The sequence below is a fragment of the Xanthomonas sp. NCPPB 3959 genome (assembly GCF_056675575.1).
Genome location: NZ_JBWWVR010000001.1, coordinates 230,687 through 692,059 on the forward strand (window position 1 = coordinate 230,687; position 461,373 = coordinate 692,059).

Consider the following 461,373-nt stretch of genomic DNA (forward strand, 5'->3'; position numbering starts at 1 on the left):
AGGACGCGTTTTCCGGCACCGACACCGTGCCCTATGCCGATGTGCTGCTGCCGGCGGCCAGCTGGGGCGAGAAGGACGGCACCGTGACCAACTCCGAGCGCCGCATCACCCGCGTGCGCAAGGCGGTGGAGGCGCCGGGCCAGGCACGTGCGGACTGGTGGATCGCGCGCGAAGTGGCACGCCGGCTCGAAGCGCGTCTTGCACCTGCCAGCGGCGCAGGCTTGTTTGCGTCCGACAGCACCGCGCAGATCTTCGACGAGCATCGTGCGCTGACGGTGGGCCGCGATCTGGATATCGGCGGGCTGGATTACGCGATGCTGGATTGCGGGCCGCAGCAATGGCCGTTTCCTGCCGGTGCCTCGCACGGGCAGGTGCGGCGCTATACCGATGGCGTGTTCGCCACCAGCAACGGACGCGCGCGCTTCCACGCCACGCCGTATCGCAAGGTTGCCGAGCCGACCTCGGCGCGGTTTCCGATGCGGCTGCTGACCGGCCGCCTGCGCGATCAGTGGCACGGCATGTCGCGCAGTGGGCGTGTGCCTGCGGCGTTTGCGCATAGCCCGGAACCGGCGTTGCGCATGCATCCGGACGACGCGACGCGACGCGGTCTGGTCGCGGGCGAACTGGTGCAGATTGCGAGCAAGCGCGGCGCGCTGGTGCTGCCGCTGGAACTCTCAGACGAACTGCGCTCGGGCACCGTGTTCGCCGCGATGCATTGGAGTGGGCAGAGCCTGTCCAGTGGCGGCATCAATGAAGTGAGCAGCCCGGCGGTGGATGCGCGCTCGCAGCAGCCCGAGCTCAAGCACGCAGCGGTGCGCGTGGAGAAGGCCGTGTTCGGCTGGCATCTGCTCGCGGCCCGGCGCGGTAATGCGTTGGCCTTGCAACAGACGCTGCAGCCGCTGTTGCGCGACTGCGGCTATGCATCGCTGCGGCTGCATGCCGAGCCGCTGGCGGAGGCGGGCGGGAACTGGGCGGTGTTGCATGCCGCCTGCGAACGCGCACCGGAGGCGCAATGGATCGATCGCCTGGTCGCCGCCTTGCAGCTGCCGTCCGGCGCGGACGTACTGGAATACCGCGACCTGCGCCGCGGCCTGATGCGCCGCGTTGGCTGGCGCATGCAGGACGGTCACAGCCATATCGATGGCTTGCTGCTCACTGCCGCGCAGCCCAGCGAGGCCAATCACGCCTTGCTTGCCACCGCATTGGCAGGCAACGCGTGGCGTGGTCCGCGACTGGCAGTGTTTGCGCAGACGCAACGCGCGCCTAGCGACCCGATCGTGTGCACCTGCATGCAGGTGTCGACGTCTGCGATTCATGCCGCCATCGACGACGGCGCCGATCTGGATCAGCTCAAACAACGCCTGGGCTGCGGCAGCGTCTGCGGTTCCTGCGTTCCGCAACTCACCCGGCTATGCCGGCAACCACGGCTCGCCTGAGCGCACGTCCTTACCTTCACACACTGCGAGATCTCTCATGTCCGTCATTGTTTCCTGCGCGCGCGATGTGGTGTTGTTGTCTGCCGGCCCCGGCGATCTGGAACTGCTCACGATCAAGGCGGTCAAGGCGCTTGCTGCCGCGCAAGTGGTGTTGCTGGACGATCTGGCCAACCCGGACATCGTCGAACTCGCACCGCAGGCGCGGGTGATCCGGGTCGGCAAGCGCGGTGGTTGTAGATCGACGCCGCAAGACTTCATCTGCCGGCTGATGCGGCGCTACGCCTTGCAGGGCTTGCGCGTGGTGCGCGTCAAAGGTGGCGATGCACTCCTGTTCGGTCGAGCAGGGGAGGAAATCAGCTTCCTGCGCCGCGCCGGGGTGGGTGTGCAGATCATCAACGGCGTCAGTGCCGCATTCGCCGCCGCCTCCGCGCTGGAAGTGTCGTTGACCCACCGCAGCCATTGCCACGGCATCACCTTCGTCACCGCGCATACGCACGATCACGGCGAGCCGAATTGGGGCGCACTTGCTGCCAGCGGCACGACGCTGGGGATCTACATGGGGCTGCGGCGCGCCGATGCATTGGCCAGTGCCTTGCTCGCGCATCTGCCCGCAAGCACGCCGGCCGCGATCGTGCAGGCCGCCACACGTCCCGAGCAGCAACGCCGGCTCACCACATTGGGCGAGCTTGGAAGCACCGCTGCGGCACTGCTGCCGGGTTTGCCGACATTGCTGCTGGTGGGCACTGCGTTATCCGAGGCGGCAGCGCAGTGCGACGATCGTTTCGGCGTGATGTTGGAGCAGGCGGTGGGCTGAGCGCGATTTCAAAACGGGGGTCTGCAACGTTGTGTGCGCCGCTTCATCGCGAAAAAGATGCTCACTGCACAACGCGACGTGCCAACAGGCGACGCGCATGCCGCAATGCGATGCGCTCGCAACACAGGTGATAGACCACGCCGAGCAGTAGCGCAGCGCTCACGCTGAGCAGCAGGTTCACCGGCCAGGTGGCCAGCGGCCCGAGTCGGCGTGTGGTGCGCGCCACCAGCGACATCAGCGGCATATGCACCAGGTAGATGGCGTACGACGCATTGCCGAGCAACAGCAGGGTCGGGCCGATGCGCAGCCAGCCGCGCCATTCGGCCCGCACCAGGCCGACCAATACGCCGGCGATCGCCAGGCCGAGCAGCGGCGAATGCACGCGTTGCATGCCATCGAGCACGAAGCACATCAACGCGACGACCGCGACAGCACTGCTGACCCAGACAGTCCATGGTGCAGTGCTCAGCACCGCGCGCGCGGCCAGCATGCCGAAGACGAATTCCAGGGTGATGGGATGCAGCAGCAGTGCACGCCAGGACAGATCGACCGGCTGTGCAAACGGTGCGCCAACTGCCGCGTAAAGCAACGTCACGCTCGCCCAGAGTGCCGCGCAGCGCAACGGATGCCCGCTGCGAAAGAACAACCACGCCAGCGCGTAGAACATCAGCTCGTAACTCAGCGTCCACGCCACGCCCAGGGCGGAGGCTCCATCGACCGGCAGCAGGGTCAGCGTGGCAAACCACGACCAACCCATGTCGCCATCATCCAGGCTGGGCCGCAGCGTGTACGCCAGCGCCAACACAACCCCCACCGGCCAATACGGCAGATAGATGCGGCTGATGCGGCTGCCGGCATAGTCGCGGCTCCAGCCTAGCGTGCCCGCGCTGGCGTGGTTGACGTAGTAGATGATGAAGCCCGACAGCACGAAGAAAAAATCCACGCCCAGATAGCCATGCGCCAATGCCGCAGCCAGCCATGCGGGTAACGGCTGCACCAGGTGCGTGGTGGGCAGGACGCTGTGGCTGAGTACCACCATCATCGCGGCCAGCGCACGCCCGGCCTGCAGGATGCGGATGGTGGGACGGGCAGGCAGCGCTGCCATCGGCTGCGATATCGGCACGCGGACGCAGGCCGATGTCTCTGCGCTCAGGCAGCCATTTCCGCAGCGTCGGCAAAGACGCTGGCCTGTTCCGCACGTAGCCGGTCGATCAGGCGGTTGGCCGGCAACTGCACGTCGTCGTAGGTCAGCACCTGGTCCTTGGCCACCGCATGCCGCAGCACGCAGCCTTCGGCCACGCCCATCGGCAGCAGCCGTGCGTTTGCGGTGCTATCGGCGCGCTCGCATTGGCCGTAGCTCATGTAGCCGCCGAGCCCGTCGATGGTTTCGCCGGTGGCCAGGTCGCGTTTGGCGGTGGCGATCACTTCCACCAGCGGCGCACCCAATGGTTGCAGCACCGCATCGCCGAGCAGCACCACGCGCGCCACCGACAACGGCACCTCGAAATGGCAAAGGTGATACGGCGTGTAGAAGCTGTACAGCGGGCCTTCGCCGAGCTTGTAGAGATTGAGGTAGTGCTGCTGTTTGGCATCGTCGTGACTGGCCAGCACGAACACGCCGGGCGAGGGCAGGGCGCCCACCACGTAATCCACCGCGCCGCCCACTGCACGTAACGCCTCGATGTCGTAGCGCGTGGTCAATGCGTCCACATGCCCGCGATGCTCATAGCCGGTCATGCCGCGCTGCAGGATCGACATGCCGGTGCCGTTGGCCACGATCGCCTGTTCAAAGCTGATCTTGGTGCCATCGGCAAAACTGGTGACCATATGCGGGTCCTGGCCCCACTTCGCGGCGAAACCGGCTTGTGTCGCCGGTGTGCGATACGGGTCCTGCAAGCCTTTGATATTGCCGCACAGCAGCGGCGTCAAACCGATCGAGCGCACGAACCGATACAGGTTCATCTGCACGCCGGGCTGGTCGCCATCGCAGGCGCTGAAGATCACTCCGGCCGCATCGGCCTTGCGCTTGAGCAGCGGGCCGACGGTACCGTCGAGCTCGGCGTTCATCGTGACCATGTGGCGGCCATGGGCGATGGCGCCCAGGCTGATGTGCGCGCCGTACTCGATGGCGCCGGTGGCATCGATCAGGCAATCCAGTGCGTCGCATTCGTAGACCAATGCAGGGTCATCGGTCACTGCAGGAATGCCGGCAGCGATCTGGCGCTTCAATTCGGTGGCGCCATCGACCACACGAGCATGCTGGCCGGCCTGGCGATACGCCTCCAGCGCCTTGTCCACGCTGCGGTTGCAGATCACCGACACCCGCATGCCCGGCACCGAGTGCGCGATCTGGTTGACGATGCCGCGTGCCATGAAGCCTGCCCCGTACAGGCCAACCCGCAATGGGCGACCTGCGTCGGCGCGTGCCTGCAAGAGACGATCGATATTCATGCGCGCTCCTTCTGGGTAAGCCCGGCAAGCTGCGCAATGCCGTGCTGGTGTTCGTTGAAGTCTGGCCAGGCGGCATCCTTGTCGGACACCAGCTGCGGCTCGAGCGGCCACTGCAGGCCCAGACGTGGATCGTTCCAGCGCAAGCCGCGCTCGGCCTGCGGCGTGTACATCGCACTGGCGAAGTAGAAGGCTTCGGTCTGCGGCTGCAAGGTGATGAAGCCATGTGCAAAGCCGCGCGGCACATACAGCGCCAGACGATTGTCCGCAGTCAATTCGGTGCCGTACCACTGCAGGTAGGTGCGCGAATCCGGGCGCAGATCCACGATCGCATCCCATAGCCCACCGCGAATGCAGCGCACGATCTTGACCTCGGCGGCAGGCGGCAATTGGTAGTGCATGCCGCGCAAGGTGCCGGCCTGCGCGTTGAACGAGTTGTTGACCTGCACGAACTGATCGACCAGGCCGGCCTGCGCCATTTCCTGTGTGCAAAACACCCTTGCAAACCAACCGCGCGCATCGCCGCGTTGCTGCGGCTCGATCACAAACGCGCCTGCCAGCGGAGTAGGGTGAAAGATCATGCAGCCACCCTCAGATCCGCTGCGAGGATGCCGGCATCGACCAACTGCTGCAGGATGCGCAGCCGGATGAAGTCCGAGCTCTGGCGGAAGTCGCCATCGGTGAAGCCGGCGCGCTGCAGATCGTCGCGGAGTTCGGTGATGGTGGAGCGCAGGGTTTCCTGCGGTTGATGCTCGGGGGCTAGCCGTTCGAACAGGGAAAAATCCACACGATACGAGCGGCTGTCGGCCGGCGCGTTGCTGGAGATCGACACCTTCGCGCTGGGAATCGCCACACCGACCGCATGCGCCAAATCGCGTACCTGTACATTCCAGCGTGCCGAGCCGGCATTGACGAACAGAAACTGCCCACCGGCCAGCGGTGTGCGGCTCAATGCCCAGTCGATGGCGCGCGCCATATCGCGCACATGGATCAACGGTCGCCACGGCGAGCCATCCGACAGTACCTCTACGGTGCCGTTGGCCACGGCGCTGGCGACGAAATCGTTGAGCACCAGGTCCAGCCGCAGGCGTGGCGAGGCGCCGCAGGCAGTGGCAAAACGCAGGCAGGTGATCACCATGTCGGTGTCCAGCTGCGCAAGCGCACGTTCGGTATCGATCTTGGAATGCGCATACGCGGTCAGCGGGGCGATGGCGCTGGTTTCCGAGCGCGGCGTGCCATCGGCGGCTGCCCCATACACGCTGCAGCTGGAGGCGAACACGAAGTGGCGCACGCCGGCCTGTGCGGCGGCATGTGCCACGGCAACGCTCGCCTTGCAGTTGATCGCGTCGGTGACCAGCTCGAAGCGCTTGCCCATCGCATCGTTGGAGATCGCCGCCAGGTGCACCACCGCGTCGAAACCCTGCAGTTGCTGCGCGGTGAGGTCGCGCACATCGCCGAACCACTGTTGGTCCAGCACCACTTCCGGCAGGCGGCGCGGGTCGGACAGGCAATGCGCGAACCAGCCGCGATCCAGCCCCACCAACCAGGCCTGCGGATAGCGTTGTCGCAAATGGGCGGCCACTACCGGCCCGATATAGCCCATGTTGCCGGTGATCAGAATGCGCATGCTGTTACTCCCACACGCGCCACGGCGCGCGATTGGACGACCAGAGGGTTTCGAGATGATTGCGGTCGCGCAGTGTGTCCATCGGCTGCCAGAACCCGTCGTGGCGATAGACGCTCAACTCGTCGCGGTCGACCAGCGTTTCCAGCGGGCTGTTTTCCCACACGGTGGCATCGTCTTCGATCACATCGATCACGCGTGGGTCCAGCACGAAAAAACCGCCGTTGATCAAACCGTCGCCATCCAGCGGTTTTTCGCGGAAGCCGGTGACATGTTCGCCTTCCACCCGCAGCGCGCCGAAGCGGCCGGGCGGTTGCACGGCAGTGACCGTGGCAAGCCGGCCTTCGCGTTGATGCAGCGCGATGGCTGCACCGATATCCACATCGGCCACGCCATCGCCGTAGGTCATGCAAAACGCCGATTCGCCACGCAGATGCTCGCGCACGCGGCGCAGCCGGCCGCCGGTCATGGTCTGCGCACCGGTGTCCACCAGCGTCACCCGCCAGGGTTCGGCACGGGTGTTATGCAAGGTGGTCGTATTGCTGCCGAGGTCGCAGGTCACATCCGATTCGCGCATGTGATAGTTCATGAAAAAATCCTTGATCACTTCGCCGCGGTACCCCAAACACACGACGAAATCCTGGATGCCGTGGTGCGCGTAGATTTTCATGATGTGCCACAGGATCGGTTTGCCGCCGATTTCCACCATGGGCTTGGGGCGTATGGCGGTTTCTTCGGAAATGCGCGTTCCCAGTCCGCCAGCCAGAATGACTGCTTTCATTGATACGTCCTTTGGGGCTGGAGCTTTGCGTGATGCCGGAGCACTGCGATGCAACGTTATGCGGTCATGCTCAGCACGGGTGCCGGGGAGCAGGCAGCGTGTTCGGCCATGGCCGCCAGGTTGTCGAGCATGGAAAAACGCTCAGCCATCAACGCCGGGCGAGGCAGCTGCAGCGTCTGCAGAATCTGCGCCCACCGGTGCGCCCAGTCGTGCCGGCGTAGCGATTGCACGGTGTTGTGCAGGCGTGCGCGATCCAGCCGCTCGCTCTGCTGTTCCAGATCGTGCAGAAACTGGCCGATGTCGCGGACGTCTGATGGCAGATCGATGACCGCATCGTCCCAATCGAAGAACTGCCGGAATTCGGGGCAGCCCTGCGCAGAACCCAGCACGATCGCGCCGCCTGCGGCACCTTCGAAATAGCGCGTGGCCAAGGCCTGTTTTTTCACGCCCTTGAAGAAGCCTGCCGTGTCGACAGTGAAGTCGTGGGCCATGAAGAACTTGGCGCGCTTGATCATGGCGCTCGATTGCAGGCGGTGCGCAGCCCAGTCCTGCACCGCACCGCCGCGTAGCACGTCGTGCAGATAGAAAAATCCTGGGTTGGCCTGTGCATGCGCCAGCAATTGCGCATGCACCTGCGGCACGCGCCGGCCAATGCTGACCACATCGATGCAGCGCTGTGGCGCACGCGGCAGTGGGGTTGCCAACAAGGTGTCGCACGCGCTGGCCAGAAACGACACCGGTGTGCTGGTGTAGCCACGCAGCGCATCCACGCAGCTGGCATTGAGCACGAAGACATGATCGAACTGATCGAGCAGTTTCAATTCGGTCTTTTGCGATTCCAGCAGCTCAGGCCAGGTTTCCAGCAGGTACACCACACGCGTGCGGCAGCGCTTGCGCCAGCCGTCCATGCGTCCGAGCGCGCTCAGCTCTCTGGGGAACTGGCACACGTAGAAAAACAGGTCGTAGTCCTGCTCGACGTTGCGTGGCTGTGCATTGGAGAGGGCAGGCCGCCCGCTCAACCGATGCAGTGCAGAGGCGCCGCGATGCTTCAGTTCGTTGAGCAGATACGACACACCCGGATTGACCCCGCGCCCGCTGGTGTACTCCGCTGCGGGCGGGCACAGCAGATCTGCATGTTCCAGGCTGCCGATGACATTGAGCAAGGCATAGGCCTGCCCGTTGAAGGCCTCTGGCCAGGCCTGGTAATTGGAGGCCAGCAGGACCGAGCGCGTTGCGTCCATCGATACTCCTTCGGTGATCGCACCTGCCAACCGGCCGCGACTGCTTTTACTCGGGTGGGTAAAACAACGCACGCCTCAGACCAAGGCCAGGAAAACGTTCGTCGCCTCGCATCACTGTGCGGTTCAACATAACCCGACCTAAATATAAGAGCAGATAGTGAGAAAAGAGTGATACCGGTCGCGACAATCCTGTGCGCTATGGTGTAGGCCCGCTGAGTTGCCGATGGTTTGAGGCCGAACATGCACGACGTTGAATGTGTGGTGGTGGGCGCAGGCGTGGTGGGGCTGGCGATTGCGCGTCACCTCGCGCTGCAGGGGCATGCAGTGTTGGTACTGGAAGCGCAGGCCGCGATCGGCACTGGCAGCAGTGCGCGCAATAGTGAGGTGATCCACGCAGGTCTCTACTACCCGGCCGAGTCGTTGAAGGCGCAGTTGTGCGTCAGCGGCAATACCGTGTTGTATGCCTATTGCGAGCAACGTCACGTGCCGTATCGGCGTTGCGGCAAATTGATCATTGCGTGCGATCACGCGCAACGCGAACAACTCGACCGGCTGCATCACAACGCGGTGACCAGTGGGGCGCACGGTGTTGTGCCGCTCAGTCAGGCGCAGGTGCGGGAGCGCGCGCCGCAGCTGCGTTGCGTTGCCGCTCTGGAGTCCACCGCCACCGGCATCATCGACAGCCATGCATTGATGCTGGCATTGCAGGGCGATGCAGAAGCGCACGGCGCCACCGTGGCGCTGCGCACGAGGGTGGAACACGTCGAGCCAAGTGCAGCGGGATTCCGTCTTTCGATTGCAGGTGACGGCCATGCGCCGGTGTCGCTCACCTGCAACTGGCTGGTGAATGCGGCCGGCCATGGCGCGCCACCCCTGGCTGCCCGCACCGATGGTTTGCCCGCACGTGCACAGGTGCGGGCCTACTTCGCCAAGGGCAGCTACTTCACGTTGGCCGGCCGCTCACCGTTTGGTCAATTGATCTATCCGCTGCCCGAACCTGGCGGCCTGGGCGTGCATCTCACCCTGGACTTGCAGGGGCGTGCACGCTTCGGCCCTGATGTGGAGTGGGTAAGTGCGCCCGATTACCACTGCGAGCCAACGCGGGCAGACGGCTTCGTTGCGGCGATACGGCGTTACTGGCCTGGCTTGCCGGAGGGCGCATTGCAGCCTGGCTATTGCGGCGTACGGCCGAAGATCAGCGGGCCCGGTGAGGCGGCCGCCGATTTCCGCATCGATGGGCCAGGCCTGCACGGCATCGCCGGGCTGGTGAATCTGTTCGGCATCGAATCGCCGGGCTTGACCTGCTGCCTGAGCATCGCCGCGCACGTTGCCGCGTTGCTGGAAGATCGCCCATTGCAGGCCAGCACTGGTAGCGCTACCCACGCATCACCGCAATCGGCAGGCACGTCCTGCTGACAGGAGTGCAAGATTTGCACAGCGAGCGCAGCCGTTTTTTCCGACACCCCATGTACGTGCACCGTGTGGCCTGCGTTTGCGGGTTGGCACGATTGTTGCGTTGGCCCCATTACCCAATGGCGTACCAACGAAGCATCGAGAGGAGGCACAGTGGAAGACGGACAGAACGTTACTCGTAGCCGGCGCGGCTTTGCCGCATTGGATCCTGAAAAGCGCCGCGTGTTGGCCAGCAGCGGTGGAAAAGCTGCCCACGCCAGCGGCAATGCACATGAATTCACCAGCGACGAAGCACGTGAAGCGGGTCGCAAGGGTGGCCAGGCAGTCAGCCGCGATCGCGATCATATGTCGCGTATCGGCAGCAAGGGTGGCCGTTCCAAGCAGGCCAAGCCGCAGGAAGAAGCAGTCTAAATCCGCCGTTCGGCGCGCCGATGGCGTGCCGGTGCGGGTTGCAGCACGACAGGCTCTGCGTCAGCTGGATGCAGGGCCTGTTACGTTTTGGAAAGGCACTTCGCGATGTCATTCGAGGTCTGCAGGCACAAACGATTGCAGCACCCCATCGCTTGAGGTCGCCTGATGGCGATTGGATTGCAAAGGTGTGGTCTTGAACCTGTTGGTGCGCAACGCATCGGCACGGATGAGGAAAATTTTGCACACCTTGTGCGGCGCTGCCATCGATTGCAGGGAAATTCTTCACCCTCCCTGTCGCACCGCTGACAGTATCTGCAGGATTTGCAGAGCTGGCCAGACCCCTGATTCTCTCGTCCCGGCCCATTCGCTGGGTCGTGATGTCAATTACATGTGGACGTCCCACTGCGCTCTCACCTGGTGCAGCCGTGTCTTTCATGCGGTGCGCGCCACGCTGGAGTCCTCGCACATAACAGGAGATGTCGCATGGCCGAACCCCAAGAAAATTTGATGGACTGGTTGCGCGATGCGCATGCAATGGAGCAGCAGGCCGAACAGATGCTCAAGGCCCAGGCGGCGCGCATCGAGCATTATCCCCAGCTCAAGGCACGTCTCGAGCAGCACCTGGAAGAAACGCTGGGCCAGCAGCGCCTAGTCGATTCCTGTATCGAGCGCCTTGGCGGTGCGCCGTCGGTGATCAAGGACACCATGGGCAAGATGGCCGCGTTCGGCCAGGCCATGGGCGGCATGACCACCTCCGACGAAATCGTCAAGGGTGCGATGGCCGGCTATGTGTTCGAGAATCTGGAGATCGCCACCTATACCGCGTTGCTGGGTGCAGCCAGGACGGTAGGCGATGTGCAAACCCAGCGCGTGTGCGAGCAGATACTGGAGCAGGAACATGCAATGGCCGACTGGTTGCTGGACTATCTGCCGCAGCTGACCGAAGAATTCCTGGTGCGGGATGCAACCCCGGGCGTCATTGCGAAGAAGTGAGCCGCAACGCGGGCCGCCGCGCCGTGGACCGGTAAACACAAAAGGCCCTGCGATGCAGGGCCTTTGTTGTTCCGAGACAGGCTTGGATGCGGCAGCATGCGCGATCTGGCACTGCCATGGACCGGCTTGTTCGCAACGCTTACCCTTGTCGGTCTTTCGACAAACGGTTGCAGTGATGACAGAGCACACGGCTTATCCGATCGGCAGTGCAGGGCACCCCTGGGGTGAGGCAGAGCGCAGTGCATGGCGTGCACGCCAGCTGCGCCAGCGCAGCTATGCCGACGATGTCGTGCAGCCCATCGAGCGCATGGATGCGCGCTTTGAACGCGTGCACTACGCAACGATCAGCGCGGCAACCGAACACTATCGGTTGATCGCACTGCGCACTGCCGACTGGGACCCTGCGCTGCCGTGTGCACTGGTCACCGGCGGTGTGCATGGGTATGAAACCAGTGGCGTGCAGGGCGCGCTGCAGTTCTTGCAGCAACACGCTGCCCATTACGCGGGCCGGATCAATCTGCTGGTGGCGCCCTGCATCAATCCGTGGGGGTATGAGCGCATCCAACGCTGGAATGCCGATGCAATCGATCCGAATCGTTCCTTTCGCCAGGCCAGTCCTGCACCAGAATCGGCCGCGTTGATGCAGCTGGTCGCCGCACTGCCTGGGCAGATGCACGTGCATATCGATCTGCACGAAACCACCGACAGCGACGAAACCGAATTCCGCCCGGCGTTGGCCGCGCGCGACGGTGTTGCGTACGTGCCGGGCGCTATTCCGGACGGCTTCTATCTAGTCGGCGACAGCGAAGATCCGCAGCCGGAATTTCAGCAAGCCGTGATTGCGGCGGTGGCGCAGATCACCCACATCGCGCCTGCCGATGCGCAGGGCCAACTCATCGGCGCACCTGTGGTGGGCCATGGTGTCATCAACTATCCGGTGCAGCGTCTGGGCTTGTGCGCCGGCGTGACGCAGGCGCGCTATCGCACCACCACCGAGGTGTATCCGGACAGCCCGCGTGCAACGCCTGCGCAATGCAATGCGGCGCAGGTGGCGGCGATCTGTGCGTCACTGGATTACGCGCTGGCACATGCGTGAAGACGCGCAGCCGGAAAAAAGCAGGTCACAACGAATTCGGAGATCAGCATGCCGCATGACACGGCCTGGCACGGTGGTATCTGGCTCAACCGGCCGAAGACAATGGAGATCGATGGCGACACCTTGGAGGTGGTGACCGACCAGGCCACCGACTTCTGGCGCCAGACCCATTACGGATTTACCCGCGATAGCGGGCATTTTCTGGGTGTCGCAGCTGCAGCGGGTTTCACCGCGCAGCTGCGCGTGCGCGCCCAATACGCATCGCTCTACGACCAGGCCGGCATCATGGTGCGCGTGGACGAGCAGCGCTGGGTCAAGGCGGGCATTGAACTCAGCGACGGCCGCGCGATGCTCAGCAGCGTGCTGACCAATCCGGTGTCGGACTGGGCGACCGGTCCCTACGAAGCCGATCCGAAGGATTTCTGGATCCGCGCCACGGTTGCCGAAGGTGTGTTGCGCCTGCAGGTCTCTGCCGATGGGCGCAGCTGGCCACTGATCAGGCTATGCCCGTTCCCGGTGGCCGACGCCTATCGGGTCGGGCCGATGTGCTGCACGCCGGAGCGCGCGGGGTTGAAGGTGCGCTTCTCCGATTGGACGCTGGGTCCGGCACTGGGCAAGGCGCTGCACGATCTGAGTTGAACGCTGCGATCACGGCAGTCGCTGCGCGGCCAGCGCCTGCGCAACGTAAGCGGCCACCAGGTGCGCTTCCATCGGGCGGGAGAGCAGATAGCCCTGCGCTTCGTCGCAGCCCCAGCTACGTAGCAGCGCGATCTCATCGGCGTGTTCGATGCCTTCGGCCACGGTGCGGTAGCCCAGCGCATTGGCCAGCCGCACCACCGCCTCGGCGCGCATCTGCATGCCGGCCTTGGTGGCAATGCCGGTGACCAGCGAGCGATCGAGCTTGAGCACGTTGACCGGCAACTCGGTGAGGTAACCGAAGTTGCTGTAGCCGGTGCCGAAATCGTCGATGGCCACGCTGACGCCGGCATCGCGCAGTGCGCGTAGCCGAGGGACTGCTTCCACATTGCTGCGCAACCAGCGGCCTTCGGTGATTTCCAATTCGATCCGCGAGGTGGGGATCGCCAGTTCCCTGCAGCGATTGATGACATCCGCAGCCAGATTGAGGTTGCCGAAATCGCGTGAGGACAGATTGATCGAGATCGAGAAATCCAGCCCCTGTGCCCGCCACTTGGCCAGCTGCACCAGCGCGGTTTCGATCACCCAGTTGGTGACGGTGCACATCAGGGCAGTCTTTTCGAACAGCGGAATGAATTCGTCCGGGCCGATCGGGCCAAGACTGGCGTGGTGCCAGCGCAGCAGCGCTTCGAAACCGGTCACCGACAGGTCGGCAAGGTCGATGCGCGGCTGAAACACCAGCCGGAAATCGCCGGCGTCCAATGCACGTTCTGCGTCCAATGCCAGGCGGTAAGAGCGTTGAATCGCATCGTCGTGCAGGGCGCTGTACCAGCACACGATGGCGTGGTTGTTGATTGCATCGCCCAACGCCACCAGCCCCTTGCGCATGACATCGTTGGTGTCGGGTTGCTGCGGCGCAAAGCGCACAACGCCGGCGTGAAAGGTCAACGACATCGGCACGCCGGCCGCATCCATCGGCTGATGCAGCATGTCCCGCAGATCGAGCAACAGGTCTTCCATTTCGTCGGGCGCAGAGTTCAACAGAAAGAACGCAAACCGCATCGGTGCCACGTGATACACGGTGGCCTTGCCACGCAGTGCACGGGTCAGCACGTAGCTGGCGTGCCGTATCAACTCTTCCAACGGTTGCATGCCCAGCGCCTGGCGCGCTTCGTTGGCGGCCTGGGTGTCGTAGACCTCGATGAACGAGGCGATGGTCGGCACGCAGTGGCTGCCGAAGGCGAGGGTATCCAGATCCGATTGCAGCTGACGCGCATTGAGCAGGCCGCTATGCGGTTCGCGACGGCCGGCGCCGAATTGCAACTCAAGTTGCGCCGCCGCCACGTTGGCGAACATCAGCAGTTGCTGATGCTCCTGGCTGGCCAGATGGCGCTCACGCGTATCGATCACGCACAGCGTGCCGGAGACGCCGGTTTGCGGTGTGCCGACCGGCACACAGGCGATGAAGCGCGCAGGCAATCCCGGGAAGGCTGCATCGCCGAGCTGAATCGGTGCCAGCGCGGAGTGGCCGATCAGCTCCGAAACGCCGTTGGCGGCGGCATTGACCTGACAACACGACGCGATGGCCTGTTCGACATGGCCGATGCTGATGCCGCGCGCCGCCAGTACACGCAAGCGGCCGCCTTCGGTAATGGTCAGCGCAGCAGCGGGCGCTACCAATGCATGGCAGACCAGGCGTGCGATCTGATCGAGCGGCTCCATCCCGCCCAGATCGATCGGCACTCCTGACCAGTCGGCATGCCGTTCCTGCGTTTTGTTGTCCAGAGCAAGCGTCATCTCGTCAGAGTCCGTGTTGAAGATCACACACTGCATGGCTACTAGAAACAAACCGGAGTCATCGGCAGGTGACGAACATCTGGGATCTGATCCACATCCCACGCCCGATGTAATGCACGAAAAAACGGTATCACATCAGCAGGCTCTGCAAGCGTTGTTTCAATAAGTTTCGCTCACCGCAGATAGTCGGTCGGCTGAGTTCTGAGGGCAATGTTCATTGGTATTAATCTAGAAAACGATTGCAGTGATTCTCCAAACGATTGCAATACAAGTCTCTGGGTTGCCGGCCACATACACGAATTTTTGCATCGCAGCATCCTTTAATAAAATGCCATGCCTGTTGTTCGGTTCGCTAGCAAGGCCGTGCGCGCGCATCTGTCTACTTTTAACTACCAGGCTCATCCAATCATATTCCGCATAGATCGTGGATAAATTCGCATTTTCACGGTGAAGCGGGTGGTGCATGGAGCGTGCGCCAACGCGGATGAGGCACGTCACTACCTCTAGCGAGCCCGAGCAAACCAGTCGACAGATTTTGTTTGTGTAACGGATGAGTTTATGGTTAGTGATATTCCGCACAGTTTCAGCCGTGCCGCTTCGCCTATTAATCGCAGCATGTTCTTTATCGGGATTGGTATTAATCTCCGTCACGCTTGAACTACCCAGGTCTGAAGCAGTACGTCCTGTTTTAAACCGACTCAACCATTGGTCAACTCTCGTCTTTGAAGGCGCGTGCATGGGCACACGCCGGTCTCTGTACGGCAATCAGGGGAAAATGAAATGAATCGTGCATTTGCGCTGGTCTGGAACGCGGCGATTGGCAATTGGGTCGTAACGCATGAGTTGGTGCGTCGGCGGCGCAAGTCCGGGGCAACCCGTCGTTGTTTGTCGAGCCTGGTTGTGTTGGCGGTGGGGGCCGCCGCACCCGCTCTGGCCTGGGGAGCATGTACACCGGCGCTACCTGCGGCGGGCGCAACCGTCACCTGCACCGGATTGCCGATCACCAGCAATAGTTTTGCCAGCGGCGCAAACAACTTGACTGTCAATGTCGCAGCCGGCTCGCAAATGACTGCCGGGTTGCTCGGTGGCACCGCCATCGCGCTCAGTGGTACCAATGCCACGCTCAACAACAGCGGCACCGTCGATCCGTCGGTGCTGGGTCTGTTGTCGGTGTTGAGCACCGGTGTCACCATGGGCAATGCCAGTTCCACGTTGGTCACTGCCAATAACCTAAGCACCGGCACGATCTACGGCACCGGCGGTCTGCTTGGTGCCAACCTGCTCAATCTCGACGGCATGGCGCTGGGCATCACCTCGGCCAGCAATGGCGTTGTGCAGATCAACAACGCAGGCCTGATCGATAGCCGTGCATTGTTGAATCTGTCAGTCCTGAGTTCCGATACGCCGGTGATTGCGGTCAGCGGCGGCGGTACCGTCAATGCGGTCAATACCGGCACCATCAACGGACGTGTGGGCTTCCAGAGTTCGGCCACCGGCAATACCTTCGTCAACTCGGGCACCATCAACGGCAGCGTGTCGCTGGGGGCCGGCAGCACCAACAGCTTCACTGCAGTGACGGGCGGCAGCGTCAACAGCAGCGGTGGACTGGCGCTCGAACTGCTGGGTCCCGGCGGCTTGCTGAGCTTCGCGCAGACCGGCGTGGTGGATGGCGGTGCAGGCGGCACCAATACATTGATCCTGCAGAATTCGGCGACCGGCACCGGTACTGGCAGTACCGGTGTTGGATCGCTCAGCACGGCGCAGTACATCAATTTCGGCAGCCTGCGCGTCAACAGCGGGACCTGGTCGGTCGGTGGCGGCAGCAACTTCGGCAGCAGCGCGCTCAATGGCGGCGTGCTGCAGTTCGCAAACCCTGCCCAGCTCGGCACCAGCATCGCTGCCAATGGCGGTGCACTGGAGGCCACTGCCGCAGGGTTGACGCTGAATCCTACCGGCGGCATCGCGCTGGGTGCGGGTGGGTTGACCTTGCAAGGTGCCAACGGCTTGACCGTCGCCAGCCCAATCACCGGCACCGGTGCGCTGACCAAGACCGGCACCGGTGCCTTGGGTTTGACCGGTGCCAATACCTTCAGCGGCGGTGTGAACCTGCTCGGTGGCGCGCTGACCGTCGGCAACAACGGCGCGCTGGGAACCGGCACCGTCAACGCATCTGCTGGCAGCCTACTTTCAAGTGCTGCAGTCAATTTGCCGAACGCGTTCGTACTCAACGATTTCATCGGCATCGGCGGTGCCAGCAACCTGCGGCTTGGCGGCGGTATCAGCGGTGCCGGGGCGCTGAACAAGATCGGCACCGGCACGCTGACCCTTGGCGGCACCAATACCTACGCCGGCGGTACCTCGCTGGGCGCCGGCACCGTGCTGCTGGAAACCTCCGGTGCGCTCGGCACCGGCACGGTGACCGTAGCGGGCGGGCTACTGGATACCACTGCTCCGCTGACATTGAACAATGCATTTGCGCTGACCAACACCCTGGGCCTGGGTGCCAGCAGCAACGCGCTGACCTTGAACGGCACGCTTGCCGGTGCCGGTGGCATCAACAAGACCGGCACCGGCACGCTCGCGCTCAACGGCACCAACACGTATACCGGCGGAACCACGCTGGCGTCGGGCGCGTTGCAGCTCGGCACGGCCTCCGCATTGGGAACGGGCGCATTGAATGTCACCGGCCCGGCCAACCTGAGCACCGGCGCTGCATTGACGGTGGCCAACGGCATCAACCTCGCAGGTCCGTTGAACTGGACCGGCGCGCAGGCGCTCACGCTCAGCGGTGCCATCACTGGCGGCGGCAGTTTGATCAAGAGCGGTGCGGGCGACCTCACGCTGACCAACAGTAATGCCTATACCGGCGGTACCACGCTGAGCACCGGGCGGCTGGTGGTCGGCTCCAACGCGGCGCTGGGCACCGGCACGCTGACCGCCAGTGGCGGCGTGCTCGATGCGACCACAGCGGCGACACTCGGCAATGCCATCACGTTGACCGACACCATGGGCGTGGGCAGCAACGGCACCGCCTTGAACTTGACGGGCACGATTGGCGGCAGCGGTACATTGAACAAACTCGGCACCGGCACACTCACGCTCGGTGGGCTCAACACCTATGCCGGCGGCACGTTGCTCAATGCCGGCATCCTGCAGGTGACCAATGACGGATCACTCGGCAGCGGTGCATTGACCGTCACCGGTAATGCCAGTCTGCAGGGCACGGTGCCTACCACGGTGGCAAACGATGTTGCGCTGACCACCGGCGCGCTCAGCCTCGATGGCACGCAGGCACTGACCTTGAGCGGCGATATCAGCGGTGCGGGCAGCCTGATCAAATCCGGCAGCGGCGACCTGACATTGAGCGGCAACAGTCTGTACAGCGGCGGCACCACGCTCGGTGCCGGTCGCCTCACGGTGGGCAGCGACACGGCACTCGGTGTTGGTGCACTCAGCGCCGCCGCCGGCACCACCTTGGACAACGCCACGGTGAGCACGCTCGCCAATGCCATCGCCTTGGCGGGCCTGGTCAATGTGGGTGGCAGCAATGCGCTGACGCTCAATGGTGCGATCACCGGTGCCGGCAGTCTCGACAAGCTCGGTCCGGCCAGTCTGACATTGGCCGGCAACAACACCTATGCCGGTGGTACGCGCTTGTCTGCAGGCAGTCTGGTACTGGGCAGCGATACGGCGTTGGGCACAGGCACCCTGACCATCGGCGGCGGTCTGCTCGACAGCACCGCAGCACGCATCGTCGATAACAACGTGGCACTGGAAGCGGATCTGCAACTCGGCGGCAGCCAGGATCTTGCGCTCAACGGCGTCGTCAGCGGCGTGGGTGGGGTGATCAAGGACGGCGGCGCCACACTCACCCTGGGTGGACCAAACACCTTCGCCGGCGGCGTGGATCTCAATGCAGGCGCGTTGCTGATCGGCAACGCCACTGCACTGGGCAGTGGCGTTCTGACGGCAGCCGATGGCACGCAACTGCAAGCCACCACCGCAACCACGATCGGCAACGATGTCGCCTTGAACGGCGCGCTCTCGCTTACCGGCAACAACGATCTTGGCGTGACCGGTATCGTCAGTGGCGCAGGTAGCCTGATCAAACAGGGCGCTGGTGCGCTCACGCTCACCGGCAACAACCTCTACACCGGTGGCACCGTGCTGGACACCGGCACCTTGGTGGTCGGCAGCAACACTGCACTGGGCACCGGCGCACTCACTGCTGCCGATGGCACGCAACTCACTGCCAGCACTGCAGTGACGTTGCAGAACGCGCTCAACGTTGCCGGTCAACTCGGCATCGATGGCCAGGACCTCACGCTCGATGGTGTGATCGATGGCGCCGGCAGCTTGATCAAGAACGGCCCCCAGACGCTCACCCTCACTGGCAACAATACCTGGGTGGGCGGCCTGCAATTGCAGGGTGGCGCGTTGCTGGTCGGCAGCGATACCGCACTGGGATTAGGCACGCTGACTGCGGCAGCTGGCACCACGCTGGATGCCACCACCGCAGTGACACTGGGCAATGCGCTCGCATTGAACGGCGCGTTGACGCTGCCCGGCACGCAGGACACCACGCTCAATGGCGTGATCAGCGGCATCGGCAGTCTGGATAAACAAGGCGCGGCCACGCTGACCTTGAACAACGCCAACAGCTTCAGCGGCGGCGTTGCGCTGGATGCAGGGCGTGTGGTGCTGGGTAACGACACTGCGTTGGGGGTAGGTGGCCTGCTGGTCGGCGGCGCTGCGGAACTGGATACCAATGCAGCGCTGACGCTGGGCAACACGGTGCAGTTGAATGATCAGCTCACCCTGATCGGCAGCAACGATCTGACCTTGAACGGTGCCATCAGCGGCACCGGTAGCCTGATCAAGAATGGCGCCACCACGTTGTCGCTCAATGCAGGCAACACGTACGCAGGCGGCACCACATTGGCTGCGGGCACCATTGCAGTCGGTGCAAACGATGCACTCGGTACCGGCAGCCTGTCTGTCGTCGGCAACGCGGCGTTGAGCAATGCGATCGCGGTGGCTTTGGGCAACGACATCGCACTTGGCGCAGCGCTCACCGTGGACAACGGCGCAGACATGCTGGTCAGTGGCAACATCAGCGGTGCAGGCGACTTGATCAAGACCGGCGCCGGGACCCTGACCTTGAATGGCAGCAATAGCTACACCGGCCCGTTGGCGATTCAGGCCGGCACGCTGGTGGCCAGCACCGGCGCGGCGTTGGGCAATGCCAGCAACGTCGATGTCGCGGCGGGCGCGGTGTTGAATCTGACCAACGGTGGCTTGATCAGCGCGCTCAGCGGTGCCGGCAATGTCGATACCGATGCCAGCGGCACGCTGCAATTGGGCAGCGGCGATTTTGCCGGCAGCCTGGGCGGTGGGGGCAATCTGGACAAGGTCGGCGTGGGCACGGTGCGCTTGCTCGGCACCAGTGCGATCGGTGGTGCCACCCAGGTCAGTGGCGGCACCTTGGATGTGATCGGCAGTCTCGGCACCAGCGCGTTGAACGTGGCGCTCGGCGGTACGCTGACGGGCACTGGCACGAACGGTAGTGTGGCCAGTGGCGTGACCATCGGCGATGGCGGCCGGCTTGCATTGACCAGTGGCTCCTCGCTCAGCGTGGGTGGCTTGTCGCTGGCATCGGGTGCGTTTCTCGATGTCGCACTGGCCGCGCCGAGCAACACACGTCTGCTCGCAGTCAACGGCGATCTCACCCTGGACGGCACGCTCAACATCACCGACATCGGCGGTTTCGGCACCGGCGTGTATCGCTTGATCGACTACACCGGCCTGCTCACCAACAACGGGTTGGCATTCGGCGTGATTCCCGGCAGCGTGGATCTGAGCCAGCTCGCCTTGCAGACCGCCATCGGCCAGCAGCTCAATTTGGTGGTCACCGCGCCGGGCAGCATCGTGCAGTTCTGGGACGGCGTGCAGACCACGGCCAATGGCACCGTCGATGGCGGCGCCGGCACCTGGGGCGCGGCCACCAACTGGACCAGCCAGGACGGCACCGCCAACAGCACTTGGCAGGGCGATTTTGCGGTGTTTGCCGGTACTGCAGGTGCGGTGGGCGTGCAGGGCACGCAGAGCATCGGTGGCCTGCAGTTCGTCACCGACGGGTATCAGTTGACCGACGCCGGCGCAGGTGCGCTGGACCTGGTCGCGCCGTTGACCGCAGTGCGTGTGGACCCGGGTGCAACTGCTACGATCGACGTCGCGATTTCCGGTGTTGGTGGCGTGGAGAAACTCGACACCGGCACGCTGGTGCTCGACGCGGCCAACAGCTACACCGGCGGTACGGCACTCAGCGGCGGCACCCTGGTGCTCGGCGACGCGCAGGCACTCGGCACCGGCACGTTGACTGCGGCAGCCGGCACCAACCTCGATAGCAATCAAGCATTGGCAGTGGGCAATGCGGTAGTTCTCGGCGGTGCGCTCAATCTGGTTGGCAGTAACGATCTGACCTTGTCCGGTGCGATCAGCGGTGCGGGAAGTCTGATCAAGAACGGTGCGTCCACGCTGACGCTGGATGGCGCCAACAGCTATGTCGGCGGCAGCGTGTTGAACGCAGGCACGTTGGCGGTTGGCAGCAACAGCGCGTTGGGTGTCGGCAGCCTGTCCGTGCTGGGCACTTCCACCTTGAGCAATGCGATTGCGCTGGCCTTGGGCAATGCAGTCAATCTCGGTGCCGATCTGACCATTGCCAGTGCAGACGATCTGGCACTGACCGGCGCCATCAGCGGTGCCGGTGCGTTGACCAAGAATGGGTTGGGCACACTGACCTTGTCCGGCCCCAACAGCTTCACCGGCCCGGTGGCGGTGCAGGCCGGCGTGCTGGCGACCGCTGCACCTGGTGCGTTGGGAAATGCCAGCGCAGTGGATGTCGCAGCAGGCGCCGGGCTCTCGTTGGGCAGCAACACGGCGTTGGGTGCGGTGACCGGGCAGGGGAATGTCGCGATTCTTGGCGGCAATACGCTGCAGCTGGGCGTCAACAACGTCAGCAGCACCTTTGCAGGTAGCCTGAGCGATGCCGGCAACCTGGAGAAGGTGGGCGCAGGCACGGTGCAGCTCACCGGCACCAGCACGCTCGGCGGCGCCACGCAAATCACTGCAGGCACGCTGGATGTGGCTGGCGTTCTGGCCAGCACTGGCGGTGTGACCGTCGCAACGGGCGGCACGCTGAGCGGTAGCGGCGAGGTCGCTGCACCGGTCACCGTCAACGATGGCGGCCGTCTGGTGGTGACCAGCGGTGCGGTGTTGACCACGGGCACGTTGAATCTGGCGCCCAACGCCAGCATCGATGCGTTCCTCGGTACGCCCAGCACCACGGGTGTGTTGGCGGTCAACGGCGATCTCACCCTGGACGGCACGCTCAACATCACCGACATCGGTGGTTTCGGTAATGGCGTGTATCGCCTGATCGATTACACCGGCGCACTGACCAATAACGGGCTGGGCTTCGGCACCATTCCGGGCACGATCGATCTCACCCAGTTGACGCTGCAAACCGGGTTGTCGCAGCAGGTCAACGTGGTGGTCTCCGCACCCGGCACCAACGTGCAGTTCTGGGATGGTGCGCAGACGCTGGCCAACGGCAGCATCGATGGCGGCGCAGGCGTGTGGACAGCGGGTCCGACCAACTGGACCACGGCCGATGGCTTGCTCAACAGCGACTGGCAAAACAGCTTCGCCGTCTTCGCCGGCCCGGCGGGCAACGTGGGCGTGCAGGGCACACAAGGCATCACCGGGATCCAGTTCGCCAGCGACGGCTATGTGCTGAGCGATGCCGGCGCCGGTGCGCTGAGCGCCAATGCGGCCACCACCATCGTGCGCGTCGATCCGGGCGCCACCGGCACCATCGATGTGAGCATCGGTGGCACCGGCACGCTGCAGAAACTCGATACCGGTACGCTGATCCTGGGCGCCGCCAATACCTACACCGGCGGCACCGCACTCGGTGGCGGCACGCTGGTGTTGGGCGATGCACAGGCATTGGGTACCGGTACGCTGACCGCGGCAGCGGGCACCACGCTGGATACCGATCAGGCACTGACCGTCGCCAATGCGCTGGATCTGAGCGGTGCACTCACGCTGGCGGGCAGCAACGATCTCACCCTGACAGGTGCGATTGGCGGTGCCGGTGGCTTGATCAAGAACGGTGCGACCACGCTGACGCTCAACGGCAACAACAGCTATGCCGGCGGCACCGTGCTCAGCGATGGCACCCTGGCCGTCGGCAGCAACACCGCGCTGGGTAGCGGCGGTTTGTCGGTGGTCGGCGATGCGGTGCTGAGCAATGCAGTTGCCGCAACACTGGGCAACGCGGTCACGCTGGGCGCTGCGCTCACTGTCGATAATCCTGCGGATCTGACCCTGGCCGGCGACATCAACGGCAGCGGTGCACTGATCAAGACCAACACCGGCACACTGACGCTCGATGGCAGCAACAGCTACACCGGTGGCACCACGCTCAACGCCGGCACGCTGATAGGCGATAGCGCAAGCTTGCAAGGGGCGATCGTCGATAACGCGACCCTGGCATTCAATCAGGTGGCCGATGGTGTGTTCACCGGCTCGGTCACCGGCACTGGCGCCGTGATCAAGGATGGTGCCGGCGCTCTGTTGCTCAACGGTGCGAATGGTTACACCGGTGGCACCACGATCGCTGCAGGGACGTTGATCGGCGACACCACCAGCCTGCAGGGCGACATCGCCAACAACGCGGCCCTGGTCTTCAACCAGGCCACCGGCGGCGTGTATGCAGGCACGGTCAGCGGCACTGGTTCGCTGGAAAAGGCCGGCACTGGTGTGTTGCAGTTGATCGGTCCCAACAGCTACACCGGCGGCACGGTGGTCAGTGCCGGCACGTTGATCGGCAACACCACCAGCCTGCAGGGCAACGTGGTGGACAACGGCACGCTGGTGTTCGATCAGGCCAGCAATGGCGTGTTTGCCGGCGCCGTCAGCGGCACGGGGAGTGTGGTCAAGCAAGGTGCTGGCGCGCTGACGCTCGACGTCGCCAACAGCCATGCCGGTGGCACCACGCTTGCCAGCGGCACGCTGGTGCTTGGCGATGCGCAGGCATTGGGTACCGGCAGCTTGACTGCGGCAGCAGGCACCACCTTGGATAGCGATCAGGTATTGACGGTGAGCAATGCAGTCAATCTGACAGGCGCAGGTGCACTTGCACTGGCAGGCAGCAACGATCTCGCGCTGACCGGCGCGATCACGGGCGCTGGTGGTTTGATCAAGAACGGTGCATCCACGCTGACGCTCGATGGCAACAACAGCTACACCGGTGGCACCACGCTCAACGCAGGCACGCTGGTAGGCGATAGCGCAAGTTTGCAAGGCGCGATCGTCGACAACGCGACCCTGGCATTCAATCAGGTGGGCGATGGTGTGTTCACCGGCTCGATCACCGGCACTGGCACCGTGATCAAGGATGGTGCCGGCGCTCTGTTGCTCAACGGTGCGAATGGTTACACCGGTGGTACCACGATCGCGGCAGGCACGTTGATCGGCGACACCACCAGCCTGCAGGGCGACATCGCCAACAACGCGGCCCTGGTCTTCAACCAGGCCACCAGCGGCGTGTATGCAGGCACGGTCAGCGGCACCGGTTCGCTGGAAAAGGCCGGCACTGGCGTGTTGCAGTTGATCGGTCCCAACAGCTACACCGGCGGCACGGTGGTCAGTGCCGGCACGTTGATCGGCAACACCACCAGCCTGCAGGGCAACGTGGTGGACAACGGCACGCTGGTGTTCGATCAGGCCACCGATGGCGTGTTTGCTGGCGCCGTCAGTGGCACCGGGAGCGTGATCAAGCAAGGTACGGGCGCGTTGACGCTGGTCGCTCCCAACACCTATAGCGGTGGTACCACGATTGCCAGCGGCAGCCTGATCGGCAACACCACCAGTCTGCAAGGCAACATCCTCGACAACGCGGTGCTGGTGTTCGATCAGGCTGGCGCCGGTACGTTTGCCGGCAACATCACCGGTAGCGGTGCGTTGATCAAGACCGGGGCCGGTGCACTCACGCTGGATGGCGTCAACGCCTATCTCGGTGGCACCACCATCGCTGCTGGCACGCTGGTCGGCGATACCGACAGCCTGCAGGGCAACATCGCCAATAACAGCGCGCTGGTGTTCCAGCAGACCAGCAATGGCACCTACGCAGGGACGTTGTCGGGCACTGGCAGCCTGCTCAAGGATGGTGTTGGTACCTTGCTGGTCACCGCAAACAGCAGTGGCTTCACCGGGCCGACCACGGTCGCCGCCGGCACCTTGAGCGTAGGCAACCCGGCCAATCCGGGCGCTGCGTTGGGCGGGCCGGTCACGGTAGGCCCGGGCGGCACGCTTACCGGTAGCGGCAGCGTCGGCAGTCTGAGCTCGGGCGGCACCGTAGTGATCGGCGGCACCGCCGGCACGATCAGTGTCGGCGGCAACGCCACGCTCGGCAGTGGCTCCACCTTGCAGGTCACGCCCGGCACAGGCGGCGCGGTCACACCCATCAGCGTGGGCGGTGCGGCCACGCTGGCACCTGGCAGCACTTTGCAACTGGTGCGTGCGACGGATCTGCCGTTGTTTACCGAAATTCCGGTCATCAACGCCGCTGGCGGGCTCAGCGGGCAGTTCAGCAACGTTGTTTCCGACTACGCCTTCGTCGAGCCGAACGTCAGCACCAGCGCCACGGCGTTGTCGGTCTCGTTGGGTCGCAACACTGTGGCCATGGTCGATGCGGTCACCGTGCCAAACCAGCAGGCTGCCGCAGCTGCCGTGGACGGATTGCCGACCACCAACCCGGTCTATCAGGCTGTGGTGCGCTTGCCCGACGATCCGCAGGCGATCAGCACCGCGTTTGCCTCGCTGTCTGGCGAAAGCCATGCCAGCACGGCCACCGCGTTGCTGGATAGCCGCTTCCTGCTGAGCGGCGTCGGCAACCATCTGCGTGGCGATAGCCAGGACGCGCGCGTGGGAGACACCACGGTATGGATCACCGGTCGCAGCCTGCCCAATCGTGTCGATGGCAATGCCAATGCGGCCTCGGTACGGCGCGAGGACAACGGCATCATGGCCGGCGCAGAACGGCGCATCGGCGAGCGCAGTGTGCTCGGTATCGCGGTCGGTAATCAGGACATCGAAACCCGCTCGCGCGAGTCCTTCGATCGCTCCGATATCGATGGCACCCATGCCGGCATCTACGGCCAAGCCGATTGGTCCGCGTTCGCGCTGCAAGCCTCGGTGGACTATGCCGATTACAGCGTGGACAGCACGCGTCGGGTGATGCTGCCCGGTGTGCTCGAAGAGCGGCTGAGCAGCAATTACGATGCCAAGGCCATCACCGTGTCGCTGGAAGCGGCCTGGAATCTGCGCACCGGCAACGCGGTGTACAGTCCCTTCATCGCAGCCGACTACACGCATCTGAAGACCGATGGTTTCAACGAGCGCGGCGGCATTGCCGGGCTGTCGGTGGACAGCGCCAAGGACGAGTACACCACCAGCACGGTGGGTGTGCGTGGGCGTTGGCAGCTGGGCCAGGCGGCCGGGTTGTATGCGTCGGTGGGTTGGCGGCACGCGTTCGGCGACCGCGCTGTGGAACGTTCGGCCGGTTTCATCGGCACCGGCTCGCAGTTCTCGGTGCAGAGCGTCACCCTGGCGAAGAATGCGGTGGTCGGCGAGTTGGGCGTGAGCCTGATCACCTCGCCTGCCAGTCGCCTGTCGTTGTCGTTGCAAGGACTCAACGGCGATGGCCAGACCGCGTACGGCGGCCAGGTCACCTGGGGCTGGAACTTCTGATTCACTGCAGACCAAAAAGCCCCGGCACTGCCGGGGCTTTTTTTTGGCCGATACAAAGGCACGCACGTACAGCGTCATGCTTGCACTTGCACTTGCAGCGCACCCGCAATCGCTGGTCGGCCGCGTCGGCAACCGCAGCGTGGGCGTCGTGCATGCCGACTCCGCGTACCGGCCATGCAGCCTTGCGGCCACACTGCCGGTCTGCAGCCGGCGCTTAGAACTGCCAGCGCAGGCCGACATTGGCGTTGATGCTGTTGGCATCCGACCGACCACGCTCGGCACCCACGTTGCCGTAGATGGAGAACGCATCGTTCACCTGGTAACGCACACCGACCGAGGCACGTAGCGATTGCTTGGACACCGGCTCGCCGGCGACGTTGAAGCGCGCTTCCGGCAAATCGGTGAACCATGCGGTGAAGTCGGAGTTCGGGTTGCCGAACAGCGAGCGGTAGGCAACCAGACCATCGAAGCCCCACTTACCGCGCGTCAGATGGCCACGCACGCCCACTTCGCCGTAGCCCGCGCGCAGCGTGTCGCTATTGGCACTCAAGCCCAGGCCGGTGGCCGATGCTTCGCTGAAGGCATCCTGCTTCTGGCTGACCACACCGACGGCGACGAACGGCGACAAACCCGCATGCGGCAGCAGGCCGAGTTCGGCGCGCAGCGACCAATTGGTGTCGTGGCGACGATCCTGCAGACGCTCGCCGATGCTGCCGGCCTGCACGGTACGCTCGGTTTCCACATTGCTCATGCCATACGAACCGATGCCCGAGAGGTAGGCCTGGCCGATCGGCTGATACAGATACGCCGTCATCGCATAACGGTCCGAGCGCAGACGGCTGGCCGAGGCATCGATGTTTGCGCGATCCTGACCCGAGCTCACCGCCGCACCCACCACCGTGCCAGTGCTGCCCACCGGCAGATCCACACCGAAGGTGGTGGACTGCTGGGTGTAATCGGCCGAGTCGAAACCGTTGCCGCCCAGATTGCCGTCCAGATAGCTGCCCTGCATCCAGGTGGTCAGCGTGGTGGTGTCGGCCAGGTAGGGCAGGCGATCGGCAGCCACGCGTGCATCGTTGAGTGCGGACTGGAAGCCCAGCGTGCGCTCGATGCCGTGTACCTGGCCAGCCAGGGTCGGCAGGGATGCGGCAACCTGCGCATCGGTCGCGGCCAGCAGCGAGCCGGTGGCGCTGATCAAACCACCCAGATTGTCGGTATCACCCGAAGCCACACGCGTATCCAGCACCTTGACCAGCGTATCGGCCTGCGCGGCACCGTTGACCACCGACTGCGGCGCACCAGCCGCTTGCGCGCTGGCAGCGGAGGCATTGCGGGTCAGCGTGGCGGTGACGGTGGTGGGGTCGTAGGCGAGTGAGGCGGTCCAGAAGAAATTGTTGGCGTACTGCACGCGATCGAAGGTGCCCTGCAGGTTGCCTGCCTGGACGATCTTTTCGCTGCTGCCGACGGTGTAGCCAGCCGCTTCCGGCAGTAACAGCAGATTGCCCTTCAGGCTGGCCTGGCCGGTGACGGTCAAGCCCTTGCCCAATTCGAGTGCGGTGGTGCCGGTGTTGTTGACCAGGCTGTAGTTACCGTTGATCACACCGCCGTGCGATTCGAAGGTGGCCGAGTTGAGCACGATCACATCCGAGCGCAGGCTGCCGGACAGTGCGAGCACGCCGTCGCTGACGCTGGTGCCGCCGGTGTAGGTGTTGTTGCCGCTGAGCGTGAGCTTGCCGGCGCCGTTCTTGGTCAGGTTGCCCGCGCCGGAAATGTCGTTGCTGAAGGTGCTGTCGTAGCCGGAGGTGACGTTCGCGGACCAGTTGTTGACGAACTGCGCCGGGCCGTTGATCGCCTTGGCCGCATTGACCAGACCATAGCCGTACAACGCATCCACGCCCGGGTCGCCCAGATCGGTGGCAGTGGTCAACAAGGTCTGCTGCAGGTTGGAGGCGCTCATCCACGGATACACGCCCAGCACCTGCGCGGCGACGCCGGTGACGGCAGCGGTGGAGAACGAGGTGCCGGCGATCTGGCCCTGCAACTCGGTGCCGGCCAGGGCCGGGGCGAAGTAGCTGCCCGGCGCCACCAGGCACCACTGCGCAGCGGCGCCGCAGTGGTTGGAATAGCTGGTCAGGCCGGCGGCATTGCCGGCGCTGTCGATATTGATTGCGCCCACTGCCAGCCAGTTGTTGCGCAGGCTGGCTTCCTGCACAGGGGTGGCCGCCGGGTAGGACGCTTCGGACGCACCTTCGTTGCCGGTCGATGCCACGATCAGCGCATCGGCCTGCACCAGCGGAGCCAGTGCGAACTTCCAGGCCAGCGCGGCGTTCGCGCTGCTGGCAGCATCTGCATACGAGGCACCGATCGAGAGGTTGGCAATCCGCACGCCGGCAGCCGCCAGATCCACCGCGGCGCGGCGAGCCTGCTGGGTGCCGCAGGAATTTTCGGCGCAGATGCGCGCATAGAACAGGTCTGCATCCGGTGCGATACCGCCGGCAAAGCCGTCCTGCGCCGACCCCAGCACCAGCGCCGAGATGACCGTGCCGTGGCCGCGCAACGCGTTCGCAGACGACTCCGGCGTGCCGGGGCTGGCGGTGTAGTCATTGAAGCTGTCGACCTTGCCGCTGATCGGCGCGTAGCTCGGCACCAGGTTGTCGTCCAGCACGGCCAACTTCACGCCCTGGCCGCGGGCACCGGCCTGCTGTGCCAGATCCGCATTGGTCGGCACCAGCAGGTTGCTGCCCAGGCCCTGGTAACGGGCAGGTGCAGGAGCAGGCGAGGGCACCGGTGTGGGAGCGGGAGCGGTCTTGGGCAGCGGGTCGGCCGTGGAGGTTTCCGGCGGCGCCGGCGTTGTGGGGGGCGTCGGGGTGGCAGGCGCCGTCGGCATGGGCGTCGGAGCCGGCGCCGGTGTCGTCGGAGTCGCAGGTGCAGGCGTGGACGGCGTCGGGGCCACAACCGTGGTCTGCGGCGGGTCACTACGGACGTTGCCGCCACCGCCACCGCCGCCACAGGCGGTCAGGACGAGGCAGGATGCGATGGTCGTGGCGAGTAGCGAGCGATTCATAGTTTGTTTAATCCGGTCATTTGGCGCGCCGCTACTGCTGAATATCTAAATTTGGCGCAAAGGTTTCCTACGTCAGCGGTCGTGCCGACGGAGGCATTTAATTTCACGGGTTATTCACTTTATTCGTCGCTGATCCGTCCCTTCGGATAAGCGCCGCTTAGAACACGGGGAATGCAGTGATGCATCCAATCGTGTGCTTGCGAGATTGTTTAACGGCGCTATCCAGAAACTCTAAAACCTGAATGGTCAGTTGCAATTCAGAGAAAAACCGAGTCGATAGACATTTGCGAATTAATCCATAGCCAGAAAGGATTAGAACGCCACTAGCGAGCTCTAGTACAGAGGAAAGTCGGAGCGAACGCGACCGTAAATCATCACATTTCTCAAGGGGCGGCAATCCTAAATGCGATTGCTATCGCAGTGAATCAGGGATATACCTCAAGCTGTCGGTAAATCCCTCACATGCTGTAGCGGATTCGACCGTAAGTTAGCGAATCTAACGGACTCTGCCGTATGAGCGGCGAATGATTTTTTCCGCGATATAAAAGCAGTGGGATCTTTATCGTCGGTCAATGTTTAAATTAGTATATCCATCCGAATTTATACTAAGCAGCCACAACCAATGGAATCGATTGTGCAAAATTCAATGGTTTTGGCATGCCAATCAGCCTAGATTTCTGTATAGGCAGCTAGGGTGATTCGAGTGGTTGCTCGATAGAAGCCGAGTCTCTTCAGGCAGGAAAAACGCCGTTGCTGCTAGCGAATAGGCGCTTTTTTAGTCCAGCGATCAATCGGGCAATAAAAGGTTGAAGCCCAGCGTCACCCACGGCGTGTGGTCTGCACCATGCTGATATCCGGCCAGCAGATCCACGCTGGCACGGTCGCCAAACAGGCGCCGCAGCCCAGCCTGCTGGCCGAAACCGCCGCGGTCATCGCCGAAGGCTTCGGCCAGCACCGTCCAGGCGGGGCCGAGCGTGTGCTCCACGCCCACGCTTGCCGTCAGCGCCATCGCTGCGCCGCGGGGCGTGTTTGCGCCTACGTTCAGATGCAGCAGGCTGCGTCGGTCCGCATCCAACGCGATGCTCACCGGCACATTGAGGATCAGCCCATCCAGCCGCTGCCGGCGCATGTCCCAGTTCGCCCCCAGCGAGGCACCCACGCCCCAGCGCTGCTGGTCCAGATCGCGAAACAGCCGCTTCACGCCCAGAGCGGCGATACCGGCCTGGGTTTGGTCGCTGAACGTCGACAGCCCCAGGCTGACTTCGTTGCCGGCCCAGGTGCAGGCAGGCACGGCGGTCAGTTCGCGCCCCGGGCGGGAGCCACGTAGCCAGGTTTCCACCTGGCAGCGTCCTTCAGGGGTCAGGGCGGCATCGTCGGTGGTCAGGCTGGCGGCGGCCTGCGCACGGAACGCAAGCACGGACGCAGCTGCCAGCAGCAGGGCGGGGAACAGCTTCAGGGACATCGGCACTCTCCTGGGTCGGAGCGCCAAAGACCGCGCTTTGGGTCTAGCTGGATTGTGTGGGTAATGCAGGCAATGCGTGGGCGCAAGCGCACGCGATGAGCCCCGCCCTGTGCGGACGGAGCCGACCTTGGGTCAGGATCCGTCGGCGCAGGTGCCGCGACGCAATCGACTATGACTGTCCAAGGAGCAGGCCTCTGGGGTGGGGGACGAAAAAGGTGGCGCATGATGCCTGCAAGGCCGTGACGAGCGCAATCGGTGGAGCGCATCGGACAAGGACCGCGTGGCGATCTGGTAAGCGCCTGCACCGGCTTCCCGGCTATCGGGGAATCGCGGTAGCAGCGTCGCCTGGCAGACCATCAGTTCAATGCGTCGCTGACAGCGCACGAACGCCAGGTCTGCAGCGGCTCTCGGTTACGGATTGAAATCGATCAGCGCCAGGGTTCCCTCGGCGATGGTCGACTCCAGATGCAGGCGCCAGCCGAAGCGCTCGCAGATACGCTGGGTCAGGAACAGGCCCAGCCCCGAACCGCCGCCTTGCTTGACCGAGTGTTTCAATGAGGCGGTGTAGCGCTCTGCCGCCAGCGCGGTATCGAAGCCTTCGCCCGAGTCGCGGATGCAGAGCCTGTGCTTGACCAGCGAGACGCGGATGTCGCCGGCATAGGTATGGTCGGCCGCATTGCGCAGCAGGTTGCCCACGGCAATGCGCACCATCGATTCGGACGCGTGCAAGACCAGCGGCTCCAGCGCATCGATGTGGTACTGCACCGGCTTTGCCGAGACCAGATACAGATGGTCCTGGACCAGATCAGGAAGCAGTCCGTGCAGGAGGGTGATCTCCTCGCGCTCGGCAGGGGTTGGTTCGCGCGAAAGATACAGCAGCGCTTCCATGATCTGCTTGAGGTTGCCCACGGCCTCGTCGATGCGATGCAACGGCCGCTGCGCGCGCTCCGGCAACTGTTGCTTGTGCAGCACATCGGCTGCGCCGGAGATGACGGCCAGCGGCGTGCGGAATTCGTGGCTGGCCTGGTCCAGCAGACTGCGCTCGCGTTCGATTGCCCGCGCTACACGTTCCAGGTGCGCGTTCACCTCACGCGCAATTGTATTGAGCTCGCTCTTGCGGTAGTCGGTGGGCAGCCGTTGCGCGGGTTGCAGCGGGTCCAGCTGCCGCATGCGACGTGCCAGGTCGGTGACCGGCCGGGTCAGACTGATAAAGAGCCACCAGATCACCAACGCGATCATCGCCAGATTCAACAGCATGAACAGCACGCTCACTTGAACGCTTTCGTTCTGCTTGTCTTCGAGCTCGGTCATGTCGATGCTCATGACCAACCGCCCTTGCGGCAACGTGGTGATCAACACCGAGTAACTGCGATCGGGCCGTGTCTGGCCCGGGGGTTCAGCGAACGGCCCCCAATGCGGTTGCAGGATGTTGATGAACTTCCTGGTCAGGAACGGGGCTCCCTTGGCGGCTTCAAGATCACCTTCGCCGTAGTAGCCAGGCGCCAGCGCAGCGAAGAAGGCCGGCATTCCTGCGGGGAGTCGGGCAGGATCTGACACTAGCCAGCCCTGCACCGGGCCATCGGTAGGAAGCGCGCTTTGCAACTCGGCCACAGGCAGGTGCGCAATGCTTTGCGTGCTCGAGGTGAGCAGCTGTTTCCAGATCGGAGCTTCGATCAACTCCTGGCTCAAAAACCCTTGAACCGCCAACCCCAGGGCAAGCATCGCGCCGGACACGATCAGGCTGCTGCTGATCAGCCACTGCAGACTTCCCAGGCGCCCGCCCAATCTCATCGCGTCCCACCACCCAGGCGATAGCCGACACCGGTGACGGTGTGCAGCAGTTTGTGTTCGCCGCTCTGATCCAGGGCACGCCGCAACACATGCATGTGGGAACGCAGCAGATCGCCTTCGGGCAATGCGTCGCCCCAGATCAGGCTTTCCAGTCGGTCGCGACGCACGATTCTTGGGGATTCGCGCATCAGCAATTCCAGCACGTTGCGCAAGGTGCTGGAGAGCACCACGCTGCGCTCGCCGCGCGAGACCTTCAGGCTATCCAGGTCGAAGCGCAAATCGCCGACCTGCAGCAAGTGACCCGCTGTTGCTGCATTCGCGCTGGCTCTGCCCACCATCACGCGCAAGCGCATTTCCAGCTCCGGCAGCGCGACCGGTTTGACCAGATAATCGTCGGCGCCGTTTTCGAACCCGAGCAGCTTGCCCTCCAGCTGATCCTTGGCGGTGAGCATGATGATCGGCGTGCGGCAGCCATGGTCTTCGCGCAACGTGCGCAGCACGCTCATGCCATCCATGCGCGGCAGCATCCAATCCAGAATGATGGCGTCGTAGCGATTGCTGATGGCCAGATTCAGTCCGGAGTTGCCGTCGGGCGCGGCATCGGGTTGATGTCCGCATGCCTCCAGATAATCGAAGATATTGGCCGCCAGCGCACGGTTGTCTTCGATGATGAGCACTTGCAATACCTGCGCAGGCTGGATCGAGCTGGAGGTCATCGCATCGGTGTTTTTCAGGGTGGGAAACATCATACGCAGCATCGTCTCCATGCACTCGACCAGCTCGCGCAACAGGCGGCAGATCGATGCCAGCAGGGCAGGGGAATGCTCAAACATGCAGTAGCCAGCGCCCGGCACCGATCACGCCGGCAAGGCTTGCCAGCGCAACGCTGAGCAACAGCAGATTGATCGCCCACTTGATGGCGGTGTAGGTCGGCCGATGCCGCGCACGCAGCTGCTTTCCGCGCGCCATCAGCGGGCTGATCCAGGTGAACAAGGCGCTCGCCGGGCCGCGCTTGTCGCGCGTGTCGTTGGGTGTCATCGCGGCACGCGCGAGCTGGCAGTACAGCAGGTTGAACAGCCTTCCCGGCCAGCGCATCGGCCTGGCGACGTCGCACATGAGGATCAGGCGCGCAGCATCGGTGTCGTTGCGGACGAAATGCAGATAGGTTTCATGCCTGGCCGTCGTGCCAGGCACGCGTCTGGCCATCGACGTCGATGAAGCATTGCGCGGCATTGGGCGTGGCCAGGCCCAGGTGGTAGCGCAACGAGCAGCCCAGCGGATCGGCATGCGGTGTGAGCCCCGAATGCGGCGGCAGGATCGCGAACATGGCGGCCTTGACCTGCGGATACTGCGCCAGGATCTGCAGCGTCTGCGGGCAGCTGGCACGCGCCGATGCATGCGTGTAGCCATACCAGCGCAGGTAGTAGCGGCTCCAGCCATATTTGTAGAACGTGCGAAATCCCACATCGAACGACGCCACCGAGCCTTCCCGGCGCGCCTCGTCGAAACTGCCGCCGGCCTGGATGGCCAATGCCTCGTCGCGCATGACTTCCCAGTGTTGCGCAAGCGATGCCAGCGTTGGATAGGCATCCAACGCGACGAACGGGCCACGCGCTGCGCGTTTGGTGAACGTGTAGAGAATCACGTTCGGCAAGGCGAACACCGGCCAGCTCTTGCGCAGGTATTGCTTCAGGCTGGCATAGCGCGCTCGACCGCGATACCGGTAGACGTAGGTCATCGCTGCGATCCAGCTCGCCACCAGGCACAGCAAGGTCCAGGCGATCATGCTGCGCTCGCGCGCAGGCATCGCTTAGATTGCCGCTGCATGGCGGCGGCATGGCCCGGTGTCATCAAAAGCCCCTGGAAAAACCGATCAACAGCGTGCCGACGCCGTCGGTATCGGGTTCGAGCAGCGGGCTGTCGCTGAGCTTGCTGGGCAACACGCTGTATTGCAGGCGCGTCATGAACTGCCAGCGCTTGCCGATCGGTCGTACATAAGTGACACCCACGGTCGGCACGGTGGCCGAATCCGGCTTGTAATCCACCACACCGCGTGCGACTTCTTCGTCCAGCGTGCCGTAGTAGTAATTGGCCATGTCCTTGGAGAGATGGCTGATGCTGGCGCTGGGCGTCAACCGGCCGCGTCCCACAGTGATGGGATAGCCGTAACGCGCGGTCAATTCGTAGCCTTCGCTGGTGCCGGTCACGTCGGCTTTGGCCGTTAACTCGAATTCGCCTACCGCGCCTTCCCATGTGCCGACCAGACCCAGGTCCAGACTGTCGTCGCGATCTTCCAGCAACGCGCGATCGATGCCGTTGCGCGCCAATTCCTCGCTACCCAGATCGTCTGCCGCCACGCCGTCCATGCGTAGCGCGGCAATCGCATCCAGGCTGAAGGTCTCGCCTTTGATGATGTGGTATCCGCCGGTGATACCGCGCAAGAACACCCGCTCGCCCTCGAACAGGATCAATGGCACCGGGTTGATCCGCGTGCCCTCACCGGCGAACGGGCTATCCGAGGCAATCGCGCCCAGGCCCAGGCCCCAGCGATAAGGCGATTGTTCGGCCAGCGATGGGTCCGCTTCCGGTGTGGTCTGCGCTGCGGCGAGAGAGGGGAGTGCCAATAGTGTGGCGAGGAAGAAACGGGAATGCGTCATGGGGAGGCTTCAGTGGGAGAGGGCAGCGCCGCCGCTGTGCCGACCCGCGGTCGAGCAGGGAGCGATGGCGCGGCAGCAGCGTGCGTCATGCATGTCGGCCAAATGTCGGCAGTGCAGCAACGGCACTTGCGACGTTCCACCGACATCGGCGTGGCAACGTGCAGGGCAATCGCACCGCGTCCTACGCCGTCTTGCTTGCCACCACGCTGCTTCGCCTATGGAGTTCGCCATGATCGCTTTCTGTAGTTGCCTGTCGTCTTCATCGCCGATACCGCCGTATGCGAGATGAGGCGACGATCCTGACGTTGGCGCTGAAGATGGTTCCTGTTGCCGAAGCGGCCGCCTGGTTTCATCACGACCCGATTCGCGAGCTGGGAGGTAAGACGGCAGCCGAACTCGCGGCGCGGGGCCATTCCGCCCAGGTCGTCAGGTTTCTGCAGTCGGTTCTGCGCGGCGAACGCGACTGAAAAGGATGCAGAGCGCGGGTCTTGCGCACCGGCCGGGCCAAGCCGGCAGCGCCGACTGAATATGTGCTACTTGCACTCTTTTTTCGATGGGCCTAAGCTGCCGTCAAATTAAGTGCATATTGCACATATTTGGATGGCCATGAACGACGACAAAGACCTCGATGTGCTGATCTGCGGCGCCGGTGCCGCCGGACTGACCCTGGCGCTGGAGCTGGCGCGCCGGGGCATCCGGTTCCGCTTGATCGACAAGATCAGCGAGCCGTTCGGTGGCTCGCGCGGCAAGGGCATCCAACCGAGAACGCTGGAGATTTTCGAAGACCTGGGCATCGCAAACCGCCTGGCAGCCGTGGGCGGCCCGTATCCGCCTGAGCGCACTTATGCTCAGGACGGCAGCTACACGGACGCCGCACCCGATCGTGCGGAGCCGACCATGACCGAGCCGTTTGCACAGCCATTGATGGCTCCGCAATTCCTGACCGAGCGCGTGTTACGCGAGCGTCTCGCCGAATTCGGGCATGCCCCGCACTATGGATGCGAGCTGGTCGGACTGGAGCAGGACGCCGCCGGCGTGAGCGTGCAGCTGCGCGATGGCGGCGGCGCGCAAATGATCCGCAGCCGCTACCTGGTGGCAACCGATGGCGGCCGCAGCGTTGTGCGGCACGCACTTGCCATCGAGTTTCCCGGCAAGACGCTGGGCGTGCGCGCAATCGTGGCCGACGTGGTCATCCGTGGTCTGGATCGGGCGTATTGGCACCGCTTCAACCAGGCGTCGATGCAAACCCAGATTTCGTTCTGCCCGCTAGCCGGGACCGATTGGTTCCAGATCCAGGCACCGGTGCCGCTGGAAGGCGACATCGATCTGTCAGTTGGCGGCCTCAACGCGATGATCGCCGCGCGCATCGGCGACACCGCCATCCGCGTCGAGCAGGTATTTTGGGCATCGGCATATGCGATGAACGCGCGACTGGCAGACCGTTACCGCGTTGGACGTATTTTGCTGGCTGGCGCCGCCGCACATATCCATCCACCGACCGGCGGGCAGGGGCTCAACACCAGCTTGCAGGATGCCTACAACCTTGGTTGGAAACTGGCTGCGGTGGTGCGCGGTGCGTCCGAGAGCCTGCTCGACAGCTACGAGCAGGAACGCCGCCCAATCGCTGCCGAAATGCTGGGCCTGTCGATCAAGCTGCTCGACGCAGCCAAGCAGGGCGACTTGCGCCGCGGTCGGCAGACGCAGCAACTGGACCTGCACTACGACGCCTCTGCATTGGTGTGGCCGACACTGTCTGCGACCGCAATCGCCTCCGGTTCGCGCGCACCGGATGCACCCTTGTTGGGCGCGGCAGGGCAGGCAACGCGCCTGTTCGAGCTGTTCAAGGGACCGCACTGGACGTTGTTGGCTTACCAGATCGCTGCACACACGCTGCCGTGTTATCCGGGTGTTCGCAGCTATTCGATCGGTAGCAACGGCGATCTGCAGGATCCGGGCCAGCAGATCGAACGCGCCTATGGGCTGGCAACGGGCGATCTGGTGCTGGTGCGACCGGACGGCTACGTTGCCCTCACCGGCCGCATCGAGGCAACGCAGCGCATCACCGACTACCTGCACAAGGCAGGTGTTGTTGCGGCAGAGCATGCCGAATTCGAGTTGATGTGATCATTCGAATCGACAAGTGTGAAGCTCCCGCGCACTTGTCCTTCAGGTCGCAGAGATGACTGGGCGTCTTATGGAACGCCGCGTTTGAGATCGTCCGCAAACTTGCGCATGAGACGCACCAGTGCATCGAGATCGCGCTCTTTCCATTCGGAAAAGATGGCGAACCCGATCTTCTTGCGCGCTTCATCGACCTTGTCGGTCATCGTCTTTCCCTTCCTGGTGATCACTGCCTCGCGCACACGCCGGTCGGCAGCGCTCTCGCGCCGGCTGACCAGGCCTTGTTCTTCCAGCTTTGCAATCTGCCGGCTGACGGTGGTGTAGTCGCGACCCACGCGATCGGCAAGTTCGACCACGCCGATCGGCCCGAACCGTTCAATCAATACCAGCAGCGGAAATTGCGCGCGCTCCAGGGTGATCCCAGCCTCCAGAATCATCGCTGCATCGCGCTGCGGTTGGTTCATGACGCCAACGATCTCAAGCAGCGCGCCATGCAGCTCACGCAGTCGTGCACCTTCAGGCGTGTCTTCGGTTTTCTTCATCAGGGCAGTGCCTTGCGTCCAATGGGTGCATTTTACACCCACTGATGATTGGCAACCGCCTGTCATGAATGACGATGGTGGAGACCGCAAGACCTGTGCCTGCATGTTCGATCTGTCGTTGCTTGATCACGTGTCGCCGTTGAACCGATGGCTGTTTTGCTACGCGTTCTTGCTGGGCACAGGGCTCATCGCCATGACGGCGGCTTCCAGACGGATCAGGTAATCGCTGAATCCGCCGGTGGCGCGGGCGTCGCGGCGGGCACTGGTGTTGACGACCGGGGTGATCAGGCGCGCGATGTGCATGCCGGCATCTTCCAGTGCGCAGACCAGGGCGACGTCTTCGCTGGAGGTGCGCGTGGAAAAACCGCCGGCGGCCAGATAGGCGGCTGCGCTCATCCCCAGATTGGCGCCGTGCACATGCGGATGGCCGTCACAGCGGATTTCCGTGTCCATGAAGGCTTTGCGCGTCTCCGGCCGAAAGTCGCGCCAATCGCCGACCTCCACGACGCCGCAGAACACATCGGCCGCGCAGCCGAGCTGTGCCGACAGCCAGTCCGGTGGCACGCGGGTGTCGGCATCGGTGAAGGCAAGCCAGCGCGCACCGCGGGAGATTGCCGCAGAAGCCGCTGCCGCACGCGCAATGCCGACACCGCCGCTGGTCTTGAGCGTCATGGCGCCATGCGAACGGGCAATGCTGCCAGTAAGGTCGGTGCAGCGGTCGAGCGCGACATGGATTTCCACGCGCTCGCCATACAACTGCGGATGCCGTGCCGCCACCAGGATGGATTGTAGACACTGCCCAATCAGCGCTGCTTCGTTATGCGCCGGAATGGTCACCGCAATCATCGCAGGCGCTCCTGTTGCGCAATCGACGGTCCGGCCATCCATGCCTGCAGCACGAAATCAGGGTCTTGATACGTGCACAGCGTTTCCAGCGCCAATGCATCGTTCAATCCTTCATGCACCTGCTCTGCACTGCGCAGCGCGCCCTGGAAGTCGTGACGCCAGTGACAGGCGACAAGGCAACCGCGCTCGCTGAGCGATTGGGCAAACAGCGCAGCGGTTTTTTCGAATGCGGCATCTTCCAGGTAATAGCCGACCTCGCTAAACACGATCAGATCGAAGCTGCCCTCCGGCCAATCCGCAGGATGCGCCGCCTGTTGCAGGGTCACATGGCGCATCTGGTCGACGCGCGCACTCGCCAGGTCGACCGCCTGCTGAGAGAGATCGGTGGCCAGCAACGCGTCGCAGCGTTGCCCGAGTGCTGCAGTGAGTTCTCCGTTGGAACATCCAAATTCCCAGCCTTTTGCAAAGCGCCGATAGGGCAGGGTGCCGAGCAGGATCTCTCGTTTGCGCTGCTCGTACCAACGCGAGCGATAGCCGAACGGGTCGTCGTCGGCATACAGCTGCTCGAAATGCGCGACGCTCAAGGCCGTCATCGGATGAACACCTCAAAAGAGCGATCGAACCGTTCCAACACATGCAGCGGCAGAATCGGCGCCGCAACCGCCGGCGTGCACTGACCGATCTGCGTTGCGAAACACTGGATGGCCTGCCGTTTTGCCTCCATTACCGTGGGAGACAACTCGAATCGGGTCGCGCGCTCGTCGGTAAAGACGCCGTCGTCCGGTTGCGACCAATGCCAGGCCCAGACCGGGTATTGCAGCAAGCGCGCACCTCGGGTGTCGCAGGCAGCCCTGGTGGCGCGCGATGCGGCTTCGTGATCGGGATGGCCGTCGCGCTGCCAAGTCACCAGCACCGTATCGTTTGCATCGAGCAAGCCGCCCACAGCCTCTGCAATCCGCGCCTCGCACGCAGCCAGCGCGCCGTCACCCAATGCAAGATGGACCAATGCGCCTGGCAACAGACCCAGATGTCGAACGGCTGCATCGAGCTCCAGCCGACGCGCAGGGCCAAGCACATGCGGCGCCCAGCCTGGTTCGTCGGGATACGCCAGCTCGCCATCGGTGAGCGCAATGATCAGCACAGGTACACCAGCCGCGCGTGCAGCTGCGATGAGCCCACCGCAGCCAAGCACTTCATCGTCGGGGTGGGGCGCGACCACGACCAGCCGACGGCTGCCTTGCAGCAGTTGCGATAGCGAGCTGCGCGGCATGCCACTCAGACACGCTGCATCGCGCCACACCGACTCGGGTGTGCCTGCACCTTCGATTGGCTGGCCGGTCAGATCTTCCATGCGAGATCCTGTTGATGGCAGAGCTCACCCAAGGCTTGCAGATCGCGTTCGCCGTGGTGTTGTCGGATGAAGACCGACAAGTCGGCGCAGCGCTGTGCATGCACGCGGTCGCCGCAAAGCGGACCCGGTCCCAGGGCACGGCCGACCCGATCAAGCGTGTCGCGCGCCACCGCCTCGACAACACTGCGTACCTGCAGCACGCCGCGCATCTGCGGATCCTGCGGTTGTGCGTCAATCTGTTGCGCGAGCTGACGCAACAACGCACCAGCAGCGGCCAGGCCTGCGTCGATGGCGCCCAAGTGCGCGGCGGCGTGCGGATCGCGGCGCACCCGAGGCGCTGTGCGCAGCACATCGGCAACGGCGCTGGTTGCGCCAAACCAGCATGCGGCGATGCCGGCACCACCATGCCAGAACCCTGGCCGTGTCAGATACGCGTCGCTCGCTCCAACCTGCTGCGCGGGAACCTTGGTGAAGGTGACATTGGCGGTCTCGATGTCGCGCATGCCGATCGCCTGCCAGCCACTTGCATCGATCTGCACACCGGGTTGATTCAACGCCACCGCAAACAGACCGCTGGCACCGGCGTGCTGCGTGGTCACCAACGCGTGCGTGACCTGGGCTGCACCAGAGCACCACGCCTTGGTTCCTTCGAGTGTACTGCCGGTAAATCGCATGTCCGAACCCGGTGGCTCCGCCGCCCACACAGCCCAGCGCTGCCCCGGTTCGATCAGTTCGACAGCCAGATCGGCGCAGATGGCCTGCGCGTCGTAATGCGCTTCCAGAAACTTGGCGACACACAGGTCTTCCGCAGCGATATCGGCGAGCAGCTGCCAGCGTTCGGCAGTTCGGCCGCGCCCTGGTAAAGGGAGCACAGGGTGATCGCACAACCAACGTTGCAGCATTGATTGGTTGAGCCCGTTCTTTGCATAGTGGTTGTCAGGCGATAAAAAAACTGGATCGTTGGATGTGATGCGTGCGCTCATCGCAAGGAAGCTAAGCAGCAAGTGGTGCAAAGCGTGTGAGGCGCTCAACCGATGACATCGCTGTGAAGCGGGCCGTGCAATTGGGGGCCGCACTGCAGCCGCCCTGCTTCTAGTGCCCCACGAACGCCTCAATCTGTTGCACCAGACCACGGCGCGTGTAGGGTTTGCTCAGGAAGATGGTGCGCTCGGGCAACCCGTTGGGCGAGCGGCCCAGACCGGAGGTGAGGATGGCTGGCACATTATTGCCATTGGAGCGCAGGTAAGAGATGAGACCATAGCCGTCCAGCAGACCCGGCATCTGAAGGTCGGTAAAGAGCAGGTCGATGCCCGGATGGTTGTCGATATGTTCGAGCGCTTCCTGGGCGTCTACAGCAGTCACAACCGCATATCCAATATCCGACAGCAACAGCGCAGCGACCTCAAGGGTGTCAACATCGTCGTCGACCACAAGGATCAGTTTTTCGTTCTTGAATTCCATAAAGCAGGTGTTCTGAGGATGCCCGCACCACACTACGTTTCCCACGCGAAAGGCATGTGATCGATTTGAGCACGATGAACACGACGCAAGATTTCCCCGATCATCGCTACCGGCAAGTGGTCGAACTCTCGCTGGATTCCATCAAGGAAATTTCGTTGGATGGGCGCGTCAAATTCGTCAATGCGCATGGTCTGGCACGTGTGGCGGCAGAGCATGCCAGGTCCATCGTGGGCGAGCGCTGGTCGTCGTTGTGGCCGGAAGAATTCAGACAGCGTGTGGAAGATGCGCTTGCGGCTGCTGGTCAAGGATTGTCCCAGCAATTCGAAACCGAGTGCACCGGCGCCGATGGCCAACGCCAGTTCTGGCTGGTGTCTACCAGCCCGCTGCGCGATGCATACGGCAACATCGAAGGCGTGCTGGCGGTCAATCGCGACATCACCGAGCGCCGGCAATCGCAGCAAGCGCTACGCACGCTCAACCAGACGCTGAGCGCACGCAACGACCCGTTGATCAGGCAAAGCGAACTGTCCAACGCCATTGGCTACGAGCTCAACAGCAACGACAGTAGCGGCCGCGATGTGGAAGGTGAACTCGATATTGCGCGCGCAGCCCAGCGACTGGCCGAGACCGTTGCCGAGCGGGCGCAGGAGGGAGAGGCCGTTGGGCAATTGCTGGCAGGGGTGGTCCACGACCTCAATAACGTGCTGCAAACCGCGGGCGCTGCCATCGAAGTGGTTCAGTCTCGCGGCGCTGTCATCGCCGAAGACAGGAAGATTCTGCGCATAGCCGAGGGCGCTTTGCAGCAGGGCTCGATCATGGCGCAGCGACTGCTGGGGTTCGCGCGCAATCACCCGTACGCACCCGAAGAGGTGGATCTGAACGAGCTGGTCGCACGGCTGCTGCCCTTGCTGCAACAGGCAGCGGGTAACAAGGTGTCTATCGAGTGGACACCGGCAGCGACCAGGAGTGTGGTGTTGGTCGATCCGCACACATTGGAACGCGCGCTTTTGAATCTGATAATCAATGCACGCGATGTCTGTGGCGAGCACGGCAAGGTCGGTATTGCCGTGGCACAGTGCACGCTTGCCGATGCCGACGAGGCAAGCGCTCGCCGCAGTGGCGACTACGTCACCATCGCTGTCAGCGACAACGGCAGCGGTATTACGCCCGAGGTACGTGAGCATTTGTTCGACGCCTACTTCACAACGAAGCCGGCGGGGAAGGGCACCGGCTTGGGCTTGGCGCAAGTCGACGGCGCAGTGAGGCAGGCCAATGGGTTCATCGATGTGGCATCCGGGCCCGGGCAGGGCGCGCGCTTCACGTTGGGGTTCCCTGCAGTTTGACTGCTCTGGCCAGGTTGAGGCATCGCTACCGGGCAAGATTCCCGTACATCTGCAGAATCGAGCTTGGGTAGGTCTTCATCGATCGACACGATGCCTCGAACGGCGCACCCATGTCAGCTGTCTTCAAGAATGCCCAACGCCGAGAGCTTGCATCTGCCCATCCATTGCCTGGCGTAATGCCTCGCAGCAAGTTGGGTATCGAATCTGACATCCGGCGGTTTATAACCGCGCAGGGTGATGCCATCTTCGAAAGAGACAAGAATTTCCGGAGCGTACAAGGCACCTGCCGGCGCCGTGTGCGCCGTCAATCGGTAGTGACCGATGTTCCGGATCATGGTGAGCCCCATACACACCTCAGTGCCTGCATTGAGCGGCTTGAACCAGTAAGGCTTGCCCAGCAAGAAGTTGTCGATTCCAGATTGGGCGATAATTTTGCAACTTGCAAGGAATCAACGGGATTCATTGCTGCTATTTGCAATGAAGCTTTAAACACGGCAGATCGCATGCTGCACAGGTCGCTCTTAGATAAAAGGATTCATAAAGCAGCGGAACGATTTCATTGCCGGGCTTGTTACTCGATACAGCCAGCGGTGGCGATTAGAAATTGATCAATCAAATGGTGTTCCGAAAGCAATCCACCGCAAATAAAATCGCAACACGCAGCGGACCTCGATCAACAAAAACTACTCACTACGCATCATTGCTGACGTGAATCCGGATTTGAGGCGTGTGCACGTTCTGTGAGATGGCTGGCATCAAACCCTTGAAACTTGCAGAGCCAGCTAGGTGCAAGCCTGACGCCACCCAACCGGCACGCAAAGCGTGAGCTGCATCGACTCACAACACCGCGACGGTCCACAGACGATCATGGCGCGCATGAACAGCAGTAGCCAGATCTCGGTGCGCGCATTTTCCGCTGCACCCAAGAACACCGCGAGCGATGCCAGCAGTCTCATCGAAGTGCATCTGTCCAGCAGCCCGGATCCGCGCTGGCGTGCCTGCTTCAACTTTGTCCTGCAAGGCCGGGAGATCGCATACCTGCAGGACAAGCCGGTGTTCGACCACGCCAGTTTCAAGGCGACTCTGTTGCCTGGATACGCGGATTCCTTCCGGCAGGAACTGCCAGAGCTCATCGCAGCGGCAAGCGCGCTTGCGCGTGCCCAGACCAACAAAGACGCCAGCCGCTAGCATCTACATTGCGCTCCTCATCACATGCCCGCTGGCAGCATCAAGCCACGTCCAGACCTCGCCCCCAATGAGTCCGCCATGAATTCAACTGCGCTTCCCGCCCGGTCCTGGGCAATCCACCCATTCCATGCCGCCGTGCTCGGTGGCGTGTGGCCACTGTTTCTCGGCGCGCTACTGAGCGACTACGCCTACTGGAGCACTTACCAGATCCAGTGGAGCAACTTTGCCTCCTGGCTGCTGGTCGCGGCGATGGTACTGACCAGCATTGCGCTGGTGTGCGCGATCGTTGGATTCGCGCGTGGAAGCCGCAACGTCATCTACATCATCGCGCTCGGCGCGGCATGGATCGTGGGCTTTTTCGATGCCTTGCATCATGCGCGTGATGCCTGGGCAGTGATGCCGGCGGCACTGGTGTTTTCAGCGATCGCAACCGCGTTTGCGTTGGTCGCAACCTGGGCGGGATTGTCCGGCCTGCGCGTAGGAGGTGCACGATGAAGCGTCAAACCATCACGATCATTGCAGTGTCCGTACTCGCTGCAGCACTGGCCGCCTGCAGCAAGGCGCCCGAGCTCAATCAGCGCGGCGCCACTCCGGAGCTGCCGGAGCCGGACCGCGGGCTGATGCCCGACATGACCATCGCCAAGCCCACCGCGTGGGGCGACCGGCGTCCGACCGTGCCAGCCGGCTACCGCATCGCTGCGATCGCCACCGACCTGGGCATTCCGCGCCAGACCCTGGTGTTGCCCAACGGCGACATTCTGGTGGCCGAAGGTCGCGGCGGCGGTGCGCCCAATCTCAAGCCCAAGGACGTGATTGCCGGCGCGATCAAGGCCAAGGGCAATACATCGGTCAAAAGCGGCAACCGGCTGACCTTGTTGCGCGATGCCAATGGCGACGGCACCTATGAACTGAAGACCGTGTTCGCCGAAAACCTCAACGCGCCTTACGGGCTCGCGCTGATCGGCGACGCGCTCTATGTCGCCAACCAAGATGCGTTGGTGCGCTTCGACTATCGCGAAGGGCAGACCAAGGCGAGCGGCGCGCCAGCCAAGGTCACCGACTTGCCCTCGGCCATCAACCATCACTGGACCAAAGCGCTGACCGCCAGTGCAGACGGGCGTTACCTGTATGTGGCGATCGGCTCCAACAGCAACATCACCGAGCGCGGCATGGCGGTGGAGATCGATCGTGCGCAGATCTGGCAGGTGGATCCGGCAACCGGTGCGCACAAGCCCTACGCCACCGGCATCCGCAACCCCACCGCACTGGCGATCCAGCCGGGCAGTGGCGTGTTGTGGGCCGTGGTGAACGAGCGCGACGAAATCGGCCCGAACCTGGTTCCCGATTATCTGACCTCGGTGCGCGAAGGCGGCTTCTACGGCTGGCCTTACAGCTATTGGGGCAAGCATGTGGACACACGGGTGATGCCGCAGGATCCGCAAAAGGTCGCTTCGGCCATCGTTCCCGATTACGCATTGGGCTCGCATGTGGCCGCACTCGGCGTTGCATTTTCATCAGCGGCGATGGGTACGCAATTTGCCGACGGTGTGTTCGTTGGCGAACACGGCAGCTGGAACCGCGACCCGCCGGTCGGCTACAAAGTCGTGTTCGTGCCGTTCCGCGATGGTCGCCCGGCAGGCGATGCGATCGACTTCGTCTCCGGCTTCCATGGCGACGATGGCCTGACTCGCGGCCGTCCGGTCGGCGTCACCGTCGACCCACGTGGTGCGCTGATCGTTGCTGACGACCTGGCCAATACCATCTGGCGGGTCACGCCCGATGCCGCGCCCAACGCCGTGCCGAATCCCGCACCAGAGGCGGCACCCGCTGCGGCGCCCGCTTCACCAAACTAAGCGGCGCAGCGACTCACTGCCAATGCCCGGTTCCGCAAGGAGCCGGGCGTTTGCGTGTCTGGAACAACAAAACAGCTGGCCTGTTGCGATCCTCACCCATGCAGCTGAAGACGCTGCACGCGCGCAAGCAGCCGGCTTGCCAGACCGGTCTCGCGGCCCTCAAGCGATGGCCCCACGTTGACCCGCAATGCCGGAGCGCGCAGCCGGCCTGGAGGCAGGCAGATCAACACGCACGGCGTCTTCGCCAATGCGGCATGCAGCGAGGAGCGCCAGACGCCGCGACGCACCACGGCATCGTGTTCGACCACCAGCACATCGGCGCGGGCACGTTTGAGCAAGCTGGCGATTTCGCGCCGTGGGTTGCCGACCGCCACGTGGATGCGCACGCGTAAGTCGTCGTCCTGCAACTGCGCGGCAAGCTCGCTCAGCCAATGGCTGGCTGCCGATTCGGTCAACGGTTGGTCGTTGAACAGGCTGTCCATCAGCAAGCCCTCGCTGATATCTGGCATCACATGCAGCAGATGCAGGTCTGCGCCGCGACGACGGGCCAGCGCTGCCGCATCGCGCAAGGAGTCCAGGCTGGTTTCACGGCCGGTGATCCAGCAGGCAACATGCCCACCCACTGCGCCATCGCGCGGCAGCGCCTCGGCGTAGGGCAGGGTCAGCATGGGCGTGGCCACGCGCTGCAGCACCCGCGCACGCAGGGAGACATGCAACGGCCGCGGCAGGCCGGTGCGTTCGGAGGGCGGCATGATCAGCAGCGCATCGTTGCGGCTGCGGCAGAACGAGACGATACCGGCCGCCGCCGGGCCGCTGCTGAGCGCACGTTCGCAGCCTGGGTAGTTGGACGCTTCGGCAAAGAAGGAGTCCAGCGATTGTTGCGCCTGCGCACGCTTGCCCTTGGCATGCACGTGCAGGATGGTCAGGCGCGCACGCAGGCGGTCGACCAATTGCGCCACCGTCGGGATCGCGGCGTGGCAGGTCTCGGAAAAGTTGGTGGCAAAGATCAGCTGGGTGGGCGTGGTCTGCATGGCTGTGTCCTTGGTCAGTAGATGAAACCGTCGATGGCGCGCACCTCGCGCAGCGGCACGCGCTGGCCAAGCATTTCGCGCAAGGTCAGTTCGATCCCGCGCGACAACGCGGTCATCGGGGTGTCGTGCACGGTGTTTTCGAACGGGTCCTCGATCGCGCTGCTGGCGCTGTCGATCGCGATCAACGTGAAGCTGATCAGCACCGAGGCGATCGGCATCGCCAGGCCCATGCCGGCGATCAGGCCGAGCGGCACCAGCCAGCAATACAGGTTCACCAGGGCGCGCGGCAGCGACGAGAACTGGCGTGGCAGCGGCGTGTTCTTGATGCGCTCGCAGGCACCCTGGATATTGGCAAGCGTGGTCAGGTTCGCATCCAGCGACGACCAGCGCAGGCTGTCGAGCATGCCCAAGGCACGGGCCTGCTGCAGTTGTTGCCCCAGGCGCAAGGTCAAGGCGTTGGGGATGTTGGCATAGACACGGAGTGCGTCGGCGCGCTCTGCGCCGAGCAGCCCGGCCAGTTCCGGAAACGGATTCTGCTTGCGCAGGTGGCAGCGCAGCGCATGGACGAAGGCCACCTGATGCACCACGATGTCGTCGCGCAGTGTGACCTGATCTGGATCGGCTGGATCCACATCCAGTGCGGTGAGCGCCTGACGGGCGATCGCACGCGAGGTGTTCACCAGCGACCCCCACAGCTGACGCGCCTCCCACCAACGGCCGTACGCGGCATTGGCGCGGAACGCCAGAAAGATCGTCAATGCCGATCCCAGTTGCGCAAGCGGTAGCGCCTCGATCGACAGCCAATGCCAATCGACAAAGGTGTAGAGCCCGGCCACCGCGCAATCGAAGGCCAGCAGCACCAGCAAGCGCTTGTAGGTCTTTGGCCAGATACGGCGCAGCGGAAACGTATCGCGAAGAATCATGGGAGGCGGTATCGACGTGGGTGCCGCCATTACACCCAGCCTCCACGGATGTGTCTGCCATCCTTGCGCCAGCGTTGGACGGTCACTGCGCCGTCCAACGATGCCGTCCAGCTATCTTTCGATAGGATGCAATAAGCGGGCGCCGCCGCAATGCTGTTGCATGAGCACAGCTGATTGATGATTCGGAACGTGGTGAAGCGATGGACAGACTGAGATTGCCGTTCAAATGGCGCGGGCAGGTGGTCAGGCTCAATCGCGCTCCCACGCTGTGGGCGTCGCTGGCCATGCTCGCGCTGCTGGTGCTGGCCGAGTGGTACTCACACCTGGGCGTGTCGCTCGGGCTGCTGTACATCCTGCCGGTGGTGCTGGCGGCGACCGTGCTGTCGCGGCGAAACATCGTCATTGCCGCCGTCGCCTGTGCGGCGCTACGCGGTCTGTTCGTCACCGAAGAATCGTTGGTCGAGCAGGCCTTGCGCTTCTTCATGGCGACCATTGCCTACGCCGGCTGCGGCCTGTTGGTGGCCGAGATCAGCCGCACCCGCCGGGTGATCCTCTCGCACTACGTGCAGCTGCGTGCCGAACAACGTCTGCGCCGGCGGCTGGAACGGCAACTGCGCCTGCTTGCCGAGAGCAGCCCCGCCGCGCTGCTGACCGTGGCCGGCGATGGCCGTATCGTGGCGGCAAACCGCGCCGCCCACGAAATTCTCGACATGGCCGAGGAGGGCGGGCTGCAAGGGCGCGCCGTGCGCGACTTCCTGCCCCTGCTCGACGACGCGCTCAGCATGAGCGCCAACCTCGACGGCATGCGCACCTCGGCCAGCACCTGGGGCCGGCGCGACGATGGCAGCACGTTTCCTGCAACCACCTGGTTCTCGGTCTACGAAGACAGCGAGGAGCGCCATCTGGCCGCGATCCTGGTCGACACCAGCGAAGAAGTGCGTGCGCGCGAATCGGCGCACTTCGATGATCTGCTCAAGAACAATCGCTTGCTCGCAGGCGCGGTCTCGCATGAGATTCGCAACCTGTGCTCGGCCGCGGGCGTGGTGACCTCCAATCTTGCCCGTCATCCAGCCATCCGTGCCGATCCGGACCTGGCCGCATTGCAAAGCCTGGTCGCCGCATTGATGGAACTGGCCTCGTTCAACCTGCGCCGGCAGACGCCGCATGCGGCGCACGAGACCCGCTTGCAGACCTTGTGCAGCGAGTTGGACGTGATCATCCGCTCGGACTGGGACGACATTGATGGCCAGCTGGTCATCCAGATCCCGGCGGATTTTCCGGCCGTGCACGGCGACCGTCATGCGCTGTTGCAGGTGCTGCTCAACCTGGCACGCAACGCGCTGCGTGCGGTGCAGCCGCTGCCGCAGCCGCGGCGCCAGCTGATCGTCAGCGCCCGCATGGAGCAGGGCAGTGCCGTGTTGAGCGTGCGTGACACCGGCCCGGGCATCGCCGAGCCAGGCCGTTTGTTTCAGCCATTTCGCAGCGATAGCGATGGGTCCGGATTGGGGCTCTACATCTCGCGCGCCTTGATGAGCAATCAGGAGGGCGCGCTGCGCTACGCACCGGGAGGCGATGGCGCCTGCTTCGAGCTGCACATGCCGCTTGCGCATGCACCACTGGCGGAGACGCTGGATGGATGAGTCGCGGCGTAATCCGGTGCGTCTGTATCTGCTCGATGACCACACGCTGTTCCGCGAAGGCCTGCTGCGTCTGCTCGGTGCCGACGCGCGGTTCGATGTGGTCGGGCAGTCCGGCAACCTGGCGCAGGCGATCGTGCAGATCGCATCGCTGGCACCGGACGTGGTCATCCTCGATTACGACATGGGCGAATACAACGCGCTGGACTACATGCGGCGGCAGGCCGACCAGGCCAAGCGCCCGGCAACCCTGGTGGTCACCGCCGGGCTTCCCGAGCGCGATGCGTTGGCGTTGATACGCCTGGGCGTGTCGGGCATCTGCCGCAAAGACGTCTCCACCGACGAACTGATCGACAGCATTCATGCGGTTGCGATGGGGCGGGTGTTGATCGACCAGCGCTACCTGCAGTCGCTGGTCGCTCAGGACACGCAGGAGAGCCGCCCCAGCTTTACCGAACGCGAGCGCGAAGTGCTGCGTGGTCTGTTGCGCGGCCAATCCAACAAGTTGATCGCCCGCCAACTTGGCAGCTCGGAGAGCGCCATCAAGGCCACGTTCCAGCAACTGTTCAACAAGCTGGACGTGCGCTCGCGCAGTCAACTGGTGATGGTGATCCTGCAGGACTATCGCGACCTGGTCTGAGCCTTGCCACCCTGATGGACATGCGCCGTTTGCTAGCATGCAAGCACCTGAAACTGCGAAGGCAACAGCATGGCGCCAACCACATTTCCCGAGCCCGAGCTGTTCTTGCCAGGGCAGGGCGAGCCATCGCTGCGATGGGGCATCTTGGGTCCAGGGCTGATCGCAGCGGCATTCGTCAGCGCGCTATGCAAGCACACCAGGCAGCAGCCGTTCGCGGTCGCCTCACGCAATCGTGCGCGTGCCGACACCTTCGCAAAAACCTGGGCAATGGAGCGTGCGTACGACAGCTACCAGGCATTGGTCGACGACCCCGAGATCGACATCGTCTACATTGCCACGCCCCACAGCGAGCATCTGGAACATGGCTTGTTGGCGCTGCGCGCCGGCAAACATGTGTTGATCGAAAAACCCATGAGCACCCGCGCGGACGACGCACGCGTGCTGGTGCAGGAAGCACGCGCACGCGGCCTTTTCCTGATGGAAGCCATGTGGAGCCGGTACCTGCCTCACACCTCGGTGCTGCGCAAACTGCTGGCCGATGGCGCGATCGGCGAGGTCAGGCATGTCTTTGCGGACCTTAGTCAAATCGGCCCCAATGATCCGATGCATCGGCAACGCCGACCGGAACTCGGCGGCGGAGCGTTGCTGGATCTGGGTGTGTATACCGTGCAGTTCTCGTCGATGATCCTGGCCGCACCCACCGCCATCACCGCAACCGGTGCGCTGACCGACACCGGCGTGGATGCGTTTTCGACCGTTGTGCTCTCGCATGCAGGAATTGCGCAATCCACCCTGATCAGCTCCATCGTTGCCCGCAGCAGCTCGGTCGCCTATGTCACAGGCACCAAAGGACGCATCGACCTTGCAGGCGACTTCCATAACCCCACAACCCTGCGTCTGGTCGGCAACGATTACGCCAGCCAACCGGCGCTATGGGCAGATCCGACCGGCGTCAACGGCTACGACGGGCTGTCCTGGCAAGCCACTGCTGCCGCGCGCTATATCGGCGAAGGGCGCACGGAATCGCCACTGCATCCACTCGACGAAGTGGTCCAGATCATGACCACCCTGGATGTGGCGCGCGCGCAGTTGGGCGTTGGCACCGCAGCCTAGGACCTAAAACAGCCGCTTTTAATCTGCATCCCGGCGTACGCGCGTTCGGTAGGCCGCCACATTGTCGCCGTCGATGTGCTTGGCCTGGGTGCCGGTGATCGTATCGATCTTGCGGTCCGAGCCGGTCACTGGCTTGGCATCGACCGTCGTTTCCCGCTCGAAGGCATGCGACTGATCGGTATTGCGGTAGTACTGGTACAGCACCCAATACAGCGCAGACGCACCGACCGGGCCGGCCAGCAGTAACCACAGTCCGTTGTTGTCGCTCATGCGGTCACCGCCACGATCCAGAGGGCAATTGCTTCGATGACGGTGCCGGCGGTGAGTGCGGCCAGCAACAGTTTCCACTGCTGCACCGGCACGCTGCCCATGGTCTCGCCGGTACGGCCGTTCACCGCGATGTAGTGCAGCATGCCGCCGCCGCGTCCGGGCTGGTGGTACGAGTACAGCCACACCGGCAGATACATCGACACCCAGCGCGTGCCATGGACATCCAGCCGCTCCACCTCCCAACGCACGCCGCGGTCGTAGCGGCGCACCGAGCTTTCCACTTGTACGCGGGCGATCGACAGCAGCTGGTCTTCCAGACGCGGCCTTAGCTGCTCGACATCGCGGTCGCGCTTTTCCGAGGTGAACCCCGCCAGATACGACGCGTTCCATTTCACTGCATTCTTGGTGTCGAACGGCAGGATCGTATTGATGATGTTGTTGGTGTTGACCCGGCTATCCAGGTTGCCGCGCTCGGCAGACGATTCCAGCGGCAGATCGTCCACCGTGAACTCCACCTGCCGCTGCACCTGGTACACGTCGGCGTCGTAATAGGTGCGCTTGTTCTTCTCGGTGCCTTGCGTGTACTCACGCGTCTTGATCTCGCCCGTGCCGCTCACGCTGGCGCTCGCGCTGCCATCGACGATCATGTAAGGCAGGTAGACGCCCACCACGTTCTCGGGCGTGAACTGCTGCTTGAAGGCCTTGAGCGCAAACAGGCGCCGCTTGTCCACGAACTGACGGATACGCGCCACGGCATCGTCTTTGTTGATGTGGAAGGGCAGCACTGCGTCGGGCACCGCGCCGTTGGCCACCTGCTCGTTGACGCCGAACACATGCCGGCACCAGTGGCAACGCGCCGTCATCGTGCTCTGCGTATTGATGGTCACCTCGGCGCCGCAGCCGCTGCACTTGAAGCTCATCAGGCTGGCGGCGTCTGCAGCAATATCCTGCGCGCCCGAAGCGATGACCGTGCCGCGTAATTCGCTGATGCCTTCGCCGAATCCGAAGACTTCTTCCACCCGCGCGCCATGCCATTCGTGACGACAGAACTGGCAGACCAATAGATCGGTGCCGAGCTTGGGCCGGATATCGCTGGCGCCGCATTTGGGGCAGCGGTTGAGGCCGTCCTTGAGCTCGGCGGCGGCCGTGTCGATGGCCAGCGGGTCAGGCGCCTGCAGCTCGTTGCGGATTGGGGCGGGCAGGGTGGCCGGGTCGCGCTTGAATCTACCCGGCAACGGCGGTACGTCCTGCGGCGAACCGGGGCCGGTCGCAGGCGCTGCGGGCAGCGGCGGCAACGGAGGAGGTGTCGCCGGCAACGGCGGTGGGATGCGGGAGTCGGACATGATGGCGGCGCGTCTCTCTTACAGGCCCAACGCCTTGGCTTTTGCCGCGTTGTAATCGTCCTGCGTGATCAGGCCAAGGTCCAGCATTTCCTTGGCCTTCTTCAATTTGGCGACTGCGTCGTCGGCAGCGGGTGCGGCGGGCGCGACCGGCTGTTGCAGACCGCCAACGCCACCCACCATGCCGGTGGCCATGCCCACGCCCACCAAACCTGCGGCGCCGCCATGCTCGCCCGCAGACTGGATGCCTTGCGCCACGCTCGCCTGCAAATTGGAGTTGCCGCGTGCGCCCGCCAGTGCGTCGGCGCGCTGCACGGTCTTGAGCAATTCGCGCGTAGTCGCGTCGTATTCGATCGACACGATGGCCGTCTTGACGATGGCCAGACCGCGCTCGGAGTTCCACTGATACGCCTGCTCGACCGCATCGGACAGACTCTTGGCAAAGCCCAGCGAATCCTGCTGCAGCCGCGCGATGCGGTTGCCTTTGCCCGGATCGTTTGTGTACAGGCTGAAGGCCGGCGCCAGCGCACTCACCACCTCGTTGAACAGCTGGCTGGCAGCAGCGTTGTCCAGATCAGTGAAATCGAACACCTGGCCCGGCTGCAGGTAGCGCGCAGGCACGAAGTTCTTCACGAACAAAATGGGGTCGACAATCTTCAACGTATACGAGCCACGCGTGATCGCACCGACCTGCGTTCCAAGAAAGCCATCGTCCCAATAGATCTCCGACTGCGTGCCGAATCGGTTGTCGGGCAGCTCTTTCAGCGACACGAAGAACGCGGCCTGCTGCGCACCCGGCTGGCCACCGAACTTGAAGCGCTCCCAGCTCTGCCGGATCAGCGGCGTCACCAGGCCATCGCCAGCGAAGATCGACTGCGCATTGACATCGTCGGAGCGCCACTCGTAACCACCCGGCTCGGCGACAAACCCGGTGATCGCACCGTCCTGCAACAACAGCAGCCCGTAACCTTCGGGCACGATGATCTTCGAGCCGTTGCTGATGATGTTCGAAGACGCGTTGGTGTTGGCACCGCGCCCGGCGTTGCTTCCACTCGGCACCGCAGCGAACAGCGCAGCGGTGGAAGGCAGGCCAGCCGGCACGGTGTAGAAGTCCTTCCACTGGTCGGCCAACACACCGCCGACTGCACCTGCTACCGCCTGCAAAAGACCCATGACAACTCCCTGTAATTGGTGACGAGATATTGATGATGGGTGTTGCGCCCATCGCGTTCGCCGCACTATATCAGCAGCGCACTGGCGTTATGGCGTCGCCCATCCAGGCATGGCGTGGTGGTGCTGTAACAACGTGTCGCGGTGCGAGCTAGCGCACGATGCAACAGACACAAAAAGCCCCGCATGCGCGGGGCTCTATCGCGGTGTTATCGCCACCAATCGCACAAGGGCGCAGCAGCCGCTGTCAACCTTATGGCAGATCGCACTTGAGTTTCGCGTCCACGTAATAAGGCTTGGGAACCTCCGGATTCTTGCTGGTCTTTTCGAACACCACCTCGAACGAATCCAGATCCGGCGTGCCCTGACGTCCCGTGCAGGCATCCTGCAATTTCTTCTTGACTGCCGCGATGCCAGCATCGCGATTGGCGCCGTCGGCGCTGTTGGTCAGATTGGCGACCTCGGCAAATGCCGGCGAACTCATGCCCAACAAGCCAGCAACAACCATAAGAGCGTGCAGCTTTTTCATACAATCTCCTTTGCGATGTCTTTAGATCTTCCGGGGGTCATGGACGCCAGCGGCGATCGAGGCTTGGCGAAACAGGGCGCCGCGAGCTGTCCAGCCCGGCGCAGCATAGGCCGGTCGAGTTAAGGCATCGTGCATACGCGCGTATGCGCCGTTGCGGATCGCTTCAACGTGTTGGCCATCTGCAGATTCGATCACCTCTCAAACGCAAACGGCCCGGACAAGCCGGGCCGTTTGCGACGCGCAAAATCAGAACTCCTGCCAGTCGCTTGCATCGTGCGAGGCGCCTGCGGCCACCGCGCGCTTCGGTGCAGCCGCCGGGCGTACCGGGCTTTTGGCAGCGGCAACAGTTCTTCCAGCAATCACACTGAGCTTTGCAGCAACCGGTGCCGTCGAACGCGGGGTGCGCGTGCTGTCGTCGCTGATCTTGAACACGGACACTGCCTGCGTCAGCTGCACAGCCTGTTCTTCCATCGAGCGTGCGGCGGCGGTGGCTTCTTCCACCAGTGCTGCGTTTTGCTGGGTGGTTTCGTCCATCTGCGTCACGGTGGTGTTGACTTGTTCGATACCGGCCGACTGTTCCTGCGAGGCGGCGGAAATCTCGCCCATGATGTCGGTCACACGCTGCACGCTGGCAACGATTTCCGCCATCGTGGAGCCCGCCGTATGCACCAGCGTCGAGCCTTCGGCAACCCGCTCGACCGAATCGTCGATCAGACTCTTGATCTCCTTCGCCGCAGCAGTGGAACGCTGGGCAAGGGTGCGCACTTCCGACGCCACCACCGCAAAGCCGCGGCCTTGTTCGCCGGCACGTGCGGCTTCCACCGCCGCGTTCAACGCGAGGATGTTGGTCTGGAACGAGATACCGTCGATGACCGAGATGATGTCGGCAATCTTCTTGGACGAGGCCTCGATACCAGACATGGTGCCCACGACCTTGCTCACGATCTCGCCACCCTGCGACGCCACGCTTGCCGCACCGATCGCCAACTGGTTGGCTTGACGGGCGTGTTCGGCATTCTGGCGCACGGTGGAGGTCAGTTCTTCCATCGAAGCGGCGGTTTCTTCCAAGTTGGCCGCTTGTTGCTCGGTACGCTGCGACAGGTCCTGATTGCCGGCGGCGATTTCGCTGGCGGCCGAGTTGATCGAGATAGCCGAGTGCTGGATGCGGCCGACAATCTCTGCAAGTTGCGCAGCAGTGGCATTGGCGTCGTCGCGCATCTGTGCAAACACGCCCTTGAATTCGCCGGTCATCCGTGCGGTGAGGTCGCCTGCGGCGATGGATTGCAGCAGCGACGACAGCGATTGCAGGTTGCCATCGGCCGTGGCCATGAGCTGGTTGAGGCTATCGACCATCACATGGAAATCGTATTGGAAACGGTCGGCGTCGCCGCGTGCGGTGAAGTCGCCATTGGCCGCAGATTGCGCCAGCTGTTTGATCTCGTGGTTCATTGCAGACAGGTTGGCCTTCACCTCGTCCATGGTCTGCGTCAGCACCGCCTTCTCGCCTGGTAGGCGGTCCATGCTCTCGCTGAGGTCGCCGATGGCATAGCGGCCCATGATGCGCGCCAGGTTTGTCTGCACGGCCAGATGCGAGGCCACCAGCGTATTGGTGTCCTTGGCCATGCGGCCGTAGTCGCCGGGAAACGCGGTGGCATCGATACGGAAACTGACCTGGCCATCATCGTGGCGCTTGGCCATGTCGCTTTGTGCAGTGAGCAAGGATTGCAGCTGCGTCTGCATGCCACGCATGGCACGCAGCAGGCGGCCGGTTTCATCCTTGGCGTCGCTTTCCACGTTGTTGTCCAGCTGCCCGTTGGCAATTGCCTCTGCAGCCTGCGTTGCACGTGCGAGCGGCTGGGTCAGGCTGCGGGTGATGAGCCAGGCAAGCAAGCTGCTGATCACCACCACGGCAATGCCACCGGAGATGATCAATAGCTTGCCGCGATTCATCGACGCCACTGCATCGGCATAGGCTTGCTGGCTCTGACCTTCCTGACGCGTCACCAGCTCACGGATTTTGTCCTGCCATGCAATCGTCGCCGGGCGCGCTTTTTCGCTGAGCAACGCCTGCGCCGGCGTATTGTCGTTTTGAGCAGCGAGCGCCATGACCTGGTCGTTGATTTTTCCCGAGATGGCGCGTCGCGCATCCATCTCTGCACGAATCTTGCGGCCTTCCTCGGAGCTGGGCAATGTGTCCAGCTTGGCCCGCAAATCGTTGTAACGCTGACGTTGCGCCTTGATGGTGGAAAGCGCTTCGTTGTTGAGTTCATCGCTGGTGGCCATGGCATACGTGCCCAGCGCGATCAGGATCGATGAATTGGCATCCAGCATGCCGTTGCCGATCTGGATCTTGGCCATACGATCGAGCACGATGAAATCGAACTGTTGTCGTGCGTTGGCCATGGTGATCAAGCCCGTCGCCACCAGCAGGCTCGACAATAGAATCAAAATTCCAAAAGCGACGCCGAGACGGCGACCGACGTTATAGCGTTGCAAATAGGCAGTCATGCGAATCGTCCTGATGTCCAGTAAGTGGCACCGGCTAGCAGGCCGCGTGATGTTCGCGTGAGTGCCTCGGCAACGTGATAACGACGCGAAAATTGGAAACTTGAACCGCGCGCTCCAGGCTGCATTTAGCTTGCATTTTCGTTCACGTACGTCAGGAAAAAACCGACTGGCAGCGTAATGATTATGTGCGTGAGACTGCTGTTGCCACTGATCCGTTCGCATCCTGCAGACGCTTGGACGCATCAAGCGGGGTTTCCCACGCTTGTTGCGTCGCGTGCGATCAAGCCCGCGCCGTCGCCTCGCGCACGAAGTCTTCATAGGTGCGCAGCGGGCGCCCCAGCATGGCCTGCAGTTTTTCCACCGTGCCGTTGGCCGCCTGCATGCCGAATTTCTGGATACCCGCCATCATCAGGCGCATGTCGTAGGCCAGCCAGGATGGGCCGTAGGCCGCCATCTGCGCTTCGAACGCGGCCACATCGTCGCCCGCGTAGGCGATCTCGCGCCCAAGCGCTGCACTCCAGACCTTCGCAACGGAGCTGCCCGTGACGGCATGCGGGCCAACCAGTTCGAGCGTGACACGTGCGAGCGCGGCAGGTGCACGGTCGCGTCGCAGCAGCTCGACAACCGCGATGTCTGCGATATCGCGCGCATCGATCATGGCCACACCTGCAGAGCCGATCGGCATCGGGTAGACACCGTAGTCCTGAATCGTCTGCTGGATCATCGCTTCGTTCTGCATGAAGTACGCAGGACGCAGAATCGTTGCAGGAATATCCAGGCTTTCGATCATGCGCTCAACCGTGTGCTTGCCGGTGAAGTGGGGCACGTTGGTGAACTTGTCGGCATGGATCACCGACAGGTACACGATGCGCTCGATGCCTGCCTCCTGTGCAAGATTCAGTGCGATCAGCGCCTGTGTCACTTCATCGGGAGTGACCGCATTCAACAGGAACAGCGTGCGCACCGACGACAACGCGGCACGCATCGATGCAACATCGGTGAGGTCTGCGACAACTTCAGTCACACCCGCCGGAAAAACGCGCTTGCCCGGTTGGCGAACCAATGCCTTGACCGCTGCGCCTGCATCGGCAAGGCCCTGGGTGATGAGAGAACCGATGGTGCCGGTGGCACCGGTGACGAGAATGCTCATGTGAATCTCCTGCTATGGATGGAAGAGGCGTCAGTGCGACATCGCTGCCACGACTGACGTTGCGGTGACCAGACGATATGCCGTTGCACCTCCAAGACGAAGACGCCAAGATGTGGACGCCCGGTTTCAAATCTGGAACACCATGGATCTCAATGCATTGATCGATTTCGCGCTGGTCGCAGCGAACCAGGGCCTCGGAAAGGCGAGCCGTGCGAGTGGCAGATCCAAGGCGACCTTGTCGCGTCGCATCGCCGATCTCGAGGAACAGTTAGGCGTGCGACTGGTCGAGCGCAGCGCCCGTGGGCTCAGGCTCACCGAAGCCGGGCAGTTGCTGATGGACCGCACCGAAGTGCCGTTGAGCGAGGTGGCCGAGGCCATGGCGGCCGCACGCGAAGGGCTCTCGACACCACGCGGACGCTTGCGGGTGGCATCTCCGGTGCTGTTCTCGCAACTGGCGATGGGACGTATTGGCGCGGAGTTCTGTGCGGCCTATCCGGAGATCATGCTCGAGGTGGTGGCAGACGACCGCACGGTCGACCTGGTGGAAGAACAGTTCGATGTGGCCATCCGCATCAACCCAAGCCCGGACAGCAGCCTGGTCGGGCGGTGTTTTGCCAAGGATCGGCTGGTTGTCGTGGCTGCGCCCGGCATCGCCATGCCAACCCGCGGCGCGCTCACATCAGTTCCCGCTGTGGTGATGTCGAGCTTCCAGCCGACCACATGGAATCTCGATGACGGGCGCCTGGTCCTGGAACCCATTCCACGTCTGCGGTTTTCCTCCTTCCTGATGGTCCGCGACGCGGCGATTGCAGGCGGTGGCGTGGCGCTGCTTCCGCAGTCGATCGCATGGAACCAGCTCGCGCGCGGCGAACTGGTGCAGTGGGGCACGATCGCGGGCGCAGAGCCGGCGCTGTGGGTGTTGCACACCTCCAGGCGTCTGGCCGCACCCAAGGTGCGCGCCTTCGTGGACTTCATGTGCGACAGATACCCGGATGTGTCGCTGGTGTTGAAGGGATAGGGCGCTGCGTCCCGCTTGTGCGGGCTAGGCTGCGTAGCGGCCAGCGCACCACGCTGTCATAAGTATCGGTAGAGCCGCCTCGCGCGCTCGAATGTTTAACGGGGTGCGGCAAGTCCTCCATTGCGCAGCCGAGACTACGACATGGGCGAGTACAACGCGCTGGCCTTGATCCGGCTCGGCGTGTCCGGATCACAAGATGTCGGACTCATCTGCACGATGCGTGGACGACGCGCCGGTCATCATGCGCGCCTGGTGGATAGAGGTGTTACATGGCGAAGCCGACGCTGTTTTTCCTGCACGCCCTCGGGTCCAGCAGCAACGAGTGGTTTGGTGTGATCCAGCGATTGGAGGCGCGTTTCGATTGTGTGGCGCTCGATATTCCAGGCTTCGGAGACGCGCCGCCGCTGCAGCATGTCGACACCGCCGCACTGGTTGCCTGGTTTGTTGAACAGGTGATTCGGCGGCAACCGACCTGCTGGTTTGCGATCGGACATAGCATGGGCGGAAAGATCGCCACCTTGGCAGCGGCGCAGGCGCGCGATGGCTTGGCCGGGCTTGCCGGCCTGGCCGGCGTGATCCTGGTCGCGGCGTCGCCGCCGGCGCCCGAGCCGATGGAGGAGTCACGGCGACAGACCATGCTGGCCTGGTTCGAAAAGGGCCATCCCATCCGGCAAGAGGCCGAGCAGTTCATCGACGACAACTGTGCGGCGAGGTTACCTGCACCTTTGAGGGACGCGGCTGTAAACGACGTGCTGCGCACCAGTGCAAAGGCGTGGATCGCCTGGCTCGCGCACGCCAGTCGTGAGGACTGCAGCGCGCAGGCCGGCTGCATGGACGTGCCTGCGTTGATCATCGCAGGCAGAGAAGATGGCGACCTCGGCGAAGCCGCGCAGACAGCGTTGAACGCGCCGCATTATCACGAAGCGCGTATAGCGGTGGTGGCCGATGCCGCGCACCTGATTCCGTATGAGCAGCCGGAACACCTTGCGCAGCTGATCGCAGCGCATGTGGATCGCAGCGTGGACAAATGCCTGCCCGATGACTTCGTCAGGTTGCTCAATGCAGACAGGGTCGTGCCGCGCATGCGCAAGCTGCTGCTCAGCCGGCATGCGGGCCCGCCCGCGACTGCGCAAGGCGTGCTGAGCCAACATCAACTGGAACTACTCACCGCAGTCGTTGCGCGTGTATTGGATGGGGCCAGCGATGCGCGCGAGATTGCACGGCGGATCGATATCCAGCTTGCCGAAGGCGCGAGCGATGGTTGGCGCCATGCCGCATTGCCACCCGATCGGCTTGCAGTGCCGATGGGGCTCGACACGCTCGACGCGCTGAGCAATGGCTTCGCTGGATTACCCGCAGAGACTCAGGATCGTTGGCTGCGCGAGGTGTCGCAATCGACAGCCGGTGATCCCTCGGCGCAGGGGCTGGATGCAGCGCAGCTGGCGCACTGGTTCGAAGACGTCCGCGCCGAAGCCGCGCGGATCTGGATCAGCCTTCCCGCCACGATGGCGGCAATGGGATACGACGGCTTCGCGGTTGGCGGTGCCGGTATCGACAGCGCGGGCTATCAACAGACTGCAGCCGATCAACAGGAAGCCTGGCAGCTTCCTGCCAAGGGCCTTCGATGAGCCCTGGCATCCACGACGCTGCAGTCGATGTGGTGGTGGTAGGAAGCGGGGCAGGGGGCGGCCCATTGGCTGCACGGCTCGCGCAACGAGGTCTTTCGGTGGTGGTGCTGGAGGCGGGTGCGGCCTTCAGCCCTGCGTCCCATCTGCCCGATGAGCTGACGACCGGCATCTACTGGATGGAAGAGCGCCTCAGCGGCGGGCAGACGCCCACCGCATTTGGCGCCAACAACTCCGGGTCGGGCCTGGGTGGTTCAACCCTGCATTGGGGCGCCTTCTGCCCGCGTCCGGACAAGCGCGACCTGAGCCTGTCGACGCAGACCGGGCAGCGCGGCATGGACTGGCCGATCGCGCATGAAGAGCTGCTGTCCTATATCCGCCGCGTCGAGGAGTTCATCGGTGTCTCCGGGCCGGCGCACTATCCCTGGGATCCGGAGCGCAAATACGCGTATCCGCCGGCGCAGCGCAATGCGTCGGCCGGCGCGATGGAACACGGTTGCCGCATGCTGGGCATCACCGCTACCGATGCGCCTGCCGCATTGGTGACCAGGGCGCACGAGCAGCCGCACCACGGCAGGCGCGCGGCCTGCAACAACTGCGGCGCATGCCATCAGGGCTGCAGCAATGGCGCCAAGGTGAGTGTCGATACCACCTGGCTGCCGCTGGCGCGCGCGCACGGTGCCCAATTGCGACCCGGTTGCCGGGTCATCGATATCGAGCGCGACGCCCGTGGCATGGTCAGCGCGGTGGTCTACCAGCAGGACGGACGCGAACTGCGCCAGCGTTGCGCAAGCTTGTTCCTGTGCGCAGGCGGCGTGGAAACACCGCGCTTGCTGCTCAACCTGGGGCTGGCCAACTCCAGCGGTCAGGTCGGGCGCAATTTCATGGCGCATGTGGCCACCCAGGTGTGGGGGGAGTTCGACGCGGACATGCGCATGAACCGTGGCTACCCGTCGTCGCTGATTTCCGAGGACATGCTACGTCCACCCAATGCCGATTTCATCGGAGGCTATCTAGTGCAGAGCCTGGGCGTGCAGCCGATCACCCTGGCCAACACCTTGGCGCGTGGCGCGGGCATGTGGGGGAGGGAACTCGTGGCGACCATGACGCGCTACAACCGCCTGGCCGGCATCGGCATCAATGGCGAATGCCTGCCACAGGACGGCAACCTGCTGAGCCTGTCCGACGAGCGCGATGCATTCGGCCAGCGCAAGGCACATATCGACTTCAGCTACGGGCCCAACGAGCGCGCGATCGATGCCCACGCGCGCGCATCGCTGCACGCAATTTGGGAAGCAGCCGGTGCCCAACGCATTTTCGCTGCCGCCCGCTCTGCACACACGCTGGGCACCTGCCGCATGGGCACGGATCCGGAGCAGGCCGTGGTGGACCCGGACGGCCGCGCATTCGACATCGCCAACCTCTACATCTGCGACAACTCGATTTTTCCGAGTGCACTGGCAGCCAATCCCGCGCTGACACAGATGGCACTTGGCCTGCGCACGGCGGAGCGATTTCTCGCCCGCTAGTTGCGCGCATACCACCACCTCTCTCTACCACCAGGAGTTCAGCATGGATCTCGGAATCAATCATCGGATCGCCCTCATCAGTGGCGGCGACTCGGGAATGGGCAAGGAGACTGCGCGGCAGCTGCTCGAAGCCGGCGTGCGCGTGGCGATCACCGATCTCCCAGACGGCACGCTCGACCAGGCAGTGGCGGAGCTGTCGGGCCTGGGACAGATCATCGCCATCGAGGGCGATGTCACTCGCGAGCAGGACGTCACCGCCATCTGGACACAGGTGCGCGAACAACTGGGCGACCCCGACATCTACATCAACGCAGCGGGCGTGACTGGCGCAACCGGCGACTTCCTGGAGGTCAGTGACGCCGGCTGGCTCGAAACGCTGGACATCAATCTGATGGGCGCGGTGCGCATGTGTCGCCAGGCCATTCCCGCGATGCGCCGCAAGCAATGGGGCCGGATCGTGTTGTTCGCATCGGAAGACGCCGTGCAGCCCTACGTGGACGAACTAGCCTATTGCGCATCGAAGGCAGGAATCCTGAGCCTGGCCAAGGGCCTGTCCAAGGCCTACGGCCCGGACAACGTGCTAGTCAATACGGTGTCGCCCGCCTTCATCGCAACTCCCATGACCGACAAGATGATGCAAAAACGCGCAAGCGAAAACGGAACCACGTTCGAGCAGGCGATCGAATCGTTCCTGGACGAAGAGCGTCCCGGGATGGTGCTCAAGCGACGCGGCCGCCCGGAGGAAGTGGCCTCGGCGGTTGCCTTCCTGTGCTCCGAGCGAGCCAGCTTCATCAACGGTGCCGGAATCAGGGTGGATTCGGGATCTGTCTTTACCATCGCGGGTTGAGGCGTTTATTGATTGCATTTAAGCAAAATTCGTTAATGCACCCGCGGAAGCGCCCACTTCATCGCAGATCGCAGTCTGCGATCAAGCAACTTGAGGCATGTTTTAAGGGAAGGTCTGAGCAACGAAGTCTAAGAGCGCCGGATGTGGGATCGTTCCGGTGAATCGCGTCTGCATCTTCAGGATTTTGCGCCATTTCTAGCGTTTTCGCTGGGAAACCCCGGGTACAGGCGCCCGCTTCCCGCAGCAGGCAGTCACTGATTTCGCCTCAGCCACAGGTTCGATAACGCAAATAGGGGTAGCGCCTGCGCGGTGTTCTTGGTCAGGCCGCGATGGTGGAGCTTAAGGGAAATTAGCGCCGACTCTTGCCCACAAAGGCCAGCGATTTGACCCACTCCGCATCGCGCTTCTGCGTCATAACGCGTTGCTGGCGATAATGTCGTTCGGCGCGATCCTGTAACCAGGTGACGTAGCGGCGCACGACTTGTTCGTTTGCCAGCCGGGCAGGTACCAGGCGACCGAGCAGGAGTTGATGCGCGGCAGGGGCAAAACGTCGGAACAGATCGTCTTCCACGCTGACGATGGCCTCGGTGCTTCCGGGATCTCCCTGGCGCGCGCAACGCCCGAACAACTGTCGATCCACCCGGGCAGATTCGTGGAATTCAGTAAGGATGACATGCAGTCCACCGGCGGCCTCGGCCTCCTTGCTCAGCTTGATGTCCGTACCGCGGCCGGCCATGTTGGTGGCGACCGTGATTCGCCCAGCCGCACCAGCCGCAGCGACTGCATCTGCCTCGCCTTCGTCCTGTCTGGCATTCAAGACAGCATGGGCGATGCCCTGGGCTTCAAAGACAGCAGACAGCTTTTCAGACGCTTCCACCGAGCGCGTGCCAACTAGAACAGCGCGTCCCAACGAGGCCATTTCAACTGCCCGAGATGCAACTGCCTGCCAGCGTTCTTCCGAATGGCGACAAAGCGTATCGGCAAGCCGACGACGCCGGGTTGGTTTGTGCGTAGGAATGCGCGTTATCGAAAGGTCGTAGCTTCCTTTGACTTCGCTGGCGACTTCCTGCGCGGTGCCGGTCATGCCGCACAGCATGAGATAGCGACCGAAGAAACGCTGATAGGTGATCTGCGCAAGTGTGCGCCGTTGGCCGGTAATCTCGCAGTTTTCCTTACATTCGATCATCTGATGCAATCCACGTTCCCATGTTCGGTCGGTCATCACCCGGCCGGTGGATTCATCCACAATCTGCACCTTTCCCTCGGCCAGGATGTAATGCTGGTCACGCTGAAAACCATGAATGGCCGAGAGTGCCTTCTGGATGAACTCTTCCCGCCACATTGGCGAACGCCACAGCCCGTCCCATTCAGATGCGAGTTCCCTTGCATATGTTTTCCCGGCCGGGGTGAGCCAGAAATCACGATGTTGCGAGCGACGGAAATGGACGTTCTCTTCCAGCGAACGTGCCAGTTCGATGGCGCGGGTATACACGGTCGGATCGAGATCGTCGGGGAGGGTCTCGGAGATGATCAGCGGTGTGCTGGCCTCGTCAATCAGGACGCTGTCCGCCTCGTCGATGATGGCAATATGCAGTCCGCGCAGAATCGGCGCTTCCGCCACCCGGCCACCGGCGAACTCGCGCAGGCATTGTTGGGTGCGCGAGGCATCCCCAAGTGCGATCATGTCCTTGAGGTAATCGAATGTCAGTTCTTTATTGGATACATACGTGATATTGCAGGCGTATGCGGTGCGTCGATCAGGAATCGACATGTCCTGCAATACCACGCCGACCGACAGGCCAAGAAAATCGAATAACGCGGTGTTGTGCTCGGCATCGCGTTCGGCGAGATAGTCGTTGACAGTCACTACATGCGTCGCAGCCCCGGTGACGGCAGCAGAGCATGCCGCCAGGGTCGCCGCCAGCGTCTTGCCTTCGCCCGTCGACATTTCTGCAAGGCGCCCCTGTAGCAAGGCACGTCCAGCCATCAGCTGTACATCGTGGTGACGCATGCCAAGGGTGCGTCGCGAAGCCTCGCGGATCAGCGCAAAGGAAATCGCCAGTCGCTCGTCGGTAAAGCCCTCGTGCCGCATGCGGTGTGCTTCGGCAGCCAGTTGTGCTCTCAAGGCGTCGTCGTCAAGCGCTTTGGCGACGCCTTCGTTTGCATTGGTCGCATCGACGAAGCGGTGCGTGGCGCGCTGGTTGAAGCGGGGCACGCGCGCCAGCCAAGTGCGCAGGCGCTCCTCCCACACCGAGCGCTTGGCATCAACGCGCTCCAGATACGGGCCATCACCAAGCTCGATGTGGCGTGCGGCAAGCACGGCGCGTACATCAGACATCGAAATGACTCAGGAAGACCTGCCTGAGCCGCCGCCATCCCTGCATGGCAAGTGGCTCGCTCCCGTGCTCGAAGCGGACCTGCGCCCGTTCGCCGAAACGTGGTCTGGCGTCGGGGGGCAAGGCCAGATCAACGATGAAGACACGCTGGATCGTCTTGACGCCGTTCGTGTCGTTGGGATTTGTCGCAATGATGCCGCCCGCAGTAAGGCCGAGCGCTGCAGTGGGCAACTCGTCGACAGCACCGGGAAAGGTGCGGATCACCTTGGTCGTCCATGCATCGCCGAGCGAGCCGGCCAGATGCAATCGTGCGCCGGAGAAACGGCCGCGCACCAGGTCGATGTCGTCTTGCTGGACGACGGCACGAACGATCAGCTCGCGCTCCTGCAGCACGTAACCGAGTAGCTCACCCTGCTTGTAGTAATGGCCTGGCATGTCCTGCGCAGTGGCGACGACCAGTGCGCCATCATCTCCGGCGTAGCCTGTCAGCCTGGCCAGCCGTAGTTCCGCACGTTCCAGGCTCTCCTGCGCTTCGGCCAGTTGGCGACCGGAAATGGCGGCCTTGGCCGGATCGGAATAATGTTCGGCGTCATAGCGTGCCTGAGCCTGATCCACCTTCGCCCGCGCAACGGTCGCATCGGCACGAAGTTGCGGATTCTCCAGGCGATACAGTGGCTGCCCACGTCTGACGCTCGTGCCCGGAGTGACCAGCCAACGGACGAAGAAGCCATTGCCGCCTGCATGCAACATTGCCCGATTGGGGAGCCACACGACGCCAAGCGAGCGGCTGTGCATGGGTACGGGAATGAAGACAAGCAGCAGCGCCAGGCCGCCGATAAAACATGCAGTGCGGCGCATTGCCTGTTGCCGCACGCGTTGCAGCGAGCCGGATGAAGACAGGTGTTTCCAACCCTTGCGCAAGGGCGCGCCGAACAGACCCCAGGCACTCCACAGCGCCATGAGCACGCCGACGAAAAAATATTTGTTGGCGACAGCGAGGATCACCGAGACAGTGACAAACGTGCGATAGCAGAACGCCAGCGGTGTGTATGCAACCAGCCACCGCTGTTCGGAGGGCGTCTCGTCAGGACGCATTGCGTCGGTCGAGCCGAATCCGTAGCGATCAATCAGGTAGGTCCACCATGCCTGTCCACGCTGGGCCAGGTTGGGTATCTCGATCAGGTCAGAGAGGATGTAGTACCCGTCGTAGCGCAGCAGGGGGTTGCCGTTGACCACCAACGTGGAAACGCCACAGATCACCATCACGTTGAAGGCTACGCCACGCAGGATGCCGGGTTCGGCTGCCAGCCAGATGTGCAGCGCCAGCGCCGCAAGGAACAGTTCCACCAGCATGCCGGCGGCGGCAACCGTTGCACGCCGATATTTCGAGGGGAAGGCCGAAGAGGAGGACGCTTCGACATAGGGGACGGGCGCGAAGATCAAAAACATCAGCCCCAGTTCGCGCACGGCTCCGCCCCAGCGCTTGGTTGCGAATCCGTGTCCGAGCTCGTGTAGCAGTTTCACTACCGGGTAGACGGCTGCCATGACCACCAGGTTGCTGCCGGAAAGCACGCGATCCGACAGGTTTTCGGTGAGGTCGTACCAGTGCTGGCCGGCGAGGAACAGCGCAGGCAGTACCACGAGCGCCCACAGCGCTGCGCCCCACGCACCGAAGCACCAGCCCACATAGGGCTCGAAGCGGGTGAGAAAACGATCGGGGTTGATCAGTGGAATTTTCAGGCTCATCGGATTCATGAGCCACTGCTTGATCTTTTCTGTGCGCTTGTTGCGGTGGCGGTCGAGTAGGGCGGCCGAGTCGGGCATTGCATCGGCCTGCAGCAGGTCTGCAGCATGCAGGCGGGTCAGCAGGTCGACCACTTCCGGCTGGGTGCAGGCATCGCGCACCTCGGAGGCGTTGGCGCGCTCCCACAGTGCCTGTACCGTCGTGCGTCCATCCATCCCTGCAAGCAGCGCGTAAGCCGCGCCGGTCAGCCGGTACACCTTGCCTCCGGTCTGGTCCTGCACTACGTACCAGGGACGGCCACGGAAGATCATGCGCTGCACGGTCGCGTACGGCATCAGTCGCGGCGTCAATTCCGCAACGCTGTGCCAGCTCGGGCTGAAAGGACTGCGCGCCATCGTTACAAACCCCAGCTCCACCACTGCATGCGCAACCAGTCGAACGTGCTGTGCAGCAAGACCCAGCCCAGTTGGCGGCGACCCACGCCCACCTTGGCCACACCTTCCATACCCGGCAACAGGCGCTGGTTTGCACCCGTCAAGGCTGCCTCGACGCGATAGACGTTCTTGCCGTCCTTGACCGTGGCCACCGGCATGACCCGCACCACGCGGATTGGCAGCGCACCGCCGGCCAGACCATTGAGCATCAACTGGCCCGCCTGACCGACGCGCACCGGTGCCATGTCGTGCTCATCGACCTCCAGGATGATCCGGTAACTGTGCAGCGGTGCAATCTCGAACAGCTTCTTGCCCGCTTCCACGGGTGTACCCACTTGCTGGGAGAGATCGCCGGAGACAACCACCCCGTCGTAGGGCGAGCGCACCGTCGCCCGGCCGATCTTGTCGTCGAGCAAATCGAGCTGGGCCTGTGCCTCTGCCAGTTGTGCGCCGGTGACGCGGATCGCAGTCAGGTCGTGCTGGGCCATCGCTTCGCGTAGCTTGTTATCGTACTGATCGCGCTCGCTGGCCCAACGAATGCGCTCCATACGCAACTCGTGGTCGTCCAGGCGCGCCAGCGGCTGGCCATTGCGCACGATGTCGCCCGCACGTACCAAACCTTCGGAAAGAAAGCCTTCGAACGGCGCGGCGGCAACACGCTGAATCTCGCCTTCGGTGACGGTCTTGGCAGAGACGCGATAATCGACCGGCACGGCGACCAGTACGAGGATCAGCAGCGCCACAAGCGTCGCGACAGCCTTCCAGACCAGGTGCCGGGGCCCCACGATTGCGCCCCAGAAGCGCCGGCCTTCATCGTTCACGCGTTGCAGCGAACTACGTTCGGCCAGCAGACGCTGCTCGACCACCGGGGCGATAAGCGCGGCAAACGTGTCAATCCAGCGGCGCTCTTCCTCGCTGAAAGCGGTCTCGCGCTCCAGCGTCAACACCGCGATGATCCGTTGCTGATGCACGATGGGGACAGACAACAGATACGCTGCACCGGTTCGTCGCAGGAGCTCTGCATGAGCGCGAAAGCCGCCTGCATCGCCACTGGCCTCGATCGTCTGCGCCAGGTCGAACACTTCGGCCATGGCATCGCGATAGGCATGCACCAGCGGAGATGATTTTTCGAACGTGGCCGCTTCGGACAGCGCTGCAAGCGTGACGTGTGCTTCCCGGATGATGCCGGCAGCAACACGGGTGGCAGTGAATCGGCGGCGCAGCTCGTTGACCAGATCGAACAGCGCTTGCTGGAAACGTGCATGGCGCAGCGTCACCGCCAGGGTGTGGACGATGCCCGTGGTGCGCTCGCCAGCCGCGATGGCCATGTCCTGATCCCGCTTGCCGAGCAGGTTCGACAGCCAGGCACTGCCCCAATGCACCTCACGCAACAGTGCGGGAACGATGCCGGCATCGCCGGACAGCTCAAATGCAACCGCACCTGCGACGCGTTCGTTCGCTGAGATGGGGACGGCGACATGCAGGATGCCCGGCGTTTCCTGATCCGGAGCGATCACCACGCGCCGTTCCGCAAGCGCCTGGCCCACGGCGGTTCCCATCCGCGACATGCCGGCATCCGCCGACGGCCAGACGGCAATAGGGACGTAATTCTTTCCGTCCGCCGACTCGACCAGCACCGCAGCATTGCGAATCGCAGGAAAGCGTTCGCAGATCAGCGTAAGCCACGCGTCGCAGAACGCATCCGAGGTACGGGCGGTGACGAATCGATCCCAGGCCGGAAGCGTCGGCACCTCCACAACCTCGCCGGCGACGCTTGCTGCATCGTTGTCCATGCTGTCGTCAGGCAGCGCGTTCACCGAGTAGCCTCCGCCACGGTCGCGGTCATTTCGTCGTGGTCGTCGCGTGCGTTGACGAACAGGGCGTCGAGTTCGTCGACATCGGTTCCGGAAAGATCCCCCAACGTGGCCTTGAGCTTGATGAAGGCCGTGAGTTGCTGGTAACTGCCCTTGCGTCGGTCGCGGCGTGCGGCGGCGAGCTGCTGGCGGGCGGCAAGGATGTCTGCCTCGGTGCGGACCCCGTGCGCAGTGCCGCGCGTCGCCAGCGCCAGTGCTTGGCGGGCCGCATCGATCGCGGTGCCAGCGGCGAGCATGCGGGCGCGCCCGGCGCGCCAGCCGAGAAAGGCGGTTTTCACGTTAAGCACCGCTTGTCGGCGGGCCGATTCGAAATCGTCGCGCGCCTTATCGCGCAACGCGAGTGCCTCAGCTACCTTCGCCGACTGCGTGCCGCCGGAATACAGCGGCACATTCAGCTGCAATCCCAGCGTGACGGTGGCGATGCGATAACCCGGCTGCCCGGGGAAATTACCCACGTTCTGATCGTTGTTGCCATAGCTGGCGACGAAATCGAGCGTCGGCAAATGCCCGGCGCGCTGCTTGGCGATTTCCGCTTCTGCGACGGTAACCGCGGCCGATGAAGCGCGCAGGGCAGGGCAATGCGCATCGATCTGTGCGAGCCAGGCATCGATATCCTCGCCAAGCAGGTCCGGAATACGCGCATCTTCACGCAGCCAGGGTTGCACGAGATCGTCGGCATTACCGATCCACGGCTCGATCGCCGCCAACTTGGTCTGGACGTCCATTTCCGCAGAAAGCGCGTCGGCGTCGGCCTGTTCGTATTTCGCCCGTGCGTCGTCGGCCTCCGGCTGCGACTTGGCGCCAAGTTCGGCCGATCGCCGCGCGATGTTCCATTGCGCCTTCAAGGCATCGCGTTGGGCCGCGTTGAAATCGACAGCGTCGCGCGCCTCCATCAGCTCGAACCAGCCCGTGGCGAGCTTGGCGTAGAGTTGCTGCTCAGTGTCGGCCAACTGCCAGTTGGCCTGGTCTGCGGCGCTGCCAGCCTGGGACAGCGCAACGCGGTTCGCCCTGCGCCAGATCGGTTGGTTGAGACTCAGCTGGCCGGTGCGCGCGTGGTAGTCGTCATGCAGCGTTGCCGTTGTCGTATCCAAGGTTTCATAGCGGCGGTTGTTGCCGTTGGTGCTGCCGGTCGCAGAGATCTGCGGCAGCATGGCGCCGTAGGCCTGCCGCACCCGCGCTCGCGCAGCGGCGAGATTGGCCTGTGCGGCGTCGTATCCGGGTTCGCTGTCACGGGCCAGCGCAAAGAGCTCGCCCAGCGAAACCACCTGCGGGGACGGCTCTGCGTGCAGGCAGGGAGCCAGCAGCAGCGCCAGCAGGATGGGCAAGCGAGCGGGGATGCCCCGGCATGGCGTGCACGCAACCCGCCCGCGGCGCAGAAGAGTCACAGGTGACATGCCTTGCATAACCAAACGTTCGACCAGCACCCCAAATCCTTTCGCCAGGCGCAGGAGGGGCCGGCCCGTCTTTGGGCCTCACGACACAGCGACGCGACCGGCATGCCGGTCGCGGATTGGTCGTTTTGCGAATTTCCCCCTGTACGGCCGGCATTTTCGCACCCCACGGGTGACGTGCCAAGTGCGCTCGCGGCGGCTACAATTTCGCACGGTTCGCCGACGGCGTCGACCGGAAACAGGGGAAAAACATGAAAGGGATACTTTGTGCGGTCGCCCTGGCGGCCGCAGTCGCCGGCTGCCAGACCACCGGCCATAAAATCACCACGATCGACATCGGTGCCAGCCGCGACCAGGTGATCGCCACGCTTGGCCGTCCGGATTCAATCCGGACGCTGGGCGACTTTGAAGTGCTCAATTACCTCAATCGTCACCGCACGCGCGTGTCCATGACGCACACCGATTACGCGGTGGTGCTCAAGGATGGCAAGGTGAGTCAATTCGGTCCCGGGCAGGTGAGACGGGATGGATTGCATTCGGTGGTGATCGATGGGTCGACGCGATAACGCGGTGAGCCATGACTTGATGGCGTAGCGGGCTGGCACTGGGCGTGCTTGGCATGTCCTGGGTCGGGGCCAGCTTATGTTGCTGTCAGGCGGAATGCCGCGCCTGACTGCCACAGCGGCTTGATCGAATCCGTTGCAGCTGCACTTCAGGCATCCCACGTCACCATCTGTTTTTCAGTCTGCTGGCGTCGCCTTATCGCGGTGAGCAGTTTACTTTGGCGATCGGCAAACCCGCAGATGTAACGAAAGCGGCGGCGAAGAGCGACGGTCCCAAGTATTTCCAGCGTGACATGGTTCTTTGGAACCCGTGGGCGCATGTCTTGCTTGAGGATCGGCACGACGCTGGCGTCAGTGTGGGGGTAGAACCACGTCCGGCAAGCTCACGCCCAATCGTTCCCGTACCTTTACCGACGCAGCCGCATCGGCTTTGGCGACAATATCCATTCCCCGCAAGAATATCGCCTGATCGGGACTTTCTTGATAGAGCCCCCTGATGCTTGCCCTGCTCATGCGGCAGGCGCATCCAGTCGCTGCGGAGACGCTCATTGCCAACGTGATGCCAGGCGCGTCGGGTCCCGTCGGTCCCTTCCTCCACTTGAATGCGAGGATGATCTCCCAGTAGCCGACTGGATGCCACTCCATGCGACGGGTGGTTAGACGGAATCCCGACCGTTCATAAGATTCGACGTAGAGACGTTCCAGCGCCTGCGGCGTAATGCCGGTATGAGATAACTCAGGGACAGAGATAACGATCGCGTAGTTTGTTGGAGACGAGTCCATGCGGCGGTTGGTTTGATGCAATCCGGGCTGTTCATAAGGTTCGAGATATGCGCTTTCCAGGGCCTGCGGGGTAACACCTGTATGTGACACGTCAATGAAAGGAATCACTAGCGCGGCGCATACATCGCTCAGTCGCACCGCACCACCAGACCTGTCTGCGTAACCAGCAGATCGATCCCCGATAGGGGGCCGCCCAACAGCGCGGACCATCTCCTGCCGCCCGGTCCGGTCGGGTACGTTCCCACCGTGGAGGTCCAGTCGATCGCGGGTTGGCGCTGGACGTGCCCAGATTGACGACGATGTAGGCACCGCCCCGGACGCTTCCGACAGGGCCGAAGCACCCAGACTCGACAGGCGCCGGCAACGCGCAAGGGGTTTGCAAGGGGCCATCAGACTGCAGCCCATAACGCTGGAGACGTATGCGTGAAATGTCCCAGGCGGCCTGAGTCGGCTAAGCCGTCGTCACGGGTATCCACTATTGCTGCGGAGGGATAGCGCGTGTCTCGGAGGCAGTAATATCAGGGTTTGGGCATATCGATAGCAGGCAAGCTCATTCCCAACCGTTGCCGGACCTTTGCCAAAGCGGCCGTATCGGCTTTGATGAGCGCACGCGCTCCCCGTGCGACTAATGTCGGATCCGGACTATAGGCATCGGCCCCTATGAAACTTTCTCTCGTAACGGAGCAGCCACATGCGTCCGGCCGACTGATCAAGATACTGAGCGTAGTGCCAGGCGCGTCAGGTCCCTTCGGCGCACTCTTCAGCTGGAACACGAGCTCGATATTCCAAATGCCGTTGGGATACGACCGCCTGTGGCGGTTTGCCAGGCGGAATCCAGACTGCTCATAGGATTCGATGTAAGCGCGTTCCAGCGCCCGCATCGACATGCCGATATGAGGCCACTGTTGAGGAATGGGCCGACCTTCGGGGATCTGCTGCGACGTGCCGGCATCAGGCACTTTGGTAACGGAAGGACGACTTTGCGCGGCGGATGAGTGGTTCATCAATAATCCCAGGGTCATGGTGGCGATCAGGATCAATCGACGGGCTTGCATGTTGCGGTCTCCGGTTCTTGGGACATCTTGCCCCCTATAACGATTTCAATGGCCGCCGCCCGTCGGGGGCGGCGGCCATCGCTCAGTCGCGCCGCACCACCAGACCTGTCTGCGCAACCAGCAGATCGATCCCCGACACCGTGCCGCCCAGTAGCGCGGCCCATCCAGTGTTCCCCAGTCCCGTTGGGTACGTTCCAGCCGTGGCCGTCCAGTCGATCACGGGCTGGCTAGACGCCCCGAGGTTGACGACGATGTAGCCACCGCCCTGGACGCTTCCGACAGAGGCCGACGCACCGACAACAATAGTCATCGCATTGTCGCGGGGCGGGCTCTTCGACACCACCAGGGTGATGCTCGCACTGGCAGTCATCTTGCCGTCGCTGACCGAGTAGGTGAACGTGTCGGTACCGATGAAGCCGCTCTTCGGCCGATACGTATAGCTGCCATCGCGGTTGCGCGTCAGTGAACCCTTCGACGGATTGGTGAGGCTCAGCGTCAGCGCATCACCGTCCGGGTCGTCGACCAGGCAGTCGAAGTCGATCCGCACGCTGCCGTCCTTCTGTACCTGGAACGAGGCGCTCTGGGCGGTGGGTGCGCGGTTCACCTTCTGCACCGTGATGTTCACCATGGCTACGCCCGACTGCGCATCGCCATCGGTCGCCCGGTAGCTGAAGCTGTCGGTGCCGTACCAGCCCTTGTCGGGCGTGTAGGTGTAGCTGCCATCGGCATTGAGCGACAACTTGCCATGGGACGGTGCGCAGACGAGCAGGGTGGCGAGGCGGTCGCCGTCGGCATCGGTGTCGTTGCCGAGCACATCGATGCGCACGGCGGCACCGATCATGGTGGTGGCCTTGTCGTCCTTGGCCACTGGCGCACGGTTCGGCGCCAGTACCGTGATGCTGACGGTGACCGGCCTGGAGTCGAGTGCGCCATCGGTTGCCACGTACGTGAACGTATCGGTCCCGGCAAAGCCGGACTTCGCGGTATAGCTGAAGCTGCCGTCGCGGTTGCGGGTCAGCGTGCCGTTCTTGGGCGAGGTGGCGAGCTTCGCGGTCAGGCCGTCGCCGTCGACATCGCTGTCGTTGACGAGCACGTCCAGGCGCGTTGCCACGCCAGCACGTACGGTGAAGGCATCCGCAGCTGCAACCGGCGCCTGGTTTACAGGCGCCACGCGAATCCAGACCATTGCCGGGTTCGAGCGGTACTGACCGTCAAACGCCTGATAGGTAAAGCCGTCCAGGCCGTACCAGTTGGCGTCCGGTGTATACGTATAGGTCCCGTCCGGATTGAGCGACAGGCTACCGTGGCTCGGGCCGCAGACCAGCACGGCCCGCAGGTCGTCACCGTTGATATCCCAGTCGTTGGCGGTTGGGTCGATCCGTACCGAACCGTTCTCCTTGAGGTCCACCACATCGTCGAACGCAAGCGGCGGCAGGTTCGGGCCCAGCACCGTGACTGTGACCGTCGCGGTGTTGGAATTGGCCTTCCCATCGTTGACCACGTAGGTGAACGTGTCGGTGCCGGTAAAGAAACAGTCCGCGGAGTGGCCGGCGCGTTCCAGGGCTCGCGGCGACATGCCGGTATGAGGCGTGTCGCCGACTGTCTCGCTTTCTGACTAAATTTGTGCCGCGAGATGCGCCGTGGATGAGAAACGCCGGGGTCAGGTGGACGCCAGGATCATTCGGCGAGCGGCGATGCAGTCCTTTTGTGTGAGTCTGGGGGTGTGAGCTCGATAACGGGCAAGCTTACCCCCAACCGTTGCCTGACCTTTGCCAGCGCAGCGGTATCGGCTTTGATGAGAAGACGTTCTCCCCGTGCGGACGCTGCCAGATCGGAACTGCCGGTGTCAGCCCACCTGAAGTCTAGCCTGCTCACGGAGCATCCGCATCTGGCTGGCTGGGGGCTAGAGATGCGCAGTATGGTGCCAGGCGCGTCGGGTCCCTTCGGCGCACTCTTCAACTGAAACGTGAGTTCGATCAACCAGTTGCCTGGGGGCGGCGACACATCCCGCCTGGACAGCCGGAATCCGGACTGCTCATACGATTCGATGTAGGCTCGCTCCAGCGCCCGCATCGACATGCCAACATGAGACCAATATGGGTTGATGGGCCGACCTTCCGGGATACCGGCATCAGGCACTTCGGTGACGGAGGGGCGACTTTGCGCGGCGGATGGGTGGTTCATCAGTAGTCCCATGGTCAGGGTGGCAATAACGATCAATCGACGGGCTTGCATGTTGCGGTCTCCGGTTCTTGAGACATCTTGCCTCGATATGAATTTCAATGGCCGCCGCCCGGTAAGGCGGCGGCCATCGCTCAGTCGCGCCGCACCACCAGACCTGTCTGTGCAACCAGCAGATCGATCCCCGACACCGCGCCGCCCAGCAGCGCGGCCCATCCAGTGTTTCCCAGTCCCGTCGGGTATGTTCCGGCCGTGGCCGTCCAGTCGATCACGGGCTGGCTGGACGCTCCCAGGTTGACCACGATGTAGCCACCGCCCTGGACGCTTCCGGCAGAGGCCGATGCACCGACAACAATGCTCATTGCATTGTCGCGGGGCGGGTTCTTGGACACCACCAGGGTGATGCTTGCACTGGCAGTCATCTTGCCGTCGCTGACCGAGTAGGTGAACGTGTCGGTACCGATGAAGCCGCTCTTCGGACGATAGGTGTAGCTGCCATCCCGGTTGCGTGTCAGTGAACCCTTCGACGGATTGGTCAGGCTCAGCGTCAGCGCGTCGCCGTCCGGGTCGTTGACCAGGCAGTCGAAGTCGATCCGCACGCTGCCGTCCTTCTGCACCTGGAACGAGGCGCTCTGGGCGGTGGGTGCGCGGTTCAACTTCTGCACCGTGATGCTGACCATCGCCACGCCAGATTGCGCGTCGCCGTCGGTCGCCCGGTAGCTGAAGCTGTCGGTGCCGTACCAGCCCTTGTCGGGGGTGTAGGTGTAGCTGCCATCGGCGTTGAGCGTGAGCTTGCCGTGGGACGGCGCGCAGACCAGCAGGGCGGCGAGGCGGTCGCCGTCGGCATCGCTGTCGTTGCCGAGCACATCGATGCGCACGGCGGCACCGGCCATGGTGGTGGCCTTGTCGTCCTTGGCCACGGGCGCACGGTTCGGCGCCAGTACCGTGATGCTGACGGTGACCGGCCTGGAGTCGAGTGCGCCATCGGTTGCAACGTACGTGAACGTGTCGGTCCCGATAAAGCCGGACTTGGCCGTATAGCTGAAGCTGCCGTCGCGGTTGCGGGTAAGCGTGCCGTTCTTCGGCGAGGTGGCGAGCTTCGCGGTCAGGTCGTCGCCGTCGACATCGCTGTCGTTGGCGAGCACGTCCAGGCGCGTTGCCACGCCGGCACGGACGGTGAAGGCATCCGCAGCTGCGACCGGCGCCTGGTTCACAGGCGCCACGCGGATCCAGACCATTGCCGGGTTCGAACGGTACTGACCGTCGAACGCCTGATAGGTAAAGCCGTCCAGGCCGTACCAGTTGGCGTCCGGCGTATACGTATACGTACCGTCCGGATTGAGCGACAGGCGACCGTGGCTCGGGCCGCAGACCAGCACGGCCTGCAGGTCGTCACCATTGATATCCCAGTCGTTGGCGGTTGGATCGATCCGTACCGAACCGTTCTCCTTGAGGTCCACCACATCGTCGAACGCAAGCGGCGGCAGGTTCGGGCCCAGCACTGTGACCGTGACCGTCGCGGTGTTCGAATTGGCCTTCCCATCGCTGACCACGTAGGTGAACGTGTCGGTGCCGGTAAACAGGCAGTCAGCGGAATAGCTGAATGTGCCATCCGCATTCCTCGTCAGCGTTCCGTGCTTCGGCGCGGAGACGATCGCGGCCTTCAGCGCATCGCCGTCCGCATCGCGGTCGTTGGCAAGCACGTCGATCCGCGCAGTCTGGTTGTTGTGCACGCGCACGCTGTCGTTGACTGCGACCGGGACCTGGTTGGCCGCCGACACCGTCAGGCGCACCGTCGCCACGTTGGACAGCGATTTGCCGTCGCTGGCCTGGTAGGTGAGGGTGTCGGTGCCCACGAAGTCGGCGTCGGCCGTATAGGTCAACGAGCCGTCGCTGCCCCAGACGAGTTTTCCATGCACCGGTCCGTTGACGATGATCGTGCGCAGGCGATCGCCGTCCGCATCGGTGTCGTTCGATGTCGGCACGAAGACCAGCGGCTGGCCCTGCACGGTGGTGTAGGCATCGTTCGCGGCGATCGGTGCGTGGTTGGTCTGGCGTACGGTGATGCTGACAGACGCAACGGCCGAGTCGAGCTCACCGTCGTTGGCGACATAGGCAAACGTATCGGTCCCGAAGAATCCGTCGTCGGGCGTATAGGTCAGGGTGCCATCCGTATTGACGACAAGCGTTCCATGGGCGGGCGGCACTGCGACGCGCGCGGTGAGCCCCGCATTGGGCGCCTTCGGCGTGTCCGCATTGAGCCCGGTGGTGTTGTCGATGTCGCTGTCGTTGGATAGGACCGCGATGACCACGGGCACGCCCTGGTCGGTGGTGGCGACATCGTTCACTGCGGTGGCTACATGGTTCAGCGGCAGCACGGTGAAAGTGACCGTAGCCAACTGCGAGCGCCCGGTTCCGTCGTCTACGACGAAGGTCAGGCGATCATCGCCCGCGAAGTAGGTCTTGGGACGATACGTGTACGAGCCGTCAGCCGCGCGCGTGAGCGTTCCATGTGACGGACCATCAATGACGATCACGCCCAGCGTGTCTCCGTCGACATCGGCCGCATGGGCGAGTGGGTCGAACGCAACGGCGCCGTCACCCTGGACACGCAGTGCGATATCACCGGCGGTGGGCAGGTGATTGACCGGTGCCATGACGATGGTAACCGTCGCGATTGCGGAGCTTGCCAGGCCGTCGCTGACCCGGTAGGTGAAGACGTCCTGGCCACGGAACAGCGCATCCGGCACGTAGCGGAAGCTGCCGTCCGGGTTCAGAACCAGGTTGCCGTGGGCGGGGCCACTCACCAGTTCGACCGTTAACGCGTCGCCGTCGCGATCGGTGACCCAGGCCATGAGGTTTCCGTCGAGCGCTTGTTCCTCTAGCGAAGGCAGTGTGGCGTCTTGGGCGACCGGCGCGTGGTTGACGTGCTGCACCTGCAGCCTGACCGTGCCGATAGTCGAGTCCGACTGACCGTCGTTGGCAACAAAGGTGAAGCTGTCCTCGCCGTGGAAACCAGGGTTGGCAGAGTAGAGGAAGGTTCCGTCCGGCTGGCGAACTACGCTGCCATGCAGCGGCCCGTCGACGATGCGGTACTCGAGCGTATCGCCGTCCAGGTCGGTGGCGTGGCGTGACAGGTCGATCGCGACAGAGCCGTCTTCCTGCAGCGACACGCTGGCATCGCCGGCGCTGGGCACATGATTGACCTTGCGCACTTCGATCGACACGGTTGCCACGTTCGACTGCACCTTGCCATTGTCGAGCAGGTAGGTAAACGCGTCCTGGCCCCACCAGAGCGCGTCCGGTGTGTAGTCGAAGCTGCCGTCGTCGCGCAGCGTCAGGGTCCCGTGCGTGGGCGGCGTGACCACCACGACACGGCTGCCTGCCGTACTGGAGTCGTTACCGAGCACGTCGAGACGTGTCACGGCGTCCTCGTTGGTGGTCAACGCATCGTCCACCGCATGCGGATCGGCCATAAGCGCGATGTCGCTGATGACGACCTGGCTGCCGAGCGCGCCGAAGCCCAGGATGTCGAACGAGAGCGCGACGGCCGTCCCGGCGGGCAGACCACTGATGTCGATTAGGTAGGTGCGGCTGCCGTCCGCATTGGTCTTGAAGGTGACGCCCTGGGCGAGGAATGCCTGGCCGTCGCCCTGCAGGTTGAGCAGGGCATCCGTCCGCGACAGTGCGATCGCGCCGGCCACCGATTGACCGGTTGCTGCGTCCAACAGCAATGCTTCGAAAGCATCTTGCGGGATGCCGCTGCCGGCCTGCAGCGATGCCGCATCGATCGTGAAGCGCAGGAAGCGGTCGGTCGCTCCCACGACGAACACCTTGCCGACCCGCGACTGGCTACCGGCGGTTTCGCGCACGACCAGGCGACCACTTGCGATATCGACATCGCCGCGTGCAGTCCACTCGGTCGTCAACGCTACCGGAGTTACCGTTGGCGCCTGTTGAGTGGTCAGCATCGTCGTCTGTGGCACGGCTGCGAACCGTTCGGGACTCGACGCCGATGGGGTAGAGGGTGGGCCGACCGGCGCAACGTACGTCGTTGAAATCCGGGGAAGGGCGTTAGTTGACGCACCGAGATAGTAATAGTTCTTATAGAACGCGATCGCTGCTGCAAGTGGCGTCAGCCCGGTCGAGGTGGTGGCACTCGGCTGGAGGCCCACGGCGGACTGAAGGACGCTCTGTTGCTCCGTGGTGAAGCCCAGCTTACCGTTGTAGGCCTTATCGGTCGCATTCATGACGTTGGGTTGGCTCATGGCATTTGCCCGTTTCAAGGCTCCTGATGAGTCAAGCAGGTAACCCTCACCGAGGCCAAAGGTGTGACCTAGCTCGTGCGCGACAGTCGATGCGATGAACGCGCCCAGCGTAGTATTACCGTCCCAGATGAAACCGCTACCGATGGCAACATGCACGGTTTGGTTGACAGTCTGGTTGACCGCGTCGGTGAGCGCCCACTCCTTTGCCATCTCGGGAATGGCAGGTGCACCCGGTGTTCCGGTTCGCAGAACGGAATCGAGCCACCCCTGCTTGGGACCGGAACCACGCTGGGTATCGAAACGCATGCCGTTCGGCGCCAACACGTAGCCGGCATTGCCTTTCCCCACGTCGGCCCACTCGACCATCGGACCTTCGGTCCACGTCGTGGTGCCCGGTGGTAGGTCGTTCTCAAACGTGATGCCTTTGCCCACTGACGCGTACATCCTACGCACGCTGTCCGCCATGTCGTTGAATGCCTTGTTGACGGCATTGTCAAAATCCTTCTGCAATCCGGTCAGCGCAGCACCCGGTGCCGGGACTGTGTATTGGTTGTTGAAGAATTTTGCAAAGTACTTAAGGAATTCGGGGCTGACCTCGAGAGATCCGGCCATAAAGCTAGTCCCCCAGCTGCTCTGGGCTTGCGCTGCCGCGCCGACGGCGTAGTACACGCCTGTTTGATTGTAACTAGGCGTGTTCCCGGAGAATATGCCCGATGTCGTGAAGATGCGAACCATCTCGGCCTTGAAGCCGGTGTAGTTTAGGTTTACCACAACTTGCTTGGTCTTCTTGCCTTGCACGTTCAATGACCCGATCGTCGTGCCGTCCGCGTTGATGATGTCCAGCGTGTCTAACGAGTACGAGGATGCGCCAGAGTTGAAGGTGCCGTTCAAATCCGGGTCGAAGGTCCATGACGCCGTGCCTGCCGTCACCGCAGTGCTGGAGCCGAAGCCAAATTCGGTACTCGCGCCGTGATCGGACAGGCTCAGATGCATGGAGGACGGCAGGATGACTTGCACTTCCTTGGTACGGACCTGGCCGCCAACGCCATCTGCCAGGGTGTTCTGGAACTGGACGCCTGCGTAGTCGGGCGTTTGGTCTGTCAGCCCAACGCCGCTAACGAGAACATTGCGCGGCTGGAACGCCACGTTGTTCGGGTCGACCATTTTAAGTACCGCCACCGCATCGGTCAGGTTCACCCAGCGAACGATCTGGTACACCACGATCTTTTTCTGGCCGTTAACCATGGTGGTGACGGTGATCTGGCCGCCATACAGTTCGTCCGCCGTCTTGGTCGACAACGTGTTGCCTGGATACATCTCCAGAATCGTTTTTGCATCCACCGACAAGGTGGCGCTGCCGCCAGCGGCGATGACCAGGGTGTGCGAGGTCAGCGGCTCGCTGCCGCTACTGGCCTTGAGGAACTTGGCGATGGTCGCATCGACCTCGATTGTCACGTAGGTGAGGGCATGTGACGCACCCGGGATCGTCAGCGACATCGCATTGACGGCCGTGCCATCGGCCTTCAGGCCGCTGCCGGTGATGAAACTGATCTCCGTGTCCGTCTCCGCACCCGTACTGATCTCGGTTCCTGCAGGCGGGCTTGCCTTGACCGGGATGTTCTGCTCGCCGGGTTCGTCGATCGCGATGTGGTGCGACTGGCGCTCCTTGTCCGACATCGCCAGGGTGGCCTTGAGTAGGGCGTCGATACTCCAGCTGTGCACCAGGTTGGGGTTCTGCCGTGAGGGATCCACGGTGCCGAAGCCGCCTTTCAACTGGCCGACCAGCACCGTGCCGTCAGCGGTCAGGCTGAGGTTGATGATGCCGTAGCCGTCCAGCGGCAGCGTGGCACCTAGGTACTGTGCTGTGCCCTGTTTGCCGAACGGATCCCGGATGATGCCCAGCTTTCCGCCGACAGACACCTTCTTGGCGCTGGCACTGCCACCATAAGCGACCGGCGGGCCGTACGGCGGGTAGAGGAAGTCGGGCGCCTCGAACATCGCCCTGTAGTACGGGTCGTTGAAGTTGTAGTTGTCGTCCGAAACGATGGCGTATTCCACACCGTCGTGCACCACCATGACCACACTCTGGGCGCGCTGGATGTCCAGGCGGTCGGAGATGATTGCGTTGAGCGGTTGCGACAAGTCGATTGCGGTCAGCGTGGCCGAGGTCACGTTTCCACTGCTGTCGCGGCTGAGGACGAGAGTGGACAAGCCGCGGCTGTAGTCCGCGACATTGGTCACCAGATAGTGGTCGGCGTCCGTGGTGGCCACGATGCGCTGGGGCGACTTGCCGCTGATGCCGTCGCCGTCCAGCGCCGCGACGATGGCGGGGGCGATGCGCCCGGTCGCCATGACCAGCGTGGTCAGGTCGAAGATGAGGACATCGCCGCGCTTGGTCCTGTCGCCCAGTTGGGTGCTGTTCGCGTTCTTTGGTACTGCCACGATCAGGGTATGGCCATCGGGGCCTATCTCCATGGCGGCGACGCCATAGACCGAGGCCTCGATACCGGTGCCCTGTACCGAGATGACCTGTCTGAAGGTCTTGCTCGTCGGATCGATATCCACGACGCGCAACTGGTAGTTGCCCGCCCCCACACCGGACGTCGCGCCTTCGCCAACCAGCAGCTTGCCACCTGCCGCGACCAGGCTGGTGATGTTCTTCCCACCCGTCACGGGGATGGTCTGGAAGATGCGGAAGGTGATGGTGTCGATGACGTAGATCACGCCATTGCCACCGACATAGGCACGGGTGAAGTCGTCGGAGAATGCGATCGGCTGGACCTTGGTTCCGCTCAGGTAATCGTTGAACGTTGCGTCGCCAAGTCGCTCCAGGAGATTCACTTGCCCGACGACCTTGTTCTCACGAAGGAAGTCGACGCCGGTCCGGCTCAGCACCGCCACGATGTTCGGTTGCGGAGTGATCTTGTACACATTACCCGAGAATTCGCGGGTAGCCCCGCTGACGGCTACGCCCGACGGATTGAGCGTGTTTGCCGCATAGACGCGGAAGAACTGCCAGCGGATCACGCCGACGGCCATATCCGCCGGAACCTGGACGGTCACGCTGCCGGTTGTCGTACCAGGGAAGGTCTTGATGTCGACACGCGAGCCATCGGGAAAGATTGCCCGCAGCACGAGCGTGCTCGTGTAGGGTGCAGCCTGCGCGTTGTCGAGGGTCAGCGTGACCTGGTTGAAGCCTGGTACAGCGGCCAGCCCGGTGATGTTCGGCAACGGAATCGTATTTCCGGGGATCTGCACCGACGGAAGAATTTTGCCTGTGCTGATTTTACCGATCTGGTCGGGACCGACCTGCGGGACCTCCACGTCCGCTGACTGCGGAATGCCGAAGTGGTACGCACCGACGAACAGGCTGGTCGCGGCCTGTGCGATCGCGTCGATCAGATCCGACTGGAAGGACGCGCCCAGCAGGCCACCGGCAATCGAGAGGCCAGTTCCGCCGAACGTGAGCCAGGTGGCCGCTGCCACGCCTACTTCGTACTTGCCGGAGATGACGCCGGGCATCCCGCGCATGACGTAGTACTCGCCGGAGAAGCTCACGCCGTCGAACGGCGGGCTTGCAGTCCGCGCGATGCCATCGGCGCCGACGAAACCGTTGTCGACGATCCACCAGGTGTCGGTGAACGTGCCGTCTGCGTTGGGCACCTGGCCCTTGCGCAGGAACAGCACTTCGTCGCCTGGATTGGCGGTCTGCTGGACGGGAATGGCCAACTGCAGCGGATACGCCGTGCCGTCCTTGCCCAGGTCTAGCTTGAAGGCGGCCAGCGGCTCCAGGACTCCCTGTGCCGGGACCTGCGCCGTACCGGGCCACGACGGATCGCCCAGCGTGATGCGCTGGATGGAAACCGTGGTGTCCGCACTCAGCGCTTGGGGGGGAATCATGACGGTTTCGCCCGTGGGCGCCATCACGACGGCGCCCGTTTCGGCGGAAACCTCGATGGCTTGCGGCGTCGACTGCAGCTGGGCCAGTTCGACCGAGATAACGGTTTGGGCCATGCCGATCGTCTGCTGGAGCAACGTGCCATCGGAAAGGCGCGATGTGTACACGTAGACGACGAAGATCGTCGCATGGCCATTCGCATGCGCGGTGACCAGGCCATTGGCATCGACGGTGGCGATCGCGTCGTTGCTGGACAGGTAGATGGCCTGCGCGTGGATATCCACCGATGCCTCGGTGATCGGATCGTCGGCGTGCACCTTGAGCTGGCGGGTGCCTCCCTTGGCGAGCGTGAACGAACCGGGATACACCTCCGGCATGACCGCCGGCGTGGCGGTTGTGGGGTCGATGATGTTGACGACCCGGACGTCGCGAACGATGAAGCCGTCGGATGCGGTGTGACTGGCCACAATCAAGACAGGGCCCTTGCCCAGCGTGACGAGCAGGTCCTGCGCATCGTCCAGGCGCGCGGGCAGGTTACCGGAAGCACCGGGTTGCAGTGTCGCCAGATACATCGCCAGGAAGCCCGGATCGGCACTGACGTCGACGCCTGTCTGGTCTTCGAAGTCGACCGTGGCACGCAGCGGCACGCTCTGGCCCGGCAACGTGCTACCCGGTGCGACCAGGTGGATGCCGGTCATGCGTGCGGCGCTGACCGTGACAGGCAGACGGATCGACGACGATGTCGAATACCCGTCGTCGGCGCTGAGCAGGATGGACGCCGGCCCCGTGTAGCCGGCGTCGGGCCGGAAGATCACGGAGCGTCCATCGGCACCCAACACGGCAGTGCCGTGCTCGGCGCCGAGGATCCGCCAGAAAATGGCATCCCCCTCGAGATCCGTCGCCACGCCGTCGAGGCCGATCGCGACACCGAGGCCGGCATGGGTGAGCGTCGCCGGGAGATCGGCATGGACCTGCGGCGCTGCATTGGCCTTCCAGCCATAGTTGGCGTAGAGAATCTGACGGTCGGACTGATCGATGACGCCGTCGCCGGTGAGGTCGGCCACGCGGGCCTGGCTGATCGCTGCGGCGGCATACGCGCTTGCATCGTTACCGTCGATCGACCCGTTGCCATCGAGGTCGCCGGGCATGGCGACACGTACGCTCGCTTGTCCCGCGCCGTGCAAACGGACGAGTTTGAGGCCGGCGGCGTCGATGCGAACGAGCAGGGTCAGCACGCCGTCGTGCAGGGTACGGCCGACGATCGTCCCACCGACCACGTCCACGCCGCTGTTGGCATCTGCGAGCGTGACGCGTACCGCCACGGTCAGGGCGCCGGCTGCGCCGGCGACCTTTACGCTGGAAGCCAGCTCGCTGTCGCGCACGATGAAACCGACCGCAGTCGTATCTGCGGAGAGGACGCCCGTCCATGCGTTGCCCGGGTTGTTCCACTGCGTGGACGCACCGAGATGTGCTGCGAGGACATCGGTATATGGCTTGCCGTCGCTGCCGTAGCCGTAGGCCTTCGCGGGTTGATCGGTATCGAGCGAGCGCGCGAGGACGACCCGCCCAGCCTTGTCGTAACCGTAGACCGTGGTGGTAACGGTCGCAGGATTCGCCTGCGGACCGACGATCCGGACGATCCGGCCGGAGGCGTCACGCATGAATTCCAGGCGTTGCGTGCCACCGACGACCGCGATGCCACTGTCCGAGACCAGCCATTGAACACCATCGGTAAAGCTCACGGTCTGTACCTTGCCCGCAGCATCCAGCCCGTAGCGTGTACCGTCCGGCGCGGTCAGCACATAACCCGAGGGACGCCAAGGCAGGCCGCCGATCTGGCTGTAGAGATGGGACCCTTGGCGCGAGAGCGGTTCGTCGAACGACACTGCGAGCGTCCAGCCCTGGTCTGCCGCGAATCCGGCGCGGTACACCATCGGTGCGTTCGCCGTGCCGGCCATGGGGTGCGCGGTGGTCTGCAGGGTGAACCTGAGATTGGCGACGGCAGCGTTGCCGCCGAGCGAGGCAGGCATGCGCAACCAGAACACGGAGCCTTCGGTCCATGCATACATGGCGCCCGTCGACGTGACGTCAGGCTGATCTGAACGCAGGCCCGTATCGATGCCTTGCAGGCCCTGGTTCCCAAAGTCGCCGCCGTTGGGGCCGGCAGTGGTCCGTACAACGCTAAAGGCGTGTCCACCAAGTTGGTATGTGGCGTCCTGCGCGCCGCTATCAAAGGTCTTGGCGGTGGAATCGATGGTGACGCGCGATTCGATCTCGCTGGTCCGGCCAACCAGATCCCACGCGGTCAGGCGCAACCGGTAGATGCCGTTGTTCCAGGTGGCCGGATCGAGCGTATAGATCGGCAGCGTGCCATCCACGGCTTGCGATCCGGTCTCCACTGCGGCGAGCGTCTGCCACGCGCCGCCGTCAATGCTGGCGGCCTGTAGGCGATAGCCGGCCAGCTGGAGATCGCCGATCGCGGCGAGCACTGGCAACGCAGCGCCAGCAACGACCGGGCTTCCATTGGCGGAAGTACCGGCGAGACCGGCGGCCCACGCGAGCTCCGGTGCTGCCGTATCTTGCGGATCGCGGACCCGCAAAGCGGTTTGTCGTGTGGCGGTGAAGCCATCGGCATCGGTGGCCACGACGCGCACGTCGATAAGGCCGGGGCGCGATGCGGTCAAGCGGACCCTTCCGCTCCTATCGAGCACGACGGTTTGCCAGGTGTCCGGATCGGTTCCAATCCCGCGCACCTGCACAGTCATGCCGGTCACCGGTGCAAAGCTCGACGCGCGCACGGACACCTGCACGACCTGGCCGGGCAGCAGAGGCGTTCCCGGTACCGCGTCGACCAGAATCGACGGTGCATTCGAGGCGGCGTCGGCGGCGACGCGCAGCGTGAACGACTTCCATGCCGTCGAGAACCCATCGGAGACCTGGGCGGTGACGACGAAATCGCCGATCTGTCCGGAACCAGGCGTCCAGGACAACCGCTGGGTTACCGCATCGTAGCTGGCACCTTCGGGAAGGCCCTGGAACGAGACGACGAGGGCGGCCGTCTGCACGGCGCCGTCAGCGTCGGAGACTGCGATGCCCCCCGGCGCCGGTCCACCCAGCGCGACGGGTACCTTCCACTCCTGACCGACGACCAGCGCATGGCTCGCGACCGAGAGCTCGGGCACGCGGTTGGTGTCGAAGACGCGCACGTTGACGGTGCGGGTGGTACTCAGTCCGCCATCGGTAACGACGAAGCGGAACGTGAAGTCACGCGAACCTTGCACCGCGTTGTCCACGGTGCCGGCAGCGGGCGTCCATTCGAACTGGCCCGTCGTCGGGTCGAACATGACGCCCGCGGGGGTCTGGTCGTCCTGGATGAAGGCGATGCGGGTCGGGTCGCCGTCGGCATCGGCGGTCCGCAGCGTGAAGGTCAACGTCGAACCTTCGTTCGCCAACTGCAACGGCATTGGAAGGATCACGGGCGCCTGATTTACGTTGGCGACGGTCACGACGAAGGTACGCGCGAACTGCGCGCTGCCGTCGCTGCCTGTCACGGTGAAGCGGTACTGGCCCGGAGCGCCGCCCGGAATGTTGCCGGACTGCGCAGCGAACTGGCCAGGAGTCCACTGAAGCGTCGCCCGCGTTCCGTCCGTGGGGACGTTCAGGGTCATGCCATCGGGAAGACCGGCGACGGTCCAACGAATCGCATCGGCATCGACGTCACGCGCGAACAGGTCGACGAGCAGCGGCGTTCCTTCATTCGCACCGAACTGGACGGGCGCGGACACGTCGCCGGTGGTCGGCACCGTTTGTCCGTTGATCTGCACGGCGAGCAGCTCGGGCGCGCTGTTGGCGGCGCGCACGACGATCTTCAGCGTACGCACGGTGACGTTGGGGAGCGGCGATGCGGGGTTCGTGTGGCCGGCATCCTGCGGAGGGAGCCCGCGGTCTGTCACGGTCAGGGTGATGTCGTGCGCGCCGATGTCGTCCGCAGTCGGCGTCCAGGTCAAGATCCAGTGACCGTAGGTGGGAGACGCGGTGACGACGGCGTCCACGGGGCGCCCGTCGACCGTGAGGGTCAGGGCATCCTGGTCCAGGTCACTGGCGACGATGGGCAGGGAGATGGTCTGTCCGACGACGGCCACGACAGTGCCGGGCACGTCGATGACCGGTGCTTCGGTCTGGCTGCGCGCGGTGACGACGAAGCTGACCGCCTGTGTGAGGACCCGTGCGGGGTCGCCGTTGCCATCGTCGCGAGCGACGATCGTGATCGTGTAGTCGCCACGGTCGTTGGCACCCGGCGCAACGCGGATGACGCCGCGCACGTGCCCGACCGGCGCCGAAGCATCGGGCAGGAAGGTCGCGAACCGCGGTAATCCGGACAGGGTGTAGGCGATCGCATTGCCGTCGACATCCTGGATATCGACGGGTATCTCGAGTACTGCCCCCTTGTCGACGAACACATTGGCGATCGCTCCGATCACCGGGGCGCGGTTCGTGTCCGCGACCACGATCGGGATGGTGACCCGGCTGGTCGCCGGCGTTCCCAGGCCATCGCCGTCGTCAGTGGCGATCACCGTGACGTAATAGGTACCCGCCTGGCTGTAGCCGGGCGTCCACACCAGTTCGAGCGTCTGCGGATCGAACGTCGCGCCAGCCGGAAGTCCCAGGACCTGATAGGTGACGCTCGGCGGCACGATGAAGCCGTCGTGACTGGTCGCTGGTGCCGACGCGCCCAGGCGCACGGCCGGGGCGAACTGTGCGTTGTCCGGATCGAAGGCAAAGACACTGATCCGCAGCGGCTGCCCTTCGACGATGTTCCACGGCGACTCGATGTTGGCGTCGAAACGTGGCGCACCGTTGGCATTGAGGACATGCAGTACGACGTCGCGCTCGACGTAACGCGCCACTGTCGTGCCGTCGGTGGCGGCGAAGGTTGCGGTCAGGCGCACGCGCACGCTGTAGTCGCCGTGCTGGTCGAAGCCGGGCGTCCAGGCGAGCCAACCGGTCTCCGGGTTGATCGTCATGCCACCCGGCAAGGATGCGGCGCTGTAGGACAAGCGCACGACCGTACCGTCGTCGATCTGGGTACCGCCTGGCAGTGATCCGGCAAGCTGCAGCGCGAAGGTATCGCCTTCGCGAACGGTCTGCGCCGCGACGGGCAACAACACCGGGTCGGGCTGGGCCTGCGTGACGGTGATGGTGAAGGCCTGCCTGACGATGGATTTTCCATCGGATACCGTGACGGTGATATCGGCATACACGCCTGCCTGCCGGTAACCCGGGCGCCAGGAGAGAATGCCGGTCCGGGCGTCGAACTGCGCGCCTGGCGGTACGTTCCCGATGCTGTAAGTGAGGGTGTCGCCATCTGCGTCGGCACCGACGATGGGCAGAGTCAGCAGCGCGCCTTCGGCCACGCTGACCTGTTGGGCCACGGCCAGTACCGGCGCTTGATTGCCGTTGACGACGGGGAGGTGGAGCTCTTGCAGCGAGGCGCCACCGCGACCGTCCTGCACGCGGATGATGATGACGGTATCGGCATCAGCATTCGGGCCAGGTGTCCAGGCGAGGGTGGCCGCACCGCGATAGCGTCCGTCGGGATCGCGGGTGAAACCCGGGCCGGAGGCAATGGTGAAGCCCGGCGGTGCACTGACGAGTTCCCAGAAGAACGCGGCACCGTCGTCATCGGTGGCCTCGATCGAGGCGGTCCACGGCTGACCGATGACGGCAGGGGTGACGAAGCTGTCTGCTTCCAGTGCCGGCGTGTTGACGATGACGGGCGGGACATTCGCCATCGGTACGGCGTAGACGCCATGACCGATCGCGAAGCGGGCCAGGCCAGCCAGGCCACCGAAGGCGCTGGCCGAAGATGGCGGCAGCACGCTGATCGTCTGGTTGGCCAGTGTCGCGCCAATGGCGAGCTTTCCACCGAGTGCTTGCAGTGCGGCAGTGAGGTCGAGCACCCACAGGTCGGACTGCGAACCCTGGCCGGCGCTGCTGCCGGGAATGGCACCGTTGAAGTAGACGCCCGGGTCGAGCAACAACATCAGCGGGCCGTGGATGTCGTCCAGGCCGACGTTGGTGAGGTTGACGTCATAGCTGATGGCGCCGGTGACGTGATCGGAACGCGTGTTACTGAACGCGATGGACACGCTGTTGCTCATATCGAGCAGTGCTGTGAACGCGGAGGTGAAGTTCTGCTCGATCGCGAGTCCGGTCGCCGAACGCAGCTGGCCGGATATCGTCATCAGGTAGTAGCCGGCGGGCAGCGCGTCGTATCGCAGATATGCGGTATGGCTGGCGGCATCCCAGCGCACGCTCGTGGGATGCAGTGCCGTCGCTCCCGGCTGACCGTCCTTCAGCTCGAAGTAGGTGGGATCGAGGACGGAACCATCCTTGTCCAGGGCGAGCGACATCGACTGGTCAAACACCACCGCAATCTCGCCCAGCGGCACCGGCACCAGCGCCCCATCCGGCACGCTGGTCGCGAGTACCTTCGGCGCGCGCGCCGGGGCGATCTCGTCGATGTGGTTGGTCTGTGCCACGAGCAGGCGGCCGTCGCTAGTGGCGACGATCGCCTGGGCCTGGGTGCCGCCGCCGGCAAGCTGGAGCACGCGGCGGGAATCGAGTTCGATCATCCAGGTGGTCGAGCCGCGCGTGGTGTCGGTGACACCGGCCACGGTGACGTGCTGTGCGAGCTGGCCGGAGGTGAACAACAGGCCGGCGAGCGGGGTACCTGCGGCGCCGAACGCGATGGACGAGACGGTGCCGGTCAGGCGGTACTCGAGTTCCGCGCGGCCGGCGGTGCTGCCCGACATCGGGAAGCTGACGATCTCGGTGCTGCCGTTCGGATCGGCGGCAGTAATCTGGCTGCCGGTCCAGCGGACCGCCCACAGGCGCCCGTCGGGACCGAAGGCGAGATCGCCGACGCGGGTGTTGCTGAAGTGCTGCCAAGCCTTGGTGGCGTCGGTTTGGTTCGGATGGAAGACTTCGATGCCGCCGCCGGACGACACGTAGATGTCGCCGTTGGCCGCAATCGCCAATGCATGGGTGAGCGGCTGGCCGCTCGGTCCCTGCAGGCGGCGCAGGATCACGCCGCTGGTCGCATCGACCTGCAGCAGTTCGTTACCGGTCATCACCCACAGCTGGCCGAACGCATCGACGGCCATGTCGAGCACGGGGCCATCGAGCACGAACAGCGGGGTCACCGAACGGCCGCCGTCCTTGCCCACCTTGAACACTTCGTTGCGCAGCGCACCTGCGCTGAACAACACGCTGTGCTCGGCGAGTTCGACCATCGCCATCGCGCCGATATTGGCATCGCTGGCTGCGAAACCGTCCGCGAAGCCGCGTGCAGCGAACGGCGACAGGATATTCGTGTAATCGCCCGGGCTCGTACTCGCGACAACACCCGGCAGCAGCTGGGAAGCCTGCTGGAAAAGGGTGTTTTCGGGATAGTTGCGATCGGGGGCCGCCGCCGGGGTACTGGGTGTCTGTTCCAGTCCGGGCGTGACGCCCAGGCCGTCCAGCACACCCTGTCTGCCGCCATCGTCGGGCAGCACGGCATTGGTGGTGCTGGCCGCCTCGCGGTTGCCCGCCAGGTCGGTGGCCACGGCAAGGAACTCGTAAGTGTGGCCGGCTTCACCGGTGAACACGGCACTGGTGCGGTCGGCTGCGACCTGACGCTGCCAGATGCGGAAATCACCGCCGTCGGTCGCGACATACACGGTGACGAAGCGAATGCCGCTGGCATCGTCCTGCGCGTCCCACTTCACGGTGTAGGTCGGTGCGCCCGCGGCATTGTTGCCGAGGCTGGTGACCGTGACCGAGGTCCTGGGTACGCCGGCGTCGAGCGTGACGTTGAGCGTGCCGCTGTCGATCGGCGGCGTCTGGTCGAACAGGATTCGCGCACTCGCGCCGATCTTCGTCCCGGTGACCACGCTGCCGCCAACGGAGACCGTATAGCTCACGAAGCCGCCGACCGAGGCACCGTTGGTCGGCACGAGCAAGGCGCGGGTGAGGTCGGTCATGACCTCGCCGGTGGAGGGATCGATCGCCTGGATCAACCAGGTGGCAATGCGCGACTCGATATCGATGCCGGCGCTGACACGCAGCACATAACCCTTGGTGCCGGTGAAATCGAAGTCGGCCTGGAAATTGGCGCGATCGGCGGGCACATGGAGATTGATGTCGCCGAGCTTCAGGTCGCCCAGCCGCAGCGAACGCGGATCCAGGTTGGCGTCCAGCTGGCTGACGATCCGGATCTCGCCCACTCCTTGCGAGGTCGGATTGGAAAACGCAAAGGAGTAGGGCAACGGTGTCGCCGACGGGACATAGATGCTGCCGTCAATTGCGGTTGCGCGGCCTTGCGGACCCTGCACGGCAATCACGGCGTCGTCCAGACCACTACGCTGCGCCATCAGCTGCAGGTATTGGGTGAGGTTGAGCGGCTTTCCCGGTACCGGGTTGAACTTTTCGTCAAGCAGGCCCTGCGCGCGCAGGTATTCAAGTTCCGCCTGGCCTCCCACGAATACCCGGAAGTTCTCGAACTGCAGGGTGCGTCCGGTGTGCCGATCGTAATCGGCCGGGTTCGCGAGCGAGGGCACTGGCACCAGAACTTCATCACCGTCAGACGTGTAGCGCACCTCGGTGTGGTCGATCGGGCCGGTGGCTGCGCCCCTGTCGCCGCTGTACTTGGCGGTGTCGCCGTACCACTGCTGCACCTTGGCGAAGAAGCCCAGCAGGTCGGCTTGGGTACGATAGGTATCGCCCGCACGTGAAAGCAGGATGCCGGCGGCGAGGGTGGCATTGAGACTGACCACTTGCGGGTTGGTCGTGATCGGTGGCGCCTGGTTATCGGGGCGCAGCATGCCGCCGGTTTCGAGTGCGGCGAGCCAGCCGTTGACCCACGTCGCCGGATCTGCAGCGAGCACGGCCAGGTTCACCGGGGCGGTCTGGTCGGCGAGCACCGCAGTGCGCAGGCGCAGCGCATAAGCCGTCTGCTCGGCGACGAATTCGGCGCGGGTCAGGGCTGTCGCGGCAGCGACGATATTCATCTCGAACGATTGGGAGAGCGCTTCAATCTCGCTGAGGATGTCTTCTGGCGCAGTCGAGCGGAATCGTGCAGCCAATCCGGGCGAAATGCTGTCCAGACCATTTACACCGGCGTCGAGGATGCCCTGCGATTTCCAATCGGGGTGGATGGCATAAAGCGCTTCGCGAAGACCGACAAAGTCGCGATTGACCCAGGCGGTCAGTCCGGGATAGGTCTGCAAACGGAAGGTCATGCCGACAAATCCGCTTGCAGCGATATCGAAGGCGTAACCCGGTGCCAGGGCGTAGCCGGATGTATTCAGCGTACCGTCCAGTGATGCCCACGGAATATCCGTACGCGACGGGGTCGACGGCGTCTGGCCGTAGCTTTGCGTATTTGCCGGCGCGTTGGCCGTATTGCCGTACGGCGAGCCGGCGATGTTGGAGCCGAACAGGGCGTAAGGCAGATTGAGACTGTCGATGAGGTACTTGTTGTAACCCATCTCCACTGCGCCGACGTCGAAGCGCACATAGGGTGTATCGACGTTGGTCAGGCTCTGCAGCGAGACCGTATAGCTTGCGCTCTGGCCAGGATCCAGAGTGCGCGGGCCGCCGACGCCGATGGTGACATCGCTCTCGATGCTGCGCTCGACGAGGTAGCGGTTCGCCTCGGTGACACGCTGCCCGTTCGGGTTGACGACAGTGACGTCGTACAGGCCGAGCGGAAACGCACGCGTGTCGAAGATCGCGCGGATGTGCGTGGCATCCAGCACCTGCCAGCGATCCGGCTCGGCTTCGAACACGCCAGGGCGATTGAGCTTGACGATGGCGCCGGCCTGGAAGCTGGAGCCGTAGATATCCAGCGTGACCCAACGATGCGTGTCATCGCCCACACCGCCGTGATCTGGCGTGACCCGTGTGATCGACAGCGGCAACAGGTCGGCGCGTAGCGTCGCTGCAACATCGTGGCCGCCACGGCTGCGCACGAGGATGTAGTAATCGCCCGCTAGCGTGCTGGCGATGATCGCCTGCTGGTCTGCCGCGGACGCGTTCGCGTACGCGGCGTCGTAGGCGTACGTGGTCGGGATGTCGCCGTAGCGGATGTACAGCTCGTTGTCGCCGGAAAGTGCCGAGGAATCGAGCAATACGCGCAGGGTCTGGCCAGCGGCGACGCTCACCTTGTAGAGCTGGGAGACGCCATCGTCGAGCACGATCGCCTTGGGGCTGGCGACGGCGAGCACGGGAACCGAGGTCTGGATGGTGGCGGCAGAGGCCGTGAGGTTGTTCGCCTCACCCGGGGCCATCACAAGGCCGGTCGGCCCATAGCTGATCGCGCCTTCGTAGACCTCGTTGTACAAGTCCGGACGGACGATGATCCTCCAGCTACCGTCCTTGAGCGGCGGCAGGTTGGCCGTGAGCGCGCCACTGTAACTGGCGTGTCCGGCGAGATCGCCGCGATGAACGACCTTGCCGAGCAGGATGTCGGTCAGGCCCCAGGCGTTGTCGATCGAGAGATAGACCGCGTCCGTCCAGGTGCCGTAGGCAGTGTTGTCCGAATCGTTGGTGATGGTGTAGCTCACGGTGACCGGCTGGCCGACCTGCGCCTGCGGCGGCACCGTGACCGTGTCGACCTTGAGGTCGGCCGGCGGTGGGATCTCGATCAGGACCGGCTGTTCGGCGGCGGTGGCGTTGTTCTGGTCCTTACCGAATTCGAGAACGGTGCCACTGGCCCCGGCACCAAAAGCGCGTGCCGGATCGGTGATGACGAACACGTACCAAGCGCCACTCAGATCGCTCGGCGCGGTCACGCTGAAGCGACCGTCATAGCGACCACCGGCAGCAAGGCCGCTGCCGTGCGCCACATAGCCCAGGTAGCGATCCTGGTTCACGTCGAGGAAGCGGTCACGCGACAGGTAAATCAGATCGTTCCAGTTTTGCTGGTCGGATGGGGTAGCGCCACCGGCATTGAAGACCGAGTAGTCGACCGTGAACGGCTGGCCGGCCACCACGTGCGCAGGCACGGTCACTGCCGACACGGTGAGGTCGGGCGGCGTCGCCAAGGTGATGGGAAGCGCGATTGAGGCGACATTGTTGCCCTCGTCGCGGAATTCGAGAATAGCGCCCGGGCCACTGCCTTCGACGACGTCCAGGCCGTCGCGGATCGAGCTGGGGGTGCTGTATTCGAAGTCCTTCACCGTGGAGGTGTCGGTCTTGACGATGAGTCGGAAATTGCCGCTGATCGATTGGGGCAGGTGAAACGTGACGCTTGCGGTATACGACTCGCCAGGCAGCAGATAACGCGGCCTGCCGTTCGCATCGACGATCGAGATGCCCTGGATACGCCCCGGATTAGTGTAGAGATCGCCCTCCGGCAATGGCGTGTCGCTGGCGTCCAGTGTGTCGTCGTTGGATAGATAAACTCCATCGGACCAGGACGTGAAGCGCGTGGCACGATCGCCACGGTTGGTCACCGTCCAGGTGGCGGTGACCAGCTCCCCTGAGTGAGGAGCCGGATTGGAGATCGACACGGTGTCGATCTGCAGATCGGCCTCACGATAGGTGATGTCGATGCCCGCGCTGCCGAAGTTGTTGGCTCCATTGAGGCCCTCAAACACAGATTGACCATAATGGTCGAGGGCGTAATCGTTGCGCCCCCCGTCATTGAGTTCTTCAAACGGTTTGGACTTCGGGTCGGGCGAGGCCAGGTTGTCCCGGCTCGCGCCCGTGTCGGTGATGATGTAGATGTAATAGCGACCGTCGGTACCCGGCGGCAGTGCCACATTGGCAGTCACGGTGTAACTGGCGCCAGCGGCCAGACCCGCAGTGTTGTAGCGCGCGAATGCACCGATTGCGGTCGCACGGGTTGGAATGAACGTCGGATCGGTGCTGATGTACACCGAATCGATCCACGCGGTGGTCGACGGCCATACGGCTTCGCCCTTGTTGGTCACCGTCCAGGTGATGGGGGTTGGTTCGCCGGAATAGTTATGCGGCGGGACGATGACCGAAGTGACCTGCAGATCGGCCGGGTGGGAGATCACGTTGGACGCCAACGCCGTCGCATTGTTGGCTTCGTTGGTTTCACGAATCTGACTGAGTGCATCGGAGACCACGACAACGTAACGACCGGTGATCGACGGCGCCAGCTGCACAGTCTGGTTGACAGTGTATTTTTCGCCATTGTTGAGCGTACGGCTTTGGGTATACGTGCCGATCAGCCAGAACTTGGTGGCCTTGGACAGGTCGGCGTTGTCGGCGACATACACGGTATCGGTCCAGCTGCCGGTAAACAGGTCGCCCTGGTTCTGCACGGCGTAGCTGAAATTGAGGTTGCCACCCGCATCGACTGTCTGCGGGGCAACGACCTGGGTGACGACAAAGTCCGGCGGAGTGATACCCAGGACCGAGATCGCGCGGGCCTTGTAGTTGTTGTTGTCAAGCTGGCCTGGATCGTCGGCATTGAGGTTGGATGCCAGCGTGTCTTCCAGGATCCCATCATAGGCATCGCTCCAGACGGTGATGTAGTACTGCCCGCTGAAGGTATCGCTGGGGATGGTGACGCGAAGGCTGCCCTGGTAGTCCTCGCCCACGGCGAGGTTACCGGTGTGGGTGACACTGCCCAGCAGAACGTCGCCACGGTTGGCACCCGGCCGCCGCGGGTCTTTTGCCAGCCAAACGGTATCGGTCCAGCTATTGGTCGTCGCATCGGCACCACGGGTGGTCGCGCTGCCCTTGTTGGTGACGCGGTAATCGACCTGGATGGTTGCACCGTGGACTGCCTGGTCGGGAGCCACCACGTTATTCGTGACCAGGTCGGCGAACGGTACCGGGTCGACGTGAAAACGCACCGCCTTCTGGTTGTCATCGTCCTTCGGGTATTCGTCGACGTTGTTGTCGCCATCGGTGACGACAATGAGATACACGTCGCCACGGTAGGTGATCGGAATGTCGATCGAACCGGTGATGTTGGAGTAACGCTCGGTCGGTGCCAGCGCGCTGCCGTTGTCGAAGATGCCGACGAGTATGTCGTCGCCGGTCAGGGTACCGTCGAGCGAGAGGTAGATCTTGTCGCGCCAGCGCCCGCTTGCGGGCATCGCGCCGCTGTTGACGACGGTGTACTGGATGCCGACGCGCGTACCGGCGGTGACGTGGTCGGGGATCGAAACGGCATCAACCTGCAGGTTCGGGCGTGCCTGCAGCACGATCTGGGATGCGGTGGAGGCAATCGTCAGATTGTTTCCACGCGCGCCGCCATGTTCATAGACCTGCGCACCATCCTTGCCGAGATTACTGTTGGTGATGACTTGCAGGCGATAGAGGCCTTCGATCTTCGCCGGCAAGCGAACCTGCTCGGTGCGCGTATACGTCTTGCCTGCCTCGAGCGGACGATCGTAGGTGTAGGTGCCCAGCACGACATCCGGACCGCCGTTGGTCGACACAAGCTTCACGGTATCAACCCAGGGTCCGGCGGCTGTTGCCTGACCTTGGTTGATGACCGTCCAGGCGAGGTCGACCACGGTGCCTTCGACCGCGTTATCGGGCATGCTGAGCGCCTGCACGACAAGGTCGGGCGAGGGGGCAAGCTGCACGGGAAGTGCCGCGCTGTGGCCGACATTATTGTCGCCGTAGACAAACTCGAATGGTCCTCCGGTGCGCACATTGACGTACCACGTGCCGGAGAGACCGTTGGGCACGGTGACCACAACGCTGCGCACGTAATGGTCGCCGACCTCGAGTTGACCGATGTGGCTCACGTTGGCGAGCGCGATCGGCGTACCTGTGCCATCCGGTGAGGTGCTCAGCCATACCGAGTCGGACCATTCGGCCATGTCCGTAATGCCGATGCCTTGGTTGGCGACGGCCCAGCTGACGGTCAGCGGTTGCCCGCTGGTCGCGTTGCCCAGCGCTTGAACGCTGTTCACCACCAAGTCGGCGTAAGGCTTGGGCATTACGTCGATAACGTGATCGGCGGCCACGGCATCGTTGCCGATCACGCCGTCCTGGAAGACCTGCTTCGTCGCATCGGTCACCACGAACAGCTTGTACCGCCCGGTGAAGCCTGGGGGCAGCAGGGTGGTGAAATCGCCCCGGTAGCTGTCGCCCACCGCGAGCGCGCCGTCGTGGCGCACCTCGCCGACGATACGGTCGTCGCTGTTGCCGACGATGTCGTCGGTGGAGAGGATGACCCGGTCGACCCAACCCGAGGTAGTACCCGTGCCCGTGCCACGATTGGTCACCGTCCAGCTCACCGCCAGGGTGGCCGGGTCGGCGATCAGCGTGGTGGGCGCCTGCACGGCGCCCACCACAAGATCGGCATGGGGTGCCAGCTGGACGGTAAAGGCCTCACGCCCCGTGTTGTCGGCACGCGCGCGGTCGTCGACGACGTTGCGCGCGTCGGTGACAACCACGACTTCGTAGTCGCCGCGGGCATCGAGCGGGATGGCGATATCGGTGGAAGCGACGTACGAGGCGCCTGCTGCCAGCTCCGTTCCGTGTGCGACTTCGGCGACCTGGGTGAGCTGGCCGTCGCGCGACAGGTAGACACGATCGACCCAGCCGCCGCTGGCAAGTCCGCCGCCATTGGCGACAGTCCATTCGACATGCAGCGAGGTACCGGACTGGACCAGCGAGGGGCCGCTCACGGAGGCGACCGAGAGATCCGGACGGCTGACCGTGACACTAGCGGTTGCGACGGCCGTGTTATCGACCTCGTTGTCGCGCTCGTAGACGGTGTTGTCGCTATCGGTGACGACCACCCAGCGGTAGCTGCCTTCGGCCAGCCACGCGGGGACCGACACGTCGATGGCGCGCGACGCGGTGGCGCCGGCGGCCAGGCCGTCGGTGTAGAAGCGGCTGGCCACCTGGGTCAGCGAGCCGTCTGCGGCACGCAGGTAGATCGTATCGCGCCAGGCGCCCGTCACGGCGCCGTTGCCCGTATTGGCGGCCGTGTAGGTCACACTGGTACTGTCGCCTGGACGGACGGCGCTCGGGCCGGTGACGGCAGAGGCGACCAGGTTCGCCACCGGGGCCAGGGTGATCTGCATCGCCGCCGAGGCCGCGGTGTTGTTGCCGGTGCGTCCCAGTTCGGTGACGGTGTTGTTGAGGTTGGTCAGGACCAGGATGTAGTAGGTGCCGACGAGGTCGCGCGGCAGCGCGACGGTGGCCGTACCGGTGTAACTGCCGTTTACCCCGAGGACGCCCGTATGGACCACCGAACCGGCGAGCACGATGTCGTTGACGGACGGCGTCGGTGAGCGGGCCAGCACGATGCGGTCGTTCCACAGCGCCAGGTCGGTCGGCGAGTTGCCGGTGTTGGTGACGATCCAGGTGACCTTGACGTTCTCGCCGCTCAGCGCGCTCGCGGGCACGGCGACAGCGGAGACGCCGAGATCCGCATAGGCGGCGGTGACATCGATGCTGCGCAGTGCGGAGAGCGTATCGGCGCGCGTATCCGGCAGCAGCACCTCGCCGAGCGCGTCGGAGCGCACGCGTAGCGTGTAGCGGCCATTGGCGACCACGGGCATGGTCACGCTGAGGTTCTGCGCATAGCTCTGGCCGTTGGCCAGCGCGCCGGTGTGGCGGACGCTGCCGATCACCATGTCGGCCATGCCGTCACGGCTGAGGATGATCTGATCCGTCCATGCACCGGCGGTCGGTACCTGGCCGGTGTTGCTGACCGTCCACGAGACGGTGAGCGGCTGGCCTGTCGTCGCCTGGGGCGGCGTGCTGACGCCGGATAGCTGCAGGTGGGCGTACTGGGTCACCGCCGAGACCAGCGACGACGACGCGGCGTTGTTGTCCTCGGCGCTGCCGGCGAGGTTGGCTTCGAACAGCACGCCATTGCCGGCCGTGTTCTGGTCGGAGGTAACGGTGATCGACAGGTTGCCGGCACCCTTCAGGCCGTCCGGCAGGCGGAAGGTGAAGCTGCGTAGACGACGTTCGCCGGCGCCGATGGGACCGTTGGCCACGCCGTTGATGATGGCAGCGGGATCGTAGGGCAGGGTGGTGTCGACCAGCACCAGTCCGTTATCGGCACGGGCAATCGTGATGCGGTCCATGAAGGCCGCGGCGGTCGGGCTCGCGCCCTCGTTCCAGTCTTCCCAAGTGACAGTGACCACGCCACCGGCACTGACCTGCGTGCTGACGACGGTGAGGTTGTGCACGGTGAGGTCTGGACCGGCGACCACGGATGCCGATGCGGTGTTGTTGGTCTCGCCCGTGCCGACGGGATTGGCCTCGTCGATCTCGCCCAACGCATCGGCGATGACGCGAATCGTGAAGTTGCCCGCCGCGTCCACGCCGGAGGGCCAGGTGAACGTCGCATGGCGGCTGCGCGTCTCGCCTGCAGCGATCGGTCCCTGTGCAAGAAGGTCGCGCAGGGTCACGGTGGCGACGAGGCGACCGGTCGAGGTGTTGCGGATATCTACTGTTTCACTGAACGGCTGGGAGACTTCGCGGTCGCCGGTATTGGCCAGGATCCAGTCGACGGCGACCTGCTGGCCGGCCACGAAACCGGATGCCGGCGACAGCACCAGACCGCTTACGCTGAGGTCCGCGTAGGCGGCGAGTGCGACGTCTGCGTTCACGACGGCGCTGTTGTTGGTTTCCTTGTTTTCCTTGACCAGGTTGTCGGAATCGGCAATGACCGTGATCGAGAGCATCCCGGCCGCGGCAGCGCCGGCGGGCAGGTGCAGCATCAGCTGACGGGTGATGGCGCCACCGCGCGGAATGCCGAGGTTGCCATCGTAGGGCACCGTGATGTCGAGCAGGATTTCGCCGGTGGCGATATTGCGCACAACGACGCGATCGTTCCAGGCGCTGCTCGTGTCGAGCGTGCCGCGGTTTTCCAGCACCCACGACAGCTGTACGGTCTGCCCGGTTTCCAGGCCCGTCGCGGGGCTCAGTTCCACGTGGTTGACGCTCAGGTCGGGGGTCGGATCGGACAGCAGCGTGCCCAGGTCCACGGTGGGCGTCTGCGGTACGTGGATCAGGCGAATCGTGGCATCCGCCGCGAGATGCGTGTCGCTTCCCGTGCGTTCGATGATGAGGGTGTAGTGCCCACCCAGCGTCAAAACACCCAGGTCAATGCCAGTGCCGTCAAGCCGGTACTGCCAACGTCCCCCCTGGTTATCGTAAGAGCTGCTGACGCTGCCGAGTGCATAGCGACCGGTCACCGGGCGACCGGTGGGATCGATCAGCTGCCAGCTCATGGAGTCCGCGTACTCATCCATGAGCGCGCCTGGCAGGACGTCGAGGAAATATGCCTCGCCCGCAACCAGGTCGAGGTCATACATGGCGATGCCACGCGGCTGGTCGATGTGGATCTGGGCCGTGCTGTCGACCGGCAACGGCGTGGCTACGCTCGCGTCGAGCAGGCGGAACGAGTATCTGCCCGCCGACCCGTTGGCGCTGCCGAGCACGAGCATGTAATCGCCGGCTGGGATGGTGATGGCGTAATCGCTGTTGTAGTCGCCGTAATTGATGTAGCCGCTGTTGATCTGTCCTTGCGGACCCATCAGCTGCCATAGCACCGGGGTGTCGCCGGCGAGCCCGTCGATGACGATGGTGGTGTCGTGGTCGGCATGGATGTCGTAGCGCACCGTCGCGCTGCCCGTGGGCACCTGGCCCTGGGTGACGACGTTCGGGACCAGCGGTTGGGAGCTGCTGCTTACGATGAACTGGTACTTGGCCTGGGTGCTCTGGCCCGCCGTGTCGAAGACGAGGGAGTACTCGCCGGCGGCGAGCCCGTAGAAGCCCCTCGAATACGTGGCATCGCCACTCGCGATCACGTCGCCTGCCTTCGAGACCAGGCTGAAGCGCAACGGGTAGGCATTGTTCCTCCCGTCGAACCAGAAGGACCCGGAGGCGTCGACATTGATCGTCCAGGCGAGCGCGCCGGTGGTTGGCGTGAACGTGCCCGACACGGCGACGCCGCTGGCGATTGCCGGCGCGCTGCTGATGTCGTCGAGACGGAATGTCACACGGCGCGCGTTACCGTCCGGCGCACTCAGGCGCAGCGTGTAATGCCCGTCGGCCGGAAGAAGGATGGCCTGGACCGGGAGGTAGTCCGGGGCACGTGAATACACCAGCACGCCGCGTTCGTCGAAGAGTTCGATGCGGGCGTTGAAATACCCCGGGGTGGAGAGCCACAGGACCTGGTTGGCGCTACCATCGAAATCGTAGAGCGCTGCTCCGGTCGCCGGAATCGAAGCGACGATTGACGTGCCGAGGGCGATTGAGCGACTGGCAACGGTCAACGAGAAATCGTTGAAAAATACCTCCCGGCCGGAATCGTTGTCGCGAACGAGATAGTAGCGGCCCGTGAAGGGCAAGGCGCCCGATGTGTCACCGCTGCCGAGATCGGCAACCAGCGTGCCGTAAGCGTCATAGACGCGCCACGACGCGTAGTCGCTGCGGTAGGAGATCGTGACGACTTGTCCGGCCTGCGCATCGAAGCCGTAGGACGATGCCCTACCGCCGTCAACTTGTTGGTTAAACGAGCCACCGCTCGGCGTCATGGTGTTCCGTGCGAGATCGTGAACGGTCAGATCCAACGAGCCGTAACCGTCCAGGCGCAGATTGTAGAGGCCCGCCGTGACGCCGAGGACCACGCCTTTTCGGACTGAGGACCGGTCGAACACGCCACTGGCCACGACCTGCCCGTTGCGCAGCAGGCTCCATGCGCGGGGTGTATCGGCGTAGGTGACGTCGATGAGGATCTGCGTGCGCTCGCCGATGGTGAACGAGAAGTCGGTGGGCTGGTAGGCGTTTACCGATAGATCCGGCGCATTAGCAGTGCGGCGGACGATGACGTCGATGGGATCCGAACCGGCGGTGAGTCCCGTGAAGACGAGGCGATAGGTGCCTGAGAGATTGACGTAGGTGTCATTGCCGTCAATGGCACCAGACGTGACCGGATTGCCATAGGCGTCGTATAGCGCCCAGCTACCCGGCTGGCTCCTTGCGAAATGGATGTGGAATGGCCCGTTGGTCTGCGTCTGGAAGGTATAGACCTGTGGAGCGCCGTTGCCCGGCACCACCCGCAAAGGCATATCGACCGTCAATGCGACAGGTGACGAGGCATCGTAGAGCTTGAGGTCGGTGACGTTGTCGCCGTCGTTACTGAGCGCGAGGGTGTAGTGGCCCGGCGGCAGGTCGATGAGGGCGAACGAGGCGTCATGGTTCCAATAGCCCGAAAGTAGGACTCCGGTATCGGACGTCAGCGTCCAGCGACCATAGCCGTTACCCACGCTGTCAGTGCCCAGGAGCAACGTCGATGGGTGAGACAGGTCGAACCCGTAGATCGCACCGAATGCATCGTTGCCGGTGGCGGGGACGGACATGGCGTCGCCCAGCGCGACCAGCGGGGTGGTTGCAAGCGGCGCGCTGAGCTGGAGCGTGTAGTCGCTCGGGTCGCTGCTCTCGAATGTGTTCACCATCCGCAGGAAATACGTGCCGTCGGCGGGCAGCGCCGGCAACAAGTTGTCGGCGGAACCGCTGGAAGTGGCCAGCACCGTGCCATCGGGAGCCAGCAGCGCCCAGTCCATGCCGTAGGTGGGCATGCCGAGTTTGCGCACCTCGCCCGCACGGCCTTCGAAACGGGCGAAGCCCGCGAAGCCTGGCGACAATGTCACCGTGACATCCTGTCCGCTGCTCAGAACGGTCGCGGCGCGCAGGTCGATGAAGGACGCGCCGAACGCGGAAGCGTACCCATAGCCGCCATAGGCCGAGAGAAAATCGACGCGGTAGTCGCCGGCGGGCAAGGTGAGCAGCACGCCTGTGGCGCCGCCGCTGTAGAGCGGGAAGTCACGATCGACGCCGGCACCGGAGACATGGATGCGCAGATCGGCCGGGACATGGTCAAGTGCGATGTACCAGCTACCCTCGACGCCAACATGCAGCGAGCGCGAAGCGAAGTCGCCGAAGCCGCGGTAGTCGATGTTGTCCGGTCCGTCCAGCTTAGCCACGGGCGTGTCGGTGAAGTACAGGCCGTCGCCGATGTATCCGCTGGCATCGACTCTGAAGTACCAGGTCTCGTTGGCCGCTGCGGCGAGCAGGATCGGATCGCCACTGTTGTCGCCTTCGCCATTGAAGTCGATCGGGGCCAGGCCTGGACGGAACAGGGTCACGCGGCCCTCGTACGTCGGCTTCATCAGCCACGACTGTCCCGCAGTGACCGACAGGGCGTACAAGCCCTGGCCGCCGGTGCGGTGCGCGTCGGCGGCGAGCGTCGTTGCGGAGGCGGAGGTCTGCACACGCAGGGGGAACGTGCGTGCAACGTCGTTGCTGTTGGCCACGACAAGGCGGTAGTCGCCGGCGGCCAGGCGTATGACCTGCGAGCCGTACGCTGACAGCTGATCTCCGCCGAGTACGGGCTGGCCGGTGGCGGTCAGCAACTGCCAACTCAGGTTGTACTGCTGTTCCGTCGAGACCAGCCAGACGAAGTCGTCATGGTCAAGGTGGAACGTGACACCGGCGCTGCCGTGCGCGGCCAGGGTGATGTCGGCGGCAGTGTCGGTGGAAATCGCAACGTCGGCCGGTGCCGTGGGCGCCGCGAAGCGCGTGGTGGCGCTGAAGGTGACCGGCGTGCCCTCGGCGTTGCCATCAATGCGCAGGTAATACGTCCCCACGCGCTGGAGGGTAATGTCGGCTGCATTGGTGCCGTAGCCCCAGAGCACGACGTTCCCGACTGAATCAATCACGTTCCAGCTGAGGTTCGACGCTTGGCTCGTCTGCACGAGCGTCAACGTGGTACCGGTGGTGGCGTCGATACGGATGTAGCGCGCATCACCGTAATTCGTGGTGTCGACGGTAGCCGTGCCGCCGCCAACGAGTACCGGAGCCGCCTCGAGGCTGTCGAGACGGAAGGGGAGTCCCGCATCGCTCTCGCTGGCGCGGGCAGCAGCGGCGAATGACTCCTGGCCGGATGCGTTGCGGTTGCGGAAATGGATGACGTAGCTGCCCGCAGCGAGAGCGGTCAGCTCGTTGTTGGAGCTGTAGCGATCCTGCGCGAACCACGTGGTGCCGGCAACATCGGTGATGTCGTAGGTACCGTAATGCATGCCATCCGGGAAGGCGAGGTAAACGGTCCGGGCGCTATCTAGCGTGAATGCATAGGCCTGTTCGTAGCCGTTGTCGGCATTGAGGTCGAGCGAAGCGGTCGTGCCGAGCGCCAACGGCTGGACCGGGACCACGTACGGCGCGATGGTGAGCCGATAGCCGACGCTGCCACCGAGCCCCTGACGCTTCACCATCAGCTGGTAATCGCCGCCGTCGGTACGCCGCGTGAAGTCGAACGGACCGTTGCCTTCGGCCACGATATTGCCGCTATGGACCACGGTCCAGTAGATCTCGTTCGCGTCGTCTCCGTAGACGACGAGCGATGCCGATGCGATCGATGTGTTCGACGGCAGCGTGTAGACGGCCGCCGAGACCGTGTCGTCGAACGTGTAGACGGTGCCGGCATCCGCCGTCTTCGCATCGGTGAGCGACAACAGTTGGACGGTGTAGTCGGTCGACGGTTCCTGGGTGCGGATACGCACGACGTAGTCGCCGGCGCGGATCTGGCGCAGGGAACCGTTGAGGTAAGTGCTGTTGCCGTAGGCGTCGACCAGTTCGATATCCGCGTTACCTTGCGGCACGACGCCGTAGTACCAGCCACTGTGTGCAAGGTGGATCAGATACTCGGACTGGGCGCTGACATCGCTAGTGCCCGCGATATTTCTACCCGCGACGACAGTCGGCAGGGCGGCGTGACTGACGCCGAGTTCGATCTGGGTCGCATCGCCATCGATCAGCAGTGCATAAGTCCGCACCGATAGAGCACCGAGGTCGAGGTCTGCGTCACCGTAGCCTTCGAAGACGACGTTCAGGCCGTCGAGCAACATCCAGTGCGCCTGTCCACCGTTGGCGGTGAGGTGGAACCGGGTGCGCTCCAGATCGGTCACTGGCAGGGTAAATGCGGCGACACCACCGGCTGGGAGGGTGACGGTCGCGCTAGCGCCGAGTGCCACCGCTGCGTAGGGCTCGACAAGGGCGAGGGTGTAGTCGGCCTCGTCCGAGGTGGCGCGCAGCTGTAATTCGTACGTGCCAGCGGCGAACGCCGTCGCGGCACCGGTCAGTGCATCGAGTGTCGTCCACGCGCCGGCCTTGCCGTCGGCCACCAGGCGTGCCTGTACAGCGCCGGAGCCGCCGATATGCAGGATGGTGTCGTTGCCGAGGGTCAGGGTGCGGACGAAGAGATCGCCCGTCCGGTCCAGATGTCCCGACAGCGACGCAGTGGGAGCAATCGCGGTCGGTGCGATCGGATCGATCCGCAGTGCGACGGAGAGGTTGCTGGCCGTGGCCGCGGCGCGTTCGAGCACGAGCGTGTACAGGTCGCTATTGAGCGTCGCTGTGCGCAACGTGCCGGCGCCGGTCCCCGAGACGACAAGGTCGCCGCGACCGCCGTACAGCTTCCAGCCCGAAATGCCGTCGCCGATGATTGCGAAGTCGAGTACGCGGGCAAATGGCAGGTCGAAGCGGACGACGCCCGTGGCGGCGTCTGCGGGGATTGTCGCCTGGCTACCGCCAAGCACGACGAGCGGCGCGACCGCGCTATCCAGCGTCGTCAGCGAGTAGTGGGCGTTGTCGGTGAGGGCGGCAATCGTGAGCTGGTATTCGCCGGCGGCGAGTACCGCAGTCGAGGCGTCGGACGAGCTGTCGTTCCAGTCGGTGACGAGCGAGCCGTCGAGCGCACTGAGGCGCCAATGGATGCCATTGGATCCGGCATCGCGGATCAGCTCGCTCAGCGGCAAGGTCTGCGCGTAGCCGACCGATAGCCGGTAGGTGGCGACGTCCTGTGCATGGGCCAGGTTGCCGCCCAGCGTGTCGCCGAGTGGTACGGCGGTCGACACCACGACCGAGGTCGCAGCGCGTTCGACGCTGCCCAGCGTGTAACGGGTACCAGGCGCGCCTTTCAGTACGACGGTCCGGTCGGTGCCGGCGAGCACGCCGCGCGCGATGTCGGTGCCGTTGAGCGGCCCGCGGCCCTGGAAGACGATCCGTCCCGCGCCGTCGTAGACGGTTACGGCGATGTCCGCATCGAGTGACAGATCGAGGTCGGTGAGCGGCTGGGTCGCCGCAATGCGCAATACCGCGAGTCCGTCGGCGGCGAGATCGCCGGTCTGGCTGCCGCCGCCGGGCTGGGCCGCGATCGAGGTGAGGTTTACCAGGTCGAGCGAGAAGGTTCCCGGCGATGCCGTGGCGACTTCGAGTAGGTAATGGCCGCTGCCGACCGAGACTGGCAGCGCGTCGGCGCCGCTACCCGTGGCTACGACGGTGCCATCTGTCAGCAGGATCTTCCACTGGGTGCCGGCATCGCCGCCGCGCACGACCAATCGCGTGGCCGTGGCCAGGTCCAGCGTGTATTCCGCAGGAAATGCTGCCGAAGTCGTGCTGCCCGTGACCGGTTGCCCAACAATTGCGGAGCCGCGCAGACGATGGTCGATATAGACCGTAGCCGGCGCGCCGGTCAGGGGGGTGCCGTTGTCGTTGTCGTTGCCGTTGCCGGTCACCAGGACGAACCAGGTGCCTTCGCCGGGCAGCGTGAACGACAGCGTGTCGCCAGCGGCGACGCTGCGCTGGATGCCAGTGTTGTTGCCGCGCATGTCGTAGACCGTCGCGGTCAGGCCGAAATCGGCATTCGCATCGAGCCTCAGCGCGTCACGGTTTCCCGCGTCCACTCGCAGGACTGTTGAACCAGCGCCGGTGGCAAGGTCGAGCGGATGCGCGACATCGGTCGTGACGGGCGATAGCGCACTGAACAGCTGCAAGTTGAAGCCAATAGGCGTCGCCACACCGAGCGACGAACTGATCGCCAGCCGATACGTGCCGGCAGCGGGCAGGGTGAGGACACTGCGCGAGCCATGGTCGAGCGACCAGCCGCCCGCGATGGTGCCGGTCGGGCCGGTCAGCGTCCACTGCACGCCAGGCGAAACCAGCAGCGCGTCGATCAGAGCGATGTCCGGGGCGTCGATCGAGAACTGGTACACGGTCGACTGGCCGGGCACATTGAGACGGTCGTGGACCGGGGTGCCGGGAACGAGCTCGCGCGTCACCGTCGTCAGCGCGAGCATCGTGACTGTGGACGTGACGGGCTGGTCCACCGTGCCATTGCTGTTGACCAGCAGCGAGTAATTGCCCGCTGCCAGGGCCAACGACGTGGATGTGGAATTGCCCCAGCCCGAAGCGACGACGTTGCCTTTTCGGTCGTACAACGTCCACGAGGCGCTTCCACTGGTGGTCAACGCGACGGCGTAGTTGCCGTCCGTGATGTCCATAGAGTACGCGCGGGTGTTCGGCTTGTCGGTCGCCGCCGGGGTCGGCGCGCCGGTGCTCAACGCCGTCCTGCCCGCTGCGGTCACGATTCGGAAGCTGAAATCGTCGGTATCCAGGCCCTGCCGCTGGACGGCGAGCGTGTAGTTGCCGGCGGCCAGGCGCAGGGTGATCTCGCCGTTCTGGAAGTCGCGCGAAGAGAACACCGCGCCACCCGGGCCGACGAGCGACCAGAGCGTGCCGTAGTTTGCGGCGCTGCCGACGAACGAAACCAGTTGCTGGGAATCGATCGTGAAGCCGTAGAGGATCGAGCCGCCCATGGCCGGCACCGAACCGGCGATGTCGCTGTTCAGCGCCGCGGTCGTGTTGGTTTGTTGGCGCACGCCGATCGTGAAGGGCATCGCGACCGTGGCGGGTGTGTTGGTCGAAGGCTGCAGGGCCAGCGTGTACTGGCCGGTCTGCGTCAGGGCAATGTCGGGAAAAGTGCTAAAGCCATAAAACGAATTGGCAACGATGTTGCCGGTCGGCCCGTAGAGAGCCCAGCGGCCGATGCTGTAGTCGGCTGACGGCACCATATACAGATTCTGGCCCGCGATGCCCTGCACGTGGAACAGGCGAATCTGATCGCCTGGTGCAGTGGACGCGACGAGGGCACCGGGCTGGACTTCAGGCGTGACCGACCCATCGAGCAGGCGGAAACGGTAGTCGCGCGGAAGGTCGCCGATGGTGCGCAGGCTCAGTGTGTACTGTCCTGCGGTAAGCCAGATGCCAACTGTATCGGACGTCGTCTGCGTCTGGTTGTAGAACACCTGACCATAGCTATCGACCAAATTCCAGCGCAGGTCCGTGCTCGTGCCGCCGCTGAGCGTATCGAAGTGGACATAGCGCGGTTGGTCGATGGTGAAGGTGTAGCTGTCGACATCGGCACGCCCGGCAAGGGTGCCGGAGACCACGTCGTTCATTGGAAGTGCCGTCGTCGAGCGGTCGACCATGGCGATGGTGAGCTTTTCCGTCTGGCTGCCGGAAGGCTGATATCGCGCGAGCAGGTAGTAGGAGGCGCCTGCCGTGAGGTTGTAGACAACGCCACCGGTGACGTTATCGTAGTTGCCCGGGACGGCGCGGCCAAACCCGTCGTACATCGCGTAGTCGGCGTAGTTGTCGGAAAAGACGGTGACGCCTCCCGCACTCGGCACGTCGATGCGTAGCGGCGTTGAGGCGTTGCCCGGATGAGTGACCTGGGTGGACTGATTGAACGCGAGAAGCTGGGAAGCGGAGGCGTCGACCACGCGCAGTGCGTAAGCGCCGTTGCGTGACAGACCACCGTCGTAGGTGGCCCCCTGCAGGGTGAGCGCATAATCGCCGGCACGCAGGAAGAGCACCCGATCGCCATACGAAGAGATGGTCAGGGTGTCCATGGCCATACCGCCGTGACCGACGAGTGTCCAGGTTGCACTGCTGTAATCGGCCTGGTTATCGAGTACGTAGACGCCGTCGCTCGGCACGGTGAAACGCAGCGTGCGTGTCTCGTCCCAGGTATCGAACGTGCCAGCGACCACTGCACCGAAGCCGATCGCATCGCCGTCGGCAAGCGCGGCCGGCGGCGTGTTCGCCCCTTTTTGCAGGGTCAGCGTGAAATCGTTTGGGGCGCCGGCGTCCACGAGCAGCGTGTAATCGCCGCCGCTGGCCAGGTCGAAGCTGTCGCTGCTGTAACCAAGGTAGCGCGTGTCGACAACGATGTTGCCGTAGCTATCGACGATGCGCCACCTGGCGTCGTAGCTGTTGATTGACGAGGCGACGGTGAAATGGTCGCCGGCCTGCGCGCTGAAGCGATAGGCGTGGGTCTGGTTGGCGGTGTCGTTGTGGATCGTCACCGGCGTATCGAGCGCGATCGGTGGCGCCAAGGGCAGGGCGAGGATTGCAAACGCGAAATCGCCCGTGTCGTTGCCAATCGCATCGATGGTGAGTGTGTAGTCACCCGCATCAAGGAAACGAAGGATGCTGTCGCTGCCGAGTTGCCTCTGACCGAACGACGAAGCGCCGTTTCCGTCTAGAGTCCAATAGATGCCGTTGCCGATGCGGCCGTCGAATGCCAGCGCGGTGGCGCTGTCGAGATGGAAACGATAGACGGTCCGCTGCCCGGGCAGGGCGATCGTGCCAGCCACGGTCGTGGCGGCCCCGAACGAGCCGGCATCGAGCGTCTTGACCACGTCGGGCACGGCCTGGAAACGAAAGCCGAAGGTCATGGGTGTCGACGGATCGTTCGACCCACCGCTGACGACCACGATGTACTCGCCGCTTGCGTTGGCCGTGAATCGTGTTCCCGCCGAAGGCAGCGCGGTGGAGTTCAGTACCGAGCGACCCCGGGTGTCGAAGATGCGATATGTGGCACCGTCACTGCTGGCGGTCACCGCGGACAGATCGTAGTTCTGGCCTTGCTGGACTGCGAGACGGACTACGCTCGACGACCCTGCCGCATCCAGCGTGCCGCTCATCGCTTGGCCATCGACGGCAGCCGGCGACGCGCCGAGGTCGTGCATGGCGAAGCGGAGCGTGCCGATGTCGGAAGATCCGCGTTCCAGCGTCAATGTGTAAGAGCCGGTACCCAGCGCAAACGTGCCGTAGTCCAGGCCGTAGTAACCGCCAAGACGGTTGCTGGTGAAGCCATTGGGGCCAGTCAGTGTCCAGTAGTAGTCGCGGTTACCGAGATTTTCGAACAGCACGCTGCGCGGTGTATCGACATCGAAGTGATAGCGCAGCGACTGGCTCGGCAACGGAGCGGTGACGGTCGTCGCCTGATCCAGTGTCAGCGCCGCGTCGAGATCATCGACGCGCGAGAGTTTGAAACCGAAATCGACTGGGGCGGTGTTGGACTGGGGGCCGTCCACCAGCAGCAGGTACGGACCGCTGAGACGGGTGGAAAAGCCGGTCGTCGTCATTTCCATGCCGGTGCCGGAGCGCTCCTGCTCCCCGTTCGGATCGATCAGTCGCCAGCTTGCCTGCGGGTTGGTACCGGCCAGGCCGGTCGTCACCATGGAGAATTTCTGCCCGGCCGATGCATCGAATCGGTACACCGCCGTATCGTTGCCCTGCTGTAGCGTGCCAGCGGTGTTTTGGTCCAGGGCGATTGGCGCCGCCGTTTGCGCGTCAACGATGCGCAGCGCGTAGGAGCCGACTGCATCCGCCGTTCCGCTGACGGTCAGCGTGTAGGTCCCGGCACCCAGGTCGAGTGCACCGATATTGCTTTCGGTGTACGCAAACGCAGAGCTGGCAATGGAGCCACTGGCGTTGCGAAGTGACCAGGTGATGTCGGTCCGGTCGGTCAGGCTGTCGAGAATGACCTTGCGATCATCCTGCAGATTGAACTGGAAGTGGTTTTCTTGCCCTGGCGTTGTGAGCGTGCCGTCGATGGCGATGGCCGCCGGGTTAACGTCGCCGGAAAGGAGCACACGAGGCTCCAGCGCTTCGAAACGAATGGCTGCGGGCGCCTGTTCCGTTGCCGCGACATCGTTGCTGACTTCCTTGCTGGACGGGCGGTTCGACGTTTCCATGCTTATTTCCCCTGTGTGCGGCGCCATCGGTGCCCGTCAAGGCACGCGAAATGAATGTTCGGATAGTGGTATTACGCGCAGTTGGACACTTGCGCATGACGCCTTACGGCGTCTGGAATTGAGCCTTGCACTTCACGCCCGACGGAAGGTCGAGCGCGCTGTTGGGCAGATCGAGGAGAACCACGAAGGTGCCGCTTGCGGGATCGATCACACGATCGATGTTGGCGACCTTGGCGGGATAGGGACGGTTGGGCTGCACTTCGGATGTGACACGCACCGCAGCACCGATTTTTGGTTCCCCAAAGGCACGCATCGGCATGACGACGCGCACCCGCAAAGGATTGAGCCGGGCGACCTTGAGGATGGCGTGCTTGCTGGCGCCGGGACTGGCGACCTCTCCCGGCCAGATCATTTGGTCCACCACGACGCCATCGAAAGGGCTGCGGACGGTGCGCAAAGCAAGTTGCGCGCTCTGCTGGCCGAACTCTAGACGCGCAACCTCGCGATTCTCCTTGGCCGTCTGCAACTCCGCCTTTGCAGTACGCAACTCAGCTTCTGCATCGTCGCGATCCTGCGGTGACATCAGCTTTTCCGCCGCCATGTCACGTCGACGGCTGTACTTGCGATCAGCAAACTCAATCTTGGATTCGGCCAGCCGGCTGGGGCCCGTCAGTTGCGATTTGTACTTTGCAAGATCGGCTGCGGCTTGCTCGGCGCGCGACTCGAGAATAGCCAACACCTGATTGCGCTTGACCCGGTCGCCTCGCTGCACAAGCACCTTGTCGACCATGCCACTGACCGGCGTGCCGAGCTCGATCGTCTGTGCGGGTTCGATCAGGCAGTCATACGATGCCTGGCGGGGTGGGGCGGCGGCTTGCACCGTCAAAGCACAGCCCAGGCAGGCGAAGAACGCCAGTCGCCTTGTTGAACCCAGCCGGTCCCCAAAGTACGCCATCCGCGCACCTTCCTTGCGAGCAATCACGTCCATGCCTCTCTGGCCGTCGCGGAGCCGCAGGTTGCGTCCCCCCTGTCACGACGACCGAAACTAAATTTATCCGAGCTGAACCGGACTCGCAAGCAAATATTCAAAGAGCTCAATCTTTTTTCGCACGACAAAAAAGACCAAAGCTTTTACAAACAGCAGGTTATATCGCCAACTTGATGTTGGTGCGAGCACCACACCATCTCCCCTAGGTAGCACTTCAGTTTGGACTCGCAGCTACCGAGATCGATGTTGGTCAGCTGCTGAGCACAAGCTGGCGGAGTCACGCTGCCGGGCTGGGAACCAGTGCCTTCAAAACCCTCCAATTAGATAAGCTCCTGACACATCAGTTAATCCTATTAACGTGACGCGTTAAATAATAAAAATATGCTTGCGTAGTGCGGCTTTTGTTCCAAACCTCAGGAGGGAGCGTTTTGTCGATTGGCACCGCGACTGCCTTGGGATGCAGTGCGGGGCGCCGCGCCCACCCCACGCTGACGCTTGCAGCAAGGTCACGAAGAGCATCAATGCCAGCGCGGGATTGATGGCACACCCTCTCACTGCGCGGTGCCTGGTACGGCAAGCGCGGCGAGGAATTCCAGCACGATCGCCGCGAAATAGACCGCGATCTGGTGCCGTTCCAGCGCAGCGCGGACAGAATCCAACGCGCTCACGGCTTTACCTGGGAGCGCTGAAGCGAACGCGCCGACCAGGCGAACCCGATCAGCAATAGCAAGGCGATACCGATCTGTGCGGCCACGCCCTGCAGTGTGGGATAAATTCCCAGCAACTCCACCCGCAAGCCGCCCTCGAACCAGGTGATGGGCAGATAACCGGCTTCCTGCAGCGCCGAAACGGCTTTGCCCGTCAGTACGACCGCCAGCACGGCGATTAACCACGCGCTGTATCGGAAGAACTGGCCGATCGGCAGGCGGCGGCTGTAGCGCATCATCATCCAGCCCAGGGCAACGAGCACCAGCGCAGCCGTTGAACCGCCGGCGACCACGCTGGCCTGGCTACCCTGGTTCCAGATGGCGGCGAAGAACAGGATGGTCTCGAACACCTCGCGATACACCACGAGGAAGACCAGTCCCAGCAGGAAAATGCCCGATTTCTTGCTCAGGGCGTGGCCCAGCTTCTCCCGCACATAACCTTGCCAGGCATCGGCGTGGCTCTTGCCATGCATCCAGATACCGACCCACACCAGTACGATCGCCGCGAGCAGGGAGCTGAATCCTTCCGTCAGCTCGCGACTGGCGCCACTGATGGTGATGACCCAGGTCGCCAGGCCCCAGGTAACCACGCCGGCCATCAAGGCAGCGAGCCACCCCGCATGAACCCAGGGCAGCATCTCGGTGCGCTCGGCCTTGCGCAGCAGCGCAATCATCGCCACCACGATCAACAATGCTTCCAGGCCTTCGCGTACCAAGATGGTAAAGGCAGCGACGAAACTCGATACCGATGAGGTCTGCTGCTGCGACAGGACGGCTTCGGCTTCGTTGAATAGCCCGTCAAGTGCATCGACTTGTACCTGCAGCGCATCTGCACCGACGTTGCCTGCGATGCCCGTGCGCACGCGCGCCATCGCGGCCTCGATCTTCACAATCAATGGGTTATCGCGAGCGGCGAGCAGCGGCTCAACGGGCTCGAAGCCATCCAGATACGCCGCCAAGGCCAGGTCCTTGGCCTGCTTGGCGTCTCCGGACCGATATGCTGCCATGGATTCCTTCAGCAGCGCCCGTGCGGTTCCCAGCGAGGTATCTGGGGCCGGCGCGTGTACCGCCTCTGGATGCCGGCGCAGATAGGCGACCAATGCCTGCGCATTGTCCTGACCCAGTTCCTGAGCCAGCGTTGCCGGCGTTGTGCCGATGTACCGTTCCAGGTCCATGCGGGCCCGCAGCGCGCTGTCGCCCTCCAGCAGTTCGCGACCGGCCTGGACACGCGAATCCGGGTAAGCAATCGCCCCGACATAGGTGGCCAGCGCCCACCGGTCCTCGTTTGGCAAGCTGGCGTAGCTGACCATGGAGCTGCCTTCCAGCCCTTGGTCGATTACCTGGTACAGCGCGAAGACACTGCGCTCGTTGGCACGCAATGGGTCGGTGAAGTCGATCGGCGGCGGATCCAGGCTGGCGCTGGCCGGACCATCGCCTGCACCGGATGCGCCGTGACAGTTGGCGCACAGTTGCGCATAGAGGACTTTGCCCCGTTCGTAGTGAGGGCGCGCGGTCGGCATCAACGGGATCGGATAGTGCTGGACCAGCAAAGCTGCGAGCGAGCGGGCTTGGCTCGCGATCTGCTCGGCGGGCGCCTTGCCTTGGATTGAGCGCTGGAGGGCCGCAGCGCGATCCTTCAGTTGCTGCAACCCTGCCGTCGCCGGCAGAACCTGGACCGAGGCGGCGGCCGTGGCGGAGAACTCCACCATCTCGTCGTACTCCATCTGGTTGACGATCGCGCCATTGGCGACAGCCTCGCGATAGTCCACGGCGATGTAGTCCAGCAGACGCCATGTGGTGGCGACCGATCGCTCGGAGGCGACCGCGACGGCGGGAATCAAAGCGACGCAAACCAGCAGCGGCGCCAGAAGACGTCGAAGGAGCATGAAGGTCTCGGATGGGAATTGTTCTCATCCAGTCTACGGGAACGGTTTCCCTATTACAGCAGCGCCTTCCTGCGCCGGCTCGCTACGCTCAGCGCTCTTCCTTGCCGTGGAACTGCAGCAGCCTCTGGATGACGTCGTCTTTGGCACGCGCGGCAGCTCGGCGAGCTCGCCGATGATGACGCAGTCGGCACCTACGCTACGCTGCCGGCGCAACTCTGATCGCAGCTATCCACAAATGCTGCGATGCTCCGCTCCGATTCCTGGAGTTCGGACGACTTGCTGCGCACTTGCTGGAGCTGTTCGTAGGCCAGGTTACGGGCTTCCAGGCAGGGCAGATCCCAGGACTCCGTCAACACGACCATCTGCCGGACCTTCTCGATCGGAAAGCCGACGTCCCGGCATCGGCGGATGAAGGTCAGCCGACGTACGTCGGTATCGTCATAGACGCGCTGGGCGCATGGCGACCGCGGCGGTACCGGCAGCCGCCGGTGCGCTCGCCGCTGGTGGCTCCAACATCGCAGCCGATTCCGTGTGCGGAGCTTGGCATGCCGTCAGCATCACGCTCAGGGCAATTACGGACCAGCAACGCTTGCCGTCGATCGCGCGGTGGAAAAGGGTAGGTACCTTCAATTCCTGCATCTGTCTGTTTCCTGTTCGGCGCACTCTAGTTTCATTCACTTAAGTATTTGCTTTTAATAGATAGTTGCGACGCATGACGCATACTTCAATGCGACGATCCTCGTACACATCTTGGTAAGGATTTCCACGCTGACCCACCCCCGGAAAACAAGCGCAACGTAAGGTAGAGACTTCGCCGGTGACCCACCCCCGGAAAAAAGGCGCCAAGCCTACCTGGCCTATATCGTCAAGTCCTTCGAGCTCACAGGTGTTTCCGCTGATATCGCCAAGGCACAGGCGAAAGACGTGCTGGCACTTGAAACACGCTTGGCAGCCGCATCGCTCGCCCCGGCCGACCAGCGTGACCCCAAGAGTCGGTATCATTTTGTCAGCTTGGTCGAGGCAGACAAGGCAACGCCGCACTTTTCTTGGACCAAATTCTTCCATGCCCAAGCAGTGAACGCCGGCGCCGGCTTCTCTTTGTCGCAGCCGCGCTTTTTCGCCGCATTTGACCATGAACTGGCCAATGCACCCTCCGCCCAGTGGCGGGCGTATCTGAGCTTTCATACCATCGACAACGCAGCCAACCAGCTCAGCAAGGCGTTTGTCGACAACAACTTCGCGTTCTATGGAAAGGTCCTCTCCGGTCAGCCGCAACAGGAGCCGCGATGGAAGAACGTGCTAAGTGTCGTCAACGACGCCATGGGGGAGGGCCTCGGTCAACTCTACGTCGCAAAGGTGTTTACGACGGAAGCCAAGCAACGTGCAACTGAACTGGTTGACAACATCCGTGTCGCGCTCAAGGCGCGTATCGAACGCGTCGAATGGATGAGTGCGCAGACCAAGGCAAAGGCACTGGAAAAATGGGGGACATTCCTGCCCCGAGTTGGCTACCCGGATACATGGCGCGACTGGTCGGGGCTTGAGATCACGCCGGGCGCTTACTACAAGAATGTGCAAGCGGCGACCAAATTCAACTATCGATACAACATCACGCAGGTTGGCAAGCCCACCGATCGTACGCGGTGGGTCACCACGCCGCAAACGGTCAATGCCTTCTATTCTGCAAGCGATAACTCGATTAACTTTCCGGCCGCCGTACTGCAGCCGCCATTTTTCGATGCCAATGCGGACGATGCGCTGAACTACGGTGCAATCGGTTCGCTCATGGGGCATGAAGCCACCCATGGCTTCGATGATGAAGGCAGTCAGTTCGATGGTGCGGGCAACAATGTCAATTGGTGGAGGCCTGTAGACCGCGCTGCGTTTGAACGACGCGCTGATGGCTTAGTGAAACAATTTGATGCGTACTTCCCGTTGCCAAGCCACCCCGAGCTGCATGTCAACGGCAAACTGACCCTGGGCGAAAACATAGCCGACCTGGGAGGACTCAATGTCGCCTAAGACGCATTGCAGGCCGATCTGCACGCGCATCCAGAGCGCATGGTAAAGATGGATGGGTACAGTCCAAGTCAGCGTTTCTTCATGGCCTTCGCGCGCAATTGGCGCTGGCTGACACGAGAGCAAGCACAACTGGTTCAACTAGCTGCCGACCCACATGCACCACCCAAGGTGCGGGCCATCGCTGCTCCATCCAATATGCCGCAATTCGCTGCCGCTTTTTCATGTAAGCCGGGCGACCCGATGGTTCGCGCCGATAAGGACCGCGTAGTGATCTGGTAACCGCAGGGATTGCATTTCAGCGTGCTGGCATCGGAACAGACTCCTGCACCGGCCGGCTCGGTCATTTCGAAGGCTCAGCGTGCGCCGGGCACATTCCCAGAGTCCGCCGTCTATCAGGGTCAGACGTATACCAGGCCGACAACGTTAGAGATGTGATTTCGCTAGCGATCTCGGCTCAGCACGGTTCTCTTAGTTGCGTCCAGCCATTTGATACACGTTGTAGTCTGCGTCCGTCTATGCAACGTTGCCCTTGCTTCAGTGGCGAGGGAACATAAGGCTCTACCTTCGGCTCTTCTTGCCATAGCTGCCTGCGCAAGGTAGCGATTTCTTTTGCGTTCTCTGCGTCCAACTGAGCAAGTTGACGATCAAATCGTCGCTGTTCCGCTGTTGTCATTGGGCGCAGTAGTTCAGTTGTCATGGCTGCTGCTTGTCTGCGAGCATTCCATTCAATCAAACCAACAGCCACAATAATTAGTACAACAAGGCACACTGCAGCCTTGATCCAGAAATCTGAGATGTCAGCTGTGTGGCGTGTCGGCCCACGGTAGGTGCGAGGGCGAAATTCCACCTCTTCCAGACCTGCATTTTTTCCTAATGTCGGCTCTTGGCGTTCCATGCATCCCCCTTAGTAGTCGGGCGCATTGTATCGCCGGGGGTGTAGGGGCATAGCCTCAACGGATAACGCCTTATCCCGCTATCGTTCCGAAGTGGCGGTCGCGCCATTCGCCAAGATCCACGATAACGACCTTGACCATTGGTTGCTGCACCGCTTTGTGCTTTGAGTTCCGTCGACGGGCGGAATCCCGGATGTCGCTCGCATTTGCATGCCAAAGCAATCCGCGCAGCCGGCGTTCTGGGATCCGTTCGCCACTGGGTGCAACGAGGTCGCGTCCAGCCAAGCGCCAGCCAGCCCACGGTCCAGTGAGTTTCACGTGGTTAGTGACGACTCGCCGATGCAGATCTGCCGCGCAGCTATTCGGGCATTGCTCGCCAACAGGCCAGCACGGCGGCCGAAGGTCGAGATTGTAAGTGTCAGTCATGCTGCGATTTCCGTTTCGCTAGGGGAACGGTTGGGCAGGCAAGATTTAATCCTGTCTGACGACCTGAAATCGCCCAACGCTCAACGAAGAACCAGCAATCACCCCACAAGTTCAGTTAGTGGCGGCCTAGTGCACCACCGGAAGGCGCACATCTTCAAACATAGCCCTTAGTGCTCAAAAAAAGCATGTAGAGCTTCTGGATTAGGGATGTTTATCGGGGGGGGGAAGGGGGCCTCGACCCAGATCGGACGCTGTGTTGTGCCGTGGTTTCGTTGACCCTAGCTACGGTGTCCGGGGCCATCCATCCACCGCTGGCGCAGGTCTGTCGCACAGGATGAGATCGTGGCTACCGAAACTTGCCGTCGCACCCTCGCCACTCGAGCGTACCCATGTCCAAACGCGCGTCGCTAATGCCGCGACGCGGCATCACCCACGCTACCGGCTTCGGGCCTGTTCAGCCTCCGCCCCGGCCGCTGCGAGCGCCGGTGGGCGCTGGCGAATGCCGCCGTAGCTCAATCGCCGCCACAGCCACTCCACCGGGCCGATGCTGAAACGCGCCAACCACCAGCGGCTGCTGATCACCTGCATAGCGAACAGCAGCACGCCCAGCGCCAGCGCCAGGTCGAGCGGCATCCGCCCGTACTGGCCCAGACCGAAGCCGTAGAAGATCCATGTGCAGACCAGCGACTGCAGCAGGTATTGGGTCAGCGCCATGCGACCGAGCGGCGCGAACACACCCAGCCACACGCGCCAGCGCGATCGCTGCAGCAGCAACAGGATGCCGGCCGCGTAGCCCAGGGTCAGCGCGAACTTGGCGAAGAAGAAGGTCGCCTTAATCAAGACCCGCAGCGGCTGCAGCGCAAGCTGATTCACCCAGGCATGCAGCGCCTCCTGCGGCACCGCGTTGGCTACCAGCCCGAAGCTGAAGCAAAGCACGAAGACCTGCCGCAGCCGGCGCCGATGCGCGTCCGGCGCCGAAAGCCAACCGCCCTTCCAGGCCGCAACGCCGACGATGAAGAACGGCGCCAGGATGACGAAGCGATTGGCGATACGCATCGGGCCGATCACATGCAGCGTTTCCCACCATCGGTATTGCAGGGCATCGAGCCACCCACCTTGCCCGTAGTGCTGGAGACCAAGGGTGTAGGTTTGCGCCGGCGGCAGATCCGTTGCAAGCGCCTGCATCGGACCGGCAATCACCGCCGAGACGATCAGCACCACCGGGATCGCCCACAACACCCGGCACGCCGACAGCCGCAGGAAGGGCAGAACCATCAAGCTGATCAGTGCGTAGTCGAGCAGGATGTCGACGTTCCACAACAAGAACGTGTGCACGCTGCCCAGCAGGGCGAGCACCGCGCTGCGACGCAGCGCAAACGGCCAGCGCGACTGACCCTTTTCGGACGCACGATCGGCCTGGATGGCGAGGCCAGCACCGAACAGGATCGACAGCAGCGCCGCCGCCTTGTTCTCCAACAGCACCCTAACGAGGTCGCCGGCCAAGCCACCGAAGTCTCCCAGCGGATAGGCGACCCCGGCTTCCCGCGCCAAATCGGCACCGCAGAAGTAACCGATATTGACCAGCAGCACGCCGAACAAGGCCAGACCGCGCAGCACATCCAATTGCAACAACCGTTCGCCGCGAGCGACCGGGTCTTGCGACACAACTTCCGCAGACATAAGTACTCTCTCAGTAAGACACTGACTCAGTTCGCCGGCGCGATGCCGAGCACCCGCGCCGCCATGTTTTTTGCCCGCGTGGCGGGGGTCGGGTTTCCTTCGCGAACCGCGGTGACCACGGCCCCGTCGAACAGCAGCATGAGATCGCCGGCCGCGCTTTCGTCCAGCCCGGCCGCTCGCAACAAACGGGCGAAGTAGGCCTCGAAGCGGTGCTTGTGCGCAGCCGCAGCCCGATGCAGTGCGTGGCTGGGCAGCGGCGTCTCGGCGATGGTGTTGAGGAAGGCGCAACCGCGGTAGTCGGGGCTGGCCAGGCGCATCGCCAAGGCGTCGAACACTGCCAGCGGCCGCAGATTTGCATCGGGCGCCAAGCGCTCGACCTCCTGCTCGAACCAGGCGCAGAGTCGTTCGTCGCGCCGCTCCAGCACTGCCAACGCCAGACCTTCCTTCGACCGAAAGTGCCGATAGAAGCTCATGCGGGCGACTTCCGCGGTGCTGATGATGGCGTCCACGCCGACCGCCTGAATCCCCTGCCGATAGAACAGATTGGTGGCGACATCCAGGATGCGCTCGCGAACCTTGCTCATGATCACTCCGGCGGTGGATTGCCGGCGGATGATATAGACCGGTCGGTATCATTTCAAGTCGAGCGCAGGCCCACGACATCGCCGGGAGCAGGCGCGTCATCGCGTTTGGCTTGGCTGGCCCGGCGCTTGAACTCAGGCGTGTTCGGTGCTGGCGACAAAGGTCCAGGCCTTGCCGTGGATCGTGCTGATCCTAGCCATCACGGAGTACGCGGGGCGGGGCCAAACGTTCGATCGATGTGCTACTCCCCCTGAAGTTCCCTCTTTCGGGCGAGGTCTCGCAGCACTTTCTGAACTTATTCTTCTGGCCGGAAGCGGACCTTTGCCCAACGGCTAGAGTAGGGGAACTGCTATCCAATTTTAGGATTAGGACGATTTATCGGGGGTAGGGGAGGGCCGTTCCCGAACCGGTGCGCAGGCAGTAAAGTGGTGGTGAGGCCAAATCCCAGTGTTTGCTGCTACCTCAGCACTAGCATTGAAAGAAGTGAATGAGAGGCTGAAGTAGGCCGCCCTAAAGGAAAAACGGAGAAAAAGCCACATATGGGCGGAACCAAGCCAAGCAGGAATGAACTCTGTCCGTGTGGAAGCGGCAAGAAGTTCAAGCGCTGCCATGGCGGCCCCAATGTCAACTACGAAGAGATGATCTCGCGAGGCGCCGAGGATGCCCAGCGCAAGGCTGAAATCCATTGGATACAGCAGCAGCGACAACAAGGCCTAGGTCGCCCGATCATCTCATGACTTCCTTTATAGCTACATTCTCGATGTTCTGGGGCGCGACTGGTTCGAAGCGCAGACGCAGCTGGAACAGAACGAACTTCATCCTGTCATTCAGTGGCATGAAAGCTTCCTGCTGGCGTCCAAAGCCGCCAATCTGGCGGCAGGCGAGACACGCCAGACGCTGATGACCGGCGCGATCAGCGCATTTATGACGCTGGCGTATGACCTCTACACCCTGGAACACAACAATGATCAAACGCGCACCCCTCAGCTGCGGAAATCACTGATTGGTCGTTTGAAGTGCCAAGATCAGTTCATTGGCGTGCGCTATGAAATCCGTGTTGCGGCCATGCTGTTGAGAGCTGGGTTCGAGCTGGAATGGGAAGATGAAACCGATCGCCGAACCAGGCATGTGGAATACACCGCCACCTATCCGCGCACCGGCAAAGCCTTTGGCGTCGAGTGCAAGATCCGAAACCAGCATGCTGCGAAGCAGGCGAACCAGCATCTTGGGAGGTTTGCTGGGCTGGTGAGTGATGCGCTGAAGAAGGCAACGCCACATGACCGTTTGATCTTCGTCGATCTGAACACGCAGGCTTATCCCTACGTTCCGGGCGGACCACATGACTGGCGAACGATCGGCATCAACACGCTTCGAAAGTTCGAGGCACAACCCAAGGCAGCGACGCCGCCCCCCGCCGTGGTGTTCATCACCAACTATCCCGACCATCACCACCTTGACACTCAGGTTCCCGATGCTGGAGCCACCGTTGAGGGCTTCAAGATCGATGACTATCGGACCGGTCAGTTCCTGACGCTGCCGCAGAAGATTGAGATGCGCGTACGTAATCCTGAGGTCGAGGCACTCGTGGCATCCATCCAGGAACATATCGACCTGCCTTCCACATTTGAAGGGGAAATTCCTGGGCTGCCATCAAACCGCTTGCTTATTGGGCACCGATATCAGATGGACGATGGTGTGGTGGGCACGTTGGAAGACGCCTGCGTGATGAACGACAACGGCGAGGTTGCGCTGATTATTGATCGGGACGAAGGCGGGCGAGCGGTCTACACCAACCAGCTCTCGCCTGAGGAATTTGCTGCTTGGAAGCGCTATCCAGAGACCTTCTTCGGGCAGATCCGCCAGGGACCGGGTCCGACTCGGGCTGTTTAGGAGGTAACTCATCCTAAAAAAACAGACATTGGTGTCTGACGACCTGAAATCGCCCCATTTGTAGGCCATTGATTGTCAAGAAGTATTTATCCCAAGGCGGCAAGTCGAAGGCGGCAATCTCAGCCAACAAATCGCCCCACGCTCAACGAAGAACCAGCAATTACCCCGCAAGTTCAGGAAGTACTAACAAACTTCCTCGCAGTAGACGGCGCTATCTTTCTTGGTAATTGGGGCGCGCTCGCCGATGTGATGGGTATGGTGATCATGTTCTTGTCGATACTTTCCCCTAGCGCCCCCATTGTGCGCACGCACGTCTGTGCAGTGACCGAGGACACCTGATCCGCGGCTCCTTACTTGTCTCCGGCGGACAGAATAGCGGGGCGGCAAAGTGGGGCAATTCGCAGTCAAGCTCCTCCTGCAGCTTGCACAAGCGGGGGGATGAGCTCTTCGTGTCGTTCGTTCGGAGCTTGCAGCTGCCCCGGGTGCTGCGCCCTGTGTCCTGCCGCCCAGCAAACGCGCACTGCTCTGAGCTGGCCGGGTTGCCCTACTAGTTCCAGAACGGGGGCCATCGACGGCCGGGCCGGCGAGCGTGGAAGTCCAAGTGTGGCATGTAGCGTTGCCTGCAAGCCCTGACGGTAAGCATGCGCAAGCAGATCTTCCAAGGCGAAGGAAAGATGTCTACGTCCCCATATCCGGTCTATGGCGTTAGAGCGCTGCGCCTGCAGAGAGCGGTCCTCGTGCGTGCGCGTCGGGCTCAGATGGGTGGCCGTGTCGTCCAGCACCTGACCGCAAAAGGCAGCTAAACCTGCGTCCACGGTCGACAGGTTGAGCCACGTCGCCGCCCCGCCGCGACCGCGCGGGGAAATGAAGCAATCGGGTCGAAGCAATACGTTCTCCCTCAGGCTTGCGCGTGGTGGAAGATTTTGCGCTTCTGCCAGCTCGACGGGCGTGCCAAGCGTGTCGGGAAGCGCATCCACGACATCTTTGGTAGCCACGCACAGCTTGGGGTACATCGTCACTGGCAGCGGCGCGATGGTCAGCGGCCGCTCGCCTCCCCACACGGCCCACCCCCAGAACTGCCGTGGTGCCGGATCCACGCCGGCGCCGCTATAGAGCTCGATGGGCCGCACATGGCCATGCTCCGATGCTTGCAGCCGGGCAGGGGGCGCAGTCAAGGCGGCAAAACCAGCGTCCCAGTGCAGGTTCGACAGCGGAATGCAGAGCCAGCGTGAGGTACGGCGACGGAGGGCCCATGCCAGGTAGTCCTCGATCCAGGCCTGCGCGCGCGCGCCTGGGAATGTCCACATATCCGCTGACGCCACGACCGGGTCGAAGAGATCATCTCCGCACACGCATCGGCCTAACCATCCCTTCTGATCAAAGCCTGCCCGCAGCGTATGCCCACATCGCGGGCATTGCTGTTCGAGCTGGCAGCCATGCCATGGGCAGCGGGTAATGGACGGCAATTGAAACAGCGTGCAGTGGTAGCCGTAACGCGCGCAGTCTGGACAACGACGGACAGGCCGCGGCTGACGCTGAAACAGGTCCTGCGGTTGCACGGGGCACCAACGCTCGGGCGACCAATAGGCGGCCAGTGCAGTCGCCTGAAGGCCCAACACACGCAACAGCGCATCCCGGGGCTTACTGGGACGCTGGGTGGCCTGCAGCACGTCGGCTACCTTGCGATTACGAAAGCCAAGCCGGCTAACGTGAGAGGGCAGCGAGCAGGTCAGGCGTGTAATGCGGTGGACCAGGCCGAACCCGGACAGGTACGGGAAGGGTTCCAGTTCAGCGCCGAGGGCGGCCGGGATAGCCGGCCGACCTCGGATGATGTCAGGCCAATCCATCAGGCGGCCTCCAGCGCCAACTGGCTGCGCAAATTATCCGGCACCCGCATGCGCGCCCGCACGAACTCCAGACGCAGATAGCCGGTGGCCAGCAGTGCCTGCCGCACCTCGTCGGCGGTGAAGCCCTTGAATCCCTCCCGAAGAGTGGGACCGCTGGTCAGCAGGTGGTGCACGACCAAGGTAAAGGTGGCCATCGGCCAGGCGTGACTCTCGGGGAGCTGATAGGCCTTACGCAGAGCCTGCACCTCACCCACGATCACGCCCGCATCGGCGGCCAACGTCCAGCCCCGGTCGAAGGCGGCTTGGGCGAAGTAGCGAGTGAACGGCATGTCCGGCGTGGGCCAAGTCACGGACTTGTCGTAGCGCGCGAGCGCATGGGTGATTTCCTGCACCCCGATCAACGGCTGAAAGGGCATGGTGTCCATGAACCAGCGACGCACGGTGTGCGAGGGGCGATCCAACCAGTCATCAGCGATGTCCACCCCCTCAGCATCGCTTTGCCGCACCAGCACCAGAAACAAACTCAACTTGTCCTCCATCAATTGCCCGTCCAGATCCTCCAGATAGTGGTACTCGGCATCGGTGATGCGCTGGGCGTTGTCCATAAACAGCACCATGCGGCGAACGCGGGCCTGACCGCAGCGCGTACGAATGAAGTTGCGCATGCGATCTAGGGCCACGCTAGGCTCCACGCGCAGCGCCGTGGTGAGGTCTAGGCGCTTGTTCATCACATACCAGAATGCGCGGTCGCTGCGGCGGATGCCCGTGGGCACCACCATCCGAGCAGCCACTGCCATGGGTTGCTTGTTCGGACCGAGCAGCCAGCGCGCCGCGTTCTCGGTCAGGTACTGCTGTGCGGTGGTCTTACCGAGCCCGCCGCCTCCGTAGGTGGAGCAGCCATGATGTCCCTGGCTGATGCTCGAGACGATAAAGTTGGCCAAGCGCGTTGTGGGCTTGGTATTGATCTGGTAACCGTTGGGAATGAAGATCGGATGCTGATCGTCGGACACGGTCGACTCCTGGATTGGAAACGCAACGAACGGAAAAAAGGTGAACCTTAGTCCTCGTCAAGGCAGATCCAGCCGCCTGGCGGCATGCGCAAGGGCTGCTGCAACGCCGCCACTGGACGCGAAGGTGGAGCGCCGGCATGTAGCTGCTGCATGCGCGCCAGCTGATCCACCGCCTGCTGCGAAGTCGAAGCAGTAGCCCGCAAGAAGTCCACGTAGGCCTGCACCGCGCACTCCGCACCCACGATTGAGAAGTCTTTGCGCAGCTTGGTCCACTGCATGATCATCTTGCGCGTGGTTTCATCGTGCACCGTTCGATTCCATGGCGCCGCTGCACGCACCACGCACAGTGGGGTTGTGGCCGAGCGCATGAGCAGCAACGTGCGCAGGTCGTGGCGATTGATCCGCGCCAACACGCGCTTGCCGACCAACTCCCATTTGTTGTCCAGATCCGGACTGCGATAACGCGTGTAGGCATGGTTCACGTGCGGCATGACGCCGTCATCGCGATTCCCTTTCACGATCACCGGAACCAGCACGCTGCCCATATCCACCGCATCATCCCCATCATTTTCGGTTTCAACCCGAAAATCGAACGCCTGGGGCCGATGCATTTGCAGGAACTGCAACGGGCTGATGTCGCCCAGCGCACTGTGCGGAGTGGCGTTGTAGTTGGCGATGATCACATCCAGCAGTTCTTCGAACAGATGCAGCTGGATGGGGTGATCGCAGGGGGAAAAGTTGCTGATCCGCATTTTGTCCTCGCCCAACCGCGTGGCCGGCTCGAACCCACCAGGCACTTCCCGCAGTGCGCCACGCTCCAACCGCGAGAACAGTTGCTCCACGATCGGCCGCGAGCGCGGTTGGTGGGCCTTGCCAAACACCAGCATGCCGCCGCGAGCGCGACACACGCTCTGCTCCAGATCGATGGCCAGATGCGCCTTTGCGTTGTCCATGGCCACCAAGCGCGAGCGCCAGCCCCGCTGGTGGGTCAGCAAGCCCGAGGGCAAGCCGGCGCCAGGCGCGTAGTCCAATCCAGGAATGGTCAGGACACGACGTGCCCATGGCCGCAGACTCATGGCCAGGCAATGGGCCACGTCCAGGTTGTTATACGCCCGTCCCACCCGCAATGCCCACCCCACCACAGCACGGGATGCAGCCTCTACTTCCACTAACAGCCACAGTGAGGTGATCGGCCGCTGGGCGGTGCCGCCATTGGGCAATCTCACGCCCAGGACGGCTTCGATGTCGATTCGATGACCGTCCAGTTCGGTGCGAGTGAAAGGTGTCTGCAGGAAGATGTCCTGCAAGCGACTCACCGCTTCACCCTGGGTGTCCCAATCGCCTCCGCTCACGATCATGCGGCGATTGCGTAGGAAGCGCAGCAAGGCACGACGGCCCTTGTCGGGCTGATTGAGCGGGTAGCAATCGTGCAAATCCAGACGCTTAAGCTCAGCCGTGATCCGCTTATGCAAGCGCTGGAAGACTTTGGGCGGCCTGCCTGGCGGCAGGGGATGGTCAAACTCATCGACCCAGCCCCGGATGGTGGGTTGGGCGCCCAGCATACCGGTCAAAGCGTGGGCGGCTGCTTGGCGCGGCATCTCGGTGGTCGACTGTCCGAGCGGGCGCCGTTGATAGGTACCCCATGGCACGCAGACCCGGTAGCCAAATGCCCGCCCATCCGGTGCCGTCTCCGACGCCAACCGCACCATGTGGGTTAGGCGTTTGCGGCACAGGCCGTAATCGGCAGCGGCACGGGCGATGGAGCACTGGCCGGTCAGCGCGGCAGTGAGTGCGGCGCACGCGTTGCGAAAGCGCGGCCGCAAATCTTCGGTCAGTTCGCTCTCCTTGGGCATGTACCACGCCTCTAGATCAGCGGGCTCGTAAATCGCATAGGCCTCACGCATGGACCACCTCCAGCACCGCATCCGATGCACCGGGCTGGTAGTCCACCAGGTGCAGACGCCCTTGATGGATCATGGCTGCCACAACGGCACGCACCTTGGTCGGCTCGCAGGTTAGCTGATGGGACAGCACCTCGATCAGAGCGGACAGCCTCATCCGTTCGACTGGGCGCATTTGCTCCTCGATCTGCATGCGAATCAACGAACGGTTAATCAGGCGCTGGTGCAGCCAAACCAACGGCAGCAGTTCGAAAGCCGTTGCCAGCCACAAGCGGCTGGCCAGCAACTGCTCCTCCGTGACGTAATGCAGAATCAGCCCTTGGCGCTCGGCGGCCGCGTCCAGCACACTGCGATCGCGAACGGCGACCGTCCCGCTCGTACTGCCCACCGTGCCGCTGTCGGGGATCACCATCCAGAAGCGCTCCTCCCCGGTTTTGCTGCGGGTCCAGAAACTGATGTCGATCTGCTGCTTGTCGCTCAGTTGTAGGCGACGAGGGCGCTCAACGAAGTGCGTCAAAGTCACATCGAACTCCAACTGCAGCACCATCGCCACATTGACGGTGTCGGCGACGGTGACGATGCGTTGGTTGCGGACCGAGAAATAGACAAATATCTCTCGGCGTCCGCGCTCTCCGCGCGTGAGGCTGCGGGGTTCGTAGGGAAGTGAAGAAGTGGTGGCGTGTTCCTCAATCGGCGTGGCCTGGGTGGCCCGAGTTCCGGCGGTCATAAAAGATCTCCTTTAGGGCAGATGCGCGCACGGACCGGGTCGGCGGTGGCCGGCATAGCCGTGCAGGGCAGGGCTGATCTGCCTACCGGGGTAGGCAGATCAGCGATCAGCACGGGTCAGGCTTAAGCAGCCTGCGCAGGCCTAAGCCGGTGACTGAGAATCGCGCCGCTGTAGCGCTCCACAGTGATCTCCAGGCACAGGCGACGGGCCGGCCGGCTGGGCAGGGCGAACTCGGCCTGCCACAGCAGGTAGTTCTCGCGGCCGGGACAGCGCATGGGCAGCGGTGCCCACGGATCGGCGGTGAGAGCAGGGCTGTCAGCAAACTCAAACGCCTGCTGTTCGGGGCAATGGATCAGCTCGGCCTGACGGGCCGTAAGAACGGAATGCAACATGGGATAGACCTCTTTGGGCTGCTCTCGGGCAGCAGTTGACCGAACCCAAAAAAGGTGCAAAGCTCAAGAGGTAATAGGCCTCTTAACGGCTCTGCGGGACCTCCTGGCCGAGGTCCCGTTTTCTTTTTCAGGGATCGAAAAGGGATAACGCGGGGGCGTATGTCACGGTCTCGTTAGGCAACTCCTTGGGCGGGCTTCGCCCGTTGGCTTCAAGGGGACGGGGGCGGGGCGCCCAGCGCGGCCAGCCATGCCGCCACATCGCGTGTACGGGCGAACCGGCCGCGTCGGCCTGGCAAGGTGAAGGTGATCACCGGCAGGGCGCCTTCGGCCACAGCGCGCTGGAACGAGCGCACGCTGCCAAAGCCCAGGCACTTGTGCAGTGCCTTACCGCTCAGCAGTTCCCCGTGGCGGCGGAGCAGGCCATCCCGAATCTCACTCTCAGTCGAGATTGCCACACGTTCGTTGGTCATAGATTTCCTACTCTGGCCAGCCCTGGCGTTCTCAGGCACAAAGTGGCACGGTTTGCGCGGTTAGGATGGTTGGGGAAATTGTCCTGTGTCCACGAGCCTGCCACCGCCGCCTGGTCGCCCGCCCACCACACTGGCGCTATGTCTCCGGCATAGGCTTTGGGCTGGGATGGTGCAAAGTCTGTGTGCGGTTGCTAGCTGGGAGGCGCTGGATGCCTATTGGCTTCCCCAGATCGACACGGGGTACCCCAGCGAAGCGGACAGTGAGGATCTGCGCGGGCGGCGACGAATCTTTGAAAGCATCGATCGCTATGGCCATGATCCGTCGTCGCTGAGGGGACTCAATGGGCGTTGCCTGATCGAGGTGGTGCATGCCGACAGCCGCATGGCAGATCCCAAGCAGATGTTTGCATCGCGCCTCTGGAACCAGCTCAGCGATATCCCGGGTACGCCGGCGGACATGACGGCCGATTGGAACCACTTGATTGAGCGATGGGGCTCACCGCATTTCCGGTCACTGTTCAAGGCTATGTCACGGTTGCTCGATGCGCAGCGCATGTCGATCCAAGACGTACGATTGCTGGTCGAACACGCCGCCTCGCTGGACAGCTTGTTGTTGCTGAGTTGCGTTCGCGAACGAGGCCGGCACTGCGATGGTCCGAACAGGCGCGCCCATTACGAGGCAGCCGTCTGGTTCTTCCTACATTGCTTCTTGCGCCGCTGGTGCGCGTATTGGTGTACCGCACTGGTCCATCTGATCGCGACGCGCCTGATCAATAAAGACCCCGGCGCCTGGCTAGAGCACGAACGCACCTTGGGCGGGTTTCCTGTCCGGCAGAAGCCTAAGCGTGCCGGGTATGCCGCAAATCCCGCCACTGTGCCAGCCGCGCATCGACTGCCCCACGCGCCATCGGAGCTGCGGACACGCCTGCAGACAGGCTTTTTGGCGACATGCACCCGGCTGGCTGGCTGCACCGGAGGCGTCCGGCCAGAGGGCGATGCCTTTGCATTGCTGGATCCGGCTCAGGCCCTATGTTGGCTGGTCGAACTTCAACCACCACCGCCCCTGCAACGGACGGCGTCATCGCGTCTGATCCCAAGGATCGATGAAGCGAGCATCGGCCGATTTCCCGCGCGCTTTCGACCGCGTCCCGGTCGGCCCAGCACGCTTGCCATCAACACCTCGGCCCAGCGCTCGCTGCCGGTGTGGCAGGCGCAGGGTGGCCGTTTTTCGCAGCAAGGTCGCTGGCTCTCAGCGTAAGGCGATCCTGCTCACAGCGGCAGCCGCGCCGCTGTCCAGTAGTCCCAGCCCATCGGGGCGATATGCTCCACATAGAGTCGTGCCACCGCCGACTCGGGCAGACAGGAAAAAGGGGTGAACATCCCTAGCGCCGGGCCCGCACTGACCAGGTAACGCAAGCGCTTCTTCAGTTCTCCAAAGATCGCCTCGCGGATCAAGGCTGGGTCTTGCGCACACTGTTGCTGAGCCACCGACGCTCCTTGGCGCACCGCGGCCCAGCAGCAGTAGCGCCATCGTGCGATCGGCAAGCCGGAAGCGCTAGCGAAAACAAAACCTATATCACGCGCCCAACGTGCATCGAAGCGATGCTTGAGCAATTGCTGCTCCAGGAAGTGTTCGGTTTCCCATCGGGCAAGCTCATCCCACAGCGCCCTTCGGTGCACCGCAAGCTCCGCATCGCGGGCCCAGTCCTGAAGTTGCTCTTCCACGGCCGGCAGCAAGTGGGTTGGATTGTGCGTTGTCCACGTAAAGGCCCACTGCAAGCCTTCAATGGGCGTGTCCTGCGCGTCGGGACGAATCGTCCATCGATCCGCGGGCCAAGGGACCTGGATCAGCGTCAGAACCCGCAGGGCATCCATGACCTGAAGGGCCGCCGTGTGGGTTGGGGCTACGGGGATGCGCTGTTGCTGGGCATGCAGCAGCGCGGCTAGGAATAACCCTCCGCGCAGCTCCAATGCCTCAATGCTGGCAGGTTGGGATGGGGGGATTGTCTGGATATCCGGCATGCACGGTCCTGCCAGCGTCGGCCCGTCCGCTGGCACACGGGCTGGCAAAAGCATGGGCAGGGAGGTTGCCCAAAGACTAAGGATATCTTAGCCTAAAAGTCAGGGTATATCCGCCATCCTCATGGATTTTCCGTAAGGTGCGCGTTTTGCTCTGTCCGTAGACTCACTACTGACCTTTCCCCGCCACCTGTAGCAAGCCGCAAGCATGTGGGCTTCTCGCACAAGAATTGGGGATTTGGCCGGTCTGGATCCTCACGTGGCCAGCCTCATTAACCGGTACGAGCGTGGCACGCACAAGCCCAAGCTGGAGACCGTCAAACGGCTGGCCTACGCGTCCGGCCGCATTCCTGTGCTCCGACGACGGTCTGCTCACCAAACTACTGCTTCGCTGACCAAGCAGCAAAAGTACGATCTGGTGAAGCAGATCGGAGCTATGCCGGAGAAGTAAGCAAAGTGCTGCGCATTCGCACTGACATGCCCGAGGATGATGAGGTGACCCGCTTGCCAGTACGCTGGTATCTGCTGGCAGCACTGGCCGCTATGGCGGCTGGTCGAACGCTGGCCCATGAGATGATTGTGGCCTGGGCGCCGTCGCTGCCTAGTCGGCAAAACTTCGCAACCGAACGAGCTACGGCTACCCCTAGCGCCGCAGGCAAAGCCCATCCTCTGCGCACGCCAGTGCGGCGATCGTCGTGCGGGCAGGTCTCTGGTCAGGGCGGGGTAGACCTCTGCACTTTGGGGAACGTGCCGGTGAGCAACGCCAGCGCGATCCCCGCTGTACCGAAACTCAGGATGAAATTAGAAGCGCTGACCAGTTGCACCAGAAGAGCCACGGCGTAATCCAAGGTTTGGGTACCAGTGGGCGTGATGTTCTGTAGCTTCGTGGTGACCAGTCCAAACAGCGAGCTGGACACAATGGTCAGCAACACCACCGACAGGCTCAGAGCGGCGCGGGATTGATTGCAATTGCCGATCTTGCGGAAGTACACGAGAGCCAATACGCCCACGGACACGCTCACGGACACCATGCACAACAAGAATGCCCAGTCCAAAACATAGCGCAGCAACGGATGGAGCTGAGTGTAACCCACACTCGCCGCTGCCATCAGTGCAAGGCTTACCGCCACGCCGGCCGTGATCCGCGTCATCCTCAATCCCTTCGTTAAATTGCTCTGGCTGTCTAATGACGATATCGGCACAAGTTGGCTGCACCTAAGCGTTGCAATAGCGCAACAGTGGTACGCCCAGGGTTCCGTAGACACTCAAGACCCTCGTTGCGCGTAGCGCCTTTCAAACTCTACAGGGGACAGGACGCCGGTTGAACCATGACGGCGTGTGGGGTTGTAGAACATCTTGATGTAATCGAACACCTCGGCGCGTGCGGCGTCCTTTGTGGGATAGACCCGTCGCCTGATCCGCTCGCGTTTGAGCAGGCCGAAGAAGCTCTCCACCGGGGCATTGTCGTGGCAGTTGCCGCGCCGACTAAGCCATGGGATGCCAGGAAACTGCGCCAGTCGTCGTTGGTTTAGACCGACCCTTGGTCCGAGTGAACCAGGCAGCCGGAGGCGGGTTTGCGCTGCCACACTGCCGATAGCAGGGCTTGTACGACCAACTCCGTATCGGCCCGATCGCGCATCGCCCAGCCGACCACCTGACTGGAAAACAGATCGATCACCACAGCCAGATACATCCAGCCTTCGTGCGTGCGGATGAAGGTGAAATCACTGGCCCAAGCCGTGTCCGGCTCGGTCACGTCGAACTGCCGATCAAGCAGGTTGGTCGCCGCCATGCACTCTGTCCCGCCATGGGAACGTGGCTTGCGACCATAGGCCACCTGGGCACGCAGCCCCTCGGCGCGCATCAGCCGATGCACGCGATGGCGACTGCAACGCTCACCCAGATCGCGCAGATCCCTGGCAATCTTGCGATGCTCATAGACACTGCCGCTGGCTAGCCAGTGGTGCTTGATCAATCCCAGCAGACGTTCGTCTTCCTTGGCGCGCTCACTCTTGGGCGACTTTAGCCACGCGTAGTAACAGGCCCGGTTCACCCGCAACACCCGGCACATCGCGCACAGACTAAATTCCCAGCGATGAGTCTGCATGAAGGCGTACTTTGCCCCTTGCCAAAGTACGCGGCGGCCTTTTTTTGGATGTCGCGCTCCTCGGTCACTCGGCGCAACTCGGCCTTCAGGCACCGAACCTCGGCGCTCTGGTCCACCTCAGCGCGCCGCACCACTCCAATGGGTTGAAGCGCTTTGCATCTCTAAGTATATTTGTCGCAATTTCAAACAACCAGTGTGCGGGCATGGATTAAGGCCAGCGATGCGCAGATGTTTGGGGCAGTTGCATGATAAACATCAGCGCCCAAGGGCACATCAATTCGACGATGTGAACTTGGTGACTGGTTTGAGGGGAATAGCGATGCGGAAAAATCTCCTCGCAATGCCGAAGAGCCCCGCCCCAGATATTCGCTCCATCAACCATGACGCTAAAGAAAAAATCTAAATTATTTTTCACAAGGAAATCCAAATTAATAACTCATCAAAAATACCTGTGATATTCATCAACGGCCTTATCGGCACTTTGAATGATTTGGAGATTCATAGACAGCTCGGTGATCGGCCCATCCTTGCACCTGACCTTTATGGTTATGGGAACCACCAAGACACACCTATGGGGAAAATTAATATTCAGGGACAGGTAGAACGAATACGCGAAGTGGTCGAAGCCGCGTTCAATGAGTCTGCAGTGAGTCTTGTTGGGCATTCGGTCGGTGGAGTGGTGGCCTATGCATTTGCCCACCGCTACCCACAGCGAGTGAAGAGCCTTGTCAGTGTTGAAGGTAACTTCACCCTGAAGGATGCCTTCTGGTCATCGTCCGTCGCGAACATGTCAGCAGAGCAAGCGGAAACTATGCTGAAGGGATTCCGAGCCGATCCTAATGCATGGCTGGATAGATCCGGAATACTGGAGTCCGCTGGCAAGACAGAAACCGCGAAGACCTGGCTTTCCCACCAACCTTCTTCGACCTTGCAAGCGATGGCCCAATCGGTAGTAGCGGTCACGGGGCGCCCTGACTATCAAACAATCTTAAGGAGCGTTTTCTCTTCGGTACCGGTACATTTGGTGGCGGGTGAGCACTCAATTGGAGGTTGGGATGTTCCTGACTGGGCATATAAGGGAGCGGCTAGTGTCACCATCATGCCTGACGTTGGACACCTGATGATGTTGCAACACCCCGTTGCGTTTGGTCGACTGATTGCAGGCCTGTTAGCTTGAGCGGAAGTTGATGTACTCCAAAACATCAGCCGAAGGCGCCATGCCAAAGCTAGGCCGGTCCATTGATGTGGTAGCAGTTGTCCGCTCTCGTTTGCATGCCACGTCGGCAGGCGCGCGATAACGTCTTTCAAATAGGCATACGCATCATACCCACTGAGCCGCGCGATCAGATCAAGCTCACGATTGTTGTCGCCTGTTTATCGCTACGTTTTTCAAAAAATAGAACGACAGCCGTGTATGACGAGCAAAGCGCCGCCAAAGATAACTATGCCGTCGAGAATTGTTGCGTGTGTGGACTGAGACAGATCTCGTGTGAGGCGCTTCGCAATAAATGGTCCTGGCAGTGCTGACACACCGATAATGCCGGCCATAATCCACGCCGAGATCGGAAGCGACCCAGCAGACTGAAAGACGAGTGTTTTGGTAAGCCCTGTCATCAGGGATATGATGGCGTCCGTTGCAATCACTGCACGCCCGTGCAGCCCGGCAGCAAGAAGGATGGTCAGTAGCATAACGCCGGCACCTGAAGTGCCGCCTGTCACAAGACCATAGCCGAGGCTTGCAGTAGCGAGTCCCTTGTTGCTCAAGTTACCGTGAAGGCGCGTCAATCCCCGCCGTAAGGGCACCAGGCAAATCAGAACTGATCCGATGAGGATCGAGACACCGGCCCCAGACAAGAGGGTGTAGCCAAATGCTCCAACTATGCAGGTAGGGAGAGCCATGGCGGAGACGATGAACGCTTTTCTGCGATCAAGATCATCGAAGAATGCAGCAACGCGGCTACCGTTGGTCACCAGCGATGAGAGGCTAATAATTGGCACGACGTATCGTGGATCTACAATTGTCAGTAAGACAGGAGGCAAGAGCAGTCCTGTTCCGTATCCCGTTACCCCGCCAAGCACAGCCGCCCCGAAGGATGTCGCCATTAAGATAGCACAGAATGCGAGATCAAGATCCGGTGGGAGGTGCCACATTTCCATGCCCTATGATGAAGTTAATCGCAGGTGTCGCTGTGGCAATGCGCCATACTCTTCATTTAATTCATGAAATAAAATCAGATATTAAACCAACTCGCTGGACGTCGGGCCACTTTCTGGTGAAAATACATAATTTTTGAAAATAGCCCTTAGTTTGGAAGCTTGTTAAGTCCGCACCACTTTACTCAGAAAATCCCTAGCTTAGCAACCTCGAAAACCAACCCTTCTTAGGTTGGGCCAACGTCTGGGCCAGCACATAATTCGCACGCACGTCGTCTCTGTCGCTGTGGAAAAGGGAAGTCTCATAGGCAGGAATCGCAGCGGCGTAATCGCCCAGATCAAAATGGCTGTTGGCAAGCATCATATGCAACTGCGCCACCGACAGTTGGTCGTCGCGGGTGATGGCAGCGGTGACCTGCTCGGCGGCACGTTGGCCATCAGCCAGCGTCGCCTGCACATTCTTCAACACATAATGACAATTAGCTTGGTAGTAGCAGGTGTAGAAGTCGAGATAGCCAGTGCGCTCGAGGGCTTCATAGTCATGCAGCGCTTGAACAGGATCGTTCAATAAGTACAGCTGCAGATGACCACGCAGGCTCAGCGCATTGCGATAAGCCCACATGTCTTCGGCTTCTGCGGCCTTGTGCAACAGGGTGCCGTACAACGTGAGAGCATCTGCATACGCCTGCTTGTCCACCAACAGCTTGCAGTGCGCCGCAAGCAGTCCAAGATCCTCGGGGTTTTCCTGCAACGCTTGCTTGATAAGGCCATCGTCCAGATCGGAAGGCTGCAGGCTGCTTAGTCGAAATGCGGCCGGTGCCTTGAGCACCGAAAGTTTTGCGTAGATGGGCAAGCAGTCGCGCTGCTCGGTGTCGGAAAGCGACTGGAATGTTGCATCGGCGGCCTCGATGATTTCCAGAACCTGCTCGCTCTGGCCAACGCGGTTGAGATAGCTGCAGGCGGTCTCTGCACAATAAAAAAACAATGTTGCATCCAGGTCGTACTCCTGCATCAGCGTCAACGAACTCTCGGCCGCTTCCTTATGCATATCCAGGTAGAGGTACGTATCACGCAGGTTCTGCAGCAAATACTGAAATTCATCGTGTTGCAGCCCATGCTGGATCACCTGCAATGCTTCCTGGTGTCGGCGCTGCGCGTTATAGATCCCGCTCAGGTTGTTACAGCACATCGCGAAGGTATTTCCTTCGGCGTTGCTTGCAGGATTGTCCTCCGGAAGCGCGAGCAAGTGTCTATAGAGATCAAAACATCGTTCATATAGCGCAAGCTGCATGCCGGCAAGATACTCGGCATCGTTCGCATCATGAGCGCCAGCCAGCCACGTGCCCAGGGTGGCGCCAGCGCGGTAGTAGTTGCTGGGGTCCTCGTCGCGAAAGTTGAGCGCCAATTGCTGAGGGCTCACACCCGCAGAAAGCGAGGTCATCTCGAACAAGCGAACCTGCAGATCCACTTGAGGCACCAAGGCTTCAGATTGCCGATAGGCGGCGATGGCGCCTGCGTATTCGCTCATCCAATAGCAGGCGCTGCCCGCCAGGCGATGCGCGAGCGCATTGCCGGGCGCGATGACGATGGCATTCTGTGCCCAAGCCAAGGTGGTGCGCAGGACATCAGCACGACTGGCAACGAATTGATCGCCGCGATCCAGATAGATCATACATTGCATCAGCAGTGGCCACTCTCCGCCTTCCCCTCGCTTGGCGGCGTTGCTGCACCGCTCGAACACGCTGGCGGTTGTCGCGTCATCTAGATGGCTGAACACGGTGCTTCCGGACCAGCGCTGGCATAGCTGTGCGTAATCGTCGCGCTGCAGTGCGTCCATCCCGGCCTGAATCAGTGCCTCCATGTCGACATCCAAGGTAGGGCAAGACGCGACCGACTGGAAGTAACTTGGTCACGCTCATGCGAAAGACATAACCGCCTGGAACATACAGTGTCACTGAATCTCAATTGCATGGATCACTCCTCAACGTCAGCGTGCGCATCGCAGCGCACTTTAGGGATACTCAATCCTGTGCGGCACGTTGGCACCAGGCATCAAACGTCGCCCCGTATCGTGTGGCAGCCATTTGCACGATCTGCTCCCCAGTGCGAGGAATCGGTAGCTCGCGTGCACGCACCCATGCCTGGAAGGCGGGATTGACGAGGCTGCCTTCCACATCGTCCGTTTCTGCGTTGTATACCTCTACCTCTTCATTCCAACTGCCCGGGCGCAATTCAGAGTAGCCGATAGCCAGTAATTGCAGGAACTGGTCGATATCACATGCCAACACGGCATTTTCGCCTTCCGAATCCAAAAAAATGACAGGATAACCACCGTCAGGCGCCTTCCACACCGCGAACGCCGACCCATCAGGATTCTTGCCGAATACGCCTAGCAGAGCTGCCGCAGCTTCGCTCACAGGCGTCGCAGGACATGCAAACCACAGCGCCGTGCTAGCAGGGTCTTCGAATGCCAGGGAGAACGCGCCGCTCAAATCGTTGTCGTCCAGCATTCCGTCATCGATTGCTGCAGCCAGCGCATGCAGGGCAGGCGGGATCGATCCCAACGCGCCAAACGCTCTAATCAGGCGCTTGCGGTGCGCGGGAATCAACCCCAGTGCACGCCAGTGATCGAGCGCGAACTCGTCGTTGGCGTCAGGAACAAAACCGTATTCCTGCAAGCGCCGATCAGCCTGCTCCAGCTCCCGCGCAGCGAGGTGGAAAATACGGATCGCCTTGTCAAGGCGCTCCCCCCCGATGAAGTTGAGCATCAGCAGCGGTGCGTCATCGTTATCGGGCTCGGCGTCGAGCTCGATACAGACGCTCTCAGAGCCGTCGACATTGGTCCGGATTTCGTAGAAGTAGCGTTCGCGACGCTCGTGGCCATCCGGCCCGGCCGGCGTGCGAGTGACTCGCAGCATTGCAGGCTGTGGCTTGCCATGGCGTAGCGCACCGTCCTGCCTGAATGCGCAAAAGCACGTGTCTGCCCACACCCCGCACCGTTCGTCGCTGTAGTAGTCGTCATAGGGCTGTACCACCGACAACGCAAGCACGGCCCGCAGCATCTGCGGGGTAACCGCACTGCGCGCGTAGTCTTCCGTGCAGACCGCACGCAGCATGCGGTTCCAGCCATGGAATGCGAGCGCTCGCGCTGCTTCCGGCGTGTCGGCTGTGATCAGATGCCAGGGAGCATCCTCTGTCATCTCACGAAACTCGCATTTCATCGACCACGCCTGCTGCGTCGGTTTCCCGCTCAAGCGGCCTAATAGCGAAGTGGCTGCCGTTCGGCGTTGGCCGTCAGACACACTGCGTAGTCGGGGCTTTCGAAATACACCGCCCGCATCGCGTCATCGTCTTCAATCGACTTACCACCGGAAAGCGCGCGCAAAAACAGCCCCCGATCGTTAAATTTGAAGTGCGGGTATGCCTGCGCTCCGACAATGGCGGGCATACGCGAATGGTTCGCCACCTGCAGCAGATTGCGTGGCGTGATGTCGCGATTCTGGAAAATAAAAGGGATGGCAAGGGTTGGATCCAGCGCATCCGTATTGAGCACAGAATTTCCATCGATCAGAAGCCGGACGACCTCCGCACGGATCAGCGGAACCTCGCAACGTAGCGGATCCTCGGCAAGACAACGCGGATCGAACCACTGCGCGCGCTCGACAGCGTCCACCAGGTCCCAATCGCCGCCATTCCAGGTACGCAGTGCGCTGCAGCCACCATGCAATTGCGTTTGAGTCTCCTGCGACGCGATGAAAAATGCGGCTGAGGTGGTGCCGGCAACTGTCAGGTTGCTGGATACTTGTTCTTCCATCGCATCATTGTTGTCGACCCAGAGCAGACCCGAGATTTCCAGATTGCCGCTGACGTAGAGCGGTCGACCAGCGAGTACCGCGTTATGGGCACGCAGGTTGCCCAGAACCACCAGGCCGGCTGGGCCATGCGTTGCGGTGATGGCGTCAGCGCTGACGCCGGTTTCCGCAATCCAACCGTCCACCTGAAGATTGCCATCCACAACAAGAAGTGCCGGCGACGGCATGCTTGCTTGTCCGTCCGTGTGCAGTTGGGAGAGATCGTCAAGATCGATGTTGGTCAGCGCGACATCGCCTTCGACATAAAGCACCGATAGCGAATTGGATGACAAGACCGGCAACTGTTTCAGCCAAGCAGCGCGGCATTCGTCGGGTAAGCGGCTTGAAGAGGTGGAAAACGTCACTCGCTGAAAACTGGGAGAAGCCACGGGTGTCCTCGCATGATGCCGCGCTCGCCGATGACGGTGGCCGCAGCGACGAATTTTATCAAGACCATCTATTGTGTCAACTTACTGACAATCGAAACTCTACACCTGGGCGATTTATACTCGCCAAAGCCATGCAGTCATTTCTCAGACGGGCATTCGCTTTTGCTTGCTCGCCTTCGTTCAGCGCGCCAGATCAAAGCGTGTTGCACGAGCAGAACGCTCATCCCCGCGGCGTTCGGTCAGCACGTGGTACAGCTCCGGACGCCGGCCTGTCATCCAGCGTTGACCGCTGCTGCTTGTCACCAGACCGAGATCCAGGTCGGCGACAACCACGTCGTCATCGATCGCCGTGCTTTCAGCGACGATGCGTCCATAGGGATCCAGGATCATGGCATTGCCGGTGCGCAGCTCATCCTGGTCACGGCCCACGCCATTGCTGAAAACCACAAACATGCCGTTGTCATGGGCCCTGGCAGGTAGCCAACGCATCAGCCAAGCTTTGCCATTTGGACCCGCAAAAGCTCGGCGTAGGGCATCGGGGTCGGTTGCTCTACGTTCCCATAAGGCCAGAGGGATTGGTTGCATCCCGTGGGGGCTGCGCGAGTCGGTTCCTCCGGTCTGGTGCGGGGCGAGTAGGACCTGCGCGCCCTTCAACGCGCATGCACGCGCGTTCTCCATCAAGTTGTTGTCCCAGCAGATCAAGATCGCCATCCGCACGCCCCAGGGCGTATCGAACACTGTGTAGCTCTGACCACTGCAGATCAGTGAATGCTCGAATGCATGCAGCTTACGATGTGTGTTGCTTGAACCGTCAGGCAGGCAAAGCCGATAGGCGTTGTAGAAACACTTGTCGTCGGCTATCTCTAGCCAGCCGATCCCGATAGCGATACCTAGCAAGGTCGCAAGCTCGGCGACCGCTCGCACCGAGGGACCATCTCCTGGTTCGGCCAGATCGGCTAAGCCTGCAGCGTCGAGCCGAGGAACATGCCAGTAGCCGGTAATACACATCTCGGGCATTAGCACCATCGTTGCCCCCTGCACCTGAGCGCGGAGAGCTAGAGCCGCTATTCGGGACAGGTTGTAGCGCTTGTCGCCTGCACGATGTTGGAACTGCACAGTGGCGACACGCAGACTGGTTTGCATTCCGAAGTTCCTTCGCGGTTGTTCGGCTCAGGATCACGGGTTGAGCCCATGAAATCTAATGAAAGCTGGGCGGACTTGTGATAACAATAGGGAATGGATCTACCGCATCTGCGCGCATTCGTCGCGTTGGCTGAGCTACAACACTTCGGGCGTGCCGCCGACCGCCTGCATATCACCCAGCCCGCACTGACCAAACGGTTGCGGCTCCTGGAGGATGTGATCGGCGCTCGACTCTTTGAGCGCGACCGTACCGGAACAGTCCTGACCTCAATCGGAAGGACGTTGCTTCCGGACGCGCTGCGGATCATTACCGAAGCCGATGCACTGCTGATTCGCGCCCGCCACGTCGTGCAAGGTACGGCAGGCCAACTGGATATCGGGTTCGGGCTTTCGAGCATCGACTTGGCACCACGACTGGTCAGTGCCTACCGAAGCATGCATCCGGCAGTGGCGGTATCTCTCAACGACTTTTCCTCGGCCGAGCAGATCAAGCGCCTTCAAGAAGGGCGCCTAGATGTCGGCTTCGTGCGGCTTCCCTTGGCCTCTACCGGGTTGGAAAGCAGATCGCTGGGCCGGGACACATTGGCATTGGCTTGCCCAAAAGGCTGTCCATTACGCGGAAATCTGTCAGACCATGATGCATTGAACGCAATTGGGTTTGTCATGCTCAATCGCGAGCGCGGCCCCGGATTGCGCTCGCAGATCGGACTTTGGTGTGCCGAGGTTGGCCTGGAACCACGGATCCTGCAAATCGCTGACGATCTCCAGACCGTCCTCGCCTTGGTAGCTGCAGGCGCAGGTCTTTCGCTCGTCCCACAACAGGCCATGCGTCTGTCAGGAATGGAAGTGGAGCTCTTTCCATTAACGGGGAAGCACGCAGAATGGGCTATCGGTGCAGTTTGGCGCCCGGACCGAGACAACCCGGCCCTTTGGAGCTTTATCGCCTTGATGGAGCACGTAGCTGGCTGACCGCCTCCGAAACGTTGGACGGCAGCAACCGCAACTTGGCACATTGCTCCCTGAGCGTTAAATCAGCTCTAGCGCCGGCGGCGACATCCAATATCTATCGCCAAGGCTGGTCGCGACGCCGGAGAAAACTCACGTAAGTGCACAGTCCGGGAGCGAATGGGAAGGAGAAAAGCAAAGTTTTCCTTCCAAGCTGCCCTGAGTGAGCCTGAGCCGCCGCGGCAATTCGCTGCTTAGCGTGGACTTCAACATCTCGACGTTGCCAGGGTATTGCAAGGATATCGACGCCATGCTGCGCACCGCTGCCCAGCACGCATAATGCCAGTGTCCCAGGCTGTATCGTGAGTCATACGGCATGAGTAGCCGGGCCAGCTCCACAAGGAAAAAATCGGGAAACTGGTGAATGCGTAATTGATGCCGAAGATAGGCGGTCACGTCCTGCGGCACCAGCTCCTGCCAGACCTTTAACCACATCTCTGCATAAGGGGGCTCTTGAGCCTCACTTTGCAGGTAGTCCTTGAGCCGCACCTCCAGTTCTCCGAAGGGGACGTGTGGCCAAGTGTAGGACCAGTAATCTTGTCACCGTCGATCGTGTAGCTATCCGGGCCGGACTCCGGCTCGACCCGGATAACCCCCAGCGCATCCAATACCGAAAGAACACTGTGAGTGCCCTCCACCGTGGACGCCACGCGTGTTCGCGCGTGGCGAGCTTGTACCAAAGCCAGAAGATAGAGGGCGCCACGACCGCCTAGATGACGGACGTCGCTAATAGTTGGGGCGTCAAGACGCCCTAGATCCCGAGGCTGCGGTTTTGAGTTGTTCATTTTTTAACGAAGGACACGGAGCGGTCGATCCAGGGTCGCGGGCTGCTTGCTGGCCGTTGCCATGGCATCTAAGAATATCTTAGTATCCAAGCGCCGGGCACTTCCGCCATGCTTAACCCTCCTTGAGGGGGTAAAAGTGAACAGGCGGACGGCAGAACATCCGGTTTTTGCGCTGCGGCTAGCACAGGCGCGCGAACGAGCCGGGCTATCTCAGAAGCAGCTCGGCATCCTCGCCGGCTTGGATCCCGCCGTGGCCTCTCCACGTATCAACCAGTACGAACGCGGCAAGCACGAACCCCAGATCAAGACAGCCAAACAGTTGGCTGAGGTGCTTGGCATACCCGCGGCGTTTCTCTACACCGAAGACGAGCTGTTGGCCCAACTGCTTCTGCAGTGGAACGACCTATCCGTTCGCCAGAAGAAGGATCTGCTCAAAAGCCTTGAGAAAACTCCGGCGAAGCGGGAGCCTCGCAAGGGCCGATGACGCATTGGCCCGCGCGCTAGAGATCAATTAGTCGAGCCGCTGGGTTGCTTGACGCGTCACCGGCCTGAAAGTAGTCGATCGCCTGCGCGACGGAGCGATGCTCAGTCAGCGCCATTAGGGCGGGCATGGCGATTCCTGGCGACCGTCCTCGGTGGACTTGCTTTTGCGCATCGTTGGTCTTCTTGGGGACTAGTGTGCCCGGAGGCCTCTCTCTATGGCTGGATCAATTTTACGGGAAGCTGCCACCAAGACCAGAGTCTCGCCTGAGGCTGGACAGGGCGCGGAGGCGCGTCGCCTTGAGGCCAAGCTGCGTCGGGACATGGAGTGGCAGTACATTAAAAAAAGTCCGCCGCGTAATTTGACAAGACGTGCGGATTGAAAGACGCGTTCATGAAAGACCACACGCATTAGTTCCGGTAGGTAGCGATGTGTCAGGTGCTGGGCATCCCCCGCGGTGGCTAATATCCTAGCTGAAGGCACCGCTCAGCGAGCGTGCGAAGGAGGATGTGTACCTTATATGGATATGCAACGTTAGGTCGCCCAGGTGCACAAGGAAGTGGGGGAGGTGGCGCTAAGGCCTCCTGCATGGCCGCGGGTGGGCGAGCGCGGACGCGGCGCGGACTGAGAGTCGTTGCCTTGACACCTAAGAATATCTCAGCATACAAGGAGCCTTCACATCCGCCATCCTTAGCCCTTCCTCGAGGGGCCGATAGTGACCAGGCGGACGGCAGAGCAGCCGATTTTTGCGCAGCGACTCGCGCAAGCGCGCGAGCGCGCCGGGCTACTCAAAAGCAGCTCGGCGTACTTGCCGGCTTGGATCCACCGTGGCCTCGCCACTTATCAACCAGTACGAACGGGCGAATCACGAACCCGAGCTTAGACCGCCAAGCAATTGGCGAAGATCCTCGGCATCCCGGCGGCCTTCCTGTACACCGACGACGAGTTACTCGCCAAGTTGCTGCTGCAATGGGGTGAACTGACCGTTTGCCAGAAGAAGTCCTTGCTCAAGAGCATCGAGAACCCGGCTAAGCGCGAGCCGCGCCAGGCGAATGATCGGTAGGCTCCAAGGCACTACACGAATGTGCTGTAGCTCCACACACCGGCTACTAGCATCGGACCCACACATAAATGCGGAACATTCTCTGGGATAAATTTATTCGAAAACAACAAGTTAGACTCAATTAATCGATACAGAGCGAGCCGGCTGGTGAGAGCCACGCTTGGAAATCCTTGGCCCCTGGCGAGGTTCGCCAGTAGACTCTGCCCATGGCCACCGTCCCCCTCCCAGAAACAATCCAATTCTCAGGTCACGAGACATTCCCGCTGCGTCAACTATGGCTGCGCAAGGCCTACGAAGCGGCCACAACACCCGAGTATGCCGGCAATCCCAAGGCCGCCTTCGCGCCCGAAAACGGCATCCGGAAATTCGGAGTGGGTAAGAATATGGTATCGGCCATCCGGCATTGGGGTTTGGCCTGTGACGTGCTCGAAGAGCAGGGCACCGGTAAGCTCGGCGTGGGCAACGTCGGCCGGGCGTTGTTTGGTGGCCGCGGCTTCGATCCTTACTTAGAAAAGCCCGCGAGTGCATGGTGGGTGCATTGGTTGCTTGCCGGACGGGCGACCCGCTCCACTACATGGTGGTGGGTGTTCAATCGAATCACGCAACAGACCTTCGATACCGAAGCGATCGCAGACGCATTGGGTCATGCAGCGGCGCAGGGCGGACACCGGGTGTCGGCGGTCACGCTCAAACGCGATATCGAGGTCTGCCTGCGCTGCTATGTGGCCCGACGCGATGGGCGTGAGGCAGACGATGCCGCCGAGCCCTTACTTGCCGATCTCGGCCTGCTAGCCGAAGGTCCTGCAGGCACTTTCCGCTTTCAGCGCGGTCCGCAATCGTCCCTGCCCGATGGTCTGTTCGCCTTGGCGCTACTGGAGTTCTGGGAAACTAAGCAGCGCGCAGAAGGCTCGGGCCAAGCCACCTTGTCCTTCGAGACCATCGCCCACGAGTTCGGGGCGCCCGGCCGTATCTTCAAACTTGACGAAAACTCCGTTGGTGATCGCTTGGTCGGTTTGGAAGATATTTCTGAGGGCCAATTGCGCTGGAGCGATTCGGCGGGTGTGCGCCAAGTCAGTCTGCTGTTCAAAGAAACACTCAACGCCCTCAAGCAACGATTACTGAAGCAAGCTTATGGCAAGTAACGCCGACCTGCGCCTACACGTCACGCCGCGATTCCAACGCTCGGTGCAACTGGAATCGGATCAGGCCCGCGAGGACGCGCTCGATGGCTACATCTGCCAAGCCAGCGCACGCAACGCCCTGACCATCGTCGCGCGCCACCTCAGCGAATCGCAGCAGCGCGCTTTTACCTGGACCGGGCCTTACGGCGGCGGCAAATCGACCCTTGCTTTGGCGTTGGCCCAACTGGCCGGAGGCACTCCCTCCGTCAGGAAGCGCGCCCAGCAGGCGCTACTGATCGAGAACGAGGACGAGATCTGGAAGGCTTTTGGTAGCAAGAAGCCGTGGCTGGTCGTTCCCGTGGTCGGGCGCCGGCAGTCCATCGAAGATGCCATCGGTCAGGCGATTGACAAGCATGCCCCGCAACGCGGCGCCAAGCGCCTGCGTAATGGCCGGCGCGACGTCGTGGCCGAACTGGTGCGACGTTCGGAAGCGTCAGAGCACGGCGGTGTGCTGCTCCTACTCGATGAGATGGGCAAGTTGCTGGAGGCTGCCGCCGCCGCAGGCGAGGACATCTATATCTTCCAGGAACTGGCCGAAGCGGCTAGTCGCAGCCAAGGCAAGTTGGTGGTCGTGGGTGTCCTGCACCAGGCCTTTGATCAGTACGCCTCGCGCTCGGGCCGCGGTGTTCAAACCGAGTGGGCCAAGGTGCAGGGCCGGTTTGTCGACGTGCCTGTGATTGCCGGCACTGATGAAGTCATTGCCTTGATCGGCGGAGCGATCCAGAACCAGGAAACTCACGGCGCCAGCAAGGCCATTGCACAGGCAATTGCCAAGACCATCCAGCGCCGCCGGCCCGCCTCGCCGGCGAGCTTGGCCGATGCGCTGGATCGCTGCTGGCCCCTACATCCTGTCACTGCGGCATTGCTTGGGCCCTGTTCGCGCCGACGGTTCGGCCAGAACGAGCGCAGCGTGTTCGGCTTCCTGAGCTCGGCCGAGCCCTTGGGGTTTCGCGAATTTTTGGCCGGCCACACCCGCAAGACGATCGGCTACTACGAACCAGCGCGCTTCTGGGACTACCTGCGCGCGAACTTCGAGCCGTCCATCCTGGCTTCTGCCGATGGCCATCGCTGGGCCACCAGTGCAGAGGCCATCGAACGTGTGGAAGCCCGCTTCCGTGAGCCTCACGTGTCGCTGGCTAAGACGATCGCGCTGATCGAGCTGTTCCGCAACGGCTCGGGCTTGGCGGCCAGTAATGAGGTGCTTGAGCAAGCGGTCAGCGAACACGCCCCCAGGGCGATCCAGACCGCCTTGCGAGACTTGGCATCGGCCAGCATTGCCGTTTACCGCAAGCACAATGAAGCTTGGGCCATCTACGCAGGCAGCGACTTCGATATCGACGCGGCCGTGGACAAAGCCAAGACCGAAAGCAGCCAAAGCATCGACGATCAACTCAAGCTGCTGGGCATGTTGCCGCCGCTGACCGCGCGCAAGCATTATTCCAAGACCGGTACATTGCGCTGGTTCGAACGGACGGTCACCACACCCCAAGGGGCCGTCAAACTGAGCGATCAGCGCAACCGTTCCCAGACCGGACGCTTTGTATTGCTTGTGCCGGATGAAGAGACCTCGACAGAACAACTTGAGCAGACCGCTCGCACGCTGGCCAAGCAGGCCGCCGATCCCCTGAGCCTTTTTGGGGTACCACGCGGCCATCATCGCCTGGCCGAGTTTGCCAGTGAACTGGCGGCACTGAATCACGTCGCCGATTTCACCCCAACGCTGGAGAACGACAGCGTTGCCCGGCGTGAGATCAGTGCACGCTTGCAGCAACTGCGTGGCCTGCTTGAAGCAGCGCTGCGGGACGCCTTCGCCACGGCGGCGTGGTTCAGTGCCGGCAAACATCACCAGCCGGCCGCCGATGAAGGACTCTCGCCGACCGCCAGCCGAGTGTGCGATGCGGTGTTCAAGCAGGCGCCGTACATTTTCAGTGAGCTAGTCAATCGCGATGTGCTGTCCTCCAACGCAGCCAAGGCGCGACGCCAGCTCATGCACCGGATGTTGTCCAATGGGCACCGACCAGAGCTGGGCTACACCGGATACCCGGCCGATGCGGGCCTGTACTACACAGTCCTGGCCGCGCTCGGCTTGCACCGGACTGTGAAAGGGCACGGGGTCTTTGCCTCGCCAGAGAAAGTGCTGGACTCCAGTGGCCCTGAAACCCTTTCGCCGCTGTGGCAACACTGGCGTCAGCAGCTGATAGAGGCCGACGAGGCCGTATCGCTGGCGCAGTGGTATGAAACTGCCCGGCAGATACCCTATGGCGTGAAGCACGGCGTGCTGCCGATCCTGGCACTGGCTTTCCTGCTCGCGCACCGTAGCGAGATCGCGGTGTACGTCGATGGCGTGTTCTGTCCAAACTTGACCGACGCCGATGTGGACGAGTGGCTTCAGGATCCATCACGCATCGGCTGGAAGTGGGTGCGGATGGATGCCTCCGCCAAGCAAATGCTGACCTTGTTGGCAGCGCGCCTGGAAGAAGCCGTCCGGCGCCCCGTCTCGGCCGACCCCCTCGACTCTGCGCGCGCCCTGGTGGCGTGGACGCTTGCCTTGCCTCAGTGGACTCAACGCACGGCACGGCTGAGCGAGCGGGCACGCGACACGCGAACGCTGCTCATCCGGGCGTCGGATCCGGTCAAAACCATCTTTGCGGACCTGCCCGAGATTCTTCGAACCGGTCGCGACGGCAAAGCCCTTGTAGCCGAGGTTGGGGCTGTTGTTGAAGAGCTAACGCACGCCTATCCGCTGGCACTGAAAGCACTAGCGGCTAAGATGCTTGATCGCATCGATCATGATGGTCCGCTTGCACGCCTGCAGGCGCGTGCCAAAGACGTGCGCGGCATCAGCGGTGATTTGAAGCTGGAAGCATTCATGGGCAGGTTAGCGACCTATAACGGCACCAATGAAGACATCGAAAGCCTGGCAGCCCTGGCGGTGAACAAGCCGGCGCGGGAGTTCAGCGATGGCGATCTTGACCATGCCGCGGTGCAGCTCTCGCAATGGGCTTTTGAATTTCGTCGCATCGAAGCCCTGGCCACAGTGAAGGATCGGCCTAGCGGGCGGCGGGCATTGGCGGTGGTATTCGGTGGTCAAGAAACGATGTCCGCTACTATCGACGTCGCCGAGGCGGACGGACCGGCGATCAAGCGCCTCCGCGATGACCTGATCGGTCGGTTGCGTGCGAAAGGCGTGAAGCCGGATCTGCTGCTTGCCGCTCTGGTTGAAGCTGGCGCCCTGGTATTGGAGGAACTACAAGCTGAGGAGGTAAGTCATGGCTGACCGACATGTTCTGGGCATTTCCGGCGGCAAGGACAGTGCGGCGCTGGCGGTCTACATGCGCTTGCACCATCCTGAGTTGGATCTGCAGTACTTCTTCACCGATACGGGCAAAGAGCTGCCGGAAGTCTACGAATTTCTGGGCAGCCTGGAGGGCTTCCTCGGCAAGCCGATCTTGCGGCTGAATCCGCAGCGGGATTTCGATTTCTGGTTGCGGGAGTATGGAAACTTCCTGCCATCCCCGCGAACCCGCTGGTGTACACGTCAGCTCAAGCTAGTGCCATTTCGTAGCTGGATCAAGCCTTGGCTGGATGCTGGTGATCGTGTTCATAGTTACGTCGCTATTCGCGCCGATGAGCTGCATCGTGAAGGCTATGACTCTGGACATGAAGGTCTTACCGTCCATCTACCATTTCGCCAAGCCCAGATTGATCACGCGGGAGTGCTAGATTTGCTTAGGGGTGCTGGTATAGGTCTGCCCAAGTATTATGACTGGCGCTCACGAAGCGGTTGCACATTTTGCTTCTTCCAACAAAAGATTGAATGGGTACGTTTACGCGAGCGTCATCCTGATCGTTATGAAGAAGCCAAAAGTTACGAGAAGAATGCTCTAGAACACGGTTCTCCCTTCACATGGAGTGACAGAGAATCATTGGAAGAGCTTGAGCAACCCGAACGTATGGAAGCGATCGTTAGGGAGCACGAGCTGCGTCGAGCTCGTGCGAAGGCAAAGATCCGCAGCAATCCATTGCGCCCAATCACGGAGCTCGATGAAGAAGAGGACATCTTCGCCTCGGGCAAAGCCTGCCTCTTATGCCACAAGTGACCCAGCCGGCCTCGCTACCGCTTTATCTGGATCACCCCGCATCCACGCGTCCAGCAGAGGAAGTGATCGACGCGATGTTGCCGTGGTTACGTGAGAGCCATGCAAATCCACATGCCGATAATATTCACGGGCAGCGCGCTGCGGTTGCTGTGGAAGAAGCGCGAGCACAGATCGCAGAATGTATCGGCGCTGACACGTCGGAGATCGTGTTTACTTCCGGAGCGACTGAAGCCAACAACTTAGCACTGCGCGGCGTTTGGCCAAGCTCAAGCATTCGCGGACGACTTGCGATCAGTCATATTGAGCATAAAAGCCTGCTCGAGACAGCGAACGATCTGGCCAGCGCAGGCCTAACGCTGATTGAACTTCCCGCAGACCATCGAGGCAACATTCAGTCACTCGTCCTACGCGAGCACGTCGGCTCGGCGAAAGATCCGTTGTGGGTTACTTGCGCCCACGCCAATAACGAGCTAGGTGTTGTGCAGGATGTGGCGGCAATTGGTCGTATCGTAAGAGAGCAGGGAGGTCATCTGCATGTCGACGCTGCGCAAAGCCTAGGCAAACTAGCGGTGAGTGTGATCGAGTGGGACGTGGATCTGGTTAGTCTTTCTAGTCATAAGATCTATGGACCCGCTGGAATAGGCGCTTTGTTTGTAAGTACTTCGTTGCGCGGACGGATGCGACCCCAAATTACAGGAGGAGGCCAGGAGGGCGGATTACGATCAGGTACTGTTCCTGCCTTTCTAGCCGTAGGGTTCGGCAAAGCGGTGGAACTGGCTAACAGTCGACGGTCCAAGGATGCTCACCATTTGGAGGCGGTAGTGCATGCCTTTACAGCAGAGCTTAAAGCTATGGGCGTGGCTCATGAGACCCTGAGTCCGAGCGCCGCAGGCCTCCCCGGCTTGGTATCGCTACAGTTGACAGGCATTGACGCAGCCGACCTCCTGGATCGTCTGGCACCGCAGATCTCAGCCTCCACAGGGTCAGCGTGCAGCGCGGGTGAGTTGCGTGCCTCGCACGTACTTCGGTCGATAGGAATGGAAGAGGCGCAAGCTAGGGAGGTCATGCGATTGGGCTTTGGGCGAGACAACACACCTGCGCAGGCACAATGGGTAGCACAGCAGATTGCACAACGCGTGAAGCATATTCATGCCATAGCCTGATGGCTGGTAGCACATGGGAATGGGGGACAACGACCAATGATAAAGGGATTTCGAGTGGCGGCCCGGGCTTTGCGCCAACTGGGCGCGGAGTTGATCACTTCAGACGATGTAGCCCTCAACGAACTGATTAAGAATGCCTTTGACGCAAAATCTCCACGCGTTGAAGTACGAATCACTTCCATTGTAGACACGCATGCCTTGGCGCTAATTGAGCAGCGGCTTGAGGATGGTCAGTTCACCGTAAGAGAAGCGCGTGAGCATGTCTCTCGAGCTATATCTGCCGAGATCGGTTCCGCCGAACGCGGAGCGTTGATCAATGAGATACAAGAAGCATCTGGTAGCGGTAAGGCTCACTTCCGAGAGTTCTTGGGTCGACTGCGCGCTCGTCAGATGATCGATGTGATAGATACAGGAAAGGGCATGTCGAAGGAGGATCTCGCCGACTCTTTCCTCGTGATCGGCACAGCCAACAAGATGATTGAGCGAAAGAAGGGAGGCGATAACGCCCCGACTCTGCTCGGCGACAAGGGCATTGGCCGTCTTTCTATGATGCGGCTTGGTAACGCCGCCACAGTACTGTCGACTCAAGCTTCTTCAGGAACTCGAAACAAGATTCAGTTCGATTGGACCATCTTCGATAACCCGAACCTCTTTCTAGAGCAGGTCAGCGTACCGGTGTTGCCGGCGGGGTCGGCACCGCCAACCCAGCAGGGCACCCATATCCGTATCGAACAGCTACAGGCCAACTGGAACAAAGCCAAAGTTGACATATTCATACGAATGTATATGCGCCGCCTCCAAGATCCCTTTGCTGACAACCGCCGCCCTTATCCTGTTGATATTTTGCTCAACGGTCGTCGGCAAGCGATCGGGACTCTGCCCAAATGGCTGATCGAATGCTCACAGTTTCGCGCAGAAATCGTGTTCGATCCTAAAGGAATTGAAGGTGGTGACCAGATTTTCCAGCGTTCCATTCAATGGCGTGGAAACTCCAGCAAAGAAGTTCGCAGCTGGAGCTTGAAGGATTTGGTAGGCGAACTTGAAATAATCCCCTCTACCTTCCGTGACTTGGGCCGCTTTACCGCCAACTGCTTATGGTTCAACCGAAACATGCTTACCCTTGGGGAAGTTGATCGGTCTCGCAAAGAGGTGGCTGACGAACTTAACGATTGGTGCGGAGGGTTCGCTGTGTATCGTGACAATTTTCGAGTTGGCAAGACTGGCGGCATGGACGACGACTGGCTCGAATGGGATAGCGGTGCACTGCGCGCGAAGGGCTTCGCATTGAACCGTTATCAGACCGTCGGAAGCATCGCGATCTCATCTAAAACCAACCCGGCCCTAGTCGATTCTGCAAATCGCGAACGCCTGATTGCTTGCCCAGAGCAGGAACTACTCAAGCGCCTGATGGGCGAGGTGCTAGTACGCGATCTTCGTATGCATATTAATACCGTGCGCGAAGCCGAGGTTAAGGTCGCGATCGCCGAGGAATCTACGACTGAGTCGCTTAAAGCTTCAGAGGAAGGCCTCAAGCGTACTATTCGTGACATTGATCTTATTGGCAAATTACTGCCGCGGGAAGAGCGCCACCGTGTCACGGAAATTCGACAGTCACTGGAAGGTCAAGTCGAGTACGTCAGGACGATGAAAAATGCTCTCGCCATAGCCCGAGAGACTCGGGTGGAGTTGCTTGAGCTTGCCAATATTGGGCTCGTGGTTGAAATCGTTATCCACGAGCTGTCGCGGCTGACCGAGCGCACAGGTGAGCTGCTATCCGATTTTGAGAAATCTGGAAGTAAGGGAAATGCGGTAGACGTTGTGGAGAACCTGCGTAAGCAAATCGTAGCTACCAACAAGCGCATTCGAACAGTTGATGCGATGAGTCCTTCTGGACGGCAGCGTAAAGAGCCCTACGATGCTGTGGCACAAACGCTGACCATTGGTAAGGGATTCAAAAATCGCTTTGAACGTCATGAGATCGCGTTCAAGGTAACCGTGGATGACGAGCCTTCCGATAACTGGACATTGGAAGTCAATATGGTTAAAGGCCTGATAGCTCAGGTCCTGGAGAATCTTCTTACCAATTCTGTCTATTGGCTCAAGCAGGGAGTACGTCAAGGTGACAAGAATCGACGAATCGATATCAATATTGATTCCGTGGCTCTAACAATGTTCATCCGCGACAACGGCCCAGGCATTGATCCTCGCTATGTTCACGAGATCTTCCGTCCGTACTACTCGACCCGCCACAAAGGCAAAGGATTAGGTCTTTACATTGCGTCAGAGTTGGTGGCCTACCACGGCGGCAAGCTCTATCTTGATCCCAATCCAGAGACTGACGGTAGATTGCGCACTTTTATGCTGGAACTTCCCAAGGAGTAGGTGATGTTTCCTTTTGACGAATCAGCACCTCAAAGCGAGCCAGCCGCTGCTTCCGTATGCGCGAGAGCGAAGCCGGAGGCTGTGAACACGAACAACGCCTTAATGCCCCCGAAAGATGGCGAACAAGTGACTTCCGACGTCATTGCGATCGTTGGGGCACCGGTTGGAAGCAATAGCCCTGCAGGTAAGCCTGAAACAGTAAATGCGGCAACATCCCCATGGCTAACTAAAATCGAAGTCGATGGAACGGCGGGACAAAAGCCAATCCTTAACGTGCTCGTTATCGATGATGAACTCACTGCACTCACGTCCGCGCATATGCGTGAGTACACAGCTGATTTCTTTGCTGAAATCGCGGACATCAACAGTGAGACTACAGAAGCAGTCTGGGAGATCGTACGCGCACAAGTGGCGGGGAAGAAGCCCTATGACGCTGTCACGCCGAATGAAGTTGCGGACTTTTTTGCATCTCAAGATTTTATATCGGTGGTGCTCAGTGAAGCCATGCGCAACGCCGAGTTTCCTGCGGCGGGCATGCTTACTTCCTTTCACGAGTATGCCGACAGCGTGACAGCATTGCGGAAGCTGATTGAGATGGCTTATCCAGAACCCGACTTTAAGCTGACCTTTCAGGCCACGCGGCCGGAGCCACCAAATGCTTTGCGGGCATACGACCTGGTCATCCTGGATCTTGTTCTGGCGAACAGTGCCGCCGCCGTGGACGAGCTGGTTACCTACCTAAAGCGACTTGCCAACGACACAGCTCCACTCCCTTGCTTGATCGTTCTATCCAGTCGCGAAGAAATGATCGACAACCGTCCGCGCTTTTCTTCGGACTCGCAGATCAGTGCCGCCGGCCTTCTACTGCTACAGAAACGTGAAGTGCGGAAGCAAGCATTCGGTGTGGTGGGACTACAGTTGAGTTACGAGCAACTCAATCGGCAGCGTTCCGTTGCACAGCATACACGCGTGTTCGTGCGAGCTTGGATTGAAGGGCTTGCCGCGGGACAGCAGGCCGCAAGCCAGACTTTATGGAATCTTGATGCTGCTGCGATGCAAGAGATCCATTTAAGCGCCAATAGCGATGATGATCCTTACGATGCACACCTTAATGAGCTAGTTGCTCGAGAGTACCTTTGGCATGTAGAGGGTGTAGAAGCTGTTGCCACCGCCGTTGAGGATCTGGATCTTGCTTTCCAATCGCATCTGAAATCTGACGGAAAAAAGATCAGTATTGGTGAACGGTTTGTTGCACCGTATGCAGACCCAAAACCCGGCCGGAACCTGGTTTCTCACTACAACTGGACCGGCTTCAAGCCGATCGGCTCGCTGCGTAACGTCAGCGCCAACGAACTAGCTAGGAAGTTCAATCGGCTAGTGCCCTTCGGGGCCGTAATTGCTCCGGAGACATTGGCAGTCGGCACACAGTGCTGGGTTCATATAACTCAGCAATGTGATCTTAACGGCTCCGTTCGAGTGGTCTCGCCTGGAGAAGTTCCTAACAGCAGCCTGTCCGCGACACTAGCCATGGCCACCGCTATTGAGGTCAATGATCGCACAGTCCCCACACATGACACGCAAGACTTAGTCGCTCGTGGCCTTCGCGTGGATGAGCAGGAATTTGACCTCAGATTCGTCAGCGGCCGAACCGTGTCGGTGCCGATAAATTTATTCATCAAGCTTGCACGCCGAAAGGGACAAAGAGTGGTCGGTCGCCTGCGTCACGATATTGCCACGCAGTTTCTTAACGCTACCGCAAATCACATGACGCGCCCGGCCCAGCTTAAAGCCACAAGAGTTCAGATGCGTCCGGGGCGATTGTATCTCTGGGGTAAGGGCTACAACTGCGACAAACCGCTGGGGTACTTAAATGAGGATGGGGACATCAGAACCCTGCAGGTCGCCTTCAACGACAAGCAGTGCTATCTCGCTGATGAGGCGAGCCTACCAGTTGCCCTTTGGCTGGCTGAAGAGGCACGAGCAAAGCTTGGCAAGTCTGTAGACACCACCAAACTCTACAATCTCGTAAGAGGGGGGATGACGAAGAACGGCAACGTCGTCAGCGTAATTAATTTGAGAATTGAGGAGGGTGCATTCGCCAACATTGACGGATACTTCCGTAACGGCATTCCGGACAAGCCGACGTTGATTCTCTTTACCGAGGTAAAGCCGACGTAAGCCTCTTCCAGCCGATCCTGCTGAGTAGCCTCTAACTCACAGCAACTGATCACAGCTCGGTCTCAAGCAGCCGCAGCCGGATTGGCTTCATCACTGCTGGCCTGGAAGTAACAGATAGCCTGCATCACTGAGCGGTGCTCGGTGATGCAGACCATTAGGGCGGGCACGGCGATGCCGTGGTGGCCACCCTCGGTGATGAGGCCCGAGCGCAGGCTGCGGCCAGCAAAGTCCCCGCTCAAATCGTCTAGCACCGCCCGTCGCTGGACGATGGCGGCAACGGACTTGGGTTACAGGCCTGGACCGATGTGACCTCCTCCCTATAACTTAGGCCGGCATGTCCTGGATGTTTGTGATGTTCTTGGAGAACGCGCTGGTCTGGTCGATGGCCTCGGTGACATACATACGCACGATGCCGTTGGCGTCGATCAGATCGGCCAGATCCTGCACTGCCTGGTTGGCGCCAGGTATAGAACCGTCATCCATAGGCTCGGATGACGGCTGTTTTAGAACTTCCCAACAACTCAAAGGGAGCGCGGCCGATAGATGACGAAGTCCCCGTGGCACAATCTTAAGTTGCCGGGCGCGGGACCAAACGGTCGCTCAACCCGTGCGACGCCTGAGCAGTGTCGTGCCGGTGCCGTGCAGGATTCGACTTCCGCTGTCCTGGCGGTGCTGCGTTTCATGTAGTGCGACCGCTCTGTCGATACCCAAGTCCATGGACATAGCCGAGCTGCGCCTTCACCTTGAACGCCTGGATTCCGCAGTGCCCGCCCTGCGGCCTTCTTGCTCGTCTGAGCGAATCGCCACAGCCGAGCTGCCGGCAATTCGCTGATGACTTTGGCGACGTTCGTCCTTCTCTTGCCGTTTCCGCTAAAACCAGGGGGCCTGTGCGAAATGGCACACACGGCTGAAGGTGTCTGCAAGGAAGTGGTTGTCGATGGCGTCGAAGGTTCTGGTGGGTCTGCTTTGGGTTTTCGTGCCTCTGTTACTGGCATAGCAGCAGAGTTGGTCGGCCGCGCAACGGTCACAAATGTGAGGGACCGCTAGACCGTCTAAGGCCAGCCTTGGCACGCATTGCATTACCATTGGGACTCCACCGCCCCAAGTACCACTGGGCTAATTCTGTGGGCAATCCAGAAAGATCTTGCAACTTTAAGTATGCACGCTCTTTATCCTTAAATGCTGCATGCTCTCGGTGAAGTCGAACCGATGAAGCAATGTCAGCATAAAGCGTGCGCGCTCGAGAAAGAGGCGCCAGGAATTCCGCATATTGTCCCGACGGCACCACTCCAATTCGTACTGCAGCACGCGCTTCCCGATTGACATTGCTAAGCCTAGGCTCACTGGCCGCTAGTGCGTCAATACACCAATGAATATCAGACGCAGCTCGCGAGATGAACAACTCGACGGACTCCATCCTCGACACGAGTGCATTAGTCTGCGCAAGCGGAACCAACTCCTCCTCAATCCTTCTAATCTTGCTTTCAAATATTGATCGATCTCGCGGATACAGCCCACCGCGTATCTTTTTTATGGAGGGGCCCAGCATTTCAAAGCATTGATGTAGAGCTTGAACGGCTCCGAGTGCGGATGCTTCGACCAGACTGATGTATCGATTGAGCGCGGCCAGGGATTGGTCGCACTCGCCGACAGCACGCCCGATAGAGTTGACAAATTTGGATGTCGCCGGGAGAGAAAACTGAGCGCGTAGGCAGGTTGCAAGATCGCGAAGCCTAGCTTGGGCAGGATCAAGCTGCAGTTCCGGGCGACCCCAATATCTTTCTAGGCGCTCTAGATAGGCAATGACCTCAGTAACAGCTCCGCCAGTAGCGAAATAAGCTAAAAAGCCTTTGGCTGTCGCCAGGGGAAACTCCTCATTGGTTGAGCATACGCGGACGCGGTGTTCACGAGGTTTTTTACGCATGATCCTTGTTCATTCTCTTTTTTGGGAAAGGATAGCCGGCGTTTACAGGTGGTGATTGTCCCAGCGCCAGCTCGCACCTCTCAAGCGAACGCTCTCTCGATCCGATCTCAAACCTGGTTTTCGTCGAGAAGGTTTGCAGCTGGATTTTTCGTGGCGCTGCCCGTCTGAAAGTAGCCGATCGCCTGCGCGACGGAGCGATGCTCAGTCAGGGCCATTAGGGCGGGCAGGGCGATGCCCTGGCGACCACCCTCGGTGATAAAGCCAGAGCGCAGGCTATGGCCGCCAAAGTCCCCGTTTAACCCTGCCTGCAATGCCCGCCGCTGCACGATCGCTGCAACCGCCTTCGGCGACAGGGCAGGGCCGACGCGTTCACCCCACAGGCGGCGGAAGAGGGGACCCTCTTTGATACCGGCCGCGTTCAGCCACGCAGCCAGGGCGCCCCCTGCACGGCCAAGAACGGGTTTGTCGGGTGTAGCAGTGGCGCTCGGACCAGCCTGCTGGGTTTTGCTGTGCTCCAGCCGATAGATGAAAGTGTCTTCGCCGATACGGCGCAGGTCCTGCCAGTCGGCCGCCGCGATCTCACTACGTCGGCGTCCGCCACTGGCAAAGCCAAACAGCAGCAATGCTTTATCCCGAAGCCCCTCCAATGAGTCGTCACAGGTCGCCAATAGTGCCTCTAGCTCTGGACGGGTAATGGCTGTCTTCTTGTGCGGTCGTTCACCGCGCTTGACCGCCGCCCGACGGCCGCGTTTGAGCAGCTGGCGCACCGCAGGCGCTTCACACGGGTTAGCGGCTTTGTGCGCCTGATGGGCGGCCGAGAGCACGGCTACGCGGTGAACGACAGTGCTCAGCTTGAATGCACCGGGCTTCTGCTTGAGGCCGGCGGCGACCAAGTGCGCGTCCAGTGTAGGCGGCAGTTCCCAGATCAGGCCGTTCTTGCCGCGCCGGGTCAGGTGGTCGACCACAAACTGGACCACCGCCGGCTCGGGCACCGGCAACGTGATCGGCTGGCCAAAGCGGCCCTGGAACCAGGCCGCCCAGTAGCGCAGGGCGGTGGCATAGCTGCGGGTGGTATTGGCTGCGGCTGCCTCGGCCACCAGTTCACGCACGGCGTCGGCGGCCTGAGCCGCGAGACGATCCGGAGCAAGGATGGTGAGGGCAGGGACACTTGGAGCGATTATGTTAGATTTCATATGTCGTACGTATTAAATACTACGTTACAGGGCATCTACTGCCGATAACTATCTGTTATCGGACGTGGGTTGGCAATGGGGTAGGGCGTTCGTGTCGGAGGGCATCCAGATGGCCAAAGGAATCCAAGAAAACGAAGTGTTTGAGGCGGCCGATGCGTTGCTCGGCGCCGGCGAACGGCCGACCGTCGAACGCGTGCGCCTGCACCTGGGCCGCGGTTCGCCGAATACGATCGGGCCGTTGCTGGACGCGTGGTGGACTCAGCTCTCCCAGCGGCTCGAGCACCGGCTGGCGCTGCCGGAGGTTCCGGAGGATGTGGGCGTGGCCTTGGCCAAAGTGTGGGAATTGGCGTTAGCGGCCGGGCGTGGACAAGCAGACGCTGCGCTGGCGCCGGAGCGCGCCTTTCTGGCCAATGCCCAGGCCGAGATCGAAACCCGCGTGACCGCCGAGCGCGAGCGCATGGCCGCCATTGAGGCACAACGCCAGCAGGCGGTAGTTGCTGCTCAGATCGCTGAGGCGGCGTTGGCCGTCTGCGAGCAGCGAGCTGGCGAGCTCGCCGTACAGGTGGTCGCGCTGCAGCGGCAACTGGAGGAACTGAGCGGGCGCCGAGATGCCCTGGAAGCGCAGTTGCACAGCGCCCAATCCCGTCTGGAGCAGGAACGAAGCACGGCTGCGGGCGAACGCGAGACCCTGCAGACGCACCTGCGCCAGGTCGAGGACCGGGCTTACACCGAGATTGATCGGCTGCGTCAGGAAACCAAGGCGCAAAAAGCCCAACTGGCTACGCAGGCCCGCGAACATGTCGCGGCACTGCGCGAGGCCGATCAAGCCCGACGTGCGGCCGAACGGGCCCAGCATAGCGCCGAGCGTGAGAGTGCCGCAGCCCAGGCACGGGCCCAAGCGCTCGCACAACCACGGCCAGCCAAGGCGCGGCCTGCCATCAAGAAAGAGGCTGCTCGTGCCACGCGCAGGGTAGCCAAGCGGTAGGCTGCGCCCTCGCCGCTGGCACGCGGGCGGGGCTAAGCGCTACGCTAAGAATTCCTTAGCTTTGGTGAGTATTCGCATGACCCTGCCTGACGAGCGTACTCGCAACCTGCTGCAGGCCGGAGCGTTTCTCAAGGAACTCGCCGGCAGCCAAGCCGTACCCAAGTCCGTGCGCGAGGAAGCCTATCGGCTGTTGCGTCACTACCCGACACTCAGTGATGTGGAAGCCATCGCCCAACATGAGGAGCGGTTGCGGGACCTCACACAGTCGGCGTTTGTGCGGCCTTACTTGACCTCGCAGTTCGAGCAGGACTGGTTCCGCAGTTACCCCAAAGGTCCTCATCGGATTTGAGCGACGGCACGTATCCTCGTAGGCAATCGCCTGCATCGTCAGCTCAACGGGCCTTCGCCCGCAACGAACGCCTGGATCAGCAACTGGCGACGTTGAACGTGTGACTGGAAGCGCAGGGGGCGACAGCACCAGCGGGAGCGCGGGGAATTTCGGAACCGGGTTGGCGCCACCGGAAAGCATGCGCTGGGCAAGGTCGATCAGGCCCGCCATTTACGTTAAGCGATCTGCCTCAGCAGCTGCGCGGGCCATAGAGCCCAAAACCCGTGACAGGCAGCGGCAAGCAAGGACGCCAAACGCCGGGCCACCTTCAATTGTTCGCCCCCCAGAGTGCGCGACTGGGAAAACCAGGCACTCATTACTTCGTTCCCGGAACTATAGGCCCCCTTGACTGCGTTAAATGGATACTCAGAGTGCGTCGGTGGACCATCAAAGAGTGCGGTGCCCACCGCAGAGAGTTCTGTCGTCGAATTTGGGGCAGCTTGCCGGTAGCGCTCTGAAAAAGAGGCAATTTGTTGGAGGCCTATCGACGTTGGGGCATTTGTCGGTGCCAGTTGGGGCATATGCTGGCTGCCAGTGGGGCGATTCAGTGTCGGCAATCAATTGGGCAGGCAAGATTTGATCCAGAGCCAGATCCACCAGATCCTATTTCGCATAATGTATATTATGTCAAAGCGCTTGCGGCGCTTGCTGGGTTCGTTTGCTGCTGCGCTCACGCAGCGGCGGCGACGATGGCACGCCGAATGGAGTTCGGCACATGCGTAATCGGACACTGACCGGCCAATGGGCCGGTTTTTCGTTTCAGAACGGCTACCTGGTCACGCCCGAAGGTCGAGGCATGGAGCCTGGACAACTGAGCTACCTGGCGCTGACCTGCACCATCGCACGGGAATGGTCGAACATGATGAGCGAGGAACGAAAAGCGCGAGGCCTCGAGCTCAAGAACGCTGGAAAGCCTTGCGGCGCAAAGGTTTCAAAAAGTGATTCGCAGATCTGCGACGTAATCTACCTGCGGGACGTGCTGCGGCAAAGGCGCGAACAGCGGTCTTCAGTGGGTGGCTGATGCGGGGTTCGCCGTGGGTGCGGGTGTGGGCCGGCATTGACCAGGCCGACATGTCCGTGGCGCGGGTGAGGCGTTATCCGTAGGGGCGCTGCCCCTACACCCCTAGAATGCCGGCATAGACACAGACAGGGGGCGAGATGGATAAGGCTGGATGGCAAATATCGACGTTCGCAACAGGACTAGCGCTGATAGGAACCACGTTCGGCATGGTGGCCAACAAAAGCGCATTGACACAGGAACGCAACGATAGGCAGCCCTGCCCCACGGCTGAAGTACAAACGCACGTGATCACCGAGACTCGGAGCGTCGAGCTACCGAAGGACGTCATGTATCGGCCGGACACGGTGCGATGCCAAGGTGGCAGGTTGCTGATCAAAACAGAGCACGGCTTTGAGTCACTGACGCGGCAAGGCTCAGCAATGCAGTGTGACAATTAGTTGGGAAATGCGCGTTCCAGCGCCGGCAATAGGCCATAGATCGCAAACCCAATCGCGGCCCAAACCACAGCAGCCGCAACAAACCAGCGCATCGCATAGTGACGCATCACGATTTCATCTCCTGAGCACGCATGCGCAGATCCGCCAGTAGCTTGAGCGCGTAATCAGCCTCGCCGCGCGCCATCGCATCACGAAGCGCGTCGATCATTGCGGCATCGGACACGTCCTTTCGCCATGCCGCGTGCGCATCGTTCTTGCGATTGCGGCGATATGCTGCGGCGCGTTCTGCAGCAGACATAGCACCGCTACTGTACTTGGGCGGCCTGCCCCGCTTGGCGGGAAGCGGCATTTCAAGGGTGCCGGGGTCCTTTTCGTCACGCACAACATTAACCTCGCTTACGGCCAGGAGTGCTGGCGGCCATAGATGCGAAAAGGCACCCAACCAGCGCGCCGAGGATGTAGAAAAGCGTTTCCTGATCCATTGCCGTGCCCCTTGACTTGATGCATCTATATTATCGTGACGCGTCACGAAAATCTAATGACTTGTGATTATGTGACGCGTCACGAAATAGCCGGCCTGAGCGCCACGACTGCCAACAGCGCAAGGTGGCCAACGTAGTAGGCATAGAACCCCCACCGAGTGCGCGGGACAGCGCCGCAGGCTTTGCCAGCGACTTCGCCAAGGGCAATGACAGGAATGGCAAGAAGCGCCCACAGGCTGCCGTTGAACCAGCATAAAGCGAGCAATGCGGCAACAACAGGCAACGGTGTACGCATGACCTTGGCGTAATAGGCCCAGGCCGCTACCACCAACGCCACGCCCGTCCACTGGTAATCCACCAGCAACGGCGCAGGACACGCGCAAAGCACCGCCAGCAGCCATTGGCGCCGCTGGATGCACCACACCAGCGCAGCAGCCAGGGCGAACGCCAACAGCACGTTGACGGGCACCCAGTAGCCGAACGCCCATGCGTGAAATGGCTGAGCGAGCACGCCCCAGGCCACAAGCCGGCGCACCGACTTGGCCACGTCAGCTCCAGGCTGCGCAAGGTTGTAGGCCATGACAAGTGCAAACAGCGGGAACGCGATACGACCGAGCTCAGACAACACAGGCACGTATCCGGAATAAAACACCTTGGCCACATGATCAAACGTCATGCAGATGAGGGCGACCCACTTCAGTAATTCTCGTGTGCTGCTGCTCATCACAGATCCCGTGTTGTCGGCGCGGTGTAACTGTTGATTTGGTAGCCAGGCGACTCTGGAAACGTGCCGAGCGCACGTGTGCCCTTGGGCAATGCAGTGCTAACCGCCCCGCTCTGCTCAACCTCTTGCGGCTTAGGCTGATCGGCTTGGGCCGGCGCTGCTGATTGCTGCGCCTGTGCGACGTTGTGCGGCGGCTTGTACGGGTTGTAAGGTTCGCCCCACCTAGCGATATCGCGACAGACGTCATCGCGCATCGCCACGCGAGTATTCTGCTCGGTCACACACCGACAGCTGTTGTGCGTTGACATGCAATACATGTGCGGATCGGAGACCACAGCACGATCCACATAAGCAGGTGCGGACCATGGCACATCTGCAACCAAGGGCTGTAGTTGGCCAACGTAGTCTTCAGCGCTGACAACCTTGGGGCGAGCTGGTCCACCCGCAGACGCAGTGCCCGCCAGCGACGGCCCCGAGGGGGCCGTCTTATTGGCGGGCGCAGCGTCTGCTTTCTTCGCGAACATCGTGTCGCGGTAGACGGCGTACCACGCACCGCAAGCGAGAATGGCGACAACAGGCAGAATCATCAATGCCTTCTTCACCAACGCCGGCATCTGATACTTCATCGTGTGAACCTCAGCCGACTTGTAGAACTTGAAGCACTCTGTTGGCTGCTTCCACACTTCGTAGTCGTATAGCTTTTTGATGCGCGGCAACGGCGAACGCACCTCTTCGATGATCTGGCTATTACGGAAAATAAAGGTCTTCTGCTTGCCGCTCTGACGCAGCAGGTGTTCGTGATAGCCGACCAATCCACGCAGATACGTATCGAGGTAGTTAGGCTGCTGCGTGGCAAGCACCAGGCGCACGCCATCGTGTCGAATCGTGGACATGGCCTTGATCGTTTCAACCGGATCACCGCCGCGCCGCGCCGGGAAAAAATGCTGCGCCTCATCAACGAAGAGAATGGACCCAGCCGGTAGATCTTGCCACTTGTGTGGATCCGCCCATGGAGTGGTGCCGGGCACAGAGATGCCGTCGATATTGCACACGTAAACGTGCGCACCCTTGTCCATGAGATACCGAATCGCCTGAATAATGCGCAAGCTCTTGCCAGATCCTGGCAAGCCGGTGAGCAGTGAAATAGAGGCGGTGTCGCCGATCATGTGGCTTGGTTCCTACGTTGAATAAACATGCGCTCTGCGCCGCGAATACCGTAGGCACTGAGGATGATCGACACGCCTGCATCGATGCCCAATGCATGCACCCATGCAGCGATGCCGGCAGGCACGGATGACCAAGCGTTCTGCGCGTATTCGATAATCGGGTTATAGATGAAGTGCTGCGCTACGAAGGTCAACCCGACAGCGGAAAGAAGCCGACCCAGCCAAATGGCTGCCTTGAGCTTGACGAGCTTGTGCACCGCATCGGCGGCGTTCTCGAAAAAATTGTTGGCGAAATCACGTGCCCAATCAAACATCAGATGTTCCTCCCAACCACGAACATCGCAATCACTGTGCACATGGCAATGATGACCAACTTGACTGCGGAAATTGCGTCGTAAAAGCCTTGCGGCACTGTCCAGGCGTGGCCCTCAATCTCGACATCGGGAAGCAAGCGAGCATTGCCACCACCGCCAACATTCACAAGGTCCTGGCGAAGCGTTAGCCCGCTGCCACCAGCTTGACCAACCCAAATTCCTTCAACAACTCCAGCATCATCGCCATTACTAATACCAGCAGCGCGAGTAGCCATGCCCTGCCCCATAGCCTCAACGGCGCAACGCTGCTTCCACTGCTGTAAGACTTGGGAATACGCCTCAGCTTTGCATGACTTACCGGCACAAACGGGCACATCACCCTCACCGCAGCCATCACCCTTGGTGATCTGACTACCCTGCGTATTGCAATCAATTTTCCACGTAAATTTCAACTGCAAGCACTTCAAGGTGTCACCCACGCAGATAGGCGGAGCATCGCAATTTCCGCTCTCAGTAGCGCTGTCCTCTTTGCCGTCATCGTCTTTACCGCCATCACCCTTGCCAGGGGTGCCATTGCCTGACGAATTGCCAGACCCATCAGCGGCGTTATCGCCGGAGCCATTCTTAGAGGTGCCAGCGGGCACACTGGTGTAGTTGGTGACGTTATAAGTCTTGCATGTGTCATTGACACACGCGGTCTGCTGATGCCCCTCCTTTCGCTGCCAATCTGGATTTTCAACGGTGACATTAGGAGGCGTAACAGGCTCGCCCTTAGGCGACTTGACTTGCGCATCAGCACCATCGGTTTTTTTGCCTGTTTCAGCAGGCGACCAACAGAATGTCTTCCCGCTGGACGCGGTGGCACAATACTCACCGTTGGACTTCACGCAGCCAGTTTGCCCGCTGCCAAGAGCAACGCATTCGGGAGGTGACGGCTTAGCTGCCTCAGCTTTCTCGCCAACAGGATCGTTAGTTGGCTTTGTTCGCTTGCACACATCACCGGTGTAATAGCGGCTGGTCATCGTGACCACACTCACGCCGCCCATAGTTGAGCTGCCCCACTCACCACCGACTTTGCAACTACCTACGCACGTCATGTAGTCGGCGGAATGGAAGTCTTTGGAATCGGCAAGGTTGCCCGGCCGAGTGCTGCAATCTTTACCGTCGGGATAAGCAGTTGAGCCACAACCGGTATTAGGCGGACCAGAGCCACCACCCCACGGAAACGTGCACTGAAACCAGTACATGCCCGCGGCCATAACGGGATCCTTCGTACACGTCGCATCGGGATTGAGGCCGAGACAGAGCATGTATGCCTCGCCTTCGTCCTGGCCGATAGCTTGCTGTGCATGCGCACACTGAGACAGCGCAGCAAATAGCAGTGCGACGACCACATATGCGATGCGCCGGACCACGGCGCGTGCGAAATAGCGCGCGAACCACCGCATCAGTTCCAGCCCGTAGCGCACACGTGCGCGGCATGGATGAGAAACGCCAACACGATCAGACCTTCCATTGCATCACCCAATTGAAAAAGGGAGGGTTTCCCCTCCCCTGCTATGCGACTGATTGGCTCACTTACCGCCGATCAGGCCGAGTGCGCGCAGCGTCCAGCGGCCCAGGGCGAATGCGGCCAGGATGGTCACGCCGATGGCCGTGTAGGTGACCACCTTGCTGACAATCTCGCCGCCGTCGAAGTCGCCGCCACCACCGGAGGCGAAAGCGAAACCGGGCATTGCCATCAGAGCGGTGCTACCGACAACTGCGGCGGTCTTCGCGTTGGAAGCGGCCGACTTGGCCTTGGTGACGATGGTCGAAATGTTCTTGTCCATTGATGCTATTCCTCTATGGATTTTGGGTTGAGCAGTCCTTTGATGACTGCAAGGGTCATCAGGCCGACGAAGTAAGCTCCACCGACAAGCGCGGCCTGTTCGATTGTCGGTAGTGGTGTGGTCCAGTCGGATTGGTCAACCCATGCCTGGACCTCGCATTGCTGCGTTGAATCGTTGTACTGCGTGCAGGTCAGTACCTTTGCCACGGATCACGCAGCAGCGCGTGCAGACGTGGCCTGGCGGGACTTGAGCTTGGCGAACTTGCCGAGCTGGATGTTGCCCTTGTTGACCTGCAACATCGAATCCACATCGAGGTCGTAATCACCAGGCAAATACCCCTTCTCGCCCTCTTCCAAACGCGCCTCATACGGGTAAGCAAAGCCACCGGCTTCGATACGGCACTTCTGCTTGCGCGTGGTGTACTTACGTTCTTTGCCTGCGTCATCGACGAAGGTCCCTTCGCGCTCTTCGACCTGCGCACTCAACACGGTGACTTTGATTCCGCTCATGGTGTAACCCTTTTTAGGTTTGATTGATCCCGACAATCCGGGTGATTTGCTTGACCACATTTGCTGTTACACACGTCGGTGGCCATAGCGACGTGCAGCTAATTTGTTAGGCGCAATCAGGGAATAGCTCGTCCAACTGGTTGACGATGCGGACCTCTAGATCCAGCTGCTGCAGGTTCTTGAAACGCCCAGGTACACCGTCGTGCGATAGGTACTGATCGAGCACAGACTCGGCATATTCAACACCGCGTGTTTTGAGGGCATTCCAGAGAACACGGAGGGCGCTGCCTGCTTGCGTATCAATGAAATCGATCATGGCTTTGACGGACGGATTAACCATGCGTTCTTTCAGCTGCAGGCGAGTCAGCTCACCGATGACCAGGTCGGCCAAGACCGTGTAGGAACTGGCGAAATATTTGCCGGGATCGACCAATGCGCCGAGGGGCAGATCAATGCGCTTGGCGTAGAGACGCAATTCGCATCGTGTCCAATCACTTTCCGGGTCGCCGAGCTGCTTGCCCTTCTCGTAGATGCATAGCTCTTTGTGGCCTTTCTGGCCGACATAGAACGTGCAGCCCTTGTTGTTGCCCTCATCGCTGATGTGCTTAGCGTGCGGAGGACGGCCGTTATTGGTGAACAGCCCTTCGTGGTAGGCGTCGCGGAACTGCTCCACGTCAAACCACTTGCCGGTGTGGTCATCGATGGCGATATCGACGCGAGTGAGGTGGCCACCCAGATCCTGGGCGATGCGCTCGGCATACGGCCAGCTGGTGACATGGCTGCACCCCTGCCCTGTCAGGCTGATGCAGACCTCGCCGGTGTCTGCCACACCAATGCGGCCACAGACGCTCGAGGTCTCATCGATCAGCATGGCGCTACGGTGGTAGTTAAAGTTCCAAAGGCGCTCCTGCAGGGGGCCAGCCACGATGCTGGCGGAGGTGCCGAACACGTAGGCCACCATCTGCTGGGCGTTCATGCGCTTGAAGAAATTGACCGCCTTGTCAGAGTCAAAAACCAAGGTGCAGAAATCGATGATCGGCTTCGAGAGACCTTCGAGGGTGTGAGACTTTTGGCCCGTGTTACTGCTCGGGCCAACCGGGTGCGCCGGCCGATTGCACAGCTGCGCCGGTGAAAAGGGTACGCAAGGAGCCACCAGGAGCGTCACAGAGCCACCGCCGGGGTGTTGCCGATCAGCTGGATGCGCTGCTCGATCATGAGCTCGTAGGTTTCGACCAGGTCGGCGTTGCCGCACTCACGCGACCAGCTGACCAGGTCAAACAGGGTGTGCAATTTCATGCCGGGGATTTCGACCAGGTCGCGGCTCATAGCGCCCACTCGGCTTCACACATCGTGGCGTCGGCAAGACGTTCCGCACGTAGCTCAGCAGCCACGATGTACGGGTCGAGATAGTCAGCGGCGGCAATGCGGTCCTCTTCGCGCTGGCGAAAAATGCGAGCATCGCGCTTGGCATTCGCAACCAGGCAGGCTGAGCGGTAATTGGAATCGACCAGGTCGAAACGACGCTGGCGGGTGTAACGGACATAGCCGACGACGCCACGCAGGTATGCGCAGGCGATCAGCACCAGCAAGCCGGTCAGAATAAAGTGATGCGTCACGAAATGTCCCCTGTTGCTGTCGCTTCGAGGCCACTCGCTAGAGCGGCCGCTACCCTACCCTGACCCGTGACCCCCGGGGGGTACCGGGGGGCGGGGATGTAACGAATTCCGTTACATCAGGGCGCATGTAAACTCAGGGGATACACCCATGTCAATCAGAACGTTACATGACCACGCTAAATAAATTGCTTGACAAAGCGCGCAAGGCATGTCCTCGCGATAGCGACTATTCGTTATCGCAGGAGCTCGGTCTGAGCCGAATGGCGGTTTCGCGATGGAGAAACGGGGCGAGGATCTCGCAAACGGAGCTCGCGAAAATTATCGATATGGCTCAGGCAGATCCTGCGCTGGCTGTTCAGGTGCTGGCCGAACAGGAGAGTTCGCCAGAGGAACATCGGATGTGGAGTGCAGTGTGGGACAGACTGTCCCCGGTCACTACGGTGATCGGGGCGATGGTTCTGGCCATCGGCATGATACCGGCGACGGGTCGGACAAACCCGATTAATATCAATAACTTGCACGTCCCGACCGCGCATAGTCTGTATATTATGTAAAATTTAGATCGCTACGTAAGAAATTCCCGCCCAGAACGCCAGATGGGTCACATAGTAGAAATAGAACATCCTGTGCGTGCGCGGAACTGGTAACGGCATTCGCCCTACTGCGATTAGTGGTAGAGCGAGCAGCGCCCAGAAGTTGTGGTTGACGACGTACAAGGATAGTGCTGGCAGCACAAGCAACAACATCGCGGCGACACCTGGTTGTAGCCCCCATTGACGTGGGTTCCGCCAGAATGTCCACGCGCCTAAAACCACTGCCAGGCCGCTCCATTGATAGTCCACGAAAAACGGGGCCGGCACGCTGCAAATTGCCAGGAATACCCACTGACGACGCTCGATTGCCAAAATGCAGGTTGCAGCCAGCGAAAACGACAAGAGAACGTTGAGCGGCAGCACGTTCTGGAACGCTATGGCCGCAATGGGTGCGGCGACAATACCCCAAAAAAACAGGCGTTTTACCGACTTCTCGATGTCGGTTCTGGGTTGCGCAAGGTTGTACGCCAGGATGAGCGCGAAGAGTGGAAAGGCGATCCTGCCCAGTTCTGTGATGACTGGAACGTAGCCAAGGTGCAAGATTTTCGATGCGTGGTCACCTGTCATGAAGAGGACAGCAATCCACTTCAAAAACTCCCGGCCACCACTAGTCACGGGCGTGCATCGCTGAGTTCTCTCGCAACTTAGTCAGACAATGCAGCGATTGGTAACAAAATTCAGTTCCCGCCACGGCCCACTGCTCCCCTATCCTCCTGCAACTCCCGCTTGAACGGCACATCCGGCGGCGGTCTTGCGGTCGCTGGTTGGTCGTTGAGATTCGGGTTGCTCAGGCCGCAGCCGCCGCCGAACTGCAGCAGCGACACCACGCAGCTGATCTTGGTGGTCGTTCCCGGGATCGGGATCTCGATCTTCTTCAGGCCGCGGCGCACCCATTCCTGCAGTAGCGACTGGTTCGGCATCCAGTACTTGTCCAGCGAGGTCGGCGTGTAGCCGTATGGCGGACGTTTGAGCCAGGTACCGCCCTGGGCGATCTGGTCGCGGGTCCAGGTGTCGGTGTCGCTGCCTGGCGGCCCGCGTTCGCCCGCGCCGTTGCCTGCATCGCCGGTTCCGGCGGCAACGCGCACGCTGCCATCGGCGTTGAACATGCCGTCGCGTTGGCCATTGGCGCCGGTCGTTTTCCCGTCACGGTTGCGGTCGGATTTGCTCCAGTCGTCGGCCTTGGTTGCCACATCCCAGCCACCGCTGCGATCAGCCAGCTGCGGGCCGGCGTTGCTATTGGTTGCAGGTTTGCTGGATGAAGATGCTGCTGCCGCGTTGGTGGATTGTTCGGATCGCGATTGGGTCGCTTGCGATGGTGTGGACGGCGCAGTGGAAGGCGTCGGCTGCGCCGCAGCGCTAGCGGCCGATGCTGTCGGCGACGGAATGGTCGGGGTCGATTGGGCAGGCACCGCAGGTGCCGGCTGAAGCTGCGGCGCCGGATCCGACACACTCGGCAACTCCGCCGTTCGAACCGCTATTTCCGGCATGCGAACCGTCGGCGTGAGCTCGCGATTGCGCACAACCGGCGCAGCGATCTGAGGCTGATCCGGCACGACGATTTCGCGTTCTCGAACCGCTGGCGCATCGGCAGATCGCACCGCAACGTTGGTTGCCGGACGTTGCAATTCGCGCAACTGCGGCTGTTCGGTCACCGTCTGAATCTCACGCTGACGCACCTGTATCTGAGGCGCTGCAGCCTCGATCGGGCGCGGAGCCACGGTGATCGTGGGCGGTGGCGGCACCACGAAGTCGTTGGTGGCTACTGGCGTTTCGGTCACTTGCAGCGGCGATTCGATCGTCACCGGCGACACCTGCACCCTCACCTGCGGCACATCCGGCGTCGTTGGCTCGCTGACATCAGCCACGGGTTCGGGCGCGACCTGCTGCGGTTCGGCAGCACTGGAGCGATCGACTGAATCTGTCGCTTGCGGCGACGTCGGCGTTGCCGAAGCAGTCGGATTACCACTCGCCGCATTTGCTTGCGACGCTGTAGACGCTTCACCCGACGCCGCCTGCGCAGCAGCAGGTTCCCCTTCACCACCGCCCTGCTCCGCCGCACCTTCGCCGATGAAGCTCATGCGCACGCGCGATTCGTCACCTTGTTTGGTTTCATCTGGCGCCCAGCGCACGCTGACCACCCAGATCAACAGGGCGATGAAACCGAGGTGGATCAGAAAACTGCCGAGCAGCGCCAGCCAGTGCAGCGGGCGTTCGTCTTTCCGGCGCGGTTCCCAGTGTTGCCACCACAGGCTGCGAAAGGCCTGAAATGGAGACAGCAGCGCAGCAGTCTGTAAGCCGTGCGGTAACGCTGGCCGCGCCAGCAGCACATCGGTCACCTGGCCGCGGTCGAACGGCGCAATCACGCTGTCGCGGTTGCGCATCCAGGTTGCCCATCCGTAAGGCAGGCCAGTGCGCCGATCCAGAATGAGCTTGCTCGGCATGCGCGCGCGCAGTGCCTGCAGCAGATCGGCGGCCGTTGTCACCGGTGGTGCGGAATCAGGCCGCGCTGTCGCGCGGGATATACGGCGCGTCGCCGGTGGCGTGGTCGGTCGCGTCGCGCACCGCAATCACGCCGGGCACGCGTCCCATCAAGGTCTTCTCGATGCCCTGCTTCAAGGTCACATCGGCCATGCCGCAACCGTGGCAACCGCCGCCGAAGCGCAGCAGCACCACACCATCGGCCGAGACCTCCTGCACTGCCACGCGGCCGCCGTGCGAGGCCAGCTGCGGGTTGATCTCGTTCTCCACCACCCAGCGCACACGCTCCACCATCGATGCCGAATCAGCCGGCGCTTCGCCCTTGATCTTGGGCGCCTTGATGGTGAGCTGCTGGTTGCCGGTGGACTGGGTGACGTAGTCGATCTCGGCGCCATCTACCCACGGCACACTGGCGGCGACGATATATAAGGTGAAGCCGTCGCAGTCGATCGCCCATTCGTCGCCGCTCAGGTCCGCCGGTTCGGCGAACTCGAGGCGGGCGTCGGCGCGCGGGGTACCCGCATACACCGCGCTCAGGCGCACGCCCATGCCGGGCACGCCCTCGCGTTCGATGAGCTTGCGGAAATAGGTCTGGGCTTTGTCGGATATCTGGATCATGCGGGTTATTCTACCGCTCAATGCGCCCGCGCTCATGGAACACCGTGATCCCGCTGGGCGCGCTGTCCGCCACCCCTGCGAGACCGTCATGACCGATCTGATTCCCCTGGAGCAGGCCCATTGCCTCCCGCGCAAAGGCAGCGACCACAAACTTGGCGAAGCCCGCCTGGCCGAGCTGTTCCCCCAGGTGCCGGGCTGGGAGCTGGCCGAAGCGGGCACGTCGATCACCCGCACGTTCCGCTTTGCCGACTATTACCGCACCCTCGCCTTCGTGAACGCGCTGGCCTGGATTGCCCACCGTGAGGACCATCACCCCGATCTAGGCGTGCATTACGACCGCGTGGTGGTGCGCTATTCCACCCACGACGTCGGCGGGCTGAGCGAGAACGACTTCATCTGCGCGGCCAAGGCTGCGCAGCTCTACGATCAGGGAGCCACTGCATGACCCGTTACCGCACCGCCCTCGCCTGCCTATTCGTTGCCGTCGGCATCAGCGGGTGTGGCAAGTCGTCCCAGCAGGCGTCCGCGCCAGCGGTTGCACCGACCGAGCTGGCCGCCTTGAAGACGCCGCCGCCGGAATACTCGCCGCAACTCGCCTGCGCCGGTGTCGGCGGCACCTCCGTGCTCAGAGTCGTGATCGGTACCGAAGGCACCCCCACCGACGTGTCGCTGGCGCAAAGCAGCGGTCAACCGGTGCTGGACGAGGCCGCGCAAACGCGCGTGCGCGAATGGAAGTTCAAGCCTGCCACCCGCAACGGGCAGCCGGTGCCGCAGACGATCCAGGTGCCGGTCGCGTTCAAGCCGCCGGTGCCGCGTCCGGACGAATGCTTCGCCATCGAAGAGCGCGCACGTCGCGGCGGCTGAGCGTTGATGGAATCTCGAAGGTAGCGCGTCGCCAGACAGGCGACGCTGGGGAAACGGACAGGCGAATGGCGCATGTCCGTTTCCAGCAGCAAACGCATTCGTTTGTTTGTCCGTAATCGTTCTGCCCATCGCACCAGGCACCACACGTTCGTCATCCAGGCATGACCATCCTGCAATCGAGGGTGGCCGTGCGCCTATCGCGCAGCAATCGCCACGCTCCCCGCAGAAGTGCGTTCCATTCCACGAGGTCGTCGCGTCACATGCTCGAAGTGTCATCACAGAACGTCTGGACCGCGTTTGCGGTCACTCTGGCCGCCGGACTCGCTACCGGCCTCGGCAGCCTCATGGTGGTGTTCTCCAAGAAGCCCAATCCGCGCTTGCTGGCATTCGGGCTGGCATTCGCTGGCGGCGCGATGGTGTACGTGTCGCTATCGGAGATCCTCAACAAGTCGATCGCCTCGTTCTCCAACGCCTATAACGACAAGCTCGGCTTTACCTTCGGCACCTTGGCGTTTTTGGCTGGCATGCTGCTGATCATGGTGATCGACCGCCTGGTGCCCAACCCGCACCAGAGCCTGTCCAGCGACGACCCGCAGTTTCGCGACGACAACCGCGCCTACATCCGTCGGGTTGGCCTGATGACGGCAATTGCGATCACCGCGCACAATTTCCCCGAAGGCCTGGCCACGTTTTTTGCGACGCTGGAAAGCCCCGCAGTCGGCATGCCGCTGGCGTTCGCGATCGCCATCCACAACATTCCCGAAGGCATTGCGATTGCAGTGCCGGTTTACTTCGCCACGCGCAACAAGTTCTATGCCTTCGGCGCCAGTCTGCTGAGCGGATTGGCCGAGCCGATCGGTGCCGGCATCGGCTATCTGGCCTTGTCCAATGTGCTGTCCGAGGCAGTTTTCGGCACTGTCTTCGGCTTGATTTCTGGCGTAATGGTGTTTCTGGCGCTGGATGAATTGTTGCCCGCCGCCAAGCGCTACGCGAAAGGCCATGAGACCGTCTACGGCCTGGTGGCCGGAATGGGCACCTTGGCGATCAGCCTGGTGCTGTTCCGCTTTGCGACACCCTGAGGCTGACGTGGCCTGCGGTGGCTTCGTTTAGCGACCCAGCCGGTCCAGCGCTTCGGCCAGCTCCGGCGCCAGCGGCGCATTCAGCACATACGGCGCATTGCCGGCATCCAGTGCGAACTCAAGCGACGCCGCGTGCAGAAACAACCGCTTCAGGCCGAGCTGATCGCGCAGGCGCTTGTTGACCTCCGCCTCGCCGTACTTGTCGTCGCCCGCCACCGGGTGCCCCAGGTGCTGGGCATGCACACGGATCTGATGGGTGCGGCCGGTCTCGATGCGGACTTCGCAATACGAGTGCCCGCCGCGTCGCTCCAGCAACTTGAAGTGGCTCAGCGATGGCTTGCCGATCGCGTTCACCTGCACATGCCGCTCGCCGCCCTGGCGCAGGCCGATATGCAATGGCGCATCCACCGTCATCACCCCGTCCGGCATTCGCCCGACCAACAGGGTCAGGTAGCGCTTGGTGATACCGCGGCCCTGCACGCGGTCATCCTCGCGCATCAGTGCCTGCATCTCGGTCAGCGCAGAGCGCTTCTTGGCCACGATCAGCAAGCCGGAGGTGTCGCGATCGAGCCGGTGCACCAGCTCCAAGCTCTGGTTTGGGCGTAACGCGCGCAAGGTTTCGATGGCGCCGAAGCTGATCCCGCTGCCGCCATGGCTGGCGACGCCCGACGGCTTGTTGAGCGCCAGCAGGCGCGCGTCTTCGAACACGATCGCCGCCTCCAGCCGGGCCATGAACGCGGACGGCGGCGCTGCCTTGTCGCCCTCTTCATTGACGCGCACCGGCGGGATGCGGACTTCTTCCCCACCCTCGAGCTTGCGCTCGGCCTTGGCGCGGCCGCCATTCACCCGCACCTGACCGCTGCGCACCAGCTTGTAGATCAGGCTGCGCGGCGCACCCTTGAGCTGGCCGAGCAGGAAATTGTCCAGCCGCTGCCCGGCACGGTCTTCCGGAACTTTGAGAATGCGCACGCCTACACGGTCGGCAGGCGGCTGGGGGGACTGGGGGTCGGTCATCTGGCTCTTTATTCTGTTACACTCGGCGAGCGAGATAAGGGTTTGATTTCGTTGGAAGTTGATTGGCCAGAAGCCTGACTTCCGATGATTCCGGCACAGTGCGCGACCACCGCCCCCGGGGCGGCCATGTTAGCGGCTCACCGGCCTGCCCGGCCATCGCCGTCGGTTTTTGGACCGTCGCGCTGAACATGTCCCGTGCGCTGCCCCGGTTCGTCCGGACGCGGCTGCCGGCCCTGAAACACCTATAAAACTTAAAGACAAGCGCTCCCGCGGCCTGCCGTGGTGTTGCAGCGCTGGAAACCCTGGTCAGGCCTGTCCGCGCGTTGCGCGAAGGGCCGACAAGCTGTTCCAGAGGCGAAACGTCACGGCGTTCCGCGCGGTAGAGCGCGTGAGGAACGCAACAATGAAGCGAATGCTGATCAACGCAACGCAGGCTGAAGAGCTGCGCGTAGCGATTGTGGACGGCCAGACCCTGTACGACATCGACATCGAACAGCCGTCCAAGGAACAAAAGAAGTCCAACATCTACAAGGGCCGTATCACCCGGCTCGAGCCCTCGCTGGAAGCGGCGTTCGTGGACTATGGCGCCGAGCGTCATGGCTTCCTGCCGTTGAAGGAAATCTCCCGCGATTACTTCCAGGCTGGCGTCGACCACAACAAGTCGACCATTCGCGAGCTGTTGCGCGAAGGCCAGGAAATCGTGGTGCAGGTCGACAAGGAAGAGCGTGGCAACAAGGGCGCTGCCCTGACCACGTTCATCTCGCTGGCCGGCCGCTACATGGTGCTGATGCCCAATTCGCCGAGCGCCGGTGGCGTCTCGCGCCGGATCGAAGGCGAAGACCGTGCCGCGCTGAAGGAAGCGCTGGACAAGCTCGACATCCCCGACGACATGGGCGTGATCATCCGCACCGCCGGTGTCGGCCGTGACGCCGAAGAGCTGCAGTGGGATCTGGATTACCTGCTGCAGACCTGGAAGGCGATTGCCGAGGCGGCGCTGAGCAAGCCGGCCGCCTTCCTGATCTATCAGGAATCGCGCCTGATCATCCGCGCCCTGCGCGACTACCTGCGCGCCGACATCGGCGAAATCCTGGTCGATACGCCGGAGCTGTACGCCGATGCCCAGGAATTCATGCAGCAGGTGATGCCGCAGAGCCTGCGCAAGCTCAAGCACTACACCGACGACATTCCGCTGTTCAACCGCTTTCAGATCGAATCGCAGATCGAAGGCGCCTATGAGCGCAACGTGCGGTTGCCCTCGGGCGGCTCGATCGTGGTCGACCAGACCGAAGCGCTGACGGCGGTCGACGTCAACTCCTCGCGCGCCACCAAGGGCAGCGATATCGAAGAAACCGCCTTCCAGACCAATCTGGAAGCGGCCGAAGAAGTGGCCCGCCAGTTGCGCCTGCGCGACCTGGGCGGCCTGGTGGTGATCGACTTCATCGACATGGCCTCGACCAAGCACCAGCGCGAAGTCGAAAACAAGCTGCAGAACGCGCTCAAGTACGACCGTGCGCGCGTGCAGCTGGGCCGTATCTCGCGCTTCGGCCTGATGGAAATGAGCCGCCAGCGCCTGCGTCCGAGCCTGGGCGAATCCAGCCAGATCGTATGCCCGCGTTGCGACGGCCATGGCCGCATGCGCAGCGTCGAGTCGTTGTCGTTGTCGATCATCCGCGTGGCCGAAGAGCACGCGATGAAGGAGAACACCGGACAGGTGCTGGTGCAGGCCCCGGTGGAGATCGCCAATTACCTGCTCAACGAAAAGCGCAGCGCGCTGCGCGAGATCGAAAATCGCCATGCCTCGCCGATCATCATCGTTGCCGACGAGCAGCTGCACACCCCGCATTACGAAGTCACGCGCCTGCGTGAGAACGAGCTGGGCGAAGACAGCGGCAAGCCGAGCTATCAGCGTGGTACGCCGCGCAAGTTGCCGGTGCATGCGCTGACCAAGGCGCAGTTGAACATCCCGGTTGCGCCGGCAGTGACCTCGATCAAGCCGAGCCAGCCGGCTCCGGTACGTGAGGAAGCCCCTGCCCCGGTCGCTGCAGCACCTGCGCCGGCTCCGGTCGTCGCACTGCCACTTCCTGCGCCGGTCACCGGCGTGGTCGGTTGGCTGAAGCGGATCTTCGGTGGCGTCGAGCCAGTGGCTCCGGTCCCCGAGTCGACCCAGCGTCCGCGCCAGAGCGACCCAGCCCGTGGCAACCGCAACGAGCGTGGCGATCGTGGTGGTCAGCGCCGCGATGGCCGTGGTGAAGCGCGTAACGGCGGCAATCAGCAGCGTGGCAATGGCGGTAACGGCGGCAATGGCAACGGTAATGGCGCCAACAAGGAGCGTCGCGATGAGCGTCGCCAGCCTGCCAATGGCCAGAGCGCGCAGAACCCGCAGAATGGTGGTCAGGCGCAGCAGCAGGTGCAGGTCGCCAAGCCGCCGCGCAACGAACCGCAGGCACCCAAGCAACCGCAGCAGGGCCAGCAGCAGCAAAAGCAGAAGCCGCAGAATCAGGCTCCGCGTCCCCCGCGTGCATCTGCACAGCAGGACGGCGCACCGTCCGAGAGGCAGCAGCGCCCCGCCCGTCAGGACGAAGGCACGGCTTCCGCACAGACGCTGACCGCAACTGCCGCAACCGCCGCAACCGCGACGACTGCCGGTGTGGTTTCGGCAATCGCCGAAACCGCCGCGCCGGTGACGACGCACGTTCCCGCCAATGAAGCCAACCCGGCACACCCGGTCGACGTCATCGTGACCGAAGCGCATGCCGACCGTGGCACTGACGCCAGTGCAGACGGGCAGGCACCGGATGCAGCAGGCGATGATTCGGCCAATGGCGAAGGCGGCAGCCGTCGTCGTCGTGGCCGTCGTGGCGGCCGTCGTCGTCGTCGTGGTGCTGGCGCAAATGGTGAAGGTGGTATCGGCGCCGATGGCCTGGAAACAGACGATCTGGATGGCGATGCCGAAGGCGATCTCGATGGCGACAACGAGAACGAGGGCGACGAAGCCGGCACGCAGACGCATGCCTCCGCTGCACCGCGCGCCGGCCAGCCGGAATTCGACTTCGACGATGAAGCCGCGCCTGCAGCAGCTGTCCGCGCCAAGCCGGAGTCCAGCGCTCCAGCAGCAGTGAAGCCGCGTCCAGTGCCGAAGGAGCGTTCGGAAAGCCAGCTAGCGGCCGACACCACGTCGACCACTGCACCGGTCTCCAATGCCACGCCGTCCTTCGAACGGCAGGCTGCGGCGGCTCCGGTTGCAGCTGCAGCCGAGCAGGCGCGTGGCGATGCTTCAGTTGCCTCTGCGGCACCTGTTGCGCAATCGGCACCGGCGGCGACACCTGCTCCGGTTGCAGCTCCGACGCCGACTCAGGCTTCGGTTGCTACTCCGGCTCAAGTTGTGGCTCCGTCTTCGGTCGCCGCCTCGACGCCGGCTGCCACCTCGACCCCCGTTGCAACTCCTGCCGCGGTCGTGACGCCTGCTCCTGCAGCTGCGCCTGTCGAGCGTGCCGCTACGACGACGTCGGCGACTGCGCCGGAGTCGGTTACGCAGCAGAGGCAGGTGTCGTCGGCATCGACTGACGTTGCAGCACCCGCTGCGGTCAGCCCGGAACGCACTGCACCCTTCGCGGCCCCGGCACCAGTGCAAGCGGAGTCGGTGAAAGCCGAGACAGCTCCGGCTGCTGCTCCAGTGCACACGCAAGCGGCACCTGCGCCTTCGAGCGTCCCGGCTGCCCAGGCAGAAGTGGTCACCGTCAAGCCGTCGCAAGCAGCGCCGTCCAGCGCTACAAGCCCGGCTGTGGATGTCGCAGTGACCTCCACCACGACGGTGCCGCAGAGCACTCCGGCTGCCGACGCTGCTCCAGTGACTCAGGCACGCAAGCCGTACGCACCGGTGCAGACGACGCTGCTCGACGCATTGGCTCCGGCCGATGCCACAGCACCGGCATCGTCGGCCTCGGCGCCTGCTGAAACGCCGGCACCGTACAAGGCGCCTGAGCAGCCTGCAGCAGTCGCCCCCGTAGCTCCTGCGAACGTGCAGAAGCAGGCAGACGATGAGCACAAGCCGACGGTTGTCGTCTCGGAAGCTGTGAAGCCGGTGGCTCCGTCGACCACAGCGACTGAAGCTCAAGAGCAGGAAGACGACACCAACAAGCCGCGTAGCGATCACTGATCGCTGCATCGCCTGTTTCGACCTTGCCTGACTAATCAGGCAAGGTCGACGTCAAACAAAGCGGCCTTCGGGCCGCTTTGTTTTTGCGTGCAAGTTGCGAATAAGACAACTGCGAGGATGCGCACCAGCGCGTTAGCTGCTCAGTGAGTCGCTTCGTTCTGAGGTATCGCTTGTCAGGAGCGAGCCCAATCACCAGCGCTGACCTACATTGTTTGCGCGGGATCGGTCAGACCGTATTGGTTGGCCAGACGCGCCAGCGCGATGCTGTCCTGGATTCCAACCTTTTCGAACAGGCGCGCCTTGTGCGTATTGATGGTCTTGGCACTGAGGTTCAAGCGCTTGGCGATGTCTTCCTGGCGCAGCCCCTGCGTCAGCAACAAAGCGACCTCCAGCTCGCGTGGCGACAATGCATCGAACGGCGAGCCGCCACCTTCAAGATTGGAGAGCGCAAGGTTCTGCGCGATGGTGTTGCCGAGATAGCGCCGCCCCAGTGCGACTTCACGCACTGCACGCAGCAGTTCCTGCGCATCGCCGCCCTTGCCGACATAGCCGGATGCACCGGCTTCGAGCAGACGCTTGGGCAGAGGGCCATCTTCCAGTACCGACACGATGACCACGCGGGTGCCGTAATCGCCCTTGACGATGCGCTCGGTGATTTCCAGACCGCTGACGCCGGGTAGATGCAGATCGCACAACACGATCTCGGGCTTGAGCTGGCGGATTTGCGGCAACGCCGACTCCCCGCTCTCCGCCTCTCCCACCACATCGATGTCCACTTCCTTGGACAGGATCATCTTCATGCCTGTACGCACGAGTGCATGATCGTCAATCAGAAAAACTCTGATGGTCATCCTTGTTGTCCTCGCTATGCGGCTGGCTGGTGCAGCCTATCTCCGTGAATAATTCAGGGCAAGCACGATGCGACGTATTACTTTCAAGTCAGAGACCAAAGCCTCTCGCCGCGGTGAGGCATGACGCGCATGCGGGGCAACGTTGCATCGTGTTTGCATGATCCGAACACGCGCAGTGCGCGAATATCGGGAAATTCACTCGCGCCCGGTCAGATTTCCCCGGCCTCGGTGCTGCGCTCGGCATCCACCAGTGGGCGCAGTTCGGGATCCAGCGCGACACGCTCGTCGAAGACGAAGCAGCGGCCGTCATAGCCTTCGCCGCCGACCTCTTCGAAGTAGCCCAGGATCCCGCCTTCGAGCTGCAACACGTTGTCCATGCCATCGGCCTGCATCCACAGCGCGGCTTTTTCGCAGCGGATGCCGCCGGTGCAGAAGCTCACCACTGTGGCATCCGCCAGCGCAGCGCGATGTGCTTCCAACGCGCCCGGCAACTCGGTGAACTTGTCGATCGGCAACGTCAACGCACCCTGGAACGTGCCATATGCCACTTCCTGCGCATTGCGCGTGTCCAGCAGCACCAGCGGGCGACCGCGATCGTCGTGTCCTTGTCGCATCCATTCGCGCAGCACGCTTGGCGTCACTGCCGGCGCACGTCCCTGCAGAGGCGAGGCATCGTCGCGACGGAAACTGATGATCTCCGGCTTGCGCTTGACCTTGAGCCGCGCGAACGGCTGCTGCGCGCTCAGGCTGTACTTGATGCGCATCTGCGCAAAGCGCGAATCGCTCTGCAACCACGCATAGAACGCGCCGACCTGCTCGGCCTCGCCCGCCAGAAACAGATTGATGCCCTCCTCGGCCACCAGCACCGAGCCCTTCAGCGCCTGCTGCTCGGCGTGGCGAAGCACGCTGTCGGCAAGCTGTTGCGGGTCCTGGATGGCGACGAATTGGTAGGCGGCGGTATTGGTGATCATCGGGTCATTTTAAGCCCGATGGCGCCGCAATGGGGTCAGCCGCGCAACAGCAGAAACGGCAGCAGCACCAGCGAGGCGACCACCAGCATGCCGATCAGTGTGGCGATCACGAACAGCGGACGCTTGCGCAGCAGCGCAGCGAAGGTTTCCGCGGTGCCCGATGCCAGTGCCTCCTGACGCTGCGCGCGTGCGACCGCCCCGCGTTGGGCCTGATAGGCATCCATCGCCGCCTTGGCGCGCGGGTAGTCGGCATCGTCGCTGAGCCAGATGCCACCGGCGGAAATGCCCCAATTGCTCGGCCGCGTTTCGTAGATCTGCACCAGGTTCTCGCGCATCAGCGCTCGCACCTCGTCGGCTTCGTCATCGGGAACATTGCGCAGATTGAGCAGTAGCTTGGCCATGGGCGCGATGATAGCCGGAGCCAGATGCGATAATGGCGACCTTCCTTCATGGACCATCCCATGCGCCTTCTGTTGACGCTCTGTGTCGCCTTGTTGCTCGCAAGTTGTGCGCCTGCCCTGCCGCCGTCCGGTGGCACGATTGCTACCTTCGAGCGGATCGACCGCACCGTCGGCACCGGCGCAGTGGCAACGCCCGGCGCGATGGTTACCGTGCACTACACCGGCTGGTTGTACGACGAAAAGGCCGCCGACAAGCACGGCAAAAAGTTTGACAGCTCGCTCGATCGCGCCGAGCCATTCCAGTTCGTGTTGGGCGGCCATCAAGTCATCCGCGGCTGGGACGATGGCGTCGATGGCATGCGCGTGGGTGGCAAGCGCACCTTGATGATTCCGCCCGATTACGGCTATGGCGATAACGGTGCAGGTGGGGTGATTCCGCCTGGCGCCTCGCTGGTGTTCGATGTGGAATTGCTTGGCGTGCAGCCACGCTGAGTGCCTGAGCAATGACGGATGTGAGCAAGCGGCGGCTGGCGGTGATCGGCGGCGGGCCGGCCGGCTTGATGGCCGCAGAAGTGGCGTGTGCGGCCGGCCTTGCGGTGGACCTTTACGAGGCCAAGGGCTCGGTCGGGCGCAAGTTTCTGATTGCCGGCAAGGGCGGTTTGAATCTCACCCATTCGGATCCGATGCCGCTGTTTGCGCAGCGTTATCGCGAGCGTGCCGAACCGGTGGCGGCCTGGTTGCGGGACTTCGATGCGGACGCGCTACGCGATTGGGCGCGCGGGTTGGGGGTGGACACCTATGTCGGCAGCTCCGGGCGTGTGTTTCCGATGGATCGCAAGGCGGCGCCGTTGTTGCGTGGCTGGGTGCGTCGACTCAAGGAACAAGGCGTCGCGTTTCATGTGCAGCATCGCTGGCTTGGGTTGAGCGATGACGGTACGTTGCGCTTCGACACACCGACCGGTGACATCGAGCGCGCTGCAGACGCGGTGGTATTGGCGCTCGGTGGCGGCAGTTGGCCGCAGCTTGGCTCGGATGGTCTGTGGCAAGCGCCACTGCAGCAACGCGGCATCGCGGTTGCGCCCCTGGTGCCGGCCAACTGCGGTTTCGACATCGGCTGGAGCGCGCATTTTGTGCAGCGGCATGCCGGTGCGCCGCTCAAACCGGTGGTGGCGCACTGGCAAGATCGCCATGGTGTGCAACACGAACTGCAGGGCGAATGCGTGGCCACCGCCACCGGAATCGAAGGCAGCCTGATTTATGCGGTGGCTGCAGACTTGCGAGAGCAGATCGATGCGCAAGGCGTGGCCGAACTTGGCCTGGATCTGGTCCCTGGACGTTCCCTTGAGCGCGTGAGCGCCGAACTGGACAAGCCGCGCAATGGACGGAGTTTTAGCGAGCATTTACGCCGACAGGTCGGAATCGATGGCGTCAAGGCGGCACTGCTGTACGAACACCTGGGCAAACAGGCCGGCGACGATCCTGTGCAGGTGGCACGCACGCTCAAGCAGTTACCGTTGCGCTTGCTCAGGCCGCGCCCGCTTGCCGAGGCGATCAGTTCGGCCGGCGGCGTGCGGCTGGAAGCGCTGGACGATGGGCTGATGGCGATCGCACAACCTGGCGTGTTTTGCGCAGGAGAAATGCTGGATTGGGAGGCACCGACTGGCGGCTATCTGCTGACCGCCTGCTTCGCCAGCGGATTACGTGCCGCACATGGCGCGGTGCACTGGCTGCAGCAGCAAGACGGGTGCGTTACAGACGATCGTTGACCGCTTCGCGCGGCCAAACCGATTTGACGTCGTAAATCACCGCGCCGGGTTTGCCCAACGCGGCGATGCGCTGGGCGTCGTAGTCGCGGTACTGCGCATGCGCCACCGCCAGCACGACCGCGTCGTAGGCACCTTCGTCCACAACCTCGCACAGCTGCACGCCGGCATGCTGCAGGGCTTCTGCCGGGTCGGCCCACGGGTCACAGGTATCGACCTGCACGCCAGCAGCTTGCAGCAACTGCACCAGTTCCAGTGCACGGCTATTGCGTAGATCCGGGCAGTTTTCCTTGAAGGTTGCGCCCAGCACCAGCACCCTCGCCTGCGCGAGCACCACGCCGCGCGTGGCGAGCATGCCGCAGACGCGCTCGGCAACGTGCCGGCCGACACGGTTATTGACCTGCCGCGCGGTGTGGATCAGATCGGGGTGATAGCCCACGCTCTCGGACTTGTGCATCAGGTAATACGGATCCACGCCGATGCAGTGGCCCCCGACCAGCCCGGGCCGGAATGGCAGGAAATTCCACTTGGTTCCGGCCGCTTCCAGCACATCCAGCGTGTCGATGCCGAGCTTGTCGAAGATCAATGCCAGCTCGTTGACCAGTGCGATGTTGACGTCGCGCTGGATGTTTTCGACCACCTTGGCAGCCTCGGCCACGCGCATCGACGGCGCGCGCCAGGTACCTGCGGTGATGATGCTGGTGTACAGCGCGTCGACCGCGTCGGCAGCTTCTATGGTGGAGCCTGAGGTGATCTTGCGGATATCGCGCAGACGCCGCTGGCGGTCGCCCGGATTGACGCGTTCGGGGCTGTAGCCGCAGAAAAAATCGTCGTTAAAACGTAGCCCCGATGCGGCTTCGAGCAATGGCACGCAGACTTCTTCGGTGGTGCCCGGATACACGGTGGATTCGTAGATCACCAGGTCGCCGGGCTTGAGCTCGGCGGCGATCAAGGTGGTGGCGCTGCGCAGCGGCTCCAGGTCGGGTTGCTCGAAGCTGTCGATCGGCGTCGGCACCGTGACGATGAAGATGCTGCACGCGGCCAGGTCGGCCGCGTTCGCGGTGTAGCGCAACCGGGTGGCGGCAGCCAGTTCGGTGTCGTCCAGTTCCAGCGTGGCGTCGTGGCCATCGCGCAACTGCGCTACCCGCTGCGCATCGATGTCGAAGCCCAGCGTGTCGCGCTGCTCGCCAAAGGCAACCGCCAGCGGCAGGCCGACATAGCCCAGCCCGATGACGGCGATACGCGCTTGAAGCGGTGCGAGAAGCGTGGTGCGGGACATGCGGTTCCTTCGATCGTGCGCGGGCGGTTTTCCGCGCGGCTATACAGCGGCAGGATAGCGCAGGCCGCACAGGCGCCGGCAGTGCAGCAAGACATACGCACAGAGATTCACAATCGGCGCGCAATCAGGCACGCTATCGCAATGCCCGGGTGGCGAAACTGGTAGACGCAAGGGACTTAAAATCCCTCAGCTGCAAGGCTATGCGGGTTCGATTCCCGCCCCGGGCACACTCTTCATCCATCTCCATCTGTCGCGCGCTCGCAGCCGTGCTTGGCACGAATACGTTGGCAGATGTCGCTCGGACAGGTAGGCCAGACGAAGTTGAAGGCGTCGATGATGTCCAGCACGCGCGGCGACCAGCTCGATGACGGCATGCAGTTCGTGCTGTTGAACAGAGGCACGCCTCCAGCGAGCGATCCAGGCATCGATTCGATCGAGGCATTGCACGCGCGTTGGCAGTACGCCCTGCCCTGCCTGGGCGGCGGCAGTTTGATCGTGCAGATCATGGCATTCGAACTTGCGCAGTTTTCGCTGGAAGCATTTGGTCTCTGCAACATCGCATGCCCTGACACGATTGCGCGTAGCGTCCGAAAACGCCAGGCCGAGTATTTCTTCGGTCGACTGGCTGCGCAACAAGCCTTGCAGCATCAGGCACTGGTCGCCGCCGGTATGTGCCCCGACATCGCCACCGGCAGCTCGCGTGAACCGCTATGGCCAGCGCAGGTGATCGGCAGCATCTCGCACACCAATCGCCTGGCCGCGGCGGCGGTTGCACCACTTGGCAGATGGCGCGGTATCGGCATCGATCTGGAGCACGTGGTCGGTGCTGACGCACGTGAGGCGTTGTTGAGCACTGTCGTGGATGGCTCGGAGCTGGCGTTGCTGCAGTCGATCTGCGCGTCCACCCACGTACCGCTGGAAGTGTTGCTGACCATCGTCTTCTCTGCCAAGGAAAGTCTGTTCAAGGCGAGTTTTTCCGCAGTAGGCCGCTACTTCGATTTTTCCTGTGCGCACCTGGTGGCACTGGATCCCATTGCGGGAGTCGTCCGTTTTCAGCTCAGCGAGCAGCTCTGCCCGGATCTACCAAACGGGCATCTGTGCGATATCAGTTTCGGTTTTGTCGATTCGCAGACGGTGATCACCTATCGAATCTGGTGAGTCTGGCCGAAGAACGTCGAGCCACGGACGCGGGAACAGAGTGCCTGCACAAATCCAACGCAACAAAAAAGGGCCGTGAGACCCTTTTGAGTGATCAACTGAATCGTCGGATTCAGTTGTTCTTATTTGGAGCGGGAAACGAGACTCGAACTCGCGACCTCAACCTTGGCAAGGTTGCGCTCTACCAACTGAGCTATTCCCGCGTGGAGCGAAATTGTACAGCTTGTCACATCATTACGCTAGCCCTTTCACACCACCAGCTCGCTGTTTCTTGCGGAGCCACCCGCTTGCGAACCGACACTTGGATGCGGCTAGAACAGCGTGCGATGTGGAGGCCTGGGCCGGAATTGAACCGGCGTACGCGGATTTGCAGTCCGCTGCATAACCACTCTACCACCAGGCCGAACATCGCATTCCACAACACTTGCTTTGCAACAACAAGGCCCCGCAAACGGGGCCTATGCGTCTCAAGACAGCAACTGCACGCTAGTTGCATGCGTCCAACCTATTGTGTTGCAACAGGTTTTTCGCCATCCCTGCCCTGGAACGGACGCCATTGTAGCCTTGTTTGGCGTAGACGCCAAGAGGAGTGATCGGGCGCGCCACAGTGCGCTGGCGCCTGCAACCGCCGGACGCGATGTCCAGGCATCGTCCACCTTTGCGAGATCGAGTCTGCCTACTGGATCAGGCGCGCAGGGCTGATCGATGTCTCACACATCTGCTCCTCATCCACAGCGTACCAGCCCCATGACGGCGCATCTGCAAGGGATCCAATGTCCGGCCTGTCGTTTGGCCAGTAGAGGCGCACCGCGTCTACAGCGCCTGCTCTATCCGGGACGACCTGCAAGTTTATGCGATGCAATTCACACACCTACATCGACCGGATCCACATGAGGTAAGACGCTTGCCATACAACAAAGCGAATGACGCAACACAGATCACATCGGCTTGAAAAGCATCGGGAGAAGTGATTCGTTAAATTAACTTCATAACCAAAGTAAATGGAACATTGATAATAGTTAGATTATCCAGCTAAACAATAAATCCGCGCGAATGTAATAAATCCTTCTCGAATCGCGCCTATGGTGAGCCGCACACAAGGAGACTCATCCGTCACCCAAGGACGTCCGAACCTCCGCAGTTTTGCGATGGATATCTCGTGTCCAACCTCAGTAGCGCTGTGCTTTGCGGTTTTCAACGTGACTTCTGACTCCGAAGCAGTAGTGATCGGCGCCGCCACTGCTTCATCGCGGCCTGCCATCGAGCCAGGCAACTCGATGCTCCCCCACCCTGACACTTCGCAGGCGCAGTGCGCGCTTGAGGAGACTGCAAGTGCATTTGTCTGGTCACGCTGGCAGGCCTTGCCAAGGTCGGCAGAGGCCGAGCGACTGGAACGTCTGCTCGCTGCAATGGCGATCTACCTGGCGCGGACCTGCGAGCAAGTGCCCTTGCAGATCAGGCTGCGCTATTCAGACCGCACTCGTCAGCTGACATTGCATCTAAGCGTGCACGACACCTGTAGTGCGATCTGCGAACAGGTGCACGCCGCATTGGATGAACGTGCACTCCGTACTGCAGGCCAGGAGGATGCGCAATCGAAAAAGGCGCAACGTGGTGACGTTACACATGCATGGCCGAGTTTGATCGAGATCGGTGTAACGAACGACAGTGGGGTGATTGTTGGCACAACCGCGACACCGCAGCTGCAATTGCAGATCTGCCAGTTACGCAAGCGATTTCGTTGCGGATTGCATAGCTCGCATTCGACACGGCGGCAGGCCTTGCGCGTCGGTGCACGTCTGAGATGTCTACTGACGGCTCTTGAACGTGGCGAGGCACAGCATAGCCCTGCAGGGTTATTGCCGCTGCTGCCAGCGAGCGAGCGCCGTCGCTTGCTACAGACATTCAATTGCAGCCACACGCGGTTTCCGCAACGTGGCATGGCAGTGTTGTTTGCCGAGCAGGCCGCGCGCGCGCCGCAGGCGACCGCGCTTGTGTGCGGCGAGACACAGTTGAGTTACGGCGAGTTGGATCTGCAGGCCAATCGTCTTGCCCATCATCTGTGCGCGCTTGGCGTTGGCCCGGATTGTCTGGTTGCGATCAGTGCGGCACGCAGCCCTGCGTTGGTGATCGGCTTGCTGGCGATCCTCAAGGCCGGAGGTGCGTATCTGCCGCTGGATGCCGATGCGCCTTCACAGCGCTTGAGTGCGTTGCTGGACGATGCGCGTCCATGTGCTGTGCTCGCCGATGCAGATGCGTTGCGTCGTTTGCCGCTGCCCGATACGTTGCCGGTGTGTCGGCTGGATCAGGTCAATCCCGCGTGGAGCGATTTCCCTGGCACCGCACCCGACGTGCCAGCGCTGCAGCCGCATCATCTGGCCTACGTGCTGTATACCTCCGGCTCCACCGGCGTGCCCAAGGGCGTGATGGTCGAGCAACGCAACGTCGTGCGCCTGGTGTGTGCGCCCGACTATGTTGATTGCGATGGCTCGCAGCGTTTCCTGCTTGCCGCGCCGCTGGCCTTCGATGCGTCCACGTTCGAGCTATGGGGGGCGTTGCTCAATGGCGCGCAGTTGGTGCTTGCCCCGCCCGGCGCGCTGGATCTGGATGCGATCTGTGCGCAGGTGCAGCAGCATCAAGTGACTACGTTATGGCTGACCGCTGGCTTGTTCGAGCTGCTTGATCCTGTGCAGCTGAGCCAGTTGCACAGCCTGCGTCAGCTATTGGCTGGCGGGGATGTGCTGTCGCGTGCCGCTGTCGAACGTGTCAACCAAGCCTTGCCGCACTGCCAGTTGATCAACGCGTACGGGCCGACCGAGGCGACCACCTTCAGTAGCTGTCATCGCTTCGACAAGGCAGCGGTGACTTCGGTACCGATTGGGCGCCCGATCGCCGGTACGCGGATCTATCTATTGGATGACCAGCGCGAGCTTGTGCCGATCGGTGTGCCTGGCGAGATCTACATCGGTGGCCCGGGTGTGGCCCGTGGTTATCTCAATCAGTCGTCATTGACCGCTGAGCGTTTTGGAGAAGATCCGTTTTTGCCAGGTGGCCGGCTGTATCGAAGCGGCGATCTGGCGCGGTGGCGCGAGGATGGCAGCCTGGACTTTCTGGGCCGTGTCGATCAGCAGCTGAAGGTGCGTGGTTTCCGTATCGAGCCTGGCGAGATCGAGGCGGCGTTACGCAGGTGCGCCGGGGTAGCCGACGCGGTGGTCGTTGCGCGACAGGAAGGTGCGGCGGATAAACAATTGGTGGCATATGTCATCGCTACATCGCAGCCAAGCGACAGCAATGGCAGCGACATCGACGCACTGGCTCCCGCCACCTTGCGCGCGGCGCTTGCCCAAAAACTGCCCGAGCACATGCTGCCGTCGGCATTTGTGCGGTTACAGCGGTTACCGCTGACTGCCAGCGGCAAACTAGATCGACGCGCCTTGCCGGCGCCGGATCGTGCTGCAGTCGCGGTAGCCGGCTATGTGCCGCCGCAAGGCGCAAACGAGTGTCTGCTGGCCGCAGTGTGGGCCGAGCTACTTGGGTTGCCGCAAGTTGGCCGGCACGATCATTTTTTTGCACTCGGCGGGCATTCGTTGCTGGCCATGCGCGTCTGTGGCCGGCTGCAGACCGCACTGATGCGGCAGGTGCCGATGGCGCTGCTGTTTGCGCATCCGGTGTTATGTGAACTAGCGATCGCATTACAGGGCAGTGCTGGCGATGCGCTAGGCGCAATCCCGCACCTACCGCGCGACCAGCCGTTGCCGCTGTCTTTCGCACAGCAGCGGCTGTGGTTCTTGGATCAACTGGAAGGCCCTAGCGCCACTTACATCATGCCGATGGGCCTGCGTCTGCGCGGTGCGCTGGATCGTGGTGCGCTGCGGGCGGCGCTGCATGCGATTGTTGCGCGGCATGAAGCCTTGCGCAGTTGCTTCAGGCAACGCCGCTTGCCGCAAGAAAACGGCGATATCGCAAACGCTCCGCTATCCGCCTGTCTGCTGCCCACGTCGTGTCTGGCCGAGCAGGTCCAAGCAGAGAGAGTTCATGGCGAACAGGTGCATGTCGAACTACTGCCGCCCGAACAAGCCTTGGTGCTGCACGAGCAACTGCTTACAGATCACGCACTCAACAATCACTTCGATCCAGACGCCGAACTACGATGCTGGATCGCGTATGAGGCAAGCACGCCGTTCCAGCTCGATCGCGATGCACCGATACGTTTCCGTCTGCTGCAGCTCTCACTCGATGAACACGCATTGCTGATCACCCAGCATCACAGTGCTTCGGACGGCTGGTCGGTGGGTGTGTTGTTGCATGAGCTGTCTGCGCTGTATGCAAGTTGCCTGCGCGGCCAGCCAGGCCCGTTGCCGTCGCTACCGATCCAGTATCCCGACTACGCCGCCTGGCAGCGTCAGTGGCTGGAGGGGCCGCGCCGGCAGCAGCAACTCGATTATTGGCAACGTCAGCTTGCAGGCGCGCCCAGCTTGCTCGATCTGCCGCTGGATCGCCCACGCCCGGCGCAGCAGGATTTCACCGGTGCCGAGGTCGCCATCCACTTCGATGCCGATCTCAGCCACGCGCTGGAGACTTTGGCGCGCCGCCATGGCTGCACCGTGTTCATGACCGTGCTGGCGGCATGGGGCGCGCTGTTGTCGCGTTTATGTCGCCAGGACTGCGTGCTGGTCGGCATCCCGGTTGCCGGGCGCACGCGCGCCGAGCTGGAGCCGCTGATCGGTTTCTTCGTCAACACGCTGGCGATCCGTTTCGATGCCCCCGCAAGCGTGAGTACTGCCGCGCTGTTGGCGCAGGTTCGCCAGCAAGTGCTCGATGCGCAGGCGCATCAGGAGGTGCCGTTCGAACAGGTGGTGCAGGCCGTACAACCCGTGCGCAGCAGTTCGCATACACCGTTGGTGCAGACGTTGTTGGCCTGGGAGCAGGACGCAGTGGCTGGCGTGGTTCCACACGTCTCTGGTGCAGATGCTAACCATCCAAAAATCGCGGACGATCCCTGGGACGCACTGGATCCGCAACGGCTGCAGATTCCCGCCAAGGCCGCCCGCTTCGATCTCACCTTGCAGTTGCGCAGTGGTGACGAGCCAGTGGGACAGCGACACAGCGGCAATCTCGCCGAATCCTGTGTCCAAGGCACGCTGAGCTATGCCACTGCCGTGTTCGATGCCGCGACTGCCAACCGCATCGTTGGCTATCTGCAAAGCTTGCTGCGCGCCATGGCTGCCGACAGCACCGTGCCACTGGACACCTTGGCATTACTGGATGCGCACGAACGCCAGCAGTTGTTGGTCGACTTCCAGCCGGCTGCTGTCATTTATCCCTGCACGTTGTTGCATGAGCTGATCGAGCAGCAAGTCCAGCGCACGCCGCACGCCATCGCGGTGGCCCAGGACCAACTGCAGTTGGACTATGCCGCGCTGGATGCGCAGGCCAATCAGCTTGCCCACCATCTGCGCCAACTCGGCGTTGGCCCTGATGTACGCGTGGCGATTTGCGCGCAGCGCAGCCCGATGTTGGTGGTCGGGCTGCTCGCGATTTTGAAAGCCGGCGGTGCCTATGTGCCGCTGGATCCCGAGTACCCGGCCCAGCGTTTGGCCGACATGCTCGCCGACAGCCAACCGCTCGCCCTGCTTGTCGATACGTATGCGTGCGAACACCTCCCGCTACTGGCTAGCGACGCGCTGCACCGCGTCTCGCTGCTTGATACCGAGCTAGCGGACAGCGTGCTGCTCTGCAAAGGACTGCCGAGCACATTGGCGGTTTATCAGCTGGATCAGCCCAATACGCCCTGGGACCACCAGCCCACCACTGCCCCGCACGTGCCAGCGCTAGAGCACGACCACCTGGCCTACGTCATCTACACCTCCGGCTCCACTGGCACGCCCAAGGGCGCGATGAACACCCATCGCGGCGTGGTCAATCGGCTGCTGTGGATGCAGGACACTTATGCGCTCACTCCAGACGATGTGGTGCTGCAAAAAACGCCGATCAGCTTCGATGTCTCGGTGTGGGAATTGTTTTGGCCGCTGTTGAGTGGCGCGCGTTTGCAGCTGGCGCGTCCTGGTGGACACAAGGATCCGGCTTACCTCGGCGCAACCATCGCCGAGGCTGCAGTGACAACGCTGCACTTCGTGCCTTCGATGCTCGACGCCTTTCTGGCAACCGACGCACCGCAACACTGCAGCGGACTCACCCGCGTGATTTGCAGCGGCGAAGCTTTGCCCGGGCAACTGATACAGCGCTTCCGCACCCAGCTACCCGGCGTGCAACTGCACAATCTTTATGGCCCGACCGAAGCTGCCATCGACGTCAGCTTCTGGGATTGCACTGCCAGCAACGATATCCCCGACAACACGCCGATCGGCACGCCGGTCGCCAACACGCAGCTCCATGTGCTCGATACGCATCTACAGCCAGCGCCAATCGGCGTGGCGGGAGAGCTACATATCGGCGGTGTGCAAGTTGCACGTGGCTATCTCGATCGCCCTGAGCTCACTGCCCAGCGTTTCATTCCCGATCCTTTCCGCCCCGCACCCGATGCGCAGCTCTACAAGACGGGTGACCTTGCGCGCTGGCGTGCCAATGGCGTCCTCGAATACCTCGGCCGCAACGACGATCAGGTCAAGATCCGTGGCCTGCGCATTGAACCTGGTGAGATCGCTGCAAGGCTCGCTACGCACTCCGATGTGCGCGATGCAATCGTGCTTGCACGCAAAGATCAATCCGGCCAGCTGCGCCTGATCGCTTACTACCTGGCCGCTAAGCTGCTGCCGATCGAAACACTGCGAAGCCATCTCGCCGCGCAACTCCCCGACTACATGGTGCCAGCGGCTTACGTGCACCTGGACGCGCTGCCACTGACGCCCAACGGCAAGCTCGATCGCCGCGCCCTGCCCGCGCCAACCGAAGACGCCTTGACGAAGCAAGACTTCGTGCCCCCACAAGGACCTATCGAATACACCATCGCAGCGCACTGGTGTGAGTTGCTCGGCGTACATCAGGTCGGTCGCGACGATCAGTTCTTCGCGCTCGGCGGACACTCGTTGCTGGCGATCCATCTGATCGAACGCTTGCGCGCCGATGGGTTGCACGCCGAAGTGCGCAACCTCTTCGCCAGCCCCACCCTGTCCGGTTTTGCCGCAAGCCTGCACAACACGACAACTGCCAACACCACGCTAGTCATCCCACCCAACCGCATCACCCCCAACCTAACCCAACTCACCCCGCAACACCTGCCGCTAGCCGACCTCACCCTGCAAGACATCGACCGCGTGCTGGAACAGGTTCCCGGCGGCCTCGCCAACGTGCAGGACATCTATGCACTCTCGCCGTTGCAGGACGGCCTGCTGTTCCATCACCTGCTTGCCACCGATGGCGATCCTTACCTGTTACGCCTGCGGCTGCGCTTTAACGATCGCACCGGATTGGACGCCTATCTGACCGCACTGCAAACCGTCATCGACCGCCACGACATCCTGCGCAGCGCGGTGCTGTGGGAAGGCCTGAGCGAACCGGTACAAGTGGTCTATCGCCGCGCAACGCTAGCGATCGACGCACTGGATTGCGGTAGCTTCGATCCACGACAACCGTTCGAAGAGCAACTAGCCACGTTCCCACAACTGCGCCAGTTGGATCTGCGTCGCGCACCGCTGCTGCACGCCAGTGTAGTTGCCGATCCTGATAACCAACGCTGGCACCTCTTACTACTGCAACACCATCTGATCGGCGACCACACCACGCTGGAAACCATCCAGTCCGAGATCCAGGCGCTGCAAGCCGGACGCGGCGCTGAACTCCCGCCGCCGCAACCGTTCCGCAACCTTGTGGCACAAGCGCGCCTGGGATTGCCGCAAGCCGCGCACGAAGCGTTTTTCCGCGAGCGCCTCGGCGATCTGGATACGCCGTGCGCACCATTCGGCCTGTTGCAGGCGGCCGATACCGCGCCCGGCGAACACACGATGGTGCTGGATGCTGCATTGGTGGCACGACTGCGCCAGGAGGCGCAACGATTGGGTGTCAGTCTTGCAAGCGTGTGCCATCTGGCCTGGGCATTGGTCGTGGCCCGCACCAGCGGCTGCACCGACGCGGTGTTCGGTAGCGTGCTGTTCGGCCGCATGGGGCAGACCGCAGCTGGAGCACTCGGACCGTTTATCAATACCCTGCCGCTACGCATCGCGCTGGCCGAGCCGATCGGCGCCGAAGCGGCCGTGCGCCGCACGCATGCCGATCTGGCCGCGTTACTGCGTCACGAACACGCCTCGCTGGCACTGGCGCAGCGTTGCAGCGCGGTGCCGGCACCGGCGCCGCTGTTCACCGCCTTGTTCAACTACCGGCACAATCGCGACGGCGGCGATGCTGCTCTGCGCGGTGGCGAGGAGCGCACGCACTATCCGATTCATCTGGCCGTGGAAGACGATGGGCATGGTCTGGCGCTGACCGCGCAAGTCTGTGCAGCGCTGAACCCGCAGCGGTTGTGCAGCTATCTGGCCACCGCTCTGAGCGGGCTGCTCGATGCGTTGGAGCATGCGCCGCAGACGCCGGTGCAGCGATTGCCAGTGTTGCCCGAAGAAGAGCAAACGCAGGTACTGGAAAGCTTCAATGCCAGCGTCACCGCGTTTGCCCCCGGCATCTGCCTGCATCAGCTGTTCGAAGCGCAGGTACGGCTCACGCCCGATGCCATCGCGCTGGAACTGGATGCGCGCTCGTTGAGTTACGCCCAGTTAGAGGCACAGGCCAACCAGTTGGCCCATCACCTGCGCAGTCTCGGCGTGGGTACGGAATGTCGCGTGGCGCTGTGTCTGCAGCGCAGTCCGGAGCTGGTGATCGGCCTGCTCGGCATCCTCAAGGCCGGCGCTGCCTATGTGCCATTGGATCCGGAGTATCCGAGCGAGCGACTGGCCTACATGCTGGCCGACAGCCAACCGCTGGCGGTGCTCTGCGATGGCTATGGCCTGGCAAGAATTCCGCAACTTCCCGAAGTCACTCACTGTCGTCTGGATGCACCAGACCTGCCGTGGAACGCGCAGCCCGCTAGCGCACCGCAGCTGCCCGACCTGCATCCAGACTGCCTGGCCTACGTGATCTACACCTCCGGCTCCACCGGTCAACCGAAGGGAGTGATGAACGCGCATCGCGGCGTGGTCAACCGGCTGCAGTGGCATCAAACCATGTTCCCGCTGGGGCCGCATGATCGGGCGCTGCAGAAGACGCCGTTCGGTTTCGATATCTCGCTATGGGAGATCTTCTCGCCGCTGCAGGCCGGCGCACGCCTGGTGCTTGCGCGCCCGCAGGGGCATCAGGATCCGCAGTATCTGGCCAGGTTGATCGAACAACGCGGCATCACCCAGGCGCACTTCGTGCCGTCGATGCTGCAGCTGTTTCTTGATCAGGCCGAACCGCCACGTTGCCCCAGCCTGCGTTGGCTGCTGTGTAGTGGCGAGGCGCTGAGCGATGCCTTGCAGCGGCGCTGTCTGCAGGCGCTGCCGCATGTTGAATTGCACAACCTCTATGGCCCCACCGAGGCGGCGATCGAAGTCAGTCATTGGCAGTGCGATCCGCAGCTGCACCCCGGGCTGGTGCCGATCGGCCGGCCGATCGCCAATACCCGCTTGTACGTGCTCGATACCCACGGCCAGCCGGTGCCGGTGGGCGTGCCCGGCGAGCTGCAGATCGGCGGCGTGCAGGTGGCGCGCGGGTACTGGAATCTGCCTGAGCTCAGTGCCGAGCGCTTCGTCGCCGACGATCATTTCGACGTACACCACGCACGCCGCTACAAAACCGGCGACCTGGCGCGTTGGCTGCCCGATGGCAACCTGCAGTACCTGGGACGCAACGATCATCAGGTCAAGATCCGCGGCTTGCGCGTTGAGCTGAGCGAGATCGAATCGCGTCTGCTCGCGGCCCCCGGGGTGCGTGAAGCGGTGGTGCTGGCACGCGAAGACAGCCCGGGCCTGACGCGGCTGGTGGCCTATCTCACCGCGCTGCCCGATGTCGATGCCGGGGCTTTACGGCCTGCCACGCTGCGTGCCGCACTCGACCGCGCATTGCCCGAGCACATGCTGCCGTCGGCCTGGGTGGTGCTCCCCAAGCTGCCGCTGACCGCCAACGGCAAGCTCGATCGCAAGGCCCTGCCGGCGCCGGAAGGCCAGGCGTTTGCGCTGCGCCCCTACAGCGCGCCGACTGGCCCCACCGAATGCCTGGTAGCCGCGCATTGGTGCCGGCTGCTGGGGTTGCCGCAGGTTGGCCGCGACGACGACTTCTTCGCGCTGGGCGGGCAATCGCTGCTGGCGGTGCGCTTGCTGGCGCAGTTGAGCGAACAGGCGCAGGTGCGGTTGCCGCTGTCGGCGGTGTTCGAGTTCCCCACCCTGGCCGCCTTCAGCCGCCGGCTGGCGCTGGCACAGCTGCAACGCCTGGCGCCCGACGCGCTGGCGCAACTGAGTGCACTTACGGAGATGGATCATGTCGCACGATAAGTCCACCGCGCTGGACGCTCTGGACACCGACGCACTGGAACGCTTGCTCGCGCTGGCGCAGCAACAGCACCTCGCCCCCGCACCGGTACTGGACACCTTGGTGCCAACCGACCACAGCGGCCTGCTGCCGGCCTCGTTCGCGCAGCAGCGGCTGTGGTTTCTGGAGCAATTGCACGGCTCCGGCACGAGTTATCTGATGTGCGCCGGGCTACGCCTGCAGGGTACGCTGGACCGCACCGCACTGATCGAAGCACTGCAGGCATTGCTGGCACGCCATGGACCACTGCGCAGCCGCTTTGTGCCCGACGGCGAGCAGGTGCGGATGCAATGGTTGCCTGCCGACCAAGCACTGCGACTCAGCGAACACGATCTGTCCACGCTTGATGCTGTGCAGGCCGATGCAGCGCTGCAGCACTGGCTGGACCACGAAGCCAGTACGCCGTTCCAACTCGAACAAGGCCCACTGATCCGTTTCCGCCTGCTAAAGCTGGCGGACGATGCACATGTGCTGCTCAGCACGACACATCACAGCGCTTCGGATGCCTGGTCCGAAGCAGTGCTGCAGCGCGAACTGGCTGCGCTTTACAACGCCTTCCACGCACGCCGGCCGAACCCGCTACCGGCGCTTGCGATCGACTACGCCGACTACGCCGCCTGGCAAGGCCAGTGGCTTGGCGCGGGCGAAGGCAACCGCCAGGTCGACTACTGGCGCGCGCAGCTGGCCGACGCACCGACTCTGATCGACCTGCCAATTGATCGCCCGCGCCCGCCACTGGTCACCAGCGATGGCGGCGAACTCAGGTTTGCGTTCGACGCTGAGTTCAGCGATGCGTTGGACGCGTTGTCGCGGCGGCATGGCTGCACGCGTTTCATGACCTTGCTGGCCGGCTGGGGCGCGCTGCTGGCGCGGCTGTGCCGGCAATCCAGCGTCTTGATCGGCAGTCCGTTCGCAGGCCGCACGCGTGCCGCGCTGGAGCCGCTGGTGGGCTTTTTCGTCAACACCTTGCCGGTGCGCGTGGATGTGGACCTCACCACCGACACCGCCACGCTGCTGGCCCAGGTCCGCCGCAATGTGCTGGCGGCGCAGGACCATCAAGAACTGCCGTTCGAGCAGTTGGTCGAACATCTGCAACCGGTGCGCGATGCCGGCTATACCCCGTTGGTGCAGGTGATGTTTGCCTGGGAGGAATCGCACGCTGCGCCGGAACAAGGCGCGTGGGCAGCACTGCAACCGCAGCCACTGGCGCTGGCCGAACGCAGCGCAAAATTCGATCTGACCCTGACCCTGGCGGCGACCCCGCAAGGGCTGTGCGGACGGCTCAGCTATGCCACCGCCTTGTTCGATGCATCGACAATCGCGCGGCTGGTGGGCTATTTCGAAGCGCTGCTGCGCGGCATGTTGGACGACGAGCGGCGCGCACTGGCAACGATCGAACTGCTGTCGCCTGCCGAGCGCCGACAGTTGCTGCACGATCGCAATCAGACCCACATGACGGTACCGGCCGGCAGTGTGGTGCAGTGGTTCGCGGCACAAGCTGCAGCCACACCGGATGCACTTGCGTTGGTGCAAGGCGAACAGCAGCTGAGCTACGCGCAGCTGGAAGCGCAGGCAACACAGCTCGCACGGTATCTGCGCAGGCTCGGCGTGATGCCGGATGCGCGTGTCGCGGTGTGTTTGCGGCGCAGCCCGCAGCAGGTCATTGGCCTGCTGGCGAGCCTGCTGGCCGGAGCCGCGTATGTGCCGCTGGACCCGGAAGATCCAGGCGAGCGCCTGGCATTCCTGCTTGCCGATTGCCGGCCCAGCGTGTTGCTGGCAGACAGCGCCACGCTGTCGCATTTGATGCCGCCCACCGATCTGCCGATCTGCCGGATGGATGACGCAGTGCCTGCCTGGGCAGAGGCTTCGATGCTGGACGAAGCGCTCGCGCCTGCGCAGCCACAGCATCTGGCCTACGTGATCTACACCTCCGGCTCCACCGGCACACCGAAGGGCGTGATGGTGGAACATCGCGCGCTTGCGAATCTGGTGCACTGGCATCAGCAGAGCTTCGGCCTGACTGCAGGACAGCACACCGCAGCCACTGCGGCGATCGGCTTCGACGCCAATGCATGGGAACTGTGGTCAGCCTTGTGCAGCGGCGCCACCTTGCACCTGCCGCCAGCGACCACCGCGCGCGACCCGCAGGCCCTGCTCGACTGGTGGCGGCAGCAGCCATTGCACAGCGGTTTTCTGGTCACGCCCATCGCCGAGCTGGCGCTGGAACAAGGCGCGCTGCCGCCGTCATTGCAGCAACTGTTGATCGGCGGCGACCAGCTGCGGCGGCTACCGCGGTTGCCGGCCGGCCTGCGCCTGAGCAACAACTACGGGCCTACCGAAACAACGGTCGTGGCCACCTCCGGCCTGCTGGCCGATGGCGATCACCCCGCCGACATCGGCCGGCCGATCGCCAATACCCGCGTGTACCTGCTCGACGCCTTCAAGCAACTGGTGCCGCACGGCTGCGTCGGCGAGCTGTACATCGGCGGGCACGGTGTTGCGCGTGGTTATCTGCATCAGCCGGCGCTGAGCGCCGAGCGCTTTGTCGACGATCCATTCCAGCCTGGCGAACGCTGTTACCGCAGCGGCGATCTGGCGCGCTGGCGGGCCGATGGCCGTCTGGAATTTCGCGGGCGCGCCGACGATCAGGTCAAGATCCGCGGCTTCCGCATCGAGCCCGGCGAGATCGCCGCGCGGCTCGCCGCCTGCCCTGGCGTGGCCGAAGCCGCAGTGATCGCCACCGGCAGCGGCGCGACAGAAAAACGCTTGGTCGCCTACATCACCGCGCAGCCCGATACTGACGCCGACACGCTCGCACCGGCCCAGCTGCGCGCCGCACTCGCCGCTCAATTGCCCGACTACATGCTGCCGGCCGCGTACGTGCTGCTGGACGCGCTGCCACTGACGGCCAACGGCAAGCTCGATCGCCGCGCCCTGCCCGCCCCCACCGACGACGCCCTGGCCGCGCGTGCGTTCGTCCCGCCACAGGGACCGACCGAATGCGCCATCGCCGCGCACTGGTGCGCATTGCTCGGTGTGCAGCAAGTAGGCCGCGACGATCAGTTCTTTGCACTCGGCGGGCACTCGTTGCTGGCGATCCGCCTGGTCGAACGGCTGCGTGCCGATGGGCTGCATGCGCAAGTACGCAATCTGTTCACCGCGCCCACCCTGGCCGGTTTCGCCGCCAGCCTGCACGGCGACAACAGCGCCGCGCTGGTGGTGCCACCCAACCGCATCACCCCTGAGCTGACCAAACTCACGCCGCAGCAGTTGCCACTTGCCGAGCTCACCCAGCAAGACATCGACCACGTGCTCGAACACGTGCCCGGCGGCCTAGCCAACCTGCAGGATGTGTACGCGCTGTCGCCGCTGCAGGACGGCCTGCTGTTCCATCACCTGCTCGCGCCCGATGGCGATCCGTATCTGCTGCGCCTGCGCCTGCGCTTTGCCGATCGCGCCGGGCTGGATGCCTATCTGGCCGCACTGCAGCGCGTGATCGATCGCCACGACATCCTGCGCAGCGCAGTGCTGTGGGAAGGCCTGAGCGAACCGGTGCAGGCGGTCTATCGCCATGCGTCGTTGCCGGTCGAAGCGTTGGATTGCTCCAGCTTCGATTCACGGCAATCGTTCGAAGAACAGCTCGCCGCGCACCCGCAGCTGCGCCAGCTGGATCTGCGCCGTGCACCGCTACTGCATGCCAGCGTGGTCGCCGACCCGGATGGCCAACGCTGGCATCTGCTGTTGTTGCAACACCATCTGATCGGCGACCACACCACGTTGGAAACCATCCAGTCCGAAATCCAGGCGCTGCTGGCTGGGCGCGGCGATGAACTCCCGCCACCGCAACCGTTCCGCAATCTGGTCGCACAAGCGCGGTTGGGCTTGCCGCAAGCTGCGCACGAAGCGTTTTTCCGCGCGCGTCTAGGCGATCTGGACACGCCATGTGCACCGTTTGGCCTGCTCGATGCCACTGGTGCGGTGAGCAGCTGCGAACACGCGTTGCCGCCAGCGCTGAGCGCACGCCTGCGGCAACTTGCCAGCCAACACGGTGTCAGTCTGGCCAGCCTGTGCCATCTCGCCTGGGGATTGGTGGTGGCACGCAGCAGCGGTTGCGCCGAGCCGGTGTTCGGCACCGTGTTGTTCGGTCGCATGGACCAGGCCGATGCCAGCACTCTGGGCCTGTTCATCAACACCTTGCCGTTGCGTCTGCGGCTGCAGCAACACACTGGCGTGGCAGCGGCGCTGCAGCACACCCATGCCGAACTGAGCGCACTGCTGCGCCACGAACACGCCTCGCTCGCGCTGGCACAGCGTTGCAGTGCGGTGCCGGCTCCTGCGCCGCTGTTCACCGCGTTGCTCAACTATCGTCACAACGCCGGCTCCAACGCGGTGGCCGAGCCTCCGCAAGACGGCGCCTTGCTGAGCGCCGAGGAACGCACGCATTACCCGCTGGCGCTGTCGGTGGGAGACGATGGCCGCACGCTGGAGCTGAGCGCGCAAAGCGTCGCGCCGCTGGCACCGGAGCGGCTGTGCGCCTTCATGGAGTCGGCATTGCAGGCGCTGGCCGCTGCGCTGGAGCGATCGCCGGACACGCCGCTGACCCAAGTCGATGTGCTGCCGCCAGACGAACGCCGGCAGGTGCTGCACAGCTTCAACCAGACCGACGCGCCCTGCCCCGACGACACCGCGCTGGCCGCACTGTTCGAGCGTCAGGCGCAGCGCAGCCCTGCCGCCATCGCGGTGGTCGATGGCGCGCGCCAGATCGATTACGCCACGCTGGATGCGCAGGCCACTGCGCTGGCCCGGCAGTTGCGCGCTGCCGGCGTCGGCAACGGTGAGCTGGTGGCCATGTGGCTACCGCGCAGTGCGGAACTGGTGCTGGCGCAGTTGGCCATCCTGAAAGCCGGTGCCGTCTATGTGCCGCTGGATCCGGACGCGCCGTGGACACGCAGCGCCAGCATTCTCGACGACTGCGCAGCGCGACATCTGCTGCATGCTGCCGGACGCGCGCCGCAAGCACTGGCGGCGACGCTGCAATTGCATGCGGTCGATCTTGATACCGATGCCGCTGCGGTCACCAGCGTCTCGCCACGTCCGGCAAGCGCCACAGCACTGGCCTATGTGATGTATACCTCCGGCTCCAGCGGCCGGCCCAAAGGTGTGCAGATCACCCAACGTGCGGTGATCAATCTGGCCTGCAATCCGGCCTGCGGCAATTTTACCGAGCAGGACCGCGTTGCCTGGGTCGGCAATCCCGCTTTCGACATCAGCACGCTGGAAGTGTGGGCACCGCTGCTGCATGGCGCGCGCCTGGTGGTGGTCGATCACGCGCAGACCTTGCAGGCCGACGCGCTGGCACAGCTGCTGCGTCGCGAAGCGATCAGCGTGCTGCATCTCACCGCAGGCCTGTTTCAGCAGCATGCACGCGCCCTGGGCGATGTCATCGGGCAGCTACGTTTATTGATGGTCGGCGGCGATGCGGTGGATTCGAGCGCCATCGATCACGTGCTGCGCCAGCACCCGCCCGGGCAGTTGCTGCATTGCTATGGCCCCACCGAGACCACCACCTTCGCCACCACCTGCGTGCTGCGCCAACCGCTGGACGGACAACGGCCACCGCTGGGGCGGCCGATCGGCAATGCCCGCATCTACCTGCTCGACGGCGAACTGCAGCCGGTGCCGATCGGTGTGCCGGGCGAGCTGTGCATCGGTGGCATCGGCGTGGCGCACGGTTATCTCAACCGGCCGCAGCTCACTGCCGAGCGCTTCCTTACAGACCCGTTCCATCCGGGCGGGCGAATCTACCGTAGCGGCGATCTGGGGCGTTGGCTGGCAGACGGCAGCCTGGAATTTCTAGGCCGTGGCGACCAGCAGGTCAAGATCCGCGGTTTCCGCGTCGAGCCGGGCGAGGTCGAAGCGGCGTTGCGCCAGTGCAGCGGTGTGGCCGAAGCCGCCGTGATCGCACGCGAAGATGGCCCAGCCGGCAACGGCAAGGTGCTGGTGGCTTATGTCACCGCAACGACGAACGCGAAAGACAGCGAGCTTGTTCCTGCAACGCTGCGCGCGGCGTTGGCGATGCGGCTGCCCGACTATCTGGTACCCGCCGCGTTCGTGCGCCTGCACAGCCTGCCGTTGACGCGCAACGGCAAGCTGGATCGCAGCGCGTTGCCGGCACCCGACAACAGTGCGTTCGCCACCCACGCCTATCGCGCGCCCGAAGGCGCCACCGAAGTCAGCCTGGCTGGCCTGTGGGCCGAGCTACTGGGGCTGCCGCGCATTGGCCGCGACGACGACTTCTTCGCACTCGGCGGCCACTCGTTGCTGGCGATGCGCTTGAGTGCGCGGGTGCAGGCAAGCTTGGGTCGCCCCATGCCGGTGGCGTTGCTGTTCGCGCATCCGGTGCTGCATGCGCTGGCAGGCGCTCTGGATGCCGGCACCGTGCAGGCGCTGGCACCGATCCAAAGGCACGCGCGCAACCAGCGGCTTCCCTTGTCCTTTGCCCAGCAGCGGCTGTGGTTTCTGGATCAGTTACAGGGGCCTGCTGCCACGTATCTGATGCCGATGGGTCTTCGCCTGCACGGCGCACTGGATCGCGCCGCGCTGATCGCAGCACTGCAAATGTTGCTGGCCAGACACGAGGCGCTGCGCAGCTGTTTCGTGACCAGTGACGGCGACGCGCACGTTGCGCTACTGGAGCCGGAACACGCGTTGGTGCTGACCGAGCACGCGTTGCACGACCTCAGCGCCGACGCCTCCGAAGCGGCCGTGCAGCAGTGGCTGGAACAGGAAGCCCAGACTCCGTTTCAGCTGGATCGGGAGGCGCCGATCCGCTTCCGTCTGCTGCAATTGGGCGCAACCGAGCATGTACTGCTGATCACCCAGCACCATAGTTGCTCGGACGGCTGGTCGGTGGGCGTGCTGCTGCAGGAACTGTCCACGCTGTATGCCAGCTGCCGCCACGGCCAACCTGATCCATTGCCGCCGCTGCCGATCCAGTATCCGGACTACGCCGCCTGGCAGCGCGAGTGGTTGCAGGGGCCACGCCGCCAGCAGCAACTCGACTATTGGCAGGGCCAGCTCGCCGACGCACCGACGCTGCTCGATCTACCGCTGGATCGTCCGCGCCCGTCGCAGCAGGACGGCATCGGCGCAGAAGTCCGCTTCGAACTGGATGCCGCGTTGACGCACGACCTTGAAGCGTTGTCGCGCCGCCATGGCTGCACCTTGTTCATGACCTTGCTCGCGGCCTGGGGCGCGTTGTTGTCGCGGCTGTGTCGCCAGGACTGCGTGCTGGTCGGCATCCCGGTGGCCGGGCGCACACGGGTGGAGCTGGAACCGCTGATCGGGTTCTTCGTCAACACACTGGCGATCCGCTTCGACGCACCTGGCAGCCTCGACGCGACCGCATTGCTGGCACAGATCCGCCAGACCGTGCTGGACGCGCAGGCGCATCAGGACCTGCCGTTCGAACAGGTGGTCGAAGCGCTGCGGCCGCCGCGCAGCACTGCGCATCCACCACTGGTGCAGACGATTTTTTCTTGGGAGGACACGCTGGCAATGACCCAGTGGGATGGACTCACGGTCGAGCCGATGCCGGTGGCCAACACCACTGCCAAGTTCGAGCTTGGGCTGACCGTTGGGCCAGCAGGCGATGGGTTGGTCGGCCAGCTCAACTACGCCACCGCGTTGTTCGATATGCGGAGTGCGCAACGTTTCGCCACGCATTTTCAAGACGTATTGCGTGCGATGACCGTGCAGCCGGCTGCCATCGTGGGCCAGGCGCAACTGCTGAAAAGCAATGAGCGCGATCGCTTGCTGCAAACATTCAACTGCAGCCACATGCAGTTTCCGCAACGTGGCATGGCAACGTTGTTCGCCGAGCAGGCCGCACGCGCGCCGCAAGCGACTGCGCTGGTGTGCGGCGATACACAGTTGAGTTACGGCGAGCTGGATCTGCAGGCCAATCGTCTGGCGCATCATCTGCGTGCATTGGGCGTTGGCCCCGATTGTCTGGTTGCCATCAGCGCTGAACGCAGCCCCGCGCTGGTGATCGGTTTGCTCGCGATTCTTAAAGCAGGTGGCGCTTATCTACCGTTGGATGCTGAGGCACCGCCGCAGCGTCTGCGCGCGTTGCTGGACGATGCTCGCCCGCTGGCTGTGCTTGCAGATGCTCAGTCACTGCGTCGCTTGCCGTTGCCCGATGCGTTGGCGGTGTGTCAGCTGGATCAGATCGATCCTGCCTGGGCCACGTTGCCCACCACTGCACCTGCTGTGCCTGAGCTACAGCCGCATCACCTGGCCTACGTGCTCTATACCTCCGGCTCTACCGGCACGCCCAAGGGCGTGATGGTCGAGCAGCGCAATGTGGTGCGACTGGTGTGCGCGCCTGACTACGTCGACTGCGATGCATCGCAATGTTTTCTGCTCGCTGCGCCGCTGGCCTTCGACGCCTCCACCTTCGAACTGTGGGGCGCCCTGCTCAATGGTGCGCGGTTGGTACTCGCGCCACCCGGCGCGATGAACCTGGATGTGATCTGTGCGCAGGTGCTACAGCATCAGGTCACCACGTTGTGGCTCACCGCTGGCCTGTTTGAACTGCTTGGTCCTGCGCAACTGGTGCAATTGGGTAGCTTGCGCCAACTGCTGGCTGGCGGCGACGTGCTGTCACGTGCAGCAATCGAACGTGTAAACCAGGCGTTACCAAACTGCCAGTTGATCAACGCGTACGGGCCAACTGAGGCCACCACCTTCAGCACCTGTCACCGCTTCAACAAGACAGCGGTGACCTCGGTACCGATTGGGCGCCCGATCGCCAACACGCGTATCTATCTGCTGGACGATCAACGCCAGCTAGTGCCGATCGGCGTGCCTGGCGAGCTCTACATCGGCGGGCCCGGCGTGGCTCGCGGTTATCTCAATCAGCCGGTCCTCACGGAAGAACGCTTTAGCGAAGATCCGTTCGTGCCCGGTGCCCGGATGTACCGAAGTGGCGATCTGGCGCGTTGGCGCGAGGACGGCGTCCTGGACTTCCTGGGCCGCTGCGATCAGCAGCTGAAAGTACGCGGCTTCCGCATCGAACCCGGCGAGATCGAAATGGCGCTGCGCAGTTGCGCTGGAGTGGCCGACGCGGTGGTGATCGCGCGTCAGCAAGGCGCAGCCGACAAGCAGTTGGTGGCGTATGTCGTTGCAGCGACGAAGCCACAGGCGAGCAGTGACGATGGCATCGACCACGCGTTGGATCCGGCAATGCTGCGTGAGGCGCTAGCCAAGCACCTGCCCGAGCACATGCTGCCATCGGCGTTCGTGCGCTTGCAGTGCCTGCCACTTACCGCCAGCGGAAAAGTCGACCGTCGCGCGTTGCCTGTGCCCGATCGCGCTGCAGTCATTGCGGCCGGCTATGCAACGCCGCAAGGCGTCAATGAATGTCTGCTGGCCGCGTTATGGAGTGAGCTACTCGGGCTGCCGCATGTTGGCCGGCATGATCACTTCTTCGAACTCGGCGGCCACTCGTTACTGGCCATGCGCGTGTGCGCCCGCCTGCAGACCGCGCTTGCACGGCACGTACCGGTAGCGCTGTTGTTTTCCCACCCGGTGCTATGCGACCTGGCGCTTGCGCTGCAAGACGCTGAGGAGGATGTCTTTACACCGATCCTACGCCTGCCGCGCGATCAGCCATTGCCGCTGTCTTTCGCGCAGCAGCGGCTGTGGTTCTTGGATCAGTTGGAAGGCCCCAGCGCGACGTACATCATGCCAATGGGTTTGCGTCTGCACGGCGCATTGGATCGCGGTGCCCTGCGTGCGGCGCTGCAGGCGCTGGTCGCACGGCATGAGGCGTTGCGCAGTTGTTTTCGGCAGAGCCGCCTGCCGCACCAAAGCAGCGATATCGCCGATGCCATGCTACCCAGTAGTCTGGTTCCGGCGCCGTGTTTGGCCGAGCAAGCGCATGTAGAAAAGGTGCGTGGCGAACAGGTGCATGTCGCGTTACTACCGCCCGAACACGCCTTGGTACTGCACGAGCACCTGCTCACTGATCGCACGCTCACAGATCACTCTGACGCAGACACCGTGCTGCAGCAGTGGATCGCGCATGAGGCCAACACGCCGTTCCAGCTCGATCGCGATGCCCCGATCCGTTTTCGTCTGCTGCAATTGTCGGCCGATGAACATGCGCTGCTGATCACTCAGCATCACAGCGCCTCGGATGGTTGGTCGGTCGGTGTGCTGCTCCACGAACTGGCAGTCCTGTACGTCAGTTGCCTAGGTGGCCTGCCAAACCCTTTACCACCGCTGCCGATCCAGTATCCCGACTACGCTGCCTGGCAGCGCCAGTGGCTGCAAGCAGCGCGCCGTCAGCAGCAAGTCGAGTACTGGCAACGCCAGCTCGCCGACGTACCCACCCTGCTTGATCTGCCGCTGGATCGTCCGCGGCCGCCGCAGCAGGATTTCAGCGGCGCTGAAGTTCCTGTTGCCTTCGACGCCGACCTTGGCCAAGCACTGGAAATGCTGGCGCGCCGCCATGGCTGCACGGTGTTCATGACCGTGCTGGCCGCATGGGGCGCGCTGTTGTCGCGATTGTGCCGGCAGGATTGTGTGTTGGTCGGCATCCCGGTCGCCGGACGTACGCGCGCCGAGCTGGAGCCGCTGATCGGCTTCTTCGTCAACACGCTGGCGATCCGTTTCGATACCCCCGCAAGCTTGAGCACTGCCGCGCTGTTGGCGCATGTAAAACAGCACGTACTCGCTGCGCAAGCGCATCAGGATCTGCCATTCGAACAGGTAGTCCAGGCCGTGCAGCCCGTACGCAGCAGTGCGCATACGCCGCTGGTGCAGACGCTGATGGCCTGGGAGCAAGACGCGATTGCTGGCGTGTGGCCCACTGCTGTCGACGAGCATGCCAATCATCCGGGAACCACGGACGAACCTGGTGAGTCGTCAGAGATGACAAACGACCCTTGGTTCGCGCTGAATCCGCAATCGCTGCAGATTCCGGCCAATGCCGCGCGTTTCGATCTCACCTTGCAATTGCACAGTGGCGGCACTTCAGTCGGGCAGCTCGCCGATGGCAGCCAGGGCGTCAGCATCCACGGCACGCTGAGCTATGCCACCGCAATCTTCGATGCCGCCACTGCCATCCGCATCGCCGGCTATCTGCACGCTCTTCTGCGCGCCATGGTCGCCGACGGTGACGCGCCACTGGACACTGTCGCATTGCTCGATCCACGCGAGCGCCACCAATTGCTGGTCGAGTTCCAGCCCGCGCCGGTGGTCTACCCCGCCGCGCTCTTGCACGAGGTGATCGCACAGCAGGTGCAGCGCACTCCACATGCCATCGCCGTCGCGCAAGACGACCAGCAACTTGACTACGCCGCGCTCGAAGCAAAGGCCAATCAGCTGGCTCACCATCTGCGCCTACTCGGCGTTGGCCCTGATGTACGCGTGGCGATCTGCGCGCAGCGCAGCCCGATGCTGGTGGTCGGCCTGCTCGCCATTTTGAAGGCCGGCGGCGCCTATGTGCCGCTGGATCCGGAGTACCCGGCCCAGCGTTTGGCCGACATGCTCGCCGACAGCCAACCGCTTGCCCTGCTCGTCGATGCCCATGCGCGCGATCACGTGCCACTGTTTGCCACCGATACACTGGATCGCGTGTCGCTGCTAATCACCAACGGAGCAGACCGCCTGCCACCACTCGCTACCGATGCGCTGCACAGCGTGCAGCCACTCGCAGGACTGCCCATCTGCGATCTGGACCAAGCCAGCCCACCGTGGGCGAAGTTGCCCACCACCGACCCACACGTGCCCGAATTACAAGCGCATCATCTCGCCTACGTAATCTACACCTCCGGCTCCACCGGCACGCCCAAGGGCGCGATGAACACGCATCGCGGCGTGGTCAATCGCCTGCTGTGGATGCAGGACACCTATGCGCTCACCCCAGACGATGTGGTGCTGCAAAAAACGCCAATCAGCTTCGATGTCTCGGTGTGGGAACTGTTTTGGCCGCTGTTGAGTGGCGCGCGTTTGCAGCTGGCGCGTCCTGGTGGGCACAAGGATCCGGCTTACCTCGGCGCAACCATCGCCGAGGCTGCAGTGACAACGCTGCACTTCGTGCCTTCGATGCTCGACGCCTTTCTGGCAACCGACGCACCGCAGCAGTGCAGCAGACTCACCCGCGTGATTTGCAGCGGCGAAGCTTTGCCCGGGCAACTGGTGCAGCGCTTCCGCACGCAGCTACCCGGTGTGCAACTGCACAATCTTTATGGCCCGACCGAAGCCGCCATCGACGTCAGCTTCTGGGACTGCACTGCCAGCAACGATATCCCCGACAACACGCCGATCGGCACCCCGGTCGCCAACACGCAGCTCTATGTGCTCGATACGCATCTGCAGCCGGTGCCAATCGGTGTGGCGGGAGAGCTGCATATCGGCGGTGTGCAAGTCGCGCGCGGCTATCTCGATCGCCCTGAGCTCACTCCCCAGCGTTTCATTCCCGATCCTTTCCGCCCCGCCCCAGACGCGCAGCTCTACAAGACCGGTGACCTCGCCCGCTGGCGCAGCGATGGCGTACTCGAATACCTCGGCCGCAACGACGATCAGGTCAAGATCCGCGGCCTGCGCATTGAACCAGGCGAAATCGCTGCACGACTAGCAACCCATCCGCAGGTACGTGATGCAGTGCTGCTGGCCCGCACCGATCAACCCGGACAACTCCGATTGGTGGCCTATTACCTCGCCACCACGGCGCTACCAATCGAAATACTGCGAAGCCATTTGGCCGGGCAACTCCCCGACTACATGGTGCCAGCGGCTTATGTGCATCTGGATGCGCTGCCACTGACGCCCAACGGCAAGCTCGATCGCCGCGCCCTGCCCGCCCCCACAGAAGAAGCCTTGGCAACGCGCGACTTTGTGCCTCCGCAAGGACCAACCGAAAACATCATCGCAGCACATTGGTGTGAGCTACTGGGCGTGCAACACGTCGGCCGCGACGATCAATTCTTCGCCCTCGGCGGTCATTCGTTACTGGCGATCCACCTGATCGAACGCTTACGCGCAGACGGGCTGCACGCCGAGGTCCGCAACCTCTTCGCCGCGCCCACGCTGACTGGCTTTGCCGCCAGCCTGCACAGCAACACAGAGACCAACGCCGCACTGATCGTCCTACCCAATCGCATCACCCAAGAGCTCAACCAACTCACCCCGCACCACCTGCCGCTGGCCGACCTCACCCAACAAGACATCGACCGCGTGCTGGAACAGGTCCCAGGTGGCCTGAAAAACGTCCAAGACATCTACGCACTCTCGCCATTCCAGCACGGCCTGCTCTTCCATCATCTGCTGGCAAGCACAGACGATCCCTACATCCTCAGTGCGCAATGGGCCTTCGCCGATCGCCTAGCAGCGCAGCGTTTTCTGGCGGCACTGCAGGCCGTGATCGACCGCCACGACATCCTGCGCAGCGCGGTGGTGTGGGAAGGCCTGAGCGAACCGGTGCAAGTAGTGTTGCGACAGGCGCAACTGCAGGTGGAAGTTCTCGACCCTGACACTCTGGAACCCAACGATCAGACCAGCGCACAGCTGGACGACCACACCACCCCGCTGCGCCATCGCCTGGACCTGCGCCACGCACCGTTGATGCATGCCACGTTGGTGCACGACAAACACGCGCAACGCTGGTTACTTGCGCTGCGCTGGCACCACATGGTCGGCGACCACGCCACGCTGGATCTGCTGATGGACGAGATCCAGCAGTATCTTGACGAACACGCAGCGCAGCTGCCGCCGCCCTCGCCGTTCCGCACGTTGGTGGCGCATACCCGCCAACCCGAAGTGGCGGTGCAGCAACAACACTTCTTCCGCCGCCTGCTCGGCGATGTGGACACCGCCACCGCGCCGTTTGGCCTGGTCGGCCTGCATCCGGAGGGCGCGCCGGTTCAAGAACAGCACCTGCCGCTGGATCCGGCGCTGAGTGAGCGCCTGCGTATCCAGGCCAAGGCCGCCGGGGCGAGCCTGGCCAGCCTGTGCCATCTGGCCTGGGGGCTGGTGGTGGCGCGCGCCGCCGGCGCCGACGATGCCGTGTTCGGCACCGTGTTGCTGGGGCGCATGGGTCAGGCCGACGCGCAGTTGATGGGCCCATGCATCAACGTGCTACCGGTCCGCGTGCGCAGCAACAGCGATGGTGTGCGCACGGCCCTGCAGCAACTGCACCTACAGCTGGCCGAACTGCTGCTGCACGAACATGCATCACTGAGCATGGTGCAACGCTGCAGCGGTGTGCCTGCGCCTGCACCGCTGTTCAACAGCCTGATCAACTACCGCCACCAGTCACCGGCACGCGCACAGCACTCGTTTGGTGGCGCACAACTACTCCATGCAAGCGAACGCAGTCCGTTGCCGTTGGTGATCTCGGTAGAAGATTTCGGCACCGCATTGGGCCTCACCGCGCAGGCCTTACCCGAGATCGACGCTCTCCGCGTGTGCCGCTTCATGCAGAGCGCGCTGCTGCAGCTGGTACAGGCACTGGAACAGGCTCCCGACACCCCATTGCATGACATCGACTTATTGCCCGCAGAAGAAGCTGCGCGGCTTCGCAACCGCGGCAGTACCGCACGGCCAATCGACGAACATGCTCTGCACCGCTGGTTCGAAATCCAGGCGCAACGCACTCCCGAGGCCCTTGCAGTGGAATGCGGCGCGCAGCGGCTGAGCTATGCCGAACTCGATCTGCAGGCCAACCGCCTCGCGCACTATCTGCAAACCGCGGGTGTGGCGCCGGAGCGATTGGTTGCAGTCATCGCCACACCTGGCCCGCAGGCGATGACGGCGATTCTGGCCACACTCAAGGCCGGCGGCGCCTATCTGGCGCTCGACCCATGCCTGCCCACGGCGCGACTGATGCAACTGCTCGCCGACAGTGCACCGCTGCTGGTGCTGGCTGACAGCGCGGGCGTGCAGCAACTGGGCGCGGCGCATGACCTGAAGGTCTGCGCGCTGGACGATCCCGCGCCAGCCTGGAAGAACCTGGCAACCACAGCGCCAGCGCTACCTGACCTGAGTCCGCACCATCTGGCCTACGTCGTCTACACCTCCGGCTCCAGCGGCGTGCCCAAGGCGGTGTTGGTGGAACATCACAGCACTGCCAATCTGGCCGCCGCGCAGTTGGCAGCGTTCGACACAAAACCTGGCGACCGCGTGGCACAGCTGGCACCTCACGGCGTGGATACGCACGTGTTCGAGTGGCTGCTCGCACTTGCCAGCGGCGCCAGCCTGCATGTGCCGCCCGCCACGCAAGCGCGCAGTGGCGAGTCGCTGCATCAATGGCTTGCGCAATCGCAGATCACCCACGCAGTACTGCCGCCAGCCGTGCTGCAGTCGCTGCCGCGCGCACCGCTGCCACACCTGCACACCCTGATCGCGGCCGGCGACATCCTGCCCGCCGCACTGGCACGCCACTGGGCAGCGGGACGCCGCCTGTTCAACGCCTATGGCCCCAGCGAAGCCACCGTGTGGAGCACGTTGCACCAGTGCTACGCAGACGAACACACGCCACCAGCGATCGGCCTGCCCATCGCCAATACCCGCATCTATCTGCTCGATGCCGCTGGTCGTTTGGTGCCGGATGGCACACCCGGCGAGATCTGCATCGCCGGCCGCACTGTCGCACGCGGCTATCTCGGGCACACGGCATTGAGCGCGGCTGCGTTTGTGGCTGATCCGTTCGATGCCGGCGAACGCATGTACCGCAGCGGCGACCTGGCACGTTGGCGCAGCGATGGAATGCTGGAATTCCTCGGCCGCCGCGACCGGCAACTCAAGCTCAGCGGCTACCGGGTCGAACCCGGCGAAATCGAGGCCGCATTGCGCGAAGCCTGCACCGAGCTGGCCGAGGTCTTGGTCACGCTGCACAACACCGATCAAGCCGAGCCAGTGCTGGTGGCGTATCTGGTCGCACGCCCCGAGGCAGATCGGCAGTCGCTGTCTCCGGCTGCACTGCGCGCCATGCTGGCGGCTCGCCTGCCCGCCCACATGGTGCCAGCGGCTTATGTGCAGTTGGATGCACTGCCGTTGAGCGCCAACGGCAAGCACGATCTGCGTGCTTTACCTGCACCACAAGCAGCCGATCGCGCCATCGCCGCCTTCAGCCCACCTCGCGGCGTCATCGAAACCCAAATCGCCACGCTCTGGGCCGAGCTGCTCGCGCTGCCGCAGGTCGGCCGCGACGATCCGTTCTTCGCCATCGGCGGCGATTCGATGCGCGCCATTGCTTTCCTTCAGCAGGCATCGCGACTGGGCCTCTCGTTGGATCTGCGCCAGCTTTACCAAGCCCCCACCCCGGCCGGTCTGGCCGCGCTGTTGCAGACCGGTAACGACGCAAACGCGGCCCACGCCAGCACCACAACCGACCTTCCCCCTGTCCCATCGCACCACGTCCGGAGCTCTCCATGACCACCTCGCCACTACAGCAAGCCGATCCGACCCCGCACTACAACGGCATCGACCACATCGCTCTGGCCGTGCAGGATCTGGAAGCAGCGGTCGACTTCTTTCAGCACCGCCTGGGTTTCGAGCTGATGGGGCGCCGGCAGATCGCCGGCAAGCACACCGGCATGATCTCGGCGGAGATGCGTCAGGGCGAGATCACCTTCGTGCTGTGCCAGGGCACCGAGCCGGAATCGCAGGTGTCGCGCCTGATCGAACATCACGGCGTCGGCGTCGCCCACATCGCGCTACGCGTGGACGACGTACACGCCACCACCGGTCAGCTGCGCGAGCGCGGGCTCGGTTTCGACACCAGCGTGATCGAAGGAAGTGGCTTGAAACAAGCCTTTTCCAGCCGCGACAGCGTGACCGGCCTGTGCTTTGAACTGATCGAACGCCATGGCGAAAGCGGATTCCAGGACGCCTCGGTCAACGAACTATTCGCCCAACTCGAACGCAGCGGTGCGTATTGAGCGCCATGTCTGCAATGCAGCTGCCACCGCTCAACACCACCGCAACCACTAGCGATCGCCTGGAGGTAATGAACTTCCTCAACGAGGTCTCCGCGCGCTATCCGCAGGCGATCTCGTTCGCCTCCGGCCGCCCCAGCGATAGCGGCTTCGACCTGCAGGCCTGGCTGCACACGCTGCCGCGCTTTGCCAGCTATTTTGCCCAGCGCTACGGCCTTGCACCGCACCGCGCACTGGAGCTCATTGCCCAGTACGGGTGCACCCAAGGCATCCTCGACGAACTGATCGCCGCACAGCTGCGGCATGACGAACAGCTCCTAGCCACGCCCGAGCACATCATCGTCACCGCCGGTTGCCAGGAGGCCTTGTTGTTGTGCGTCACTGAACTGTGCCAGGCCCCCGGCGATGTGATTCTGGCGCGCAATCCCAGCTACATCGGCATCACCGGTGTGGCCGACACGCACGGCATCGAGATCGTCGCCTTCAATCAACACGAATACAGCGACGCGCACGCCGATGCCAGCGCCTTGCAGAACACGCTGCTGCAACTGCACGCAGCCGGCAAGCGCGCACGCGTGCTCTATCTGGTGCCGGATTTCGACAACCCCACCGGCACGCAGCTCGCACGTGATGCGCGCGAAGCCATCCTGCAGGTGTGTGCCGACCACGGCATCGTGATCCTGGAAGACAACCCGTACGGCATGTTCGGCTTCGAGGCCGAGCGCGTCGCACCGATGGCGGCACTGGACCGGCACGGCTGCGTGATCTATCTGGGCACTTATTCAAAGACGCTGTGCCCGGCATTGCGGGTGGGCTTTGCGGTACTGCCGACGCAGCTGTTCGGCGATGCAGACGCTGCAACTGCATTGAAAGAGCGGTTACTACGTCGCAAGAGTTTCTACAGTTTGAACACCAGCCAGATCGGCCAGGCCATCGTCGGCGGCGTGCTGCTCGAACACGGCGGCAGCCTTGAGGGCCTGATTGCCGCATCGCGTGCGCTGTATCGGCACAACCGCGATCGCATGCTCCACTATCTGCAACAAGAACTCGGGCAGTTCGCGCCGCAAGTCCGCTGGAATACGCCAGCAGGCGGCTTCTTTCTGGTGGTGACACTGCCGTTCGCATTCGCTGCCGAAGAAGCGGAAATCTGCGCGCGGCAGTACGGCGTACTGGTGATGCCGCTATCGTTCTTCGCCATTGATGGCGGTTGCAGCATGCAACTGCGGTTGGCCTACAGCAACGTCGCAAGCCAGGACATCGCGCAAGGCATCGCGCAGTTCGCCGCGTTTGTCCGCACGCGTCTGGATGCGGGCGCAGTGACTGCAATGGCAATCGGCGCACGCTGCGCATGACGCAGCAGCAACTCAGGGCCAAGAGCGGCTAACAACACGACTGCGCTCACCGTCAGGCGGGCGCGGCCAGTCCTTGGACTCGGCATGTACCACTCGTACACTCCGCTTCCTCCGCGCCATCCACGCCCCACCTGACAGTTGCTTGCTACGCTTGTTAGCCGCTCTGAGGAAGCAGCACGCTGGCGTCGATATCCGCAATCTGCGGCCTGCCGCACAACCCCATACTCAGCTCCAGCTCGCGCTGGATCAGCCGCAGTACCTCGGTCACACCGGCCTTGCCCGATGCGGCCAGCCCATACAGCCAGGCACGCCCGATGTAAGCGCCGCGCGCGCCAAGCGCCAGCGCCTTGAGCACGTCCTGGCCGCAGCGGATGCCGCTATCCAGATGAATTTCGACATCGCCACCGACCGCAGCCACGATCGCCGGCAACATGCGGATGCTGGACGCCGCCCCATCGAGTTGGCGCCCGCCGTGATTGCTCACCACCAGCGCGTCCGCGCCTGCAGCGACGGCCTGCCGCGCATCGTCCACATCCAGGATGCCCTTGACGATCAGCGGGCCACGCCAGCGCGCCCGCACCCAGGCCACATCGTCCCAGGTCAGCGCGGCATCGAACTGACTGGCGGTCCATGCTGCCAGCGACGCCAGATCACCCTGGCCATCCATCTGCCCGGCAAGATTGCCGAAGCCATGCTGACGGCTGCCGAGCATGCGCAGACACCAACGCGGATGCGTCGCGAAATCGCGCAGCGTCGCCAGGCTCAAACGCGGCGGCACGCTCAACCCATTGCGCAGATCGGCATGCCGCTGCCCCATGAACGGCACATCCAGCGTCAGCATCAACGCGCCGCAGCCGGCCGCTTGCGCGCGCGCGATCAACGCGGCGGAGAATCCGCGGTCGCGCATCAGATAGAGCTGAAACCAGCATGGCGTCTGCACGCTGGCGCAGACCTGTTCCAGCGAACAGATACTCATCGTCGACAGCACAAACGGCACCCCGAATGCCTCGGCCGCGCGTGCGGCCAGCACCTCGCCATCCGGATACAACAGGCCGGCCAAGCCGGTCGGCGCCAACGCAAGTGGCATCGCCACCGGCATTCCCAACAACGTACTCGCGGTACTGCGCCGGGCCACATCGATGGCAACGCGCTGACGCAGCCGCAACGCGTCGAGGTCGTCGCGATTAGCCTGCCGCGTGGTCTGGCTCCAGCTGCCCGCCGCAACGTAGTCGTAAAGCATGCGCGGCAGGCGGCGTTGCGCCAAAGCCTGCACATCGTCGACACATGCAATCGCACTCATCCGCACAGGCTAGCGTCGGCCTGTGACAGTTCTGCGTGTGTCGCATTTTGCGTCCTAGTCATCGCAGCATCATCTGTCTGCGCGAGCATCTGCCTTCCTCAGTGCCAACGAGTCCGCATCGATGCAGCACGACATCCAGATCGAACGTGCATGCGAGCAGCATGCCGACGGCGTGTGCGGGCTCTACAACGCTCCCGAGGTGGCGCGACAGCTGCTGGAGCTGCCGTATCGCGGGGTCGCGCAATGGCGCCGGCAATTGCTGCACGAAGACGAGCGGCAGCTGGCACTGGTTGCGTTGCACGGCGCGCAGGTCGTCGGTGTCGGCAGCCTGGGCAGCCAGGCACGGGTACGTCGCGCGCACGTCGGCGGCATCGCGCTGGCGGTCCGGCCGGACTGGCATGGCCGTGGTGTCGGCACGCGCCTGCTGAGCGCGTTGCTCGACGTCGCCGACCGCTGGATGCAACTGCACCGGCTCGAACTCACCGTTTATGCGGACAACACCGCAGCAGTGGCGCTGTACCAGCGTCATGGCTTCGAAGTGGAAGGCGAACTGCGCGACTACGCCATGCGCGATGGCGGTTTCGTCAGCGCTTACAGCATGGCGCGGCTACGTCAGGCAGGCATCGCGATCAATGCACCAGACGGCATCGCCACCAATACCTGAGACGAACTGGTGCACATCGTGCATCAACTACCTTGTGCAACCTGTTGCTGATCGCCTTTGCAGGTAACTCCACGGCATCTAGAGCGGCGCGTAACCCAAGCGTTCCAGCATCGGATTCGCCCGCCGCCCCAGGCTACGCAACAGCTCCGGCGGCCACGCATGCCAACTCGGTACACGCGCGCCAGCATCGATCGCAAGCCCGCGCTGCGCGGTCAGGTTGTCGCCCATAAACGGCCGGATGCGTTGTTGCGCCATGCGCGGCAGCACCTGCTCAGACCATGGTTCCCCAAGAAATTCGAACACGCGCGCCCCGACCACCTCCGGCGTACGCGAAAGTTGGTCATAACCCAGTTGCAAGCAGCGATCGCCCGCACGTTCGGCAAAATCCAGCGCCGCTTCGTTGGTGGCGACCCACTCGTCGAGATACTGCATCAGATACAAGCCGGAACGCGGATTGCCCGGCAAACCATCGCGGCGCACGAAGCGCTGAAAGCAAGACAGCGCCACATCCAACCCATGACGATGCAGAAACAGAAACTTGCCGCGAAAATCGAACATCGCATCGATCACATCGAGCCGGCTGGACGAAAACAACTCCTTGGCGATCCAGCGCTGCCGCCCGAAGCGCTGCGCGTACTCGCAATGCAACTCATCGATCATGCGTCCCAAGCGCGGGTACAACCCGCTCTGCGGCAAGCCCAGATGCGGCAGCACCATGCTGCCGAGCCGCAACAAGCTGTCGCACTTGGCCAGCTCCCCGCACAACATGTTTTCCGGCAGGCTGCAGATCGTCTCGCTGGCATTGACCAGATACGCCAGCAACGTGGTGCCGGAGCGGCGATTGCCGATGATGAAATGCGCACGATCCCCGAACGGGTTATCCGGCAGACGACTGGTCTTGTGCAGATCCGCCATCAGATCGTAAGCCAACGCAGGCGACGTCCCTTCCTGCACCAACGCAGCCCGTGTCTGCACCAGGCTGCGCTCCAGCAATGCGTCCACCCCATCCAATTGCGGCGCCAGCGCAGGCGCTGCTGCTCGCACGCGCTGCAGTTCGTCCGGCAGACTGGACAAGGTCGAAAGCAACTCGCTCAGGTCGGCTTCGTTCATGGGTCGGTGGTCCCCACAGGCAGGTACCGCGATGGGCAAATGCACCGATGCATGCCCTGCCAAACAAGCATCGGCACGCACCAGCACAAACCGAAGCCAGTCGCGCTCGGTTACCGAAATGCTAGGCAACGCGTGCGACCTGTGTGTGACAACAAGGCCGCTGAAAACCACTGAAACGGTTCAAAAGCTACGATGACGGCAGTTATCTCGCTAGCTGCAATGAGCCTGCAACACCTTCGACGACACGACCGCTCCTCCCTGCGAGAGCGTTATCCGCAGGCACTGTCCGAACGGGTTTACCGTTGCGAGTGTGGGCGCCACTGAGAACCATAATCCCCGCAACTTTACTGAGAAGTATCGGGTAACGGCCCTGGCGTACTGCAAATGCGTCGCAAGGCATGCAGTGTGTCGATGCTGCGATCTGTAACAGCGTGCTCTGGCGGCCAAGCTTCAGGCTCTGGGCACGCAGATCCATTTCATAGAAATACGTGGTTTGGAATGGATTTCAGCAGACTTGGCTAGATGCTCCACAGGCAAAACCCACTGTGTTATCGAACCCCGATGGACTTCAGCAGAAGTCCGAACATCAAGACCTGGAGCGGGAAACGAGACTCGAACTCGCGACCTCAACCTTGGCAAGGTTGCGCTCTACCAACTGAGCTATTCCCGCTTGGGAGGCGAGATTCTACAGCGAACAGCAGGGCTGTCAACCATTGCCTTCGACTTTTTTTGGCTTGCTGCTGATTGCGGCTTTTTCGTCGGCGCGCAGGCTCGGCCATGCGGCCTGCAGGTACTGAAAACCAGACCACAATGTCAGCAGCGCGGCGATCGCCAGCGTCCAGTAACCGGCGCGGAAGATCAGATTGCCGAACCAGATTTCGTGGGTGGGCATCTGCCCCGGCGTGACCGAATAGAGCAGGCACAGCAGCGCGACCATCTGTGCGGTGGTCTTGATCTTGCCGATCGCCGCCACGCGCACCTTGGCACGCTGGCCGATCTCGGCCATCCACTCGCGCAGCGCAGAGACGGCGATTTCGCGGCCCACAATCACCGCCGCCCAGAATGCCATCCACGGTGTCGGGTGGCCCTGTACGATCAGGAACAACGCCACCGCGACCATCAGCTTGTCGGCCACCGGATCCAGAAACGCGCCGAAGGCGGAATACTGGTGATACCGCCGTGCGACCCAGCCATCCAGCCAGTCGGTGATGGCAGCCAGCCCGAACACGCCGGCAGACGCGAAATTGGTCCACGTGTACGGCAGGTAGAACACCACGACCAACACCGGGATCATCAAGATCCTCAGCAGTGTCAGCCACGTGGGGATGGTCAACTTCATTACGGACTCGACTCGCCTGCCGCATCGGGGAGCGCCAGCCCATGCAGGTTAGCGTAGATTCGCGCGGCGAGTGCGGCATTGACCCCTTCCACGCGTGCAATCTCGGCCTCGCCGGCGGCTTTGAGCCCGACCAGACCGCCGAAATGCTTGAGCAGGCTCGCGCGACGGCGCGGGCCGATGCCGGGGATATCCTCCAGCTTGCTGGTCATGCGCGCCTTCTGGCGGCGACCGCGGTGACCGGTAATCGCAAAGCGATGCGCTTCGTCACGCACCTGCTGGATGAACTGCAGCGCCGGCGATGCCGCACCCGGGCGCAGCTCGCGGCCGTCGGCCATGACCAGCGCTTCGTGCCCTGCCCTGCGCTCCTCGCCCTTGGCCACGCCGACCAGCAGCACATTCTCGATGCCCAGATCGGCCAGCGCGCCCTTTGCCTGCGCCAGCTGGCCGGCGCCGCCGTCGATCAGCAACACATCCGGCAGCACACCGTTTTCTTCCACTGCACGCCGAAAGCGCCGCTCGATGGCCTGGCGCATCGCGGCGTAGTCGTCGCCCGGCGTGATCCCGGAAATATTGAAGCGCCGGTATTGCCCGCGCACCGGGCCGCTGGCATCAAACACCACGCACGAGGCCACCGTCGCCTCGCCCATGGTGTGACTGATATCGAAGCACTCCACCCGCTTGACCTGCTCGGCAAGCCCCAGCATTTCGCGCAGCGCTTCGCTGCGTGCGTGTTGCGCGCTCTGGCTGGTGAGTTCGGTGACCAGGGTCAGCTGTGCGTTGCGCGTGGCCAGCAGCAGGTAGCCGGCACGCTCGCCGCGCACGTTCCATTTCAACGTCACCTTGTACTCGGCGGCGCTGCTGAGCGCGGCTTCGATCAACTCGGCATCGGGGATTTCGCGATCGAGCAGGATCTCGCGCGGCGGCGAATGTTCGGCGTAGTACTGCGAGACGAACGCACCCAGGATTTCGTCAGCGCTGTCTTCGCCATTGGTCTTGGGGAAGAACGAACGCGTGCCCAGGTTGCGGCCGTCGCGAAAACTCAACAGCAGCACACAGGCCTGGCTGGCTTGCGTGGCGCAGGCCAGCACGTCCAGGTCGGCCGCGCGGCCGTCCACGTACTGGCGGTTCTGCATGCTGCGCAGCGAGGACAGCAGATCGCGCAGACGCGCGGCGCGCTCGAACTCCAGCGCTTCGCTGGCCTGCTGCATCGACTGCATGATCTCTTCGCCAAGCTGGTCGCTCTTGCCTTCGAGAAACATCGTGGCCCGGCGTACCGATTCTGCGTAGTCGGGCGCGGCGACCAGGTCCACGCACGGCGCGCTGCAGCGGCCGATCTGATATTGCAGACACGGCCGCGAGCGATTGCGGAACACGCTGTCTTCGCAGCTGCGCAGCTTGAACAGCTTGTGCATCAGGCTCAAGGTTTCGCGCACGCCGGTCACGCCGGTGTACGGGCCGAAATAGCGCCCCTGCACCGCACGCGGGCCGCGGTGCAGCGCAATGCGCGGCCAGTCTTCGCGCGTCAGCAACACATACGGGTAACTCTTGTCGTCGCGCAGCGACACGTTGTAGCGCGGCGACAGCGACTTGATCAGCTGGTTTTCCAGCAGCAGCGCTTCGGCTTCGCTGCGGGTCACGGTGACGTCCATGCGCGCCACCTGCGACAGCATCGAGGTCAGCCGCGCGTTCTTCGGCGTGCCGTTGAAATAGCTGCCCACGCGCTTGCGCAGCGCGCCGGCCTTGCCCACGTACAGCAGCGTGTCGTCGCCCGCATACATGCGGTAGACGCCGGGCGCGGTGCTCAGTTGGGCAGCAAACGCCTTTCCATCGAAATCAGCTTGGGGCCTTGCGCTCATTCTGCTATCGAAACATCGCTCAGTTCGCCGCTTGCAAGGTCGTAACGCAAGACGGCATGGGCATCGGTCTCGGCAATCCAGACCGCACCTGCGGCAACCGCCAGCCCGGCCGGGCCATGCAGGCGGCGCGGCAGCTCGACCGTGGTCAATTCGCCACCTCCAAGACGCAGGCAACGCAGGCGACCGTTGCCGGTGTCTGCGATCCACAGCAGCGGCGAATCGGCGGCCAAGGCAATCGCTTGCGGAAACTGCAGGCGCGCGGTGCCGCGTGGGCCATCCTCGTCGCCGAACAGCCAGGTGCCCTGCCCGCCGACCAGGGTCTGCACCAGATCGCCGCGCAATTGCATGGTGCGGATCGACGAACCCAACCCGTCGCAGACGTAGGCCACCTGTTGCACCGCCGCCAATCCGGCCGGTTGCGCGAACGCGGCCAGATGGCCGCTGCCATCGCGGATTTCGAGCGAGCCGGTGCCTGCGCGCGCGGTCAATGCGGCGCTACCCAGGTGATAGCTCCAGATGCGGTTGTCGCCGGCCATGGCGATCAACACCTGGTTGTCGGCGATGGCCAGACCTTGCGGATAATTCAGCGCAGATGCGCTGGAGGACGCCAGCGGGCCTTCGACCGGCTCGCCGGAGCGGCCGGTGCCGCACAAGGTATCGACCTGCCCGCTGCGCAGATTGATGCGGCGCAGGGCGTGATTGCCGGTGTCGGCGACATAGAGCTGGTCGCGCTCCAGCGCCAGGCCTTGCGGACGTCGAAACGCCGCTTCACCGACGCCACCGTCGATCAGATCGGCATTGCCATGGCCGAACTGGCGCAGCACGCGCCCGCCATGCGTGCATTCGAGCACGCGGTGATGGCCGGTGTCGGCGATATACAGGCGGTCTTCGGTGGCGGCCAGGCCGGTCGGAAATTGCAGTTCCAGGCGCGGTTCGGCTTCGCGTTCGGCCACGCCATGCAGGTCGATGTCCGACGGCGGTTGCTGGCCTTCGCACAGCGCCACCAATGCCTTGTCCAGATCGCCGGTCACGCCCACCAGACGCTGGCGCTCGCGGCCGTAGGCGTCGAGCAGCACCAGCGTGGGCCAGGATTCGATACCGAAGCGGCGCCAGGTTTCCCAGTCCTTGTCGAGCAGGATCGGCGCACTCACACCATGCCCGCGTAGTTGCTTGAGCGAGCGTTGCGGCAAGCGCTCGCTATCGAAACGCGGCACCTGCACCACGATCACCTGCAACCGCCCCGGGCTGCGCGCCTGCCAATGGGCCAGCTCGGCCAGGCGCTCGGCGCACCACACCGAGCTGGCATTGACGAACGCCAGCACCAGCGCGCGTCCACGATGCTCCTGCAAGGTGGATGGCCTGGCGTTGAGCCAGGTAGGGAATTCCGGCAGTTCCTGGGTGAGCTGGGCAGTCATCCGGTAATTATGCCCAAGCCCGATTAGCTGCGGGTGAGCCTGGCCACGGTCTGGCTTGCAGCGGTGTCGACCAGTTGCCAGGCACGCTCGAAATCGTCCATGCCGCCGGTGTAGGGGTCGGGGATCTCGTCGCGCTCTGCAACGCCCGCCCACGGCAGCCAGAGTGCGACCTTGTCGCGCAGCGGCGCCGGGGCAAGCCGCTGCAGATCGCGCAGATTGCTGTTGTCGGCACACAGCACCCAATCGAAGTGTTCGAAGTCCGCTGCACGCACCTGACGGGCGCGCAATCCGGAAATATCCACGCCATGACCGCGTGCGCAGCGAATGGCGCGCGGGTCGGGTGGCTCGCCGGCATGCCAGTCGCCGGTGCCGGCCGAATCGACCTCGACACGCCGCGACAACCGCGCTTCGTCCAGCCGCGCACGCAAGGCGCCCTCGCCCATCGGCGAGCGGCAGATGTTGCCCAGACACACGATCAGTACCTTCATGCCGACGCCACCCGCGTCTGCGCACGCGCCAGATCGTCCGGCGTATCGATGCCGGGCGGAAACTGCTCCGGCGTCAACGCCACCGCGATGCGGTAGCCGGCTTCTATCACGCGCAATTGTTCCAGCGATTCGATGCGCTCCAACACACCGGGCGGCATCGCCGCAAAACGCTGCAGAAATCCGGCGCTGTACGCGTAGATACCGATATGGCGCAGCCACTGGCCCTCACGGGGCAAGCTCTCACGCGGATTGGCGAAGCTGTCGCGATGCCAGGGAATCGGCGCGCGGCTGAAGTACAGCGCATCGCCGCGCGCAGTGCGCACCAGCTTCACCACATTCGGATCGAACAGCTCGTGCGCGCTGTCCACCTGCGCGGCCAGCGTGGCCATTTCGGCGCCGGAGTGCAGCAGCAGCTCGGCGACTGCGCGGATACCGGCAGCGGGCGCGAACGGTTCGTCACCCTGCAGATTCACCACACAGGTCTCGGCCTCCCAGCCGGCGATCCGCGCGCATTCGGCAAGCCGGTCGGTCCCGGACATGTGCTCGCTGCCGGTCATCGCCACATGCACGCCGGCCAGGCCTTCGATCGCCTCGGCAATCCGCGCATCGTCGGTGGCCACCCAGACCTCGCGCGCCCCTGCCAGCAGCGCGCGCTCGGCCACATGCTGGATCATCGGGCGATCGCCGATCAATTGCAGTGGCTTGCCCGGCAACCGCGTGGAGGCATAGCGCGCGGGAATGGCGACGACGAAATCTGCAGGCGTTGTGGTGGTCATGCGTGCGCGCTCTGGGATGCAGGAAAAATTGGAGAAACGAGATAACCGAATCGCATGCTGTATCTATGTAATTGAGCGAAATAACAGTATTCAGTTGGAGCAGCGATGCGCTACATCAGCACTCGGACGCCGCTGCATGCACTGCTCGCAACCATGCACACCGACACTCTCGACTGGCCCTTGCCCGCCCACCGTCGCGGGACCTTACGCGGCATGGATGCCGCGTAAGAGCCTACATGGACGTACTTGCGGCGTGTCCCGCGACGGTGGGCGGGCAAGGACCCTGCAGCCAAATCAAGATCACCATTGCCAGAAAAACCGCACTCACACACCCTGCCGACTCGCCAACTTGTCCAGACGATCCAGCAGACTCACCCAGAACGCGGCCGGCAACTCCGCCTTGAGCGGCACGCTGTACAACCACTCGTCGGCAAACGGCCTGCACTTCACTGCGTCCTTTTCGGTCATCAGCACCGGCAAGCGGCTGCCGAAACTGAAATCCGCAGCGCGATACACGTGATGATCTGGGAAGGCATGCGGCACCACGCCAATGCCGCGCGCGCGCAGCATCGCAAAGAAGCGTTCCGGATGCGCGATCCCGGCCACCGCGTGCACACGTTGCCCGGCAAGCATGCTCAACGGCTGCACACGCTTGCCATCCATCGGTTGCACGCTGTCGATGCTCAGGCGCATCTGCCACTCGCCGAAACCGGCGTCTTCAGGTGTCTGCGGTGTCGCCGCAGCGCTGCCCTGCCCCAGATTGACCACACGGAAATCGCAATCGCGCGCACGCGCTGCAGGTTCGCGTAGAGGTCCGGCCGGCAGCAGGCGCCCGTTACCGTAGCGGCGTTGACCATCGACCACTTCGATTTCCACATCGCGCGCAAGCCGGTAATGCTGCAACCCGTCGTCGCAGACGACGATGTCGCATCCGGCTTCGACGAGTGCGCGTGCCGCGGCCAGACGATCGCTATCCACGCGCACCCGCGCGCCGGTTTTCCAGGCGATCAATACCGGCTCGTCACCGCCGAGCGCCACAGGCGTGTCCGCTTCGACCCAACGCGCCGTGCCCGATTCGTCGCGGCCATAGCCACGACTGGCAACACCCGGCGTCCAACCGGCTTCCTGCAATTTGGTCACCAAGGCGATCGTCAGCGGCGTCTTGCCGGTGCCGCCGGCAGTGACGTTACCCACTACGATCACCGGCACTGGCACGCCGTGGCGCTTGCGCCAGCCGCGGAGATACAGCGCGCGTCGCAGCGCGATGGCGGCACCGTAGACCGGCGCAAGCATGCGCGCCGATAGCGGAATCGGCGCATTGTCGTACCAATAGCCCGGCGTGCGGGCGCCGCGCTTGCTCATGCCTGCCGTTCGCGGAACTGCATGCCGTGCAGGTGCGAATACAGCCCGCCCTGCGCCAGCAATTCACTGTGCGTACCACGCTCGACGATGCGGCCCTGATCCATCACCAGTACCTGGTCGGCATGTTCGATGGTGGACAGGCGGTGCGCGATCACCAGCGTGGTGCGGTCCGGCATCAGCTTGTGCAAGGCATCCTGCACCAGCCGCTCGGACTCGTTGTCCAGCGCGGCGGTGGCTTCGTCCAGAATCAGGATCGGCGCATCCTTGAGCATCGCGCGCGCGATCGCCAGGCGCTGGCGCTGCCCGCCGGACAGACGCCCGCCCTTGGTGCCCACGTGCGATTGCAAACCGTCTGGCAACTGCGCGACGAACTCCATCGCATTGGCACCCAGAATCGCGCGCTCCAACTGGCTCGCATCTGCGCTGCGCATTTCGCCATAGGCCACGTTGTCGGCGATGCTGCCGTCGAACAACATCACCTGTTGGCCGACTAGCGCGATCTGCCGGCGCAGATCGGCCAACGAGTACGCCTGCACCGGATGACCGTCGAGCAGGATCTGCCCGGCCTCGGCCTCGTAGAAGCGCGGAATCAGCTTGATTAGGCTGGATTTGCCGCTACCCGAGCGCCCGACAATCGCCGTCACCGTGCCCGGCTGCGCAACAAAACTCACCCCCGCCAGCGCCGGATTCACCTGACCCGGATAGCGCGCGGTGACATCGCGGAATTCGATCAAGCCCTTCGCACGCTTGAGCGGGATGGCGCCTTGGTCCGGCTCGTCGGGGCTGTCGAGCACCGAGAACAAGCGCTCGGCCGACGCCAGGCCGCGTTGCACCATGTTCTGCACATTGGTGAGCTGCTTGAGGCCAGGAATGATCGTCAGCATCGAGGTCATCAGCACCACGAAGTCGCCTGCGGTCAGCCGCCCCGCCAGTGCCTGCGCACCGGCCACGAACAACAGCGCCGACAAACCGATCGCGCCGATCATCTGCACTGTGGCAGTGGAAATGCCACGCGTGGATTCGACCTTCATCGCCAGACGCAGATTGCGGTCGGCCAGCGCGCCGTAGCGCTCCATTTCGGTCTGTTGCGCGCCGTAGATCTTGACCTCCTGATGGCTGGACAAGGTCTGATCGGCCGCCTGCAACAGGTGCGCGCCGCTCTCCTGGATGCTGTGGCTGATGCGGCGATACCGCCGCGCCACCTTGTCCATCACCCACGCCAGCACCGGTGCCAGCACCAGGATGGTCAGCGTGACCTGCCAGCTATGCCACAGCATCAGCGCCAGCGCACCGATCACCTGCAACGACTGCTGGATCATCACCTTGACCGCATCCACCGCCGCCTGCGCGACTTGGTCGGAGTCCGAGCCCAGGCGGATCAGCATCGACGGCACCGGCTCGGAATCGAACCGCGATCCCGGCAGGCGCAGATACTTGGACATCACCTTGACCCGCAGATCGCGCGCGATGCTGCGTGCGGATTTGCCCATCGCCATATCGGTGATGTAACCGGCAATGCCGCGCACCACAAACAACAGGATGATCTGCACCGGCAGCCAGCGACTGACTTCGGCGTTCTTGTAGATGAAGGTTTCGTCGGTGATCGGCTTCATCAACGCCAGAAAGCCGGTGGTGCCCGCCGCTTCGACCAGCGCGGCAATCAGCGCGGCGATCAGCAACAGACGGTACGGCTTGGCGAAGGCCAGCAGGCGACGGTACGTGCGCCAGGACGATACTGGCGCCGGGCGGTCGTTGGAGATGTTCACTGGCGGGTTCCGTGCTTGCTTGTCGTGCCGGTAGTACCGGAAGTGCCGGTTTCGGGCGCAGTCGCAATCGCGATGCGCCGAAAGCCGAGTTGCCCCAGGGCATCCTGCGCGGTGACGACAGCCTGGTACGGCGTACGCGCATCGGCGCGCATCAGCACTGTCTGCTCACGATCATCGCCGGCGATCTGCGCGATGGTCTGCTTGAGCGAATCGACATCCGAACGCAGCACTTCCTGGTCGTTGATGAAGTAATGCCCATCGGCATTGACCAGTACGCTCAACGCACGTGGCGGCGCACTGGTGTGTTGGTCGCTGGCAGTCGGCAGCTGCAATTGCAGCGTGGAGCGTGCGTCGAAAGTCGTGGTCACCACGAAGAAGATGATGAGGACAAGAATGACGTCAATCAATGGCACCAGGTCGATATGCGGCTCGTCCTGGCTTCGGTCACTGCCGATGCGCATCCGTCAGCCCTTTGCCATGACGGGCTTGGTACCCGCCGCAACCGGCGCCGCAGCGACCGGCATCGCACGTCCATCCATCGTATCCAGCAACAACGTGGCTTCCTGCTCCATCTCGATGATGTAGCCGGCGATGCGGCCCTTGAAGAAGCGATGCGCCATCAATGCGGGTACCGCAATGATCATGCCGGTGGCCGTGCACACCAACGCCTTGCCGATGCCGCCAGCCAGTTGGTTCACATCGCCAACACCGTGATCGAGGATGCCCATGAACATCTGGATCATGCCGACCACGGTCCCCAGCAGACCCAGCAACGGCCCAGCCGAGGCAATCGTGCCCAAGGCATTCAGATAGCGCTCCATGCGGTGCACCACATGTCGGCCGGTGTCCTCGATACGTTCGCGGATCAACTCGCGCGGGCGGCCACGCACGTCCAGCGCGGCCGCGAGCAAGGCGCCCAGCGGCGAATTGCGACGCAGCGACTCGATATGGCCGGGATCCAGCTTGCCACGCGCGGCCCAGTTGCGGACCTCTTCGCCCAGACCTGGCGGAGTCACTTCGTTGCGGCGCAGGCTCCACAGACGCTCCAGCACGATCGCCAGGGCGATCACGCCCAGCAACAGCAACGGCACCATCGGCCAACCGCCCGCCTTGACCAGCTCCAACACAATTCGATTCCTCCGGCAACGCGGCCGCCTATTCGCTGGCCGATAGGATAGCAGCCGACCGCCGCCGTTCTGCAGCATCCCACAGCCGCGGCTGCCAGCGCCGTCGCTCGCGGACCTGCAGGCCGTCGGCGCCCAGCCAGACCCGGATCGCGCCGGCCTGCGCGGTGTCGAGCAGCTCGGCGCCACTGCCCTGCCAGCGCTGCACCACCTCCGCACGCGGGTGGCCGAAGCGGTTGCCGTGCCCGGAGGACACCAGCGCCAGCCGCGCGCCGGTCGCGGCAATGAAACCGGCATGCGAGCCATCGGCGCTGCCATGGTGCGGAACGATCACCAGATCGGCGCGTAGCTCGGACAGATGCCCATGCATCAATCGACGTTCGACGATCTCGCCGATATCGCCCGGCAGCAGCGCGCTTGCATACCGCGTCTCCACTCGCAGCACGCAGCTGGACTGATTGCGCAGATACGGAAAACCGGCACTCGGATGCAGGAAGCGAAAGCGTACGCCGTCCCATTCCCACTGTTGGCCGGCATGGCAGCGCGTGCTGACGTCCAGCGGTGCATCCGGCGGCGCAGTGGTGATGGCAACCGGCAATCCCGCACGCACTGCTGTATAGCCGCCGGCATGATCGGCATCGGCATGACTGAGCACGATGGCATCCAGGCGGCGCAGGCCGAGCGCACGCAATGCCGGCAGTACCACCCGCTCGCCGGCGTCGAAGCCATCGCGCACTGCAGGGCCGGTATCGAACAACAGCGCATGCCGTTGCGTGCGCACCAGCACCGCCAGGCCCTGCCCCACGTCCAGCACCTGCACATCCGCCTCGCCGGCTGCAGGCAGTTCGCGGTCCGGCCATAGCAGTGGCAACCACAACAGCACGGCCAATGACTTGCCGGGCGTACCGCGCGGCAGCAACAGCCAGAACGCGCCGAGCAAGGCCAACACCAGCGCTATCGCATCGGATTCGGGCACCCACCACAACGCCATCGGGGTCTGCCCGAGCCAGACGAAGCCCGGCCAGGTCAGCTCGAAACACCAGCCGGCCAATCGCCATGCCCAGACGCCCGCGCCTGGATGGAGCGCTTCCAGCGCAGTACCCAGCAAGGCGAGCGGCACCACCACGAAGGTCCACCATGGGATCGCAACAAGATTCGCGAATGGCCCGACCAACGACGCCTGCCCGAACAGGCTGACCGTCAGCGGCAGCAGGCCCACAGTGGCGACGGTCTGCGCCGATAAAAAGCCACGCAGGATGGCGCGATCGTCGGACGGCAGGCACCACACCAACCAGGCCACACCGGCGAAGCTGAGCCAGAAGCCGGCGACCAGCACGCTCAGCGGGTCCCACAGCACGACAGCCAACAAGGCGAGCGCAAGGATCTGCGCGGTCGTGGCACGGCGGCGCACAACCCGCGCCAGCGCGACCACGGCAATCATCAACACCGTGCGCACGGTGGGCAGCGCCAATCCTGCCAGCACTGCATACGCAGCGGCGGCGAGTAATGCCGCGATGGCCGCGGCGTGGAGGCGTGGAAGGCGCGTTCCCAGACCGGGCCACACTCGCCAGAGTCCGGCAACCAGCATCGCGAAGAACGCGGCGACCAATCCGACATGGAATCCGGAGATTGCGATCAGATGGCTGAGCCCGGTCGCACGCAGCGTCGCCCAGGCCGCATCGTCCAGCCCGCGCGTGTCGCCTAGCGCAAGTGCGCGCAGATAAGGCGCTGAAGGCCCGGGCACGTGCTCGGCAATCCGCTGCGACATGCGTTCGCGCCAGGCGTCCACGCCACGCGGTGGCGCGATTTGCCTTGCGGCAGCAGGGACGCGCACGTAACCGGTCGCGGCAATGCGCTGCGCCAATGCCTGACGTTCGGCATCGAACCCACCAGGATTGCGCAAGCCACGCGGCGCCCGCAGCTTGAGGCGCAATTGCCAACCTGCACCGGCGCGAAGTGCTGCGCGTGGACCGATGTGTTCGGCACCGAAGTCGTCGTACCAGGCCAACTGCACTAGCTTGCCGCGTAGCGATGCTGGTTGTGTGTGGTCGTCATCCACCCGCAGCTGAAAGCGCGTGCGTCGTTGCTCGGCCACCGGCAGTCCTACGATCTGGCCGCGCACAGCCAGCTCGCGCGCTTCGTCTTGCGGGAGCAGCTGCGCCTGCAAGGTGCTGGTGACTTGCCAGCCCATCAGACCGAAGCCGCACAGTGCCGTTGCCGTTGCCGTTGCCAGCAACAACAAGATCCGCTGCGGCCGCAGCCACAGGGTCAAGCCGATACCCAGCCCACCTGCACACACAAAGATCGCGTAGACCGCACGCGGCAACACCGCAGGCGACCAGGCGCACACCACCACGCCCAGCAGCAACGCCGCTGCAGCGGCGACCGCCGATCCTGCGCGCGTCGCCGACGGCACTGGTGCTGACACATCCATGCTGCCGGTCGCCTCCCGTCCGTGGTCCATCCACCGATTCAAGCTAATTGATCGCACAGCTGGACCACAGCGGCGATCGGCGCATTGGCGGGTAGGAAGACGGCTGTGCACGCGACACACGCATCACTCCGGCATGCATTCGCCTCGATTTCATGGCCGCAGCGCTATGTTCAATGCTGTCTTCGAGGAGCTCCCCCCATGCGTAAAGGCATTGCATTGATTGTCGGCGTGACCGGCATTTCTGGTTACAACCTCGCCAACGTGTTGGTCGCCGACGGTTGGACCGTCTATGGCCTGGCGCGGCGTCCGCTCGCCCAGGACGGCGTGATTCCGGTGGCAGCCGATCTGCTGGATGCCGAGAGCACCGCCAACGCGCTACGTGGCTTGCCGATCACCCACGTATTTTTCTGCACCTGGACACGCCGCGATACCGAGCGTGAGAACGTCGAGGCCAACGGCGCGATGATGCGTCATCTGTGCGAGGCGCTGAGCGATGCACCGCTGCAGCACATGGCGCTGGTCACCGGCACCAAGCACTATCTGGGTGCGTTCGAGAACTACGGCAGCGGCAAGGCCGAAACGCCGTTTCGCGAAAGCGAGCCGCGCCAGCCTGGCGAGAATTTCTACTACACGCTGGAAGACCTGCTGTTCACGAATGCTGAGCAGCATGGCTTCGGCTGGAGCGTGCATCGCTCGCACACCATGATCGGCATGGCCAACGGCAGCAATGCGATGAACATGGGCGTGACGCTGGCGGTGTATGCGTCGCTGTGCAAGCACACCGGTCAGCCGTTCGTGTTCCCCGGCTCGCAAGCGCAGTGGAACAGCCTCACCGACCTCACCGACGCCGGCCTGCTTGGCCGGCAGCTGGCCTGGGCCGGCTTGAGCCCGGCCGCACGCAATCAGGCCTTCAACACCGTCAACGGCGATGTGTTCCGCTGGCGCTGGATGTGGGGCCAGATTGCCGACTTCTTCGAACTCGAAGTTCTGCCCTGCCCCGAAACGCCGGCACCTCTAGAAGCACGCTTGAGCGAGACCGCGCCGGCCGTGTGGGCAGAGATCGCCAAGCAGCATGGTTTGGTGGAAGCCGACGTCAACCGACTGGCATCGTGGTGGCATACCGACGCCGACCTGGACCGCGAGATCGAGTGCGTCAACGATATGACCAAGAGCCGCGAGCTGGGCTTTCTGGACTTCTACGACAGCCGCGCCTCGTTCCTGGAGCTGTTCACGCGGCTGCGGGCGCAGCGCGTCATTCCCTGATGCGCAAGGTCGCCGTCACATTCGTGGCGGCGACCGCGTGTTGTCGAAGCGACGGTTGACTCGATAGCGCTTGCGAGCACCACATCGTGAGCAAGCGTGTTGCTGCGCTAGCCGGCTAATGCATCGCGCCGATACATCGGCAACCGGAATCAGGATTTTCAAACTGAAATCCGGAGTTCAACACGGCCCAGCCGCCAGAGATTCCGACGGCTGGGCGTGGCTTACACCGCAGACGGCGCCAACTCGCGCAGCTTGCCCTGATGCAGCTCCAGCACGCGATCCAGACGACGCGCCAGGCTGCGATCGTGCGTCACCAAGACCAGACTGGTGCGCTGGGCACGATTGAGTTCCAGCATCAGCTCGAACACGGTCTCCGCCGTCTTGTCGTCCAGATTGCCGGTGGGCTCGTCACCGAGCACGCAGCCCGGCTTGTTCACCAGCGCACGTGCCACGGCAGCACGCTGGCGCTCGCCGCCGGACAACTCGCTGGGCTTGTGCTCGATGCGATGCCCCAGCCCGACCGATTCCAGCAACTGCAATGCCTGCGCCCTGGCCACCGACACCTCTTTGCCGGACAACAGCACCGGCATCATCACGTTTTCCAACGCGGTGAATTCCGGCAGCAGATGGTGGAACTGGTACACGAAGCCCAACGCCTGATTGCGCAGCTTGCCGCGCTCGCCATCGGACAGTGCCGACATGCGCCGACCGGCCACATACACCTCGCCCGAGGTCGGAATATCCAGCCCGCCGAGCAGATGCAACAACGTGCTCTTGCCCGCGCCGGACGCACCGACGATCGCCACCGTTTCGCCGGTCGCCACCGACAGGTCCAATCCATCGAACACCGGCGTGCGCATCTTGCCTTCGGCGTAGGTCTTGGCCAGACCCTCGGCGCGGATCACCGCCTCTGCTTGACCTGACTTTTGCACGGCCGATTCCCGGTTCTCATTCATAACGCAGCGCCTCCGCCGGCTGCGTACGCGAGGCGCGCCATGCCGGATACAAGGTCGCCAGAAAACTCATCACCAACGCCACCACGGTGATCACCACCACGTCCTGGGTCTGCATATCGGTCGGCAGACCGGTGATGTAATACACGTCCTCCGGCAACAGCTTGACGCTGAAAATCGTCTCGATCACACCGAGGATGCGCTCGAGATTGAGCGTCAGCACGATGCCGCCGATCACGCCCATGATCGTGCCCATGAAGCCGATCAGCGAGCCCTGCACCATGAACACCTGCATCACGCCCGCAGGCGACAGGCCCAACGTGCGCAGGATCGCGATATCGGCCTGTTTGTCGGTCACCAGCATCACCTGCGAAGACACCAGATTGAACGCGCCCATCGCCACGATCAGCGACAGCAGGATGCCCATCACGGTCTTTTCCATCTTCAACGAGTGGTAGAGATTGGCGTTCTCCTGGGTCCAGTCGCTGACCCGGTACGGACCATGTAACTTGATCGCAAGATCACGCGCCACCGTCCAGGCCTGATCCATGTCGTGCAGCCGCAGCCGCACGCCGGTGACCCCATCCATGCGCAGTACGCGGGCCAGGTCCTGCATGTTGACCACCGCCAGACCGCGGTCGATCTCGTTGTAGCCCGCCTCGAAAATACCGCTGACGGTGAAGCGCTTGAGCCGCGGCATCGCGCCAAGCGGCGTGGCCTGGGTGTCGCTGAGCAACACCACGATGCTGTCTCCCACGTCCACACCCAGCCAGATTGCCAGCTCCTTGCCGATGACGATGTTGTAGGAGCCGGGGGTCAGACTATCCACCGAGCCCTGCTGCATCTTCTTGGCCAGCACCGAGACCTTGCCTTCTTCGGCAGGAATGATGCCGCGCACGATGGCCGGCTGCTTGCGCGGGCCCTGCAGCAACGATTCGGTTTCGATGTAAGGCGCGGCACCGGCGATACGCGGGTCAGCGGTGGCGACCTCGACCGCGTGTTGCCAATCGCGCATCGGTGCGCCGTCCGCACTGACCGTGGCATGCGCGGCCATCTGCAACAGGCGATCGCGGATTTCCTTCTGGAAACCGCTCATCACCGCCAGCGTGGTGATCAGCACCGTCACCCCCAGGGCAATGCCCAGGATCGATGCCATCGAGATAAACGAGATGAAGCCATTGCGCCGTTTGGCACGCAGATAGCGCAAGCCGATGGCAACCGGGATAGGTTTGAACATGCGGTTCAACCAGGAAAGGGACGCCATGGTGCCACTTGCGGCGGCCCGGACGAAATGGCGTGTGCCTGAGCGGCCAGACGCAGTTCACGTCGTTGCGCTACCGGCAGCGTATCCGGCCAGAAATGCAGGCGCTCGCGGCGTGCATCCAGACGCGTCCACGACACCACGGCGATCGGCCCGCGCCATGCGACCTGAAGGCTTTGTACCTGCGCGCCGTCAACGCTGGCGGGCGTTTCGCCCCAGGGCACGATCACTTCTCGCACTGGCGAACGCAACAGCATGCGCAACGTTCGCCCACCGGCCAACAGCGCGTAGGCAGACAACGCCGCTGCCAGCCACAGGGGCACCCCGCTACGCCATACCGCCCACAGCGCCAGCGCGTTCAACACGCTCAATGCGCAAACCAACCCGCGCGAGGGCCGCCATTCAAGCTGGCAAGGCGCGGATATCGGTAATGAGTGCGGCGTTGTCGGCATCGGGGCAGGCCTCGTATCCCATGAACCAGCGCCACAACTTATCGTCTTCGCAATCCAGCAGCTGTAGGAAAACCGCGCGCTCGGACTCGGACGCCTGCGCCCAGCGTTGATCCAGATAGCGCCCGAACAATTGATCGAGCTCGCGCATACCGCGCCGGCAGCGCCAGCGCAGTTTTTTCAGTAGGGTTTCTTCGTCCATCTCACTCTCCTCGCCTAACGCGACGGCGAAAACGACAGCGGCACCAGACCAAGGGCCGGTGCCGCTGTGAACCACCTCCCCGCCAAGGCGGGGCGGCATTGCCTTGCGATCAGGCGCGGCGCGCCATCATCAACTTCTTGATTTCGGCAATCGCCAGCGCCGGGTTCAGCCCCTTCGGACAGGTCCGCGCGCAGTTCATGATGGTGTGGCAGCGATACAGCTTGAACGGATCTTCCAGATCGTCCAGACGCGCGCCGGTATCTTCATCGCGCGAATCGATGATCCAGCGGTACGCCTGCAGCAGGATCGCCGGGCCCAGATAACGCTCGCCATTCCACCAGTAGCTTGGGCAGCTGGTCGAGCAGCAGGCGCACAGGATGCATTCATACAACCCATCGAGCTTGCGGCGATCTTCCGGCGACTGCAGGCGCTCGCGATCCGGCGGCGGCGGCGTCTGGGTACGGATCCACGGCTTGATCGACGCGTACTGCGCGTAGAAATGCGTCAGATCCGGCACCAGATCCTTGATCACGCTCATGTGCGGCAGCGGATAGATCGGCACTTCGGCCTTGCCGCAGGCATCGATCGCCTTGGTGCAGGCCAGCGTGTTGGTGCCGTCGATGTTCATCGCGCACGAACCGCAGATGCCTTCGCGGCACGAACGGCGGAACGCCAGCGTCGGGTCGATCTCGTTCTTGATCTTGATCAGCGCGTCCAACACCATCGGGCCGCACTTGTCGAGATCGATCTCATAGCTGTCGGTACGCGGGTTGGCGTCGCCATCCGGATCCCAGCGGTAGACCTTGAAGGTGCGCGTGTTCTTGGCGCCCTGTGCAGGGTAATGCTTGCCCTTGCCGATCTTTGAATTCTTGGGGAGGGTGAACTCTGCCATAGCTGCTCTCGTTGGCTCAGGCGATGCGCGGTGCGAACGACAGCCGCACCGTGCGCATGAAGGTAAAGACGATGGATCCCGCCACCGAAGCGGCGGTGCAGCGACCGGCGTAGTGCCGGCGCTGCCCCTGCGTGATGAAACGCCCCGACCGCTGCAAGCGATTGCCGCTGCGCCAGGACAACCCGGCGACAGGCTTCAATGCAGCGAGGGAGCGTTGCATACGCATCGATTAGTAGACGCGCGGCTTCGGCGGGACGACATCCACGTCCTGACTCAGCGTGTACATGTGCACCGGGCGATATTCGAACTCGCACTTGCCCTTGTCGTCGACGGTGACCAGCGTGTGCTTCTGCCAGTTGACGTCGTCGCGGTCCGGGAAGTCTTCGTGCGAATGCGCGCCACGGCTTTCCTTGCGCTGCTCGGCCGAATTGATCGTCGCCACCGCATTGAGCAGCAGGTTGTTCAACTCGTAGGTCTCGATCAGATCCGAGTTCCAGACCAGCGAGCGGTCGGACACCTTGACGTCTTCGAAGGTGGCGAAGATCTCGGCCATCTTGTCCACGCCTTCCTTCAGCGTCTTGCTGGTGCGGAACACCGCAGCATCGGACTGCATGGTGCGCTGCATGTTGTCGCGGATCACCGAGGTCGGCGTGGAGCCGTTGGCGTAGCGCAACTTGTCCAGCAGGCCGAGCGCCTTGTCGCAGGCATCCGACGGCAACGTCTTGTGCGGCTGGTTGGGCTTGACTGTCTCGGCGCAGCGGTTTGCCACCGCACGGCCGAACACCACCAGATCCAGCAGCGAGTTGGAACCCAACCGGTTGGCACCGTGCACCGACACGCAGGCGGCTTCGCCGATCGCGTACAGGCCCGGCACCACCGCATCCGGGTCGTCGCCCTGCTTGCGCACGACTTCGCCGTAGAAATTGGTCGGAATGCCGCCCATGTTGTAGTGCACGGTCGGCAGCACCGGGATCGGCTGCTTGGTCACGTCCACACCGGCAAAGATGTGCGCGCTTTCGGCAATACCGGGCAGTTTTTCGTTGATGACTTCCGGGCCGAGATGGGTCAGGTCGAGCAGGATGTGATCCTTGTGCTCGCCTACGCCACGGCCTTCGCGGATCTCCACCGTCATCGAGCGCGAGACCACGTCGCGCGATGCCAGATCCTTGTAATGCGGTGCGTAGCGCTCCATGAAGCGCTCGCCGTTGCTGTTGCGCAGTATGCCGCCTTCGCCACGCACGCCCTCGGTGATCAGGCAGCCCGCACCGTAAATGCCGGTGGGATGGAACTGCACGAACTCCATGTCCTGCACCGGCAGGCCGGCACGCATCACCAAGCCGCCGCCGTCACCGGTACAGGTGTGGGCGGAGGTGGCGCTGAAGTAGGCACGGCCATAACCGCCGGTGGCCAGTACCACGCCGTGGGCGCGGAACAGATGCAAGGTGCCGTCGGCCATGTCCAGCGCAAGCACGCCGCGGCAAACGCCTTCTTCGTCGAAGATCAAATCAAGCGCGAAGTACTCGATCATGAAACGCGCGTTATGCGCCAGCGACTGCTGATACAGCGTGTGCAACATGGCGTGACCGGTACGGTCGGCCGCCGCGCAGGTGCGCTGGGCAGACGGGCCTTCGCCGTACTTGGTGGTCATGCCACCGAACGGGCGCTGATAGATCTTGCCCTCTTCGGTGCGCGAGAACGGCACGCCGTAGTGCTCAAGCTCGATGATGGCCGGAATCGCCTCGCGACACATGTACTCGATCGCGTCCTGGTCGCCCAGCCAATCGGAGCCTTTGATGGTGTCGTAGAAGTGGTAGCGCCAATCGTCTTCGCCCATGTTGCCGAGCGCGGCGGAAATACCGCCCTGCGCTGCCACGGTATGCGACCGGGTCGGGAAGACCTTGGTCAGGCAGACCGTCTGCAAGCCCTTCTGGGCCAGGCCGAACGTGGCGCGCAGGCCGGCGCCACCGGCGCCCACCACGACCATGTCGTACTTGTGTTCTGTAATCTTATAAGCGGACATCTAATCTGGATTCCTGTTCTGGGTGCCCGATGACTCAGGCACCGCCCAGCGCGATGCGCGCCACTGCGAAAATGCTGACGATCGCACCGAGCGCGGCGACGAACTTGACCGTGGTCTGCAACGCCAGCGCCAGCAACGAGTTGTGGATGTAGTCCTCGAGCACGACCTGCAGACCGATCTGCGCATGCCAGAACATCGCCACCAGGAAACCGACCAGCAAGATCGCGTTCCAGGGTCTGGACACGGCCGCAACGGCGGTCGGGTAGTCCGAACCGAGCAGGCTCAGCACGAAGACCAGGAACCAGATCGACAACACCACCAGCGCGGTGGCGGTCAGTCGCTGCAGAACGAAATGCTCGGTGCCGGTCTTGGCCGCGCCCAGACCACGCACATTCTTCAGCGGGGTGCGGTAACGGTTCATGCGCCAGCTCCAATCAATACATAGGCCCAGATCGCAGCGGTGATCAGCAGGCTGACCACAACCGATGCCCAGCCGCTACGCACGAAGGCGGGAATGCTGTAGCCATACCCGAAGTCCTGCACGATATGGCGGATGCCGTTGGACAGGTGGTAGGCAAATGCCCAGGTCCAGCCGAACAGGAACAGCTGGCCATACCAGGCGCCAAGCTGCTGGGTGAGGCAGGTCCAGTGGTCCTGGCCGAGCATCAACACCAGCAAAGCGGCGGCAATCACCAGCGCTCCTCCTGACAGAATGATGCCGGTCGCTCGATGCAGGATCGAGGTGACCATTTGTATCTGCCAGCGGTACACCTGGAGATGCGGGGAAAGAGGACGTTCTCGGATCGCCATTCGCTGGGCTCATTATCTCGGCTGGGCGGCACTAGGCCGCTGTGGCTAAAAGCTGATCAGAAATCGATGCAGCGTCCATTTTTTTCCCAGTCGCCGTAGCGCGTTGGCTCAGGGCCGTCGCGCCCACCAATCTCCTTGGGCAGTGGCTGCTTCTCGGGAATGTGCTCCTGAGAAGAAGGCTGCGTTTCGGAATCCTGCGCTGGGGTGGGGGTTGGATGGCCTATCATAGTGGTCTCACAACAGTGCGATTTTAGTCCTCCCCTTCCGTGGCTGACAACCTGAATCTTATTCCGCAGGGTTTTGGCTCCCTGCACGACATGCAATACGTCCGCTTGATCGGGACGGATGCAGTGGCGTTCGCGCATGCGCAATTTGCCAACGACGTACAGGCGCTGGCGGTTGGGCAGTGGCAGTGGAATGCGTGGTTGACTGCGAAGGGGCGCGTGATTGCCATCTTCGCACTGTTGCGTGAGGACGACACACACGTATTGATGCTGTTGCCCGACGGCAACGCGGCCGAGATCGCCTTGCAACTTGGCCGTTTCGTGTTCCGGCGCAAGCTCAAGATCGTTGTTGCAGCGCTATCTGCCTACGGCGGATTCGAACCGGCGCAACGCGCGCAGGGCGCACAGGCCGATATCGGAACGCAGCGTATCGAATTGGATATGGGCACGACCGCCCTGCCCCGCACCTTGCTGTTGCACACCGACCAGGCATTGGCAGCGCCTATCGAAGTGCCAGGCGTGGATGCGCAGTGGCGCCGCGCCGATCTGCAACTGGGATTGGTACGCCTGCCCGATGCACAACGCGAGCAGTGGACACCGCAACAGCTGGCACTGGATCGCCTGCACGCCTTCAGCGTGAAAAAAGGCTGTTATCCCGGCCAGGAAATCGTCGCGCGCACGCACTTCCTGGGCAAGGCCAAACGCGCCTTGCAGCTATTGGAAGTCGATGGCGCCATCGAGGCGGGCAATGCGGTCACGCTGGATGGCACGGCTATCGGCACGCTGGTGAGTGTTGCCGGCACTCTTGCGCTGGCGGTGCTGCCGCTGGAGCTGACATTGGACGCCACCACCGCACTGCAAGCAGGCGCGCACAGCGCACGCCCACTTGCCTTGACACCCGGATTGGAGCGTTAAGCCGGATCCAGCCGCTCGCCGGTGGCCGGGTCGAAGAAGTGCAGCGCCTCGCTGCGCAACGCCAGGCGCAGTGGCTCACCGACCGCCGGCAAAGCCTGCGGCGCCACGCGGATGACCAGCGGCTGACCGCCACGATCCAGGTTGAGGAAGATCTCGTTGCCGACCGGCTCGATGACTTCCACCTTCGCCTCGAAGCCCAGCAGCGCATCGCTCGACGGCTGCAGATGCTCCGGGCGCACGCCGACGATCACCTCGCGATCGAACCAGCTGCGATCCACCCGCGCCGCACCCAGTGGCACACGCCAGCCGTCGGCCATGACCAGATGCAGGCCGTCCTGCTCGTCCAGCCGCCCCTGCAGCATGTTCATTGCCGGGCTGCCGAGAAAGCCGGCCACGAACAGATTGGCCGGGCGGTCGTACAGCGCCATCGGGCTGTCGATCTGCTGGATCACGCCATCCTTGAGCACCACGATGCGCTGGCCGAGCGTCATCGCCTCGACCTGGTCGTGGGTGACGTAGATCATGGTGGTGCCGAGCTTGCGGTGCAGCTGCGCAATCTCGGTACGCACGCTGTGGCGCAGCTTGGCATCCAGGTTGGAGAGCGGCTCGTCGAGCAGGAACACCGACGATTCGCGCACCATCGCCCGGCCCAGCGCCACACGCTGCCGCTGGCCGCCGGACATCGCCTTGGGCAGCTTGTCGAGCATCGGGGTCAGGCCGAGCAGTTCGGCGGCGTTGTTGACGCGTTCGGCGATGACCTGCTTGGGATGGCCGCGCAGCTTGAGACCGAAGGACAGATTCTCGGCCACGGTCATGTGCGGATACAGCGCATAGCTCTGGAACACCATGGCGATGTCGCGGTCTTTCGGTGCCACATCGTTGACCACGCGCTCGCCGATCGTCAGCGTGCCGGCACTGATGTCCTCGAGCCCGGCGATCATGCGCAGCAAGGTTGACTTGCCGCAGCCGGATGGCCCCACCAGCACCATCAGCTCGCCATCGGCGACTTCGAAGCTCGCACCCTGCACCGCGACCTGGCCATTCTCGTAGACCTTGCGGACACCTTCCAACTGCACTTTCGCCATCTTCGGCCTCAACGTAAGTTGTGCGCCCTGCCCTCGGCCCTCCCGACGGCGGTGACGCCACATGCGCTTTCAAGGAAATCTCCTGCAAGCGGATGCATTGGTTTATTCTGACATGTAATCGTTTTCACATGGCAACATCGATCTCGGGAGGGACCATGACGCCAGTTACCCACGCCGCTGTTTCAAGCGGTGCAGCCTACCGTGCGAGGCCAGGCATTTCGCCACGCATGTGCAGGTCTACCGCCGCAGCGCTAACCGCTGACGGCCACTTGCTGCAACAATCGGGGATTGGGCGTGCGCGTCCATCCTCCGCTGCGCGCACGTCAGTGTCGCTCAGGAACAGACGTACCGACCGCCGGCTGTCCGGCGCCTTTCCGACAAGCTGCTGATAACGATGTCTCCAGAATCTGAAATTCGGTCCATGCACAACACCCTGATCCTGTTCGGCGCCACCGGCGATCTTGCCCAGCGCTATCTGTTTCCTTCCCTGTTGCGGTTGTTCGTCGACGGCCTGCTGCCGGAGGATTTCCGTATCCGCGCGCTGGCGTTGTCGCCGCACGACACCGAGGCCTTCCGCGAGGTGCTGCGGCCGCGTCTGACCCAGGCCTTGCCGATCGCCACGCCCGAACAGATCGAGACGCTGCTGCAGCGGGTCGATTACCGCTCGGTGGATCTGCGCGACGCCGAATCGGTGGCCAATGCCGTGCGCGAGCTGTCCAGCCGCCAGTGCGTGAGCTATCTGGCGATTCCGCCGGGCCTGTACATCAGCACCTGTCAGGGTCTGGCCCTGGGTGGTGCGCTGGCCGCCCCGCATCGATTGATGCTGGAAAAGCCGATCGGCCACGACTCGGACAGCGCACGAGAGATCCTGCAGTCGATCGGCGCGCTGATCGACGAAGACCGCGTGTTCCGCCTCGACCATTACCTGGGCAAGGCGGCGGTACAGAACCTGATCGCGCTGCGCTTCGGCAATACGCTGCTGGAGGCGGTGTGGAACCGCACCTACATCGAGTCGGTGCAGATCCTGGTGGCCGAAAGCGAAGGCGTGGACGGGCGCGATGCCTATTACGCCCGCTCCGGCGCGCTGCGCGACATGGTGCAGAGCCATATCCTGCAACTGCTGTGTCTGGTGGCGATGGAGCCGCCGGCGTCGCTGGAAGCCGACCGCATCCGCGACGAGAAGGTCAAGGTACTTCGCGCCCTGCGCCCGATGACCGCCGAACACGCCGCCCATGACAGCGTACGCGGCCGCTACACCGCCGGCAGCATCAACGGCCAGCCGGCGCAGGCCTATCACCCGCCGGAAGGCAGCGATGTAGAGACCTTCGTCGCGGTGACCGCGCATATCGACAACTGGCGTTGGGCCGGCGTGCCGTTCCACCTGTGCACCGGCAAGCGCCTGGCCGAGCGCTCCACCCGCATCGTGGTCACGCTCAAGCCGGTGACGCATTGGTTGTTCGAGCGCCCGGATCGCCAGAACGCGGTGCCTAATCGTCTGACCTTCCAGCTGCAGCCGCAGGAAAATATCGAACTCGGCCTGATGAGCAGTCTGGCCGGCCCGGAATGGGGCGCGATCGAACTGCAGCCGCTGGAACTGGAATTGTCGGTCCCCACCGGCCTGCACCGCCGCATCGCCTACGAGCGCCTGTTCGTGGATGCTTTCAACGGCAACCCGGCGCTGTTCGTGCGCGACGACGAGGTCAAGGCCGCCTGGGCGTGGATCGACAGCGTCAGCGATGCCTGGAAAGACGCGCAGTTGCCGCTGCAGACCTACCCGGCCGGCAGTTGGGGACCCGAGAGCGCGGCGCCCTTCCTGCCCCCGGCCACCGACGCACAGGGACACACCGCATGACCGCTCCTTCCAAGCCGGTGCTGGTTGCCGATATCGGCGGAACCAATGCGCGCTTCGCGCTGGCCGACGTCGACGCCTCGGTGCCGCTGCTGGATGACACCTCGCGCGAATTTGCGGTGGTCGATTTCGGCTCCCTCGGCGAAGCCGCACGGTACTACCTCGACCAGATCGGCGTGCAGGCTACCCAGGGCGTGTTCGCCGTGGCGGGCCGCGTGGATGGCGACGAGGCGCGCATCACCAACCACCCGTGGGTGATCTCGCGCTCGCGTACCGCTGCCATGCTGGGCTTCAGCACGTTGCACCTGATCAACGATTTTGCCGCGCAGGCCATGGCGATCAGCCTGCTGCGCCCGCAGGACGTGGTGCAGGTGGGCGGCGCCAGCTGGCGGCCGGCGGCGATCGATCAACCGCGCAATTACGGTGTGATCGGCCCCGGCACCGGCCTGGGTGTCGGTGGTCTGATCGTGCGCAACGGGCGCTGTTTTCCGCTGGAAACCGAAGGCGGCCATGTCAGCTTCCCGCCGGGTACTCCGGAAGAAATCCGCATCCTGGAAATCCTCTCCGAGCAGTTCGGCCGGGTCTCCAACGAGCGCCTGATCTGTGGCCCGGGGCTGGTCAACATCCATCGTGCGCTCAGCGAGATTGCCGGGGTCGACCCGGGCCCGCTGCAGCCCAAGGACATCACCGCGCGTGCGGCTGCGGGCGACCCGCGCTCGTCGCGCACCATCGACCTGTTCTGCGCCATCTTCGGTGCGATCGCCGGCGACATGGTGTTGATGCAGGGCGCCTGGGACGGGGTGTTCCTCACTGGCGGGCTGGTGCCCAAGGTGCTGGATTCGTTGCAGCATTCCGGTTTCCGCCAGCGCTTCGAACACAAGGGACGCTTCTCCGCAATCATGTCGCGGGTACCGTCGCTGGCCGTCATGCATCCGCATGCCGGCCTGCTCGGCGCCGCCGCGTATGCGGTGGATGCGCAGCGTCAGCATCCAGGAGAGCAGCGATGAGCCTGCAGGACAATCCGCGCATCACCTTGGTGCGCTACGAAGACCCGGCCGAATGGACCGAGGCGGTGGCCAGCGAGATGGCCGATCTGCTGGAACAGGAGATTTCGCGGCGCGGTCAGGCGCGCATGCTGCTGTCCGGCGGCACCACGCCGGCGCCGGTGTACGAATCCCTCGCCCACCGTTCGCTGGACTGGTCGCGGGTGGAAGTGGGCCTGGTCGATGAGCGCTGGCTGTCGCCGCAGGATCAGGACAGCAATGCCTGGCTGGTGAATCACAGCTTCCTGAGCCATGCGCCGGCAGCGACCTTCATCCCGCTGGTGCGCACAGGCAAGCAGTTGCCCGAGTGCGTGCACACCGCGAACCTGCAGGCCACGCACGCCGAACCCGCCTGCCTGGCGGTGCTGGGCATGGGCGGCGATGGGCATACCGCCTCGCTGTTTCCCGGCGCCACCGATCTGCCCAAGGCGCTGGCCAGCCCGCAGCCGTATGCCTCATTGGATGCCACCGGCTGCCCGGGCTCCAATCAGTGGCCGCTGCGCATCACGCTGACGCCGGCCGGGCTCGCTGCGATCCCGACCCGCCTGCTATTGCTGCGCGGAAAGCAGAAGCTCGACGTGCTGCAAGCCGCATTGGCGGGTGACGATGTCAGCGAATATCCGATCCGGGTGGCGTTACAGCAGCCGGGTCCGCGTTTGCGGGTGCATTGGTGTGCTTGAGTGCGAATCATTAATGCGAGTCCCTCGCAACAGCCCGCACATCCGTGTGCGGGGAATTAAAACAGCATTTTCTTCCCCCCGTTTCTCATAGCCGGTAGCCAATGAGCCTGCATCCGAATATCCAAGCTGTCACCGACCGTATCCGCAAGCGCAGCGCGCCGTCGCGCGCGGCGTATCTGGCCGGTCTCGATGCCGCCCTGCGTGAGGGCCCGTTCCGTAGCCGTTTGAGCTGCGGCAACCTTGCGCATGGGTTTGCCGCGTCCGAGCCGACCGACAAGTCGCGCCTGCGTGGTGCGGCCACGCCCAACCTCGGCATCATCACCGCCTACAACGACATGCTGTCGGCGCATCAGCCGTTCGAGCATTACCCGCAGCTGATCCGCGAGACCGCGCGGGCGCTCGGTGCCACCGCGCAGGTCGCCGGCGGTGTGCCGGCGATGTGCGACGGCGTGACCCAGGGCCGTGCCGGCATGGAGCTGTCGCTGTTCTCGCGCGACAACATCGCCCAGGCCGCGGCCATCGGCCTCAGCCACGACATGTTCGACAGCGTGGTGTATCTGGGCGTGTGCGACAAGATCGTCCCGGGCTTGCTGATCGGCGCGCTGGCGTTCGGGCATCTGCCGGCGCTGTTCATGCCGGCCGGCCCGATGACGCCGGGCATTCCGAACAAACAGAAGGCCGAAGTGCGCGAGCGCTATGCCGCCGGCGAAGCCACCCGCGCCGAGCTGCTGGAGGCCGAGTCGTCGTCTTACCACTCGCCCGGCACCTGCACCTTCTACGGCACCGCCAACTCCAACCAGGTGTTGCTCGAAGCGATGGGCGTGCAGTTGCCCGGCGCCTCGTTCGTCAACCCGGAACTGCCGTTGCGCGATGCGCTGACGCGTGAGGGGACCGCGCGTGCGCTGGCGATTTCCGGATTGGGTCAGGACTTCCGCCCGTTCGGCCGCCTGATCGACGAGCGCGCCATCGTCAACGCCGTGGTCGCGCTGATGGCCACCGGCGGTTCGACCAACCACACCATCCACTGGATTGCGGTGGCGCGCGCGGCCGGCATCGTGCTGACCTGGGACGACATGGATCTGATCTCGCAGACCGTGCCGCTGCTGACCCGCGTCTACCCGAACGGCGAAGCCGACGTGAACCGCTTCCAGGCCGCTGGCGGCACGGCATTCGTGTTCCGCGAGCTGATGGACGCCGGCATGATGCACGACGACATCCCCACCGTGGTCGAAGGCGGCATGCGTGCCTACGCCAACGAGCCGCGGCTGCAGGACGGCAAGGTCGTGTACGTGCCCGGCACTGCGACCACCGCCGACGACAGCGTGGCGCGTCCGGTCAGCGCCGCATTCGAATCGCAAGGCGGGCTGCGTCTGCTGCGCGGCAATCTCGGCCGCTCGCTGATCAAGCTGTCGGCGGTCAAGCCGCAACACCGCACCATCGAGGCGCCGGCGGTAGTGATCGATACCCCGCAGGTGCTCAACAAACTGCATGCCGCCGGTGTGCTGCCGCACGATTTTGTGGTGGTGCTGCGCTATCAGGGCCCACGCGCCAACGGCATGCCGGAATTGCATTCGATGGCACCGCTGCTGGGCCTGCTGCAGAACCAGGGCCGGCGTGTGGCGCTGGTCACCGACGGCCGTTTGTCCGGCGCCTCGGGCAAATTCCCGGCCGCGATCCACATGACCCCGGAAGCCGCACGCGGCGGTCCGATCGGGCGCGTGCGCGAAGGCGACATCGTGCGCCTGGATGGCGAAGCCGGCACGCTGGAAGTGCTGGTCTCGGCCGAAGAATGGGCATCGCGCGAAGTCGCACCGAACACCACGGTGGCCGGCAATGACCTGGGCCGCAACCTGTTCGGCATCAACCGCCAGGTCGTGGGCCCGGCCGACCAGGGCGCGATCTCGATTTCCTGTGGCCCGACCCATCAGGACGGCGCGCTGTGGAGCTACGACGCCGAGTACGAACTCGGTGCCGATGCTGCCGCAGCTGCCGCGCCGCACGAGTCCAAGGACGCCTGATCCCCTTCCCTCTCAGCGACCGCCTGGCGGTCGCCGTCTAACGGAGTTGCAATGACGATTGCCCAGACCCAGAACACCGCCGAACAGCTGCTGCGCGACGCCGGCATCCTGCCGGTGGTTACCGTGGACACGCTGGACCAGGCGCGCCGCGTCGCCGATGCGCTGCTCGAAGGCGGCCTGCCCGCGATCGAGCTGACCCTGCGCACCCCGATCGCGATCGAAGCGCTGGCCATGCTCAAGCGCGAGCTACCCAACATCGTGATCGGCGCCGGCACCGTGCTGAGCGAGCTGCAACTGCGTCAGTCGGTGGATGCCGGTGCGGACTTTCTGGTCACCCCAGGCACCCCCGCGCCGCTGGCACGCCTGCTCGCCGACGCGCCGATCCCGGCCGTGCCTGGCGCGGCCACGCCGACCGAACTGCTGACCCTGATGGGCCTGGGCTTCCGCGTGTGCAAGCTGTTCCCGGCCACCGCCGTGGGTGGCTTGCAGATGCTCAAAGGCCTGGCAGGTCCGCTGTCCGAGCTCAAGTTGTGCCCCACCGGAGGCATCAGCGAAGCCAACGCGGCAGAGTTCCTGTCGCAGCCGAACGTGGTGTGCATCGGCGGCTCGTGGATGGTGCCCAAAGACTGGTTGGCCCAGGGTCAGTGGGACAAGGTCAAGGAAAGCTCGGCCAAGGCGGCGGCGATCGTTCGACAGGTGCGTGCGGGCTGATTTCTGGGCGCCGCATCCAGCGGCTTGTAAGGCCGGGCTTCTGCGTGAAGAAAGCTGGTTGCTCGATGAAAGCCTGATTGGCTGGCGCCTTGATCTTGTGCGTGGGAGCGGCCCGCGGGCGCCGGGGCAGGACACGCCGTGAACCCATCCATGGGGGCTCTTACACGACATCCATGTCGTGTAAGGTCCTGCCCCGGCGCCCGCGGACCACTCTTCGAATGTTCCTGTGTTGGCGGAACGTAGAGCAGCGATTACTGTCGGGCACGCTCCGCCGCCAAGCTTTGAAAAATTGCCTTACCTGATCAAGATCATGATGGCGACTCGCCGAGGCGGCAGCGTGGCTGGGGATTGGCGGAGAGCGGCACAGGGATGTGCCGCGGCGGCGAGTCAGACAGGATGTCTGACCGAGCCGAGGAGCCGATCCCCGGCCGCGCTGCTGCCGCTTACCGAAGCCAGTAATCAACTGCCGCGGACTTGGCAGTACGCGACCGTACCCTCACCCAAACCCCTCTCCCGGCGGGAGAGGGGCTTCAGGCGGCTCATGACGTTCAAGACTCGAGCGCTACGTGGCGGTGGCGTTTTCGGCGTACCACGACACACCAACAGATCCCTGATCTGCTGCTGTCATCGAGAATCCCGTAGGTCTTGAAACAGGATGGAGAATTCGCTTGCCTTGACTAGTGCATGACAGCGACTTGCCGAGGCGGCAGCGTGGCCGGGGATTGGCGGAGAGCGGCACAGGGATGTGCCGCGCGGCGAGTCAGACAGGATGTCTGACCGAGCCGAGGAGCCAGTCCCCGGTCGCGCTGCCGCCACTCACCGACGCCAGTAACCAACAGCCGCGCACTTGTCAGTACCCGGGAACCGTACCCTCACCCCAACCCCTCTCCCGGCGGGAGAGGGGCTTCAGGCGGCTCATGACGTTCAAGACTCTAGCGCTACGTAGCGGTGGCGTTCGACGCACCACGACACGCCAACAGATCCCTGATCTGCTGCTGTCATCGAGAATCGCGTATGTCTTGAAACAGGATGGAGAATTCGCTTGCCTTGACTAGTGCATGACAGCGACTTGCCGAGGCGACAGCGTGGCCGGGGATTGGCGGAGAGCGGCACAGGGATGTGCCGCGGCGGCGAGTCAGACAGGATGTCTGACCGAGCCGAGGAGCCAGTCCCCGGCCGCGCTGGCGCCGCTTACCGAAGTCCGCGGCTCGCAGGCGAGGGCCTGATCGTACTCTGGAAAACCGTACCCTCACCCCAACCCCTCTCCCGACGGGAGAGGGGCTTTATGTACCTGGCGTTGTTTGAAGACTCCAGCACACTGGTCGATGACTTACGTCATGACAGACCTCAGCACGATTGACTGCTCATGACTCCAAAGCAGCGCTCGCCTGCGGCGTCTTCGGCACACCACGCGCACGTCGCACCAGCGCTGCTGCGCCGTTGCTCATGTCGTCGAGAATCGCGTAGATCGTCGGCAGGAACAGCAGGCTCACCACCGTCGAAAACGCTAGGCCGCCCGCAATCGCGCGGGCCATCGGGAAGTACGGTGGGCCATCGCTGAACATCGTGGTGCTGGTCAGCGAGATCGGCACCATCGCCAGGATCGCCGTGCCCATTGTCATCATGATCGGCCGCAAGCGCTCGCGTGAGCCTTCGATCAACGCCTGCGTGCGGCCCATGCCGCGGCGGCGCAGATTGTTGATGTGCTCGATCATCACGATGCCGTTGTTCACCACCACCCCCATCAGCACCAGAATGCCGATGAAGGACATGATGCCGAACGAGGTGCCGGTGATCCAGAACAGCCAGAACACCCCGAAGATCGAAAACAGCACACCGCTCATGATCGCCGCAGGAAACAGCAGCGACTCGAACACTGCCGCCATCACCACGTAAATCATCACCAGCGCGATCACCAGATTGAACACCATCTGGCCCATCGCTTCGCCGTCGTTCTGATAATCGCCGCCGTCGAAGGTATAGCTGTAACCGGCCGGGAAGCTCATCGCTTTTAGCGGTTTTTCCATCGCTGCACGTGCCTCCGGTACGGTCACTTTTTCGGCCAGATTGGCCTTGATGGTCAGCGTGGTCTGGCGATTGGTGCGGCCGATCTGCGTCGCCGCCGGGCGAATCTGCACGTCCACCAGACTGAGCAACGGTACGCTGCGGCCATCTTTGGTACGCACCGTGAAGCTGGCCAAGTCTTCCGGCTTGCTCTGTTCGGCGCCGGCAAACCGCACCCATACCGGCACCTCGTTGTCGCCGCGGCGGAACTCGCGCAACGGTGTGCCGCGCAGTGCCAGCCCGACGAAGCTTGCCACCTGCTCGGCACTGAAACCGAAGGCCGCCGCGCGCTCGCGGTCCACCCGGATCGCCAACTCGCTGGTGCGGTCGCCGGTGTCCACGTGCACATCGCGCAATTCCTTGCGCTGTGCCAGCAATGGAATCACGTCGTCAGCCAGCGCCTGCAATGCCTGGGTCGAATCACCGACCAGCTGCACCTGCACACCTTGGTTGCCGCTGCCGCCATCGCCCTGGTTGCCGATGCTGTAGTCGGCGCGCGCCGAACGCGGCAGGGCCTTGCGGATCTGCTCAAGCAATGCGGGCAGGTCTTTGACCTTGCTCGCGTCAAAGGTCACCGTGGTGCTGCTGCCTTCCACCTCGCTGAACCACGAATACACCTGGGTGATGTGGTACTTGTCGCGATTGGCTTCCAGGAAATTTTCGACTCGCCCGATTTCCTCGCCGAGCTGTTCATGCGTGTACGAGCCTTTCCATTGGTACTGGATGAAGGCCTCGTTGCCGCCATCGCCACCGAACATGTCGACCTTGGTCAACTTCATCGGCACCAGGCTGATCGCGCTCACCAACACGATACCGGCCACGCTCCAGCCGCGATGGGCAAGCGTCCATGCCAGCACCTTGGCATAGCGACGCTGCAGCCGCGCGATCACGCCATGTTCGGAGGTCACCATCGGCGGTGTCTTCATGCGCGCCGACAACATCGGGATCAGGCTGATCGCCACCAACCACGAGGCCAGCAACGACACCGAAATGGTGATCGCGATCTGCGCCATGAAAATGCTGATGTTGTTGGTCTCGCCGAACAGGTTCGGTACGAACACGATGCAATGGCACAGCGTGCCGGCACTGAGTGCGATCGCCACGCTGCGTGTGCCCAGCAGCGCAGCCAGCTGCGGTTGGCCGGGCATGCGCTCGCGTTCCTGGTAGATGCTTTCCACCACCACCACCGCATTGTCGACCAACATGCCGACCGCCAGCAGCAAGCCCATCATCGTGAGGATGTTGAGCGTGACGCCGACGAAGTACATGAAGCCCAGCGTGATCGCAAAGCAGATCGGAATCGCCAGCGTCACCATCAGCGTCGAGGGCCAATGCCGCAGGAAGAAGAACAGCACCGTGATCGACAACAGCAAGCCCACTGCACCGGCTTCGGCCAGTTCGGCCAGCGATGAGGTCACCGCCTTGCCTTGGTTGTCGATCACCTTGACCTGTACATCGCGCATCGCAGGCTCGGCGCGGATATCTTCGACTTCCTTCAAAGCCGCTTTGGACACGTCCACCAGGTTGGCGCTGCGCTCCTTGTAGACATCCAACCCGATCGCCGGGCGTCCATCTAGACGACGCCCGTAATTCATCCGCGTCGGCTTGAGCCGCACCTCGGCGATATCGCCCAAACGCAGTCCTTTTGCGTTGAGCACCAACTCGCGTAACTCCTGCAGATCGCGCAGTTCGCCGATCGGCTGCACGCGGATGCGCTGGCCGTTGTCATCGATCTGGCCGGCAGATACCGAGAAATTGAGCTTGCTCAGACGCTCGCTCAAATCGTTGAGGCTGAGGTCGTGCGCGGTCAGCCGGTCCGGCGCGATGGCGATCTCGACCTCGTTCGGCGGTGCGCCGGAGATCTCCACCTTGGCCACGCCGGGAATTCGCTCGATACGCCGCTTGAACTCGCGGTCGAGCATGTCGTACGCGCCGGTCAAGTCGGTCTGGCTGGCCAGGCGCACCTTGAGTACCGGCTCGTCGCTGCTGGACCACTTGAAGATATGGAAGCGCTGCAGATCCTCCGGAAAATCATCGCGAATGGCATCCAGCCGCTCGCGCGCATCCGATGCGGCGATGGCGATGTCGCGGTCCCAGTCGGAGAACTCGATGAAGATATTCGCGCCATCGGCGGTGGCGGTCGAGCGCATGCGCTTGATGCCGGTCATCGTCGCCAGCGCTTCCTCGGCCGGCCGCACCAGGTTGCGTTCCACCTCGTCCGGCGTAGAGCCGGTGTACGGCAGTTGCACGAACAGGAACGGTGCGGAAATGTCCGGCAGTGCTTCCAGCGGCAGCCGGAAGGCGGCGATCAACCCCACCACCACCAGCGACACGAAGCACATGATGGTGGTGACCGGGCGACGGATGCTGAAGGCGGCAACGCTCATAGCGCCTCCAGTCCGTCGGTGTTATCGCGCGCCTGCGCCTGCTGCCGCGCCATGCGCCGGCCGCGCTCCAGGTAGTACGCGTCCGCGCGGCGATCCAGCAAGTCGTACACCACCGGAATCACCAACAGCGTCAGCAGCGTGGACACCAGCAGGCCGCCGATCACGGTGATCGCCATCGGCGCGCGCACTTCCGCCCCCTCGCCCATCGCCACCGCCAGCGGCAAAAAGCCGAACAGCGTGCACAGCGTGGTCATCACGATCGGCCGCAAGCGCGAACGCGCGCCTTCGATCAAGGCCTCGCGCTTGGGCACGCCCTCCTCGCGCAACTGGTTGACCTTGTCGATCAGGATGATCGCATTCTTGGTCACCAGCCCTACCAGCAGGATCAAGCCGATGAATACCACCACCGACACCGGCTTGCCGGTCATCAGCAAGGCCAGCACCGCGCCGACCATTGCCAGCGGAATGGTGAACAGGATGACGAACGGATGCAGCAGCGATTCGAACTGCGAGGCCATCACCAGATAGACCAGAAAAATCGCCAGGCCGAACGCGAACAACAGCGACTTCACCGACTGCGCCAACTCTTCGCCCTGCCCGCCGATATGCATGCCCACCCCGGCGGCCAGCGGATTGTTGCGCACCATCGACTCGACCTCGCGCACCGCACCGCCCAGATCCATGTCATGCAGGCTCGCCGACACGATCGCCACGCGGGTCTGATCGGCGCGATGGATCTCGCTCGGCCCGGTCGTCGCCAACACCTCGGCCACCGCCGCCAGACGCACCGGTCGACTGCTGCCCGGGTTGACGATCAGCTGCCGAATTGCCTCCACGCTGGCGCGGTCGCTGTGCTGCGCACGCACCAGCACATCGATCTTGCGATCGCGAAAGCTGTAACGCGTGGCCACATCGCCGCGCACCTTCTTGACGATGACATCGGCGATCTGACGCGTGGTCAACCCCAACGCACCGGCACGTTCCTGATCGAAACGGATCTGGATTTCCGGAAAGCCTTCTTCCACTGTCGATTTGACGTCGGCGTAGTGGCCATTGGCACGCAGCATCGCCGCCAACTTCTGCCCGGCACGTTCCAGTTCGCCCAGATCCTGCCCACGCAGCTCCACTTCCAGCGGCGTGGAAAAGCTGAACAATGCCGGCCGCGCAAAATCCACCTGTGCCCCGGGATGCCCGACCATGCTGCTGCGCAGCCGCTCGGTGGCCGCAGCTTCCACTTCAGGACTACCGCCGCCGGCCATCACCACGGTGAGCTTGCCGATGTTCTCGCCGCTCTCGGTAGGGTTGGCATCCAGCCGCGTGCCGCTGCCGCTGACGCCATACAACGAGGCGATGCCCGGATCCTTGTCGTGCGCCAGCTGCAACTCGCGCACCAACGCATCGGTTTGCGCCAGCGGCGTGCCGGAAGGCAGCTTCACCGTCATTTCAAAACGGTCCTGCGCCAGCTGCGGGATCAGGTCCGCGCCCAGCATCGGCACCAGAAACACCGTGCCGATAAACGCAGCCGCTGCCAATCCCAGTACCAACCCGGGTCGACGCAACGCCGCCGGCAGCATCGCCAGATAACCACGCTCGGCACGCCCATACGGCGCCATCGCCAGGTCGCTGGCCTTGCGCATCACCGGCGACACCACCCGCGCGATGCCACGCCAGAGCTTGACCACCGCCCACGCCGCACCGAAGAACGCATAGCGCACGCTCGCACCCGCGCCACGCCGGCCTGCGGCCACCGGTTTGAGCCAGCGCTGCTCCGGCTGCCACTGCGGATGGCTCGGCTCGTCCGGGAACGCCATCGGCGGCGCACCCTTGAGCGAACTCAGCATCGGAATCAGCGTCATCGACACCACCAGCGAGATCGCAATCGCGATCGCCACCGTCATTGCCTGGTCGCGGAACAACTGCCCGGCAATCCCTTCGACGAACACCAGCGGCAAAAACACCGCGATCGTGGTCAGCGTGGAGGCCATCACTGCCATGCTCACTTCACGGGTGCCGGCAATCGCCGCATCCAGCACGCTCAAGCCGCGTTCGCGCGCCTTGGCGATGCTCTCCAACACCACGATCGAATCGTCCACCACCAGGCCGGTCGCCAGCGCCAATCCGCCCAGCGACATCACGTTGAGGCTCAGTCCCAACTGGCCCATGAAGAAGAACGTGGTGATGATCGACACCGGCAACGACAGGCTGATCACAAACGTGCTCCAGCCATCGCGCAGGAACAAGAAGATGATCAGGATCGCCAGCACGCCACCGATCACTGCATCCTTCTTGACGTCGCTGATCGCGTGCTCGATGAAGTGCGACTGGTCCTCGATGGTGGTGATCTCCACATCGCCGGGCACGGTCGCCTTCAACTGCTCCAAGCGCTTGCGCAATGCAGCCGCCGTGGACACGGTATTGGCATCGCCTTCCTTGTAGATCGCCAGTTCCACCGTTTCCTTGCCGCCCAGGCGGATGATCGCCTCGCGTTCCTTGTAGCCCTGGCGCACCTCGGCCACATCTTTCAATCGCACCGGCATGCCGCCGGCAATGCTGCTGCTGGCCGACGACGAGGTGCTCTGCACTTCGGCCGCCGCAGCCAATGCCGCCTGCGAGCCGGTGGACGCGGCAATTGCATACATCTGCTGCATCGCTGCTTCCGCCGCGCTGCCGCTGCTGCTTTGCGTGGTCACCAGCATGTTGCGGATCTCGTCCAGATCCACGAACTGGTTGACGGTGCGCACCAGATACCGCTGCGAGCCTTCTTCCAGGCGGCCGCCGGAGATGTTGACGTTCTCTTCCTTGAGCCGGGTGATCACGTTGTCGATCGGCAGATTGAGCTGGGCGAGTTTCTGCTGGTCGATATCGACCTGGATCTCGTCTTCCAGCCCGCCGCCGACCTTGACCGCGGCCACGCCGGCCACCGGTTCGAGCTTCTTCTTCAGATCCTCGTCGGCATAACGACGCAAGCCGGTGAGCTGACGAATCGCATCGCTGTCGGAGGCCGGCGCCTGCTTGGGCGACAGCGCAAGCCGCATGATCGGCTCGGTCGAGGGATTGAAGCGCAACAGCACCGGCGGCTTGGTTTCCAGCGGCAGCGACAAGGCTTCCATCTTGTCGCGCACTTCCAGGCCGGCCTGGTCCATGTTGGTGCCCCAGGCGAATTCCAGCACCACATCGCTTTGCCCGGTGCGCGAGATCGACTTGAGCTTGCGCAGGTTCTTGACCACGCCGACCGCTTCTTCCACCGGCTCGGTCACCAGCGTCTCGATTTCCGCCGGCGCCGCACCGGTGTACTCGGTGCGCACGGTCAGCGTGGGATAGCTCAGATCCGGCAGCAGATTGACCTTGAGGCTACGCAGCGCGATCAGCCCGAACAGCAGCATGGTCACGGTGATCATCGCAATGGTCACCCGCCGCCGCGTGGCGAAGGCCACCAAACCGCCACCACCTCCGTGCAATGGCGCATGCGGGTCGTGCACGGGTCCGTGCGCGTTGCCGTGATCGCTCATGAGCGTTTCTCATCGCTGCCGGTGTTGTCGCCGGCTGCCGCTGCCGCCGCCACCGGCTTGCGCTCAGGCTGGCCGATGATCTGCACCACGGTGCCATCGCGCAGCGCCACCTTGCCGGCGGTGACCACCTGGTCGCCTTCCTTCAGGCCTTGCCGCACTTCCAGCCACGGACCTTCGGCATAACCCAGCTTCACCGGTACCCGGCTGGCCTTGCCATTGCGCACCACGAACACCGCCGGTTCGCCATCGTCCAGCAGCGCCAGGCGCGGGATCACCAAGGCATCCTTGCGCTGGTCGTAATCGATGCGAATGCGCCCGAACATGCCCGGCTGCAGCGCTTCGGCGCCCTGGCCGAACGCACACACCACGCGGAACGTGCCACTGCCCGAATCCACCACCGGCGCGATGCGATCGACCTTGCCGATGAATTGCTGGCCCGGCAATGCGTCGGCGAGCAAGGTCACCGGCTGGCCGGATTTGAGCGTGGCCAGTTCGCGCTCGGGCACATTGAGCGTGGCTTCCAGCTGCGAGTCGTCGACGATGCGGAAGATCGGCGTGTTGATCTGCACGAAGTTGCCGGTCTTGATCGAACGCGAGGCGATCACCCCGGAAATCGGCGCCTGTACCGTGGTGTAGGACAACTCGAGCGATGCGAGCCGGTACTGCGCGCGGCTGTTTTCGACATCGAACTTGAGCTGGTCGACATCGGCGGCACTGACCAATTGCTGGCCGACCAGTTGCGTGGCACGGCGATAGCTGTTTTCCAGCTTGCGCAATTGCGCCTCGCTTTGCGCCACCGCCAGATGCGCGCGGTCCGGGTCCAGCCGTACCAATGCCTGGCCAGCCGACACTTTTTGCCCCTCTTCCACCATCACCGCCAACGCCACGCCGGACGTCTTGGCCACCACCTGTGCTTCGGCACGCGGCTCCAGCGCGGCGGTGCCGGTATAGCTGGCCGCCACCGCACGACGCGCGGCCTTGGCGATTTCCACCGGCACCGCATCGACGGTTTTCTTTTCCTCGGCGGCCTTGGCCTCGCCGTCTCCGGTCTTGCAACCGCCCAGCAGCAGGCTAGTGGTGATCAACAACGCGGCGGCGCAGGTTCCGCTGCGGCCGGGCAAGAAAGAGAGTGGCGACATCGTCGTGTCCTAGTGGATGCGTGAACAGGTGTTGTAGGCAAGTAAACCACCCGAACGATCATGTCGCCAATGCGCCAAAGGTCATGGTCCGTTCAAGTTCGCCTATTCACCCCCGGTTTGCGTCGCGCCAAATCGCAGGCATACTCGGACCGGTTCGTCACGCCCCCACGTGCGGACGCTCAATCAGTCTTCCGGATACGAAACCATGCGCCCGCAGCCGCTCGCCGCTTGTCTCGCTCTGGTCGTCTTCCTGCCGTTTGGGGGCGCATCAGCGACACCGTCAATCCCGCCTGCAGTTCCGTCCACGCCTGCGCCCGCCGCGGCAGTGGCAGCACCTGCAGCGCCCACCGGCAATCCGTCGAATGGCCGGCTACTGGCTTATACCTGCCAGGGCTGCCATGGCGTGACCGGCTACAAGAACGCCTACCCCAGTTATCGCGTGCCCAAGATCGGCGGCCAGTCCAGCCAGTACCTCACGCAGGCGCTGACCGAATATCGCCAGGGCAAGCGTAAACACCCGACCATGCAGGCACAGGCGCAGAGCTTTTCCGAGCAGGATATCGCCGATATCTCCGCCTACCTGTCCACCCTCAAATAAGCGCCCACATGACGAACGCCCTGTACGCTCCGCGTCTAGCCATCGCCCTGGTCGCTGCCCTGATGCTGGCGGCCTGCTCCCAATCCCAGGTGGAATCCACCGATCATTCTGCCGGCGATGCCGGCCACGCCAGCGGCGAGCACGGCTCCGGCTCGTCGGCCGGCCTGCCGACCGGCCGCGCTGCCGCCGGCGACAAGCTGGCTCACGCGAAAGGCAAAGCCACCGGCCAGAGCTGCGTGGATTGTCACGGCGCCGATGGCAATGCGCCGATCGACCCCAGCTACCCCAAACTCGGCGGCCAGTACGGCGACTATCTTGCGCATGCCTTGCAGGCCTACCGCAGCGGTGACCGCCAACACGTGTTGATGACCGCGCAGGCCACCGCGTTGAGCGATCAGGACATCGCCGATCTGGCCGCGTATTTCGGTGCACGGCAGACGCAGTTGCGCGATCTGCACGGCGTCAATTGAGTCATAGCGTGCGTGCCGTATCGGGCGCACGCTCCGTCTCATTCCGAATGAAAAACCACTTGCGCGAACCTTAACCGGCCGCTATCATTTCGTTCTCAGTTTCGTGGGGCCATAGCTCAGCTGGGAGAGCGCCTGCATGGCATGCAGGAGGTCGGCGGTTCGATCCCGCCTGGCTCCACCACTCCTGGCATTAGGCCGTCAGGATGACAACTCAGGTTTTGATACGCGTCCCCATCGTCTAGAGGCCTAGGACACCACCCTTTCACGGTGGACACCGGGGTTCGAATCCCCGTGGGGACGCCAATCATCTGAAAGCCTCGGCATTGCCGGGGCTTTTTTTTGCGTGTTTTTACTGCGAGCACTGCGGGCGAGCAGATGCATTTAGTCGATGCACCCAGCGGCAGATGCGTCCGGCAAAATTTTTCTACGAATCACTTCCCAAGCGCTCCCGATATCGCTATGATTGCCGGCTCGCAACACTGCGGGGCCATAGCTCAGCTGGGAGAGCGCCTGCATGGCATGCAGGAGGTCGGCGGTTCGATCCCGCCTGGCTCCACCAAATTCTAGACATAGGCCGTCTGGAATCTACAACCAGGTTTTGATACGCGTCCCCATCGTCTAGAGGCCTAGGACACCACCCTTTCACGGTGGACACCGGGGTTCGAATCCCCGTGGGGACGCCAATCATCTAGAAGCCCCGGCACTGCCGGGGCTTTTTTTGCCTGACGTTTACGTGTGCGAACGTCTACGCAAAAAATTGCGTCAGGTCTGCCCGTCATCCAATGCCTTGCGACCTTCGTGGGTGAGATCGATATCGCCGTCTTCGGCCTGCGTCGCGTAGCCGGCGCGCACTGCCCAATTGGCTTCTTCGTCGGCGACCGGCGTGGTGTCGTGGATGTCGCGAAGAATGCGCAGTTGCTGCGAAGAGTCAAAATCCATGGAGGCCACCTGCTTGTAAAGAGCCTTCCACGGTACGGACCGGGCGTGATGGTTGCGTGCCTGCACGTCGCTCGACGCGTATCGAGATCATCTCGCGTGCATGCGCTCGCACTGCGCAACGCCATGCCATGCCGATCATGTGCCCGCCCGCGCGAACAGAACGCACTGCGCTACACCGCAGACATGCGCCACATCGCACGGTTCGACCGCGGGGTGCGAAAAAAGCCCCCGCACGCGATAACCTCAGCGTGCGTCATGAAGCACATCAGCAACCCAGTCGCGCCTTCTCCATCACCACCGAACCACGCAAAGCAAAAAGCCCCTCCAGATTTCGCCGGAAGGGCTTTCGCTTGTACTGCAGTAACTTGGTGCCGAAGGTGGGACTCGAACCCACACGCTTTTAAGGGCGGCGGATTTTGAATCCGCTGCGTCTACCGATTCCGCCACTTCGGCGTGGCCGCGCAGTATAGCGAGTCGCGAGCGAAACGAACAGTGTCAGAACGTGGCTGACGAATTCAGCTGCAAGCGGGGTCTGCAACCCGTGGGCGAACCGGTGTCGATATACTGGCTGACTTACGTGGAGGAGTGGGCAATGTCGGTGTTGCGTGGAATTCGGGTACTCGTGGTCGAAAACGATGACATGAATGCCATGCTGCTCGAGTTGCAGCTCGTCCAGGCTGGCGCCGCCGTGCTGGGCCCTGTTGGAGAAGTCGCCGAAGCGTTGCAGCTGATCAATGCCGACGCGCCCGATATTGCAGTGCTGGATTACCGTCTCGGCAATGGTCAGACCAGCGAGCCGATCGCTCGGCTATTGTCGGAGCTCGGAATTCCGTTCGTGCTGGCCACCGGTGTTGCCAGCGGCAGCATCCCGAGCGGCTTCGAACGCGGCGTGATCCTGACCAAGCCCTATTTGTCCGAAGAACTCGTCGGTGCCCTGTCCAGGGCGCGGCAGCTGAGCGACGCAAACAGCTAAAGCAGCGAACAGCAACAGCGCAAAGCGAGCGCGGCCGCCGTTCGAAATCCGCGGGTTTCCACCTATGTCGCAGTCTGTGCGTGCCCGCATCTAAATGGTGGGCACCTGCTGCGCTATCAGCTGGTCCAAAGCAGTCGCTACCACCCTGGTTGCCACTAGAATCGTGGATTGAAGGTTTACAGGCGGGCCGCCGGATGGATAGCGCCGTGTTGCCGTTTGCCGGCCTGCTGCCGGAGACGAGCGAAACTGCCATGTTGTTGCACGCCTCTACGTGCGCTGCCGACACGTTGTTGCGCAATAGTGCGGCGTTGCGCACCACCTTGTCGGTGTGTCTGCACGCGCAGGTTCCGATGCTGCTGGTCTGGGGCGAGGCATCGCATTGCGTCTATAACGACGCCTGCATTGCGTTACTGGGTGAGCGCCACCCGGCCGCATTCGGACAACCGCTTGCAACACTGACGCTTGTAACACCGATCGACGCGCGCACCTCCAACGGCGTGCGTGTCGAAGCGACGCCTGCACTGAATCTGGCGGCATGGTCGTGCAGCCCGGTGTTGGATGCCGGCGAACGCGTGGGCTCGTTGTATGTTGCCGGCACGCCGGCCGCCAACATCCGCGCTGCCGGCAGCGACCCCGAGCCGCTTGCCGTGTCCGCGGCACTTGATCAATCGCCCGCCTTCATGGCGGTGCTGCGCGGACCCGACTACATCATCGAAAGCGTCAATCAACGCTTCCACGAACTGGTTGGCGAGCGGCTGCTGATTGGTCGTCCGTTGGTCGAAGCGATGCCGGAAATCGTCGACCAGGGCTATCTGGGTCTGCTCGATGAAGTGCGTCGCAGTGGCCAGCCCTTCATTGGCGAATCGATGACCGCCTACCTGCAGCGCACGCCCGGCAGTGCGCTGGATGAAACCTTCGTGGATTTTCTCTATCAGCCGATACGCGATAGCGAAGGCTGTATCGATGCGATTCTGGTGCACGGATTCGACGTCACCCAACAACGCCGCGGCGAGAGTCGCGACAGTTTCCTGTTGATGCTCGAGGACGCGCTGCAGCACGTCTCCGATCCGCGTCAGATCATCGACACCAGCGTGCGTTTGCTCGGCGAACATCTGCAGGCCAATCGCTGTGCGTTCGGTCTGGCGGGTGCGGACGGCAAGACCATGCACGTGATCAGCGACCACGTGCAGGACATGCCGAGCCTGCAAGGCGATTTCCCATTGGAAGTGGCGCAAGGACTGCGCGATGCCTTACTGGAAAATCGCCCCTGGTTCACCACCGATGCCACCGCGCCCGGTGCACCGGACTATGTGGCAGAGCAATATCGCCGCTCCGGCCTGCGCGCATCGCTGGCCATTCCGTTGCACAAACACGGCCGCCTGGTCGCGGCGATCGGCGTGCATCAGCGCGCACCGCGACGCTGGTTGTCGACCGAGATCGAACTGGTCCGCCTGGTCGCGGCACGCTGCTGGGAATCCATGCAACGGGCCAAGACACAGCAGCAACTGACTGCCAGCGAAGCACGTCTGCGGCGCCTGGCAGACACGCTGCCGCAGATCATTTTCATTGCCGCAGCGGATGGGCATCCGCACTACTTCAACCAGCGTTGGTACGAGTACACCGGACTGAATCCCGCAGACAGCGAAGCGGCTGCATGGCAGCAAGCGCATACCGCCGATGGCCTGCAGCTGTCCGCGCAGGCGTGGACGCAGGCATTGCGGGGCGAGCGCGCTTACGAGGTCGAATGCGAACTGCGGCGGCACGACGGCCAGACGCGCTGGCATCTAGCGCGTGCGCTGCCGGTGCGCGGTGACGAGGGCAGCATCAGCGAATGGATCGGTACCTATACCGACATCCACGACCGGCGCGCGTTCGAGCAGCAATTGCGCGAAAGTGAGACGCGCTTCCGCGCCTTGTGCGAGACCGTGCCGGCAATGATCTGGATGTCCGACGCGCAAGGCGACTGCGTGTACTGGAATCCGCGCTGGTACGACTTCACCGGGCAGGCCGAAGACCAGGCCATGGATCAGGGCTGGTGGGATGTGATGCATCCCGACGATGCCGCGCGCGTGCGGGATGCGTTCGAACAATCGCTGCAGCAGCGCGGTGAATTTCTGGCCGAATACCGCGTGCGTCGCCATGACGGGCAATACCGTTGGTGCATCGATAACGCCTCGCCGCACTTCGCCAGCGATGGACGTTTTCTGGGCCACATCGGCTCGCTCACCGACATCTCCGAACGCAAGCACATCGAAGATGCCACTGCCTCGGACCGCGCCATCCTGAGTCTGATCACCACCGGCGCGCCACTGCAGGTGGTGCTGGACGCCATCGCCTTGAGCGTGGAAGCGCGTAGCGAGATCCCCTTGTATTGCGCGGTGATGGTGCTGGATGAAGTACGAAAAACACTGAGCTTCGGCTCGGCGCCGCATTTTCCAATCGAGTACCGCGGGCCGTTCGAAGCATCGCCGATCGGGCTGAGCGGGCCGCCCTGCGCGCGCTCGGCCTATCTTGGCCGGCAAGTGATCTGCGAGGACATCCAGGCAGACCCCAGCTTCAGCGACCATCACGCCGTCTCGTCGGCACTGGGCATCGTGGCTTGTTGCGTGACGCCGATCCTGGACAGCAATGGCCAGGTGTTGGGCACGCTCAACATCTATTACGACCGCACTCACCTGCCCTCGCTGCGCGAACAGGCGATGGCGCGCTCTGCATCGCATCTGGCCGGCATCGTCATCGAACGCACGCGCGTGGATGCCAAGCTCAAGCTGTCGCTGCAAGCGGAAACCACCGCGCGTGGCCAGGCCGAACATGCCAGCCGGGTCAAGGACGAGTTTCTGGCCACGCTCAGCCACGAATTGCGCACGCCGCTCAACGCCATCCTGGGCTGGTCGCGGCTGATGCAGTCGGACATCTTCGAGCCGGCCAATCTGGGCAAGGGCATGGTCATCATCGAGCGCAGCGCGCGCGCGCAAACGCAGATCATCGACGACCTGCTGGACATGAGCGCGATCCTGTCCGGCAAGCTCCGCCTGCAGCCGGAGCATTTCGACATCGCCGGGCTGGCGCGCAGCACGGTGGAATTGATGCAGCCGGCCGCATTCGCACGCGAGATCAGCTTGGAGCTGGATGCGCCCACGCAGGGCGAATTGTGGTTCTTCGGCGATGCCGGGCGCCTGCAGCAGGTGCTGACCAACCTGCTCAGCAACGCGCTCAAATTCACCGCCCCCGGCGGCACGGTACGGGTGGCATTGGACATCGAAGACGAGCGACTGCGGCTATGCGTGCAGGACAGCGGCATGGGCATTGCGGCCGACTTCCTGCCACACGTGTTCGACCGTTTTCGGCAGGCCGATGCAGGCACCACGCGTCGTGTCGGTGGGTTGGGCTTGGGTTTGTCGATCTCGCGCCAGCTGGTGGATCTGCATGGCGGCAGTCTGGGCGCCTCCAGCGAAGGCGAAGGCAAGGGATCGACCTTCACCATCGTGCTGCCGTTTCAGCACGGCGTCAGCGATCTACGTCCGGCCTCGACAGAAACCAAGCAGGTCGGCCCGTTGCCGGCCGATTGCCATGGACGATTGGAGGGCGTGCGCTTGCTACTGGTCGACGACGACCAGGATTCACGCGAGGCGGTAATGCAGTTCCTGATGCACGCGGGCGCGCAGGTGCATGCGGCCGGCTCGGTGGACGCCGCCGAACAGTGCCTGGCACAAGGGCAATTCGACGTACTGGTCAGCGACATCGCGATGCCGGTACGCGATGGCTACGATCTCATTCGCACGGTGCGCTCCGGCTGCGCCGACCTGCCGCAGCATATTCCGGCAATCGCGCTGACCGCGTATGTGCGCGAAGAAGACCGCGACCGCGCCGTCATTGCCGGGTTCGACGCGCATATGGGCAAGCCGGTGGAACCGCCGGGTCTGGTCGATCTGATCGAACGTTTGATAATGCCGAAGCGCGCGCTACTGGACGAGGTTTGATATCGCTAAGAGCTGGTGACACGACGACCTTGTTTACCATCAGGGGCGCACTGACCATGTCCCTCCACTTCGTGCGCTACTCGGCTATCGCGTTGCGGAGATAGGTCAACGCCTAGTAGATCAAAAGCCTAGTGAGTCGAGCGCGCGGTGCCCTCGCCGCTTGCGGGACACGCCGTGAATCCGTCCTTGGAGGCTCAGTGGCGGCATCCATGCCGCCACATGGTCCCGCAAGCGGCGATGACACCGCACCAGAAAGTTAGTCGGTAGCTGGTTTAAAAAAAGCGCAATCTCGCGGGTTGCTCTGGCTTGCTTGTGCATTTCGCAGCACTAGATGAAAGCTAGCGAGTTAAACCGTCATGCACTTGCTCGCAACCGGAAACACCGACCATCCCGACTGGTCCTTGCCCGCCCACCGTTGCGGGACCTTATGCGGCATGGATGCCGCATAAGAGCCTACATGGACGTACTTGCGGCGTGTCCCGCAATGGTGGGCGGGCAAGGGCCCTGCAGCCAAGCTGCAGATCAGCGGCTCTACAACTGATCTATCCGCACAGTTGATCCATCCGCAAGGTACAACGCCCCAAGACAGCAACCTGACAACATCACTCAAGTGCGCTTTGCGCGTGCAAACGCGGCTGCCAGCGCGTTGTCGGCCGGCGGTGCAGTGGTGCGCGGCTTGTTGTTGCCCTGCCCCGGGCCTCGCCCACCACCACCATCGCGCCGGCCCTGCCCTGGGCCGCCATTGCCGCGCTGATCGCGTGATTGGGCTGCTGCATCGGCCGGCGGCGGCGCGTCGGACAGGCGGCAGGTCAGCGCGATGCGCTTGCGCGCCACGTCCACTTCCAACACCTTGACCTTGACGATGTCGCCGGCCTTGACCACATCGCGCGGATCCTTGACGAAGGTGTCCGACAACGCCGAGATATGCACCAGCCCATCCTGGTGCACGCCGATATCGACGAACGCACCGAATGCGGCCACGTTGCTGACCACGCCTTCGAGCACCATGCCGGGCTTGAGGTGCTTGATGTCCTCGATGCCTTCGGCAAACTGCGCCGCCTTGAACTCAGGGCGCGGATCGCGGCCGGGTTTTTCCAGCTCCTTGAGGATGTCACGCACGGTCGGTACACCGAACTGCTCGTCGGTGAACAGCTCCGGCTTGAGCCCGCGCAGAAAGCTGCCGTCGCCCAGCAACGCCTTGATCGGCTTGCCGGTGCTGCCGACGATGCGCTCCACCACCGGATAGGCTTCCGGATGCACCGCCGATACGTCCAGCGGCTCGTCGCCATCGGCGATGCGCAGGAAACCGGCGCATTGTTCGAAGGTCTTGTCGCCCAGGCGCGGCACCTTGAGCAAGTCCTTGCGGCGCTTGAACGGGCCATTGTCGTCGCGATGGCGCACGATGTTTTCCGCCACCGTGCTCGACAACCCCGACACCCGCGACAGCAGCGCCGCCGAGGCGGTGTTGACGTATACGCCGACCGCATTGACGCAGTCTTCCACGCGCGCTTCCAACGCCTTGGCCAGACGATATTGATCCACGTCGTGCTGATACTGGCCCACGCCGATCGCCTTGGGTTCGATCTTGACCAACTCGGCCAACGGATCCTGCAGACGCCGCGCGATCGACACCGCGCCGCGCAGCGATACATCCAGATTCGGAAATTCCTTGGCCGCAAATTCGGACGCCGAATACACCGACGCACCGGCCTCGCTGACCACCACCTTCTGCAGCTTGGCCGCGCCGCACAGCGCGATCGCTTCACCGGCCAGCTTGTCGGTCTCGCGGCTGGCGGTGCCGTTGCCGATCGCGATCAGTTCCACGTTGTGCTGCAGGCACAGCTGCTTGATCGTCTGCAGCGACTGATCCCACTGCCGCTTGGGCTCATGCGGATAGATCGTCTCGGTCGCCACCAGCTTGCCGGTGGCATCGACCACGGCAATCTTGCAGCCGGTGCGGATGCCCGGGTCGAGCCCGAGCACCACGCGTGCGCCGGCCGGCGCGGCCAGCATCAGGTCCTTGAGGTTGTCGCCGAACACCGCGATCGCCTCGGCCTCGGCCTTTTCGCGCGCCTGGTTGAACAGGTCCAGCAGCAGATGCATGTGCAGCTTGGCGCGCCAGGTCAGCCGGCAGGCGTCCAGCAGCCAGCGGTCGGCCGGGCGGCCCTGGTTGGACACGCCGGCGCTGAGTGCCACCCGGCCTTCGGCATACTGGTGGCCGGCCTCGGCGTCGCTGCCCGGGTCCAGATCCAGATACAGAAATTCCTCGCGGCGCGCGCGGAACAACGCCAGCAAGCGGTGCGAAGGAATCTTTGCCAATGATTCGACATGGTCGAAGTAATCGCGGTATTTGGCACCGGCCTCTTCCTTGCCCTCGGCCACGCGCGCGCGAATCACGCCGTTGTCATTCAACCAGCTGCGCAGCTCGCCGACCAGGGCGGCATCTTCGCCCCAGCGCTCCATCAGGATGGCGCGCGCGCCTTCCAGCGCTGCCTTGATGTCGGCAACGCCCTTCTCTGCATCGATGAACGGCGCGGCGGCCACTTCCGGCGCCTGGCTCGGATCGGCCAGCAACCCATCGGCCAGCGGCTCAAGGCCGGCTTCGCGCGCGATCTGCGCGCGGGTACGGCGCTTGGGCTTGTACGGCAGGTACAGATCTTCCAGCCGCGACTTGGTGTCGGCCGCGCCGATCTCGTTACGCAATTCGTCGCTGAGCTTGCCCTGTTCGCCGATGCTGGACAGGATCGCTGCGCGGCGCTCTTCCAGCTCGCGCAGATAGGTCAGCCGCGTTTCCAGATTACGTAGTTGGGTGTCGTCCAGACCGCCGGTGACTTCCTTGCGGTAGCGGGCGATGAACGGAACGCTGGCGCCTTCGTCGAGAAGGGCGATGGCGGCGCGCGCCTGAGCGGGTTGGGCACCGATCTCGTCGGCGATGGTGCGAGCGATCTGCTGGGCAAGCTGACTATCGATCATGACGGCGCGGTAGGAACCGCTTCACTGAAAAAAGCATTTTCGCAGTGCTGGCCCGCCGCGGGAACCCGTTGACACGGCACCCGTAAACCTATGCCGACGCGCTCAGCTGACGCGGCGCGCGTAATGGGTGGCTGCGCGCTCGACCAGAATGCTTTCGTGCAGCGATTCGAGCGCCATCACACGGATCTTGCCGACGTCTTTCAGCGGCACCATGCGCTCCACATAGACCTCCGGGCCGGCATCGGTCATCGCACGCGACTTGCTGAACCCATAAGGCACAACGCCTTTGTCGCCATCTTTGCTGCCACCGACGTACAGAACGATCGACATACCCACACCCTCGTTAACAACTGTGACTACGTTAGTGGCGCGAGCATAACGACCGTGCCGTGAGGAGCTTTCCACGCACGTTAACGCCGGCTGTTTGCGGTTTGGTGACGGCCGCAGGTCTGCTCGATCTGCACGACCGCTTCACCCCGCTTGGCCGTCAAATTACAGACCGCCCGCTCTCTGACGACACCGCATGGACCTCAAAAGTGGCTACCCGTTCTGGTCGATCCGCAACGGATTGATGCGCGCCTATCCGCGCCTGGAACAAGACACCCACTGCGAGGTCGCCATCGTCGGTGGCGGCGTCACCGCAGCCCTGATCGCGCACGAACTACTCAAGCACGGGCACGACGTGGTGGTGGTCGAACAACGCGAGATCGGCTGGGGCAGCACCTCGGCCAGCACCGCCTTGCTGCAATACGAAATCGACACGCCGATGATCGAGTTGGCCAGGCAACACGGCATGCCGGCGGCCGCGCTCGCTTACGGCGCGTGTGCGCAAGCCATCCTCGACCTGCAGGGTCTGTGCAATACGCTGGGCGGCTGCGATTTCACCCGCCAGGACAGCCTGTATTACGCGAGTCATGCACGCGATCTGAGGGATTTACGCAGCGAGCTGGAGGCACGCCAGGCGCATGCCTTGCCGGTGGAGTGGATCGAGCGCGCACCGCTGTGGCACAACTACGGCGTACGCTCGGAGGGCGCGATCCTCAGCCGCCTGGCCGCCAGCGTCGACCCGTACCGGCTGTGCTATCGCCTGTTCGCCGAGTGCGAGCAGTACGGTGCGCGCATCTACGACCGCAGCACGATTGCCACGCTCGAACCTCACGACCACCACGTGGTATTGCGCACGCAGGACGGTGTCAGCCTGCGCGCGCGCCACGTGATCATGGCTGCCGGTTATGGCAATCAGCAGTGGCTATCGCAACGCGTGGCGCGCAATCGCAGCAGCTACGCATTCGTGACCGATCCCTTGCACGACAGCGAGATGGGTGCGCTCAAGCACACCATGATGTGGGAAACCGCGCGTCCGTATCTGTACTTGCGCAGCACGCCGGATGGGCGCGTGGTGGCCGGTGGCGAAGACGACAACGTCGATATTCCCGCACGTCGCGATGCGCGCGTCATGCGCAAGCTGAAGACCCTGCTGAAGAAGATCCAGCAGACGATGCCGGATGTGAGCCTGCGCCCGGTGTTTGCATGGGGCGGCACCTTCGCCGAAACCGCGGACGGGTTGCCGTTCTTCGGCACCCACCCCCAATACGGGCCGCGCGTGTCGTTCGCAATGGCCTACGGCGGCAACGGCATCACCTATAGCGCGATCGGCGCCGGGTTACTGCGCGCACAACTGGAGGGCAGATCTCATCCCTTGTCCGAGCTGTTCGGGTTCTCGCGACTGGGCTGAACCCACCACGGCCACCACCCGTGGCCGTGCATCGCATAGTGATCGGCAGCCCGCTCCAGCGGATTGCGCACATGGATGCCGCCGCACAGGACATAGACCGGCAAGAACAGCGGCCCGAGCAGCATGTATTGATAGACGTGTGCACGTTCGTGATCGCCGAGACGCACCGGCGGATGCTGGCAGCGGCCGGCGGCATGCGCATAGGTGCTGCACTGCAGATCAAGCGAGGCACCTTTCAACAGGATCACATTGCCCAGCGTCATCGCCCCGCCCGGCCCCCACGGCCAGGCGTGGAAGACCAGTGCCAGCTCCTGGCTAGACCAGCGCGGGCGTGCGCCGAAACAGCTGCCCACCGCACCGATCACGATGCCAAGCACGGTGTTGGGCAGCGTCCACAACGCGCCCAACACCTGCACTGCGGGCCACCCGCGGGCGGCGGGCGTCAATCGGCCTGATTGGGGATCAGCAGCCACAGGATCAGATAGACCAGGATGCCCGGGAATGCGGCAGAAGCGATCGAGACGATCACGAACAACACGCGCAGCAAGGTGGAACTCCAGCCGAGCCGGCGCGCGATGCCGCCGACAACGCCAGCGATCATGCGATCGTTGAGAGAACGGGACAGCGTGGTGCTGGTGGACATGGCAAGGCTCCTGCAAACGTTGCGTGTAGTCTAAAAAGACCGGCGACAGCGTGTGGTGATGGCGACAGCGGCATGCTTGATGGCAGGCGTCTGGATCACGCCCTCGCGCCGCATCAGGCGTTGCCGCCACGCTCCTGCAGCCAGCGATGGATCGCCACCGGCACTTCGCGCTGCGCACGTCCGGAGACGTAGATACCGATATGCCCGCCGCGAAAACTCAGCTCGCTGTAATCGTCGCTGCCGACCAGGCCACGCAGCGCGCGCGAGGCATCCGGTGGCACCAGGTGATCGTGTTCGGCGTAGATGTTCAGCACCGGCATGTCGACGGCCTGCAGATCGACCGCCTGCCCGCCGATGCTCACCTGCCCCGTCACCAGGCCATTGCGCTGATAGAACAGCTTGACGAACTCGCGGAAGGCTTCGCCGGCCAGGTCGGGCGAATCGAAGATCCACTTTTCCATGCGCAGGAAATCTTCCAGCGCCTGCTTGTCGTCGAGGATGTCGAGCAAGCCGACATACTTCTGCAGATTCAGCCGGAACGGCTTGAGCATCAGGTAACTGGCGTTCATCAGATCCGCCGGCACGTTGCCCATCGTGTCGACGAACAGGTCCACATCGACCATGCGCGCCCAGTTGGAGAGCATGTTGTCGGGGGTATGGAAATCCACCGGCGTGACCATGGTGATCAGGTTGCGCACCTTGGGCCGTTGCAAGGCGGCGTAGCACAGCGAGAACGTGCCGCCCTGGCAGATGCCGAGCACATCGACCGCTTCCAGACCTGATTGCGCGCGCAAATGGTCCACTGCGCCGTCGATATAGCGCAGCAGATAATCCTCGAGCGTGAGGTAACGCTCGGAGCGGTCCGGGTAGCCCCAGTCCAGCACATAGACGTCCTGGCCATGACTCAACAAGCCCTTGACCAGCGAGCGGTCGGCCTGCAGGTCGACCATGTACGGGCGATTGACCAGCGCGTAGACGATCAGCAGCGGCGTCTTGGCCACCGGCGCCTGTTCGCCGACGAAGCGATACAGCACCACCTTGCCGTCGCGCCAGATTTCTTCGCGCTCGGTGACGCCGTAATCCACGTCTTCCACACCGGGCAGCAGCTTGAGCCCCTCGCGCAGCTTGCGCTGCATCGACAGGGTTTCCTGCATCAGGTCTTCGGCGCTGAATCCCAACGGGCCTTTCATGCCTGCGCTCCACGTGGCTTGCGTGCGGCCGGCTTGCTAGCGGGCTTGCCGGTTGCCGGCCTGGAGGCCGTTTTCGAAGCGGTCGTTTGTCTGGCCGGAGACTTTTTAGCTTCAGTCTTTTTCGCTGCGGTCTTTTTGACGGCGCTCGCTGCATACGCTGCTTCGGACACTGCGCTCGCCCTGGACGACGACGCACGCTTGGCCGTGGCCGATGCCACCGGATCTGCTGCCGGCGCTGCCGCAGGTTTGCTCGCCGGGCTGGCTGCAGTGCGCAGCATCCGTCGCACCGCGCGCTCCAGCTCGGCAATGCGGCGATGCGCGGCATCCATCTCCGAACGGGTCGGCATGCCGAAGCGTTCGCTCAGTTGCTCCACTTCTTCCTGCAGCGCGGCACGCAGGCGCATATGCGCGTTGGCAAAGCCGCCGTACACCTCGCGGAAGCGGTCGGACAACGCAATGTCTGCGTAAGACTCTTCGGCCGCTTCGATCCACAGATCGAACAAGGCGCGCGCACTGGTCAGCTGGCTGCCGCTGCTTTCGTGCTCGCCCAGCTTGGAGGTAAAACGCCCGAACGCCTGCTCGATGGCCGACTTGAGTTGTTCGCCATAGGCCTGCGACTGCGCCTGATACTCCTGCTGCGCGCGTGCCAGCGTCTGCAGGCGCGCTTGATGATTGCGGTTCAAGCCGAATGCCGGCATCTGCAGCCAGGGCGCGTTTTCCTGCTGCCACTTTTCCAGGGTCTGCGCTGCCTGCTGCAGCCACGGATCGAACCCGCCCGGGCTGCCGCCGCGCAACGAGCCCAGCGTCCACTGCATCAGTTGTTCGCCCTGCCCTTGCACGGCCTGTCGCCAGGCATCGGAGACTTCGTTGGCCGAGGTATCGCGCCCGGCAAACTGCGCGGCCACCTGTTGCATGGTGCCGAACCAGTCGCCAGCCTGATTGCGGAAACGGTCGATCGCCTCCTGCGCCTGCGGCGCGGCCTGGGTGGGCAACAACTGCGACCACCAGTCCATCGCCTTGCGCCAGTCCTGCGGTGCGTCCGTGCCCGGCCCCATGCCTGGAACCGCACCCGGCGGCGCAGCGGAGCCGGACTGGCCGTGGCGCATGGCATCTCCCCAGGCGTTCCAGTACTGGCGCGCCTTGTCTTCGTTGCCATTGTCCGAACCGCTGCTTGCCATCATCCCTTCCTGTGCCTGTTCACCGAGCCATCCTACCGCGTGTGTCCCGGCGTGCCGGTCAGGGTTTGGGAATACGCAGCGTCTTGCTGATCATCAGCGAGCCGGAGACCGCAAACAGCAGCACCAACGGATGCAGCTGCCACGGCCCGAGCTGCCACTGGCCCCACCACAGGCTTTGACCGATATGGCCACTACTGGCGGCGATGGCGAGCAGGATCACCAGCAGCAGACTGCTGGGAATCGGCGTGCCTTCGAAATACGGCACCTTGTCGGCCTCGCCTGCGATCTCTTCGGCGGTCACGTTGTAGCGCGCCAACCGGCTCACGCCGCAGCAGACGAAATAGCTCAGCACCAACCAGTCCCAGCCGCCGCGCATGCCGCAGGCATAGCCCAGCGCCGCCGGCGCCACGCCGAAGGAGATCACATCGGCCAGCGAATCCAGCTCGCGCCCCAGCGTCGAGGATGCTTTGCGCCAGCGCGCCACGTGCCCGTCCAGCGCATCGAAGACGAACGCCAGCGGAATCAGCGCCATGCCAAGCAGCAGGTCGCCGCGATGGCCTTCCTGCAGAAAGCGCATCGAGGCAAACACCGCACCGGTGCCGCAGAAGGCGTTGGCCAGGGTGAACCAGTCCGCGAGTTGGAAATCGCGCAGCATCGAGAAATGGCGTTTCATGCGCAGCCTGAGGTGATTGAGGCGCAAAGGGTAACGCGCGCGCGCCACGCAGGCGACCGTTTCGCGGGACTCGGCTAGTCTGGCGGCCAGCGTTGCCGCCCTGGCCGCGCACGATTCCCGAGAAGGACACCCGATGCGCAGCATCCTGATCACCGGCGCAGGCAGCGGCATTGGCGCCGGCATCGCCACCGAGCTGGCCGCCGCTGGCCACCATCTGATCGTCAGCGATATGGACCTGGCGGCCGCCGAGCGCACTGCGCGCACTCTGCGCGACGCCGGCGGTTCGGCCGAAGCGCTGACGCTGGACGTGACTGATGAAGATAGCGTTGTGCGTGCGCTGGCCAGCGCATCGCGCGCACCGCAGGTGCTGATCAACAACGCCGGGCTGCAGCACGTGTCCGCGCTGGAAGACTTCCCGATGCAGCGCTGGGCGTTGCTGGTGGAGGTGATGTTGACCGGTGCCGCACGGCTCAGCCGTGCGGTGTTGCCCGGCATGCGTGAAGCTGGCTACGGGCGCATCGTCAATATCGGCAGCATCCACTCGTTGGTGGCCAGCCCTTACAAGAGTGCGTATGTCGCGGCAAAGCATGGCCTGGTCGGGCTGGCCAAGGTCATCGCGCTGGAAACCGCCGACTGCGACATCACCGTCAACACGCTGTGCCCCAGCTATGTGCGCACGCCGCTGGTGGAGCGGCAGATTGCCGACCAGGCACGCACGCGCGGCATCGCGGAGGATGCGGTGATCCGCGATGTGATGCTCAAGCCGATGCCCAAAGGCGCCTTTATCGCGTACGACGAACTGGCCGGCACGGTCGCGTTCCTGATGTCGCATGCTGCGCGCAACATCACCGGGCAGTCGATCGCCATCGATGGCGGCTGGACGGCGCAGTAATCGCGACTGGCGAAAATTTCACCAGTCGACTTGACAGCCTTGCGCCGCAAGGCGCGTGCACAGTTGTCCACAGACTTGCGCAGGTTTCATCCACAGCGGATGTGGAGAAGTGCTCGGTGCGACAGCTCGGTTCAACGCAGCCTTGATATGGGGTGAAAGCTCCCGCTTGCGCTCGCTAAGCGCACCATGCGCTCAGATGCGCGAGTACGTCCACGATTGCATGCGCCCGTCGCGATACGGCATCACGCCATGGAACGGACGCGGGTCGCCATCGAACACCAGCGGCAGGAAATTGCGGTCGCCTTCCCACATCGGCAGCTGCTCCATGCGATCGAGTGCCACCCACTCCAGCGTGCCTTCAGGGTTCGAGGCCTGCGGCTCGCCTTCGAAGCTGTGGATCAGGAAGACAAAGCCCAGCCAGTCTTCGCCGTGCTTGCCGAAGCCGGGCCAACTGATGGTGCCGCGCAATTGCATCTGGCCGCATTCCACGCCCGCTTCTTCGCGAATTTCGCGGCGCATGCCGGCCAGCACGTCTTCATGCGGCTCCACCTTGCCGCCGAGCCCGTTGTACTTGCCCAGGTGCTGATCGCCGGGGCGGGCATTGCGGTGGATCATCAGGACCTGGCTGCCGTTCGGCGACAACAGGTAGCCAAGTGTGGCGACGATAGGGGTATAGGGCATGGCACGCGATCTGACACGAAGCACATCAGTATGACCGATGCGCCATCAACAGCGGACGCGTCGTCAACAACGAGTGGGCACGGCAGCGACGCGCCCGCTCAGCCGATCTGCGAATTGGCGCGCGGCGGTGCAACGTAATCGTGATCCCGGCGCAGCGTGGCGACACCGTGACCGCGCTCGGCCAGATAGTCCAGCCACTTGCCCAGGAACGTATTCATGCGCATGCGATGGCTGATCAGCTCCGCCGGCGGCGGGAACATGCCCATCACGTCCTGCCAGCGGCGGCCGACATAGCAATGCGTGGTCTCGGCCTGGCGCGCATCTCGGTACAGGCGCACATAGGCGGAAGGATCGGGCTCGCCGGTCACCGGGTCGCACAGGTCGTAGGTCAACCGCAGCTCCACCGTATAGCGGTGGCACTCGATCACGTCCAAACGCAGATTCAGCCCATCGCCGATCGACGATACATAGGAACCGGGAGCGAGGTCGGCCGGCGCGAACAGCCGAGTCAGGTGCTGGAAGTTTTCTGCGTACAAGCCCATCAGCCAGCCAAATCGGCTCAACTTGGGGATGCGTTCGAGTTTGCTCAGTGCTTGCGCCATAAACCGATCCTACACGCTGCGCTGCCGCACGGGCAGCATTGACGACTGCCCATCGGCAGGCCTACTTTATTCGAGCATTGTCCCGCCCGCTTGATTTCGCTTGGGTTGCCAGCAAGCCGTGAGCCGTGTCGCGGCAGCACCCGGATTGTGTGTGAACGCGCCGCCTGCTTGCCCAATCCCGAATCCCGCCCCACCAATCCCGGCCTCAAAACATCTCGCGCTGCAGCCCCAGCGTGGACAACACCTTGCTGGAGATTTCCTCGATCGAGGTATTGGTGGTGCTCAAGGTTGGAATCCGCTCCATCTGGAACATGCGCTCGGCGGTGGCGACTTCACGCCGGCAGGTCTCCGCCGCGCTGTAACGCGAATTGGCGCGCCGCTCCTGACGGATCTGCTGCAGCCGCTCCGGGTCGATGGTCAGACCGAACAGCTTGCTGCGGTAGTTGCGCAAGCGCGGCGGCAAACGTTCGTTTTCCAGATCTTCTTCGGTCAACGGATAGTTGGCGGCGCGGATGCCGTAATGCAATGCCAGATAGATGCAGGTGGGCGTCTTGCCCGCGCGCGACACTGCGACCAGGATCACATCGGCCTCGTCGTAATTGAGCGCGATGCCGTCATCGTGGCTCAGCGCGAAGTTCATCGCATTGATGCGGCGGTGATAGGTCTCGAAGTCCACCATGCCGTGCGCGCGGCCCACCAGCGAGTGCCGCGGCGCGTTGAGCTCGCGCTCCAGTGGCTCGATGAAGGGCGCGAACACATCCAGCATCAACGCGCCGCTTTCGGCCAGGATCATGCTCAATTGTGGGTCAACGCACGAATTGACCACCACCGGGCGCACCTGGTACCGCTCGCCTGCGGCACGAATGCGCAGCGCGGCATCGCGCGCTTTTTCTGCATCGTCAATGAACGACATGCGGTCGGTGACAAAGTTGAATCCACTGAACTGGGTGAGCAGGCTATGCCCAATCGTTTCAGCGGTGATACCGGTTCCATCGGAGACGTAGAACACCGGTCGAATTGTTGACATCAAGGCCACCTCTTTGAACTGGTGTTCAAAACTTACGGGTTCATGCTTGTGCAGATTCCGCTGTGCACTGCATCATAGCGGCTTCTTCCTACGGTCGCGGCCATCCAGCCCGCTCGGGCGATGGCCTTACGGAGCATCGCGCTTGAACGAGAATATCCTGTGGTTGCATGAGCTACGCCTGGTCGATCTGGCCCGCGTAGGCGGTAAAAACTCCTCGCTTGGCGAGATGATTGGCAACCTGGCCGGGCTTGGCGTTTCGGTTCCCGGTGGATATGCGACCACTGCGGAAGCTTTCAAGGACTTCATCGCCCACAACGATCTGTCCAAGCGCATCTTCGACAAGCTGGCCACGCTGGACGTGGAAGATGTCACTGCGCTCACCATCGCCGGCAAGGAAATCCGCGGCTGGGTGATCGATGCGCCGCTGCAGCCGGAACTGGATCGCGACATCCGCACCGCCTACGAACAGCTGTGCGCCGAAAACGGCGGCGGCGAAGTGGCGGTGGCAGTGCGTTCGTCGGCAACGGCCGAAGATCTGCCGGATGCCTCGTTCGCCGGTCAGCAGGAAACCTTCCTCAACGTGACCGGCGCCGACGATGTGGTGCACAAGGTCAAGGAAGTGTTCGCCAGCCTCTACAATGACCGTGCGATTGCCTATCGCGTGCATCACGGCTTCAAGCACGAAGACGTGTTCCTCTCGGCCGGCGTGCAGTTGATGGTGCGCTCGGGCGTGGGTGCGGCCGGCGTGCTGTTCACCCTGGACACCGAATCGGGTTTCCGCGATGTGGTATTCGTCACCTCCAGCTTCGGACTGGGCGAGATGGTCGTGCAAGGCGCGGTCAACCCGGACGAGTTCTATGTCTACAAGCCCACACTCAATGCAGGCAAGCCGGCGATCCTGCGTCGCTCGCTCGGCAGCAAGGCGATCCGCATGGTGTATTCGGATGTGCCCGGCGAGCGTGTGCGCACCGAGGACACGCCGGTGGAACTGCGCAACACCTTCTCGATCAGCGACGAAGACGTGCAGGAGCTCTCCAAGCAGGCGCTGGTGATCGAAAAGCATTACGGCCGCCCGATGGATATCGAGTGGGCCAAGGACGGTGTCAGCGGCAAGCTGTTCATCGTGCAGGCGCGCCCTGAGACGGTGAAGTCGCGCAGTCATGCCACCCAGATCGAGCGTTTTTCGCTGGATGCCAAGGATGCCAAGATCCTGGTCGAAGGCCGTGCAGTCGGTGCCAAGATCGGTAGCGGCGTCGCGCGCGTGGTGCGCTCGCTGGACGATATGAATCGTGTGCAGGCCGGCGATGTGTTGATCGCCGACATGACCGATCCCGATTGGGAGCCGGTGATGAAGCGCGCCTCGGCGATCGTCACCAACCGCGGCGGCCGCACCTGCCATGCGGCGATCATCGCGCGCGAGCTCGGTGTGCCGGCCGTGGTCGGCTCGGGCAATGCCACCGACATGATCAGCGATGGCCAGGAAGTGACGGTGAGCTGCGCCGAAGGCGATACCGGCTTCATCTACGACGGTCTGCTGCCGTTCGAGCGCACCACCACCGATCTGGGCAACATGCCGCCTGCCCCGCTCAAGATCATGATGAACGTGGCCAACCCGGAGCGTGCGTTCGACTTCGGTCAGCTGCCCAATGCCGGCATTGGTTTGGCGCGTCTGGAAATGATCATCGCCGCGCATATCGGCATTCATCCCAATGCGCTGCTGGAATACGACAAGCAGGACGCCGACGTCCGCAAGAAGATCGACGCCAAGACCGCCGGTTACGGCGATCCGGTGAGCTTCTACATCAACCGCCTGGCCGAGGGCATCGCCACGCTGACTGCCTCGGTGGCGCCCAACACGGTGATCGTGCGGTTGTCGGACTTCAAGTCCAACGAGTACGCCAACCTGATCGGCGGCTCGCGTTACGAGCCGCATGAAGAGAACCCGATGATCGGCTTCCGCGGCGCCAGCCGCTACGTCGACCCTTCCTTCACCAAGGCGTTCGCGCTGGAGTGCAAGGCGGTGCTGAAGGTGCGCAACGAGATGGGCCTGGACAACCTCTGGGTGATGATCCCGTTCGTGCGCACGCTGGAAGAAGGCCGCAAGGTGATCGAGGTGCTGGAGCAGAACGGCCTGAAGAAGGGCGAGAACGGCCTGAAGATCATCATGATGTGCGAACTGCCGTCCAACGCGCTGCTGGCCGATGAGTTCCTGGAGATCTTCGACGGCTTCTCGATCGGCTCCAACGACCTGACCCAGCTGACCCTGGGCCTGGACCGCGATTCCTCGATCGTGGCGCATCTGTTCGACGAGCGGAATCCGGCGGTCAAGAAGCTGCTGTCGATGGCGATCAAGTCCGCGCGCGCCAAGGGCAAGTACGTCGGTATCTGCGGCCAGGGGCCGTCGGATCACCCGGAACTGGCCGAGTGGCTGATGCAGGAAGGCATCGAATCGGTGTCGCTGAATCCTGACACCGTGGTCGATACCTGGTTGCGTCTGGCCAAGCTGAAGAGCGAGAGCTGATGGGACTGTTGGGTGTGGTGTGGGCGGCGGCTGCAGGAGCAGTCGCCGCAAAGCCGGCAGCGGCGGCCACCAAGGCGGCGGAGCCGGCGTTCAATTGGGCCAACATCCCGTGGGCGCAGTACGCGCTTAACTGGGGGTTGGCGCTACTGATCGTGGTGGTCGGCATGTGGCTGGCCAAACAGCTCAGCCAGTGGCTGCATCGTGCGCTGACCCGCGCGCGTATCGAGATCACGCTGACCAACTTCCTGCGCAACGTGCTGTATGCGTTGTTGCTGGTGCTGGTGTTCGTGAGCGCGTTGAGCAAGATCGGCGTGCCGCCGACCTCGCTGATTGCGGTGCTGGGTGCGGCCGGTCTGGCGGTCGGTCTGGCGTTGAAGGACTCGCTGTCCAACATCGCCGCAGGCGTGATGCTGATCGTGCTGCGACCGATGCGCGATGGCGACCATGTCGTGATCGCAGGCCAGGAAGGCATCGTGGACGAGATCCGGATCTTCCAGACCCGGCTGCGCTCGTTCGACGAACGCATGATCACCCTGCCCAACAGCACGATCACCACCTCGCCGATCGTCAACTACAGCACCCTGCCCAACCGTCGCCTGGAAGTGACCGTGGGCGTGGGCTACGGCGACGATCTGAAAAAAGCCCAGCAGCTGTTGCTGCAGATCGCCAAGGAGAATCCGAACCTGCTGGATTCGCCGGCACCGTTCGTGCAGGTCACCAACCTGGGCGAGAGCACGGTGGATCTGATGTTGTTTGCGTATGCCACCAACGGCAACTTCGGCGCGGCCAAGAGCACCACGCTGGAGCAGATCCGCAACCAGCTGCTGGAAAACGGACTCAATATCCCGTACCCGCAGCGCGACCTGCATGTGTATCACCACGATGCGGACGGCAAGCCGATCTCCGATCTGCTGCTGAAAGGCATCGCCGATGATGGCGATTTGAGCAAGGGGCCGTCGTTGGCGCGTTGAGTGCGTTTTCGCGTGTAAAGCAATCTGTCATGCAAAAGGCCGCATCCAGTGATGCGGCCTTTTTGTTGTGTGGCGTCTCCGGCGCTTGCTGCATCGAACAGAGGAGTCTGAAGATACGCAACTTCCAACTCGCAACGTTCGCTGCACACCAGTCGCAGCACGCCGTCGGCGTGCCGCGAACCAGGACGGCCCTTATCCCTGCGCGCCACCCTGGTTGGCACCGCCCAACGCGCCCATGAACTGGCGATAGTGGCGTAGCTCGTCGATCGAATCGCGCACGTCGCTCAGCGCGGTATGCGCCGAGCTTTTGGCAAACCCATTGGCCACCGTCGGCGCCCAGCGCCGTGCCAGTTCCTTGATGGTGGATACATCGAGGTTGCGGTAATGGAAGTAGCGCTCCAGGCGCGACATCTGCCGGTGCAGGAAGCGGCGATCCTGGCAGATCGAGTTGCCGCACATCGGCGAGGCGCCGGCGCGGATCCATTCGCTCAGGAACGCAACGGTCTGCGCTTCGGCCTGCGCATGGGTGACCTGGCTATCGAGCACGCGCTGCCATAGGCCCGAACGGCGGTGCTGATTGCGGTTCCATTCGTCCATCGCTTCGAGTTTTTCCAGCGGGTGGGCGATGGCCAGTTCCGGCCCCTCGGCAAGCACGTTCAACTGCGCATCGGTGACGATGGTGGCGATCTCGATGATGGAATCGCGATCGGTATCCAGCCCGGTCATTTCCAGATCGATCCAGATCAGTCGGTCGTTGCCCGCAAGGTTGTCTGCCATATCGCCGTCCTGTGGAGGGCCGTCGCCGGCCAGATGCTGAAGGGCGCGCATCATACCGCGGCCGCGCCGCTCAGGGCGCGAGGGGCGGCTTGCCACGCTTGGCCCTGAAGTAATTGGTCAGCCGCAGGCTCGCTTCTGCTGCAAGCACCCCGCCGCTGACCTGCACGCGATGATTGTGACGCGGGTCGGCCAACAGGTCGAACACGCTGCCGCAGGCGCCGGTCTTGGGGTCGCTGGCAGCGAACACCACCCGCGCGATACGCGCATGGATCATCGCCATCGCGCACATCGCGCATGGCTCCAGAGTGACGTACAAGGTGCAGCCGATCAGCCGGTGATTGGCCAGCCGGCGGCCGGCCTCGCGCATGGCCATGATTTCCGCATGCGCAGTAGGGTCGTGGCTGGCGATATTGAAGTTCCAGCCTTCGCCCAGCACGTTGCCATCGGCATCGACCAGCAACGCACCCACCGGGATCTCGTCATAGTCGCGCTCGGCACGCTCGGCCAGTTGCAGGGCGCGCTGCATCCATTGCTGGTCGATCGGCGACCGCGCCGCATCGAAAGGCATCTCCACCGATGTGCTCACGCAGCGCTGCCGCCCTGGCGATCCAGGAAGGCGGCGAACGCGGCAACGGTGGCTTCGCTGACATGGTGCTCGATGCCCTCGGCATCGCGGCGCGCGGTGGCCTCGTCGATGCCCAGGGCCAGCAGGAAGCGCTCGACGATCTGATGGCGCTGCCGGCTGGACGCGGCCAGCGCCTCGCCGGCCGGGGTCAGGAACACGCCGCGGTACGGGCGCTGCACCACCCAGCCATCGCGCACCAGCCGCTTGAGCATCTTGGCCACGGTCGGCTGGGCCACGCCCAGGCGCGCGGCGATATCGACCTGGCGCGCTTCGCCACCGTCGACCAGTAGATCGGAGATCAGCTCCACATAGTCCTCGACCAACTCGGCGCGGCGCGCTTCGCGCACCTGACGGAAGCTTTCCATATGCACCTGCGCATCGATCAACACCGGCGCGGCGGCTTCCTGCTTTTCGCTCTTGCCCACCCTCTTCCTCATCATCGCGTCCGGCGCCAGTGCCGGTCTGCGTAGTGTGAAGCACGCCGCCGATCATTACGATTGAGATTGCCAATGCTCAACAGCATAGCAGTTGCTATATCATCGCTCCGATCCCTCGCCGACGCCGTCTCGCATGTCCGCCGACACCCTCTCGCCCACCCATCCGCCCACCCCCGCAGCGCATTCCGCCAACGGCGGTCTGGGCGAGCACCACGCCAGCGTTGCCGTGCCCAAGGGCGGCCACTGGTGGTTCCGCTTGCTGGCGTTTCTGGGGCCGGGCTACATGGTGTCGGTGGGCTACATGGACCCTGGCAACTGGGCCACCGATCTGGCCGGCGGCTCGCAGTTCGGCTACCTGCTGCTGTCGGTGATCCTGCTGTCCAACGTGATGGCGATCGTGTTGCAGAGTTTGTCGGCACGCCTGGGCATCGCGACAGGGCTGGATCTGGCCCAGGCCTGCCGGGCGCGTTACCCGCGCGGGGTGAACCTGGCGCTGTGGGGATTGTGCGAGCTGGCGATCATCGCCTGCGACCTGGCCGAGGTGATCGGCACCGCGATCGCGTTGAAGCTGTTGTTCGGCATCCCGCTGACCATGGGCGCGATCATCACTGCGGTCGATGTGGTGTTGGTGTTGCTGCTGATGAACCGCGGTTTCCGCGCGCTGGAAGCGTTCGTGATGGCGTTGCTGCTGATCATCTTCGTGTGCTTCGGCATCCAGATCGCGCTGGCCGCCCCGCCGATCGCGGCGGTGTTGGGCGGCTTCATTCCGCGCGCGCAAGTGATCACCGACCCGCAGGCCCTGTATCTGGCAATCGGCATCATCGGTGCGACGGTGATGCCGCATAACCTGTATCTGCATTCGTCGATCGTGCAGACGCGTGCGTATCCGCGCACCGATGTGGGGCGCAAGTCGGCGTTGCGCTGGGCGGTGACCGACAGCACCGTGGCCTTGATGTTCGCGTTGTTCATCAATGCCTCGATCCTGATTCTGGCAGCGGCGGTGTTTCATGCACAGGGCCGCACCGATGTGCAGGAGATCGAACAGGCACATGCGCTGCTGGCGCCGATGCTGGGCGTGGGCCTGGCCTCGACCTTGTTTGCGATTGCGTTGCTTGCTTCAGGCGTGAACTCCACGGTGACTGCAACGCTGGCCGGTCAGATCGTGATGGAAGGATTCTTGCAACTGCGGCTACCGCCGTGGATACGCCGCCTGCTGACCCGCGGCATCGCCATCGTGCCGGTGGTGATCGTGACCTGGCTGTACGGCGAAGCCGGCACTGCGCGGCTGCTGGTGCTCAGCCAGGTGGTGTTGTCCATGCAGCTGCCGTTTGCGGTGATTCCGCTGGTGCGCTTCGTGTCGGATCGTCAATTGATGGGCACGCTGGTGGCGCCGGCGTGGCTGGTGCGCATCGCCTGGGTGATCGCGGCGGTGATCGTCTGTTTGAACATCAAGCTGCTGTGGGATACCGCGCTGCAGTGACCGGCGATATCGGTTGGGGCTGAGCCAGCATCATCGTCTCTCCCCATCCAGTCGAAGCGCGTGCGCGGTCGCCTGCACGATGCACGCTCTTGCCGCACGACCGAGTCTGCTTGACCAACGCGTTTCGTAGCCGCCGCTTGCTTTGATCGACCAGATCACAGTCAGCCTGCACCCCTGCGACAGTGCGCACGCGTGTGCAATCTGCTTGCTGCTCGCGCGGGTCTACTGAGCGGATGCACCGGTGTGTCCACGGCCTGCGCGGCATTTGCGCCGCGCTTCGCAGAGACAGCCATGACGCTTCACGCTGTCACGCGACGACCGGGATGCATGCCCTCGCCCACAGGAGTGTTTATGCATCCGTTCGAGCCCACTCCGGCCGATGCCGGACGCCGCAGCTTTCTCATCTCCAGCACGGCCGCCGTGGCAGCGTTGTCTTTGCCCGCTCTCGCCAGTGCCGCCGCAGCCGTGCGCACACCTCCCTCCACACCGCCCCACCCGACCAACAACGGAGTCAACCCGATGTCCAATTTCGTCACCCGCCCCGACGGCGCCAACATTTTCTACAAGGATTGGGGCAAGGGCCAACCGGTCGTGTTCTCGCACGGCTGGCCGCTCAGCGCCGATGCCTGGGATGCGCAGATGCTGTTCATGGGCCAACACGGCTTCCGTGTGATTGCGCACGATCGTCGCAGCCACGGTCGTTCGACCCAGACCTGGGACGGCAACGACATGGACACCTACGCCGACGATCTGGCTGCGGTGATCGAAAAGCTGGATCTGAAAGACGCGATCCTGGTCGGGCATTCCACCGGCGGTGGCGAAGTGGCGCATTACGTGGGCCGCCATGGCAGCAAGCGTGTGGCCAAGGTCGTGCTGGTCGGCGCGGTGCCGCCGCAAATGGTCAAGAGCCCGACCAATCCGGGCGGCCTGCCGCTGAGCGTGTTCGACGGCATTCGCGAAGGCGTGGCCAAGGACCGTTCGCAGTTCTATCAGGATCTGACCACGCCGTTCTTCGGCGCCAACCGTGATGGCAACAAGGTCACCCAGGGCATGCGCGACTCGTTCTGGCTGCAGGGCATGCTGGGCGGCCACAAGGGCCAGTACGACTGCATCAAGGAATTCTCGGAGGTCGACTACACCGCCGACCTGAAGAAGATCGATGTGCCGGCGCTGGTGGTGCATGGGGACGACGACCAGATCGTGCCGATCGATGCGTCCGGCAAGTTGTCAGCCAAGATCATCAAGCACGCCGAACTGAAGATTTATGCCGGTGCGCCGCATGGTCTGCCGGTCACCCATGCCGACCAGTTCAACAAGGATCTGCTGGCGTTCGCAAAAGCCTGATATGTTTTGAATCGCTGAGAGAAGGCCGGCTTGTGAGAGCCGGCCTTTTTCTTGGCGATACTGAGGTTGTACTTAAAAGCAGCCAACACAACCTAGCGAGCGGTCGTGAGGTGGGTGCGGACGGCGCGTGGGAACTGCCGTGTACGAGTGGTACATGCCGACTTCGAGCATTGTTTGCGCTCGCATGGCAGTGAGCGCAGCAGTTTTGTTAGCTGCATTTTATTGGATGCTGTCACAAGCCTAGTTGGTCGAGCGCGCGGTGCCCTCGCCGCTCGCGGGACACGCCGCAAGTACGTCCGTGTAGGCTCGGTGGCGGCATCCATGCCGCCACACGGTCCCGCAAGCGGCGAGGACACCGCACCAGAGAGTGAATCGGTTGCTTTGAGAAGAGCTACGCACACCGACCATCTCGATTGGTCCTTGCCCGCCCACCGTCGCGGGACCTTACGCGGCATGGATGCCGCGTAAGAGCCTACACGGACGTACTTGCGGCGTGTCCCGCGACGGTGGGCGGGCAAGGGCCCTGCAGCAAACCCGCAGATCAGCCGCCCTGCACCGAAGACCCAGATCAGCCGCTCCGCAACAGACCGGCATGAAGTAATTTTTTCAGCCGCTCCAACACATCAATTCGACATCATTGATTCGTCAGTGCATCTGCGTCACCAGCGCCTATCAAACACCGTGCTGAGTTAACGCAGCACCCAATCTGCCAGCAAAAACCCGCCACTCATCGCGACCACCAACAACGCGCCGGTCAGGCGTGGCGGTGCCGGCAACGGCAGATCCAGCAGCCGGCAACCGACGCCAATTGCCAATGCGAGCAGTACGCCAAGCAATGCCAGGCTCATCCTTTCCCCTGCCCCGCCGTGCGGCCGCTGGGCCCGCCGCAATGCATCAGGTTGCGCGCGACACGGCGGGCCAGAAAGCGGTCGGCCAATGCGTAGCCGCAGGTCATCGCCAGCACCAGCAGCGCGCCTACAAAGGCTGTCGGTGCAGGCGATGGAATGCCCGCCGCGCGGCAGCCGCAGCCGATTGCCACACCTAGCACAACACCGCTGATGAATTTCCAGTTCACGGTCATCAGATATCCGAATGCGCATGCGGTGGCACTGCCACGCCGCCGCCGCCGACAAAATGCCGCACCACCGGCGCACGCTCGCCTTGATGCAAAGCGCGGATCCGCTCCTGCAACTGGCGGTCGTCGCCGGTAACGCGTTCGTGCTGGCGCAAGTGCTCCAGCCACGAGGCGACGATGAAATATTCCAGCTGCACGCCAGGCGTTGCGGCGTCTTCGGCCACGCCCCAGACCACTGCGCCATCGCGGCGGCGTGCGTTGCCGAGTTGCGTCATCAACTGGATGAACGCGGCGCGTGCATCTGCGGCAATGCGGTATTCCACTGTCACCAGCACCGGGCCGCGATCGTGTTCGACCGTGTCCGATTGCGCAGGCGTGGGCCAGTGCCCCCCGGGTGCAAGGTCCAGCTGTTCGGTGCCGGCAATGCGCGCGCGCTTGACCAGCACCGCCGCAATCACCGCACCGGCGGCGGCGATCTGCAGCGCAGTGGCAATCGAGGTGCGTTGCGCCAACGCACCCCACAGCAACGAGCCACCGGCCATGCCTGCAGAAAACACCACGATGTACAACGACAGCGCACGCGCACGCACCCATGCCGGCACCGACGTTTGCGCGGCGATCTGCAGCGACGACAGCACGGTGATCCAGGCCAGCCCATTCACCACCATCACCACGCACAACACGCCGATCTGGCGCGACAACGCGAGCCCCAACAGCGATGCCGCGCACACCAAGGTGGCGACGAATACCAGCAGATCGCGGTCGTAACGCGCGCGCAGCCGCGGCAACAGCAATGCGCCACTGATCGCACCTATCCCGATGCAGCCCAGCAAGATGCCGTAACTACCGGCGCCCAGTTGCATCTCGCGGCGCACTACCAAGGGCAACAATGCCGTCAGCGCGCTGGCAAACAAAAAGAATCCGCCGGCCTTGATCAACACTGCCTGCAGCACACCGGCGCGCGCAGCGTAACGCAAGCCGGCGCGCAGGCCGGCCCCAAAACTCTCCGGTGGCAACGCCGAGGCATGCGTCTCGCGGCGCCAACGCCACACCACCCACAGCATCAATCCGAAGGTGAGCCCATTGAGCAGGAAGGCCCACGGCGGGCCGAACTGCGCCACGATCAGGCCGCCGATCGCCGGGCCGATCGAGCGTGCGATGTTCATTCCAATCGAGTTGAGCGCCACTGCCGAGGCCAGCATCGGGCGCGGCACCAGCTCCGACACGATCGCCGCCTGCGCCGGCATCGCCATCGCCGCGCCGGTGCCCATCGCAAAGGTCAGGCCCACCAGCACCCAGGGGGTGAGCAACTGCAGATGCGACAGCAGTGCCAACATGCCGGCCACCAGCAACATCCACGCTTGCGTGAACATCAGATAGCGGCGCCGGTCGACGATGTCGGCCAGGGTGCCGGCCGCCAGCGCAAACAACACCACCGGCAAGGTGGTTGCCGATTGCACCGCCGCCACCATCAACGGCGAGCCGGTCTGTTCGGCCATCACCCACGAAGCGGCGACATCGTTGATCCAGGTGCCGATGTTGCTACCCAGGATCGCCAGCCACAACGCACGGAAGACCGGCTCGCGCAGCGGCGCCCAGGCACCGCCACCGGCAGGTGCAGCGGAAGAAGTCATTGCGGCCAAGCTCCAGGCAGTGGGATGAAACAGGCGATGCGGCAGCGTGCGCAACGCACGCTAGCGCACGATGGCAGCGGCGTCAGAACGCGAAACACGCGCATCCCAATGCACCCCAGAAACTGCGCAGATCGTCGGACGGTGCAGCGTGCTGCGCCGCGTGGCGATGTGTGCCATGGGTGTGACAGCCGTGGCCATGCACGTGGGTGGCACCGGCAAGCCCGGTGACCACACCACCAACGTGATAGCCGCCGAAACGGTTGACCGGCGACCAGTCCGGCATGGCAGGTGGCAGGGTCGGCGCAAGCGCGGCAAAGTCGCCATCGCCATGCACCACGCGCCCGCCCAACACGGTCAGCACGCTGGTGATGTCGGCGATGGCGGCATCGTCGACGTGCAGGTAATCGTTCGACAACACGATGAAGTCGGCCAGCTGCCCCACCGCCAACGTGCCCTTGTTGGCCTCGTCGCCGGAGAACCACGCACTGCCCTGCGTCCACAATCGCAACGCCTGTTCGCGATCAAGCAGATTCTCCTCGCCATACAAGGCCAGCCCGCCTACGGTGCGGCCGGTGACTAGCCACGACAGCGCCACCCACGGGTTGTAACTGGCAACACGCGTGGCATCGGTGCCGGCACCGACCGGTACCCCGGCAGCCAGCATGCGACGCACCGGCGGTGTGTGCCGTGCGGCTTGCACGCCGTAGCGTTCGACGAAAGCCTCGCCTTGATAGGCCATGCGGTGCTGCACGGCGATGCCACCATTCAAGGCGCGGATGCGATCGATATTGCGCGGGGTGATGGTCTCGGCGTGATCGATGAACCAGTGCAGGCCATCGAACGGAATCTCCGCATTGACCTTTTCGTAGACATCGAGAATGCGCCCGATGCTTTCGTCATAGGTGGCATGGATGCGGAACGGCCAACGCTTTTCCACCAACAGCCGCACCACCTGTTCAAGCTCCGGCTCCAGTTCCGGCGGCAACTCCGGACGCGGCTCGCTGAACTGCTCGAAGTCGGCCGCAGAGAACACCAGCATTTCACCAGCACCGTTATGACGTAGCAGATCGTCGCCCTTGCGTACCGGCATCATCTCGGTCCAGCCACGGAAGTCATCGACCTCCTTGCCCTTGTTCTGGGTGAACAGGTTGTAGGCGATGCGCACGCTCAGTTGGTCGGCTGCATGCAACTGCTCGATGACCTGATAGTCCTCGGGATAGTTCTGGAAACCGCCGCCGGCATCGATCACCGAGGTGATGCCCAGCCGGTTGAGTTCGCGCATGAAGTGGCGCGTTGAGTTGGCTTGATATTCCAGCGGCAAGCGCGGGCCTTTGGCCAGACTTGCGTACAGGATCAGCGCGTTGGGCTTGGCCAGTAGCAGGCCGGTGGGATTGCCGAGTTTGTCGCGTTCGATACGCCCGCCCGGCGGATCCGGTGTCTGCTTGTCGTAGCCGCAGGCGCGCAGCGCGGCGCGATTGAGCAAGGCGCGGTCGTACAGATGCAGCAGAAATACCGGCGTGTCCGGTGCGATCGTATTGATCTCATCCAATGTGGGCAGACGTTTTTCGACGAATTGATGCGCGGTGAAACCGCCGACCACGCGCACCCATTGCGGCGCAGGCGTGCGATCGACCTGCGCCTTGAGCATTGCCATCGCATCGGCCAGCGAACGCACGCCGTCCCAGCGCAACTCGAGGTTGTAATTCAGCCCGCCGCGAATCAGATGGGTATGGCTATCGTTGAGGCCGGGCAGCAGGCGTCGACCCTGCGCATCGATGACGCGTGCGCCCTTAGCTAGCGCCATGACGTGTGCATCGTCGCCGACCGCGACGATGCGTCCATCGGCCACCGCAATTGCGCTGGCACTGGGCTGGCGCGGATCCAGTGTGGTGATGCGCGCATTGCGAACGACAAGATCGACCATGTCAGCTGCCTTGGAAGTCGGCGAGGTGGCGGCAGACACGACGCCCGGGAGTGCAGCAACCGCGAGGCTGGCCGCAGCGCCCTGCAGCAGTTGACGTCGTCCGGCGTCGTGTGAGGGGTTGTTGCTCATCTGGCGACGCGCCTGCGCCATCCATCCAGCGACCAGTCGCCGCCACCGGTGCCGATCAGTGCCAGCAAGACCAGCAGCCACATCAGCGGATACTCCATGCCGCCGTGCATCCAGAACCAGCCGTTGGGCACTGCCAACACCACGGTGATGGCGATGAACAACGCGGCAAGCGTCGCACTAGCGCGCGTCCATGCGCCGAGCAAGACCGCAACGCCGGACAAGGTCTGTACCAGTGCCAACACCAGCGGCAACGGTGCCGCTGCAGGAAAGCCAAAGTGCTGCAGTTCACCAGCAAAGCCGACCAGGCCCGGACCACCGAACCACCCCAGCAACTTGCCTAATCCATGCGGCAACAGAAAGCCGCCACCGGCGATGCGCAGCAGCAACACCGCAGCTGCCTGGCCGGGAGTACCGCGCAGCAGAGAGCGGTTCAATGCCCGCCTTCCTGCGCGCCAAACATCGTCTTGGCGTACTGGATGCCGATGCCGTAGCCGCCGGCATGTGCGCGTGCAATCCCGGTGGTTAGGTCATAGGTCTCACCGCGCGCCCAATCGCGCTGCAATTCCAGTAGGTATTGCACGCTGGTGATGGGCGCGGCGCCGGCCTGCAGCATGCGCGCGACCGCGCGTTCGTGCGCTTCATCGCTGACATCGCCGCAGGCATCGGTGATGACGTAGACCTCAAACCCTTGTTCGATCGCCGACAGCGTCGGGCCGACGATGCACACGCTGGTCCACAGCCCGGCGATCACCAGCCGCTGCTTGCCGATGGCATTGACGCGGTCGATCACGGCAGGATCTTCCCAGGCATTCATGCTGGTGCGGTCGTACACCGGCTCGCCGGGAAAGATCTCCGGCAGCTCGGGAAACAACGGACCGGAGAAAGATTTTTCCGCCACGGTGGTCAGGATCACCGGCACCTTGAAGCCTTTGGCACCCTTGGCAATCAGCGCCACGTTGTTGCGCAGCGCGGAGATGTCGATGGTGTGGGTGGCGAAGGCCATCTGCGATTGATGGTCGATCAGGATCAGGGCGTGATCGCCGGGCGACAGCAGGCGTGTGCCGGGAACTGCAGTAGCGGTGCTCATGGGTGATGCTCCAGGGAAGATGAAAACGGGTGGCCGCTGCGCACTTGCGCACGCGATGTGGTCAACGCAGCGCAGGCATCCATCGCGTCTTGCGCGGCAAAGCGCGCCGGTGTGCAGCCGGTGGCATGCCGAAAGCTGCGCACGAAATGGCTCTGATCGAAGAAGCACAGATCGGTGGCGATCTGGCTGATGCTGTGGCGCCTTTCGCGCAGCAACACCTGTGCACGTTCGATGCGGCGACCACGCAGGTATTCCATCGGGCTGGCACCCACCACCTCGCGAAACACGCGCGCGAAATGGAAGCGGCTCATGCACGCCGCACCTGCCAATTGCGCCACGCTGATGGGTTCGCACAGATGCGTGTCGATGTAGTGCATGGCTCTGGCCACCGCACGCACACGTGGGGCAGTCGGTTGGTTGACGCCTGCACTGTGCGCATCGGGGCGAGCGGCGGCGGTCAGACCTGCCATGCGGCGTCTCCGGCGGGGAATGACCTCATGGTGAGGTCAGGTGCCGTCGCGCCCTACCCCTGAAGGTGAGGCGAATCGCTCACTCTTTCGGGGGTATCGATCGACGTGCTCGGCAGTAGAGAACGCAGACAACCGATCACAACCGCATCGCCAATCTGCACGTTACGCCGCCCGTCACCACAATCGCCCCGCCCTATCGTTGCGTGCAGCGCAGCGCACACGGCGCTGAAGTCCAACCGTGCCGAATCTCGCTCGCTAGTAGCACCTACTCGAATTCGATCCACACGTCGCTCCCCCGAAAGAGGTGTTGGTGCTTGCCCTGATCCCGCCCGACAATGCCGCGATGCCGCATGCGCCCGCCATTCGATCGTCTTCGCTGCTGCGCCTGTGCATCGCGCTGGCGGCGTTGGCGTGCTGTGGCAGCAACCTGCTGTGCGCACCGGCCTGGGCAAGCGCGATCGCCTCCACGCGCGACGGATTGCTGCAGTTCCACCACACCGCGTGGAGTACCGAGCGTGGTGCGCCAGCCGATATCTGGGACATCCAGCAGGCCGACACCGGCCCGTTGTGGTTGGCCACCGGCTTCGGGCTGTTCCAGTTCGACGGCCAACGCTTCGCGCGGCAGCCGCCGCCCGATGGCCAGGCCTATGCCTCGCACAACATGACCACGCTGGCGCTAACGCCGGACAACAGCGCCTGGATCGGCTATTTCAACGCCGGCATCGACCGGATGGCGGACGGCCACCTCACCCACTTCGCACCCGGCAAGGACCTGCCGGCCGGCATGGTGTTCCGGATCGAGCGCGATGGCAGCGGGCGTCTGTGGGCGGCCATCGATGGCGGGTTGTGCTGGTTCGACGGGCAACGTTGGCAACGCGCCGGTATGGATTGGGGCTATGCAGCCACCCGCGCGCAATGGCTGTTGCGCGATCGCCGCGGCGTGCTGTGGGTCAGCGATGGTGCGCAGATTCTGCTGCTGCGGCCCGGCGCCAAACGTTTCGAGCCCAGCGGCCAGCGAATCGGCCATTTCGTCACCATGACCGAGAGTCCCGATGGCGCGATCTGGTTGGCCGATCCGTATCGCGGCGTGTTCGCGCTGACCGACGCGCACGGCCAGGTGCTGCCCGCAGCGGTACGCGCGCAGCCGCAGTTTCCCGGCCTGTTTGCGCACCGCATCCGCTTCACCCGCGACGGTGCGTTGTGGGGCAGCGACTACGCGGCGCGCGGGCTGTTCCGCATCGCATCGCCGGCGTCATCGGCGCCGGTGCTGGAACGCTTCGACACCATGCAGGGCCTGACCTCGACCACCGCCGGCCCGCTGCTGGAAGATCGCGAAGGCAATCTGTGGGCCGGCACCAATCTGGGCCTCAACCGCTTCCGTCATCGCGCGTTGCTGCCGCTTGCGCCGCTGTTGCCGGGTCAGGCGATGGCGGTGGCGCTCTTCACCACCACGCCCAGCCAGGCCGCAGCACCGCTGCTGGCGACCTTTCGCGACGGTCGCCTGCAGGCGTTGACGCGCGATCGCGTCGAACGTTTGCGGCACGGTGCGTCTGTCGCCGTACTGGACGTCCCGGCGACCGCCAGCGGCTGGGTACTGGGCAGGCACGACCTGTTACGGCTTCAAGCAGGCCGCGGGCAAGCAGTGCCGCTGCCACATGCATTGTCGGCCGGCTCCGTGCGCGCCCTGGTTGTCGATGCGCACAACCGTCCATGGATCTGCACCGAAGCCGATGGAGCCTTCCAGTTCGACAGTGGCCTCTGGCAACCCATCGCTAGCCTGCAGGACACGCCATGTTCGGTGCTGGCAAACAGCAGCGATGGCGGCATGTGGGTGGGTACCGTCACGGGCGAACTGCGCATGTTGCGCGGCACGCAGGTCCACCGATACAGCGCGGCCGACGGCTTGTCGGTCGGCCCGATCACCGCCGTGCTGCAACGCGGCTCGCTCACGCTGGTGGCTGGCGAAACCGGGCTTGCGGTGTTGGGCGAGGATGGCCACTTTCGACAGGTACCCGACCAGGCCACTGCGCTACTGCAAGGCATCACCGGCATCGCGCAGGACCGCCGCGGCACGTTCTGGTTGAACGGCAATCGCGGCGTGGTGCACCTCGGTCGGCAAGCGCTGCTGACCAGCCTGCGCACCGGCGTGGCCAGCCCGGCGCTGCACCTGTACGACATCATGGATGGGCTGCCGGGCGTCGCCCAGCAGGCCACGCCGGTGCCCACCGCACTTGCCGCCGACGATGGGTTGCTCTGGTTCGCCACCAATCAGGGCCTGGCCTGGCTCGATCCCGAACAGACCTACCGCAACCCGATCGCGCCGGCGGTGTTCATCACCGAGATAGTCGCCAACGACCGGCCCTATCCGCGACAGGACGGCCTGCAACTGCCAAAATGGACCGATCGCCTGCGCATTGGCTACGACGCCATCAGCCTCACCCGCCCCGAACGCGTGCGCTTTCGCTACCAGCTGGAGGGCGTGGACGCGCAATGGCAGGACGCCGGCAATCGCAATGAGGCGTTCTATACCAATCTCGCTCCGGGGCGTTATCGCTTCCACATTGCCGCAGCCAACAACGACGGCGTATGGAACGAACGCGGCGATACGCTGGACTTCGTCATTGCCGCGGCGTTCGTGCAGACCTGGCAGTTCAAGCTCTGCTGCGCGCTTGCGGTGCTGCTGGCATTGGGCATCGCCTGGCGCATGCGTACCCGCCACGTCGCCGGCCGCTTGCGTGCGCGCCTGGAAGAGCGTTATCGCGAACGCGAGCGCATCGCCCGCGAATTGCACGACACCTTGTTGCAGGGCACGCAGGGACTGATTCTGCGTCTGCACGCGGCCAGCCGCTCGTTGCCCTCGAACGACCCGCGCCGGCTGGAACTGGAGCAGGCGGTGGACCTGGCCGAAGACGCGCTGATCGAAGGCCGCGACCGCGTCAACGGGCTGCGCGACAGCCAATCCCTACATGAAAACCTCGCCGGTGCATTGCAACGGGCACGCAATGCGAGCATGCCGCCACCCACGGCGGAACTGCATGTGCTGGTCGAAGGCCGGCCGCTGCGCTTGCGCCCGCTGGTGGCCGATGAGCTGTTCCAGCTCGGCCGCGAAGCGCTGACCAATGCCGACCGGCATGCCAATGCCACCCGCATTGCGCTGGAACTGCGTTACGGTGCACGTGACTTCGTGCTGCGCATCCACGACGATGGCTGCGGTCTCGAACCGGACGTGCTGCACGGCCACGCCCGCACCGGCCACTGGGGACTTACCGGCATGCAGGAACGCGCGCAACGCATCGGCGCCAAGATGCAGTTGTGGTCGCGCCCCGGCAGCGGTACCGAAATTCAGATCCTGGTACCCGCGCGTGCGGCCTACGCAAGTCCACCGCGCTGGTGGTGGCCATTTCAACGGGCAACATCCACGGAGAGCCGCAATGGCTGAGATAGTCAAAGCAACCGATGTGCTGGTGGTAGACGACCATCCGCTGCTGCGCGATGGTCTCAGCGCCATGCTCGCGGCCGAGCACGACATGCGCGTGGTCGGCGAGGCCGAAGACGGCGAGCAGGCGGTGGCCTGCTACAGCAGCCTGCGCCCGGATGTGGTGCTGATGGATCTGCAAATGCCGCGCGTGGATGGTGTGGAAGCGATCCAGCGCATCCGCCGCCTCGACCCGGCTGCCAAGGTCATCGTGCTGACCACCTACACCGGCGATGTGCGTGCGGTGCGCGCGTTGCAGGCCGGTGCCTGCGGCTACCTGCTGAAAAGTTCGCTGCGCCGCGAACTGGTGGACACCATCCGCGACGTGCGCCGCGGTCAACGTCGGCATGTGCCAGCGCTGGTGGCCGAAAACATCGCCGCACACGTACTCGACGATGCCCTGTCTGCGCGCGAAACCGAAGTGCTCAGCCTGGTCGCCACCGGCTGCTCCAACAAGCAGATCGGCAGCGCCCTGACGATTTCCGAAGAGACCGTCAAGGCGCATATGAAAAACATCCTGTGCAAGCTCGGCGTGCACGATCGCACCCATGCAGTGACCGTCGCTTTGCGTCGCGGGATCCTGTCGCTGGAGACCTGAGCGGTCCAGCATTCTTGAACGCAGGGCCAGGCAGCGTGACCGCCGCCCTGTCAAATCGACCGGCTTGCGCTATGGTATGCACCGCCGAGCGGCAAGGGGGCCGCTTCAGCATCGTGTGCGACAGCCGATAACGGCTAGGTCCGGACGCAGCAAAGCGCAGCGGCGGCACTCGATCCAATCACTAAACGCGTTCAGGGGAATTGCGATGCTTCGTCACTCTTTGCGGGTGCGCCTGCTGTTGCCGGTGCTGGCCTTGGTGCTGGTCGTGGTTGCGGCACTGACGGTCATTCTGGCCATTACCGAAGCGAACCGGGTCAAGTTCGAGGCCGGCGACGCGATCGAGCGCCAGTCGGTGTCGTTGCAGACCCTGTTCTCGGTCACTCGCGCGATGATGCTCGACCGCGTCAATTCCTCCATGCGCCAGCTGCGCAAGGAAGCCAACGCACACGGCGCCGCAAGCATCGGCAACGAAGTGCGCGTGGGCGACCGCAACGCCAACGACCTGCTGCTGGGCCAGAAGGCGCAAGCCAATGCCTTCGACATGCTCGACGATGTCACCGCCATCCACGAAGGCACCGCCACGCTGTTCTCGCGGACCGGCGAAGACTTCGTGCGCATCTCCACCAACGTCAAGAAGGACGACGGCAGCCGCGCCATCGGCACCGTGCTCGATCCCAACGGCCAGGCCGCCGCCAAGCTGCGTAACGGCGAAAGTTTCTACGGCGTGGTCGACATCCTCGGCAACCCGTATGTCACCGGCTACGAGCCAATCTTTGCCGGCAACGACAAGCGCGTGATCGGTGCCTGGTACGTCGGCTACAAGGCCGATACGCAGGCGCTGGAAAACGTGGTCAGCAGCCGCCGCGTGCTCGATTCCGGCTTCATCGCCATCTTCGACAGCAAGAACAAACTGCGCTTCCAGTCCACCACCGGTGCCACCACCGATACCGCCACCATCGAGCGGATCGTCAAGGACAGCCCCAACGATTGGGTCGTCACCAAGCAGGAAGTGCCCGATTGGGGCTTCACCCTGGTCTCGGCATACCCCAAGAGCGACGTCAATGGGGTGATCGTGCGCCAATCGTTATGGATCGCCGGCATCGGCTTGTTGGTCTGCGCGTTGCTGCTCGGCCTGCAATGGGCGTTGATCTGGAGCCGCGTGTTGCGCCCCATCCAGCATTTGACCACCGTGGCCGAAGAACTGAGCCTGGGCAAGTGGAACCACACCATCGACGAGGTCAATCTCAAAGATGAAATCGGTACCCTGGCGCGCGCCATCTCTCGCCTGTCCAACAGTGTCCGGCTGGCCATGGAGCGCCTCAGCAAACGCTGAGCCGCTCGCACCCACTCCGTACCAGATGATGCAAGGAAGACGCCATGTCCACTGAATTCCGTCCGCTGATCGAGATCCTGCGCGAGCTCAAGGCGCTGGCATTGAAGAAGGCGTCCGGCTTTCTGTTCATCGTCACCGAAGAAAACCACTCCTGCATCGTCCGCCTCAATGCCGGGCAGATCGAAGAAGTGGTATTCCGCATGCTGCGCAATGACGAGGCGGTGCAACGCCTCACCATGGTCAACGCGGCAAAGGCCCGTTTTCAGACCGACCCCGGCGCCGGCATGGGCAAGCCCTCGCTGCTCAGCCATGACTCACGCCAGTGGTTGATGGGTGGTTTCGAGCAGGATCTGGGCGGTGCGCCGGCTGCGCCGCGGGCAGCCGTGGCGGCCACGCCTGGCCCGGCGCCGACGGCACTGGTCGTATCGCCTGCCCCTGCACTGTCAGGCAACGACAATGCAGGCGCACCGAACGAGCGCGTCCGCGAAGCCCTGGAAAAGGTCGCGCTGAACTATCTCGGGCCCATCGCCGGCATGCTCTGCGACGAAGCCTGGGAAGCGTCGAACGATATCGAGCAAGTGCTCAATCAGCTTGGCGCCAACCTCTCCACCCCGCAGGAAACGCAGAAGTTCATGGCGGATGCGCGCGTGGCGCTGGCCAAGCTGCGTTGAGGGATACTGCAACACATTGCGAATCAAGCCGCGCGTTGCGCGGCTTTCTCTTTAGCCAGTACCGATAATTCCCGTTCGACTTGCCGGCACACTGGAAGACTTGATCGAGTTGGATTGGGTCGCGCGCAGTGGTGATGTTTGCGACACGCACGCCGGCTATCCAGCCAGCAGTTGACCCATGCCTCGATGCGGTGCACCGACAAGTCCATTCCATTGCCCGACCGGATTGCCATAACGACAAAGGAGCCTTGCGGCGCCTTTGTCGTTTAAATCACTCCCACTCGATCGTCGCAGGCGGTTTGCCGGAGATGTCGTAGACCACGCGCGAGACGCCGCGCAGTTCGTTGATGATGCGATTGCTGACCGTGCCGAGAAAATCGTACGGAAGGTGTGCCCAGTGCGCGGTCATGAAGTCGATGGTTTCCACCGCGCGCAGCGCGATCACCCATTCGTAGGCGCGTGCATCGCCGACCACGCCGACCGACTTGACCGGCAGGAACACCGCGAATGCCTGACTGGTCTTGTCGTACAGATCGGCCTTGCGCAGTTCGTCGATGAAGATCGCATCGGCCTTGGCCAGCAGCTCGGCGTACTCGCGCTTCACTTCGCCCAGGATGCGCACGCCCAGGCCCGGGCCCGGGAACGGATGGCGATACACCATCGTGCGCGGTAGGCCGAGTTCGACGCCGAGACGACGCACTTCGTCCTTGAACAATTCGCGCAACGGTTCGACCAGACCCAACTTCATGTGCTCGGGTAAGCCACCGACGTTGTGGTGGCTCTTGATCACGTGCGCCTTGCCGGTCTTGCTGCCGGCCGACTCGATCACGTCCGGATAGATCGTGCCCTGCGCCAGCCACTTGGCATTGGCGAGCTTGTTGGACTCTTCGTCGAAGATATCCACGAACAGGTTGCCGATGATCTTGCGCTTGGCTTCCGGGTCGCTCACGCCTTCGAGCTTGGCGAAATAGCGGTCGGCCGCGTTGACGCGGATCACCTTGACGCCCATGTGCTCGGCGAACATCGCCATCACCTGGTCGCCTTCCTGCCAGCGCAGCAGGCCGGTATCGACGAACACGCAGGTCAGCTTGTCGCCGATCGCCTTGTGCAACAGCGCAGCGACCACCGACGAATCGACGCCGCCGGACAGGCCAAGAATAACCTCGTCATCGCCCACCTGCTCGCGCACGCGCGCAATCTGGTCGTCGATGATGTTGGCCGCCGTCCACAGCGTCTGACACCCGCACACATCGACCACAAAGCGGCGCAACAAGGTCTGGCCCTGCAGCGTGTGGGTGACTTCCGGATGGAACTGCACGCCGTACCAGCGCTTGTCCTCGTTGGACATCGCCGCCACCGGAATGCGATCGGTCACTGCGGTGACGGTGAAGCCCGGCGGCACCTGCGAGACGTGATCGCCGTGGCTCATCCACACATTCAAACGCGAGGCGCCGGCGTGATCGGTCAGGCCGGCGAACAGCGCATCGGCCGCCACAACATCGACTTCGGCGTGGCCGAATTCGCGTTGATCTGCAGCTTCTGTCGCTCCGCCTAGCTGCGCAGCCAGGGTCTGCATGCCGTAGCAGATACCGAACACCGGCAAGCCGCTGTCGAACACTTCCTGCGGCGCCACCGGCGCCCCCGGCAACGTGGTCGATTCCGGCCCACCGGACAGAATGATGCCCTTGGCACCGAATCCGGCAATCTCGGATGGATCATGATCCCAGGCCCAGATCTCGCAGTACACGCCGATTTCGCGGATACGCCGCGCAATCAGCTGGGTGTACTGCGCGCCGAAATCGAGGATGAGGATCTTGTCGGTATGGATGTTGGTCATCGAGGGCCGGGATTGGGGAGTTGGGATTGGAGATTCGCAAAAACGCTAGCCACAACCGCTGCCGGATGAGGACGCGGTAGGCTCTTACGAATCCCGAATGCCGAATCCCCACTCCCGCGCGCTGGCTTACCCAGCGCGATAGTTCGGCGGCTCTTTCGTGATCTGCACGTCGTGGACATGGCTTTCGCGTTGACCGGCGCCGGTGATCTTGACGAACTTCGGCTTGGTGCGCATCTCTTCGACAGTGGCGCAGCCGACATAGCCCATGGTCGCGCGCAGACCGCCGATCAGCTGATGGATGATGCCGCCGACCGGTCCGCGATACGGCACGCGGCCTTCGATGCCTTCCGGCACCAGCTTGTCGGCGTCGCTGGCGTCCTGGAAATAGCGGTCCTTGGACCCCTTCTCCATCGCGCCCAGGCTGCCCATGCCACGGTAGCTCTTGTAACTGCGCCCTTGGAACAACTCGACCTCGCCCGGTGCCTCCTCGGTACCGGCCAGCAAGCCGCCGACCATCACCGTGGACGCACCAGCGACCAGCGCCTTGCCGATGTCGCCGGAATAGCGGATGCCGCCATCGGCGATCAGCGGAATGCGGTCCTGCAGCGCTTCGGCCACCATGTCGACCGCAGTGATCTGCGGCACGCCGACACCGGCGACCACGCGCGTGGTGCAGATCGAGCCCGGACCCACGCCGACCTTGACCGCATCGGCGCCGGCATCCATCAACGCCAGCGCGGCATCGCCGGTGACGATGTTGCCGCCGATCACCTGCAGCTGCGGATAGGTCTTCTTGACCCAGGCCACGCGATCGATCACGCCCTGCGAATGGCCATGCGCGGTATCCACGATCACCACATCCACGCCCGCTGCGGCAAGCAGTTCGATGCGCTGTTCGGTATCGCCGCCCACACCCACCGCCGCACCCACCAGCAAGCGCTTGGCAGCGTCTTTGGCAGCATTAGGGTTGTCGGTCTTTTTCTGGATGTCCTTGACCGTGATCAGGCCGCGCAGCTCGAAGCTGTCGTTGACCACCAGGATCTTTTCGATGCGGTTGCGATGCAGCAGCTCCAGCACTTCCTCATCGCTGGCGCCTTCGCGCACGGTGATCAGACGATCCTTCTTGGTCATGATGTGGCGGACCGGATCGTCGAGCTTCTTCTCGAAGCGCATGTCGCGGCTGGTGACGATGCCGACCAGCTCGCTGCCATCCACCACCGGCACGCCGGAGATGTTGCGCGCGCGGGTCAGCGCAATCACTTCACCGATCGTGGTATCCGGGCTGACCGTGAACGGCTCGGTGATCACGCCGGATTCGAACTTCTTGACCCGGGCCACTTCGCCCGCCTGCTGCGCAGGCGTCAGGTTCTTGTGGATGATGCCGATGCCGCCCAGCTGGGCCATGGCCACCGCAAGGCGGTGTTCGGTCACTGTGTCCATCGCGGCCGAAAGAATCGGCAGTTTCAGGCGCAGATCGCGGGTCAGCCGGGTTTCCAGGCTGACATCCTTGGGCAGGACGATCGAATGAGCGGGGACGAGCGAAACGTCGTCGTAGGTGAGAGCTTCAGCCTGGATGCGGAGCATCGGCGGACCCGAGTTTGGGGAAGCGCGGCATTTTACCCTGAAAGCCTTCACGAAGACACAACGCAGCCGCAATGCTGCGTTACGCGCGCGCCTCAGCCGGCTGCGTCGGCCGCTTCCAGCGTGTTCTGCATCAACGTGGCCACCGTCATCGGCCCGACTCCACCCGGCACCGGCGTGATCCAGGCCGCGCGCTGCACGGCGGCGTCGAAACCGACATCGCCGACCAGACGCCCGTCTTCCAGGCGATTGATGCCCACATCGATGACCACCGCGCCCGGCTTCACCCACTCGCCCGGAATCAGACCCGGGCGGCCCACCGCCACCACCAGGATGTCGGCATTGCGCACGCTGGCTTCCAGCACCTCGGGCGGGGTGAACTTGTGGCAGCTGGTGACCGTGCAACCGGCGATCAGCAATTCCAGCCCCATCGGCCGGCCCACGTGATTGCTCACGCCCACGATGGTCGCGTTGCGCCCGCGCACCGGTTGGTCGGTATGCGCGAGCAAGGTCACGATGCCGCGCGGCGTGCACGGGCGCAGGCCGAATTCGCGCAATGCCAGATGCCCCACATTCTGCGGATGAAAGCCATCCACGTCCTTGCGCGGGTCGATGCGCTGGATCAACCGATTGGCATCGGGAATGCCCGGCAGCGGCAGCTGGATCAGGATGCCGTGGATCTTGGGATCGGCGTTGAGCCGGTCGATCAATGTCGCCAGCTCGGCCTCGCTGGTGCCTTGCGGCAAGTCGTAATCGAAGGCCTCGATACCGACCTTCTCCGCCGCGCGTCGCTTGTTGCGCACATACACCGACGAGGCCGGGTCGCCGCCGACCAGCACCACGGCCAACCCGGGGCGCGCCTTGCCGGCCGATACACGCGCGTCAACCCGCAGCTTCAATCCGTCGAGCAGGTCCTCGGCAATGCGGCGGCCATCGAGGAGGCGGGCCGGAGCAGAGGCAGCTGGCGCGGAAACGGTCATGGGGCGTCAGGTGTAGAGTCGAAGGCCGTCTATTGTCCCCGATTCCGTCATGACCGACACCACCTCAACGCCAGATTCCATCACCACCTCTATCGAAGCGGCCGCATTTCGCCGTCTGTTGCAGCATCTCAACCAGGACCGGCTCGATGTGCAGAACATCGATATGATGATCCTGGCCGGCTTCTGCCGCAATTGCCTGGGCGACTGGTACCGCGAAGCCGCAGAAGCGCACGGCCGACCGATGAGCAAGGATCAGGCGCGCGAAGCGGTCTATGGCATGCCGTTTGCCGACTGGAAACAGCAGCACCAGAAAGACGCCACCCCCGAGCAGTTGGAAGCCTTCGCGGCCGCGCAACGCACGCACAGCTGAGTCGATCGGCTGGCGGCTGACGCATGGGCGCCGGCTGCTTTGCCGCCCAATGTGTTTTCTCGACCAGCCAATGCAAGCGCAGCGCTGAACATGTGTCGGCGCTCACCCTGCACACGTGGCTCAGTCGCGGGCCGCTTCTTCTACCGAATTGGCCTGCGGCACCGCATCGGGATTCAGCGTGCGGCTCTCCCTCCTCGGCGGAGTGAACGGCGTAGGTTTGGGCACGGTCGGCGTGATATTGCCGTACATCAGCCCTGACACAGCACCTGCACGCGTGTTGCCGGCCGCAATCTCCAATTCGAAACGCTCGGCATCGCGACGCCGGATCTCGCGCGCGATGATGACGGCCTCGTCCTCGTCCACGCCCAGCTCGACCAAGGCCGCTTGACCGAACGCCACCGCCGACTCGAAGGTCTCGCGGATCTGGTAATCCACGCCGGCAGCGACCAACTGCAACGAATGCTCACGATCGTACGAGCGCACCAACAATCGGGCGTGCGGGAACTCGCGCGTTGCCAGCTCCACGATGCGATTGGCCGCCTCGCGGTTGTCGACGCACACTGCAATCGCGCGTGCGCTGTGCGCACCGGACGCATGCAACACATCCAGCCGGGTGCCGTCGCCGTAGTAGATCTTGAAACCAAACTCCTCCGCGCTCTGGATCATCTCAATGTCGTTGTCGATGATGGTCACGTCCACATCGCGTGCCAGCAGCGACTGGCTGGCGACCTGACCGAAGCGCCCAAACCCGATGATCAGCACGCTGCCGGTCTGGTCACTGACTGCTTCCACGCCCTCCAGCGACGGCTTGGCGGCTGGCGTCAGCCGGCGCTGCAGCAGCACGAACAACGGCGTCAGCGCCATCGACACCACCACGATCGCGGTCAGGCTGGCGTTGACCTGTGCATCGATGACGCCGGAAGCCGATGCCGCGGCAAACAGCACGAACGCGAACTCGCCGCCCTGCGCCATCAGCACGCCACGGTCCAGCGCCTGGCGATGGTCGCTGCGCATCAGCCGCGCCACCGCATAGATGCACACGCCCTTGCCCACCATCAAGGCCAGCACGCCGGCAACGATCAGCCGCCAATCCGCCGCAACCACGTGCAGGTCCAGGCTCATGCCGACGCCGAGGAAGAACAGCCCCAGCAAAATCCCGCGAAACGGCTCGATGTCCGCTTCGATCTGATGCCGGAAGGTGGATTCGGACAGCAGCACACCGGCCAGAAACGCCCCCATCGCCATCGACAACCCACCCACCTGCATCAACAGCGCCGCGCCCAGTACCACCAGCAAGGCAGCCGCCGTCATCACCTCGCGTGCCTTGGACGCAGCCAGGATCCGGAACAAGGGATTGAGCAGCCAGCGCCCTGCCACCAATAACCCGACGATGCAGGCCAGACCGATGCCGATGTCCTGCCAGCGCTGCGACGCCGCCTGCGGGTCGCCGTTGGATCCCATCCAGGCCACGATCGCCAGCAGCGGCACGATCAACAGATCTTCGAACAGCAGAATCGCCACGATCTTTTGACCCGGCGGCAGGGCGACATCGCCACGCTCGGCCAGCAATTGCATCACCACCGCCGTGGAGGTCAGCACGAAGCCGGACGCGGCGACAAACGCCACCGGCGGCGCAAAGCCGAGCAACATGCCGATGCCGGTCAGTACCAGCGTGCAAACGGCAATCTGCGCGGTCCCAAGACCGAAGATCTCCTTGCGCAGACTCCACAGGTGGGACGGCCGCATTTCCAGCCCGATCACGAACAGAAACATCACCACGCCCAGCTCGGCCACATGCAGGATCGCCTGCGGCTCATCGAACAACCCCAGGCCGAACGGACCAATCGCCAATCCCGCAGCCAGGTACCCCAACACCGAGCCCAGGCCCAGACGACGGAACAAGGGGATCGCAACTACGGCAGCGCCCAGCAGCACGACGACGTTGATCAGTTCACTGGATTCGGCAGCTTGGCTCATGCCAAGGATTCTAGCGGCACAGGCTTGGCGTTGCCCTGCACCTGCGTGCGCATCGGTCGATCAGCCAGCGCTTCCCCATCGATCTCGACCAGCACGTCGATCCTGATCTGCGACGCCCCAAATGACGAACGACGCCGGATGGCGTCGTTCGTGGATGCAGGCAATGACCGGGCAATCAGCCGCGCGCGTCGGCCTCGGCCAATGCAGCACGCAGGATTTCCTTGGCCGGCCCACCATGCTTCTCGTGCTCGAGCGCGAAATGCACCGTGGCCTCGATCAGGCCGATGTGCGCGCCGCAATCGAAACGACGGCCTTCGAAGCGATACGCATCGACGGTTTCCTGCTGCAGCAGCCCGGCAATCGCATCGGTCAGCTGGATCTCGCCGCCTGCGCCTGCACCGGTTTCTTCGAGCAGTTCGAAGATCTTCGGGCTAAGCACGTAACGACCGACCACTGCCAGATTGCTCGGTGCCACTTCCGGCTTGGGCTTTTCGACGATGGCGTTAATACGCCCCTTGCGACCATCGAATGCATCGGTAGCCACGATGCCGTAACTGGCGGTCTTGTCATGCGGCACGTCCTCGACGGCGATGACGCTGCCGCCCGACGCTTCGGCCACATCGGCCATCTGGGTCAGCGCACCAGCGCCGCGGTTCCAGATGAGATCGTCAGGCAACAACACCGCGAACGGCTCGTCGCCGACCACGGCCTTGGCGCACAGCACCGCATGCCCCAGACCCAGTGCCTCGGCCTGCGTCACGAAAATGGCACGCACGCCTTCGGGCAATGCATGACGCACCAGCTCCAGCTGTTCGAGCTTGCCGGCACGCTCGAGCTTCTGCTCAAGCTCGTAAGCCTTGTCGAAGTAGTCGGCGATCGAGTGCTTGTAGCGATTGGTCACGAAGATCAGCGTATCGCAACCGGCCTGGATGGCCTCGTCGACGGCGTACTGGATCAACGGTTTGTCGATGATTGGCAGCATTTCTTTCGGCACCGTCTTGGTTGCCGGAAGAAAGCGGGTCCCAAGACCTGCGACGGGGAATACGGCCTTGCGAATACGCTTGCTCATTAAAGTCTTCTGACCTCACGTGCGGGGAATGGAACGACCGTATCAGATCGCGTGTCGACTTTCCGTCGAGCAGCCGCAAAATCCGGCATCAGACTGCCCAACACACTCTCCATTGCCTTGATGTCATAGCGGTTAACCGCCTCACGCAAGCGCGTCACCAGCTGCAACACCTGCTCGTGCGAGAACTCGCGCACACCGGCTTCCAGGATCTTGGGATGCGCGGTGGGGCGATAGTCTTCGTCCGAATAGAACAGCGTTTCATGTAGCTTCTCGCCCGGACGCAAGCCGGTATAGAGAATCGCCACATCCTTGCCCGGCTGCTTGCCGGCAAGCCGAATCATCTGCTCGGCCAGCAAGCGGATCGGCACCGGCTCGCCCATGTCCAATGTGTAGATCGCACCATGCGAAGCGGAGGCAGCGGCCTGCACCACCAACTGGCAGGCTTCGGGAATGGTCATGAAGTACCGCGTCACATCCGGGTGCGTCACCGTGACCGGCCCGCCCTGACGGATCTGCTCACGGAACAACGGCACCACGCTGCCGGCCGAATCCAGCACGTTGCCGAAGCGCACCGTGATGAAGCGCGTCGGCGCATCGCGGGCGTCAAGACTCTGGCAAATCATCTCGGCGTAGCGCTTGCTCGCGCCCAGCACATTGACCGGCTCGACGGCCTTGTCGGTCGAGATGAAGACGAAGGTCTCGATGCGCGCACGCTGACAGGCGCGCGCCACGTTCTCGGTTGCCAGCACGTTGTTGCGCACCGCTTCGCGCAACTGCTCTTCCAGCAACGGCACCTGCTTGTAGGCGGCGGCATGGAACACCGCATCCGGGGTCGCGGTGTTCAATGCATACGCAACCACGGCCGGGTCGCCACAATCGCCGAGCACGCGCACCACTTCGATATCGGGGAACAGCCGGCGCAGATCCGAATCGATGGTCAGCAATGCCAACTCATCGATTTCAAGCAGCACAATCCGACGCGCACCATGCCGCGCACACTGGCGGCAGACTTCCGAGCCGATCGAACCGCCGGCACCGGTGACCATCACCGTCTTGTTGGTCAACCAGTCGCGGATCAGGCGCCAATCGGGCGTGACCGGCTTGCGATTGAGCAGGTCCTCGATCGCGACCTCCTTCAATTCGCCAGGCAAGGAGCGCCCTTCCAGCACATTGATCAGCTTGGGCACCATGCGGAACGGCAAACCGGTGCTTTCGCAGATCGCCACCACGCGCTGCATCCCCGAAGCATCCAGCGACGGGATCGCGATCACCAGCAACTTGGCTGCCGTCTCCTTGGCGATCGATGCGGCCTGATCCAGATTGCCCAGGACGTTGAGCCCCTGGATCTTGGCGCCATGCAGATTGCTGGCATCGTCCAGATACCCGACCGGTACGAACGTGCCGCTACGACGAAGATCGCGCACCAGCCCTTCGGCAGCACGACCGGCGCCCAGGATCAACACACGCTGCGCGGCATCGCCGGAATGCGCGATCTGATAATCCTTCCAGGCGCGATACAGCAGTCGCGGCGTCCCCAGCAATGCCGACAGCGCGAACGGATAGACCACCAGCACCGACAGCGGCACCCCGTCCAGGCGGTCGTAAGACAGCGCCAGCACGATCGCGACCAGACCAAGGAAACTGGACTTGAAGATATTCCACAAGTCCGGCACCGAGGCGAATCGCCACAGCCCGCGATACAACCCCATCTTCCAGAACACCAGCCCCTGCGCGACCAGCACCACCGCAGTGCGCCAATCCCACAGTGGAAGGTCGGGCGCGTCGCGCAGCATGGAGTAGCGGCCGGCATGCAGCAGTTGCCAGCACACCCACACCATCAACAGGTCGTGCAGTACGACTGCCGCTTGCGGCAACACTTTGGTCAAACGGTCACGCCAGGAAATCATAAAAGTCCATTACTCAGGAATTGCGCAGTCCATCGCGCAGAAAGTGCCAGATCGCGGTAGCACCCGCAGCCCAGGTCAGGGCACCGACCACCTGCATCCAAACCGGATCATGACGAATTAACACATACAAGCAGAACGCAGCGACGCTGAAAGCGAAATAAACACCCGTTACCGGAACGTGCGTCTCAAGCCGGCGTGCAAGTCGTTGATAGACGTGCTGAGCATGTGGCTCCCACCAACGTTGCCCGGCGAGCATGCGAGACAGCAACGTGAAGCCTGCGTCTACGAGAAATGCGGTCAATGGCAGCCAACCGATCCACCAGCTCACCTGCCCCGTCGCTACGGTAAGTGCGAGCAACGCGGCCAGCACATATCCCAGCGCGCCACTGCCGCCATCGCCCAGAAAAATGCGCGCGCGCGGAAAATTGAACGGCAAGAACCCCAGGCAGGACGCCGCAACTGCAAGACCCGCCCATGCCCATGCGCCGGGCAGGACAAACGCAAATGCCAACGCCGCCAATGCCGCCTGGCTGGAAGCCAGACCGTTGATGCCGTCCATGAAATTCCAGACGTTGATCAACACGACAGACGCCACTGCGCTGAGCACGCCATCCCAGACATCGCCAGTGGAGTGACTGACCAAAACTCCCAGCGACGCCGATGCCGTCAGGTGGATCGCAAAACGCAGCCTGGCCGACAGCGGACGATGGTCGTCCCACCAACCCACGCCTGCCACCAGTACCAGCCCGACGGCGAACCAGCCAATGACCAGGCGAGCAGTTGGCCAGAACATCGTGGCAGCGATGCAACCCAGCAGGATTGCCGCCACGATCGCCATGCCACCGCCACGCGGAGTGGCGACCACATGACTGCGGCGCTCGCCCGGCTGATCCAGCAGGCGGCGATGCAAGGCATAACGGCGCAACAGCCAGGTTCCCAGCGCTGCGACCACCAGGTGCGACAGGCACCACAGCCAGACCTGCGGCATTAGACCACCGCGTAGTTCAACAGCGGTTTGACCGTGCCCCATTCCTTGCAGCTCGGGCATTGCCAGTGATGCGTCTTGGCGCCGAAGCCGCAGCGGGTGCAGCGGTAGCTTGGGTTACGTACCAGCAGCTGGTCGGTGATGTGCTTGAGATCCTGCAGCGTGCCAACCGGGTCGCTGCCTTCGGCCAGGGTGAGATCGATCAACGCCGATTCGCCACGTACCGACGGCCGATCCTTGAGCTGGCGCCCCAGGTACGCCAACGCAGGTGCCACCCCATCCTGCGCTTCCATCAACTGGGTCAGCGCCAAGACCGGTGCGATGCCACGATAGTGCTCGGTCATCTCCGACAGGAAGTTGCGCGCGCCAGCGATGTCGCCGACCCGGCGATAGGCTGCCATCAATGCAGGAATGATTTCCGGCAGGTATTCCGGGTCATGCCGCGCCGCTCGTTCAAATGCGCGTACCGCCGCTTCGTCATGACCGCGCTCGGCTTCGATGCGGCCTTCCAGAATGCCCGCACGCACGGACGTACCGTCGGCCTGGTAGGCACGGGCGACGGCCTGAAGCGCCTCGTCGGTCTTGCTCGAACCGCGATAGCGATCGGCCAGCTCGCACTCGAATTGGGAAATCAGCTTGCCCATCGGCTCGCCGGTGACTTCTTCGTAGCGGGTGGCGTTGTCGATCGCTTTTTCCCAATCGCGCTCGGCCTGATAGATGCCAATCAGGTGCCGCAATGCCTGTGGCGCGCGTTGATCCAGCTGCGCCAACTCGGTGAAGACTGTTTCGGCGCGATCCAGCAGACCGGACTTCATGTAGTCCTCGCCCAGCGCCAGCAAGGCCTGCACACGCTGTTGATCGGTCAGGTCGGCACGCTGCACCAGCCCCTGATGCAAACGAATCGCACGATCGACTTCACCACGACGACGGAACAGATGCCCCAGCGCGACCTGCGTTTCGAAGGTTTCCTTGTCCAGTTCGGCGATGTGCAGAAACAGCTCGATCGCCTTGTCCGGCTGCTCGTTGAGCAGATAGTTCAGACCGCGAAAATAGGTACTGGAAAGACGACTGACCTGAGTATCACCGTGGCGCTGACCGCCACGACGGCCGACGATCCACCCGCCCAGTGCTGCCAGCGGCACAAACAGGAAGAACCAGATCCACTCGGTCAGAAATTCCATACGTACTTACAGTCCATCGATGGGGCGCGTCTGGACTGCGGCAGGCGCAACGGGCCCGGCGTCGACGCGACTGACCGCAACAGCCTTATTGGCCTGGCGCAATCGGGAATAGAGGGGAATGACCACACTGACCAGCACCATGCCGGCACCGATCAACACACCGACCAGCAGCGCGACGATGATCGCGACCCCGGAGGTCGTGTGCACACTTGAGAACAGGAAATCGAGAGTGACATCCTGGGAATTGACCGCACCGATGATCAGACCGGCCAGCAGGAAGGCCAACATCACCAGCAAGCGAAACACCTTCATGGACAGACTCCGTCGGGAAGGGGCCTAGCTTAACCGAGCCGACATAAACACAGCGGTAGAACGATCTTCAATCTGCCGTATCGGCCAGATCGACAGGCACCACGGAGCTGACACGCTCACGTAATTCCTTGCCCGGCTTGAAGTGCGGAACATGCTTGCCCGGCAGCGCAACCGATTCGCCGGTCTTGGGATTACGCCCCAGACGTGGCGGACGGTAATGCAGCGAAAAACTGCCGAACCCGCGGATTTCGATCCGATCACCATCGGAGAGCGCTTGGCCCATCATTTCCAGCAGCGATTTGACTGCCAGATCCACGTCGTCCGACTTCAGATGCGCTTGGCGTTGCGCCAGGATTTCAATCAATTCGGACTTGGTCATGGGAAGACTTGCTTTTTTCGACTGACACATCGGAATCGGCCCGGGGCAAGCCCGGGCCGATCCATCACGCTCTTGCGAGCGCTACGCGCTTACTCGGACTTGTTGCTGTTCAACTGTGCACGCAGCAGCGCGCCCAGCTGAGTCATGCCGCCCGACGCTGCGGAGGAGGACTGGTATTCCTCCATCGTTTCGCGCATTTCGGCATCGTCCTTGGCCTTGATCGACAGCTGCAGGGTGCGGCCCTTACGGTCCATGCCCACGAACTTGGCTTCGATCTTGTCGCCGACCTTCAGGTGCTGGGTCGCGTCGTCGACGCGCTCGTTGGCGATGTCGCGTGCAGCGACGTAGCCTTCGATGCCGTCGGCCAGGTCGATGGTGGCGCCCTTGGCATCCACTTCACGTACCACGCCTTCGACCTTCGAACCCTTCGGGTTGGACGCCATGTACTGACCGAACGGATCCTGCTCCAGCTGCTTGACGCCCAGGCTGATGCGCTCACGTTCCGGGTCCACTGCCAGCACAACGGCTTCCAGCGTGTCGCCCTTCTTGTAGTTGCGCACGACATCTTCGCCGGTGGTGTTCCAGCTGATGTCGGACAGGTGCACCAGACCGTCGATGCCGCCGTCCAGACCGATGAAGATACCGAAGTCGGTGATCGACTTGATCTGACCGGACACCTTGTCGTTCTTCTTGTGGGTGGCAGCGAAGGTTTCCCACGGATTGGCGGCAACCTGCTTCATGCCCAGCGAGATGCGGCGACGCTCCTCGTCGACATCCAGCACCATCACTTCGACTTCGTCACCAACCTGCACAACCTTGGACGGGTTGACGTTCTTGTTGGTCCAATCCATCTCGGAGACGTGCACCAGACCTTCGACGCCCGGCTCGATCTCGACGAATGCGCCGTAATCGGTGACGTTGGAGACCTTGCCGAACACGCGGCTGTTGGCCGGGTAACGACGTGCGATGTTGTCCCACGGATCTTCGCCCAGCTGCTTCAGGCCGAGGCTGACGCGGTTACGCTCGCGATCGAACTTCAGCACGCGCACATCGAGCTCGTCGCCGACATTGACGACTTCGGACGGATGGCGCACGCGCTTCCAGGCCATGTCGGTGATGTGCAGCAGGCCGTCGATACCGCCCAGGTCCACGAACGCGCCGTAATCGGTCAGGTTCTTGACGACACCCTTCAGGATCGCGCCTTCCTGCAGCTTGTCCATCAGCTGCTCGCGCTCTTCCGAATGCTCGCTCTCGACTACTGCACGACGCGAAACCACCACGTTGTTGCGCTTGCGGTCCAGCTTGATCAGCTTGAACTCGAGTTCCTTGCCTTCCAGGTAGGCCGGGTCGCGCACCGGGCGCACATCCACCAGCGAACCAGGCAGGAACGCGCGAACATCCTTGATGTCCACGGTGAAACCACCCTTGACCTTGCCGCTGATGCGGCCGGTGATGGTTTCGTTCTTTTCCAACGCCTCTTCCAGCTCGTCCCACACCATTGCGCGCTTGGCCTTCTCGCGCGACAGCACGGTCTCACCGAAGCCGTTCTCGATGGAATCGAGGGCAACCTTGACCTGGTCGCCTACGCCGACATCGATCTCGCCAGCGTCATTACGGAACTGCTCGATCGGCACGATGCCTTCGGACTTCAAGCCAGCGTTGATCACCACCACGTCGCCGCGCACTTCCACGACGGTACCGGTGACGATCGAGCCCGGCTTCAGCTTCGCCAGATTGGCTTGACTGGCTTCGAACAGTTCAGCAAAAGATTCTGTCATTTGAATTTACTCAGTTGAACACACGGGCGTTGATCGTCGGATTGCGACAGATACGAGCCGCCCAGCCTGTTGGTCGACTCCGGACAGCGAGTCGGTTAAGTAGTCATAGAACCGCCACACGGGATGTGCGGCAGAGCCTTGGAACGCCTTACGGTCGGCGGGACGTGCCCGCTTGCGGAACGCTTACGACGACGTGCGAGCGGCTAACAACCCGACCACACGCTGGACGACATCTTCGATTCCCATCCCGCTGGTATCGATCAGCACGGCGTCTTCGGCCGGCCGTAATGGCGCCACCACCCGCTGCGCATCACGCGCATCGCGAGCCATGATCTCGCGCAGCAGGTCGTCAAAGATAACCGAAACACCCTTTCCCATCAACTGTTTATGGCGACGGCCCGCACGTTCCTCGGCACTGGCGGTCAGAAAGACCTTGAATGCGGCATCCGGGAAGATCACCGTGCCCATGTCGCGCCCATCGGCAACCAGGCCGGGCGCTCGCCTGAATGCGCGCTGGCGCTCTTTCAGGGCACTGCGCACCTCGGGAATGGCCGCAATTGCAGAGGCCAGCGCACCGGTCGTTTCCAGGCGCAACTCGCTGGTGGCGTCCACGCCATTGACCAGCACCCGCAGCCCCGCCTCGCCTGCGTCATCGAATTCGACCTTGGTGTCGAAGGTGCAACGCACCAACGCCGCCGGGTCGGACACGTCCAGATCGGCCCAGCTCGCTGCAACACCGACGGCGCGGTACAGTGCGCCCGAATCGAGGTAGTGCCAGCCCAGCCGGGAGGCCACGATCCGGCTCACGGTGCCCTTGCCGGCACCGGAGGGTCCGTCGATGGTGAGGACGGGCGAAAGGTCGGTCATTCAGGTTTCCGGAAGGTAATGAAGCGACCAGTGTAGCGCCGCTCGCAGCGATTCGGATGCAACCACTTGAAAGCACGACGAAAAGCCGGTTAGAATTGCCGGCTTAATTCCGGGTGCACCCTCGATAGCGGGCACTCTTCCATCGAATCCAACCGTTTACGCCGAGGTGTGCCATGAAAGTCCTGTCCTCCCTGAAGTCTGCGAAGACCCGTCACCGCGACTGCAAGGTGGTCCGCCGCCGTGGCAAGGTGTTCGTGATCTGCAAGTCGAACCCGCGTTTCAAGGCGCGTCAGCGCTAAGCCTTTGCTGCGCGTGCAAGACCCGAGAAAGCCGCCTTCGGGCGGTTTTTTCTTGGCCGATGTTTCCTGGCCGATAGAGACTTCACGGGCATCGTCTTGACGGACGCCGTGATGCGCCCGGGTGCGGCGGTCGAGGACGCCCCAGCGCAGCGTGCCGGAACTTGCGCGCCGTCATCGGGCCTAGCAATGGCACCAACGCCTGACCTGGTTTTTTGCTGTAATCACCATTCGAAGTCTTGTCCACTGGGGAGTAGATGACATGCGCAACCGTTTGTTTGTGATGCCGCCGATCATGCTGGCAATCGCGCTGATGGGGATCAGTGCCGTTGCCTCGGCCGACACACTGTTGGTCGATCGTGCAAAGCAGAAGCCCGCCGCCGCCCTGCCCTTGCGTGGCGACAGCATGAGCCAGGTCGAAGGCCGTTACGGCGCGCCGCAGGAAAAACTGGATCCGCGCGGTGGTCAGAAGCGTCAGTGGCCGACCATCCATCGCTGGGTGTATCCGGCTTTTACCGTGTATTTCGAAAAGAGCCGGGTGATCGACGTGGTGGCCAATCAGGCCGATGCGAACGAGATCGGGCCAAAGCCGCTTTGATGCGAGTCCCTCGCAAGAGCCCGCACATCCATGTGCGGGGATTGAATTAACAGCCTGGGCTCGCTTGGGTATCGATAGGTAATTTTCAGGTATGACCGATAGCGTTCGCTTTCCTGCCGAGTGGGAACCTCAATCCGCCGTGTTGATCGCGTGGCCGCATGCGGGCACCGATTGGGCCGAGCGTCTGGCCGAGGTGGAAGAGACCTATATCGCGCTGGTGACGGCGATTTCCCGTTTCGAGCCGGTGATCGTCTGCGTGGCCGATGACGATCTGCAGATTTATGCCGAAGCGCGGCTGCGTTCGGCGCGGGTGGACATGGCGCGCGTGCGCTTTGTGATTGCGGCGTACAACGACACCTGGCTGCGTGATTCGGGCCCGATCACGTTGCGCCAGGATGGCGGTTTCCGGCTGATGGATTTCCGCTTCACCGGCTGGGGCGGCAAGTTCGAGGCAAGCCTGGACGATCAGTTGGTGACCTCGCTGGATGCCGCGCAGGTGTTCGTGCCGGCGCAGGTGCAGACGGTCGACTTTGCGCTGGAAGGCGGTGCGATCGAGACCGACGGTGCGGGCACCTTGCTGACAACCTGGAAGTGCCTGCATGAGCGGCACCCGCAGCGCACGCGCGAATCGTTGAGCAGCGATCTTGCCGCATGGCTGTCGCAGGACCGCGTGCTGTGGCTGGATCACGGCTATCTGGAAGGCGACGACACCGACGCGCATATCGATACGCTGGCGCGCTTTGCCGGCCCGGATGCGATCGTCTACCAGGGCTGCGATGTAGTCACCGATTCGCATTACACCGAACTGCAGGCGATGGGCGCCGAACTGGCTGCACTGCGCAAGGCCGATGGGCAGCCGTATCGCCTGTCCGTGTTGCCGTGGGCCGAGCCGATTCTCGACCACGGCCGCCGTCTTGCGGCCTCGTATGCCAATTTCCTCATCGTCAATGGTGCGGTGCTGATGCCCGCCTATGGCGACAAGGCCGATGCAACTGCGCAGGCAGTGCTGGCTGAAGCATTCCCGCAGCATGAAATCGTGCCAGTGCCGTGTCGGGCACTGATCTGGCAGAACGGCAGCCTGCACTGTTTGACCATGCAACTGCCCGCCGGTCTGTTGGCCGCCTGAGTCATTCCTGTTCCGGCCGGCAGGCCGGTGTTACGCCATGGCGCGCTACCCTGTGCGCCACCTAGTTGGATGCTGCCATGACCCGTCATCTCCTTCCCGTCGCGCTGATCCAGGAGCGCAACCACGGCGACGCCGAGGCCAATCTGGCCATCATCGAATCGCGTGTGGCCGAAGCCGCTGCGCAGGGCGCCAAGCTGGTGCTGCTGCAGGAACTGCATAACGGCGCGTATTTCTGCCAGCACGAGTCGGTGGACGAATTCGATCTGGCCGAGCCGATTCCCGGCCCCAGCACCGAGCGCCTCGGCGCGCTGGCCAAGCAACATGGCGTGGTGCTGGTGGCCTCGTTGTTCGAGCGCCGCGCTGCCGGGCTGTATCACAACACGGCGGTGGTGTTCGAAAAGGACGGCCGCCTGCTCGGCAAGTACCGCAAGATGCATATCCCCGACGACCCGGGTTTTTACGAGAAGTTCTACTTCACGCCGGGCGATCTGGGTTTCGCTCCGATCGATACTTCGGTGGGTCGGCTCGGCGTGTTGGTGTGCTGGGATCAGTGGTACCCCGAGGCTGCGCGCCTGATGGCGCTGGCCGGTGCGGAACTGTTGCTCTACCCCACCGCGATCGGCTGGGATCCGGACGATCAGCAACCCGAACAGGAGCGTCAGCGCGATGCATGGGTGCTCAGCCATCGCGGCCATGCAGTGGCCAACGGGGTGCCGGTGCTGTCGTGCAACCGCGTGGGGCATGAGCCTTCGCCGATGGGCGCCTCGGGCATCCAGTTCTGGGGCAACAGCCATGTGCTGGGGCCGCAGGGCGAGTTCATCGCCGAAGCCGGACAGGACCCGACGGTGCTGGTATGCGATGTCGATCTGCAGCGCAGCGAGCATGTGCGGCGCATCTGGCCGTTCCTGCGCGATCGCCGCATCGATGCGTATGGCGATCTGCTCAAGCGTTACATCGACTGACCGCATGCCTGTCGAGGTACGCGAGGTCCGCGAGGCGGACATCCCGGCGATCACCGCGATCTATGCGGAGCAGATCGCCGGGGTCAACAGCTACGAATACAGCGCTCCGTCGAGCGACGAGATGCGCACGCGGGTGCGCGCCACCGTAGATGCCGGGTATCCGTATCTGGTCGCCGAACGCGATGCTGCAGTGGTCGGTTATGCCTATGCTGGCGCGTACCGCGCACGTGCGGGGTATCGCTGGACCGTGGAGAATTCGATCTACCTTGCCAGCGACATGCAAGGACGTGGCATCGGCAAGGCCTTGTTGGGCGAGCTGATCGCACGCTGTGAACAACGCGGCTATCGACAGATGATTGCGGTGATCGGCGATGCCGAGAATCAGGCATCGCGACGGCTGCATGAACGTTTTGGTTTTCGCACGGTCGGAGTGTTCACCGGAATCGGCCGCAAGCATGGCCGCTGGCTGGACGGTTTGCAGATGCAACGCCCGCTCGGCCCCGGTGACACCGCCCCTCCTTCTGATGAATGACCCAATGACTGAGCAGACCACCCACGTTCTGGACGATGCGCTGTCCGGCCAGCCGCACCGCATCGTCGAACGCGATGGCGTGCGCTACACCTTGCTCGGCACTGCGCATGTCTCGCTGGCCAGCGTGGCCGCGGTGCAGCGGGCGATCGGCAGCGGGCGCTACGACGCGGTGGCGGTGGAACTGGATGCACAGCGCCTGCAGGCGCTCAGCGACCCGGACGCCCTCGCCCGCCTGGACCTGGTGCAGGTGATCCGCAAGGGCCGCGTGGCATTGTTCGCAGCGAACCTGGCACTGGCGGCTTATCAGCGCCGCCTGGCCAAGCAGCTCGGCATCGAGCCAGGTGCGGAATTGAAGGAGGCGGTCAATCTGGCGCGCGCACAAGGCTTGCCGGTGCATCTGATCGATCGCGAGGTCGGCCTGACCTTCAAGCGCGCCTCCGGGCGGCTGGGATTCTTCGGCAAGATGAAGCTGGCCGGCGGCTTGCTGAGCGGCTTGTTCGCCGCCGATGAGGTGGGCGAAGAGGAAATCGAAAAACTCAAGCAAGGCGACATGCTGGAGGCGAGCTTCGGCGATTTCGCCAGCGAAAGCCCGGAGCTGTACGAGACCGTGATTGCCGAGCGCGATCAGTACATGGCTGCGCGTCTGCGCGAGGAAGCCAACGCCGGTCAGCACGAGGTGCTGGCGGTGGTCGGCGCGGGACATCTGGCAGGTCTTGCGCGGCATCTGGAACAGGACACCGATGCACCCGGCCCGCTGCGCGAATCGCTGGAATACGTGCAGCAACGCAAGCGCGTTCCATGGATCACGCTGGGCGTGCTGGCGGTCATCATCGTTGGCATCGGGATCGGTTTCTGGCGCGGCGGCCTGAGTATGGGCGCCGATTTGTTGTTGCAATGGGCGATGTACACCGGCGGTATGGCGGCGCTGGGTTGTCTGCTGGCCGGCAGTCATCCCTTGAGCATTTTGACCGCTGCGGTGGTCGCGCCGTTCAAGCCGTTCCGACTGAGCGTACCGACCGGCGCGTTCGCCGCGTTGGTCGAGGTGCATATGCGCAAGCCGGCCTATGGCGATTTCCTGACGCTGCGCGACGATGCGCAGACCTTGCGCGGCTGGTACCGCAATCGCGTCTCGCGTGTGGTGCTGACGTTTCTGCTGACCAACTTTGGCAGCATGGCCGGTGTGTGGCTGGCGGGTGTGCAGATCTTCAATCGTCTGCATGGTTGATTGCGGCGGCGATGCGTTGCGCTGCAATCCGCGAAACATTCGTTGCCTTTCGTAGGAGCGCCCCTGGGCGCGATGGGGTTTTACCGGTAAAGCCTCATCGCGCCCAGGGGCGCTCCTACGAGAGCTGGAGCAAGCGCCAGGTTACGGGGCGGCAGGTGCGCCTGGCGCTAGCTGCAAGCGCACCCACACGCCGTAGTGGTCCGAGGCCCAGCGGCCTTCGGCGTACGGCGCGTCGAACAGGATGCGCGCTTCACGGGCCAGCAGGCGGTTTTGCTGGAAGAACACGTGGTCGATCCGCGCCGGCTTGTCGAATACGTGCAGGTTCAAGGTGCTGACCGTGGCGTCGCTGTTGCGATGCACGCTGCCGTAGCTGTCGCCATAGCCCTTGCGTAGCGCTTCCAGATCGAGGGCATCGGCAGCGGTATTGAAATCGCCGGCGATCACGACAGGTGCTTGATCGCTGTTGGAGGAAATAAAGTCCAGCAGGTCGGCCACCTGTCGCGTGCGCGTGGCGGTGCCGCGTACATCGGCGCGTTCGTTGAGATGGGTGACGTAGACGTTGACCGGCTGGCCGTCGACATCGACCTGCAAATGCGCGGCGACGCGGTAATCGTCCAAGGGCTGCAGCAGGCGCTGATGCATGGCCAGCACTTTGCGCCGGCTCAACAACGCATTGCCGTAGCGCTTGGGCGCGCCGACCGGATCGACCGAGGCGAAGGTGTACTCGTACCCGAGCTTGCGTGCCAGCCAGGCAGCCTGGTTTTCCACGCTGCTCCGCCGTTCGATCACTTCCTGAAGCGCGATCACATCCGGCGCCAGTTGCTTGAGCTGTTTGGCGATGTAGGCGCGACGTGCCGGCCAGTCTTCGCGGTCGTGATGCAGGTTGAGCGTGACCAGGGTCATTTCGCGCTGCACCGCGCTCGGCGACTGCATGGCCTGGGAGGCGCGTGCTGCGTGATCGTTCTTGTCTACTTGTGCGGGTTGCACGGCCTGCACGGGGTGGGTGGCCTGCGTGGCATGGACAGCAACAGAGCACAGCAGCGCAGCCAACACGACCGGCCATCCGGCACGTCGCCGCGCCGGCGCTGCCCGGGTAGGCTGACGTGCGTCATTCATTGCGTAGCGCGCTCGGCGCGCCGCACCGCGCTGGGCACATCGATCTGCACATTGGCCGGCAGTTGCTGGATGCGCAGTTCACCATTCTGCCATTCGGCCGATTCGCCGTTGATGCTGGCCTTGCCCGGCGTGCCCTGGTACGGCCAAGGCAACACCACTCCACCCGGCGGCAAAATCAGGCCGGGCTGCAGTTGCAGGACCAGTTGCTTGTCGGTGCGTTGCAGGGTGTAGTTGAGACGCCCGTACGGGGTGCGCAATTCGGCAATCCCAATTCCCTTGCCTTCGAACCAGCGCGTGGGCGTGCCGGCCGCAATCACCAGGCTGGCATCGGATTCGCGGCCGTAGGCGAACATGTCCAGTACCGAGCGCACGAAGTCCGAGGCGACCCAGGCATGTGGCAGATCCCCGACGAAGAACGGTGTGCGTGGCGTGCGCGAGACCACTTCGGCCCATTGATTCCACGGCTGCGGCGCACGGTCCTTGAAGAAGAATGCGGTGGCGTCCCAGGCGCGGTCGCGCCAGCCCAGGCGCACGAACGCGGCCACGTTGCGCCATTCGTACGGCGTGTAGTCCTTCCACTCGCGCTTACTGTCGCGGCGGTCTGAGAACTCCTTCCAGTAGCGCTCGAAGGTATTGGTCAGCAGATCCTGCGGCAGGCGTTGCTGCTCGCCACCCGGTGCCAGCGCGATGGTGGTCGAGGTCGCATCGAAGTCGCCGAGCTCGGCCGAGCCAGGCAGGAAATCGAGAGTGTGCTGGCGCACCGCCGCACCAAGCGAGGCGATCAGGTCGCCACTGAATTCGTCGCGTGCAGTGCTGAAGCGGGCGACTTCGTCGGGCTTGTCGAGCGCGCCGGCCAGCATCACCGCATCCTTGTAGCCGCGCAGCGCCCAGAAATTATCCCAGTACGAATGCACCGGCTTGGCCGAGTAGCCTTCGTGGCTGATCGACACCGGCATCATTCCGTAGAAGGCCGGATTGCGCATGAAGTTGTCTTCGGTGCGCTCGCTGGCGCGCAGCGTTTCCATGTAGTCGTAGGCGCCGGTGACGTGCGGCCACATCTTTTCCAGGAACGCCTTGTCGCCGGTATAGCGGTAATACTCGGCGATATTGAAGATCAGCTCGCCGTGGCTGTCGTTCTCCGGCACCGGGTCGCTGCCGCGGTCGTCCACGCAGCACGGCACCATGCCGTTGTCGAATTGATACGGCGCGAACCAGTCGACGTACTCGCGCACCACGTCTTCGCGGCCGAGCCGCAACAGGCCCTCGGAAATCATCGCGCCATCGCGGATCCAACTGCGCGAATACGAGCGTGTGCCCGGCTGCAGGCGCGGGCCGATACGCGAGATCAACATATGCGCCAGCGCGGTGCGCAAGGTATCAACCACCGGCTTGCCTTCGGCCGGCACGCTGATGCGTACGCGATCGAGCTTGCTGCGCCACTGCTGGGCAACCTGCTGTTGCGCCTTGTCGGCATCGAAGCCGGCCGGCAGTTGCGCGGTGCCGGTTTGCGGAATCACCAACGCCACTTCGCGCCGTTGGCCAGGCTCCAGCTTCCAGCGATACAACAGCACGCCCGATGCCAGACCGGTCTCGTCTTTCACCTGGGTGATCGTCGGCGGCGTGGCAGCGGTGAGATGGCTGACGTCCATGCCGCTGTCGAAGGCGCTGGCAAAGCCGGCATCCGGACGCTGCGCGGCGAATACGCGCGGCTTGCCGTTGACGCTGACCTGCGCGCCGTCCACGGCCAGTTGCTCGATCCGGCTGACGCCGCCCAGGGTGTTGAGGAACTGCGCCGGCGGGTTGACCTGGAACGGACGCACCGCCAATGCCAGGGTGAAGTCGCGCGCCTCCTTGCCGGTGTTGTGCAGTTGGTAGCGTGCGACCAACTGCGCCTGATCCGGTGTGCCCTGCACGAAAGCGGTGACGCGCAGATTCATCAGGTCGTGGTGCCAGTCGACGCTGGGAATCGGCAGGTAATCGTCCTGCAGGCTCTGCTCGCTGCTGACGTCGGACCAATGCAGCAGCTTGCCGCCGGTGACCACGAACGGTTCGATACTGAAACCGCCCTTGCCCACTTCCACCGCGCCGTCTTCGCCGATCAGACCCTGCTCGGTGCCGCCATCCAGGCCCAGGATGGTCCAGTACGGCTGCTCGCCGGAGAAACCGCGCGGATAGCTGCCACGCGGCATCTGTGCGGCCAGCGACTTGATGAAATCATTGGGCGTTGCGGCGAAGGCCAGCGGCTGCAGCTGCACTTCCTTGATGCCGTAACGCCAGTTGGGGCCATCCTTGAGATCGAAACGCAGATAGCGCGCCTCGGTGTCCGGCAGTGCCAGCCAATCGGTGCCGCCGGCACCGGCGGTGACGGTGCGCAGATCGCGCCAGCCACGCCCGTCGCTGGAGGCGCGTACCACGTATTGCGAGGCCTGCAGGCCCGGCACCCACTGCACCACCGCACCGCCGAATTCGCGCACCTTGCCCAGATCCAGCGTCACGGTCTGTTGCTTGACCGCGCCGCTCAGCCAGAAGGTCTCCGGCTTGCCGTCGGCCAGGCGTTGTTCCAGTGCGGGCGCGGTGTCGGTGATGGCCTCGGCCTTCAACGGCGAGGTGTCTTCCGGCGGCAGCGGTGTGAGGGTCAGCCGATCGAAGCAGACCGAGCCCTTGCCGCCCACCTTGTTGTAGACGGTGAATTCGAAATCCGCGCTGCTGCGCAGCTGTTTGTCCTGGCCTGGTCCCCAGGCTTTTTCGATGTTGCGCTTGCGGTAGGCGAAGCTGGTCCAATTCTTCGGAAAATTGAAGCCCGGCCGGTTGACCCACCACACGTTGTCGCCGCTGGCATCGATCAGCTTGACCTGCAAATCGTTGGACGGCGATTCACCGCGCAGCGCGAAGCCGAGGCGGTAGTTGTCCGGATACTCGATCGGCAGGTTGCGACGGATGCCGACATAGCCGGACACGCCGTTGAAGTTGTAGTCCAGGCACAGCGCATGCCCGCCGGATGTGGTGGCCACCGGCCGCAGCGAACCGCTGACCTGATTGGACACCACCAGGCGCCAGGCGCCGATGTCGTTGAAACCGTCGAGCACGCGCTCCTGCGCCTGCGCCGCGCCCGCAGACGTGACGACAGCGGCCATGGCAAACAGTCGCAGGAACACTCGCTTCACCCCTTCACACTCCCCAGCAGAAGACCTTGGATGTAGTAACGCTGCAGCGCGACGAACAATAGCAGCACCGGAATCACCGTCACCACCGCGCCGGCCATCATCAGTTCCACGTCCATGATGTGCTCGCGCGACAGTGCCGCCAGCGCCACCGGCAAGGTGTATTGCTCCTGGTCGGTCAGCACGATCAGCGGCCACATGAAGTCGTTCCACGAGCCCATGAAGGTGAAGATGGTCAAGGTGACCAGCACCGGCTTGAGCATCGGCAGCACGATCTGGAAGAAGATGCGCATCTCGCTGGCGCCATCGATGCGCGCGGCTTCGATCAGCTCATCGGGAATGCTGCGCGCGTACTGGCGCACCAGGAAGATACCGAACACCGTCGCCAACGCCGGCACCACCACCCCGCCGATGTTGTTGACCAGATGCAGCTGCTTCATCAGCAGGAACAACGGCAGCATCGCCACCTGCGCCGGGATCACCAGCGCGGCCATCAGGATCTTGAAGATGCGCTCGCGGCCGACGAATTGCAGCTTGGCGAACGCATAGCCGGCCATGGTGTTGATCAGCAACGAGCCGAGCGTGATCAGCCCGGACACCATCAGGCTGTTGGCGAAGTTGCGCGCCATGCCGGTGCGCGCGAACAGCTCGTGGTAATTGGCCAGGGTGAACGCCGAAGGCAGCATCGGCGGCGGGAAGCGGCTGGCCTCGCCGGTGGGCATGAACGACACCGACAGCATCCACAGCAGCGGCGCCAGGCTGACCAGGGCCAACACCAGCAAACCGCCGTTGATCAGCACGGCATTCCAGCGCGATTGGCCGACATCACGACTCATATCAAATCTCTCTTGCGACCGAAGCGCAGCATCACGGTGGTCACCGCCAGGATGATCAGGAACAGCAGGAACGCCACCGCCGACGCGCGGCCGAGGTTCCACCACTTGAAGCCTTCCTCGAACATGAAATACAGCACGCTCACGGTGCTTTGCAGTGGGTCGCCGCGGGTCATCACGTAGGGCTCGGCAAACAGCTGGAAATAGCCGGAGATGGTGATCACCCCGACCACCATCAGCACCGGGCCGAGCATCGGCAGGGTGATGTGCAGGAACTGCTTCCAGCGCGAGGCGCCATCGATGCGCGCGGCCTCATACAGGTCTTGCGGAATCGCCTGCAGGCCGGCCAGGAAGATCACCATGTTGTAGCCGAAGTTCTTCCACACTGCGAACAGCATGATGGTCGGCATCGCCCAGCGCGGGTCGCCCAGCCAGTCGATCGGGGCGATGCCCAGATGGCTCAGACCGAAGTTCACCAGGCCGTACTTGATGTGGAACAGGTAGCGCCAGATCACCGCCACCGCCACCAGCGTGGTCACCACCGGGGCGAACAACGCGGTGCGGAACACCGCCTTGAAGCGCGAGGCCTTGGCGTTGAGCAGCAAGGCCGCGCCCAGCGACACGCCGATCGACATCGGCACGCCCAGCAGCACGAAGTACGTGGTGTTCCACAACGACTTCCAGAACAGCGGCGTCTGCAGCAGCTCGATGTAATTGCCCAGGCCGACGAAGCGCAGATGGCTGCTGTCGGCCAGCGCGTACAGGTCGAAGTCGGTGACGCTGAGCACCAGCGCGGCGAACACCGGCACGCCGAAGAACATGCCCAGCACCAGGATCGAGGGCGCGGCAAACACCCAGCCGGCGACCGAATTGCGCTTCATCATCGTGCTGCCTCCTTGTCCGCTGTTGCAGCTGGCGCGGCGGCCGGCGTCACGACGGGCGCTGCGACCGGGGCAGCGGCAGGTTGGGCCGAGTCACCCGCCGGGCCGACATGCCCGCCTTCCTGTTCGAAGATCCAGCGGCGCTTGGCCAGAATCTCGTCCACGCGTTTATCCAGTTCCTGCACGGCGGCCTCGTGCGATTGGCCGCCACGTACCACCCGCTCGGTCACCAGCCGCATTTCCTGCACGATGCGCTCCCACTCCAGCACCTTGGGCGTGGCCTTGACCCGCTCCAGCTGGTCGCCGAAGGCATGCGCCAGTTCGTCGTTGGCCAGCGAGGGCAACTTCCAGGTGCTGCGACGCGGCGGCAGGTCGCCGATGATGGCGTGGAAGCGCGCCTGCACCTGCGGCTGCGACAGGTATTCGATCAGCTTCCAGCTGGCGTCCTTGTGCTGGGACGACTTGAAGATCACCAGGCTGGAACCGCCGGCAATGCCGGCACCCAAACCGTTCGGACCCGGCAGCGGCGCGGTGCCCCACTTGCCTTCCATGCCCGGCGGCTGGCGCAACTTGAACTCGCGCACGTTCCACGGGCCGGACAGATAGAACGCGTAATAGCCGTTGAAGAATTCGTACCAGACATTGGAGACCTGGGTCTCGGAGACCTTCGGTGCCCAGCCTTTCTGATACATGTTGTCGTAGAAGCCCAGCGCCTTGCGGAAGCCTTCGCCACGGAAGTTGCCGTAGTTGTCGTGGTCGCGCAGCAGGCGATCGTCCTGTTGCAGGGCGAACGACAGCTGCTGCTCGAATTCGTTAAGCGGCATCAGGATGGCGTAGCGGTCCGGGCCAACCTTGCGCTTGATCGCCGCCATCACCTGTTCCATCCCGGCCCAGGTCTTGGGCATCTCGTTATAGCCGGCTTCGCGCAGCAGATCCTTGCGATAGAAAAGCAGCCGCGTGTCCACATACCACGGCACCCCATACAAGGTGCCGTCGACCAGATTGGTGTCCCACACGCCCGGGAAGTAATCCTGCGGGTCGACGATCCTGGAGCGCGCCACGTACGGCTGCATCGGTTCCAGCGTGTCGAGCAAGGCGAACTCCGGCAGCCAGGTGTTGCCGAGCTGGCACACGTCCGGCAAGCCATCCGCAGCGAAGGCGGTGAGCAGTTTTTCGTGCGCTGCCGTCATCGGGATGTTCTGCACATCCACGCGGATGTCCGGGTTCTGCTTCTCGAACTCGGTCACCAGCTCGGCGACCACTTCGGCCTCCTTGCCCATGGCCCAGAAGCGCACGGTGGTCTTGGCCGGGTCGGCGCGGTCGCATCCCGCCGCACCTGCACACAGGGCGGCGGCCAGTATCAACAATTTCAAAAGGCGCACGGATTACTCGGGTTTGGGGCGTTGCGTGGAGTTTTGCCGCTGCGACGGGTCCTGCTGGGCCTGGGCGGCGGCGGCGCGCGACTCGGCCATGCCCAGCGAGCGGGCAGCGGCTGCCTGCTCGTCCTTCTTGGGCAACGGCTGCGGCTCGCCTTCGGGGGTGAGCCAACCGCCGGTGAAGCCGGCGCGTTCCAGACCGGCGCGGATGTAGGGGTTCTTCTTCATCACCGTCCAGACGAATTCGTTCTGGTAGTTGGCGATCATTGCCAGGATCGGGCCCTGGTCGATGGCGATGTAGTCGCTGGCCACCCAGCCGCGGTCCGGCACCATGCGCCCGGTCTTGAGCGGGATGTCGTAATTGAAGCTGGGGTTGAACGAATCCAGAAAGCCGTAGCTGGAATACAGGAAGTCGCCGTAGCGCTTGTGCATTTCTTCGGCCGCCGGAATCACCACCTCCGGCGCGAATACGATCGAGGAGATCGCCGCCGACGGCACGATGGTGCCGTCGTCGAAGTTCTCGCGCAGGCCGGCGCCGCGCGAGGAGTAATGGCGGAACTGGCGCTGCTCGCCACGGTATTCCTGGCTGGTGTTCTGCGGGCCGTCGCCGGCGGTCAGGCCCCAGACGTTCTCGCCGTAGTCCTTCCACTTCATCGGGTTGTCGATGGCGTAGTCGCGCTGCGCCAGCGTGGCGCGGCGGCTGTTGAGGAAGTAGTCGATGCCGCGCTCGCGCATGTACTGGTCCTGGATATCGCGGAAATCGATCCAGACGTGGCTGTATTGGTGACCGAACAGCGGGCCGAAGGACAGGTATTCCTGACCCTGGTAGACGCCCCAGTCGTTGTTGTAGGTGCGGGTCCAACTGGTCCATGCCTCCGCATCGACACCGTGGGTGGGCGAGCCGAGCGCGAGGATGTACAGCATCATCGCTTCGTTGTAGCCCATCCAGTCGTGGTCGATGAAGCCGCTCTCGGGGAACCAGCCCATCGAGATCAGCGGTGCACGCTGCTGCAGCCAGCGCCAGTCCACACGCTTGTACAGCGTGTCGGCGATCTGGCGGATCTCTTTTTCGCGCGGGTCCTCGCCGTCGTAATACGACTGGGTGAACAACACGCCCATCATCAGCAGCGCGGTGTCCACGCTCGACAGCTCGACCCAGCTGTCGTACCGGTTGCCCTGCTGCATGTCCAGAAAGTGGTAGTAGAAGCCCTTGTAACCGGCCCTACCGGTCCGCTGCGGCCCCATTGGCGCATCGCGGAAGAATTTCAGTGTGGTCAAGGTGCGGTCGATCGCCTGATTGCGGCTGATCCACCCATTCTCGATCCCGATCGGATACGCGGTCAGCGCAAACCCGACCGACGCGATACTGGCGAACGGGCGCGACGGAAACCGATCCGGTGCCAGTCCGTTGAGTTCGTTGGTGGTGTCCCAGAAAAACTGGAAGGTGCGTCGCTCGATGTCCGAAAACAGCGGCGGCAACGGCGGTTTGACCGGTTTGGGTGGCAGCTGCGCTTCCACCAGAATGACTTTCACCGGTGCCTTCTTTTCGGCCACCTTAGGTTCCTCGGCCTGTTTGCATGACGCCAGCACCAGCGCGCCCAGCAATAGTGGAATCGTCAACCAATACGAAGTCCTGCCCCTGTTCATCCGCCCCCCACTCGTGTAATCGATTACATCTCGCACGCCAACCTACCCTATCCAGGCGCCGAGTTCGACCGCCCTGACACTGCCAGGGCGGTCGAGTACCTCACCAGTTCAGGCCGAAGGCCAGACGGAAGGTACGCATCGGCGACGCCAGCACACCGGTTGGTGTGCCGTAAGCCGTGTTCAAGTCTTCGAGTGTCCCGGTTTCGCCGTTGAAGTTGGCGTAGTTCACCCAATTGAACACGTTGAGGATATCCGCACGCACGTTGAATTTGACACCGCCGCCGGTATCCCATTCTTTATTGGCCGCGATGCTGAACTCCTTGTAGCCCAGCGTGCCGTCCGGCTTGAACTGGACGATATAGCACTGGTCGTTGCCGGCCACGCAGTTCTGGCCATAGCGCGCGGTCTGGCTGGCCAGTGACAGCTTGCCGGACAGCTTGATTTCGTAAGGCAGCTCGTAGATGCCGGTGACCACCAGACGATTCTTGGCGATACCGCCGGCCTCACGCCAGCCGTAGTCTTCGACGCGTTCGCGATCCAGTGCGTAATGCTCGCCGAACTGGCGATTTTCCTTGGCATCGGAGAAGGTGTAGGCCACGGTTAGGCCCCAGCCGGATTCCTCGTCATAGGGCTTTTCGACCTGCAAGGCGAGCTGGTTGTTGCGGGTTTCCACGCCATTGGTGCCCAGCACGATGGCGCTGTAGCCATCGGGACCATCGTTCGGCGAGCCGGAAGTGGTGCCCGGCTGGAAGAACGAGCCGTCCGGCAGACGGTTGCCGCGCACGAACGCGAAGCCGTCATGACTTTCGATGCGGCTCAAGGTCACATCGGTGTACCAGTCCTGGCCCCACAGCGGCACCATGTTGCGCATGCCGATGCTGTATTGGTCCGAGTACGGAGTCTTGATGTTGTTGTCGATCAGGTAGACCTCGCGACCGCCACCGCCGGTGCTGTTGGCCGTCAACGTGTTCAGGCCTTCCTGCGTGCTGTAGGCCGGATTCCATGCGGTGCACGGGTCGCCCAGGCAAGCCGGGTTGTTGGCGCTGGTGAAGTAGTAGCTATAGGAGTTGAACGAGTTGTTGAGCTGCTCCAAGGCCAGGTAATCGAAGATGTTGCGGTCGTACGCACGGCCGGCACCGCCGTAGATCACATGCGCCTGATCGCCGAATAGGTCATAGGAGGCACCCAGGCGCGGCTGCCAGGCGTTCTTGAACGCCTTGCGGTTGTTGCCGGTGCTGATGAAGTCGTTGATGTTGTAGTTGGCGTTTTGCAGGTTGGGCCAGTTCTGCAACGCACCGGCGACGTCGGAGGGCGTCACGAAGTCCAGAAACGCCGGGGATTCTTCGTAGTCGTAGCGCACGCCCAGGTTCAAGGTCCAGTGCTCGTTGACCTCCCAGTCGTCCTGCAGGTAGATGCCGTACTGCTTGTTCTTGGACACCACCGAGCCGCCGCCTTCGACCAGCGGCGCACCGAAGCGCACCCGGTACGGCGTTTCGACGTCGCTGAGGATGTTGTAGTAGTACTGCGGGTTGGCCGGGTTGAACTGGGTGGAATTCAGATCGATGCTCTTGAACTTCACGCCCATCTTGACGGTGTGCGCGCCGTGCCATTCCAGGCTGTTCAAGGTCAAATCGTCCTGGAACGTCCAGCCCTTCTGGCCCTTGCGCTGGAAGCTGCTGCCCGCGCCTGCGGCGAGCACGTCGGTCTCGTTACCACGGTTGGGCGTGTAGCTGAGCACGTAGCCGGTGCCGTTGTTGATCGGCGCCTGGTTCCAGAACGCGCTCTCGTAGCTGAGGTTGGCTTCGTTGAGGAAATTGGCACCGCTGTACTGCCAGCGCAGGTTGGCGCGCTTTTCTTCCTGGCCGTTGATGCTGCCGTGCTCGAAGGTCGAGGTGCCGCCGACGTCGTTGAGCTCGTCTTCCTTGCGGTACTTGCCGCTCAGTTCGAACAGGTTGTTCTCGCCGATGGTCCAGTCGATCTTGGCGAAGTACAGGTCTTCCTTGAACGGCGTGCTGTAGGTGGCCACCAGCGGCTGCAGCTGCGCCGGCAACTGGTCGACGCGGTCGGAATAGATCGAGCCGGGGATCACCACGTTCGGGGTGGTGTATTCCTTGGCTTCATAGGCGATGAAGAAATGCGCCTTGTCCTTGAGGATCGGGCCGCTGAAGGTCGCGCCGTACTGGGTCTCTTCGAAGTCGTCGCGCACGCCAGCGCGTTTTTCCAGCGGGCTTTCTTCGCGCCAGCCGTCGTTGCTGGTGTCCCAGAAGAAGCTGCCGTGGAAATCGTTGGTACCGGACTTGGACGAAGCCACGATGGCCGCGCCGCTGACCTGGTCGAACTCGGCCTTGTAGTTGGAGGTGATGACCTTGTACTCGCCGATCGCCGACTGCGGGAACGGGTTGCCGCGGCTGGAATCCTGGCCACTGACGCCGCCGGTCAGCACGTAGTTCTTCTGGCTCACGCCGTCGATGTAGACGTTGGTGCCTTCGGCCGAGGTAGCGCCCGAACGGACCTTGGTGGTGCCGTTGGCATCGCGGGTGAACTGCACGTTCGGCACGGTGTCGGCCAGTTCCAGGAAGTTGCGCGTGGCACGCGGCAGGTTCTGGATCTGCACGTTGGAGATATACGTGGCGTTCTCGGAGGTGCGGGTTTCCACCAGCACCGGCGGCGCCTTCACCTGCACCGCATCCAGCGTGGTGGCGTTACCACCGTCGGCCGTGGCAGGTTCGCCGCCGACGCCCAGGTTCAACGTGGCGGTCTGGCCGACCTGCACGGTGACGTTCTGCGAGGTGGTCTGGCCATTGGCGGTGACGTCCAGACGGTACGAACCCGGCGGCAGGCCGCCGAGCGAATAGCCGCCATTGCTGACCTGTACGCTGCGGGTCAGGCCGGTGGCCAGGTTGGTGGCGGTGACCTGTGCCTGGGTGGCAGGTGCGGAGTCGACGGTGACCTGGCCGCGGATGGTCGCGGCAGCACTCTGCGCAAAGGCCGGTGCGGCGCCCAGCAGCAGGCAACTGGCCAGGGCGCAGCTGAGCAGCTTGCGCGCCGGACTGGCGGAATAGGGGTTGTGGTGGCGCATTGGTCCCTCCAGGGATCGGTACAGAGTGTTGTTGTGGCGTTGCGGTCTTGCAGGAACGACCGCTGCGGGGGCAGCGGGAGCGGACAGAACGTCCGCGAAGAGGTCAGTGGCCAGACAAAGGTCAGGACCGAATGGATCAGCAGCGAATGGAGTCAGAGGCCGGGCTCGCCGGCACCGCAGGAGGCGCGGATCACCAGCTCTGGCGTCAGCAACTGGCGGATGCCGTCGTCGTCGCCGGTCTGGTCGACCAGCCGCATCAGCCGGGTCATTGCCTGCCCGCCCAGGTGGGCGATGCTGACCCGCATCGTGGTCAGTGCCGGATGGACGAAACGGGCCAGCGGAATATCGTCGAAGCCCGCCAGGGCAACATCGCCGGGCACCGAGACATCGGCCTGCGCAAACGCGTACAGGCAGCCCAGCGCGGTCATGTCGTTGGCGGCGAACACCGCATCCGGCAACGTGCCGTCGGCCAGCATCGCCAGCCCGGCGCGGTGACCGGAGGCCTCGTCGAAATCGCCCGGATATTCCAGACCCTGTGCTTGATCGCCATGCGCGGCGATCGCATCGCGGAACCCGCGCAGGCGTTCGCGCGCATCGAAATTGAGCGCCGGACCGCCGATGAAGGCGATGCGCCGATGGCCGGCGCGCAGCAGATGCTCGGTCATCGCCATGGCGCCGGCATGGTCGTCGATGCTCAGTACCGGATAATCGGCACCGGGCAGATGCGCATTGATCAACACCGTCGGCAGCGCCTGCGGCAGGTTATCGGTGAGAAAACCCGGCTGCTCGGCGTAGGGAGACAGCACCAGCAAGCCGTCGACACGTCCGCGCATGGACTGCAACGCCCTGCCCTGCGCTTCCGGGTCGCCGTGATAGCTGGACACCAGCAGGTGCTGGCCAGCGGCGCGCGCCGCACCGTCGATGCCGCGGATCAGTTCGGAAAAGAATTCGCCGTACAGATCCGGCAGCACCACGCCCAGGGTCTGTGTGCGTCGGCTGCTGAGGCTGCGCGCCGCCGCATGCGGGCTGTAGCGCAACCGCGCGGCCACTTCCTGCACCAACTGGCGCACCGGCCCGGCGACGTTATCGTGCCCATTGAGCGCACGCGACACCGTTGCGACGGAGACCTGTGCTTCCCGAGCGACATCTTTGATGGTGACCGCACCATTGGCCATTCGTGTCGCCCTCCGCGACCGAGTTCCCAAAACTGGCGCGGACTGTAAGCGTTTTCATATGAGGGCGTAAACCCCCATCTTCACATCAATGAAAACGCTTACAGATCAAATAGCTGCAAGTGATGAATAGGTGAAAGATTGTGCTGCGTCGCAACAATCCCGCACTGTCGTGTCCACCAGCGAAGCACAACGTGGATCACGGTTGGGGCAGTTTGTTCCGTCATGTCAGGGGACAGTCGACCCCGTAGGAGCGCACCTGGGCGCGACGGGCCTTACCGATAACCCCTGTCGCGCCCAGGTGCGCTCCTACGACGGCGGACCTGGTTACCCCGCCTCACCAGGCGCAAACGCCTCGATCGACAAGGCGTGGATATCGGTCTGCATCATCTCGCCGACTGCGGCGTACACCGCCCGGTGGCGGGCCAGCGGCGCCTTTCCAACGAACGCGGCACTGACCACGCGCACATTGAAATGCCCGCGCCCATCGCGCGCGCCGGCATGCCCGGCGTGGCGATGGCTGTCGTCCACCACCTCCAGCTCGCTCGGCGCCAGGGCCGACTGCAATGCGGCGCGGATCCGCTCGACCCGGCTCATGGCAGCACCCGCCGGAACGGGCGGACCTCGGTGCGCACATACACGCCCGCCGCTACATACGGATCCGCATCGGCCCAGACGCGCGCCTGTTCCAGCGACTCGAATTCGGCAATGACCACGCTGCCGCTGAAACCGGCCGGACCCGGATCCTCGGCATCGATGGCCGGGCATGGGCCCGCCACCAGCAAGCGGCCGGACGCCGCAAGCGCCTGCAAACGTGCCAGATGCGCCGGTCGCGCCTGCTGCCGCGCGGCCAGTGCGTCGGCCTGGTCATACCCTTCGATTACGTACCACACACGCCACCTCGCCAAAGACTTGAAGATCACTGCCGGAGATTCTAGCCGTGTCAGCGCTGGACACCGCCCCCGCGCACGCATTACCCTTGGCACCACTGCACACGCAACCGGACGCAGCGGCCCGTCGGCCCAGGCCCCACGCCTCACTCGACGACCGATTCGCTGCCTACCACCGGCCCCGTGTAGACGACCTCCTCGCTGTTCCGTCGCCGCATGCCACGTGGCGTCTGCTTTCATGTGGATTGGCGTACGTGGATTTGTGGGATCGTGCCGGCACAGGCACGACATTAGATTGCAATTACTCAAGGCAAAGCCCTGCAGGCGCGGCTCAGACCGCGGCCGGCGACCGTAACACCCGATGTCGACCTGATGAATTCCGAACTCGCGCACGACGCGAATCCGCCAGCCACAAGCGCGCCGCCACAGCAGCAGGAAATGCCGCTGGCGGTGGTGCATGGGCAACCGGTGCTGCAGATCCCGCAGGATCTGTATATTCCGCCGGACGCGCTGGAAGTCATCCTGGATGCCTTCGAAGGCCCGCTGGATCTGCTGCTGTATCTGATCCGCCGCCAGAATCTGGACATTCTGGATATCCCCGTCGCCGAGATCACCCGGCAGTACGTGGACTACATCAATGTGATGCAGGAGCTGCGCTTCGAACTGGCGGCCGAATATCTGGTGATGGCCGCGATTCTGGCCGAGATCAAATCGCGCATGCTGTTACCGCGCCCGCCCAGCCAGGAAGGCGAGGAAAACGATCCGCGTGCCGAGTTGGTACGCCGGTTGCAGGAATACGAACGCTTCAAGCAGGCCGCCGAGGATCTGGACACCCTGCCCCGCATGGGCCGCGACAGTGCGCCGGTACAGGCGCATCTGCCCGAGCGCGCAGCGGTCAAGCTGCCGCCGCCGGTGGAACTGAAAGAAATGCTGATGGCGCTGTACGACGTGCTCAAGCGCGCCGAACTGTTCACCGGCCACGCGATCAAGCGCGAGGCGCTGAGTGTGCGCCAGCGCATGGGCGACGTGCTGAGCCGTCTGGACGATGGCAAGTTCTACCGTTTCGAATCGCTGTTCACTGCCGAAGAAGGCAAGCTCGGCGTGCTGGTCACCTTCCTGGCGCTGCTCGAATTGGCCAAGGAGCAGTTGCTGGACATCGTGCAGGAAGCGCCGCTGGCGCCGATCTACGTGAAGTCGTTGGCGTTGGGCAATACCAATGCGCCGTTGCAATTCTCCAGCGAATTCGACGACAGCGATGCCGCCAACGAACCTATCTGAAGCCGATCACCGAATGGATCAAGCGTTGATCACCCGCATTATCGAAGCCGCCCTGTTGGCGAGCAGCCAGCCGTTGACGCTGGCGCAGCTGCAGGGCTTGTTTCCCGAAGAAGAGCCGGCGCCGCCCGGCAGCGTCGAGCGCGCGCTGGAACTGTTGCGCGAGGGCTGCGCCGACCGCGGCGTGGAACTGGTCGAGGTGGCCTCGGGCTTCCGCTTTCAGGTCAAGGCCGACGTGCATGGCTGGGTCGCCCGGCTGTGGACCGAGCGCCGCACCAAGTACACCCGCGCCACGCTGGAAACCCTGGCGCTGATCGCCTACCGCCAGCCGATCACCCGCGGCGAGATCGAGCAGGTGCGCGGCGTGGCGGTCAGCAGCAACATCATCCAGGCCCTGGAAGAACGCGAATGGATCCGCGTGGTGGGTCACCGCGACGTGCCCGGCAAGCCGGCCCTGTTCGGTACCACCAAGGGGTTTCTGGACTACTTCGGACTCAAGCGATTGGACGAGCTGCCGCCATTGTCTGAGTTGAAGGACATCGCCGAGCTGGAACCGCAGCTGCCGCTGGACCGCGATGGTCAGCTGGATGGCGCAGTGCCGGCATCGGTGGCGATGGATGCAGCGCTGGGTGAGACGCATGCCGATGCGGCAGACGCGGACTCTGATGGCGACACCACCGATGCCGAATTGGATGAAGAAACACACGACGCCGGCAATATAGACAACGTCGCCGATGCCGAAGACCCGATCGACGCAACACCGCAACACTCCGAGCAGGCCTCGGCGCAGGACCAGAACACGTTGGACCCAGACGACGCCCGTGAGGGCGCCCCCGACACCGCGCCGGGCACGCGCGCGGATGCAGTGAACGAAGACGAAGACAACGCCGTCGCGACGACGACCGTGGCTGTTGACGAAGCCGATTCCGACCCAGAGGCCGACCCGCAACGCGTCGGCCGGAGCCAGACACATGAGTGACACCCCCCGCAAGCTGTCGTTGAACAAACTCTCCCTCAAGCGCGACAGCGCGCCCGAAGCGCCCAAGCTGGAAGAGCGCCTGCACAAGGTGCTGGCCCAGGCCGGCCTGGGGTCGCGCCGCGCGCTGGAACAGCGCATTGCCGATGGCCTGATCAAGGTCAATGGCGCCGTCGCGCAGACCGGCATGTCGGTGCGCAGTGGCGACAAGATCGAGCTGGACGGCCGCAGTTTCGTCGCCAGCGCGCTGACCGAGCCCTCGCGCGTGCTGATCTACAACAAGCCCGAAGGCGAAGTGACCACGCGCGAAGATCCCGAAGGCCGCCCGACCGTATTCGAGTCGCTGCCGGCATTGAAAGGCTCGCGCTGGATCGCCATCGGCCGTCTGGACATCAACACCACCGGCCTGCTGCTGCTGACCACCGACGGTGAGCTGGCCAACGCGATGATGCATCCCTCCTACGAGGTCGAACGCGAATACGTGGTGCGCGTGCGCGCGCCGGAAGGCGAGGACAAGGTCTCCGACGCCATCATCGAGCGCCTGTCGCGCGGTGTGCTGCTGGAAGACGGCGGCGCCAAGTTCGACGAGATCGAACGCATCGGCGGTACCGACTCGCACGACTGGTTCCGCGTGGTGGTCAAGGAAGGCCGCAACCGCGAAGTGCGCCGTCTGTGGGAGTCGCAAGGCTGCCAGGTCAGCCGCCTCAAGCGCAGCCGCTACGGCAAGATCTCGCTGCCGCGCGAGTTGCTGCGTGGGCAGTCGGTCGAAGTGGCGCAGGAAAAGGTCGACGCCCTGCGCGCCGAACTCAAGCTGGAAGAAGGCGCACCATCGGCACTGACGCTGCAGCCGGTGATCGGCCAGCGCCGTGCGGCCAAGTCCACCGTGCATGTCTCGCGCGATGGTCGCAGCAATGCCTACGTCAACGGCCAGACCTCCGGTGCCGACGAAGGCCGCGAGCTGCGGCGTTTCGACAACCCGCGCGACGATCGCGGCGGCCGTGGTCGCGGCAAGCCCGGCGGTTTCAAGGGTGGTCTCACCGTCAGCGGCGAAGCGGCCGCGCGGCAGTCGCAGCAGCGCCCGTTCAAGCCGCGCGCGCCGGGCAAGGGCGATCGCGCGTTGCCGGACGGCAATCCGGCCGCGTTCCGCAGCTGGTATGTGCCCGATGGCGTGAGCACCGGCCCGAGCGGCCACCGCAATGCCGGCCCCAGCGGTCCCGGCACCGGTCAGGCACGTCCGTACGCCAAGAAGGGTCCGGGCGGTGCGCGTCCGGGTGCAGCCGGTCAGGGCCAGGGTCAAGGCCGTGGCGGTGCTGGCGGCGGCGGTGGACAAGGCCAGTCGCAGGGTCAAGGCCAAGGTCAGCGCAAGCATCCGTACGGTCACCCGGGCAACGCACCGAGCTTCCCGTCCGACCACGCCAACCCGGGCTTCAGCCCGTATGGCGCGGCACGTCCGGCAGCTGGTCGCCCGACCGGCGCACGTGCAGGCGGCCCCGGCGGCAACCGTGGACCGGGCGGTAATCGCGGTCCCGGTGGTCCGGGCGGCGCACCGCGTGGCCCAGGTGGCCCGGGTGGTCGTCCCCCGGGTGGTGGCAACCGTCGGCCACCAGGTGGCGGCAATCGCGGTCGCTAAGCTACAAGACGCGCAATAAAAAAAACGGCCCTGCGAAGGGCCGTTTTTCGTTTTCGCTTGGATCATGTCCGCTTGAATCACGCGATACATCGAAGTAAGCGCGAAAATATTAACTGTGGCTCGCACCAGCGAACCGGCACGCGAGGCAGCTTTAGCGCGGCCAACAAGATGATCTGCGGCTTGGCTACAGGGTCCTTGCCCGCCCACCATCGCGGGACACGCCGCAAGTACGTCCGTGTAAGCTCTTACGCGGCATCCATGCCGCGTAAGGTCCCGCGATGGTGGGCGGGCAAGGACCGGTCGAGATGGTCGGTATGCGTAGTTACGAGCAGTGCGTGTTGCACGGCCGTCCGATGTGCTTGTTCAGTGCCGTCTTCAGCGCGATCTGCTGCGCCTTACTTGCGACGCTCGATCACGAAGTTGCCTACATTGACGCCCAGATCCACGCCCTCGCCCGTTCCGGCCAGAGCCAGCGAAATGTCGCCCTTGGTGACGACCTGTGCGGTGCTGGATTTGACGATGCCTGCATGCGCTTCGGCAGCCGCGTAGGTGCCGAGCAGATCATTGAGGCTGTAGGCGCCGCTGAAGGTGCCGCGGCCGCCGGTGATCTTGGACTTGCCGACCGTCAGACCACCGCCCTTGCTGGAGATCTTGACCGGAATCACTGCACCGTTGTCGCAGGTGATGGTGCCGGTGCCGCTGGCGGTCTTGTAGAACACCGACCAGCCTTCCAGATTGAACGACAGTTTGCAGTCGATGTTGCCTGCAGCCTGGGCCTGCGGTGCGAGTGCGGCAGCGCCCAGCAGCGCGAAAAGGGAAAGCGACTTGATCATGTGGGCATTCCGGTTGATGAACGTGGCGCCGAGCCTAGCAGCGCCGGCGTGGCAGTCGCGACAACCTCCGGGCATCGCACAGGCGACCGTTCAGCGAATGATTGCCGCTGCCGCCAGGCGTGCTGGTGGTGCAGAAAGCGCCTTGCGCATGGGATGATCGCGGCATGTTGCGTACCGCTCACCTCACCCTGTTGACCACCCTGCTATTGCCGTCTGTGGCCATTGCCGGCGAGGCCATTCCGACCCAGCGCTACACCGTGGTGAAGACCTATCCGCACGACACCGCCGCGTTCACCGAGGGCCTGTTCTATCTGGACGGATACCTTTACGAAAGCACCGGTGAACTTGGTCGTTCCAGCGTGCGCAAGGTCGCGCTGGAAACGGGGCGCGTCCTGCAGCAGGCCACGACACCGCCGCCCTACTTCGGCGAAGGCATCGTGGCCTGGCGCGACAAGTTGATCCAGCTGACCTGGCGCAATCAGCAGGGCTTCGTCTACGACCTGGCCACGCTCACGCCGCGCACGCGTTTTGCTTACTCCGGCGAGGGCTGGGCGCTGACCAGCGACGCCAGCAGCCTGTACATGAGCGATGGCAGTTCCACCATCCGCCGCCTCGATCCGGAGACGCTGCAACAGGTGGGCAGCATCAAGGTCACCGCCAGCGGCAGGCCACTGGACAACCTCAACGAGCTGGAATGGGTGAAAGGCGAGTTGTTGGCAAATGTCTGGTTGACCACGCGCATCGCACGCATCGACCCGGCCAGCGGCAAAGTGGTCGGCTGGATCGATCTGAAGGCACTGGTACCGGATGCCGAGACACTGACGGATCCGGGCAACGATGTGCTCAACGGCATCGCCTATGACGCCAAGCACGATCGCCTGTTCGTGACCGGCAAGCATTGGCCGAAGCTTTACGAAATTCGGCTGGCTGAGTAGCCGGGATTGGGGATTGGATATTCGGGATTCGGGATTCGGGATTGGCGTAAGCGACATTGGCGCAGGCAGCATGCTCGCTGTTGCGAATCCCTAATCCCCAATCCCACCGCCGACTCCGGCCTACTCCGTCAACGAAAACGTATCCGCATCCAGCATCGCCGGGAAGCGCGCGCGATGCTCGGCCAGCGCCGACGCACTGATGGTGGTGGTGACCACCTGCGGCCGCTCGCGGATTTCCACCTGCGGCTGCCCCAAAAAGTCGATCACCGCGCTGTCGCCGGCGTAGTGCAGCTGATTGCCATCGACGCCGACGCGGTTGACCGCCGCCACAAAGCACAGGTTCTCGATCGCACGTGCGCGCAGCAGCGTCTTCCACGCGTAGGCGCGCGCAGACGGCCAGTTGGCCACGAACAACTGCAGATCGAAATCCAGCTGCCCCGGCCGCTCGACATCGTACCGATTGCGACAGAACACCGGAAAACGCAGGTCGTAGCAGACCTGCGGATTGATCCGCCAGCCCTTCCATTCCACCGTCAGGCGATCGCGCCCGGCCGCATAGCGCAGATGCTCGTTGCCGAAGCGAAACAGATGGCGTTTGTCGTAGTACTGCAGCGCGCCATCCGGAGTAGCCCATAGCAGGCGGTTGAACACGCCCTGCTCGGTGCGTACCTGCATGCTGCCGGTGATGGCGGCCCCCAGCGTTGCTGCCTGTGCACGGATCCACGCCACCGTGGGGCCGTCCATGCCTTCCGCCTTGAAGATGGCATCGTTGGAGAATCCACTAGTGAAGGTCTCCGGCAGGATCACCAGATCAGTCTGCCCGGCCAACGGCTCCAGCAACGCGCCGTAGTAATCGCGATTGCCGGCCGGGTCGTGCCAGCGGGTGTCGCCCTGGACAAGCGAGATGCGGAGGTCGTGCATAAGAGGCTCGGGATTGGGGATTGGGGATTGGGGATTCGCACAGCGGGTTTCGGGCGGCCTCAGGTCATCGGGCTGTTAGCGGATTCAAGCCGACAAACGACCAACTGCCGTTGCGAATCCCAAATCCCGACTCCCGAATCCCAGCCCCTCAGAGCTTCTGCAAGCGCTCGATCGCCGCATCCAGCGTCGCATCGTTCTTGGCAAAGCACAGCCGTGCCAGACGCTGACCAGCGGGCGCGGTTTCATAGAACGGCGAGAGCGGAATCGCCGCCACGCCCTTCTCCACCGTCAGCCACTTCACGAACTCGGTGTCGGGCAGATCGCTGATCGCCGAATAATCCACCAGCTGGAAATAGCCGCCGGGCACCGGCAATGGTTTCAGACGTGTGGTCAGCAGCTGCTCGCGGAAACGGTCGCGCTTGGCTTGGTAGAACGCGCCCAGTTGCTCGTCGTGTTCGGGTTCGTCGCGGATCATTGCGGCAAACGCGTGCTGGGCCGGGCCGAAGCTGGTGAAGGTGTTGTACTGGTGCACCTTGCGGAATTCGGCGCTCAGTGCGGGCGGTGCGATGGCGTAGCCGATCTTCCAGCCGGTGCAGTGATAGGTCTTGCCGAAGCTGGAAATCACGAATGCGCGCTCGCGCAACTCCGGCCAGCGCAACACCGACTCGTGACGGCGGCCGTCGAACACGATGTGTTCGTAGACCTCGTCCGAGAGCAGGAATATCTCGGTGCCGCGCAGCAGTTCGGTCAGCGTCTGCATGTCGTCGGCAGACAGCATCGCGCCGGACGGATTGTGCGGCGAGTTGATCATCAGCAAGCGCGTCTTCGGCGTGATCGCCGCGCGCAAGGCATCCCAATCGACCGCGAAGGTCTGCGGGTGCAGCGCCACGTGCACCGCGCGCGCGCCGGCCAGATCGATCGCCGGCTCGTAGCAGTCGTAGGCCGGGTCCAGCACGATGACCTCCTCGCCTGCGCGCACGACCGCGTGGATGGCGTTGAAGATCGCCTCGGTGGCGCCGCTGGTAACGGTGATCTCGCTGTCGGCATCGACCTGCGCGCCGTAGCAACGCTGCGCCTTGCCGGCAATGGCCTGGCGCAAGGCCGCCACGCCGGTCATCGGCGGGTACTGGTTGTGGCCGGCGCGCATGGCGCGCTCGAGCTCTTCGACCAGCCGCGACGGCACCGCGAAATCGGGAAAACCCTGGCCCAGATTCACCGCGCCGTGCTCGGCCGCCAGCTGCGACATGACGGTGAAGATGGTGGTGCCCACCTTGGGCAGCTTGGTCGTGAGGGGCATCGTGCCGGTCCGGACAAGAAACGGGGGGACCGCGAGTGTACGCAAAGCCGCCAGGCGGTTGCGCCCGGCCGGTGCAAAACAGCGTTCCCGGACACATCAGGCCGCCCCACTCGCCCCCTGCACCGGGCCATCGTCGCTACAATGCGCGCCCAGTCTGGAGCGTGCCATGCCCAGGCCCTTCCCCATGCCGTCCCGCGACGGGAGCCCGCTGCGCCGATGATCGAACCGCTGCACACTGCGCCACCGCTGCTGGCCGCGCGCGCGCTGGCCTTCAGCCGCAACGAGGAGCCGGTGTTCGGCCCGCTGGATTTCCATGTCGATGCCGGCGAAGCCTTGCTGGTGCAGGGCGACAATGGCGCCGGCAAGACCACGCTGTTGCGGGTGCTGGCCGGCTTGCTGCATGTGGAGCGTGGGCAGATCCTGATCGACGGCAAGACCGCGCGGCGCGGCGACCGCAGCCGCTTCATGGCTTATCTGGGCCACCTGCCGGGCCTGAAGGCCGACCTCAGCACGCTGGAGAACCTGCACTTTTTGTGTGGTTTGCATGGCCGCCGCGCCAAGCAGATGCCCGGCAGTGCGCTGGCCATCGTCGGCCTGGCCGGTTACGAAGATGCGCTGGTGCGGCAATTGTCGGCCGGCCAACGCAAGCGCCTGGCATTGGCGCGGTTGTGGCTGTCGCCGGCCCCGCTGTGGCTGCTGGACGAGCCCTACGCCAACCTGGATCTGGACGGCATCACCCTGGTCAACCGGATGATCTCCGCGCATCTGCGCGGTGGTGGCGCGGCGCTGGTCACCACTCACGGCGCCTATGCGGCGCCGCCGGTGCGCACGCGCATGCTCACGCTGGCGGCGGCGGCATGAGCCTGCATTCGCCACAACCCTCGCTGTGGCAGGCCGCGCGCGCGCTGCTCAGCCGCGATCTGCAATTGCTGTGGCGCCGTCGCAGCGACGCGCTGCAGCCTGCCCTGTTCGCACTGTTGATCGTGGTGTTGTTCGCGCTGGGCCTGGGCGGGCGCCCGGACCTGCTGGCGCAGGCCGCACCAGCGGTGCTGTGGTTGTCGGTACTGCTGGCCGGCTTACTGTCGCTGGATGCGTTGTTCCGCAGCGATGTGGAAGACGGCTCGATGGAGCAATGGCTGCTGGCGCCGGTGCCGTTGGCGTGGCTGATCGCGGTACGCGTGCTGCTGCACTGGGCCACCAGCGCGTTGCCGCTGATTGCGGTGACACCGCTGCTGGGCGAATTGCTGCACCTGCCACATGACCAACTCCCCGTGTTGCTGGCATCGTTGGCGCTGGGAACACCGCTTTTAAGTCTGCTCGGCGCCGTGGTTGCGGCGCTGACTGTGACGATGAAACGCTCTGGTATTCTCGTGGCGTTGTTGGCGTTGCCGTTGTATGTGCCGGTGCTGGTGTTTGGTGCCGGCAGTGTTGCGGCAAGTGGACAAGGACAGGATGCGGTGGGTGCGTTGTTGTTGTTGGGCGCCGGCTTGGTGATCGGTGTGGTCCTGGCACCGCTGGCTGCGGCTGCCGCGATACGTATTTCGCTGAGCTGAGTGTGTGATCGATGCGGTGGTGATGAGGCGCACAGCGCCGAGCGCCATTGCAGTTGCAAGCGCTATTTCAGTTGCAAGCGCCCCTGCTGTTTCGAGAGCTAATGCCATTCCAAGGGCTACTGCCATCGTATGAACGTCGTCGTCCACTGGTTCCACCAACTCGCCTCCCCCCCGATCTTCGACCGTTTCACTGCGCGCTGGGCGCCGTGGTGCTATGCGCTGGCCGCGGTGCTGCTGGGCGTGGGCATCTGGCAGGCCTTGTTCGCGGTGCCGGCCGATTACCAGCAGGGCGACAGCTTCCGCATTCTCTACATCCATGTGCCCAGCGCGTGGATGAGCCTGTTCGTGTTCGGCTTGATGGCCTTGTATGCGGCGATCGCGCTGATCTGGCGCATCAAGATCTGCGAAATCCTGGCGATGGCCTGCGCGCCGATCGGCGCTGCGTTCACCGTGATCACGCTGCTCACCGGCAGCATCTGGGGCAAGCCGATGTGGGGCGCCTGGTGGGATTGGGACCCGCGCCTGACCACCGAACTGATTCTGCTGTTTCTGTATCTGGGCGTGATCGGCCTGTATCACGCCATCGACGATCGACGTCAGGCGGCGCGCGCGGCCGCGTTGCTGGCGATCGTCGGCGTGGCGCTGCTGCCGGTGATCCGCTATTCGGTGGTGTGGTGGAACTCGCTGCATCAAGGCCAGAGCATTCGCCTGCTCGGCCCCTCGACCATCGATGCGAGCATGCTGCTGCCGCTGTGGCTGATGGTGATCGGCACCAAGTTCTGGTTCGCTGGTTCGCTGCTGACGCGTGCGCGCGCCGACAACCTGCGCCGCGAGGTCGGCAAGGCCTGGATCGTGCGCGATGCCCCGGAGGGCGCGGCATGAGCTACCTGCCCTACGTCATCGCCGCCTACGCGGTGTTCGCGCTGGTACTGCTGTGGGACCTGATCGCCGGCCGCTGGCAGGTGCGCCGCGCCTTGAAGATTGCGCAGGCGCGGCGTCTGCGCGAGCGCAAGCGCGCGGCGGTGCCCACCGATGCGGAGCTGATCCGGTGAACCCGCAACGCCGCCGCCGGATGTGGCTGGTGATCGCGCTGGTGCTGGCCGGCGGGCTGGCGACCACGCTGGTGGCGATGGCGCTGCAGCGCAACGTGGCCTATCTGTACACGCCGTCGGAAGTGCTGCGCGGCGACGCCGGAGAGCACGCGCGTTTCCGGCTCGGCGGCATGGTGGAAAAAGGCTCGTTCAAACGCGCGTCCGGCTCATTGGAAGCGCAGTTCCGCGTCACCGATGGTGATGCGCAGTTACAGGTGCGCTACGACCGCATCCTGCCGGACCTGTTCCGCGAGGGGCAGGCGGTGGTGGCCACCGGTCGCATGCAGCAAGGCGTATTCGTGGCCGAAGACATCCTGGCCAAGCACGACGAGACCTATATGCCGAAGGAAGTCGCCGACAAAATGGGCAGTGCGCATCGCAAGCACGATGTGCCGGCGGCGGCGGACCAGGCTGGAGGGCTGCGTTGATGGAATCCGTCAGGACGTTCGCTTTCCTGCAGGGCGATAGCCTGCGCGGTCGCTGTGTGGCTGACAACGTCGCCGTGCATGGGGTGGCTTTTGCAAACGCTGCATGGATGATGCCTCTGCATTGCGCTTGCATTCGTTGCCCCACTGCATGCTCACCAACGCACCGACCCCATGCTGCCTGAGCTCGGCACCTTTCTGCTGATTCTGGCGTTGCTGGTGGCGTTGGTGCAGGCCGCACTGCCGCTGGCCGGTGCGCAGCGTGGGCGCAGCAGCTGGATGGCGGTCGCGCGGCCGGCCGCGCTGGTGCAACTGGGCCTGATCGCCGCAGCATTCGTGCTGCTGACGCATGCATTCCTGGTGCAGGATTTTTCGGTGCGCTACGTCGCCGAGAATTCCAACAGTTTGTTGCCTGTGATGTATCGCTATTCGGCAGTATGGGGCGCGCACGAGGGCTCACTGCTGCTGTGGACGCTGGTGCTGGCGTTGTGGACCGGTGCGGTGGCGCTGTGGTCGCGGCAGCTACCCGAACATGTCATCGCGCGCGTGCTCGGGGTGATGGCGCTGGTGAGTATTGGGTTCCTGGCGTTTTTGCTGTTCACCTCCAATCCGTTTGCGCGGTTGTTCCCGGTACCGCTGGAAGGCGCCGACCTCAATCCGTTGCTGCAGGACCCAGGCCTGATCATCCATCCGCCGATGCTGTATTGCGGCTACGTCGGCTTTGCAGTGCCGTTCGCCTTCGCCATCGCCGCGCTGCTGGAAGGCCGGATGGATGCACGCTGGCTGCGCTGGACGCGGCCATGGACCAATGTGGCCTGGTCGATGCTCACCGTCGGCATCGCGCTGGGCAGCTGGTGGGCGTATTACGAACTGGGCTGGGGCGGTTGGTGGTTCTGGGACCCGGTGGAAAACGCCAGTTTCATGCCGTGGCTGGTGGGCACTGCGTTGCTGCATTCGCAGGCGGTCACCGAAAAGCGCGGCAACTTCGCCAGCTGGACGTTATTGCTGGCGATTGCTGCATTTTCATTGTCGCTGTTGGGTACGTTTTTGGTGCGCTCGGGCGTGCTGACCAGCGTGCATTCGTTCGCGGCCGATCCCTCGCGCGGGCTGTTTATTCTGGTGTTCCTGCTGGCAGTGGTGGGTGGTTCGCTGGTGCTGTACGCGATTCGCGCACCGCGCTTGTCGCGGGTGGATGACCCGCGCCGCGCGTTCGCCGGCACCTCGCGCGAAACCTTGTTGCTGTTGAATAACCTGCTGCTCACCTGCGCCTGCGCGATGGTGCTGCTAGGCACGCTGTATCCGCTGCTGGCCGACGCGCTTGGGCTGGGCAAGTTGTCGGTGGGCCCGCCCTACTTCGGCACGCTGTTTTTGGTGTTGATGGCGCCGCTGGTGGCGCTGCTGCCGTTCGGCCCGCTGACCCGCTGGCAGCGCGAACAGGCCTCGCGCCCGTTGGCGATGCTGGCGCCCTGGGCGGGCCTGGCGGTTGCCGCAGGCGTGCTGGCATGGTTCGCCGCCCCGCAGGGTCAGCTGAAAGCGGCGATCGGTGTGGCCGGCGCGGTGTGGGTGCTGTTGGGCACGTTGCGATTCCTGTGGACGCGGCGCGCGGCCAAGGGACGGAAATTCACCGCCGAAATGCTCGGCATGGTGCTGGCGCATCTGGGCATGGCGGTGTTCCTGGCCGGTGCGCTGCTGGTGGAATCGCTGAGCCTGCAACGCGAGGTCGCCTTGGCACCCGGTGCGCAGATGCAGATCGGCCGCTACGCGTTGCACTTCGATCACGTCGAAGAATTGCGCGGCCCCAATTACGTCTCCGATCGTGCCAACCTGCAGGTGTTCAAGGACGATGCGCCGGTCGGCCTGCTGCATGCGGAAAAACGCCGCTACGCCAGCGGCGGGCAGACCTTGACCGAGGCGGCGATCCGCCCCGGTCCATTTGGCGATCTGTATGTCGCCCTTGGCGAACCGCTGGGCAATCAGGCCTGGGCGGTGCGCGTCCACCTCAAACCGTTCGTGCGCTGGATCTGGCTGGGGGCGCTGCTGATGGCGCTCGGTGGCCTGGTCACCGCGGCCGACCGGCGTTTTCGTCGTTCTCCGGAGATCCAAGATGGTTGAGTCACGTTCGCCCCGCCTACCCACTGCCGTACTCGTGGGTGCCATCGTGCTGCTGCTCGCACTTGCAGCGCTGCTGGTCTACGCGGTGGTGCGCTCCGGTCAGGACGATCGCGATGCCCTGCCCTCGGCGCTGATCGGCAAGCCTGCGCCGGAGTTCGCGCTGCCGCTGCTGCACGACCCCAGCATCGTGGTCCACGCACGCGAGCTGCGCGGCGCCCCTTACATTATCAACGTGTGGGGCAGCTGGTGCCCGGCCTGCCGCGAAGAACACCCGGTGCTGAGCCGCTTCGCACTGACAAAGCGCGTGCGCGTGATCGGCTACAACTGGAAGGACGAGCAAGCCGATGCGCTGCGCTGGCTCGAACAACTGGGCAACCCGTATCTGCTGGTGGTCGCCGACAAAGACGGCCGTACCGCGATCGACTTCGGTATCGCGGCGGCACCGGAAACCTTTCTGGTCGACGGGCGCGGCGTGGTGCGCTGGAAATACAGCGGCATGCTCACCCAATCCATCATCGACACGCAGCTGATTCCGGCGCTGAGCAAGATCGAACGCTCGCCCAGCGCCGCACCGGACCTGCACACCAGCCGATGATGCGCGCCTGGCTGCTGACGCTGCTGTTGTTGCCCTGGCTGGCACTGGCCCAGCCGGTCGGCGACCCGGCGCCGCTGCGCTACGCCTCTGCCGAAGAAGAAGCACGCTTCCACGCATTGACTGCCGAATTGCGTTGCGTGCAATGCCAGAACCAGTCGCTGGCCGACTCCAATGCGCAAATTGCGCAGGACCTGCGCCGCGAAGTGTTGGCGTTGATGCACGAAGGCCGCAGCGATACGCAGATCCGCCAGTTTCTGGTCGCGCGCTATGGCGAGTTCGTGCTGTATCGCCCACGTGTCGAATCGCGCACCTGGCTGCTGTGGTTCGGCCCGCTGCTGGTGTTGTTGCTAGGCGGTGGCGCGGTTGTATTCGTGGTTCGCCGACGCAGCGTTGCTGCGCCCGCCCTGCCCGCCGATGAGCAGGAGTGGTGATGGTTGGCTTCGTCATTGCAGTGGTGGTGCTGGCCTTGCTCGCGTTCGCCGTGGCGCTGCGGCCGCTGTGGCGCCAGACGCGCGGGCTGGCTGCCAGCGTCGCAGTGTTGTTGCTGGTGGCGAGCGCGGCCTTGTATTGGCTGGTCGGTACGCCGAGTGCGATTCAACAGCCGGCCAATCGACCGGCCACACCACGCTCGTTGGACGAAGCCATCGTGCAACTACGCGCGGCGCTGGCGAGCAATCCCGATCAGGCCGAAGGCTGGGTATTGCTGGGGCGCTCACTGTCCAGCCAACAGAAATTCGCCGAAGCGCGTGATGCGTTTGCGCGCGCGGTTGCGTTGCGCCCGGATGAGCCAGACGTGCTGGTGGCTGCCGCGCAATCGCGCATGCTTGCCGACGATAGCGGGCGCCCTGACCCAGAGGCCATGCGCTTGCTCGAACACGCGCTGGCGGTGCAACCGGACCATCAACGCGCGCGCTGGTTTCTCGGTGTGGTGCAGCGCCAGGCCGGTCAACCGGCCAGGGCCAGCGAGACCTGGACGCCGTTGCTCGCTGTGGTCGATGCCAACACGCGCCCCGGCCTGCTGGAACAGATCAATGCCGCGCGTGACGAGGCCAAGCTGGAACCGATCCAGGCGCCGGCTGCGCCCGCCGCTGCAGCCAGCGGCAACCGCATCCAGGTGCGCGTGACGCTGGATGCCGAATTCGCCAAACGCGCCGGCTTGCCCGGCGATACCAGCGTCTTCGTGATCGCGCGTGCCGCAGACACCCCGATGCCGGTGGCGGTGGAAAAACACGCGCTCAGCGACTTGCCGTTGACCATCACCCTGGACGATGGCGACAGCCCGATGCCGACGCGCACGCTGTCGTCGCTTGACAAAGTGCAGGTGCTGGCACGACTGTCGCGCAGCGGCAACGCAATGCGCCAGGCCGACGATGTGGAAAGCGCGCCAGTGATGGTGGCACTGCCTGCCGACGCGCCAGTGGAGTTGGTGATCGGGCGATGATTGCTCGCCACGTTTCGTTGCGACGCTTGGGCCAATGGACGAAGAGCGGCCACAAAACGTAGCGCGCAGTCGTAAGGCCGATGTGGACGGCGCAGAGGGATCGGAGTGTCACTTATCACATGCCGCACCGAGTAACGGCTGCGCCATCGTTGTGTTAGCTGCTACCAACGTCATCTGGATGGTCCCAAGCCGCGTTGGTCGAGGGTGCGATGCCCTCGCCGCTCGCGGGACACGCCGTAAACTCGTCCATGAGGGCTCGGTGGCCGCGTCCATGCCGCCACACGGTCCCGCAAGCGGTAAGGACACCGCGCCAGGACGTTGGTCGGTAGCCAAGTAAAAAGCGGGTCATCTCGCGGATTGCATTGGCTTGCTAGTACGGGCTGCAACCACATGAGATCTAGCGTATTAATCTAGCGCATTAGAAGTACGTCATGCATCGCTTGCACCATGCACACCGACTATCTCGACTGGTCCTTGCCCGCCCACCGTCGCGGGACCTTACGCGGCATGGATGCCGCGTAAGAGCCTACACGGACGTACTTGCGGCGTGTCCCGCGAGGGTGGGCGGGCAAGGACCCTGCAGCCAAGAAGCAGATCAGCGCTCTGAAGGCTGACATCAAGCAGCGCAAGGGCTCAAACCCATTCCCATCCTGCACCCGGCGCACGCCATGGCAGATAGAATTGCGACATGACTGAATTCATTCCCCCCGGCACGCGCTTCCACGCCCTGCCCTCGCCGTTTCCGATGAAGCGTGGCGGCGCGCTGCACCAGGCGCACGTCGCCTACGAAACCTGGGGCACGCTGGCCGCCGATCGCAGCAATGCGGTGTTGATCGTCACCGGTTTGTCGCCGAACGCGCATGCTGCGGCAAATCAAGCCAACCCCGAACCGGGTTGGTGGGAAGCGATGCTCGGACCAGGCAAGCCAATCGATACCGAGCGCTGGTTCGTGGTGTGCGTCAATTCCTTGGGCAGTTGCAAGGGCTCGACCGGCCCCGCCTCGATCGACCCCGCCACCGGCGCGCTGTATCGCCTGACATTTCCGGAGTTGTCGATCGAAGATGTGGCCGATGCTGCAGCCGATGTCGTGCGTGCGTTGGGCATCGAGCAACTTGCCTGCCTGATCGGCAACTCGATGGGCGGCATGACCGCGTTGGCGTTGCTGCTGCGGCACCAAGGCATTGCGCGCAGCCACATCAACATCTCCGGCAGCGCGCAGGCACTGCCGTTTTCGATCGCCATCCGCTCGCTGCAGCGCGAAGCCATCCGTCTGGATCCACACTGGAACGGCGGCCATTACGACGACACCCGTTATCCCGAATCGGGCATGCGTATGGCGCGCAAACTCGGTGTGATCACCTACCGCTCCGCGCTGGAATGGGACGGTAGGTTTGGTCGCGTACGATTGGATTCCGAGCAGGCTGCCGACGACCCGTTCGGCCTGGAATTCCAGGTCGAAAGTTATCTGGAAGGTCACGCACGCCGCTTCGTGCGCTTCTTCGATCCCAATTGCTATCTGTATCTGAGCCGCTCGATGGACTGGTTCGATCTGGCCGAATATGTCGCCGACAAACCGGTCATTGACGCCGGAGTCGATGGCCAGCAAGTCGATAATTCACACCTCGCCGCCAAGCCCGATACCGGCGTCTCCACCGACGCCACGGTGCTGGCCGGCTTGGCGCAGATCCGCATCGCGCGTGCGCTGGCGATCGGCGCCAACACCGACATCCTGTTTCCCGTGCAGCAACAGGAACAAATCGCCGAAGGCTTACGCGCCGGCGGCGCCAATGCCCAGTTTCTCGGGCTGGATTCGCCACAGGGCCACGACGCCTTCCTGGTCGATTTCGCGCGCTTCGGTCCGGCCGTGCGTAACTTTCTGGACGCTTGCTGATCTCCAGAACCACGCAACGGCGTCGTGGCCTGCCGCAGCGTGGTGGCCTGCCGCGCAAGACGCTGGCCCTGCTGTTTCTGATCGGCATGGCGGCGATGGTGGTTGCAGGTCGACTGCCGGCGCTGCTGGCACTGTGGTACGCGGCCGCCAGTGTGGTGGCGATGATCGTCTACCGGCGCGACAAGAGCGCAGCACAGCGCGGCCAGCAACGCACACCGGAAACGACCTTGCACATCATCGCGCTGCTCGGTGGATGGCCGGGGGCATTGTTGGCGCAGGGGCTGTTCCGACATAAATCCAGCAAGGCGGCCTTCCAGGCGTGGTTCTGGATCATCGTCATGGTGAACGTCGCCGTGTTGGTTCTGGCATTACGCCAGTCTGCACTGATGGCTGCATTACACGCGCTGCTGGAATGAGCCGCACACGTGCAATGCGTGCGTGCAAGAAATCAACGCGAACACCTGCAACCCCCGTCCGCACGACATGGGCATGGGTCGCCACCTATTCGCTGCTAGCGCATTGAAAGAAACGCGTCAGCGCAACAGTTCCAACACGCCCGCACGCATCCGATACCGCCGATGCACCACGCCGGCCGGCACGCTGTCGTGGGTGATCATCACCAGGCTGCGTTCGCCGAGCGCTGCAGATAGATCCAGCAACAACGCGTCTGCGGTATCCACATCCAGGCCGTCGGTGGGTTCGTCCAGCAACAGGATCGGTGCGTCGCGCAGCAGCGCGCGTGCGAGTGCCAGCCGGCGCGCCTGGCCGGCCGAGAGCGTTGCACCGTTTTCGCCAACCCAGGTGTCCAGCCCATTCTGCGCGGTGGCCCACTCGCGCAGCCGCACCTGATCCAGCACGCTCCACATGGCGGCATCGCTGGCGCTGGCATCGCCAATCAGCAGATTTTCGCGCACCGTGCCGGCAAAGACCGGGGCGTTCTGCGGCAGCCAGGCGATGCGTCGATGCCATTGCGTCTGCGCGAAGTGGCGCAGGTCGATATCGGCGTAGGTCACCTGCCCGGCTTGCGGGTCCCACAAGCGCAGCAGCAGCGCGGACAAGGTGCTCTTGCCGCTACCGCTGTCGCCGCTGATGGCGATACGCTCTCCAGGCGCCAGCGTCAGATCGAGCGCCTGCAACACCGGACGTACGCTGCCCGGCCACACAAAGCTGACCTGATGCAGCTGCAGCGTGCCGCTGCGCGGCGCATCCGTGGCGTGCGGCGGATCGACGACCGACGGCGCCTGATCGACGATGGACTGCAGGCGTTTGGCCGCAACGCGTGCGCTCTGCAGCGCCTGCAAGGCGAGCCCGGCGCCGGCCCACACTTCCAGCAACGCCATGGTCAAAAACACCAAGCCGGCCGCCATTTCCGCCGCAATCAATCCGCGCTCTGCCGCACTCAACCCAAGCCACACCATACCGGCCAGGCCGATGCCGCCACAGACGGCGTGCAGCAGATTGCCGCCGATCAAGCGACGGCGCTGAATGCGGTCGCCATCGACGACGGCCGCCGCCGCTGCATCGACCTGATGCAGCCAGGCACCTTGCGCATCGACAGCAGTCAGATCGGCTGCACCTTCCAGCCCTTCGAAGGCCTGCGTCCGCAATGCGGTGCGTTGCTGCGCGCGCAGCTGTTCGCGCTGCGCACCGCCGCGTGCCACCTGCCACGGCACCACGCCACCGATGACCACACCAAGCACGACCAGCAACACTGCAGCTGGCGGATAGATCAGCGCCGCTGCCCCCGCACCGGCAAGCCAGATACCGAGCAACGCAGTCAACGGCGCCAGCGCACGCACGCTCAATCCATCGACTTCGCCAATATCGGACATCAGCCGCGCCAGCAGATCGCCGGTACGCGTGGCCGACAACCGGCCTGGCGCAAGCGGCAACGCACGGCGGAAGAACCACACGCGCAGATCGCGGGCAATACGCAGGGTGGCATCGTGGCCGATCAATTTTTCGCCATAGCGCGAAACGATGCGCGCAAAGGTCAGCGCGCGAATGCCGGCCGAGGGTGAGAAGAAATTGAAACCCGTGCCCATGCCGGCAACACCCGCCAACGCGGCGGCGGTCAGGAAACTGCCGGACAGACCGAGCAAGCCAACGCCCGCCAGCATGGTGACCAGCACCAACAGCGCGGACAGCAGCAGGCGCCAGGCATGCAAGCGAAACACATCGCGCAGACGATCGGGGGGCGTGCTGTTCATGGCAGCTCCACTGCGACAGTGGCGCCGCGCAGATCGATCACCGTATCGGCCCAGCGCATCACCGCTGGGCTGTGCGTGGCCAGGATCACCGCGCGGCCGCGTGCGAACACGCCCAGCGTGCGCAGCAACTCCGCTTCGGTGTCCGGGTCGAGAAAGGCGGTGGGCTCGTCCAGCAGCAACAGGCCCGGCTCGCGCAGCAACAGCCGTGCCAGGGCCACACGACGCGCTTCGCCACCGGAGAGCCCAAACCCGCGTTCGCCGATCACCGTGTCCAGGCCGGCCGGCAGCTGAGCGGCAAAGCGCAGTACCTGCGCCGCGTCGGCCACCGCGTGCAGCCGCGCGTCGCTGGCCTGTGGATCGGCCAGGCGTAGGTTGTCGGCGATGCTGCCGTGAAACAGATACGGCCGCTGCGTGGCATAGCCGATGCGCGCACCCGGGCGCAACACCACGCTGCCCGCCTCGGGCGCAAGCCAGCCGGCAAGGCCTTCCAGCAAGGTGCTCTTGCCGCTGCCGCTTGCACCGATCACCGCCACGCGCTGCCCGGGCTGCAAGATCAGCGAAAAATTCTCCACCACCATGTGTGGCGCGCCCGGTGGACGCAGCGCCAGTCCACGCGCCTGCAACAATGGCGCATGTGCCTGCGCCGGTTCCAATGCACGCGGCGGCACCGTGGCTGCTTGCGCGATTGCGGGCGGCGCGAATCCTTCCAGCAAGCGCTCGGCTTCGGCCACCGCCGCCAGGGCATTGGCACGGTCGTGGTAATGCGCGGCCAGCCGCCGCAGCGGCGCAAAGAATTCCGGCGCCAGCAGCAGGCAGAACATGCCCGCGCCCAGCGTCGGCAAGCCGTGCAGATCGAGCATGCCCAGATAACTCAGGCCGAAGTACAGCGCCACGATCGCCACGCTCACCGAGGCGAAGAATTCCAGCACGGTGGACGACAGAAACGCGATGCGCAGCACCTTGAGCGAGCGCTCGCGCACGCCTTCGGCTGCGGCGGCAATGCCGCTCAACTCGGCCTCGCCGCGCCCGTACACACGTAGCAAGCCCAGGCCTTTGAGGCGATCGGCAAAATGCCCGCCCATCCGTGCCAGCTCGCCGAGTTGCTCGCGCCCCGCAGCTTCGGCACCCCAACCCACCAGCATCATGAAGAACGGGATCAGTGGCGCAGTCAGCAGCAACACCAAGCCCACCACCCAGTCGACCGAAAACACCGCGATCAGGATCAGCGGCGGCACCAGCATCATCTCGGTGCGTGCCAGTTGATAGCCAACGAAATAGCCCTCCAGCGCATCGGTGTGCGCCAGGCTCAGCTCGCCCAGTTCGCCGCTGCGTTGCCGACGCAACCACACCGGCCCGTGCTGCACCAGGCGGCGCGCGATGCGGGCACGCAGTTCGCGCTTGGCCACATCGGCCACCTCACCGGTCAGCGACTGCGCCCAGGCATTGAGCAAGGCACGTCCGACCAGCACAGCCAACAATCCCAGGCCCACATCACGCAAGCGCAGCAGCGGCAGATGCTGCACCAGCACCGCCTGCAGCAACCAGGCGATCGCCGCCGCTTGCGCCAGCAGCAGCACGCCCGACAGCGCGACCGCAACGCCGGCCAGCCGCTTCGCACGCGCAGCCGGTGCGGCGAGCGCATCCAGCCATTGGCCGCGTTGGCGGCGCTGGGCTGGCGTTTCGCTGGCTCGCACGCTGGGCTGGCTCACATCGCTCTCTAAGAAGACATCGTGTTGCAAGCGATTGTAAGTCGCCACTCCCCGCTACGGGCCGCGCATTGTGCCGCACCCGCTCGCCACGGCATTGATTTGAATCAACGCGCGTGTCGCGGCAAGCGCAGATGATCGGTTGCATTCCTTCATCGACACCCAACCAGGCCACCCCGCCATGATCGACTCGACAGTTGTTGAACTGTCGCGGCTGCAGTTCGCAGTCACCGCGATGTACCACTTCATCTTTCCGCCGCTGACCATGGGCCTGTCGTTCCTGCTCGGCATTATGGAAAGCGTCTATGTGATGACCGGCAAGCAGATCTGGCGGCGCATTACCATGTTCTGGGGCGTGCTGTTCGGCATCAACTTCGCCATGGGCGTGGGCACCGGCATCGTGATGGAGTTCGAGTTCGGCATGAACTGGTCGTACTACAGCCATTACGTGGGCGACATCTTCGGCGCGCCGCTGGCGATCGAAGGGCTGATGGCGTTCTTTCTGGAAGCGACCTTCCTGGGCCTGTTCTTCCTCGGCTGGAACCGCCTGAGCAAGGTGCAGCATCTGGTCACCACCTGGCTGGTGGCGCTGGGCAGCAACTTCTCGGCACTGTGGATCCTGATAGCCAACGGCTGGATGCAGAACCCGGCCGGCGCGGTGTTCAACCCGGACACCATGCGCATGGAAGTGGTCGATTTCATGGCAGTGCTGTTCAACCCGGTGGCGCAGGCCAAGTTCGTGCATACCGTCAGCGCGGGCTACGTGCTGGGTGCGGTGTTCGTGATGTCGATCAGCGCGTTCTATCTGCTGCGCGGCACCCATGTGGAGATGGCGCGGCGCTCGTTCGCGGTGGCTGCGGCATTCGGGCTGTTGTCGTCGCTGTCGGTGGTGGTGCTCGGCGATGAGAGCGGCTATGCCGCCAACGAACATCAGAAAATGAAATTGGCAGCGATCGAGGCGATGTGGGAAACAGAAGCCGCGCCGGCCGACTTCACCGCGTTCGGCATTCCCAATCAGCAGACCCATCGCAACGACTACGCGATCAAGATCCCGTATCTGATGGGCTTGATCGCCACCCGTTCGCTGGATGAGCCGATTCCCGGCATTCTGGAACTGGTGGGGCGCGCCGAGCACCGCATCCGCGGCGGCCAGATCGCCTACGGTGCATTGGAGCGCGTGCGCGCCAACAAGGACGATGCCGAAGCGCGCAAGGTGTTCGATGCGCATTGGCAGGATCTGGGCCACGGCCTGCTGCTCAAGCGTTATCGCGACGATATCGGCAATGCCACGCCGGAGCAGATCGCCCAGGCCGCCATGGACACCGTACCGCGCGTGCTGCCGCTGTTCTGGACCTTCCGCATCATGGCCGCCATCGGCATCTACCTGATCGTGTTCTTCGCCGTCGCGTTCTGGTTTGCCTGCAAGCACAACTTCCAGGACAAGCGCTGGTTCCTGACGCTGGCGCTGTGGACCTTGCCGCTGCCGTGGATTGCGATCGAGTGCGGTTGGTTCGTGGCCGAATACGGCCGCCAGCCGTGGGCGGTGGAAGGCGTGCTGCCGACCTTCTACGCCGCCTCTGGCCTGGATCTGTACGAAATCGTGTTGACCCTGGTCGGCTTCACCGCGCTGTACACCACGCTGCTGGTCATCGCGATCAAGCTGTCGCTGAAGACCATCCGCAAGGGCCCGGATGCGCTGTTTCCACCGACGTATCAAGGCACCTCGCCGAACGCCACATCGCCCCACGCTTCCTCACCCAGCGCCCCATTGAGCACCGGTGCGTTGGCCGGCGGCGCACCGTAAGCCAGGAGAAACACCATGGATTTCATCTTGCTCGACTACACCACACTGCGCGTGATCTGGTGGCTGCTGCTGGGCGTCTTGCTGTCCGGTTACGCGGTGATGGGCGGCTTCGATCTGGGGGTCAGCACGTTGCTGCCGCTGGTTGCCCGTAACGATGCCGAACGCCGCCTGGTGATCAACACCATCGGCCCGGTCTGGGAGGGCAACCAGGTGTGGCTGATCCTGGGCGGCGGCGCGATCTTCGCTGCGTTCCCGCCGCTGTACGCGGTGAGTTTTTCCGGATTCTATCTGGCGATGTTCCTGATTCTGTTCGCGCTGATCCTGCGTCCGGTCGGTTTCAAGTTCCGCGGCAAGCTGGCCGAACAGCGCTGGCGCAATAACTGGGACTGGGCGTTGTTTATCGGCGGCTGCATTCCGGCGCTGATCATGGGCGTGGCGGTCGGTAACGTGCTGCTCGGGGTGCCGTTCCATTTCGACGACAGCATGCGCATTTACTACACCGGCAATCTGTTCGGCTTGCTGACGCCATTCGCACTGCTCGCCGGGTTGCTCAGCGTGGCGATGCTGATGGCGCACGGGGCGGCGATGCTGGTGCTCAAGACCGATGGGCCGGTGGCAGAGCGTGCGGCGCGTTTCGGCAGCATCGCCGCGCTGTGTGCGGTGGCGCTGTTTGCGGCAGCCGGTGCATGGGTCGCGCTGGGTCTGCCTGGTTACGCGGTGACTTCGGTCCTGGCCACCAATGCGCCGACCAATCCGCTGGCCAAGACCGCCGCGCTCACCGCTGCCGGTGGCTGGCTGCACAACTACAGCAGCATGCCGGCGACCTTGATGGCACCACTGATCGGTCTGGTCGGGCTTGCGATGAATGCGCTGCTGCTGCGTGTGCGGCGTGGCGGCCTGGCGTTCATCGCTTCGGGTTGCGCCATCGTCGGCATCATTCTCACTGTCGGCTTTGCGCTGTTTCCGTTCCTGCTGCCCTCCTCCACTGCACCGCGCATGAGCTTGACGCTGTGGGATGCGTCCAGCAGCCGTCTGACGCTGTGGATCATGTTGCTGGCGACCGCGGTGTTCATGCCGATCGTGCTGGCCTACACAAGCTGGGTCTACCGCGTGCTCAAGGGCAAGGTCACGGCCGATGAACTGTCGGCCAATCCCAACGCGTATTGAGCGCGCCCGCTGCGACTGGTGCACAAGCACGTTGCCGCACCCGCTCGACATCTCACACCCTTCAACAATTTTAAGGAGAACAACGATGTGGTATTTCGCATGGATCCTCGGCACCGGCCTGGCTGCGTTGGCTGCGGTGCTCAACGGCATGTGGTTCGAAGCACGCGAATCCGAGCGTGGTCAGCCGCGCCCGTAAAATAAATCGCGCAGATGCTTGCCGATTCGGCAATCCGTATGTAACATACGCGGCTCCTTCGGGGTGTAGCTCAGTCTGGTAGAGCGCTACGTTCGGGACGTAGAGGTCGCAGGTTCGAATCCTGTCTCCCCGACCAGTTTCAAAACACAAAACCGGCCTCGTGCCGGTTTTGTGTTTTCAGGCGTTGGCGCAGCGATGCGCGCAATGCGGATGGTCTGTCATGTCTGTTGTCATTGCCGGTGCTTCCTCGTCTGCCCAGTTGCGTGGCCGCGGGTTGGTGCTGGCTGCCATTTTGTTGTCCGCATTCAACTTGCGTACGGCGGTCACCTCGTTGACGCCGCTGCTGGAACGCATCGCAGATGAGTACGCATTCGGCGCGCCCACCATGGGTGCGATCGGCATGTTGCCGACCGCTGCGTTCGCACTCACCGGCGTCGCAACGCCCGCGTTGCTGCGCCGCTTCGGCTTGCTGCGCACTGCGCTGTTGTCGATGGCATTGGCCACGCTCGGATTAGTGTTGCGACCGCTGCTGCCGGACACCGCCGGCCTGCTGGTCGGATCGCTGATTGCGCTGGCCGGCATGGGCATGGGCAACGTGGTGTTGCCGCCGCTGGTGAAGCGCTATTTCGGCGATCGCGTGGGCGGGGTCAGCACGCTGTACATCACCGTGTTGCAGGTCGGCACCTTGTTGCCCGCGTTGCTGGCGGTGCCGGTGGCCGATGCGCTGGGCTGGCGCAGCTCGATGGTGGTGTGGGTATTGCCGGCATTGCTGGCGTTTGCGGCCTGGGCGTTGGTGTACGCCAACCATCGCCGCCTGCGGGCCACCGGGCCTGCACCGATCACGCCGACAACCGAGGCCGAAGGCCGCGTCGCACGTACCGCCCTGGGATGGAGCATGGCGCTGACCTTCGGCATGACCTCGCTGATCACCTATTCCATGTTCACCTGGCTGCCGACGCTGCTGCGCGAAGCCGGCGCCTCGCCCGCATTCGGCGGCACCATGGTCGCGCTGTTCGCGGCACTGGGCATGGTCGGTGCGTTGACCATGCCGGCACTGGCGGTGCGCATGCGCAATCCCTTCCCGATCGTGCTGCTGTGCGCGGCCTGCCATCTGGTCGCGTTTGCCGGGCTGTGGTGGGCACCGCTGGCCGCGCCGATTCTCTGGGTGACCTTGCTGGGTTTGGGCCCGAGCACGTTTCCGCTGGCGCTGGTGCTGGTCAATCAGCGCTGCCGCACCGCTGCCGGGTCGGCAGCGTTGTCCGGATTCTCGCAAGGCATGGGGTATGCGGTGAGTTGCCTGGGGCCGTTCCTGTTCGGCTGGTTGCACGCGCACCATGGCGGCTGGACGTCGCCGTTCGTGTTCCTGGTCATCTGCCTGCTGGTGCAGCTGGCCGCCGCCTGGGTGGCCTGCCGCCCGCAGCTGCTGGAAGACGTGTGGGCGCCGCCTGCGCGCGGCGCCCGTGTGCTCAACGTACCGGCAGACTGATGTAGCTCGGCTGCTCCGGGCTCACGTACACCCGCTGCGTGGCTTTTTGATAATCGCCCGGCTTGGCGAAGAAGATATTCGGCACATAGGTCTGCGGGTTGCGGTCGTACAGCGGAAACAGGCTTGACTGCACCTGCACCATCACCCGATGCCCGGGCTGGAAGGTGTGGTTGGCCGTCGGCAGGCCGAACTGGAACCCCAGCGGCTGATTGGCGGCCAGCGGCTTGGGCGTGCTGAAACTCTCGCGGTAGCGGCCACGGAAGATCGCCAGCGACACCGGCAGCTCGTAACCGCCCATCTTGGGGTTGGAGGCCATCTCGTCCGGATACACGTCGATCAGCTTCACCACCCAATCGCTGTCGCTACCGCTGGTGGAGGCCCGCAGATGCACTTCCGGTGCGCCGGCGATCTGCAAGGGTTCTGTCAGCGGTTCGGTGACGAAGGTCAGCACATCCGGGCGGCCATCGACGAAGCGCTGATCCTGCACCAGCCAGGTGGTCCACATGCTGCGATCGGCAAAATCCACCGGGCGCGGCACGAACGGCACCGGCTTGGCCGGGTCGGAGACGTACTCCTCAAAGCCCACCTGCCCCGCCGCCGGCTGCTGGAACGACAGCTTGCCGCCGGCCTGCAGATACAGCGGCTTGCTGGTCGACGCACAACCCTTGGCACAACTGCGCGGCCAGGCCTGCAGACGGTCCCAATGGTTTTCGCCGGTGTTGTAGATAAACACCGGTGGCGTGCTTGCCTTGGACGCGCCATCGACCAGGTATTGATCGAAGAACGGGCGCAGCACATCGCGACGGAATTGGCGCGCGGTATCGCCGTCGAAATTCAGTGCCCCCAGTGAACTGGCGTCGCTATTGACCTGGCTGTGTCGCCACGGCCCCATCACCAGATAGTTGAGCGTATTGCGCTTGTCGCGCGGTTCCATCGCCGCGTAGCTATGGATGGCGCCCCACATGTCTTCCTGGTCCCAGAGGCCCTGCAACCACATGGTCGGCACTTTCAACGGCGTGCGTGCCATCACCTTGTCCAGCGCCTGCTCCTGCCAGAAGTTGTCGTAAGCCGCGTGTTCGGTGAGCTTGTGCCACCACGGCAGCTGCTCCAGGCCGGCGGCCTTGGCGAAGTCGCCGGCCGAGCCGGCCTGCAGGAAATTGCTGTAATCGTCGTGCCCCTGACGCGGGATGCCGGCGCCTTTGCCGCGCTTGCTGAGCTGGCCGGTGAAGTAGTCGAAATTGACCTGGCGGAACGCACCGTAATTGAACCAGTCGTCGCCCATCCAGCCATCGATCATCGGGCTCTCCGGCGCGGCCACCTTCAATGCCGGATGCGGATTGGTCAGCGCCATCACCACGGTGAAACCTTCGTAGGACGAGCCGATCATGCCGACCTTGCCGTTGGACTCCTTGAGGTTTTTCACCAGCCAATCGATGGTGTCCCAGGCATCGGTGGCATGGTCGACCTCGCTGGGATTGAGCGCGCCACGCAACGGCCGGGTCATCACGTACTCGCCTTCCGAGCCGTACTTGCCGCGCACATCCTGGAACACGCGGATATAGCCGCCTTCCACGAACACGTCATCGCCCGCAGACAACAGGTCCTTCATATGCGGCGAAGCCAGACGCTCGGTGCGGCCGCTGGCGTCGTACGGCGTGCGCGTGAGCACGATCGGCGCATTGCGCGCGCCCTTGGGCAGCACGATCACCGTATGCAGCTTGACCCCGTCGCGCATCGGGATCATCACCTCGCGTTTGACGTAGTCGTTGGCGGCGTCGCCTGCCACGAACGGCTTGCCGGTGATGTCCGGCGTCATCGGCGAGGTTTGCGCCAGTGCGCTGCCGGCGGCGGCGGCAATGGCGGTGGCAAGCAGGCAGGCGGCAAAACGGCGCATCGACGACTCCGAAAGTGCGGGGGCAGTCGTCGACTGTAGGCAGACGATGGCCTGCCGGGGGAGTGTCAAAGGTCGTGGTTGCCGGGTTGGGAACACGGAGACTGACCGCAAGGCGCCGTCCAGGCATCTGAACCACCACAGTCCATGTATCGCTCAGTATTCCATTGGTCGCGCATCGCGTGCTGGAGGCGATGCTGATGCCCACGATTCGCACACAAGTCAATCGCTTCGCGCTTCCATTTTTCGACAGAGATGTTCTTGCACATGATGAAGCGGCCTTCAACAATCAGGTGCTCATTCATGGGTATTTGCGGTTCCGTCGATCGTGTCAATTCCGGAAGACTCACATATACCGAAAGTTCTCCGGCCCAGCAGCCGCCAGCGGGCAACACGCAGCAGCAGCATGTCAACAGCCCAGACCAGACAAGTGGCGTGCTGGCAGGACTGAGCAGCGTGAGCCCTAGCAGGAGTGCGAGCAGATCGTCTTTACGACAGCGCCCGCTCTCGCCGAGCCTCAGGGCTGTCAGCGAGGTCATGCGGTCCGTCAGGGCCCAGTACTACAAAGCGCCCCGCTTGAAATCGAGCAACAAAAAGAAAAACACTGGCTTCGAGGAGGCCGTTCGAATCCACAGGGCGACTGCAGAGATCGCCCGGATGCGACAGCAGGTGGATGACCTGGAAGAGGATGTGGTGTCGGCGGCCATGGATGGGAACGCGCACAACTGCGGTGAACTGGCGACCCTGGCCGTCCACTATTTGCAGCAAGATCACAACCAGATCGCACGCCTTGCCTTCTTCAATGGAACAGCGCACACCGCCGCGATCGTCGGCCCAGTGCCGCGCGCAGGTACCTTGCCTTCGGACATGACAGATTGGGACGCGGACATCTATGTCTGCGACCCCTGGTGCAATATCGCCTGCAGGGCAAACGACTATCCCGCCGAATTCAAAGAAAAGATGGAAAAGTGGGACCGCGCCGGGAAACAAGTGTGGCTGTCAGGAACTGGCTTCGTTTCCCCAACAAGCGATGAATGGATAAGCACGGTGCTTGGAGGAGAAAAGAAGGCCACGTGATCGAGTCGATGTCGGCAAGTGGTACTGCACTGCACAGCGCCACACGACTGCACCGGCAACGCATGCCACTTCAGTCGCGCACCTGTCCCTCTCCACGGACCACGAAGCGCTCCACCGTGAGCGCTTCCAGTCCCATCGGGCCGTAGGAATGCAGACGCGTGGTGGAGATGCCGATTTCGGCGCCCAGACCAAGCTCGCCACCGTCGGAAAAACGCGAGGACGCGTTGACCATGACCACTGCCGAGCGCAGCGATTGCACGAATCGTTCGGCGTTGGCGGCGCTCTGCGTGGCGATGACTTCGGTGTGGTCCGAGCCGTACTGGCGGATATGCGCCAGCGCGGTGTCCAGATCCGGCACCACGCGGATCGCCAGGATCAGATCGAGGAATTCGGCGGCATAGTCGTCATCGCTGGCAGGCGCGATATCGGGCAGCAATGCACGCGTTGCCGCATCGCCCCGCAGCTCCACATGGCGTTCGCGCAGCGCTTGCGCAGCAACCGGCAGAAAACGCTCGGCGATGTCTGCATGCACCAGCAAGGTCTCCAGCGAATTGCAGGCCGACGGTCGGCTGGCCTTGCCATCGACCAACAGACGCACGGCCAGGTCCACGTCGGCGGATGCATCCACGAACAGATGGCACACGCCCTTGTAATGCTTGATCACCGGCACGCGCGCGTGTTCGGCAACAAAACGGATCAGGCCTTCGCCGCCGCGCGGAATCGCCAGGTCGACGATATCGCTGAGCTGCAGCAGCTCCAGCATGGTCTCGCGGCGCAGATCCTCGACCAGCGTCAACGCGGCCTCGGGCACATTGGCCTCACGCAATGCGCGCTGCAGTGCGCGCGCAATCGCGGTGTTGGAGTGAATCGCCTCCGAGCCGCCACGCAGGATCACCCCGTTGCCTGCCTTGATGCACAGCGCTGCGGCGTCGGCGGTCACGTTCGGGCGCGCCTCGTAGATCATCGCGATCACCCCCAGCGGCACGCGCACCTTCTGCACGACGATGCCGTTGGGGCGCACGTCTTCGCGCGTGATCTGCCCGACCGGATCCGGCAACTGCGCAACCTCGCGCAACGCGGCGGCAATCCCGTCCAGGCGCTTTGTGTCCAGCGCCAGACGATCGAGCATCGCAGTGCCCACACCCTTCTCGCGCGCCGCCTCCAGATCGCGCGCATTCGCCGCCAGGATCACCGCCGCATCGTGTTCCAGCGCAGCGGCCATCGCCTCCAGCAAGGCCTGCTTGGCAGACGACGACAGTTGCGACAGCACGTGCGCGGCATCACGGCATTGCAGGGCGAGGGTTTTGATGGTCATTTGGGGGCCGGGATTGGGGAGTCGGGATTGGGGAGTCGGGATTGGGGATTGGCAAAAGCAATCCGTATCGTTTTACCACCAGAAAGCAATCAGTCACTGGGACGCGGAGGCGGCGTTTGGGAAACGCAATGCACATGCGTTTGCGAATCCCCAATCCCGACTCCCCAATCCCCGCTACAACAGCACCAGATCATCGCGATGCACCACATTCTCGCCATAGCTGTAACCGAGCACGGTTTCGATCTCGCGCGAATGGCGTCCGGCGATGCGGCGGATATCCACTGCCGAATACTGGCTGACGCCGCGTGCCAGGCAGCGTTCGCCATCGGCGTCGCGCAAGCGGATCTCCACCATGTCGCCGCGCCGGAAGTCGCCTTGCGCGCTGGCCACACCGCCCGGTAGCAGCGATGCGCCCTTTCCGGTCAGCGCCGCCGCGGCACCGGCATCGATCAGGATCGCGCCCGGCTCCACCGGTGCGTGGCGCAGCCAGTACTTGCGGGCGGCAATGCGCGTGCGTGCGGGGTGGATGCGCGTGCCACGCAGGCGATCCTGCGCAAGCCCGCGCACCACCTCGCTGCTGCGGCCGTTGAACAGATAGGTTTCGATGCCGGCAGCACCGGCTTTTGCGGCGGCTTCCAGCTTGGTGCGCATGCCGCCGGTGCCCACGCTGCTGCCGCTGCCGCCGGCCATCGCCAGCACCTCGGCGGTGAGTTCGGACACCTCATCGAGCGGACGCGCCAACGGATTGCTGCGCGGGTCGGCGCTGTACAAGCCATCGATATCGGTGGCGATGAACAACGCATCGGCATCGACCAGTGCGGCCACGATCGCGGCGAGATTGTCGTTATCGCCCAGCTTGAGCTCGTCCACCGAGACGGTGTCGTTTTCATTGATGACCGGCAACGCACCCAGCCGCAGCAACTCGTGCAGGGTGGCGCGCGCATTGAGATACCGGCGGCGGTTACGCAGGTCATCGTGGGTGAGCAGCACTTGCGCCACCGGACGTTCGAAAAAGCGCTGCCACAGCGCGATCAATTGCGCCTGGCCAAGCGCGGCCAGGGCCTGACGCGCAGCGATCGGTGCACCGGCTTCGGCAGCTTTGGGCAGAATCGCGCGGCCAGCGGCCACCGCACCGGAAGAGACGATCACCAGCTCGCGCCCGGCAGCCAGATTGGCCGAGACGAATTGCGCCAGGCCCAACGCAAAGCGCGGCGACAGGCCACCACCATCGGCGGCCAACAGGCTGCTGCCGACCTTGAGCACCGCGCGCCGCCATGGCGGCAACGGCTGCTCGGTAAATAACGACGGCATGTCGGCAGGGGTTGTCATGGCAGCCAGACGCTCAGTGCGTGTTCCACTCATACACGGTCAACGTCGAGGCATCGCGCAGCACCAAGGGATCGCACGCAACGATCTGCTGCGCCTCCTCCAGACTGCCCAGATTGACCAACACATACGCACCGCCAGTGCGATCGCTGAAACCACCGGTCATTTCGAGCTGCCCGGCCGCACGCAAAGTATCGAGAAAATCCAGATGCGGCTGCACTACATCGGCGGGAAAATCCGGCTTGCGCATTGCCAGCACCAGATAGCGCGTGGTCATCAGCTGACGTCCTTCGCACGTGCTGTCGTGGGTGCACGATCGTCGCGACCATGCGGTGCCGAGATCACCAGAAAGCGCGCCTCGACATCGGACAGATTGTGCATCTGGTGCGTGGTGCCAGGCGGCACGTCCAGGCCCTGCCCGACCCCGAGCACGTGCTGGGCGCCATCCAGTTGCAGCATCACTTCGCCGGCCAGCACATAGAAAAAATGCCGTGCGCGACTATGCCGATGACGCGACTCCGCAACGCCTGGCGGCATGCGTTCTTCGAGCACACTCAAGCTGGGGTCGCGCAACAGGTGCCAGCCTTCGCAGGCTTCGCCCCAGGGATAGTGTTCTGCGGTCTCGGTGCTGATCACGGCCATCAGCGCAGGGCCTCCCAACGGGCACGCAAGACATCCAGCTGCAGATCCGCGGCGGCGCCTGGCGAGACGCGTGCAGCCAGGCTGCCTTCCGGCGTGCGCCCCTGCCCTGCAGTGTCGGAGGATTCCGCTGCCGCCTTGTAGGCCTCGCGGAACGGCACACCGGCCACGGCCGCTTCCACCGCCACATCGGTGGCATACATGCCCGAATCGATCGCCGCGCGCAGCTTGTCCGGGCGCCATTCCAGATTGGCCAGCAACGCCGGCAGCAGTTCGAGCGCGGCCAGGCCGCGCCCGAAGCCATGCACGATCGCGCCCTTGCTGCTCTGCAGATCGCGGTGATAACCGGACGGCAGCGACAACAACTGTTCGATTTCGGTCCGCGCCGCCGCGATGCTGGCATGGGTGGCACGCATCAGTTCGATGACGTCGGGGTTGCGCTTGTTCGGCATGATCGAACTGCCGGTGGTGTATTGCGCCGGCAACGCGACGAAGGCGAATTCGCCGCTGGTGAACAACGACAGATCCCAGGCAATGCGACGCAGATCCAGGGTGGCGCTGCCCAACGCTTCGAGCGCAGCCAGTTCGTACTTGCCGCGCGAGAGCTGTGCGTAGATCGGCGAGACCTGCAGGCGCGCAAAGCCGAGCTCGGCAGTGGTATGCGCACGGTCCAGCGGCAGATTGACGCCGTAACCGGCCGCAGTGCCGAGCGGATTGCTGTCCACCAACCGCAAGGTGTCGGCTGCGCGCAGTGCATTGTCGATAAAGGCTTCTGCCCAGCCCGCCCACCACATGCCGGCCGACGACACCACCGCACGCTGGATATGCGTGTAGCCGGGCACCGGCAGGTCGGCCTCGGCCTGCGCGCGGTCCAGCGCCACTTTGGCGATCTCCGCGCTGAGCTCGGCCACACATTGCAGCTTGTCCTTCAACCATAGCCGCGTGGCGACCAGAATCTGGTCGTTGCGGCTGCGTCCGGTGTGGATCTTGCGGCCGGCATCGCCCAGGCGCTCGGTCAGGCGCGCCTCGATCGCCGAATGGCAATCTTCGTATTGCGCATCGAGCACAAACGCGCCGCTGCGAAAATCATCGGCCAGCTGATCCAGCTGTTCGCTCAGCCCGCCCAGTTCCTGCAGCGACAGGATGCCGATGTGCTGCAGCCCCTGCGCATGCGCCTTGCTGGCAGCGATGTCGTACAGGAAAAACTCGCGGTCCAGGATGACGTCGTCGCCCGCCAGGAAGGCCTGGATCTTGGCATCCACCGCCACGCCGGGTTTTTGCCACAAAAGATTGGTCATCGGAAAGCGTCTCGAAATAAGTCGTCCAGTTGAATCCCCGCACATGGATGTGCGGGCTTCTGCGAGGGACTCGCGTCTTTTAATCCCCGCACATGATGGATGTGCGGGCTCTTGCGAGGGACGCGCATCAACGAATCGCAGTCAATTCGTCCCAGCCAAACGCCAGGTTGAGGTTCTGCATCGCCTGTGTGGCCGCGCCCTTGAGCAGGTTGTCCAGCGTTGCCACCACCACCACGCGCTTGTTGCCCGGCGCCAGCGTCACGCCACCGATCTGCACACCGTGCTTGCCGGCGATGCGGCTGACCCACGGCGCCTCATCGACAATCTCGATCAGCGGCTCGTCGGCATAACGCTGCGCGTAGCGCGCCTGGATCTGCTCGCGTGTGAGCGGTTGCTGCAGCCACAGGTTGACGGTCATGGTGAGGCCGCGGAAATGCGGCGCCACATGCGGCATGAACTCCACCGGCACGCCGAGCTGCGCAGAGACTTCGCGCTCGTGCATGTGGTTGGTCAGCGCATACGGCATCAGGTTATCGGCCAGCAACTCCGGGTTGTTCTTGTCCGAGGGCGTGGTGCCCGCGCCGGAATAGCCGGAGACACCAAAGCACTGCGGTGGGCCGGCCAGTTGATCGAGCAGCGGCGCGATCGTCAGCTGCATCGCGGTGGCATAGCAGCCCGGGTTGCTGATGCGCTTTTGCCCGGCGTACTTTCCGCGCGTCAACTCCGGCAGCCCGTAATACCAGGCCGGATCGAAGCGGTAATCGGCCGACAGGTCGATCAACACCGTCTGCGGTCTGGCCGCATCGATCGCCGCGACAAACGGCTCTGCCTTGCCGTTGGGCAGCGCCAGGATCACCACATCGGCGGCCTTGGCGGCCACCGCATCGGCATCCAGGCTCTCGTAACGCAACTCGCCCTGATAGGCATCGTTGTGGCCGGCCACCGCCTGCCCGGCCAGTTCGCGCGAGGACACGAACACCAGCCGCAGGTGCGGATGCGCCGCCACCAGCTTGATCAATTCCGAACCGGTATGCCCGCGGGCGCCGATGATGCCGATGGTCGTTGTTTGAACAGTCATGCGTTTGCTTCCAGGCGGAACTGCAGGTGACGTTTCACCCCGGCCCATTCCGTATCGATGATGGAGAACACCACGGTATCGCGCGGTGTGCCGTCGGCATGACGGGTGTGATTGCGCAGCACGCCGTCCTGCTTGGCCCCGAGCCGCGCAATCGCCGCACGTGAGGTGTGATTGAACCAACTGGTTTCGAAGACCACGCTCAAACAGCCCAGCGTTTCGAAGGCGTGCTGCAGCAGCATCAACTTGGCGTCGGTATTGACGCCGCTGCGCTGCACGCGCGGCGCGTACCAGGTGTAGCCGATCGACAGCTTGGGCACGGTCGCATCCAGCCCGTAATAGCGCGTGCAGCCGACGATCTCGCCGGCCGCATCACGTACCACGTAAGGCAGCACCAGCCCGTCGGTTTGCGCAGCCAAGGCTGCAGCAACGTAGTCGTCCACCTGCGCCGGTGCCGGCACGCCGGTGTACCACAGCCGCGACAACGCACCGTCGCCCAGCGCGGCACGCAGACCGTCGGCATGCGCAGCTTGCAGCGGTTCCAGCGTTGCGTGTTGGCCGCGTAGTGTGGGCAACTCGCGCCAGCGCGGTGGCAAGGTGGTAGACGCCATCGTGCTCAGCCCAGCAGCGTCGGCTGACGCGTCGCGCAATGCGCCACGCAATGCTGGATCTGCTCGAAGTTTTCCAGCCCGTACCAGAACACCTTCCATTTTTCCTGCTTGATGCAGCCGTCGGACTCGGCGTAATAGAAAATGTTGACCTGGTTGTTATGACGCGAGCGCCAGAACAGCTGCGGGGTTTCTTCGCGCATCACATTCCACACCGCGCGGCCCAGGCCCTCGCCTTGCGCGTCGTCGAGCACGGCAAACTTGTCCAGATAGATCAGCGCGCTTGCACCCAGCATGCCCTCATCGGTGAGGATCACCGCCGCGCGATAGTTCTCGCTGACATAGGCACGCAGCAGCTTGGTGTTGCTGAAGTAATCGGGCACCAGCGTACGGCCGAAGCTGGATTCGATCAGCGAGGTGAGGCGCGGCAGATCCAGTTCGTCCCATGAGGTCGCGCGCAATACGCGCTCGCCACGCCGCACCAGCGTGCCCGAGCCTTTATGCGTGAACAGCTCCTTGGCCAGATCTGCCGGCCGGGTGATCGACACCGACGATTCCAACGGCAGACGATCGAGCAAGTCCTTGATCTGCTCGATCTTGACCCGCATGCCGCCATTGATCCATGGCTGCTGCATCAGGTGATCGAACTCGGTGGACAGGTTGATCGAATCGATCACCTTGCCGTCGGGATCCAGCAAGCCGCCGGTGCCGGTGAGGAAGATGATCTTGTACGGCTGCAGTTCCTGCACCAGTTCGTTGGCGGCAAAATCCGCGTTGACGTTGAGGATCTGCCCGCTTGGCGTCTCGCCCAGGCTGGTGATCACCGGGATCGAACCGGCCTGCAGGCTGGCTTCGATCGGCGCCAGATTCACCGCCTTGACCTCACCAACCAGGCCATAGGTGTCGCGGTCCAGATACTCGGCTTCGAACACCCCGCCGGTGATCGAGGTCGCACGCGCGCCGTTCTGCTGCAGCGCTTCGACCAGCTTGAGGTTGGAAGCCTGGAACACCTTGCGCACGATCGCCAGGGCTTCCGGCGAGGTCACCCGCAGTCCGTTGACGGTGCGCTTCTCGATGCCGGCCGCCGAGAGTTCGGCATCCAGCTGCGGGCCGGCGCCATGCAGCACGATCGGGGTCAGCCCCACTTCCTGCAGGAACGACAGCGACGAGGTCAGCGCGTCCAGATCGTCGCGCAGCACCGCGCCGCCCACCTTGACCACCGCAAAGCGTTTGGCATCGAGCTGCGAAAAACGCTTGAGGTACTGGCTGATTTCCTTGGCGCTGGCCATGCTCGAAAGCAGGCGCACGATGGTCTGGCGGGTCTGTTTGTGGGGCTGTGCGGAGAGGGACATTGCCGTGATCGAAGAGAGGAATGGCCGCGCCAGGCGCGGAACGCGGCTCAGTGGGAGCCGTTGATGCGCGCGCTCAGTGCGCGCCGTTGATGATGCGGTGGACCGACTGGGCATAACGCTGCAACTGCGCAAGCGTCACGAATTCGTCGGCGGTGTGTGCCTGTGCGATATCGCCGGGGCCGTACACCAACGCGGTGTAACCGCCAGCCGAAAACAGCGAGGCCTCGGTCCAGAAGTCCACCGCATTGCCGATCGGCAGATCCAGCGCATCGGCCACATCGCGTGCGGCCAGGCGGCGTTCTTCTGCACGCGCGATATCGCCAGACGGCAGGCTCGGCCCGCGAAAGGTTTCTTCGAACTGCGCTGCAGCCGGCTCGGCAAATCCGGCGAAGGTGGCCAGCAATCCATCCACGTCCATCGACGGCAGCGGACGGAAGCCAAAACGCACTTCGGCTGCCGGCGCGATCATGTTGGCCTTGATGCCGCCATCGACGCGACCGATGTTGAAGCGCAAGCCGGTCAAGCCACCGAAACGCGCATGCGCCAGCGACTCGACATGATCCAGCGCCTTTCCGCCCCAGCGCATCGCCTGATGCAAGGCACTTGCCGACGGATCCTGCTTGCCCGACGCATGCCCGGCACGCCCGGCGAAACGCATCAGCACCGAACTGATCCCGCGATGCGCCAGCACCGCCTCGCTCATGGTTGGCTCGGCCACCAGCACCGCTTCATACGGCAATCCACGCGCTAGAAACGCGGCGATGCAGCGCGGGTCGTTGGCTTCTTCGTCGGAGGAAAACAGGAATGCCGCGTCGCCCTGCCCGGCATTGGCGGCCGCCAACAGCGCCGCTGCCGCACCTTTGATATCGCAGACACCCAGCCCGATCACACGGTCGTCGGTGCGCCGCATCACGTGCGGATCGGCACTCCAGTGCGGCGAATCCGGCACCGTGTCCAGATGCACGTTGAACAGGTAGTTGGGCTTTCCACGCACCGCATACAGGCTCACCGCGCCGGCACCGTGGTCGATCACCTCAACCTGGAAACCAGGCAACTGCGCACGCAGATAATCGAAGATGCCGCCCTCGGCAGCGATCGCACGCGGCGGATTACGGGTGTCGAAGGACACCAGCGTTTCCAGGTGCGTCAGGGTGGATGCGAGTAGATCGGTCATATCGGTTTGATCGAGGGTCCGAAGCAGCGGCTAAGCGGAAGTAAGGAAGGTGCGCAAACGGCTCGTAAATCTCATCGAAGCCACCCTTCTCCCACCGGGAGAAGGTGCCCCCAAAGGGGCGGATGAGGGTGCGGGCGAAGCTTCGTGCACTGAACATCGCGAGAGCTTCGCTCCGTACCCTCACCCCAACCCCTCTCCCGACGGGAGAGGGGCTTTGCATACGTGACTCCAAACGTCAGCGGTTTACTTGCGCATACAACGTCGAGCTCATGCCGAACAACTTGATGAACCCCTCGGCTTCTTCCACGCCCCAGTCGGCCGACTGTGCGTACGTCGCGCCCTTGGTGTTGAGCAGATGCGGCGAGCGCACCGCCACCGCATCGACGCGGCCACCGCGGGTTTCCAGGGTGACTTCGCCGTTGACCTTGGACTGCGAGGACTGCAAGAACGCCTCGATGTCGGTCTTGAGCGGGTCGTGATAAAAGCCTTCGTACACCAGTTCCACCCACTTGCGCGCCACGTCCGGCTTGAAGCGGTTCTGCTGCTTGGTCAGCACTGCATCTTCCAGCGCGCGGTGCGCGGTCAGCAGCGAAATCAGGCCCGGCGCTTCGAACACGATGCGGCCCTTCAAGCCGATCACGGTGTCGCCGGTGTACACGCCACGGCCCACGCCGTAGGGCGCGAACAGCTTGTTGAGCTGGGCCAGAATCTGTTCGCCCGGCAATGCCTTGCCGTCCAGCGCGACCGCCTCGCCTTCGACGAACTTCAAGGTGACGTTCAACGGCTCCACCGGCCACTCGCTGCGTGGCGCACACCAGCCGCGCGCGCCCTCGCCCGGCGCCTCCCAACGGTCGATCTCGCCGCCGGACATGGTCAGCCCGAGCAGGTTCTCGTTGATGGTGTAGGCCTGCTGCTTGGCGCGCACGCCAAAGCCACGCTCTTCCAGATACTTCTGCTCGTAGGCACGGGTCTGGGTGTGCTCCTTCTGGATCTCGCGGATCGGCGCCACGATCTGGTAGTCGCCCAACGCCTTCACTGCCAGATCGAAACGCACCTGGTCGTTGCCCATGCCGGTGCAACCGTGCGCGATGATCCGCGTGCCCAGCTCCTCGGCGCGCTTGAGCGCGGCATCGACGATCAGGTAACGGTCGGACACCAGCAACGGGTACTGGCCCTGATAGCCCTCGCCCGCCCACACGAACGGCTTGACGAAGCCCTTCCAGATCGCCGGACCACCATCGACGGTGACATGGCTGGCGGCGCCGAGTTCGGCCGCGCGCTTTTCGATGAAGTCACGCTCTTCGGCATCCACGCCGCCGGTATCGGCGAACACGGTGTGCACCGCGTAGCCCTGTGCCTGGAGATACGGAATGCAGAAGCTGGTATCCAGGCCACCGGAGAACGCCAGGACGATGTCCTTCTTGGTGCCGGGATTGGAGAGTGGGGATTCGGGATTGGTGGAAGCGATCTGCTGCGACATGGGGGCTCTCTGTGAAAGTTGACTAAGTTGGATCGGGAGCGGGGTTCGCCGTTGCGAATCCCCAATCACGAATCACGAATCCCGGCTGCCCTGGCCCACCAGGGCAGCCATGATCGCCTTCTGCACATGCAGGCGATTCTCGGCTTCATCGATGGCGATGCAGTTGGGCGAATCCATTACCGCGTCGGTGGCCTTGACGTTGCGACGCAGCGGCAGGCAGTGCGAGAACACGCCGTTATTGGTCAGCGCCATCTTGCGTTCGTCGACGATGAAATGCTGGTACTGGTCGCGGATCGGCTTTTCCGGCTCCCAGTTGCCGAAGAACGGCAACGCGCCCCAGCTCTTGGCATACACCACGTCGGCGCCGGCATAGGCGCTGTCGATATCGTGACTCACCTGCAGCGAGCCGCCGCTTTCGGCCACGTTCTGCGCCGCCCAGTCCATGTAACGCGGGTCCAGGATGTAGTCCGGCGTCGGGCACAACAGGGTCACGTCCATGCCCATGCGGGTGGCGATGGTCAGCGCCGAGTTGGCCACTGCGGTGTTCAACGGCTTGGGGTGATAGGTCCAGGTCAGCACGTACTTCTTGCCGCGCAGATCCTGCGTGCCGAAGTGTTCCTGCAGCGCCATCGCGTGCGCCAGCTCCTGGCACGGGTGGGTGATGGTCTCCATGTTGATCACCGGCACCGGCGAGTACTTGGCGAAGCTCTTGAGCACCTGATCCTCGCGGTCCTTGGACCAGTCGACGAACTTGGGAAACGCGCGCACGCCGATCAGGTCCACATAGCGGCCCAGCACTCGCGCCACTTCGGCGATGTGCTCTTCGGTGTCGCCGTCCATGACCGTGCCCAGATTGAACTCGATCGGCCAGGCATCCTTGCCCGGCTGCAGCACCACCGCATGCCCGCCCAACTGGAACGCGCCCAGCTCGAAGCTGGTGCGGGTGCGCATGGACGGGTTGAAGAACACCAGCGCGATCGACTTGCCCTTCAGCTCGCTTCCCAGCTTGTTGCGTTTGAACAACGCGGCCTGGGTCAACAGCGCATCCAGTTCGGCGCGGCTCCAGTCCTGGGTGTTCAAGAAGTGCTTCAGTGACATCGATCGATCCTTGTGCTGCGTGCTTCTGCTGCGTGGTCCGCCAGGAGCGACGGGGTGCGCGACATGCGCGTTTCTTGCGGTTGAAACTTTTATGACGCCTGAAACGAAAAAACCCAGCCTTGAGGCTGGGTTTTCAACAACGGACAGCAAAACGCCCGGGTCACCCAGCGAAAATGTGGGATTCCGGTCGGCGGGCACGCGAGGTCATGCCGGAGGCCATCCGGGCGGCGCTGGTGTCGTGCTGAAAGGCGTTTGCGTGCATAGGGCGCGAATCCTCGCATGCATGCGCGCACGGCGCAACCACTGCGCGCGTCATCGCGGCGGCGCGACGATGGCGTCGGGAATGTACGGGGTCACCGAGACCCGGATACGCAGCCGGTTGCCCGGATCTTCCGGCAGCCGCGAACGGTACTTGGTGCCCTTGTAGACGTAATCCACATCGAAGGCGATCGGCCGCCGGAACTCGCGCGGCACTTCCACCACCCGGCAATTGCGCCGCGTGCTGGTCGGCGGCACCGCCACCGGTGCAGACGGCAGCTCGGGACGGCGGGAGAACATCTCCTTGACCGAATCGACCATCCGGTTGATCCGGCCTTCGTCGTCTACCGCAGGCGCGGCGGCGACCGGCGCAATCTGCTCGGCCTCGCACTGTTCTTCGATACGGGTGGCGCGCAAGGTCTGGTAGACCGGCTCCACGTTGAGCACCTGCGCGTAATCCAGCTTCACGTTCTCGATCACCACGACCCGGTTCTTGGGGTCAGGCTCTGCCGCATGCGCCGCCAGTGCCTGCCAGGCAAACACACACAGCAGCATGAAGAACAGGGAAGGTCGCATCAGTACCAGAGAAGGCGTCGCCAGGCAGTACGTAAGTGTATGGAGCTTGCGATCTCCGGGGCTGAACGCAACCCATCCGATTGCGAGTGCCGGCCATGACATGCCATCGCCTGGGGTTTGGTTCGCCTAGCCGCCGCGACCGGCTAGAATCGTGCAGTTACCCTTTTCCAGATGCCGATGAGCCTGCGCCTGCACAACAACCTGACGCGGCGGGTCGAGCCGTTCGCGCCGCTCGATCCCACCAGCCCCACCCTGTATGTGTGCGGCCCCACCGTCTACAACTACGCGCATATCGGCAACGCCCGCGGCCCGGTGGTGTTCGATGTGCTGGCCGCACTGCTACGCCGCCGCTATGGCGCGCTGCGCTATGCACGCAACATCACCGACGTGGACGACAAGATCAACGCCGCCGCCCAGGCGCAGGGCGTGCCGATCTCGACCATCACCGACCGCTTCGCCGCGATCTACCGCCAGGACATGGCCGCGCTCGGCGTGGTCCCCCCGGACATCGAACCGGCAGCCACCGCGCATATTCCGCAGATCGTGGCGATGATCGAGCAACTGATCGCCAACGGCCACGCCTACGCCGCTGAAGGCCATGTGCTGTTCGCGGTGGCCAGCTTCGAGCACTACGGCAAGCTCTCGCGCCGCGACCCGGACGAGATGCTGGCCGGTGCGCGCGTGGATGTGGCGCCCTACAAGCGCGACCCGGGCGACTTCGTGCTGTGGAAACCCTCCAGCGACGACCTGCCCGGTTGGGAATCGCCCTGGGGCCGTGGCCGCCCGGGCTGGCATATCGAATGCTCGGCGATGGCTGCCGCGCACTTGGGCCCGACCATCGACATCCATGCCGGCGGCGTGGACCTGCAGTTCCCGCATCACGAGAACGAGATCGCGCAGAGCGAGTGCGCGCATGGCGGGGCGACCTTTGCGCGGTTCTGGCTGCACAACGGCATGCTCAATTTCAGCGGCGCCAAGATGAGCAAGTCGCTGGGCAACATCGAAACCGTGCACGACCTGATCGCCAGGCACCCGCCCGAAGCGCTGCGCTACGCCCTGCTGAGCGCGCATTACCGGCAGCCGCTGGATTGGTCGGATGGCTTGATCGAGCAGGCCAAGAACACGTTGGACCGGCTGTATGGCACGTTGCGCGATCTGGCAGCTGTGGAAACCGATGCAGGCGTCGGCACAACACAGCCGACCACGATTCCTGGCGATGTGGAATCTGCGCTGGACGATGACCTCAATACACCGCTGGCGCTTGCAGCACTGGCAAAGCTTGCAAAGGAGGCCAGCCGGGCACTGCACGATTTGGCACCGGCGGGCGGGCCGGACAGCGAACGAAGCGGCGAGCATCTTGCGGCGCTGCGCCGAGCCAAATCCGATCTGCTTGGCGCAGGTCTGGCGCTAGGCTTGCTGCAGCAAGACCCGGCGGCATGGTTCTCGCGCGGCACCGATGCCGGCGACGATGCGCGCATCACCACGCTGGTCGAAGAGCGCAATGCGGCAAAGAAAGCCAAGGATTTCGCCCGTGCCGACGCCATCCGCAAGCAACTGGCCGACGAAGGCATCGTGCTGGAAGACACCCCGCAAGGCGTACGCTGGAAGCGAGCATGATCTTATTCCCTTCTCCCTGCGGGAGAAGGTGGCGCGCAGCGCCGGATGAGGGTACGGGCAAAGCCACATGAGAGAAGTTAATGCACGTGGCTCCGCCCGCACCCTCACCCCAACCCCCGCTTCGCGCCCCGGCCCGCGCTGGCGGCGCGGGCGCTCCAAGGCACGCGCGCCAGTGGCGCGCAAACCGCGCCTTCTCGCCCCGGAGGTAGAGGGGCTTTGACCGAACGACCCTGGATTTTTGCGAGTGATTTTGGAATCTTGATGACCACTACCCCCTTCCCGCTCGAACCCACCGCCATCGAAGCACAGGCCACCATCGCCGAGGAGTTTTCCTTCTTCAGCGACTGGTCCGAGCGCTACCAGTACCTGATCGACCTGGGCCGCAAGCTGCCCACCTTCCCGGAACAGTGGAAGACCGAAGAACACCGCCTGCATGGCTGCCAGTCGATGGTATGGATCGTGCCGGAGGGCAACGCCGAGCGGCTGGACTTCCACGCCGTCAGCGATTCGGCGATCGTCTCCGGATTGATCTATCTCGCCTTGCGAGTGTACTCGGGGCGTAGCGCGCAGGAGATCATGGCCACCGAGCCGGACTACATCGCCGGCATTGGCCTGGCCAAGCACCTGTCGCCGACCCGCAGCAACGGTGTGGCGGCGATGCTGGCCTTCATTCGCGACACCGCCCGCGCCCAGCAGTGAGCACGCCCACGCCTCCCTCGCCCTCCGCCTCGCTGCGCACGCTGTTCGCCTACCCCGGCTTCGGCCTAGTGCTGCTGTATCGCGTAGCGGCAATGCTGTCGTACCAGATCGTCGCGGTCACGGTCGGTTGGCATATCTACGAGATCACCCGCAATCCACTCTCGCTCGGGCTGATCGGGCTGGCGGAGATCCTGCCGTTCTTCTGCTTCGCGCCGTTTGCCGGTTATCTGGTCGATCATCTGCCGCGCCGCCGTCTGGGCATGGTCGCAGTGCTGGGTCTGGTCGCCACTGCGCTACTGCTGTTGGCGATCACCCACGGCTGGCTGCCGGTAGAAGGCGTGTGGCCGATCTATGCGGCCATCGCACTGACCGGTGCGGCGCGCTCGTTCCTGTCGCCGGTTTACAACGCCTTGTTCGCGCGTGCATTGCCGCGCGAGGCCTTCGCGCGCGGCGCCAGCATCGGCAGCGTCACCTTCCAGGCCGGCATGGTGATCGGCCCGGCGCTGGGCGGCGTGCTGGTCGGCTGGGGCGGCAAGGGCCTTGCTTATGGCGTTGCGGCGAGTGTGGCGTTGGTGGCGATCCTGGCGCTGGCGCTGTTGCGCGTCAGCGAGCCGGTGAACGAAGGTCCGCGCGCGCCGATCTTTCGCAGCATCGCCGAAGGTGCGCAGTTCGTGCTGTCCAACCAGATCATGCTGGGCGCGATGGCGCTGGACATGTTTTCGGTGCTGCTGGGTGGCGCGGTGTCGATGCTGCCCGCCTTCATCCACGACATCCTGCACTACGGCCCGGAGGGCCTGGGCATCCTGCGCGGTGCACCGGCACTGGGCTCGATCGTGGTCGGCGTGTGGCTGGCGCGGCACCCGCTGCAGCGCAATGCCGGGCGCATCCTGATGCTGTCGGTGGCCGGTTTCGGGTTGTGCACGATCGCGTTCGGCCTGTCGCGGCATTTCTGGCTGTCGGCGGCCATCCTGCTGGTCTACGGCATGTGCGACGGCGTCTCGGTGGTGGTGCGTCAGACCATCCTGCAGCTGGCCACGCCCGATGCGATGCGCGGCCGGGTGTCGTCGATCAACGGCATCTTCATCGGCTCTTCCAACGAGCTGGGCGCGTTCTACGACGGGGTGATGGCGCGCCTGGTCGGCCTGGTGCCGGCGGTGGTGATCGGCGGCTGCGTCACGCTGGGCGTGGTTGCGACCACGGCGTGGAAGGCGCCGAAGCTACGCAAGCTGGATCTGCGCGACTTGCAGTGATGTGCGCAATGGCGAGATGCCGGTAGCGAACGCAGCCGGCATCGCTATTGCCTTGACGCATCAAAAACCCCGCACATGGCGGGGTTTTTTAGTCGACCAATGAGGCTTCGACGCTTGCTGAACGATCAATCCTAACGATCAATCGCCCTGCTGCTTCTGCAGATGCTCCCAACGCTCTTGCGCGTCGATGGTGCGCTCGGCGGTCAGACGCGCTTCCAGGCGGTCCAGGCCGATCTCTTCGCCGGTGTCCACGCAATAGCCGTAGTCGCCATCTTCCAGGCGCTTGAGCGTGCTGTCGATCTTGGAGATCAGCTTGCGTGCACGGTCGCGGGCGCGCAGTTCCAGCGAGTTCTCGGTCTCGCGGGTGGCACGCTCGGCTTCGTCGCCGATATCGCGCACTTCTTCGCGCAGGTTCTCGATGGTCTGCTTGGATTCCTCGACCATCTCGTTGCGCCACCGCTGCAGACGCTGACGGAAGTACTCCTGCTGCAGCTTGCTCATGTACTCCTCGTCCGCGGCAGGCTTGTAGCCCTGCGGCAGGATCGGGCGACCGGTGGTCTCGTCGATCTTGTAGTCGACCACCTTGTACTTGGTCTTGGGCGTCGGGCTGGACGACTTGGCAGTCACGGCCACGGCCACCTTACCGACCGGACGGGTCGCGGCGGGCTTGGCGGGGGCTTCGGTTTTGGTTGGTGTTTTTGCTGAAGATTTCGAAACGGGCACGGGATTCTTAACTGACGGGGTCGCAGGCTTTGCCGGCTTCGCAGGGACGGCCTTGGGGGCCGGTGCGGGCGCGGGCTTTTCAGCCTTGACCGGGACTGACTTGGCCGGAGTCGGCTTGGCAGCCGGCTTCGGTACGGACTTGGGCGCCACCGGCGTGGCGGCCGGTTTGGCGGCAGCCGGAGCTGCCTTGTTTGCCGCCGGCTTTGCAGCACTCTTGGCGGCCGGTTTTACAGGTTTAACAGCCGCGGGCTGGGGCACTGCGGCCTTGGAGGCCGGCGCCGGCTTGGCAGCGGCCTTGGTCACAGCTGCCTTCTTGGCAACAGGTTGCTTGGTGGCCGGCGTCGCCTGCTTGGCAGCCGGTTTTGCAGCGGCAGGCGCCGCCGCTTTCTTCGCAACGGGTTTGGCGGACTTCTTGGCGGCCTCTACGGCCTTGTTTGCAGTTTTTTTAGCAGCCACGAAACGCTCATCCTTGGTTCCCCCGGGGCCCGGGAAAGCGGGCCTTTATAGCTTACCCCAAGGACCCCCGGCAACCACCCATTAGTCCAAGTGGCATATCATTGGCAAGTGATCTCACGCCTGCTCATCGCGCTGCTGCGCTTCTACAAAATATTCATTAGCCCTCTGTTAGGGCCGCGCTGCCGGTTTGCGCCCAGTTGCTCGGAGTATGCAATGACCGCGATCGGCCGCTTCGGCCCGCTTCGCGGCTGCTGGCTGGCTGCACGCCGGCTGGGCCGTTGCCATCCTTTCCATCCGGGCGGGTTCGATCCCGTCCCCGACGCGCCTACGTCCGCGTCTTCGCCCTCTTCCACTTCCTGCCGCTGCAAAGGACCCCACCCATGAGCCGAACCGTCATCGTCAATGCCCGCCTGGTTAATGAAGGCAAGGAGTTCGATGCCGACCTCCTGATCGAAGCCGGCCGCATCGCCAAGATCGCCGACAAGATCACCCCGGCTGCAGGCGATACGGTGGTGGACGCGGCCGGGCGCTGGGTGCTGCCGGGCATGATCGACGACCAGGTGCACTTCCGCGAGCCGGGGCTGACCCACAAGGGCGATATCGCCACCGAATCCGGCGCTGCAGTGGCCGGCGGCCTGACCAGCTTCATGGACATGCCCAACACCAATCCGCCGACCCTGGATGCGGCTGCGCTGCAATCCAAGTACGACGCTGCGGCCGGGCGCGCCTGGGCCAATTACGGCTTCTACATGGGCGCCAGCAACGACAATCTGGCCGCGATCCAGACGCTGGATCCCAAGACCGCGCCGGGCATCAAGGTGTTCATGGGCGCCTCCACCGGCAACATGCTGGTCGACAACCCCGAAACGCTGGATGCGATCTTCCGCGACGCGCCGACGCCGATCATCACCCACTGCGAAGACACCCCGACCATCGATGCGACGCTGGCCGAATTCAAGGAAAAGTACGGCGATGCGCTGACCCCGGAGATGCACCCGGACATCCGCTCGCGCGAGGCGTGTCTGAAGTCCTCGCAGCTGGCGGTGTCGCTGGCGCGCAAGCACAACACCCGCCTGCACGTACTGCATATTTCCACCGCCGACGAGCTGGCGCTGTTCGAAGCCGGCCCGCTGGTCGACGCCGACGGCAACGTGCGCAAGCGCATCACCGCCGAGACCTGCATCCACTTTTTGCGCTTCGACCGCAGCGACTACGCGCGGCTGGGCAACCTGATCAAGTGCAACCCCGCGATCAAGGACGCCGACGACCGCCTGGCGCTGATCGAGGCGCTGGCCGAAGATGTCATCGACGTGCTCGCCACCGACCACGCCCCGCATACCTGGGAAGAAAAGCAAAAGCCCTACGCGCAGGCGCCGTCGGGCCTGCCGCTGGTGCAGTACGCGCTGGTCGCCGCGCTGGAGCTGGTGCATGAAGGCAAGCTGCCGATTACCCGTATCGTGCAGAAGTTCGCGCATGCGCCGGCGCAGCTGTTCGATGTGGAAGAGCGCGGTTTTCTGCGCGAAGGCTATTTCGCCGACCTGGTGATGATCGACAACACCCCGTTCACCGTGAAGCGCGAGCAGGTGCTGTCCAAGTGCGGCTGGTCGCCGTTCGAGGGCACCACGTTCCGCTCGCGCATCGCCGCGACCTGGGTCAACGGCCAGCAGGTGTGGGATGGCGAACAATTGATTGGCGTTGCCGCCGGTCAACGCCTGACCTTCGACCGCTGATGCGCGCAGCCCTGTTTGGCGCCTGGCTTGCGCTGGCGCCGCTCGCGTTTGCTGTGGGTGATGCCGCTGCGCAATCTGCGAGCGCTGCGGATGTGGTGTTTCCGCCAAGCGCCTCGCAAGGCGCGATGGTGATCGGCAAGGTGCCGCCGGGCAGCCAGGTGCAGTACGCCGGCCGCACGCTGCGGGTGAGCGGATATGGCAGCGTGGTGTTCGGTATCGGCCGCGATGCCACCGGCCCGTTACAGGTGCAGATCACCCGGCCCGATGGCGGCAAGGAGACTGCCAGCATCGCAGTGACGCCACGCGATTGGCCGGTGGAACGCGTCAACGGCGTGCCACCCAAGACCGTCAACCCGCCTGCGGCGATCGCCGAACGGATCAAGCGCGAGCAGGCGCAGGTCACCGCTGCACGCGATCGCGACGATGCGCGCACCGATTTTGCGCAGCCCTTCATCTGGCCGGTGCAGGGCCGCATCAGCGGGCGATTCGGCAATGCGCGTGTCTACAACGGCCAGCCTGGTGCCGGTCATTCCGGCATGGACATCGCCGTGCCGACCGGCACGCCGGTCAAGGCGCCGGCCGCTGGTGTGGTCACCTTCGCCGCGCCGGATCTGTATCTGACCGGTGGCACGGTGCTGCTGGACCATGGCTTCGGGGTGAGCTCCAACTTTCTGCACCTCTCACGCATCGACGTGAAGGTGGGCGATCGCGTGGAGCAGGGTCAGGTGATTGCTGCCGTGGGCGCCACCGGGCGCGCGACCGGGCCGCATCTGCATTGGGGGATGAATTGGTTCGATGTACGCATAGATCCATTGCTGGTGCTTGAGCGCAACAAATAGAGCCGTTGGGTCTCGAAATGAAACAGCGGGCACCGGTTGCGTCAGCGTGGCGGCCTGTTCTCTGCGGCCTACCCGCTGTGCCTGTGTTGGTCGCGGGGCTTTGGGGTATAACCGGGACGACCGTCGATCTTCGATCCTCGCCACTTTCTTAGCGGACGATCGAGCCAGACGGTTGGTCCACCGCTGCGGCGTCGGACGTGCTTCATCTCCCCTCCCCCGACCGCAGGAGATGTGCGACATGCGCAACGAGCAACTCAAACCCACACTGGGCACCTGGCAACTGTGGGGGATCGCCGTCGGACTGGTGATTTCCGGCGAATATTTCGGCTGGAGCTACGGCTGGGGCACCGCCGGTACCCTGGGATTCCTGGTGACCACCGTGCTGGTAGCGGTGATGTACACCTGCTTCATCTTCAGCTTCACCGAGTTGACCACGGCCATCCCGAACGCCGGGGGGCCGTTCGCCTACAGCCTGCGCGCGTTCGGCACCTATGGCGGCATGCTGGCGGGCCTGGCCACGCTGATCGAATTCGTGTTCGCACCGCCGGCCATTGCGATGGCCATCGGCGCCTATCTCAACGTGCAGTTTCCGACCCTGGACCCACGTATCGCCGCAATCGGGGCGTATGTGATCTTCATGAGCTTGAACATCGTCGGCGTGGCGATCGCCGCCACCTTCGAGTTGGTGGTGACTCTGCTGGCGGTGATCGAACTGCTGGTGTTCATGGGTGTGGTGGCGCCGGGTTTCAGCGTCGCGCGTTTTGCCGCCAACGGCTGGGCCGGCAGCAACGATTTTGGCCCGGCGGCGATCTCCGGCATCTTCGCTGCGATTCCGTTTGCGATCTGGTTCTTTCTGGCGATCGAGGGCGCGGCGATGGCGGCCGAAGAAGCCAAGGATCCCAAGCGCACGATCCCGCGCGCCTACATCGCCGGCATCCTCACGCTGGTGGTGCTGGCGTTGGGAACGATGGTGTTTGCCGGCGGCGTCGGCGATTGGCGCCAGCTGTCCAACATCAACGACCCGTTGCCGCAGGCAATGAAAGCGGTGGTCGGCAATAGCTCGACCTGGCTGCACATGCTGGTGTGGATCGGCCTGTTCGGTCTGGTGGCCAGTTTCCACGGCATCATCCTGGGCTATTCGCGGCAATTCTTCGCATTGGCGCGTGCGGGTTTTTTGCCGCACGGGCTGGCCAAACTGTCGCGCTTTCGCACGCCGCATCGCGCGATTCTGGCCGGTGGCGCGATCGGTATCGCGGCGATCTGCAGCGATGGCGTGGTCAAGATCCAGGGCATGTCGCTGACCGCGGCGATGATCACCATGTCGGTGTTCGGCGCGATCGTGATGTATGTGATGAGCATGCTCAGCCTGTTCAAACTGCGCCGCGCCGAGCCATTGCTTGAGCGCAGTTTTCGCGCACCGGGTTATCCGGTGGTGCCGGCGATTGCGCTGCTGCTGGCGCTGGTGTGCCTGGTGGCGATGGTGTGGTTCAACCCGATCGTGGCGCTGATCTTTGTAGGCCTGCTGCTGTTTGGTGCGGTGTGTTGCGTGCTGAGCTTGCGCGGCCAACACACACCTGCGAGCACTGTCAGATGAGTGGGTTCGCCTTCACCGCCGGCGGCGAGCGCTTCCAGTTTGCCGATCTCAAAACGTTGCTGGCCAAGGCCACGCCGGCACGCTCGGGCGATCAACTGGCCGGGTTGGCCGCCGACTCCGGTCTGCAGCGCGTCGCTGCGCAGATGGCGCTGGCGGACCTGCCGCTGCGCCATTTTCTGGATGAAGCGGTGGTGCCGTACGAAGCGGATGAAGTCACCCGCTTGATCGTCGACCAACACGATGCAACCGCGTTCGCCCCGGTCGCGCATCTCACCGTCGGCGGCTTTCGCGATTGGCTGTTGAGTGCGCAGGCCGACGAAGCGGCACTCACCGCACTAGCGCCCGGACTGACACCGGAGATGGTGGCGGCGGTGTCCAAACTGATGCGGGTGCAGGACCTGATTCTGGTCGCGCAGAAAACGCGCGTGGTCACGCGCTTTCGCAACACGCTGGGATTACGCGGACGCTTGTCGACGCGCTTGCAACCCAACCACCCCACCGACGACGCCACCGGCATTGCCGCCAGCGTGCTCGACGGTTTGTTGTATGGCAACGGCGATGCGGTGATCGGCATCAACCCGGCCAGCGACAGCCTGGCCGCCACCACCGCGTTGTTGCGCATGCTCGATGCGGTGATCACCGGCTACCAGATTCCCACGCAGTCCTGCGTGCTGGCGCACATCACCACGACCATCGAGGCGATCGGACGCGGCGTGCCGGTGGATCTGGTGTTCCAGTCCATCGCCGGCACGGAAGCGGCCAATACCAGCTTCGGCATCAATCTGGCCCTGCTGCAGGAGGGTTATGAGGCGGGCCTGTCGTTGCGCCGTGGCAGCGTGGGCGACAATGTGATGTATTTCGAAACCGGCCAGGGCAGCGCGTTGTCGGCCAACGCGCATCATGGTGTCGATCAGCAGACCTGCGAGGTGCGCGCGTATGCAGTGGCGCGGCAGTTCAAGCCATTGCTGGTGAACACCGTGGTGGGCTTTATCGGCCCGGAATATCTCTACGACGGCAAGCAGATCATCCGCGCCGGGCTGGAGGATCATTTCTGCGGCAAGTTGCTCGGCGTGCCGATGGGCTGCGACATCTGCTACACCAACCATGCCGAAGCCGATCAGGACGACATGGACGTGCTGCTGACCCTGCTCGGCACTGCCGGCATCAACTTCATCATGGGCATCCCGGGCTCGGACGATGTGATGCTCAACTACCAGACCACCTCGTTCCACGATGCGCTGTATGCGCGCCAGGCACTGGGCCTGCGTGCGGCGCCCGAGTTCGAACAGTGGCTGGAACAGCAAGGCATTTTGCGCCTGCGCGATGGCCGCTTCGAGCTCGGTAGCGAGGTGCCGGCACAGTTCCGGCGTGCGCTGGCGCAATTGAACAGCGGCGCGGCGCAATGAGCAGCACTACACCACTACCACCGCGTGATGCCTGGGCGCAGCTGCGTCACCTCACGCCGGCACGGATCGCGCTGGGGCGCGTCGGCACCAGCCTGCCGACAGCTGCGCATCTGGATTTCCAGCTGGCGCATGCGCAGGCACGCGATGCGGTGCATCTGGCGTTCGATCCGGCGCCGTTGCAGGCCGAACTCGAACAGCGCGGGCGTACCAGCATGCTGCTGCACAGCGCGGCGGCGGATCGGCATGTGTATCTGCAACGCCCGGATCTGGGCCGGCGCCTGGCCGCCGACGCCGCCACGCAACTGCGTGGTCTGACCGCCGTGCATGGCGGTGGACATGACGTGGCGGTCGTGGTCGCGGACGGGCTTTCGGCGCTGGCCGTACACCGCAATGCCCCGCAGATGCTGGAACATATCGATCGCTTGGCCGCACACGAGGGCTGGTCGTTGGCACCGGTGGTGCTGATCGCGCAAGGGCGTGTGGCCATCGGCGACGAGGTCGGCGAATTGCTCAAGGCCCGTGCAGTGATCGTGCTGATCGGCGAGCGGCCGGGACTGAGTTCGCCCGACAGCCTGGGCCTGTATCTGACTTACACCCCACGGCTCGGCCTGACCGACGCCGCGCGTAATTGCATCTCCAATATCCGCGCCGAAGGGCTGAGTTACGCCGAAGCCACGCACAAACTTGCGTACCTGTTACGCGAGGCGTTTCGACGCAAGCTATCCGGCGTGCAACTCAAGGACGAAGCCGAGCAACCGGCACTACCCTCGGCTGGCCCGCCAGATGCCGCGCCGCGTACGTTTTTATTACCGGATGGTCTGCCGCCAGACGTTGTGGGCAGCTGAGCCAGAGACCCGTGCGATATGGCGGCCTGCCTGCATCGATGTATTCGCTTGAGTACTTTCGAACGCAGCCGGCGAAGCATGTCTGTGCCCATTCTTCGCGCGCAGCAGGATCTTCGCGCATGGCACGTTCGCTGACGACGCCGTTTTCATACACCACCAACGTTTTGGAAAGTCCGTCGCCGTTGGTCTCGAAGTCGAAGCGCAGATCGCGCTCCATCGCAAAGAAACGCGTGGTGGATTGCGGATAGAGCGTGGCGATGAAACTGCCGGCGGTGAGCGTCAGATGATCGCCGGCGACCGCGATCTGAATGATTCCGATGCGAGGCGAGCGATAACGGCCTGCGTAGCGCTGCAGCACCGTGACCGGGAGTGTTGTCGTTCTTGGTGGCGGTGTATACGGCACGGGGCCATGCGCATAACTGAGCACGCGATGCATGCGCCAACGTCCATCGGCAAATTTCCAGACCGTGGTGAAGTCGGCTTGACCGTCCAATCGCTCCGCTTTGTCACGTTTCTGCACATAAAAGCGGTGATGGCCCGACAACATTGCGTAACCGCCGTTGAGCGGATGGAATGCGATGCTGTCATTGAGCGCCTCACGTCGAAGACGCAAGGTTTCGTCGGCGCAGGGTCCGTGACGCAATGAATCGACGACCGCCGCGCGTGAGGTCGTGAGCCCGGCCTTGTCGTGATAGAACTCCACGTCCGCAGTGAGCAGACCCGCAATAGCTTGCATATCGCAGGCGTTGTAGGCCTCCCAGAACGCCGCGTCGGCAGATCGAACCTGGGCTTCGTCCTGTTGAGCAGTTGCACCGCAAGCCTCGAACGCAACAAGGACCGATAGAGCCAGTGCCAGCTTGCCGATTCCCATCATCCCCTTCCACTGTCCTGAGATTGGACAGTAAAACATCGGTTATCTGCCGGCACGACCCGAAAGTCACCATGCCGCATGGGACGCCCTCAGCTACAGATGGACACGGCCACCGCGGCCACTGACACCCATCCAGGTACCGCGCTAGGCCGCCGAGCATCCGCGCATTACCCGCGCTGGGAGACGAACACTTACTTGAGCGCGCCGTCCTGTGGGTTGCTGGCTGCATACCGACTGGTTCGCAACTCGTTGTCGTGCGGGTGGCGCAACGCATCGCGCACTTCCTCCGGCAACTGATCGACATCCAGCATCACCTTGCCGGAATGCACGTCGCGCACCACCGACACAGGCAGCACAAAATCGCCGCCGTTTTCGATATTGATGACAAGCTCGGCGCCTTCGTTGCGAATATCGCGTATTGCGCCTACGCCGACTTCACCATCGCGCAGGAATACCATCTGGCCAATTTCGATCCGTTGCATGTCGCATCTCCTGGTGGGCACGCATCGCGCCAGTTGATACCTGAAAACCACCTGGATGTGACTTTCAAGCGAAGCGCTCAAAAACACGACACGGACGCCAGGCGGACGCGGCCGGTGTGCATTGAGGCATGTAACAGCTGCCACATGCCGATCCTGATCACCATCCGCATCCGCCTAACAAAACCCTCAACGCAGCGGGACGTCCGCCACCTTGTCCTGATAGTCCTTCTTCGGATCGACACCGAACAGCACCTTGATACCGGCAAGCAGGCTGGAACCATTGAGCCAGATCTGTGCGTGGTCCGCGTCCAGGCGCAGCAGCGCCAGTTTCGGATCGTCCTTGCCGCCTTCGTACCACGCAGCAACGTGCGGGTTCCATAAGCGATCGATCACCGCAGGGTCAGTGTCTTCGTGCAAGGCGCCACTGATGCTGGCGAACAGATCATGCCCCTTGCTGCTGAAGGCGCCGATGACGCGACGGCCCTGCCCCAGCATCGCGATCAGCGCATTGTCCTTGGAGGTAAAGAACCAGATCGGGCCGCCGCTGTCGCCTTCGATCTGCGCGGTCATCGGGCGCGCATGGCCGTCTTCGACGCCGTCCAGGCCCAGCATCACGGTGCGATCGGATTTGAGCGCCTTCCAGAATTTTTCCTGCAACTCTTTGGGATCTGACATTTCGGTTCCTGACAAGCGCATCTCTACGCGGGTGATTGAGTCTGTAAGCGCGAGCGACCACAGCATGTGACGACGCGCACCGTTGTCTGCACACAACAGCAACGTGCAGTACGCAATACGGCTGCGCACGTGTATCGCAGCGCAGCACACGTGGCTCGTTTGCGACGCAATCTCGTCGAAAACCGTGATGCCGCCGATGGTCCTGGACATTGCACCTGGTAGCGAAGCCGGAACAAACGGACACGGCAGTACCATCCCCTCGCTGCTCGCGTGGTGACAACACAGAGGACTCAACCATGGCGATCGACACCCGCCTTCCCATGTCGCGCCATGGCTTCCCCATCCCGCGTGCAAGATTCAGCGTCTGCAGCGTATCGACCTATCCACCGTGCCCTGTTCATGGAGAGCGCCACTCATGTCTGCATTGCCTATCCGCACGAGCTGCATCGCTGCCGCACTGCTGAGTCTTGTCAGCATCGATGCGACTGCCTTGACCGGCACCGCCAGCCGGCCACAACTCACCAGCAGCGAAGCGAGCACCTACACGATTGCCAAGGCGCTGGCCAAGGCCGGGCCGCTCAACGCGCTGGTGACCGACAACTGGAATCCCACTGCAGGCGTTGCATTACTCAGCGCGGATTACGCGGTCGCAGCCGACGGCTCCACGCGCTATCGCACCGTGCAAGCGGCGATCGATGCAGCCGTGGCCGCGGGCGGCACCACGCGTCGTTACATCAGCATCAAGGCAGGTACCTATACCGAGTTGGTCTGCGTGCCGACGGGCGCACCGCCGCTGACCGTGTTCGGCTTGGGCACGAATACCGCAGACACCGTTATCCGCTTCAACAACGCCAATCCCACGCCCAAGCCGGTGGGCACGGCAAGCCACGCCTGTGCCAGCAATGCATCGGCAACCACGGTGGGAACGTCCAATAGCGCAACGCTGACCGTACGCGCTGCCGGCTTTCAGGCACGCCATCTGCGCGTGGACAACAATTATGTCGAAGGCACTTACACCAACAACAACCAGGCGGCAGTGGCGCTGGCAGTGCGCGGCGACAAAGCCAGCTTCGAAGATGTGCTTGTGACCGGCAATCAGGACACCTTGTTGATCAGCGCTACCAACGCGTCCAACGTGATCCGTGCCTATTTCAAGAACAGCACGATCGATGGCGATGTCGATTTCATCTTCGGCTCCGGCGTAGGCGTATTCGATCACGCCACCATCCGCTCCACCGGCGCGCGGCTTGGCACCAGCCGCGGCGGCTACATCTTTGCGCCCAGCACGCGCCCCGGCAGCAGCTACGGCTTTCTGGCGATCGACAGCAACTTCGTCGCCATTTCCGGCTCACCCGACAACAACACCTATCTGGGGCGCGCCTGGGATGAGGGCATCAGCGATCTGAGTGCCTATGTCGATGGCACCTCGCCCAACGGGCAGGTCACGGTGTGCAATTCCACGCTGGGCAGCCATATCCGTAAGACCGCACCGTGGAATGCGTCCACCGCGAGCCGTCCGTATTGCAACAGCAATTGCGCCAATTCGCCGAACCGTTTTTACGAATACAGCAATAGCGGTGCCGGCAGCGCAGACTGACTCTTCGCGTCAACACGCGGTTCAACGCCGCCATCATCGCCTGGCGGCAGTCGGTATTGTAGAGCGGCTGATCTGCTGATTCGCTGAAGGGCCCTTGCCCGCCCGCCATCGCGGGACACGCCGCAAGTACGTCCGTGTGGGCTCTTCTGCGGCATACATGCCGCAGAAGAGCCCGCGATGGCGGGCGGGCAAGGACCGGTGGAAATGGTCGGTGTGCTTGGCTGCGCGCAGTGCGCGTTGCGCGGTTGTCGACCGCAGCCTTCACATTGCATGGCGTGCGCAACGCATGTCTTGCACCAGGCCGTGCACGGAGCATTGCACTGCACCGATTGCGACAACGCCTGCGTTGCCTTCGGCGATGCGGCGCTGAATTCGCCCATCCGACATCGCGCGCTGGCATGAAGGGCCACGCTTGGTCGTCGATCGCTCCCGATCACGCTGTGTAGCGATCGATACTTCGGGCCCGCCAACGGCGCGTGTTTGCAATCGCTGTCATGCGAATGCAACACACCGGCGACGCGCCTGTGACTGATCGACGGCGTTTTTCGCATTCCACTCTCGGAGTCATCCCATGCAGTCTCATTCCCCCTTTCCAGCGCTTGCGCCGTTGACGCTTGCGCTACTCGGCCTGGTGACATACGAAGCCAGCGCCGCGCGGCCGCACACGCCAGACGTGGCCGATACCGCGCACAGCATCTCTACCAGTTGGGGCGTGATCCAGCAGCCCACGCTACCGACGCAGGTCTGCGCCACGCTCAAGGCCGCGCTGGTGCCGGTTGCCGGTTCGCTGGATACGCTCGACAGCGATCCGGCGCAATCCAAGCGCGATACCGCGCGTTTGCAGGCGGCCATCGACGATTGCCCCGCCGGCAGCGCGGTGCGTCTGGTCACCGGCGATGCCGGCGAGTCGGGCGTGTTGAGCGGCCCGTTGACGATCAAGAGCGGGGTCACGCTGTGGATCGATCGCGGCGTCACCTTGTTCGGCTCGCGCAATCCGCGCGACTACGACAATGGCCTGGGCACCTGCGGCACCGCGACCAGCGACAAGGCCAAATCCTGCAACCCGCTGATCCACGTCGCCGACACCGCCAACAGTGCGATTATGGGTGCCGGCAAGATCGATGGCCGCGGCGGCAGCACGCTCACCGCCGGACCCAATGCCGGCACCGCCAGCTGGTGGGATCTGGCCTATCTCAACGTCACCAAGGGCCTGAGCCAGCACGTACCGCGCCTGCTGCAGATCGACGACAGCACCGACTTCACGCTGTACGACATCACCCTGGAAAATTCGCCCAATTTCCACGTCACCACCGACAACGTGGTCGGCTTGACGGCGTGGGGCATCAAGATTCTCGCGCCCAGCCTGGTCTACTCACGTCCTGGCTATCGCTGCCCGGCCGGCAGCACGCCAGATGTGAATCCGCATGCGACCTGCTTCACTCCGGAAACGGCCAAGAACACCGATGGCTTCGACCCTGGCCAGTCGAAGAAGGTATTGCTGGCCTACTCGTATATCGGCACCGGCGACGATGGCGTGGCGATCAAGGCGCATGCCAGCAGCAAGCGCAGCATCGCCTCGGAAAACATGCTGTTCGCCTACAACCAGTTCTATTACACGCACGGTTTTTCGCTGGGCAGCGAAACCGATTCGGGCATGCGCCATATCGCCGTGCGCGGCTTGAGCATCGATGGCTTCAATAGCAACGACGTGAACTCCGATCCATATTCTGCCAACGGCTTGCGTATCAAATCCGATGGCAGCCGTGGCGGCCAGGTCTACGACATCAGTTTCGAAAACGTCTGCATGCGCGGCGTTGCCAGGCCGCTGGTATTCGATGCCAACTACGCCAATGCAGCGGTGCGTAACAAGCTGCCCAATTTCAGCGGTATTGCGTTGACCAACGTGCACTCGCTCGGTTCCAAGGCGTTTGGCGGCGGTCAGCTGAGCTTCTACGGCTATCGCGATGCGACCACCACGTTGCCGATCACCCTTTCGCTGGACAACGTGGTGCTGGAAGGTGGCCCGATCTCGTTCGCAAAGCCGCATTTCGGCGGGCCGGCCAGCAATCCGGGCGCAACGCACTTCACCTTCAAGGGCGGCCCGGTGAGCTTCTTCGATCAGCTGTCGGAATCGGCGCCCAACGATGTGCAACTGCAAGGCAAGCCCGGGCCGGGCACGCCGCTGCAGTGCAATGACGCCTTCATTGCTTACCACTCGGTATTGCCTGATTCGCCGATCTGACTGTGCTTGAGGCCGCGCTGCGTGCACTGCTCGCAACCGTGCACTCGGCTGATCGAGGGCGCGGTGCCCTCACCGCTCGCGGGACACGCCGCAAGTACGTCCATGTAGGCTCGGTGGCGGCATCATGCCGCCACACGGTCCCGCAAGCGGTAAGGACACCGCGCCAGGACGTTGGTCGTTAGTTGCGTAAAAAGCTGGCCGTCTTGCGAGTTGCATTGGCCTGCTGATGCGGGTCGCAGAATTACATCTGAACTAGCGAAGTAGAGGCACATCATTCATCGCTTGCACCATGCACACCGACCATCTCGACTGGTCCTTGCCCGCCCACCGTCGCGGGACCTTACGCGGCATGGATGCCGCTTAAGAGCCTACACGGACGTACTTGCGGCGTGTCCCGCGATGGTGGGCGGGCAAGGGCCCTGCGACCAACCCGCAGATCATCCGCCCTGCAATTTGCTCTATCCACACTCTCTCATCGCTTCAAGACGAACGAGATTTCGAGTCATAGCGTAATTAGATGCGATAAGAAGCTTAGTCAGTCGAAGGCATCGCGCCGGTTAAGGTGGCCGTGGCTGATGGGAACCACAAAACCGGCCGCGCCCAACTGGCGGTGAGCACAGCAGTTTTGTTAGTCGCTCTTAGTCCGCACCGCTGGCCGCACGCCAGCTATGCCACAGCTGCTGCACCGGCGGCGGATACGCCGCCTTCCCGGCGAGTTCGCGCTGCAAGCGCAAACGTGCCAGCCGCGACCATACCCGATGCGGCCGCGCCAACCCAGGCTTGCGCGGCCAGGCCTGCAACAATTGCGCCCGCCATGCGGCGGTCGTCATGCCGCCGGGCGTTGCGCTGTCGCCGGCCACACGCTGACGTGCGTCCAGCCATTGCACCGCCACCGCCGTGGCATCGCCAGACTGGTTGCGCGTAAACATCACCGCTTCGACTGCAACCACGGCCTCGGCAAAGGCGCGCAAGGTGTCCAGCGCTTGCTGCAACGATTGCGGCGGCACGCGGGCGTCCTGCATTGCGGGCAAGGTGTCGGCCAATTGCGCCCACGGCGCACGCACCGGTTCCAGCACGCGCCCCAGCGGATGGCGCGAGCGCTGCTGCGACCAATCGCGCAGCTCCTGCTGCCACCAGGCCAGCTTGGCATCGGCCGGCAACGGGTCGCCGGCAATATTCATGATGTCTTCCCATTCCTGCAGCAAGGCAAACCAGGCGGCAGCCAGCGGCCGTTGCAGTTGCGGAATGAAAGGCTCGGCAACCGACCATTCCGGCCAGCGGGTGCGCCATTTGTCGAGAAAACTGTCGAGAGCGCTGGATTGGCTCATGGCGGGTCCAGAAAAAAACGAAAGAAGATCAGGGCTGTGGCCACGTTGCGGCATCCCACAACAGTTGCGGCTGCTCGACCAACACATCGGCCTGCCAACTCAAGGGATCGTCATCGTGCAGCCGATAGCCCCACAACACCGCTACCGATGGCATCGCTGCCGCGCGTGCGGCCAGAATGTCGCGCTCATCGTCGCCTACGTAGACGCACTGCGCAGGCTCAATGCCGATGTGTTCGGCAGCTGTCAGCAACGGCAACGGATGCGGCTTGCGCTCGGCCAGCGTATCGCCGCCGATCAACACCGCGCAGCGCTGTTCCCAGCCCAGTTGCGGCAGGATCAGCCGCGCCAGGTATTCGGGCTTGTTGGTGACAATGCCCCACACGCACCCCGCACGATCCAGCCGCAGCAGCAGTTCTTCGACACCCTCGAACAGCTGCGATTGCGTGCCGATCAAGGCCTCATAGCGACGCAGGAATTCCGGCACCAAGGCGTCGCGTGCGTCCACATCGAGTTCGGCAAACGCAACTGACAGCATCGCGCGCGCGCCTTTCGACACCACCGGGCGCAGCTGCGCCAACGCGATCGGCGCACGTCCCCGCTCGCTCAGCATCGCGTTGACGGTGGCCAGCATGTCCGGCGCGCTGTCCAGCAAGGTGCCATCCAGATCGAACAACACCGCACGCGGGAAATTCATAGACGCCCCGCCGCTGGACGGCTGCGTCTCGCCATCCGCAAGGTGGGAATGCGCAGACATCAAGCACGCACCTGCTGCCAATCCCGAATCCCTACTCCCCAATCCCTGCTCGTCACGGCTTCACCGCATAGGCCAGATAATTCACCTCGGTGCGCGAAGACAGCCGCGCACGATTGCGCCACGGCTCGTACAGCATGCCGCTGACGTCTTCCAGCTGCAGCTCGGCGCTGCGCAACCACGCCGCAAGTTCCGCCGGCTTGATGAAATCCTTGTAGTGATGCGTACCCTTGGGCAGCAACCGCGCGATGTATTCGGCGCCGACCACTGCCAGCGCGAACGCGGCCGGGGTGCGATTGAGTGTGGACAGAAACAGCTTGCCGCCCGGCTTGAGCAGGCTGGCGCAGGCGCGGATGATCGCGGTCGGGTCCGGCACGTGCTCGAGCATTTCCATGCAGGTCACCGCATCGAAACTGCCCGGCTGCTCGGCCGCCAGGTCTTCCACCGATTGCACGCGGTAATCCACCTGCACGCCCGATTCCAGGCTGTGCAGGCGCGCCACCTTGACCAGCTCCGGGGCCAGATCGATCGCGGTGACCTGTGCGCCCAGACGCGCCATCGACTCGCTGAGCAAGCCGCCGCCGCAGCCCACATCGAGCACGCGCGCGCCGGCAAGATCCAGCCGCGCGGACACGTAATCCAGACGTACCGGGTTCAGCGCATGCAGCGGTTTTTGCGGGCCGTCGGCGTCCCACCAGCGCGTTGCCAGCGCGGCGAATTTATCCAGCTCGCTCTGATGAAAATTGCCGGAAGTGGTGTGAGTATTCGGATTCATGCGGAGCTCCGTGATTCGATGGCGCGCTCAGGCGCGGACGGTGCGGATGCGGTCGCGCCACTGCCGCGCATTGGCGACCAGGGCGGCGATATCCATGTCGACCAGCTCGCGCTGCACCAGTTTGGGCTTGCCGGCGATCCACACATCGGTGACCTGATGTCGGCCGGCTGAGTAGATCAGTTGCGACAGCACATGATGCAGCGGCTGGGTCTCCAGTGCAGACAGATCCACGCAGACCAGATCGGCCTGCTTGCCGATTTCGATCGAACCGATCTTGTCGCCGAAGCCCAACGCGCGCGCGCCGCCCAGCGTGGCCGCACGCAAGGTGGTGGCCGCATCCAGCGCAGTGGCATCGTTGGCCACCGCTTTGGCCAGAATGGCAGCGGTGCGGTTCTCGCTGAACATGTCCAGATCGTTGTTGCTGGCGCAGCCGTCGGTGCCGATGGCCAGGTTCACGCCGGCACGTTGCAGCGCGCAGGCCGGGCAAAACCCCGAGGCCAGCTTGAGATTGGATTCCGGGCAATGCACCACGCTCACGCCGCGCTCGGCGCATAGATGGATTTCCGCCTCGGTGAGCTGGGTCATGTGCACGGCGATCAGGCGGTCGTTGACCAGACCCAACCGATCCAGTCGCGCCAGCGGGCGCTGCCCGTACTGCTTGATCGAATCGGCCACTTCCTGCGCGGTTTCGTGCGTATGCAGATGCACCGGCAGGTCGAGCTGGTCGGCCAGCATGCGCACACGCTCGAAGTTGGCATCGTTGACCGTGTATGGCGCATGCGGCGCAAACGCAGTGCTGATCAGCGGATCGTCGCGCCATTGGTCGTGCAACTCACCGGCACGCGCAAAGTATTCGTCGTCCGACGAGGCCCACGCGGTGGGGAAATCGATGATCACCGAGCCCACCAGCGCGCGGAAGCCATGCTGCTTGTAGACCGCCGCCTGCACATCGGCGAAGAAGTAATTTTCGTTGACGCAGGTGGTGCCGCCACGCAGCATCTCGGCGATCGCCAGCGTGGTGCCGTCGGCCACGAACTCCGGCCCGATCACCGCCGCTTCCACCGGCCAGATGTGCTGCTGCAGCCACACCATCAGCGGCAGATCGTCGGCAATGCCGCGCAGCAGCGTCATCGGGTTATGCGTATGCGCATTCACCAGGCCCGGCATCAGCGCCGCCTCCGGGCGCGAGACGGTCTGCTTCGGCGCAAACCGTGCACGCGCTTCGGCAATCGGCAGGATCGCCACGATGACGCCGTTGCTGACCGCCACCGCGTGGTTTTCGAGCACCACCGCATGCGGTTCGATCGGCACCACGTAGCCGGCTTCGATCAACAGGTCGCACGCTTCGGGAGGGGCATTGGTCATGAGCGGATCCATAAAGGGTTAGTTGTCGAACGGCCAGCTGGCATCGCCACCGGCCACAGGCACATAGCGTTGGCCGTTGTAGCGCAGCACCTGGCGCACGCGACGGCTGCGTTCGGTAATGGTGTCGCTGTCAGCTACGCTTTCCGCGGTAGATACGTTGGCTGTCAGCACGATGTCCGCATAGCCGGCATGTGCCTGCGGTGCCATGCTCAGGCTCAGATTGGCGACTTCGGTGATCACATCGCTCTTCCCCACACTGCATGGCTCGCCTTTCACACGTTGCCACGCATAGAGATCGCGTTGCAGTACCGGGCGCAAGCTGCGCCCCTCGCGCACCAGCAAGGTCAATGCCTGATTGCTGTAAAAATCCGGGCAGCTGGGCCCGTGCGCGGCGCTATGTATCACCACGCCGATCGCACGCACGCCCTTGGCCAGGTCGTAGCGCGCGGTATCCAGACGCAGACTGTCTGCATCGAGTTCGAAGGCGGCGTCCTCACCCATGTCCTGCGCGTAGAACGCCAGCACCTTGCCGCTGGCCGCATCGAGCATGGCCACGCGCAACTCAAGGTCGCGCTCGCCAGGCACGGTCTGGGCGTCGCCAGCAAATGCGATTGCCGCCAGCCGGATCGCCGCATCGTTCGGCCACGGCTTGCAGGCCTGGGCCACCGCACGCTCGACCGGTACCGTGGCTGCAGCGCCGCCCACGACCCCGGAGGTTGCAATGGCCGCAACGGCGGCCACGTCACCGGTGCCGCAGGTTGCGGCAGCCGATTGCGCAAAGGCCGGGCACGCTGCGAGCGCAGCCCACAGCCCCACCAGGACACCGGCACTGCGTACCGCTCGACCAGGCCAGCGTCCCGGGCGCATCCGGCTTACTTGACGCGCGCCGAGTATTCGCCCGAACGCGTATCGACCTTGATGATTTCGTCCTGGTTGACGAACAACGGCACGCGCACCACCGCACCGGTTTCCAGCGTCGCCGGCTTGCCGCCGCCGCCCGAGGTATCGCCGCGCACGCCCGGATCGGTCTCGGTGATCTTGAGCTCGACGAAGTTCGGCGGCTGCACCCAGATCGGCGCGCCATTCCACAACGTCACGATGCAGTCTTCCTCGCCCTTGAGCCACTTCTCGGCGCCGCCCATGCCGGCCTTGTCGGTCTGCACCTGCTCGAAGGTTTCCGGGTCCATGAAGTGCCAGTACTCGCCATCGCTGTACAGGTAACGCATGTCGGTATCGACGACGTCGGCCACTTCCACGTCGTCGGTCGCCTTCATGGTCATTTCGACCACGCGACCGGACTTGATGAAGCGGTACTTCATGCGGGTAAAGGCCTGGCCCTTGCCCGGCTTGACGTATTCGGTCTCGGTGATGACCGCCGGCTCGTTGTTGACCAGGATCTTCATGCCGTTCTTGACGTCGTTCATGCCAACAGTGGCCATGGTGCAGCTCCTCGATAAGACCACGACCTGCCACAGGCCGTGGCAGGTCGGATTAGAATGGGGCGCCCGCCGCAACCGGCGGGCATTGGTTTTGTGACCGCACATGATACCCGCAGCCCCCCTCGCCTTACAGCCATCTCCGCCTCCCACCCTGCAGCCGCACCGCTGGCAGCAGCAGTGGCGCGATGCCGTGCGCGACCCACGCGAGCTACTGGCGCTGCTGGGCCTGGACGCGGCGGCTGCCGGCATCAGCGCAGAGGCAGCCGCCCAGTTCCCGCTGCGGGTACCACGCGCGTTCGTTGCGCGCATGCGCCGTGGCGACCTGCACGACCCATTGCTGCGCCAGGTGCTGCCGCTGGATGCCGAAATGCGGCTGGTACCGGGCTTCGGCCTGGATGCAGTCGGCGATGGCGCCGCCAAGACCGCAGACGGTGTGATCCAGAAATACCGCGGGCGCGCCCTGCTGATCGCTACCGGCAGCTGCGCGGTGCACTGCCGCTACTGCTTCCGCCGCCACTTCCCGTACGCCGAGGAAACCGCCGCGCGCGATGGATGGCGCGAGGCGGTGGCCGCGATCGCCGCCGACCCCGGCATCGACGAAGTGCTGCTGTCCGGCGGCGACCCGCTGTCGCTGGCCACCAGCAAACTGGCCGAACTCACCGACGCGCTGGCCGCCATCGGGCACATCAAACGCCTGCGCATCCATAGCCGGCTGCCGGTGGTGCTGCCCGAGCGCGTCGATGCGCCGCTGCTGGCCTGGCTGCGCAGCCTGCCTTGGCCGGTGGCCTTTGTGATACACGCCAACCACGCCAACGAATTCGATTCCAGCGTGGACGCTGCCATGCGTGCTCTGCGCGACACCGGCGCGCAACTGCTCAACCAGGCCGTGCTGCTGCGCGGGGTCAACGACAGCGTGGACGCACTGGTCGCGTTGAGCGAGCGCAGCTTCGCCGCGGGCGTACTGCCTTACTACCTGCACCAGCTCGACCGGGTCGCAGGAGTTGCGCATTTCGAAGTGGACGATGCAAATGCACGCGCCCTGCATACCGAATTGGCCACGCGTCTGTCGGGTTATCTGGTGCCGCGTCTGGTGCGCGAGATTCCGGGCGATACCGGAAAGCGGCCGCTGTAATCGTCACCGCCGCGTGCACACACCCGTAGGAGCGCCCCCGGGCGCGATGAAGCATTCCCAGTAACGCCCCATCGCGCCCAGGGGCGCCCCTACACACAGCGCCACGGCACGTTAAACCAACCTACGCACGCCACTCACCCCGCCGCGATCAGCTTGACCAAATCGGCCGGGCTCAGCGGCCTGCTGAACCAGTAGCCCTGGCCCAGGTCGCAGCCGCGATCGCGTAGCAGATTGAATTGCGCTTCCTGCTCGATCCCCTCGGCCACCACCGTGATTCCCAGCGAATGCGCCATGCCGATGATGGCGGTGGTCAGCGCCAGATCGTCCGGGTCGCGCTGCAGGTCGGCAATGAAACTCTTGTCGATCTTGACCCCGTCCACAGGCACCTGGCGCAGATGGCTCAAACCGGAGAACCCGGTACCGAAGTCGTCCAGCCACACCTTCACCCCGGTGCGGTGCAACTGATCGAGCAAGCTGGCGGCCATCATTTCGTCGCCGATCACTGCGGTTTCGGTCAGTTCCAGATGCAGGCGTGCGGCCGGCAATCCGGATTCGGCCAGGCACTCGGCCACGGTGTCGATCAGGTCGCCACTGCGCAATTGACGCGGTGAGACGTTGACCGAGATGAACAAGCCCTCCCCCACTTCCGGCCATTGCGCCGCTTCCAGGCAGGCCGCGCGCAGCACCTTGGGGCCGATCACTTCGATCAGGCCGCTCTGCTCGGCGATATCGATAAAAGTGGACGGCGGAATCGTGCCGAGCGCCGGGTGCTGCCAGCGCAGCAACACCTCCACACCGACCAGCACCCGGTCGATGGTGCGGTAGATCGGTTGATAGACCAGGCGCAGCTCGTCGCGCTCCCACGCCCCGCGCAGCTCATGCTCCATATGCACACGGCGCTCCACCGCATGATCGGCGGCACGGCTGTAGAAACGATGGCAATTCTTGCCGGCGACCTTGGCCTGGTACATCGCGATGTCGCCGTTCTTCAACAGCGCGGTGGCGTCGTTGGCATCGTCCGGGAACAACGTGATGCCGATCGAGGTGCCCAGGAACACCTCGCGGCCCTGCACATTCAACGGCCGGCTCAACTCGTGCACCAGCCGGTCTGCGAGCTGGGCAGCCAGCAGCGTGACATCGCCGCTCTGCAGCAGGATCACGAACTCGTCGCCGCCGAAACGCGCCAGAATCGCATCGTCGCCACCCAATGCACCCACCGCACGGCTGATGCGGCTGGCGAACTGCAGCAGCGCCTCATCGCCGGCCTCGTGCCCGAGCGTGTCGTTGACGCGCTTGAAGTCGTCGATATCGGCAAACAGCAGCGCCAGTTTGCTGTCGGTGCTGCGCGCGGTATTGAGCAGATGGTCCAGGCCTTCGCGAAAGCCCAGCCGGTTGGTCAACCCGGTCAACGCGTCGGTGTAGGCCATGTGGCGCACCTCGCGATCGTGCCGGGCGATGCTTTCGCTCATGCGTCCGAACGCGGACATCAACTCGCCGATTTCGTCGTTGCGCGGATGCGGCGGCAGTTGCACTGCGTAGTCGCCGCGCTCGATCTGCTTGGCCGCTGCAGCCAGCAAGCGCACCGGCGCCACCAGCGTGCGCTGCACGTAGATGGCCAGCAACACACCCAACGCGACCAATGCAGCCAGCAGCACCAGTAGCCAGCCAAGATCGCGCTTGCCGATCGCGTTGAGGTTTTGCACCAGGGTCAGATTCGCGCCGGACTCGATCTTGCGTACCCGCTCGCGCGACATGCCCACGCGCACGCCGCCGATGCGCTGGTCGCCGATCTTGATCGGCACCGTCACATCCAGCACCTCGGGAGAGGATTGCAGCAGCATGGTGCGCGCGCTGGCCGCCTTGGCCGCCAGCGGGTCGTTCATCGTCTGACCGTAGCGCTGCAAAGTCGGCGTGCCGTCGTGCACCAGCCGGCCACGTCGGTCGAACACCAGCACGTAACTCACCACCTGCTGACGCGACGCGTTGCGCACCAATGCACCCACCGCTCCCAGGTCGGAGTAGTACAGCGGATTGGCAAGGCCGGCCGCCAGCTCGGTGGCCAGTGTTTCGCCACGCGAGCGCAGGCTGCGATCGAACAGCTCGTGCAGGATCTGTGCACTGAGCCCGCGCACCTCGCGCTGCATCGCGCTCTGGCGCTGCAGCAAAGAGGCCAGAATCGCGCCGACCAACAACAGCGTCAGCGCCATCACCAACAGAAAACGTGCCTGCAACCCAAAGCGCACCTGAGTCATTCCACCTGGTCCCTGACACGTTGCACACCGGCGCTCAACGCATTCAGGCGTCGGCGGCTGTTGTCATCCAGTGGATGGAATGCGGTGGTGCCAAAAAAGCGCTTCAATGCCGGGCCGGCTTGCGGGTCGGACGCGGCCTGCAGCAAGACGATGCGCAACTGCCGCTCCACCGCCGGGTCCAGCCCGGTACGTACCATCTCCACCGCACGCGGCACCGGCGCACTGCGGTGCACGATGCGGAAGTCGCGCTTGAAGGTCGCCGGCAAGTGGCGTTCGTCGTCCCAATCGGCATTGCTGAAAGCGCCCGCATCGATCAGGCGCTTGTGCACGAATGCGGCCACGTTCAATTTCGTACCGACCATCAAATAACCGACCGACCCCGGCACCTGGGTATCGTCCGGCGACAGCAGCACATCGCAGGCGATGCCGTTGCGCAGCAACTCCAGCATCGGCAGCAGATAGCCACTGGTGGACGAGGCGTTCTGCAACGCAAGAGTGTGACCGCGCAATTGCTTGAGCGACTGGATCGGGCTGTCGCGGCGCACGAAGAACACGGTGTGGAACTCGCGCATGCCGCCGCGCTCGGTCATCACCAACGGATGCGCACCGCCGCGCTGTTCCAGCAGCATCGCCGCACCGGTGGTTTCGCTGACCCAATCGACCCGACCACGGCGCAGATAGCTGGACATCTGCCGCGCATCCGGCGCCATCAGGATTTCGCCACGGCGGATGCCGACCACGCGCATGCGCGGCACCACATAGTCCAGCAAGGGCTTGAGTTGCTCGTAATGGGTGGCGGGATCGTCGCTGATCCGGCCAAGCACCAGGACCGAAGAAGGCGCCGCCGCCGCCGTCACGGCAAAGCCCGCCCCAGCGAGCAGCCAACAGGCAATCAGACACCATCGTAGACCGCGCAAAAAGGACACTCCCTAGAGCCGCCGACAGCCTAGCCGAATCTCTCAAGATGTGACAGACGTCAGTTTCCGGCCCGCTTTGCCAGCATGGCCATGCGCTGGGCATCGGACAGGATGCCGCGCAGCAAGCGCACCTCCTGCTCGCTCATCTCGGTGCGCAACAACAGCCGCCGCAGCTTGCGCATCGCCGACTCCGGCGCGCGGCCCTTGTGGAAATCGATGTCGTCCAGCGTCTCGCCCAACTGGGCAAACATGCCTTCCAGTTGCGCGTGACTGGCGGGGCCTTCGCGCAGTGCGCCGGTGGTGGCTGCCGGCGCCGGTTCCGCCTGGCCCGCTTCCAACTGTGCCAGCCGCACTTCATAGGCCAGCACCTGTACTGCGGCGGCCAGGTTGAGCGAACTGAAAGCCGGGTCTGACGGGATATGCACGGCCGCGTGGCAGAGCTGCAACTCGTCGTTGGTCAGCCCGGTGCGCTCGCGGCCGAACACGATCGCCACTTCGGCCGGCTCGCCGGCCTTGGCCAGGGCTCGGCGTGCGCCGGCGTCCGGCAGCAACTCTTCCAACGCCACCCGGCGCGCGCGGGCGGTGCAGCCGATCACCAGCGTGCAATCGGCCACCGCCTCGCCCAGCGTAGCGAAGACCGGTGCATCGCCGAGCACGTCCTCGGCACCGGCAGAGCGCCGGTAGGCGTCCTCGTCGAGGGCGCGCTCAGGGGCGACCAGCACCAGACGCGAGATCCCCATCGTCTTCATCGCGCGCGCGGCGGCGCCGATATTGCCTGGATGCTGGGTACCGACAAGAACAAAACGGATGCGCTGACTGACGGACATGAACGGAGATTGGGGAGCTGTTCGGTCGTAGATGGTAAACTGCGCGACCGGTTTCGTGCCGGACCGCTCTTTTACCTTCGCCAATTCTTCAATTCTGCCTTCACGGGAGCTTTAACCATGCAGAAACCCGCCGTCACCGTCATGGTCAAAGCCGCCCGCCTCGCCGGCAATGTGCTGTTGCGCGGTATCAACAAGCTCGACTCGCTCAATGTGGTGCAGAAGGGCCGCATGGATTACGCCAGCGAAGTCGATGCCGATGCCGAGAAGGTCATCATCAAGGAACTCAAGCGCGGATACCCCGAGTACGCCGTGTTCGGCGAAGAAGGCGGCGTGCAGGGCGGCAAGAGTGGCCGCTACACCTGGGTCATCGACCCGTTGGATGGCACCAGCAACTATCTGCGCGGCTTTCCGCATTACTGCGTGTCGATCGCGCTGGTGGAAAACGGCGAACCCACCGATGCGGTGATCTTCGATCCGCTGCGCAACGAGCTGTTCACCGCCAGCCGCGGTGCCGGCGCGGTGCTCAACGACCGCCGCATCCGCATTGCCGAACGCAAGGACCTGGAGGGCGCGATGGTCCACACCGGCTTTCCGCCGCGCGAGCGTGCACGCATCAGTGCGCAGCTGAAGTGCGTCGATGCGCTGCTGGTGCAGGCCGAAGATGTGCGTCGCACCGGTTCTGCCGCGCTGGATCTTGCCTATGTGGCCTGCGGCCGCGCCGATGCGTATTTCGAAGCTGGCGTCAAAGCCTGGGATATCGCCGCCGGCGTGCTGCTGGTACGCGAAGCCGGTGGCCGGGTCTGCGACTACAAGGGCGCCACCCCGCCGCGCATGGACAACATGGGCCCGGAAACGCAGCAGATCGTGGCCGGCAACATCAAGATCAGCGATGCGCTGCAGAAGGTCATCGTCAACACCGGCTACGCGCGCGAGTTCGACGCCAAGTTCTGATCTGCGCTCCGGGCAATCGTAGGAGCGCGCTTGCGCGCGATGAAGCTTTCCCAGGGAACGCCTCTTCGCGACCAAGGTCGCTCCTACACAGCAGATTGCGCAAACGAAGAAGGCCGGGATCGCTCCCGGCCTTCTTGCGTTACAGCGTCAACTCAAGAATCAGGCGATCGCAGCGTGGTAGCGGCGCTCGACTTCTTCCCAGTTCACCGCGTTATAGAACGCGCCGATGTATTCCGGGCGACGGTTCTGATACTTCAGGTAGTACGCGTGTTCCCACACGTCCAGGCCCAGGATCGGGGTGTTGCCTTCAAACAGCGGGCTGTCCTGGTTGGCGGTGCTTTCGACCACCAGCTTCTTGTCCGGGGTCACGCTCAACCACGCCCAGCCCGAGCCGAAGCGGCTGACGGCGGCCTTGGTGAAGGCTTCCTTGAACTTCTCGAAACCACCGATGTCCTTGTCGATCGCCTTGGCGACCTCGCCCTTGGGCTCGCCGCCGCCATTGGGCGACAGCACGGTCCAGAACAGCGAATGGTTGGCGTGGCCACCACCGTTGTTGCGCACCGGGCCCTGCAGGTTTTCCGGCAGGCTCTTCAGCTTGGACACCAACTCTTCGACCGGCAGGTCCGCATACTCCGTCCCTTCCAGCGCCGCATTGACGTTGTTGATGTAGGTCTGGTGATGCTTGGTGTGATGGATCTCCATCGTCTGTGCATCGATATTCGGTTCCAGCGCGTCGTAGGCGTAGGGCAACTGCGGAAGGGTGTAAGCCATGCGTGTCTCCTGGACTTGCCGCCCGGCGAAGACCGGGCGTTGCGGGATAAATAGTAGGGACGGCGGCGGCGCTTACCAAGAGTGCTGGCAGGGAAACTTCATCCCATCGCACACCGCGTCGTGTTCGCTGCACACCTTGCACCATGCCCCGGTTACTTGGGCGTGAACCACGCGGGCGTACACATGCCGCGGCGTTCAAAGTCGACACAGTCGTGCGACGGCATACTTGATCTGCTATCTCCACAATCGCTTCCGGATCGTCTTCATGCGCAAGCCCGCTTTGCTGATCGTCGCCATCGTGCTGCTCGTCGCCGGCTTGTGGGGCGTGCGCGTGATGCAGACGCCCAAGCCGCAGTTCGCGCCGCAGCTCAACGCGCCGATCGCCGCAACAGCGCCGCCCGAACAGATGCCTCGGCAGCAGGGTCTTCCGGGTTTTCTACCGACCGAAGCGATGGCCACCATCGTATTGATCCAGCGCGGCGGGCCGTTCCCGCATGCGCAAGACGGCAGCGTATTCGGCAATCGCGAACAGCGCCTGCCCGAGCGCGCGCGCGGCTACTACCACGAGTACACCGTGGAGACGCCCGGCAGCCCTGACCGCGGCGCACGCCGCATCGTCACCGGCGGCACGCCGCCGCAAGCGTGGTACTACAGCGACGATCATTACCAGAGCTTCAAATCGTTCAAAGGCCCCACGCCGGAGCAGGCGCCATGAGCGCAGGCGACTTCGCACTGGACCTGTCCGATCCGCAACAATCAGGCGTCTATCAAGCCAACACCGACGATCTGGACACCATGGCCGCGCTCGCCCGCGACGCCGGCCTGCGCATCCTGCGTGTGGATCTGGCCAGCTGCAGCGACAAGCACATGTTGCTGATGCGCCTGGCCACCCAACTGGACTTCCCGGTCAGCTTCGGTCGCAACTGGGACGCGCTCTCTGATGCCTTGCGCGACCTGGCCTGGCTGCCCGCATCACATGGCTATGCGCTGTTGATCAACGGCGCAGACGCACTGGCGCGCACTGCACCGAACGATCGCAACACCTTGCTGGATATTTTCGATGAAGCCGCCACTGCCTGGGCCGCTCGCGGACTCACATTTGCAGCGTTTGTGGCGCCTGCGAGTGCTTGCGACTGAGAGCGGCTAACAAACCCTCTCTAACGCTGTAGCGATGGCGGCAACGTGTTGGCCGCACCCGCCTTCGTTGGCGAATGACGCACTGTCGGGACTGGCAGCGAAATCTAGATGCGAATCAAAGGCTGGTTAGTCGAGGGCGCGGTGCCCTCACCGCTTGCAGGACACGCCGCAAGTACGTCCATGTAGGCTCGGTGGCGGCATCCATGCCGCCACACGGTCCCGCAATCGGTAAGGGCACCGCACCAGACAGTTAATAGGTTGCCTTGTTCAAAAGCATGCACACCGACCATCTCGACTGGTCCTTGCCCGCCTACCGTCGCGGGACCTTACGCGGCATGGATGCCGCGTAAGAGCCTACACGGACGTACTTGCGGCGTGTCCCGCGATGGTAGGCGGGCAAGGGCCCTGCAGCAAACCCGCAGATCAGCCGCTCTACAAGTCATCTATCAGCTCGCGATGCTTGTTTGCCACGCCTAAAACCCCACAAGACCGGCACGCAGTCGCGCGCCAATCCGGCAATCAACTATCCAGCTCGCTCCAGCGCGCGAACGCCGCATCCAGCTGCGCCTGTGCATCGCCCAGCGCGGCGGTATGCGCGGCCATCGCTGCGCTGTCGCGCTGATAGAAGGCCGGGTCGTTCATCGCATTGGTGAGCGCTGCGACCTGCTGCTCCAGGCTGTCGATCAAGGCCGGCAACTGCTCCAGTTCGCGCGCATCCTTGTAGCTGAGCTTGCGCTTGGGCGCAGCTTCCGCCGGTGCGGCAGCAGGCGCCGCTGGCGTAGTCGCAGCCGCCGTCGCCGATGCCTTGGCAACCGCCATTGCATTGGGCGCCGGGGTGCGACGCTGACGCAGCGAATCGCTATAACCACCAACGTAATCGCCGACCAAGCCCTCGCCTTCCATCACCAGCGTGGAGGTCACCACGTTGTCGAGGAAGTCGCGGTCATGGCTGACCAGCAACAAGGTGCCGGTGTATTCGCCGAGCAGCTCTTCCAGCAGCTCCAGCGTTTCCACGTCAAGATCGTTGGTCGGTTCGTCCATCACCAGCAGGTTGGACGGCTGCGCAAACAGCCGCGCCAGCAACAAGCGATTGCGTTCGCCACCGGAGAGACGAGTGATCGGTGCGCGTGCGCGCTCCGGGGTGAACAAGAAGTCCTGCAGGTACGCATGCACATGCTTGCGCTTACCGTTGATCTCGATGAAATCGCGGCCTTCGGCCACGTTTTCGATCGCACTCCAGTCCTCGCGCAACGTGGATCGGTACTGATCGAAATACGCGATCTGCAGATTGGTGCCGATGCGGATTTCGCCCTGCTGCGCCTGCAGATCGCCCAGCAACAGCTTGAGCAAGGTGGTCTTGCCGCTGCCATTGGGGCCGATCAGACCGATGCGGTCGCCACGCTGGATGATGGTCGAAAAATCCTTGACCATCGTGCGCGCACCGAACGCGAAACCGACCTCCTTGGTCTCGATCACCTTCTTGCCGGACGACTCGCCCTGCGAGACTTCCATGCGTACATTGCCGCTCAGATCGCGGCGCTGGCCACGTTCGTTGCGCATCGATTCCAGACGCCGTACACGACCTTCGTCGCGGGTCCGCCGCGCCTTGATGCCTTGCCGGATCCAGATTTCTTCCTGCGCCAGCATCTTGTCGAAACGCGCATTTTCCTGCGCCTGCGCATTGAGCCGCTCTTCGCGACGGCGCTCGTAATTGGCCCAGTCGCCCGGCCAGCTGGTGACCTGGCCGCGATCGATTTCGACGATGCGCGTCGCCAACGCGCGCAGGAAGCGCCGGTCATGGGTGACGAACAACACGCTGCCGTTCCAGTTCTTCAGGAACGACTCCAGCCAATCGATGGCTTCGATATCCAGATGGTTGGTCGGCTCGTCCAGCAGCAGCACGTCGGGCGAAGACACCAGCGAGCGCGCCAGCAGCACGCGACGCTTCATGCCGCCGGACAAGCGCGCAAACTCCGCATCGCCATCCAGTTCCAGCTTGGTCAGCGTCTCGGTGACGCGCTGATCCAGCGCCCAACCGTCGGCCGCATCGATCTTGGCCTGCACCTTGCCGAACGCATCGCCATCGAACACCTCGGCATGGCTGAGCTGATGGAATTCGGCCAACCAATGGCCAAGCTCGCCCAGGCCATCGGCCACCACCTCGAACACGCTGCCGCCGGTGCCCTGCGGCACCTCCTGCTCCAGCCGCGCGATGCGCACGCCCTGTTGTACGCGTACTTCGCCGTCGTCGGGCTTGAGTTCGCCGGCGATCAGTTTCATCAAGGTCGATTTGCCGGCGCCGTTGCGGCCGATCAGGGCGATACGCTCGCCCGGCTCGATCGTGAGGTCGGTTTTTTCCAGCAACAAGGGGCCGCCGACGCTGTAGTCGACGCTTTGCAGAGTGATTAAAGGCATGGGCCAATTGTACGGGATTGGTTGATTGGGGATTCGGGATTGGTACGAGCGCGCGCTGTTGCGATTGCGAATCCCCAATCCCCAATGCCCAATCCCGGCTAAAATGCGCCATGAACGAATTTTCCGCGCTGCCGCTGTCGCCGGCCCTGGCCCCCGGCATCGACGCCCTTGGCTACACCGTCCTTACTCCCATCCAGGCGCAAAGCCTGCCGCCGATCCTGCAGGGGCTGGACGTCATCGCCCAGGCCCCGACCGGCAGCGGCAAGACCGCTGCCTTCGGGCTGGGCCTGCTGCAAAAGCTAGATCCCGCGCTGACCCGCGCGCAGGCGCTGGTGCTATGCCCCACCCGCGAGCTGGCCGATCAGGTTGGCAAGCAGCTGCGCAAGCTGGCCACCGGCATTCCGAACATGAAACTGGTGGTACTGACCGGCGGCATGCCGCTGGGCCCGCAACTGGCCTCGCTGGAAGCGCACGACCCGCAAGTGGTGGTCGGCACGCCCGGACGCATCCAGGAACTGGCCCGCAAGCGCGCATTGCATCTGGGTGGCGTGCGCACGCTGGTGCTGGACGAGGCCGACCGCATGCTCGACATGGGCTTCGAAGAACCCATCCGCGAGATCGCCAGCCGCTGCGACAAACACCGTCAGAGCCTGCTGTTTTCGGCCACCTTCCCGGACATCATCCGCACGCTGGCGCGCGAGATCCTGAAGGACCCGATCGAAATCACCGTCGAAGGCGCCGACAACGCGCCGGAAATCGACCAGCAATTCTTCGAGGTCGACCCGACCTATCGACAGAAAGCCGTCGCCGGGCTGCTGCTGCGCTTCAATCCCGAATCCAGCGTGGTGTTCTGCAATACCCGCAAGGAAGTGGACGAAGTGGCCGGTTCGCTGCAGGAATTCGGCTTCTCTGCGCTGGCCCTGCATGGCGACATGGAACAGCGTGACCGCGACGAAGTGCTGGTGCGCTTCGTCAACCGCAGCTGCAACGTGTTGGTGGCAAGCGATGTGGCCGCGCGCGGGCTGGACGTGGAAGACCTGGCGGCAGTGGTCAATTACGAGCTTCCCACCGATACCGAAACCTACCGCCACCGCATTGGCCGCACCGCACGCGCGGGCAAACGCGGGTTGGCGCTTAGCTTGGTGGCCTCACGCGAGACCGGCCGCGCGCAGGCGCTGGAAGCCGAACAAGGCCAGCCGCTGAAGTGGTCGCGTGCGCCGTTGGCGACCGCGCGCCCGGCGCAGCTGCCGCAGGCGGCCATGACCACCTTGCGCATCGACGGCGGCAAGACCGACAAGCTGCGTGCCGGCGACATTCTCGGCGCGTTGACCGGCGAAGCCGGACTCTCGGGCGCGGCGATCGGCAAGATCGCCATCTACCCCACCCGCTCCTATGTCGCCATCGCCCGCGCACACGTCGCCAAGGCACTGGCGCATCTGCATGCGGGCAAGATCAAGGGACGCCGGTTTCGGGTCAGCAAGCTGTAATCAGCCGCCTGGCAGGCACCCTGCCGGCCATACGATCAAGCGGAGGTGCTGAAGCGCCTGCCGCACCATCTACGATGCGCATTCTTGCGCATCCATGTAGCCAGACGCGCGAGCGGCAATCTGAATGAATCAGTAGCTCAACGTGGCCAGCAACGGCACGTCATCGGCCCACTTGCTGCGGCCCTGCAGCGCCAGCAACTCGACCAGCACCGCCGCACCGACGATTTCCAGTTCCAGCTGTGCAGCAAGCCCCAGCGCCGCGCGCAGCGTGCCGCCGGTGGCGAGCACGTCGTCGACGATCAACACGCGCGCGCCACGCGGCAACGCGTCCTCATGCATTTCGATGCGATCGGTGCCGTATTCCAGCGCGTATTCTTGGACCAACGTCCGTCCGGGCAGCTTGCCTGGCTTGCGCACCGGCACAAAACCCGTGCGCAGTTCGCGCGCCAGCGCCGCGCCCAGAATGAAACCGCGCGCTTCGATGCCCAGGACCGCGTCCAGCGGCGTGGTGCGCCAGGGCTGCGCCATTTCGTCCAGCGCCGAGGCAAAGTCCGGGCCGTCCGACAGCAGCGGGGTAATGTCCTTGAAGACGATGCCCTGCTTGGGAAAGTCGGCGATGTCGCGGATCCGTTCAGCCCAATGGTTGGGTCCGGAAGAAGTATTGCCGGCGCAGCGGGTGCAGTCAGTCATGGTGGCGATGGCGTCAAGGCCGGTGGGGACGACCCTATTCTAGGCTGCGCAGACCCGTGACGCCGCGTTTACGACATACGTGCATCTGAGTGCGTCAGGAACTGCACGACAGCATCGAACAGCCGGCGCGGTCGCGCGCCCATTCCGGCCGCCGCGCGGCAAACGCATCGCGGCCCGGTTGGTCGTCGTAGGGCCGGCGCATGACCTCGAGCAATTCCTGCACGCCGGAGGGATCGCCCTGCTCTGCCAGATCGATCGCCTGCTGCGCCAGATAGTTGCGCAGCACGTAGCGTGGGTTGGCCAGGCGCATGCGCTCGCGGCGTTGGTCCGGCGATAGTGTGTCTTGACCCAGCCGTGTCGCATAGCGTTGCAGCCATTCCTGCAACTGCCCGGCGTGCGCAAGGCGCTTGTCCTGGTCGTAGAACGCTTCGCGCAGCAGCTCCGGGTCGGGATGCTCCGGCGACCAATCGATCAGGCCACGAAATGTCAGCGTCATGTCCATCTCGCCCGCGTGCATCAATTCACGCAGCGCATCGATCAAGTGCAGATCCTCGTCGCGGCAGTCGGCCAGACCCAGCTTGGCCGCGGTGTCGCGGCGGTCGCAGGCCAGGTAGGTATCGCGGAAGTGGTCCAGCCCCTGCTGCAACGGCGCCGCATCGGCAAACAGCGGCGCCAGCGCCTGCGCCAGGCGTCCCAGGTTCCAGTACGCCACTTGCGGCTGGGTGCCGAAGCGGTAACGCCGGCCCTGCGCATCGGTGGTATTCGGCGTCCAGTTCGGGTCGTAGTCGTCGACCCAGCCGTATGGGCCGTAATCGATGGTCAGACCCAGGATCGACATGTTGTCAGTATTCATCACCCCATGCACGAAACCGACCCGCATCCAGTGCGCCACCATCACGGCAGTGCGCTCGCAGACCTGCGCAAACCAGGCCGCGTACAGATTCTCGCCAGCACCTTCCAACTCCGGGAAATCGCGTGCAATGGTGAAATCTGCCCATTGCCGCAGCAGCGCGCTATCCCCGCGCGCACTGGGCAATTCAAAATTGCCGAAGCGGATGAACGATGGCGCCACTCGGCATACGATGGCGCCGGGCTCGCGCTGCGGCCGGCCGTCGTAAAACATGTCGCGCACCACTGCATCGCCGGTCGTGACTAGGCTCAGTGCGCGCGTGGTCGGCACACCCAGATGGTGCATCGCTTCGCTACACAGGAATTCACGAATCGACGAGCGCAGCACGGCGCGCCCATCGGCGCCGCGTGAGTAAGGCGTGGGACCGGCGCCCTTGAGCTGCAATTCGTAGCGACCACCATCGACCCCGATCGCCTCGCCCAGCGAAATGGCCCGGCCATCGCCCAACTGACCGGCCCAATGCCCGAACTGGTGCCCGCCGTAATTGACCGCCCACGGCTGCATGCCCGGATACAACGCGTTGCCGCCAAACACCTCGGCAAAACGCGCACTGGCAAGCTCGGCCTCGTCCAGCCCGAGTCGTTGCGCCATCTCGGCAGAATAGGCCAGCAGCCCTGGCGCTGCGACCGGCGTCGGCGACACCGAAGACCAGGCAGCGACCACATCCCGGCGACGCGGCCCTTCTTCCGGATCACCAGGCAACTGCTGACGCAGGCGGTTGTCGAACTGGATATCTGTCATGGCGACAAGCCTAGGCCAGAGCGAGTGAACTTCGCATGGGTGAACCGCGCATCCTATTCGCTACCGGCCTCGTATCCCCATTCGAGACACGCTGAACTGCAGCATCCAGCCGCACTCGCACATCACAACAGCCGCAGATTTATTCCTCTTCAATTATTACAGCGACCCTATCCATGCGCTTGCACACTTCCCGCTGGTTTCGCCCTGCCCTTTTGCTCCTCGGCGCGTTAAGCCTGAGTGGCTGCAGCAGCGTGTTCTTCGGCGGCATCAACGCTGCATCCAGCCGCACTGGCGTCATCGAACACCGCAACGAGGTCTTCGACCCGGAGCACGGCCTGGCGCTGGACGTCTACCAACCGCGCGACGCCGTCGATGCGCCGGTGGTGGTGTTTTTCTACGGCGGCACCTGGAAGCGTGGCGCCCGCGCCAACTATCGCTGGGTCGGCCGCTCGCTGGCCCGCGAGGGCATGGTGGTGATGGTGGCCGACTATCGAAAGTATCCGCAGGTCCGACTGGACGGCTTCATGAGCGATGCCGCACAGGCCACCGCCTGGAGCCATCAGCACGCACGCGCCTACGGCGGAGACCCTGCCCGCCTGGCGGTGATGGGCCACTCCGCCGGTGCGCACATCGCCGGACTGCTCGCCACCGATCCACGATGGCTGCAGGCACAGGGCATGCAACCGCGCCAACTCTGCGGTTTCGTCGGCCTCGCAGGCCCTTACGACTTCTCGCCGATGACCGACCCTGAATTGATCCGGATCTTCGGCACTTCACCTGCCGAACAGGAAGCCTCACAACCCATTCGTCATGTGGATGGGGACGAGCCGCCGATGTTGCTGCTGCACGGCGATGCCGACCACGTGGTGGAACCGCGTAACAGCACGGTTCTCGCTGCCGCCGAACAACAGGCGGGGGTCCAGGCGCACCGCATTTTTTATCCAGGAATGGGCCATATGCGTTTGGTGCTGTCACTCCGCAAGGACTCGCAAGTGATGCGCGACACGTTGCAGTTCCTGCGGCAGTGTCGTACGCCCTGAGGTCTGGATGTCCGCGCGCAGATGGTTGCGCGCGGAATTGGGACGTCGGGATTGGGGAGTCGCAAACCCAGACGAATGGCGGCAAGCAAAGTGATCGCTGCTTGCCGCAGCATTACGGCTCGCCAAGCCGCTGCCAGCATTACTCTGGGGACTTGCGCCCCATCAGCTCGAACGGGCCGCCCTTTTTCAGCGCAGCCTGATACGCGGGACGCGCTTCGATCCGCTCCAGAAACGCGCGCAAACGCGGATAATTTTCAAATCCGCCACCACGCGCCGCGGCGGCCTGCACCGGAAAGCTCATCTGAATGTCGGCCGCAGTAAAGCGCTCACCGGCGAACCAGTTGCTGGCCTGCAGGGATTGCTCCATCCAGTCCAGATGCAGCTTGAGTTGCGGGCTGACGAAGCCCGACATCGTCTTGTCCGCAATCGCGCGCGCAATGGGCTTGACGAAAAACGGCATCGGCGCACTGCGAATGCGCGCGAAGATCAGCGTCATCAACAATGGCGGCATCGCCGAGCCTTCGGCGTAATGCATCCAGTAGCGGAACTGCATGCGCTCCGGCGAATCCTGCGGACGCGGCGATGGCGACAGCGCGCATTCGGTGTCGTAGCGTTCGGTCAGATACTCCATGATCGCGCCGGACTCGGCCACGGTCAGATCGCCATCCACAATCAGCGGCGATTTGCCCAGCGGATGGATAGCACGCAATGCGGCCGGTGCCAGCATGGTCTTGGGGTCGCGCTCATGCCGAACGATCTGGTACGGCAGCGCCAGTTCTTCCAGCAGCCACAGCACGCGCTGGGAACGGGAATTATTGAGATGGTGGACAGTGATCATGAGAAGGGCTGCGCGCGGAAAGCGCACATCCTACCCATCCATGCGTCGTCGCCGCGCTCACCCGCGCCTGCAGGCGCCGCGATGCTGACGATGCAAGCGCATTGCTCAAACGACGCCCAATAAAAAACGCCGATCGCTTGCGCGACCGGCGTTTTTGGCAACCTTACGGTTGCAGACGGATTAGACCGCCTGCACCTGGTCAGCCTGCATGCCCTTCTGGCCCTGCACGGCGACGAAGGTGACCTTCTGGCCTTCCTGCAGCGACTTGAAGCCGGTGCCCTGGATGGCACGGAAGTGCACGAACAGGTCCGGGCCGCTTTCCGGGGTGATGAAGCCGAAGCCCTTGGCATCGTTGAACCACTTCACAGTACCGTTTAGACGTTCTGACATTTTACTAACTCCTGAACTATTGATTGATAAATCGCAGCGTCCGAAAAGCCGGAGCTGAGACTGAGTTGCAGGCGTTGGTAAAGCGGAACGATGAAGCGAGATCTGTAACGATCCGGCTGCATCAGGCCACGATTCACGGTGACCCTTGCAAACACAGTGCGTGCACAATACTCGCGATTCCGATAAAAAGCGACACCCCGCGTCAAAATTTTTACTATCGGGCCAAATCCGACCGCATGTCAGGTCCCTTCCCTATCGATATCACCTTATGAATACGCCGAGTACGCCAACCCAGGCGCAGATCTGGGTCGATGCCGATGCCTGTCCTGCCGTGGTCCGCGACATCTTGTTCAGAGCTGCCGTGCGCACCGGCACGGCAGTGACCCTGGTCGCCAATCATTTCCTGCCCACGCCACGCCTGGCGCATGTGCGCGCCGTCCAGGTTCCGGGCGGACCGGACGCGGCCGATGATGCCATTGCCGAACGGGTTGCCGCCGGCGATCTTGTCGTCACGCAGGACATTCCATTGGCTGCCCGTGTCCTGGAGCAAGGCGCGACCGCCATCAGCCCGCGCGGCGAGCCATTCACCGACAACTCCATCAAGGAGCGCCTGTCGGTACGCAGCTTTCTGGAAGAACTGCGCGGTGCCGGCGTCGCCACCGGTGGGCCGCCTGCGCTGCATGCACGCGACCGCCAAGCATTTGCTGCGCAACTGGACCGCTGGCTGGCAGCGCAACCGCGCATCTAGCGGCAGCACGCCGGCCTTGCAGCGGCGGCGTATCATGAGCGCCCTTTGCAATCGGCATCCTGATGGCTCTTACCGCCACCGTCCGCAGGGCGGAACTTCAGATCAGCGACATGGACCGTGGCTATTACGCCAACCATTCACTGACCCTGGCCCAGCACCCCTCCGAAACCGACGAGCGCCTGATGGTGCGGCTGCTGGCGTTCGCGCTGTTTGCCGACGACCGTCTGGAGTTCGGCCGCGGGCTGAGCAACGACGACGAGCCCGACCTGTGGCGGCGCGATTACACCGGCGACCCGGATCTGTGGATCGACCTCGGCCAGCCGGACGAAAGCCGCGTGCGCAAGGCCTGCAATCGCTCGCGCGAGGCAGTGGTGATCGGCTACGGCGGCCAGGCCACCGAAACCTGGTGGAAGAAGCAGGCCAATGCGCTCGGCCGACAACGCAACCTGCGCGTACTGGAGCTCGATTCGCAGGCCACCGAGGCGCTCGGTGCCCTGATCCAGCGCGGCATGCGCTTCGATGTGATCATCCAGGACGGCGAGGTGCAGATGCTCGCAGATCAGGGCAACGTCACCCTGACCCCGATGGTGCGGCAAGCCCCGGCCGAATGAGCACGCGTTACGACGTGCTGGTCATCGGTGCCGGCGCGGCCGGACTGATGAGCGCCTTCACCGCCGGCCGACGTGGCCGCCAGGTGCTGGTGATCGACCACGCCAACAAGGTCGGCAAGAAGATCCTGATGTCCGGTGGCGGGCGCTGCAACTTCACCAATACCGGCACCACGCCAGGCAACTTTTTGTCGGCCAATCGGCACTTCTGCAAATCCGCGCTGGCCCGCTACAGCCCGGCGGATTTCGTGGAAATGGTCGAGCGCCACGGCATCGCCTATCACGAGAAAGAACTGGGCCAGCTGTTCTGCGACATCTCGTCCAAGCAGATCGTGCGCATGTTGCTGGACGAATGCGAAGCAGCTGGCGTGCAGGTGCGTACCGAGTGCGAAGTACGCTCGGTGCGGCGCGACAGTGATGGCTTCAGCATCGAAACCAGCCAGGGACGCGTGCAGGCGCAATCGCTGATCGTGGCCACCGGCGGGCTGTCGATTCCGAGCATGGGCGCCAGCGGCTTCGGCTATACGCTGGCCAAACAGTTTGGCCACGAGCTGCTGCCGACACGCGCCGGGCTGGTTCCGCTAACGCTGAGTGGCAAGCATCAGCAGCGGCTGCAGGAGTTGTCCGGGCTGGCCTTGCCGGTCGAGGCGCACTGCAACGGGGTCAGCTTTCGCAATTTCATGCTGGTTACCCACCGCGGGGTCAGTGGCCCGGCGATCCTGCAGATCTCCTCGTATTGGCAGCCCGGCGATGATCTGCGCCTGGACCTGCTGCCCGGCCAGGATGCTGCAGCCTGGTTGCGCGAACAAAAAAATCAACGCGGCGCCACCGAACTGCGCAATGTACTGGCCGATGTGCTGCCGCGACGCTTTGCGCAGCGCCTGTGCGAAGTGTGGCTGCCGGACAAGCCGGTGCGTCAGCTCGACCCGCCGCAACTGCAGGCCGCGGCCGACCTGCTCGGCGCATTTCCGCTGGTCGCCAGCGGAACCGAAGGCTACCGTACCGCTGAAGTAACGCTCGGCGGTGTCGATACCAACCAAGTCTCCAGTGCAACCATGGAGTCGCGTCTGGTGGCCGGCTTGTATTTCGTCGGTGAGGTGCTGGATGTGACGGGATGGTTGGGCGGCTACAACTTTCAGTGGGCATGGGCATCCGGTCACGCCGCAGGAAGCGTCGCTTAAGCCTATGCTGGGTGATAGAAACGTGGACCAAGTCTCACCCCGGATGCGGCCTTGTCCACACACATGGACGCCTCCGACCCCCTTCGTGTATTTAGAGCCGTCTCCAGGAAGCCGCGCATGCAGAAAGGTAAAGATCTCACCCTCCGCCTGATGATCGTCGACGACAGTGTCGAGAGCGCGGAGGCGATCGTGACCGCGTTGCGCAACGGCGGCATTGCAGTGCGTCCATCGCGGCCGCAGACCCTTGAAGACCTCGCCAGCATGTTGTCCGGCCAGATCGATCTGGCCCTGCATGGCCAGGCGCTGCAGATTCCGATGAACGCCCTGCAGCAGCAGATCGCGAGCAGCGGCAAGGACATTCCGATCATTCTGCTGGCCGAACGGATCGAAGAAAACGCGTTGGTCGAAGCCGCTTCGCACGGCATTCGCGCGCTCGTGCTGCGGCATCGTCCCGAGCATCTGCTGGCACTGGTGCGTTCGGAATGGGCCGATCTGCAGGCCCGGCGCGGACTGCGCCGCATCGAAGCGCAGATGCGCGAAACCGAGCGGCGGTGCGATGCCCTGATCGCGTCTTCGCGCGACCCCATCGCCTACGTGCACGAGGGCATGCATATCCGTGCCAACGAGGCGTATCTGGAGATGTTCGGCTTCGAGTCGTTCGAGGATGTCGAGGGCGTGTCGTTGCTGGACATGATCGCCGCGCAGTACGTGGACGATTTCAAGCAATTGCTCAAGTCGCTGTCCAAGGGCGAACCGCCGCCGGCGCAATACAAGGTCGACGCGCGCCGGCTGGAAGGCGACACCTTTCCGGCGACGATGGAATTTGCCACCGCCACGTATGAAGGCGAGCCGTGCATCCAGGTGGTGTTTCGCCGCCGCGAGGAATTCGACCCGGAACTGGCACGCGAGGTCGAAGATCTGCGCCAACGCGATCAGGTCACCGGTCTGCTCAACCGGCCGACCTTCATGGTCGCGCTGGAACAGGCGGTGGCACGGGCCGGTCGCAGCGAAGGCCAATCCGGCTTCCTGCTGATCGAGCCGGACCATTACGCGCGGTTATTGCCCGAAATCGGCCTGGATTCGGCCGACGCGTTGATCGCCGCCCTGGCCGCGCACGTGGCCAGCGTGCTGGATGACAGCGTGGTGGCTGCGCGCTTCGGCGAGCACAGCTTTGCGTTGCTGATGGACGGCAACTACGCGCGCACCCACGCATTGGCAGAAATGGTGCGCGATGCGTTTGCGCAGCATGTCTTCAGCATCGGCGCGCGCTCGGCCACGGTCACGGTGAGCATCGGGGGCGTGCAGATTGGCGAAAAGATCGCCAGCATCGGCCAGGTGCTCAATCGCGGCACCGAGGCGGTACGCACCACTGCCGAACTCGGCGGCAATGCGGTCAGCATCTATGACCCCGCCGCCTCTGATCGCGCCGAAGAAGAACGCATCGAACGTTGGGTAGAACAGCTGCGCGAAGCACTGGTCGGCGATGGCTTCTCGCTGCACTACCAGCCTGTACTCAACCTGCAGGGCGAGCCGGTGGAGTTGTACCAGGCGTTTCTGCGGCTGGAACGCAATGGCGAAATCATGTCGCCGAACGCGTTTATCGCCATCGCCGAAGAGCACGACCTGATCACCGAAATCGACCGCTGGGTGGTGGCGCGCGCGATTCGCCAGCTCGGGGAGCGGCAGCGTGCCGGACACAAGACACATCTGTTGGTGCGGATCGGACCGAACTCGTTCTCCGACCCACAGATGATCGACACCATCCGCGAGCAATTGGCGGTGTACGGCGTGCCCGGCGAGCGGCTGTGGTTGCAGACGCCGGAATCGAAGGTGTTCACGCATCTGCGCAACGCCCAGCAGTTTCTGGCCTCGCTGTCTTCGATGGGCTGCAAGGTGGGGCTGGAACAATTCGGTTCTGGCCTGGATTCGTTCCAGTTGCTGGCGCACTTCCAGCCGGCTTTTCTCAAGCTGGATCGCGGCATCACCGGAGATGTCGCATCGGCCCGCGAAAGTCAGGAAAAAATTCGCGAGATCACTTCGCGTGCGCAACCGGCCGGCATTCTTACCGTGGCCGAATTCGTGGCCGATGCGCAGTCGATGAGCAGCTTCTTCAGTGCCGGCGTGGACTACGTGCAAGGCGACTTCGTCGCACCGACCGGGCCGTTGATGAACTACGAGTTCGGCTGAAGGCCTTGCCGAGGCAAGCGAAAGATCAACAATCAAAGCTAGGTGAGTCGAGGGCGCGGTGCCCTCACCGTTCGCGGGACACGCCGTGAACCCGTCCATGGGGGCTCGGTAGCGGCATCCATGCCGCCACACGGTCCCGCAATCGGTGAGGACACCGCACCAGAAGGTTTGCTGACTGCTTTACTCAAAGCCATGCACACCGACCATCTCGACTGGTCCTTGCCCGCCCACCGTCGCGGGACCTTACGCGGCATGGATGCCGCGTAAGAGCTTACAAGGACGTACTTGCAGCGTGTCCCGCGATGGTGGGCAGGCAAGGGCCCTGCAGCCAATCAACAGATCAGCCGCTCTACAACCGATCTATCCGCGCTGACCAGCCACTTCAAGACAATCGACAGCAGTGCCGCGTTATCGCGCAGCACCGTTCGCGGCACGCAGCGCAGCGATGCGTTCGGTCAACGGCGGATGGCTCAGGAACAGACGACGCAGGCCGTCGCCCACACCGCCGGAGATGCCGAACGCCTGCACCTGCGACGGCAAGGTGTTCTGGCCGTGATTGAGCGACAAACGCTCCAGCGCGGCGATCATCTTGCTGCGCCCTGCCAGCTGCGCACCACCGGCATCGGCGCGAAACTCGCGGCGACGCGAGAACCACATTGCGATCATGGTCGCGAACAAGCCGAATACCATCTCCAGCGCGAACACGATGATGTAATACGCAAAACCGCGGCCACCTTCACGATTGCTGGAGATGGCGCCGTCGATAACACCGCCGACCACACGCGCCAGCACGATCACGAAGGTATTGAGCACGCCTTGCAGCAGCGCCATGGTCACCATGTCGCCGTTGGCGACGTGCGCGATTTCATGGCCCAACACCGCTTCGGCCTCGTCCTGGCTCATGTTCTGCAGCAAGCCGGTGGACACCGCCACCAAGGCATTGTTGCGATTGGCGCCAGTGGCGAAGGCGTTGATCTCCGGGCCGTCGTAGACCGCCACCTCCGGCATGCCGATGCCGGCCGCCTGCGCCTGGCGACGCACGGTCTCCAGCAGCCAGCGCTCGGTCGGCGTGCGCGGCTCGGTGATGACATGGGCGCCGGTGCTGCGCTTGGCCATGAACTTGGACAGCAGCAAGGACACGAGCGACCCACCAAAGCCGAACACGGCCGCCATCACCAGCAAGCCGCTCATCTGCGCGGGATTGACGCCCAGCACCGACATCACGATGCCGGCCAGCATCAGTACCGCAAAATTTGTCAGCAGAAACAGGAAAATGCGGTTGAACATGGCGCGATGACTCCACACATGCGGGAATGAACTGCTGCGGATTTGCGGCCGCCAGCGCTTGAAATCAAGCAAGCATCTGACCGACGATTCAGCTGCCCATGTCATCACCCAGCTACCGCGGCCGCTTTGCGCCCTCCCCCACCGGCCCCCTGCACTTCGGCTCCCTGCTGGCGGCCTTCGGCAGCTGGCTACTCGCGCGGCATGCCGGCGGTGAGTGGTGCGTGCGCATCGAAGACATCGACCCGCCGCGTGCCGAGCCCGGCGCCACCCAACGCCAGTTGCGCACGTTGGCGGCATTCGGGCTGAGCTCGGACATCCCGGTGATGTATCAGTCCGATCGCGACGCGCAGTACGCCGCCGCTCTGACCACGTTGCTGGAGGCCGGGCTGGCCTTTGAATGCAGCTGCAGCCGCGCCGATCTTGCCGGCATGGGCGGCATCCACCACGCCTGTGTGGCGCCGCTGGGTACCCGCCGCGCGGTGCGCCTGCGGGTGCCGCCACAGGCGTCGGTCGGCTTCGACGACGCACTGCAGGGCCACGTGGTGCAGGACGTGTATGCGGAGGTCGGCGATGTGGTGCTGCGCCGCGCCGATGGGTATTGGGCCTACCAACTGGCGGTGGTGGTGGACGATGCCGCGCAAGCCATCACCGATGTGGTGCGTGGCGCGGACCTGCTCGACTCCACCCCGCGCCAGCTGCTGCTGCAGCGCGCCCTGGGCCTGCCGCAGCCGCGCTATCTGCATCTGCCGCTGATCCTGGATGGCGACGGCCGCAAGCTGTCCAAGTCGCACGACGCACCCGCACTGGACGATGCCGACCCGCTGCCGGCCCTGCACGCCGCCTGGGCCGCACTAGGACAGAACGTGGCAGCACTGCCGCGGCATACTGCAGTCGACACGCTGCTGCAACATGCCGTGCAGCATTTTTCGCCCCAGCTGCTGCCCCGCCACCCCCTCCGAACGTGACCGAACGCGCATCACAGCGCCGGCGTGACTAGAATTGCGACCCAGCACCGGCAACCGGGCGCGGCGCGACTGCCAGCACCCCGATTGCCTCCAGCCTCATCTGTTGATTGGAGTCGTCATGACATCTCGCGTCGTATTGATCACCGGCGGCACCGGCGGCATCGGCACCGCCATCTGCAAACGCCTGGCCGACCAGGGGCACCGGGTCGCCAGCAATTTCCGCAATGAGGAAAAAGCCCGCGAATGGCAGCAGCGCATGCAGGCGCAGGGCTACGAGTTCGCCCTGTTTCGCGGCGATGTGGCCTCCTCCGAGCATGCGCGCGCCTTGGTCGAGGAAGTGGAAGCCTCACTGGGGCCGATCGAAATACTGGTCAACAACGCCGGCATCACCCGCGATACCACCTTCCACCGCATGACCGCCGAGCAGTGGCATGAGGTCATCAATACCAACCTCAATTCGGTCTTCAACGTCACCCGTCCGGTGATCGAGGGCATGCGCAAACGCGGCTGGGGCCGGGTGATCCAGATCAGCTCCATCAACGGATTGAAGGGCCAGTACGGGCAGGCCAACTACGCCGCCGCCAAGGCCGGCATGCACGGCTTCACGATCTCGCTGGCGCGCGAAAACGCGGCATTCGGGGTGACCGTCAACACTGTCTCACCAGGCTACGTGGCCACCGACATGGTAATGGCGGTGCCGGAAGAGGTGCGCGCCAAGATCGTTGCCGACATTCCCACAGGGCGGCTGGGTCGCCCGGAAGAGATCGCCTATGCGGTGGCATTCCTGGTCGCAGAAGAGGCCGCCTGGATCACCGGATCCAACCTGGATATCAACGGCGGCCATCACATGGGCTGGTAGCGTTTGCTGCACCTTCGCGCTGCAGCATGAAATTTCCTTAGAAATCATGCTGCGCAGCATTTTTTAGGTGTCTGCTTAAGAAAATAAGGCCTTTTGCTGTTGCAAGCGCTGTTGCGGTGCGCCATCCTGCGCGCACTATCGTTGTGAGTGAACGTTCCATGGCCGGACTTCGCATCATCAAGAAGTATCCCAATCGCCGTCTTTACGACACGGAAATTTCCAGCTACATCACCATAGAGGACGTGCGTCAGCTCATCATCGACGGCGAAGAATTCGAAGTACGCGACGCCAAGAGTGGCGAAGACCTCAGTCGCGCCGTATTGCTGCAGATCATTGCCGACCGCGAACAGGACGGCGAGCCGATGCTCTCCACCCAGTTGCTGAGTCAGATCATCCGTTTTTACGGCGACTCGCTGCAGGGCTTCATGGGCAATTACCTAGAGCGCAGCATGCAGGTGTTCCTGGATCAGCAGCAGCAGTTCCGCCAGCAGATGGGCAACCTGCTTGGGCAGACCCCGTGGGCGATGATGAATCAGCTGACCGAGCGCAACCTGGAGTTGTGGCAGGAATTCCAGCGCAATTTCGGCGCCGGCTTCGGTCGTCCAGGTGGCCCCGGCATGCCGCCGACACCACCGGGCTCCACGGGTGTGGGCAGCGGCCCGATGGGGACCGGCACGCACAAGGGAACGGGTACACACGGCACGTCCAGCAACACGGGCACCACCGGCAAGGCCCGCAATCGCGGCTGAAAGACGACTGCTGCGCGGGAGCGTGACACGCTCCCGGCGCAGCCAGATCAGCGGCCGGCCTGCTCCGTGCAGGCCGAGCAGATCCGCTCCACGTGGTAGCCACGTGCACGCAGACGCTCTACCACGCCGTCGCTACCCAGCAGATGCAGCGTACCGACCACCACCAGTGTGGTTCCGCTGCCTTTACCTAGCCGTTGCTCCAGGAGCGGCACCCAACGCGCATTGCGCTCGACGTTGATGTCCTGATACAGCGCCGGGTATTGCCGACGCATGTCTTCGGCCATTTGCGTGGACAGCGTATGCACATCGCCATTGCGCCAGGCCGTGTGCAGCTGACGCACCTGATCGGTAGCCTCCGCCTCGTCCAGCGACTCTTCCAGCAACTGATGCTGCTCGGTGGGCGACATGCCATCGAGCATGGCGATCTGTTGTTCGGCGCGCTCCAGGCCATCGGCCGGTTTGCCCTTGGCCTGCGCCTGCTCCATCAGGTAATGATCCAGACCGGCGTTCGGGTCCATGCCTTGCCGGCTCATCTCGGCCAGGCTGATCGTCAAGGCGACAAACCAGGGCTCGAGTGGCTGCAGGGTATCGAGCGACATGCCGTGTTTGCGCGCGTAGGCGCGCAAGGCCTGCCAAGTTTTTGCATCGAGCGCGTCCTGCAACCGGCGCGCGTCGGTGCGCCGTGCCGCCTGCAGCATACGGCCGGCCAGCTCCGGCGATTGCGCATCGGAGGGCGGTAGTTCGAACACCAGCCGGTCGGCCTTGGCGAAGGCCTGCATGACGTCCGGCGACAGCGGGTAATCACTGGGCTTGAGCACATGGAACGAGCCCAGCAGATACAGCGTGCCGCCCTTGCCATCGACCTTCCACAACAACGGCACCGGTGGGCCGGCCGGGGTCTCGCCGCCAGCACGCGCCGAGGTCGGTACGACTGCCCCGCTCCACAGCGCCACACAGATCAGTGCGCTGCTGCACCATGTTGCAAATCGGGTTCGCGCGCTTGTCTTCACCACGTTGGTTTTCTCCACGTCAGTGCGGCACCTTGTAAGCCTTCTCGCCCGCCGACACGGCCAGGTCGATCCGGTTTTCCGGTGGCGGCAACAGACAGGTCGCGAACGGCGTAAACGCGCACGGCGGGGTGTAGGCACGATTGAAGTCGATCACCACATGCCCGGAAGCATCGGCGACATCCAGATCCAGAAAACGCCCGGCCGGGTAGCTCCCATGCCCGCTGGTACGGTCGGCGAACACCACGAACATCGGCCGCCCCGGTTCGCCGATGGTTTCCAGCCGATAGGGCTTGCCGTCGCGCTCGAATTCGACTGCCCCCGCGTTCGGCTGCTCGCTGCTGATGCCCACGATATCTACCATCGGGATGGTCTTGCCGACATCGTTGGGCACGTAGCGTCCGCTGATACGCCAGGACGGATCGACTGGCCAGTATTCCAAACCGGCGAAGCCGGTGCGAGATGGTGCATCGGCATGCTTGACCCGCAAGGCATTGCGGTCGCCGCGATGGATCAGGCTCAACACGCCCTTGCCGTCATCGAAATTGATCGAGGTCGGCTGTGGCTCGTCATCGGAGTGGAAGCGGATCCTGCCGGTCAGCGGCTTGCCATCGACGCTCAGTGCTGCACCGCGCTCGGGCACGAACCAGACCGTGTTGGCCTCGGAGGACACCATGCCCATCTTGGGCGGCCCGACCGCCAGCTTGATGCCGCTGTCGGCGCTGCTGCCGATGTAATGCGCCTTCAGCGAAAGCCAGTGCAGGCCGACCAGACTGGTCCAGCCGTCTGGCGCACGCAGCTCTGCCAGGCGGGCTTCGCGCCAGGCGGCATCGTCGGCCAGAAAGGTCTTGTCCAGGGCGACTGGCGCCGCCGGCGGCGGTGCGTCTTGCCCGCATCCGGCCAGCGTCATGAGCACCAGCATGCCGAGCAGCCAGTGTTTCCCCTTATGCAACCCAGCCATCAACGCCCCCTGAGAAACCAACGATCGATTTCGCCCAGCGTAAACCGTGCCCAGGTCGGTCGGCCATGGTTGCATTGGCCGGAGCGCTCGGTGGCTTCCATATCGCGCAGCAGCGCGTTCATTTCGGGCAAGGTGAGGCGTCGATTCGCGCGCACTGCACCGTGACAGGCCATGGTCGACAGCAGCTCATCGCGCGCAGTGGCGATGCGGCGGCTCTGACCGTGTTCGCGCAGGTCGCCGAGCACATCGCGCAGCAGCGCTTCCGGTTCGGCATTGGCCAGCAGCGCGGGAATACTGCGCACATGCAGCGATTGCGGACCGGCGCGGGTGATCTCGAAGCCCAGGCTGGCCAGCGTATCGGCTTCGCGCTCGGCGGTGTCGGCTTCGCGCTCGCCCACTGCCAGCGTCATCGGTACCAGTAGCGGCTGCGCGTGCAGACCGATGCTGTCGTGCGCGTTCTTGAGCCGTTCGTAACCGATGCGTTCGTGCGCGGCGTGCATGTCCACCACGATCAAGCCCTCGGCGTTTTCGGCCAGGATGTAGATGCCGTGCAATTGCGCAACGGCATAACCGAGCGGCGGCACACCGCTGTCGTGCGAAGTCGCCGGCAAGCCGGTGCCGGAGAAGGTCTGCATGGCCGCGGACTGCTGCTGTGCGCTGCCGGATGGCGGTGCATACAACGCGCTGTACGCGGCGCGCGCTTCATCCACGCGCAGGCCCAAGGGTGTTTGCGATGGGGTCCAGTTGCCGTAGCCAGTGCCGCCACCACTGCCGGTTGCGCCACCGTAGCTTGGGATGTTGGCCATTCCACTCGGTGCAGCACCTGTGTCGCTGGCGCCTTCCGTGCCGATGCTGTTTGGCATCGCGCCGGCACGCGTGTGCGCCAGCGCGTCCTGCAAGGTGCGATACACGAAATCGTGGATCAGCCGCGCCTCGCGGAAGCGCACCTCATGCTTGGCCGGGTGCACGTTGACGTCCACGCGCGCAGGGTCCAGTTCCAGAAACAACACATACGCCGGCTGGCGGCCATGGAACAGCACATCGCCATAGGCCATCTTCACCGCATGCGCCACGCTGCGATCGCGCACCGAGCGGCCATTGACGTAGAGATATTGCTGGTCGGTACTGGCGCGCGAGTAATGCGGCTGCGCGACCCAGCCATGTAGACGTAGACCGGCGCCACTGTGATCCACGCGCAAGGCCTGCCGGGCGAAATCCTCGCCCAGCGTTTCGCCCAATCGCGCATCCGAATACAGATCGCCTGGCTTGTAGCGGCGCGAGGGTTTGCCGTTGTGCGAGACCCGCAATTCCACATCCGGCCGCGCCAGTGCCAACGAGCGCAGCCACTCTTCGATATGCCCAAGCTCGGTGCGCTCGGCACGCAAGAACTTGCGCCGCGCCGGCACGTTGTAGAACAGCTCGCGCACTTCCACCGTGGTGCCCGGCGCATGCGCACGCGGCGTCACTTCGCCCAGGCGCCCGCCTTCGATTTCCAACGCAGAACCATGTTCGGCATCGTGGCGGCGCGAGACCAGGGTGAAGCGGCTGACCGAGGCGATCGACGGCAAGGCTTCACCGCGAAAACCGAGCGTGGCCACGGTTTCCAGATCGTCCAGCGAGGCGATCTTGCTGGTGGCATGCCGCGATACCGCCAACGGCAGTTCGTCCGGCGGGATGCCGCCGCCGTTGTCGCGGATACGGATCAAGCGCACGCCGCCTTCTTCGAGCTCGATATCCACGCGGGTGGCGCCGGCATCGAGCGCGTTTTCGACCAGCTCCTTGACCACCGACGCGGGCCGCTCGACCACTTCGCCGGCAGCAATCTGGTTGATCAGGATGTCGGGCAGTTGACGAATCGCCATCAGCGCAGGCACTCGCGCTGGTCGCAAACTGGGAAGCGCATCGAGGGTGTAGCAAGCAAGACAGACGTCGGCACGGCAATCCGGCGGCGCGCAGGCGCCGTCATCAAGGAATCAGTGCGGAATGATAGCCGAGCGGGTCAGCGGCTGCCGCCGGCCACGGTGCCGGCGCTTGCATCGGCTTCTGCCTGCGCACGCGCGGCGAACAGCGTTCCCGGTGGCGGCTGGCGAGTGAAGAAGGTATCGATGCCGTCCAGCACGGCCGAGGCAATCTTGCGCTGGTAGGCCGGATCGATCAGGCGCCGCTCTTCATCCGGATTGGAGATGAAGGCGGTTTCCACCAGCATCGCCGGCATGTCCGAGGTCCGCAGCACCGCGAAGTTGGCGCGTTCCAGAAACGGCTTGTGGTTGTTGCCGATCCGCTTGAGCCCGCCCAGCACATGGCCGGCAGCATCTTCGGAAGCCTTCATGTGGCCGCTTTGCGCCAGATCCAGCAAGACGTTGGCAAGCGTGCTTTCGGTTTGCTGCAAGCGCACGCCACCGACCAGGTCGGCAGCATTTTCCTTGTCGGCCAACCAACGCGCGCGCTGCGAGGAAGCCCCCTTGGTCGACAGCACGTAGACGGATGAACCGGTTGCGCTGCGATTTTCTGCGGCATCGGCGTGGATCGAGATGAAGATGTCGGCCTTGGCGGCGCGCGCTTTTTGCGCGCGCATCGGCAGCGGAATGAACACGTCGGTGTCGCGCGTCATGTACGCCTTCATGCCGGGCGTTGCGTTGATCTGGCGCGCCAGTTCGCGGCCGACCGCCAGGGTGACGTCTTTTTCGCGCTTGCCGGTGGGGCCCATCGCACCCGGGTCCTGGCCACCGTGGCCGGGATCGATTGCCACGATCAACGGGCGCATGCCCGGCGCCATCTTGATCCGCGAGGCTTCGCTGGGCAGGACCGGGCGCGGCGGGATATCGTCGCTGTCTGTGCCCGCAACCACGCCTGACGCCGCGTTCGGCATGGCTGCCGCGGTGTTGCCGGGTGCAACGCCCATCGGCGCAGTGCCACCGTTCAAGATCGCAGCGGGCGATGCGCTGCCGCCAGTCATCGCCACGCCTGTGGGTGCATTGGCAGTGGTGACCGTGACGCGATTGGGCGTATTGCTGCCGGCGCTTGCCGGCATAGCCGTACTGGTCGTCACCGCGCTCGTGGCAACGCTGGGACGCGGCGTCGGCACGCCAGTGGCGACCGTTGTCGGAACGGGTGCCGTTGTGACGGTAGGCATGGCCGATGCCGGCACGTATGGTGCTGGTTCTGGTGCCTGCGGCGGTGGCGCGGATGAGGCGCGCTGCGCAGATGCAGCCAAGGCTGCGGTCGCACGCGCTGCCTCGGCCTGTGCATTCACCGGCTGCGCCGTGACCGGGCGCGGCACCGGCATTGCTGCAGGCGCTGTCGCCGTGGTGGCGGCCGTGGCCGCAACCGGCGTCGGATCGCCCGGCCACTCGATCACCAAGGTCGAGGCACTGCCCAGCGTCTGCATCTGCGGCTTCAGCGGCGTCACCGGCGTTGCCAGCTCGAACACCACCCGGAACGTCCCCGGCACCGGCTGGCCAGTGCGCACCGAAGTCACCAGACCGGCAGCGCCAGGCAGCTTGAGACCACGCACGCCCGCAGAATCGGGGAAATCCACCACCAACCGATTGGGGTTGGCCAACGACAGCGTCTTGAAGCCGCCGCTGCCGGCAAGCTGAATCTCGGCGCGCGTGCCGGTGGCACCGGTGCTGACGCCAACGCTCTTGATTTCGCCGGCCCACGCAGCAAAAACCGCCAGGCTCAGGCTGGCGGTCAGGGCGGAAACACAGAACTGGCGGATCCCCGGTGTCATGGGGCTGGATTCAATCACCCAATAGTGTCAATTGCAAGGTGATTTCCCTTAATAATCCACAACCTGGCGTTCATTGTTCTTGTGAGCCGACAGAAAGCGCCTGCAACTCGGGGTGCTGTGCCAGACGTGTCAGCCACCCGCGCCCGGTTTCGCTTCGGCCCAGCAGCTTGACGCTGCGACCCTCGCCTTCAACGGCCAGTTCCACGTCCAGATCCACCGGCGGCAGTGCGCCTGCGCCACGTTCCGGCCATTCGACCAGCCACAGGCTCGCGCTGCCCTCGTCGAGCCCGAGAAAGTCCAATTCGCCGGCATGCCCGATGCGGTACAGATCCAGGTGCCAGGCCTCGTCGCCGGTACTGAGCGGATAGCGCTCGACCAAAGTGTAGGTGGGGCTGCGGATCGGCCCGGTAACGCCGAGTGCGCGCAACAGCGCGCGCGCCAGGGTGGATTTGCCGGCGCCGAGATCGCCATGCAACTGCACCATCGCAGTCGTGGGACGCACTGCGGCCAGGGCCTGGCCCAGGGTTTCGGTAGCCTGCGCATCGACCAGTTGTGCGGTGAGTTGGCTCATGCAATGGCTCCGGCGTTGGCGAGGCGGCGAAGTTCTGGTAACAAATCCGTTGGCAGCAGGCCGCGCTCGCCAGCGCGCGCGGCCGCGTCGCCAGCGCAGGCATGCAACAAGGCGCCCAGGCTGGCGGCATCGAGCGGCGACCAGCCCTGCGCCAGCAAGGCGGCGATCACGCCGGTCAGCAGATCGCCCATACCGCCCACCGCCATGCCCGGATTGCCGGCGTCGATGATGCGTGGCACTGCGTGCGGCGCGGCGACCACGCTGCCGGCGCCTTTCAGCACTACAACCGCGTCGAAGCGCTTGGCCAAGGCGTCTGCGGCGGCCAGACGGTCGCGCTGGACCTGTGCGGTGGACAGGCCAAGCAAACGGCCCGCCTCGCCGGGATGTGGGGTCAATACGCGCGGCCCGCGTCTCGGCACTGCGTTGGCAGCCAGCAGATTCAGGCCATCGGCATCGATGACGACCGCGGCATCCGAGGCCAGCACCGCATGCCACAACGCCTGTGCCCAGGCGTCCTGACCCAGGCCCGGCCCCAGTGCGACCACGTCGGCCGCATTGGCCAGTGCGGCGATGTCGTCGTCGTCCTGCACCGCGCGCACCATTGCCTCCGGGCAGCGCGCCAATAGCGGCGCCACGTGCTCGGCGCGGGTGGCGACCTGCACCAGCCCTGCGCCGCTGCGCAAGGCCGCTTCGGCGGTCAGCATGATCGCGCCGCCGCTACCGAGATTGCCGCCCACGCACAGCACCCGCCCGGATTCGCCCTTGTGCGTATTGCGTCGGCGCGGCCGCAACTGCGCGGCCAAGGCGTCGATGTCCCAACTGTGTGCGGCAGGCTCCAGCCCGTCGAATGCGGCATCCGGCACCTCAAGCGAGGCAATCGCGCGCTCGCCGGCATGCTCCAGCGCATCGCCGGTGTACAGCCCGATATGCGGCACGATGAACTGCAAGGTGGCCTCCGCGCGCACCGCGGCATCGAAGGCAACGCCGTGATCGGCATCGATACCGCTGGGCACATCCAGCGCGAACACCGGCACGCCAGCGGCGTTGATGGCCTCGATCAACCTCGCGGTCTCGGCATCCGGCGCGCGGTTGAGGCCGATGCCGAACAGCGCATCGACGATCACATCGGCCTGCGCCAACGGAGACGGAAACAATGCGATCGCGCCACCAACGCCCAGGTAATCGGTGCAGGCCCGCTGTGCCAGCGCCGAGGCAGGGCCGTGCTCTGGAAGATGCACCACCCGCACATCACGCCCGGCCCGCTGCGCCAGGCGCGCCACTACATAGCCATCGCCACCGTTGTTGCCGGTGCCGCACACCACCACGATGCGGCGCGCTTGCGGCCAGCGCTCCAGCAGGTACTGCCAGGCGGCCTGCCCGGCGCGTTGCATCAACAAATAGCCATCGCCACCGAGCAGCGCGGTGGCCTGTGCATCCAGCCGGCGCGCAGCGGCGGTGTCGTAAAGATCGAGCGGTACGTACATGCCGGGAATTCTATACTTGTCGCCATGTCTGCCGTCCTCGCCCGCCCCGACCCCACCGACGCCGCCGCGCGCATCCGTACGCTTGCGCGCGAGGCCGGCTTTCAACGTTGCGGCATCACCGGCATCGAGCTGGGCGAAGACGAGGCGCATCTGCGCAGCTGGCTGGAAGAAGGCCTGTACGGCACCATGCACTGGATGGCACAGCACGGCGACAAACGCTCGCGCCCGCAGGAGCTGGTGCCCGGCACCTTGCGGGTGTTGTCGGTGGGCATGGACTACGGCCGCAAGGACGACACCGAAGCCTGGAACACCTTGCACGACGGCCGCCGCGCCTATGTGGCGCGGTATGCGCTGGGGCGCGATTACCACAAGCTGATGCGCAACCGGCTGCAGAAACTGGCCGAGCGCATCCAGGGCGAAGTCGGCGCGTTCGGCTATCGCGTATTCGTCGATTCCGCACCGGTGCTGGAGCGCGCATTGGCGCGCAACGCCGGGCTGGGCTGGATCGGCAAACACACCTGCCTGATCGATCGCAATGGCGGTTCATGGTTTTTTCTGGGCGAGATCTACCTCGATCTGCCGCTGCCCATCGATACCCCGGCCACCGCGCATTGCGGCACCTGCACGCGCTGCATCGACATCTGCCCGACCCAGGCCATCATCGCCCCGCACCGGCTGGATGCGCGCCGCTGCATCGCCTATCTCACCATCGAACACGATGGCGCAATCCCTGAGGAGATGCGCAAGCCGATCGGCAACCGCATCTTCGGTTGCGACGACTGCCAGCTGGTCTGTCCCTGGAACAAGTTCGCCCAACGCACCGACGAAGCCGATTTCCGTGCCCGCAACGACCTGGATGTGGCGACGCTGCCGCAGCTGTTCGCATGGGACACGGACGAGTTCCTGCGCCGTACCGAGGGCAGCCCGATCCGGCGCAGCGGCCACGAACGCTGGCTGCGCAATATCGCAGTGGGGCTGGGCAATGCGCCCGGCACGCCGGAGGTGTTGGCAGCATTGGAAGCCCGTCGCAACGACGATTCGGAACTGGTACGCGAACACGTGGGTTGGGCGCTGGCGCAACACGGCCTGTGAGCATCCGCGTGATGCACTCACGCATGCGCATCGCCGCTGCGGGATAATGCCGCGATGGCCGACCGCAACGAACAGATCCTCACCCCCAGCCAGCTCAACACGCTGGCACGCGACCTGCTGGAAGGCAGCTTCCCGCTGGTCTGGGTGGAAGCAGAGCTGAGCAGCGTCACGCGCCCGTCTTCGGGCCATCTCTATTTCACGCTCAAGGACGCACGCGCGCAGATCCGTTGCGCGATGTTCAAGCCCAAGAGCACCTGGCTGAAGTTCCAGCCGCGCGAAGGCCTGCGCGTGCTCGCGCGCGGACGTCTCACCCTGTACGAAGCGCGCGGCGACTACCAGCTGGTGCTGGACCACATGGAAGAAGCCGGCGAAGGCGCCTTGCGCCGCGCCTTCGACGAACTGCGTGCACGCCTGGCCGCCGAAGGCTTGTTCGATGCCGAGCGCAAGCAGCCGTTGCCGGCGCATGTGCGGCGCCTGGCGGTGATTACCTCACCCAGCGGTGCAGCAGTGCGTGATGTGCTCAGCGTGCTGGCGCGACGTTTCCCGCTGCTGGAAGTGGACCTGCTGCCCTCGCTGGTGCAAGGCGACAGCGCCGCCGCGCAGATCACCTCGCTGCTGCAGCGCGCAGACGCCTCCGGGCGCTACGACGTCATTCTGATCACCCGCGGCGGCGGCTCGCTGGAAGATCTCTGGGCGTTCAACGACGAGCGCCTGGCCCGCGCAATTGCCGCCGCGCAGACACCGGTGGTGTCGGCGGTTGGTCACGAGACCGACTTCAGCCTGAGCGACTTCGTTGCCGATGTGCGTGCGCCTACGCCCTCGGTGGCCGCCGAGTTGCTGGTGCCCGATCAACGCGAGCTGGTCGCCCGCGTGCGGCGTGCACATGCGCGCATGGCCCAGCTGCAACAACACGCGCTGGGCAACGCGATGCAGCGCGCTGACCGGCTTGCATTGCGTCTGCGTGCGCATAGCCCGCAGGCGCGGCTGCAACTGCTGCACCGCCGACAGGAAGATGCCGGCCGCCAGTTGCGTGCACGCATGACCCAGGTACTGGAGCGACTGCAAGCACGTGTGCAACGTGGGCAGACACGCCTGCATGCGCACAACCCGCAACGCGATCTGGCCAACTTGCAGCAGCGCCTGCAGGCCTTGCACCCGCAGGCAGCCATGCAGCGACGCTTGCAACACGATCAACTGCGGCTGCGTGGTCTTGCGCGCTCGCTGGAAGCGGTCAGCCCGCTGGCCACGGTGGGGCGCGGCTACGCCATCGTGACCAGACCCGTCGACGGCAGCGTGGTGCGCAGCGCCGGCGAAGTAAGCCCCGGCGAGCGCCTGCGTGCGCAGCTGGCCGATGGCAGCATCGATGTGCGGGTGGAACGCAGTGAAGGCTAAGAGCGGCTAACACGCCCTCTTGAACGCTGTATCGATGGCGGCACCATGTCTGGTGCACCCAGCTTCGTTGACGCGTGGAATGATGTCGAGAATGGCAGCGACATTGATCGAATCGAAAAGCGCTGACCAGACCGCCCGTCATCGGACAAAACTCGCGGCATGCACGGCTCGCACCAAGCGCACCGACCTTCCCCACTGGTCCTTGCCCGCCCACCGTCGCGGGACCTTACGCGGCATGGATGCCGCGTAAGAGCCTACACGGACGTACTTGCGGCGTGTCCCGCGATGGTGGGCGGGCAAGGGCCCTGCAGCCAACTTACAGATCAGCCGCTCTGCAAGTGATGTATCGAGGTATTCGATCACTCCAGGACAAACGAGAATTCGCGTCGTAGCGTCGTCGAAATGCAATCAAATGCTTGGTTCAAAAGTTCAGCGCATCGAGGGCGCAATGCCCTCACCGCGCGCGGGACACGCCGTAAATCATTCCATGAAGAATCCTTGACCGCATCCCTGCCGCCAAGGGTCCCGCAAGCGGTGAGGACATCGCAGCTGGCGACTCGGTCGTGTGCTGTTAGTCGCGTCGCCCCTCAACCACGGCTGGGCGTGGACGTCTGCACCGCATGCTGCCAGCCTTGCAGCAACACGCCGGCCAGCACCGCAGGATCATGATCGAAGTGATGACCACCCGGGCGCGCAACCACCTCGACACCGCGTGCGCGTAACTCAGGGCACAGCGTGTCCTTTTCCTGATCGCCGTAGATGCATTGCAGGCGATGCGCGTCCAGCGACTGGATCGCCGGTTCCACATCGCGCTCGGCATCGTTGTGCCACCCCAGCCAGCCGCCGACGCGCACCTTGAAATCGGCCTGGTGACCAAGACCGAGCAAGCTGACGAATTGCACCGAGGCACGCTGGCGCGGCGACAGCTCAGGATAGGCGAACGGCAACACGTCGGCGCCGAACGAGTAGCCCACCAAGGCGACGTGTTGGATATGCCAGCGCTGCCGATACGTGGCGATCACCCGATCCAGATCCGCCCCGACCTGCTGCGGCGTGCGGCTGCCCCAGAAGTAACGCAGGCTGTTCCAGCCAACCACCGACACGCCCTGCTGCTGCAACTGCGCAGCGATGCCTTTGTCCAGTTCGCGCCAACCACCATCGCCGGACAGCATCACCACCAGGCGGTCGCTGCCGGGCGCATGCAGTTCCACCAACGGCAGATCGCCCACCCCTTGCGCCTGCGCTGCCTGGAAATGGCCAAGGGTGGCGGCGGCAATCTGCATCGGGCTGGCGTCGTCGACCAGATCATCGAGGAAGCCCTGATTCGCATCGGGCACATCGCGTGCGCAGGCCAGACCGACATCGCTGGCGCCGCCATCGGCGACAACCGCGCCCCCCAGCACGTCCGGCGCGGCCGAGGCCAGCGCCTGGCGTGCCAGCACCGCACCACCGCCCTGCCCCACCAGCACCGGCGGCAGGAACGCATCCACGTGCTCGGCGCGCAGCAACTTCTTGCCCAGCCGCTCGGCATCGTCGGCCAGCGAGCTACAGGCGGCGCGGTGAGACCGCACACGTTCGCGGTAGCTGGCGGTATCGATCACCGCGACCAACGCGCCGTCGTTGCTCAGCATCTCGGCAAGCCGCTGGCCGTCCTGGGGATGGCCACTGTCGGGCAACAGCACCACCATCGCCTTGGGCGTGCCCTCGGGGCGCACCACTTCGACCGAGCCGTAATGCCCGGCAGTATTTCCATCCTGCAGATGCCGCGCTACTGCGTAGCCGCTGCCACCGATCAGCAGCACTGCGATCAGCCAACGAAACAAACGGATTCCCCAGCTCATCGCAGCCATCCTTCAGAAGTGCTGGCACTGCAGACCGCAGCGAACCCCCGTGGGTTCCGGAGCGGTTCGGGGGGCTGTTCGCTGGGGTTAAGCCTGCACACCGGGCGACCCGTGGTCAGCGGTAAACAACACCGGACCGGCGCTCACCGGGAAGCTGCAGCCGGCGCGCGGCAATCGCACCCCGACTGGCGCCAAGAACGTCGATCTGCGCTGCTGCGATCACACCCTTGGCGGCGACAGGCATGCAGCCCGGACCGCCGCCCTAGATACCGCGCGCCACGCGGAAGCCGATGCGCGCGCTGGTGCTATCGGAGTCCTGCGACTGCCGCCAGGCCGCACGCGTCTGCTGCGGAGAATTGGCCCAGCTGCCGCCGCGGATCATGCGCTGCCGGCAACCGGGGTTGAACCACGCGGCACCGTCGGCCGGCGCGCGCCGGTAGCTGGCATGCCAGCAGTCGGCCACCCACTCGCTCAGATTGCCGCCCATGTCGTGCAGGCCCCAGGCATTGGCGCGAAAGCTGCCCACCGGCGCCGGCCCCCAGAAACCGTCGCCATAGCCGACAAAGCCATTGTTCCAGTGCCGGCCACTGCGCGAGACATCGTTGCCGCCGGTGAAATTACCCGCATCCAGCGGCGGCGAGCCGGCATTGCCCCACGGATAACGCCCGGTGGTGCCGGCGCGCACCGCGTATTCGAACTCGGCCTCGCTGGGCACGTGGTAATGGCGGCCGGTCTGTTCCGATAGCCAGCTCGTATAGGCTTCGGCGTCGCGGATGCTGACGTGCATCACCGGGCTGTTGGGCGCGGCCTGCGCGCCGTTGTAGTCGGATTGCCAATCCACCCCGCTGCGGCGGATGAAGTTGCCGCTGCGCTCGTCGTACACCACCGAGTGACCGCGTCGGGTGGCACGCGGGCGTGCGCCGGTTGCCTCGATGAATTGACGAAACTCGGCGACGGTCACTTCGGTGATCGACAGCGCAAAGCCCCGCGCGAAGCGCACGTAATGCGCGGGGCGCTCGTTGTCGGACGCCCCCGGTTCGGCATCGCCTGCACCCATCTGAAACGCGCCATGCGGCACCACGATCATCTGCGGCCCGCGCCCGCCCACTTTGAGCCCATCGGTGAACACCTGCCCGGGGCGAAAACTGCCGTAATGAGTGGCCAGTTCCAGACGACGACGCAGATCGCCGGCCACCGGGTCGCCCGGGTCGGCGATGCGCAACACTTCGGCCAATTTCTCGCCGGCCGGCTTGAGCCCCCGCGGCGAGTTCAGATCGTGCAGGCCTGCATCGTGCAAGGCGGCGATCTGGGCGTGGCGCATGCGCTCCACGCGCGCCCGTGCATCGGCAATGGTCGGCGCGCGCTCGCGCACCTGCCCGGCCATCTGCAACCAGTAACGCGCAGCGATGAAATCGCCTGCCTCGGCAGCCTGCTCGGCACGTGCCAGCAAGCCGCTTTCCACGGCCGCAAGTCCCTGCCGCGTGCGTGGGTTGTCGGGGTCAAGCCGGGCCGCATCGCGAAAATTCACCAGCGCGCCATTGCCGTCTTCGCCCAGCCGCCCACCGCGCAGATCTTCTTCGCCGGCACGGTTGAAGCCGAGCACGCGCTGCGCAGTTTCAACCGCACTCTGCAGCGCGCGCACCTTGGGATCCTGCGGTGCCAGCGCCAGGGCCACGATGGCCAGCTCACGCGCCTGTTCGAGCGCATCGTCCTGGCGCTCGGTCTGTTCGATCAAGTCCTCGCCGCGCTCGATCAGCCGGCGCCGCGCCTGCTCCAGCCCGCGACGGCTGGCCGCATCCTTGCCGTCGGCACGTTGCTGGATCGCCAGATACAACGGAATCGCATCGTCGGCACTGCGAAACAGCCGATCTTCCTGCAAGGCCTGGTCGGCACGCTTGCGCGCCTGCGCCAAAGGTTCGTCGCCCAGGTCCACTGCCGGCGGTTGCCATTGCGCCACGGTTTCGGCGGATTCTTCGCCACTGATCGAGACATTCGGCTTGCTCGGCACCGCAGCTGCGGCTGCAGGTTGTGGCGCAGCGGCAGGTGCTGGCGTGGGCGCACGCGAACAGGCGCACAGGCTTAGCGCGACCAGTCCCCACGCTGCCATCCGGTTACCGCACTCACCCACCACCTGCTCCTTCCAGTGCTCTGCCGCACGACAGGCGATCGCGACGTTAGGCTATTCTGCGCGTTCTGCGCAAACCCTCGCTGTCGACGGAAATCACGTGCCCCATTGGATCACCCACCCCTCCGAGCTGACGCAACGCCTGCATGCAGCGCGTCCGTCCCGCATTGGCCTGGACACCGAATTCATTCGCGAACGCACCTACTGGCCGCAACTGGCGCTGGTGCAGATGGCCATCGGCGAGGAGATCCTGCTGATCGACCCGCTGATTCCGGGCATGAACGCGGCGCTTGGGGAATGGTTGACCGCCACCGATATCGTCAAGGTGATGCATAGCGCCAGCGAAGATCTGGTCACCTTCAAATGCGCCTGCGGGGTGTTGCCGCGGCCGTTGTTCGATACCCAGATCGCTGCCGCGCTGGCCGGTGTGGGCGGTGGCATGGGCTATCAGAAGCTGGTACAGGAAGTGACCGGCACCTTGCTGACCAAGGGCGAGACGCGCTCGGACTGGATGCGCCGCCCGCTCTCGCCCGCGCAGCTGGAATACGCCGCCGACGATGTGCGCTATCTGTTTGCGATCCATGACGAACTCAGCCGCCGTCTGACCGAGCAGGATCGCCTGGGTTGGCTGGCCGAAGATGCCGAGCGCCTGCTCGCCACGGTGGAGCACGACGATGGCGAGCGCTGGCCGCATGTGAGCCTGCGCACCGCGCAATTTTTGGAACCTGCCGCGCAGCGTCGGCTGCTGCGGCTGCTGCGCTGGCGCGATCTGCAGGCGCGTCAGAGCGACCGCCCGCGCAGCTGGATCCTGGACAACGAACTGGCCAGCCAGCTGGCACGTTTTCCGCCCGACGATCTGGATGCACTGCTGCGCCAGTTCGACAAATTCCCCAAGGCACCGCGCAAACTCGCCGCCGCAGTGTGGGACGCGCTCAACACACCGCTGCCGGACGAGGACCATGCGCCGCTGGCGCAGGCCGCCACCGACGGCAACAAGGCCGTGCTCAAGCGCTTGCAGGATGCGGTGGCGCAGCGTAGCCGCGAACTGGGCCTGCCGGACGGCATCCTGGCCTCGCGCCGGCACCTAGAGAGCCTGATCGAACAACACAGCTGGCCTGCCCCGCTGGGCCAATGGCGCCGCGAGGTGCTGGAGGCGCAAGTGCTGCCGCTGCTGGATGACGCTACCGCGCGGTGATCGCAGTAAGGTATCGCTCGCTGTATGGTGACCGCCGGGTTGGCTGCACCGGCAGACCCTGGACGGCACCTATTGCGGTACTGCAAAAAGCGAAAGCACAGGCCCGGCGACAGGGGTTTCACACCCTGAGCAGGCGCCCGCGCAGCTAACGGCCGCCCCCGGGTCGCATGCCATAATGACGCGCGCCCTCTGGGCGGCGTCTCCACTACTTTTTTATTCCGAGGCTATACCTCTGTGAGCAATACCACTTCGAAACTGGATTCCATCGCACAAGCCAAAGCCAAGCTGCTGGAGGAACTGCAGAAGCTGGAAGAACAGGAGAAGACCGAGCGCGCAAGCGAAGCATCGTCTGCGCATGCCACCATCGTCTCGCTGCTCGAACAGTTCGCCGGCCACTTCAACACCAAGCAGCGCAACGATATCGCCGGCTACCTGGGCACCGGCACCGCACGCAAGGAAGTGGTCAAGAGCGGCCGTAGCGAAGTCAAGCCGAAGTACGAACTGCCACACACCGGCGAAACCTGGTCCGGCCGCGGCCGCACCCCCAAGGCTTTCGCTGCATGGGAAGGCTCGGTGTCGTACAAGGAATGGAAGGCCAAGAACCCGGACCTCAAGTTCCCGCTGATCGGCGAGTGATTGCACCGCGTCGTTGATCCGGACCGCATCTTTGACGGTGCGGTCCGCCACCGCAAGCCAGCCCTTGGCGAACCGCGCGGCATATGGTTAGAATCCAAAGCACGTGGGGCGGTAGCTCAGCTGGGAGAGCGTCGCGTTCGCATCGCGAAGGTCGAGGGTTCGATCCCCTTCCGCTCCACCATTGTTTTTCAAAGAATCCTCGGGAACCGCTGGTTGCCGAGGATTTTTTGTTTGTCGCGGGCTGGCGGCATTCGGGTTACTCACTCGGCGCCGACCTGGGGTTGAGCGTGCGCAGCCGTGACAACGGAACCATGCCGCCAGGATCACACCGCGCGCGCTAACGTCCGTTTCTTCATTCACCCTGGACATGCACGCCATGAGCAATGAGCAGAAACAGCCCGACAACGTCACAGAGAATCAGCATGGCGCTGCCGAAAGCCAGCAGGACCGTCAGCACGATGAGGCGGCCAAGCAGCGCCCGGGCCAGAAGGACTTGCAGATCGACAAAGAAAACAACCGCCGTCCGCACGGCAACGCCGGTCAGGGCGAGTGATGCCACTGCGATGTCGGCACGCAGTCAGCCCGGACTAAAGCGGCTGGCAAAACTACTGCGCGGCCGCCAGGCGCGCGCGGTCGGTGCTCGGAATCGGCATGTACCACTCGTACACTCCGGTTCCTGCGCGCCGCCCGCAGCCACCTAACGACCGCTCGCTACGTTTTTTAGCCGCTCTAAAACAGCTCGATGCGTACGCGCAGTGGCTCCTGTGGCAAGATCTAGGCACGCGCTCGCCGCTAGGGTGGCTGGCGCGCTAGTTCCAACAGTCAGGCGATGGCTCGGTTGTACTAGCCATCGCCGTGCTCGCACCTTGTCTTTCATCGCCTGACGGCGCCCTGTTCCGGTGGTCCTTTGCATGCAGAATCCCGACGCGCCCGCGTTGAGCCTGATCCACGCGACACTGTTGCCCGGTGGCATCAATGCGACCTTCGGCGCGCGCATGCCGGCCAATGAAGACGATCGCCTGGCCGCACTGCACGATTACCAGATTCTGGATACCGCGCCCGAACCCAGCTACGACGAATTCACTGCGATCGCTGCGGCAGTGTGCCGGACGCCAATGGCGCTGATTTCGCTGATCGACACGCAACGCCAGTGGTTCAAATCCAAGATCGGCATGCAGCCGCGCGAAACGCCGCGCGATCTGTCGTTCTGCGCGCACGCCATTCTCGAACCCGATCAGGTGATGGAAGTCGGCGACACCCATCTGGACGCGCGTTTTGTCGACAATGCACTGGTCACCGGCGAACCGCAGATCCGCTTCTATGCAGGCGCCCCGCTGCTGACCTCCGACGGTATCGCGCTGGGGACGCTGTGCGTGCTGGACCGCACCCCGCGGCGCCTGTCGGTGGCCGAACGCGACGCGCTGAAGGCGCTTGCGCGGCAAGTCGTCAATACCATCGAGTTGCGCCACGCAGCCAAATTGGTGGAGCTGGACGCGCTGCGCGACGAGCTCACCGGCTTGTGGAACCGCGCCGGTCTGGAGCGCGCAGTGCACGCGCTTGCAGACGCGCCGAGTGCTTCGGCTGAGCAATCGCTCGGCTTTCTGCTGATCGATCTGGATGGTTTCAAACGGCAGAAATTGCAGGCCGGCGCGGCTGCGGCGGATGCAACATTGGTCAAGGCCGCAAGAATTATCGAAGCACAGCTGCCGCCTACCGCAAGTGTGGCCCGATTAAATTCGGATCAGCTGTGTGTGGCATTGCCGTCGACGCCGGCGCAGGTCGCTGTGCAAACCGCCGAACGGATCCGTGCGGCAATCGAAATGGCCACCTGGCCGAATGCTCCGTTGACGGTCAGCATCGGGCTGGTCGATGCACCTGCCAGCGATTCGCACGACACCAACGCCTTGCTGGCGCGCGCGCGGCATGCATTGCAGATCGCGGTACGCAACGGGCGCAACCGCGTGCATCGCTTCGCTGGTTGGTACCTGCAGGATTGATTGGTAGCGCTCGCCAGATGCCTGGTTCAGGCGTCTGGCGAGGCTGCAGCTCAGGCGGCCAGTGCATCGGCGGTGCCGGCAATCTCCTCGACATGCAGCACCTGCTCCATCTCCAGCAACACCACAAAGCGCTCGCCGACCTTGCCCATGCCGCGTAGCAGATCGCGGCGGATATGCGTACCAAACGCGGGCGCGGCTTCGATGTCCTGATCGGCCAGTTCGATCACCGCGTTGACCGCATCGACCAACACTCCGATCACCTGCGGTCCCTGTGCCTGTTCGGTAGCCAGAATCACGATGCAGCTGCGTTTGCCGATGGCGCTGTCGGCGCGCCCCAGCCGCGATTGCAGGTCCACCACCGGCACCACTGCACCGCGCAGATTGATCACCCCGCGCACGCAGGCCGGCATCGACGGCACCGGCGTGGGGGCGCGGTACTGGATGATTTCGCGAATGCCGAGAATGCTGATGGCGAAGGTTTCGCCGGCCAGTTGAAAGGTCAGGTACTGGGCCGCCGCATCGGCGTCGCCAGGCATCACATCGGGGGTCTGTGCAGTCATCGATCGGTCTCTCAGAAGCGGGCGAACTGGCCTTCGTCCGGGCCCTCGGACATGGCGTAGGCCGGCGCTGCAGTGCTGCGCCAACCACGTGCAGCTGCGGCGCGTGCCGGACGTGCGGCGACCGCCTTGCCACGCTTGGGCGGCGTGCTCGCCGGCCCCTGCCCGCCCAGGCGGAAGAACGCCATGCTCTGCTGCAGTTGTTCGGCCTGCGCGCTCATCTCTTCGGCAGTGGCGGCCAGTTCTTCGGACGCGCTGGCATTCTGCTGGGTGGTCTGACTGAGCTGCACCACCGCCGAGTTGATCTGACTGACGCCGGAAGATTGCTCTTCGGAGGCGGCAGAAATCTCCTGCACCAGATCCGAGGTGCGCTTGATGCTGGGCACGATGGTGTCCAGCAAACGCCCTGCGCGATCGGCCAATTCCACACTGGAACTTGCCACCTCGCCGATCTCCTGCGCAGCCACCTGGCTGCGTTCGGCCAGCTTGCGCACCTCGGCGGCGACCACGGCAAAGCCCTTGCCATGTTCGCCGGCACGCGCCGCTTCGATCGCCGCGTTGAGCGCGAGCAGATTGGTCTGATAGGCGATGTCGTCGATGATGCCGATCTTCTGCGCGATCTGCTTCATCGCCTGGGTGGTAGCGACCACCGCTTCGCCACCTTCAATGGTTTCTTTCGCGGCCTGGGTGGCCATGCCATCGGTAATGCGTGCGTTCTCGGTGTTCTGGCTGATCGATGCGGTCATCTGTTCCAGCGAGGCGCTGGTTTCTTCCACACCGGCGGCCTGTTCGCTGGCGGCCTGCGACAGGCTCTGCGCAGTGGCACTGACTTCTTCCGATGCACTGGCCAGGGTCTCGGCACTGGTATTGACCTCGCCGACCACCTGCGACAGCTTCTGCACCATGGTGCGCATGGCTTCGAGCAACTGCGCGGTTTCATCGCGGCCCTGCACCTCGATGCGCATGCTCAGATCGCCTTCCGACAGCCCATTGGCAACCGCCACTGCACGGCGGATCGGGCCAGTGACGCTACGGCTGATCACCACACCGAGAATGGCACCGAGCAGCACGCCGCCGCAGATGATGGCGATCAGCAGTTTCGAAGCGCGTGCATGGATAGCACCGGTTTCCGCATTCGCCGATGCCGCGCTGCGCTCGCGCAGGCTGCTCAGATCGGTCATCAGGTTATCGACTTCATCCGAACTGGCGCGCACGGCGCGCGACAGCGCCGCCAATTCCGGATTGGTTTCGCGCAAGGCCTCGCGGTTGGCGACCTCGATAAAGCGGCCGCGCTCGTCCAGATACTTTTGCCAGGCGCGATCGAACTGCGCCAGCTTGGTCTTGCCCTCTTCGGTTTCGAAACTGCCACGCGCACGGGTGATGTGATCGACCACCCTGGCGGTGTACTTGTCGATGCTCTGCACATGCGACTGGCGTTCTTCGGCGCTGCTGGCCAACAACAGATTGGCACGTGCGCGGCCTGCATAAATGAGGTTGATATTGGCCTCTTTCACGTTCGACAAGCCCAGCAATTCGCGCTCGTACAGCGAGCTCGACAGGTCACTGATACGGCCGGAGTTGGAATAGCCCACCCAGCCGATGCATGCGCCGATCGCCGAGACGATCAGGAACGCGACGATCAGCCTGGTTCCGATTCTGAAGTTGCCTAACATTGGAAAGTTCTCTTGAGGATGGTGCGCGCGACAAGCGCTGCAAGGACAAGCGATAGCGTGCTGCGAGGTAGCGATCACGACGACGCGGCGTTTCTAAACCGTTCGTTAATGGCTATCGGCGCCGGCAAAACGCGCTTGAGATGCGAGCATTACCGCAATGCCTATTCAGGCAGTTGGATGTGCGCTTTTGTGACCGGTCATGCGCTCGCAGCAGCCCGCATTCGGAAAAATCCTACCCGCGATTCGCGCGTTGTCCGGGACAGTCCTGAGGGACACCCGCAGCGACATCACGCCCGCGCCGCTAGGCTGCGTGCATGTCGCGTCGACCACTCCCGCGCACGTTTTACGATCACGACGCACGCAGCGTCGCACCGCAATTGCTCAACAAGGTGTTGGTCAGTGCGGACGGACGACGCGGGCGCATTACCGAGGTCGAGGCGTATTGCGGCAGCGAAGATCCGGCAGCGCATTCGTTCCGCGGCATGACCCCACGCACGCAGGTGATGTTCGGTGCGCCCGGGCATCTGTATGTGTATTTCATCTACGGCATGCATTGGGCGATCAACGCGGTGTGCGGCGGCGCACCTGGCCATGCGGTGCTGATTCGCGCGCTCGAGCCGCTGGCCGGGATCGCTTCCATGCAGGCTGCACGTAACGCTGCCCCGCTCAAGACCCTGACCACCGGACCCGGTCGCCTGGCCCAGGCATTCGGCGTGACGGCTACCGATAACGGGCTGGATCTAACCGACGCAAGCGCGCGGCTATGGATCGAAGACGATGGCCTGCCGCCACCATCGATTCCGCTAACGACGCCGCGCATCGGCATCCGCAAGGCGATGGATGCGCCGTGGCGCTGGGTGGTCCCCGATAGCCGCTATTTGTCGCGCCCGCTTCCGCGCGTGACCGGCGCGCGCGCGGTGCTGCCGGGCGACTGAGCCAGCCATTGCTCCATCGGCGTCTGCTCGGCAGCGCCCGGGCCACGTTGCAGCAAGCGCAGTGCCTGTTCGGCTTGCTCAGCGGTGAGTTCCTGCAGCGGCTGGAAGCGATCTGCCGCCCACACCGCCACCGGCAGGCCATCGAGATAAGCGATGCGATTGCCCGGCACGCGCGCGATGCGCTCGCCAGGTAGAAGACTGCCGAGCAGATTGCTAGGGTCGCTCGCACTCACGCACACCCACTGCCCTTGCAGCGGCTGCGCACGCACCCGGCGCAACGCGGCAATCGCGTCCGGCAACGCGAATTGTTCGCCAGACAGGCCCCCTATGAAACGACCACCCCGGATCTCGCCGCGCGCTTCCAGCCGTTGATACATGCGCAGCAATTCGCGCCACGGCGGCAACCATGCAGCCTCACGTTCGAGCAACCGCCAACAGACCACGCCATAGCGGCGCAACAGCGTGCGCGCGACGTGTTCGAGGGTCTCCTGATGCCGCTCGCCGGCTTCGGCCAACGGCAATTCCGGCAGCGTGCGCACCGGCGCCCAGCGACCGGCATCGCGAATACCCAGCGCACTGGCGCGGCGACGGTGGCGCGACAACGCGCTCGGCCGCTTCGACGCCGGTACCAGCAGCGCACGCAGCCCGGCGTAACTATCGCAATGCGCGCGGCCACGCATCACCAGCTCGCTCAACGCGTCTTCCAACTCGGTGCTCATCAAGCGGGCGGCATCGGCGATCTCATCAAAGAACAACGCGCCTTGCTGCTGCAACACCTCTGCCACGCGCTGCGCGCGCGAGCCCAGGGGTGCGTCATCGACACCCCGTGCCAGGCTGCTCCAGCGCTGCGCTTCGCGACGCGGCAATAACACGATGGGTGTTGCGCGCAACGCGGCACCACTGCGACCACCGCCGGGACGCAAGCGTGCCCACACGGTGCGCCCGGCCGTGCACAACTCGTCCAGCCACGCCGGTTGGTAGTCGCGTACGCGCGCAGGTAGCAGCTCGCTCTCCCACAGCAGCGCGGGCGCTTCGAAGCCTTCCAGCTGCCCGACAACACCGGCCAAAGCATCCGGCCCGGCCACACGACTGGCGCTGTCGAGGTGCTGCCACTCGAACAGAAAGCGCGCGTAATCGCGTTGCGACACCGGTTCGATCTCGCGGCGCAAGCGCCCCAGGGTGTAGCGATGGATGCGCGCCAACAGATGGCGTTCGCACCATTCTTCAGCCTGTGCCTGCGCACTGAACTGCCCGGCCATGACATAGCCCTCGCGCTGCAATGCCGCCAGCGCGAGCACGATCTCGGCCTGCGGCAAATGCAGTGCGCCCGCCAATGCCGGCACCTGCGCCGGGCCGATCGCAGACAGGCGCCCGCGCAGCAGTTCGCGCACAGCCCAGTCGCGTTCCCACTCGGCGACACGGCAATCGGCCGGTGCCTGCAACGGCGGTTGTGGCGACGCATCTGGATACAGCGGCGTGAACCAGTCGATGCGCTCGGCGCTGATCCACAGCGCGGGCGCACCGTTCAACGCGATGCAGCTGGCACGACCATCGGCAGCCAGCGCAGCCAACCAGGCCTGCCATTGCGCATCGGCGGCTTCGTCGACGGGCAATACGCCAAGCCCGACCAGCGCTTCGTGCATTTCTTCGGCATCGCGCGGCTGCGGCCAGGCTTCCTCGCGCACCGAGGCGATGGCGTCCGGATCGAGCCGGCCCAGATCGTCGCTGGTCTGCGGCGTGTAGCGGCGGTTTTGCACCGCCTGGGTGCGGCGCTCTTCCAACGGCGCGTCGTCCAGAAACGCGTACGGACGCGCGTTCAAGGCTTCGGCCGCCAACGGCGATGGCGCGGCCAGATCACGCGCCACCACCGTGATTGCGCCGGATTCCAGCCCACGCAGCACCTGCAACCAGCCTTCGCTGTCCATGGCCTGATGCAGGCAATCCTGTAGCGTCTGCGTCACCAAGGGATGGTCCGGCACCTGGCGCTCGCCGACCAGATTCTCCGCGCAGGCGACCTGATCGGGGAACACGCTCGCCAGCAGATCTTCGGACTTCATCCGTTGCAACTGCGGCGCCACCTTGTTGCCGCCAGTGAAGCGCGGCAACGCCATCGCATTGGTCGCATTCCAGCGCCAGCGCACGCCGAACAGCGGCGCATCCAGCACCGCCTGGATCAGCACATGCTCGGCCGATGACGAGTGCAGATAACGGGCCACCTCCTCCAGTGCAGAGCTATGACTGGTGGACAGCGACAGCACGATCGCATCTTCGGTTGCCGCCGCCTGCAGCTCGAAATTGAAGGTACGGCAGAAGCGCTTGCGCAACGCCAGCCCCCACGCGCGATTGATGCGGCTGCCATACGGCGAATGGATCACCAGCTGGGTGCCGCCGCTGGCATCGAAGAAGCGCTCCATCACCAGACATTGCTGGGTCGGCATGGTGCCCAGCGCCGCGCGGGCGTGCGCGAGATAGTCCACCAGTTGGCGCGCGGCTTCGGCGGCCAGACCCAACTCGCTGCAGAGCCAATCGCAGGCGGCTTGATGTGGCGCGGAGGCGCCTGGCGTGCTGTCGAGTAGCGCGCCTTCGAACGACGCGCTGTCCAGCCGCACCGCAACTTCGCCACGCAACCGCGACACCGCCGCCGACAATTCATCGCTGCGGCCCGGCGCTTCGCCCAGCCAGAACGGAATGTTCGGCGGCGCGCCCTTGGCATCTTCCACCCGCACGCGGCCCGCATCCACGCGCAGGATGCGGTAGCTGGCATTGCCTAGCTGAAACACATCGCCGGTCAGGCTTTCGACCGCGAAATCCTCGTTCACCGTGCCGATCTTTTCCGCTTGCGGCTCCAGCACCACGCTGTAGTCGCCGGTCTCGGGAATGGTGCCGCCGGAGGTCAACGCGGTCATGCGCGCACCACGGCGTGCATGCAGGCGGCGGTGCACCGCATCGCGATGCAGATACCCTGCACGCGGCCCGAGCCGGGTACTGAAGCCATCGCACAACATGCCGACCACGCGATCGAACGTCTCCCGGCGCAGCTGAGCGAATGGCCACGCGCGGCGCACCAGAGCGAACAGCGCATCTTCATCCCAGTCCTCGCAGGCGGCCTCGGCCACGAGTTGTTGTGCAAGCACATCGATCGGCGCGAGCGGAATCCGTAGCACGTCCAGCTCGCCGCGGCGCACGCTGTCCAGCAGCGCGGCGCATTCGACCAACTCGTCACGGGTCTGCGGAAACAGCCGCGCCTTCGGCGTGCCACCGACCGCATGCCCGGCGCGTCCGGCGCGTTGCAGGAACGTGGCGATCGAACGTGGCGAGCCGAGCTGGCAGACCAGATCGACATCGCCGATATCCAGTCCGAGTTCCAGCGATGCGGTGGCCACCAATACGGTCAATTCGCCAGCCTTGAGGCGCTGCTCGGCCAGCAGGCGCGTCTCGCGCGACAGGCTGCCGTGATGTGCGGCCACACGCTGTTTGCCGAGCAGATCGCCCAGATGCCGCGCGGCCCGCTCGGCCATGCGCCGGGTATTGACGAACACCAGCGTCGTGCGGTGTTGCTGCGCCAGCGCGGCTACCTCGGCGTATACCTGCAGCCACTGGTCGTTGGACATCACCACGCTCAGCGGCGTCGGCGGCAAGGCCAGCGCGAGATCGCGCGTGCGGGTGTAGCCGATATCCACGATCTCGCACTGCGGTGGAAGTTGCCCGGCTTCGCCGACGCCGACCAGAAATTGCGCGACAGTTTCAATCGGCTTCTGCGTGGCAGACAGCCCGATGCGGGTGATCGGGCGCTCGGCCAATCGTTGCAGGCGCTCCAGCGTCAGGCTCAGATGGCTACCGCGTTTGTCCGCCGCCACCGCATGGATTTCATCGACGATGACGGTGCGCACGTGCCGCAGTGCGTTACGCCCGGAGGCGGAGCCCAGCAGCACATACAAGGACTCCGGCGTGGTCACCAGAATATGCGGCGGCACGCGCCGCAGTCTGGCCCGCTCACGCTGCGGTGTGTCGCCGGTACGTACCGCGGTGCGCACTGCCACATCCGGCAAACCGTCTGCGCGCAGGGCTGCGCGGATGCCTTGCAGCGGGGCGTCCAGATTGAGATGGATGTCGTTGGATAGCGCCTTCAGCGGCGACACGTAGACCACGCGGGTTTCGTCCGGCAATGCGCCGCCGTTGGCCAGACCATCGCGGATCAGCGCATCGATGGCGGAGAAGAACGCGGTCAGCGTCTTGCCCGAACCGGTCGGCGCAGCCACCAGGGTGTGCCGCCCGGCCTGGATCGCCGGCCACGCGGCAATCTGCGCCGGCGTCGGCGCAGCAAAGGTCTGCGCGAACCATGCGGCCACGACAGGATGGAACTGCTGCAGAACAGGATGCATAGGCAATGCCCCGAACCGTCGCGCCAAGTTAGAGCGAGCGGTGCGCGGATTCAACTCGGCGGGAGTTCACTGGATGGGGGTGCGCGGTCGCTGACGCAAGCCAGCCACCGCGACGGCGGTGAATCGTTTAGTGCGGTGATCGATGCTGCTGCCTAGCCTTCAGACGAGTGTATTCAGCGCTCGCAATCGACGTATCGCGGATACATATCGGCCTGTGCGCGCCGTTCGCGCCAAGCCGATGCACGTTTGCGACGTGTGCTCAGCCATTGCTGGGACAGCGAGGACGCTGCCATTGCCGGTGCAACGAGGAAGCTAGCTGCGTGATCGTCGGATACTGGGCGATGCAGGATGTCCTGCTACCGGCCAACGCAACGCTGCGGCCCGGCATGACGATTGTCGATCAGGCACATGCCGTGGCACATTGGCGCCCATGCCCAGCCTTATTCTCTTCATGATTGCCGGCGCCGCGCTGTACGCGTTCTGGAACTCGTCGCGTGCCGCTGCCGAACGCGCCGATATCCTCGGCCGCAACGCCTGCCGCGCCGCCGATGTGCAGTGGCTGGACCAGAGCGTGCATTCCACCAATATCCGTATTTGCCGCAAACCCAATGGTTGGCTGGGCTTCGAGCGGACGTTTCGTTTCGAGTATTCGCACGACGGCGTCGACCGCCACAGTGGTCGCCTGGTGCTGCGCGGCGATCAGCTGATCGCCTTCACCGGCCCGCAAGTGGCCACGGTGACGCCGCTGAGCCCGGACCATCAGCGCTTGAATTGAGTGTGGTTTGACTGGGTTGCGCGCATCCGAATGCATCGTTTGCGCTTGAGCATGCGCCACCGAAGTCTGCGCTGCGCTGATCACGCATCGACACCACCGATGCGTCGATTGCAGCACGCCTGTCCAGCAGCACGTCTGTTCATCGCTGCCGCATGCGCACAGTGCGCATCAGTAACCGAGCGCCTGCCACACATCGAACGCCGGACACGCAATGCGCGTCCGGCCGTACACTTACTTGACCACACGCAAATGCGGGCGCTTGCCGGCGCTTGGCGGCTCGTCCGGCGTAGGCGGGCTCGGTGGCGGCGGTGCACCGGGATCCGGTGGCTCGGTGCTGGTGCCCGGGATGTCGTCCGGCAAGGCCATGCCCTGCCCGGTCTCGCGTGCGTACACCGCCAGCACGGCGGCCATCGGCACCATCACCGGATAGCTGACGCCGCCGAAGCGTGCAGTAAAGCGCACGCTTTCGTTGTCGACCTGCAGTCCGACCACGGCGCGCTCGGCGATGTTCAACACGACGCGACCATCCTTGACGGCACTGGCAGGCACCTGCACGCCAGGCAATCCTGCGTCCACCAGAACGTGCGGCGTCATGCCGTTGTCGTTGATCCATTCGACCAAGGCCCGCAACAGGTACGGGCGATGGCTGGTCATGCGGGGGAAATCTTCGCTCATGGCGTCATTTTACCCGCACACGGCCCGCAGCGGCGGCGCTACGATCGGACCTCGGTCTGTTGGCATACAGCCCTCGCATCAGCCCGGCATGTCGCGCAGTTTGCGTTCCTGATCGGTCAGGCTGCGGATGAAGCCGGGATTGCGGAAGATCCGGTTGCCGTAGTCCTCGATCGCCTTGCCGTCCTTGGGTAGCCCGATCTCCAATGCGTCCAGTCGCCAGATGATCGGCGCCATGGCGCAATCGGCCAGACTCATTTCCGGATTGAGGAAGAATTTGCTGGCCTTGAACAACGGCACCGATGCGGTGAGCAGTTCCTTCAGGCGCTTGCGGCCGGCTTCGGCCTGGGTCTTGTTGCCGAGCTGGATGGCCTGCACCTGCGGCACCCAGTCGTGCTCGATCCGCAGCATCGCCAGACGCAGGCGCGCGCGCGACAGCGGGTCGACCGGCATCAGCGGCGGATGCGGATAGCGCTCGTCCAGGTACTCGCTGACCACCGATGCGGCGTACAGCACCAGGTCGCGTTCGACCAGGGTGGGAACCGAATGATAGGGATTGAGATCGATCAGATCTTCGGGAGGATTTTGTGGGTCGACCGGCACCAGGTCGTAGGTCACCCCTTTCGCCGCCAGGACCAAGCGGACCCGGTGGCACAACACGTCGTCGTTGGACGAAAACAAAGTCAAGGTATTTCGCATACGCACACTCGTCGCCATTCAAGGCTCTCCGACGACCGGAATCCGCCGGCCGCATCGGCGCAGCCGGCCCAACGCCGACCGTCACCACGGTCCTTCGAGTGTGCAATCACGTCACGCAAAAGCCAAGGGTGATAAGGCCTCAAAACACGAACAGGCCATGTTGTCTTGTTGAATGACGGGCGTGCCAGGCGATTACGCGTCATCAACAGGTGGGTTTGCGGCTGATCTGCGGGTTTGCGGCGGGGCCCTTGCCCGCCCACCATCGCGGGACACGCCGCAAGTAAGCCCTTGTAGCGTCATCGGTACGTTGGTTTGCGGCTGATTGCGGGTTTGCTGCAGGGTCCTTGCCGGCCCACCATCGCGGGACACGCCGCAAGTACGTCCTTGTAGCGTCATCGGCACGTTGGTTCGCGCCTGATCTGCAGATTTGCTGCAGGGCCCTTGCCCGCCCACCATCGCGGGACACGCCGCAAGTACGTCCGTGTAGGCTCTTACGCGGCATCCATGCCGCGTAAGGTCCCGCGACGGTGGGCGGGCAAGGACCAGTCGAGATGGTCGGTGTGCATGTTTTCAAGCGGCAGCAAACTGTCTGGTGCGGTGTCCTCGCCGATTGCGGGACCGTGTGGCGGCATGGATGCCGCCACCGAGCCTACAGGGACGTACTTGCGGCGTGTCACGCGAGCGTTGAGAGCATCGCGCCCTCGACCAACCGACCAACACGGCCTGGGACCATCCAGATAGCGCCAAAGGCGGCTGACAGAAATGATTGCGCGACAGCCGGACGGACGCGGCTGGTGCCGGGAATCGGCACGCACCACGCGTCCAGTCCGGTTCTTCCACAGCTTCCACAAACGCTTGGCGATCGCCAAGCTGTGTTCGCTGCGTCGGGCGGCCGCGACATTGCGCGGCCGCTGCCGCACTCACAGCGCCATCAATGCACGTCCTTCCAATATTCCTTCTTGAGCAGATAGGCGATGAAGGTCAGCAGGGCCAGAAACAGAATCACCCACACGCCCATGCTTTGCCGCTTCAGCGCCGCCGGCTCGCCCGCGTATTCCAGGAAGTTGGAGATATCGCGCACGGTCTGATCGAACTCGACTGGTGTCTGGCGTCCAGCTTGACCGAGCTTGAGCGCCTGCACCGGCTTGTCGCCGGTGGCCTTGTCCGGCGGCCCGTACTGCGCCTGCTGCAGGCCTTGTAGTTCCCACAGCGGGTTGGGCATGGACGCGTTCGGGAACAACTGGTTGTTCCAGCCCAATGGACGGGTCTGATCCAGATAGAACGACTTGAGGTAGGTATAGACCCAGTCGGTGCCGCGCACGCGGGCGATCAGGGTCAGATCCGGCGGCGCCTTGCCGAACCATTTGGTCGCTGCATCGTGCGGCATGGTGCCTTCGATGTGCTCGCCGATCTTGGCGCCGGTGAAGTTGAGGTTGGCCATGACCTCCGCTTCGCTCAAGCCCAGATCGCTGGCCATGCGCGAATAGCGCAGGTATTTCAGCGAGTGGCAGCCCGAACAATAGTTCATGAACAACTGCGCGCCACGTTGCAGCGAGGCACGATCGCTCAGATCGTTTCCGGCCTGCTGTACTGCGCCGCCTTCGGCCGCCATCGCGCCGCCGGCAACCACCAAGCCGCATAGCAGCGCGACCATGCGTGACTTCCATGACTTCACGATGTGCTTAGTCATGCGTGGTCACCCGCTCCGGTACCGGTTTGGTCTTATCTATCCGTGTCCACACAGGCATGGTGATGAAGAAGGCGAAATACAGGAAGGTCAGCACCCGCCCGACATAGGTCTCGTGTGCGTCGGTGCCAGGCCCGGAGCCGATTACGCCCAGCCATACGAAGCACACCACCAGCACGCCGAGCGCGACCTTGGAGATCCAGCCGCGGTAACGGATTGAGCGGACCTTGGCGCGATCCAGCCATGGCACCAGAAACAGGATCGCGATCGCCGAGAACATCACGACCACGCCGCCGAGCTTGTTGGGCACCACCCGCAACATCGCGTAATACGGCGTGTAGTACCAAACGGGTTTGATGTGCTCCGGGGTCACCAGCCGGTTGGCCTCGGTAAAGTTGTCGTGCTCCAGGAACAGACCGCCGAAGGCCGGCGCGAAGAAAATGATGAAGGCTGCGATCAACAGCAGGAAACCGACACCGACCAGATCCTTGACCGTGTAATACGGATGGAACGGGATACCGTCGGCCGGCTTGTGTGCATCCCAGCGATTGCCCTTGGGACCTTTCTTGATGTCGACGCCATCGGGATTGTTGGAGCCCACTTCATGCAGCGCGCCCAGATGCAGAACGATCAGCAGCAACAGCACCAACGGCAATGCGATGACGTGCAACGCAAAGAAGCGGTTGAGCGTGGCATCGCCGGGCAGATAGTCGCCCATGATCCATTCGGTCAAGCCATTGCCGATCACCGGAATGGCGCCGAACAAGGAGATGATCACCTTCGCGCCCCAGAACGACATCTGCCCCCAGGGCAGCACATAGCCCATGAAGGCTTCGGCCATCAGCACCAGATAGATCAGCATGCCGAGGATCCACACCAGCTCGCGCGGCTTCTGGTAGCTGCCGTACATCAGCCCGCGGAACATGTGCAGATACACCACGATGAAGAACAGCGAGGCGCCGGTGCTGTGCATGTAGCGGATCAGCCAGCCCCACTCCACATCGCGCATGATGTATTCGATCGAAGCGAACGCATCGGCGGCGCTGGTCTTGTAGTGCATCGTCAGGAAGATGCCGGTGACGATCTGGTTGACCAGCACCACCATCGCCAGCGAGCCGAAGTAGTACCAGATGTTGAAGTTTTTCGGCGCGTAGTACTCGCTGACATGCTTGCGATAGACCGGCATCAAGCCGGGCGCGCGCTCGTTGACCCACTCGAACACGCCGTTCGCGGTACGGACAAGAATATTGCTCATCAGGCAGCCCCCGTGCTTTTGGCCGACGTACCGGCGCCATCCGGATCGACACCGATGACCAGCGTGTTGTCGTCCACGTAGTGGTGTGGGGGCACCAGCAGGTTGATCGGTGCCGGCACGCCGTCGAAGACGCGGCCGGACATGTCGAAGCGCGATTTATGGCAGGGGCAGAAGTAGCCGCCCTTCCATTGCGGGTCGTAGGGCTCGGGCCGGATCTCGGCAACCATCTCCGGCGAACACCCAAGATGCGTGCACAGGCCCACCAATACCGAGATATCGGACTTGATCGAGCGGTACTCGGGATTCTTCAGCACGTAGTCCGGCTGCTGGTCCTTGTTCTCGGACTTGGGGTCCTTGAGCCGGTCGTCCAGCGAGGGCAGTGCGTCGAGCATCGCCTTGGAGCGCTTGACGATCCAGATCGGCTGACCGCGCCACTCCAGAACCAGCCGTTGCCCTTCCTGCAAGGCGCTGATGTCGGCAGTCACCGGTGCGCCGGCCAACTTGGCGCGTGCACTGGGATTCCACGACTTCACGAACGGAACTGCAACAAATCCTGCTCCGACCGCACCGACCACGGAGGTTGTCGCGGTCAAAAACCGACGACGCCCGAGATCAGCAGGTGCGTTAACCCCATCGTTGGCCATCCGGCTCTCCGATCTTGATTAGGTAGCGTGAGGCTGCCAACGGCTGGCGGGGGGTCCAGCCGCGATGAATCGACCGCAGTGTAGCGGAACGCTTAATGCACAGACAATGCAATGTACGCAGTCGGAGCTGCGCTGTGCAAACGCTGTGTGCAGGTGCGTGTCGATAACGCACGCAGCTCAGTTGGCTGCCGTGGTCTGCCCGCGATAGCGACCGGCCAGCAGGCCGACGCGTTGTACATAGCGCTGGGTCTCGCTGTAAGGCGGCACGCCGCCATAGCGATCCACCGCGCCCTCGCCCGCGTTGTAGCCGGCAGCGGCAAGCGTGAGATCGCCGTTGAAGCGTTTCAACAACCAGGACAGATACTGCACGCCGCCGCGAATATTTTGCGATGCATCATAGGCATCGCTGACGCCGAAGCGGCGCGCGGTTCCGGGCATCAGCTGCATCAACCCTTGCGCGCCGGCACGACTGAGCGCCAGCGGGTTGTAAGCCGACTCGGCATGGATGATCGCACGCACGATCGCTTCTTCGACCCCGAACTCACGTGCCGCCGCAGTGATTTCCTGCTGGTAGGCATTGGTGTTGAGCCGGATCGCACCAAAGTTGACGCCGGGCTTGGCGCCGCAGGCGTAGCAGGTCTCGATAAAGCTGTAGTGGATGGTGCGCAGGCCTTCGATGCTGGCGACCTGGCGCGGGCGTGCGCTGGTGTAGTGGCGCACGCCATCCTTCATATAGGAATAGACCTGCCCGCTGACCACCCGACGCGGATTGACCGCCGTTGCGGCGGCAGGCGCCTGCACGATGGACGTCTCCGACACCGGCAGCGCGCGCGGCACTACCGCTGAAGCGACCTCGGCAGCGCGACGTGGCGCTTGGCTGACCGGCTGGCTGACCGGCTGGCTGACCGGCTGGCTGATGATCGTGGCCGGCGCGCCGCTGTCGATATTGGCGATGCTGCGCGCAGGGGCGGCAATCGAGCCTGGCGTCGCGCGCACCGAAGACGGCGGTGAGCGGCCGGTAGAGCGATCCGGGGTATAGCTGCTGATGACGCTGCAGGCGGCGCCGCTCTGGCGCTTGCTCAAATAACTGGTGATGCCGTCGCCGCTGACGCACTTGTACAAGGTGCCGGCGCTGGCCGGCGCCGCCGACAACGTGACAAGTAACAGCCCCAGCACTCTTGACATCCCCTTCATGTGGCGGAGTGTCCCAGCTTGCCCTGGGCTTGCCAAGTGTCGGCCGGCGTTACCGGGGTAGCTGGTCCAGTTGCGCGCGCAACGCGTTCAGGGCCTGGGTCAGCGGTTCACGCACATCGGCAGGAGAGATCGCCTCGAACGGCAGTTCGAGCAGCAGCAGATTGGCCGCCAGGGCCGGCATGCTCGGGGCGCCCAGACCAAGCCAGCAATGTTCTGGCCCGTCGGCTTTCAGCGCACCCAGCCAGGGCGGAATGCAGGCGGCGAGTGCGTCCAGCGTGCCTTGCAGGCGTACCCGCGCCCGGCATGGGAATGGCGACTCGCCGATCGCCTTGCGCAACAACTGCAGCGGTTCTTCCGGCAGCGCGCGGGCGGCGAACTGCGCGCCGGTCGCGACGGCCTGATCGATACGGTCGGCACGCAGGGTGCGCCAGTCCTGGCGCTCGCAGTCCCAGACCAGCAAGTACCAGCGCCGCCCGTAATTCACCAGCAACGCCGGCTCGACGCAGCGGGTGATCGGCGCGCCAGAGTGGCGGCGATAGTCCAGCCGCAAGGTAATGCGGTCGCGGCAGGCACTGGCCAGTTGCGCCAGCAGTGCCGCGTCTACCAACGCGCTGGCGTCCATGATCGGCAGACTGGCCATGGCCGCATGCGCGGCGCTGGCGCGCTGGCCACTGCGTCGCGGCAACAGCGGATCGAGCTTGGCCAGCACCCGCGCCGCTGCCGCGTCCATGTCGCGGATCGTCGGCGCGGCCGCGCGCAAGGCGATCGCCACGGTGAGCGCTTCGTCTTCTTCGAACAACAGCGGCAAGGCGGCTGCGCCCTGCCCCAGCCGGTAGCCGCCACCGGTTCCGGGCGCGGCCTGTATCGGGTAGCCGAGCTCGCGCAGGCGGTCGATATCGCGCCGCACGCTGCGCGGATGAATTTCCAGGCGCTCAGCCAGGGCCACGCCGGACCAGCTCCGGCCGCCTTGCAGCAGAGAAAGCAGACGCAACAGGCGGGCAGCGGTCGAGGCCATCGCCTCACCGTATTGCGGACAGAAAGTGTCCGCAATAGCTGTATAGGATTGCGTCATCACGTGTCGCTGCACCAATGCCCGCTACTTGCACTCTTCTCCTGGCCACCAAGGACTCGCAATGCCCGACGACCGCCACATCACACTTTTCCACAATCCCCGCTCGCGCTCGCGCGGTGTGCTGGTCTTGCTGGAAGAGCTCGGCGCCAGCTACAGCCTTCAGATCCTCAATCTGGAAAAAGGCGAACAGCTCGCACCGAATTATCTGGCGATCAACCCGATGGGCAAGATCCCGGCGATCCGGCACGGCGACAGCGTGGTCACCGAACAGGGCGCGATCTATCAGTACCTGGCCGAGCTGTATCCGGAAGCCGGCCTGTCGCCGGCACCGGGCGATGCCGATCGCGGCGCATATCTGCGCTGGCTGGCCTTCTACGGTTCGGCGTTCGAGCCGGCGATCATCGACCGCGCGATGAAGCGCGACGCCCCGCCGCGCGCGATCTCGCCGTACGCCGACTGCGACACAGTGCTGCAGGTGGTCGATGCGCAGCTGGCCAAGGACGACTATCTGTTGGGCGATCGTTGCAGCGCGGCCGATGTGCTGTGGGGCGGCGCACTCGGCTGGATGGTCGATTTCGGCCTGGTCGACCCGCCCGCATCCACCCGCGCCTACATTGCACGCATGGCCGACCGGCCGGCATTCGGCCGCGCCGAGGCGATCAATGCCAGGCCCTGAGCATCCGGACGCAGCCGGCGCAAGCGGGTAAACTACGCGGCTATCTTCTACCCGCCTGGAATAAGCGCCATGCCCGGGACATCCGTTTCCGATCTGTCCGCGGCCACCGCCGTGGACGCACCCGCCCTGTTGCCGCTGCCCGTGGCACGCCCGGCAGCGCCCGCCGTGGTGCGCGGCAAGCTGTACATCAAGACCCACGGGTGCCAGATGAACGAGTACGACTCGGCCAAGATGGCCGACGTACTCGCCGCCTCCGAAGGCCTGGAGCTGACCGACAACCCCGAAGACGCCGACGTGGTGCTGGTCAATACCTGCTCCATCCGCGAGAAGGCGCAGGAAAAGGTGTTCAGCCAACTGGGCCGCTGGCGCTTGCTCAAGGAAAGCAGGCACAAGGCCGGCGGCACGCCTGTGATCATCGGTGTTGGCGGCTGCGTGGCTTCGCAGGAAGGTGAAGCCATCGTCAAGCGCGCGCCCTATGTTGACCTGGTGTTCGGCCCGCAGACGCTGCATCGCCTGCCCGAGCTGATCCGCGCGCGGCGCGAATCGGGCAAGTCGCAGGTGGACATCAGCTTCCCGGAAATCGAGAAGTTCGACCGCCTGCCCGAGCCGCGTGCCGATGGCCCGTCGGCGTTCGTGTCGATCATGGAAGGCTGCTCCAAATACTGCTCGTTCTGCGTGGTGCCCTACACGCGTGGCGAAGAAGTCAGCCGGCCGTTCGAAGACGTGCTGGTGGAAGTGGCGCAACTGGCCGCGCAAGGCGTGCGCGAGATCAATCTGCTCGGCCAGAACGTCAACGCGTATCGCGGTGCGTATGGCGCCGACGCGGGAGACGCCGCGCAGTACGCGGATCTGGGCTTACTGATCCGCACCATCGCGCAGATCGACGGCATCGGCCGCATCCGTTTCACCACCTCGCATCCCTTGGAATTTTCCGATTCGCTGGTGGATGCGTATCGCGACGTGCCGCAGCTGGCCAACTATCTGCACTTGCCGGTGCAGGCCGGCAGCGACCGGATTCTGTCGGCGATGAAGCGCGGCTACACCGCGCTGGAATTCAAATCCAAGATCCGCAAGTTGCGCGCGGTGCGCCCGGATATTTCGATCAGCTCGGATTTCATCGTCGGCTTCCCCGGCGAGACCGAAGCGGATTTCGAAAAGACCATGAAGTTGATCGAGGACGTCGGCTTCGACCAGAGCTTTTCCTTCATCTATTCGCGTCGTCCTGGAACGCCGGCCTCGGATCTGCAGGACGACACGCCCGACGCCGTCAAACAGGCGCGCCTGGCACGCTTGCAGGCGCAGATCAATGCGCATGCCACCAGTATTTCGCAATCCATGGTGGGCAGCGTGCAGCGGGTGTTGGTGGAAGGTCCCTCGCGGCGCGATCCCAACGAATTGACCGGCAAGAGCGAGAACATGCGCCCGGTGAATTTCCCCGGCAATGCGCGCCTGATCGGGCAATTCGTCGATGTGCTGATCACCGAAGCGATGAGCAATTCGCTGCGTGGTCGTATCCACCTGGATGAAAGCGCACGCTGATGCAGCGCAGGCGCCGGATTGCTCGGCGCCATGTTGAAGCCATTGTGTGCAGCACGCGCTGCCGGCGATCCCTACAACCTGCGCCAGCCACGCTCATGCGGCTCACCTGAGCTGTCTCTTTGCAGTCGCAGACAACGACAAGCATCGACATGATCCGTCGCGTCGCTCGCTGCGCGCACTGGTGGCGAAAAATTCGCCACCCGTCCACAACGTCTTGCTACGCAAGGCCTGGCCACACTTACCCACAGGCTTTACCGAATTCGATCCACATCGGTTGTGGACAAGCGCACGCGCACTGGTGATTTTTTCACCACCACCCTGCCGGGCCTTACGCCAGTAAGCGTCACCAATTCTATCCACAGGTTGTGGAGGCGTGACTCCACAGCGCTTGTGGAGAACTCGAACGCGCAGGCGGGCACGCGCATGGTCACGCCGCCGTGCCGCCGGGCGTGTTGGTGGGATCACACGCTGCGCGCTACCCTTTTCGCCCCGCCCTACCGACGCCGCACGCATGCGCTGTCCGAGCCGACCATGAACTCATCTGCACACCGCGACTTCACCCTGGAACCCGACGACACCGAGCGCCTGGCCAATCTGGCCGGCCCGTTCGACGCGCACTTGCGCCAGATCGAACTCAAGCTCGGCGTGGAGATCGCCAACCGCGGCAACATCTTCCGTGTCACCGGCCCGGAGCCGGCCATCACCGCCGCGCAGACGCTGCTGATCGCGTTGTACGAAGAGGCCGCCTCCACCCTTTTCGACAACCATGCGATCCATCTGCGCCTGAACGATGCCAATGTCGAACACGTGGTCGAGCGTTCCTACGAAGCCCAGGACGTGGCGATCAAGGTCAAGCGCGGCACCGTGCGTGGACGCGGCGCCAATCAGGCCAAGTATCTGCATGCGATCGCCACCCACGACATCAACTTCGGCATCGGCCCGGCCGGTACCGGCAAGACCTTCCTGGCGGTCGCCTGCGCCGTGGAAGCCTTGAACGAATCGCGCGTGCAGCGACTGATTCTAGTGCGCCCGGCAGTGGAAGCCGGCGAAAAACTGGGCTTTCTGCCGGGCGATCTGAGCCAGAAGGTAGACCCGTACCTGCGCCCGCTGTACGACGCGCTGTACGAAATGCTGGGCGTGGAAAAAGTGGTCAAGCTGTTGGAGCGCAACGTTATCGAGATCGCGCCGCTGGCTTACATGCGCGGCCGCACGCTCAACGATGCCTACGTGATTCTCGACGAAGCGCAGAACACCACCATCGAGCAGATGAAGATGTTCCTGACCCGCCTGGGCTTCGGCTCCACGGCAGTGATCACCGGCGACCTGACCCAGGTCGACCTGCCCAAACACGTCAAATCCGGCCTGCGCGACGCGGTGGAAGTGCTGCGCGATGTGGACGGCGCCAGCTTCACCTTTTTCGAAGCACGCGACGTGGTGCGCCACCCGCTGGTGCAGCGCATCGTGACTGCGTATGAACGCCGCGATCAGCAGGACGCTGCCAAGAGCGAGACGGAGTGATGCAGCACCGTGCCGGCCCTGTGCCGGCAGGCAGGTCGTTCGCGGGAGCCGCAGACCGCGACAATCCGGCGTCGTTTCAACCGTGAATGTCCGGGATTACAATCGTGGCTGCAGCCGTGGCCCGCTCGCTCATGCGAGTGACGGCATTGCCGGTGGGCCCGCAATGAAGTCGCCGATCACTTGCTACCACTGAATCCCTCTTGCCCAGGAAACTCTCGCCATGACCCGTGGACCCGTCCGCCTCGACGTCGCTGTCAGTTACGCGCTGCCGCGCGCCGGTTTGCCCTCGGCGGTGAGTTTTCGCAAGTGGGTGGCCGCCGCGCTGAAAGGACGTATTCGCGAGGCCGATCTGGCGGTGCGCATTGTCGATGAGAAGGAAGGCTGCTCGCTCAACCATCATTACCGCGGCAAGGATTACGCGACCAATGTGCTGAGTTTTCCGGCCGAGTTGCCCGAAGGCCTGCCCAAGGGCATCAAGATGCCGCTGCTCGGCGATCTTGTCATCTGTGCGCCGGTGGTGGCGCGCGAGGCGGCCGAACAAGGCAAATCGCTGGCCTCGCATTACGCGCATCTGACCGTGCATGGCACCTTGCATCTGCTCGGCTGGGACCACGAAGACGACAAGGAGGCCGATGCGATGGAACAACTCGAACGCGAGATCCTGGCCGATCTAGGTATCGACGACCCGTACGCGGGGGAACTTTGATGCGTGCCGGCGTCGCAGCTGTTTTGCTGTTGCTGACCTCCTCCACCGCCTGGGCCCAGGCCGCGCCGGTGCGGCTCGACCTGTCCGCGTTGATCGAATGCCGCCAGCGCATCGGCGACTTCAACGCGTTGGCGCCGGTACTGGCCGACCCGCTCAAGGCGGTCGCGCTGGGCTGGACGCCGCTGGAGCAGGCCAACCTGTTCATGACCGAATACACGCTCAACACGCCGATTACCGTATTCGGTCACAGCACCACCCACATCGCGTTTTCCGGCGCCAGCATCATGGCGTTGCTGGACCTGCCCGACCCGCGCCCGCTGGCCAAGCAGTTGAACCTGGAACTGGGTGTGGATAACGCCGACAAGATCATGTATGGCCGCGAGCTGGTCAGCGAAGACACCACCAATCCGAAGACCGGCGAGGCGATGATCGAATCGGTGGTGCTCAGCGTCTCCAACGTGAAATCCCACCCCGGCAAGACCGTGGTCGGCTGCGGTTACAGCCTGGATCTGCCCTGACAGCGGGCGCCCCTGCGCCCTGTCCACAGCGCCTTAGCGGCTTCCTGTTAGACTGACCGCTATCGCCTGGTTTGCCGGGTGCCGTCCCCCGTCACGATGTCTGAAGACGACAGTAGCCAATCCCAAGAAACACCCGAAAAACGCCGTAGCTGGCTCGAGCGCCTGAGCGCTGCCTTCTCTGGCGAACCCCACACCCGCGACGAACTGGTCGCGCTGCTGAGGACCGCCGAGCAAGACGGTCTCATCGCCGCAGACACCTTACGCATGATGGAAGGCGCGATCTCCGTGTCCGAGCTCACCGTGGGCGACGTGATGATTTCGCGCTCGCAAATGGTCTCGCTCCCCGTAGAGGCGCGCTTTCTCGATCTGATGCAGCAGGTGGTCGAATCCGGCCATTCGCGCTTCCCGGTGCACGGCGAGAACAAGGACGAAGTGCTCGGCATTCTGCTGGCCAAGGATTTGTTGCGCGGCGTGGTCGCCGACAACGGCCCTGGCAACGTGCGCGAGCTGCTGCGCCCGGCGGTGCTGATCCCGGAGTCGAAGAAGCTCAACGTGCTGCTCAAGGAATTCCGCCTGTCGCGCAACCATATGGCGATCGTGGTGGACGAGTACGGCGGCGTCGCCGGGCTCGTCACCATCGAAGACGTGCTGGAGCAGATCGTCGGCCAGATCGACGACGAGCACGACGATGCCGAAGAAGAGAATTCGCTGATCGCGATCCAGGCCGATGGCCGCTACGTGGTCGATGCACTGACGCCGATCGAAGACTTCAACGAACGCTTCGGTGCCGACTTCCCTGATGACGAGTACGACACCGTCGGTGGCCTGGTCACCGATGCGATCGGCCATCTGCCGGAAACCGGTGAAGAGCTGACCCTGGGGCGCTTTGCATTCCGCGTGGCCAAAGCCGATGCGCGGCGCGTGCACGCCTTCCACGTCACCATATTGCCGCCCGACCCGCAGGACGACGCTTGAACCCGTCGCATGGCATTTCCGCTGCAGCGTTGAGTCGCCGCAGCGTTCGGCGATGGGCTGCGTTCTGCATCCTGGCGTTGTTGGCGTTGCTGATCGCACCGGTGGCAGTCGCTCAGGCGCCCGTCGAAACGACCGGGCCGGCACCGCGCGTTGGCGTGGTCACCATGCAGCCCGGCGAAGTGTTTTTCGAACGCTTCGGCCACGATGCCATCGTGGTCGTGGACCCGGTCACGCAGCAGGCCACTTCGTACAACTTCGGCTTTTTCGACCCGAGCGAGCCGGACTTCGTTCCGCGTTTTACCCGCGGCGAGATGATGTATTACCTGGTGGCACTGCCACTGGAAGAAGACCTGTCGCAGTACCGTAACGTCGGCCGCGGGGTCAGTATCCAGTGGCTGGATCTGCCGCCGGAACAGGCGCGTGCACTGGCCGACGGGCTGGCCGTGCGCAGCCAGCCCGAGAACGCGCGCTATCACTACGATTATTTCGTGGCCAACTGCGCCACGATGGTCCGCGACACGCTGGACCGTGCAATGGGCGGCGCGCTGAAATCGCAGCTGGCAGGTCGTTCGCGCGGCAACACCTTCCGCAGCGAAGCGGTGCGCCTGGCCTCCCCTGCCCCGTGGATGTGGCTGGGCTTCGACCTGGGCCTGGGGCCGTACGCAGATCGCCCGCTGTCGCGCTGGGAAGAAGCCTTCGTGCCGATGCGTCTGGCCGATAGCCTCACCCAGGTGCACAACAGCGCGGGGCGGCCGTTGGTGCAATCCAACCAGGTCTTGCTGCCGCATCGCATCGCACCGGAGCCAGACGAACAGCAACGGCACTGGTGGCCGTGGCTGCTGACGGGTCTGATCGTGGCTGCCGGTGTGTTGGCACTCGGTCGCAGGCAGCGGCTGTTGGCCGCGCTTGCGCTGCCGTACTGGCTGCTGTGTGCGATCGGCGGCGGCCTGCTGGTGTATCTCTGGGGCTTCACGGCGCATCAATCGGCCTGGGCCAACCGCAACCTGCTGCTGGTCAACCCGCTGTGCGCGCTGCTGCTGATCGGTGGCATCGCAGTGCTGCGCGGGCGCCAACCCGGACGCTGGTTCGACGTGCTGCGCTGGGTGGTTGCCGCCGCGGCATTGTTGGCCTTGCTGATTCATTGGCTCTCGTTCCAGGCGCAGGACAACCTGCAATGGGTGTTGCTGCTGTTGCCGATCCACGCTGCGCTCGCGATCGCCCTACGGCGACGTGACTTGTCCATCCGCACGCGCTGATCCAGGATGCGCCCATGAACCATCACGGTCGCCATCCGGACAACCCGTCCTGCGTCATCACCTGCGCGTATTACGACGGCGATGCCGAACGCCACGACATCAGCCTGGAGCAGATCAGCGACGTGCTGCAGCGCCCGGATGGCTTCGTTTGGGTCGGTCTGTACGAGCCGCAGGAATCGGTGCTGCACAAGCTGCAGGACGAGTTCGGCCTGCACGATCTGGCGATCGAAGATGCGCTCAAGGCGCACCAACGGCCCAAGGCCGAGAGCTACGGCAATTCGCTGTTCGTGGTGGTCAATACTGCCCAGCTGGTCAACGAGCGCATCCGCTATGGCGAGACGCACGCGTTTCTCGGCACACGCTTCTTGTTGACCGTTCGGCATGGTGCCTCGCTGTCGTATACGCCGGTGCGCCACCGGGTCGAACGCGAACCAGCGATGCTGCGCATGGGCGCCTCGTTCTGCCTGTACGGCGTGCTCGACTTCGTGGTCGACAACTATCTGCCGATCATGGACGAGTTCCGCGACACGCTGGAAGGCCTGGAAAAAGACATCTTTGCCGATAACTACAAGCGCGAAACCGTGGTGCGCCTGTACGAGCTCAAGCGCGAACTCAACAAGATGCGGCTGGTGGTGGCGCCGCTGCAGGACGTGCTCTCGCACCTGAAGCGCAACCCGGGCTCACTGATCCACGAAGAAGTCGGCATCTACCTGCGCGACGTGCTCGATCACGCCGTGCGCATCAACGACGCCATCGACACCTTGCGCGAAATGCTGGGCACTGCGCTGAGTGTGAACCTGTCGATGGTGACCCTGGCCCAGGGCGAGACCGTCAAACGCTTAGGCGCATGGGCTGCATTGCTGGCCGCCCCTACCCTGATCACCAGTTGGTACGGCATGAATTTCACCCACATGCCCGAGCTGGACAAACGCTACGCGTACCCGCTGCTGGTAGCCGGTGTGGTTGGCTCGTGCCTGGTGCTGTATCGCCTGTTCAAGCGCGCGCGGTGGCTGTGAGGCCGCTTTGCGGCCGGGATTGGGGAGTTGGGATTCGGGATTGGTTAGAGCCGCATCGTTGACCGGGCGTGTAACCCGTACCCTCATCCGCCCTTCGGGCACCTTCTCCCGACGGGAGAAGGGAAGTGCATCGCTTGTACAAATCCTGATTGTGCGAATCCCCAATCCCGACTCACCAATCCCTGCAATCAAGCCACATAGATCGTCTTGATATTCATGAACTCATGAATGCCATGCTCGGCCAGCTCGCGCCCGAAACCGGAGCGCTTGATCCCACCGAATGGCAAACGCACATCACTCTTGACCACCGAATTGACGAACGCCGCACCGCATTGCAACTGCTGCGCCACGCGCTCGCCGTGTTTGGCATCTGCCGTCCACACGCTGCCGCCCAGACCGAAGGTGGTGTCGTTGGCCACACGCACCGCTTCTGCTTCGTCGGCCACGCGGATCACCGAGGCGACCGGGCCGAACAACTCTTCCTCGTAAGCCGGCATGCCCGGGGCAACACGGTCGAGAATGGTGGCGGGATAGCCTGCATGCGAGCCAGCCACAGGCTCGCCACCGAGCAGCACCTGTGCGCCCTTCTCCACGCTGGCCTGCACCTGCTTGTGCAACTCGTCGCGCAGGTCGGCGCGTGCCATCGGCGCGAGCGTGGTGGTTTCCTGCTGCGGGTCGCCGAGCACGCGCTTGGACGCGGCAGCGACAAAGCGTTCGATGAACTGATCGGCAATCGCGTCCACCACGATGAAGCGCTTGGCGGCGATGCAGGTCTGCCCGCTGTTATCGAAGCGCGACTGCACGGCAGAGGTAACGGTGTGCTCCAGATCGGCGTCTTCCAGCACCACGAAGGCATCGCTGCCGCCGAGCTCCATCACGCACTTCTTCAACTGGTCGCCCGCGTTTGCGGCCAGCGACCGGCCCGCACGCTCGCTACCGGTGAGCGTCACTGCGGCGATGCGATCGTCGCGCAACACGTCAGCCGCCTGGTCGTTGTCGATATGCAGCACGTCGAACACGCCCGGCGGAATACCTGCAGCATCGAGCACTTCTTTCATCGCATCGGCGCAACGCGGCACATTGCTGGCGTGCTTGAGCAACGCGACGTTGCCGGCCATCAGGCCCGGTGCGAGAAAGCGAAACGCCTGCCACAACGGGAAATTCCATGGCATCACCGCAAAGACGCAGCCCAACGGCTCGTAACGTACGTAGCTGGATTGCGCTTCGGTGGGGATGTCGCGCGGTGCCAGATACTCGGCCGCGTGATCTGCGTAGTACGCGCAACCCTGCGCGCACTTGTCGACCTCGGCCAGCGCTTCATGGCGCAACTTGCCCATCTCGGCAGTCATGATGCGCTGCAGATCGTCGCGCCGTTTGCTCAGCTCTTCACCGACGCGGCGCAGCAAGGCGCCACGCTCTGCCAACGGCAGCGCCGCCCAGGTGGGAAACGCCGTGGCAGCAGCGGCCAGACGCTCCTCGATGGCGGCGGCATCCAGGGTTTGCTGGGTGTGTTCGACCTGGCCATTGGCCGGGTTGACGGTGTCGTAGGACATGACGGTCTCCTGTAGCAAGGCGGCCATGCTAGTCGCCGGGAAGTTGCAGCCGCGTCACAACCATCTGAAATCGGTGCAACGCTGTGTTTGCCGGCACCGCGACGGAATGCCACAGCGCGATCACATGGCGCTTGCGACGACCAACATGACCGCCCGGAAGCGCCTGCCCGAAACAGACTGTCGCCAGTGGCCCAACTTCACTTTGCGCAATGGCATGACAGGGCCAGAAATGCTCTAGCATTCCGGCTCTGATCAGAACCGATCACTCACGGAAGAACCTCGATGCGTTTGTTCTTTTGCACTGCGTTGGCGATCGTCGTAAGCGCATCCCTGCCCGGTTGCGCGTTCATCCAGGACGTGATGCGCGGGCCACGCCCCAGCGCGAACGGATTCGTGACCGTAACTTGCACCAACAACCTGCCCAACCCTGCCCAGCCATGCGAGGAGGAAGCACTGCGGGCCTGCTCGGACACTGCCATCCGCCAGTTCGTGACCGCCAGTTCCTCGCCGAACATGGTCACGATCTATCCGAGCAAGCAAAAACGCAAAGACGACAAACGCGACGGCAAAAGCAACCGCGATGATCGGTCCGCCGAGCCCAGAACCGAGCAGCAGGGCTACAAGATCAGCGCCGAGTACCAGTGCTTTTTGACCAAACCACAGCCATGGGATAGCGGCTATACGCCTCCGGCAAAGTAAATGCAGCTAACCAGACGACTGCGCAACATCAAAGCACGAGGCAGGCGCCTGCAAACTGCATGTACTACGCGTGCAATGCAGTGATGAGCGCGTCGTCCGCGCATATCTGACCACTGCCCGCTCGCGCTCCACTACCGGCACGCGCTCAGAGAGCGGATTGCAAAGCCAACTGTGCATCGCGTTGACGGCGCTTTTCGCTGCGTGCCAGCAGCCACCAACCGATCACCGCGGCGATCGACACCGCCAGCACCATCACCGTCGCGAGCGCATTGATCTTGGGGCTGATGCCCAGCCGCACCGAGGCGAATACCTTGATCGGCAGCGTGGTGGAATTGGGCCCGGCCAGGAAACTGGCGATCACCACATCGTCCAGCGACAGCGTGAAGGCGAGCAGCCAGCCCGAGGCCAATGCGGGGGCGATGATCGGCAAGGTGATCAGGAAGAACACCTTCAGAGGTGTCGCACCGAGATCCATCGCGGCTTCTTCCAGCGAACGATCCAGCTCCTGCAGCCGCGAGGAGATCACCACCGTGACGAACGAGACGGT

350 protein-coding genes, 11 tRNA genes, 4 other RNA genes and 7 pseudogenes (2 of these 372 only partly in view) are annotated in these 461,373 nt (G+C 63.6%); 152 read left to right on the forward strand and 220 right to left on the reverse strand.

All coding sequences use genetic code 11. The features are described 5' to 3' along the window. Both AC1KVG_RS00935 and cobA read left to right on the forward strand, forming a co-directional pair. Positions 1-1,436, forward strand: partial view of a nitrate reductase gene (locus tag AC1KVG_RS00935; RefSeq protein WP_481093198.1) — the 3' portion only. The gene continues 1,363 nt to the left of window position 1, outside the view; only the last 1,436 of its 2,799 coding nucleotides appear in the window; the start codon falls outside the window, past its left edge; it ends in the stop codon at positions 1,434-1,436. Between the two features lie 67 nt (positions 1,437-1,503). Beyond that, complete coding sequence (gene cobA, locus AC1KVG_RS00940) at positions 1,504-2,250, forward strand: uroporphyrinogen-III C-methyltransferase (protein WP_481093445.1); 747 nt, start codon at positions 1,504-1,506, stop codon at positions 2,248-2,250. A gap of 61 nt (positions 2,251-2,311) precedes the next feature. Here the strand turns inward: cobA and AC1KVG_RS00945 are convergent, their stop codons facing one another. Genes AC1KVG_RS00945 through AC1KVG_RS00970 form a run of 6 tightly spaced genes read right to left on the reverse strand, consistent with a single transcriptional unit; the run spans position 2,312 to position 8,344 of the window. After that, positions 2,312-3,355 carry an acyltransferase family protein gene (locus AC1KVG_RS00945; RefSeq protein WP_481093199.1) on the reverse strand — a complete coding sequence of 348 codons (1,044 nt, stop codon included), beginning with the start codon at positions 3,353-3,355 and terminating at the stop codon, positions 2,312-2,314. Between the two features lie 44 nt (positions 3,356-3,399). After that, positions 3,400-4,701, reverse strand: a complete 1,302-nt coding sequence (locus tag AC1KVG_RS00950) for an NAD(P)H-dependent oxidoreductase (RefSeq protein WP_481093200.1) — start codon at positions 4,699-4,701, stop codon at positions 3,400-3,402. Then, positions 4,698-5,279 (reverse strand): dTDP-4-dehydrorhamnose 3,5-epimerase, encoded by a 582-nt coding sequence (gene rfbC / locus AC1KVG_RS00955; RefSeq protein ID WP_104551943.1) that lies wholly within the window; start codon positions 5,277-5,279, stop codon positions 4,698-4,700. The genes AC1KVG_RS00950 and rfbC overlap by 4 nt, the downstream gene beginning before the upstream one ends. After that, positions 5,276-6,325 carry an NAD-dependent epimerase/dehydratase family protein gene (locus AC1KVG_RS00960; protein WP_481093201.1) on the reverse strand — a complete coding sequence of 350 codons (1,050 nt, stop codon included), beginning with the start codon at positions 6,323-6,325 and terminating at the stop codon, positions 5,276-5,278. Before AC1KVG_RS00960 ends, rfbC begins: the two co-directional genes overlap by 4 nt. Positions 6,326-6,329: 4 nt before the next feature. Then, on the reverse strand, positions 6,330-7,103 hold the full coding sequence (rfbF, locus tag AC1KVG_RS00965; protein ID WP_006451332.1) for a glucose-1-phosphate cytidylyltransferase: 774 nt from the start codon (positions 7,101-7,103) through the stop codon (positions 6,330-6,332). 56 nt (positions 7,104-7,159) lie between these two features. Beyond that, on the reverse strand, positions 7,160-8,344 hold the full coding sequence (locus AC1KVG_RS00970) for a glycosyltransferase family protein (protein ID WP_481093202.1): 1,185 nt from the start codon (positions 8,342-8,344) through the stop codon (positions 7,160-7,162). Between the two features lie 240 nt (positions 8,345-8,584). On the opposite strand from AC1KVG_RS00970, the gene AC1KVG_RS00975 reads away from it, so the two are divergent. The 5 genes from AC1KVG_RS00975 (at position 8,585) to AC1KVG_RS00995 (ending at position 12,896) form a co-directional block, all read left to right on the forward strand. Beyond that, positions 8,585-9,760 (forward strand): NAD(P)/FAD-dependent oxidoreductase, encoded by a 1,176-nt coding sequence (locus tag AC1KVG_RS00975; protein ID WP_481093203.1) that lies wholly within the window; start codon positions 8,585-8,587, stop codon positions 9,758-9,760. A 150-nt stretch (positions 9,761-9,910) separates the two neighbouring features. Continuing rightward, complete coding sequence (locus tag AC1KVG_RS00980) at positions 9,911-10,168, forward strand: KGG domain-containing protein (RefSeq protein WP_023904015.1); 258 nt, start codon at positions 9,911-9,913, stop codon at positions 10,166-10,168. Between the two features lie 483 nt (positions 10,169-10,651). Then, on the forward strand, positions 10,652-11,161 hold the full coding sequence (locus AC1KVG_RS00985) for a ferritin-like domain-containing protein (RefSeq protein WP_104551946.1): 510 nt from the start codon (positions 10,652-10,654) through the stop codon (positions 11,159-11,161). A 175-nt stretch (positions 11,162-11,336) separates the two neighbouring features. Then, positions 11,337-12,257 (forward strand): M14 family metallopeptidase, encoded by a 921-nt coding sequence (locus tag AC1KVG_RS00990; protein WP_481093204.1) that lies wholly within the window; start codon positions 11,337-11,339, stop codon positions 12,255-12,257. A 48-nt stretch (positions 12,258-12,305) separates the two neighbouring features. Next, positions 12,306-12,896, forward strand: a complete 591-nt coding sequence (locus AC1KVG_RS00995; RefSeq protein ID WP_481093205.1) for a DUF1349 domain-containing protein — start codon at positions 12,306-12,308, stop codon at positions 12,894-12,896. A gap of 9 nt (positions 12,897-12,905) precedes the next feature. On the opposite strand, the gene AC1KVG_RS01000 is transcribed toward AC1KVG_RS00995, so the two are convergent. Next, on the reverse strand, positions 12,906-14,717 hold the full coding sequence (locus tag AC1KVG_RS01000) for an EAL domain-containing protein (RefSeq protein ID WP_481093206.1): 1,812 nt from the start codon (positions 14,715-14,717) through the stop codon (positions 12,906-12,908). A gap of 201 nt (positions 14,718-14,918) precedes the next feature. After that, positions 14,919-15,341 (reverse strand): hypothetical protein, encoded by a 423-nt coding sequence (locus tag AC1KVG_RS01005; protein ID WP_481093207.1) that lies wholly within the window; start codon positions 15,339-15,341, stop codon positions 14,919-14,921. 129 nt (positions 15,342-15,470) lie between these two features. Between AC1KVG_RS01005 and AC1KVG_RS01010 the strand changes: the two genes are divergently transcribed. Beyond that, entirely contained in the window at positions 15,471-26,507 is an 11,037-nt protein-coding gene (locus tag AC1KVG_RS01010) for an autotransporter-associated beta strand repeat-containing protein (RefSeq protein ID WP_481093208.1), read from the forward strand. A 214-nt stretch (positions 26,508-26,721) separates the two neighbouring features. Here the strand turns inward: AC1KVG_RS01010 and AC1KVG_RS01015 are convergent, their stop codons facing one another. The 7 genes from AC1KVG_RS01015 to AC1KVG_RS01045 all read right to left on the reverse strand — a co-directional run bounded on the left by AC1KVG_RS01015 (position 26,722) and on the right by AC1KVG_RS01045 (position 35,481). Continuing rightward, positions 26,722-29,571: a S8 family serine peptidase gene (locus AC1KVG_RS01015; RefSeq protein WP_481093209.1), complete on the reverse strand. Its 2,850-nt coding sequence runs from the start codon at positions 29,569-29,571 to the stop codon at positions 26,722-26,724. A gap of 787 nt (positions 29,572-30,358) precedes the next feature. Then, entirely contained in the window at positions 30,359-31,033 is a 675-nt protein-coding gene (locus AC1KVG_RS01020; RefSeq protein WP_481093210.1) for a hypothetical protein, read from the reverse strand. Positions 31,034-31,444: 411 nt separating this feature from the next. Next, positions 31,445-32,824: a sensor histidine kinase gene (locus AC1KVG_RS01025; protein ID WP_481093211.1), complete on the reverse strand. Its 1,380-nt coding sequence runs from the start codon at positions 32,822-32,824 to the stop codon at positions 31,445-31,447. Then, complete coding sequence (locus AC1KVG_RS01030) at positions 32,821-33,507, reverse strand: response regulator transcription factor (protein ID WP_202975291.1); 687 nt, start codon at positions 33,505-33,507, stop codon at positions 32,821-32,823. Before AC1KVG_RS01030 ends, AC1KVG_RS01025 begins: the two co-directional genes overlap by 4 nt. Before the next feature lie 142 nt (positions 33,508-33,649). Further along, positions 33,650-34,018 (reverse strand): hypothetical protein, encoded by a 369-nt coding sequence (locus tag AC1KVG_RS01035; protein ID WP_481093212.1) that lies wholly within the window; start codon positions 34,016-34,018, stop codon positions 33,650-33,652. After that, on the reverse strand, positions 33,993-34,610 hold the full coding sequence (locus tag AC1KVG_RS01040; protein WP_481093213.1) for an aspartyl/asparaginyl beta-hydroxylase domain-containing protein: 618 nt from the start codon (positions 34,608-34,610) through the stop codon (positions 33,993-33,995). The genes AC1KVG_RS01035 and AC1KVG_RS01040 overlap by 26 nt, the downstream gene beginning before the upstream one ends. 64 nt (positions 34,611-34,674) lie before the next feature. Further along, entirely contained in the window at positions 34,675-35,481 is an 807-nt protein-coding gene (locus AC1KVG_RS01045) for a MipA/OmpV family protein (RefSeq protein ID WP_481093214.1), read from the reverse strand. Positions 35,482-35,786: 305 nt separating this feature from the next. Here AC1KVG_RS01045 and AC1KVG_RS01050 point away from each other — a divergent pair, with 305 nt between their 5' ends. Further along, complete coding sequence (locus AC1KVG_RS01050) at positions 35,787-35,948, forward strand: hypothetical protein (protein WP_481093215.1); 162 nt, start codon at positions 35,787-35,789, stop codon at positions 35,946-35,948. 139 nt (positions 35,949-36,087) lie between these two features. Further along, a complete protein-coding gene (locus tag AC1KVG_RS01055) occupies positions 36,088-37,605 on the forward strand; it encodes an FAD-dependent oxidoreductase (RefSeq protein ID WP_481093216.1) in 1,518 nt (505 codons plus the stop codon). Between the two features lie 68 nt (positions 37,606-37,673). On the opposite strand, the gene AC1KVG_RS01060 is transcribed toward AC1KVG_RS01055, so the two are convergent. From AC1KVG_RS01060 to AC1KVG_RS01085, 6 genes are all read right to left on the reverse strand, one after another. Next, the gene (locus tag AC1KVG_RS01060; protein ID WP_481093217.1) at positions 37,674-38,249 is read right to left on the reverse strand and encodes a MarR family winged helix-turn-helix transcriptional regulator; all 576 of its coding nucleotides are present in this window, start codon (positions 38,247-38,249) and stop codon (positions 37,674-37,676) included. 54 nt (positions 38,250-38,303) lie between these two features. Then, complete coding sequence (locus AC1KVG_RS01065; protein ID WP_481093218.1) at positions 38,304-38,990, reverse strand: glycosyltransferase family 2 protein; 687 nt, start codon at positions 38,988-38,990, stop codon at positions 38,304-38,306. Further along, positions 38,987-39,583: a class I SAM-dependent DNA methyltransferase gene (locus tag AC1KVG_RS01070; RefSeq protein ID WP_481093219.1), complete on the reverse strand. Its 597-nt coding sequence runs from the start codon at positions 39,581-39,583 to the stop codon at positions 38,987-38,989. The genes AC1KVG_RS01065 and AC1KVG_RS01070 overlap by 4 nt, the downstream gene beginning before the upstream one ends. Next, entirely contained in the window at positions 39,580-40,341 is a 762-nt protein-coding gene (locus AC1KVG_RS01075; RefSeq protein ID WP_481093220.1) for a PIG-L deacetylase family protein, read from the reverse strand. Before AC1KVG_RS01075 ends, AC1KVG_RS01070 begins: the two co-directional genes overlap by 4 nt. Then, positions 40,329-41,324: an acyl-CoA dehydrogenase gene (locus AC1KVG_RS01080; RefSeq protein WP_481093221.1), complete on the reverse strand. Its 996-nt coding sequence runs from the start codon at positions 41,322-41,324 to the stop codon at positions 40,329-40,331. Before AC1KVG_RS01080 ends, AC1KVG_RS01075 begins: the two co-directional genes overlap by 13 nt. A gap of 109 nt (positions 41,325-41,433) precedes the next feature. Then, complete coding sequence (locus AC1KVG_RS01085; RefSeq protein WP_006448791.1) at positions 41,434-41,802, reverse strand: response regulator; 369 nt, start codon at positions 41,800-41,802, stop codon at positions 41,434-41,436. A 74-nt stretch (positions 41,803-41,876) separates the two neighbouring features. Between AC1KVG_RS01085 and AC1KVG_RS01090 the strand changes: the two genes are divergently transcribed. Next, on the forward strand, positions 41,877-43,145 hold the full coding sequence (locus AC1KVG_RS01090; protein WP_481093222.1) for a two-component system sensor histidine kinase NtrB: 1,269 nt from the start codon (positions 41,877-41,879) through the stop codon (positions 43,143-43,145). Positions 43,146-43,258: 113 nt separating this feature from the next. On the opposite strand, the gene AC1KVG_RS01095 is transcribed toward AC1KVG_RS01090, so the two are convergent. Then, complete coding sequence (locus tag AC1KVG_RS01095) at positions 43,259-43,546, reverse strand: hypothetical protein (RefSeq protein ID WP_043907281.1); 288 nt, start codon at positions 43,544-43,546, stop codon at positions 43,259-43,261. A 475-nt stretch (positions 43,547-44,021) separates the two neighbouring features. On the opposite strand from AC1KVG_RS01095, the gene AC1KVG_RS01100 reads away from it, so the two are divergent. The 3 genes from AC1KVG_RS01100 (at position 44,022) to AC1KVG_RS01110 (ending at position 46,186) form a co-directional block, all read left to right on the forward strand. Next, positions 44,022-44,333, forward strand: a complete 312-nt coding sequence (locus AC1KVG_RS01100; RefSeq protein ID WP_023904038.1) for a hypothetical protein — start codon at positions 44,022-44,024, stop codon at positions 44,331-44,333. A gap of 78 nt (positions 44,334-44,411) precedes the next feature. After that, complete coding sequence (locus AC1KVG_RS01105) at positions 44,412-44,828, forward strand: hypothetical protein (protein WP_023904039.1); 417 nt, start codon at positions 44,412-44,414, stop codon at positions 44,826-44,828. After that, positions 44,825-46,186, forward strand: a complete 1,362-nt coding sequence (locus AC1KVG_RS01110; RefSeq protein ID WP_481093223.1) for a PQQ-dependent sugar dehydrogenase — start codon at positions 44,825-44,827, stop codon at positions 46,184-46,186. Before AC1KVG_RS01105 ends, AC1KVG_RS01110 begins: the two co-directional genes overlap by 4 nt. Positions 46,187-46,278: 92 nt before the next feature. Here the strand turns inward: AC1KVG_RS01110 and AC1KVG_RS01115 are convergent, their stop codons facing one another. Both AC1KVG_RS01115 and AC1KVG_RS01120 read right to left on the reverse strand, forming a co-directional pair. Continuing rightward, entirely contained in the window at positions 46,279-47,217 is a 939-nt protein-coding gene (locus AC1KVG_RS01115; RefSeq protein WP_481093224.1) for a universal stress protein, read from the reverse strand. Between the two features lie 14 nt (positions 47,218-47,231). Beyond that, a complete protein-coding gene (locus AC1KVG_RS01120) occupies positions 47,232-48,140 on the reverse strand; it encodes a bestrophin family protein (RefSeq protein ID WP_115040020.1) in 909 nt (302 codons plus the stop codon). A gap of 200 nt (positions 48,141-48,340) precedes the next feature. Between AC1KVG_RS01120 and AC1KVG_RS01125 the strand changes: the two genes are divergently transcribed. The 3 genes from AC1KVG_RS01125 to AC1KVG_RS01135 all read left to right on the forward strand — a co-directional run bounded on the left by AC1KVG_RS01125 (position 48,341) and on the right by AC1KVG_RS01135 (position 51,530). After that, positions 48,341-49,780: an ATP-binding protein gene (locus AC1KVG_RS01125; RefSeq protein WP_481093225.1), complete on the forward strand. Its 1,440-nt coding sequence runs from the start codon at positions 48,341-48,343 to the stop codon at positions 49,778-49,780. Next, the gene (locus tag AC1KVG_RS01130) at positions 49,773-50,417 is read left to right on the forward strand and encodes a LuxR C-terminal-related transcriptional regulator (protein ID WP_023904044.1); all 645 of its coding nucleotides are present in this window, start codon (positions 49,773-49,775) and stop codon (positions 50,415-50,417) included. The genes AC1KVG_RS01125 and AC1KVG_RS01130 overlap by 8 nt, the downstream gene beginning before the upstream one ends. A 69-nt stretch (positions 50,418-50,486) precedes the next feature. Continuing rightward, a complete protein-coding gene (locus AC1KVG_RS01135; RefSeq protein WP_481093226.1) occupies positions 50,487-51,530 on the forward strand; it encodes a Gfo/Idh/MocA family protein in 1,044 nt (347 codons plus the stop codon). 18 nt (positions 51,531-51,548) lie between these two features. Here AC1KVG_RS01135 and AC1KVG_RS01140 read toward each other — a convergent pair whose 3' ends face one another. From AC1KVG_RS01140 to AC1KVG_RS01165, 6 genes are all read right to left on the reverse strand, one after another. Next, entirely contained in the window at positions 51,549-51,800 is a 252-nt protein-coding gene (locus AC1KVG_RS01140; protein WP_006448780.1) for a hypothetical protein, read from the reverse strand. Then, the gene (locus tag AC1KVG_RS01145; protein WP_481093227.1) at positions 51,797-53,143 is read right to left on the reverse strand and encodes a TFIIB-type zinc ribbon-containing protein; all 1,347 of its coding nucleotides are present in this window, start codon (positions 53,141-53,143) and stop codon (positions 51,797-51,799) included. The genes AC1KVG_RS01140 and AC1KVG_RS01145 overlap by 4 nt, the downstream gene beginning before the upstream one ends. 18 nt (positions 53,144-53,161) lie before the next feature. After that, positions 53,162-54,313, reverse strand: a complete 1,152-nt coding sequence (locus AC1KVG_RS01150; protein ID WP_481093228.1) for an SPFH domain-containing protein — start codon at positions 54,311-54,313, stop codon at positions 53,162-53,164. Positions 54,314-54,563: 250 nt separating this feature from the next. Next, complete coding sequence (locus AC1KVG_RS01155) at positions 54,564-54,839, reverse strand: hypothetical protein (RefSeq protein ID WP_154844633.1); 276 nt, start codon at positions 54,837-54,839, stop codon at positions 54,564-54,566. 246 nt (positions 54,840-55,085) lie between these two features. Then, complete coding sequence (locus AC1KVG_RS01160; RefSeq protein ID WP_481093229.1) at positions 55,086-57,347, reverse strand: methyl-accepting chemotaxis protein; 2,262 nt, start codon at positions 57,345-57,347, stop codon at positions 55,086-55,088. Between the two features lie 280 nt (positions 57,348-57,627). Then, the gene (locus AC1KVG_RS01165; protein ID WP_481093230.1) at positions 57,628-58,497 is read right to left on the reverse strand and encodes an NmrA/HSCARG family protein; all 870 of its coding nucleotides are present in this window, start codon (positions 58,495-58,497) and stop codon (positions 57,628-57,630) included. Between the two features lie 142 nt (positions 58,498-58,639). On the opposite strand from AC1KVG_RS01165, the gene AC1KVG_RS01170 reads away from it, so the two are divergent. The 4 genes from AC1KVG_RS01170 (at position 58,640) to AC1KVG_RS01185 (ending at position 63,516) form a co-directional block, all read left to right on the forward strand. Further along, a complete protein-coding gene (locus AC1KVG_RS01170; protein WP_481093231.1) occupies positions 58,640-59,515 on the forward strand; it encodes a LysR family transcriptional regulator in 876 nt (291 codons plus the stop codon). 269 nt (positions 59,516-59,784) lie between these two features. Then, on the forward strand, positions 59,785-61,143 hold the full coding sequence (locus AC1KVG_RS01175; protein WP_481093232.1) for an alpha/beta hydrolase: 1,359 nt from the start codon (positions 59,785-59,787) through the stop codon (positions 61,141-61,143). Then, positions 61,140-62,669: a GMC family oxidoreductase gene (locus tag AC1KVG_RS01180; protein WP_481093233.1), complete on the forward strand. Its 1,530-nt coding sequence runs from the start codon at positions 61,140-61,142 to the stop codon at positions 62,667-62,669. The genes AC1KVG_RS01175 and AC1KVG_RS01180 overlap by 4 nt, the downstream gene beginning before the upstream one ends. Positions 62,670-62,712: 43 nt before the next feature. After that, positions 62,713-63,516 (forward strand): SDR family NAD(P)-dependent oxidoreductase, encoded by an 804-nt coding sequence (locus tag AC1KVG_RS01185; protein WP_481093446.1) that lies wholly within the window; start codon positions 62,713-62,715, stop codon positions 63,514-63,516. 349 nt (positions 63,517-63,865) lie between these two features. On the opposite strand, the gene AC1KVG_RS01190 is transcribed toward AC1KVG_RS01185, so the two are convergent. Genes AC1KVG_RS01190 through AC1KVG_RS01205 form a run of 4 tightly spaced genes read right to left on the reverse strand, consistent with a single transcriptional unit; the run spans position 63,866 to position 71,229 of the window. Further along, positions 63,866-65,854 (reverse strand): preprotein translocase subunit SecA, encoded by a 1,989-nt coding sequence (locus tag AC1KVG_RS01190; RefSeq protein WP_481093234.1) that lies wholly within the window; start codon positions 65,852-65,854, stop codon positions 63,866-63,868. Continuing rightward, positions 65,847-68,015 (reverse strand): hypothetical protein, encoded by a 2,169-nt coding sequence (locus tag AC1KVG_RS01195; RefSeq protein ID WP_481093235.1) that lies wholly within the window; start codon positions 68,013-68,015, stop codon positions 65,847-65,849. Before AC1KVG_RS01195 ends, AC1KVG_RS01190 begins: the two co-directional genes overlap by 8 nt. Next, positions 67,994-69,847 (reverse strand): GAF domain-containing protein, encoded by a 1,854-nt coding sequence (locus tag AC1KVG_RS01200; RefSeq protein ID WP_481093236.1) that lies wholly within the window; start codon positions 69,845-69,847, stop codon positions 67,994-67,996. The genes AC1KVG_RS01195 and AC1KVG_RS01200 overlap by 22 nt, the downstream gene beginning before the upstream one ends. Then, the gene (locus AC1KVG_RS01205; protein ID WP_481093237.1) at positions 69,844-71,229 is read right to left on the reverse strand and encodes a TolC family outer membrane protein; all 1,386 of its coding nucleotides are present in this window, start codon (positions 71,227-71,229) and stop codon (positions 69,844-69,846) included. Before AC1KVG_RS01205 ends, AC1KVG_RS01200 begins: the two co-directional genes overlap by 4 nt. Before the next feature lie 317 nt (positions 71,230-71,546). Between AC1KVG_RS01205 and bamE the strand changes: the two genes are divergently transcribed. Next, the gene (gene bamE / locus AC1KVG_RS01210) at positions 71,547-71,861 is read left to right on the forward strand and encodes an outer membrane protein assembly factor BamE domain-containing protein (RefSeq protein WP_065047407.1); all 315 of its coding nucleotides are present in this window, start codon (positions 71,547-71,549) and stop codon (positions 71,859-71,861) included. A gap of 146 nt (positions 71,862-72,007) precedes the next feature. Here bamE and AC1KVG_RS01215 read toward each other — a convergent pair whose 3' ends face one another. The 8 genes from AC1KVG_RS01215 to AC1KVG_RS01250 all read right to left on the reverse strand — a co-directional run bounded on the left by AC1KVG_RS01215 (position 72,008) and on the right by AC1KVG_RS01250 (position 116,038). Next, positions 72,008-72,199: a hypothetical protein gene (locus AC1KVG_RS01215; RefSeq protein ID WP_127159917.1), complete on the reverse strand. Its 192-nt coding sequence runs from the start codon at positions 72,197-72,199 to the stop codon at positions 72,008-72,010. A 10-nt stretch (positions 72,200-72,209) separates the two neighbouring features. Beyond that, positions 72,210-72,749 (reverse strand): hypothetical protein, encoded by a 540-nt coding sequence (locus tag AC1KVG_RS01220; protein WP_481093238.1) that lies wholly within the window; start codon positions 72,747-72,749, stop codon positions 72,210-72,212. A gap of 410 nt (positions 72,750-73,159) precedes the next feature. Next, positions 73,160-73,696 carry a hypothetical protein gene (locus tag AC1KVG_RS01225; RefSeq protein ID WP_481093239.1) on the reverse strand — a complete coding sequence of 179 codons (537 nt, stop codon included), beginning with the start codon at positions 73,694-73,696 and terminating at the stop codon, positions 73,160-73,162. Positions 73,697-73,778: 82 nt separating this feature from the next. Beyond that, entirely contained in the window at positions 73,779-75,272 is a 1,494-nt protein-coding gene (locus AC1KVG_RS01230; RefSeq protein WP_481093240.1) for an Ig-like domain-containing protein, read from the reverse strand. A 739-nt stretch (positions 75,273-76,011) separates the two neighbouring features. Next, on the reverse strand, positions 76,012-111,936 hold the full coding sequence (locus tag AC1KVG_RS01235; protein ID WP_481093241.1) for an Ig-like domain-containing protein: 35,925 nt from the start codon (positions 111,934-111,936) through the stop codon (positions 76,012-76,014). A 103-nt stretch (positions 111,937-112,039) separates the two neighbouring features. Beyond that, entirely contained in the window at positions 112,040-112,924 is an 885-nt protein-coding gene (locus tag AC1KVG_RS01240) for an efflux RND transporter periplasmic adaptor subunit (protein WP_481093242.1), read from the reverse strand. A gap of 664 nt (positions 112,925-113,588) precedes the next feature. Next, positions 113,589-115,517 carry an FTR1 family protein gene (locus AC1KVG_RS01245; protein WP_481093243.1) on the reverse strand — a complete coding sequence of 643 codons (1,929 nt, stop codon included), beginning with the start codon at positions 115,515-115,517 and terminating at the stop codon, positions 113,589-113,591. Between the two features lie 191 nt (positions 115,518-115,708). Continuing rightward, a complete protein-coding gene (locus AC1KVG_RS01250) occupies positions 115,709-116,038 on the reverse strand; it encodes a MerR family DNA-binding protein (RefSeq protein ID WP_481093447.1) in 330 nt (109 codons plus the stop codon). A 319-nt stretch (positions 116,039-116,357) separates the two neighbouring features. Here AC1KVG_RS01250 and AC1KVG_RS01255 point away from each other — a divergent pair. Further along, positions 116,358-117,818: pseudogene (locus AC1KVG_RS01255) on the forward strand (M13 family metallopeptidase); the annotation flags it as partial. Positions 117,819-117,993: 175 nt separating this feature from the next. Here the strand turns inward: AC1KVG_RS01255 and AC1KVG_RS01260 are convergent. The 3 genes from AC1KVG_RS01260 to AC1KVG_RS01270 all read right to left on the reverse strand — a co-directional run bounded on the left by AC1KVG_RS01260 (position 117,994) and on the right by AC1KVG_RS01270 (position 121,122). Beyond that, positions 117,994-118,434 carry a hypothetical protein gene (locus AC1KVG_RS01260; protein ID WP_481093244.1) on the reverse strand — a complete coding sequence of 147 codons (441 nt, stop codon included), beginning with the start codon at positions 118,432-118,434 and terminating at the stop codon, positions 117,994-117,996. Between the two features lie 859 nt (positions 118,435-119,293). Next, positions 119,294-120,448, reverse strand: coding sequence for a DUF418 domain-containing protein (locus AC1KVG_RS01265; RefSeq protein WP_481093448.1), 1,155 nt, complete (start codon positions 120,446-120,448; stop codon positions 119,294-119,296). Between the two features lie 116 nt (positions 120,449-120,564). Continuing rightward, complete coding sequence (locus AC1KVG_RS01270; RefSeq protein WP_228315743.1) at positions 120,565-121,122, reverse strand: TetR/AcrR family transcriptional regulator; 558 nt, start codon at positions 121,120-121,122, stop codon at positions 120,565-120,567. Positions 121,123-121,659: 537 nt separating this feature from the next. Here AC1KVG_RS01270 and AC1KVG_RS01275 point away from each other — a divergent pair. Together AC1KVG_RS01275 and AC1KVG_RS01280 are read left to right on the forward strand one after the other, a co-directional pair. After that, on the forward strand, positions 121,660-121,857 hold the full coding sequence (locus AC1KVG_RS01275) for an SEC-C metal-binding domain-containing protein (RefSeq protein ID WP_481093245.1): 198 nt from the start codon (positions 121,660-121,662) through the stop codon (positions 121,855-121,857). A 163-nt stretch (positions 121,858-122,020) separates the two neighbouring features. Continuing rightward, entirely contained in the window at positions 122,021-123,010 is a 990-nt protein-coding gene (locus AC1KVG_RS01280) for a hypothetical protein (RefSeq protein WP_481093246.1), read from the forward strand. Between the two features lie 404 nt (positions 123,011-123,414). Here the strand turns inward: AC1KVG_RS01280 and AC1KVG_RS01285 are convergent, their stop codons facing one another. The 6 genes from AC1KVG_RS01285 to AC1KVG_RS01310 form a co-directional block, all read right to left on the reverse strand. Continuing rightward, a complete protein-coding gene (locus tag AC1KVG_RS01285; RefSeq protein ID WP_481093247.1) occupies positions 123,415-124,857 on the reverse strand; it encodes a hypothetical protein in 1,443 nt (480 codons plus the stop codon). Next, positions 124,857-125,867, reverse strand: a complete 1,011-nt coding sequence (locus AC1KVG_RS01290) for an ATP-binding protein (protein ID WP_481093248.1) — start codon at positions 125,865-125,867, stop codon at positions 124,857-124,859. The genes AC1KVG_RS01285 and AC1KVG_RS01290 overlap by 1 nt, the downstream gene beginning before the upstream one ends. Before the next feature lie 47 nt (positions 125,868-125,914). Next, on the reverse strand, positions 125,915-127,771 hold the full coding sequence (locus AC1KVG_RS01295; RefSeq protein ID WP_481093249.1) for a hypothetical protein: 1,857 nt from the start codon (positions 127,769-127,771) through the stop codon (positions 125,915-125,917). After that, a complete protein-coding gene (locus tag AC1KVG_RS01300; protein ID WP_481093250.1) occupies positions 127,764-128,495 on the reverse strand; it encodes a hypothetical protein in 732 nt (243 codons plus the stop codon). Before AC1KVG_RS01300 ends, AC1KVG_RS01295 begins: the two co-directional genes overlap by 8 nt. Before the next feature lie 122 nt (positions 128,496-128,617). Next, positions 128,618-128,887 carry a hypothetical protein gene (locus tag AC1KVG_RS01305; RefSeq protein WP_481093251.1) on the reverse strand — a complete coding sequence of 90 codons (270 nt, stop codon included), beginning with the start codon at positions 128,885-128,887 and terminating at the stop codon, positions 128,618-128,620. Positions 128,888-129,096: 209 nt separating this feature from the next. Further along, a complete protein-coding gene (locus tag AC1KVG_RS01310) occupies positions 129,097-129,357 on the reverse strand; it encodes a hypothetical protein (protein ID WP_481093252.1) in 261 nt (86 codons plus the stop codon). Between the two features lie 166 nt (positions 129,358-129,523). Between AC1KVG_RS01310 and AC1KVG_RS01315 the strand changes: the two genes are divergently transcribed. Continuing rightward, positions 129,524-130,615, forward strand: a complete 1,092-nt coding sequence (locus AC1KVG_RS01315; protein WP_481093253.1) for a hypothetical protein — start codon at positions 129,524-129,526, stop codon at positions 130,613-130,615. Positions 130,616-130,626: 11 nt separating this feature from the next. Here AC1KVG_RS01315 and AC1KVG_RS01320 read toward each other — a convergent pair whose 3' ends face one another. Further along, a complete protein-coding gene (locus AC1KVG_RS01320; protein ID WP_481093254.1) occupies positions 130,627-131,379 on the reverse strand; it encodes a hypothetical protein in 753 nt (250 codons plus the stop codon). A gap of 256 nt (positions 131,380-131,635) precedes the next feature. Between AC1KVG_RS01320 and AC1KVG_RS01325 the strand changes: the two genes are divergently transcribed. Continuing rightward, positions 131,636-131,827 (forward strand): hypothetical protein, encoded by a 192-nt coding sequence (locus AC1KVG_RS01325; RefSeq protein ID WP_481093255.1) that lies wholly within the window; start codon positions 131,636-131,638, stop codon positions 131,825-131,827. Positions 131,828-132,089: 262 nt separating this feature from the next. On the opposite strand, the gene AC1KVG_RS01330 is transcribed toward AC1KVG_RS01325, so the two are convergent. The 3 genes and pseudogenes from AC1KVG_RS01330 to AC1KVG_RS01340 all read right to left on the reverse strand — a co-directional run bounded on the left by AC1KVG_RS01330 (position 132,090) and on the right by AC1KVG_RS01340 (position 133,898). Continuing rightward, on the reverse strand, positions 132,090-132,527 hold the full coding sequence (locus tag AC1KVG_RS01330) for a hypothetical protein (protein ID WP_481093256.1): 438 nt from the start codon (positions 132,525-132,527) through the stop codon (positions 132,090-132,092). Positions 132,528-132,641: 114 nt separating this feature from the next. Next, positions 132,642-133,617 (reverse strand): annotated as a pseudogene (locus AC1KVG_RS01335) (IS3 family transposase); the annotation flags it as partial. A 74-nt stretch (positions 133,618-133,691) separates the two neighbouring features. Further along, entirely contained in the window at positions 133,692-133,898 is a 207-nt protein-coding gene (locus AC1KVG_RS01340; protein ID WP_481093257.1) for a hypothetical protein, read from the reverse strand. A gap of 36 nt (positions 133,899-133,934) precedes the next feature. On the opposite strand from AC1KVG_RS01340, the gene AC1KVG_RS01345 reads away from it, so the two are divergent. After that, a complete protein-coding gene (locus AC1KVG_RS01345) occupies positions 133,935-134,660 on the forward strand; it encodes an alpha/beta fold hydrolase (RefSeq protein ID WP_481093258.1) in 726 nt (241 codons plus the stop codon). Positions 134,661-134,719: 59 nt separating this feature from the next. On the opposite strand, the pseudogene AC1KVG_RS01350 reads toward AC1KVG_RS01345, so the two are convergent. The 6 genes and pseudogenes from AC1KVG_RS01350 to AC1KVG_RS01375 form a co-directional block, all read right to left on the reverse strand. After that, positions 134,720-134,868, reverse strand: a pseudogene (locus AC1KVG_RS01350) (transposase domain-containing protein); the annotation flags it as partial. A 4-nt stretch (positions 134,869-134,872) separates the two neighbouring features. After that, positions 134,873-135,640 carry a sulfite exporter TauE/SafE family protein gene (locus AC1KVG_RS01355; protein ID WP_481093259.1) on the reverse strand — a complete coding sequence of 256 codons (768 nt, stop codon included), beginning with the start codon at positions 135,638-135,640 and terminating at the stop codon, positions 134,873-134,875. 193 nt (positions 135,641-135,833) lie between these two features. Beyond that, positions 135,834-137,498 carry a tetratricopeptide repeat protein gene (locus tag AC1KVG_RS01360; protein ID WP_481093260.1) on the reverse strand — a complete coding sequence of 555 codons (1,665 nt, stop codon included), beginning with the start codon at positions 137,496-137,498 and terminating at the stop codon, positions 135,834-135,836. A gap of 160 nt (positions 137,499-137,658) precedes the next feature. Beyond that, positions 137,659-138,858 (reverse strand): hypothetical protein, encoded by a 1,200-nt coding sequence (locus AC1KVG_RS01365; RefSeq protein ID WP_481093261.1) that lies wholly within the window; start codon positions 138,856-138,858, stop codon positions 137,659-137,661. Between the two features lie 38 nt (positions 138,859-138,896). Continuing rightward, on the reverse strand, positions 138,897-139,877 hold the full coding sequence (locus AC1KVG_RS01370; protein ID WP_481093262.1) for a hypothetical protein: 981 nt from the start codon (positions 139,875-139,877) through the stop codon (positions 138,897-138,899). A 180-nt stretch (positions 139,878-140,057) separates the two neighbouring features. Beyond that, the gene (locus AC1KVG_RS01375) at positions 140,058-141,020 is read right to left on the reverse strand and encodes a nitrilase-related carbon-nitrogen hydrolase (protein WP_481093263.1); all 963 of its coding nucleotides are present in this window, start codon (positions 141,018-141,020) and stop codon (positions 140,058-140,060) included. Positions 141,021-141,113: 93 nt separating this feature from the next. Here AC1KVG_RS01375 and AC1KVG_RS01380 point away from each other — a divergent pair, with 93 nt between their 5' ends. Beyond that, positions 141,114-141,989: a LysR family transcriptional regulator gene (locus AC1KVG_RS01380; protein WP_481093264.1), complete on the forward strand. Its 876-nt coding sequence runs from the start codon at positions 141,114-141,116 to the stop codon at positions 141,987-141,989. Between the two features lie 129 nt (positions 141,990-142,118). Here the strand turns inward: AC1KVG_RS01380 and AC1KVG_RS01385 are convergent, their stop codons facing one another. Further along, positions 142,119-142,514: a hypothetical protein gene (locus AC1KVG_RS01385; RefSeq protein WP_481093265.1), complete on the reverse strand. Its 396-nt coding sequence runs from the start codon at positions 142,512-142,514 to the stop codon at positions 142,119-142,121. 357 nt (positions 142,515-142,871) lie between these two features. Between AC1KVG_RS01385 and AC1KVG_RS01390 the strand changes: the two genes are divergently transcribed. The 8 genes from AC1KVG_RS01390 (at position 142,872) to AC1KVG_RS01425 (ending at position 155,358) form a co-directional block, all read left to right on the forward strand. Next, positions 142,872-143,294: a helix-turn-helix domain-containing protein gene (locus tag AC1KVG_RS01390; protein ID WP_481093266.1), complete on the forward strand. Its 423-nt coding sequence runs from the start codon at positions 142,872-142,874 to the stop codon at positions 143,292-143,294. Between the two features lie 892 nt (positions 143,295-144,186). Continuing rightward, positions 144,187-144,354: a hypothetical protein gene (locus tag AC1KVG_RS01395; protein ID WP_481093267.1), complete on the forward strand. Its 168-nt coding sequence runs from the start codon at positions 144,187-144,189 to the stop codon at positions 144,352-144,354. Positions 144,355-144,560: 206 nt separating this feature from the next. Continuing rightward, positions 144,561-145,496, forward strand: a complete 936-nt coding sequence (locus AC1KVG_RS01400) for a DUF4007 family protein (protein WP_481093268.1) — start codon at positions 144,561-144,563, stop codon at positions 145,494-145,496. Beyond that, on the forward strand, positions 145,486-148,812 hold the full coding sequence (locus tag AC1KVG_RS01405) for a hypothetical protein (protein WP_481093269.1): 3,327 nt from the start codon (positions 145,486-145,488) through the stop codon (positions 148,810-148,812). Before AC1KVG_RS01400 ends, AC1KVG_RS01405 begins: the two co-directional genes overlap by 11 nt. Continuing rightward, positions 148,805-149,635, forward strand: a complete 831-nt coding sequence (locus AC1KVG_RS01410; protein WP_481093270.1) for a phosphoadenosine phosphosulfate reductase domain-containing protein — start codon at positions 148,805-148,807, stop codon at positions 149,633-149,635. Before AC1KVG_RS01405 ends, AC1KVG_RS01410 begins: the two co-directional genes overlap by 8 nt. After that, complete coding sequence (locus AC1KVG_RS01415; RefSeq protein ID WP_481093271.1) at positions 149,623-150,798, forward strand: cysteine desulfurase family protein; 1,176 nt, start codon at positions 149,623-149,625, stop codon at positions 150,796-150,798. The genes AC1KVG_RS01410 and AC1KVG_RS01415 overlap by 13 nt, the downstream gene beginning before the upstream one ends. A 36-nt stretch (positions 150,799-150,834) precedes the next feature. After that, positions 150,835-153,180: an ATP-binding protein gene (locus AC1KVG_RS01420; protein ID WP_481093272.1), complete on the forward strand. Its 2,346-nt coding sequence runs from the start codon at positions 150,835-150,837 to the stop codon at positions 153,178-153,180. A gap of 81 nt (positions 153,181-153,261) precedes the next feature. Further along, positions 153,262-155,358, forward strand: coding sequence for a hypothetical protein (locus AC1KVG_RS01425; RefSeq protein WP_481093273.1), 2,097 nt, complete (start codon positions 153,262-153,264; stop codon positions 155,356-155,358). A 62-nt stretch (positions 155,359-155,420) separates the two neighbouring features. Here the strand turns inward: AC1KVG_RS01425 and AC1KVG_RS01430 are convergent, their stop codons facing one another. From AC1KVG_RS01430 to AC1KVG_RS01440, 3 genes are all read right to left on the reverse strand, one after another. After that, positions 155,421-155,609: a hypothetical protein gene (locus tag AC1KVG_RS01430; RefSeq protein ID WP_481093274.1), complete on the reverse strand. Its 189-nt coding sequence runs from the start codon at positions 155,607-155,609 to the stop codon at positions 155,421-155,423. Between the two features lie 73 nt (positions 155,610-155,682). After that, the gene (locus tag AC1KVG_RS01435) at positions 155,683-155,841 is read right to left on the reverse strand and encodes a hypothetical protein (RefSeq protein WP_481093275.1); all 159 of its coding nucleotides are present in this window, start codon (positions 155,839-155,841) and stop codon (positions 155,683-155,685) included. 1,548 nt (positions 155,842-157,389) lie between these two features. Then, the gene (locus AC1KVG_RS01440; RefSeq protein WP_481093276.1) at positions 157,390-158,475 is read right to left on the reverse strand and encodes a site-specific integrase; all 1,086 of its coding nucleotides are present in this window, start codon (positions 158,473-158,475) and stop codon (positions 157,390-157,392) included. A 91-nt stretch (positions 158,476-158,566) separates the two neighbouring features. On the opposite strand from AC1KVG_RS01440, the gene AC1KVG_RS01445 reads away from it, so the two are divergent. The 3 genes from AC1KVG_RS01445 (at position 158,567) to AC1KVG_RS01455 (ending at position 160,869) form a co-directional block, all read left to right on the forward strand. After that, the gene (locus tag AC1KVG_RS01445) at positions 158,567-159,460 is read left to right on the forward strand and encodes a DNA-binding protein (protein WP_481093277.1); all 894 of its coding nucleotides are present in this window, start codon (positions 158,567-158,569) and stop codon (positions 159,458-159,460) included. 76 nt (positions 159,461-159,536) lie between these two features. Further along, positions 159,537-159,809 carry a BPSL0761 family protein gene (locus AC1KVG_RS01450; protein WP_065031337.1) on the forward strand — a complete coding sequence of 91 codons (273 nt, stop codon included), beginning with the start codon at positions 159,537-159,539 and terminating at the stop codon, positions 159,807-159,809. 754 nt (positions 159,810-160,563) lie between these two features. Beyond that, positions 160,564-160,869 carry a DUF3653 domain-containing protein gene (locus tag AC1KVG_RS01455; RefSeq protein ID WP_481093278.1) on the forward strand — a complete coding sequence of 102 codons (306 nt, stop codon included), beginning with the start codon at positions 160,564-160,566 and terminating at the stop codon, positions 160,867-160,869. A gap of 543 nt (positions 160,870-161,412) precedes the next feature. Here the strand turns inward: AC1KVG_RS01455 and AC1KVG_RS01460 are convergent. From AC1KVG_RS01460 to AC1KVG_RS01510, 11 genes are all read right to left on the reverse strand, one after another. Next, a complete protein-coding gene (locus AC1KVG_RS01460; protein ID WP_481093279.1) occupies positions 161,413-161,688 on the reverse strand; it encodes a hypothetical protein in 276 nt (91 codons plus the stop codon). Positions 161,689-161,867: 179 nt separating this feature from the next. Then, complete coding sequence (locus AC1KVG_RS01465) at positions 161,868-162,512, reverse strand: TraX family protein (RefSeq protein WP_481093280.1); 645 nt, start codon at positions 162,510-162,512, stop codon at positions 161,868-161,870. Continuing rightward, a complete protein-coding gene (locus AC1KVG_RS01470; protein ID WP_481093281.1) occupies positions 162,512-163,678 on the reverse strand; it encodes a zonular occludens toxin domain-containing protein in 1,167 nt (388 codons plus the stop codon). The genes AC1KVG_RS01465 and AC1KVG_RS01470 overlap by 1 nt, the downstream gene beginning before the upstream one ends. Then, positions 163,675-163,992 carry a DUF2523 family protein gene (locus AC1KVG_RS01475; protein ID WP_481093282.1) on the reverse strand — a complete coding sequence of 106 codons (318 nt, stop codon included), beginning with the start codon at positions 163,990-163,992 and terminating at the stop codon, positions 163,675-163,677. The genes AC1KVG_RS01470 and AC1KVG_RS01475 overlap by 4 nt, the downstream gene beginning before the upstream one ends. Next, positions 163,992-165,461, reverse strand: coding sequence for an A coat protein (locus AC1KVG_RS01480; protein WP_481093283.1), 1,470 nt, complete (start codon positions 165,459-165,461; stop codon positions 163,992-163,994). The genes AC1KVG_RS01475 and AC1KVG_RS01480 overlap by 1 nt, the downstream gene beginning before the upstream one ends. Positions 165,462-165,566: 105 nt before the next feature. Beyond that, complete coding sequence (locus tag AC1KVG_RS01485) at positions 165,567-165,824, reverse strand: hypothetical protein (RefSeq protein ID WP_481093284.1); 258 nt, start codon at positions 165,822-165,824, stop codon at positions 165,567-165,569. A 5-nt stretch (positions 165,825-165,829) separates the two neighbouring features. Beyond that, a complete protein-coding gene (locus tag AC1KVG_RS01490; RefSeq protein WP_116902295.1) occupies positions 165,830-166,030 on the reverse strand; it encodes a hypothetical protein in 201 nt (66 codons plus the stop codon). 3 nt (positions 166,031-166,033) lie between these two features. Beyond that, on the reverse strand, positions 166,034-166,333 hold the full coding sequence (locus AC1KVG_RS01495; RefSeq protein WP_481093285.1) for a single-stranded DNA-binding protein: 300 nt from the start codon (positions 166,331-166,333) through the stop codon (positions 166,034-166,036). A 106-nt stretch (positions 166,334-166,439) separates the two neighbouring features. Next, positions 166,440-167,498, reverse strand: coding sequence for a replication initiation factor domain-containing protein (locus tag AC1KVG_RS01500; protein ID WP_481093286.1), 1,059 nt, complete (start codon positions 167,496-167,498; stop codon positions 166,440-166,442). Beyond that, positions 167,495-167,659, reverse strand: a complete 165-nt coding sequence (locus AC1KVG_RS01505; RefSeq protein WP_481093287.1) for a hypothetical protein — start codon at positions 167,657-167,659, stop codon at positions 167,495-167,497. Before AC1KVG_RS01505 ends, AC1KVG_RS01500 begins: the two co-directional genes overlap by 4 nt. Continuing rightward, a complete protein-coding gene (locus AC1KVG_RS01510; RefSeq protein ID WP_481093288.1) occupies positions 167,656-167,949 on the reverse strand; it encodes a hypothetical protein in 294 nt (97 codons plus the stop codon). The genes AC1KVG_RS01505 and AC1KVG_RS01510 overlap by 4 nt, the downstream gene beginning before the upstream one ends. A 167-nt stretch (positions 167,950-168,116) precedes the next feature. Here AC1KVG_RS01510 and AC1KVG_RS01515 point away from each other — a divergent pair, with 167 nt between their 5' ends. Continuing rightward, entirely contained in the window at positions 168,117-168,503 is a 387-nt protein-coding gene (locus AC1KVG_RS01515) for a DUF3693 domain-containing protein (RefSeq protein ID WP_481093289.1), read from the forward strand. Positions 168,504-168,506: 3 nt separating this feature from the next. Here the strand turns inward: AC1KVG_RS01515 and AC1KVG_RS01520 are convergent, their stop codons facing one another. The 3 genes from AC1KVG_RS01520 to AC1KVG_RS01530 form a co-directional block, all read right to left on the reverse strand. Next, a complete protein-coding gene (locus AC1KVG_RS01520) occupies positions 168,507-169,157 on the reverse strand; it encodes a TraX family protein (protein WP_481093290.1) in 651 nt (216 codons plus the stop codon). A 62-nt stretch (positions 169,158-169,219) separates the two neighbouring features. Further along, positions 169,220-171,025, reverse strand: coding sequence for a transmembrane repetitive protein (locus tag AC1KVG_RS01525; RefSeq protein ID WP_481093291.1), 1,806 nt, complete (start codon positions 171,023-171,025; stop codon positions 169,220-169,222). 13 nt (positions 171,026-171,038) lie between these two features. Beyond that, positions 171,039-171,638, reverse strand: coding sequence for an NfuA family Fe-S biogenesis protein (locus AC1KVG_RS01530; RefSeq protein ID WP_481093292.1), 600 nt, complete (start codon positions 171,636-171,638; stop codon positions 171,039-171,041). An 88-nt stretch (positions 171,639-171,726) separates the two neighbouring features. Between AC1KVG_RS01530 and AC1KVG_RS01535 the strand changes: the two genes are divergently transcribed. From AC1KVG_RS01535 to zupT, 3 genes are all read left to right on the forward strand, one after another. After that, a complete protein-coding gene (locus AC1KVG_RS01535; protein ID WP_481093293.1) occupies positions 171,727-172,083 on the forward strand; it encodes a 4a-hydroxytetrahydrobiopterin dehydratase in 357 nt (118 codons plus the stop codon). After that, a complete protein-coding gene (locus tag AC1KVG_RS01540; RefSeq protein ID WP_023904058.1) occupies positions 172,080-172,502 on the forward strand; it encodes an energy transducer TonB in 423 nt (140 codons plus the stop codon). Before AC1KVG_RS01535 ends, AC1KVG_RS01540 begins: the two co-directional genes overlap by 4 nt. 260 nt (positions 172,503-172,762) lie before the next feature. Beyond that, complete coding sequence (zupT, locus tag AC1KVG_RS01545; protein ID WP_176340719.1) at positions 172,763-173,581, forward strand: zinc transporter ZupT; 819 nt, start codon at positions 172,763-172,765, stop codon at positions 173,579-173,581. 27 nt (positions 173,582-173,608) lie between these two features. On the opposite strand, the gene AC1KVG_RS01550 is transcribed toward zupT, so the two are convergent. Then, entirely contained in the window at positions 173,609-174,595 is a 987-nt protein-coding gene (locus tag AC1KVG_RS01550; RefSeq protein ID WP_481093294.1) for an RluA family pseudouridine synthase, read from the reverse strand. 412 nt (positions 174,596-175,007) lie between these two features. On the opposite strand from AC1KVG_RS01550, the gene AC1KVG_RS01555 reads away from it, so the two are divergent. After that, a complete protein-coding gene (locus AC1KVG_RS01555) occupies positions 175,008-178,751 on the forward strand; it encodes an Rne/Rng family ribonuclease (RefSeq protein ID WP_481093449.1) in 3,744 nt (1,247 codons plus the stop codon). Positions 178,752-178,954: 203 nt separating this feature from the next. Here the strand turns inward: AC1KVG_RS01555 and AC1KVG_RS01560 are convergent, their stop codons facing one another. The 3 genes from AC1KVG_RS01560 to AC1KVG_RS01570 form a co-directional block, all read right to left on the reverse strand. Continuing rightward, positions 178,955-179,602, reverse strand: a complete 648-nt coding sequence (locus AC1KVG_RS01560) for a response regulator (protein ID WP_023904062.1) — start codon at positions 179,600-179,602, stop codon at positions 178,955-178,957. Between the two features lie 209 nt (positions 179,603-179,811). Continuing rightward, the gene (locus tag AC1KVG_RS01565) at positions 179,812-180,573 is read right to left on the reverse strand and encodes a sulfurtransferase (protein ID WP_481093295.1); all 762 of its coding nucleotides are present in this window, start codon (positions 180,571-180,573) and stop codon (positions 179,812-179,814) included. A 35-nt stretch (positions 180,574-180,608) separates the two neighbouring features. Then, the gene (locus tag AC1KVG_RS01570) at positions 180,609-180,974 is read right to left on the reverse strand and encodes a DUF6164 family protein (protein ID WP_104552014.1); all 366 of its coding nucleotides are present in this window, start codon (positions 180,972-180,974) and stop codon (positions 180,609-180,611) included. Between the two features lie 60 nt (positions 180,975-181,034). On the opposite strand from AC1KVG_RS01570, the gene AC1KVG_RS01575 reads away from it, so the two are divergent. Further along, complete coding sequence (locus AC1KVG_RS01575) at positions 181,035-181,466, forward strand: FKBP-type peptidyl-prolyl cis-trans isomerase (protein WP_043909011.1); 432 nt, start codon at positions 181,035-181,037, stop codon at positions 181,464-181,466. 11 nt (positions 181,467-181,477) lie between these two features. Next, positions 181,478-182,740 carry a TIGR03862 family flavoprotein gene (locus tag AC1KVG_RS01580; protein WP_481093296.1) on the forward strand — a complete coding sequence of 421 codons (1,263 nt, stop codon included), beginning with the start codon at positions 181,478-181,480 and terminating at the stop codon, positions 182,738-182,740. Here AC1KVG_RS01580 and AC1KVG_RS01585 read toward each other — a convergent pair. Continuing rightward, entirely contained in the window at positions 182,724-184,016 is a 1,293-nt protein-coding gene (locus AC1KVG_RS01585) for a nucleotide sugar dehydrogenase (RefSeq protein WP_481093297.1), read from the reverse strand. The two genes, AC1KVG_RS01580 and AC1KVG_RS01585, sit on opposite strands and share 17 nt — an antisense overlap. 143 nt (positions 184,017-184,159) lie before the next feature. Between AC1KVG_RS01585 and AC1KVG_RS01590 the strand changes: the two genes are divergently transcribed. Together AC1KVG_RS01590 and AC1KVG_RS01595 are read left to right on the forward strand one after the other, a co-directional pair. Then, positions 184,160-184,243: transfer RNA gene (locus AC1KVG_RS01590), tRNA-Leu, on the forward strand. Between the two features lie 109 nt (positions 184,244-184,352). Beyond that, positions 184,353-185,174 (forward strand): 4'-phosphopantetheinyl transferase family protein, encoded by an 822-nt coding sequence (locus AC1KVG_RS01595; RefSeq protein ID WP_481093298.1) that lies wholly within the window; start codon positions 184,353-184,355, stop codon positions 185,172-185,174. A gap of 127 nt (positions 185,175-185,301) precedes the next feature. Here AC1KVG_RS01595 and AC1KVG_RS01600 read toward each other — a convergent pair. Beyond that, a tRNA-Gly gene (locus AC1KVG_RS01600) sits at positions 185,302-185,377 on the reverse strand. Between the two features lie 126 nt (positions 185,378-185,503). Beyond that, a tRNA-Cys gene (locus AC1KVG_RS01605) sits at positions 185,504-185,577 on the reverse strand. Positions 185,578-187,114: 1,537 nt separating this feature from the next. Between AC1KVG_RS01605 and AC1KVG_RS01610 the strand changes: the two genes are divergently transcribed. The 5 genes from AC1KVG_RS01610 to AC1KVG_RS01630 all read left to right on the forward strand — a co-directional run bounded on the left by AC1KVG_RS01610 (position 187,115) and on the right by AC1KVG_RS01630 (position 214,144). Beyond that, positions 187,115-195,649 carry a non-ribosomal peptide synthetase gene (locus AC1KVG_RS01610; protein ID WP_481093299.1) on the forward strand — a complete coding sequence of 2,845 codons (8,535 nt, stop codon included), beginning with the start codon at positions 187,115-187,117 and terminating at the stop codon, positions 195,647-195,649. After that, complete coding sequence (locus AC1KVG_RS01615; RefSeq protein WP_481093300.1) at positions 195,636-212,129, forward strand: non-ribosomal peptide synthetase; 16,494 nt, start codon at positions 195,636-195,638, stop codon at positions 212,127-212,129. Before AC1KVG_RS01610 ends, AC1KVG_RS01615 begins: the two co-directional genes overlap by 14 nt. Then, positions 212,126-212,635 carry a VOC family protein gene (locus AC1KVG_RS01620; protein ID WP_481093301.1) on the forward strand — a complete coding sequence of 170 codons (510 nt, stop codon included), beginning with the start codon at positions 212,126-212,128 and terminating at the stop codon, positions 212,633-212,635. Before AC1KVG_RS01615 ends, AC1KVG_RS01620 begins: the two co-directional genes overlap by 4 nt. A 5-nt stretch (positions 212,636-212,640) precedes the next feature. After that, complete coding sequence (locus tag AC1KVG_RS01625; RefSeq protein WP_481093302.1) at positions 212,641-213,984, forward strand: aminotransferase-like domain-containing protein; 1,344 nt, start codon at positions 212,641-212,643, stop codon at positions 213,982-213,984. A gap of 84 nt (positions 213,985-214,068) precedes the next feature. Further along, positions 214,069-214,144: non-coding RNA, sX9 sRNA (locus tag AC1KVG_RS01630), on the forward strand. On the opposite strand, the gene AC1KVG_RS01635 is transcribed toward AC1KVG_RS01630, so the two are convergent. Continuing rightward, the gene (locus AC1KVG_RS01635) at positions 214,139-215,284 is read right to left on the reverse strand and encodes an alpha-hydroxy acid oxidase (protein WP_481093303.1); all 1,146 of its coding nucleotides are present in this window, start codon (positions 215,282-215,284) and stop codon (positions 214,139-214,141) included. The two genes, AC1KVG_RS01630 and AC1KVG_RS01635, sit on opposite strands and share 6 nt — an antisense overlap. A gap of 121 nt (positions 215,285-215,405) precedes the next feature. On the opposite strand from AC1KVG_RS01635, the gene AC1KVG_RS01640 reads away from it, so the two are divergent. Beyond that, positions 215,406-215,948, forward strand: coding sequence for a GNAT family N-acetyltransferase (locus AC1KVG_RS01640; RefSeq protein WP_481093304.1), 543 nt, complete (start codon positions 215,406-215,408; stop codon positions 215,946-215,948). 78 nt (positions 215,949-216,026) lie between these two features. On the opposite strand, the gene AC1KVG_RS01645 is transcribed toward AC1KVG_RS01640, so the two are convergent. The 12 genes and pseudogenes from AC1KVG_RS01645 to AC1KVG_RS01700 form a co-directional block, all read right to left on the reverse strand. After that, a complete protein-coding gene (locus AC1KVG_RS01645) occupies positions 216,027-217,058 on the reverse strand; it encodes a sulfotransferase family protein (protein ID WP_481093305.1) in 1,032 nt (343 codons plus the stop codon). 594 nt (positions 217,059-217,652) lie between these two features. Further along, a tRNA-Gly gene (locus AC1KVG_RS01650) sits at positions 217,653-217,728 on the reverse strand. Positions 217,729-217,764: 36 nt separating this feature from the next. Beyond that, a complete protein-coding gene (gene pgsA / locus AC1KVG_RS01655; protein ID WP_023904078.1) occupies positions 217,765-218,397 on the reverse strand; it encodes a CDP-diacylglycerol--glycerol-3-phosphate 3-phosphatidyltransferase in 633 nt (210 codons plus the stop codon). Further along, a complete protein-coding gene (gene uvrC, locus AC1KVG_RS01660) occupies positions 218,397-220,253 on the reverse strand; it encodes an excinuclease ABC subunit UvrC (protein WP_023904079.1) in 1,857 nt (618 codons plus the stop codon). Before uvrC ends, pgsA begins: the two co-directional genes overlap by 1 nt. After that, entirely contained in the window at positions 220,250-221,668 is a 1,419-nt protein-coding gene (locus tag AC1KVG_RS01665; RefSeq protein ID WP_168957652.1) for a hypothetical protein, read from the reverse strand. The genes uvrC and AC1KVG_RS01665 overlap by 4 nt, the downstream gene beginning before the upstream one ends. Before the next feature lie 23 nt (positions 221,669-221,691). Continuing rightward, on the reverse strand, positions 221,692-222,156 hold the full coding sequence (locus AC1KVG_RS01670; RefSeq protein WP_481093306.1) for a low molecular weight protein-tyrosine-phosphatase: 465 nt from the start codon (positions 222,154-222,156) through the stop codon (positions 221,692-221,694). Next, entirely contained in the window at positions 222,153-222,932 is a 780-nt protein-coding gene (gene kdsB, locus AC1KVG_RS01675; RefSeq protein ID WP_481093307.1) for a 3-deoxy-manno-octulosonate cytidylyltransferase, read from the reverse strand. The genes AC1KVG_RS01670 and kdsB overlap by 4 nt, the downstream gene beginning before the upstream one ends. A 324-nt stretch (positions 222,933-223,256) precedes the next feature. Next, positions 223,257-224,294, reverse strand: a complete 1,038-nt coding sequence (lpxK, locus tag AC1KVG_RS01680) for a tetraacyldisaccharide 4'-kinase (RefSeq protein ID WP_481093308.1) — start codon at positions 224,292-224,294, stop codon at positions 223,257-223,259. Then, positions 224,291-226,060, reverse strand: a complete 1,770-nt coding sequence (gene msbA, locus AC1KVG_RS01685) for a lipid A export permease/ATP-binding protein MsbA (RefSeq protein ID WP_115040086.1) — start codon at positions 226,058-226,060, stop codon at positions 224,291-224,293. Before msbA ends, lpxK begins: the two co-directional genes overlap by 4 nt. Then, positions 226,057-226,521 (reverse strand): ExbD/TolR family protein, encoded by a 465-nt coding sequence (locus AC1KVG_RS01690; RefSeq protein WP_168957656.1) that lies wholly within the window; start codon positions 226,519-226,521, stop codon positions 226,057-226,059. The genes msbA and AC1KVG_RS01690 overlap by 4 nt, the downstream gene beginning before the upstream one ends. A gap of 3 nt (positions 226,522-226,524) precedes the next feature. Beyond that, a complete protein-coding gene (locus AC1KVG_RS01695) occupies positions 226,525-227,187 on the reverse strand; it encodes a MotA/TolQ/ExbB proton channel family protein (protein WP_023904085.1) in 663 nt (220 codons plus the stop codon). Further along, positions 227,081-229,648 (reverse strand): annotated as a pseudogene (locus AC1KVG_RS01700) (DNA internalization-related competence protein ComEC/Rec2); the annotation flags it as partial. The pseudogene AC1KVG_RS01700 and the gene AC1KVG_RS01695, both read right to left, overlap by 107 nt. Before the next feature lie 168 nt (positions 229,649-229,816). Here AC1KVG_RS01700 and AC1KVG_RS01705 point away from each other — a divergent pair. Then, positions 229,817-230,881 carry an SDR family oxidoreductase gene (locus AC1KVG_RS01705; RefSeq protein ID WP_481093309.1) on the forward strand — a complete coding sequence of 355 codons (1,065 nt, stop codon included), beginning with the start codon at positions 229,817-229,819 and terminating at the stop codon, positions 230,879-230,881. Positions 230,882-231,102: 221 nt separating this feature from the next. On the opposite strand, the gene lolD is transcribed toward AC1KVG_RS01705, so the two are convergent. The 10 genes from lolD to AC1KVG_RS01755 all read right to left on the reverse strand — a co-directional run bounded on the left by lolD (position 231,103) and on the right by AC1KVG_RS01755 (position 237,833). Continuing rightward, a complete protein-coding gene (lolD, locus tag AC1KVG_RS01710) occupies positions 231,103-231,786 on the reverse strand; it encodes a lipoprotein-releasing ABC transporter ATP-binding protein LolD (RefSeq protein ID WP_095574784.1) in 684 nt (227 codons plus the stop codon). A 43-nt stretch (positions 231,787-231,829) separates the two neighbouring features. Further along, entirely contained in the window at positions 231,830-233,071 is a 1,242-nt protein-coding gene (locus AC1KVG_RS01715; protein ID WP_115040090.1) for a lipoprotein-releasing ABC transporter permease subunit, read from the reverse strand. Between the two features lie 5 nt (positions 233,072-233,076). After that, a complete protein-coding gene (locus tag AC1KVG_RS01720; RefSeq protein ID WP_481093310.1) occupies positions 233,077-233,547 on the reverse strand; it encodes a hypothetical protein in 471 nt (156 codons plus the stop codon). After that, positions 233,498-233,746 carry an FAD assembly factor SdhE gene (locus AC1KVG_RS01725; protein ID WP_481093311.1) on the reverse strand — a complete coding sequence of 83 codons (249 nt, stop codon included), beginning with the start codon at positions 233,744-233,746 and terminating at the stop codon, positions 233,498-233,500. The genes AC1KVG_RS01720 and AC1KVG_RS01725 overlap by 50 nt, the downstream gene beginning before the upstream one ends. Positions 233,747-233,855: 109 nt before the next feature. Further along, positions 233,856-234,638 (reverse strand): succinate dehydrogenase iron-sulfur subunit, encoded by a 783-nt coding sequence (locus AC1KVG_RS01730; RefSeq protein ID WP_006449601.1) that lies wholly within the window; start codon positions 234,636-234,638, stop codon positions 233,856-233,858. Positions 234,639-234,654: 16 nt separating this feature from the next. Then, positions 234,655-234,858, reverse strand: a complete 204-nt coding sequence (locus AC1KVG_RS01735; RefSeq protein ID WP_481093312.1) for a hypothetical protein — start codon at positions 234,856-234,858, stop codon at positions 234,655-234,657. Between the two features lie 9 nt (positions 234,859-234,867). Next, complete coding sequence (sdhA, locus tag AC1KVG_RS01740; protein ID WP_023904093.1) at positions 234,868-236,658, reverse strand: succinate dehydrogenase flavoprotein subunit; 1,791 nt, start codon at positions 236,656-236,658, stop codon at positions 234,868-234,870. Between the two features lie 34 nt (positions 236,659-236,692). Further along, positions 236,693-237,079, reverse strand: a complete 387-nt coding sequence (sdhD, locus tag AC1KVG_RS01745) for a succinate dehydrogenase, hydrophobic membrane anchor protein (protein ID WP_006449604.1) — start codon at positions 237,077-237,079, stop codon at positions 236,693-236,695. Beyond that, positions 237,076-237,468, reverse strand: a complete 393-nt coding sequence (gene sdhC, locus AC1KVG_RS01750; protein ID WP_006449605.1) for a succinate dehydrogenase, cytochrome b556 subunit — start codon at positions 237,466-237,468, stop codon at positions 237,076-237,078. The genes sdhD and sdhC overlap by 4 nt, the downstream gene beginning before the upstream one ends. Before the next feature lie 56 nt (positions 237,469-237,524). Next, positions 237,525-237,833 (reverse strand): DUF1674 domain-containing protein, encoded by a 309-nt coding sequence (locus tag AC1KVG_RS01755; protein WP_306308862.1) that lies wholly within the window; start codon positions 237,831-237,833, stop codon positions 237,525-237,527. On the opposite strand from AC1KVG_RS01755, the gene ygfZ reads away from it, so the two are divergent. Then, on the forward strand, positions 237,735-238,607 hold the full coding sequence (gene ygfZ / locus AC1KVG_RS01760) for a CAF17-like 4Fe-4S cluster assembly/insertion protein YgfZ (protein ID WP_481093313.1): 873 nt from the start codon (positions 237,735-237,737) through the stop codon (positions 238,605-238,607). The two genes, AC1KVG_RS01755 and ygfZ, sit on opposite strands and share 99 nt — an antisense overlap. Here ygfZ and AC1KVG_RS01765 read toward each other — a convergent pair. Further along, on the reverse strand, positions 238,604-239,692 hold the full coding sequence (locus AC1KVG_RS01765) for an ABC transporter ATP-binding protein (protein WP_481093314.1): 1,089 nt from the start codon (positions 239,690-239,692) through the stop codon (positions 238,604-238,606). The genes ygfZ and AC1KVG_RS01765 overlap by 4 nt on opposite strands. A gap of 421 nt (positions 239,693-240,113) precedes the next feature. On the opposite strand from AC1KVG_RS01765, the gene zwf reads away from it, so the two are divergent. The 5 genes from zwf to AC1KVG_RS01790 all read left to right on the forward strand — a co-directional run bounded on the left by zwf (position 240,114) and on the right by AC1KVG_RS01790 (position 245,993). After that, the gene (zwf, locus tag AC1KVG_RS01770; RefSeq protein ID WP_481093315.1) at positions 240,114-241,544 is read left to right on the forward strand and encodes a glucose-6-phosphate dehydrogenase; all 1,431 of its coding nucleotides are present in this window, start codon (positions 240,114-240,116) and stop codon (positions 241,542-241,544) included. Continuing rightward, positions 241,541-242,548, forward strand: coding sequence for a glucokinase (glk, locus tag AC1KVG_RS01775; protein WP_023904099.1), 1,008 nt, complete (start codon positions 241,541-241,543; stop codon positions 242,546-242,548). The genes zwf and glk overlap by 4 nt, the downstream gene beginning before the upstream one ends. Then, entirely contained in the window at positions 242,545-243,264 is a 720-nt protein-coding gene (pgl, locus tag AC1KVG_RS01780; protein ID WP_481093316.1) for a 6-phosphogluconolactonase, read from the forward strand. Before glk ends, pgl begins: the two co-directional genes overlap by 4 nt. Before the next feature lie 101 nt (positions 243,265-243,365). Continuing rightward, complete coding sequence (edd, locus tag AC1KVG_RS01785; protein WP_023904101.1) at positions 243,366-245,282, forward strand: phosphogluconate dehydratase; 1,917 nt, start codon at positions 243,366-243,368, stop codon at positions 245,280-245,282. A gap of 51 nt (positions 245,283-245,333) precedes the next feature. Further along, complete coding sequence (locus tag AC1KVG_RS01790; protein WP_023904102.1) at positions 245,334-245,993, forward strand: bifunctional 4-hydroxy-2-oxoglutarate aldolase/2-dehydro-3-deoxy-phosphogluconate aldolase; 660 nt, start codon at positions 245,334-245,336, stop codon at positions 245,991-245,993. A 1,364-nt stretch (positions 245,994-247,357) separates the two neighbouring features. Here the strand turns inward: AC1KVG_RS01790 and AC1KVG_RS01795 are convergent. The 3 genes from AC1KVG_RS01795 to AC1KVG_RS01805 are packed head-to-tail and all read right to left on the reverse strand — an operon-like array spanning position 247,358 to position 255,092. Beyond that, on the reverse strand, positions 247,358-250,444 hold the full coding sequence (locus tag AC1KVG_RS01795) for an efflux RND transporter permease subunit (protein WP_481093317.1): 3,087 nt from the start codon (positions 250,442-250,444) through the stop codon (positions 247,358-247,360). Next, positions 250,441-253,953 carry an efflux RND transporter permease subunit gene (locus AC1KVG_RS01800; RefSeq protein ID WP_481093318.1) on the reverse strand — a complete coding sequence of 1,171 codons (3,513 nt, stop codon included), beginning with the start codon at positions 253,951-253,953 and terminating at the stop codon, positions 250,441-250,443. Before AC1KVG_RS01800 ends, AC1KVG_RS01795 begins: the two co-directional genes overlap by 4 nt. Beyond that, the gene (locus AC1KVG_RS01805) at positions 253,950-255,092 is read right to left on the reverse strand and encodes an efflux RND transporter periplasmic adaptor subunit (RefSeq protein ID WP_481093319.1); all 1,143 of its coding nucleotides are present in this window, start codon (positions 255,090-255,092) and stop codon (positions 253,950-253,952) included. Before AC1KVG_RS01805 ends, AC1KVG_RS01800 begins: the two co-directional genes overlap by 4 nt. A gap of 205 nt (positions 255,093-255,297) precedes the next feature. Between AC1KVG_RS01805 and AC1KVG_RS01810 the strand changes: the two genes are divergently transcribed. From AC1KVG_RS01810 to AC1KVG_RS01835, 6 genes are all read left to right on the forward strand, one after another. Further along, the gene (locus AC1KVG_RS01810; RefSeq protein ID WP_023904106.1) at positions 255,298-255,690 is read left to right on the forward strand and encodes a c-type cytochrome; all 393 of its coding nucleotides are present in this window, start codon (positions 255,298-255,300) and stop codon (positions 255,688-255,690) included. A gap of 8 nt (positions 255,691-255,698) precedes the next feature. After that, a complete protein-coding gene (locus tag AC1KVG_RS01815) occupies positions 255,699-256,160 on the forward strand; it encodes a c-type cytochrome (RefSeq protein ID WP_006452401.1) in 462 nt (153 codons plus the stop codon). 105 nt (positions 256,161-256,265) lie between these two features. Then, positions 256,266-256,341: transfer RNA gene (locus AC1KVG_RS01820), tRNA-Ala, on the forward strand. A gap of 46 nt (positions 256,342-256,387) precedes the next feature. Beyond that, positions 256,388-256,463: transfer RNA gene (locus tag AC1KVG_RS01825), tRNA-Glu, on the forward strand. A gap of 180 nt (positions 256,464-256,643) precedes the next feature. Beyond that, a tRNA-Ala gene (locus AC1KVG_RS01830) sits at positions 256,644-256,719 on the forward strand. A 48-nt stretch (positions 256,720-256,767) separates the two neighbouring features. Next, positions 256,768-256,843, forward strand: a tRNA-Glu gene (locus AC1KVG_RS01835). A gap of 79 nt (positions 256,844-256,922) precedes the next feature. Here AC1KVG_RS01835 and AC1KVG_RS01840 read toward each other — a convergent pair. Both AC1KVG_RS01840 and AC1KVG_RS01845 read right to left on the reverse strand, forming a co-directional pair. Continuing rightward, entirely contained in the window at positions 256,923-257,099 is a 177-nt protein-coding gene (locus AC1KVG_RS01840; protein WP_043909075.1) for a hypothetical protein, read from the reverse strand. Between the two features lie 366 nt (positions 257,100-257,465). Further along, positions 257,466-257,552, reverse strand: a tRNA-Leu gene (locus AC1KVG_RS01845). A 139-nt stretch (positions 257,553-257,691) separates the two neighbouring features. On the opposite strand from AC1KVG_RS01845, the gene AC1KVG_RS01850 reads away from it, so the two are divergent. From AC1KVG_RS01850 to AC1KVG_RS01860, 3 genes and pseudogenes are all read left to right on the forward strand, one after another. Beyond that, positions 257,692-258,072: a response regulator gene (locus AC1KVG_RS01850; protein ID WP_023904110.1), complete on the forward strand. Its 381-nt coding sequence runs from the start codon at positions 257,692-257,694 to the stop codon at positions 258,070-258,072. A gap of 350 nt (positions 258,073-258,422) precedes the next feature. Beyond that, positions 258,423-259,067 (forward strand): annotated as a pseudogene (locus tag AC1KVG_RS01855) (PAS domain-containing protein); the annotation flags it as partial. Then, positions 259,062-262,052, forward strand: a pseudogene (locus AC1KVG_RS01860) (PAS domain S-box protein); the annotation flags it as partial. The pseudogenes AC1KVG_RS01855 and AC1KVG_RS01860, both read left to right, overlap by 6 nt. 606 nt (positions 262,053-262,658) lie before the next feature. Here AC1KVG_RS01860 and AC1KVG_RS01865 read toward each other — a convergent pair. Next, positions 262,659-265,025 (reverse strand): Tex family protein, encoded by a 2,367-nt coding sequence (locus AC1KVG_RS01865; protein WP_481093320.1) that lies wholly within the window; start codon positions 265,023-265,025, stop codon positions 262,659-262,661. A gap of 102 nt (positions 265,026-265,127) precedes the next feature. Then, positions 265,128-265,355 carry a hypothetical protein gene (locus AC1KVG_RS01870; RefSeq protein WP_006450935.1) on the reverse strand — a complete coding sequence of 76 codons (228 nt, stop codon included), beginning with the start codon at positions 265,353-265,355 and terminating at the stop codon, positions 265,128-265,130. Positions 265,356-265,548: 193 nt separating this feature from the next. Here AC1KVG_RS01870 and AC1KVG_RS01875 point away from each other — a divergent pair, with 193 nt between their 5' ends. Then, positions 265,549-266,760: an NAD(P)/FAD-dependent oxidoreductase gene (locus tag AC1KVG_RS01875; protein WP_481093321.1), complete on the forward strand. Its 1,212-nt coding sequence runs from the start codon at positions 265,549-265,551 to the stop codon at positions 266,758-266,760. Here AC1KVG_RS01875 and AC1KVG_RS01880 read toward each other — a convergent pair. The 5 genes from AC1KVG_RS01880 to AC1KVG_RS01900 all read right to left on the reverse strand — a co-directional run bounded on the left by AC1KVG_RS01880 (position 266,718) and on the right by AC1KVG_RS01900 (position 270,444). Further along, positions 266,718-267,206 carry a hypothetical protein gene (locus AC1KVG_RS01880; protein WP_481093322.1) on the reverse strand — a complete coding sequence of 163 codons (489 nt, stop codon included), beginning with the start codon at positions 267,204-267,206 and terminating at the stop codon, positions 266,718-266,720. The genes AC1KVG_RS01875 and AC1KVG_RS01880 overlap by 43 nt on opposite strands. Further along, positions 267,203-267,403, reverse strand: a complete 201-nt coding sequence (locus AC1KVG_RS01885) for a PspC domain-containing protein (protein WP_006450932.1) — start codon at positions 267,401-267,403, stop codon at positions 267,203-267,205. Before AC1KVG_RS01885 ends, AC1KVG_RS01880 begins: the two co-directional genes overlap by 4 nt. A 113-nt stretch (positions 267,404-267,516) precedes the next feature. Next, the gene (locus tag AC1KVG_RS01890; RefSeq protein WP_115040110.1) at positions 267,517-268,593 is read right to left on the reverse strand and encodes a class III poly(R)-hydroxyalkanoic acid synthase subunit PhaC; all 1,077 of its coding nucleotides are present in this window, start codon (positions 268,591-268,593) and stop codon (positions 267,517-267,519) included. Further along, positions 268,590-269,774 (reverse strand): class III poly(R)-hydroxyalkanoic acid synthase subunit PhaE, encoded by a 1,185-nt coding sequence (gene phaE, locus AC1KVG_RS01895; RefSeq protein WP_481093323.1) that lies wholly within the window; start codon positions 269,772-269,774, stop codon positions 268,590-268,592. Before phaE ends, AC1KVG_RS01890 begins: the two co-directional genes overlap by 4 nt. A 55-nt stretch (positions 269,775-269,829) precedes the next feature. Next, on the reverse strand, positions 269,830-270,444 hold the full coding sequence (locus AC1KVG_RS01900; RefSeq protein WP_043909139.1) for a CDP-alcohol phosphatidyltransferase family protein: 615 nt from the start codon (positions 270,442-270,444) through the stop codon (positions 269,830-269,832). Between the two features lie 133 nt (positions 270,445-270,577). On the opposite strand from AC1KVG_RS01900, the gene AC1KVG_RS01905 reads away from it, so the two are divergent. Further along, the gene (locus tag AC1KVG_RS01905) at positions 270,578-271,336 is read left to right on the forward strand and encodes a 3-hydroxybutyrate dehydrogenase (RefSeq protein WP_481093324.1); all 759 of its coding nucleotides are present in this window, start codon (positions 270,578-270,580) and stop codon (positions 271,334-271,336) included. A gap of 192 nt (positions 271,337-271,528) precedes the next feature. On the opposite strand, the gene AC1KVG_RS01910 is transcribed toward AC1KVG_RS01905, so the two are convergent. From AC1KVG_RS01910 to ppsR, 3 genes are all read right to left on the reverse strand, one after another. Next, the gene (locus tag AC1KVG_RS01910) at positions 271,529-272,017 is read right to left on the reverse strand and encodes an NUDIX hydrolase (protein WP_481093325.1); all 489 of its coding nucleotides are present in this window, start codon (positions 272,015-272,017) and stop codon (positions 271,529-271,531) included. 98 nt (positions 272,018-272,115) lie between these two features. Continuing rightward, the gene (locus tag AC1KVG_RS01915; protein WP_104551538.1) at positions 272,116-272,619 is read right to left on the reverse strand and encodes a DUF1249 domain-containing protein; all 504 of its coding nucleotides are present in this window, start codon (positions 272,617-272,619) and stop codon (positions 272,116-272,118) included. Between the two features lie 205 nt (positions 272,620-272,824). Next, positions 272,825-273,646, reverse strand: a complete 822-nt coding sequence (gene ppsR / locus AC1KVG_RS01920) for a posphoenolpyruvate synthetase regulatory kinase/phosphorylase PpsR (protein WP_043889794.1) — start codon at positions 273,644-273,646, stop codon at positions 272,825-272,827. 142 nt (positions 273,647-273,788) lie between these two features. Here ppsR and ppsA point away from each other — a divergent pair, with 142 nt between their 5' ends. Together ppsA and AC1KVG_RS01930 are read left to right on the forward strand one after the other, a co-directional pair. After that, positions 273,789-276,167 carry a phosphoenolpyruvate synthase gene (ppsA, locus tag AC1KVG_RS01925; protein ID WP_255085371.1) on the forward strand — a complete coding sequence of 793 codons (2,379 nt, stop codon included), beginning with the start codon at positions 273,789-273,791 and terminating at the stop codon, positions 276,165-276,167. Next, positions 276,167-277,138 carry a mechanosensitive ion channel family protein gene (locus AC1KVG_RS01930; RefSeq protein WP_481093326.1) on the forward strand — a complete coding sequence of 324 codons (972 nt, stop codon included), beginning with the start codon at positions 276,167-276,169 and terminating at the stop codon, positions 277,136-277,138. Before ppsA ends, AC1KVG_RS01930 begins: the two co-directional genes overlap by 1 nt. A gap of 192 nt (positions 277,139-277,330) precedes the next feature. Here AC1KVG_RS01930 and orn read toward each other — a convergent pair whose 3' ends face one another. From orn to mntR, 3 genes are all read right to left on the reverse strand, one after another. Next, entirely contained in the window at positions 277,331-277,915 is a 585-nt protein-coding gene (gene orn / locus AC1KVG_RS01935) for an oligoribonuclease (protein WP_023904122.1), read from the reverse strand. 70 nt (positions 277,916-277,985) lie between these two features. After that, the gene (gene tadA, locus AC1KVG_RS01940) at positions 277,986-278,483 is read right to left on the reverse strand and encodes a tRNA adenosine(34) deaminase TadA (RefSeq protein WP_043889795.1); all 498 of its coding nucleotides are present in this window, start codon (positions 278,481-278,483) and stop codon (positions 277,986-277,988) included. 14 nt (positions 278,484-278,497) lie between these two features. After that, entirely contained in the window at positions 278,498-278,965 is a 468-nt protein-coding gene (mntR, locus tag AC1KVG_RS01945; RefSeq protein WP_043909134.1) for a manganese-binding transcriptional regulator MntR, read from the reverse strand. 145 nt (positions 278,966-279,110) lie between these two features. On the opposite strand from mntR, the gene AC1KVG_RS01950 reads away from it, so the two are divergent. Both AC1KVG_RS01950 and AC1KVG_RS01955 read left to right on the forward strand, forming a co-directional pair. Then, positions 279,111-280,457, forward strand: a complete 1,347-nt coding sequence (locus AC1KVG_RS01950) for an Nramp family divalent metal transporter (RefSeq protein WP_229010437.1) — start codon at positions 279,111-279,113, stop codon at positions 280,455-280,457. A 519-nt stretch (positions 280,458-280,976) separates the two neighbouring features. Then, complete coding sequence (locus AC1KVG_RS01955; protein WP_481093450.1) at positions 280,977-281,801, forward strand: alpha/beta fold hydrolase; 825 nt, start codon at positions 280,977-280,979, stop codon at positions 281,799-281,801. Between the two features lie 80 nt (positions 281,802-281,881). On the opposite strand, the gene AC1KVG_RS01960 is transcribed toward AC1KVG_RS01955, so the two are convergent. The 9 genes and pseudogenes from AC1KVG_RS01960 to AC1KVG_RS02000 form a co-directional block, all read right to left on the reverse strand. Beyond that, positions 281,882-281,957, reverse strand: a non-coding RNA gene (locus AC1KVG_RS01960) — sX9 sRNA. Positions 281,958-282,033: 76 nt separating this feature from the next. After that, a pseudogene (locus AC1KVG_RS01965) lies at positions 282,034-282,245 on the reverse strand (hypothetical protein); the annotation flags it as partial. Positions 282,246-282,490: 245 nt separating this feature from the next. Then, positions 282,491-282,649, reverse strand: a complete 159-nt coding sequence (locus tag AC1KVG_RS01970) for a XapX domain-containing protein (RefSeq protein ID WP_043889239.1) — start codon at positions 282,647-282,649, stop codon at positions 282,491-282,493. Continuing rightward, complete coding sequence (locus tag AC1KVG_RS01975) at positions 282,646-282,876, reverse strand: DUF1427 family protein (RefSeq protein WP_481093451.1); 231 nt, start codon at positions 282,874-282,876, stop codon at positions 282,646-282,648. The genes AC1KVG_RS01970 and AC1KVG_RS01975 overlap by 4 nt, the downstream gene beginning before the upstream one ends. A 5-nt stretch (positions 282,877-282,881) precedes the next feature. Beyond that, on the reverse strand, positions 282,882-284,510 hold the full coding sequence (locus AC1KVG_RS01980) for an MFS transporter (protein ID WP_481093327.1): 1,629 nt from the start codon (positions 284,508-284,510) through the stop codon (positions 282,882-282,884). An 82-nt stretch (positions 284,511-284,592) separates the two neighbouring features. Then, entirely contained in the window at positions 284,593-286,434 is a 1,842-nt protein-coding gene (locus tag AC1KVG_RS01985) for an amidohydrolase (protein WP_481093452.1), read from the reverse strand. A 125-nt stretch (positions 286,435-286,559) separates the two neighbouring features. Continuing rightward, positions 286,560-286,997, reverse strand: a complete 438-nt coding sequence (locus tag AC1KVG_RS01990) for a DoxX family protein (RefSeq protein WP_481093328.1) — start codon at positions 286,995-286,997, stop codon at positions 286,560-286,562. Continuing rightward, a complete protein-coding gene (locus tag AC1KVG_RS01995) occupies positions 286,994-287,650 on the reverse strand; it encodes a hydrolase (protein WP_481093329.1) in 657 nt (218 codons plus the stop codon). The genes AC1KVG_RS01990 and AC1KVG_RS01995 overlap by 4 nt, the downstream gene beginning before the upstream one ends. Then, entirely contained in the window at positions 287,647-288,120 is a 474-nt protein-coding gene (locus AC1KVG_RS02000; RefSeq protein ID WP_481093330.1) for a helix-turn-helix transcriptional regulator, read from the reverse strand. Before AC1KVG_RS02000 ends, AC1KVG_RS01995 begins: the two co-directional genes overlap by 4 nt. Before the next feature lie 343 nt (positions 288,121-288,463). On the opposite strand from AC1KVG_RS02000, the gene AC1KVG_RS02005 reads away from it, so the two are divergent. The 4 genes from AC1KVG_RS02005 to AC1KVG_RS02020 all read left to right on the forward strand — a co-directional run bounded on the left by AC1KVG_RS02005 (position 288,464) and on the right by AC1KVG_RS02020 (position 294,197). After that, complete coding sequence (locus AC1KVG_RS02005) at positions 288,464-291,559, forward strand: sensor histidine kinase (RefSeq protein ID WP_481093453.1); 3,096 nt, start codon at positions 288,464-288,466, stop codon at positions 291,557-291,559. Next, the gene (locus tag AC1KVG_RS02010; protein ID WP_176339933.1) at positions 291,552-292,193 is read left to right on the forward strand and encodes a response regulator transcription factor; all 642 of its coding nucleotides are present in this window, start codon (positions 291,552-291,554) and stop codon (positions 292,191-292,193) included. Before AC1KVG_RS02005 ends, AC1KVG_RS02010 begins: the two co-directional genes overlap by 8 nt. 205 nt (positions 292,194-292,398) lie before the next feature. Beyond that, the gene (locus AC1KVG_RS02015; protein WP_115040122.1) at positions 292,399-293,526 is read left to right on the forward strand and encodes a Cache 3/Cache 2 fusion domain-containing protein; all 1,128 of its coding nucleotides are present in this window, start codon (positions 292,399-292,401) and stop codon (positions 293,524-293,526) included. Between the two features lie 44 nt (positions 293,527-293,570). Beyond that, complete coding sequence (locus AC1KVG_RS02020) at positions 293,571-294,197, forward strand: DUF8082 domain-containing protein (RefSeq protein ID WP_481093331.1); 627 nt, start codon at positions 293,571-293,573, stop codon at positions 294,195-294,197. Between the two features lie 271 nt (positions 294,198-294,468). Here the strand turns inward: AC1KVG_RS02020 and guaA are convergent, their stop codons facing one another. From guaA to folD, 3 genes are all read right to left on the reverse strand, one after another. Further along, positions 294,469-296,034 (reverse strand): glutamine-hydrolyzing GMP synthase, encoded by a 1,566-nt coding sequence (guaA, locus tag AC1KVG_RS02025; RefSeq protein WP_481093332.1) that lies wholly within the window; start codon positions 296,032-296,034, stop codon positions 294,469-294,471. Between the two features lie 126 nt (positions 296,035-296,160). Beyond that, entirely contained in the window at positions 296,161-297,618 is a 1,458-nt protein-coding gene (gene guaB, locus AC1KVG_RS02030; RefSeq protein WP_043889240.1) for an IMP dehydrogenase, read from the reverse strand. A 92-nt stretch (positions 297,619-297,710) separates the two neighbouring features. Continuing rightward, entirely contained in the window at positions 297,711-298,595 is an 885-nt protein-coding gene (folD, locus tag AC1KVG_RS02035; RefSeq protein ID WP_481093333.1) for a bifunctional methylenetetrahydrofolate dehydrogenase/methenyltetrahydrofolate cyclohydrolase FolD, read from the reverse strand. Between the two features lie 49 nt (positions 298,596-298,644). On the opposite strand from folD, the gene AC1KVG_RS02040 reads away from it, so the two are divergent. Further along, a complete protein-coding gene (locus AC1KVG_RS02040) occupies positions 298,645-298,965 on the forward strand; it encodes a DUF1244 domain-containing protein (protein WP_481093334.1) in 321 nt (106 codons plus the stop codon). A 120-nt stretch (positions 298,966-299,085) separates the two neighbouring features. On the opposite strand, the gene AC1KVG_RS02045 is transcribed toward AC1KVG_RS02040, so the two are convergent. The 9 genes from AC1KVG_RS02045 to cmk form a co-directional block, all read right to left on the reverse strand. Beyond that, on the reverse strand, positions 299,086-300,942 hold the full coding sequence (locus AC1KVG_RS02045) for a monovalent cation:proton antiporter-2 (CPA2) family protein (protein ID WP_481093335.1): 1,857 nt from the start codon (positions 300,940-300,942) through the stop codon (positions 299,086-299,088). A 175-nt stretch (positions 300,943-301,117) separates the two neighbouring features. After that, positions 301,118-302,011 carry a UTP--glucose-1-phosphate uridylyltransferase GalU gene (gene galU / locus AC1KVG_RS02050; protein WP_006451184.1) on the reverse strand — a complete coding sequence of 298 codons (894 nt, stop codon included), beginning with the start codon at positions 302,009-302,011 and terminating at the stop codon, positions 301,118-301,120. Beyond that, the gene (locus tag AC1KVG_RS02055; protein ID WP_481093336.1) at positions 302,011-303,918 is read right to left on the reverse strand and encodes a polysaccharide biosynthesis protein; all 1,908 of its coding nucleotides are present in this window, start codon (positions 303,916-303,918) and stop codon (positions 302,011-302,013) included. Before AC1KVG_RS02055 ends, galU begins: the two co-directional genes overlap by 1 nt. A 13-nt stretch (positions 303,919-303,931) precedes the next feature. Continuing rightward, positions 303,932-304,906: an MraY family glycosyltransferase gene (locus AC1KVG_RS02060; protein WP_481093337.1), complete on the reverse strand. Its 975-nt coding sequence runs from the start codon at positions 304,904-304,906 to the stop codon at positions 303,932-303,934. Further along, the gene (gene lapB, locus AC1KVG_RS02065; RefSeq protein ID WP_006451181.1) at positions 304,906-306,084 is read right to left on the reverse strand and encodes a lipopolysaccharide assembly protein LapB; all 1,179 of its coding nucleotides are present in this window, start codon (positions 306,082-306,084) and stop codon (positions 304,906-304,908) included. The genes AC1KVG_RS02060 and lapB overlap by 1 nt, the downstream gene beginning before the upstream one ends. 6 nt (positions 306,085-306,090) lie before the next feature. Continuing rightward, complete coding sequence (locus AC1KVG_RS02070; RefSeq protein ID WP_006451180.1) at positions 306,091-306,396, reverse strand: lipopolysaccharide assembly protein LapA domain-containing protein; 306 nt, start codon at positions 306,394-306,396, stop codon at positions 306,091-306,093. Between the two features lie 67 nt (positions 306,397-306,463). Continuing rightward, positions 306,464-306,775 (reverse strand): integration host factor subunit beta, encoded by a 312-nt coding sequence (locus AC1KVG_RS02075; protein WP_006451179.1) that lies wholly within the window; start codon positions 306,773-306,775, stop codon positions 306,464-306,466. 89 nt (positions 306,776-306,864) lie between these two features. After that, a complete protein-coding gene (rpsA, locus tag AC1KVG_RS02080) occupies positions 306,865-308,553 on the reverse strand; it encodes a 30S ribosomal protein S1 (protein ID WP_023904145.1) in 1,689 nt (562 codons plus the stop codon). Between the two features lie 183 nt (positions 308,554-308,736). Further along, positions 308,737-309,420 (reverse strand): (d)CMP kinase, encoded by a 684-nt coding sequence (gene cmk, locus AC1KVG_RS02085; protein ID WP_481093338.1) that lies wholly within the window; start codon positions 309,418-309,420, stop codon positions 308,737-308,739. A gap of 173 nt (positions 309,421-309,593) precedes the next feature. On the opposite strand from cmk, the gene ykgO reads away from it, so the two are divergent. From ykgO to AC1KVG_RS02115, 6 genes are all read left to right on the forward strand, one after another. After that, complete coding sequence (gene ykgO / locus AC1KVG_RS02090; RefSeq protein WP_005913193.1) at positions 309,594-309,719, forward strand: type B 50S ribosomal protein L36; 126 nt, start codon at positions 309,594-309,596, stop codon at positions 309,717-309,719. A 259-nt stretch (positions 309,720-309,978) separates the two neighbouring features. Then, a complete protein-coding gene (locus AC1KVG_RS02095) occupies positions 309,979-310,314 on the forward strand; it encodes a hypothetical protein (RefSeq protein ID WP_104550831.1) in 336 nt (111 codons plus the stop codon). A gap of 91 nt (positions 310,315-310,405) precedes the next feature. After that, the gene (locus tag AC1KVG_RS02100) at positions 310,406-311,440 is read left to right on the forward strand and encodes an agmatine deiminase family protein (protein WP_481093339.1); all 1,035 of its coding nucleotides are present in this window, start codon (positions 310,406-310,408) and stop codon (positions 311,438-311,440) included. A gap of 77 nt (positions 311,441-311,517) precedes the next feature. Continuing rightward, positions 311,518-312,402: a carbon-nitrogen hydrolase gene (locus tag AC1KVG_RS02105; RefSeq protein ID WP_481093340.1), complete on the forward strand. Its 885-nt coding sequence runs from the start codon at positions 311,518-311,520 to the stop codon at positions 312,400-312,402. Positions 312,403-312,406: 4 nt separating this feature from the next. After that, positions 312,407-312,934 carry an N-acetyltransferase family protein gene (locus AC1KVG_RS02110; protein WP_481093341.1) on the forward strand — a complete coding sequence of 176 codons (528 nt, stop codon included), beginning with the start codon at positions 312,407-312,409 and terminating at the stop codon, positions 312,932-312,934. Beyond that, positions 312,927-314,159, forward strand: coding sequence for a TraB/GumN family protein (locus AC1KVG_RS02115; RefSeq protein ID WP_023904151.1), 1,233 nt, complete (start codon positions 312,927-312,929; stop codon positions 314,157-314,159). The genes AC1KVG_RS02110 and AC1KVG_RS02115 overlap by 8 nt, the downstream gene beginning before the upstream one ends. 141 nt (positions 314,160-314,300) lie before the next feature. On the opposite strand, the gene AC1KVG_RS02120 is transcribed toward AC1KVG_RS02115, so the two are convergent. From AC1KVG_RS02120 to AC1KVG_RS02165, 10 genes are all read right to left on the reverse strand, one after another. Next, entirely contained in the window at positions 314,301-315,275 is a 975-nt protein-coding gene (locus AC1KVG_RS02120) for an endonuclease/exonuclease/phosphatase family protein (RefSeq protein WP_481093342.1), read from the reverse strand. After that, positions 315,272-318,409 (reverse strand): discoidin domain-containing protein, encoded by a 3,138-nt coding sequence (locus AC1KVG_RS02125; RefSeq protein ID WP_481093343.1) that lies wholly within the window; start codon positions 318,407-318,409, stop codon positions 315,272-315,274. The genes AC1KVG_RS02120 and AC1KVG_RS02125 overlap by 4 nt, the downstream gene beginning before the upstream one ends. 26 nt (positions 318,410-318,435) lie before the next feature. Next, a complete protein-coding gene (locus AC1KVG_RS02130; RefSeq protein ID WP_115040133.1) occupies positions 318,436-319,272 on the reverse strand; it encodes a carbohydrate ABC transporter permease in 837 nt (278 codons plus the stop codon). Then, positions 319,269-320,153 (reverse strand): carbohydrate ABC transporter permease, encoded by an 885-nt coding sequence (locus AC1KVG_RS02135; protein WP_006451816.1) that lies wholly within the window; start codon positions 320,151-320,153, stop codon positions 319,269-319,271. Before AC1KVG_RS02135 ends, AC1KVG_RS02130 begins: the two co-directional genes overlap by 4 nt. Next, a complete protein-coding gene (locus AC1KVG_RS02140; RefSeq protein WP_481093344.1) occupies positions 320,150-321,532 on the reverse strand; it encodes a sugar ABC transporter substrate-binding protein in 1,383 nt (460 codons plus the stop codon). The genes AC1KVG_RS02135 and AC1KVG_RS02140 overlap by 4 nt, the downstream gene beginning before the upstream one ends. 3 nt (positions 321,533-321,535) lie before the next feature. Further along, entirely contained in the window at positions 321,536-323,173 is a 1,638-nt protein-coding gene (locus AC1KVG_RS02145) for a glucoamylase family protein (protein WP_043889243.1), read from the reverse strand. A 100-nt stretch (positions 323,174-323,273) separates the two neighbouring features. Continuing rightward, entirely contained in the window at positions 323,274-326,252 is a 2,979-nt protein-coding gene (locus AC1KVG_RS02150; protein ID WP_481093345.1) for a TonB-dependent receptor, read from the reverse strand. 152 nt (positions 326,253-326,404) lie between these two features. Then, positions 326,405-327,427 carry a LacI family DNA-binding transcriptional regulator gene (locus AC1KVG_RS02155; protein ID WP_006451820.1) on the reverse strand — a complete coding sequence of 341 codons (1,023 nt, stop codon included), beginning with the start codon at positions 327,425-327,427 and terminating at the stop codon, positions 326,405-326,407. Between the two features lie 324 nt (positions 327,428-327,751). After that, positions 327,752-328,021, reverse strand: a complete 270-nt coding sequence (locus tag AC1KVG_RS02160; protein WP_104550822.1) for a BolA family protein — start codon at positions 328,019-328,021, stop codon at positions 327,752-327,754. Next, a complete protein-coding gene (locus AC1KVG_RS02165; RefSeq protein WP_115040137.1) occupies positions 328,018-328,317 on the reverse strand; it encodes a YciI family protein in 300 nt (99 codons plus the stop codon). Before AC1KVG_RS02165 ends, AC1KVG_RS02160 begins: the two co-directional genes overlap by 4 nt. A 369-nt stretch (positions 328,318-328,686) precedes the next feature. Between AC1KVG_RS02165 and AC1KVG_RS02170 the strand changes: the two genes are divergently transcribed. From AC1KVG_RS02170 to AC1KVG_RS02180, 3 genes are read left to right on the forward strand one after another with little or no spacing between them, the layout of a single operon-like run. Beyond that, complete coding sequence (locus AC1KVG_RS02170; RefSeq protein ID WP_023904160.1) at positions 328,687-329,592, forward strand: segregation and condensation protein A; 906 nt, start codon at positions 328,687-328,689, stop codon at positions 329,590-329,592. A gap of 13 nt (positions 329,593-329,605) precedes the next feature. Next, entirely contained in the window at positions 329,606-330,568 is a 963-nt protein-coding gene (gene scpB, locus AC1KVG_RS02175; RefSeq protein ID WP_481093346.1) for an SMC-Scp complex subunit ScpB, read from the forward strand. Further along, the gene (locus tag AC1KVG_RS02180; protein ID WP_481093347.1) at positions 330,561-332,195 is read left to right on the forward strand and encodes a pseudouridine synthase; all 1,635 of its coding nucleotides are present in this window, start codon (positions 330,561-330,563) and stop codon (positions 332,193-332,195) included. The genes scpB and AC1KVG_RS02180 overlap by 8 nt, the downstream gene beginning before the upstream one ends. A gap of 395 nt (positions 332,196-332,590) precedes the next feature. On the opposite strand, the gene AC1KVG_RS02185 is transcribed toward AC1KVG_RS02180, so the two are convergent. After that, entirely contained in the window at positions 332,591-333,028 is a 438-nt protein-coding gene (locus AC1KVG_RS02185; RefSeq protein WP_006452110.1) for a hypothetical protein, read from the reverse strand. 164 nt (positions 333,029-333,192) lie between these two features. On the opposite strand from AC1KVG_RS02185, the gene AC1KVG_RS02190 reads away from it, so the two are divergent. Then, positions 333,193-333,963 carry a glutaminyl-peptide cyclotransferase gene (locus tag AC1KVG_RS02190; RefSeq protein ID WP_481093348.1) on the forward strand — a complete coding sequence of 257 codons (771 nt, stop codon included), beginning with the start codon at positions 333,193-333,195 and terminating at the stop codon, positions 333,961-333,963. Positions 333,964-334,083: 120 nt separating this feature from the next. Here AC1KVG_RS02190 and AC1KVG_RS02195 read toward each other — a convergent pair whose 3' ends face one another. Then, positions 334,084-334,884, reverse strand: coding sequence for an amidohydrolase (locus AC1KVG_RS02195; RefSeq protein ID WP_481093349.1), 801 nt, complete (start codon positions 334,882-334,884; stop codon positions 334,084-334,086). Positions 334,885-335,032: 148 nt separating this feature from the next. Continuing rightward, positions 335,033-336,181: a pyridoxal phosphate-dependent aminotransferase gene (locus AC1KVG_RS02200; RefSeq protein WP_481093350.1), complete on the reverse strand. Its 1,149-nt coding sequence runs from the start codon at positions 336,179-336,181 to the stop codon at positions 335,033-335,035. 216 nt (positions 336,182-336,397) lie between these two features. Here AC1KVG_RS02200 and ccmA point away from each other — a divergent pair, with 216 nt between their 5' ends. The 9 genes from ccmA (at position 336,398) to AC1KVG_RS02245 (ending at position 343,398) form a co-directional block, all read left to right on the forward strand. Continuing rightward, positions 336,398-337,042: a heme ABC exporter ATP-binding protein CcmA gene (gene ccmA, locus AC1KVG_RS02205; protein WP_481093351.1), complete on the forward strand. Its 645-nt coding sequence runs from the start codon at positions 336,398-336,400 to the stop codon at positions 337,040-337,042. Continuing rightward, the gene (gene ccmB / locus AC1KVG_RS02210; RefSeq protein ID WP_006452115.1) at positions 337,039-337,734 is read left to right on the forward strand and encodes a heme exporter protein CcmB; all 696 of its coding nucleotides are present in this window, start codon (positions 337,039-337,041) and stop codon (positions 337,732-337,734) included. Before ccmA ends, ccmB begins: the two co-directional genes overlap by 4 nt. 129 nt (positions 337,735-337,863) lie before the next feature. Next, positions 337,864-338,616: a heme ABC transporter permease CcmC gene (gene ccmC, locus AC1KVG_RS02215; protein ID WP_481093352.1), complete on the forward strand. Its 753-nt coding sequence runs from the start codon at positions 337,864-337,866 to the stop codon at positions 338,614-338,616. Then, on the forward strand, positions 338,613-338,786 hold the full coding sequence (locus tag AC1KVG_RS02220) for a heme exporter protein CcmD (protein WP_481093353.1): 174 nt from the start codon (positions 338,613-338,615) through the stop codon (positions 338,784-338,786). The genes ccmC and AC1KVG_RS02220 overlap by 4 nt, the downstream gene beginning before the upstream one ends. After that, on the forward strand, positions 338,783-339,253 hold the full coding sequence (gene ccmE / locus AC1KVG_RS02225) for a cytochrome c maturation protein CcmE (RefSeq protein WP_115040143.1): 471 nt from the start codon (positions 338,783-338,785) through the stop codon (positions 339,251-339,253). Before AC1KVG_RS02220 ends, ccmE begins: the two co-directional genes overlap by 4 nt. 171 nt (positions 339,254-339,424) lie before the next feature. Then, positions 339,425-341,362: a heme lyase CcmF/NrfE family subunit gene (locus AC1KVG_RS02230; RefSeq protein ID WP_481093354.1), complete on the forward strand. Its 1,938-nt coding sequence runs from the start codon at positions 339,425-339,427 to the stop codon at positions 341,360-341,362. Then, positions 341,355-341,957, forward strand: a complete 603-nt coding sequence (locus tag AC1KVG_RS02235; protein ID WP_055826268.1) for a DsbE family thiol:disulfide interchange protein — start codon at positions 341,355-341,357, stop codon at positions 341,955-341,957. The genes AC1KVG_RS02230 and AC1KVG_RS02235 overlap by 8 nt, the downstream gene beginning before the upstream one ends. Further along, complete coding sequence (locus AC1KVG_RS02240) at positions 341,954-342,388, forward strand: cytochrome c-type biogenesis protein (RefSeq protein ID WP_023904170.1); 435 nt, start codon at positions 341,954-341,956, stop codon at positions 342,386-342,388. Before AC1KVG_RS02235 ends, AC1KVG_RS02240 begins: the two co-directional genes overlap by 4 nt. Then, the gene (locus tag AC1KVG_RS02245; RefSeq protein ID WP_481093355.1) at positions 342,388-343,398 is read left to right on the forward strand and encodes a tetratricopeptide repeat protein; all 1,011 of its coding nucleotides are present in this window, start codon (positions 342,388-342,390) and stop codon (positions 343,396-343,398) included. The genes AC1KVG_RS02240 and AC1KVG_RS02245 overlap by 1 nt, the downstream gene beginning before the upstream one ends. A gap of 47 nt (positions 343,399-343,445) precedes the next feature. Here AC1KVG_RS02245 and AC1KVG_RS02250 read toward each other — a convergent pair. Further along, positions 343,446-343,519: non-coding RNA, sX9 sRNA (locus AC1KVG_RS02250), on the reverse strand. A 567-nt stretch (positions 343,520-344,086) separates the two neighbouring features. Between AC1KVG_RS02250 and metX the strand changes: the two genes are divergently transcribed. Next, entirely contained in the window at positions 344,087-345,289 is a 1,203-nt protein-coding gene (gene metX / locus AC1KVG_RS02255; protein WP_481093356.1) for a homoserine O-acetyltransferase MetX, read from the forward strand. Next, positions 345,283-345,705 (forward strand): DUF1294 domain-containing protein, encoded by a 423-nt coding sequence (locus AC1KVG_RS02260; RefSeq protein WP_481093357.1) that lies wholly within the window; start codon positions 345,283-345,285, stop codon positions 345,703-345,705. Before metX ends, AC1KVG_RS02260 begins: the two co-directional genes overlap by 7 nt. 117 nt (positions 345,706-345,822) lie before the next feature. On the opposite strand, the gene cydC is transcribed toward AC1KVG_RS02260, so the two are convergent. Beyond that, a complete protein-coding gene (gene cydC / locus AC1KVG_RS02265) occupies positions 345,823-347,499 on the reverse strand; it encodes a thiol reductant ABC exporter subunit CydC (RefSeq protein ID WP_481093358.1) in 1,677 nt (558 codons plus the stop codon). Beyond that, positions 347,496-349,238, reverse strand: coding sequence for a thiol reductant ABC exporter subunit CydD (cydD, locus tag AC1KVG_RS02270; protein WP_481093454.1), 1,743 nt, complete (start codon positions 349,236-349,238; stop codon positions 347,496-347,498). The genes cydC and cydD overlap by 4 nt, the downstream gene beginning before the upstream one ends. 148 nt (positions 349,239-349,386) lie before the next feature. Between cydD and AC1KVG_RS02275 the strand changes: the two genes are divergently transcribed. From AC1KVG_RS02275 to AC1KVG_RS02295, 5 genes are all read left to right on the forward strand, one after another. Continuing rightward, positions 349,387-351,009 (forward strand): cytochrome ubiquinol oxidase subunit I, encoded by a 1,623-nt coding sequence (locus tag AC1KVG_RS02275; protein ID WP_481093359.1) that lies wholly within the window; start codon positions 349,387-349,389, stop codon positions 351,007-351,009. Positions 351,010-351,024: 15 nt separating this feature from the next. Beyond that, on the forward strand, positions 351,025-352,176 hold the full coding sequence (gene cydB, locus AC1KVG_RS02280; RefSeq protein ID WP_481093360.1) for a cytochrome d ubiquinol oxidase subunit II: 1,152 nt from the start codon (positions 351,025-351,027) through the stop codon (positions 352,174-352,176). Positions 352,177-352,261: 85 nt separating this feature from the next. Further along, complete coding sequence (gene cydX / locus AC1KVG_RS02285; protein ID WP_176339846.1) at positions 352,262-352,372, forward strand: cytochrome bd-I oxidase subunit CydX; 111 nt, start codon at positions 352,262-352,264, stop codon at positions 352,370-352,372. A 59-nt stretch (positions 352,373-352,431) separates the two neighbouring features. After that, a tRNA-Pro gene (locus AC1KVG_RS02290) sits at positions 352,432-352,508 on the forward strand. Positions 352,509-352,631: 123 nt separating this feature from the next. Then, positions 352,632-353,858, forward strand: coding sequence for a CynX/NimT family MFS transporter (locus AC1KVG_RS02295; protein ID WP_481093455.1), 1,227 nt, complete (start codon positions 352,632-352,634; stop codon positions 353,856-353,858). Here AC1KVG_RS02295 and AC1KVG_RS02300 read toward each other — a convergent pair. Together AC1KVG_RS02300 and AC1KVG_RS02305 are read right to left on the reverse strand one after the other, a co-directional pair. Beyond that, the gene (locus AC1KVG_RS02300) at positions 353,839-355,752 is read right to left on the reverse strand and encodes a CocE/NonD family hydrolase (protein WP_481093361.1); all 1,914 of its coding nucleotides are present in this window, start codon (positions 355,750-355,752) and stop codon (positions 353,839-353,841) included. The genes AC1KVG_RS02295 and AC1KVG_RS02300 overlap by 20 nt on opposite strands. Before the next feature lie 65 nt (positions 355,753-355,817). Further along, positions 355,818-356,054 carry a hypothetical protein gene (locus AC1KVG_RS02305; RefSeq protein ID WP_481093362.1) on the reverse strand — a complete coding sequence of 79 codons (237 nt, stop codon included), beginning with the start codon at positions 356,052-356,054 and terminating at the stop codon, positions 355,818-355,820. A gap of 271 nt (positions 356,055-356,325) precedes the next feature. On the opposite strand from AC1KVG_RS02305, the gene AC1KVG_RS02310 reads away from it, so the two are divergent. Next, complete coding sequence (locus tag AC1KVG_RS02310; protein ID WP_481093363.1) at positions 356,326-356,826, forward strand: hypothetical protein; 501 nt, start codon at positions 356,326-356,328, stop codon at positions 356,824-356,826. A 70-nt stretch (positions 356,827-356,896) separates the two neighbouring features. Here AC1KVG_RS02310 and AC1KVG_RS02315 read toward each other — a convergent pair whose 3' ends face one another. The 12 genes from AC1KVG_RS02315 to AC1KVG_RS02370 all read right to left on the reverse strand — a co-directional run bounded on the left by AC1KVG_RS02315 (position 356,897) and on the right by AC1KVG_RS02370 (position 369,004). Beyond that, positions 356,897-358,141 carry a glutamate-5-semialdehyde dehydrogenase gene (locus tag AC1KVG_RS02315; RefSeq protein WP_481093364.1) on the reverse strand — a complete coding sequence of 415 codons (1,245 nt, stop codon included), beginning with the start codon at positions 358,139-358,141 and terminating at the stop codon, positions 356,897-356,899. Between the two features lie 174 nt (positions 358,142-358,315). Then, positions 358,316-359,470: a glutamate 5-kinase gene (proB, locus tag AC1KVG_RS02320; protein ID WP_481093365.1), complete on the reverse strand. Its 1,155-nt coding sequence runs from the start codon at positions 359,468-359,470 to the stop codon at positions 358,316-358,318. Between the two features lie 13 nt (positions 359,471-359,483). Then, entirely contained in the window at positions 359,484-359,744 is a 261-nt protein-coding gene (locus tag AC1KVG_RS02325; RefSeq protein WP_481093366.1) for a YciI family protein, read from the reverse strand. Continuing rightward, complete coding sequence (locus tag AC1KVG_RS02330) at positions 359,744-360,109, reverse strand: cupin domain-containing protein (protein ID WP_167393494.1); 366 nt, start codon at positions 360,107-360,109, stop codon at positions 359,744-359,746. The genes AC1KVG_RS02325 and AC1KVG_RS02330 overlap by 1 nt, the downstream gene beginning before the upstream one ends. Then, complete coding sequence (gene argH, locus AC1KVG_RS02335; protein ID WP_023904185.1) at positions 360,109-361,404, reverse strand: argininosuccinate lyase; 1,296 nt, start codon at positions 361,402-361,404, stop codon at positions 360,109-360,111. The genes AC1KVG_RS02330 and argH overlap by 1 nt, the downstream gene beginning before the upstream one ends. Positions 361,405-361,531: 127 nt before the next feature. Then, positions 361,532-362,482 carry an N-acetyl-gamma-glutamyl-phosphate reductase gene (gene argC, locus AC1KVG_RS02340; protein WP_481093367.1) on the reverse strand — a complete coding sequence of 317 codons (951 nt, stop codon included), beginning with the start codon at positions 362,480-362,482 and terminating at the stop codon, positions 361,532-361,534. After that, the gene (locus AC1KVG_RS02345; RefSeq protein ID WP_481093368.1) at positions 362,479-363,090 is read right to left on the reverse strand and encodes a GNAT family N-acetyltransferase; all 612 of its coding nucleotides are present in this window, start codon (positions 363,088-363,090) and stop codon (positions 362,479-362,481) included. Before AC1KVG_RS02345 ends, argC begins: the two co-directional genes overlap by 4 nt. A 5-nt stretch (positions 363,091-363,095) precedes the next feature. Next, positions 363,096-364,439 carry an acetylglutamate kinase gene (locus AC1KVG_RS02350; RefSeq protein WP_006449422.1) on the reverse strand — a complete coding sequence of 448 codons (1,344 nt, stop codon included), beginning with the start codon at positions 364,437-364,439 and terminating at the stop codon, positions 363,096-363,098. A 73-nt stretch (positions 364,440-364,512) separates the two neighbouring features. After that, positions 364,513-365,613 carry an acetylornithine deacetylase gene (locus tag AC1KVG_RS02355; protein WP_481093369.1) on the reverse strand — a complete coding sequence of 367 codons (1,101 nt, stop codon included), beginning with the start codon at positions 365,611-365,613 and terminating at the stop codon, positions 364,513-364,515. A 235-nt stretch (positions 365,614-365,848) separates the two neighbouring features. Further along, on the reverse strand, positions 365,849-367,093 hold the full coding sequence (locus AC1KVG_RS02360) for an argininosuccinate synthase (protein WP_481093370.1): 1,245 nt from the start codon (positions 367,091-367,093) through the stop codon (positions 365,849-365,851). 72 nt (positions 367,094-367,165) lie between these two features. Further along, positions 367,166-368,191, reverse strand: coding sequence for an N-acetylornithine carbamoyltransferase (locus AC1KVG_RS02365; RefSeq protein ID WP_255085401.1), 1,026 nt, complete (start codon positions 368,189-368,191; stop codon positions 367,166-367,168). 312 nt (positions 368,192-368,503) lie between these two features. Further along, positions 368,504-369,004 (reverse strand): hypothetical protein, encoded by a 501-nt coding sequence (locus tag AC1KVG_RS02370; RefSeq protein WP_043889250.1) that lies wholly within the window; start codon positions 369,002-369,004, stop codon positions 368,504-368,506. Positions 369,005-369,202: 198 nt separating this feature from the next. On the opposite strand from AC1KVG_RS02370, the gene cysS reads away from it, so the two are divergent. The 3 genes from cysS to AC1KVG_RS02385 all read left to right on the forward strand — a co-directional run bounded on the left by cysS (position 369,203) and on the right by AC1KVG_RS02385 (position 372,591). Beyond that, positions 369,203-370,642, forward strand: a complete 1,440-nt coding sequence (cysS, locus tag AC1KVG_RS02375; RefSeq protein ID WP_481093371.1) for a cysteine--tRNA ligase — start codon at positions 369,203-369,205, stop codon at positions 370,640-370,642. Positions 370,643-370,903: 261 nt separating this feature from the next. Beyond that, positions 370,904-371,341 (forward strand): SufE family protein, encoded by a 438-nt coding sequence (locus tag AC1KVG_RS02380; RefSeq protein ID WP_006449428.1) that lies wholly within the window; start codon positions 370,904-370,906, stop codon positions 371,339-371,341. Beyond that, the gene (locus AC1KVG_RS02385; protein ID WP_481093372.1) at positions 371,338-372,591 is read left to right on the forward strand and encodes an MFS transporter; all 1,254 of its coding nucleotides are present in this window, start codon (positions 371,338-371,340) and stop codon (positions 372,589-372,591) included. The genes AC1KVG_RS02380 and AC1KVG_RS02385 overlap by 4 nt, the downstream gene beginning before the upstream one ends. Before the next feature lie 138 nt (positions 372,592-372,729). Here the strand turns inward: AC1KVG_RS02385 and dksA are convergent, their stop codons facing one another. Continuing rightward, positions 372,730-373,218 (reverse strand): RNA polymerase-binding protein DksA, encoded by a 489-nt coding sequence (gene dksA, locus AC1KVG_RS02390; RefSeq protein WP_369910408.1) that lies wholly within the window; start codon positions 373,216-373,218, stop codon positions 372,730-372,732. Between dksA and AC1KVG_RS02395 the strand changes: the two genes are divergently transcribed. The 7 genes from AC1KVG_RS02395 (at position 373,208) to eutC (ending at position 380,184) form a co-directional block, all read left to right on the forward strand. Beyond that, positions 373,208-373,855 (forward strand): hypothetical protein, encoded by a 648-nt coding sequence (locus AC1KVG_RS02395; protein ID WP_255171873.1) that lies wholly within the window; start codon positions 373,208-373,210, stop codon positions 373,853-373,855. The two genes, dksA and AC1KVG_RS02395, sit on opposite strands and share 11 nt — an antisense overlap. A gap of 5 nt (positions 373,856-373,860) precedes the next feature. Beyond that, a complete protein-coding gene (gene yidD, locus AC1KVG_RS02400) occupies positions 373,861-374,154 on the forward strand; it encodes a membrane protein insertion efficiency factor YidD (protein WP_043889253.1) in 294 nt (97 codons plus the stop codon). Further along, complete coding sequence (locus AC1KVG_RS02405; protein ID WP_481093373.1) at positions 374,151-375,500, forward strand: dihydroorotase; 1,350 nt, start codon at positions 374,151-374,153, stop codon at positions 375,498-375,500. Before yidD ends, AC1KVG_RS02405 begins: the two co-directional genes overlap by 4 nt. Next, positions 375,500-376,339 (forward strand): M23 family metallopeptidase, encoded by an 840-nt coding sequence (locus AC1KVG_RS02410; RefSeq protein WP_481093374.1) that lies wholly within the window; start codon positions 375,500-375,502, stop codon positions 376,337-376,339. Before AC1KVG_RS02405 ends, AC1KVG_RS02410 begins: the two co-directional genes overlap by 1 nt. Positions 376,340-376,568: 229 nt before the next feature. Continuing rightward, complete coding sequence (eat, locus tag AC1KVG_RS02415) at positions 376,569-377,933, forward strand: ethanolamine permease (protein WP_006452607.1); 1,365 nt, start codon at positions 376,569-376,571, stop codon at positions 377,931-377,933. Continuing rightward, positions 377,930-379,339 (forward strand): ethanolamine ammonia-lyase subunit EutB, encoded by a 1,410-nt coding sequence (locus tag AC1KVG_RS02420; RefSeq protein ID WP_481093375.1) that lies wholly within the window; start codon positions 377,930-377,932, stop codon positions 379,337-379,339. The genes eat and AC1KVG_RS02420 overlap by 4 nt, the downstream gene beginning before the upstream one ends. Next, entirely contained in the window at positions 379,336-380,184 is an 849-nt protein-coding gene (gene eutC / locus AC1KVG_RS02425; protein ID WP_481093376.1) for an ethanolamine ammonia-lyase subunit EutC, read from the forward strand. The genes AC1KVG_RS02420 and eutC overlap by 4 nt, the downstream gene beginning before the upstream one ends. Here the strand turns inward: eutC and AC1KVG_RS02430 are convergent. The 3 genes from AC1KVG_RS02430 to AC1KVG_RS02440 form a co-directional block, all read right to left on the reverse strand. Next, on the reverse strand, positions 380,075-381,055 hold the full coding sequence (locus tag AC1KVG_RS02430; protein WP_481093377.1) for a nuclear transport factor 2 family protein: 981 nt from the start codon (positions 381,053-381,055) through the stop codon (positions 380,075-380,077). The two genes, eutC and AC1KVG_RS02430, sit on opposite strands and share 110 nt — an antisense overlap. A gap of 191 nt (positions 381,056-381,246) precedes the next feature. Beyond that, positions 381,247-381,537, reverse strand: coding sequence for a hypothetical protein (locus AC1KVG_RS02435; RefSeq protein ID WP_006452612.1), 291 nt, complete (start codon positions 381,535-381,537; stop codon positions 381,247-381,249). A gap of 186 nt (positions 381,538-381,723) precedes the next feature. Continuing rightward, the gene (locus AC1KVG_RS02440; protein ID WP_481093378.1) at positions 381,724-382,212 is read right to left on the reverse strand and encodes a pyridoxamine 5'-phosphate oxidase family protein; all 489 of its coding nucleotides are present in this window, start codon (positions 382,210-382,212) and stop codon (positions 381,724-381,726) included. 457 nt (positions 382,213-382,669) lie between these two features. Between AC1KVG_RS02440 and AC1KVG_RS02445 the strand changes: the two genes are divergently transcribed. After that, entirely contained in the window at positions 382,670-383,809 is a 1,140-nt protein-coding gene (locus AC1KVG_RS02445; RefSeq protein ID WP_481093456.1) for a putative acyl-CoA thioester hydrolase, read from the forward strand. Positions 383,810-384,380: 571 nt separating this feature from the next. Continuing rightward, the gene (locus AC1KVG_RS02450; RefSeq protein WP_481093379.1) at positions 384,381-386,051 is read left to right on the forward strand and encodes a diffusible signal factor-reguated family 28 glycoside hydrolase; all 1,671 of its coding nucleotides are present in this window, start codon (positions 384,381-384,383) and stop codon (positions 386,049-386,051) included. A gap of 638 nt (positions 386,052-386,689) precedes the next feature. Here AC1KVG_RS02450 and AC1KVG_RS02455 read toward each other — a convergent pair. From AC1KVG_RS02455 to efp, 6 genes are all read right to left on the reverse strand, one after another. Beyond that, positions 386,690-387,379 carry a phytoene/squalene synthase family protein gene (locus tag AC1KVG_RS02455; RefSeq protein WP_481093380.1) on the reverse strand — a complete coding sequence of 230 codons (690 nt, stop codon included), beginning with the start codon at positions 387,377-387,379 and terminating at the stop codon, positions 386,690-386,692. 28 nt (positions 387,380-387,407) lie between these two features. Beyond that, complete coding sequence (locus AC1KVG_RS02460) at positions 387,408-388,073, reverse strand: phosphoglycolate phosphatase (RefSeq protein WP_481093457.1); 666 nt, start codon at positions 388,071-388,073, stop codon at positions 387,408-387,410. Between the two features lie 112 nt (positions 388,074-388,185). Next, positions 388,186-388,905: a bifunctional 2-polyprenyl-6-hydroxyphenol methylase/3-demethylubiquinol 3-O-methyltransferase UbiG gene (gene ubiG, locus AC1KVG_RS02465; RefSeq protein ID WP_006450329.1), complete on the reverse strand. Its 720-nt coding sequence runs from the start codon at positions 388,903-388,905 to the stop codon at positions 388,186-388,188. Positions 388,906-388,932: 27 nt separating this feature from the next. Beyond that, positions 388,933-390,270 (reverse strand): TRZ/ATZ family hydrolase, encoded by a 1,338-nt coding sequence (locus AC1KVG_RS02470; protein WP_481093381.1) that lies wholly within the window; start codon positions 390,268-390,270, stop codon positions 388,933-388,935. 18 nt (positions 390,271-390,288) lie between these two features. After that, positions 390,289-391,086, reverse strand: coding sequence for a PA3715 family protein (locus AC1KVG_RS02475; RefSeq protein ID WP_481093382.1), 798 nt, complete (start codon positions 391,084-391,086; stop codon positions 390,289-390,291). A gap of 56 nt (positions 391,087-391,142) precedes the next feature. Further along, positions 391,143-391,709 (reverse strand): elongation factor P, encoded by a 567-nt coding sequence (efp, locus tag AC1KVG_RS02480; protein WP_006450332.1) that lies wholly within the window; start codon positions 391,707-391,709, stop codon positions 391,143-391,145. A 103-nt stretch (positions 391,710-391,812) separates the two neighbouring features. Between efp and epmB the strand changes: the two genes are divergently transcribed. Beyond that, entirely contained in the window at positions 391,813-392,841 is a 1,029-nt protein-coding gene (gene epmB, locus AC1KVG_RS02485) for an EF-P beta-lysylation protein EpmB (protein WP_481093383.1), read from the forward strand. A gap of 134 nt (positions 392,842-392,975) precedes the next feature. On the opposite strand, the gene AC1KVG_RS02490 is transcribed toward epmB, so the two are convergent. Genes AC1KVG_RS02490 through AC1KVG_RS02500 form a run of 3 tightly spaced genes read right to left on the reverse strand, consistent with a single transcriptional unit; the run spans position 392,976 to position 396,837 of the window. After that, positions 392,976-395,093 carry a putative bifunctional diguanylate cyclase/phosphodiesterase gene (locus AC1KVG_RS02490; protein ID WP_481093384.1) on the reverse strand — a complete coding sequence of 706 codons (2,118 nt, stop codon included), beginning with the start codon at positions 395,091-395,093 and terminating at the stop codon, positions 392,976-392,978. Continuing rightward, on the reverse strand, positions 395,090-396,019 hold the full coding sequence (locus AC1KVG_RS02495; RefSeq protein ID WP_023904211.1) for a phosphate/phosphite/phosphonate ABC transporter substrate-binding protein: 930 nt from the start codon (positions 396,017-396,019) through the stop codon (positions 395,090-395,092). The genes AC1KVG_RS02490 and AC1KVG_RS02495 overlap by 4 nt, the downstream gene beginning before the upstream one ends. Before the next feature lie 50 nt (positions 396,020-396,069). Next, positions 396,070-396,837, reverse strand: a complete 768-nt coding sequence (locus AC1KVG_RS02500) for an RNA methyltransferase (protein WP_006450336.1) — start codon at positions 396,835-396,837, stop codon at positions 396,070-396,072. 117 nt (positions 396,838-396,954) lie between these two features. Here AC1KVG_RS02500 and AC1KVG_RS02505 point away from each other — a divergent pair, with 117 nt between their 5' ends. After that, complete coding sequence (locus AC1KVG_RS02505; protein ID WP_006450337.1) at positions 396,955-397,788, forward strand: inositol monophosphatase family protein; 834 nt, start codon at positions 396,955-396,957, stop codon at positions 397,786-397,788. A 159-nt stretch (positions 397,789-397,947) separates the two neighbouring features. Here AC1KVG_RS02505 and AC1KVG_RS02510 read toward each other — a convergent pair whose 3' ends face one another. Continuing rightward, a complete protein-coding gene (locus AC1KVG_RS02510) occupies positions 397,948-398,559 on the reverse strand; it encodes a superoxide dismutase (protein WP_016904847.1) in 612 nt (203 codons plus the stop codon). A gap of 265 nt (positions 398,560-398,824) precedes the next feature. On the opposite strand from AC1KVG_RS02510, the gene AC1KVG_RS02515 reads away from it, so the two are divergent. Next, positions 398,825-399,274 carry a guanyl-specific ribonuclease gene (locus AC1KVG_RS02515; RefSeq protein ID WP_115040176.1) on the forward strand — a complete coding sequence of 150 codons (450 nt, stop codon included), beginning with the start codon at positions 398,825-398,827 and terminating at the stop codon, positions 399,272-399,274. Next, on the forward strand, positions 399,271-399,696 hold the full coding sequence (locus AC1KVG_RS02520; RefSeq protein ID WP_115040177.1) for a barstar family protein: 426 nt from the start codon (positions 399,271-399,273) through the stop codon (positions 399,694-399,696). The genes AC1KVG_RS02515 and AC1KVG_RS02520 overlap by 4 nt, the downstream gene beginning before the upstream one ends. 519 nt (positions 399,697-400,215) lie before the next feature. Here AC1KVG_RS02520 and AC1KVG_RS02525 read toward each other — a convergent pair. Further along, positions 400,216-402,111, reverse strand: a complete 1,896-nt coding sequence (locus AC1KVG_RS02525; protein WP_115040179.1) for an ATP-binding cassette domain-containing protein — start codon at positions 402,109-402,111, stop codon at positions 400,216-400,218. A gap of 110 nt (positions 402,112-402,221) precedes the next feature. Between AC1KVG_RS02525 and dbpA the strand changes: the two genes are divergently transcribed. Continuing rightward, positions 402,222-403,598, forward strand: a complete 1,377-nt coding sequence (dbpA, locus tag AC1KVG_RS02530) for an ATP-dependent RNA helicase DbpA (protein ID WP_006452773.1) — start codon at positions 402,222-402,224, stop codon at positions 403,596-403,598. 129 nt (positions 403,599-403,727) lie between these two features. Here the strand turns inward: dbpA and AC1KVG_RS02535 are convergent, their stop codons facing one another. After that, positions 403,728-404,288 (reverse strand): adenine phosphoribosyltransferase, encoded by a 561-nt coding sequence (locus AC1KVG_RS02535; RefSeq protein ID WP_104550041.1) that lies wholly within the window; start codon positions 404,286-404,288, stop codon positions 403,728-403,730. A 94-nt stretch (positions 404,289-404,382) separates the two neighbouring features. Then, complete coding sequence (locus AC1KVG_RS02540) at positions 404,383-405,939, reverse strand: protein adenylyltransferase SelO (protein WP_481093385.1); 1,557 nt, start codon at positions 405,937-405,939, stop codon at positions 404,383-404,385. Positions 405,940-406,112: 173 nt separating this feature from the next. Between AC1KVG_RS02540 and AC1KVG_RS02545 the strand changes: the two genes are divergently transcribed. Next, entirely contained in the window at positions 406,113-406,979 is an 867-nt protein-coding gene (locus AC1KVG_RS02545; RefSeq protein ID WP_481093386.1) for an alpha/beta hydrolase, read from the forward strand. A 139-nt stretch (positions 406,980-407,118) separates the two neighbouring features. Here the strand turns inward: AC1KVG_RS02545 and AC1KVG_RS02550 are convergent, their stop codons facing one another. Then, positions 407,119-407,817, reverse strand: a complete 699-nt coding sequence (locus AC1KVG_RS02550) for a glutathione S-transferase (RefSeq protein ID WP_481093387.1) — start codon at positions 407,815-407,817, stop codon at positions 407,119-407,121. 180 nt (positions 407,818-407,997) lie between these two features. Then, positions 407,998-408,207 carry a cold-shock protein gene (locus tag AC1KVG_RS02555; protein WP_205394530.1) on the reverse strand — a complete coding sequence of 70 codons (210 nt, stop codon included), beginning with the start codon at positions 408,205-408,207 and terminating at the stop codon, positions 407,998-408,000. Between the two features lie 268 nt (positions 408,208-408,475). On the opposite strand from AC1KVG_RS02555, the gene AC1KVG_RS02560 reads away from it, so the two are divergent. The 4 genes from AC1KVG_RS02560 (at position 408,476) to AC1KVG_RS02575 (ending at position 412,931) form a co-directional block, all read left to right on the forward strand. After that, positions 408,476-408,955 (forward strand): YaiI/YqxD family protein, encoded by a 480-nt coding sequence (locus AC1KVG_RS02560; protein ID WP_023904222.1) that lies wholly within the window; start codon positions 408,476-408,478, stop codon positions 408,953-408,955. A 62-nt stretch (positions 408,956-409,017) separates the two neighbouring features. Further along, positions 409,018-409,566, forward strand: coding sequence for a YaeQ family protein (locus AC1KVG_RS02565; RefSeq protein ID WP_168957367.1), 549 nt, complete (start codon positions 409,018-409,020; stop codon positions 409,564-409,566). Continuing rightward, complete coding sequence (locus AC1KVG_RS02570) at positions 409,563-410,744, forward strand: BaiN/RdsA family NAD(P)/FAD-dependent oxidoreductase (protein WP_023904224.1); 1,182 nt, start codon at positions 409,563-409,565, stop codon at positions 410,742-410,744. The genes AC1KVG_RS02565 and AC1KVG_RS02570 overlap by 4 nt, the downstream gene beginning before the upstream one ends. A 117-nt stretch (positions 410,745-410,861) precedes the next feature. Continuing rightward, a complete protein-coding gene (locus AC1KVG_RS02575) occupies positions 410,862-412,931 on the forward strand; it encodes a GGDEF/EAL domain-containing response regulator (RefSeq protein WP_074057331.1) in 2,070 nt (689 codons plus the stop codon). A 408-nt stretch (positions 412,932-413,339) separates the two neighbouring features. On the opposite strand, the gene htpX is transcribed toward AC1KVG_RS02575, so the two are convergent. Then, positions 413,340-414,218 carry a protease HtpX gene (htpX, locus tag AC1KVG_RS02580; protein ID WP_481093388.1) on the reverse strand — a complete coding sequence of 293 codons (879 nt, stop codon included), beginning with the start codon at positions 414,216-414,218 and terminating at the stop codon, positions 413,340-413,342. Between the two features lie 98 nt (positions 414,219-414,316). Between htpX and gluQRS the strand changes: the two genes are divergently transcribed. From gluQRS to phaR, 3 genes are all read left to right on the forward strand, one after another. Next, positions 414,317-415,183 (forward strand): tRNA glutamyl-Q(34) synthetase GluQRS, encoded by an 867-nt coding sequence (gene gluQRS, locus AC1KVG_RS02585; RefSeq protein WP_481093389.1) that lies wholly within the window; start codon positions 414,317-414,319, stop codon positions 415,181-415,183. A 118-nt stretch (positions 415,184-415,301) separates the two neighbouring features. Further along, a complete protein-coding gene (gene phbB, locus AC1KVG_RS02590; RefSeq protein ID WP_481093390.1) occupies positions 415,302-416,042 on the forward strand; it encodes an acetoacetyl-CoA reductase in 741 nt (246 codons plus the stop codon). A 158-nt stretch (positions 416,043-416,200) separates the two neighbouring features. After that, positions 416,201-416,791 (forward strand): polyhydroxyalkanoate synthesis repressor PhaR, encoded by a 591-nt coding sequence (gene phaR, locus AC1KVG_RS02595; RefSeq protein ID WP_006452176.1) that lies wholly within the window; start codon positions 416,201-416,203, stop codon positions 416,789-416,791. 47 nt (positions 416,792-416,838) lie between these two features. Here the strand turns inward: phaR and AC1KVG_RS02600 are convergent, their stop codons facing one another. From AC1KVG_RS02600 to AC1KVG_RS02625, 6 genes are all read right to left on the reverse strand, one after another. After that, a complete protein-coding gene (locus AC1KVG_RS02600; RefSeq protein WP_481093391.1) occupies positions 416,839-417,804 on the reverse strand; it encodes a TraB/GumN family protein in 966 nt (321 codons plus the stop codon). A gap of 16 nt (positions 417,805-417,820) precedes the next feature. Next, on the reverse strand, positions 417,821-418,759 hold the full coding sequence (locus tag AC1KVG_RS02605) for a DUF1684 domain-containing protein (protein ID WP_481093392.1): 939 nt from the start codon (positions 418,757-418,759) through the stop codon (positions 417,821-417,823). Continuing rightward, positions 418,759-420,621, reverse strand: coding sequence for a DNA mismatch repair endonuclease MutL (gene mutL / locus AC1KVG_RS02610; protein ID WP_481093393.1), 1,863 nt, complete (start codon positions 420,619-420,621; stop codon positions 418,759-418,761). Before mutL ends, AC1KVG_RS02605 begins: the two co-directional genes overlap by 1 nt. A 137-nt stretch (positions 420,622-420,758) precedes the next feature. Continuing rightward, entirely contained in the window at positions 420,759-422,492 is a 1,734-nt protein-coding gene (locus AC1KVG_RS02615; protein WP_481093394.1) for an N-acetylmuramoyl-L-alanine amidase, read from the reverse strand. A gap of 70 nt (positions 422,493-422,562) precedes the next feature. Further along, positions 422,563-423,063 (reverse strand): tRNA (adenosine(37)-N6)-threonylcarbamoyltransferase complex ATPase subunit type 1 TsaE, encoded by a 501-nt coding sequence (gene tsaE / locus AC1KVG_RS02620; RefSeq protein ID WP_023904233.1) that lies wholly within the window; start codon positions 423,061-423,063, stop codon positions 422,563-422,565. Next, the gene (locus AC1KVG_RS02625) at positions 423,060-424,547 is read right to left on the reverse strand and encodes an NAD(P)H-hydrate dehydratase (protein ID WP_481093395.1); all 1,488 of its coding nucleotides are present in this window, start codon (positions 424,545-424,547) and stop codon (positions 423,060-423,062) included. Before AC1KVG_RS02625 ends, tsaE begins: the two co-directional genes overlap by 4 nt. A gap of 24 nt (positions 424,548-424,571) precedes the next feature. Between AC1KVG_RS02625 and queG the strand changes: the two genes are divergently transcribed. Next, the gene (gene queG / locus AC1KVG_RS02630; RefSeq protein ID WP_481093396.1) at positions 424,572-425,639 is read left to right on the forward strand and encodes a tRNA epoxyqueuosine(34) reductase QueG; all 1,068 of its coding nucleotides are present in this window, start codon (positions 424,572-424,574) and stop codon (positions 425,637-425,639) included. Positions 425,640-425,693: 54 nt separating this feature from the next. Beyond that, on the forward strand, positions 425,694-427,031 hold the full coding sequence (gene xseA / locus AC1KVG_RS02635; protein ID WP_481093397.1) for an exodeoxyribonuclease VII large subunit: 1,338 nt from the start codon (positions 425,694-425,696) through the stop codon (positions 427,029-427,031). A gap of 587 nt (positions 427,032-427,618) precedes the next feature. Here xseA and AC1KVG_RS02640 read toward each other — a convergent pair. Next, positions 427,619-428,872 carry a virulence factor family protein gene (locus tag AC1KVG_RS02640; protein ID WP_481093398.1) on the reverse strand — a complete coding sequence of 418 codons (1,254 nt, stop codon included), beginning with the start codon at positions 428,870-428,872 and terminating at the stop codon, positions 427,619-427,621. A gap of 262 nt (positions 428,873-429,134) precedes the next feature. Next, positions 429,135-430,979 carry an SUMF1/EgtB/PvdO family nonheme iron enzyme gene (locus AC1KVG_RS02645; protein WP_481093399.1) on the reverse strand — a complete coding sequence of 615 codons (1,845 nt, stop codon included), beginning with the start codon at positions 430,977-430,979 and terminating at the stop codon, positions 429,135-429,137. Between the two features lie 118 nt (positions 430,980-431,097). On the opposite strand from AC1KVG_RS02645, the gene rnd reads away from it, so the two are divergent. From rnd to AC1KVG_RS02660, 3 genes are all read left to right on the forward strand, one after another. Next, complete coding sequence (gene rnd, locus AC1KVG_RS02650) at positions 431,098-432,192, forward strand: ribonuclease D (protein WP_023904239.1); 1,095 nt, start codon at positions 431,098-431,100, stop codon at positions 432,190-432,192. A gap of 234 nt (positions 432,193-432,426) precedes the next feature. Continuing rightward, on the forward strand, positions 432,427-432,828 hold the full coding sequence (locus tag AC1KVG_RS02655; RefSeq protein WP_023904240.1) for an H-NS family nucleoid-associated regulatory protein: 402 nt from the start codon (positions 432,427-432,429) through the stop codon (positions 432,826-432,828). A gap of 105 nt (positions 432,829-432,933) precedes the next feature. Beyond that, positions 432,934-433,009 (forward strand) — tRNA-Ala (locus tag AC1KVG_RS02660). Positions 433,010-433,180: 171 nt separating this feature from the next. Here the strand turns inward: AC1KVG_RS02660 and AC1KVG_RS02665 are convergent. After that, a complete protein-coding gene (locus tag AC1KVG_RS02665; RefSeq protein ID WP_176339802.1) occupies positions 433,181-433,387 on the reverse strand; it encodes a hypothetical protein in 207 nt (68 codons plus the stop codon). Between the two features lie 92 nt (positions 433,388-433,479). Between AC1KVG_RS02665 and AC1KVG_RS02670 the strand changes: the two genes are divergently transcribed. After that, positions 433,480-433,554: non-coding RNA, sX9 sRNA (locus AC1KVG_RS02670), on the forward strand. A 185-nt stretch (positions 433,555-433,739) separates the two neighbouring features. Next, on the forward strand, positions 433,740-434,825 hold the full coding sequence (locus AC1KVG_RS02675; protein ID WP_481093400.1) for a GGDEF domain-containing protein: 1,086 nt from the start codon (positions 433,740-433,742) through the stop codon (positions 434,823-434,825). 50 nt (positions 434,826-434,875) lie between these two features. Here the strand turns inward: AC1KVG_RS02675 and AC1KVG_RS02680 are convergent, their stop codons facing one another. Beyond that, on the reverse strand, positions 434,876-435,385 hold the full coding sequence (locus tag AC1KVG_RS02680) for a chemotaxis protein CheW (protein ID WP_074057318.1): 510 nt from the start codon (positions 435,383-435,385) through the stop codon (positions 434,876-434,878). A gap of 11 nt (positions 435,386-435,396) precedes the next feature. Beyond that, positions 435,397-437,055 (reverse strand): methyl-accepting chemotaxis protein, encoded by a 1,659-nt coding sequence (locus AC1KVG_RS02685; protein WP_023904244.1) that lies wholly within the window; start codon positions 437,053-437,055, stop codon positions 435,397-435,399. A gap of 314 nt (positions 437,056-437,369) precedes the next feature. On the opposite strand from AC1KVG_RS02685, the gene AC1KVG_RS02690 reads away from it, so the two are divergent. Further along, positions 437,370-437,990, forward strand: a complete 621-nt coding sequence (locus tag AC1KVG_RS02690) for a DNA-3-methyladenine glycosylase (RefSeq protein WP_481093401.1) — start codon at positions 437,370-437,372, stop codon at positions 437,988-437,990. On the opposite strand, the gene AC1KVG_RS02695 is transcribed toward AC1KVG_RS02690, so the two are convergent. Further along, positions 437,930-442,372: a DEAD/DEAH box helicase gene (locus AC1KVG_RS02695; protein WP_481093402.1), complete on the reverse strand. Its 4,443-nt coding sequence runs from the start codon at positions 442,370-442,372 to the stop codon at positions 437,930-437,932. The genes AC1KVG_RS02690 and AC1KVG_RS02695 overlap by 61 nt on opposite strands. 430 nt (positions 442,373-442,802) lie before the next feature. Between AC1KVG_RS02695 and AC1KVG_RS02700 the strand changes: the two genes are divergently transcribed. Beyond that, complete coding sequence (locus AC1KVG_RS02700) at positions 442,803-443,147, forward strand: DUF3301 domain-containing protein (protein WP_074057315.1); 345 nt, start codon at positions 442,803-442,805, stop codon at positions 443,145-443,147. A 231-nt stretch (positions 443,148-443,378) separates the two neighbouring features. Here the strand turns inward: AC1KVG_RS02700 and AC1KVG_RS02705 are convergent, their stop codons facing one another. From AC1KVG_RS02705 to AC1KVG_RS02735, 7 genes are all read right to left on the reverse strand, one after another. Next, positions 443,379-443,822, reverse strand: coding sequence for a ClpXP protease specificity-enhancing factor (locus tag AC1KVG_RS02705; protein ID WP_168957348.1), 444 nt, complete (start codon positions 443,820-443,822; stop codon positions 443,379-443,381). Between the two features lie 78 nt (positions 443,823-443,900). Beyond that, complete coding sequence (locus AC1KVG_RS02710; RefSeq protein ID WP_006453247.1) at positions 443,901-444,536, reverse strand: glutathione S-transferase N-terminal domain-containing protein; 636 nt, start codon at positions 444,534-444,536, stop codon at positions 443,901-443,903. Positions 444,537-445,449: 913 nt separating this feature from the next. Then, positions 445,450-446,208: a cytochrome c1 gene (locus AC1KVG_RS02715; RefSeq protein WP_181110687.1), complete on the reverse strand. Its 759-nt coding sequence runs from the start codon at positions 446,206-446,208 to the stop codon at positions 445,450-445,452. Further along, on the reverse strand, positions 446,201-447,460 hold the full coding sequence (locus AC1KVG_RS02720) for a cytochrome b (RefSeq protein ID WP_006449543.1): 1,260 nt from the start codon (positions 447,458-447,460) through the stop codon (positions 446,201-446,203). The genes AC1KVG_RS02715 and AC1KVG_RS02720 overlap by 8 nt, the downstream gene beginning before the upstream one ends. Then, entirely contained in the window at positions 447,460-448,104 is a 645-nt protein-coding gene (gene petA / locus AC1KVG_RS02725) for a ubiquinol-cytochrome c reductase iron-sulfur subunit (RefSeq protein ID WP_043907856.1), read from the reverse strand. Before petA ends, AC1KVG_RS02720 begins: the two co-directional genes overlap by 1 nt. A gap of 177 nt (positions 448,105-448,281) precedes the next feature. Then, positions 448,282-449,298 (reverse strand): lytic transglycosylase domain-containing protein, encoded by a 1,017-nt coding sequence (locus AC1KVG_RS02730; RefSeq protein ID WP_481093403.1) that lies wholly within the window; start codon positions 449,296-449,298, stop codon positions 448,282-448,284. 49 nt (positions 449,299-449,347) lie between these two features. After that, positions 449,348-450,313 (reverse strand): helix-turn-helix transcriptional regulator, encoded by a 966-nt coding sequence (locus tag AC1KVG_RS02735; protein ID WP_481093404.1) that lies wholly within the window; start codon positions 450,311-450,313, stop codon positions 449,348-449,350. Positions 450,314-450,431: 118 nt separating this feature from the next. On the opposite strand from AC1KVG_RS02735, the gene AC1KVG_RS02740 reads away from it, so the two are divergent. The 8 genes from AC1KVG_RS02740 (at position 450,432) to AC1KVG_RS02775 (ending at position 458,574) form a co-directional block, all read left to right on the forward strand. After that, complete coding sequence (locus tag AC1KVG_RS02740) at positions 450,432-451,046, forward strand: glutathione S-transferase family protein (protein WP_481093405.1); 615 nt, start codon at positions 450,432-450,434, stop codon at positions 451,044-451,046. A 69-nt stretch (positions 451,047-451,115) separates the two neighbouring features. Beyond that, positions 451,116-452,585, forward strand: a complete 1,470-nt coding sequence (miaB, locus tag AC1KVG_RS02745) for a tRNA (N6-isopentenyl adenosine(37)-C2)-methylthiotransferase MiaB (RefSeq protein WP_115040210.1) — start codon at positions 451,116-451,118, stop codon at positions 452,583-452,585. 531 nt (positions 452,586-453,116) lie between these two features. After that, a complete protein-coding gene (locus AC1KVG_RS02750; RefSeq protein WP_481093406.1) occupies positions 453,117-454,103 on the forward strand; it encodes a PhoH family protein in 987 nt (328 codons plus the stop codon). A 220-nt stretch (positions 454,104-454,323) separates the two neighbouring features. Continuing rightward, complete coding sequence (gene ybeY / locus AC1KVG_RS02755; protein ID WP_481093407.1) at positions 454,324-454,809, forward strand: rRNA maturation RNase YbeY; 486 nt, start codon at positions 454,324-454,326, stop codon at positions 454,807-454,809. Beyond that, positions 454,809-455,327 carry a hypothetical protein gene (locus AC1KVG_RS02760; RefSeq protein ID WP_481093408.1) on the forward strand — a complete coding sequence of 173 codons (519 nt, stop codon included), beginning with the start codon at positions 454,809-454,811 and terminating at the stop codon, positions 455,325-455,327. Before ybeY ends, AC1KVG_RS02760 begins: the two co-directional genes overlap by 1 nt. A gap of 96 nt (positions 455,328-455,423) precedes the next feature. Beyond that, positions 455,424-456,302 (forward strand): HlyC/CorC family transporter, encoded by an 879-nt coding sequence (locus tag AC1KVG_RS02765; protein WP_104550075.1) that lies wholly within the window; start codon positions 455,424-455,426, stop codon positions 456,300-456,302. Continuing rightward, positions 456,299-457,558 (forward strand): lipoprotein N-acyltransferase Lnb domain-containing protein, encoded by a 1,260-nt coding sequence (locus AC1KVG_RS02770; protein ID WP_481093409.1) that lies wholly within the window; start codon positions 456,299-456,301, stop codon positions 457,556-457,558. Before AC1KVG_RS02765 ends, AC1KVG_RS02770 begins: the two co-directional genes overlap by 4 nt. A 14-nt stretch (positions 457,559-457,572) precedes the next feature. Next, entirely contained in the window at positions 457,573-458,574 is a 1,002-nt protein-coding gene (locus tag AC1KVG_RS02775; RefSeq protein ID WP_006449555.1) for a magnesium and cobalt transport protein CorA, read from the forward strand. A gap of 188 nt (positions 458,575-458,762) precedes the next feature. On the opposite strand, the gene AC1KVG_RS02780 is transcribed toward AC1KVG_RS02775, so the two are convergent. Continuing rightward, positions 458,763-460,154: an NAD-dependent succinate-semialdehyde dehydrogenase gene (locus AC1KVG_RS02780; protein WP_481093410.1), complete on the reverse strand. Its 1,392-nt coding sequence runs from the start codon at positions 460,152-460,154 to the stop codon at positions 458,763-458,765. A 255-nt stretch (positions 460,155-460,409) separates the two neighbouring features. On the opposite strand from AC1KVG_RS02780, the gene AC1KVG_RS02785 reads away from it, so the two are divergent. Next, positions 460,410-460,826, forward strand: a complete 417-nt coding sequence (locus AC1KVG_RS02785) for a hypothetical protein (RefSeq protein WP_481093411.1) — start codon at positions 460,410-460,412, stop codon at positions 460,824-460,826. Positions 460,827-460,971: 145 nt separating this feature from the next. On the opposite strand, the gene AC1KVG_RS02790 is transcribed toward AC1KVG_RS02785, so the two are convergent. Continuing rightward, on the reverse strand, positions 460,972-461,373 hold the 3' portion of the coding sequence (locus AC1KVG_RS02790; protein WP_481093412.1) for an ABC transporter permease subunit. It continues 447 nt past the right edge of the window; the window shows 402 of its 849 coding nt (coding positions 448-849); its start codon lies off the right edge, out of view; the stop codon is at positions 460,972-460,974.

Coding starts and splice junctions, on each gene's coding strand:
- AC1KVG_RS02785 (WP_481093411.1), top strand. CDS start 460,410: ATGCGTTTGTTCTTTTGCACTGCGTTGGCGATCGTCGTAAGCGCATCC.
- AC1KVG_RS01245 (WP_481093243.1), bottom strand. CDS start 115,517: ATGCTCCTTCGACGTCTTCTGGCGCCGCTGCTGGTTTGCGTCGCTTTG.
- AC1KVG_RS01170 (WP_481093231.1), top strand. CDS start 58,640: ATGGATCTCAATGCATTGATCGATTTCGCGCTGGTCGCAGCGAACCAG.
- AC1KVG_RS02680 (WP_074057318.1), bottom strand. CDS start 435,385: ATGACTGCACAGACCCCCGATGTGATGCCTGGCGACGCCGATGCGGCG.
- AC1KVG_RS02100 (WP_481093339.1), top strand. CDS start 310,406: ATGACCGATAGCGTTCGCTTTCCTGCCGAGTGGGAACCTCAATCCGCC.
- AC1KVG_RS01060 (WP_481093217.1), bottom strand. CDS start 38,249: ATGCAGGCACAGGTCTTGCGGTCTCCACCATCGTCATTCATGACAGGC.
- AC1KVG_RS01625 (WP_481093302.1), top strand. CDS start 212,641: ATGTCTGCAATGCAGCTGCCACCGCTCAACACCACCGCAACCACTAGC.
- AC1KVG_RS02355 (WP_481093369.1), bottom strand. CDS start 365,613: ATGACCGATCTACTCGCATCCACCCTGACGCACCTGGAAACGCTGGTG.
- AC1KVG_RS02120 (WP_481093342.1), bottom strand. CDS start 315,275: ATGAATGACGCACGTCAGCCTACCCGGGCAGCGCCGGCGCGGCGACGT.
- AC1KVG_RS02720 (WP_006449543.1), bottom strand. CDS start 447,460: ATGAGCAATATTCTTGTCCGTACCGCGAACGGCGTGTTCGAGTGGGTC.
- AC1KVG_RS01550 (WP_481093294.1), bottom strand. CDS start 174,595: ATGACCGACCCCCAGTCCCCCCAGCCGCCTGCCGACCGTGTAGGCGTG.
- AC1KVG_RS02560 (WP_023904222.1), top strand. CDS start 408,476: ATGAATACGCCGAGTACGCCAACCCAGGCGCAGATCTGGGTCGATGCC.
- AC1KVG_RS01390 (WP_481093266.1), top strand. CDS start 142,872: ATGGCATCTAAGAATATCTTAGTATCCAAGCGCCGGGCACTTCCGCCA.
- AC1KVG_RS00950 (WP_481093200.1), bottom strand. CDS start 4,701: ATGAATATCGATCGTCTCTTGCAGGCACGCGCCGACGCAGGTCGCCCA.
- AC1KVG_RS02555 (WP_205394530.1), bottom strand. CDS start 408,207: ATGTCAGAACGTCTAAACGGTACTGTGAAGTGGTTCAACGATGCCAAG.
- AC1KVG_RS02435 (WP_006452612.1), bottom strand. CDS start 381,537: ATGCAACGGATCGAAATTGGCCAGATGGTATTCCTGCGCGATGGTGAA.
- AC1KVG_RS01085 (WP_006448791.1), bottom strand. CDS start 41,802: ATGGAATTCAAGAACGAAAAACTGATCCTTGTGGTCGACGACGATGTT.
- AC1KVG_RS02365 (WP_255085401.1), bottom strand. CDS start 368,191: ATGTCACTGAAGCACTTCTTGAACACCCAGGACTGGAGCCGCGCCGAA.
- AC1KVG_RS01365 (WP_481093261.1), bottom strand. CDS start 138,858: ATGAAATGCGAGTTTCGTGAGATGACAGAGGATGCTCCCTGGCATCTG.
- AC1KVG_RS02130 (WP_115040133.1), bottom strand. CDS start 319,272: ATGAGTCGTGATGTCGGCCAATCGCGCTGGAATGCCGTGCTGATCAAC.
- bamE (WP_065047407.1), top strand. CDS start 71,547: ATGAAAGGGATACTTTGTGCGGTCGCCCTGGCGGCCGCAGTCGCCGGC.
- AC1KVG_RS02010 (WP_176339933.1), top strand. CDS start 291,552: ATGGCTGAGATAGTCAAAGCAACCGATGTGCTGGTGGTAGACGACCAT.
- AC1KVG_RS02515 (WP_115040176.1), top strand. CDS start 398,825: ATGCGCAAGCCCGCTTTGCTGATCGTCGCCATCGTGCTGCTCGTCGCC.
- AC1KVG_RS01010 (WP_481093208.1), top strand. CDS start 15,471: ATGAATCGTGCATTTGCGCTGGTCTGGAACGCGGCGATTGGCAATTGG.
- AC1KVG_RS01100 (WP_023904038.1), top strand. CDS start 44,022: ATGAACAGCAGTAGCCAGATCTCGGTGCGCGCATTTTCCGCTGCACCC.
- AC1KVG_RS00995 (WP_481093205.1), top strand. CDS start 12,306: ATGCCGCATGACACGGCCTGGCACGGTGGTATCTGGCTCAACCGGCCG.
- AC1KVG_RS01130 (WP_023904044.1), top strand. CDS start 49,773: ATGGATGAGTCGCGGCGTAATCCGGTGCGTCTGTATCTGCTCGATGAC.
- AC1KVG_RS01905 (WP_481093324.1), top strand. CDS start 270,578: ATGCGCAGCATCCTGATCACCGGCGCAGGCAGCGGCATTGGCGCCGGC.
- AC1KVG_RS01725 (WP_481093311.1), bottom strand. CDS start 233,746: ATGGACGAAGAAACCCTACTGAAAAAACTGCGCTGGCGCTGCCGGCGC.
- AC1KVG_RS01330 (WP_481093256.1), bottom strand. CDS start 132,527: ATGACGCGGATCACGGCCGGCGTGGCGGTAAGCCTTGCACTGATGGCA.
- AC1KVG_RS02000 (WP_481093330.1), bottom strand. CDS start 288,120: ATGGCAGGTCTGACCGCCGCCGCTCGCCCCGATGCGCACAGTGCAGGC.
- AC1KVG_RS02325 (WP_481093366.1), bottom strand. CDS start 359,744: ATGACCACGCGCTATCTGGTGCTGGCAATGCGCAAGCCGGATTTTCCC.
- AC1KVG_RS01455 (WP_481093278.1), top strand. CDS start 160,564: ATGCGTAATCGGACACTGACCGGCCAATGGGCCGGTTTTTCGTTTCAG.
- scpB (WP_481093346.1), top strand. CDS start 329,606: ATGGATCAAGCGTTGATCACCCGCATTATCGAAGCCGCCCTGTTGGCG.
- AC1KVG_RS01280 (WP_481093246.1), top strand. CDS start 122,021: ATGACCGGCGCGATCAGCGCATTTATGACGCTGGCGTATGACCTCTAC.
- AC1KVG_RS01225 (WP_481093239.1), bottom strand. CDS start 73,696: ATGCAAGCCCGTCGATTGATCCTGATCGCCACCATGACCCTGGGATTA.
- kdsB (WP_481093307.1), bottom strand. CDS start 222,932: ATGACCACCACAACGCCTGCAGATTTCGTCGTCGCCATTCCCGCGCGC.
- AC1KVG_RS01285 (WP_481093247.1), bottom strand. CDS start 124,857: ATGGATTGGCCTGACATCATCCGAGGTCGGCCGGCTATCCCGGCCGCC.
- AC1KVG_RS01415 (WP_481093271.1), top strand. CDS start 149,623: ATGCCACAAGTGACCCAGCCGGCCTCGCTACCGCTTTATCTGGATCAC.
- AC1KVG_RS01190 (WP_481093234.1), bottom strand. CDS start 65,854: ATGTCTGATGTACGCGCCGTGCTTGCCGCACGCCACATCGAGCTTGGT.
- AC1KVG_RS01670 (WP_481093306.1), bottom strand. CDS start 222,156: ATGAAGGTACTGATCGTGTGTCTGGGCAACATCTGCCGCTCGCCGATG.
- AC1KVG_RS02775 (WP_006449555.1), top strand. CDS start 457,573: ATGAACCATCACGGTCGCCATCCGGACAACCCGTCCTGCGTCATCACC.
- cysS (WP_481093371.1), top strand. CDS start 369,203: ATGAGCCTGCGCCTGCACAACAACCTGACGCGGCGGGTCGAGCCGTTC.
- AC1KVG_RS01150 (WP_481093228.1), bottom strand. CDS start 54,313: ATGGGTCTTTTGCAGGCGGTAGCAGGTGCAGTCGGCGGTGTGTTGGCC.
- AC1KVG_RS02565 (WP_168957367.1), top strand. CDS start 409,018: ATGGCTCTTACCGCCACCGTCCGCAGGGCGGAACTTCAGATCAGCGAC.
- AC1KVG_RS02300 (WP_481093361.1), bottom strand. CDS start 355,752: ATGCGCCGTTTTGCCGCCTGCCTGCTTGCCACCGCCATTGCCGCCGCC.
- AC1KVG_RS01705 (WP_481093309.1), top strand. CDS start 229,817: ATGCGTAAAGGCATTGCATTGATTGTCGGCGTGACCGGCATTTCTGGT.
- ubiG (WP_006450329.1), bottom strand. CDS start 388,905: ATGAATCCGAATACTCACACCACTTCCGGCAATTTTCATCAGAGCGAG.
- AC1KVG_RS02605 (WP_481093392.1), bottom strand. CDS start 418,759: ATGGCTGGGTTGCATAAGGGGAAACACTGGCTGCTCGGCATGCTGGTG.
- AC1KVG_RS02350 (WP_006449422.1), bottom strand. CDS start 364,439: ATGTCCCTCTCCGCACAGCCCCACAAACAGACCCGCCAGACCATCGTG.
- AC1KVG_RS01175 (WP_481093232.1), top strand. CDS start 59,785: ATGGCGAAGCCGACGCTGTTTTTCCTGCACGCCCTCGGGTCCAGCAGC.
- AC1KVG_RS02695 (WP_481093402.1), bottom strand. CDS start 442,372: ATGCATCCTGTTCTGCAGCAGTTCCATCCTGTCGTGGCCGCATGGTTC.
- AC1KVG_RS02750 (WP_481093406.1), top strand. CDS start 453,117: ATGAACTCATCTGCACACCGCGACTTCACCCTGGAACCCGACGACACC.
- orn (WP_023904122.1), bottom strand. CDS start 277,915: ATGGCAGACAACCTTGCGGGCAACGACCGACTGATCTGGATCGATCTG.
- AC1KVG_RS01560 (WP_023904062.1), bottom strand. CDS start 179,602: ATGACCATCAGAGTTTTTCTGATTGACGATCATGCACTCGTGCGTACA.
- AC1KVG_RS02540 (WP_481093385.1), bottom strand. CDS start 405,939: ATGACAGATATCCAGTTCGACAACCGCCTGCGTCAGCAGTTGCCTGGT.
- AC1KVG_RS02330 (WP_167393494.1), bottom strand. CDS start 360,109: ATGGCCGTGATCAGCACCGAGACCGCAGAACACTATCCCTGGGGCGAA.
- AC1KVG_RS01575 (WP_043909011.1), top strand. CDS start 181,035: ATGCGCCTTCTGTTGACGCTCTGTGTCGCCTTGTTGCTCGCAAGTTGT.
- AC1KVG_RS02380 (WP_006449428.1), top strand. CDS start 370,904: ATGACCACTACCCCCTTCCCGCTCGAACCCACCGCCATCGAAGCACAG.
- argH (WP_023904185.1), bottom strand. CDS start 361,404: ATGACCAATCTTTTGTGGCAAAAACCCGGCGTGGCGGTGGATGCCAAG.
- cydX (WP_176339846.1), top strand. CDS start 352,262: ATGTGGTATTTCGCATGGATCCTCGGCACCGGCCTGGCTGCGTTGGCT.
- AC1KVG_RS02625 (WP_481093395.1), bottom strand. CDS start 424,547: ATGTACGTACCGCTCGATCTTTACGACACCGCCGCTGCGCGCCGGCTG.
- AC1KVG_RS01360 (WP_481093260.1), bottom strand. CDS start 137,498: ATGGAGGCACTGATTCAGGCCGGGATGGACGCACTGCAGCGCGACGAT.
- AC1KVG_RS02510 (WP_016904847.1), bottom strand. CDS start 398,559: ATGGCTTACACCCTTCCGCAGTTGCCCTACGCCTACGACGCGCTGGAA.
- AC1KVG_RS01115 (WP_481093224.1), bottom strand. CDS start 47,217: ATGCAGACCACGCCCACCCAGCTGATCTTTGCCACCAACTTTTCCGAG.
- AC1KVG_RS01900 (WP_043909139.1), bottom strand. CDS start 270,444: ATGAAACGCCATTTCTCGATGCTGCGCGATTTCCAACTCGCGGACTGG.
- rfbF (WP_006451332.1), bottom strand. CDS start 7,103: ATGAAAGCAGTCATTCTGGCTGGCGGACTGGGAACGCGCATTTCCGAA.
- AC1KVG_RS01020 (WP_481093210.1), bottom strand. CDS start 31,033: ATGTCCCTGAAGCTGTTCCCCGCCCTGCTGCTGGCAGCTGCGTCCGTG.
- ccmA (WP_481093351.1), top strand. CDS start 336,398: ATGATCGAACCGCTGCACACTGCGCCACCGCTGCTGGCCGCGCGCGCG.
- AC1KVG_RS02685 (WP_023904244.1), bottom strand. CDS start 437,055: ATGTTAGGCAACTTCAGAATCGGAACCAGGCTGATCGTCGCGTTCCTG.
- AC1KVG_RS01410 (WP_481093270.1), top strand. CDS start 148,805: ATGGCTGACCGACATGTTCTGGGCATTTCCGGCGGCAAGGACAGTGCG.
- argC (WP_481093367.1), bottom strand. CDS start 362,482: ATGACTGTTCAAACAACGACCATCGGCATCATCGGCGCCCGCGGGCAT.
- AC1KVG_RS01380 (WP_481093264.1), top strand. CDS start 141,114: ATGGATCTACCGCATCTGCGCGCATTCGTCGCGTTGGCTGAGCTACAA.
- AC1KVG_RS01295 (WP_481093249.1), bottom strand. CDS start 127,771: ATGCGTGAGGCCTATGCGATTTACGAGCCCGCTGATCTAGAGGCGTGG.
- AC1KVG_RS02370 (WP_043889250.1), bottom strand. CDS start 369,004: ATGCTGCTGTGTGTGTTTGCCTGGCAGGCACTGGCGGCGCATGCGGCA.
- AC1KVG_RS01465 (WP_481093280.1), bottom strand. CDS start 162,512: ATGAGCAGCAGCACACGAGAATTACTGAAGTGGGTCGCCCTCATCTGC.
- AC1KVG_RS01320 (WP_481093254.1), bottom strand. CDS start 131,379: ATGCCGGATATCCAGACAATCCCCCCATCCCAACCTGCCAGCATTGAG.
- AC1KVG_RS01420 (WP_481093272.1), top strand. CDS start 150,835: ATGATAAAGGGATTTCGAGTGGCGGCCCGGGCTTTGCGCCAACTGGGC.
- efp (WP_006450332.1), bottom strand. CDS start 391,709: ATGGCCACTGTTGGCATGAACGACGTCAAGAACGGCATGAAGATCCTG.
- AC1KVG_RS01840 (WP_043909075.1), bottom strand. CDS start 257,099: ATGGATTTTGACTCTTCGCAGCAACTGCGCATTCTTCGCGACATCCAC.
- AC1KVG_RS01540 (WP_023904058.1), top strand. CDS start 172,080: ATGACCCGTTACCGCACCGCCCTCGCCTGCCTATTCGTTGCCGTCGGC.
- tsaE (WP_023904233.1), bottom strand. CDS start 423,063: ATGAGCCAACTCACCGCACAACTGGTCGATGCGCAGGCTACCGAAACC.
- AC1KVG_RS02220 (WP_481093353.1), top strand. CDS start 338,613: ATGAGCTACCTGCCCTACGTCATCGCCGCCTACGCGGTGTTCGCGCTG.
- AC1KVG_RS01135 (WP_481093226.1), top strand. CDS start 50,487: ATGGCGCCAACCACATTTCCCGAGCCCGAGCTGTTCTTGCCAGGGCAG.
- proB (WP_481093365.1), bottom strand. CDS start 359,470: ATGACAACCCCTGCCGACATGCCGTCGTTATTTACCGAGCAGCCGTTG.
- phaR (WP_006452176.1), top strand. CDS start 416,201: ATGGCCGGACTTCGCATCATCAAGAAGTATCCCAATCGCCGTCTTTAC.
- AC1KVG_RS02155 (WP_006451820.1), bottom strand. CDS start 327,427: ATGGCCAATGGTGCGGTCACCATCAAAGATGTCGCTCGGGAAGCACAG.
- AC1KVG_RS02095 (WP_104550831.1), top strand. CDS start 309,979: ATGCGCAACCGTTTGTTTGTGATGCCGCCGATCATGCTGGCAATCGCG.
- AC1KVG_RS02675 (WP_481093400.1), top strand. CDS start 433,740: ATGCAGAATCCCGACGCGCCCGCGTTGAGCCTGATCCACGCGACACTG.
- petA (WP_043907856.1), bottom strand. CDS start 448,104: ATGGCCAACGATGGGGTTAACGCACCTGCTGATCTCGGGCGTCGTCGG.
- AC1KVG_RS02145 (WP_043889243.1), bottom strand. CDS start 323,173: ATGAACAGGGGCAGGACTTCGTATTGGTTGACGATTCCACTATTGCTG.
- AC1KVG_RS01530 (WP_481093292.1), bottom strand. CDS start 171,638: ATGATCCAGATATCCGACAAAGCCCAGACCTATTTCCGCAAGCTCATC.
- AC1KVG_RS02180 (WP_481093347.1), top strand. CDS start 330,561: ATGAGTGACACCCCCCGCAAGCTGTCGTTGAACAAACTCTCCCTCAAG.
- AC1KVG_RS01505 (WP_481093287.1), bottom strand. CDS start 167,659: ATGAGCCGCGACCTGGTCGAAATCCCCGGCATGAAATTGCACACCCTG.
- AC1KVG_RS02765 (WP_104550075.1), top strand. CDS start 455,424: ATGTCTGAAGACGACAGTAGCCAATCCCAAGAAACACCCGAAAAACGC.
- AC1KVG_RS01185 (WP_481093446.1), top strand. CDS start 62,713: ATGGATCTCGGAATCAATCATCGGATCGCCCTCATCAGTGGCGGCGAC.
- AC1KVG_RS01930 (WP_481093326.1), top strand. CDS start 276,167: ATGGGACTGTTGGGTGTGGTGTGGGCGGCGGCTGCAGGAGCAGTCGCC.
- guaA (WP_481093332.1), bottom strand. CDS start 296,034: ATGACCAACATCCATACCGACAAGATCCTCATCCTCGATTTCGGCGCG.
- AC1KVG_RS02490 (WP_481093384.1), bottom strand. CDS start 395,093: ATGACTCAGGTGCGCTTTGGGTTGCAGGCACGTTTTCTGTTGGTGATG.
- zwf (WP_481093315.1), top strand. CDS start 240,114: ATGCACAACACCCTGATCCTGTTCGGCGCCACCGGCGATCTTGCCCAG.
- AC1KVG_RS01275 (WP_481093245.1), top strand. CDS start 121,660: ATGGGCGGAACCAAGCCAAGCAGGAATGAACTCTGTCCGTGTGGAAGC.
- AC1KVG_RS02780 (WP_481093410.1), bottom strand. CDS start 460,154: ATGGCCGCCTTGCTACAGGAGACCGTCATGTCCTACGACACCGTCAAC.
- AC1KVG_RS02020 (WP_481093331.1), top strand. CDS start 293,571: ATGTCCACTGAATTCCGTCCGCTGATCGAGATCCTGCGCGAGCTCAAG.
- AC1KVG_RS02125 (WP_481093343.1), bottom strand. CDS start 318,409: ATGGCCGCTGTCGTCACGTCTGCGGGCGCGGCGCAGGCGCAGGAGCGC.
- AC1KVG_RS02135 (WP_006451816.1), bottom strand. CDS start 320,153: ATGATGAAGCGCAATTCGGTCGCCGGCTGGGTGTTTGCCGCGCCCTCG.
- metX (WP_481093356.1), top strand. CDS start 344,087: ATGACTGAATTCATTCCCCCCGGCACGCGCTTCCACGCCCTGCCCTCG.
- AC1KVG_RS00960 (WP_481093201.1), bottom strand. CDS start 6,325: ATGCGCATTCTGATCACCGGCAACATGGGCTATATCGGGCCGGTAGTG.
- AC1KVG_RS02245 (WP_481093355.1), top strand. CDS start 342,388: ATGGTTGGCTTCGTCATTGCAGTGGTGGTGCTGGCCTTGCTCGCGTTC.
- AC1KVG_RS02040 (WP_481093334.1), top strand. CDS start 298,645: ATGACCGACACCACCTCAACGCCAGATTCCATCACCACCTCTATCGAA.
- queG (WP_481093396.1), top strand. CDS start 424,572: ATGTCTGCCGTCCTCGCCCGCCCCGACCCCACCGACGCCGCCGCGCGC.
- AC1KVG_RS02570 (WP_023904224.1), top strand. CDS start 409,563: ATGAGCACGCGTTACGACGTGCTGGTCATCGGTGCCGGCGCGGCCGGA.
- AC1KVG_RS01065 (WP_481093218.1), bottom strand. CDS start 38,990: ATGATTGCGGTGACCATTCCGGCGCATAACGAAGCAGCGCTGATTGGG.
- AC1KVG_RS01980 (WP_481093327.1), bottom strand. CDS start 284,510: ATGACTTCTTCCGCTGCACCTGCCGGTGGCGGTGCCTGGGCGCCGCTG.
- AC1KVG_RS02275 (WP_481093359.1), top strand. CDS start 349,387: ATGATCGACTCGACAGTTGTTGAACTGTCGCGGCTGCAGTTCGCAGTC.
- AC1KVG_RS02760 (WP_481093408.1), top strand. CDS start 454,809: ATGCGTGCCGGCGTCGCAGCTGTTTTGCTGTTGCTGACCTCCTCCACC.
- AC1KVG_RS01355 (WP_481093259.1), bottom strand. CDS start 135,640: ATGGAAATGTGGCACCTCCCACCGGATCTTGATCTCGCATTCTGTGCT.
- ccmB (WP_006452115.1), top strand. CDS start 337,039: ATGAGCCTGCATTCGCCACAACCCTCGCTGTGGCAGGCCGCGCGCGCG.
- AC1KVG_RS01865 (WP_481093320.1), bottom strand. CDS start 265,025: ATGATCGATAGTCAGCTTGCCCAGCAGATCGCTCGCACCATCGCCGAC.
- htpX (WP_481093388.1), bottom strand. CDS start 414,218: ATGTTCAACCGCATTTTCCTGTTTCTGCTGACAAATTTTGCGGTACTG.
- AC1KVG_RS02705 (WP_168957348.1), bottom strand. CDS start 443,822: ATGAGCGAAGATTTCCCCCGCATGACCAGCCATCGCCCGTACCTGTTG.
- AC1KVG_RS01730 (WP_006449601.1), bottom strand. CDS start 234,638: ATGGCAGAGTTCACCCTCCCCAAGAATTCAAAGATCGGCAAGGGCAAG.
- AC1KVG_RS01955 (WP_481093450.1), top strand. CDS start 280,977: ATGTCCAATTTCGTCACCCGCCCCGACGGCGCCAACATTTTCTACAAG.
- AC1KVG_RS01715 (WP_115040090.1), bottom strand. CDS start 233,071: ATGTTCAAACCTATCCCGGTTGCCATCGGCTTGCGCTATCTGCGTGCC.
- glk (WP_023904099.1), top strand. CDS start 241,541: ATGACCGCTCCTTCCAAGCCGGTGCTGGTTGCCGATATCGGCGGAACC.
- folD (WP_481093333.1), bottom strand. CDS start 298,595: ATGACCGTTTCCGCGCCAGCTGCCTCTGCTCCGGCCCGCCTCCTCGAT.
- AC1KVG_RS02550 (WP_481093387.1), bottom strand. CDS start 407,817: ATGATCACTGTCCACCATCTCAATAATTCCCGTTCCCAGCGCGTGCTG.
- AC1KVG_RS02715 (WP_181110687.1), bottom strand. CDS start 446,208: ATGACTAAGCACATCGTGAAGTCATGGAAGTCACGCATGGTCGCGCTG.
- AC1KVG_RS02470 (WP_481093381.1), bottom strand. CDS start 390,270: ATGACCAATGCCCCTCCCGAAGCGTGCGACCTGTTGATCGAAGCCGGC.
- AC1KVG_RS02060 (WP_481093337.1), bottom strand. CDS start 304,906: ATGCCGCAGGTCTGGCTGTGGTGCCTGTCGCACCTGGTGGTCGCAGCG.
- AC1KVG_RS02200 (WP_481093350.1), bottom strand. CDS start 336,181: ATGCCCCTCACGACCAAGCTGCCCAAGGTGGGCACCACCATCTTCACC.
- ppsR (WP_043889794.1), bottom strand. CDS start 273,646: ATGTCAACAATTCGACCGGTGTTCTACGTCTCCGATGGAACCGGTATC.
- guaB (WP_043889240.1), bottom strand. CDS start 297,618: ATGCTCCGCATCCAGGCTGAAGCTCTCACCTACGACGACGTTTCGCTC.
- eat (WP_006452607.1), top strand. CDS start 376,569: ATGTGCGACATGCGCAACGAGCAACTCAAACCCACACTGGGCACCTGG.
- eutC (WP_481093376.1), top strand. CDS start 379,336: ATGAGCAGCACTACACCACTACCACCGCGTGATGCCTGGGCGCAGCTG.
- AC1KVG_RS01875 (WP_481093321.1), top strand. CDS start 265,549: ATGGACCTCAAAAGTGGCTACCCGTTCTGGTCGATCCGCAACGGATTG.
- AC1KVG_RS01610 (WP_481093299.1), top strand. CDS start 187,115: ATGGCAGTGTTGTTTGCCGAGCAGGCCGCGCGCGCGCCGCAGGCGACC.
- AC1KVG_RS01985 (WP_481093452.1), bottom strand. CDS start 286,434: ATGGTCGATCTTGTCGTTCGCAATGCGCGCATCACCACACTGGATCCG.
- AC1KVG_RS02440 (WP_481093378.1), bottom strand. CDS start 382,212: ATGTCAGATCCCAAAGAGTTGCAGGAAAAATTCTGGAAGGCGCTCAAA.
- AC1KVG_RS01405 (WP_481093269.1), top strand. CDS start 145,486: ATGGCAAGTAACGCCGACCTGCGCCTACACGTCACGCCGCGATTCCAA.
- tadA (WP_043889795.1), bottom strand. CDS start 278,483: ATGCCTTTCGATGCGGCGCGGTCGCCGATCGACCAGCAATGGATGCAG.
- AC1KVG_RS01475 (WP_481093282.1), bottom strand. CDS start 163,992: ATGTTTGATTGGGCACGTGATTTCGCCAACAATTTTTTCGAGAACGCC.
- AC1KVG_RS01440 (WP_481093276.1), bottom strand. CDS start 158,475: ATGAAATCTAACATAATCGCTCCAAGTGTCCCTGCCCTCACCATCCTT.
- AC1KVG_RS02150 (WP_481093345.1), bottom strand. CDS start 326,252: ATGCGCCACCACAACCCCTATTCCGCCAGTCCGGCGCGCAAGCTGCTC.
- AC1KVG_RS01485 (WP_481093284.1), bottom strand. CDS start 165,824: ATGGACAAGAACATTTCGACCATCGTCACCAAGGCCAAGTCGGCCGCT.
- AC1KVG_RS02545 (WP_481093386.1), top strand. CDS start 406,113: ATGCGCTTGCACACTTCCCGCTGGTTTCGCCCTGCCCTTTTGCTCCTC.
- AC1KVG_RS01585 (WP_481093297.1), bottom strand. CDS start 184,016: ATGTCCCGCACCACGCTTCTCGCACCGCTTCAAGCGCGTATCGCCGTC.
- AC1KVG_RS02075 (WP_006451179.1), bottom strand. CDS start 306,775: ATGACCAAGTCCGAATTGATTGAAATCCTGGCGCAACGCCAAGCGCAT.
- AC1KVG_RS01910 (WP_481093325.1), bottom strand. CDS start 272,017: ATGCCCTATACCCCTATCGTCGCCACACTTGGCTACCTGTTGTCGCCG.
- lapB (WP_006451181.1), bottom strand. CDS start 306,084: ATGGAATTTCTGACCGAGTGGATCTGGTTCTTCCTGTTTGTGCCGCTG.
- AC1KVG_RS01240 (WP_481093242.1), bottom strand. CDS start 112,924: ATGGACGTGATTGCTCGCAAGGAAGGTGCGCGGATGGCGTACTTTGGG.
- AC1KVG_RS01790 (WP_023904102.1), top strand. CDS start 245,334: ATGACGATTGCCCAGACCCAGAACACCGCCGAACAGCTGCTGCGCGAC.
- AC1KVG_RS02710 (WP_006453247.1), bottom strand. CDS start 444,536: ATGGCGACGAGTGTGCGTATGCGAAATACCTTGACTTTGTTTTCGTCC.
- AC1KVG_RS02235 (WP_055826268.1), top strand. CDS start 341,355: ATGGTTGAGTCACGTTCGCCCCGCCTACCCACTGCCGTACTCGTGGGT.
- ykgO (WP_005913193.1), top strand. CDS start 309,594: ATGAAAGTCCTGTCCTCCCTGAAGTCTGCGAAGACCCGTCACCGCGAC.
- AC1KVG_RS02105 (WP_481093340.1), top strand. CDS start 311,518: ATGACCCGTCATCTCCTTCCCGTCGCGCTGATCCAGGAGCGCAACCAC.
- galU (WP_006451184.1), bottom strand. CDS start 302,011: ATGAGCAAGCGTATTCGCAAGGCCGTATTCCCCGTCGCAGGTCTTGGG.
- cydB (WP_481093360.1), top strand. CDS start 351,025: ATGGATTTCATCTTGCTCGACTACACCACACTGCGCGTGATCTGGTGG.
- AC1KVG_RS02240 (WP_023904170.1), top strand. CDS start 341,954: ATGATGCGCGCCTGGCTGCTGACGCTGCTGTTGTTGCCCTGGCTGGCA.
- rpsA (WP_023904145.1), bottom strand. CDS start 308,553: ATGACAGAATCTTTTGCTGAACTGTTCGAAGCCAGTCAAGCCAATCTG.
- AC1KVG_RS02575 (WP_074057331.1), top strand. CDS start 410,862: ATGCAGAAAGGTAAAGATCTCACCCTCCGCCTGATGATCGTCGACGAC.
- AC1KVG_RS01995 (WP_481093329.1), bottom strand. CDS start 287,650: ATGAGCACCGCTACTGCAGTTCCCGGCACACGCCTGCTGTCGCCCGGC.
- AC1KVG_RS01070 (WP_481093219.1), bottom strand. CDS start 39,583: ATGACGGCCTTGAGCGTCGCGCATTTCGAGCAGCTGTATGCCGACGAC.
- miaB (WP_115040210.1), top strand. CDS start 451,116: ATGCCCGGGACATCCGTTTCCGATCTGTCCGCGGCCACCGCCGTGGAC.
- AC1KVG_RS01570 (WP_104552014.1), bottom strand. CDS start 180,974: ATGGCCAAGCTACTGCTCAATCTGCGCAATGTTCCCGATGACGAAGCC.
- AC1KVG_RS02170 (WP_023904160.1), top strand. CDS start 328,687: ATGAATTCCGAACTCGCGCACGACGCGAATCCGCCAGCCACAAGCGCG.
- AC1KVG_RS01950 (WP_229010437.1), top strand. CDS start 279,111: ATGTCCGCCGACACCCTCTCGCCCACCCATCCGCCCACCCCCGCAGCG.
- AC1KVG_RS01800 (WP_481093318.1), bottom strand. CDS start 253,953: ATGAGCGATCACGGCAACGCGCACGGACCCGTGCACGACCCGCATGCG.
- AC1KVG_RS02115 (WP_023904151.1), top strand. CDS start 312,927: ATGAATGACCCAATGACTGAGCAGACCACCCACGTTCTGGACGATGCG.
- AC1KVG_RS01080 (WP_481093221.1), bottom strand. CDS start 41,324: ATGAGCGCACGCATCACATCCAACGATCCAGTTTTTTTATCGCCTGAC.
- AC1KVG_RS02450 (WP_481093379.1), top strand. CDS start 384,381: ATGCAGTCTCATTCCCCCTTTCCAGCGCTTGCGCCGTTGACGCTTGCG.
- phbB (WP_481093390.1), top strand. CDS start 415,302: ATGACATCTCGCGTCGTATTGATCACCGGCGGCACCGGCGGCATCGGC.
- AC1KVG_RS01470 (WP_481093281.1), bottom strand. CDS start 163,678: ATGATCGGCGACACCGCCTCTATTTCACTGCTCACCGGCTTGCCAGGA.
- AC1KVG_RS01375 (WP_481093263.1), bottom strand. CDS start 141,020: ATGCAAACCAGTCTGCGTGTCGCCACTGTGCAGTTCCAACATCGTGCA.
- dbpA (WP_006452773.1), top strand. CDS start 402,222: ATGAACGAATTTTCCGCGCTGCCGCTGTCGCCGGCCCTGGCCCCCGGC.
- AC1KVG_RS02070 (WP_006451180.1), bottom strand. CDS start 306,396: ATGAAGGTGTTTCGCTTGCTGGTGATGTTGGCCTTCCTGCTGGCCGGT.
- AC1KVG_RS01815 (WP_006452401.1), top strand. CDS start 255,699: ATGACGAACGCCCTGTACGCTCCGCGTCTAGCCATCGCCCTGGTCGCT.
- zupT (WP_176340719.1), top strand. CDS start 172,763: ATGCTCGAAGTGTCATCACAGAACGTCTGGACCGCGTTTGCGGTCACT.
- AC1KVG_RS02160 (WP_104550822.1), bottom strand. CDS start 328,021: ATGAGCCGGGTCGAGCGGATCCGCGCCGCATTGCAGTCGGCCCTGGCG.
- AC1KVG_RS00990 (WP_481093204.1), top strand. CDS start 11,337: ATGACAGAGCACACGGCTTATCCGATCGGCAGTGCAGGGCACCCCTGG.
- AC1KVG_RS01915 (WP_104551538.1), bottom strand. CDS start 272,619: ATGGCGCAAGCACTGAGCAAACTCGAACGCATCCCCAAGTTGAGCCGA.
- AC1KVG_RS01620 (WP_481093301.1), top strand. CDS start 212,126: ATGACCACCTCGCCACTACAGCAAGCCGATCCGACCCCGCACTACAAC.
- AC1KVG_RS02640 (WP_481093398.1), bottom strand. CDS start 428,872: ATGAGCTGGGGAATCCGTTTGTTTCGTTGGCTGATCGCAGTGCTGCTG.
- sdhC (WP_006449605.1), bottom strand. CDS start 237,468: ATGGCGATCCGAGAACGTCCTCTTTCCCCGCATCTCCAGGTGTACCGC.
- AC1KVG_RS01735 (WP_481093312.1), bottom strand. CDS start 234,858: ATGCAACGCTCCCTCGCTGCATTGAAGCCTGTCGCCGGGTTGTCCTGG.
- AC1KVG_RS02345 (WP_481093368.1), bottom strand. CDS start 363,090: ATGGCGTCTACCACCTTGCCACCGCGCTGGCGCGAGTTGCCCACACTA.
- cydC (WP_481093358.1), bottom strand. CDS start 347,499: ATGAACAGCACGCCCCCCGATCGTCTGCGCGATGTGTTTCGCTTGCAT.
- AC1KVG_RS01970 (WP_043889239.1), bottom strand. CDS start 282,649: ATGAGCCTGGCATTGCTTGGCGTACTGCTCGCATTGGCAATTGGCGTC.
- AC1KVG_RS01180 (WP_481093233.1), top strand. CDS start 61,140: ATGAGCCCTGGCATCCACGACGCTGCAGTCGATGTGGTGGTGGTAGGA.
- AC1KVG_RS01110 (WP_481093223.1), top strand. CDS start 44,825: ATGAAGCGTCAAACCATCACGATCATTGCAGTGTCCGTACTCGCTGCA.
- cmk (WP_481093338.1), bottom strand. CDS start 309,420: ATGACCGACCTTTCGCCCGTCCTCACCATCGACGGACCCTCCGGTGCC.
- AC1KVG_RS02315 (WP_481093364.1), bottom strand. CDS start 358,141: ATGACCATCAAAACCCTCGCCCTGCAATGCCGTGATGCCGCGCACGTG.
- AC1KVG_RS01235 (WP_481093241.1), bottom strand. CDS start 111,936: ATGGAAACGTCGAACCGCCCGTCCAGCAAGGAAGTCAGCAACGATGTC.
- AC1KVG_RS01810 (WP_023904106.1), top strand. CDS start 255,298: ATGCGCCCGCAGCCGCTCGCCGCTTGTCTCGCTCTGGTCGTCTTCCTG.
- AC1KVG_RS01720 (WP_481093310.1), bottom strand. CDS start 233,547: ATGCCGACAACGCCGCACTCATTACCGATATCCGCGCCTTGCCAGCTT.
- AC1KVG_RS01165 (WP_481093230.1), bottom strand. CDS start 58,497: ATGAGCATTCTCGTCACCGGTGCCACCGGCACCATCGGTTCTCTCATC.
- AC1KVG_RS01535 (WP_481093293.1), top strand. CDS start 171,727: ATGACCGATCTGATTCCCCTGGAGCAGGCCCATTGCCTCCCGCGCAAA.
- AC1KVG_RS01665 (WP_168957652.1), bottom strand. CDS start 221,668: ATGACTGCCCAGCTCACCCAGGAACTGCCGGAATTCCCTACCTGGCTC.
- AC1KVG_RS00975 (WP_481093203.1), top strand. CDS start 8,585: ATGCACGACGTTGAATGTGTGGTGGTGGGCGCAGGCGTGGTGGGGCTG.
- sdhD (WP_006449604.1), bottom strand. CDS start 237,079: ATGAACCGTTACCGCACCCCGCTGAAGAATGTGCGTGGTCTGGGCGCG.
- pgl (WP_481093316.1), top strand. CDS start 242,545: ATGAGCCTGCAGGACAATCCGCGCATCACCTTGGTGCGCTACGAAGAC.
- gluQRS (WP_481093389.1), top strand. CDS start 414,317: ATGTCATCACCCAGCTACCGCGGCCGCTTTGCGCCCTCCCCCACCGGC.
- AC1KVG_RS01850 (WP_023904110.1), top strand. CDS start 257,692: ATGTCGGTGTTGCGTGGAATTCGGGTACTCGTGGTCGAAAACGATGAC.
- AC1KVG_RS02505 (WP_006450337.1), top strand. CDS start 396,955: ATGCAGAAACCCGCCGTCACCGTCATGGTCAAAGCCGCCCGCCTCGCC.
- AC1KVG_RS01305 (WP_481093251.1), bottom strand. CDS start 128,887: ATGTTGCATTCCGTTCTTACGGCCCGTCAGGCCGAGCTGATCCATTGC.
- AC1KVG_RS00985 (WP_104551946.1), top strand. CDS start 10,652: ATGGCCGAACCCCAAGAAAATTTGATGGACTGGTTGCGCGATGCGCAT.
- sdhA (WP_023904093.1), bottom strand. CDS start 236,658: ATGTCCGCTTATAAGATTACAGAACACAAGTACGACATGGTCGTGGTG.
- AC1KVG_RS02455 (WP_481093380.1), bottom strand. CDS start 387,379: ATGAGCCAATCCAGCGCTCTCGACAGTTTTCTCGACAAATGGCGCACC.
- mutL (WP_481093393.1), bottom strand. CDS start 420,621: ATGGCGATTCGTCAACTGCCCGACATCCTGATCAACCAGATTGCTGCC.
- AC1KVG_RS02045 (WP_481093335.1), bottom strand. CDS start 300,942: ATGAGCCAAGCTGCCGAATCCAGTGAACTGATCAACGTCGTCGTGCTG.
- ybeY (WP_481093407.1), top strand. CDS start 454,324: ATGACCCGTGGACCCGTCCGCCTCGACGTCGCTGTCAGTTACGCGCTG.
- AC1KVG_RS02305 (WP_481093362.1), bottom strand. CDS start 356,054: ATGAATGAGCACCTGATTGTTGAAGGCCGCTTCATCATGTGCAAGAAC.
- AC1KVG_RS02615 (WP_481093394.1), bottom strand. CDS start 422,492: ATGACACCGGGGATCCGCCAGTTCTGTGTTTCCGCCCTGACCGCCAGC.
- AC1KVG_RS01125 (WP_481093225.1), top strand. CDS start 48,341: ATGGACAGACTGAGATTGCCGTTCAAATGGCGCGGGCAGGTGGTCAGG.
- rfbC (WP_104551943.1), bottom strand. CDS start 5,279: ATGATCTTTCACCCTACTCCGCTGGCAGGCGCGTTTGTGATCGAGCCG.
- AC1KVG_RS01595 (WP_481093298.1), top strand. CDS start 184,353: ATGTCCAGCACGCGCGGCGACCAGCTCGATGACGGCATGCAGTTCGTG.
- AC1KVG_RS02230 (WP_481093354.1), top strand. CDS start 339,425: ATGCTGCCTGAGCTCGGCACCTTTCTGCTGATTCTGGCGTTGCTGGTG.
- uvrC (WP_023904079.1), bottom strand. CDS start 220,253: ATGAGCGCAAGGCCCCAAGCTGATTTCGATGGAAAGGCGTTTGCTGCC.
- pgsA (WP_023904078.1), bottom strand. CDS start 218,397: ATGAAGTTGACCATCCCCACGTGGCTGACACTGCTGAGGATCTTGATG.
- AC1KVG_RS02185 (WP_006452110.1), bottom strand. CDS start 333,028: ATGATCAAGTCGCTTTCCCTTTTCGCGCTGCTGGGCGCTGCCGCACTC.
- AC1KVG_RS01090 (WP_481093222.1), top strand. CDS start 41,877: ATGAACACGACGCAAGATTTCCCCGATCATCGCTACCGGCAAGTGGTC.
- AC1KVG_RS02190 (WP_481093348.1), top strand. CDS start 333,193: ATGTTGCGTACCGCTCACCTCACCCTGTTGACCACCCTGCTATTGCCG.
- AC1KVG_RS01055 (WP_481093216.1), top strand. CDS start 36,088: ATGAACGACGACAAAGACCTCGATGTGCTGATCTGCGGCGCCGGTGCC.
- AC1KVG_RS01310 (WP_481093252.1), bottom strand. CDS start 129,357: ATGACCAACGAACGTGTGGCAATCTCGACTGAGAGTGAGATTCGGGAT.
- AC1KVG_RS02740 (WP_481093405.1), top strand. CDS start 450,432: ATGCCCGACGACCGCCACATCACACTTTTCCACAATCCCCGCTCGCGC.
- AC1KVG_RS01270 (WP_228315743.1), bottom strand. CDS start 121,122: ATGAGCAAGGTTCGCGAGCGCATCCTGGATGTCGCCACCAATCTGTTC.
- AC1KVG_RS01435 (WP_481093275.1), bottom strand. CDS start 155,841: ATGGATGACGGTTCTATACCTGGCGCCAACCAGGCAGTGCAGGATCTG.
- AC1KVG_RS02500 (WP_006450336.1), bottom strand. CDS start 396,837: ATGTCCGTCAGTCAGCGCATCCGTTTTGTTCTTGTCGGTACCCAGCAT.
- AC1KVG_RS01260 (WP_481093244.1), bottom strand. CDS start 118,434: ATGGAACGCCAAGAGCCGACATTAGGAAAAAATGCAGGTCTGGAAGAG.
- AC1KVG_RS01870 (WP_006450935.1), bottom strand. CDS start 265,355: ATGTCGATCGTTCTGTACGTCGGTGGCAGCAAAGATGGCGACAAAGGC.
- AC1KVG_RS02700 (WP_074057315.1), top strand. CDS start 442,803: ATGCCCAGCCTTATTCTCTTCATGATTGCCGGCGCCGCGCTGTACGCG.
- AC1KVG_RS02525 (WP_115040179.1), bottom strand. CDS start 402,111: ATGCCTTTAATCACTCTGCAAAGCGTCGACTACAGCGTCGGCGGCCCC.
- AC1KVG_RS01795 (WP_481093317.1), bottom strand. CDS start 250,444: ATGAGCGTTGCCGCCTTCAGCATCCGTCGCCCGGTCACCACCATCATG.
- AC1KVG_RS02405 (WP_481093373.1), top strand. CDS start 374,151: ATGAGCCGAACCGTCATCGTCAATGCCCGCCTGGTTAATGAAGGCAAG.
- edd (WP_023904101.1), top strand. CDS start 243,366: ATGAGCCTGCATCCGAATATCCAAGCTGTCACCGACCGTATCCGCAAG.
- AC1KVG_RS01015 (WP_481093209.1), bottom strand. CDS start 29,571: ATGAATCGCTCGCTACTCGCCACGACCATCGCATCCTGCCTCGTCCTG.
- AC1KVG_RS02005 (WP_481093453.1), top strand. CDS start 288,464: ATGCCGCATGCGCCCGCCATTCGATCGTCTTCGCTGCTGCGCCTGTGC.
- AC1KVG_RS02420 (WP_481093375.1), top strand. CDS start 377,930: ATGAGTGGGTTCGCCTTCACCGCCGGCGGCGAGCGCTTCCAGTTTGCC.
- AC1KVG_RS02410 (WP_481093374.1), top strand. CDS start 375,500: ATGCGCGCAGCCCTGTTTGGCGCCTGGCTTGCGCTGGCGCCGCTCGCG.
- AC1KVG_RS01300 (WP_481093250.1), bottom strand. CDS start 128,495: ATGACCGCCGGAACTCGGGCCACCCAGGCCACGCCGATTGAGGAACAC.
- AC1KVG_RS02460 (WP_481093457.1), bottom strand. CDS start 388,073: ATGAATTTCCCGCGTGCGGTGTTGTTCGATCTGGATGGCACCTTGCTG.
- ccmC (WP_481093352.1), top strand. CDS start 337,864: ATGAACGTCGTCGTCCACTGGTTCCACCAACTCGCCTCCCCCCCGATC.
- AC1KVG_RS02520 (WP_115040177.1), top strand. CDS start 399,271: ATGAGCGCAGGCGACTTCGCACTGGACCTGTCCGATCCGCAACAATCA.
- AC1KVG_RS01755 (WP_306308862.1), bottom strand. CDS start 237,833: ATGCGCGAACGCCACTGCATCCGTCCCGATCAAGCGGACGTATTGCAT.
- AC1KVG_RS02730 (WP_481093403.1), bottom strand. CDS start 449,298: ATGAAGGGGATGTCAAGAGTGCTGGGGCTGTTACTTGTCACGTTGTCG.
- AC1KVG_RS01145 (WP_481093227.1), bottom strand. CDS start 53,143: ATGTCCGACTCCCGCATCCCACCGCCGTTGCCGGCGACACCTCCTCCG.
- AC1KVG_RS01315 (WP_481093253.1), top strand. CDS start 129,524: ATGGTGCAAAGTCTGTGTGCGGTTGCTAGCTGGGAGGCGCTGGATGCC.
- AC1KVG_RS01155 (WP_154844633.1), bottom strand. CDS start 54,839: ATGAAAAAGCTGCACGCTCTTATGGTTGTTGCTGGCTTGTTGGGCATG.
- AC1KVG_RS01555 (WP_481093449.1), top strand. CDS start 175,008: ATGCTGATCAACGCAACGCAGGCTGAAGAGCTGCGCGTAGCGATTGTG.
- AC1KVG_RS01495 (WP_481093285.1), bottom strand. CDS start 166,333: ATGAGCGGAATCAAAGTCACCGTGTTGAGTGCGCAGGTCGAAGAGCGC.
- AC1KVG_RS01025 (WP_481093211.1), bottom strand. CDS start 32,824: ATGAGATTGGGCGGGCGCCTGGGAAGTCTGCAGTGGCTGATCAGCAGC.
- AC1KVG_RS02015 (WP_115040122.1), top strand. CDS start 292,399: ATGCTTCGTCACTCTTTGCGGGTGCGCCTGCTGTTGCCGGTGCTGGCC.
- AC1KVG_RS01160 (WP_481093229.1), bottom strand. CDS start 57,347: ATGACTGCCTATTTGCAACGCTATAACGTCGGTCGCCGTCTCGGCGTC.
- AC1KVG_RS02055 (WP_481093336.1), bottom strand. CDS start 303,918: ATGATTTCCTGGCGTGACCGTTTGACCAAAGTGTTGCCGCAAGCGGCA.
- AC1KVG_RS02690 (WP_481093401.1), top strand. CDS start 437,370: ATGTCGCGTCGACCACTCCCGCGCACGTTTTACGATCACGACGCACGC.
- AC1KVG_RS02535 (WP_104550041.1), bottom strand. CDS start 404,288: ATGACTGACTGCACCCGCTGCGCCGGCAATACTTCTTCCGGACCCAAC.
- AC1KVG_RS00970 (WP_481093202.1), bottom strand. CDS start 8,344: ATGGACGCAACGCGCTCGGTCCTGCTGGCCTCCAATTACCAGGCCTGG.
- AC1KVG_RS01120 (WP_115040020.1), bottom strand. CDS start 48,140: ATGATTCTTCGCGATACGTTTCCGCTGCGCCGTATCTGGCCAAAGACC.
- AC1KVG_RS01450 (WP_065031337.1), top strand. CDS start 159,537: ATGACCCTGCCTGACGAGCGTACTCGCAACCTGCTGCAGGCCGGAGCG.
- AC1KVG_RS01565 (WP_481093295.1), bottom strand. CDS start 180,573: ATGATCACCAATACCGCCGCCTACCAATTCGTCGCCATCCAGGACCCG.
- AC1KVG_RS01690 (WP_168957656.1), bottom strand. CDS start 226,521: ATGCGCATCGGCAGTGACCGAAGCCAGGACGAGCCGCATATCGACCTG.
- AC1KVG_RS01230 (WP_481093240.1), bottom strand. CDS start 75,272: ATGTCGCCGCGAGCCCTGGAACGCGCCGGCCACTCCGCGGACTGTTTC.
- lpxK (WP_481093308.1), bottom strand. CDS start 224,294: ATGAGCAAGCGCGGCGCCCGCACGCCGGGCTATTGGTACGACAATGCG.
- AC1KVG_RS01045 (WP_481093214.1), bottom strand. CDS start 35,481: ATGACGCATTCCCGTTTCTTCCTCGCCACACTATTGGCACTCCCCTCT.
- AC1KVG_RS01040 (WP_481093213.1), bottom strand. CDS start 34,610: ATGATCGCCTGGACCTTGCTGTGCCTGGTGGCGAGCTGGATCGCAGCG.
- AC1KVG_RS01635 (WP_481093303.1), bottom strand. CDS start 215,284: ATGAGTGCGATTGCATGTGTCGACGATGTGCAGGCTTTGGCGCAACGC.
- AC1KVG_RS01805 (WP_481093319.1), bottom strand. CDS start 255,092: ATGTCGCCACTCTCTTTCTTGCCCGGCCGCAGCGGAACCTGCGCCGCC.
- AC1KVG_RS01140 (WP_006448780.1), bottom strand. CDS start 51,800: ATGAGCGACAACAACGGACTGTGGTTACTGCTGGCCGGCCCGGTCGGT.
- AC1KVG_RS01580 (WP_481093296.1), top strand. CDS start 181,478: ATGACGGATGTGAGCAAGCGGCGGCTGGCGGTGATCGGCGGCGGGCCG.
- AC1KVG_RS01645 (WP_481093305.1), bottom strand. CDS start 217,058: ATGAACGAAGCCGACCTGAGCGAGTTGCTTTCGACCTTGTCCAGTCTG.
- AC1KVG_RS01640 (WP_481093304.1), top strand. CDS start 215,406: ATGCAGCACGACATCCAGATCGAACGTGCATGCGAGCAGCATGCCGAC.
- AC1KVG_RS01890 (WP_115040110.1), bottom strand. CDS start 268,593: ATGAAAGGCCCGTTGGGATTCAGCGCCGAAGACCTGATGCAGGAAACC.
- AC1KVG_RS02110 (WP_481093341.1), top strand. CDS start 312,407: ATGCCTGTCGAGGTACGCGAGGTCCGCGAGGCGGACATCCCGGCGATC.
- AC1KVG_RS01075 (WP_481093220.1), bottom strand. CDS start 40,341: ATGGAAGATCTGACCGGCCAGCCAATCGAAGGTGCAGGCACACCCGAG.
- AC1KVG_RS01765 (WP_481093314.1), bottom strand. CDS start 239,692: ATGGCGAAAGTGCAGTTGGAAGGTGTCCGCAAGGTCTACGAGAATGGC.
- AC1KVG_RS02735 (WP_481093404.1), bottom strand. CDS start 450,313: ATGGCCTCGACCGCTGCCCGCCTGTTGCGTCTGCTTTCTCTGCTGCAA.
- AC1KVG_RS00945 (WP_481093199.1), bottom strand. CDS start 3,355: ATGGCAGCGCTGCCTGCCCGTCCCACCATCCGCATCCTGCAGGCCGGG.
- AC1KVG_RS01615 (WP_481093300.1), top strand. CDS start 195,636: ATGTCGCACGATAAGTCCACCGCGCTGGACGCTCTGGACACCGACGCA.
- AC1KVG_RS02360 (WP_481093370.1), bottom strand. CDS start 367,093: ATGTCGCAGCAGATCGCTTCCACCAATCCCGAATCCCCACTCTCCAAT.
- xseA (WP_481093397.1), top strand. CDS start 425,694: ATGGCCGACCGCAACGAACAGATCCTCACCCCCAGCCAGCTCAACACG.
- phaE (WP_481093323.1), bottom strand. CDS start 269,774: ATGATGGCAAGCAGCGGTTCGGACAATGGCAACGAAGACAAGGCGCGC.
- epmB (WP_481093383.1), top strand. CDS start 391,813: ATGATACCCGCAGCCCCCCTCGCCTTACAGCCATCTCCGCCTCCCACC.
- AC1KVG_RS02430 (WP_481093377.1), bottom strand. CDS start 381,055: ATGGGAATCGGCAAGCTGGCACTGGCTCTATCGGTCCTTGTTGCGTTC.
- AC1KVG_RS02195 (WP_481093349.1), bottom strand. CDS start 334,884: ATGCACGACCTCCGCATCTCGCTTGTCCAGGGCGACACCCGCTGGCAC.
- AC1KVG_RS01105 (WP_023904039.1), top strand. CDS start 44,412: ATGAATTCAACTGCGCTTCCCGCCCGGTCCTGGGCAATCCACCCATTC.
- AC1KVG_RS01885 (WP_006450932.1), bottom strand. CDS start 267,403: ATGTCCACCAGCACCACGCTGTCCCGTTCTCTCAACGATCGCATGATC.
- AC1KVG_RS01400 (WP_481093268.1), top strand. CDS start 144,561: ATGGCCACCGTCCCCCTCCCAGAAACAATCCAATTCTCAGGTCACGAG.
- AC1KVG_RS02645 (WP_481093399.1), bottom strand. CDS start 430,979: ATGGCAGCGTGGGGACTGGTCGCGCTAAGCCTGTGCGCCTGTTCGCGT.
- AC1KVG_RS01515 (WP_481093289.1), top strand. CDS start 168,117: ATGACCACGCTAAATAAATTGCTTGACAAAGCGCGCAAGGCATGTCCT.